Annotated in this window: 397 protein-coding genes, 2 tRNA genes and 9 pseudogenes (2 of these 408 cut by a window edge); 250 read left to right on the plus strand and 158 right to left on the minus strand. The window is 50.2% G+C overall.

What is annotated here, in order from left to right; genetic code table 11:
• The 3 genes from IPF95_14785 to IPF95_14795 all read left to right on the plus strand — a co-directional run.
• Window positions 1–118, plus strand: partial view of an ABC transporter permease gene (locus tag IPF95_14785; GenBank protein MBK6475953.1) — the 3' end only. 725 nt of this gene lie to the left of the window's left edge; the window shows 118 of its 843 coding nt (coding positions 726–843); the start codon falls outside the window, past its left edge; the stop codon is at window positions 116–118.
• Window positions 119–129: 11 nt separating this feature from the next.
• The gene (locus IPF95_14790; GenBank protein ID MBK6475954.1) at window positions 130–1,362 is read left to right on the plus strand and encodes an ABC transporter ATP-binding protein; all 1,233 of its coding nucleotides are present in this window, start codon (window positions 130–132) and stop codon (window positions 1,360–1,362) included.
• 170 nt (window positions 1,363–1,532) lie between these two features.
• The gene (locus IPF95_14795; GenBank protein ID MBK6475955.1) at window positions 1,533–2,420 is read left to right on the plus strand and encodes a transglutaminase family protein; all 888 of its coding nucleotides are present in this window, start codon (window positions 1,533–1,535) and stop codon (window positions 2,418–2,420) included.
• A 129-nt stretch (window positions 2,421–2,549) separates the two neighbouring features.
• On the opposite strand, the gene IPF95_14800 is transcribed toward IPF95_14795, so the two are convergent.
• The 14 genes from IPF95_14800 to IPF95_14865 all read right to left on the minus strand — a co-directional run bounded on the left by IPF95_14800 (window position 2,550) and on the right by IPF95_14865 (window position 17,518).
• Window positions 2,550–3,140: a sugar transferase gene (locus IPF95_14800; GenBank protein MBK6475956.1), complete on the minus strand. Its 591-nt coding sequence runs from the start codon at window positions 3,138–3,140 to the stop codon at window positions 2,550–2,552.
• Between the two features lie 2 nt (window positions 3,141–3,142).
• The gene (locus IPF95_14805) at window positions 3,143–4,420 is read right to left on the minus strand and encodes a DegT/DnrJ/EryC1/StrS family aminotransferase (protein MBK6475957.1); all 1,278 of its coding nucleotides are present in this window, start codon (window positions 4,418–4,420) and stop codon (window positions 3,143–3,145) included.
• Window positions 4,417–5,637, minus strand: a complete 1,221-nt coding sequence (locus IPF95_14810; GenBank protein ID MBK6475958.1) for an O-antigen ligase family protein — start codon at window positions 5,635–5,637, stop codon at window positions 4,417–4,419. The genes IPF95_14805 and IPF95_14810 overlap by 4 nt, the downstream gene beginning before the upstream one ends.
• Window positions 5,638–5,666: 29 nt before the next feature.
• Entirely contained in the window at window positions 5,667–6,623 is a 957-nt protein-coding gene (locus tag IPF95_14815; GenBank protein MBK6475959.1) for a glycosyltransferase family 2 protein, read from the minus strand.
• Window positions 6,620–7,552 carry a glycosyltransferase family 2 protein gene (locus IPF95_14820; GenBank protein MBK6475960.1) on the minus strand — a complete coding sequence of 311 codons (933 nt, stop codon included), beginning with the start codon at window positions 7,550–7,552 and terminating at the stop codon, window positions 6,620–6,622. The genes IPF95_14815 and IPF95_14820 overlap by 4 nt, the downstream gene beginning before the upstream one ends.
• On the minus strand, window positions 7,549–8,280 hold the full coding sequence (locus IPF95_14825) for a glycosyltransferase (protein ID MBK6475961.1): 732 nt from the start codon (window positions 8,278–8,280) through the stop codon (window positions 7,549–7,551). The genes IPF95_14820 and IPF95_14825 overlap by 4 nt, the downstream gene beginning before the upstream one ends.
• Before the next feature lie 6 nt (window positions 8,281–8,286).
• A complete protein-coding gene (locus IPF95_14830; GenBank protein MBK6475962.1) occupies window positions 8,287–9,546 on the minus strand; it encodes a glycosyltransferase in 1,260 nt (419 codons plus the stop codon).
• The gene (locus IPF95_14835; protein ID MBK6475963.1) at window positions 9,543–10,544 is read right to left on the minus strand and encodes a polysaccharide deacetylase family protein; all 1,002 of its coding nucleotides are present in this window, start codon (window positions 10,542–10,544) and stop codon (window positions 9,543–9,545) included. Before IPF95_14835 ends, IPF95_14830 begins: the two co-directional genes overlap by 4 nt.
• Window positions 10,528–11,307 carry an FkbM family methyltransferase gene (locus IPF95_14840; protein ID MBK6475964.1) on the minus strand — a complete coding sequence of 260 codons (780 nt, stop codon included), beginning with the start codon at window positions 11,305–11,307 and terminating at the stop codon, window positions 10,528–10,530. Before IPF95_14840 ends, IPF95_14835 begins: the two co-directional genes overlap by 17 nt.
• Window positions 11,304–12,905, minus strand: coding sequence for a glycosyltransferase (locus IPF95_14845; protein ID MBK6475965.1), 1,602 nt, complete (start codon window positions 12,903–12,905; stop codon window positions 11,304–11,306). The genes IPF95_14840 and IPF95_14845 overlap by 4 nt, the downstream gene beginning before the upstream one ends.
• A gap of 124 nt (window positions 12,906–13,029) precedes the next feature.
• Window positions 13,030–14,262, minus strand: coding sequence for an ABC transporter ATP-binding protein (locus IPF95_14850; GenBank protein ID MBK6475966.1), 1,233 nt, complete (start codon window positions 14,260–14,262; stop codon window positions 13,030–13,032).
• 14 nt (window positions 14,263–14,276) lie between these two features.
• Window positions 14,277–15,119, minus strand: coding sequence for an ABC transporter permease (locus IPF95_14855; GenBank protein MBK6475967.1), 843 nt, complete (start codon window positions 15,117–15,119; stop codon window positions 14,277–14,279).
• Window positions 15,120–15,365: 246 nt separating this feature from the next.
• On the minus strand, window positions 15,366–16,427 hold the full coding sequence (locus tag IPF95_14860) for a glycosyltransferase (protein ID MBK6475968.1): 1,062 nt from the start codon (window positions 16,425–16,427) through the stop codon (window positions 15,366–15,368).
• 59 nt (window positions 16,428–16,486) lie between these two features.
• Complete coding sequence (locus IPF95_14865; protein MBK6475969.1) at window positions 16,487–17,518, minus strand: glycosyltransferase family 2 protein; 1,032 nt, start codon at window positions 17,516–17,518, stop codon at window positions 16,487–16,489.
• A 215-nt stretch (window positions 17,519–17,733) separates the two neighbouring features.
• Here IPF95_14865 and IPF95_14870 point away from each other — a divergent pair, with 215 nt between their 5' ends.
• The 7 genes and pseudogenes from IPF95_14870 to IPF95_14900 all read left to right on the plus strand — a co-directional run bounded on the left by IPF95_14870 (window position 17,734) and on the right by IPF95_14900 (window position 23,959).
• A complete protein-coding gene (locus IPF95_14870; protein MBK6475970.1) occupies window positions 17,734–18,189 on the plus strand; it encodes an NfeD family protein in 456 nt (151 codons plus the stop codon).
• A gap of 3 nt (window positions 18,190–18,192) precedes the next feature.
• Window positions 18,193–19,191 (plus strand): SPFH/Band 7/PHB domain protein, encoded by a 999-nt coding sequence (locus IPF95_14875; protein ID MBK6475971.1) that lies wholly within the window; start codon window positions 18,193–18,195, stop codon window positions 19,189–19,191.
• A 364-nt stretch (window positions 19,192–19,555) separates the two neighbouring features.
• Window positions 19,556–20,023: a hypothetical protein gene (locus IPF95_14880; protein ID MBK6475972.1), complete on the plus strand. Its 468-nt coding sequence runs from the start codon at window positions 19,556–19,558 to the stop codon at window positions 20,021–20,023.
• Window positions 20,024–20,304: 281 nt separating this feature from the next.
• Complete coding sequence (locus IPF95_14885) at window positions 20,305–21,306, plus strand: IS110 family transposase (GenBank protein ID MBK6475973.1); 1,002 nt, start codon at window positions 20,305–20,307, stop codon at window positions 21,304–21,306.
• Window positions 21,307–21,676: 370 nt separating this feature from the next.
• Window positions 21,677–21,886 (plus strand): ORF6N domain-containing protein, encoded by a 210-nt coding sequence (locus tag IPF95_14890; GenBank protein MBK6475974.1) that lies wholly within the window; start codon window positions 21,677–21,679, stop codon window positions 21,884–21,886.
• A gap of 13 nt (window positions 21,887–21,899) precedes the next feature.
• Window positions 21,900–23,429: pseudogene (locus tag IPF95_14895) on the plus strand (IS1182 family transposase).
• A 188-nt stretch (window positions 23,430–23,617) separates the two neighbouring features.
• Window positions 23,618–23,959, plus strand: a complete 342-nt coding sequence (locus IPF95_14900) for a hypothetical protein (GenBank protein ID MBK6475975.1) — start codon at window positions 23,618–23,620, stop codon at window positions 23,957–23,959.
• A gap of 85 nt (window positions 23,960–24,044) precedes the next feature.
• Here IPF95_14900 and IPF95_14905 read toward each other — a convergent pair whose 3' ends face one another.
• The 5 genes from IPF95_14905 to IPF95_14925 form a co-directional block, all read right to left on the minus strand.
• Complete coding sequence (locus tag IPF95_14905; protein ID MBK6475976.1) at window positions 24,045–25,811, minus strand: T9SS type A sorting domain-containing protein; 1,767 nt, start codon at window positions 25,809–25,811, stop codon at window positions 24,045–24,047.
• Between the two features lie 214 nt (window positions 25,812–26,025).
• The gene (locus IPF95_14910) at window positions 26,026–27,009 is read right to left on the minus strand and encodes a succinylglutamate desuccinylase/aspartoacylase family protein (protein ID MBK6475977.1); all 984 of its coding nucleotides are present in this window, start codon (window positions 27,007–27,009) and stop codon (window positions 26,026–26,028) included.
• Window positions 27,010–27,228: 219 nt separating this feature from the next.
• A complete protein-coding gene (locus IPF95_14915; GenBank protein ID MBK6475978.1) occupies window positions 27,229–28,239 on the minus strand; it encodes an endonuclease in 1,011 nt (336 codons plus the stop codon).
• Between the two features lie 29 nt (window positions 28,240–28,268).
• Window positions 28,269–29,813: a DUF853 family protein gene (locus tag IPF95_14920; protein ID MBK6475979.1), complete on the minus strand. Its 1,545-nt coding sequence runs from the start codon at window positions 29,811–29,813 to the stop codon at window positions 28,269–28,271.
• A gap of 62 nt (window positions 29,814–29,875) precedes the next feature.
• Window positions 29,876–30,274, minus strand: a complete 399-nt coding sequence (locus IPF95_14925; protein MBK6475980.1) for a DoxX family protein — start codon at window positions 30,272–30,274, stop codon at window positions 29,876–29,878.
• A gap of 116 nt (window positions 30,275–30,390) precedes the next feature.
• Between IPF95_14925 and IPF95_14930 the strand changes: the two genes are divergently transcribed.
• Window positions 30,391–31,098 (plus strand): hypothetical protein, encoded by a 708-nt coding sequence (locus IPF95_14930; GenBank protein MBK6475981.1) that lies wholly within the window; start codon window positions 30,391–30,393, stop codon window positions 31,096–31,098.
• Window positions 31,099–31,313: 215 nt separating this feature from the next.
• Here IPF95_14930 and IPF95_14935 read toward each other — a convergent pair whose 3' ends face one another.
• A complete protein-coding gene (locus IPF95_14935; protein ID MBK6475982.1) occupies window positions 31,314–31,877 on the minus strand; it encodes a hypothetical protein in 564 nt (187 codons plus the stop codon).
• Window positions 31,878–32,794: 917 nt separating this feature from the next.
• On the opposite strand from IPF95_14935, the gene thrS reads away from it, so the two are divergent.
• The 5 genes from thrS (at window position 32,795) to IPF95_14960 (ending at window position 37,173) form a co-directional block, all read left to right on the plus strand.
• Window positions 32,795–34,741 (plus strand): threonine--tRNA ligase, encoded by a 1,947-nt coding sequence (gene thrS, locus IPF95_14940; GenBank protein MBK6475983.1) that lies wholly within the window; start codon window positions 32,795–32,797, stop codon window positions 34,739–34,741.
• Window positions 34,742–34,765: 24 nt separating this feature from the next.
• Window positions 34,766–35,347 (plus strand): translation initiation factor IF-3, encoded by a 582-nt coding sequence (locus IPF95_14945; protein MBK6475984.1) that lies wholly within the window; start codon window positions 34,766–34,768, stop codon window positions 35,345–35,347.
• Between the two features lie 48 nt (window positions 35,348–35,395).
• Complete coding sequence (rpmI, locus tag IPF95_14950) at window positions 35,396–35,587, plus strand: 50S ribosomal protein L35 (GenBank protein MBK6475985.1); 192 nt, start codon at window positions 35,396–35,398, stop codon at window positions 35,585–35,587.
• Window positions 35,588–35,689: 102 nt separating this feature from the next.
• A complete protein-coding gene (gene rplT / locus IPF95_14955) occupies window positions 35,690–36,034 on the plus strand; it encodes a 50S ribosomal protein L20 (GenBank protein ID MBK6475986.1) in 345 nt (114 codons plus the stop codon).
• A gap of 101 nt (window positions 36,035–36,135) precedes the next feature.
• Window positions 36,136–37,173: an endonuclease gene (locus IPF95_14960; GenBank protein ID MBK6475987.1), complete on the plus strand. Its 1,038-nt coding sequence runs from the start codon at window positions 36,136–36,138 to the stop codon at window positions 37,171–37,173.
• Window positions 37,174–37,286: 113 nt separating this feature from the next.
• Here the strand turns inward: IPF95_14960 and IPF95_14965 are convergent, their stop codons facing one another.
• Window positions 37,287–38,495 (minus strand): NAD(P)/FAD-dependent oxidoreductase, encoded by a 1,209-nt coding sequence (locus IPF95_14965; protein ID MBK6475988.1) that lies wholly within the window; start codon window positions 38,493–38,495, stop codon window positions 37,287–37,289.
• A gap of 36 nt (window positions 38,496–38,531) precedes the next feature.
• Complete coding sequence (locus IPF95_14970; protein ID MBK6475989.1) at window positions 38,532–39,746, minus strand: carboxylesterase family protein; 1,215 nt, start codon at window positions 39,744–39,746, stop codon at window positions 38,532–38,534.
• A gap of 210 nt (window positions 39,747–39,956) precedes the next feature.
• On the opposite strand from IPF95_14970, the gene IPF95_14975 reads away from it, so the two are divergent.
• Complete coding sequence (locus IPF95_14975) at window positions 39,957–42,038, plus strand: T9SS type A sorting domain-containing protein (GenBank protein ID MBK6475990.1); 2,082 nt, start codon at window positions 39,957–39,959, stop codon at window positions 42,036–42,038.
• 5 nt (window positions 42,039–42,043) lie between these two features.
• Window positions 42,044–42,346, plus strand: a pseudogene (locus IPF95_14980) (HigA family addiction module antidote protein).
• Between the two features lie 110 nt (window positions 42,347–42,456).
• Here the strand turns inward: IPF95_14980 and IPF95_14985 are convergent.
• Window positions 42,457–44,856: a VCBS repeat-containing protein gene (locus IPF95_14985; protein ID MBK6475991.1), complete on the minus strand. Its 2,400-nt coding sequence runs from the start codon at window positions 44,854–44,856 to the stop codon at window positions 42,457–42,459.
• A gap of 295 nt (window positions 44,857–45,151) precedes the next feature.
• Between IPF95_14985 and IPF95_14990 the strand changes: the two genes are divergently transcribed.
• Together IPF95_14990 and IPF95_14995 are read left to right on the plus strand one after the other, a co-directional pair.
• Window positions 45,152–46,372 carry a DUF2254 domain-containing protein gene (locus tag IPF95_14990; GenBank protein ID MBK6475992.1) on the plus strand — a complete coding sequence of 407 codons (1,221 nt, stop codon included), beginning with the start codon at window positions 45,152–45,154 and terminating at the stop codon, window positions 46,370–46,372.
• Window positions 46,373–46,523: 151 nt separating this feature from the next.
• The gene (locus tag IPF95_14995) at window positions 46,524–47,132 is read left to right on the plus strand and encodes an outer membrane beta-barrel protein (GenBank protein MBK6475993.1); all 609 of its coding nucleotides are present in this window, start codon (window positions 46,524–46,526) and stop codon (window positions 47,130–47,132) included.
• 130 nt (window positions 47,133–47,262) lie between these two features.
• Here IPF95_14995 and IPF95_15000 read toward each other — a convergent pair whose 3' ends face one another.
• Window positions 47,263–47,655 (minus strand): rhodanese-like domain-containing protein, encoded by a 393-nt coding sequence (locus IPF95_15000; GenBank protein ID MBK6475994.1) that lies wholly within the window; start codon window positions 47,653–47,655, stop codon window positions 47,263–47,265.
• A gap of 164 nt (window positions 47,656–47,819) precedes the next feature.
• Here IPF95_15000 and IPF95_15005 point away from each other — a divergent pair, with 164 nt between their 5' ends.
• Window positions 47,820–48,260 (plus strand): hypothetical protein, encoded by a 441-nt coding sequence (locus tag IPF95_15005; protein ID MBK6475995.1) that lies wholly within the window; start codon window positions 47,820–47,822, stop codon window positions 48,258–48,260.
• Between the two features lie 11 nt (window positions 48,261–48,271).
• On the opposite strand, the gene IPF95_15010 is transcribed toward IPF95_15005, so the two are convergent.
• From IPF95_15010 to bcp, 3 genes are all read right to left on the minus strand, one after another.
• Window positions 48,272–49,306 carry a tetratricopeptide repeat protein gene (locus IPF95_15010; protein MBK6475996.1) on the minus strand — a complete coding sequence of 345 codons (1,035 nt, stop codon included), beginning with the start codon at window positions 49,304–49,306 and terminating at the stop codon, window positions 48,272–48,274.
• Between the two features lie 68 nt (window positions 49,307–49,374).
• The gene (recA, locus tag IPF95_15015) at window positions 49,375–50,394 is read right to left on the minus strand and encodes a recombinase RecA (protein MBK6475997.1); all 1,020 of its coding nucleotides are present in this window, start codon (window positions 50,392–50,394) and stop codon (window positions 49,375–49,377) included.
• A gap of 131 nt (window positions 50,395–50,525) precedes the next feature.
• Window positions 50,526–50,993 (minus strand): thioredoxin-dependent thiol peroxidase, encoded by a 468-nt coding sequence (gene bcp, locus IPF95_15020; GenBank protein ID MBK6475998.1) that lies wholly within the window; start codon window positions 50,991–50,993, stop codon window positions 50,526–50,528.
• Between the two features lie 525 nt (window positions 50,994–51,518).
• On the opposite strand from bcp, the gene IPF95_15025 reads away from it, so the two are divergent.
• The 3 genes from IPF95_15025 (at window position 51,519) to IPF95_15035 (ending at window position 63,274) form a co-directional block, all read left to right on the plus strand.
• On the plus strand, window positions 51,519–56,630 hold the full coding sequence (locus IPF95_15025; protein ID MBK6475999.1) for a hypothetical protein: 5,112 nt from the start codon (window positions 51,519–51,521) through the stop codon (window positions 56,628–56,630).
• A gap of 58 nt (window positions 56,631–56,688) precedes the next feature.
• Window positions 56,689–61,875 (plus strand): hypothetical protein, encoded by a 5,187-nt coding sequence (locus IPF95_15030; protein MBK6476000.1) that lies wholly within the window; start codon window positions 56,689–56,691, stop codon window positions 61,873–61,875.
• 106 nt (window positions 61,876–61,981) lie between these two features.
• Window positions 61,982–63,274, plus strand: a complete 1,293-nt coding sequence (locus IPF95_15035; GenBank protein ID MBK6476001.1) for a replication-associated recombination protein A — start codon at window positions 61,982–61,984, stop codon at window positions 63,272–63,274.
• On the opposite strand, the gene IPF95_15040 is transcribed toward IPF95_15035, so the two are convergent.
• Complete coding sequence (locus IPF95_15040; GenBank protein MBK6476002.1) at window positions 63,271–63,714, minus strand: hypothetical protein; 444 nt, start codon at window positions 63,712–63,714, stop codon at window positions 63,271–63,273. The genes IPF95_15035 and IPF95_15040 overlap by 4 nt on opposite strands.
• Window positions 63,715–63,804: 90 nt before the next feature.
• Here IPF95_15040 and IPF95_15045 point away from each other — a divergent pair, with 90 nt between their 5' ends.
• The 5 genes from IPF95_15045 to IPF95_15065 all read left to right on the plus strand — a co-directional run bounded on the left by IPF95_15045 (window position 63,805) and on the right by IPF95_15065 (window position 68,380).
• On the plus strand, window positions 63,805–65,418 hold the full coding sequence (locus tag IPF95_15045) for a hypothetical protein (GenBank protein ID MBK6476003.1): 1,614 nt from the start codon (window positions 63,805–63,807) through the stop codon (window positions 65,416–65,418).
• A complete protein-coding gene (locus IPF95_15050) occupies window positions 65,405–66,661 on the plus strand; it encodes a hypothetical protein (GenBank protein ID MBK6476004.1) in 1,257 nt (418 codons plus the stop codon). Before IPF95_15045 ends, IPF95_15050 begins: the two co-directional genes overlap by 14 nt.
• A 109-nt stretch (window positions 66,662–66,770) precedes the next feature.
• Window positions 66,771–67,091, plus strand: a complete 321-nt coding sequence (locus IPF95_15055; GenBank protein ID MBK6476005.1) for an energy transducer TonB — start codon at window positions 66,771–66,773, stop codon at window positions 67,089–67,091.
• A 121-nt stretch (window positions 67,092–67,212) separates the two neighbouring features.
• Window positions 67,213–67,539 carry a multidrug efflux SMR transporter gene (locus IPF95_15060; protein MBK6476006.1) on the plus strand — a complete coding sequence of 109 codons (327 nt, stop codon included), beginning with the start codon at window positions 67,213–67,215 and terminating at the stop codon, window positions 67,537–67,539.
• A 43-nt stretch (window positions 67,540–67,582) separates the two neighbouring features.
• Window positions 67,583–68,380, plus strand: a complete 798-nt coding sequence (locus IPF95_15065) for a pyrroline-5-carboxylate reductase (protein ID MBK6476007.1) — start codon at window positions 67,583–67,585, stop codon at window positions 68,378–68,380.
• A gap of 3 nt (window positions 68,381–68,383) precedes the next feature.
• Here the strand turns inward: IPF95_15065 and IPF95_15070 are convergent, their stop codons facing one another.
• The 6 genes from IPF95_15070 to IPF95_15095 all read right to left on the minus strand — a co-directional run bounded on the left by IPF95_15070 (window position 68,384) and on the right by IPF95_15095 (window position 74,850).
• The gene (locus tag IPF95_15070) at window positions 68,384–70,360 is read right to left on the minus strand and encodes an OmpA family protein (GenBank protein ID MBK6476008.1); all 1,977 of its coding nucleotides are present in this window, start codon (window positions 70,358–70,360) and stop codon (window positions 68,384–68,386) included.
• A 57-nt stretch (window positions 70,361–70,417) separates the two neighbouring features.
• A complete protein-coding gene (locus IPF95_15075; protein MBK6476009.1) occupies window positions 70,418–70,999 on the minus strand; it encodes a 7-carboxy-7-deazaguanine synthase QueE in 582 nt (193 codons plus the stop codon).
• Between the two features lie 598 nt (window positions 71,000–71,597).
• Window positions 71,598–72,137: a hypothetical protein gene (locus IPF95_15080; GenBank protein ID MBK6476010.1), complete on the minus strand. Its 540-nt coding sequence runs from the start codon at window positions 72,135–72,137 to the stop codon at window positions 71,598–71,600.
• A 6-nt stretch (window positions 72,138–72,143) separates the two neighbouring features.
• Complete coding sequence (locus IPF95_15085; GenBank protein MBK6476011.1) at window positions 72,144–72,596, minus strand: hypothetical protein; 453 nt, start codon at window positions 72,594–72,596, stop codon at window positions 72,144–72,146.
• 55 nt (window positions 72,597–72,651) lie between these two features.
• Window positions 72,652–74,370 carry a hypothetical protein gene (locus IPF95_15090; GenBank protein MBK6476012.1) on the minus strand — a complete coding sequence of 573 codons (1,719 nt, stop codon included), beginning with the start codon at window positions 74,368–74,370 and terminating at the stop codon, window positions 72,652–72,654.
• A 132-nt stretch (window positions 74,371–74,502) separates the two neighbouring features.
• Window positions 74,503–74,850: a hypothetical protein gene (locus tag IPF95_15095; protein ID MBK6476013.1), complete on the minus strand. Its 348-nt coding sequence runs from the start codon at window positions 74,848–74,850 to the stop codon at window positions 74,503–74,505.
• Between the two features lie 288 nt (window positions 74,851–75,138).
• Here IPF95_15095 and acs point away from each other — a divergent pair, with 288 nt between their 5' ends.
• The gene (gene acs / locus IPF95_15100) at window positions 75,139–77,043 is read left to right on the plus strand and encodes an acetate--CoA ligase (GenBank protein MBK6476014.1); all 1,905 of its coding nucleotides are present in this window, start codon (window positions 75,139–75,141) and stop codon (window positions 77,041–77,043) included.
• Between the two features lie 27 nt (window positions 77,044–77,070).
• On the opposite strand, the gene IPF95_15105 is transcribed toward acs, so the two are convergent.
• From IPF95_15105 to bamD, 5 genes are all read right to left on the minus strand, one after another.
• On the minus strand, window positions 77,071–78,744 hold the full coding sequence (locus tag IPF95_15105) for a DNA repair protein RecN (GenBank protein ID MBK6476015.1): 1,674 nt from the start codon (window positions 78,742–78,744) through the stop codon (window positions 77,071–77,073).
• Between the two features lie 331 nt (window positions 78,745–79,075).
• A complete protein-coding gene (locus IPF95_15110; protein MBK6476016.1) occupies window positions 79,076–79,984 on the minus strand; it encodes a DUF4835 family protein in 909 nt (302 codons plus the stop codon).
• Window positions 79,985–79,987: 3 nt separating this feature from the next.
• Complete coding sequence (gene coaBC / locus IPF95_15115) at window positions 79,988–81,187, minus strand: bifunctional phosphopantothenoylcysteine decarboxylase/phosphopantothenate--cysteine ligase CoaBC (GenBank protein ID MBK6476017.1); 1,200 nt, start codon at window positions 81,185–81,187, stop codon at window positions 79,988–79,990.
• A 97-nt stretch (window positions 81,188–81,284) separates the two neighbouring features.
• The gene (locus tag IPF95_15120; protein MBK6476018.1) at window positions 81,285–81,623 is read right to left on the minus strand and encodes a DNA-directed RNA polymerase subunit omega; all 339 of its coding nucleotides are present in this window, start codon (window positions 81,621–81,623) and stop codon (window positions 81,285–81,287) included.
• 8 nt (window positions 81,624–81,631) lie between these two features.
• Window positions 81,632–82,426, minus strand: coding sequence for an outer membrane protein assembly factor BamD (gene bamD, locus IPF95_15125; GenBank protein ID MBK6476019.1), 795 nt, complete (start codon window positions 82,424–82,426; stop codon window positions 81,632–81,634).
• 280 nt (window positions 82,427–82,706) lie between these two features.
• On the opposite strand from bamD, the gene IPF95_15130 reads away from it, so the two are divergent.
• A complete protein-coding gene (locus tag IPF95_15130; GenBank protein ID MBK6476020.1) occupies window positions 82,707–83,951 on the plus strand; it encodes an aminotransferase class I/II-fold pyridoxal phosphate-dependent enzyme in 1,245 nt (414 codons plus the stop codon).
• A 144-nt stretch (window positions 83,952–84,095) separates the two neighbouring features.
• Window positions 84,096–84,653, plus strand: coding sequence for an NAD(P)H-dependent oxidoreductase (locus IPF95_15135; protein ID MBK6476021.1), 558 nt, complete (start codon window positions 84,096–84,098; stop codon window positions 84,651–84,653).
• Between the two features lie 159 nt (window positions 84,654–84,812).
• On the opposite strand, the gene IPF95_15140 is transcribed toward IPF95_15135, so the two are convergent.
• Together IPF95_15140 and glmM are read right to left on the minus strand one after the other, a co-directional pair.
• Window positions 84,813–85,991, minus strand: a complete 1,179-nt coding sequence (locus IPF95_15140; protein ID MBK6476022.1) for a cysteine desulfurase — start codon at window positions 85,989–85,991, stop codon at window positions 84,813–84,815.
• 43 nt (window positions 85,992–86,034) lie between these two features.
• On the minus strand, window positions 86,035–87,441 hold the full coding sequence (gene glmM, locus IPF95_15145; protein MBK6476023.1) for a phosphoglucosamine mutase: 1,407 nt from the start codon (window positions 87,439–87,441) through the stop codon (window positions 86,035–86,037).
• Window positions 87,442–87,745: 304 nt separating this feature from the next.
• Between glmM and IPF95_15150 the strand changes: the two genes are divergently transcribed.
• The 5 genes from IPF95_15150 (at window position 87,746) to IPF95_15170 (ending at window position 91,867) form a co-directional block, all read left to right on the plus strand.
• The gene (locus tag IPF95_15150) at window positions 87,746–89,158 is read left to right on the plus strand and encodes a tetratricopeptide repeat protein (protein ID MBK6476024.1); all 1,413 of its coding nucleotides are present in this window, start codon (window positions 87,746–87,748) and stop codon (window positions 89,156–89,158) included.
• A complete protein-coding gene (locus IPF95_15155) occupies window positions 89,155–89,958 on the plus strand; it encodes a phosphosulfolactate synthase (protein MBK6476025.1) in 804 nt (267 codons plus the stop codon). Before IPF95_15150 ends, IPF95_15155 begins: the two co-directional genes overlap by 4 nt.
• A gap of 78 nt (window positions 89,959–90,036) precedes the next feature.
• Window positions 90,037–90,354 (plus strand): rhodanese-like domain-containing protein, encoded by a 318-nt coding sequence (locus IPF95_15160; GenBank protein ID MBK6476026.1) that lies wholly within the window; start codon window positions 90,037–90,039, stop codon window positions 90,352–90,354.
• 75 nt (window positions 90,355–90,429) lie between these two features.
• Complete coding sequence (locus tag IPF95_15165) at window positions 90,430–91,092, plus strand: VTT domain-containing protein (GenBank protein ID MBK6476027.1); 663 nt, start codon at window positions 90,430–90,432, stop codon at window positions 91,090–91,092.
• 43 nt (window positions 91,093–91,135) lie between these two features.
• Window positions 91,136–91,867, plus strand: coding sequence for a shikimate dehydrogenase (locus IPF95_15170; GenBank protein ID MBK6476028.1), 732 nt, complete (start codon window positions 91,136–91,138; stop codon window positions 91,865–91,867).
• 6 nt (window positions 91,868–91,873) lie between these two features.
• Here the strand turns inward: IPF95_15170 and IPF95_15175 are convergent, their stop codons facing one another.
• Window positions 91,874–92,035, minus strand: coding sequence for a hypothetical protein (locus IPF95_15175; protein ID MBK6476029.1), 162 nt, complete (start codon window positions 92,033–92,035; stop codon window positions 91,874–91,876).
• Window positions 92,036–92,415: 380 nt separating this feature from the next.
• Here IPF95_15175 and uvrB point away from each other — a divergent pair, with 380 nt between their 5' ends.
• The 11 genes and pseudogenes from uvrB (at window position 92,416) to IPF95_15230 (ending at window position 107,197) form a co-directional block, all read left to right on the plus strand.
• The gene (gene uvrB, locus IPF95_15180) at window positions 92,416–94,461 is read left to right on the plus strand and encodes an excinuclease ABC subunit UvrB (GenBank protein MBK6476030.1); all 2,046 of its coding nucleotides are present in this window, start codon (window positions 92,416–92,418) and stop codon (window positions 94,459–94,461) included.
• Window positions 94,462–94,596: 135 nt separating this feature from the next.
• Window positions 94,597–96,159, plus strand: a complete 1,563-nt coding sequence (locus tag IPF95_15185; protein ID MBK6476031.1) for a T9SS type A sorting domain-containing protein — start codon at window positions 94,597–94,599, stop codon at window positions 96,157–96,159.
• A gap of 159 nt (window positions 96,160–96,318) precedes the next feature.
• A complete protein-coding gene (locus IPF95_15190; GenBank protein MBK6476032.1) occupies window positions 96,319–98,478 on the plus strand; it encodes a T9SS type A sorting domain-containing protein in 2,160 nt (719 codons plus the stop codon).
• 178 nt (window positions 98,479–98,656) lie between these two features.
• Window positions 98,657–99,422: pseudogene (locus IPF95_15195) on the plus strand (IS5 family transposase).
• A gap of 136 nt (window positions 99,423–99,558) precedes the next feature.
• Window positions 99,559–100,230 (plus strand): hypothetical protein, encoded by a 672-nt coding sequence (locus IPF95_15200; GenBank protein MBK6476033.1) that lies wholly within the window; start codon window positions 99,559–99,561, stop codon window positions 100,228–100,230.
• Window positions 100,231–100,397: 167 nt separating this feature from the next.
• A pseudogene (locus tag IPF95_15205) lies at window positions 100,398–100,582 on the plus strand (type II toxin-antitoxin system HicA family toxin).
• Between the two features lie 8 nt (window positions 100,583–100,590).
• On the plus strand, window positions 100,591–100,980 hold the full coding sequence (locus tag IPF95_15210; protein ID MBK6476034.1) for a helix-turn-helix transcriptional regulator: 390 nt from the start codon (window positions 100,591–100,593) through the stop codon (window positions 100,978–100,980).
• Window positions 100,981–101,542: 562 nt separating this feature from the next.
• Complete coding sequence (locus tag IPF95_15215) at window positions 101,543–103,504, plus strand: tetratricopeptide repeat protein (GenBank protein MBK6476035.1); 1,962 nt, start codon at window positions 101,543–101,545, stop codon at window positions 103,502–103,504.
• Window positions 103,505–104,763: 1,259 nt separating this feature from the next.
• A complete protein-coding gene (locus tag IPF95_15220; GenBank protein MBK6476036.1) occupies window positions 104,764–104,979 on the plus strand; it encodes a hypothetical protein in 216 nt (71 codons plus the stop codon).
• A gap of 475 nt (window positions 104,980–105,454) precedes the next feature.
• Window positions 105,455–106,669 (plus strand): FAD-binding oxidoreductase, encoded by a 1,215-nt coding sequence (locus IPF95_15225; GenBank protein ID MBK6476037.1) that lies wholly within the window; start codon window positions 105,455–105,457, stop codon window positions 106,667–106,669.
• Between the two features lie 357 nt (window positions 106,670–107,026).
• Entirely contained in the window at window positions 107,027–107,197 is a 171-nt protein-coding gene (locus tag IPF95_15230) for a DUF1328 domain-containing protein (protein ID MBK6476038.1), read from the plus strand.
• Window positions 107,198–107,588: 391 nt separating this feature from the next.
• On the opposite strand, the gene dps is transcribed toward IPF95_15230, so the two are convergent.
• From dps to IPF95_15250, 4 genes are all read right to left on the minus strand, one after another.
• On the minus strand, window positions 107,589–108,125 hold the full coding sequence (gene dps, locus IPF95_15235; protein ID MBK6476039.1) for a DNA starvation/stationary phase protection protein Dps: 537 nt from the start codon (window positions 108,123–108,125) through the stop codon (window positions 107,589–107,591).
• A gap of 411 nt (window positions 108,126–108,536) precedes the next feature.
• Window positions 108,537–110,315 carry a CHASE3 domain-containing protein gene (locus tag IPF95_15240; protein MBK6476040.1) on the minus strand — a complete coding sequence of 593 codons (1,779 nt, stop codon included), beginning with the start codon at window positions 110,313–110,315 and terminating at the stop codon, window positions 108,537–108,539.
• Between the two features lie 102 nt (window positions 110,316–110,417).
• A complete protein-coding gene (locus IPF95_15245) occupies window positions 110,418–111,815 on the minus strand; it encodes a sigma-54-dependent Fis family transcriptional regulator (protein ID MBK6476041.1) in 1,398 nt (465 codons plus the stop codon).
• 14 nt (window positions 111,816–111,829) lie between these two features.
• Window positions 111,830–112,186 carry a response regulator gene (locus IPF95_15250; GenBank protein ID MBK6476042.1) on the minus strand — a complete coding sequence of 119 codons (357 nt, stop codon included), beginning with the start codon at window positions 112,184–112,186 and terminating at the stop codon, window positions 111,830–111,832.
• A 315-nt stretch (window positions 112,187–112,501) separates the two neighbouring features.
• On the opposite strand from IPF95_15250, the gene IPF95_15255 reads away from it, so the two are divergent.
• From IPF95_15255 to IPF95_15275, 5 genes are all read left to right on the plus strand, one after another.
• A complete protein-coding gene (locus IPF95_15255; GenBank protein MBK6476043.1) occupies window positions 112,502–113,674 on the plus strand; it encodes a DUF748 domain-containing protein in 1,173 nt (390 codons plus the stop codon).
• A 220-nt stretch (window positions 113,675–113,894) separates the two neighbouring features.
• On the plus strand, window positions 113,895–114,083 hold the full coding sequence (locus tag IPF95_15260) for a DUF1328 domain-containing protein (protein ID MBK6476044.1): 189 nt from the start codon (window positions 113,895–113,897) through the stop codon (window positions 114,081–114,083).
• Window positions 114,084–114,106: 23 nt separating this feature from the next.
• Window positions 114,107–114,727 (plus strand): outer membrane beta-barrel protein, encoded by a 621-nt coding sequence (locus IPF95_15265; protein ID MBK6476045.1) that lies wholly within the window; start codon window positions 114,107–114,109, stop codon window positions 114,725–114,727.
• A gap of 64 nt (window positions 114,728–114,791) precedes the next feature.
• The gene (locus tag IPF95_15270) at window positions 114,792–115,043 is read left to right on the plus strand and encodes a hypothetical protein (protein ID MBK6476046.1); all 252 of its coding nucleotides are present in this window, start codon (window positions 114,792–114,794) and stop codon (window positions 115,041–115,043) included.
• Between the two features lie 274 nt (window positions 115,044–115,317).
• Window positions 115,318–115,533, plus strand: a complete 216-nt coding sequence (locus IPF95_15275; GenBank protein MBK6476047.1) for a hypothetical protein — start codon at window positions 115,318–115,320, stop codon at window positions 115,531–115,533.
• 426 nt (window positions 115,534–115,959) lie between these two features.
• Here the strand turns inward: IPF95_15275 and IPF95_15280 are convergent, their stop codons facing one another.
• Both IPF95_15280 and IPF95_15285 read right to left on the minus strand, forming a co-directional pair.
• Window positions 115,960–116,253, minus strand: coding sequence for a YtxH domain-containing protein (locus IPF95_15280; protein MBK6476048.1), 294 nt, complete (start codon window positions 116,251–116,253; stop codon window positions 115,960–115,962).
• 459 nt (window positions 116,254–116,712) lie between these two features.
• A complete protein-coding gene (locus IPF95_15285) occupies window positions 116,713–117,039 on the minus strand; it encodes a hypothetical protein (protein ID MBK6476049.1) in 327 nt (108 codons plus the stop codon).
• A 230-nt stretch (window positions 117,040–117,269) separates the two neighbouring features.
• Here IPF95_15285 and IPF95_15290 point away from each other — a divergent pair, with 230 nt between their 5' ends.
• Window positions 117,270–117,701, plus strand: coding sequence for a hypothetical protein (locus IPF95_15290; protein ID MBK6476050.1), 432 nt, complete (start codon window positions 117,270–117,272; stop codon window positions 117,699–117,701).
• Window positions 117,685–118,026, plus strand: a complete 342-nt coding sequence (locus tag IPF95_15295) for a hypothetical protein (protein ID MBK6476051.1) — start codon at window positions 117,685–117,687, stop codon at window positions 118,024–118,026. The genes IPF95_15290 and IPF95_15295 overlap by 17 nt, the downstream gene beginning before the upstream one ends.
• A 79-nt stretch (window positions 118,027–118,105) precedes the next feature.
• Here the strand turns inward: IPF95_15295 and IPF95_15300 are convergent, their stop codons facing one another.
• Window positions 118,106–119,182, minus strand: a complete 1,077-nt coding sequence (locus tag IPF95_15300; protein MBK6476052.1) for a DUF4421 domain-containing protein — start codon at window positions 119,180–119,182, stop codon at window positions 118,106–118,108.
• 156 nt (window positions 119,183–119,338) lie between these two features.
• Between IPF95_15300 and IPF95_15305 the strand changes: the two genes are divergently transcribed.
• The gene (locus IPF95_15305; GenBank protein MBK6476053.1) at window positions 119,339–120,277 is read left to right on the plus strand and encodes a YihY/virulence factor BrkB family protein; all 939 of its coding nucleotides are present in this window, start codon (window positions 119,339–119,341) and stop codon (window positions 120,275–120,277) included.
• Between the two features lie 64 nt (window positions 120,278–120,341).
• Here IPF95_15305 and IPF95_15310 read toward each other — a convergent pair whose 3' ends face one another.
• The 4 genes from IPF95_15310 to fabG form a co-directional block, all read right to left on the minus strand.
• Window positions 120,342–121,910, minus strand: coding sequence for a hypothetical protein (locus IPF95_15310; protein MBK6476054.1), 1,569 nt, complete (start codon window positions 121,908–121,910; stop codon window positions 120,342–120,344).
• 291 nt (window positions 121,911–122,201) lie between these two features.
• Complete coding sequence (locus IPF95_15315) at window positions 122,202–122,846, minus strand: YdcF family protein (protein MBK6476055.1); 645 nt, start codon at window positions 122,844–122,846, stop codon at window positions 122,202–122,204.
• Window positions 122,847–122,876: 30 nt separating this feature from the next.
• A complete protein-coding gene (locus IPF95_15320) occupies window positions 122,877–124,961 on the minus strand; it encodes a hypothetical protein (protein ID MBK6476056.1) in 2,085 nt (694 codons plus the stop codon).
• 71 nt (window positions 124,962–125,032) lie between these two features.
• Window positions 125,033–125,782: a 3-oxoacyl-[acyl-carrier-protein] reductase gene (gene fabG / locus IPF95_15325; protein ID MBK6476057.1), complete on the minus strand. Its 750-nt coding sequence runs from the start codon at window positions 125,780–125,782 to the stop codon at window positions 125,033–125,035.
• Between the two features lie 457 nt (window positions 125,783–126,239).
• Between fabG and IPF95_15330 the strand changes: the two genes are divergently transcribed.
• The gene (locus IPF95_15330; protein ID MBK6476058.1) at window positions 126,240–126,446 is read left to right on the plus strand and encodes a hypothetical protein; all 207 of its coding nucleotides are present in this window, start codon (window positions 126,240–126,242) and stop codon (window positions 126,444–126,446) included.
• A gap of 6 nt (window positions 126,447–126,452) precedes the next feature.
• Here the strand turns inward: IPF95_15330 and sucD are convergent, their stop codons facing one another.
• The 3 genes from sucD to IPF95_15345 form a co-directional block, all read right to left on the minus strand.
• On the minus strand, window positions 126,453–127,322 hold the full coding sequence (gene sucD / locus IPF95_15335; protein ID MBK6476059.1) for a succinate--CoA ligase subunit alpha: 870 nt from the start codon (window positions 127,320–127,322) through the stop codon (window positions 126,453–126,455).
• Window positions 127,323–127,420: 98 nt separating this feature from the next.
• Window positions 127,421–128,620, minus strand: coding sequence for an MFS transporter (locus IPF95_15340; GenBank protein MBK6476060.1), 1,200 nt, complete (start codon window positions 128,618–128,620; stop codon window positions 127,421–127,423).
• A gap of 38 nt (window positions 128,621–128,658) precedes the next feature.
• The gene (locus tag IPF95_15345; GenBank protein MBK6476061.1) at window positions 128,659–129,972 is read right to left on the minus strand and encodes an NAD(P)/FAD-dependent oxidoreductase; all 1,314 of its coding nucleotides are present in this window, start codon (window positions 129,970–129,972) and stop codon (window positions 128,659–128,661) included.
• 96 nt (window positions 129,973–130,068) lie between these two features.
• Between IPF95_15345 and mnmE the strand changes: the two genes are divergently transcribed.
• The 5 genes from mnmE to IPF95_15370 all read left to right on the plus strand — a co-directional run bounded on the left by mnmE (window position 130,069) and on the right by IPF95_15370 (window position 134,312).
• Window positions 130,069–131,421 carry a tRNA uridine-5-carboxymethylaminomethyl(34) synthesis GTPase MnmE gene (mnmE, locus tag IPF95_15350; protein MBK6476062.1) on the plus strand — a complete coding sequence of 451 codons (1,353 nt, stop codon included), beginning with the start codon at window positions 130,069–130,071 and terminating at the stop codon, window positions 131,419–131,421.
• A gap of 410 nt (window positions 131,422–131,831) precedes the next feature.
• Window positions 131,832–132,239, plus strand: coding sequence for a hypothetical protein (locus IPF95_15355; protein ID MBK6476063.1), 408 nt, complete (start codon window positions 131,832–131,834; stop codon window positions 132,237–132,239).
• A 77-nt stretch (window positions 132,240–132,316) separates the two neighbouring features.
• On the plus strand, window positions 132,317–133,081 hold the full coding sequence (locus IPF95_15360; protein MBK6476064.1) for an IS5 family transposase: 765 nt from the start codon (window positions 132,317–132,319) through the stop codon (window positions 133,079–133,081).
• A gap of 1 nt (window position 133,082) precedes the next feature.
• On the plus strand, window positions 133,083–133,490 hold the full coding sequence (locus IPF95_15365; protein ID MBK6476065.1) for a transposase: 408 nt from the start codon (window positions 133,083–133,085) through the stop codon (window positions 133,488–133,490).
• A 195-nt stretch (window positions 133,491–133,685) separates the two neighbouring features.
• A complete protein-coding gene (locus IPF95_15370; GenBank protein ID MBK6476066.1) occupies window positions 133,686–134,312 on the plus strand; it encodes an outer membrane beta-barrel protein in 627 nt (208 codons plus the stop codon).
• Window positions 134,313–134,436: 124 nt separating this feature from the next.
• Here IPF95_15370 and IPF95_15375 read toward each other — a convergent pair whose 3' ends face one another.
• Window positions 134,437–134,838 carry a hypothetical protein gene (locus IPF95_15375; GenBank protein MBK6476067.1) on the minus strand — a complete coding sequence of 134 codons (402 nt, stop codon included), beginning with the start codon at window positions 134,836–134,838 and terminating at the stop codon, window positions 134,437–134,439.
• Between the two features lie 98 nt (window positions 134,839–134,936).
• Here IPF95_15375 and IPF95_15380 point away from each other — a divergent pair, with 98 nt between their 5' ends.
• From IPF95_15380 to IPF95_15420, 9 genes are all read left to right on the plus strand, one after another.
• Window positions 134,937–135,593, plus strand: a complete 657-nt coding sequence (locus IPF95_15380; protein MBK6476068.1) for a WbqC family protein — start codon at window positions 134,937–134,939, stop codon at window positions 135,591–135,593.
• 144 nt (window positions 135,594–135,737) lie between these two features.
• Window positions 135,738–136,691 carry a tetratricopeptide repeat protein gene (locus tag IPF95_15385; protein ID MBK6476069.1) on the plus strand — a complete coding sequence of 318 codons (954 nt, stop codon included), beginning with the start codon at window positions 135,738–135,740 and terminating at the stop codon, window positions 136,689–136,691.
• A complete protein-coding gene (locus IPF95_15390; GenBank protein MBK6476070.1) occupies window positions 136,688–140,053 on the plus strand; it encodes a hypothetical protein in 3,366 nt (1,121 codons plus the stop codon). The genes IPF95_15385 and IPF95_15390 overlap by 4 nt, the downstream gene beginning before the upstream one ends.
• Before the next feature lie 4 nt (window positions 140,054–140,057).
• Complete coding sequence (locus tag IPF95_15395; protein MBK6476071.1) at window positions 140,058–141,965, plus strand: DUF3857 domain-containing protein; 1,908 nt, start codon at window positions 140,058–140,060, stop codon at window positions 141,963–141,965.
• Complete coding sequence (locus tag IPF95_15400; protein ID MBK6476072.1) at window positions 141,962–143,941, plus strand: DUF3857 domain-containing protein; 1,980 nt, start codon at window positions 141,962–141,964, stop codon at window positions 143,939–143,941. Before IPF95_15395 ends, IPF95_15400 begins: the two co-directional genes overlap by 4 nt.
• Before the next feature lie 197 nt (window positions 143,942–144,138).
• Entirely contained in the window at window positions 144,139–144,969 is an 831-nt protein-coding gene (locus IPF95_15405; protein MBK6476073.1) for a T9SS type A sorting domain-containing protein, read from the plus strand.
• Between the two features lie 71 nt (window positions 144,970–145,040).
• Window positions 145,041–146,618, plus strand: coding sequence for a hypothetical protein (locus IPF95_15410; protein ID MBK6476074.1), 1,578 nt, complete (start codon window positions 145,041–145,043; stop codon window positions 146,616–146,618).
• A gap of 90 nt (window positions 146,619–146,708) precedes the next feature.
• Window positions 146,709–147,245, plus strand: a complete 537-nt coding sequence (locus IPF95_15415) for an NAD(P)H-dependent oxidoreductase (protein MBK6476075.1) — start codon at window positions 146,709–146,711, stop codon at window positions 147,243–147,245.
• Window positions 147,246–147,420: 175 nt separating this feature from the next.
• Window positions 147,421–148,236, plus strand: coding sequence for a T9SS type A sorting domain-containing protein (locus IPF95_15420; protein MBK6476076.1), 816 nt, complete (start codon window positions 147,421–147,423; stop codon window positions 148,234–148,236).
• Window positions 148,237–148,370: 134 nt separating this feature from the next.
• Here the strand turns inward: IPF95_15420 and IPF95_15425 are convergent, their stop codons facing one another.
• Window positions 148,371–149,540, minus strand: coding sequence for a DUF1624 domain-containing protein (locus IPF95_15425; GenBank protein ID MBK6476077.1), 1,170 nt, complete (start codon window positions 149,538–149,540; stop codon window positions 148,371–148,373).
• 160 nt (window positions 149,541–149,700) lie between these two features.
• Between IPF95_15425 and IPF95_15430 the strand changes: the two genes are divergently transcribed.
• Complete coding sequence (locus IPF95_15430) at window positions 149,701–150,120, plus strand: hypothetical protein (protein ID MBK6476078.1); 420 nt, start codon at window positions 149,701–149,703, stop codon at window positions 150,118–150,120.
• Window positions 150,121–150,170: 50 nt separating this feature from the next.
• Here IPF95_15430 and IPF95_15435 read toward each other — a convergent pair whose 3' ends face one another.
• Window positions 150,171–152,717, minus strand: a complete 2,547-nt coding sequence (locus tag IPF95_15435; GenBank protein MBK6476079.1) for a hypothetical protein — start codon at window positions 152,715–152,717, stop codon at window positions 150,171–150,173.
• Between the two features lie 293 nt (window positions 152,718–153,010).
• Between IPF95_15435 and IPF95_15440 the strand changes: the two genes are divergently transcribed.
• The 3 genes from IPF95_15440 to IPF95_15450 are packed head-to-tail and all read left to right on the plus strand — an operon-like array spanning window position 153,011 to window position 155,861.
• A complete protein-coding gene (locus tag IPF95_15440; protein ID MBK6476080.1) occupies window positions 153,011–154,639 on the plus strand; it encodes an acyl-CoA carboxylase subunit beta in 1,629 nt (542 codons plus the stop codon).
• Window positions 154,639–155,205 (plus strand): hypothetical protein, encoded by a 567-nt coding sequence (locus tag IPF95_15445; GenBank protein ID MBK6476081.1) that lies wholly within the window; start codon window positions 154,639–154,641, stop codon window positions 155,203–155,205. Before IPF95_15440 ends, IPF95_15445 begins: the two co-directional genes overlap by 1 nt.
• 2 nt (window positions 155,206–155,207) lie before the next feature.
• Complete coding sequence (locus tag IPF95_15450; protein ID MBK6476082.1) at window positions 155,208–155,861, plus strand: hypothetical protein; 654 nt, start codon at window positions 155,208–155,210, stop codon at window positions 155,859–155,861.
• 286 nt (window positions 155,862–156,147) lie between these two features.
• On the opposite strand, the gene IPF95_15455 is transcribed toward IPF95_15450, so the two are convergent.
• From IPF95_15455 to IPF95_15510, 12 genes and pseudogenes are all read right to left on the minus strand, one after another.
• A complete protein-coding gene (locus IPF95_15455) occupies window positions 156,148–156,414 on the minus strand; it encodes a hypothetical protein (protein MBK6476083.1) in 267 nt (88 codons plus the stop codon).
• An 8-nt stretch (window positions 156,415–156,422) separates the two neighbouring features.
• On the minus strand, window positions 156,423–156,671 hold the full coding sequence (locus IPF95_15460) for a hypothetical protein (protein ID MBK6476084.1): 249 nt from the start codon (window positions 156,669–156,671) through the stop codon (window positions 156,423–156,425).
• 434 nt (window positions 156,672–157,105) lie between these two features.
• A complete protein-coding gene (locus IPF95_15465; GenBank protein ID MBK6476085.1) occupies window positions 157,106–157,726 on the minus strand; it encodes a hypothetical protein in 621 nt (206 codons plus the stop codon).
• 209 nt (window positions 157,727–157,935) lie between these two features.
• Window positions 157,936–158,367 carry an Rrf2 family transcriptional regulator gene (locus tag IPF95_15470; GenBank protein MBK6476086.1) on the minus strand — a complete coding sequence of 144 codons (432 nt, stop codon included), beginning with the start codon at window positions 158,365–158,367 and terminating at the stop codon, window positions 157,936–157,938.
• A gap of 4 nt (window positions 158,368–158,371) precedes the next feature.
• Entirely contained in the window at window positions 158,372–158,698 is a 327-nt protein-coding gene (locus IPF95_15475) for a metal-sulfur cluster assembly factor (GenBank protein ID MBK6476087.1), read from the minus strand.
• Entirely contained in the window at window positions 158,695–159,984 is a 1,290-nt protein-coding gene (locus IPF95_15480) for a cytochrome C oxidase subunit I (protein MBK6476088.1), read from the minus strand. Before IPF95_15480 ends, IPF95_15475 begins: the two co-directional genes overlap by 4 nt.
• 3 nt (window positions 159,985–159,987) lie before the next feature.
• The gene (locus IPF95_15485) at window positions 159,988–160,797 is read right to left on the minus strand and encodes a DUF2249 domain-containing protein (GenBank protein ID MBK6476089.1); all 810 of its coding nucleotides are present in this window, start codon (window positions 160,795–160,797) and stop codon (window positions 159,988–159,990) included.
• Window positions 160,798–160,908: 111 nt separating this feature from the next.
• Window positions 160,909–161,874, minus strand: coding sequence for an iron-sulfur cluster repair di-iron protein (gene ric / locus IPF95_15490; protein MBK6476090.1), 966 nt, complete (start codon window positions 161,872–161,874; stop codon window positions 160,909–160,911).
• Window positions 161,866–162,135, minus strand: a pseudogene (locus tag IPF95_15495) (DUF2249 domain-containing protein). Before IPF95_15495 ends, ric begins: the two are co-directional and overlap by 9 nt.
• Window positions 162,121–162,351, minus strand: a pseudogene (locus IPF95_15500) (DUF2249 domain-containing protein). Before IPF95_15500 ends, IPF95_15495 begins: the two co-directional pseudogenes overlap by 15 nt.
• A gap of 148 nt (window positions 162,352–162,499) precedes the next feature.
• Window positions 162,500–163,252: a DUF2249 domain-containing protein gene (locus IPF95_15505; GenBank protein ID MBK6476091.1), complete on the minus strand. Its 753-nt coding sequence runs from the start codon at window positions 163,250–163,252 to the stop codon at window positions 162,500–162,502.
• Between the two features lie 246 nt (window positions 163,253–163,498).
• A complete protein-coding gene (locus tag IPF95_15510) occupies window positions 163,499–164,563 on the minus strand; it encodes a T9SS type A sorting domain-containing protein (GenBank protein MBK6476092.1) in 1,065 nt (354 codons plus the stop codon).
• A gap of 236 nt (window positions 164,564–164,799) precedes the next feature.
• Here IPF95_15510 and IPF95_15515 point away from each other — a divergent pair, with 236 nt between their 5' ends.
• Window positions 164,800–165,273 (plus strand): heme-binding domain-containing protein, encoded by a 474-nt coding sequence (locus IPF95_15515; protein ID MBK6476093.1) that lies wholly within the window; start codon window positions 164,800–164,802, stop codon window positions 165,271–165,273.
• 179 nt (window positions 165,274–165,452) lie between these two features.
• Here the strand turns inward: IPF95_15515 and IPF95_15520 are convergent, their stop codons facing one another.
• Together IPF95_15520 and IPF95_15525 are read right to left on the minus strand one after the other, a co-directional pair.
• Window positions 165,453–165,878 (minus strand): hypothetical protein, encoded by a 426-nt coding sequence (locus tag IPF95_15520; GenBank protein ID MBK6476094.1) that lies wholly within the window; start codon window positions 165,876–165,878, stop codon window positions 165,453–165,455.
• 37 nt (window positions 165,879–165,915) lie between these two features.
• Complete coding sequence (locus IPF95_15525) at window positions 165,916–166,347, minus strand: hypothetical protein (protein MBK6476095.1); 432 nt, start codon at window positions 166,345–166,347, stop codon at window positions 165,916–165,918.
• Between the two features lie 38 nt (window positions 166,348–166,385).
• Between IPF95_15525 and IPF95_15530 the strand changes: the two genes are divergently transcribed.
• The 10 genes and pseudogenes from IPF95_15530 to IPF95_15575 all read left to right on the plus strand — a co-directional run bounded on the left by IPF95_15530 (window position 166,386) and on the right by IPF95_15575 (window position 177,491).
• A complete protein-coding gene (locus IPF95_15530) occupies window positions 166,386–166,724 on the plus strand; it encodes a hypothetical protein (protein MBK6476096.1) in 339 nt (112 codons plus the stop codon).
• 418 nt (window positions 166,725–167,142) lie between these two features.
• Window positions 167,143–167,622 (plus strand): MgtC/SapB family protein, encoded by a 480-nt coding sequence (locus IPF95_15535; protein MBK6476097.1) that lies wholly within the window; start codon window positions 167,143–167,145, stop codon window positions 167,620–167,622.
• Window positions 167,623–168,335: 713 nt separating this feature from the next.
• Window positions 168,336–169,139 (plus strand): OmpA family protein, encoded by an 804-nt coding sequence (locus IPF95_15540; GenBank protein MBK6476098.1) that lies wholly within the window; start codon window positions 168,336–168,338, stop codon window positions 169,137–169,139.
• Between the two features lie 11 nt (window positions 169,140–169,150).
• A pseudogene (locus IPF95_15545) lies at window positions 169,151–169,831 on the plus strand (OmpA family protein).
• Between the two features lie 377 nt (window positions 169,832–170,208).
• Window positions 170,209–171,108, plus strand: coding sequence for a phospholipase A (locus IPF95_15550; GenBank protein ID MBK6476099.1), 900 nt, complete (start codon window positions 170,209–170,211; stop codon window positions 171,106–171,108).
• A 242-nt stretch (window positions 171,109–171,350) separates the two neighbouring features.
• Entirely contained in the window at window positions 171,351–172,097 is a 747-nt protein-coding gene (locus IPF95_15555; GenBank protein ID MBK6476100.1) for an SDR family oxidoreductase, read from the plus strand.
• 34 nt (window positions 172,098–172,131) lie between these two features.
• Entirely contained in the window at window positions 172,132–172,425 is a 294-nt protein-coding gene (locus IPF95_15560) for a sigma-70 family RNA polymerase sigma factor (protein ID MBK6476101.1), read from the plus strand.
• 194 nt (window positions 172,426–172,619) lie between these two features.
• The gene (locus IPF95_15565) at window positions 172,620–173,345 is read left to right on the plus strand and encodes a hypothetical protein (GenBank protein ID MBK6476102.1); all 726 of its coding nucleotides are present in this window, start codon (window positions 172,620–172,622) and stop codon (window positions 173,343–173,345) included.
• 310 nt (window positions 173,346–173,655) lie between these two features.
• Entirely contained in the window at window positions 173,656–175,593 is a 1,938-nt protein-coding gene (locus IPF95_15570; protein MBK6476103.1) for a tetratricopeptide repeat protein, read from the plus strand.
• Between the two features lie 206 nt (window positions 175,594–175,799).
• Window positions 175,800–177,491, plus strand: a complete 1,692-nt coding sequence (locus IPF95_15575) for an SBBP repeat-containing protein (protein MBK6476104.1) — start codon at window positions 175,800–175,802, stop codon at window positions 177,489–177,491.
• A 254-nt stretch (window positions 177,492–177,745) separates the two neighbouring features.
• Here the strand turns inward: IPF95_15575 and IPF95_15580 are convergent, their stop codons facing one another.
• On the minus strand, window positions 177,746–178,747 hold the full coding sequence (locus IPF95_15580) for an IS110 family transposase (protein MBK6476105.1): 1,002 nt from the start codon (window positions 178,745–178,747) through the stop codon (window positions 177,746–177,748).
• 554 nt (window positions 178,748–179,301) lie between these two features.
• Here IPF95_15580 and IPF95_15585 point away from each other — a divergent pair.
• Window positions 179,302–179,835 carry a lipocalin family protein gene (locus tag IPF95_15585; protein ID MBK6476106.1) on the plus strand — a complete coding sequence of 178 codons (534 nt, stop codon included), beginning with the start codon at window positions 179,302–179,304 and terminating at the stop codon, window positions 179,833–179,835.
• Between the two features lie 90 nt (window positions 179,836–179,925).
• On the opposite strand, the gene IPF95_15590 is transcribed toward IPF95_15585, so the two are convergent.
• The 4 genes from IPF95_15590 to IPF95_15605 all read right to left on the minus strand — a co-directional run bounded on the left by IPF95_15590 (window position 179,926) and on the right by IPF95_15605 (window position 182,014).
• A complete protein-coding gene (locus IPF95_15590; protein ID MBK6476107.1) occupies window positions 179,926–180,348 on the minus strand; it encodes a hypothetical protein in 423 nt (140 codons plus the stop codon).
• Window positions 180,345–181,007, minus strand: a complete 663-nt coding sequence (locus tag IPF95_15595; GenBank protein MBK6476108.1) for a hypothetical protein — start codon at window positions 181,005–181,007, stop codon at window positions 180,345–180,347. Before IPF95_15595 ends, IPF95_15590 begins: the two co-directional genes overlap by 4 nt.
• A gap of 12 nt (window positions 181,008–181,019) precedes the next feature.
• Window positions 181,020–181,628, minus strand: coding sequence for a fibronectin type III domain-containing protein (locus IPF95_15600; protein MBK6476109.1), 609 nt, complete (start codon window positions 181,626–181,628; stop codon window positions 181,020–181,022).
• A 203-nt stretch (window positions 181,629–181,831) separates the two neighbouring features.
• Window positions 181,832–182,014: a hypothetical protein gene (locus IPF95_15605; protein ID MBK6476110.1), complete on the minus strand. Its 183-nt coding sequence runs from the start codon at window positions 182,012–182,014 to the stop codon at window positions 181,832–181,834.
• A 93-nt stretch (window positions 182,015–182,107) separates the two neighbouring features.
• On the opposite strand from IPF95_15605, the gene IPF95_15610 reads away from it, so the two are divergent.
• Both IPF95_15610 and IPF95_15615 read left to right on the plus strand, forming a co-directional pair.
• Window positions 182,108–182,794 (plus strand): hypothetical protein, encoded by a 687-nt coding sequence (locus tag IPF95_15610; GenBank protein ID MBK6476111.1) that lies wholly within the window; start codon window positions 182,108–182,110, stop codon window positions 182,792–182,794.
• A 133-nt stretch (window positions 182,795–182,927) separates the two neighbouring features.
• Window positions 182,928–183,317, plus strand: coding sequence for an STAS/SEC14 domain-containing protein (locus IPF95_15615; GenBank protein ID MBK6476112.1), 390 nt, complete (start codon window positions 182,928–182,930; stop codon window positions 183,315–183,317).
• Between the two features lie 335 nt (window positions 183,318–183,652).
• Here IPF95_15615 and IPF95_15620 read toward each other — a convergent pair whose 3' ends face one another.
• Window positions 183,653–183,826, minus strand: a complete 174-nt coding sequence (locus IPF95_15620; GenBank protein MBK6476113.1) for a hypothetical protein — start codon at window positions 183,824–183,826, stop codon at window positions 183,653–183,655.
• 397 nt (window positions 183,827–184,223) lie between these two features.
• On the opposite strand from IPF95_15620, the pseudogene IPF95_15625 reads away from it, so the two are divergent.
• Window positions 184,224–185,234, plus strand: a pseudogene (locus IPF95_15625) (Fic family protein).
• A gap of 139 nt (window positions 185,235–185,373) precedes the next feature.
• A complete protein-coding gene (locus IPF95_15630) occupies window positions 185,374–186,027 on the plus strand; it encodes a hypothetical protein (GenBank protein ID MBK6476114.1) in 654 nt (217 codons plus the stop codon).
• 14 nt (window positions 186,028–186,041) lie between these two features.
• On the opposite strand, the gene IPF95_15635 is transcribed toward IPF95_15630, so the two are convergent.
• On the minus strand, window positions 186,042–187,649 hold the full coding sequence (locus tag IPF95_15635; GenBank protein ID MBK6476115.1) for a hypothetical protein: 1,608 nt from the start codon (window positions 187,647–187,649) through the stop codon (window positions 186,042–186,044).
• A gap of 235 nt (window positions 187,650–187,884) precedes the next feature.
• Between IPF95_15635 and IPF95_15640 the strand changes: the two genes are divergently transcribed.
• Window positions 187,885–188,304 (plus strand): hypothetical protein, encoded by a 420-nt coding sequence (locus IPF95_15640; protein MBK6476116.1) that lies wholly within the window; start codon window positions 187,885–187,887, stop codon window positions 188,302–188,304.
• Window positions 188,305–188,446: 142 nt separating this feature from the next.
• Here IPF95_15640 and IPF95_15645 read toward each other — a convergent pair whose 3' ends face one another.
• Complete coding sequence (locus tag IPF95_15645; protein ID MBK6476117.1) at window positions 188,447–188,785, minus strand: alkylphosphonate utilization protein; 339 nt, start codon at window positions 188,783–188,785, stop codon at window positions 188,447–188,449.
• Between the two features lie 128 nt (window positions 188,786–188,913).
• Here IPF95_15645 and IPF95_15650 point away from each other — a divergent pair, with 128 nt between their 5' ends.
• The 3 genes from IPF95_15650 (at window position 188,914) to IPF95_15660 (ending at window position 190,568) form a co-directional block, all read left to right on the plus strand.
• The gene (locus tag IPF95_15650) at window positions 188,914–189,423 is read left to right on the plus strand and encodes a DinB family protein (protein MBK6476118.1); all 510 of its coding nucleotides are present in this window, start codon (window positions 188,914–188,916) and stop codon (window positions 189,421–189,423) included.
• Between the two features lie 74 nt (window positions 189,424–189,497).
• On the plus strand, window positions 189,498–189,908 hold the full coding sequence (locus tag IPF95_15655) for a hypothetical protein (GenBank protein ID MBK6476119.1): 411 nt from the start codon (window positions 189,498–189,500) through the stop codon (window positions 189,906–189,908).
• A 78-nt stretch (window positions 189,909–189,986) separates the two neighbouring features.
• Entirely contained in the window at window positions 189,987–190,568 is a 582-nt protein-coding gene (locus IPF95_15660; GenBank protein ID MBK6476120.1) for an antibiotic biosynthesis monooxygenase, read from the plus strand.
• Window positions 190,569–190,578: 10 nt separating this feature from the next.
• On the opposite strand, the gene IPF95_15665 is transcribed toward IPF95_15660, so the two are convergent.
• Entirely contained in the window at window positions 190,579–191,334 is a 756-nt protein-coding gene (locus IPF95_15665; GenBank protein MBK6476121.1) for an outer membrane beta-barrel protein, read from the minus strand.
• A gap of 119 nt (window positions 191,335–191,453) precedes the next feature.
• Between IPF95_15665 and IPF95_15670 the strand changes: the two genes are divergently transcribed.
• The 8 genes from IPF95_15670 (at window position 191,454) to IPF95_15705 (ending at window position 198,245) form a co-directional block, all read left to right on the plus strand.
• A complete protein-coding gene (locus tag IPF95_15670) occupies window positions 191,454–192,239 on the plus strand; it encodes a methyltransferase domain-containing protein (protein MBK6476122.1) in 786 nt (261 codons plus the stop codon).
• Window positions 192,240–192,245: 6 nt separating this feature from the next.
• Window positions 192,246–192,593, plus strand: coding sequence for an MmcQ/YjbR family DNA-binding protein (locus IPF95_15675; GenBank protein MBK6476123.1), 348 nt, complete (start codon window positions 192,246–192,248; stop codon window positions 192,591–192,593).
• A 2-nt stretch (window positions 192,594–192,595) separates the two neighbouring features.
• A complete protein-coding gene (locus IPF95_15680) occupies window positions 192,596–193,393 on the plus strand; it encodes a methyltransferase domain-containing protein (GenBank protein MBK6476124.1) in 798 nt (265 codons plus the stop codon).
• A gap of 38 nt (window positions 193,394–193,431) precedes the next feature.
• On the plus strand, window positions 193,432–193,965 hold the full coding sequence (locus IPF95_15685; protein MBK6476125.1) for a hypothetical protein: 534 nt from the start codon (window positions 193,432–193,434) through the stop codon (window positions 193,963–193,965).
• A 117-nt stretch (window positions 193,966–194,082) separates the two neighbouring features.
• Window positions 194,083–194,787, plus strand: a complete 705-nt coding sequence (locus IPF95_15690; GenBank protein ID MBK6476126.1) for a hypothetical protein — start codon at window positions 194,083–194,085, stop codon at window positions 194,785–194,787.
• A 37-nt stretch (window positions 194,788–194,824) separates the two neighbouring features.
• Complete coding sequence (locus IPF95_15695) at window positions 194,825–196,327, plus strand: RimK family protein (GenBank protein MBK6476127.1); 1,503 nt, start codon at window positions 194,825–194,827, stop codon at window positions 196,325–196,327.
• Window positions 196,324–197,562: a glutamate--cysteine ligase gene (locus tag IPF95_15700; GenBank protein ID MBK6476128.1), complete on the plus strand. Its 1,239-nt coding sequence runs from the start codon at window positions 196,324–196,326 to the stop codon at window positions 197,560–197,562. The genes IPF95_15695 and IPF95_15700 overlap by 4 nt, the downstream gene beginning before the upstream one ends.
• A complete protein-coding gene (locus tag IPF95_15705; protein MBK6476129.1) occupies window positions 197,559–198,245 on the plus strand; it encodes an N-formylglutamate amidohydrolase in 687 nt (228 codons plus the stop codon). Before IPF95_15700 ends, IPF95_15705 begins: the two co-directional genes overlap by 4 nt.
• A 95-nt stretch (window positions 198,246–198,340) precedes the next feature.
• Here IPF95_15705 and IPF95_15710 read toward each other — a convergent pair whose 3' ends face one another.
• Window positions 198,341–201,301, minus strand: a complete 2,961-nt coding sequence (locus tag IPF95_15710) for a T9SS type A sorting domain-containing protein (GenBank protein MBK6476130.1) — start codon at window positions 201,299–201,301, stop codon at window positions 198,341–198,343.
• Between the two features lie 84 nt (window positions 201,302–201,385).
• Window positions 201,386–202,174 carry an MBL fold metallo-hydrolase gene (locus IPF95_15715; GenBank protein MBK6476131.1) on the minus strand — a complete coding sequence of 263 codons (789 nt, stop codon included), beginning with the start codon at window positions 202,172–202,174 and terminating at the stop codon, window positions 201,386–201,388.
• A gap of 53 nt (window positions 202,175–202,227) precedes the next feature.
• On the opposite strand from IPF95_15715, the gene IPF95_15720 reads away from it, so the two are divergent.
• From IPF95_15720 to IPF95_15735, 4 genes are all read left to right on the plus strand, one after another.
• Window positions 202,228–202,312 (plus strand) — tRNA-Ser (locus IPF95_15720).
• Between the two features lie 400 nt (window positions 202,313–202,712).
• Complete coding sequence (locus IPF95_15725) at window positions 202,713–202,988, plus strand: hypothetical protein (GenBank protein MBK6476132.1); 276 nt, start codon at window positions 202,713–202,715, stop codon at window positions 202,986–202,988.
• Window positions 202,989–203,055: 67 nt separating this feature from the next.
• Window positions 203,056–204,174, plus strand: a complete 1,119-nt coding sequence (locus IPF95_15730; protein ID MBK6476133.1) for a GWxTD domain-containing protein — start codon at window positions 203,056–203,058, stop codon at window positions 204,172–204,174.
• A 184-nt stretch (window positions 204,175–204,358) separates the two neighbouring features.
• The gene (locus tag IPF95_15735; protein ID MBK6476134.1) at window positions 204,359–205,393 is read left to right on the plus strand and encodes a glycosyltransferase family 2 protein; all 1,035 of its coding nucleotides are present in this window, start codon (window positions 204,359–204,361) and stop codon (window positions 205,391–205,393) included.
• 9 nt (window positions 205,394–205,402) lie between these two features.
• Here IPF95_15735 and aroQ read toward each other — a convergent pair whose 3' ends face one another.
• On the minus strand, window positions 205,403–205,822 hold the full coding sequence (aroQ, locus tag IPF95_15740; protein ID MBK6476135.1) for a type II 3-dehydroquinate dehydratase: 420 nt from the start codon (window positions 205,820–205,822) through the stop codon (window positions 205,403–205,405).
• A gap of 136 nt (window positions 205,823–205,958) precedes the next feature.
• Here aroQ and xerD point away from each other — a divergent pair, with 136 nt between their 5' ends.
• Window positions 205,959–206,876 (plus strand): site-specific tyrosine recombinase XerD, encoded by a 918-nt coding sequence (xerD, locus tag IPF95_15745; protein ID MBK6476136.1) that lies wholly within the window; start codon window positions 205,959–205,961, stop codon window positions 206,874–206,876.
• 5 nt (window positions 206,877–206,881) lie between these two features.
• Here xerD and IPF95_15750 read toward each other — a convergent pair whose 3' ends face one another.
• From IPF95_15750 to IPF95_15765, 4 genes are all read right to left on the minus strand, one after another.
• Window positions 206,882–208,486: a PQQ-dependent sugar dehydrogenase gene (locus IPF95_15750; protein ID MBK6476137.1), complete on the minus strand. Its 1,605-nt coding sequence runs from the start codon at window positions 208,484–208,486 to the stop codon at window positions 206,882–206,884.
• Between the two features lie 100 nt (window positions 208,487–208,586).
• Window positions 208,587–209,324, minus strand: coding sequence for a hypothetical protein (locus IPF95_15755; GenBank protein MBK6476138.1), 738 nt, complete (start codon window positions 209,322–209,324; stop codon window positions 208,587–208,589).
• 148 nt (window positions 209,325–209,472) lie between these two features.
• On the minus strand, window positions 209,473–210,522 hold the full coding sequence (locus IPF95_15760; protein ID MBK6476139.1) for a hypothetical protein: 1,050 nt from the start codon (window positions 210,520–210,522) through the stop codon (window positions 209,473–209,475).
• A 3-nt stretch (window positions 210,523–210,525) separates the two neighbouring features.
• Entirely contained in the window at window positions 210,526–212,982 is a 2,457-nt protein-coding gene (locus IPF95_15765) for a hypothetical protein (GenBank protein MBK6476140.1), read from the minus strand.
• Window positions 212,983–213,206: 224 nt separating this feature from the next.
• On the opposite strand from IPF95_15765, the gene IPF95_15770 reads away from it, so the two are divergent.
• From IPF95_15770 to IPF95_15830, 13 genes are all read left to right on the plus strand, one after another.
• Entirely contained in the window at window positions 213,207–214,634 is a 1,428-nt protein-coding gene (locus tag IPF95_15770; protein ID MBK6476141.1) for a spore maturation protein, read from the plus strand.
• A gap of 76 nt (window positions 214,635–214,710) precedes the next feature.
• Entirely contained in the window at window positions 214,711–215,307 is a 597-nt protein-coding gene (locus IPF95_15775; protein ID MBK6476142.1) for an SET domain-containing protein-lysine N-methyltransferase, read from the plus strand.
• A gap of 129 nt (window positions 215,308–215,436) precedes the next feature.
• Window positions 215,437–216,084 (plus strand): outer membrane lipoprotein carrier protein LolA, encoded by a 648-nt coding sequence (locus tag IPF95_15780; GenBank protein MBK6476143.1) that lies wholly within the window; start codon window positions 215,437–215,439, stop codon window positions 216,082–216,084.
• 214 nt (window positions 216,085–216,298) lie between these two features.
• The gene (locus IPF95_15785; protein ID MBK6476144.1) at window positions 216,299–218,629 is read left to right on the plus strand and encodes a histidine kinase; all 2,331 of its coding nucleotides are present in this window, start codon (window positions 216,299–216,301) and stop codon (window positions 218,627–218,629) included.
• A gap of 73 nt (window positions 218,630–218,702) precedes the next feature.
• Window positions 218,703–219,446 (plus strand): response regulator transcription factor, encoded by a 744-nt coding sequence (locus IPF95_15790; GenBank protein ID MBK6476145.1) that lies wholly within the window; start codon window positions 218,703–218,705, stop codon window positions 219,444–219,446.
• 131 nt (window positions 219,447–219,577) lie between these two features.
• Window positions 219,578–220,600: a hypothetical protein gene (locus tag IPF95_15795; protein ID MBK6476146.1), complete on the plus strand. Its 1,023-nt coding sequence runs from the start codon at window positions 219,578–219,580 to the stop codon at window positions 220,598–220,600.
• Window positions 220,601–220,604: 4 nt separating this feature from the next.
• Window positions 220,605–221,606 carry a T9SS type A sorting domain-containing protein gene (locus IPF95_15800; GenBank protein MBK6476147.1) on the plus strand — a complete coding sequence of 334 codons (1,002 nt, stop codon included), beginning with the start codon at window positions 220,605–220,607 and terminating at the stop codon, window positions 221,604–221,606.
• A gap of 23 nt (window positions 221,607–221,629) precedes the next feature.
• Window positions 221,630–222,223: a hypothetical protein gene (locus IPF95_15805; protein MBK6476148.1), complete on the plus strand. Its 594-nt coding sequence runs from the start codon at window positions 221,630–221,632 to the stop codon at window positions 222,221–222,223.
• Between the two features lie 267 nt (window positions 222,224–222,490).
• Window positions 222,491–223,276, plus strand: coding sequence for a hypothetical protein (locus IPF95_15810; protein ID MBK6476149.1), 786 nt, complete (start codon window positions 222,491–222,493; stop codon window positions 223,274–223,276).
• Between the two features lie 156 nt (window positions 223,277–223,432).
• Window positions 223,433–224,302 (plus strand): hypothetical protein, encoded by an 870-nt coding sequence (locus tag IPF95_15815; GenBank protein ID MBK6476150.1) that lies wholly within the window; start codon window positions 223,433–223,435, stop codon window positions 224,300–224,302.
• A gap of 72 nt (window positions 224,303–224,374) precedes the next feature.
• Complete coding sequence (locus IPF95_15820) at window positions 224,375–224,686, plus strand: hypothetical protein (GenBank protein ID MBK6476151.1); 312 nt, start codon at window positions 224,375–224,377, stop codon at window positions 224,684–224,686.
• Between the two features lie 177 nt (window positions 224,687–224,863).
• Complete coding sequence (locus IPF95_15825) at window positions 224,864–225,739, plus strand: LemA family protein (GenBank protein MBK6476152.1); 876 nt, start codon at window positions 224,864–224,866, stop codon at window positions 225,737–225,739.
• 111 nt (window positions 225,740–225,850) lie between these two features.
• Window positions 225,851–226,615, plus strand: coding sequence for a hypothetical protein (locus IPF95_15830; GenBank protein MBK6476153.1), 765 nt, complete (start codon window positions 225,851–225,853; stop codon window positions 226,613–226,615).
• Here IPF95_15830 and IPF95_15835 read toward each other — a convergent pair.
• On the minus strand, window positions 226,602–227,336 hold the full coding sequence (locus tag IPF95_15835) for an RDD family protein (GenBank protein MBK6476154.1): 735 nt from the start codon (window positions 227,334–227,336) through the stop codon (window positions 226,602–226,604). The genes IPF95_15830 and IPF95_15835 overlap by 14 nt on opposite strands.
• Window positions 227,337–227,397: 61 nt before the next feature.
• Between IPF95_15835 and IPF95_15840 the strand changes: the two genes are divergently transcribed.
• From IPF95_15840 to IPF95_15895, 12 genes are all read left to right on the plus strand, one after another.
• Complete coding sequence (locus tag IPF95_15840; GenBank protein ID MBK6476155.1) at window positions 227,398–228,375, plus strand: stage II sporulation protein M; 978 nt, start codon at window positions 227,398–227,400, stop codon at window positions 228,373–228,375.
• Window positions 228,335–229,225: a hypothetical protein gene (locus IPF95_15845; protein MBK6476156.1), complete on the plus strand. Its 891-nt coding sequence runs from the start codon at window positions 228,335–228,337 to the stop codon at window positions 229,223–229,225. Before IPF95_15840 ends, IPF95_15845 begins: the two co-directional genes overlap by 41 nt.
• Window positions 229,226–229,229: 4 nt before the next feature.
• On the plus strand, window positions 229,230–229,928 hold the full coding sequence (locus IPF95_15850) for a hypothetical protein (GenBank protein MBK6476157.1): 699 nt from the start codon (window positions 229,230–229,232) through the stop codon (window positions 229,926–229,928).
• Window positions 229,925–231,121, plus strand: coding sequence for a hypothetical protein (locus IPF95_15855; protein MBK6476158.1), 1,197 nt, complete (start codon window positions 229,925–229,927; stop codon window positions 231,119–231,121). Before IPF95_15850 ends, IPF95_15855 begins: the two co-directional genes overlap by 4 nt.
• A complete protein-coding gene (locus IPF95_15860) occupies window positions 231,121–232,152 on the plus strand; it encodes a MoxR family ATPase (protein MBK6476159.1) in 1,032 nt (343 codons plus the stop codon). The genes IPF95_15855 and IPF95_15860 overlap by 1 nt, the downstream gene beginning before the upstream one ends.
• A 7-nt stretch (window positions 232,153–232,159) precedes the next feature.
• Complete coding sequence (locus IPF95_15865; GenBank protein MBK6476160.1) at window positions 232,160–233,491, plus strand: DUF58 domain-containing protein; 1,332 nt, start codon at window positions 232,160–232,162, stop codon at window positions 233,489–233,491.
• A gap of 117 nt (window positions 233,492–233,608) precedes the next feature.
• Window positions 233,609–235,054: a TonB-dependent receptor gene (locus tag IPF95_15870; protein MBK6476161.1), complete on the plus strand. Its 1,446-nt coding sequence runs from the start codon at window positions 233,609–233,611 to the stop codon at window positions 235,052–235,054.
• 55 nt (window positions 235,055–235,109) lie between these two features.
• Window positions 235,110–235,967: a DUF4846 domain-containing protein gene (locus IPF95_15875; GenBank protein ID MBK6476162.1), complete on the plus strand. Its 858-nt coding sequence runs from the start codon at window positions 235,110–235,112 to the stop codon at window positions 235,965–235,967.
• Between the two features lie 850 nt (window positions 235,968–236,817).
• Complete coding sequence (locus tag IPF95_15880; protein MBK6476163.1) at window positions 236,818–237,099, plus strand: hypothetical protein; 282 nt, start codon at window positions 236,818–236,820, stop codon at window positions 237,097–237,099.
• A gap of 86 nt (window positions 237,100–237,185) precedes the next feature.
• Window positions 237,186–237,743, plus strand: coding sequence for a LemA family protein (locus tag IPF95_15885; GenBank protein MBK6476164.1), 558 nt, complete (start codon window positions 237,186–237,188; stop codon window positions 237,741–237,743).
• On the plus strand, window positions 237,743–239,455 hold the full coding sequence (locus tag IPF95_15890) for a DUF2207 domain-containing protein (protein ID MBK6476165.1): 1,713 nt from the start codon (window positions 237,743–237,745) through the stop codon (window positions 239,453–239,455). The genes IPF95_15885 and IPF95_15890 overlap by 1 nt, the downstream gene beginning before the upstream one ends.
• A gap of 304 nt (window positions 239,456–239,759) precedes the next feature.
• A complete protein-coding gene (locus IPF95_15895) occupies window positions 239,760–239,945 on the plus strand; it encodes a hypothetical protein (GenBank protein MBK6476166.1) in 186 nt (61 codons plus the stop codon).
• Window positions 239,946–239,955: 10 nt separating this feature from the next.
• Here IPF95_15895 and IPF95_15900 read toward each other — a convergent pair whose 3' ends face one another.
• Window positions 239,956–240,249: a type II toxin-antitoxin system RelE/ParE family toxin gene (locus tag IPF95_15900; GenBank protein MBK6476167.1), complete on the minus strand. Its 294-nt coding sequence runs from the start codon at window positions 240,247–240,249 to the stop codon at window positions 239,956–239,958.
• Window positions 240,246–240,476, minus strand: a complete 231-nt coding sequence (locus IPF95_15905; GenBank protein MBK6476168.1) for a hypothetical protein — start codon at window positions 240,474–240,476, stop codon at window positions 240,246–240,248. Before IPF95_15905 ends, IPF95_15900 begins: the two co-directional genes overlap by 4 nt.
• Before the next feature lie 238 nt (window positions 240,477–240,714).
• On the opposite strand from IPF95_15905, the gene IPF95_15910 reads away from it, so the two are divergent.
• The gene (locus IPF95_15910; GenBank protein ID MBK6476169.1) at window positions 240,715–241,608 is read left to right on the plus strand and encodes a WD40 repeat domain-containing protein; all 894 of its coding nucleotides are present in this window, start codon (window positions 240,715–240,717) and stop codon (window positions 241,606–241,608) included.
• Window positions 241,605–242,906, plus strand: a complete 1,302-nt coding sequence (locus IPF95_15915; protein MBK6476170.1) for a hypothetical protein — start codon at window positions 241,605–241,607, stop codon at window positions 242,904–242,906. Before IPF95_15910 ends, IPF95_15915 begins: the two co-directional genes overlap by 4 nt.
• Before the next feature lie 28 nt (window positions 242,907–242,934).
• On the opposite strand, the gene IPF95_15920 is transcribed toward IPF95_15915, so the two are convergent.
• The 4 genes from IPF95_15920 to IPF95_15935 all read right to left on the minus strand — a co-directional run bounded on the left by IPF95_15920 (window position 242,935) and on the right by IPF95_15935 (window position 246,168).
• On the minus strand, window positions 242,935–243,921 hold the full coding sequence (locus IPF95_15920; GenBank protein ID MBK6476171.1) for an SDR family oxidoreductase: 987 nt from the start codon (window positions 243,919–243,921) through the stop codon (window positions 242,935–242,937).
• A 51-nt stretch (window positions 243,922–243,972) separates the two neighbouring features.
• Window positions 243,973–245,514: a ribonuclease Y gene (gene rny / locus IPF95_15925; protein ID MBK6476172.1), complete on the minus strand. Its 1,542-nt coding sequence runs from the start codon at window positions 245,512–245,514 to the stop codon at window positions 243,973–243,975.
• Between the two features lie 70 nt (window positions 245,515–245,584).
• Window positions 245,585–245,866 carry a cell division protein ZapA gene (locus IPF95_15930; protein MBK6476173.1) on the minus strand — a complete coding sequence of 94 codons (282 nt, stop codon included), beginning with the start codon at window positions 245,864–245,866 and terminating at the stop codon, window positions 245,585–245,587.
• A 2-nt stretch (window positions 245,867–245,868) separates the two neighbouring features.
• Window positions 245,869–246,168, minus strand: coding sequence for a hypothetical protein (locus IPF95_15935; protein ID MBK6476174.1), 300 nt, complete (start codon window positions 246,166–246,168; stop codon window positions 245,869–245,871).
• A gap of 296 nt (window positions 246,169–246,464) precedes the next feature.
• Here IPF95_15935 and IPF95_15940 point away from each other — a divergent pair, with 296 nt between their 5' ends.
• The 3 genes from IPF95_15940 to IPF95_15950 all read left to right on the plus strand — a co-directional run bounded on the left by IPF95_15940 (window position 246,465) and on the right by IPF95_15950 (window position 249,680).
• Window positions 246,465–248,090, plus strand: coding sequence for a M23 family metallopeptidase (locus tag IPF95_15940; GenBank protein MBK6476175.1), 1,626 nt, complete (start codon window positions 246,465–246,467; stop codon window positions 248,088–248,090).
• Between the two features lie 129 nt (window positions 248,091–248,219).
• Window positions 248,220–248,876, plus strand: a complete 657-nt coding sequence (locus IPF95_15945) for a peptidoglycan peptidase (protein ID MBK6476176.1) — start codon at window positions 248,220–248,222, stop codon at window positions 248,874–248,876.
• A 3-nt stretch (window positions 248,877–248,879) separates the two neighbouring features.
• On the plus strand, window positions 248,880–249,680 hold the full coding sequence (locus IPF95_15950; protein MBK6476177.1) for a hypothetical protein: 801 nt from the start codon (window positions 248,880–248,882) through the stop codon (window positions 249,678–249,680).
• A gap of 180 nt (window positions 249,681–249,860) precedes the next feature.
• On the opposite strand, the gene IPF95_15955 is transcribed toward IPF95_15950, so the two are convergent.
• Window positions 249,861–251,651, minus strand: a complete 1,791-nt coding sequence (locus IPF95_15955; protein MBK6476178.1) for a LysM peptidoglycan-binding domain-containing protein — start codon at window positions 251,649–251,651, stop codon at window positions 249,861–249,863.
• The gene (guaA, locus tag IPF95_15960; GenBank protein ID MBK6476179.1) at window positions 251,642–253,174 is read right to left on the minus strand and encodes a glutamine-hydrolyzing GMP synthase; all 1,533 of its coding nucleotides are present in this window, start codon (window positions 253,172–253,174) and stop codon (window positions 251,642–251,644) included. The genes IPF95_15955 and guaA overlap by 10 nt, the downstream gene beginning before the upstream one ends.
• Window positions 253,175–253,968: 794 nt before the next feature.
• Here guaA and IPF95_15965 point away from each other — a divergent pair.
• A complete protein-coding gene (locus IPF95_15965) occupies window positions 253,969–257,487 on the plus strand; it encodes a T9SS type A sorting domain-containing protein (GenBank protein MBK6476180.1) in 3,519 nt (1,172 codons plus the stop codon).
• Window positions 257,488–257,502: 15 nt separating this feature from the next.
• Here the strand turns inward: IPF95_15965 and bshC are convergent, their stop codons facing one another.
• Entirely contained in the window at window positions 257,503–259,086 is a 1,584-nt protein-coding gene (gene bshC / locus IPF95_15970) for a bacillithiol biosynthesis cysteine-adding enzyme BshC (protein ID MBK6476181.1), read from the minus strand.
• A 126-nt stretch (window positions 259,087–259,212) separates the two neighbouring features.
• Between bshC and IPF95_15975 the strand changes: the two genes are divergently transcribed.
• Both IPF95_15975 and IPF95_15980 read left to right on the plus strand, forming a co-directional pair.
• Entirely contained in the window at window positions 259,213–262,656 is a 3,444-nt protein-coding gene (locus IPF95_15975; GenBank protein ID MBK6476182.1) for a T9SS type A sorting domain-containing protein, read from the plus strand.
• Window positions 262,657–262,772: 116 nt separating this feature from the next.
• Window positions 262,773–264,341, plus strand: coding sequence for a peptidase C1 (locus tag IPF95_15980; protein ID MBK6476183.1), 1,569 nt, complete (start codon window positions 262,773–262,775; stop codon window positions 264,339–264,341).
• A gap of 53 nt (window positions 264,342–264,394) precedes the next feature.
• On the opposite strand, the gene IPF95_15985 is transcribed toward IPF95_15980, so the two are convergent.
• Window positions 264,395–265,297, minus strand: coding sequence for a TraB/GumN family protein (locus tag IPF95_15985; protein MBK6476184.1), 903 nt, complete (start codon window positions 265,295–265,297; stop codon window positions 264,395–264,397).
• On the opposite strand from IPF95_15985, the gene IPF95_15990 reads away from it, so the two are divergent.
• From IPF95_15990 to IPF95_16030, 9 genes are all read left to right on the plus strand, one after another.
• On the plus strand, window positions 265,296–265,466 hold the full coding sequence (locus tag IPF95_15990) for a hypothetical protein (GenBank protein MBK6476185.1): 171 nt from the start codon (window positions 265,296–265,298) through the stop codon (window positions 265,464–265,466). The two genes, IPF95_15985 and IPF95_15990, sit on opposite strands and share 2 nt — an antisense overlap.
• Window positions 265,467–265,725: 259 nt before the next feature.
• Window positions 265,726–267,165: an MBOAT family protein gene (locus IPF95_15995; GenBank protein MBK6476186.1), complete on the plus strand. Its 1,440-nt coding sequence runs from the start codon at window positions 265,726–265,728 to the stop codon at window positions 267,163–267,165.
• On the plus strand, window positions 267,165–268,130 hold the full coding sequence (locus tag IPF95_16000) for a hypothetical protein (protein MBK6476187.1): 966 nt from the start codon (window positions 267,165–267,167) through the stop codon (window positions 268,128–268,130). The genes IPF95_15995 and IPF95_16000 overlap by 1 nt, the downstream gene beginning before the upstream one ends.
• Window positions 268,131–268,274: 144 nt before the next feature.
• Window positions 268,275–269,762 carry an AMP-binding protein gene (locus IPF95_16005; GenBank protein ID MBK6476188.1) on the plus strand — a complete coding sequence of 496 codons (1,488 nt, stop codon included), beginning with the start codon at window positions 268,275–268,277 and terminating at the stop codon, window positions 269,760–269,762.
• Window positions 269,759–270,418: a GNAT family N-acetyltransferase gene (locus IPF95_16010; GenBank protein ID MBK6476189.1), complete on the plus strand. Its 660-nt coding sequence runs from the start codon at window positions 269,759–269,761 to the stop codon at window positions 270,416–270,418. Before IPF95_16005 ends, IPF95_16010 begins: the two co-directional genes overlap by 4 nt.
• A gap of 10 nt (window positions 270,419–270,428) precedes the next feature.
• The gene (locus IPF95_16015) at window positions 270,429–270,671 is read left to right on the plus strand and encodes an acyl carrier protein (protein MBK6476190.1); all 243 of its coding nucleotides are present in this window, start codon (window positions 270,429–270,431) and stop codon (window positions 270,669–270,671) included.
• Between the two features lie 10 nt (window positions 270,672–270,681).
• Complete coding sequence (locus IPF95_16020; GenBank protein ID MBK6476191.1) at window positions 270,682–272,121, plus strand: MBOAT family protein; 1,440 nt, start codon at window positions 270,682–270,684, stop codon at window positions 272,119–272,121.
• A gap of 83 nt (window positions 272,122–272,204) precedes the next feature.
• Window positions 272,205–273,158 (plus strand): hypothetical protein, encoded by a 954-nt coding sequence (locus IPF95_16025; protein ID MBK6476192.1) that lies wholly within the window; start codon window positions 272,205–272,207, stop codon window positions 273,156–273,158.
• 388 nt (window positions 273,159–273,546) lie between these two features.
• Window positions 273,547–277,608: an SBBP repeat-containing protein gene (locus IPF95_16030; GenBank protein MBK6476193.1), complete on the plus strand. Its 4,062-nt coding sequence runs from the start codon at window positions 273,547–273,549 to the stop codon at window positions 277,606–277,608.
• A gap of 682 nt (window positions 277,609–278,290) precedes the next feature.
• Here the strand turns inward: IPF95_16030 and IPF95_16035 are convergent.
• Genes IPF95_16035 through IPF95_16050 form a run of 4 tightly spaced genes read right to left on the minus strand, consistent with a single transcriptional unit; the run spans window position 278,291 to window position 288,107 of the window.
• Window positions 278,291–280,432 (minus strand): SprB repeat-containing protein, encoded by a 2,142-nt coding sequence (locus IPF95_16035; protein MBK6476194.1) that lies wholly within the window; start codon window positions 280,430–280,432, stop codon window positions 278,291–278,293.
• Window positions 280,433–280,437: 5 nt separating this feature from the next.
• A complete protein-coding gene (locus tag IPF95_16040; GenBank protein ID MBK6476195.1) occupies window positions 280,438–282,639 on the minus strand; it encodes a DUF11 domain-containing protein in 2,202 nt (733 codons plus the stop codon).
• A 4-nt stretch (window positions 282,640–282,643) separates the two neighbouring features.
• Window positions 282,644–284,893, minus strand: coding sequence for a T9SS type A sorting domain-containing protein (locus IPF95_16045; protein ID MBK6476196.1), 2,250 nt, complete (start codon window positions 284,891–284,893; stop codon window positions 282,644–282,646).
• Between the two features lie 7 nt (window positions 284,894–284,900).
• A complete protein-coding gene (locus IPF95_16050) occupies window positions 284,901–288,107 on the minus strand; it encodes a DUF11 domain-containing protein (protein MBK6476197.1) in 3,207 nt (1,068 codons plus the stop codon).
• A 321-nt stretch (window positions 288,108–288,428) separates the two neighbouring features.
• Between IPF95_16050 and mtaB the strand changes: the two genes are divergently transcribed.
• The 9 genes from mtaB (at window position 288,429) to IPF95_16095 (ending at window position 295,922) form a co-directional block, all read left to right on the plus strand.
• Window positions 288,429–289,823 (plus strand): tRNA (N(6)-L-threonylcarbamoyladenosine(37)-C(2))-methylthiotransferase MtaB, encoded by a 1,395-nt coding sequence (gene mtaB, locus IPF95_16055; GenBank protein ID MBK6476198.1) that lies wholly within the window; start codon window positions 288,429–288,431, stop codon window positions 289,821–289,823.
• A gap of 109 nt (window positions 289,824–289,932) precedes the next feature.
• Entirely contained in the window at window positions 289,933–291,114 is a 1,182-nt protein-coding gene (locus IPF95_16060) for a prolipoprotein diacylglyceryl transferase (protein ID MBK6476199.1), read from the plus strand.
• Window positions 291,083–291,880 carry an inositol monophosphatase gene (locus IPF95_16065; GenBank protein ID MBK6476200.1) on the plus strand — a complete coding sequence of 266 codons (798 nt, stop codon included), beginning with the start codon at window positions 291,083–291,085 and terminating at the stop codon, window positions 291,878–291,880. Before IPF95_16060 ends, IPF95_16065 begins: the two co-directional genes overlap by 32 nt.
• 119 nt (window positions 291,881–291,999) lie before the next feature.
• A complete protein-coding gene (locus tag IPF95_16070) occupies window positions 292,000–292,248 on the plus strand; it encodes a hypothetical protein (protein MBK6476201.1) in 249 nt (82 codons plus the stop codon).
• Complete coding sequence (locus IPF95_16075; GenBank protein ID MBK6476202.1) at window positions 292,245–292,667, plus strand: PIN domain-containing protein; 423 nt, start codon at window positions 292,245–292,247, stop codon at window positions 292,665–292,667. The genes IPF95_16070 and IPF95_16075 overlap by 4 nt, the downstream gene beginning before the upstream one ends.
• Before the next feature lie 117 nt (window positions 292,668–292,784).
• On the plus strand, window positions 292,785–292,979 hold the full coding sequence (locus IPF95_16080) for a hypothetical protein (GenBank protein MBK6476203.1): 195 nt from the start codon (window positions 292,785–292,787) through the stop codon (window positions 292,977–292,979).
• On the plus strand, window positions 292,976–293,233 hold the full coding sequence (locus tag IPF95_16085; GenBank protein ID MBK6476204.1) for a type II toxin-antitoxin system RelE/ParE family toxin: 258 nt from the start codon (window positions 292,976–292,978) through the stop codon (window positions 293,231–293,233). The genes IPF95_16080 and IPF95_16085 overlap by 4 nt, the downstream gene beginning before the upstream one ends.
• A 221-nt stretch (window positions 293,234–293,454) precedes the next feature.
• Complete coding sequence (locus IPF95_16090) at window positions 293,455–295,299, plus strand: PLP-dependent transferase (GenBank protein ID MBK6476205.1); 1,845 nt, start codon at window positions 293,455–293,457, stop codon at window positions 295,297–295,299.
• Between the two features lie 59 nt (window positions 295,300–295,358).
• A complete protein-coding gene (locus tag IPF95_16095) occupies window positions 295,359–295,922 on the plus strand; it encodes a DUF4256 domain-containing protein (protein MBK6476206.1) in 564 nt (187 codons plus the stop codon).
• Window positions 295,923–296,027: 105 nt separating this feature from the next.
• Here IPF95_16095 and IPF95_16100 read toward each other — a convergent pair whose 3' ends face one another.
• The 3 genes from IPF95_16100 to IPF95_16110 form a co-directional block, all read right to left on the minus strand.
• Entirely contained in the window at window positions 296,028–296,984 is a 957-nt protein-coding gene (locus IPF95_16100; GenBank protein MBK6476207.1) for a hypothetical protein, read from the minus strand.
• A gap of 194 nt (window positions 296,985–297,178) precedes the next feature.
• The gene (locus IPF95_16105) at window positions 297,179–298,912 is read right to left on the minus strand and encodes a hypothetical protein (protein MBK6476208.1); all 1,734 of its coding nucleotides are present in this window, start codon (window positions 298,910–298,912) and stop codon (window positions 297,179–297,181) included.
• 102 nt (window positions 298,913–299,014) lie between these two features.
• On the minus strand, window positions 299,015–300,460 hold the full coding sequence (locus tag IPF95_16110; GenBank protein MBK6476209.1) for a sodium:solute symporter: 1,446 nt from the start codon (window positions 300,458–300,460) through the stop codon (window positions 299,015–299,017).
• A gap of 157 nt (window positions 300,461–300,617) precedes the next feature.
• Between IPF95_16110 and IPF95_16115 the strand changes: the two genes are divergently transcribed.
• The 13 genes from IPF95_16115 to IPF95_16175 all read left to right on the plus strand — a co-directional run bounded on the left by IPF95_16115 (window position 300,618) and on the right by IPF95_16175 (window position 317,219).
• The gene (locus tag IPF95_16115; GenBank protein MBK6476210.1) at window positions 300,618–301,892 is read left to right on the plus strand and encodes a DUF2029 domain-containing protein; all 1,275 of its coding nucleotides are present in this window, start codon (window positions 300,618–300,620) and stop codon (window positions 301,890–301,892) included.
• Between the two features lie 80 nt (window positions 301,893–301,972).
• A complete protein-coding gene (locus IPF95_16120) occupies window positions 301,973–302,839 on the plus strand; it encodes an OmpA family protein (GenBank protein ID MBK6476211.1) in 867 nt (288 codons plus the stop codon).
• Window positions 302,840–302,926: 87 nt separating this feature from the next.
• On the plus strand, window positions 302,927–303,547 hold the full coding sequence (gene recR / locus IPF95_16125) for a recombination protein RecR (protein MBK6476212.1): 621 nt from the start codon (window positions 302,927–302,929) through the stop codon (window positions 303,545–303,547).
• Between the two features lie 46 nt (window positions 303,548–303,593).
• On the plus strand, window positions 303,594–305,510 hold the full coding sequence (locus IPF95_16130) for a glycosyltransferase (protein MBK6476213.1): 1,917 nt from the start codon (window positions 303,594–303,596) through the stop codon (window positions 305,508–305,510).
• 64 nt (window positions 305,511–305,574) lie between these two features.
• Complete coding sequence (locus IPF95_16135; protein ID MBK6476214.1) at window positions 305,575–306,912, plus strand: 2-oxo acid dehydrogenase subunit E2; 1,338 nt, start codon at window positions 305,575–305,577, stop codon at window positions 306,910–306,912.
• A 72-nt stretch (window positions 306,913–306,984) separates the two neighbouring features.
• Entirely contained in the window at window positions 306,985–309,231 is a 2,247-nt protein-coding gene (locus IPF95_16140) for a PD40 domain-containing protein (GenBank protein ID MBK6476215.1), read from the plus strand.
• A 79-nt stretch (window positions 309,232–309,310) separates the two neighbouring features.
• Window positions 309,311–310,117: a 3'-5' exonuclease gene (locus IPF95_16145; GenBank protein ID MBK6476216.1), complete on the plus strand. Its 807-nt coding sequence runs from the start codon at window positions 309,311–309,313 to the stop codon at window positions 310,115–310,117.
• An 84-nt stretch (window positions 310,118–310,201) separates the two neighbouring features.
• A complete protein-coding gene (locus IPF95_16150; protein MBK6476217.1) occupies window positions 310,202–312,322 on the plus strand; it encodes a hypothetical protein in 2,121 nt (706 codons plus the stop codon).
• A gap of 134 nt (window positions 312,323–312,456) precedes the next feature.
• Window positions 312,457–313,632, plus strand: coding sequence for a T9SS type A sorting domain-containing protein (locus IPF95_16155; protein ID MBK6476218.1), 1,176 nt, complete (start codon window positions 312,457–312,459; stop codon window positions 313,630–313,632).
• Window positions 313,633–313,778: 146 nt separating this feature from the next.
• Window positions 313,779–314,399 (plus strand): fumarylacetoacetate hydrolase family protein, encoded by a 621-nt coding sequence (locus tag IPF95_16160; GenBank protein ID MBK6476219.1) that lies wholly within the window; start codon window positions 313,779–313,781, stop codon window positions 314,397–314,399.
• A 54-nt stretch (window positions 314,400–314,453) separates the two neighbouring features.
• Complete coding sequence (kdsA, locus tag IPF95_16165) at window positions 314,454–315,299, plus strand: 3-deoxy-8-phosphooctulonate synthase (protein MBK6476220.1); 846 nt, start codon at window positions 314,454–314,456, stop codon at window positions 315,297–315,299.
• A gap of 100 nt (window positions 315,300–315,399) precedes the next feature.
• A complete protein-coding gene (locus tag IPF95_16170; protein ID MBK6476221.1) occupies window positions 315,400–316,422 on the plus strand; it encodes a CBS domain-containing protein in 1,023 nt (340 codons plus the stop codon).
• 146 nt (window positions 316,423–316,568) lie between these two features.
• The gene (locus IPF95_16175) at window positions 316,569–317,219 is read left to right on the plus strand and encodes a phosphatase (protein ID MBK6476222.1); all 651 of its coding nucleotides are present in this window, start codon (window positions 316,569–316,571) and stop codon (window positions 317,217–317,219) included.
• Between the two features lie 23 nt (window positions 317,220–317,242).
• On the opposite strand, the gene IPF95_16180 is transcribed toward IPF95_16175, so the two are convergent.
• From IPF95_16180 to IPF95_16205, 6 genes are read right to left on the minus strand one after another with little or no spacing between them, the layout of a single operon-like run.
• Window positions 317,243–317,665 carry a DUF2141 domain-containing protein gene (locus IPF95_16180; GenBank protein ID MBK6476223.1) on the minus strand — a complete coding sequence of 141 codons (423 nt, stop codon included), beginning with the start codon at window positions 317,663–317,665 and terminating at the stop codon, window positions 317,243–317,245.
• 56 nt (window positions 317,666–317,721) lie between these two features.
• The gene (locus IPF95_16185) at window positions 317,722–318,294 is read right to left on the minus strand and encodes a leucyl/phenylalanyl-tRNA--protein transferase (protein MBK6476224.1); all 573 of its coding nucleotides are present in this window, start codon (window positions 318,292–318,294) and stop codon (window positions 317,722–317,724) included.
• A complete protein-coding gene (locus tag IPF95_16190) occupies window positions 318,294–319,976 on the minus strand; it encodes a S8 family peptidase (GenBank protein MBK6476225.1) in 1,683 nt (560 codons plus the stop codon). The genes IPF95_16185 and IPF95_16190 overlap by 1 nt, the downstream gene beginning before the upstream one ends.
• Window positions 319,963–320,670: a hypothetical protein gene (locus IPF95_16195; protein MBK6476226.1), complete on the minus strand. Its 708-nt coding sequence runs from the start codon at window positions 320,668–320,670 to the stop codon at window positions 319,963–319,965. Before IPF95_16195 ends, IPF95_16190 begins: the two co-directional genes overlap by 14 nt.
• A 6-nt stretch (window positions 320,671–320,676) precedes the next feature.
• Window positions 320,677–321,777 carry a tRNA 2-thiouridine(34) synthase MnmA gene (mnmA, locus tag IPF95_16200; protein MBK6476227.1) on the minus strand — a complete coding sequence of 367 codons (1,101 nt, stop codon included), beginning with the start codon at window positions 321,775–321,777 and terminating at the stop codon, window positions 320,677–320,679.
• A 30-nt stretch (window positions 321,778–321,807) separates the two neighbouring features.
• The gene (locus tag IPF95_16205) at window positions 321,808–322,797 is read right to left on the minus strand and encodes a toxin-antitoxin system YwqK family antitoxin (GenBank protein ID MBK6476228.1); all 990 of its coding nucleotides are present in this window, start codon (window positions 322,795–322,797) and stop codon (window positions 321,808–321,810) included.
• 144 nt (window positions 322,798–322,941) lie between these two features.
• Here IPF95_16205 and fsa point away from each other — a divergent pair, with 144 nt between their 5' ends.
• Both fsa and IPF95_16215 read left to right on the plus strand, forming a co-directional pair.
• Entirely contained in the window at window positions 322,942–323,598 is a 657-nt protein-coding gene (gene fsa / locus IPF95_16210) for a fructose-6-phosphate aldolase (protein MBK6476229.1), read from the plus strand.
• Window positions 323,599–323,666: 68 nt separating this feature from the next.
• A complete protein-coding gene (locus IPF95_16215; GenBank protein ID MBK6476230.1) occupies window positions 323,667–324,290 on the plus strand; it encodes a threonylcarbamoyl-AMP synthase in 624 nt (207 codons plus the stop codon).
• A gap of 3 nt (window positions 324,291–324,293) precedes the next feature.
• Here IPF95_16215 and IPF95_16220 read toward each other — a convergent pair whose 3' ends face one another.
• The 3 genes from IPF95_16220 to IPF95_16230 form a co-directional block, all read right to left on the minus strand.
• Entirely contained in the window at window positions 324,294–325,832 is a 1,539-nt protein-coding gene (locus tag IPF95_16220) for an NAD(P)H-hydrate dehydratase (GenBank protein ID MBK6476231.1), read from the minus strand.
• 85 nt (window positions 325,833–325,917) lie between these two features.
• A complete protein-coding gene (locus tag IPF95_16225) occupies window positions 325,918–326,769 on the minus strand; it encodes a hypothetical protein (GenBank protein ID MBK6476232.1) in 852 nt (283 codons plus the stop codon).
• Window positions 326,770–327,197: 428 nt separating this feature from the next.
• Window positions 327,198–327,845, minus strand: coding sequence for a protein-L-isoaspartate(D-aspartate) O-methyltransferase (locus IPF95_16230; protein ID MBK6476233.1), 648 nt, complete (start codon window positions 327,843–327,845; stop codon window positions 327,198–327,200).
• Window positions 327,846–327,941: 96 nt separating this feature from the next.
• Between IPF95_16230 and IPF95_16235 the strand changes: the two genes are divergently transcribed.
• Genes IPF95_16235 through IPF95_16265 form a run of 7 tightly spaced genes read left to right on the plus strand, consistent with a single transcriptional unit; the run spans window position 327,942 to window position 334,073 of the window.
• Window positions 327,942–328,946 (plus strand): Gfo/Idh/MocA family oxidoreductase, encoded by a 1,005-nt coding sequence (locus IPF95_16235; GenBank protein ID MBK6476234.1) that lies wholly within the window; start codon window positions 327,942–327,944, stop codon window positions 328,944–328,946.
• Between the two features lie 48 nt (window positions 328,947–328,994).
• Window positions 328,995–329,846, plus strand: coding sequence for a hypothetical protein (locus IPF95_16240; protein ID MBK6476235.1), 852 nt, complete (start codon window positions 328,995–328,997; stop codon window positions 329,844–329,846).
• A gap of 9 nt (window positions 329,847–329,855) precedes the next feature.
• Window positions 329,856–331,268, plus strand: coding sequence for a sugar transferase (locus IPF95_16245; GenBank protein ID MBK6476236.1), 1,413 nt, complete (start codon window positions 329,856–329,858; stop codon window positions 331,266–331,268).
• A 60-nt stretch (window positions 331,269–331,328) separates the two neighbouring features.
• On the plus strand, window positions 331,329–332,213 hold the full coding sequence (locus tag IPF95_16250; GenBank protein ID MBK6476237.1) for a 3-hydroxybutyryl-CoA dehydrogenase: 885 nt from the start codon (window positions 331,329–331,331) through the stop codon (window positions 332,211–332,213).
• A gap of 12 nt (window positions 332,214–332,225) precedes the next feature.
• On the plus strand, window positions 332,226–332,747 hold the full coding sequence (locus IPF95_16255; GenBank protein ID MBK6476238.1) for a GNAT family N-acetyltransferase: 522 nt from the start codon (window positions 332,226–332,228) through the stop codon (window positions 332,745–332,747).
• A 10-nt stretch (window positions 332,748–332,757) separates the two neighbouring features.
• Window positions 332,758–333,351: a DUF4126 domain-containing protein gene (locus IPF95_16260; protein MBK6476239.1), complete on the plus strand. Its 594-nt coding sequence runs from the start codon at window positions 332,758–332,760 to the stop codon at window positions 333,349–333,351.
• Window positions 333,348–334,073, plus strand: a complete 726-nt coding sequence (locus IPF95_16265) for an FkbM family methyltransferase (protein ID MBK6476240.1) — start codon at window positions 333,348–333,350, stop codon at window positions 334,071–334,073. Before IPF95_16260 ends, IPF95_16265 begins: the two co-directional genes overlap by 4 nt.
• On the opposite strand, the gene IPF95_16270 is transcribed toward IPF95_16265, so the two are convergent.
• The 3 genes from IPF95_16270 to sucC all read right to left on the minus strand — a co-directional run bounded on the left by IPF95_16270 (window position 334,070) and on the right by sucC (window position 337,581).
• Window positions 334,070–334,759 (minus strand): DUF4294 domain-containing protein, encoded by a 690-nt coding sequence (locus tag IPF95_16270; GenBank protein ID MBK6476241.1) that lies wholly within the window; start codon window positions 334,757–334,759, stop codon window positions 334,070–334,072. The genes IPF95_16265 and IPF95_16270 overlap by 4 nt on opposite strands.
• Window positions 334,760–334,831: 72 nt before the next feature.
• Window positions 334,832–336,331 carry an acetyl-CoA carboxylase biotin carboxylase subunit gene (gene accC, locus IPF95_16275; protein ID MBK6476242.1) on the minus strand — a complete coding sequence of 500 codons (1,500 nt, stop codon included), beginning with the start codon at window positions 336,329–336,331 and terminating at the stop codon, window positions 334,832–334,834.
• A gap of 59 nt (window positions 336,332–336,390) precedes the next feature.
• Window positions 336,391–337,581: an ADP-forming succinate--CoA ligase subunit beta gene (gene sucC, locus IPF95_16280; protein MBK6476243.1), complete on the minus strand. Its 1,191-nt coding sequence runs from the start codon at window positions 337,579–337,581 to the stop codon at window positions 336,391–336,393.
• Between the two features lie 210 nt (window positions 337,582–337,791).
• Between sucC and IPF95_16285 the strand changes: the two genes are divergently transcribed.
• The 6 genes from IPF95_16285 (at window position 337,792) to IPF95_16310 (ending at window position 344,079) form a co-directional block, all read left to right on the plus strand.
• Window positions 337,792–339,069, plus strand: coding sequence for a mechanosensitive ion channel (locus IPF95_16285; protein ID MBK6476244.1), 1,278 nt, complete (start codon window positions 337,792–337,794; stop codon window positions 339,067–339,069).
• A gap of 255 nt (window positions 339,070–339,324) precedes the next feature.
• Window positions 339,325–339,972 carry an ABC transporter ATP-binding protein gene (locus IPF95_16290; GenBank protein MBK6476245.1) on the plus strand — a complete coding sequence of 216 codons (648 nt, stop codon included), beginning with the start codon at window positions 339,325–339,327 and terminating at the stop codon, window positions 339,970–339,972.
• 76 nt (window positions 339,973–340,048) lie between these two features.
• Complete coding sequence (locus IPF95_16295) at window positions 340,049–341,680, plus strand: delta-60 repeat domain-containing protein (GenBank protein ID MBK6476246.1); 1,632 nt, start codon at window positions 340,049–340,051, stop codon at window positions 341,678–341,680.
• Between the two features lie 38 nt (window positions 341,681–341,718).
• The gene (locus tag IPF95_16300) at window positions 341,719–343,056 is read left to right on the plus strand and encodes a delta-60 repeat domain-containing protein (GenBank protein ID MBK6476247.1); all 1,338 of its coding nucleotides are present in this window, start codon (window positions 341,719–341,721) and stop codon (window positions 343,054–343,056) included.
• An 81-nt stretch (window positions 343,057–343,137) separates the two neighbouring features.
• Window positions 343,138–343,830 carry a hypothetical protein gene (locus IPF95_16305; protein ID MBK6476248.1) on the plus strand — a complete coding sequence of 231 codons (693 nt, stop codon included), beginning with the start codon at window positions 343,138–343,140 and terminating at the stop codon, window positions 343,828–343,830.
• A 12-nt stretch (window positions 343,831–343,842) separates the two neighbouring features.
• Complete coding sequence (locus IPF95_16310) at window positions 343,843–344,079, plus strand: hypothetical protein (protein ID MBK6476249.1); 237 nt, start codon at window positions 343,843–343,845, stop codon at window positions 344,077–344,079.
• A 711-nt stretch (window positions 344,080–344,790) separates the two neighbouring features.
• Here IPF95_16310 and IPF95_16315 read toward each other — a convergent pair.
• From IPF95_16315 to IPF95_16330, 4 genes and pseudogenes are all read right to left on the minus strand, one after another.
• Window positions 344,791–344,940, minus strand: a complete 150-nt coding sequence (locus IPF95_16315) for a hypothetical protein (protein MBK6476250.1) — start codon at window positions 344,938–344,940, stop codon at window positions 344,791–344,793.
• 232 nt (window positions 344,941–345,172) lie between these two features.
• The gene (locus tag IPF95_16320; protein ID MBK6476251.1) at window positions 345,173–346,183 is read right to left on the minus strand and encodes a DUF288 domain-containing protein; all 1,011 of its coding nucleotides are present in this window, start codon (window positions 346,181–346,183) and stop codon (window positions 345,173–345,175) included.
• The gene (locus IPF95_16325; GenBank protein ID MBK6476252.1) at window positions 346,162–347,100 is read right to left on the minus strand and encodes a hypothetical protein; all 939 of its coding nucleotides are present in this window, start codon (window positions 347,098–347,100) and stop codon (window positions 346,162–346,164) included. The genes IPF95_16320 and IPF95_16325 overlap by 22 nt, the downstream gene beginning before the upstream one ends.
• Before the next feature lie 41 nt (window positions 347,101–347,141).
• Window positions 347,142–347,907 (minus strand): annotated as a pseudogene (locus IPF95_16330) (IS5 family transposase).
• A 436-nt stretch (window positions 347,908–348,343) separates the two neighbouring features.
• Here IPF95_16330 and IPF95_16335 point away from each other — a divergent pair.
• The 4 genes from IPF95_16335 to IPF95_16350 all read left to right on the plus strand — a co-directional run bounded on the left by IPF95_16335 (window position 348,344) and on the right by IPF95_16350 (window position 353,374).
• A complete protein-coding gene (locus IPF95_16335) occupies window positions 348,344–349,123 on the plus strand; it encodes a DUF4412 domain-containing protein (protein MBK6476253.1) in 780 nt (259 codons plus the stop codon).
• A 5-nt stretch (window positions 349,124–349,128) separates the two neighbouring features.
• On the plus strand, window positions 349,129–349,908 hold the full coding sequence (locus IPF95_16340) for a TIGR02757 family protein (protein MBK6476254.1): 780 nt from the start codon (window positions 349,129–349,131) through the stop codon (window positions 349,906–349,908).
• Window positions 349,909–350,050: 142 nt separating this feature from the next.
• Window positions 350,051–352,090 (plus strand): BatA domain-containing protein, encoded by a 2,040-nt coding sequence (locus tag IPF95_16345; protein MBK6476255.1) that lies wholly within the window; start codon window positions 350,051–350,053, stop codon window positions 352,088–352,090.
• A 3-nt stretch (window positions 352,091–352,093) separates the two neighbouring features.
• Entirely contained in the window at window positions 352,094–353,374 is a 1,281-nt protein-coding gene (locus IPF95_16350; GenBank protein MBK6476256.1) for a dihydroorotase, read from the plus strand.
• Between the two features lie 27 nt (window positions 353,375–353,401).
• Here the strand turns inward: IPF95_16350 and IPF95_16355 are convergent, their stop codons facing one another.
• The 4 genes from IPF95_16355 to ruvX all read right to left on the minus strand — a co-directional run bounded on the left by IPF95_16355 (window position 353,402) and on the right by ruvX (window position 355,728).
• Window positions 353,402–354,010, minus strand: coding sequence for a thioredoxin family protein (locus IPF95_16355; GenBank protein ID MBK6476257.1), 609 nt, complete (start codon window positions 354,008–354,010; stop codon window positions 353,402–353,404).
• Between the two features lie 6 nt (window positions 354,011–354,016).
• Window positions 354,017–354,580 carry a tetratricopeptide repeat protein gene (locus IPF95_16360; protein ID MBK6476258.1) on the minus strand — a complete coding sequence of 188 codons (564 nt, stop codon included), beginning with the start codon at window positions 354,578–354,580 and terminating at the stop codon, window positions 354,017–354,019.
• The gene (locus tag IPF95_16365; protein ID MBK6476259.1) at window positions 354,577–355,158 is read right to left on the minus strand and encodes a peptide deformylase; all 582 of its coding nucleotides are present in this window, start codon (window positions 355,156–355,158) and stop codon (window positions 354,577–354,579) included. Before IPF95_16365 ends, IPF95_16360 begins: the two co-directional genes overlap by 4 nt.
• Before the next feature lie 147 nt (window positions 355,159–355,305).
• Window positions 355,306–355,728 carry a Holliday junction resolvase RuvX gene (gene ruvX / locus IPF95_16370; protein ID MBK6476260.1) on the minus strand — a complete coding sequence of 141 codons (423 nt, stop codon included), beginning with the start codon at window positions 355,726–355,728 and terminating at the stop codon, window positions 355,306–355,308.
• A gap of 97 nt (window positions 355,729–355,825) precedes the next feature.
• Between ruvX and IPF95_16375 the strand changes: the two genes are divergently transcribed.
• The 4 genes from IPF95_16375 to IPF95_16390 all read left to right on the plus strand — a co-directional run bounded on the left by IPF95_16375 (window position 355,826) and on the right by IPF95_16390 (window position 359,486).
• Window positions 355,826–356,644, plus strand: coding sequence for a 2,3,4,5-tetrahydropyridine-2,6-dicarboxylate N-succinyltransferase (locus IPF95_16375; protein MBK6476261.1), 819 nt, complete (start codon window positions 355,826–355,828; stop codon window positions 356,642–356,644).
• A 119-nt stretch (window positions 356,645–356,763) separates the two neighbouring features.
• Window positions 356,764–358,053, plus strand: a complete 1,290-nt coding sequence (locus IPF95_16380; protein ID MBK6476262.1) for an HlyC/CorC family transporter — start codon at window positions 356,764–356,766, stop codon at window positions 358,051–358,053.
• Window positions 358,054–358,099: 46 nt separating this feature from the next.
• Window positions 358,100–359,080 carry a glycosyltransferase family 9 protein gene (locus IPF95_16385; GenBank protein ID MBK6476263.1) on the plus strand — a complete coding sequence of 327 codons (981 nt, stop codon included), beginning with the start codon at window positions 358,100–358,102 and terminating at the stop codon, window positions 359,078–359,080.
• A gap of 109 nt (window positions 359,081–359,189) precedes the next feature.
• The gene (locus IPF95_16390; protein MBK6476264.1) at window positions 359,190–359,486 is read left to right on the plus strand and encodes a hypothetical protein; all 297 of its coding nucleotides are present in this window, start codon (window positions 359,190–359,192) and stop codon (window positions 359,484–359,486) included.
• Window positions 359,487–359,542: 56 nt separating this feature from the next.
• Here IPF95_16390 and IPF95_16395 read toward each other — a convergent pair whose 3' ends face one another.
• The 4 genes from IPF95_16395 to IPF95_16410 all read right to left on the minus strand — a co-directional run bounded on the left by IPF95_16395 (window position 359,543) and on the right by IPF95_16410 (window position 363,536).
• Entirely contained in the window at window positions 359,543–359,893 is a 351-nt protein-coding gene (locus IPF95_16395) for a hypothetical protein (protein MBK6476265.1), read from the minus strand.
• A gap of 112 nt (window positions 359,894–360,005) precedes the next feature.
• Window positions 360,006–360,152, minus strand: a complete 147-nt coding sequence (locus tag IPF95_16400; GenBank protein ID MBK6476266.1) for a hypothetical protein — start codon at window positions 360,150–360,152, stop codon at window positions 360,006–360,008.
• 6 nt (window positions 360,153–360,158) lie between these two features.
• Window positions 360,159–360,785, minus strand: a complete 627-nt coding sequence (locus tag IPF95_16405; GenBank protein MBK6476267.1) for a hypothetical protein — start codon at window positions 360,783–360,785, stop codon at window positions 360,159–360,161.
• Between the two features lie 3 nt (window positions 360,786–360,788).
• Window positions 360,789–363,536, minus strand: coding sequence for a class I SAM-dependent DNA methyltransferase (locus IPF95_16410; protein ID MBK6476268.1), 2,748 nt, complete (start codon window positions 363,534–363,536; stop codon window positions 360,789–360,791).
• 144 nt (window positions 363,537–363,680) lie between these two features.
• Between IPF95_16410 and IPF95_16415 the strand changes: the two genes are divergently transcribed.
• The 5 genes from IPF95_16415 to miaA all read left to right on the plus strand — a co-directional run bounded on the left by IPF95_16415 (window position 363,681) and on the right by miaA (window position 367,816).
• The gene (locus IPF95_16415) at window positions 363,681–363,923 is read left to right on the plus strand and encodes a DUF433 domain-containing protein (protein ID MBK6476269.1); all 243 of its coding nucleotides are present in this window, start codon (window positions 363,681–363,683) and stop codon (window positions 363,921–363,923) included.
• Complete coding sequence (locus IPF95_16420) at window positions 363,920–364,291, plus strand: DUF5615 family PIN-like protein (GenBank protein MBK6476270.1); 372 nt, start codon at window positions 363,920–363,922, stop codon at window positions 364,289–364,291. Before IPF95_16415 ends, IPF95_16420 begins: the two co-directional genes overlap by 4 nt.
• A gap of 321 nt (window positions 364,292–364,612) precedes the next feature.
• Complete coding sequence (locus IPF95_16425; protein MBK6476271.1) at window positions 364,613–366,073, plus strand: HD domain-containing protein; 1,461 nt, start codon at window positions 364,613–364,615, stop codon at window positions 366,071–366,073.
• Window positions 366,074–366,338: 265 nt separating this feature from the next.
• Complete coding sequence (locus IPF95_16430) at window positions 366,339–366,908, plus strand: hypothetical protein (GenBank protein ID MBK6476272.1); 570 nt, start codon at window positions 366,339–366,341, stop codon at window positions 366,906–366,908.
• Complete coding sequence (miaA, locus tag IPF95_16435; GenBank protein ID MBK6476273.1) at window positions 366,905–367,816, plus strand: tRNA (adenosine(37)-N6)-dimethylallyltransferase MiaA; 912 nt, start codon at window positions 366,905–366,907, stop codon at window positions 367,814–367,816. Before IPF95_16430 ends, miaA begins: the two co-directional genes overlap by 4 nt.
• Before the next feature lie 55 nt (window positions 367,817–367,871).
• Here the strand turns inward: miaA and IPF95_16440 are convergent, their stop codons facing one another.
• Window positions 367,872–369,146, minus strand: a complete 1,275-nt coding sequence (locus IPF95_16440; GenBank protein MBK6476274.1) for a SpoIIE family protein phosphatase — start codon at window positions 369,144–369,146, stop codon at window positions 367,872–367,874.
• Window positions 369,137–370,144, minus strand: coding sequence for a redoxin domain-containing protein (locus IPF95_16445; GenBank protein MBK6476275.1), 1,008 nt, complete (start codon window positions 370,142–370,144; stop codon window positions 369,137–369,139). The genes IPF95_16440 and IPF95_16445 overlap by 10 nt, the downstream gene beginning before the upstream one ends.
• Between IPF95_16445 and IPF95_16450 the strand changes: the two genes are divergently transcribed.
• From IPF95_16450 to IPF95_16495, 10 genes are all read left to right on the plus strand, one after another.
• Complete coding sequence (locus tag IPF95_16450) at window positions 370,143–370,403, plus strand: hypothetical protein (protein ID MBK6476276.1); 261 nt, start codon at window positions 370,143–370,145, stop codon at window positions 370,401–370,403. The genes IPF95_16445 and IPF95_16450 overlap by 2 nt on opposite strands.
• Before the next feature lie 119 nt (window positions 370,404–370,522).
• Window positions 370,523–370,750: a (4Fe-4S)-binding protein gene (locus tag IPF95_16455; GenBank protein ID MBK6476277.1), complete on the plus strand. Its 228-nt coding sequence runs from the start codon at window positions 370,523–370,525 to the stop codon at window positions 370,748–370,750.
• 211 nt (window positions 370,751–370,961) lie between these two features.
• Window positions 370,962–373,133: a S9 family peptidase gene (locus IPF95_16460; protein MBK6476278.1), complete on the plus strand. Its 2,172-nt coding sequence runs from the start codon at window positions 370,962–370,964 to the stop codon at window positions 373,131–373,133.
• Window positions 373,134–373,160: 27 nt separating this feature from the next.
• On the plus strand, window positions 373,161–374,315 hold the full coding sequence (locus IPF95_16465) for a DEAD/DEAH box helicase (GenBank protein MBK6476279.1): 1,155 nt from the start codon (window positions 373,161–373,163) through the stop codon (window positions 374,313–374,315).
• A gap of 248 nt (window positions 374,316–374,563) precedes the next feature.
• Window positions 374,564–374,728: a hypothetical protein gene (locus tag IPF95_16470; protein MBK6476280.1), complete on the plus strand. Its 165-nt coding sequence runs from the start codon at window positions 374,564–374,566 to the stop codon at window positions 374,726–374,728.
• Window positions 374,729–374,731: 3 nt separating this feature from the next.
• Window positions 374,732–375,052: a tetratricopeptide repeat protein gene (locus IPF95_16475; protein MBK6476281.1), complete on the plus strand. Its 321-nt coding sequence runs from the start codon at window positions 374,732–374,734 to the stop codon at window positions 375,050–375,052.
• Window positions 375,049–375,999 carry a hypothetical protein gene (locus tag IPF95_16480; GenBank protein ID MBK6476282.1) on the plus strand — a complete coding sequence of 317 codons (951 nt, stop codon included), beginning with the start codon at window positions 375,049–375,051 and terminating at the stop codon, window positions 375,997–375,999. Before IPF95_16475 ends, IPF95_16480 begins: the two co-directional genes overlap by 4 nt.
• 57 nt (window positions 376,000–376,056) lie before the next feature.
• Window positions 376,057–376,575 carry a DinB family protein gene (locus tag IPF95_16485; GenBank protein ID MBK6476283.1) on the plus strand — a complete coding sequence of 173 codons (519 nt, stop codon included), beginning with the start codon at window positions 376,057–376,059 and terminating at the stop codon, window positions 376,573–376,575.
• Window positions 376,576–376,805: 230 nt separating this feature from the next.
• A complete protein-coding gene (locus IPF95_16490) occupies window positions 376,806–377,279 on the plus strand; it encodes a DUF962 domain-containing protein (protein ID MBK6476284.1) in 474 nt (157 codons plus the stop codon).
• A gap of 53 nt (window positions 377,280–377,332) precedes the next feature.
• Window positions 377,333–377,797, plus strand: coding sequence for a hypothetical protein (locus tag IPF95_16495; GenBank protein MBK6476285.1), 465 nt, complete (start codon window positions 377,333–377,335; stop codon window positions 377,795–377,797).
• On the opposite strand, the gene IPF95_16500 is transcribed toward IPF95_16495, so the two are convergent.
• A protein-coding gene (locus IPF95_16500) for an IS3 family transposase (protein ID MBK6476286.1) occupies window positions 377,794–378,862 on the minus strand; the annotation gives its coding sequence in 2 pieces (ribosomal slippage) (window positions 377,794–378,598 and window positions 378,597–378,862; 1,071 coding nt in all). The genes IPF95_16495 and IPF95_16500 overlap by 4 nt on opposite strands.
• Before the next feature lie 197 nt (window positions 378,863–379,059).
• Between IPF95_16500 and IPF95_16505 the strand changes: the two genes are divergently transcribed.
• A complete protein-coding gene (locus tag IPF95_16505; protein MBK6476287.1) occupies window positions 379,060–380,091 on the plus strand; it encodes a hypothetical protein in 1,032 nt (343 codons plus the stop codon).
• Window positions 380,092–380,180: 89 nt separating this feature from the next.
• On the opposite strand, the gene IPF95_16510 is transcribed toward IPF95_16505, so the two are convergent.
• The 4 genes from IPF95_16510 to IPF95_16525 all read right to left on the minus strand — a co-directional run bounded on the left by IPF95_16510 (window position 380,181) and on the right by IPF95_16525 (window position 384,958).
• Window positions 380,181–381,320, minus strand: coding sequence for an ABC transporter substrate-binding protein (locus tag IPF95_16510; GenBank protein MBK6476288.1), 1,140 nt, complete (start codon window positions 381,318–381,320; stop codon window positions 380,181–380,183).
• Window positions 381,317–382,774 (minus strand): hypothetical protein, encoded by a 1,458-nt coding sequence (locus IPF95_16515; protein ID MBK6476289.1) that lies wholly within the window; start codon window positions 382,772–382,774, stop codon window positions 381,317–381,319. The genes IPF95_16510 and IPF95_16515 overlap by 4 nt, the downstream gene beginning before the upstream one ends.
• A 105-nt stretch (window positions 382,775–382,879) precedes the next feature.
• Entirely contained in the window at window positions 382,880–384,493 is a 1,614-nt protein-coding gene (gene pckA, locus IPF95_16520; protein ID MBK6476290.1) for a phosphoenolpyruvate carboxykinase (ATP), read from the minus strand.
• A 66-nt stretch (window positions 384,494–384,559) separates the two neighbouring features.
• A complete protein-coding gene (locus IPF95_16525) occupies window positions 384,560–384,958 on the minus strand; it encodes a DUF423 domain-containing protein (GenBank protein ID MBK6476291.1) in 399 nt (132 codons plus the stop codon).
• Window positions 384,959–385,640: 682 nt separating this feature from the next.
• Between IPF95_16525 and IPF95_16530 the strand changes: the two genes are divergently transcribed.
• Entirely contained in the window at window positions 385,641–386,606 is a 966-nt protein-coding gene (locus IPF95_16530) for a T9SS type A sorting domain-containing protein (GenBank protein ID MBK6476292.1), read from the plus strand.
• A gap of 87 nt (window positions 386,607–386,693) precedes the next feature.
• Here IPF95_16530 and IPF95_16535 read toward each other — a convergent pair whose 3' ends face one another.
• From IPF95_16535 to IPF95_16550, 4 genes are all read right to left on the minus strand, one after another.
• Window positions 386,694–387,290, minus strand: coding sequence for an LPP20 family lipoprotein (locus tag IPF95_16535; GenBank protein MBK6476293.1), 597 nt, complete (start codon window positions 387,288–387,290; stop codon window positions 386,694–386,696).
• Between the two features lie 97 nt (window positions 387,291–387,387).
• On the minus strand, window positions 387,388–388,686 hold the full coding sequence (locus tag IPF95_16540; GenBank protein ID MBK6476294.1) for an LPP20 family lipoprotein: 1,299 nt from the start codon (window positions 388,684–388,686) through the stop codon (window positions 387,388–387,390).
• Between the two features lie 71 nt (window positions 388,687–388,757).
• Window positions 388,758–390,164: a hypothetical protein gene (locus IPF95_16545; GenBank protein ID MBK6476295.1), complete on the minus strand. Its 1,407-nt coding sequence runs from the start codon at window positions 390,162–390,164 to the stop codon at window positions 388,758–388,760.
• A complete protein-coding gene (locus IPF95_16550) occupies window positions 390,142–391,140 on the minus strand; it encodes a DUF4476 domain-containing protein (GenBank protein MBK6476296.1) in 999 nt (332 codons plus the stop codon). The genes IPF95_16545 and IPF95_16550 overlap by 23 nt, the downstream gene beginning before the upstream one ends.
• A 208-nt stretch (window positions 391,141–391,348) precedes the next feature.
• On the opposite strand from IPF95_16550, the gene IPF95_16555 reads away from it, so the two are divergent.
• Window positions 391,349–392,686: a saccharopine dehydrogenase NADP-binding domain-containing protein gene (locus IPF95_16555; protein MBK6476297.1), complete on the plus strand. Its 1,338-nt coding sequence runs from the start codon at window positions 391,349–391,351 to the stop codon at window positions 392,684–392,686.
• A 29-nt stretch (window positions 392,687–392,715) separates the two neighbouring features.
• Here the strand turns inward: IPF95_16555 and IPF95_16560 are convergent, their stop codons facing one another.
• From IPF95_16560 to IPF95_16570, 3 genes are all read right to left on the minus strand, one after another.
• Window positions 392,716–393,429: a methyltransferase gene (locus IPF95_16560; GenBank protein ID MBK6476298.1), complete on the minus strand. Its 714-nt coding sequence runs from the start codon at window positions 393,427–393,429 to the stop codon at window positions 392,716–392,718.
• A gap of 17 nt (window positions 393,430–393,446) precedes the next feature.
• Window positions 393,447–393,971, minus strand: coding sequence for a 16S rRNA processing protein RimM (rimM, locus tag IPF95_16565; protein ID MBK6476299.1), 525 nt, complete (start codon window positions 393,969–393,971; stop codon window positions 393,447–393,449).
• 124 nt (window positions 393,972–394,095) lie between these two features.
• Complete coding sequence (locus tag IPF95_16570; GenBank protein ID MBK6476300.1) at window positions 394,096–394,680, minus strand: 30S ribosomal protein S16; 585 nt, start codon at window positions 394,678–394,680, stop codon at window positions 394,096–394,098.
• A 123-nt stretch (window positions 394,681–394,803) separates the two neighbouring features.
• Here IPF95_16570 and IPF95_16575 point away from each other — a divergent pair, with 123 nt between their 5' ends.
• Window positions 394,804–397,107 carry a family 20 glycosylhydrolase gene (locus tag IPF95_16575; GenBank protein ID MBK6476301.1) on the plus strand — a complete coding sequence of 768 codons (2,304 nt, stop codon included), beginning with the start codon at window positions 394,804–394,806 and terminating at the stop codon, window positions 397,105–397,107.
• Between the two features lie 104 nt (window positions 397,108–397,211).
• Window positions 397,212–399,593, plus strand: a complete 2,382-nt coding sequence (locus IPF95_16580; GenBank protein ID MBK6476302.1) for a T9SS type A sorting domain-containing protein — start codon at window positions 397,212–397,214, stop codon at window positions 399,591–399,593.
• 201 nt (window positions 399,594–399,794) lie between these two features.
• Here the strand turns inward: IPF95_16580 and IPF95_16585 are convergent, their stop codons facing one another.
• Together IPF95_16585 and IPF95_16590 are read right to left on the minus strand one after the other, a co-directional pair.
• The gene (locus IPF95_16585) at window positions 399,795–400,865 is read right to left on the minus strand and encodes an acyltransferase (GenBank protein MBK6476303.1); all 1,071 of its coding nucleotides are present in this window, start codon (window positions 400,863–400,865) and stop codon (window positions 399,795–399,797) included.
• A 49-nt stretch (window positions 400,866–400,914) separates the two neighbouring features.
• Window positions 400,915–401,379: a nuclear transport factor 2 family protein gene (locus IPF95_16590; GenBank protein MBK6476304.1), complete on the minus strand. Its 465-nt coding sequence runs from the start codon at window positions 401,377–401,379 to the stop codon at window positions 400,915–400,917.
• A gap of 159 nt (window positions 401,380–401,538) precedes the next feature.
• Between IPF95_16590 and IPF95_16595 the strand changes: the two genes are divergently transcribed.
• The 3 genes from IPF95_16595 (at window position 401,539) to dnaE (ending at window position 408,255) form a co-directional block, all read left to right on the plus strand.
• A complete protein-coding gene (locus IPF95_16595) occupies window positions 401,539–403,860 on the plus strand; it encodes a discoidin domain-containing protein (protein MBK6476305.1) in 2,322 nt (773 codons plus the stop codon).
• A gap of 77 nt (window positions 403,861–403,937) precedes the next feature.
• On the plus strand, window positions 403,938–404,405 hold the full coding sequence (locus IPF95_16600) for an OsmC family protein (GenBank protein MBK6476306.1): 468 nt from the start codon (window positions 403,938–403,940) through the stop codon (window positions 404,403–404,405).
• Window positions 404,406–404,628: 223 nt separating this feature from the next.
• Window positions 404,629–408,255 (plus strand): DNA polymerase III subunit alpha, encoded by a 3,627-nt coding sequence (gene dnaE / locus IPF95_16605; GenBank protein MBK6476307.1) that lies wholly within the window; start codon window positions 404,629–404,631, stop codon window positions 408,253–408,255.
• A gap of 84 nt (window positions 408,256–408,339) precedes the next feature.
• Here the strand turns inward: dnaE and IPF95_16610 are convergent, their stop codons facing one another.
• Together IPF95_16610 and IPF95_16615 are read right to left on the minus strand one after the other, a co-directional pair.
• Window positions 408,340–408,648: a type II toxin-antitoxin system RelE/ParE family toxin gene (locus IPF95_16610; protein MBK6476308.1), complete on the minus strand. Its 309-nt coding sequence runs from the start codon at window positions 408,646–408,648 to the stop codon at window positions 408,340–408,342.
• Window positions 408,645–408,884, minus strand: a complete 240-nt coding sequence (locus IPF95_16615) for a type II toxin-antitoxin system ParD family antitoxin (GenBank protein MBK6476309.1) — start codon at window positions 408,882–408,884, stop codon at window positions 408,645–408,647. The genes IPF95_16610 and IPF95_16615 overlap by 4 nt, the downstream gene beginning before the upstream one ends.
• A gap of 70 nt (window positions 408,885–408,954) precedes the next feature.
• Here IPF95_16615 and IPF95_16620 point away from each other — a divergent pair, with 70 nt between their 5' ends.
• From IPF95_16620 to IPF95_16635, 4 genes are all read left to right on the plus strand, one after another.
• Window positions 408,955–409,152, plus strand: a complete 198-nt coding sequence (locus IPF95_16620; GenBank protein ID MBK6476310.1) for a hypothetical protein — start codon at window positions 408,955–408,957, stop codon at window positions 409,150–409,152.
• A 173-nt stretch (window positions 409,153–409,325) separates the two neighbouring features.
• On the plus strand, window positions 409,326–409,646 hold the full coding sequence (gene trxA / locus IPF95_16625; GenBank protein MBK6476311.1) for a thioredoxin: 321 nt from the start codon (window positions 409,326–409,328) through the stop codon (window positions 409,644–409,646).
• A 248-nt stretch (window positions 409,647–409,894) separates the two neighbouring features.
• The gene (locus IPF95_16630; protein ID MBK6476312.1) at window positions 409,895–411,043 is read left to right on the plus strand and encodes a T9SS type A sorting domain-containing protein; all 1,149 of its coding nucleotides are present in this window, start codon (window positions 409,895–409,897) and stop codon (window positions 411,041–411,043) included.
• Between the two features lie 22 nt (window positions 411,044–411,065).
• Window positions 411,066–412,640, plus strand: a complete 1,575-nt coding sequence (locus tag IPF95_16635) for a GMC family oxidoreductase (protein MBK6476313.1) — start codon at window positions 411,066–411,068, stop codon at window positions 412,638–412,640.
• Window positions 412,641–412,825: 185 nt separating this feature from the next.
• Here IPF95_16635 and IPF95_16640 read toward each other — a convergent pair whose 3' ends face one another.
• Window positions 412,826–417,214 (minus strand): M36 family metallopeptidase, encoded by a 4,389-nt coding sequence (locus IPF95_16640; GenBank protein ID MBK6476314.1) that lies wholly within the window; start codon window positions 417,212–417,214, stop codon window positions 412,826–412,828.
• A gap of 373 nt (window positions 417,215–417,587) precedes the next feature.
• Between IPF95_16640 and IPF95_16645 the strand changes: the two genes are divergently transcribed.
• The gene (locus tag IPF95_16645; GenBank protein ID MBK6476315.1) at window positions 417,588–418,532 is read left to right on the plus strand and encodes a DUF58 domain-containing protein; all 945 of its coding nucleotides are present in this window, start codon (window positions 417,588–417,590) and stop codon (window positions 418,530–418,532) included.
• Between the two features lie 7 nt (window positions 418,533–418,539).
• Here the strand turns inward: IPF95_16645 and IPF95_16650 are convergent, their stop codons facing one another.
• Window positions 418,540–418,905 (minus strand): TfoX/Sxy family protein, encoded by a 366-nt coding sequence (locus IPF95_16650; GenBank protein MBK6476316.1) that lies wholly within the window; start codon window positions 418,903–418,905, stop codon window positions 418,540–418,542.
• A 314-nt stretch (window positions 418,906–419,219) separates the two neighbouring features.
• Here IPF95_16650 and IPF95_16655 point away from each other — a divergent pair.
• A tRNA-Asp gene (locus IPF95_16655) sits at window positions 419,220–419,293 on the plus strand.
• Between the two features lie 363 nt (window positions 419,294–419,656).
• On the opposite strand, the gene IPF95_16660 is transcribed toward IPF95_16655, so the two are convergent.
• From IPF95_16660 to IPF95_16670, 3 genes are all read right to left on the minus strand, one after another.
• Complete coding sequence (locus IPF95_16660; protein ID MBK6476317.1) at window positions 419,657–422,944, minus strand: N-6 DNA methylase; 3,288 nt, start codon at window positions 422,942–422,944, stop codon at window positions 419,657–419,659.
• A gap of 240 nt (window positions 422,945–423,184) precedes the next feature.
• On the minus strand, window positions 423,185–429,298 hold the full coding sequence (locus IPF95_16665; GenBank protein MBK6476318.1) for a T9SS type A sorting domain-containing protein: 6,114 nt from the start codon (window positions 429,296–429,298) through the stop codon (window positions 423,185–423,187).
• A 546-nt stretch (window positions 429,299–429,844) separates the two neighbouring features.
• Window positions 429,845–429,985, minus strand: coding sequence for a hypothetical protein (locus IPF95_16670; protein MBK6476319.1), 141 nt, complete (start codon window positions 429,983–429,985; stop codon window positions 429,845–429,847).
• A 176-nt stretch (window positions 429,986–430,161) separates the two neighbouring features.
• Between IPF95_16670 and IPF95_16675 the strand changes: the two genes are divergently transcribed.
• From IPF95_16675 to IPF95_16710, 8 genes are all read left to right on the plus strand, one after another.
• A complete protein-coding gene (locus IPF95_16675; protein MBK6476320.1) occupies window positions 430,162–432,186 on the plus strand; it encodes a tetratricopeptide repeat protein in 2,025 nt (674 codons plus the stop codon).
• Complete coding sequence (locus IPF95_16680; GenBank protein MBK6476321.1) at window positions 432,183–432,923, plus strand: response regulator transcription factor; 741 nt, start codon at window positions 432,183–432,185, stop codon at window positions 432,921–432,923. The genes IPF95_16675 and IPF95_16680 overlap by 4 nt, the downstream gene beginning before the upstream one ends.
• Before the next feature lie 94 nt (window positions 432,924–433,017).
• Window positions 433,018–434,028, plus strand: a complete 1,011-nt coding sequence (locus tag IPF95_16685; GenBank protein ID MBK6476322.1) for a hypothetical protein — start codon at window positions 433,018–433,020, stop codon at window positions 434,026–434,028.
• A gap of 5 nt (window positions 434,029–434,033) precedes the next feature.
• The gene (locus IPF95_16690) at window positions 434,034–435,635 is read left to right on the plus strand and encodes a T9SS type A sorting domain-containing protein (GenBank protein MBK6476323.1); all 1,602 of its coding nucleotides are present in this window, start codon (window positions 434,034–434,036) and stop codon (window positions 435,633–435,635) included.
• A gap of 7 nt (window positions 435,636–435,642) precedes the next feature.
• Complete coding sequence (locus IPF95_16695) at window positions 435,643–435,870, plus strand: hypothetical protein (GenBank protein ID MBK6476324.1); 228 nt, start codon at window positions 435,643–435,645, stop codon at window positions 435,868–435,870.
• Window positions 435,867–436,262, plus strand: coding sequence for a hypothetical protein (locus tag IPF95_16700; protein ID MBK6476325.1), 396 nt, complete (start codon window positions 435,867–435,869; stop codon window positions 436,260–436,262). Before IPF95_16695 ends, IPF95_16700 begins: the two co-directional genes overlap by 4 nt.
• Window positions 436,249–436,896 carry a hypothetical protein gene (locus IPF95_16705; GenBank protein MBK6476326.1) on the plus strand — a complete coding sequence of 216 codons (648 nt, stop codon included), beginning with the start codon at window positions 436,249–436,251 and terminating at the stop codon, window positions 436,894–436,896. The genes IPF95_16700 and IPF95_16705 overlap by 14 nt, the downstream gene beginning before the upstream one ends.
• A gap of 606 nt (window positions 436,897–437,502) precedes the next feature.
• Window positions 437,503–437,910, plus strand: a complete 408-nt coding sequence (locus IPF95_16710) for a hypothetical protein (GenBank protein MBK6476327.1) — start codon at window positions 437,503–437,505, stop codon at window positions 437,908–437,910.
• Window positions 437,911–437,958: 48 nt separating this feature from the next.
• Here IPF95_16710 and IPF95_16715 read toward each other — a convergent pair whose 3' ends face one another.
• The 3 genes from IPF95_16715 to IPF95_16725 all read right to left on the minus strand — a co-directional run bounded on the left by IPF95_16715 (window position 437,959) and on the right by IPF95_16725 (window position 441,133).
• Complete coding sequence (locus tag IPF95_16715) at window positions 437,959–438,780, minus strand: universal stress protein (protein ID MBK6476328.1); 822 nt, start codon at window positions 438,778–438,780, stop codon at window positions 437,959–437,961.
• 107 nt (window positions 438,781–438,887) lie between these two features.
• On the minus strand, window positions 438,888–439,697 hold the full coding sequence (locus IPF95_16720; protein ID MBK6476329.1) for a universal stress protein: 810 nt from the start codon (window positions 439,695–439,697) through the stop codon (window positions 438,888–438,890).
• A 143-nt stretch (window positions 439,698–439,840) separates the two neighbouring features.
• Window positions 439,841–441,133, minus strand: coding sequence for an acetyl-CoA hydrolase/transferase family protein (locus IPF95_16725; GenBank protein ID MBK6476330.1), 1,293 nt, complete (start codon window positions 441,131–441,133; stop codon window positions 439,841–439,843).
• A 200-nt stretch (window positions 441,134–441,333) separates the two neighbouring features.
• Between IPF95_16725 and IPF95_16730 the strand changes: the two genes are divergently transcribed.
• From IPF95_16730 to IPF95_16740, 3 genes are all read left to right on the plus strand, one after another.
• Window positions 441,334–441,735, plus strand: coding sequence for a hypothetical protein (locus tag IPF95_16730; protein ID MBK6476331.1), 402 nt, complete (start codon window positions 441,334–441,336; stop codon window positions 441,733–441,735).
• Between the two features lie 85 nt (window positions 441,736–441,820).
• The gene (locus IPF95_16735; GenBank protein MBK6476332.1) at window positions 441,821–442,042 is read left to right on the plus strand and encodes a hypothetical protein; all 222 of its coding nucleotides are present in this window, start codon (window positions 441,821–441,823) and stop codon (window positions 442,040–442,042) included.
• Window positions 442,029–442,502 carry a hypothetical protein gene (locus IPF95_16740; GenBank protein MBK6476333.1) on the plus strand — a complete coding sequence of 158 codons (474 nt, stop codon included), beginning with the start codon at window positions 442,029–442,031 and terminating at the stop codon, window positions 442,500–442,502. Before IPF95_16735 ends, IPF95_16740 begins: the two co-directional genes overlap by 14 nt.
• Before the next feature lie 44 nt (window positions 442,503–442,546).
• Here the strand turns inward: IPF95_16740 and recQ are convergent, their stop codons facing one another.
• Entirely contained in the window at window positions 442,547–444,382 is a 1,836-nt protein-coding gene (recQ, locus tag IPF95_16745; protein MBK6476334.1) for a DNA helicase RecQ, read from the minus strand.
• A 214-nt stretch (window positions 444,383–444,596) separates the two neighbouring features.
• On the opposite strand from recQ, the gene IPF95_16750 reads away from it, so the two are divergent.
• From IPF95_16750 to IPF95_16820, 15 genes are all read left to right on the plus strand, one after another.
• Complete coding sequence (locus IPF95_16750; GenBank protein ID MBK6476335.1) at window positions 444,597–445,388, plus strand: universal stress protein; 792 nt, start codon at window positions 444,597–444,599, stop codon at window positions 445,386–445,388.
• A gap of 113 nt (window positions 445,389–445,501) precedes the next feature.
• Window positions 445,502–446,002 (plus strand): transcriptional regulator, encoded by a 501-nt coding sequence (locus tag IPF95_16755; protein MBK6476336.1) that lies wholly within the window; start codon window positions 445,502–445,504, stop codon window positions 446,000–446,002.
• A 60-nt stretch (window positions 446,003–446,062) separates the two neighbouring features.
• Window positions 446,063–446,476: a hypothetical protein gene (locus IPF95_16760; protein MBK6476337.1), complete on the plus strand. Its 414-nt coding sequence runs from the start codon at window positions 446,063–446,065 to the stop codon at window positions 446,474–446,476.
• Window positions 446,477–446,484: 8 nt separating this feature from the next.
• On the plus strand, window positions 446,485–446,895 hold the full coding sequence (locus IPF95_16765) for a hypothetical protein (GenBank protein MBK6476338.1): 411 nt from the start codon (window positions 446,485–446,487) through the stop codon (window positions 446,893–446,895).
• A 3-nt stretch (window positions 446,896–446,898) separates the two neighbouring features.
• Entirely contained in the window at window positions 446,899–447,837 is a 939-nt protein-coding gene (locus IPF95_16770; GenBank protein ID MBK6476339.1) for a TIGR01777 family protein, read from the plus strand.
• On the plus strand, window positions 447,834–448,229 hold the full coding sequence (locus IPF95_16775) for a hypothetical protein (protein MBK6476340.1): 396 nt from the start codon (window positions 447,834–447,836) through the stop codon (window positions 448,227–448,229). Before IPF95_16770 ends, IPF95_16775 begins: the two co-directional genes overlap by 4 nt.
• A gap of 104 nt (window positions 448,230–448,333) precedes the next feature.
• Complete coding sequence (locus IPF95_16780) at window positions 448,334–448,930, plus strand: hypothetical protein (GenBank protein MBK6476341.1); 597 nt, start codon at window positions 448,334–448,336, stop codon at window positions 448,928–448,930.
• Window positions 448,931–449,065: 135 nt separating this feature from the next.
• Window positions 449,066–449,749, plus strand: coding sequence for an ABC transporter ATP-binding protein (locus tag IPF95_16785; protein ID MBK6476342.1), 684 nt, complete (start codon window positions 449,066–449,068; stop codon window positions 449,747–449,749).
• A gap of 3 nt (window positions 449,750–449,752) precedes the next feature.
• On the plus strand, window positions 449,753–451,000 hold the full coding sequence (locus IPF95_16790) for an ABC transporter permease (protein ID MBK6476343.1): 1,248 nt from the start codon (window positions 449,753–449,755) through the stop codon (window positions 450,998–451,000).
• A complete protein-coding gene (locus tag IPF95_16795) occupies window positions 451,000–452,250 on the plus strand; it encodes an ABC transporter permease (protein ID MBK6476344.1) in 1,251 nt (416 codons plus the stop codon). The genes IPF95_16790 and IPF95_16795 overlap by 1 nt, the downstream gene beginning before the upstream one ends.
• An 11-nt stretch (window positions 452,251–452,261) precedes the next feature.
• On the plus strand, window positions 452,262–453,374 hold the full coding sequence (locus IPF95_16800) for an efflux RND transporter periplasmic adaptor subunit (GenBank protein MBK6476345.1): 1,113 nt from the start codon (window positions 452,262–452,264) through the stop codon (window positions 453,372–453,374).
• Between the two features lie 250 nt (window positions 453,375–453,624).
• A complete protein-coding gene (locus tag IPF95_16805) occupies window positions 453,625–456,159 on the plus strand; it encodes a T9SS type A sorting domain-containing protein (protein ID MBK6476346.1) in 2,535 nt (844 codons plus the stop codon).
• A gap of 115 nt (window positions 456,160–456,274) precedes the next feature.
• Window positions 456,275–458,335, plus strand: a complete 2,061-nt coding sequence (locus IPF95_16810; GenBank protein ID MBK6476347.1) for a tetratricopeptide repeat protein — start codon at window positions 456,275–456,277, stop codon at window positions 458,333–458,335.
• A gap of 123 nt (window positions 458,336–458,458) precedes the next feature.
• On the plus strand, window positions 458,459–459,967 hold the full coding sequence (locus IPF95_16815; protein ID MBK6476348.1) for a serine hydrolase: 1,509 nt from the start codon (window positions 458,459–458,461) through the stop codon (window positions 459,965–459,967).
• Between the two features lie 73 nt (window positions 459,968–460,040).
• A protein-coding gene (locus tag IPF95_16820) for a hypothetical protein (GenBank protein ID MBK6476349.1) crosses the window boundary here: on the plus strand, window positions 460,041–461,373 show its 5' portion. Its footprint extends 20 nt past the window's final position; 1,333 of the gene's 1,353 nt are visible here — the first part of the coding sequence; it begins with the start codon at window positions 460,041–460,043; its stop codon lies off the right edge, out of view.

The following is a 461,373-nucleotide window of genomic DNA, read 5'->3' on the forward strand; positions in this document are numbered from 1 at the left end:
TGAAACGGCTTTGTACATTCCTGGTTTCCTACTCTCCATCGGTGTCAGTTTTTTCTTTCTCTTTATTGGGATCCGTTACTTCCGTAGAACAGAACGAGGCTTTGCCGATGTGATCTGATGAGCGAACCGATCATATCCGTAGAACACCTCACCAAGCGGTACGTGATACAGCACCAAACGCGTGGGTCGTACACTGCGCTGCGTGACGTGATAACGGAGAAGGCCAAAGCGCTGTTCAAGAAGAGTGATCCCGCTATTTCCTCTGAAGAATTCCTTGCGTTGAACGATGTCAATTTCACAGTTGAAGCAGGCGACCGTGTAGGCATGATCGGCAGGAACGGAGCGGGTAAAAGCACCCTACTTAAGATCCTGAGCCGCATTGTCGAACCCACCAAAGGCCGCGTGGTCATTGATGGTCGTGTGGCCAGCTTGTTGGAAGTTGGCACAGGCTTCCATCCGGAGCTAACGGGTCGGGAGAATATCTATTTGAATGGCGCCATTTTGGGCATGTCACGCGCGGAGATCGCCTCCAAGTTCGATGAGATCGTGGCGTTCAGTGAGGTCGAGAACTTCTTGGATACCCCCGTAAAGCGTTACAGCAGCGGCATGTACACCCGACTCGCCTTCGCGGTAGCAGCACATCTGGAATCCGAGATCCTTATTGTGGATGAGGTACTTGCCGTAGGCGATGCAGCCTTCCAGCGTAAGTGTTTGGGAAAGATGGAGAGCGTTGCAAGCGAAGGCCGCACTGTTCTATTCGTCAGTCACCAAATGGATGCGGTGCAACGCCTCTGCAACAAGGGTATACTATTGGATAAAGGAACTGTAGTAGCGACCGGTGCAATGCGCGATGTGGTTGAAACATATTTACAGCTGAACACACAGAGTGCATCCACTTTCCAGATCGAATTGCCTAAAGGCTTCCGATCAGAAGGCGCAGTTGCAGAATGGCTAAGTATAGAAGATGAACAAGGACGACCCACCAACGAGCTACCTTTTGGCAGTCCATGGCAGATCAGGGTCCGTTTCCAAATAGACCGCCCTTTAGAGAATTTCATCATCGCGATCGGTCTGGTCACCCTACTCGATTTCCCGATCCGCACGACGTGGAGTTCACTGCAAACCATAGCGCCCGGCACGTACGATGCCGTATTCATCAGTGATGGGATCGTACTCACCTCCGGCCAGTTCAAGATCACTTTGGGCTTATCGGTTGACCTACGCAACATTCATTACATCCGCGATGCAGGTGTGCTCACAGTAAGCGATGTAGCAACTAGCAACAAGGACCCGCGTATCATAAGCACCGGAGCTGGTGTGATCATGAACCAGATGGAGGTGCGGGTTGAGTTGATCCGGTAGTTGCAATAGTGTAACTTTCTGGGGCATTCAACACATTCGCCCAGCATGTTCCTTTGAGCAGGAGTTTGTTGAATGGCGAGATCCCACTTTCCATCAACAGCGTACCTGTGAAAACATGGAGTGCGGCTGTGCCGTAACAAAGCCACATCCCGAATAGATTCGCCACCACCATGAGCGATAACGAGCTACGCGCCCTGATCACGTTGATCGACGACCCTGATGAAGCTGTCTACGACCAGATACGTAGCAAGATCGTTGGGTTGGGCGAGGAAGTTGTGCCGCAATTGGAACGCGCTTGGGAGTATGACGACCTAGGCGATATGTTCCGCAACCGGATCGAGGACATCTTGCATACGATCCATCTGGCCGGTGTTACGGATCGTCTAAAAGCATGGCATGCTAGTGGCGGTGAAGACCTGTTGGAAGGCGCATTGATCATCAGTAGGTACCGGTATCCGGATATGGATGAGCAAAAGGTGAAAGCCCGCTTGGCGTCCATTCGTCAGGACATTTGGTTGGAATTGACCGATCATTTGACCGCGTTCGAAAAGGTGCGCGTGTTCAACCACATCTTCTTTCAGATCCACGGTTTCAAAGGCAATAAGCGCAATTATCACGCACCGCAGAACTCCTACATTAACGAGGTGCTGGACAGCAAAAAAGGCAATCCGCTTTCGTTGGCCATCATTTACCAAGTACTCGCTGAGGATCTAGGCCTCCCTATGCGGGGCGTGAACCTACCGAACCATTTCGTTCTCGCCTATTTGGATGAAGAAAGCATGGGCGGTGCCGATCATGGCCAGGATGGTGAAGAGAACGTATTGTTCTACGTAAATGCATTCAGCCAAGGCGATATTCTTGGTCGCAACGAGATCAACGAATTCCTGGAAAAACTAAAGATCGAACGACGGACCTCGTTCTATCAGCCGTGTACGAATTTGGATATTATTCGCCGCCAGATGAACAATTTGGCCAATAGCTACAAGAAGATGGGCGATACTGAACGTAGCGCGGAACTGGAAACGTTGCGGGATCTGTTGGGACCAGCGGAGGTTTAGTTAATTAGCGTATTTGCTGATCAGCTGATGGAGCCCCTGCGTGGTCGAAGAGTTGGAACGCAGACAACGCTGATGGATATGATCTACGATGATCAGATAATTGTGGGCATGGTCCAAGTAGATCCATGATCAGCGGTTCAACAACTTCAAGAAGGTTCTTGCGATTATCCACAGATCAAGTCTCAAATTACGCTCAAGCACATACTGTAGATCCAACTTCAACTTGGCAGGCATCACCTCCTCGATGTAGGTGCGCTCCGGATCTGAACTACGTCCAAGGATCTCGTTCTCATTGATGTAGGCAATACTCGCTAAGCTGCTCAAGCCTGGCCGGACCGTAAGTACTTTGCGTTGTTCCGGGGCATACATGGCCACATAGTTCGGTACCTCCGGCCGTGGCCCAACAACGCTCATATCACCTTTGAGGATGTTGATCAGTTGCGGCAATTCATCGAGCTTAGTCTTGCGCAGGAAATAACCGACCTGCGTTATCCGAGGATCTCTTCCACCGACGGTGATCTGGCCTTGGGCCTCACTACCCACGCGCATCGTCCTGAATTTCAATAGATCGAATTCCTTTCCATCGCGCCCTACTCGCGTTTGACGGAAGAACGCTCCACCCGAAGAAGTAAGAGCCACCAACAAGCCACACACGAAAAGTAGAGGTGCTAACAGCAACAGTGCGCACGCGGATGCGATCATATCAAAACCGCGTTTCAGCATCACCGTTCCAGTACTTCGGTAACAGCGGCTTTTACAGCGGTCACCACTTGGTCGACTTGAGAAGTGGTAAGATCATAATACACTGGCAAACTGATCTCACAGCTATAGTGTTTGTAGGCGTTCGGACAATCTTCGATGCGGTATCCTTTGCTCTTGTAGAAGCTCAAAAGCGGTAACGGTTGAAAGTGGACGTTCACGCTCACATCACGTTTGGAAATGGCCTCGATAACGGCATCACGCTGTGCCTCTGTTACACTTGCCAATCGTAACATGTACAAGTGATAACTGCTTTCGTTCGTAATAATATGATCCGACCCAATGGCGGTTGATGCTTTGATCGGGGTCCTTTCAACAGTGAACGCAGGAATGATGAAACGGTCATCCGAAGAGAACGCCTTATCGTATTGAGCGCATATTTTCTTCCTGCGCGGCATGGTCTCGCTATCGTATCGGGCCAATTCCACAAGCCCAATGGCAGCTTGTATATCCGTCATATTGCACTTATAGCCGGGCTGTGTAACATCATACCGCCAAGCACCGGGCTTGGTCTTGGCAAGTGCATCCTTGCTTTGACCATGCAGGCTCATTACATTGATGTATGCGTACAATTCCTCCACATCGAAAGGCTCCGGCAGATTGAAAGCCAGTGCCCCACCCTCTGACGTTGTAAGGTTCTTCACGGCATGAAAACTGAACCCGGTAATATCTGCTTGGGTACCAACCGGCTTCCCATCTACTCGCGCACCGAATGAATGGGCTGCATCACACAACACCAACGCTCTACCAAGTCTCATCTGCGGATTGCTACCTGCCACGCGGAGATTCACCGCTGGCGTGAAATAGGCGCACATTTCTTCCGCTATGCGCTTGATCTCCTCAACCCTCGCAGGTAATCCACCGATATCAACTGGAATAATACACTTTGTCCGCTGCGTTATGGCCTTGCGCACGGCTTCTGGGTCCATGGTGAAGTCATCAAGAACATCAACCATTACAGGTTTCGCACCAACATGCATCACAATGTTCGCCGTTGCGCAATAGGTGTAAGCGGGAACGATCACTTCATCACCAGGGCCTATCCCATACCAACGCAGCACCAATTCACAGGCATTGGTCCAGCTGTTCAATGCGATCACTTTCTCAGCGCCAAGGTATTTGGTAAGTTGTATTTCGAATTCCTTGGTCCTAGGCCCTGTAGTGATCCATCCGCTGCGGAGTGCATCTTCCACGGCCTTGATGGTAATATCATCTATTCTGGGGGGAGAAAACGGGATCATGCGGAGACTGGTTGTCGATCGATAAGGTCGGACCGTAAAGGTCGCACTCTTTGTAACAACCCGAGCAATGCACCAAAGAACACTACGCCCGCTTGCACTTCAAGGACCGATTCCACCGCAGCGTTCACGACGAACAACATGGCAAAAACCACCAATAACAGGTCCTTTCGCCGCCATGCTAGGTAACATGGCCATATGAAAATGAGCAATGCAACAATAAGGCCCGGCCAGCCCAAGGCTACCCCACCTTGCAGGAATTGTCCGTGACTGTTCAAATTCCGCTTTTCGGCTTCCACGGCGCCTCTGGAGCGATAACAATCCATTAATGCATGCTTGATATCCCCTGTGCCGGCTCCGAAGGGTTCCTGTTGCAGACGTTCTATACTGCACAGCCAAACCACGGTGCGCATATCGCTACCATCCGTGCTGGTGTACATCGCAGGATCACCGGCGAACGCATTCTTGATAGCATTCACACCGCTGGCCATCCGGGCTTTCACCAAAGGTCCTTGTAACCAGACCGCTCCACCGACGAGCGCTAATGCCGTACCTAATAGGATCGATCGCGTTCTCCCTTTGATGCGCATTACTACCACGTAACAGAGGAAAACAAGCACCAAGCCAAGACCAATGATCCCGCTCTTGCTGGCAAGCATCGTTATCCATAGGAACGTTACTACGCTGAAAGCGACAGTCAGCCATCGCGGAAAGCCTGTGACCTCACCGTGCAACAACCGGTAGCCCCAATAGGCTATTATCCAACAGCCGTACCAAGACGTGTAGCTGGGATGCAGATCGAACGAGAACGTGCTTTGACTGAAACAATTGAACAATCCGGAATCGGTGTAACAGTTCCAGGCTTTCGAAAAACCCAGGATCATGGCCACCACCATACCAAGTGAAAACGCCACCATGCTCTTATGCAACAGATCAGGAACTCGTTGCACCAAAGGCCATACCGCGAAAGGCAAAAGCACCAGTCCCAATTTGATCTGTAGGTCGAACAGCCCAAAATCGATATCCGTGGTCCATGCCATACCTACTAGATGCAGCGCATAAAACGCGAACAATGGCCAGATCAATTGCAGATCCGGAAGGGAGCGTGAGCGGATTGCCAGAACAATACCCAGGAGTAGCGCGATCGCGAGTGGTACCGGTAGCCACGCCCCGCTGATCGGCAGCAGTGTGCATACCAGCAACCAGGCCCAAAAGGCCATGGAAAAGAGTGAATCCTGTGTGAGCGTTTTCAGATCGATGTGTCGCTTTGGAACAGGTAACGATTCAGTTTACCGAAAGTATAACGGTATGCTTTTGCGCGCGGTTCGTTTCGAAAAAGACTTATGAACCCGAACCCTAAGATCCGCGTGATCACCTGTATGTACACCGATCTTGCAACTACGAATGATGCGATCCCATTACGGTGCTTTCGAGTGAATTTGATCCGGCTTATCAATTGATTGCTGATCATGCGGGAAGGCTCTTTCGCTGAGCTTTGTCCACCGATATGGATGATAGGCGGCGTTCGGAATTGCCAGCAGGTTCCACCACCTCGCGTAATGCGCACGCACAGGTCCACATCTTCCATCCAGAACAGGATCGGATCCAGCCCACCTAATTCCAGAAATACCGAACGATGAAAAAGCATTGCGGCGCCTGAAATGAAACCGACCTCACGCCCTTCCTTAGGTATTTCCATGGGATAACCGCGGCGACCGAACAACCGATGAAGGAAAACCGCTTCGAGCGCGGAATCCAGTGGTCGTGGTACTTTCCATGCACTGGTTTGTTGGCTTCCGTTCAAGTACACAAGCGTTGGGCCAGAGATCGTGGCATTGGCTAGTTCATGCGCATCAAGCCACGTTCCGATACTGTTCGGAGTAATTACCGTATCGGAATTCAGGAGGATCAAGTACTTCCCTTTCGCACGCTCCATGCCGAGGTTGTTCGCTGCGGAGAAACCGAGGTTCACATCACTTCGGATAAGAACAACATTGGAATGATCTGATCCAACCAGTTCTGGTGAACCATCCGAAGAGGCATTGTCGATCACGATCACTTCATACGATCTAGTAACATGCGCTTGGATAGATGCCAGGCAATTTCCGAGAATATCCCGTGTATTGTAGCTCACCACGATGAACGATAGAACCGGAGCTATTTCGTCCTGTCCTTCGATCTCTTTGTTGGCTTGCGCTTTGTTCATTTCCTCCACGTCCGAACGAAGATGGTCAACAACAGCCAGAACGGCAAGATCAATAGGGAGGTGATCGCCACATAAAACAAGAATGGGTATTTCCCAGTGTCATTGATGCGTATCGGTTCACGGTGTACGAAGAGCATTTGGAGTAGGAAATCACAATACCGGACCAACAACATGATCTTGTTCTTGAATGAAAGTGGTACGGATACCCAAAGATCCTGGCGCACGGGTAATTGGTGGCTGCGCATGGCGGGTAGGTCCTTGCTTAAACTACCTTGGGTCCTACGCACACCACTGATCGCTTCGGACTTGTCCAAAAACCGGAAACGTGTTCCATGGGCTGCCATACGGAACCAGAAGTCCCAGTCCTCAATGTACCGGAATTCTTTGCGAAAACCATGGATCCGGTCCAATGCGCTACGTCGGAAAAGGGCTGTATTCAGTCGGAAAACATTGCCATGGATCAATCGCGCGACAACGCGATCTCGCGCGCCATTCAGCTTTTCATCGGCCCGGTACTCACCTACCCGCCCACTTATGGTCGGGTCAGTGAAATGATAGAAATCCGAATAGACCACACCCAATTCCGGCTCGCTGCGCATAGCGTCCACATGCACTTGCAACTTAAGAGGCGCAAGGAGATCATCGGCATCCAACAATTGGATGAACTCGCCCTTGGCGCGTTGCAATCCGTGATTCCTTGCCGCAGAAACGCCGCCGTTCGCGGGCAATTGGACGTATGTGAAGCGTGGATCTCTTTCGATCAATGAAGAAACAACACTTGCCGTATTATCGGTGCTGGCATCATCAATAATGATACACTCCCAGTCCTGCATGGTTTGCGCTTGCACCGACCTCAACGCATCAGTAATGTACCGGCCGTAATTATACGTGGCAATGATCACGGAAACGATCGGTGCAGGGCTGTTCATCTTCCGATCATGCGGTTCAATGCGGCATAGGCATGATACACCTTGAACCAGACCTTGGGTGCGAACCGGCGTTGGATCGCTTTGCGTTCTGCGGCGACCTGAAGCTTACGGGTAGGATCAGAACTGGCACCGGTCGTATCGAATCGGCTCACGACCAGACCTGCATGTAACAGCGTAGGATCATGCTTCCAGAATAGTTCGGCGAAGAATGCATAGTCCGCCGCAATGGGATAACGCAGATCATAACCACCCAATGCTTCCAAACGCGCTCTGCGAATGAACTGTGATTGATGCGCCACCGTTTCTTTCATCAAATAGGCCGAGGTCATTTCGGTCGGATGATGTTTGGTCGCGTATGTTCCTGCGGCATCACTCAATTCCGCATCGCCGTAAACAATGTCAACCTGATCCGTAAGCAACGGTAGACATTGCTCCAGAACGGTATGCGAAGCGAACGTATCTCCTGCATTCATGAACAACACGAACGGGGTGTGAGCCATTCGCCACCCTTTATTCTGCGCATCGTAGATCCCCGCATCGGGTTCGCTTATCCATTTGGTTATGCGTTCTGCACTTTTGGTGATCAGGTCCACACTGCCATCCGAACTGGCGCCATCGATCACTACGAATTCGAATGCCCGTGAGTTTTGCCCGAATACACTGGCGAACGTGCGTTCCAGACCAGCGCGGTCATTGCGGCAAATGGTTATGATCGTGAGTTGCTCCACGTTGGATCAGAACTTGTACAGCTCAGAATAGGTTCGTGCAATTTCGCGGCGATCATAGCGCGCTACAGCCGCAGCTGAAATAGCGCTTGAATTCCAAGAACGTTGAAGCGCCTCGCGAATGGCTGCACTCAATATAGCAGGCTCGCGTTCCGTAACAAGCATGCCATTTTCCGGGTTGATCTGTTCAGGGATACCACCAACGTTGAACGCGACCACCGGGCAGCCGCATAACAGTGCCTCACTGATCGTATTCGGTAGATTTTCCGCGGAAGAAGGAAGTACGAACACATCCGTAGCTGCGTAGTACTGGGCCAGCACCATTGGGTCTTCGATGTATCCCGTGTCGATCGTATGGTTCGATCGCGTGGATCCACCATTCTTTCCTCCAATGCGAACAAGAACCGCATCATTATGGCCGAGTTGATCGAGTGCCGCGTTGAGCAATCCTGCCCCTTTCCGCTCATTATCCACATCAAGTGAATTGAATAGGATGATCTTTTTATCCGCATGTAAGTCCAAGGCTTTGCGAGCTTCTAGCTTATCCTGGACACGAAAAACCGTGGTATCGAATCCATTCGGGATCACTTCGATCTGCCGGCTCCCAAGCATCACACTCAACTTGGCTTTATCCGCAAGCCACTTGGAAGGCGCTACCAGCCTCATATTCTGCTTCTCGACCTGATACATACCACGCTTCTTATAGGTCCAATAATGTTGCGCAAGCGCATGGTCCTTAAGCTGCGGACACACGGGGCAATCGGACTGATAACCGAAGCATTCATCCGAATGATGGCAGCCACCCGTGAATGGGTTCATGTCGTGCATGGTCCATATGATCGGTTTATCACAATTGCGAAAGAACTCACGATGATCGATCATTCCGTAGCTCACCCAGTGCAGGTGGACCACATCAGCTGCTTTTACCAATGGATGTTTCCATATTGGAAAGAACGAGTAGGGCAACGTAAAGATCTCCCGTTCTTCCGGCCTACCGAACAGGTTCTTATTGTCCGGAGCGTTGTGCTGGTCCCGTACAAGACCGACCACTTCGATCAACCGTCGAGCTTTGTAAGTGACACGTGCCGCAAGTGGAATAGCAAATAGCGAGAAAGGCGCAACACGGTGATGTCGTTGGATATCGTTCCGGGTCTTGTTCAACGTGAGCAGATCACTCTCAACACCTTGATCCAATAGCGCTTGATGCAATTGGATAGCGGCCATAGCGGCTCCGCCGAAATCACTGGTATTAAGGTGAACCACCTTCATTGCTTGCGAAATTCGGACATATTCCGAGCAAATTCCCTCGTATCCCAATTCCGGACAAGGAAACGTGGAAATGAAAACCTCGGTGAACGTGCATGCACTCCACCCGGGAAGTTCGCTGCCACGTGATCGAAACCCGCGTCCTTGGCGAGTCGTGTTGTCACCGGATTGAAATCCGCACCCGTTCCGAAGGGATATGAGAAATACGGAACCACATTACCCAAGAGTTTCTCCAATTGTTGTTTCGACTGCGTGATCTCCATGCGTTGCTCATCTTCTGCTAGCCGTGCCAATGAAGGGTGTCCAACGGTATGCGCACCGATCACTACGCTGGGTGATGTTGCGAATGCACGCAATTCATCTTCCGTCATAGGCAAATGACTTTCACGTTGTCCGCTATCGTGTAAGGCGACCCGCAATTTTCCGAGCAATGCATCGCGCTGTATGCTGGGCAAACCGCGCAGTTCTTCCAAGGATCGTTCGTAGATCACACGCAGTTCCGTTGGGCTAGGTAACGTATCCCAAAATGGTCCGATCCGTTCAATGCTCGAGGTTAGTGTTCCCGGCATTTCAGGGTTCAACAGCAGGAGCCGTTCCAATTCGTCCCACCAGAATTCACGCTGGCTGCCGATGTAACCACTGGCGATGTAGAACAATGCTTGAAGACCATGTTCTTCCAACAATGGTAGGGCGTAATGGTGGTTATCCGCATAGCCATCATCGAAGGTGAGCAGAACAGCATTTTCCGGGAACTTGGTCTGATCGATCAAGTGGCGATCGAATTGCTGGACAGAAAGAACGTTGTAATTCTTTTTGAGAAATACCAAGTGATCATTGAACTTGTCGGGATCAACGGAGAGCTGTTGTGGATCGCTCTCCAGTTTGATAACGCGATGGTAGAGCAACACGGAACAATTGCCATATAAGGTTGTATTCGCGCCAGTCCTTACGCGACGCACCACCGGTCTCAACCGATCCTTCAGTTTATTGGCGAATGGCATGGATATCCAGTTGCATATCCATTTCTGCGGGCTTCATGCCTGCGAACGGATGTTGATGCTTGGGCCCCACCCGCTCCACATAATAGCGGAAACCATTCTTCGCCAGAACGGCAAGCAGCGTGTGTAATTCCTGATCCTGATCGCTGAACGAGTGGTATTCAACGTAGAGATATCGAATGCGCTGCAAGGCATCATCGCAATCGAGTAGCACCTTGGTCTCGGCACCCTCTATATCCACTTTCAATAGATCGATGCGCTCGTGTTGGAGCAGTAGATCCCGCAAACGTATAGTAGGGACCTTAGCACGTCCCTTCGCGTTGTGGATCGAACCGCCATCCGCACCATCGCTACCGAACGAAACACCATCGGCATTCACCCAGACTGCTTTTTGGTGAAGGTCGATCCTTTGTAGATCATTCTGCTGCACGTTCTGTTCAAGGCACTTGAAAACTGCTGGATCAGGCTCGAAAGCGATAACGCGTGCTTGCGGATACAGCGCTTTGTAATAGATCAATGAAACGCCCACATTCGCACCACAATCCACGATCAAGGGTTGGTCATTGGTGGCGAAGAACTTCATTCGTTCATCGGCGAAGAATTCATGGATCTGCCAAGCTACCGACAGCATATCCGTAACCTGTAGCGTGTAGTGCCGAAAATTCACCGTTGTGGGCGTGTACCGCGGAAAAGCGTTCGCCTGATTGATCAACGCAGCCTCTTCCGTAGGCTTACCTTTGATTATGCGACTGATCAGGCTCCTCATTTCGGTTTATGCGCTACAATTCCGATCACTACCGGATGATCCGCATCCTCTTTGTTCAGAAGATCAACATCATACTCTTCAACAGCAAATCCTTTGGCCAAGCATGCTGCGGCATACGAATTTCCGTAACTAACTACTTCCACATTCCCCTTTCCGAACACATCCTCGAACATGCGCAAAACACTTTGTGCGGTATAACGCCAAATATCACTCGAACGATCAACATCATTGCGACTTATTGGAACTAAGCCAGCCACTGTAATGAGCGCAACACCACCCTTTTCCAGCGCATGATATATGCCTTGAACCGCTGCGTGATGCTCGTAGCTGAAGTTCAGCGTTCGTGTGCAGATGAATACGTCCACTTCACCTTCGGGAAGCGTTTCCGGTTTTGTGAGATCACCGATCCAAATACCATCAACAGCTTGTCCTGTACTCTTCAGAACGGTTGATCGTGATACGCTCTTACCGAGTTTCTTCGTGTACAACGGCTCTTCGACCTCCATCACACGGCCTGAGATCCGTGCATGTTGGGATCGAAGGAACGCTTCGATATAATAGCGATCCACCAGAAGGCCGAGATCAAAAACGAACTCACGACCTACTGGTTCAAACTCCAGTTGCTTCGGGCTCGGCGTTACCTGCGCTTTTCGACGAGCGTTCCATTCCTTTAAGCTCGTCGGCATTGCCCGCCAGATGCGCGTTTTCAAAGAGGTATCACTTCCTCCTTCAAAGTGTTGGCCAACAAAATAGACCCAATCATTGAAGGCTTGTTCCGATCCAATTACCTCTTGCGAAAAAATGGCCACCGGCTTTGTTGCAAGGGCCAGTCCATCATAATACGTAACATCACCTTTTTCATGGGTAGCGGAATCACCGAAACCCCTGTTCAGAGCCATGGACATGCGCGGGAACACATTCAGTTTTCCATGTAGCACACAGCTCGCTGTCCAGCGGATGGCCCAACTATCAATTGCTCCTTTCACTTGAGCCTTCAGCATTTCACTGAAATACTTCACGTTACCATCGCCGTCCAGGGTCTTTAGCAGATCCTTTTCCTTCAACTTGGTCAAGAGCGCGGCACCATCCTGTTCGAACAGATCCCAGCTGCGTTTCCATGTGGCCCACGCCAAGCTATCCGGATACCGGCTGAAATAGGTCTCATCCACACCTTCGGGATCTGCGTAATAATTCCATGAACCAACTGAAAAGACGTTCTCGTTGGTAGCATAGGCATTCAAAGCGCCGTTCATGAAATGCAGAAAATGCGGCGAAAGCACAGCATCATCTTCTACTACGATCACACGTCCGTATGTATTGGTAGCGTGCGTAACCCCATCGATCACGGAACGGGCCAGGCCTTTATTCTCCGGCGCTTCGATCACTTCCAACTTTCTGAAGCCCATAACGTTGTTCGCAATTGCGTGCACCTTTTCTATCCCTACGCGATCCATGTACGAAGCATTCGCTTTGGGGCCATCGCAGAACAGGATCAAGTGACTTTCTGCGGCTTCAGCATTGGTGGCAAGCGACCGTAGCATCCGCTGAAGCTCAGCCGGACGCTTGTATGCGAAAACAACGATCGGCGCCAATTCCATCTATCGTTTCCTATAGGTACATGTTTCTGAAAGATCACGGCCGTGAAACACTAGGGTCATGCAGGAAAGAACAGGCATCAATTGGTCCATATGATCTGGTGCGGTTCATGGCGAAGCATAACGGTCAAACAACCTCAAAGGTATGTTCAACGAAGAAGGCACCTTGGTCGTCATCCGAAGCCCTACCGGTCCCGAAGAAATCACCGCCTTCCACATGGAAGGTACCAGCGTTGAGGAGGTAATCCGCGATCTCACCATTTGCTCTACTGAACAATGTGAACGCGTAATTCCCCTTGCGCAACGGGCATTTGGGAATGCGAATGGACACATACCCGTTCCGATTCGTTGTGCTTAGTTCCATGCCCGCAACGTCATTGCTCATGTGTGTGATCCGTTGACCATACTGATCGTCGATACCCACGGCTACATGCAGGTCTCGGATCGGAACAGGAGCTTCGTAACTGAACTGAAGCACGACCGAAGAGCCGGATTGCGCGGCAGCGATCGGTTCATTGCGGTCATTGGTCAACATGAATTCCTTGAAGCGGATCGCACCGTTGCCTTGCCGGTCTTTTCTTGCACCAAGATCCACTCGAGCGGTTGCGGCTGCATCGCTCAAATACCGAGAGATCACTTGGTCAGTCGGCCCCTGTTGAACCAGTTGACCTTGCTTGAGGTAGATCGCCGTGGTACACAAATTCTGGATCGCAGCCATGTTATGGGACACGAAGAGAATGGTGCGGCCACCTTCAGAAACCTCTTTCATCTTGCCCAAGCATTTGCGTTGGAATTCGGCATCGCCAACGGCCAGTACTTCATCCACCACCAGGATCTCCGGTTCCAGGTGCGCTGCCACGGCAAAAGCCAGTCGCACATACATACCGCTGCTGTATCGTTTGACAGGCGTATCCAGGAATTTCTCCACTTCAGCGAATGCCACGATCTCATCGAACTTGGCATTGATCTCTGCGCGGGACATGCCGAGAATGGCACCGTTGAGGTAGATGTTCTCCCGACCGCTCAATTCCGGATGAAAACCGGTTCCCACTTCCAACAAGGAAGATAACCGACCACCGATCTTGATGTTCCCGGTAGTTGGGGAAACAATACGGCTGAGGATCTTGAGCAGGGTGCTTTTACCAGCACCGTTCCGACCAATAATACCTAATCTATCACCTTCGTTCACATTGAACGAAAGGTCCTTCAGCGCCCAGAATTCGCTTTTGGTAGCTGGGCTTGATCCACTCTTGAACAGGCCGCGCGCTTTATTGGAAAGCACATCGCGCAGTGCGGTATAGCGTTCTTGTTGCTTGTGGTGCAAGGTGAATTTCTTGCCCAGGTCCGTGACCTCTATGATGGTTCCTGCCATGTTCAGATCACGTCCGCAAACCCTTTTTCCGTGCGGCGGAAATACCATACACCCAATACCACCATGATCAAGCTGACCGCAGTGCTGATAATAAAGCCTGGCCAATTGATGACCATGCTGCCACCGAATAGTGAATACCGGAACCCATCGATCACCGCGACCATTGGGTTGCAAGCGTAAAGGGTTTTAATGGCCGCTGGAATGTTCGGATTGCCATAGATATCGGAACTGGAGAAAGCCACTGGCGTTATGTATAAGCCGAATTGGATGATCACAGGAACCACGTAGCGGAAGTCGCGGTATTTAACATTGAGCGCTGCAATGAATAGTCCAGCGCCAAGTGCACCGACCAACGCGAGCAGCAGGAAAACGGGTAGGAATACGATCTCCCAACCGGGCATGTAGGCATACAACGCCATGAGCACAAGCAGGATCACGAATGCAACGAACAGGTCGATGAGGCTCACCAATATGGTACTAAGCGGTAAGATAAGCCGCGGGAAATACACTTTAGTAAGCAGGTTGGAATTGGCGATCAACGAGTTCGCTGATTCACCAAAGGCCGAAGCAAAGAACTGCCAAGGCAACGTAGCAGCAGCGACCATAAGGATACGGGGTACGCCTTCCGGCACATTACTGCCGAACAACCAACCAATGGCATACATAGCCCCCAACGTGATCAGCGGCCGAAGCAACACCCAGAGAATGCCGATGGTCGTCTGTTTGTAACGCACCATCACGTCCCGCCATGCAAGGAAGAGAAGCAATCCTCGGTATTGCCAGATATCACGCCAATAATACTGGCTATCCGAACCGGGTTCGATCTGTACGTAAACGCGCTCCATGGTCACTGCGTTCGTTCAACCTTACCGGTGCCAACAGCATGAATACGGCCATATAATGACCTGTGCATATACGTGTAGGTGGTTAGTGGAATAAGCGCTTTCATTCGGGTTCCGGCCAAATGTAGGCAGGCTGGACGGATGAACGTTTTCTACGTCGACCGCGCGTTAGCTGGTGTGCCGACATCTTTCTTACTATTCCACCATACGTGGATGAGCAAAAGGAATTGCACTCCTCACTGTCCTTGTTCAGGTTTTACGGCGAACTGCTGCGTGCAGCACACCGAGCATTCGATCCACGGATGCGTTCCAACCATAATCCTGCTCTACAAATAAACGACCGGCCTTCCCCATGCGGCCACGAAGATCCTCTGAAGCCAACAGTTCGGCAATTCGTAGAGCGGCACTGGCGGGGTCATTTGCAGGGACCAGATATCCGGTGGAAGCATCAACTACAACTTCGGGTAGCCCGCCAACGTTACTTACAACCACAGGAAGTTCACTAGCCGAAGCCTCAATAACGGCTACACCGAAACTCTCCTGTCGACTCAACGCCACGTACACATCCAACTTTGCTAGTTCATCCGGGACTTTGTCATGTGCTACACGCGGAACGAAGGTGACCCGATCCGTTAAACCCTTTTTTTGCACCAGCGCGCGAAGCTCCTCTTCCTGCGGTCCAGAACCCACCAACCGTAGAATGGGCAATGGTTCCATGTCCTTGCTGAGCAATGAAAATGCTTCTATCAAAAGATCTATTCCGTATGTATCGGCAAGCGACTTCACCGTTCCAACGACCAGTGCTTTTCGCTCTGTGGCCTGCTCCGGTTTCGGTCTGAAAACAGCTGTATCCACGCCGAATGGAACAACGTCGATCTCTGCAATGGCAGGACAAACTTCTCTAACCCTTGCTGCCATTGCCTTACTGGTTGAAACCACCCTATCGGCCCGTTTCAAATTATCGCGCAGCAAGCGCAGTTGCACCGGTCCTTCCTCCGGAAATTGATACACATCGCTCCCCCAGACATTCAGGACCAACGGTGTTTTACCTACCCAACGGGCCAACGTGCCGTATCCGGAAGCGTAATGTGCATTGACCACATCCGGCTGCAATTCGAGCACTAATCGTTTTAGCCGTGGACCGTTCAGGATATAACCAAGGCCTTTAACGTGCGGGAACCGATGCACTGTGACCTCCGGCAAAAGCGGATCCACGGGATCATGCTGCGTAACCAGATGCACCACAACGCCTTTGGCTGCCATAGCATTTGCCCACCGGATGGTATGCACTGAACTGGCCCCGGAAAGCATGAGCACTGTAAGTCTGGAGTTGTCCCGGGTCGACATGTGTCAGCGAAGTTCGCGTGCGTTCAACGGTTCGTGCGTATGGTTGATGGATCCAATTTCCTACGGAACAGCAAGAACTTAAAAATGCCTTGCCAATAGCCAACTCCATAGGCAACGTGCACGGTAAAAAACGCGATCACCATCCACACATATGCTCCAAGTCGATCTCCCCTCCATGCGATCCGAATGGAAGTCAACTTCAACACACTGAAATAAACAACAATAAGACCTACCCAGAACCAAATGAGCTGGACATTCACGAATGCCAAGAACGGCAGTAGGACCAGCGCTGCAACAAATAATGGTGGCACGAATTGTCGGAATGTTGCAGGGGCCCCGAGCTTCAGGTTCACCAAAGGTTTGAACAAGCCATATTCGCGGTACATGCGCCACAATTTCGCGATCGTATCCCTCGTGTAGTACTTGATATGTATTTGCGGAAGAAGAAAGATGGTACCGCCATGCTTGATGATCCGGCCATTGTGTTCATCATCTTGATTCCGGAACAACTCCTCATCGAAAAAGCCGATCCGATCGAACAATTCACGCCTGAAACATCCGTAAGGCACGGTATCCACCTCGCGCTCTGCATCTGTTCCCGTCCGGAAATGAGCATTCCCCACGCCTAGACTGCTGCTTAGCACTTGTGCGATGGCCCACGCCTTATTCGAATCGTTTGCGGGCAACGTGTCCCAGACACCACCAACGTTTTCGGCATTCAACCGTTCCAGAGCATCGATCAGTGTTGTGACATAATTATTCGGATACCGCGAATGTGCATCCAACCGAACGATATACTTCCCCTTGGATCCTCGAATAGCAGCATTCAGGCCATGGGGCACCACTCCTGCTGGGTTCTCGATCAGATGAACTTCGGCATGTGACTTACTTAAGGCGAGCACTTTTGCATGCGTATCGTCGGTACTTGGTCCTACGGCTACAAGCACTTCGAGCTCGAACTCACCACGCTCTTGCGCCAATGCATCATGAATTGCAAGTTCAATGAACGGCCCTTCGTTCCGGCATGGCATAATGATGCTTACCACCGGTTTCATCGCAATTCAGAAAAAAGAGCTATTCCTATCATTTACCTAGCAAGCGACGAAAGTACCCTATTGCAGCAATACCCAAAATCCCGTGCGACATTGGTCCACACTCGGTAACGACCTATGCGCAGGCTACGGGGGCATCCGCCCTTCAAGCGGGGAAACCGTTCGTACGAGCTACCGTGATACGATAATTCATTAGCCCGTACCTTCACCAACGAACAATGGAACACATGGATTTTTTTCAATGGCACTGGTGGGCAGGAATAGCCATCTTAATGGTTATCGCGGAGATCTTCGTTCCCGGCTTCTTTTTGGTATGCTTGGGCATTGGTTGTGTTGGCGCTAGTGCCGTAGCGGCCTTGGGCTTTGGACCGGCCACACAATTGATCACCTTCTCTGCTCTATCATTGGTGGCCTTTTTCACTATTCGCCCGATCCTAATGAAGCGCATGTGGAAAGATAATGGCGTGCGCACGAACGTGGATGCGCTGATCGGCCAGCGCGGTCGCGTAACGGAAGATTTCCAACCGGGACTTCGTCTTGGTCGCGTGAATGTTGGTGGCGATGATTGGCGCGCAGAGTGTACAACTGACAAAGCATTGCACTTGGGTGATCTTGTATCCGTTGTGCGTGTAGAAAGCAACACCCTAATTGTAGAACCCCTTACCTCAAATTGAACCATGGACGCTTCCCTCGTTATTCCTATTCTCATAGCCCTCTTGGTGGTCTTTGTAATTGCCAAAGGCGTACGGATCGTACAACAAAGCGAGACCATGGTGATCGAACGCCTTGGTCGTTACCACAAGACGCTAAGCGCCGGGTTCAACATTCTGATACCGATCCTGGACAAGCCACGGCCCATTACCTACCGCTTAAGCCGCGACCTTCCTGATGGTAACCGATATGTGCAACTGATCAAGAAAGAGCGCATCGACATGCGTGAAACGGTTTATGATTTCGCGAAGCAGAATGTGATCACGAAAGACAACGTTGGTACAGAGATCAATGCCCTGCTCTACTTCCAAGTAATGGATCCGATCAAAGCGATGTACGAGATCGAGAATCTGCCGTTGGCCATTGAAAAGCTCACCCAAACAACGCTCCGTAACGTTATTGGTGAATTGGATCTGGACGAGTGCTTAACAAGTCGTGATACGATCAATGCTAAGCTGCGCAACATTCTGGATGATGCCAGTAACAAATGGGGTGTAAAGGTGAATCGTGTGGAATTGCAGGACATCAACCCACCGCGCGACATCCGCGAAGCGATGGAAAAACAGATGCGTGCTGAGCGTGACAAGCGTGCGCAGATCATTGATGCCGAAGGAACCAAGCGCGCCGTGATCCTACAGGCAGAAGGTGTACAGCAGAAGCAGATCAATGAGGCCGAAGGACAGAAACAAGCACAGATCCTGGAAGCAGAAGGTGATGCACAAGCCCGGATCCGCCGTGCCCAAGGTGAAGCTGAAGCCATTAAGCTGGTAACGCAGGCCATTGGCGGTACCAAAGCCGACCCCGCGAACTACCTCATAGCCATGCGCTACTTGGAAACCTTAGCTGAAATGACCAGTGGCCAGAACAATAAGGTGGTCTACATCCCATACGAGGCCACCGGCGTATTAAGCAGCGTAGGCGGCATTAAGGATATGCTGGATGCTGGGAAGGTGTTGAAGGGGTAAACGCTACGCCACGTTGCCATTTAAGTTAATTGTTCTAGGTCTTTGGCCAAAATGGAATTCGCTCCAACGAGCCGCAATTCCCACGGCGAATGGCGTGCATTGCAGGTGGACATAATGCCGCGGTTGCATTCGCGTTAATCTCGGACAGAGTACATATGATAGTATCTTGCCGTGCAATGGAATTGGATCGTGTTGAAAGGCTTCACCTTTACGCTAGTGAACTGCAGGGTCGTCCGCCAAAGCCCGGACAGACCCTACAGAGGTTTAAGGCGATAGAAGGCATGACTGCACCCGGTGATGTGAGCATTCGACAATACAACGAGAATGCAATCGCTATCGAGCGAACCATAAATACTGCCCAACAATGAAGGCAATATTGATACAGGGCGCAGACAATGTGCATAAACTCGTGGAGCGTCTTTCTCGAATTGTTCAACCACAACCGCCCGTTGTATTTTTTAGCGGATTTCTGGGTAAAGGCGGTATTGCTGGCAATGTTGATGTAATGAATCAGCGGTTCTCCATAGTGAATCTGGATCCTCCGCTTCCGGAGTACGTGATTTTCTCTGGAGAGGTCGCTTCGAACAAAGAATCACTGACCATTGTCGTTAAGGTGAACCCCATGTATTCAGTTGTTGTTCGAATTTTATGCCTTCTGGGCATCGTTCTTTCCATATCTGCATTAGTCTTTCGTCATTCGTATAAACTCGACTTTCCTTGGATAGTTGACGGAAGCGGATTCCTCTTCGCGCTTGTTGTATTTTCGGTCAATTGGATGAACGCGAGAGTATCGTATCGCTTGTTTCGAACGAAAGTCCTGCGTATTATCTAGGAGCCAAACCCTAAACCCACGCAGGCTCTAGTATTGCATCGTCACTAAGGAACTATTTTCTTAGATGTCGATAGATCACTGAAGAGAACTGAGCCAAGCCAGGGGTGAACCAACTCCGCAGCTAGGGTTAAAGCCCTAAGAGACTTATGGGTACCTCTGGCTTTCTCAGGTCTAAGGCTCGGATAGAATGCTAGGCGTAAGGGCCTATTAGAGTCATGGAGCATCGGACCTGTCGCTCAGCCTCAACAGCGATCATTTGTTGAACCTCAAAGTAAACGAAAATGAAGCATTGGATCGGTATCGATGTGAGCAGTGCAACCTTGGATTTCGCATTGCTCGATGAACACGGTGTTCACTTGGAGAGCTTGCAAGTAAGCAATGGTCGTACAGCCGTAATGACGCTAATGAACAGCTGGAAGAAACGATACGGAGTTGACACCGGGGAATGCCTAGTGTGTTTGGAACCTACCGGGCACTATACGTTGATGTTGCTTAATCTGATCGTGGAGCAGCACTGGCATGCTTGGTTGGCGCACCCGCTCGATATACAAAAGAGCATGGGCATCAAGCGTGTGAAGAACGACAAAGTGGACGCTTTGCGGATCGCGCAATACGCACGCACATTTCGAGAGAAAACACGTTTGTTCACAGCACAGAACCTCAAGCTCGATAAACTCAAGCACCTGCTCACACGTAGGCAACACTTGGTTCGCGTCAGAGCCATGTACAAGAAGCATCTCTCGGACCTGAACCGCTACATGGACAAGGACATTAAAAAGGCGTTCGACCAACTTGACAAGCGTTTGATCGTTGCTTCGGATCGTGCCGTGATACGCGTAGAGCAACTGATCATGGCACAGATCAAAGCCGATGATATAACCAGTGAACAATACAACCTGTTGCTCACGATCCCCGGCGTAGGCCCACAATTAGCGAGCTATTTGATCGCGCTCACCGATGGCTTCCATCGATTTACGAACCCACGCGAACTGGCATGTCATGCTGGTGTAGCTCCATTTGAGCGTAGTTCTGGTAGCAGTATTCGCGGACGAACGCAAGTATCACATCAAGCCAACAAGATCCTTAAGACCATGCTCCACATGGCTGCACTTGCCAACGTGCAACGCGAAGGAGAATTAAAGGTCTACTTCCAACGCAAAGTATCTGAAGGCAAGAAGCCGATATTGGTTGTCAATGCGGTCCGTAATAAGATCATCCATTGTGTTTGCGCCGTGATCCGCAACAACCGGCCCTATGAGCAGCGGCAATTAGTGCAGAATTGATCGGATTGCCGTACTTCGTATGTCGTGTCCAAACGGAAGCAGGCTCTGCTGAAGAGCAACCTAACAGGGATAGGCATGATGGCAACGGCCAACAACATGGATCAAGGGTGGGCCTCATCCTTGGTTCATGGCTGGAGTCCTAATGCCTGAAAAAAACTTTACGTTATGCTTGTTTTTAACATAGAATAAGTAAACCGTAACCCACGCGCCAAGCCACCGCCGGGTCTGTCCGGGTTTTGGCGGACGACCTTGCGTCGTTAAACGTTAAACCATCGCAGGGTGAATCGCGACCAAGCCTCCGCCGGGTCTGCCAACGGCGACCCTGCGGGACTGAAAGGAAAGAACAGTGATCAGGACAACTGTTGAACTGATGTTGGACCGCAATCTTGCAGAACTTTACGATGTACCGACCAAGGCGCTCAAGCAGGCCGTTCGGCGTAACCTTGACCGCTTTCCGGACGACTTCATGTTCGAGATGAACAAAGAAGAGTTCGAACATGGGGCTGTCTCAAAAGAGGCAGCCCTTTTCATTTTGTTGAAAAGCCGTTGGAAGTTGATCTTGACAACTCGTTTTGGGTGATCGACCTTCGGGCATGGCTTCACAAAGAAAAGTCGTGTTCAAGGACTACGACCCGAGTCAAGCGATGCTCTTGCCACCATCGTTGGAAGAACTCATCTCAAAGACACATGCCGTACGTGTAGTTGGTTCGGTTATCGACCAGATCGACATCGGTTCGCTGGCCGACACGTACAAGGGTGGCGGCACCTCTAGTTACCACCCGCGTATGTTGCTCAAGGTATTGGTCTATGCTTACCTGAACAACATCTACTCCTCGCGTAAGATCGAGGCAGCGATCCAGGAGAACATCCATTTCATGTGGCTTGCCGGGATGAAGCGTCCGGATCACCACACGGTCAATCGGTTCCGTGCCCAGCGGCTCAAGAACCACATCAAAGAAGTGTTCAGCCAAGTGGTTCTGTTGTTGATGGAAGCGGGTCATGTGGATCTCAAAGCAGTGTACACCGATGGCACCAAGATCGAGGCCAATGCCAATAAGTACACCTTCGTTTGGGCCAAGAGCATTGCCACCAACAAGAAGAAAATGAAAGCCCAGTTGGAGGAGCTCTGGAACTACACCCAAGGAGTAGCCGCTGAAGAACTACAGGGCGATGACCCCGGTGAGATGGAAGAACTCGACCCGAAGAAAGTGGCCCAGACCATTGATGCGATCAACGCCGCGCTCAAGGACAAGAAGATCGATCCGAAGACCAAGCAAAAGCTCTCTTACGCCAAGAGGAACTGGCCGGACAACGTGCGCAAGTACAAGATGCAAGAGTCCATCTTGGGCGAGCGCGGTAGCTACTCGAAGACCGATCGCGGAGCCACCTTCATGCGCATGAAGGACGACCACATGGGCAACGGACAACTCAAGGCCGGCTACAACGTGCAATGGAGCACCCAGAACCAGTTCATCATACACTACAGCCTACATCAGGACACCACCGACACCAAGACACTGATCCCCCACTACAAGGAACTACAAGCCCAGTTGGGCAAACTGCCCCAAGCGGCTGTGGTCCGCCGCATGGCGGAGCTATGGCTCGGAGCAGAATTACGAATACTTGGAAGGCGAGGGCGTGGAGGCTTTTGTGAAGTACAACTACTTCCACCGTGAACAACAAAAGAGCTACTGGGAAAAACACCCTTTGTACAAAACAGACTCCACTACAACGCTGCAAGGAACGAGTATACCTGCCCCATAGGCCAGCCCATGCGGCATATCGGTGACCAGCGCTCAACAACAAAGGCCGGGTATGTGCAAACCGTATCGCGCTACCAAGCAAGCAACTGCGCCACATGCCCCATGAATGGTGTTTGCCACAAGGCCAAGGGTAACCGGATCATCGAAGTGAACCATCGGCTTAACGAACTTAAAGCCCAAGCCCGAGAAAAGCTCACCAGCGAAGAAGGTCTAATGCACCGAAGCGCTAGACCGGTGGAAGTGGAATCGGCCTTCGGTAACCTCAAGCAGAACAAAGGCTTCACCCGGTTCATGCTAAGGGGACTCGACAAAGTCGCCTTGGAAACCGGACTACTTGCAACTGCGATCAACCTGAAGAAGTTGGTCAGGATCCTTCAAAAAAGGGCTGAGGAACGTCTAAAAAGTGCCTTGGGTTCGGTCCTGTCCTTTACACGGGCAAGGCCGCAAATAATCCCGATCTGGTAGGTCTCTGAATCAGCACCACATCCAATCCCCATCAAAACAAGAAGGGGCCATCCCTTTCGAGACAGCCCCATTCCAAGGACACTATGGGTCTGCGCTATGCTCCGTTCTGCTTCAATGAGCACGGTGTGTTGATGCTATCCAGCGTATTGAAAAGTCCAGCTGCGATTGCAGTTAACATCCAAGTGATACGGGTATTTACAAAGATGCGTGAGCTACTTGCGAATAACAAGGATCTGTTACTGATCTTGGAAAAAATACGCGGAAAAGTCTCCCATAACAGTCGGGACATCAAAGCGATCTTTGGTCAACTCCGTCGGATGCGTGAAGAAGAAGAGAACCGTCGGTTGCTGGCGGAGATCACTGAGGAAAAGAAAGGGAAACACAAACCTATCGTAGGGTTCAAGAGCACTAATTCAAACAAATAGCTCATTTTTCCGGTGTATGGACGCCACCCACAAAAAAAGGCCCGGTCGAAATCCGACCAGGCCTTTTAACGTAAGAAGTAGTTCCTTAGTGAGCCACCGTGATCTTGGTGTTCACCACTTGATCATTGAAGGTGATGCGTACCATGTAGGCACCATTACTCAATGAAGAAAGGTCCAAAGTCTTGATGTGTGCACCAGAAGCTAGTGATCCGAAGTTCTGTGTGTAAACTGCTTGGCCAGTAAGCGCCAACACTTCAACAAAAGCTTTCGCATTCTCATTCAGATCGAAGGAAATGGTAGCCATATCTGCAACAGGGTTCGGGAACAAAGTGAGTGAGTTCGCAACAGCGATCTCATCGATACCCACATATTGAACTCCGTTGTAAACGTCAATAACTTCCGTGTAGGATCCAGACCCGCCGATGATCTGCGTATTGGCGTTGTCGTAAACCCTGAAGTATCCTCCGGTCAAGAGCCCATCGCCGTAAAAGTCGGTGATATGGTAAGTGTAGCAATCCGAAGCATCAATTGGTACAACGATCTCGTACAATGTGTTGTTACCGTATGCATTCGGGTGAGCTGCAGGAGCCCCTGTACCTATACCGATATTGGTGGTTCCAACATTCGGGTTACCACCGGACATGACCACCGTTCCACCGCTGTTGCGGACCTCCCAATACACTTCATTTCCCCAGCCATCCGTACGTACTTTCACGGTCACCCAGTTATCAGAGGTAGGTGCCAGATCGATCGGATCGGCATCATAGCTATCATCCGAAGTGTCGTCGTCGGCAGCACCGTTCGGGTTCGAGGTGGTTGCATTCACAATATTGGAAGTTACTGCTTCGAAATTCATACTTGGTAGCGTAACATATTCCCGCTCCAACGGTGACAATGAGCCCGTCCAATTGTAGACCGCAGGGGTTCCGCCATTCACACTGTAGTTGATCGCAACCGAGGTCAAACTATCATTACCGGTATTCTTCAACTTAACGATAGGTGCAATGTCATTGGGTCCTGCACATACCCTTGCAGGAAGACTGTACATCCAATTGATGGAAGCTGTATTCGTGTTCGGCAGGGTGATATGCAAGTGATCCACAACAGCAGCTTGAAGAATGAATTTATCGTCATCGTCCTGCACCAACGCAACTACTTCCAGGTCCGGGTAGTGGTAGATATTCAATGTGCTCAGGTCGAATGTTTCATTGATCGTGTAGCTATCGCCTGGGTTCCAGCTATTGCTCAATGAGATCCCAGCAGGACCATTCACGAACTTCTTGAACACGTGAGCGAATTCGGTTTCTGTATTGGAGCCTGGGAAAGCCAGTTCGAATTCCAGCACTTCCTTTTCTGTAATGATCAAACGCAATTTCAGGTCGCCGGTTACAGCTTGCGTAGCGTAAAGTGAACCAGTGATGGTGAGCATAGTGCCCGTGATGGAAGCATTCAATGTAATGTCAATTTCCGATGACTCTGCATACCTGGTGTTGATGCGTGCTTGCGTAACATAGGAGGTGGACTGCGCACCGGATGAACCATTCACTATAACTCCTGGCGCACTGTTCACATCGGGGTAGTAGGTATTGATGCGTGATTGCACTTCGGGAATGTTGTCATTATACATCGCATCTACTCCAGGCCACCAGACCTGATAGGCCACGAGTAGGCTTTTAGTGGAGTTTGCATTCAGAAGTGAATGCAATGCAGGATTAAGTGCTGCACAAGGTGGGCAGGAAGCCTGGGTCGCTTCTTCCACCACGAATATGCGCGGCGATTGAGATTGGGCAAACACCGATACGGACAAGCCGATCAGCGCTGCAGAAAAACCGAACTTCGTAATGTTATTCATGATCAGGGATCTGGTTTTTGGGAATTACTGGGAATGATCTTGTTACGCCTCATTTCTGGCAGAGGCGCAAGGTAGATCACTCCTTAACTCCAATGACCTGGAACACATTCTACAATGAAGTTCATATTGGAATCTTATTTTACTCGTAGGATCGCTATACCCAAACAGATCAACCTAAACTGGTCGATCGTAATATGTAGGAACCTGATCGATCCTAGATGCTGCGCCCCAAATGAAAAAGCGCATCACCTTGGTTCACCACGGGAGAAGTGTTCACGCATATGATCTGACCGTTGAAGGGTGCCCGTATTTTATTCAATGATTTACCATAGGGATCGTTGATATAGGCCAATACGTCCCCTTTCTTCACTTCCGCACCATTGGTTACGATGATATCCAGAAGCCCGGAGTCGTTGGCCCGGATCCATTTTGAGCTGGTCAACTCCTGCGCACCACGTGCGGTCCTGGGTATTTGGTCCCACATGTTCAAACCCATCAGCACTCTGCTGATGCCACGAACCCCTTCCTCTCTGGTCAGGTCATCGAATTGTTTGGATGCCCCGCCTTCGAACAGCAAATAGGGTTTGTCCTTGTTCGCCAAATGGCTCCGCAACGTACCCGCGATCTGCTTTGCTCGCAGGATCACAGGTGGATCGAACAAGCGTGCAAGGTCCAACGCATGTTTGTCGCCTTGTGTATAGCGCACTTGGGGGTAGTTCATTCGGTGGGCACCACCGGCATGCAGGTCGATCACAACATCTGCTGCGGGCATCACGTCTTTTACGAGCGTATGCGCCAACCTTGCGGCCAACGAGCCCTGTGCACTACCTGGAAAGCAGCGGTTCAGATCACGGCCATCAGGCATTTCGCGTTGCATGGCCAAGAAGCCGAATACATTCAATACCGGGATCGCGATCAACGTACCACGGTCCAATGGCCTCCGTTGCAAAGCCACGAGCATGCGCCGAGCGATCTCTATGCCGGTTACTTCATCCCCATGCAATGCCGCCATGATCAGGATCGTAGGCCCCTCTTCCTTTGCACGGTGAACTACAACGGGGATATCGACCTGCGTGCGGGTATACAACTTGGCCACTTGCATGTCCAACGTAACATGTTCGCCTGGCTTGATACTCTCACCGAGTACTTGTACAAGTTTACAGGCTGTTGGGCCGGAGGTCTTTTTTGAGCGTGGCATAAGGGCAGCCAAACTATCCCTTGATCGGGTCAATGATCAACCGCATGAATGATCTTTATCCACTGCACTGTACTGATCTCCGGGCAATTCAAACGCATCCAACTATGATCATACTGTTGTGAAAGTGTCTTCACGCTGCAATTCAGTAACAAAGACACAATTGGACAACGGACAGGAACATATAAGTGCTGAAGGCCAAATGACGCCGACCCCCATGAATTAATTCAGCTCCAGTACCACTGGCAGGTGATCGCTGTACCCGCCTTTGTATCTATCGCCAGCGTAAGTTCTATCCGGGCTTTTCCCGTTACGCGGATGTTCGAATAAGAGGCGATCATCCCACAAGGCCTTGGCGCCTTTCACTTTGGGTAGAAAAGCCCGGCTTACGATCATCTGATCCAAATAGGACCATTTGCCTTGGTAATTGTAGGACCCATGACCCTTAGGCGTATCAATGCACATCAAGTCGAATAGATCAGCCGTGGCGCTAAGATCGCAAACTGCACCGAGGCCTTCTTTCACGCTCCGGTCAGAAGGGCTATCATTGAGGTCGCCCATGATCATGATCTGTGCATTCGCATCCTTGGTAAGAATATCATCTACTTTTTGCCGAACCGCGTTCGCAGCTGCCATGCGTTTCGGTTCGCTGTTCTCCTGCCCTCCATGCCGACTTGGCCAGTGGCTCACCAACACATGGAGTATCTCCCCTTTCGCTAAGCCCAATTCAACGTACAGAACGTCGCGGGTCCTATCGCCATGGATCGTAACACTCAACGCCTCCTCGCTCAGCACTTGCGTATATCCATCCCTTACAAGCAGGGCCACATCGATCCCGCGTTCATCCGGCGAATCGTGATGGACGATCGAATATCCCTTTAGCGGCAGTGTCCGCGCAAGGTCCTCGACCACTTGCCTGTTCTCTACCTCCTCCAAGCTGATCAGTATGGGCAATTCGCTTCCGGTCCAGGAGATCGCCTCTGCTAGATGCTCCAGCTTGGTCTTGTACCGCTCGTTGGTCCAATTCAATTTACCCTCTGGCGTAAAGTCCTGATCGTTGATCGATCGATCAGCCTTGGTATCGAAGAGATTTTCCACGTTATAGCTAAAGATCCGCTGGCCTGCGATCGATACTAGTTCAACCTCATTCCCTCCATCAGGAACAGGTGACACTTCGGAAACCTTGCTGCCATTGGCCGGAACCCCGCAGCCGATCATTATGAGCAGGGCCATTGAACAAATTTGGATCGTATTATTCATGATCACCGACGTTTTGGTTTAACACCGAGCCACCCAAGCAACCCACGCATCAACACTGAGGACGCAGTTCTACCGATCTGGCGCACCATTGTGTTCTTGCTGAGCTTCTCCAGTGTGCTGGGCTCTTCTTTTTCTTCCTTCCTTTTTCGTTCATCGAGCGGAGTCGAGATGTTCTCCTCTGCCTCAACTTCCACATGGTCCTTTAACCGTTTCTCCAGGATCTCGAACGCGCTTTCACGATCGATCTCTTCGTTGTATTTCTTCACAAGCGTACTACTTGCAACCAACCTATTGATCTCCAATTCGCTTAAGACATCCATTCGCGACAATGGCGCACGTAGCAAAGTATGCGCGAGTGGCGTAGGGTTTCCCTTTTCGCTCAATGCCGTCACCAAGGCTTCTCCGATACCAAGTGATGTAATGAGTTCTTCGGTATCATAGAATTCAGTGATCGGATAATTCTGCGCAGTTTTCTTGATCGTGGTGCGGTCCTTGGCCGTAAAGGCGCGTAGCGAGTGTTGCACCTTCAATCCCAATTGACCTAGGACGCTTTCCGGAACATCGCTCGGATCCTGTGTGCAGAAATAGATGCCCACACCTTTTGATCGGATCAGTTTTATGATGGTCTCGATCTGCTCCAATAGCGCTTTGGTCGCTGTGTCGAAGATCAAATGCGCTTCATCGATGAAGATCACCAGTTTCGGCTTTTCTGGATCGCCGACCTCCGGGAATTTTGCGTAGATCTCTGCTAGCAGAGAAAGCATGAACGTACTGAAAAGGCGCGGTTTTCCTTGAATATCAACTAATCGCACGATGTGTACTATACCTTTACCATTCTTTGTCATTAGCAGGTCTTCCGCATCGAAACTACGCTCGCCGAAAAACACCTCGGCGCCTTGTTGTTCGATCTCGATCAGCTTACGCATGATCACATTCACCGATGCAGAAGAAACCTGTCCGTATTCTTTTTCGATCTGGTCCTTGCCTTCGCCGGTAACGAATTGGAGCATTCGGCGCAGATCCTTGATATCGAGCAAGGGCAAGGCATTATCATCGCAATACTTGAAGATCAGTGAAAGGATACTGCCTTGCGTATCGTTCAATTCCAGAATGCGCCCAAGCAGGACAGGGCCAAATTCGCTCACCGTAGCACGCAATCGCGCACCTGGTTCGTTACTAAGTGTCAGTAATTCCACTGGCATGGCCTGCGGTTCATAGGCAAATCCCAATTTGGCATGGCGTTCATCGATCTTTGGGTGAGGATTCCCAGGGGCTGCTATCCCGCTCAGATCGCCTTTAACATCCATAAGCAATACAGGAACACCTTTCAGCGAAAGTTGCTCACTGATCACTTGCAATGTTTTGGTCTTTCCGCTGCCTGTAGAACCGCAGATCAGTCCATGCCGGTTCATCGTGCGAAGCGGCACGCGTACGTATGCGTTCGACGGTACTTCGCCGTTCAAAAGCGCCCCTCCCAATAAAATGCTATCGCCCTTGAACGTATTCCCTTCATTGATCGTCTGAGCGAATTTGGCTGTGTCTCTCATGGTTGCGTTGCCCCAAAGGAACAACAGCGGACGGAAAGAGGAACCGTAAGAACGATCACGGATCAACCGAATCTGATCCGATCCACGGAATACCGACCGCTACCTGCAAAGAGCAATGCCACGAATGATGCGAGGTAAACGAACGCTAATTCGGATTCTTTGAATGGAGCATCGGCTTTCACCATGAAAACGATCACGGCCATCGCAATGATCAATGGAATAGTGGCAATGCGCGTCCATAATCCGAGAACGACCAATGCACCGCAAAGCACTTCCGCCAAAAGGATCAGGATCAATGACACGGTGGAACCCAGACCAAAAGGATCCGCAAAATTTTCGGCCACTTGGGAGAATGCCATCAGCTTGGGCCAACCGTGGAGCCAGAAAATAGTACCTCCTGTGGATAAACGCAGAAAAAGCATTCCCAGGTCTTCGTTGATGGATTCACTATTGAGCAACATGTGCGGGTGTTAAGGTTGCGAAACTAAGCGTCCTGCAACAGCAAGGATCTTCGACGAACAGGACTTTTGAACCGACCAGTGCGAACATTTCTTGCATCGTTGCGTAAGAATGGACCATGAAAACAATTCTACTCGTGCTCGCATTGGCTATTCCGGTATTTGGAAGTGCCCAAGGATCCGCCCAGCAAGAGTTGGCCGGTATCTCAACCTTACGTTCACAAGAACGCCCGGAAGCAGAACCTGCTTCTGTGACCATTGAAGCTCCGCTCGATCGCGGTGCTGCATACAACCGTGCTATAAGTAGGATCACTATGGGTGATGCCGAAGGTGCATTGACGGACCTGGATCGCATACTGGAATTGGACCCAACCAACAGCCGTGGTCTTTTAAGTCGTGCGAAGGCTTATGCAATGCTGGGTGAATCCGATGCCGCCAAAGCTGATCTTGAGATCATTCGCATGCTGAATACGATCGGGCCCGAAGCAGAAAGTGCATTGCATCAACTTGGAGAACTCGCCATACAGGATGGCGACATGTACGAGGCTGAGCGCAACTACGATCGACTGGTACAGATCGCTCCAAAAGATGCGTTGGCGTTCTGCAATTTAGGCATCACAAAAGCATCTCACACAAATGGATATGACGCGTTGTCTGACCTGGACACATCAATCGCATTGGACCCGACGATCGCAAAAGCGCATTTACATCGCGCAATTATTTTACTAAGACACGGCCGCAACGATGAAGCATGCGCAGCCATGCTGCAAGCACGCGAAATGGGTGACCCGACCGTGGATCAACTCCTATTCCTGCATTGTCAATAGGATCAAGAAAATACCCCTCTCCCGCACGAGGCTATCTTACAATGAGGTAGCCTCTTTTGTTCGGGTACTCCGCCTACTCCTGAATGTGGATCAATTTGAAAGCTTCCCAAAATTTGCCATGATCCGTTCCCAAGGGCAGGGTCAGTTTACTGAACTAAGTTTCCGATCGATACAAAATCTTGAATTGCGCTAAAGCAAGTAATGACAACTAGTCTTTAACCCAATTCATCGGTTGTTGGTGATAGATCGATCTTCTTGAAATGGCGCGGATCTATTGTTCCAAGATTCTCAACATCAAATTTCTCCTTGGTCACTATGTCGTACAGATTCCGGAAAATTATCTTCAGCCTTTTAGGCATTAATTTTCGATAGTAATTCATTATTACACCATTGCCTTCGTTCAGATCGCCTGTCCTAATTGAACTATCAACGACCCACTCAGAGACATAATCGCTTTGTTGAGGTATCTGAAATTCAGCTATGTTCTTAACTTTTTTGGCAATAACGACCAATGCTGCCGGCCTCGAATTCGTTAGTTCAACTCTGGATCCTACATCCAAAGGATCGGCCACTTCGTAAATGCTACCATTCGTATTCAAGAACACTTTTTGGACCTCAAACCCATTTTCAGGTGAGAATACCCTGAAATACAGTTCTGGGCTGAACTGATAGAATCCATGCCCCATTTGGTTGTTTGCCGGTGTAATTCCAATGTAGGCACCTCCGATCTCCAAAACAGTCCATGCAGTTCCTGATCGCCACAGGAAAGTTAAAAACATGCTCGATCGTTCCACCATCCACTACGGCAGAAAAGGAATTATGATGCTGCTTCGGTATCGGGTCATTCAGATCATGAATGACCGTAGCTCCTTCGTAATCGGAAAAGTCCAAACTTTCAACATGATCAGCTCCTAACAATTCAAACAAGGGTTCAGCGTATTTGGCACTATTCATCACTTTGGAAAAGTGACCTTGATCCGATGGAGCATAAATGGCTGCTAACTTCTCAATATTCTCTTTCGTTATGAACAACTGCAATCTACCCAGAGTGAGCGTTCTAGTAAATGACACCCCAAGTGTGCTTTTCGTAAAAAACAATACTTCAACATCATTTTTCGTAATTCCCATTTTAGACAACTCACTTTTTAGGATCCGGTAATAATCGGAGATCTGAGATTCCAAATTCTAGAATTGCAAATGCACGAATGTCCGATATCCATGTGCATTGTGTACCCGGTCATTCCTATTGTTGCGCAAACACGCGTTGGACTTCAACCATATTTCGTTCAATTGCTGATCGCCTGGATGCTAGGTGTTCTTCTGATAACTGCATTGATCATTCAACGTTTCTTTCCGGATCGGCTCACTTGATCTTAAGAAGGCCAATGTAACGCCATTATCATTTCATCTTACACCGAATAATACACGCATTCTTAATTGATCTGTGCATTGAGTATTGGGCCTTACACTAATGGCTTTGCAATTCCCTGCCCATTTATTTGAATGCCGCACAGTTCCACTGGATATGGATGACCCAACCTTGAGCAAGCTGTGCGCACTGGTCCATGAAATTTGTCTGGTCCCGTTGTTCTGACCGTAGTTAATAAACTTCGGATCCGTCCGTTATGATCTTTGACAAGCAACTACCTTTGCGCCCCGTTTTTCATTGCCGTTGTAGGGCAGAAAGCGCTATGAAATGAAGATCAATGTTACCCTACCGGACGGCACCGTCCGAGAATACGAACAAGGCGTTACGGCCTTGGACGTGGCCAAGAGCATCAGCGAAGGTCTTGCAAGAAATGTACTGAGCGCCAAAGTGAATGGCGAAGTGCGTGATGCCGATCGCCCGCTACCCGGCGATTGCAGTCTTGCACTATTAACGTGGAATGATGATGATGGTAAGGCCACCATGTGGCACTCATCCGCTCACCTTATGGCCGAAGCCTTGGAAGCACTCTATCCGGGTACCAAATTCGGTATTGGGCCGCCCATTGAGAACGGGTTCTATTACGATATTGACTTAGGTGAGCGTACTATAGGGGAAGGCGAATTCGCGGCCATCGAAGCCAAGATGAAAGAGCTGGCCTCCAAGAAACTCACCTTTAAGCGCAAGGAGATCTCCAAAGCCGATGCCATTACCTATTTCAAAGAGAAGGGTGATGAATACAAGTTGGAGTTGATCGACGGGTTGACCGACGGAGAGATCACACTGTACACCCAAGGTAATTTCACAGACCTCTGCCGCGGCCCTCATATTCCGAACACCGGTTTCATTAAAGCAGCCAAGGTCATGTCAGTTGCTGGTGCATACTGGCGCGGCGACGAGACCCGCAAACAATTAACACGTCTTTATGGCATCACCTTCCCGAAACAGAAGGAGCTGGACGAGTATCTGGTTCTGCTTGAAGAAGCCAAAAAACGCGATCATCGGAAATTGGGTAAGGAGCTGGACCTGTTCACATTCAGCGATAAAGTGGGTCCAGGATTACCCTTGTGGATGCCCAAAGGCACTGCATTGCGGGAACGATTGATCAACTTCATGAAAGTCGCTCAAGAAGAAAGCGGCTACGAATTAGTGAGCACTCCTCACATTGCGCATAAAGACCTCTACGTGACCAGTGGGCACTACGAAAAATACGGGAAGGACAGTTTCCAGGCGATCAAGACCCCGCATGAAGGCGAGGAATTCTTCCTGAAGCCGATGAACTGCCCGCACCATTGTGAGATCTATAAGAGCCGTCCGCATAGTTATAAGGAACTACCTATCCGTTATGCTGAGTTTGGCACTGTATATCGGTATGAGCAAAGTGGCGAATTACACGGTCTTACCCGTGTAAGGGGATTCACACAGGACGATGCCCATTTGTTCTGTCGCCCGGATCAAGTAAAGGATGAGTTCATCAAGGTCATTGATCTGGTACTGAAGGTATTCAAGGCTCTGAACCTGCCGAACTATGAAGCCCAGATCAGCTTACGGGATAAGGTGGACCGTGCGAAATACATTGGCAGCGATGCAAATTGGGAAAAGGCTGAAGCCGCGATCATTGAGGCCAGCGCTGAAAAAGGACTGAAAACCGTGATCGAATACGGCGAAGCGGCATTCTACGGACCCAAATTGGATTTTATGGTCAAGGACGCCATTGGTAGACGTTGGCAATTAGGAACCATCCAAGTGGATTATAACCTGCCCGAGCGTTTCGAGTTGGAATACGTTGGTAGTGACAACCTGAAACACCGTCCGGTCATGATCCACCGTGCGCCTTTTGGCAGCTTGGAACGGTTCGTTGCGGTGTTGATCGAGCACTTCGCAGGAAGGTTCCCGTTGTGGCTTGCACCAGAGCAGGCTATACTGCTTCCGATCAGCGATAAATTCAACGGAGCGTGCATTGATGTGGCCCGTATGCTTAAAAGTTCCGATATTCGCGCCTCCGTAGACGAGCGGAACGAGAAAATTGGGCGTAAGATCCGCGATGCGGAACTCGCCAAAAGCCCGTTCATGCTCATTATTGGAGAGAAAGAAGCTACTGACGGCACGATATCCGTTCGGGAACATGGCCAAGGCGATCTTGGCGTAATGACCCCAGCAGCGTTCACTGAATTGGTGAATGCACGGATAAAATTGCAACAAGGAATTTCAGATTAACGAACAAGAACCAAAACAAACTAAGTGGCAGGACCATTCAAACGCCCCAGTGGTGGCAAAAGCAGGCGACCATTCCGTGGTCGTGTAGTCAAGGAAGACCCACACCGGATCAACAGCAAGATCACAGGTGTGAACGAGGTCCGTGTGGTAGGAGAAGGCGTGGAACAAGGTGTATTTCCAATTGCCCATGCGCTGCGCATGGCAGAGGAGATGGGCCTTGATCTTGTGGAGATAAGTGGATCAGCGGATCCACCGGTATGTCGGATAATCGAGTACAAGAAGTTCTTGTACGACCTGAAGAAGAAACAGAAGGAGATCAAAGCCAAACAGGCTACCATTGAAATGAAGGAAATTCGTTTCGGCCCGAATACGGACGAACACGACATCAACTTCAAACTGAAACACACACGCAAGTTCTTGGAAGAGGGACATAAGGTCAAGGCCTTCGTTTTCTTCCGCGGAAGGAGCATCGTATTCAAGGAAAGAGGTGAGATACTGTTATTGAAGTTCGCACAGGATCTAGAAGATATCGGCATTGTGGAAGCAATGCCGAAGTTGGAAGGAAAGCGGATGATCATGTACTTGATCCCGAAGAAAAAGAAGTAAACTGCACTCCCGGCGTGTTTGCGCCAACCACGATAGAAACCCACGATAATGCCAAAGATGAAGACGAAGTCCGGTGCGAAAAAACGGTTCAAGTTGACCGGCACCGGCAAGATCAAGCGTAAGCACGCTTTCAAGAACCACATCCTTACCAAGAAAGACAAGAAGCGGAAACGCAGCTTGACCAAGAAAGGATTGGTACACAAGAGCGATCATGCCGCAATTCTTGATCTTATTCGATAGAACAACCCATTGCATACCGGGTAATAGGTAGCGTAAACCAGGGCGTTCAGCACCAAAGTCCCTCCGCAAGGCGGGCGCTTTCGTCCAAAAACCAAAAGGTACATGCCACGTAGTCAGAATAAAGTAGCCAGTAAAGCAAAGAGGAAGAAGGTCCTCGCTATGGCCAAAGGCAACTTTGGTCGTCGTAAGAATGTATATACCGTAGCGAAGAACACGGTAGAAAAAGGCCTTCAGCACGCCTACATCGGTCGCAAATTGAAGAAGCGCGAATTCCGCGCATTGTGGATCCAGCGTATCAACGCTGCAACACGCATGAACGGCATTAGCTATAGCGTATTCATGAACGGTTTGAAAAAAGCCAACATCGACCTCGATAGGAAGGCATTGGCCGAGATCGCATTCCATGATCCGACCGCATTTGCTACGATCGTGAATAAAGTAAAATAAGAACCACGTTGTTCGAATGGAAAAGGGGGCTTCGGTCCCCTTTTCTTGTTAACGCTATTCCGGATGGAACCAGCGGTACCACTACGTCGTACCTTTGAACGATGCGTAAATTGTTAGTAACCCTATTGGTGGCAGCCCCCACATTTCTTCTGGCACAACCACCCGCTGGATATTACGACAGCGCACAGGGACTATCCGGGAATTCACTTCGAGTGGCGCTGCACGATATCATCGATAACCATACTGTACTTAATTACGGCGTTCTCTGGAACTACTTTGCACAAACGGATAAACGGACCGGAACCACAAACCAGGTCTGGGATATGTATAGCGACGACCCTAGTGGCACTCCACCCTACATATACACCTTCGGAAGCGACCAATGTGGCGAATACAATAGCGAAGGTGATTGCTTCAACCGGGAACATAGTTTCCCAAAAAGCTGGTTCGGCGACCTAGCGCCAATGAATTCGGACTTGCACCATATGTACCCAACGGATGGTTATGTTAATAACAGGCGTGACAACCTGCCTTTGGGTGAAGTAGGCAGCGCGGATTGGACCTCCCAGAACGGATCGAAGACCGGCATGAACGTGACCCAAGGATATAATGGCACTGTATTCGAACTAAGGGATGAATTCAAGGGTGACTTTGCTCGTACTTATTTCTACATGCTGACACGCTACTGGGGGCAGACCGGTTCGTGGTCTTCGCCTATGCTTGTTGGTGGAGACTTTAGCCAATGGGCGGAGGCAATGTTGTTGGAATGGAATGCGAATGACCCGGTAAGTATCAAAGAAACCGACCGCAACAACGCAGTGTATACCTTCCAGGACAATCGCAATCCATACATCGATAACCCACAATGGGCCAGTGCCATTTGGGGACCGGTTGCCACAATTACAGAAGAGCAATTGGATCAAGCTCGTGTATGGTTGAATAATGAGATCTTGTACGTCGACCTGAATTCCGAAGCAGCCCAAGGCACAGTTGACATTTTAGATGCTACAGGACGCACGATCGCCACGCAGCGGCTAAATGGGGCACGAACAACGCTTGAGTTGAAAGCCAACTCAGGCCTGTATTTCGCGGTTATCCGCATAGGTGATGAAAAGACCGTAAAGCGGTTCGTATTCTAGATCAGTTTACAGTTGGCAGTTGGCAATGGGCAAAGGCCGGCGCCAATTGCGGCGGTTTGCAAACTGCCCACTGCTGCTTTTCTTCTGCCAACTGCCCACTGTTCCAAATTGTTCTAAAGAAGGCGTCCTGCAATAAAACCCGTTGTCCACGCTGCTTGGAAATTAAAGCCTCCTGTAATTCCATCAATATCCAACACTTCCCCTGCAAAGTAGATCCCTGGAGCCTTTGAACTGGCCATGGTCAATGGATCCACTTCGGCAAGATCCACGCCGCCAGCCGTAACGAATTCTTCCTTGAAGGTGGTCTTTCCTTTTACGTGATAGCGATCATTGGTCAACAGGTCGATCAATCGGTTACGTTCTTTCTTGGCTACTTCTTCCCAGGTCTTTTCGCGATCGATACCCGCTTTTTCCAGCAAGAAGATCCATAACCGCTTGGGTAGGCCGAATGGATCGGCATTCTCGGTTTTCTTGCGGTGTGGTGTAACCTCACGATCCAAAAGCACCTTACGCACGGTATCCTCATTCGTACCACCAAGCCAATTCACTTGAACGATGTGATCATAACCAAGATCATGCAACGTACGGGCACCTATGGCACTCAACTTCAACACTGCCGGTCCGCTGAAACCCCAATGCGTGATCAACAATGGGCCACTGTTCTCCAGTTCCGTTCCGATCAAGCGCACACGTGCTGGATCTGCTACAACACCCATGAGTTCGCGGATGGGTTCATCAGGTAGATTGAAGGTGAATAGGCTTGGAACAGGCGGTACGATCGTATGTCCCAATTCTTGGAGCCATGCATACCCTTGCAGTTTGGGGCTGCCACCAGTGGTAACGATCACCTTATCGGCTACAACGATCTGCTGGTCCTGCATATGCAGATTCCACTGTTGACCCGAAGCGTTCATACGCACTACTCCACTTTTCAACCTGACCTGCACGCCAAGCTCCGTGGCAGTTTGCTTTAAGCAGGACACAATCGTCTCGGAGTTGTCCGTTACCGGGAACATCCTGCCATCAGGCTCGGTCTTTAATTCCACACCACGTGCAGCGAACCATGCGATCGTATCGCGCACATTGAACAAGTTGAATGACTTCCGCAGGAACTGTGTGCCACGCGGGTAGTAACTGGCCAGTTTTTTCGGTTCGAGGCAGTTGTGGGTCACATTGCAACGCCCTCCGCCACTGATCCTCACTTTGCTCAAAAGCTTATCGCTCTTCTCAAGTAGAATTACGGATGCACGGGGATCATGCTGTCTCGCACTAATGGCCGCGAAATAACCTGCTGCTCCGCCACCGATCACTACGACCTGCATGGTATTGAAAAGATCCTATGCTTCAAAAAAAGCTACCTACCTATCCAGCTTTATCACTTGTATTGCTGGCGCCGTACCTGCAACACGGATCGTATAAACGCCATCTGGATGTCCGCTAAGATCGAAGCGAGTGGTGGTCGCCGTTGCGCGTTGCGTAAAGAGTTCCCTTCCTTGCGCGTCATGAATGGTAGCTATGGAACCTACTGGTACATCAACCGAAACAACATCCCTCGTTGGGTTCGGATAGGCCTTAGTAGGTTCGTTGGCATCCAGTGTATTCACAGCGGTTGCCAGTGGACCGCAAGTGGGTTCCGTACCACACACGAGATCCGAAAGGAACTGGGCGATAAAACCAGTAGAACCGGCAAAGTCAGATGTTAGGTAGCCAACATGTCCAGTACCCGGATAACTCAGAAAGCAGTTCGTGTTCTGCAAATTGTCCATTCGTACGTGAATATCGTGGGATCCAGATGCTATCAATCCCGTAGGAATGCCCACTACAGAAACCTCTTGCGTGTAGCAGGGCACTACGCCGTCACCCACCTCGTGCACACTGGCCAATGGAGTATCTCCCGGTACGATGTACAGCGTATCGGCAATAGCACCACTAAAGCTGTAGCATGCGAACACGTCGCTGGAATAACCAGGACTACCGCTGTTTCCTTCGATCCCTCCTAACGCAGCAGCTTCACCTGCCAGGATCACTGGCATTTCACTGTCCTCATCCAAATAGACAGCATGGATGGCACTGATAGCGCCTGCTGAAACCCCACCGGTTATGATGCGATCCGGATCGATATTGAACGGGTTGCTATCCTCAGCAACGGACTTTCTTAAATAGCGGACAACTGCCTTCATATCATGTGTACCACGCATGACCGCACGTGTGGTGGTAGCACCGTTCGGCAAAAAGAAACCTACGCGATAATCCGGTGCAACGGCCACATATCCCAGCTTAGCGAAGAAGATACAAAGATCAGCCACATCTGCTCGCGCTCCACCGATGAACGAACCCCCGAATGCAACGATAACCACAGGTCGATCGGTCAAAACATCACCTACCGGTTGGTACACATCCATGCGGAGAACCTGGTTCCCCCCACTTACCCCGGTATTGGCACCATAATCCACAGTGGTCATGGTGGTTTCAACGAAGAAATTAAGATCCGTGTACCGACCTGTCCCGCACTCTTGAGCAACGAGAAGGGATGGAACAGCGGCAAGAACAAGAGCGTAACAGAATGTTTTCATGGTCGGTGGGTTATCGAAAAATGCGTGTGAAGGTAGTTGATCAACAGGAATGTGACCGGTCCAATGCCATTCTTGCAATATGCACGACCTTAGAACTTCGCAGCGATCAAAGTAGAATAGGCAAACATTGTGCAGCCTGTCTTATATTCGATCCAATGCTATGGGATATCTGCTTACAAAAGCAGAGGCTCTAATGTAAACTGTATCACTATGCTATCATCATTGGTCAAGGGCGTTTCTTTATGTGCCATTGTTTTCTTCATTTTACCGAAAGCGAATGGGCAACAGTTCAGCATTTCGACACCTGTGATAAACACGTGTTCTGGAGTTCTGGAGGACACCGGAGGCCCTGGAGGTGAATACGGGAACAACGAGAGTTTTACAACGACGATCTGCCCAGATACGGTTGGCGGCGAACTCACACTTACATGGTCCGTGTTCAACCTTAGTATCGTGGGTTCTCAAAATTCCTGGGACCGCATAGAGATGTGGGATGGGAACAGCACCTCAGCGAATTATTTGGGCAGTTACACGGGGAGTTCGCTATCCGGTCTGACTGCATCAGCAACGATATACAATACTTCTGGTTGCCTCACTATCCGATTTACATCCAACGGTGTTGGTACAGGTAATTTTGCTGCTTCTATCTCCTGTATTGGAGGGAGCAATACTTGCAACCAGCCAACCGCTATCAGTAGCACAGCGATCAGTGACACAACAGTCTTGTGCCTTGGCGATACGCTATTCTTGGATGGCAGCAATTCAATACCTTATGGAGGAACCACGATCACGGAATGGCAATGGAATACGGGAGTTATGGCGCCGTTCGTGACCAGTTCGCCAATTGACACATTGGTATTGACAGAAGCTGGTGTCATCGCGCTACAACTTCTTGTTACAAGTGATGAAAACTGTACGTCCACAATAAGCGAGCCTCAGAACATTTTGGTTAGCGGTCCTGTCAGCTTTTTAGGGACTATTACACCCGAAACGGTTTGCATACCGGCTACGGTGGATCTTTTCGGGAACGCGACACTAGACCCTTTCGTACAAGTTTCTTATACCGGGGCACAATATGGCCCTGGAATATTCTTGCCGGATGACGTAGGTGTAATTTTAACGTCAACCGCTGTGTACACGAATGCGTCTGTAGGTTCTACGGTAACCGATCCTGCGGAGCTAGGTGATATTTGTTTGAATATGGAACACTCCTACATGGGTGACCTCTTTGTGCAACTAGAATGCCCCAATGGACAGTTCGTGAATTTGCATGAACAAGGCGGCGGCGGAACGTTCTTGGGCGCTGCCAATGATAGTGACACTAGCGCTGAACCAGTTCCTGGAATTTGTTGGGAGTATTGTTTTAATACCAACCCGGACCATGGCAGTTGGGCGGATTGCGCACAGTTCGGTCCAACGCCGAACGTTACTACATCCAGCACAGGCTCTGCTTTAGTCGCGGGAAGTTACACGCCAGTAACCGCCTTAACTAGTTTGATCGGTTGCCCAGTCAATGGCGAATGGAAAATGAAGTTCACGGATCTGTGGGGCGGTGACAACGGATTCTTGTGTTCTTGGAGCATCTCAGGTTTCCCGCAGGAAATTGACAGTAGCTATGTTTCGCTTTCTGCGACGCTCGATCTACAAAACCCGGCACTAACTAACTGGACCGGACCAGCAACAACTCCATCTGCAACACTACCCATAATAGCGACCACGCAGATCACGAACCTTGGTCCGAACACGTACACCTTTACAGTAAAAGATTCGTATGGCTGCAGATTCGACACCACAGTAACTATTGTTGGTTCAGACACAATCGAATTCACCTTGGTCCAAATTGATGGTGTGATCTACGCGCCAGATGGCTTAGGCACCTATGAATGGTCATTCAATGGCGCAGTCTTATCCAATGAAGTAAGCTCCAGCATAGCTGTTGTTGGATCTGGACTTTACGCCGTAAATATTTTAACCAGCAATGGCTGCGCAGGTACCGATTCAATAATGGGTTATCAACCAATGGGCATTTCTGAATTCTTCGACCCAACTCCCCTGCGCATCATCCCAAACCCGACCAACGGCACATTCCGTTTACAGCTTGATAGGATAGAAGGCAATTCCTGCACCTTGGAACTGTGCGACGTTACAGGCCGTCTTGTGCTTGCCGAACAATACAGCCGCTGGAGCGCTACGGAAACCATACAAGCCGGACATTTGAACCAAGGCACGTACTTCATCCAGGTGGTTTCAGTTGATGAACGGTTTGTAGGGAAGGTAATTCTGGAGCGGTAATAAAAATGAATCAGATATGAAACATAAACTCAGGAGAGGTGCTCGTCCAATAATTCGTGCAGCCTCTTAAGATCATATCTTATCGACTTTCGAAGGACTTATTGATACCGCAAACGCGCGTTGCAGCGATCCTAAAAGGAAACCGACGCATTACGGCGGATACCGCGTTGCGCTTGAGCAAGTGCTTCGGGGTCTCTCCTAAATTCTGGCTCGGTTTGCAGGACGACCATGACATTGAAGAGGAAAGCAATAAGAAGGAGCAGGAATTGGACCAGATCAAGAAGTATGTGCGGAAAGATGCGGCGTAAGATCCCGCATACGATTTGCTCAAGTGTTCGAGATAACTTCACCAGCGGAGACACCGTACACGCATTTCCTGGCTGGCACTATTGGGCGTTCTGAAAACCTTCCAATTAGATCACTCCACCACGAAGCCAGCAACTCCTAAGAGCCGCCCACCCTTCGTGAGCTTGATCGAATATCTTCCGGAAGATAATCCCTTGCGCTCCAATAAGATCTCCGGTGATCCGCGCCCAGAGGCTATATGAACTATGCGCCCTTGGCTATCTACAACCTCTATCTGGTCATCAGCTGTGAGGGGGCGATCGGCGATAATACGTGCCGTGCTGGTCATAGGGTTCGGACTTATCGTGAGTCCCACATAAAACAAGGTCGATCCACTGGACACTGAAACATGTCCGGAATGACCCTTGTTCGGGTACCATGCGACCTTATTATCAGTACCAGAAGCAGAGATCAGATCCGGCTTACCGTCATTGTTCAGATCTGCGCTTGAAACATAGCGCGGAAGATCAACAGAATCCGTGACTAATTCAGCAGCAGCGAATTGTGCTCCGCCTAGGTTCTTATAGTACCAGATCTGATCGCCATAGGCTGAAGAAACAACGATATCCTGATCACCATCATTATCAAAGTCATCAACGTGCGGACAATTTGGTGCATAGATGGAGCCGTCTACAACTAATGTTGTGAAAAGAAGGGCATTGTTGATCTGGATGATCAGCGAATTGCTAATTGCGAGTACTACATCCAGATCGCCATCTCCATCCATATCAGCAACCCGCATCTGGTCTGCAACACCTTGTGCGTACAGCACTTGCGCAATTCCGAAGACCCCGTTACCGTCATTCGCTCTCCATTTAACGGAGCTGCCCGTATCATAGATCAGATCCGTATCGCCATCATTATCCATATCACCCAGAATAACCTCACCATAACCAATTAGAGCACCCAACGTCTGTTTGGCAAATTGATCATTCCCCATGTTAGTGTAATTATAGACCGCACTTGCCCAACCAGTGGCCACAATATCCATATCGCCATCCCCGTCCAGATCGGCCACCTCTATAGCCGAAGGTCCGTAAAGCACATGATCGATCACGATCGGAGCATCGAACACACCGGTCCCATTATTCTTGTAAAGACTGATCGCACTATCTCCATGGGTACCGATCAGAATATCCAGATCCACATCACCATCAAAGTCGCCGAGCCACATCGTCTGTGGATGATCTGCGGTAATGGTAATTCGTTGAATTGCACCAAAGACGCCATTGCCATCATTCGGATACCACGCCAACTTACGGTCAGAGAATGAAATTGCGACAACATCATTGTCACCGTCTCCATCAACATCACCACCTAGTGCCATTATAGCACTAGCCGCAGACTCGGTGATCATGAGCTGTGGCCCAAAACTACCTTCATCGTTCCGGTACCAAGCGACCTTATCATCTTCTCGTGATGCTGTCAAAAGATCCAGATCACCATCCGCTTCCAGATCAGCAGCCACAATGCAAGACCCCCAATATGCTGTATGCGTGATCTCTTGTGCAGTGCCAAAAACCCCAGAGCCATCGTTGGCGTACCAGTGCATGGTACCTTGGGTATTAAGCACGGAGACCAGATCGAGGTCCCCGTCATTATCTAGATCTGAGCTAATTGAAAATGTGCCACCCGGACCATACAAGGTCTGAACTGGAAGAAACGTACCATCACCAACACCCGCGAACACTAAGGTATGTTGGCTATAATTATATGAAGCAGCGATCAGGTCAATTATACCGTCACCATTAACATCGGAAAGCTCACCGTTCCTGGAATATGGGGATGATCCTGGGAATAGCTGTGCTGTAGCGAAAGTTCCATCTCCATTATTAAGCATGCACGCTGGATTGCCTTGGCCACCATAGACAATATCAATATGACCATCGTTATTCACATCCTTGCATGCCGCCCAAAGCGGGTTGTTATTGATCCACGGTAAGTTCTGTGCCATGCCGAAGATCCCCATACCGTTATTCTGGAACCAGCTAAGGGGGCTGGACTGTGAGCAGCCAAGAATATCAAGGTCACCATCGCCATCCAGATCAGCGGCAACTATGTGATCCATACCGTAAGCCATCGTCTCTATCATAACTGGCGCAGAAAAGATCCCGGCACCATCATTGGCAAACCAAAAAAGGGCATGGTTGCCCCAGCTAAAAGCGAGCAGATCAATATCGCCATCGCCATCCATATCCGCTGCATCTACCCAAGTAAGCTCAAGCACTGCCGATGTTACCAAATGCATTGGCCCGAAATTCCCAACACCATCATTTGCATACCAGCTAATACGGTTATCATTTTCAGAACCAGCGATCACATCCAGATCGCCGTCACCATCAACATCTGCTGCAATTACCACAACTGGAGAATTGGTCTCGGCATCTTCTATGATCCGTTGCTCATCGAAAAAGTTTTGTGCGGGCGCGCTAGCATTTGCCAGAATAATTGCTACTAAAAGAATGGTGCGCATGAATACAAATATACCTTATAGCTCAACTTGCGATGCATGCATTCCTTCTTGCACACACCCACTAAGAGCGATCCGAAGCGTCAATAAAAAGCGCGGATAGATCATGGTCATGTGGTCGTAGCTTGGTATCGGGATAGAAGAGGCTATTGATTGGGCATTAGCCCATTTGAACTGAGGATGGTAATGATCCAACGCAAATATCACCCTCGTCTCATGGTCCAAATTTCTCGATCGAAAACCTTTATACTCTCACGCCGCTGAACGGTTGATCGAAACAACCGACCTTTAGCGCTGCATGGTATTGAACAACCTTCGTCTTCGGCTACGGTCGGGCTACAGAACGGTAACGGGAAGCATAGCCTTCTACCCTGTTGTTCTGGCGCTATTGTTCGCGGTGCTCTCCGTTGGATTGATCTGGTTCGACCTGTCCGGGCCGGGGGTACAGCTGAAGGGCAAGATGGGTTGGATGAGCCTGAAGGATGCCGAGGCCGCACGCTCGATCATCTCCACTATTGCGAGTGGCATCATCACACTCACGGTATTCAGTTTCTCCATGGTCATGATCGTGCTGAACCAGGCCGCATCCCAATTGAGCAATCGTGTGTTGGACCAACTGATCGGCAATCGCTTTCAGCAAGTGATCCTCGGCATTTATATCGGAACCATCCTCTTCGCCTTAATACTGCTCACCACTATTCGACAAGGCGATACCGGCAATTCCGTACCCGCTCTCAGCACCTATACATTGATCCTGATCGCCGTTCTGGACATCTTCCTCTTCATCTATTTTCTCCATTACATCACGCGTTCCGTGAAGTACGAAGTGATCATCCAACGGATCCATGCCGAAACGCGTAATGCCATGGCAATACAACTCACTGGTGATGTGCCTCGGACACCTGTTGCACACGCGCAGTTGCAATTTGCGATCAATGCCACTGGGTCAGGTACATTCACACACGTGGATGCGCAATCGTTGCTGGAGATCTGCGTAGAGCATTCCATAGCTGTGGAGATCATAGAGCTGCCGGGTTCCTTCATTGTAGCAGGTGCACAGCTCTTGTTAGTGGATCAGCCCGTGCCCGAAAGAGTGAAGCAAGAACTGCTGAACGCCATTACACTTTCCAGCATAGAGAATGTTGATGACAATTACGCGTTCGGTTTTAGGCAACTGACGGAAGTCGCTATGAAGGCATTAAGCCCTGGTATCAATGACCCCGGTACGGCATTGCTCGCATTACGCTCGTTATTCGATCTATTCGCTTATCGGTTGTTGCACTACTCCAAATCGAGTTGGTATGATGACGATGGTACCTTCCGGGTCACGCTACGCGAATGGTCATTCGACCTACTTTTCAATGCCACTGTGCTTGCCATCTGGGATTATGGACGAACGGACCGTTCCATTCAATATGAACTTGCCGGACTCCTACCTCAACTGAACACGTCTTCGGAAGAAGTAAAGACAATGCGGGATCGTGTACGCGCTGAGATACATAAGCGCGATTCAGCTTAAGATACTCTTTCATAGCTTGTATTTCCGGCAGTAGCGCCTCAAAATTCCGCTGCGTAATGGAGTATGCATATTGACTTAGTGCTACGGCTCATTTCAACCATGGCACGCAGTTTGAAAACATCATGTTCCAGGAACAACAAAAATCCGAACCATGAAAAAGCTCATCCTCACTCTTACCTGCGTGGCAGCCATTGGTGCAGCGAACGCCCAAGTCCAAGTGAATCCTCAATTAGGTATCACCTATCAGCACCTGACGAACCCTGCCCCAAATGTTGAATACAACGCTGCATTGGGCTGGCAGTTAGGAGCAGATCTGCGCATTGGTGATCGGTTATATGTTCAGCCGGGCGTATTCTTTGGTCGCAATGCCACACTTCAGAGAACTAGTTACAGCGATACATTGACCGTTGAGGGAAACCTGGTGCGCACCAACTTAAAGTTGAAGGCCATGGTCGGGTACCGGATCGTGGATACCTATCAGTTCGATCTCCGTTTTGCCATGGGACCAACGTATGACGTGCTACTTAGCGCAGATGACAAGAACGATCGGATCGGTTACAACCAAGGTGATTTCAGCAAAGGTTCGCTCAACATCGATGCTGCCCTTGGTTTTGACATGGGAGTATTCACCTTGGAGCCTAGCGTCAGCTTTGGACTAAGCCGTGTATTCAACGACAACCTCTTGGTACGGGACATCGACTCAAGATACCTCACCTATGGACTGACCTTGGGAGTGAACTTCGGAAACGACGATAAGTAGAGCGATTAGCTGATGTGATGATACGCCGATCAGCTGATGTCAAAAAAATACATCAGCTGATCGGCGTATCGACTAATCCCTCCGTACTTGGTATTGCTAGGCGGGAGCTAATCCGCTGATCAGCTGATCTTCACTTGACCGTAGCTTCTCCAGCTTTGGACCAGCTACCATATCCTCCCTCCAAGTGTTTTACATCGTACCCTTTGCTTTCCAGGAACTCCTTTGCTTGTCCACTACGCCCACCTGCTTGGCAGTATAGTAGCACAGGCTTAGCAGGGTCAAGGGCAAGAAAATGGGTTTCATAGTCCTTTGCAGACCAGTCAATATTCGTACTGCCTTCAAGGTGTCCGCTGGCATATTCTCCCGGTGTGCGAACATCTATAAGAACCGCATCTCCTTTAGCAAGTTCGGTCTTGAATTGTTCAATGTTCAGATCCCGATCAATCGTTTTTGTACTAGAAGATTGGGAACAGCCACTAACGCTGAACGTTAGGACGGATAACAAAATGATCAGTGTGCGCATGGTCAATTGGAATTCGACCACAAAGATGCAGATCCAGAACTCAGGAAAGAAACTTCGTTTGGTGACATTTCATACGATCCGGGACAATGCACGAACGGCCTCTTCTAAGGGTCGATCAGTTCTCCATAGCAGAACCTTCGAGAGATTGCTCCGTATACATGTTCATGAATGCGCTCCACACTACCCTGCTCATCCTTGCATCGGCCTGTTTTTCGCTGGCCCAAGCACAAGTAGATGGATTGGTAGCCTATGTCCCAAGAACGCCTATCGCCCGCACGGCGGATGACACACGAGTTTCCTTTGTTGAAAGCGCCGTTCCAGGACAGATGGAAGCAGTGTTACCACTGGATGCAAATCGCGTGGATATTCTCAATTCCCGTGGAAACATCCACCGCACATACGGTTCAACAGAAATTGAACACTTGGAATTGAACAAGCTGCGTGCAGGAACATGGACATTGCGCGTCCATACCAGCGAGGGCCTATTGGTAAGGCGCTTCGCGATCCTGAACAGAGGCACTGTGGTCTGGAACCTCCCTGAGCGCAAACACAAGCGTGGTCGCAAACAGACCCACCAGCGCCAGCTAGGAGCTGAAGATCAGTGATCGATCACGGGTCAAGGAGCCACTCGGATCCCCTTCTTCTGAAGACGTTCCAGGCTTTCCGCTGCGGAATCAAAGGCAGGTTGGATCGCTAACGCTTTCTTGTAATCGACGTAAGCGCTATCCAGCAACTCGTCCATTTCGAACGCTAGACCGCGGTTGTAATAAGCTTGTGCATAGTTCGGCATCAACTTTATCGCCATGGTGAATTGTTCGCGCGCATCAGCAGTAGCCGTATCGTGAACTAGTCTGATATAACCGGTGTTGTAATAGGCCAAGGCATTATTTGGTTCAAGCACTTTGATCCTATCGTAACACGTAAAAGCAATGCTATCCATACCCTGCTCTTGAGCGAACATCCCCTTTCCATACAGTGCCGTAGTATTGTCCGGTTCTATGGACAAAGCCGAATTATAGTAATCCATGGCCAGTTCATCGCCTTTTTCAGCATGAAGTACAGCCAGCTTAAGTAATGGATCGAAATAATCAGGATCCTGTTCAATGGCAGTACGGTAACTACTGATGGCTTTCGCCGTATCGCCGGTCTCTTGATAGATGAACCCTTTGATATGATACCCCTTGGCTCGCCCTTGCTCTAAGCGTAACGCGTCGTTCACAAGGTCCATCGACTCTTGGTATTTACGCTGGAACAATTTCATTTCCGCGAGCTTCAGTTTGGGTTCCGGGTCATTCGGACCTAGCCTTATCGCGTTCAACAAGTATTGTTCTGCTTCCGGAAGTCGGATCTTCATGTAGAACAGGTCCGCCAATCCAATATGGTAAGCTGGATCCAAACTATCCAAGGCAATAGCTCGCTTGTAATCGTTCACGGCAAGTCCAAGGCTATCCCGTTTGAGTTGTAGAACCGCGCGTTTCGCGAATAACGAAGCATCCGTGGGTGACTTCAGGATCAGTTGGTCCAACTCTGCGAATTGCCCAGCGAGCGTATCCAACGAAGCATCCATCGCGACCTGATCCTTGGTGCCACTGGTCCCACACGCGACCAGTAACATGAACATCAGAAATAGGAAGATCGAGGATCGGTTCATCATCATACAAAAAGAAGACCCCGACGCACTCCATCGCCAGGGTCTTCAAAAGTAGGCGGTATTCTTCTTTAGGCAGTTACCGGTTCTCCGGCCTTACCTACCGCTTCCTTGATCTTTGCTTCAACTTCCTCACACAGCTCCGGATTATCCTCCAAGATCTGCTTCACCATATCGCGACCTTGGCCAAGTTTATTGTCCATGTAGCTGAACCATGATCCGCTTTTCTTGATAATGTTCAACTCCACGCCCATATCAATGATCTCACCAGCTTTGCTGATGCCTTTGCCATACATGATATCGAATTCCGTCTTCTTGAATGGTGGAGCCACTTTGTTCTTCACCACCTTCACGCGGGTACGGTTACCGATCACGTTCTCTCCATCCTTGATCTGTGTCGCACGGCGAATATCCAAGCGAATAGTTGCATAGAATTTCAGCGCATTACCGCCAGTTGTGGTTTCCGGATTACCGAACATGACCCCGATCTTCTCACGCAACTGGTTGATGAAAATGCAGCAACATCCGGTCTTGCTGATTGTTCCGGTAAGCTTACGTAGAGCCTTGGACATCAATCGTGCTTGCATACCAACTACACTATCGCCCATTTCACCTTCGATCTCTGCGCGAGGTGTCAAAGCAGCCACGGAATCGATCACCAGAATATCGATCGCGCCAGAACGGATCAAGTTATCGGCGATCTCAAGTGCCTGCTCACCGTTATCCGGTTGGCTGATCAATAGATTCTCGATATCCACACCCAATGCTTCAGCATAGAATCGATCGAATGCATGTTCCGCATCAATGATCGCCGCAATACCACCGGCCTTTTGTGCTTCTGCAATGGCATGGATCGCGAGCGTGGTCTTACCCGAAGATTCCGGTCCGTAGATCTCGATCACACGTCCTTTCGGATATCCACCAACACCAAGGGCCAGATCAAGGCCAATGGACCCTGAGGAAATAACTTCCATTGGTTCAACGGCCTCATCGCCCAATTTCATGACAGCGCCTTTTCCGAAGACCTTGTCCATCTTATCCATTGTCAGCTGTAGTGCCTTCAGCTTGTCTTTATTGATCTCACTGGCCATCTTGTTTCTTGTTTTGTCGGTTGTTGGAGTGTTCACTTCGTCGGACATTCGTCCGTTGTGTTCAGTTTGAATTGCTTTTTTCTTTGCCATTACTCGTTGTAACAAGTCCGTTCGAACAAGCTTGTTCGAATTTATCCGTCCTTCAGTATTTGTTGCGCGTGGATCTTGCTTCGAACACCTGTTATCAATCGCTCAATGATTCCTTTCTCATTGATCAGGAACGTGGTTCGATGCAGTCCATCGTATTCACGCCCATACAATTTCTTCGGCCCCCAAACACCGTACGCATTCACGATCTTCTTTTCCTCATCCGCTAGCAGCGAGAAAGGTAGTTTGAATTTGTTGGCGAATTTCTTGTGGCTTGTAATATCATCCGGGCTGACCCCTATGACATTGTATCCAGCCTTTTTCAATCTTGCATGGTTGTCTCTCAGATCACAGACCTCAACTGTGTACGTAGGCGTATCATCTTTAGGATAGAATAAAAGCGCCACCTTTTTTCCTTTAAGACCAGCCAAAGACACCTTTTCTCCGTCCTGGTCCAAGGCGGAAAATGCGGGAGCTTTTGACCCTACTTCGGGCATAGAATCGAGTAACATATTCTATTGACGGGATTTCTGTCGGCTTGTTGACGTGCAATTAAGCACGGTTATTTTGATCTGCCAAATTTTCCGGTAACAAAAGTTTTGAACAGTCACCGAATTGGGTTCAATGGAAATACCAGAAACCGAAGAGCAAGTAGCCTTTTGTTACGATGAGATCCTTTTTCTGATCGACAAAAACTTGACAAGCGCTATTCGATCCCCCTACGTTTGCCTCACTCGTTTTGGCAGATAGCACATCAGGCTGACCTCTGAATTTGTTTGGGACTCTAATAAAGAACCAGCAAATGCGATCCAACAGAAAACCAAAAAGATCCGCAGACGCGGTAACCCTGAAACAACCGGCCTCGGTGATCGATCAGGAATTCATCGGACTGTGTCTGGTGCTCATCCTGGTCATCCTTGGTCACCTAGTAACGAACCAATCATAAAAAATACAGGACCGACCAAGCTGATCAGTCTATCGCGAACAAACCCCGCTGTGCAACCACTTCCAACAACCTCTTCCAACACTGTGAAAAAATGAAAAGATCCTTCTACCCAATGCAGCAGCGAATTGCCCTGATACTAGTTCTGGCAATTACGCTTAGTGCGCAACTCTCAGCCCAAGTTGCTCAGCACCGTGACCCGGTCCGCCCGGAACAAGCACATTCGCATGATGATATCGATGCTCTACTGAACAGGCACGATCAAGAGATCCATTTCACACAGAACCAAGGGCAATTCTCCAGCACCGTCCTCTACCGGGCCGACCTACCAATGGGACAGGCCGTGGCTACGGAAGAAGGAATGCTGATGACCGCTTTTGATCCAGATGCTGTGCTTGCTAGACAGGATCAAGGGATCATCATTGAGGAAGAGATCAACCGCGGCTTACCTATCCGTGAACTGAAATGGCAGCAAAAAGGGCACGGTTGGTTGATGCATTTCCAAGGTGCATCACCTGACATGTACGTTGAGAGCCAATTGGCCCATGAAGGAACTACCAACTATTTCTTAGGTGATCGAAATGCTCAGGATGTTCGGACCTTCCAGGAGATCTGGTACAAGGATGTTTACCACAATACCGATGTTCGTTACTACCCTGCTGCTGATGGCTCGTTGGAGTACGACATCATTTGCAAGCCTGGAAGTAACCCGAGCAGCATCGCCATCGAATTGAAGGGTATTGATAGGGTCAGCGTTTCAGACAAAGGCGAATTGGTCATGAGCACCAGCCTTGGCGATATGAGTTATCCTGCTCCGATCGTGTATCAACGGATCAACGGACGCGAGATCCCGGTGAAAGCGAAATACCTGATCTCCGGAAAGAATGTGATCAAGTTCGATCTAGGTGATTATGACAAGAGCGAACCGTTGGTTATTGACCCGATCGCCATGCGTTGGGCCACCTGGGTGAACACGAACAGCAGTGGCGATAATCACGGGCACTGCATTTGGGTAGATCCCAGTGACGGTGCGATCTACGTAGTGGCGCGGGTGATCGGAACCACAGACCAGATCACAGTTGGGGCATTCGATACCAGTGCGAACGGCAACTTGGAGATCATTATCGGTAAGTACCTGGAGCCTGCAACAATTGGAGGCAGCGGTTCACGTGTATGGCAAACCTATGTTGGTGGTAACGGCGATGAAAACCCATACGCCATGGAGCAAGGTGGGGATGGGAACTTGTACATCTCAGGTTATACCAGCAGTACGAACTTCCCACTGATCGGTGGGCCTGCATTCAGTGGATCAAGCATAGACCAGCAATCTCAAGGCGGCGCTGATGTATTCGTGTTGAAGATCAATACGGCAGGTAATTCTATAAAAGCAGCAGTGATCGGCGGAAATAGTGCTGATGATTCTTACGACCTTCGGGTAGCGACAAATGGCGATGTGATCGTCTGTGGAACCACCACCAGCACGAACCTGCTCACCCTCAATGGAGGAAGTGGGGCAAGTAACACCAATAATGGCAGTGATGATGCCTTGCTTTTCCGCGTGAATGGCGACCTGAGTTCACTGATCTGGATGCGTAATTATGGTGGTTCAGGTACGGATCTTCCAAGTATCATGGCACAAGATCCAGTAACTGGTGATATTTTCGTTGGGGGTCATACCACAAGCACGAATTTCCCAACCACAGCAGCACGTCAAAGCACACGAGGAGGAACACAAGCTGGATTCCTTCAACGCTTAACATCTGCAGGTAGTACCGTATGGTCGTCATATTTCTCTTCGAACAGTGGGAATGCAGCCAATATTCTTTGCATGTCGTTCAATAATGCGGGGAACGAATTATACTTCGGAGGTGTAACCACAGGTTTGCCGAGCAGTAATATTTCGACCAGTGGAGTCTATGATGGTTCGCACAATGGCAGCAATGACCTTTATGTATGTCGCATGGGACTGGACCAGACCTTCATCAGCAGCACCTACGTTGGCGGAAGTGGCAACGAGGTGAACATGATGGGTCTGAATACCGACCAGAACGACGATGTTTATGTGTTCGGCTATACAAATAGCACGAATTTCCCTGTTAGCAGCGGACCCAATGTGCCCTTACAGACCACGAACAATGGGAGCAATGACAAAGTGTTCTTCAAATTAGAAAGTGACCTTAGCGTGCTTGAGTTCAGTACTTACTATGGTGGAACCGGCGATGATTACGATCCAGTTGGCGAACGCGGTATAAAGTTCAGTAATTGTCGGATATATACCATTGTCACCTCGCGATCGAACAATATCCCATTGACACAAGGTGCCTTGAACACAACGCGCAATAGTCCGACCTCGCGCTACGAACCCGGTCTGGTCGTTTGGGCAAATCCACCTGATCTATTGGGTAACACGATCACCAGTCCTGCGTACGCGATCTGTGCAGGAACCACGCCGAATGACATCATGGGTTCCGTACCTAGTTACGTTCTTCCTACCATTGTCCGGAACAATAGCGCATCGGCCTACCCTGCTTTGGGTTCCGCGACCACGTATCAATGGCAAACCAGTCCGGATAGTCTGAACTGGATGAATATCCCCGGAGCGACCGGACAGAACCTGCTGGGTACGCAACTAGGCCCTATTGCTGCCGATACGTACGTACGCCGCGTAATTGGTGGCGATGCATGCATTCTTGCCGGCGCCGCGGACCAAGTTGTTTCCGTACGTCTGATGAAGATACACGCAACGATCACGAACGTCACCTGTAATGGAGCTGAAAACGGATCCATTTCGGTGACCTCGAACGGACTTGCTCCTTTCACTTACGCTTGGAGCAACGGAGGCACAACTGATATGATCACGGGACTTGCACCTGGCTCCTACACTGTTATGATCACGGACGCTGCGGGCTGTTCTGAAACAAGTACGATCCAAATATCAGAACCCCCAGTACTTACAGGCCAAACATCAACCTCAAGTGCGACCTGCAATACGGCTAACGGAACAGCTTCCGTTGTACCTACAGGAGGTACCGCACCCTATTCATACCTCTGGAGCAACAGTGCTACCAGCAGTATGATCAGCGGTGTGTCCAGCGGACCATATACAGTTACCGTAACCGATGCAAAAGAATGTACGGTCGACTTGGATGCATTCGTTGGCGAAACAGGATCACCAACAGTTGATGCAGGTTCGGATCTCGTGATCACCTGTGCTAGTGGACCACAGATCAGCTTGAATGGTTCCGGTAGTGCTGGCGTAAGTTTCGCCTGGACTGCTAGCAATGGCGGAAACATTGTAAGCGGAGCAAATACAGCTACTACGCTTGTTGATGCTTCGGGAACATATTCACTAACGGTTACGGATCCACAAACGACTTGCACAGCGACGGAGGAGGTAATTGTTACCTCGAATACAGCAGTACCGAATATAATTGCAACCGGAGGTGGGGAACTGACCTGTTCTACTACTTCCTTCATTCTGAACGGTGGATCTACAACTGGAGGTACATCCTTCAGTTGGAGCGGACCAGGAGGACCAATAGCGACAACCGAGGATATTATTGTCAATGCACCAGGAACGTATACACTTATCGTTACGGACCCTGCTAACGGATGCACGAATTCGGCAAGCATCCTGATCACACAGAACGCAACTCCTCCAGGTGCTTCGGCGACTGGCGGAACACTCACCTGCTCTAACACCAGCGTAATGCTGATGGGAACCGGTAACGGAACCTTCAGTTGGACTGGTCCGAACAATTTCACTTCTGCATTGCAGAACCCTGTGGTTGGTCTATCTGGAACCTACGTGCTTACCGTAACAGGTAGCAACGGTTGCACAAGCAGTGCTTCTACAGAAGTAGATCTTGATGACGAAACACCAGGTGCAACTGCAACAGGTGGAACGCTAACTTGTTCTAACACCAGCGTAATGCTAATTGGATCCGGCAACGGAACCTTCAGCTGGACCGGTCCGAACAACTTCACTTCTGCATTGCAGAACCCAGTAGTTGGTGCAGCAGGAACCTACGTGCTTACCGTAACAGGTAGCAACGGTTGCACGAGCAGTGCTTCTACAGAAGTAGATCTTGATGACGATACACCAGGTGCAACTGCAACTGGCGGAACACTCACCTGTTCTACCACAAGCGTAATGCTGATGGGAACCGGTAACGGAACCTTCAGCTGGACCGGTCCGAACAATTTCACTTCTGCATTGCAGAACCCTGTGGTTGGTCTATCTGGAACCTACGTGCTTACCGTAACAGGTAGCAACGGTTGCACGAGCACGGCAGAAGCAATGGTCGATCAGGATGATGATATCCCTGGAGCAAACGCAACAGGCGGAACGCTAACTTGTTCTAACACCAGCGTAATGCTGATGGGAACCGGTAACGGAACCTTCAGTTGGACTGGTCCGAACAACTTCACTTCTGCGTTGCAGAACCCAAGCGTTAGTGCAGCAGGAACCTACATGCTCACCGTGACTGGAACCAATGGTTGCACAAGCAGTGCTTCTACAGAAGTAGATCTTGATGACGAAACACCAGGTGCAACTGCAACAGGTGGAACGCTAACTTGTTCTAACACCAGCGTAATGCTAATTGGATCCGGCAACGGAACCTTCAGCTGGACCGGTCCGAACAACTTCACTTCTGCATTGCAGAACCCAGTAGTTGGTGCAGCAGGAACCTACGTGCTTACCGTAACAGGTAGCAACGGTTGCACGAGCAGTGCTTCTACAGAAGTAGATCTTGATGACGATACACCAGGTGCAACTGCAACTGGCGGAACACTCACCTGTTCTACCACAAGCGTAATGCTGATGGGAACCGGTAACGGAACCTTCAGCTGGACCGGTCCGAACAATTTCACTTCTGCATTGCAGAACCCAGTAGTTGGTGCAGCAGGAACCTACGTGCTTACCGTAACAGGTAGCAACGGTTGCACAAGCAGTGCTTCTACAGAAGTAGATCTTGATGACGAAACACCAGGTGCAACTGCAACAGGTGGAACGCTAACTTGTTCTAACACCAGCGTAATGCTAATGGGATCCGGCAACGGAACCTTCAGCTGGACCGGTCCGAACAACTTCACTTCTGCATTGCAGAACCCAGTAGTTGGTGCAGCAGGAACCTACGTGCTCACCGTGACAGGTAGCAACGGTTGCACGAGCACGGCAGAAGCAATGGTCGATCAGGGATGATGATATCCCTGGAGCAAACGCAACAGGCGGAACGCTAACTTGTTCTAACACCAGCGTAATGCTAATTGGATCCGGCAACGGAACCTTCAGCTGGACCGGTCCGAACAACTTCACTTCTGCATTGCAGAACCCAGTAGTTGGTGCAGCAGGAACCTACGTGCTCACCGTGACAGGTAGCAACGGTTGCACGAGCACGGCAGAAGCAATGGTCGATCAGGATGATGATATCCCTGGAGCAAACGCAACAGGCGGAACGCTAACTTGTTCTAACACCAGCGTAATGCTAATTGGATCCGGCAACGGAACCTTCAGCTGGACCGGTCCGAACAACTTCACTTCTGCATTGCAGAACCCAGTAGTTGGTGCAGCAGGAACCTACGTGCTTACCGTAACAGGTAGCAACGGTTGCACGAGCAGTGCTTCTACAGAAGTAGATCTTGATGACGATACACCAGGTGCAACTGCAACTGGCGGAACACTCACCTGTTCTACCACAAGCGTAATGCTGATGGGAACCGGTAACGGAACCTTCAGCTGGACCGGTCCGAACAATTTCACTTCTGCATTGCAGAACCCTGTGGTTGGTCTATCTGGAACCTACGTGCTTACCGTAACAGGTAGCAACGGTTGCACAAGCAGTGCTTCTACAGAAGTAGATCTTGATGACGAAACACCAGGTGCAACTGCAACAGATGGAACGCTAACTTGTTCTAACACCAGCGTAATGCTAATTGGATCCGGCAACGGAACCTTCAGCTGGACCGGTCCGAACAACTTCACTTCTGCATTGCAGAACCCAGTAGTTGGTGCAGCAGGAACCTACGTGCTTACCGTAACAGGTAGCAACGGTTGCACGAGCACGGCAGAAGCAATGGTCGATCAGGATGATGATATCCCTGGAGCAAACGCAACAGGTGGAACGCTAACTTGTTCTAACACCAGCGTAATGCTAATGGGAACCGGCAACGGAACCTTCAGCTGGACCGGTCCGAACAACTTCACTTCTGCATTGCAGAACCCAGTAGTTGGTGCAGCAGGAACCTACGTGCTCACCGTGACAGGTAGCAACGGTTGCACGAGCACGGCAGAAGCAATGGTCGATCAGGATGATGATATCCCTGGAGCAAACGCAACAGGCGGAACGCTAACTTGTTCTAACACCAGTGTAATGCTAATGGGATCCGGCAACGGAACCTTCAGCTGGACCGGTCCGAACAACTTCACTTCTGCATTGCAGAACCCAGTAGTTGGTGCAGCAGGAACCTACGTGCTCACCGTGACAGGTAGCAACGGTTGCACGAGCACGGCAGAAGCAATGGTCGATCAGGATGATGATATCCCTGGAGCAACTGCAACAGGTGGAACGCTAACTTGTTCTAACACCAGCGTAATGCTAATTGGATCCGGCAACGGAACCTTCAGCTGGACCGGTCCGAACAACTTCACTTCTGCATTGCAGAACCCAGTAGTTGGTGCAGCAGGAACCTACGTGCTCACCGTAACAGGTAGCAACGGTTGCACGAGCAGTGCTTCTACAGAAGTAGATCTTGATGACGATACACCAGGTGCAACTGCAACTGGCGGAACACTCACCTGTTCTACCACAAGCGTAATGCTGATGGGAACCGGTAACGGAACCTTCAGCTGGACCGGTCCGAACAATTTCACTTCTGCATTGCAGAACCCAGTAGTTGGTGCAGCAGGAACCTACGTGCTTACCGTAACAGGTAGCAACGGTTGCACGAGCACGGCAGAAGCAATGGTCGATCAGGATGATGATATCCCTGGAGCAAACGCAACAGGTGGAACGCTAACTTGTTCTAACACCAGTGTAATGCTAATTGGATCCGGCAACGGAACCTTCAGCTGGACCGGTCCGAACAACTTCACTTCTGCATTGCAGAACCCAGTAGTTGGTGCAGCAGGAACCTACGTGCTCACCGTGACAGGTAGCAACGGTTGCACGAGCACGGCAGAAGCAATGGTCGATCAGGATGATGATATCCCTGGAGCAAACGCAACAGGCGGAACGCTAACTTGTTCTAACACCAGCGTAATGCTAATGGGAACCGGCAACGGAACCTTCAGCTGGACCGGTCCGAACAACTTCACTTCTGCATTGCAGAACCCAGTAGTTGGTGCAGCAGGAACCTACGTGCTTACCGTAACAGGTAGCAACGGTTGCACGAGCACGGCAGAAGCAATGGTCGATCAGGATGATGATATCCCTGGAGCAAACGCAACAGGTGGAACGCTAACTTGTTCTAACACCAGCGTAATGCTAATGGGAACCGGCAACGGAACCTTCAGCTGGACCGGTCCGAACAACTTCACTTCTGCATTGCAGAACCCAGTAGTTGGTGCAGCAGGAACCTACGTGCTTACCGTAACAGGTAGCAACGGTTGCACGAGCACGGCAGAAGCAATGGTCGATCAGGATGATGATATCCCTGGAGCAAACGCAACAGGTGGAACGCTAACTTGTTCTAACACCAGTGTAATGCTAATTGGATCCGGCAACGGAACCTTCAGCTGGACCGGTCCGAACAACTTCACTTCTGCATTGCAGAACCCAGTAGTTGGTGCAGCAGGAACCTACGTGCTCACCGTAACAGGTAGCAACGGTTGCACGAGCACGGCAGAAGCAATGGTCGATCAGGATGATGATATCCCTGGAGCAAACGCAACAGGCGGAACGCTAACTTGTTCTAACACCAGCGTAATGCTAATGGGAACCGGCAACGGAACCTTCAGCTGGACCGGTCCGAACAACTTCACTTCTGCATTGCAGAACCCAGTAGTTGGTGCAGCAGGAACCTACGTGCTCACCGTGACAGGTAGCAACGGTTGCACGAGCACGGCAGAAGCAATGGTCGATCAGGATGATGATATCCCTGGAGCAAACGCAACAGGTGGAACGCTAACTTGTTCTAACACCAGTGTAATGCTAATTGGATCCGGCAACGGAACCTTCAGCTGGACCGGTCCGAACAACTTCACTTCTGCATTGCAGAACCCAGTAGTTGGTGCAGCAGGAACCTACGTGCTCACCGTAACAGGTAGCAACGGTTGCACGAGCACGGCAGAAGCAATGGTCGATCAGGATGATGATATCCCTGGAGCAAACGCAACAGGCGGAACGCTAACTTGTTCTAACACCAGCGTAATGCTAATGGGAACCGGCAACGGAACCTTCAGCTGGACCGGTCCGAACAACTTCACTTCTGCATTGCAGAACCCAGTAGTTGGTGCAGCAGGAACCTACGTGCTCACCGTGACAGGTAGCAACGGTTGCACGAGCACGGCAGAAGCAATGGTCGATCAGGATGATGATATCCCTGGAGCAACTGCAACAGGTGGAACGCTAACTTGTTCTAACACCAGCGTAATGCTAATTGGATCCGGCAACGGAACCTTCAGCTGGACCGGTCCGAACAACTTCACTTCTGCATTGCAGAACCCAGTAGTTGGTGCAGCAGGAACCTACGTGCTTACCGTAACAGGTAGCAACGGTTGCACGAGCAGTGCTTCTACAGAAGTAGATCTTGATGACGATACACCAGGTGCAACTGCAACTGGCGGAACACTCACCTGTTCTACCACAAGCGTAATGCTGATGGGAACCGGTAACGGAACCTTCAGCTGGACCGGTCCGAACAACTTCACTTCTGCATTGCAGAACCCAGTAGTTGGTGCAGCAGGAACCTACGTGCTTACCGTAACAGGTAGCAACGGTTGCACGAGCACGGCATCGACAATGGTGTCATCGAACACGGATCTCCCTCCTGTCACAGCAACTGGCGGTGCTATCGATTGTGAAACCGGAACTCTACAGCTAACAGGCTCTTCACCTATTGGAGAGTTGTTATATACATGGAATGGGTCCAACGAATTCTACTCTACTGAGCAAAACCCAGTAGTTGATATGGAAGGTGTTTTTACCCTAACTGTCACCGCTGGAAATGGTTGTTCCAATTCAGTAACCGTGTTCGTATCTGACAATTGCGGTGATTGTAGGCCCTTGATCGAAATATGTGGCCCGGACCTGACCATAGAGTGCGGTACATCAGATGATCCGAACGACATTGAACACCCGATATTCAGGAAAGACCCGCTTTGCCCAGAGGTAACGGTCTATTGGACGGATGAGTGGTTCGGCGGATGCCCGTACACATTGATCCGCACATGGTACGCATCAGACGAAACCGGTGCAGAAGAAGTCTGTATACAAACCATAACTGTTGTGGATACTCAGGCTCCGATCATCATGAATGTTCCTGGCGATGTGACCGTGAATTGCGCAAGTGTTCCAGAAGCGAGCGGAACCGTATGGGTAACGGACGCCTGTAAAGACTTCTATACCGTGAGCGTTGCCGACACTATCATACCTGGTAATTGTCCTGGGAACTACACCATTGAGCGAACCTATTGGTCTGAGGATGACTGTGGCAACCGAGCAGAGGTGATCCAGATCATCACTGTGATCGACAATGTGGCACCAGAGCTGATCGGCGTACCACAGAACATTCAAGTCGAATGCTCTGAAGTACCAGCGCCAGCCAACGTTACGGCTTATGATGATTGCGACCCTAACGTAGCTGCTGAATACTCAGAGGTAATGTTCCCAGGCGCATGTGATGGCGAATATCAACTAATTCGCACATGGCTCGCAAAGGACAACTGTGGCAACTTGAACACCATGTCACAAACCATAACCGTTGTTGATACACAAGGACCTATATTCCTATGCGATCCAGAGGATATCACGGTAAAGTGTGATAACCTCCCGGCTACGATGGAATGTAACGCATACGATACATGTAGCGACAACGTATCAGTGTTCACGAGCGAGATCAAGACAGGAGATGGTTGCAAAGAGGAATACACGATCACGCGCTATTGGACGGCAACGGATGGTTGTGGAAATAACACCGTCATTGACCAGATCATTACGGTTGTAACCAACTTACCTCCGACCGGTGAAGCAATGGTGGTAAGTTCCACTCCGAATCCCTTCAGGTTCCAAACGAAGATCGCGTTCGTTGCACCGGAGGCTGGTCACGGGTTAGTTGAAGTGTATGACCTACAAGGCCGTCGTGTTGCAGAGCTCTTCAACAGCACCGTTACGAAAGCACAAACAGTGTCAATTGAATTCCAACCGGAATTCAACGGAAGCGGAACATTCATTTACCGCGTAGTGGTGAATGGAATAGAACAACGAGGTCGTATGGTGTATCAACCATAGATCGATCAGTTCTTGAACTGGACAACAGAAAGCCTCCGCATAACAGCGGGGGCTTTCTTAATTCCGATGATGCGGACCGAGAACGGTAAATTCGCACACTCACTGAATGGAACAGCACGCCCCGCTTGCCGAAAGAATGCGTCCAAAGACCTTGGATGATGTGGTTGGCCAAGAACACTTAGTTGGCAAGAACGGTATCATTCGCAAAGCCCTTGCAGGCGGCTTGCTACCGAGCATGATCCTTTGGGGTCCACCAGGCGTTGGAAAAACCACACTAGCCAGACTGATCGCTACACAATTGGACCGACCGTTCCACACGTTGAGTGCCATCAGCAGTGGCGTAAAGGACGTTCGTGAAGTGATCGAAAAAGCCAGTGGTAGCGGGCTGTTCTCGCGCGCGGCAGTGTTGTTCATTGATGAGATCCATCGGTTCAGCAAATCGCAACAGGACTCATTATTGGGTGCCGTTGAGAAAGGGACCATCACCCTAATTGGTGCAACCACGGAGAACCCGAGCTTCGAAGTGATCAGTGCGTTGCTTTCGCGTTGCCAAGTGTACGTTCTGGAGCCTTTGGACCAGTCGCATTTACGATCGCTTTTGGATCGCGCAATGGCCGAGGATCCGGAAATGAAGCAGATGGACATCACCCTGAAAGAAACCAGTGCATTGATGCGCGCGAGTGGTGGTGATGCACGACGGTTACTGAATACGTTCGATCTCTGCGTTAAGTCCGCAGCATCAGGGACGAAAAAAGCTGTTGTCGATGACAAGTTGGTCATCGATGTGGTCCAGAACAACACCGCACGCTATGATAAGCAAGGTGAACAGCATTATGATATCATTAGCGCATTCATCAAAAGCATGCGTGGTAGCGATCCCAACGCAGCGGTCTATTGGCTGGCACGGATGGTAGAAGGTGGTGAGGATCCACTGTTCATTGCCCGTAGGATGGTGATCCTGTCAAGTGAGGATATTGGCAACGCCGACCCCAATGCATTGCTCATGGCAACAACAAGTATGCAAGCTGCCCAACTTATCGGCTGGCCGGAAAGCCGGATCATTCTCAGTCAATGCGCGATCTATTTGGCCTGTGCGCCCAAGAGCAATGCGAGTTATTTAGCGATCGGTGCTGCGCAATCAACAGTAAAGGCAACTGGAGATCTATCCGTTCCCATTGGTCTTAGGAATGCGCCTACCAAGTTGATGAAGGAGATCGGCTACGGTGCAACCTATCAATACAGCCATGACGGGGAAGGCAATTTCATTCCTCAGGAATTTCTTCCGGAAGCAATAAGTGGAACAGCGTTCTATGAACCAGGCGAGAATCCGCGAGAAAAAAAACTGGCCGACCTGCTGGAGAAGCTATGGAGCGGGAAATACGGTAAGAAAACCTCCTAATGAGCTTTTTCTTGCTCAAGGAAGGTCTCCCGCATGTCATAGATCATGCCCAAGCTCACAACAAGGCCACCTATACATTGCTCGAACATTTGCCATAAGACATCAGCAGCCACATGCATCAATTCATGTTTCGCGAAAGACATGCCCAGAACGAATACACCGAGATAGACAATGAATCCGGCAACTGCACCGACCAGCATTGCAGCCAATGGGAATGCGCGTTTCAGACTAATGAACTCATACTCGATCGACTTATGCACCGCAGTTGTGAGCCCTAGACCGATCAATAAATAGACGATACCTGAAAGCGCCAGATACAAAGCCAAGGGCCACTTCAATTCCTGAAGGTCCCGCAAAGCAACCCCATGCCATAAATAGGAGAGACCGTACATTACCAGAGCACTGGCCAACCACGGCACCAATATGCCTCTACGCCACATCTTACATCAGCAAAAATAACCTAAAGGAATGATATGTTCGAACCAAGTTGAACATGCACTACAACCGGGACAAGACGTAATTTGGCCCACATGCATTACGAAGGCCCTCCCTATACGGTTGCCTCATTGTTGATCATTTTTTCATTCGGCCTTGCTGGTTGTGCTAAAAATGCGGGTCCGGCACAATGGGATGTGGATCTATTAGCCCCCATTGTGACCACTACATTCACCATTGGTGATCTTATTCCGGACTCACTCCTCGTAACCGGGTCCACTGGAGCCATTTCACTCTTATATCAAAGCGAACTCTTTGCAGTTGACCTGGATACGGTGCTCACAGCGCCTGATACAACCTTATTTTACGGTGGTGGACTTCCGGCTGGTCAAGGAACCATCAATTTATTTGCCGGTTTCCCATTCGTAAGTGAGAATGAAGTGACACGGTTCGATCTGGAGGACCTGGAATTACGGACATTGATACTTCGTGAAGGATCCTTGAGCATGGAGTTGCGCAATGAGATCCAAAGTGCCATTTTCGGGTCGTTCAGCCTACCTGGGGCCATATTCTCGAACGGCACGAATGTCATGGAGGCATCAGTTGGACCTGGAACGATGGCTAACCCGACCTTCAATACAGTGACACGGGATCTGGCAGGCACGGTGTTGGACCTGCGCGGGCCGGGATTCAATGATGTGAATACGTTGGCTACATCAATTAGCATGCTCTTGGATCCCAATGGTAACGGTGCGGATGTTACCGAAGGAGACAGCGTAGTTGCGAAAGTGACCTACAGTGGGCTAAGACCGGAATATGCGAAAGGCTATTTTGGGGACCGCACGATCCATATCGGTCCGGAAAGCACGGATCTGGACCTCTTCCAGAACATCATCTCAGGCACTTTGGATGTGGATGACGTAACACTAAGGCTCCGTGTGGAGAATGGTGTTGGAGTTGATGTTCAAGTGGCATTGGATTATTTACAGGCCACGAACAGCAATAGCGGCGGAACAGTCGACCTTGCAAGCACGATCGTACAAGGCCCCATCAATCTGAATCGGGCAATAGACCTGGGAAATACGTTTCAGCCCAGTGTTTATCAGAATACGATCAACCCAGCAAATAGCAATGTGGACCACTTTTTTGAAGTGCTACCCGATCGCATTGGATATGAGCTTGATCTGCACCTGAATCCATTAGGTGACATTAGCAATGGCAATGACTTCCTCTATTGGAACAGCAGTTTACGGGCATCCTTGGAGCTGGAGCTACCGCTCCGCTTGATCGCCAATGATCTCACACTGGAGCAGATCATGACAGTGGATCTACCTGGGACAGCGGAAGCTCACGGTTTACAAAGTGCTGAACTGAAGTTATTCGCTACCAATGGATTCCCGTTCAGTGCTGCCCTGCAATTGGACATCTTGGACTCGTTGGGAAATTGGTTGAGCTCCGTGCCAACACAAGGCGTAATTGCCACGGGTCTATTGGGCGGAAATGGTATCGTTTCTTCGCCCGTGGGATCTGAATTAACAGCGCAATTGGACGTTGCGCGAACGAATATGCTGTACAACGGAGGACAACTTCGCATCCGTGTGGCATTCAACACAGCGAGTCAGTCGCAACATGTCCAGATCTACGACACCTATCGCATGGACCTACAGATCACTGCTGGTGCACATTATCTTGTGAATGGTGACGAATAGAATAGCTCTTTTCTTGTTGTTCCTCCTCACCTCGCTGTTCTCATCGGCACAGTTCCCGGTGCTTCCAAGTGATACTATCGTTGACCTTACGGAACGCTACAAGAACCGGATACAGCTTACAGGAGACTTCGACTACAATGCAAATTCGCTGCTCAACGAATTGCCTTTAGCGCTGCTCCAAGGTGGTTACATCGATCGCGTATTGCGCCAGCGAAGCCTTGATGCGGTGAGAAAGAAAGACAACAACCGAGCAGGATACGTTCTATCGACAAGGCTTTCATGGAAAGGTCAGAACTGGTTTCTCGGTCATCGCAATTGGCGACCACTCATTAGCTTTTCACATCAGGACCAGATGGGTCTGAAATTCGCTGACGATCTTTTCGATGTCACGTTCTTCGGTAACGCTTCTTTCGAGGGCCAACGCGCAGATCTAGGGCCAACTGCATACAAGCAAACACGCTTCCAAACGGCAGGGTTCGGTATTCAATTCCGGGAAACTGCCAGTTATGTTCGCTTGGATATCGTGAACGGACAATCGTTAACGGATATTAATGCCAAATGGGCGGGATTGTTCACTGGAGAGGACGGTCGCATTTTGCGCGCAACGATCAACGGTAAATTTTTACAAAGCGACACGGCAGGAAGTGAACTGGGGCGGAAAAATGGCCTAGGAGCAGCTGTTTCCGGTGGTTGGTCCACCGAATTGCAGCGAACTGAACTGCGCACATTTCTAGCGTTTGAAGTGATCAACCTCGGTTTCGTTCATTGGAACGGGAATGCTGTGAATTTGGAAAAAGACACGGTCATACTTTATGACGGCATCCGGGTAACGAACATACTCGACCTGGACAATGCACTTACGGGAACTGCGCAGCTGCAGGACACGTTCGGTTTGAGCTATCGAACAGAAGGAACCACTACCCTATTACCCTTCCAAATACGAGGAGCGATAACAACACAATTGAATGCACGCTGGACCGGAACATTCACACTGGACCAGCGCTATTTACCGGGATACGTTCCACAGATCTCTGCCAGTTCTACGCGGCGTCTGGGCGCTCATGCATTACTCGGCATGAGTATAAGTTATGGTGGTTTCGGTGGGTTGCGCGTAGGCTTAGCATCAAAGATCCGCATAGGACAACATGTACTAGTAACCGTTGGCACGCCGCATCTACCTGGGTTCTTAATGGGTAGCATGCGTGGTGCTGGGGCACAGTTCGGGCTGGTCGTCGGGTTCTGAAGAATCGGGTATTTAGTTAGCTTTAGCACAGCAAAATATGGAACGAGTCTTCTTCATTGTTACAAATTCAAATCAAATTTACAAGACTTGCTTAGGTCTTCTTTTAACCTTGAGTTTGAATATAGTTGTAGCTCAGAATGAACAGATCAATCCGGCAGATCCGATCGTTCTTAACAACCTGAACATTCGGATCTCCGGATATCCTAAAGAAGCGTTGGAAAACAAGGTTGAAGGAACAGTTCTACTTGCTTTCGATCTAGACTCAACATGTAAGATCGTGAACCCGCGTGTACTAAGAGGGATCGGATACGGTTGCGATGAAATGGCACTTCAAGAATTGATCAGACTCAGCTATAATGAGACGGTATTTGATCTTAAGAATTGTCCGCATTCGAGCCTAGAAATACCAATTCAATTCAGGCTACAATAATTGCATCTGATGCTTGTTGCAAAGAGCAGTTTCGGATATGATCAGCGCGCAGAATATTAAACCTTCTGAACTGATAAAATCAACGGAGGCTAACATTTAGATATCGAACTATTTTCCACCAATGAATTGGATCCTACTGGTAATCGCCGGCTTATTTGAAGTCGGTTTTGCGACATGCTTAGGAAAAGCGAAAGAAACCGATGGGGTTAGTTCATTGTGGTGGCTCGCTGGATTCATGTTCTGTCTCACGGTCAGCATGATCCTGTTGTACAAGGCCACTCTAACCTTACCGATCGGTACGGCCTACGCGGTATGGACCGGCATTGGAGCAGTCGGCACGGTGATCGTGGGCATATGGCTATTTAAGGAACCCATGGACTTTTGGCGTGTATTCTTCTTATTCACGTTGATAGCTTCCATCGTTGGGTTAAAATTCGTGACACAATGAACGTGGAAACATTCCCGTCCCCTAGTACCTCTTTGTTCACCCCATGAAGATCTCCATTATCGGCTGCGGCAATATGGGCTACGCCTATGCACGGAGCTTCCGCAAATACGGATTGGTAAAAGTCGAGGACCTGGTGTTGGTAGTGCGCAATGCTGCCAACAGTGCAAAACTTGCATCCCTAGGTACCGTAGCAAAGGAATTGACTTCCTCCATTGGCGAAAGCGACCTTGTGATCATAGCTGTAAAGCCACAGGATTTCGGCAATGTCGCCCCTGCTCTCGCCAAGATCATACGGAAGGAACAGGTGGTTCTATCCATCATGGCCGGTATAACCATGGAGCGCTTGCAGACCAGTTTGGACCATACCATTGTAGTGCGTGCAATGCCCAATTCGCCAGCGCAGATCGGCATGGGTATCACGGCTTATGCAACGGCCACCGAGTTGAATATGCGCCAAACATTGATGGTGGAACAGTTGCTGAACAGCACCGGAAGAGCACTGCACCTTGCTGATGAAGGGATGCTTGATGCTGTTACAGCACTAAGCGGAAGTGGTCCCGCCTATTTCTTCCACATTGTAAGCGGCATGATCGAAACAGGGATCAAGTTGGGATTGGAACCACATGTTGCAAGTGCTTTGGTTAAACAGACCATGCTCGGCAGCTATCACTTATTGGACCATTCTGAAAGCACTCCGGAAGAGCTGATCAAAGCCGTAACCAGCAAGGGAGGCACAACTGAAGCGGCCTTTCAAGTTCTGAAGAAAGAAGACTTGGCAGGCACGTTGGATCGTGCGATCGGGGCAGCCACTTTACGAGCAAAAGAATTGTCAAGTTCGTGAACGTTACAGCACTGTCACCTCTGTCCGTCTATTCAGCGCCCTACCCTCATCCGTATCATTGGTAGAAACCGGTTTGGTCTCTCCATAACCTTTGGCTGTTATCCGTGTGGCATCTATTCCGGCAGCGATCAGGTTATCGCGAACTGCTTGTGCTCGTTGGTCGCTAAGTTTAAGGTTAGCTGCATCAGCACCAACATCATCGGTATGCCCACCCAGCTCTATCCGAAGCGTTGGATTGGCTTCCATGAGCTTCGCGAGCTTGCTCAATTCCGTATTACTGGCTGGTAACAGATCGTAGCTGGCCGTATTGAAGAACACGTTCCGCAATTCGATCACGCTACCCGCTGTTATTGGGCTTAGCGGAACATTTAACGTATAGGGTTCACTAGCTGGTCCTTTGACAACATTGTAATTTTGGCTAAAGAACAAATACCCTTCACTGCTTGCATTCAGAGCGTATTCACGACCAGTTGGAATGCATACAAGGAACTCGCCGGTCTGCGGGTCGCTGTAGGCTCCGGTCGCAAGTTTTCCCGTATTGACATCGTATAATTCAACATCGGCTTCCACTGGCTTTCCCGTGAGCTTGTCCGTGACCTTACCGCGTATGAAGCTTACCGCCAATGGGCGTGCTTCAGGATATAGTTCGAATCCGTATAGGTCCAGATCACCAAGTCCACCCGGACGATCACTCGCGAAATAGGCCACTTCACCGCTAGCGCTAACAAGCAGACTGTTCTCGTCATCACCGGTATTTATCGGGTAACCCAAATTCAAGGCCTGCCCCCAAGAACCGTCTTCCTGCCTACGGCTAACGTAGATATCCAATCCGCCAAAACCAGGGTGCCCATTGCTGCTGAAATACAATGTATTCCCATCGGGATGGATCTGCACACTTTCTTCTTGATACGGCGTATTCACAGTTGGACCCAACGGTTCAGGGTTGCTCCAAGTACCATTATCCTGTAGCACGGTCGTGTAGATGTCCATGGTCTTGATGCCATCGCGCGCTTGGGTTCCACGAATAAAATAGAGCGTTCTACCATCGCTTCCCATGCTCGGTTGCGTTTCCCAATTGCGCGAATTCACAGGCGGGCCAAGGTTTTCCGGGGGTGTCCAACGATCACCGATACGACGGCTGATGAACAGATCACAGGAACCTAGGCCACGAAGATCTCCACCGTACGAGCCATCCTCCGTAGCACACTTAGTGAATACGATGAAGCGTCCATCAGGAGTTAGCGTACCTGCACCTTCGTTATATTGGCGGGTATTTACGGTTGGTATCGGGTTGCTTGGTTGCCAAGACGCATCCTGCCCGCGGTGGCTCACCATAAAATCCTCCTGCATTCCCCATGGAATGATTGCAGGATCCTTCACGCTACGTGTATAGATGAACGTATTATCATCCGCAGTGATACACGGGTAATACTCTGGATCCGCGCTATTAATGGAGGGGCCAAGGTTCTTTGGTTCGAAGTGCACGGGATTAGTTATTGCGACTGAGGCGAAGGCACAGTTATCGATCCCCATTCTGGCGCGGGCCTTGCGTTGTGGATCATCCTCTGCCGCTAAGTATGCTCGGTAATTTTTCTCCGCTGCCTCGTATTGTCCACCACGGAATTCGAGATCTGCGAGGTGCAACTGAGCTACCGGAAAAACACCTTTGGAGATCCCCATGACCTCGCGGTAACGATTAATGGCTTCGGCATCATTACCTTTTTGTTCGGCGATCTCGGCCAACATCAACCGGGGTTCCACGAAAGCTGCATCGGCCTCCGCAGCTTTGGTGAACTCACTTTCTGCACACTCCCAACGCTGTGAGCGCATGCAGTCGAGTCCGCTTTCATAGCGCTTAATGGCACCCTTATCCGTGGTGCTGTAACCACCGGGTTGGGCCATAACAGCCGTACTGGGAAAGCCTGCTACGAGTAAAGCGTAAAACGTGAGTTGAAGGAAGTTGACAGTGTATTTCAACATGGATCGGTTACGGATTCGTGATGCGGAACGGACCATATCTGAACGGATCACCGCTGCTTATGGAATGCCCAGCACCTTGTGGGTCTGCAATGATACGCGCCATCGTGGATGTGCCATAACGTGCTGTGTGATCAGCGGCATCATGGCTTCGCGCTTGCCCCATTCCGGTTGCAGGAACAGTTCGCAATTGGGAAGTGTGCTGGCGGATTGTTCTTCGGCCCATTTCAGGTCATGCGTATTGAACACGATCACCTTCAATTCGTGTGCCGCTTCGAAAGACTCAGGTAAAGCAGCCTTGAATTTCTTCGGACTCAGGCAGATCCAATCCCAATGGCCACTCAATGGCGAAGAGCCACTTGTTTCAATGTGTGTGCGGAATCCTGCTTCGCGAAAAGCTTGTGTTAACGGACCTAGATCGTGCATCAACGGCTCGCCACCGGTGATCACCACCAACCGGCCCGGATGCATAGTTGCCTCTTTCAACAGATCCTTTATAGTTCTGTGCGGGTGCTTGGTCGCATCCCAACTTTCTTTCACATCACACCAAGTACACCCAACATCACAGCCACCGAGACGAATAAAATACGCTGCCTGACCAGTGAACGCCCCCTCACCTTGCAGGGTGTAGAATGCCTCCATGACGGGATATTGGGTATCTACCAAAGGGGTCATTGTACTAGCGCATAGAATTGGGCATGAATGTTCGCTTGTGGCGATATTCAATGCTCGCTATCGGCAAAAGTACGGTGGATGGAATAGGTATGAAAAGCCATTGGCATATCTGGCCAATTACTCGATAACAACGAATCACTGAAGCACCGGTCCATTTCTCAAAAAACCGTGTTGATCATTTCTTTCAGCGTCATTAGTGTTCTATTCTTATACCACACCACCAAATTTTGGGCACAAAAAAGCCCACATAAGCCGGAGTTCATTGAAACCCATGAAATCACATGAGCGGGAAGGACAGAAAGAGATCAGTAATCCGCGATGTTCCCGAAGGATATTCCGTTGCAAGCATTGGAACGCGGCCCGCCTTTACTCCTTTGATCTTCCTTCCCTGAGGAAAAAATGTTGGTCACAAGAACCTATGGCCTATGTGGGCTGTATTTTGGACAGCCGAAAGCTGTGAAAGAACGTTACTGTTGCACCAAGGTAATTCGTTCGAACCCGCTTTGCAAGTTCTGTGGATAAAAACTTATCCGATCATTACAGTTCAAAAGCTGAAACACCCTGTTTACTCGCTCTTCTGTCCTATGAAATTATCTTCCTTATCCTCGAACAGAATATTGAATGTCGTAAGTGAACCGTAGCAACGCGTAATGTATTGTTGCAACTCAACCTTTTCTTGGTCGGAGAGTTTATCGTGTGCGTTGATCTTTTGCTCAAGTACTCGGAAACGGTCGCGGATCATCACGATCTTATGGAAGAAGTCTTCAATGGGAAGCTCCTTGCTTTTGAGTGAAGTATCCTTTGGTTTCAGTTCCATCATCCCTCCTTCATACCGAGGATGCATACTAACAGGACGTTGTGGGCTTTGCATTTCTTCAAGCACATCTCGTAGCGCATCCTGAACGCTATCGATATCCAATGGTTCTTGACCCAATTCCACACCGGGTGCGGTCACTTTCAACCCTTCGAAACTGCGACTGATCGGTTGCTCGCCGTGATCCTTGAAAAAGCAATGGATGGTACGGCTGTCCGTGTCATAGACCACACCCTGCCCCATTGTAGGATGGTACACCTTTGCGCCAACGGTCGCTTCATGAAATTCCATGTTCCGTTATGCGATCTCTTTAATGGTGTAGGTCTTACCTTGATATACAACGGTCGCTCCTTTTTTAGCGCCGGACATCGCTTTGATCAACGGCGCTTGGGTGCTTACCCCAAGGTACTTCGTGCCATTCACGTCAAATTCCTCTATGCTGGTCGCTACAAGAAAATGGTGGTTCTCGGTATGCACCACAGCACCGTATTGGACCACCTCCAACCGTATGGATGGGTCCATCGCTTCGATCTGCTTGAGTTCTGAGTTCACATGATCGCGCTGCTCTGTCAAGGAGTTCATCAGTTCCACATCTCCCCCACGTGTGCTTTCGGTCTGGCTGGCGCTTTCTGCATTGTCATCGCCTGTGGTAACGCTGCGCAGATCATTGATTCGTTCGTCAAACTCCTTTGCACTTTCGGTCATTTGGCGCTTTGCAGCCTCCAGTACTTGCTTCTTCAACTCTGTCATTTCCTATAATTCTTGGTCTGTGTTCAACAAGGCGACAAGGTACTTCCGTTCCTGCTTAGTTCAAGCAACGAACCACGGGATAGCGCATATAACTTGACTCAAAATACGGCGAGCGTTGATACACGAAGTACAATTGACCCCACGCATCGTTGGCGAGCTTAGGGTCCGCTGCACACGCCGCCACCAATTCAGCTTTCAGAAAGGGATCCTTTGCCAGCAGATCCGTAGCAATATCCTCGAACACATAATCACTGAACCATTCCTTCTGCTGTAGGATGGCATCGAGAAAATTCCAAGCGAAAAAGCCATCACTGGCGCGTGGCTCCAGCAGTTCCATAACCAAACGATCGGTATAGTTGCCCATGGGTACGTAAACATCTCCGGTCCGTGCTGTCACTTCCTCTTTTTGCACGCGAGTTGAAATATCGTAATGCAAATAGTGCCCTTCGTAAGGTGTTTTGACGGTCTTATAATTCAAAATGTAGTGTACCTCTCCGTTCATTTTGCGCTGATCACCCACTACTTCCATCACCACATTCTCAAGAGCGAGCCGATCGATCACATCCGTCCATGCTTGCGGGATCAGATACCCAACCGGTTTTTCCAAGGTGATCGTTGGCTTCGCATGTGCCGTCCACGGTACATCCACCGAAGTTGGACGATCATGATCGTACGTGATCCTCGGCAAACCGCTAACATCACTTTTGCTTTCAATAGCTTCATAGCCCAGCCAAGGCAACACCGTTAAATGTGTGGTATCTAGTTCCCAATTGAATTCGAACTGCTTGGTGGTGATCGTATTGTTGAATGCTTGGATCCTCGCCAAGGCCAATGCCTCCGGGTTCTCATTCATCACAGCCAACGTGCCTAGCATCAGTTGGAACGTGGCATTCACGCGATCACTATATGGTTTCAACATGTGGCTTTCACTGAGTATGCCGATACGGTTGCGCAACGCTGCATGACCTGTACTATAGCGCGGGCCATCGACAAAGCTTTTAAGACCATCCTCCGGTGTTCGACCTTCGGTTTCGAAAAAAGGGCACATTAACACACCCCGTTGTTCCATCCACGCATTTTGCCGAGGGATCATCGTGCGCTGCAGAAAGTTGCTCAGTGCAGGATCCAATTTGTCCGGATGCGTCGTGAACAGTTCCATCACGTATTGGTGATCGGCCCCGTTGCTCACATGCGTTTCGAAATAGACATCTGGATCCCACGCACTCATAGCAGAGATGAGTGATCGCGCATTGCGTGAATCCGTTTTCATGAAATCACGGTTCAGGTCCAAGTTGCGTGCGTTACCGCGGAAACCATATTCCTCCGGGCCATTCTGATTTGCTCGGCTGGTACTGCTGCGGTTCTTGGCACCGCTCACGTTGAAGACCGGCACAATGCAAACGGCCGTGTTGGAAAGTAGTCCCATGTACTGGTCACTATCCAATAACGCCTGGACCAGTAGTAAACTCGCATCGATGCCATCCGGTTCTCCGGGATGAATGCCATTGGTGATCCACAGGATGTTCTTTCCGGCTGCGCGAATACTATCCGGAGTAAACCCACTTCCATCGGCAAGTATGAAGAGATGTATAGGTGAGCCATCATCGTCATGGCCGATCTCAACGAGCTTGGCTCCTGTGTGCTGGGCATCCAGTTCCGTATAGCGCTCAATTACTTCTTGCCACGTGGGTGTTGAGTTTCCGGTGAAGGTCCACTGTGCAAAACAGGCTGTCGAGAATAGAAGGAAAAATAACTGAGCAGTGATCCGCATCATACTGCAAAAATGCAGGTTCGAAGATCGTAATCAAAGAAATCAAACTTTCAGGCTTTGGATCCTGAGATCCGCACTGGTATTTTCCAGAAGCGCGATCTAGTAAAGGGCAAAATGTTCTACCCCGGACTTCGCTTAGCAGTCACCGAACAGCGCAAGCGCACCGGCTGCAGTGTCATCGGCGGCAGGCGCTGCCACCTCTATGGCCGGAACGATCGGATCCACAATTTGGTTCTGAGCAAATAGTTGCTCTTCGTCAGTTAAGCAAAGGAGAAGAGTAAGGGTTTGAACTGGCCACATGCGTTTGGGGGATTTTTCTGTGTTTAGGTTGGCAGTGTCAATTCCGTTGAGTGCCGCAAGATTTGGCATAAACGAGTCGTTTGTCAAGACGAACGAGCTATTTTCTTCGACGAATGAGCGTATTTTGAGGTTAAACCATGCTTGGAAATAGTTACAAAAAATATTCTCCCGAAACGTTTTCATGGCGGATCAGCGGGTGGAAATTCTGATCTCCGAAGAAAAATCGGATCTTTGGCTGAGCTCAGATCATAATGCTCAAAGATGGCTTTCTGATCGCGCAAGGGATCGTAGTGGAAAGCCTACCTTTCCGGCAGGCAGGCCCGTAAGCGCTGAGGTACGAAGCGTGCGGACTTGTAGCGTCCCGCCGCCATCCCGATCGTACGGCGGGAAGCCCGACCCCATTGATGTGGAGCTTGCGGAACAGCAATGAGGTTGCGCCCAACTCCCGAAATAGATGAATATCTTGGCAGCATGACCAAGCATTTGACCCGTATCAGGACCCAAGCGGATTACACGTCCAGTCATGCCGCAAGTGTTGCCGACCCTGCCTCCTTTTGGGCCGCACAGGCCGAAACGTTCACCTGGCGTAAGAAATGGGACGAGACCTTGATCTGGGATTTCGAGAAGCCCGAGGTGAAGTGGTTCGCTGGGGGAAAGTTGAACATTACTGAGAACTGTTTGGATCGGCACTTGGAGGCCCGGAGCAACAAATTGGCGATCATTTGGGAACCGAACGACCCCAAGGAAAGGCCGGAACGCCTGACCTACCGGGAGATGCATGACCGTGTGTGCAAGTACGCCAATGTTTTGAAGCGGAACGGCGTTAAGAAAGGCGATCGCGTGGCTGTCTATATGCCCATGATACCGGACCTAGTGGTTTGCGTGCTGGCCTGCGCCCGTATTGGCGCGATCCACAGTGTTGTCTTCTGCGGTTTCAGTGCGCAGAGCTTGGCCGATCGGATCAATGATGCGCAAGCCGTTGCGGTGTTATGTAGTGATGGCATGTACCGCGGCGCGAAGGAGATGCCGGTTAAAACAGTGGTGGACGAAGCGCTGGACCAATGCACTTCCGTTAAGAGCGTGATCGTGACCGAACGCGTGAAATGGAGCGTAAAAATGGTTGCGGGCCGGGACGTGTGGCTGCACGATGAATGGAAAGAAGTAAATGCTTATTGCCCCGCAGAAGCCATGGATGCGGAGGATCCGCTCTTTATTCTATACACCAGCGGCAGTACAGGAAAGCCCAAGGGAGTTGTGCATACATGCGGTGGTTACATGGTCTATGTGGACTACAGTTTCCGCAATGTTTTTCAGGTGGAGGAAAGCGATGTCTTCTTCTGCACTGCGGATGTAGGTTGGATAACGGGTCACAGCTACATTGCTTACGGACCTACGCTGGCAGGTGCTACGCAGGTCATGTTCGAAGGTGTACCCACCTACCCGGATGCTGGCAGATTCTGGCAGATCGTGGACAAGCATGCGATAAGCATATTCTACACTGCCCCAACAGCCATACGTAGTTTGATGGCGCACAGTATTGACCACGTTCTACCCTACTCCTTGCAGAGTTTGCGCGTATTGGGCAGTGTCGGCGAACCGATCAACGAAGAGGCGTGGCATTGGTACAGAACACACATCGGAAAAGGCAAATGTCCCATTGTTGACACGTGGTGGCAAACCGAAACAGGCGGGATCATGATCAGCTCCATTGCTGGCGCTACGGACGAGAAACCGAGCCATGCGGCCTATCCTTTACCGGGTATACAACCGGTTCTGCTCACACCTGAGGGAAAGGAGATCACCGAGAATGAAGTGGAAGGTCTGCTTTGTATGAAATTCCCATGGCCGGGTATGCTGCGCACCATCTGGGGCGATCACGAACGCTGCGGGCAGACCTATTTCAGCAGCTATAAGGGCATGTATTTTACAGGCGATGGAGCTAAGCGCGATGCGGATGGACGGTACCGGATCATCGGTCGTGTGGATGATGTGATCAATGTGAGCGGGCACCGGTTCGGCACTGCGGAGATCGAGAGTGCGATAAACACTGCAAAAGGAGTTGTGGAAAGCGCCGTAGTGGGATTCCCGCACGACATTAAAGGCCAAGGGATCTATGCGTATGTGGTCACAGAAAAACCGGTTGAAGACCCGGAGGATATGCGCGGATCCATCATTGAAGCAGTTGTTGCGAGCATCGGTCGTATTGCCAAACCGGACAAGATCCAATTCGTAAGTGGATTGCCCAAGACCCGTAGTGGAAAGATCATGCGCAGGATCCTTCGAAAGGTTGCTGAGAACGAGATCGATAAACTCGGCGATACATCGACCCTTCTGGATCCTGATGTTGTTGACGAGATCGTTGGGGGAAAGGTGTGACCATCCCAAGAAGTAAATTGATCCGAATCAGCCCTTCAACAACACCCGCGCGTTCTCCAAAGCGGCCTTGGTAAGCTTGCGGCCACTGAGCATTTGAGCAATAGCCTCTACGCGCTGCTCCATGGTAAGCGGCGAAATGCTTGTCAACACCGTATTTTCAGAAGTTGCCTTGGTCACCAGCAAATGATTCTGGGCCTTACTCGCTATCTGTGGCAAGTGTGTAATAGCGAGGACCTGACGCTGTTTGCCCATGCAAGACATCAGTGTTCCTACACGATCGGCTACTTCACCACTAACTCCGGCATCTATTTCGTCGAAGATCACGGTGGGGAGATCCTGAGAATCTGCGGCCAAGCTGATCAACGCGAGCATGACGCGGCTCAACTCGCCACCGGAGGCCACTTTATCCAATGGTGCAGGGGCGCGATCGGCATTGGCACTGAATAACGCACGTATCTGATCCACACCTTGTGGACCGGGCTGTTCCGTAATCGCGTGTCCGAAAATGAATTTGGCGTGCGGCATACCGAGGTCACGTAATTGTGTGGCAACGCGTTTGGCGAATGGGGCCATGGCCGCTACTCTAACTGCGGAGAGTGCCATTGCATCTACTTGGATAGCCTGTTGTTTCTCGCGTTCCGTTTGCGTCAGACCAGAGATCCGATCAGCGAGTGAGCCGATCGCAGCGGTGCGTGTTCGCAGGTCTTCGCGAAGTGCGATGAGTTCCTCTGTACTCTTTACACGATGTTTTTGAAGCAAGCTCTGGATCCTATCGATCCGTTCTCTGAGCAGTGCAGCTTGCTCTGGATCCATGGATACTTTCGTCGCAAGATCATCTGCTGTAGCAGCAATATCCTGTAGCTCGATGGCCACGCTACTGATGCGGTCCAACAAACCATTGACCTGTGGATCGAACTTGGATGGTTTTGTTAGCGTTTGCCGGAGTTTTGTCAAGATGCTAAGCGCGCCGCGCTCGGCATTTACACCTTCTTCAACAACACCGAGAGCTTTGATCAACTCACTGGCATTTTCGGCACGCGCCATTGCGTGATCGATGCGTTCCAACTCCCCTTCTTCCAATGAAGCTTCATCCAGTTCATTCAATTGGAAGTTGAAAAGATCCAACTCATTCCTTGCTTTGAGTTCCCGTTCCTTCAGTTCATCCAATTCTTTCACCAATGCCCGCCAGAGGGAGTAATTAGCCGTGAATGCGACAACTTCTCCAGCTTGCTCTGCAACATTATCGATCAATCCCAATTGAAACCGAGGGTCGTTCAACAACAACGTGTGGTGCTGGCTATGAATGTGCACCAAACGCTCACCCAGATCCCGGAGTTGATCCAGCCTCACGGGTGTATCGTTTATAAAAGCACGTGATCTTCCTGAACCGCCGTCCCGCTCTCTTACCGGCTCCAATTGCCTACGGATAATGGTATTCTTGTCATAGGGCAATTCATTCTTTTCGAACCACCCCTTCAGATCCAGACCGCCTATCTCAACCTCCAGTTCAATGATGCAGCGTTTGCTCGGATCGCGATGAGCACCCGTCTCTGCGCGTTCTCCCATGGCCAAGCCCAGCGCACCGATAAGGATGCTCTTGCCACTACCCGTTTCACCGGTAATGATCGTAAGCTCCTTACCCAAGGAAAGGTCAAGTTCCTCGATCAGCAAGTAGTTGCGGATATGCAAGCGGCGAAGCATTGGGGGCTATTCGTGAATGCTGATGGGTAAGAATGGAACGCTGATAACACGGAAAGAAATGATGAACGCTGATAGAAAAAGGAATCAGAGTCGGTTTCTTGAATATTGCCTAATGAGGTCTGGATGTGAGGTAAGTGAGATTTGACCCTAAGCACGGTTTGCTATCGGGTAAGCACATGGATAGACTCTAGCAAATTGGAATACATACGAAGTTGTTATTTAGCATGCAGAGAAAAGTAAGATCGCTTATACATCTTTAGGCATGATCCTTTTCAGTAGGTCATCGTCCATCTGGACAGTATGGACCAACTACCGAGAACCTTTCACTGAACTAAGATCCCCGCATCATATTCTGATACTGACTAATGTGGCCTGGATCGATGATCTGCAGGGTGTTGAACAACTTCGATTTCTCACCGGGTTCAGCAGGTTTGAAGACCTCTACGATCTCTTGATATTTCGCATTGAAGAAAACTTGGAGGTTGTAGCTCGCTGGTTTAGCTTGATGTACGGTCTTCAGCTTTTCGATCTCGGTTGCGATGGTCTTACGGGTTGCCGCAGCATCCTCGGTCATAGCATCCATGCCAAGTCTATGGTAGTTGTAAAGTAATTCGCGCAAGGGCCTGAATACGCTTTGCTGTTGATTGTCCAGCAACCAATACCGGTTGCGTTGATCCTCGAATGCTTTCCAACCGGACTCGCTTGCGTTCTGTGCATTGTTGACGATCTGTTGCGCCTGATTGTAAAAATCGGTACCTCCCAATGGGGCAAATGTGTCTCCATCCACTCCGAGAATGAAATAAGCGTAATACCCCAATAGCGACGACAAATTGCTTATGAACCGCTGAGGCGTGAATTCGATCTGGGTATTCTCCAAGAAATTGAATTGCACGTTATTGTCCACAAGGTCGATCACCGGACTGTTGTAATCACTACCGAAAACCGGGCGAGCATAGATGATCTGCAAGGACCCTTCGAACCTATCGGTTGCGGGTTGGCTGCTGATCGTAAGAAGAATATTGATATCGATCCTCTCGCTCGGTGCGTAATTCAGGTTGGTGAACCGCCGGTTCTGATAGAATTCCTTGATCGCTAATTCCAAGGATTGGAAAACACGCGGCTGCGCTGTTGCGACCTGAGGTGCGATCACACTCGCTTGGCAATTGAACTCCTGTGCTTTCACAAGGGTCGGTGTGAAAAGAGCAACGAATAAGGCTAATAAGGCTGAATATTTCCGCATGGTCTAGAAAAGCGTTTCCAAGTGGTCTAAGATAGCACGCGCAGTAGCGGACTTTGACAATAACGGAAGAACTTCAGGATCCGTGCCCTTTTGGATCATTGTTACTTTATTGGTATCGTGACCAAATCCGGCACCTTCATCCTTCAACGAATTAAGCACGATCAGGTCCAGGTTCTTGCGCTCCAGTTTTTCTTGAGCATTGGCTAATGCATTATTCGTTTCCAATGCGAACCCGATCAGTTTCTGGTGCTTTGGTTTGTTGCTGCCCATCCACGCGAGAATATCCTCGGTACTCTCCAAGGAGATCTCCAGGATGGCATTTTTCTTCTTGATCTTTTCACCCGACGCGTTGGACGGCCGAAAATCCGCCACAGCTGCAGCCATTATCACCGCCTCACATTCTGGAGAGATCCTTCGGCACGCTTCAGCCATTTCAGCTGCAGTGACCACATCGGTCCGTGTAATGCCCGTAACCGTTGTTGTAAGAGCAACAGGCCCTGTGACCAACTCGACGTATGCTCCTCGTTGCGCTGCCTCCTCAGCTAGTGCGAAACCCATTTTACCACTTGATCGGTTGCCGATGTAGCGCACTGGGTCGATCGGTTCCTGTGTTGGTCCAGCCGAGATCAGGATTCGCTTCCCATTGAGCTTGCTATTTCCAACAAGGTCAGCATGTAATCGGGCAACGATCTCTTCCGGTTCAGTCATGCGTCCTTCACCGCTCAATCCGCTGGCCAGGTCTCCGCTATCGGGGCCAATGGTAATAACTCCATGTTCCCGGATCCTTTCCAAATTCGCCTGCGTAGTTGCATCCCGGAACATCTCCAGGTCCATAGCCGGGGCTATATAAACCGGGCATGAGGCACTAAGGAAACAAGCCATCAGCAAATTATCGCATTCTCCGTGGGCCATTTTGGAGATTGTATTCGCGGATGCTGGAGCTATGAGCAGCACATCGGCCCAACGCGCCAAATGCACGTGATCATTCCATGTACTTTCTCCGGTAACCAGTTCGGTGAGCGCTTGTCTACCACTAACCGTGGCAAGTGTCAGCGGCGTAACAAAGTCATGCGCAGCGCGGGTCATGACCACTTGTACTTGTGCACCGGCCTTTACCAGTTCGCGCACTAAATGCCCAGACTTATAGGCCGCAATGCTCCCTGTTACACATAGTAGCACATTACGATGGAACAATGGGCGCATGTATTCGAAATTGAAATGTTCAACCCTCGCGGCCGATCACTACATTCCATTGTAAAAATTGATCTTGTAGCGAGCGCAACGCGCTACGTACAAAGGACTATGCCTCTTTCTTAACCTCCACTACAGGCTCTGGACGACGGAAGTAGGTCTTGCCTTCAAGCATTTCCTGAATTGCCAATGCAGCAGGTTTGGGCATACGCTCGTAATGGCGGCTGACCTCGATCTGTTCGCGGTTCTCATATACCTCCTCAATGTTCTCGCCGACGATCGCGAACTCCTCCAGTTTGGCGTTCAATTCCTCTTTGATCTGCACGCTGATCTGATTTGCGCGTTTGCCAAGAATGGCAACAGATTCGTACACATTTCCGGTCTCTGTATCGAGCAAGGAAACATCACGGGTGATCGTACTCTTGGCTGCAGTCTGTTTGGTGTTCATTTTCAGGGTCAGTTCTTGTTCTTCGCTATAGCGTTTGTAAGGTCCCGGTGCAATTTATCGGCATCCGGAAGCACTACACTTTGCGGATAGGCATCCGCGAAATTATGATAACTCTTGATAGCAGCGTTCAAACGCTCCAATTTCTTTTCTTCCACACTGTTCTGTGCCAACTCAAAATCACTCTTCAGTATGAGCAGCATTGCATCTTCCTTAAAGCGGGAATTGGGCCATTCGCGGATGAAATTGAGGAACGCCACACTAGCTGCTTGGTAATTACGCATGTGGTAATATTGATCCGCACCGTGATAGGCTTTCACCTCCAATTTAGTGCGCATCTCATCCATCAGTTTATTGGAGCTATCCTTCAATGCAGTATTCGGGTATCTTACAAGAAACAGTTGCAACTGGTCCATTGCAGTGCGTGTTTCGCCTTGGTCCAACTCATAATTCGGAGAGTTCTTGTAAAAACAGATGGCACTTAAAAAAGCACATTCCTCTGAATACTGGCTCTTCGGAAAGGTGCGCGTAAAATTGCTTAGGTAATAACCCGCCAAGGTGTAATCCTTCATCCCGTAGAAGGACTTTGCGTGGAGATAGTTCACGCGTTCGCTTTTCACAGTTGAACGGTAAGCCACCACTAATTCCTCCAATAGCGGCACGGCCCTATCATAGCTCTCCTTATCATAATACTTCTCCGCAACGGCCAATTTGAACTCCAAACTATCGCTTTTAAGAGCACGCGTGAATTCACTGCATGACGTAAGCGTGGTGCTGCCCCCGATAACGAAGAACGACCAAGCCACCGCTATGACGATCGTAATTGCCCAGGATCTGCTTTTCGTGAGATTATTGACCAAAAGTATGGATGGTATTAATCGGGTATATTCAGCCTAAATTCCTCATTTCAAGGAGATTTTCAACTGAAAGGCCGCAAAGGTAAGTTGTTCGTTCCGAACTGGCGCAATTCCCATTCCAACGTTCAGTGGATAATAAACGGACAGAAGATGTTGACGGTATGTTGACTCGGTTACCTTTGCGCGAACCCCGAAATGGGCTTTACACCTAAAAACGAACGTTCCTACTATGAACGATATTTTTGATAAGATCCGCGAGGACATGGGCCCAATTGGCCGCCACCACAAGCAAAGTCATGGTTACTTCAGCTTTCCGAAATTGGAAGGAGAACTTGGAGCGCACATGAAATTCCGAGGCAAGGATGTTCTTGTTTGGAGCCTGAATAACTACTTAGGATTGGCCAACCACCCGGAGATACGTGAAGTGGATGCCCAAGCCGCAAAAGATTGGGGCATGGCCTACCCAATGGGTGCCCGCATGATGAGCGGACAGACCAAATATCATGAACAGCTCGAAGATGAATTGAGCAAATTCATGGGCAAGGAGGATTCATTCCTGCTCAACTTCGGTTACCAGGGCTGCATGAGCTGCATCGAGGCGCTTCTTTCCCGGCATGATGTTCTGGTCTATGACAGCGAGTCACATGCTTGCATGATCGACGGTGCACGTTTGCATCACGGTAAGCGCTTCGTCTTCCAACACAATGACATGGCGAGCTTCGAAAAGCAATTGGAGCACGCTCGTAAGATCACTGAAAAGACCGGTGGTGGTATTTTGGTAATGACCGAAGGTGTATTCGGCATGGCCGGCGACCAAGGCAAACTAAAAGAGATCGTTGCATACAAGAAGAAATACAACTTCCGTCTATTCATTGATGATGCGCATGGGTTCGGTATGATGGGCCGCGATGGCCGTGGAACTGCCGATGCACAAGGCGTTATGGACGATATCGATGTGTACTTCGGGACGTTCGCAAAATCCATGGCCAGCATTGGCGCGTTCATCAGCGGTCCAGAGGACATCATGATGTACATGCGCTACAACATGCGCAGCCAAGTGTATGCGAAAAGCTTACCCATGCCGATCGTTATCGGGGCCTTGAAGCGCTTGGATATGATCCGCTCACGTCCTGAGTTATCGGAGAAATTGTGGACTATTACCAACGCATTGCAAACGGGCTTAAAAGAAGCTGGCCTTGATATTGGCATGACCAATAGTTGTGTAACCCCGGTGTACATGAATGGCGGCGTCCCTGAGGCGACCAACGCCATTGTGGACCTGAGGGAGAACAACGGCATATTCTGCAGCATCGTAGTGTACCCGGTGATCCCGAAAGACACTATCCTGCTCCGCTTGATCCCAACTGCAGCCCATTCCATGGAGGACGTGAACTATACCGTGGGCCACTTCAAAAAGGTCCAAGAGAAGTTATTGGCAGGTGAATACAAGGGTGAGACGGTTGCTTCATTCTAGTGCTGTTCAGGTATTCCTGTTGAGTTGATACACTAGTATCGACCTTTCAAATTACTGCCATTTTCCGATCAACGACCAGTGGTTAATTGCTTTAAGAACGTTCAGGTACGTCTCTACCCATAACGCACGATAATTAACTTATCCATGCAGATCGCTATCATTTCGTCAAGTGTTCGAACGGGTCGTAAAAGTCACAATGCAGCTTTGCATTTGAAACGCACGTTGGAGGAAACACCAAACACAGTTGACCTATTGGACCTCAGTACATTCAACTTCCCGATCTTCGAGGAACGATTGAAGTTCATGAAACAACCATCAATGGCCGTTCTGGACTTCGCCGAGCGATTCCGAAAAGCTGATGGCGTGATCATCGTTACCCCAGAATACAACGGTAGTTTTCCGGCCAGTTTGAAGAATGTGATCGATCTCCTCACAGAGGATTGGAAGGGCAAACCGGTTTCCATTTGCACTGCTTCCAGTGGCATGTTCGCCGGTACACAGGTGATGGTACAGTTAGTGTTCCCACTATGGAAGATCAAGGCTTGGGTGGTACCCTCCTCGATGCAAGTACCCAAAGTTCAGGAAGCCTTTGGCGATGATGGCTCGGTATTGCAAGATGCCGAAGGCTGGGAGCGCCGTACCAAGCTGTTCCTTGATGATCTGGGATGGGCGATGGAGGCGAGACGAAGGATGGATTCCTGATTCCTTATTCCCGGTGTTTTGGGTAACCCTGTTGATCGGTCGTTGGGAATCAGGAATTAGAACCCGATCCAACCAAAGCCGGGAAGATCACCACCCGAAGTCAGATCAATACCCTAATGCAGATGGCAGGAATAAGGAATTAGGAATGGAGCGAAGCGACTAATCAGGAATGGACCGAAGGGAGGAATTCGGAATCGCAACAGGCACAAGGATCCGCTTCAGCACTTCCAGCGTTCGGTCCACATCTTCTATGGTCGTGAACCGACTGAATGAAAATCGGATATTTCCACCCGGCCGCTCCGGGTAAAGCGCCTTTAGTACATGCGAACCAGCGTTTGAGCCACTGCTGCATGCGCTGCCACCGCTGCAGGCCACACCTTCGATATCGAGATTGTACAGTAGCATTTCACTCCGACCATCTTCAGGAAAGCAGACGCTCAGTACTGTGTACAGTGCATCTTCGGATCGATCCCCATTGAACTCAACCCCTGGAAACTCTTTCATGAGCTTGTTCATCATCCGGGTCTTCAAACGTTGGACATGTCTGTGATGTTCGTCCAGATCACGATATGCGATCTCCATCGCTTTGGCTAGCCCAATAATACCGTGCAGATTCTCCGTACCGGCCCGCATGTTCCGTTCCTGACCGCCACCCAGGATCATTGGTTTCAGCACGGAGGTGTTCCGCATAAAGAGAAACCCAACGCCTTTCGGACCGTGGAACTTATGCGCAGCGCAGGTAATGAAATCAACCGGAAGTGCGCTTAGATCGAACCGGTAATGACACATGGTCTGCACTGTATCGCTATGAAAAAGGGCCCCATACTTACGACAAAGTGATCCAACTTCATAAAGGTCAATGCGCGTACCGATCTCGTTGTTGGCATGCATCAGAGATACCAGGACGCCCTGACCTTCGGTGGCTTTCAGCAATTCTTCAAGATCCCTGATATCAGGTCTGCCGTTCTGCTGTAATTTCACCCAGTGGGCTTTTACTGCGCTATCATCCTTGCACAATTCTTCAGTGGTCAATTCTACAGCATGATGCTCAATGGCGCTGGTAATGATATGCTTAACTCCCAGATCCCTGACCGCACAGTGTAGCACCATGTTGTCGGCTTCGGTACCACCGCTTGTAAAAATGATCTCACCCGGCGTACAGTTCAACAAATGAGCAACCTGTCTGCGTGCTTTCTCAAGTCCGGCACGGGTTTGCCGACCGAACGAATGAATAGCGGAAGGGTTACCATAAAATTCCCGCATGTAAGGGATCATCGCATCGACCACCTCAGGATCAATAGGTGTGGTTGCGGCGTTATCAAGATAGATACGGGACATGGTATATAGAAGGTCGATATGAATTACGGATCAATTGGCGAATTTACCGGACAGTTTCGGGAATGCCGGCTACCTGTGCTACTTCATGCAGGATCCGCTGGGCCAATTGATCAGCTTGTTCCATGGATGGTGCTTCCGCATACACACGGATTATTGGTTCCGTATTGCTTTTGCGAAGATGTACCCAAGTATTATCGAATTCGATCCGAAGGCCATCCACCATGCTATGGGGCTGAGCGCTGTGCCTTACTTGCATCGCATCTACGATCGCTTGGACATCCATGTTCGGCTCCAGTTGGATCTTGTTCTTGCTGATGAAATAATTCGGGTAACTCTTACGCAGATCCGAACAGCTTTTGCCGCTTTTGGCAAGTAACGTCAAAAATATCGCAATGCCGACCAACGCATCGCGGCCATAGTGCAGTTCACTCAGGATCACGCCACCGTTGCCTTCACCACCTATGGGCGCATCTATTTTCTTCATCAACTCAACAACATTCACCTCTCCTACTGCGCTAGCGTGGCGTTTACGTTGGTGCTTCTCTGCAATATCGTTGAGCGCACGTGTGCTACTGAGGTTGCTGACCGTGTCTCCCTTCCGATGCGCGAGCACATGATCCGCGCAGGCCACAAGTGTATACTCCTCACCGAACAACGTACCATCCTCGCATACCATTGCTAAGCGATCCACATCGGGATCCACAGCAAAACCAACATGTGCCTTGTGTTTTACCACCGTTGTACATAGATCCACTAAATTCTCCGGCAATGGTTCTGGGTTATGCGGAAAAATGCCGTTCGGCGTACAGTAGATCTGGATGACCTCAAGAACTCCTAAAGCGCCTAACAACGCAGGAACCGCACTACCACCAACGGAATTTACGGCGTCCAACGCCACGCGAAGTTTAGCTTTCTTTATCGCATCGACATCCACAAGGTCCAACGCCAGGATCATGTCGATATGTTTACGTGTCCATCCTGTTCTGGGGATCACGCTTCCCAACTTTTCCACAGGAACGAATTCGTAATCATTCTCGGCTGCGATCCGCAACACCTCTTCACCGTCCTCAGCGGAAATGAACTCGCCTTTCCCGTTCAACAATTTCAACGCGTTCCATTGTGCGGGATTATGACTTGCTGTAAGGATGATCCCGCCATCGGCCTGCTCTCCTGTAACGGCGATCTCCACTGTTGGGGTCGTGGCCATATCCAGATCCACAACCTCGAAACCGAGTCCAACAAGGGTTCCAGAGACCAGATCACGCATCATCGGTCCGCTGATCCGTGCATCACGTCCAAGCACCATACGCGGGCGCTCTTTACCGCTTTGTTTACGAATAAAGGTTCCGAAAGCAGCGGTATACCGAACTGTATCAAGAGGGGTCAAGCCAGTGCCAGGTGTACCACCGATGGTACCGCGAATGCCTGAGATGGAGCGAATAAGTGTCATTTGGTGATCTTTCAGAGCAATTGAACGGCAAAGGTACTTATACCCTATTGCAAGGACCAACCCTTCGCGTTCTCCACGATCCAGGAAACCATCATTATTGGAAGACCAAGCGCATTGTTACCAGTGGTTGTTGTCACTTCAGCAATTCCAGAATGAGGACCGATCGCACCTCAGATTGTTGATAACACGGATCGTTCCTCAGCATCTCTACTTCGATCCACCTAATTTTGTAGGAACCCGAACACGTACTAAAATACATGGATCGTGATCCATGTAGACAAGTACCACCATCTTTGCACCCTGTATGAACGAAGGCTCCCTACCCCAACCGGACCGAAATAGCGACCAGCTTAGTTGCGTTGAGCGTTACGAAGCAATGTTAAGTCGCAACGATCATTATTTCTTTGATGTGGAAGAGTTCGAGCTGATCATAGAACATTACTTGGAGCTCAGCGACCTTGAAAAGGCAAAGGCCGTGCTTGAGGATGCCCAACGCCAGCATCCCGGTGCTGTGGACCTTATGTTCTGTGAAGCCCATTTATTGATGAGCTTGGGAAAGCTGAATCGTGCATTGGGGGTGTTGGACGTAATTGCCAAAGTGGAGCCTTTCAACGAGGATGTTTATTTGCACAAGGCTGGTATTCATAGCCAACTTCGGAATTACCAGAAAGCGATCGATCACTTTAAGCGGGCGTTGGACCTAGCTGAAGAAGGGCTGGACGATATACACCTTGACCTGGCCTTCGAATACGAGAACATGGAAGCGTTCCCATTGGCTATCGAAAGCTTGAAAAGTGCGTTGGAGATCAATCCAGAGAATGAAGCGGTCCTGTACGAACTGGCTTACTGTTTCGATCTTATCGGAAATCACCAAATGGCTGTTTCGTTCTTTCGTGAGTTCACGAATGAGCATCCTTATTCCTTCGTGGCGTGGTTCAACATGGGCAATTCACTGTCCCAGTTAGGCCGACCTGAGGAAAGCGTTGAAGCATTGGATTATTGCATAGCCATCGAAGATCGATTCACTTCAGCATACTTCAGTAAAGCGCGTAATTTATTGGAACTGGGAAAGCTACAGGCCGCAGTGGAGTGTTACAGCGAAACGATCCAGTTCGATGGTCCGCAGGCCATAACGTATAGCTACATCGCCGAGTGTTATGAAAAGATGGAGAGCTACGAACAAGCGTTGATCCATTATGACCAATCCGTTGCGTTGGACCCGAACTGGGTGGATGGATGGATAGGCCGTGGCGTTGTTAAAGGCGTGCAGGACCGTTATGGTGAAGCGCTGAAGGACCTGGAGATCGCATTGCGGTTGTCCTCCGAACATGGTGATGCAATGTTCTACACCGCCCATACCTTGGCGAGCTTGAAGCGTTATGAAGAGGCCTTGTCGATGTATGCAAAGCTGAATCGCAAGGAACCGGATAGCCTTGAGGGGTGGCTGGAGCACGCTGAACTCCTGTTGGAGTTGAAAGGGCCGGACGCGGCGGCCAAGAAACTTAATGAAGGATCACATGTGCATCGGTTGAATGCGCGTTTCCGCTATCGCATGGTGAGTTACCTGTTGCGCAGTGGCAGGGAACAACAAGGCATGTTGGAAATGGAAGAGGCATTGATGGCCGACCATGGTGCCCACGTGCAACTTTTTGAACATTATCCTGAGGCTGCATTGATGCCACAGATCATCCACTTGTTGGAACTATATCGCAGATGAATTTCTCATTATCACATATTCCTGCGCGATCGACAAAATCGCGTGAGGACGGTCTTACCATGGTCATGGACAAAGGCATATCCTTACGCCAATCCGAGGACATGATCTCTGTTTGCGGTGACCTTGTTGATGTCGTAAAACTGGGTTTCGGAACAGCGTATGTCACACCGAACCTCAAAGAGAAGATCGCATTCTACCGCAAGAACGACATCAAGGTCTATTTCGGTGGAACATTATTCGAAGCATTCATAGCAAGGGGCCGTTTCAAGGACTATTGCAAATTATTGGACAAGTTCGATGTTGATATGGCTGAGGTCTCCGATGGCAGCATCAACATGACAACCAAGGAGAAGTGCAAATACATCGGCGAATTGGCCAAGGACCGTACGGTTTTCAGCGAGGTGGGATCGAAGGAATCAGGGATCTTGATCAGCCCTGCGAAATGGGTGAACATGATGCGCGCTGAATTGGATGCCGGTAGTTGGAAAGTGATCGCAGAAGCAAGGGAAAGTGGAACCGTAGGCATTTATCGTCCGAGCGGGCATGCGCATACTTCATTGGTGAACAAGATCATGGCAAAGATCCCGAGCAAGGATATTCTGTGGGAAGCGCCATTGAAATCGCAACAGGTGTGGTTCATAAAACAAATAGGCGCCAACGTGAATTTGGGCAATATTGCACCGGAGGAGGTGATCCCGCTGGAAACACTTCGTCTCGGCCTACGCGGTGATACCTTCTTCCAATATGTTCCGGAAGAGGTGGTCAAGAAATTGCAACAAGTGGTTCCCGTAAAGAATTAAGGGTCATCGCTCCCTTTTTGCAAAGAGAGCACTGCTCACAATTCCATTGATTTCCATTAGGAACACGATCTTCGCGCCATGAAAGAGATCACCCCCCAAGAGCTCAAAGCAATGAAGGAAGGAAATGAAACCTTCCAGCTGATCGATGTTCGTGAAGCATATGAGGCTGAAATTTGCAGCATTGGCGGCACGTTGATCCCCATGGGAGAGGTCATCTCACGGTTGGCCGAAGTACGGAAGGACGTTCCGGTTGTCATTCATTGTCGAAGTGGCTCTCGTTCCAGCGCGGTCATTCAAGCGTTGACGGATCGTTACGGCTATACGAACCTGATGAATCTGAAAGGTGGGATCCTTGGGTACGGAAGTCAAGTGGATCAGACGTTGCGGTGCGAGTGACCATGCCTATTCGATGACTTCCACCAGATCTACGGTTACTGAATACCTGCACCATCATTAGCGGAAAGAAAGTTCATGCTCGACATTATACAAGAATTCTGGTACTTCATTACCCATCTGAATGAATCATTACCTGCATTCGTAGCGGATTACGGCTTGTGGATCTACGGGTTGTTGTTCCTGATCATTTTCGTGGAGACCGGGCTTGTGGTAATGCCTTTCCTCCCAGGTGATTCACTCTTGTTCGTAGCAGGATCCTTGGCAGCTGGCGCTAACCCCTCCATGAACTTCGGTTACCTGTTCGTGTTGCTGTTCCTTGCAGCCGTATTGGGTGATAACCTCAATTATTGGATCGGACGGTACTTCGGCAGCAAAGTGGTAAAATGGCGTTTGTTCGGACGTGATCTCGTTCAAGAGAAACACTTGGAAAAGACCCACTCCTATTTCGAGAAATACGGCGTAAAGACCATCATCATTGCTCGTTTCGTACCGATCGTACGTACGGTAACGCCATTCGTTGCTGGAGTTGGCGCCATGGACTACCGCAAGAAATTCCTGCCCTTTGATGTCATTGGTGGTCTACTTTGGATCGGCAGCATGCTAACCGCCGGATATTTGGTCGGGAACAGCGAGATCGTACAACGCAACTTCCATTATGTGGTGTTCGGTATCATCGGGATCAGTGTATTGCCCATGGTGATCGAATTCATTCGACATCGGATAGCAGCATCCGAATAAACGCAATGCGCAATACTTCCGACACTTTTCCGTTGATCGTCACGTGATAAGATACGGACTCATCGGCAGGTCGCTCAAGCATAGCTGGAGCCAGGAATTCTTCACCAAGAAGTTCCATAAGGAAGGACTTTCGGACCACCATTATGATCCGTTCGAACTTGAGGATATTGAAGACCTTGAGTTGCTTCTCAGCGAGACCAAAGACCTGAAAGGGTTGAACGTAACCCTACCTTATAAGCAGACCGTTATGCCTTTGCTGGATGCCATTGATCCCATGGCCGCAGCGGTCGGAGCGGTGAATACCATCACGATCCGAAATGGCAGGACCACTGGCTACAATACCGATGTGGAAGGGTTCCGAAGCACACTGCTGCCTTTGTTGGATGGCGAGAAACCGCGCGCATTAGTGCTTGGCACAGGTGGTGCAAGCAGAGCGGTGGCGTTCGTTCTGCGTGAATGTGGGGTCAAATTCCGATCGGTCAGTCGCAATAGAGAACGTGGGGATCTTACATGGGACCTGCTGGAACCAGCGATCATTAAAGCCTGCACCCTTATCGTGAACACAACGCCACTCGGGATGTATCCGAATGTTTCTGAAATGCCCGTGCTACCCTATTCCGCCGTTGGTCCAAGGCACCTATTGATCGACCTGGTTTACAACCCACCATACACGCAATTCCTTCAAAAAGGACAAGCGAACGGGGCAAGGATAAGCAACGGATCGACGATGCTACGCGCCCAAGCGGAAGCCAGTTGGCGGATCTGGAACAATTGAAGCGGATCAACGGTTCAACGCCCGCACCACCATCACGATCAGGCAGAACAGGAAAACGAAGATCGTGATCCGATTGATGCCGTGCATGAAGCGTACGCTGCCGTTCGGATCGGACTTGCCGAACAAAGTGCGTGGATCCAGATAATGCAGGACGCGTTTGATGAACATTATGACCCAAAGGTATGTCCAGAGCAAGTACTTTTCATTGGACCGACAAGGCAATCGCGTCTTGAAACGAATTTATTCTTCGCGAATTCCGTTTCTGTGACCCATACCGGGTCAACTAGGGACATGGGGCGATTCTTTATTTCTAATTTCTGTGACCCTTCTCAGGGTCGCGAAAAGCTCATGACGGACCCTGGAAGGGTCACAGAAATTAGACAAAGCCCCTGACAAGTGTGGATTTCGACCCAGAATGGGTCGCAGTGCTTTAGTGGTGAATGATTTAAGAGGCGATAGCCCTGATCGCATCGATGAATGAACCAAGCCTTACCCGTACCTTCGCAGATCGCTCCTGCCAGCGCTGGTGGTGTTGAAAATAGAAAAGAATGCCCTTCGAACTCATCTCAGAATTTCAGCCAACAGGCGATCAACCGGAGGCCATAAAGCAATTGGTCGCAGGGCTGAATGAAGGCGTAACGGCACAAACACTCTTAGGCGTAACCGGTTCCGGGAAGACCTTCACCGTTGCGAACGTGATCGCCGAAGTGGATCGCCCAACGTTGATCCTGAGCCATAACAAGACCTTGGCAGCTCAGCTCTATGGGGAATTCAAGCATTTCTTTCCGAATGACAGCGTGGAGTATTTCGTAAGCTATTACGACTATTACCAACCAGAGGCATTCCTACCGACCACTGGCACCTACATTGAAAAGGACCTTAGCATCAATGACGAGATCGAAAAGTTGCGGTTGGCCACCACCAGTAGCCTACTCAGCGGGAAGCGGAACATCATCGTAGTTGCAAGTGTCAGCTGCATCTATGGCATCGGAAATCCTGCTGAATTCCATAAGACGATCATTCATTTGAAAACGGGGCAGAAGGTTACCCGGAACGCCTTGCTCCACCTGTTCGTTTCTGCATTGTACAGTCGCAAGGACGTTGATCCTACCCGAGGCAACTTCCGTGTGCGTGGTGATGTTGTGGAGGTTTTCCTGGCGTATGCCGATGAAGGATTGCGCATCCATTTCTGGGGCGATGAGATCGAACGCATGGAACGCTTCGATACACTGACGAACCGTACGATCGAAACACAGCAGGAAGTAACCGTTTACCCTGCCAACATCTTTGTAACGAGCAAGGAAACCATGACGAATGCGATCCATGCGATCCAAGCGGATATGGTGAAGCAGGTCGATTTCTTCAAAGAGATCGGCAAGCATTTGGAAGCAAAACGCCTCGAAGAACGCACGCTCTATGATCTTGAGATGATGCGCGAACTGGGGTATTGTTCCGGGATCGAGAACTACAGCCGCTATTTCGATCAACGTGAAGTTGGCCAACGACCGTTCTGCTTATTGGACTACTTCCCGGACGATTTCCTCATGGTGATCGACGAGAGCCACGTGACCGTGAGCCAGGTCACTGCAATGTACGGTGGTGATCGATCGCGCAAACTGAATTTGGTGGAATACGGATTCCGGTTACCGAGTGCGATGGACAATCGCCCTCTGAAATTCGAGGAATTCGAAGGGATGATGGGACAGACCCTGTTCGTAAGTGCCACGCCTGCGGATTATGAGTTGGAGCGGAGTGAAGGCGTTATCGTGGAACAGGTGGTACGACCTACGGGGCTATTGGACCCACCGATCGAAGTTCGCCCAAGCAAGGACCAGATCGATGATCTATTGTATGAGATCCGGCAGCGTGCAGAAAAAGAAGAACGCGTGCTGGTGACGACATTGACCAAACGCATGGCCGAAGAATTGAATGAATTCCTTGGCAAGAACGGCGTGCGATCCAAGTATATCCATAGCGATGTTGAGACCTTGGAACGGATCGAGATCTTACGCCAGCTCCGGTTGGGCATGTTCGATGTACTTGTTGGGGTGAACCTATTACGTGAGGGGTTGGACCTTCCGGAAGTAAGTCTGGTAGCTGTTCTGGACGCGGACAAGGAAGGGTTTCTGCGCAGCAATAGATCGCTCACACAAACAGCAGGACGTGCAGCGCGAAATGTGAACGGACGTGTGATCTTTTATGCGGACAAGATCACGAAGAGCATGCAACGCACCATGGACGATACCGACCGTAGGCGTGAAAAACAAATGGCTTACAACGAAGAGAACGGAATAACGCCAACACAGATCAAACGTGACCGTGGCGATGTGATGAGACAGACTGCCGTAATCGACATCCATGATGCAGCGGGTCGCAGAGCGTACGTAGAGCCGGAAGAGTACAGTTTGGCTGCTGACCCTGTGGTTCAGTTCATGACGCAAGAGCAGATCACAAGGAACGTGGATCTATTGGAATTGCAAATGCGGAAAGCCTCCAAGGAACTTGACTTCATAGCAGCAGCACAATTACGGGATGACCTTTTCGCGATGCGGAAACTATTGAGCGAAAAGGAGAAGGCGTCCAAGGAAGATTGAAGGATCGCAGATCGAAAGCGGGTCACATTTGTTACATTTGGATCTTCCGCACACTTCGGATCCATGTCACGTTTGGATCTGCAGCGCTGCTTTGCTCAGTTAATCATCTACCCTCCTAATAACCGACCATAACATATGAAACTAGTTTACGCCCTCGCGATCTCGGCAGGAACCTTGAGCGCATTACCTGGAAATTCGCAGATCTCTTATGGAGGTCATCCATACGGGATCACGCATACGGTGGATCTTGCTGAAGCGCCTCTGAGCGTGATGGCTGATGTGGATGCCGAAGCACTTATGGCGGTGGATGCCGATCGTGCAGCACAAGGCATCAAAGGCCCTTATCGTTTCGGGTTCAACCACGCTACCGACCTTTCGTTGGAGAACAGCGGTGTTTGGCAAACGCTTTCCAATGGTGATCGCGTTTGGCGTTTGGCCATCCAATGCCCTGGTGCATTCAGCATCAACTTCGAATTCCACGATTACGTTATCCCTGAAGGCGCGCAAGTGTTCGTTTACAATGAACTTGGCGATGTACTAGGTGCTTTCGAGGAAGGTAGCAATGCGGGCAATACGATACTAGGAGTAACCCAATTGGCCGGTGAAAAGATCACGATCGAATATGTTGAACCTTTGGCAGTGCGCGGTCTTGGTCGTTTGATGGTGGGACAGGTAACTCATGGCTATCGTGATATCATGCACATGCAAAAAGGCCTTGGCGACAGTGGTTCTTGCAACAACAATGTGATCTGCCCTGTTGGTGATGACTGGCGCGACCAGATCAACAGTGTGGCCATGATAACTGTTGGTGGAAGCGGAATTTGTTCTGGTACGTTGATCAACAACTGCGCTGTTGACGGAACACCTTACTTTCTTACTGCGAACCATTGCTTGGGCGGAGAGACCTCGTGGGTCTTCCGTTTCAACTGGCAGAGCCCTAATTGCGTCGCCAACCAGAATGGCCCAACGAACCAGACCATCTCCGGTTCAACATTAAAGGCTAGCAGCGCCGGAAGTGACGTGGCATTGCTACAGATGAATGGTACGCCACCTGGAGCCTATGGTGTCTACTATTCAGGCTGGAATAATGGCACGACCGCTGCTTCCAACGTTACGTGCATCCACCATCCTAGTGGTGATGTGAAGAAGATATCTTTCGAGAACCAAGCCGTGACCAGCGCAAGTTTTGGAGGTGCTCAATGCTGGCGCGTTGCAGCATGGGATGATGGAACCACCGAACCGGGTTCATCCGGCAGTGGACTATGGGATCAGAATAAGCGGCTCGTAGGCCAATTGTATGGTGGTCAAGCCGATTGCAGTAACAATGTCAATGACTATTTCGGTAGATTGAGTGTTAGTTTCCCGTTGATCAATACATGGTTGGGTAACTGCGGCACTACCTTGGATGGTTATGATCCATCGACCGTTGGCATCAATGACGTTGCTACCGATCTGGAATTGGAGGTATTACCGAACCCTACGACCGGTGTGCTTTCCGTTATGCTGCCAACCACATTCCGGACCGGTGCAACGTTGAAGGTGTTCGATATGGTAGGTAAAGTGGTTCTTACTCGCATTGTTACCAACAACAAAGAGCGCATCAATTTGGACCTAACGGACCGTAACGAAGGCGTTTATATCCTCCAGGTCGAGAACGGAACGACACGTGCAACTGAGCGGATCCTATTGACACACTAAGGCATTTCAAATTCGCTGAACCCGGCCCGAGTCCATTTTCATTGGTTCGGGCCGGTTTTATTTTGACCCGCCCTATCTTCACGATCCGAATCAACTACACGCACTACCATGCTGAGACACACTACCCTCTTATTAAGTTCCATCCTTGCTTCCGGCCTCATGGCACAGATCTCCTATGGTGGCCGCGCACTTGGTCTGCAAGGTGATGTTCTTCCCGAGGCACCACTTGTGCGCATGCATACGGTTGATGTTGACGCATTGCTCGCCGAGGATGCTGCGCGCGAAGCAGCTGGGATCAAAGGGCCTTACCGATATGGGTTCAATCATGCGGTTGACCTGAACACGGAGAACAGCGGTATTTGGCATACCCTGCGTGATGGTGATCGCGTATGGCGTATAAGCATTGAATGCCCCGGTGCGATTACGACCAATTTTCAATTCCACGATTACGTGGTGCCGGAAGGAGCACGCGTTTTCGTCTACAACACAGCAGGCTTGCAGTTGGGAGCTTATACTGCGGACAGCAATCCGGGACACACGTCCATGGGAGTGCAGCAGATCCCTGGTGATCGGATCACGATCGAATACCATGAACCAGTTGCTGTCGCAGGGCAAGGGCGATTGATGATCGGACAAGTGACGCACGGCTATCGCGACCCGTTCAATTTTGCACGTGATCTTGGTGATAGTGGCAGTTGCAACATCAATGTGATCTGCCCGGAAGGACTGGGTTGGGAAGATGAAGTACGCTCCGTTGCATTGATCGATGCAGGTGGTGGATATTGCACAGGTACCATGATCAACAATTGCGCGCAGGATAGCACACCCTACTTCCTTACCGCGAACCATTGCTTGGGCGGCGGCGTGGACAATTGGGTATTCCGATGGAACTGGAACAGCCCGACCTGTGACCCTACCGAAGACGCACCACAGGACCAGACCATTGCAGGCAGTACACTGTTGGTGAACAGCGCTGGAACGGACGTTGCTTTATTGGAATTGAACAGCATTCCACCGGAAGAGTATGCCGTACACTACGCCGGATGGGACCATGGTCAGGACCCTGCAGAGACCATGACGGGGATCCATCATCCACGTGGCGATATCAAGAAGATCTCCCATTCGGATGGTCCTGCGATCACCGGCACTATGAGCGGTGCGGATTGCTGGCAAGTACAACTTTGGGCCGCCGGAACCACCGAGCCAGGCTCCAGTGGCAGTGGCCTTTGGAATCAGGACCATCGCTTGGTCGGGCAGCTTTTTGGTGGCGAAGCAGCGTGTGGGAATAGTGTGAATGACTTCTATGGAAAGCTCGTTACCAGCTGGCCCCTGCTTGAAGAATACTTGGGAGATTGTTCCGATACGCTGGATGGTTGGGACCTTGGCGAAACGGTTTTTATACCCGACACGAATGATGCTGCCGTAACATCCATCGCCAACATCCCAACGCTCTTGTGCGGAACGGATTCCATCATTCCGCAGATCTCTTTAAAGAACAACAGCAACGTGGTGATGACCATGATGGACGTGATCTACGGTCTCGTCGGTGGAATTGAGGACACCTTGAATTGGACCGGTACACTTCAACCGGACCAAACGGTGATCCTCTTCCTACCAACGATCTACGTACCGAATGGCGAACAGATACTGAACGTCTCTGCCAGTATGCCGAACGGAATTCCGGATGCGAACTTGGATAACGACACATGGAGCTTTGCATTCACTGTTGTCTATCCGAGCGAGACCGTTATTCTGGCCCTGACCCCGGACAATTACGGTGCGGACATTACGTGGGAGATCACCAGCTCCATTGGTACGGTGTTGTATGAAGGTGGCCCATACACCAACAACAACTCGGGCGTTACGGACTCACTGATGTTCTGCTTAACGGACACTTGTTACACGTTCACGATCTACGATGAATTCGGTGACGGCATTTGTTGCGACGCGGGCGAAGGACATTATGAGATCTTCGGACTGTACGGCAACGAATACGCAAGCAGCGATGGCCAATACACGTTTCAGAACAGCAACTCCTTTTGTGTGAGTTTGGTAGGCATCAACGAACCAACGGACGCCGGTACACTGAACCTCTACCCGAACCCGACGACCGGAAACCTCACCGTACAACTGGCCGGCATGGAAGGAAGAACGGAACTAACGCTCTTGGACAACACGGGCCGCATTGTGGAGCAACGGATTGTTAACGGAACCAAGCAACTCACTCTTGACCTCAGCACATTGGCAGAAGGCCTGTACGCATTGCAAGCGCAACATGCCGGTGGCCGTGTGGTGCAGCAGGTGATGGTGGTTCGTTAGGGATCGCCGGGACTTGTTTGTGAAAACAAGTGAGGGCTTGTAGGCAGGCTTATGTGATTAGAAGGAATCTCAAAAATAAGCATTGCCTAAGTTATCTATGAACACTGGGCTTTGATCAACTTTTTAATGTTCCAGTTGATCTTCTTCTTTGGCGCAATGTACTTCGCTAAGAAAAGCGATGGACATCAGCGACAAGCAATGGGAAGTGTTGGAAAAACCGCTTACAAGTATTTTTCATAAGAGCGAAACACGTGGCAGGCCCAGACAAGATCCACGTGCGGTGCTTAACGGGATCTTGTGGATATGCCGGACCGGTGCACCATGGGCAGATCTACCTGGCAGATACCCGCCATACCAGACTTGCCATCGGTACCACAAACACTGGTGCAAGAGCGGTTCTTGGGATAAACTGCTGCATGCTCTTGCATCGGATCTACGCGATCGAGGAAGATCGACATTACCGAATGCTTTATCGATGGCACCTTCGCAAGTGCCAAAAAAAGGGGGCTTGTGTTGGACCTACTAAGAAAGGGAAAGGCACCAAGATCATGGCAGTCACAGACGCTGTTGGTATTCCTCTCACCGTACGGGCCTTTAGCGCCAGCACCCATGAAGTAAAGCTAGCCGATAGGACGATCCGTTCGTGTGCCATAAAGCCCAAACGTGTGATCGCCGACAGGGCGTACGACAGTGACAAACTAAGACGCACATTGAAGAAACGCGGAATCCAACTGGTATGTCCGCACAGGAGTAACAGAAAACGACAAGTGCATCAAGATGGACGGGAATTACGGCGCTACAAACGCCGCTGGAAGGTCGAAAGGTTGTTCGCGTGGTTGTTTAACTCGCGCCGTACATTCGTTCGGTATGAATACCATGCAGACCTCTTCTTAGGCATGGTGCAGTTGGCTTGCGTAATGATAATTCTCAAAAGTTATTTTTGAGATGGCTTCTAGATACTTCATGTAAGTGCATAACATATTCGCCTATAACAAACCCACTAGCAACCAGTTACAACAAACTGTCGACTTAGCAGAATAACACGCATTATGTGTTACATGATTGTTGCCGCACATAGGAATGACGAACATCGAGCTTAGAAATATTGACCCTGAGGACATCGAAGACCTGCTCTTAGAAGTGGAGGCTTCGTTCGATATCAAATTCACGGATAACGAGCTTGCTCACGTACGGACTTTCGGAGATATAATTGACCACATCAAGAGCAAGATTAAGCTCGTTAATACGGACGATTGCACAACTCAGCAAGCCTTTTACAAATTGCGGCGGGCAATATTTACAACGCTGCAAATTGACAAGGATAGGCTAACTCCTGATACTTTGCTCCAAGAGCTATTACCAAGGAAGACTAGAAAAACCGGAATAGAAAGTATTGAACAAGCCTTAGGGTTCAAGTTATCAATCGTACGACCGCCTCATATCGTGACTGGCTTTCTGATAATACTTCTTTTAGGTTCTTTCATTGGACTGTTTTACAACTGGCTGTTTGGACTTGCTGGTCTTGGACTTGCAATTTGTGGATTATGGCTTGCATTAAAACCAGGAAACGAGCTTGACATTAAAACTGTAGGACAACTTGCAGTGAAAATGACTAGAGAAAATTACTTAAAGTCCAGACGCAATCCCAAGACTTACAATAACACCGAAATAGAGAAAGTCCTGACCGATTGGTTCAGCTATGACTTCGGTATTGACAAGAGTAAGCTGACCAGAGAAGCTCGATTGACTTGAAAAAGAAATAAAACGATGCGGCAACAAAGGCTAAACCACACGCCCAACCCTCCAACCGTTGCGCGATGCTTTAGCCAAACCGATATGTCATCGACCGGACCATAATTTAGTTCTTGATACGACGCTGACCCACTTGCTGAAAAGTTAATTATTATTTACCTTTGTCAATGAAGTGTTCCGAAGCTTTACGAATACTGAAGAGGAATGGGTGGTATCCTGTTTCCAACAGGGTTCACATGTAAAACTGAAACATAATGAGATAGCTGGCACGATCATTTTTCCGGATCATGGCAGCCAGGAACTAGGACACGGACTACAGAAGAAGCTTTTCAAACAAGCGGGGATCAAATGATCAAAGAGATGAAGAAATTGAAAAAGAAGATAGACATCGTTGTAGAGAAAACAGCTACCGGATATTCGGCATACGCTGAAGACCAAGGAGCATTCACCACTTCTAAGAACATCCCTTCGCTCTACGAGAATCTATTGGAAGCACTTAATCTTCACTACGAAGAACATGGCTATTTGGTCACAGCTGATAATCTGCGATTGAGGATGGACCTTCAACAGTTCTTCCAGTACTACAAGGTACTCAATGCAAACTTCCTAGCGAAACGGATCGGAATGAATCCAAGCCTGTTATCCCAGTATGTGCGAGGGAAGAAACAACCATCGAATAAACAGACCGAAAAGATCATGCACGGCATTCAGAATATCGGTATGGAATTGTCCTCGATCAACTTTGTATGAACGGATAAGAAAAGACCAACACGCAATAAGCTGTAATCGGCTTAGGCCGCATAGATCCCGCAACCGAGCCGAAACCTTATCCAAAAAGCCGATACATTCATGCGTTAGCTACCTACCACTCAATACTTCCACAAGTAGTACATCAGCTTCACGTACTCGTTGGTCACCATCAATAGTCTGTCAACGCTTTGCCACCAGCGGTTACTGTCGTAACGGTCGGAGTGAGCGGGGTTTCTTAAACGAAAGGTCTACTGAGATCCTGAAACGCGGTATTTCATTCATCAACGTATAGTCAACAGTAATGCCTGCCGAGCCTCAGGCATACGCCAGGGAAGAGCACCACATAAAAGCGGACCCGATCCAAGGCACATACAATATCTCGTTGGATAACCGCGCAGATCTTCGCATGCAATAGCATCAGGCGTGTTAATAGGACCATCAATCGGCTGGATACTATATTAGCTGGTAACCAACACACTACCGAACTGTAACAAAAAACAATGACCTAGTTTTATGACACATATTGTTTGTTATTCGATCGAAACCAAATGAACAGATCCAAATGAAAAAGCTACTTCTGCTGATCATTATTTCCTTCTTAGGTCCATGCGTGAAAGCCCAAACGGATCTGGACTCTCTGTTGAACGTCTGGCAAGACGAAGCACAACACGACTCTGATCGAGTAAGTGCTTACAAGAGTTACATAAACGATGGTTTTCTGTTCTCGCACCCTGATACTGCATTCATTTTAGCACAGAACCTATTGCACTATGGTGAGGCCCATCAATATGAAAAAGCGAGGGCGGTGGCATACAACGTTATGGGTGTTTCCGATCTTAATAGATCTGACTACCGTAGAGCCCTGAAATACTTTGAGCTTAGTTTGAAGATCAGTGATAGCATCGGAGACAAAAAAGGCATTGGTGCGAGTATCGGGAACATCGGGAATATCTACAAAGAACAAGGGGCCTACCCGAAAGCACTTGACCACTACCAGCGTAGTTTGAAGATCAGTAAGGAAATCGGGAATATACAAGGCAGTGCAGCAGCGATCAGCAACATTGGAAATATCTACTACTACCAAGGTGACTTACCGAAAGCGCTGGACTATTACCAGCGCAGCCTGAAGATCTATGAAGAAACCGGGAATAAACAAGGCAGTGCGTACACCATACATAATATTGGGATCATCTACTCTGAACAAGGGGACTCCCTCAAAGCACTGGACTATTATCAGCGCAGTTTGACGATCTGTGAAAATATAGGAAATGATAAAGCAACTGCAACCTCCTTAAGCAGTATTGCCAGTGTTTACGCAGCTCAAGGTGACTACCCCAAAGCGCTGGATCATTACCAACGTGGTTTGAACATTTGTGAAAAGATCGGAGACAAATGGGGCCTTACGATAATCACAAGGGGCATTGGATATGTCCACAACGCAAAAAGGGACTACGCCAAAGCATTGGAATTCTGCAATAGATCTCTGGTTTCCAGCAAAGAAATTGGTGCACTTAAAGAAGAAAAACAGGCTTACGATTGCTTATACGCGACGTACAAAGCCATGGGCAAGAGCAACGAGGCCTTGGTGTATTTAGAGAAATTACAGGCAATCGTTGACAGCTTGAATGCGGCAGAAACGACCAAAATACTCCAGCAGATGGAGTTTACCAAGCAGGTGTTAGCGGATAGCATCGCCACAGCAGAAAAAGAGCGCCTCGTGGAAGATGCCCACAGAGAAGAGGTGAGAAAGCAGAACAGAACCCGCAATATGATGGCCGGAGGCGGGGTCATGCTAATGGTCTTGGCTGGTGGCCTCTACGGTAGAGTGCGCTACATCAGAAGATCGAAAGCCGTTCTACAAGTTGAGAAGGATCGTTCAGAGAATCTCTTGCTCAACATTCTGCCTGCCGATATAGCAGCAGAACTCAAAGAAAAAGGCCGAGTGGATGCTCAGGACTTTGACCTGGTCAGCATTCTATTTACCGACTTCAAAGGCTTTACGGCCGCCAGCGAGAAGCTTAGCGCACAGGAATTAGTAGCCGAGATCAATTCCTGTTTTGAAGCCTTTGACGGCATTATGGGCAAGTACACTATTGAGAAGATCAAGACCATTGGCGATGCATACATGGCCGCTGGCGGTTTGCCTGTTACTTCAGATGCATCCGTAAAGAACACCGTTCTAGCTGCGTTGGAAATGCAATTATTCATTGCTAAGCGCAAGGCGGATCGAGATGCCAAAGGACTACCCGCTTTCGAAATGCGCGTAGGGATCCACACAGGTCCCATTGTGGCAGGGATAGTTGGCGTCAGAAAATTCCAATACGACATATGGGGAGACACTGTGAACACAGCAAGTCGCATGGAAAGCAACGGCGAAATCGGCAAAGTGAACATCAGTCAGACCACCTATGAATTGCTTAAAGCAGATCCTGAATTTGCGTTTGAATCCAGAGGCAAGATCGAGGCGAAAGGGAAAGGTGAATTGGACATGTGGTTCGTGAGCTTGAAAGCAGAAAGAGCATAACGTGGCATCCATATAGCCAATATTCAATAGCTGCTGGACGATGTTTATCATAACAAGTTATACCTTGTCAATACAGCGCAAAGAGCCAAAATGGATTCAAGGAATTCGACTACCACCCTTTCAGATCTGAAACAATTCAAAGATTGGGTCGTCGCAGGGATCAGTGAGGATATGATGAACCCTAAGAAAACGCTGGCCCTAAAAGACTTCTCGATCAATGTAAGACTAAAGCTTGCGGCATAGTGGACTGCTACTAGGTTCTTCTATTTGTATGGAGATCATCCCGGATCATGCATTAGAAAACTTATTGCGACCTCAAACCCTTAGCCCACGGACTCCACCGTACGGCGGATACTTTTCGCTCAATCTCCATAGCTATGCTATGATCCAATCGCGAAAAGTCCCATGGCCGTTGGGTTGGAACCCTCATCACGCTTCTCTAATGCATGATCTGGGATTATTTTGAGTTGTACACCTCTGACAAGTTGAACTGTCTAATCACTGGGGAGAATGTCCTGAACATCCGTACAGCGCTGTTCATTGCCTCTTTCATCATGGTCCTACCACCATTAGTGATCGCACTCTCCCTACTGGTAAAGCTGTGATGAGCCTGAGGTCATACATTGTTATCGGATCACTATTCACCCTAATGATGTTGCTGATAGCCGTTGGAAGCCTTACGCTTTGGTATGGCTCATATACCATTTGGAAGTAGATCGGTAAAAAAAGGAGCTGAACGTGTTAGCAAACCGACCTGCATTTGTGCGTTAATGCTATTCGCAAATGGTCGTTAGCTTCAACAACCACCTAGCAGCATCCAAACGAGGAGAAAAACGATCACAGTCCCGAAACATCCGCCGCCCCATTTGTAAGCAGCGCCGCCCGCAAGTAATCCTCTGAATATGTTATTCATGTGTAATTAGGTTTAGAATACTTCCTTGTCCAAAAAAAAGGCCAGAATTCAGGCGTCCAGTAGCGATATTAAGTGGACACAATATCTACCCTATTCCATTCGCTCGGCGTTAAGGCGTAGTCTTCAATAGTACTGATCAAACTGTATGCAACCTGAGGAATTCAGTGCACATTTTGGGGTATGGTCCCGCTCAACGGGTGATGCCGCTTTTGAACGAGGACCACCTGCGATCATCAGATCACCAAATTACTGAACGATAACGACACGCAGAACAACATCGCGTGCTGGATAATGAGATCGGCGAATGATCTGCAATAGAACAAGGAGAATTTCAGATCAATAGAACATGAACAATTCAGATCCAAAGAAGAAAAAACCTGAACCGATCCCGGGGCAGAAAAGAAATGCGGAAGAACAGCCTTCAGTACCTGCAGTACCTCCATCGGACACAGAAGCCGAGGCGGATCAGCAAGCTGACAAAGGCGCATTACCTAAGAGCGTTCAAGGAGACCACGGCGCACCCAAGCCTATTGTTAATCCTGGTCCAGAAGGAGACCAATAGACATCAAGCCATAGGTTGAGGTGGGTTCGGGTCATTCGGGTGGATCGGTGTTGGTGGATCCGGTTGACCGGTACTCGGCGGCACTTCTTGCGGTGGGCGCGTAGGAGTTCACGGAACTGGCTCACGGACAGGTTTTACAGGATCATAAGGCTCTATGATAGGTGAAGGTTGCTTACCTGATCCAACGTCTTTGTGGGTTAAGGTATTCTCCTCAATTCGGTTTTGCTTACTCTTCTTTAATACGAACACAAATACAAGAGTTGTCCCATTTGCTTTACCCTTCGTTCCAAATTGATGCTATGCCAATCCTTTCATTTCCAATTATCCGACGGATGAGGGAGCAGCAGCATGGTAATTACACGGACCGACGCGTCCACTATAATAATTCGCATCCGATCAGACATTACCTCCTGTGCTTCGAAAAGGGCATGATCCTGGAATGCCGACATTTACTTGAACTCGAACGATCGTATCCATGAAACTTACTTCTGCCAACGCTTTCTGGGCGCTTTCAAATGGATTGAAGACCACCTATCCATCCGTTAATGAGGATATTGAAACCGATGTTGTTATCATAGGAGCTGGGATAACCGGCGGTTTGATCGCCCATCAATGCGTATCGGATGGTCATCGTGTGGTTATTCTGGACAAACGTGAAGTCTGTCATGGAAGCACTTCAGCTACAACATCATTGCTGCAATATGAGATCGATGTGCCCTTATTCAAGTTGATCGAAAAAGTAGGTGAAGAACATGCTATAGCAAGTTACAAGGCTTGTCATCGATCTATCGACATAGTGGAGAAACTAGCCTTGGATCTGAGCAGGGACAGCGGATTCAAACGAAAATCATCGATCTACTTCTGTACCAAAAAAGGTCAGTTGAAGGCACTTCGAAAAGAATTCGAAGTGAGAAAGCACTACGGCTTTGAAGTAGAGTGGATAATGGGGAATGAGTTGCAGAATGAATATGGACTGAAAGGTGCTCTAGGCGCGATCAGGTCGGCACAAGGAGCAAGCGTGGATGCCTATACACTAGCCTACGACCTACTGGCTGCTTCAGTAGAAAAAGGACTGATCGTGCGCGACAACACCGAAGTGACCAAAGTGGAACACGACCAGGATGCTGTAAAAGTCATAACCTGCGATGGCCATCGGTTGAAAGCCAAGAAGTTGATCTATTGCAATGGCTTCGAAAGCACGGAGATCCTGGGGCGCTCGTTCGTAAAGCTCTTATCTACTTACGCAACAGTTGGGGAGCAATTACCAGGACCAGAAACAGTTCTGGATGATGTTCTCTTCTGGAATATGGCTGATCCATACATCTACGCGAGGGCAACGGACGATGGGCGGATGCTGATCGGTGGTGAGGATGAAGAATTCGTGGATCCTCAAAAACGTGATCGACGTATTCAAAAGAAAGCTGAGAAGCTTGAAAAGACCATGCATGAATTGTTTCCGAAAATGCCATACAAGGTCGACTTCGCATGGGCAGGCACATTCGGTGAAACCGAGGATGGCTGTCCGTTCATCGGTGAACACAAGGATCATCCTAACACGTATTGGGTGCTAGGCTTTGGAGGAAATGGTATCACGTTCTCCACCATTGGTCGTGAAATGGTCTCGGCCTATTTGTCCGGCCAAGATCATCCAATGGATGAACCATGGGGATTCCCTGGTCGGTTCAAATGAGCGGTAAAAATGCAACCCGTAGGAACCGCGTTGCCGAAGCTTTGTAAGCGTGCCTGCGATCCTTGCGCTGACGGGCATAAGTCAACCATCACCTGCACATTTGACTGACCATCTGAGCCATTCGAGCGATGCTGTCAACGTCCAGCGCAACCAACCATTTTCACTGAAGCATTCTACGCGTTGAGTGATATTCTCCATCTGGGAACTGGAACAGAAATTCGAGTTCATTAGCACGGAGAATTCCCCAGAACCAAACTTAAAATGGGAAAAACTTCCCCAGAACGGTTCCTATCACATGCTCATCGATAACGGTACATTAAATGCAACGTACAATTCGAACCAAAAAACCAAAACAAAATGATCCGCTGGGTAATCACCTTTCTCGTTATCGCACTTATTGCAGCCTTTTTTGGCTTTGGAGGAATAGCCGCAGGAGCGGCTGAGATCGCGAAAGTGATCTTCTATCTATTCTTGGTCCTTTTTGTGATCTCGTTGATATTCGGAGGTCGTATCTGGCCGAAGAAGTAGTAGATGTTCCTAAAAAGAAGAATACCTGGATCGAACTGGTGCTGCTGGTTCAATTCAGGTATTTTTTTGACCCGATAAAACAAATTACCGGCGCGCTACCGTTGATCAGGTCCTCGTCGAATCATATACCACAGATCTTATTGGAATTGTGTTATCAACATCATGTTCCCTTGATCTGGCATGATCTGAAATCACCGAACGAACCTAATTGCCGTTCAAAGCCCCACTAGACCTCAACAGTCCGGTTACGCAGTATTTCCTTGGAACCCATTACCATATTCACGGAACAACTCGTTGCAGATGGAGTAGTACATTTCCAATTCAGCTTACCCGTTCAAGGTTGCATCCACGTGAGACCGCATCAGAATACCTGCTCAGATCACTGGGAATTTCATGATCTTGCCTGACCATGAGCCTCAACGAACCAGAGCCACTTATCGACACCACGGGATACTTCGGTGAATAGGTCAGCGGTATCGGCATCATCCATATCCTCCGCCTTATCGATCGCGTTCCGCACCTGTGTGCCGTATGCGGCCAATGCCTTCGTTACTGCCTCCACATGAGCTTCGCCAGTACTAATATCCCTTGGATACTCGGGTAGATCCGAACCTGCCACAGCTGCCCTTGCAGTTCCGTATACGGTGCCACCAAGCATCACCGCACGCTCTGCGATCTTATCAACGTATGCTTCTGTAGCTTCATAGATCTCATCGAACAGTTTATGAAGCCCAATGAAATTAGGTCCCTTCACATTCCAATGAGCTTGCTTCATTTGTAAATTGAGGTCCACTGAATCCGCTAATCTATCGTTCAATAATTCAACGATCCCAACTCGCGTTTTCTTTGGTAGACCATTGGATGTATCATGCATCTGCGTTTGTGCGGCTTTCACACGCTTTGTTCCTGTATTCTTCTTAGTTGCCATTTGTTCTTTGGTTTCATTTGGTTGTGGAATATCACGGTCCATCCCCGTGCCATATAGTTCACTGCTCGGCATATGCCGGATCCCAGTGGCTCCCTGTGATCCGGGTATGATCAATTGTGTAGATCACTACACGCTTCGTAATGCAACTGTGGTACAAAATCCACGTTACTGTTCAATTAGTCTTGGTTCCACAAAGGAGCTTTGTCTGGGATCAATGAACTCCGATGGATCAGGACCATTGTCACATTCCTCTGTGATCAAGAAATAAATGGTAGGCGATGACCAAATACCATCAACGATGCTGTGATCATGATCATTGGGCCGCAAAGCACCATTGCCAGCAGTTAAATGTTCAACGTTTCGTAGACCTGGACATCAGGCTCAATTGTTGTTCATCCGCAAATCTCCTGATCACGTTCCTTTAACGAAGATCTTCTCCGGAAAGCGCAACGTGAACTTAGAACCATCGCCAACTTTACTCTGCGCGGACATTGAAACTTCGTGGCTTTTAAGAATGCTGCGAGCAGTCGTTAACCCAAGGCCCAGCCCACCGGAGCGACCTGTATAGAATGGTTCAAAGAGCCGTTCCAGATTCTCTGGCGGAATACCTTTCCCATTGTCCGTAATGGCCAAATAAACAGCTTCGGGGTCGCGTGTAACAGTAAAGGAAAGCTCCCCTCTTTCCGGATCCATGGCCTCCACTGCGTTCGTACAAATATTGGTGATGGCCAAGTTGATCAACTCGCAATCGGCCATCACTTCCGGTAGATCCGGATCGATATGGATCCTGCTTTTCATCAACTTCAGATCCAGCCGGTCCTTGATCGCCTTAAGTGCGTTGTTCACTATGTCGTCCATCTTGCACGGGATCAAGTTCAATTCCCGCTTCCTTGACGATTCCAACATTTCCTTGATCAATGTTCCAATGCGCTCCAAGTTGCGCTCAATGATCTGGAAGAAGTGCTTCACATCCTCATGATCCGCCTCCACTTCATCCTGCAATTGCTCGATCGCCAAATAAATGTTGGTCAAGGGATTTCTAACCTCATGTGCAACCGTGCGTGTTATCTGCGCTGTAAGCTCCAGACGGTCTGTCTCTACACTTGACTCTTGTAATCTTCTTTGTTCAGTGATATCCGTGAATGTCACCACAAAGCCATCCTCCATTTTCACGGCATGGATCCGGTACCAATTGTTCAAGCCCGAACCGTGGTAATGGATCTCACTCACGAACACATCATTTTCTTCAACCACTTTCACGTACGCATCGAACAATCCATTATCGTCGTGCTCGATCATTTCTTCCAAGAGGTGTTTGCCTACCAGGTCTGTTCGACCCAACATTTCATTGGCCACTCTATTCGAGGATAAGTACTCGAAATCAATGATGATATGCTCCTCATTTCGTAATGCTTTGAACGACATGATCCCATTCGGTGAAGTGTCCAACAATTTCTGGAGCATCCCTTGCAACTGGGTGCGGGTCAGGACCTCATCTGCCAGATCCCTGACATTCGCTCTAAGTTCTTTTCCCGCCACTGCCGTATCACGCAAAGAGCGTGTAAGTCGCCAGAACAGAATGCTAGTGGCCACGATCGCAAGCAAGGAGAATACGATCAGCATGGCTGGCGCGGCAAATCCTACGGACTCCTCTATTTCCAATGCTGCATTGCGTTGCACAACCAATCGCTGGGATATACGCTCGTAAATGCTGCGCGTTCTATCCATTTCAACTTTATCCACTAGCAGTGGTAAAGTCTCAATGAGCGTATCGCGCTCGACTTGTAGATCCACCGAACGTATTCGTTGCGCCCAGAGTGCGGTCAATCGCAGTGCGGAGGCTCTTAGACTATCCAGATCTTTGCGGTCCTCAACATTCTTGAACAATTCATAGGAATCGTGCAAACAACGAATGTGATCCACCTTCGCCGCGCGGTAAGGTTCAAGAAATGAGGTGTTCGATGTGATCACGTAACCACGAACACCGGTTTCTTGGTCCCTCAATGCGGACATCACACCATCAAGCGCAACCTTCTTCGCGGTTTGACCTCTGATAACATGCACCGAATCCTGAAATCCGGAAATACTCTTGTATGTTGCATAGAGCAGCACGAGCATGAGAACGACCATCCCGAAGAACAAGAGCTTTGAGATACGCTGCTCTTCAGTAATTCGTCGCAGGTCATTCATTGGAGCGCGGTTCCGGATACAACGGTGAGAACAACAATATTGCACGTGATACCCTGCTGAGATCCGAACAGCGGTTCATGTGCCACCAACCATCCACTTGGCTCACACATCCAGACCGAAGGCCTTCATCTTGTTATACAGGGTCTTCCTGTCTATGTTCAGCAATTCCGCAGTACGGGATTTATTGAAGCCATTCCGTTCCAAGGCTTGAAGTATCGCCTCCTTCTCTGCTTGGTGCGCCACACGCCTTAAACCATCATCCTCCGTGCTGGAACCGTTCGACGCATTTCCATTCGTAGCACTACCAGGACCAGCTAGAACCATTGCAGGCAAACAATCGCCGGAGATACGATCGTCCGTGCTCAACAACACTGCCCGCCTCACTACATTGCCTAATTCCCTAAGGTTTCCGGTCCATGAATGGGCCATAATGCGTTCCATTGCGTCCTCTTCGAACCCTATCACTGATCTACCAAGTCGGTCATTTGCAAGTTCCACGAAATGTTGAGCGAACATTGCGATATCCTCCTTTCGCTCACGAAGCGGTAGGAGGTGGATCGTGAATTCCTGGATTCGATGGAGCAGGTCCTCACGGAATCGTCCTTCAGCAACTGCTTTATTCAGATCCTCATTCGTTGCTGCCAGAATGCGCACATCCACATCGACATCCTTAGCGCCACCGATCCGCTTGATCTTGCGCTCCTGTAGAACACGTAATAGTTTGATCTGATTCTCATAGGTGAGGTTCCCTACCTCGTCCAGGAAAAGGGTTCCCCCACTCGCTTGTTCAAAGTTTCCGGCACGATCAGCAACCGCTCCGGTGAATGCACCCTTCGTATGGCCGAAAAGCTCGCTTCCCGCCAATTCCTTCGGCAATGCGCCGCAATCCACGGAAACGAACGGGCCCTTTGAACGCCGACTTTCTTCATGAATGCGTTTTGCCACGAACTCTTTACCGGTACCGGTTTCGCCGGTGATCAGAACGGACATGTCGGTCGGTGAAACGAGAGCTATGTGCTTATCGATCAGTTTGGCTGAAGCACCCGTACCGTTCACATACGTCCGATCACTTTTCTTCCTTGGAGCAACAGCTTTGTGTTGCCCGTCCACGGTGCTACTTGATCCTGACCTGGTCACTACCGCCAACGCATCTTGAACGCGCATCAACAATTCATCCGGATACAAGGGCTTGGCGATGTAGTCAAATGCACCTCTACGCATCAGATCAACTGCCAATCGAACATCTGAATAACCGGTGATTATGATCACTTGGATATCGGCGGAGATGCCACGGATATATTGGAGCATATCAACAGCATCCGTATCGGGCAAGCGATGATCACACAAGACCAGATCGAACTTCGTATCCGATAATACTGACTTTGCTGTTGCTCCACGATGAGCTGTGGAAACCTGGAAGCCGGCTTTTGTAAGCAGGCGGCTGAGCAGTAAACACAGATCTTGATCATCATCCACTACCAATACATTTTTCTTTTCCATAGTAGTAAGATCCATCATGCTTGAAACCCGAGGTCCTTGATCTTTGTAAATATATCCTGTCTATTGAATGGTTTAGCGAGGAACGTATCTGCTCCTGCTTTCAGGGCATTGCTACGTTCTGAATCCATTGCGCTGATCGCGATGCAAGACGCATTCGGCATTTTTGACCTGATCTCCGGAATGAGTTGATAGCCCAGCCCATCCGGTAAGTTAACATCGAGGAAAACCGCGTCGAAATCGTGTTCCTTGATCGCTTTACGACCTTCTTCAAGCGAATAAGCAGTCGTACATTCCACACCTGTTCGTTTTAGCATTGCACACAGTAGTTCACAGATCTCGATCTCGTCGTCCACCAGCAGGACTGTGTTCATGGCTCTTGTTCGTATCTCAGATCGCATATAAAATCATGTTGAGCATTCCCAATGACCATTATTGGTACTAAGCGAGAACTGAGGTGGTCAACACACACATACGTTGACCGTGAATACCATGCCATCCTTTAAATGCGCGATGCTGCCCTACCTGTGGTACGACCAAGATCCGGATCGTAAATCTATGGGTAAGAAATTCCCCGGTCGGGGAATTTCTTACATGCGGATGTATCCGCAAGAACCAGATCATGATGCGCCGGATCGAGCAGAACAACACGGCCTGATATTTTCCTGACCTGGACAAATTAGCCCTGAATGCCGGAAGTAGAAAAAAGTACGGATGAACCTTCTGAGAATAAAAAACACCGCCGCTTTCGCATCATCGCGATCATCGTTGGAATTCTACTTCTGCTTCGCATTGCACTGCCCTATGTGCTTCTCCGGGTTGCAAATGACCGTTTGAGCAAGATCCCGGGATATTACGGGCACATCGACGACCTGGATCTGGCGATCATACGCGGAGCGTATCAACTGGAGCGGTTCGATCTGCAACGTGTGGATACGGTTTCTTTAGAACGCACTCCGTTCATTGCTTCGAAGCTGATCGATATTTCCATTGAGTGGCGTGCGTTATTCAAGGGTTCTTTGGTCGGTGTGATCGAAGCGGATGAGCCGCGCCTGCGGTTCACCATTGGAGCTGCGGAACCGGAGGATGTGCAGGGAGACACCGCTACCTTGACAGATGTATTCGATGACTTCATGCCACTGAAGCTCAATCGCGTCGGCTTACGGAATGGGCGTTTGGAATATGCCGACCCGGGAGCTACACCTCCGCTGGACATGGCACTAACAGAGTTGAATGGTGAAGCATTGAACTTATCCTCGGTGATCGACAAAGCCAAGGTATTACCATCAACCATAACCGCAACGGCCACTATTTATGGAGGTGCAATGGCGTTGAACATGGGACTTGATGCCTTGAGAGATCAGCTTGCATTCGACATGGATCTAACTGTTGAGGACATTGAATTGACCCAAGTGAACGACTTTTTCCAAGCCTATGCGGATTTTGATGTGAACACCGGAAGCATGTCCGTGTATACTGAACTGGCTACGCAGGACGGAGCTTTTACCGGCTACGTTAAGCCGGTCATCAAGGACCTCGACGTTCTGGGGAAAGAAGATCGGAAGGACAATTTCTTCCGTAAACTTTGGGAAGGGGTCGTTGGCACAGCCGCTGTGATCCTAAAGAACCAAAAGGAGAAGCAGGTTGCAACGAAGGTCCCACTTGAAGGGCGCTTGGACGACCCTCAAGTGGGAAGCTGGATCGCCATAGGCCGAACGCTAAGGAACGCGTTCATAATAGCCCTGCAACCGATTCTGGACAAGGAGATAACGATCGGAGATCTGAACAAGGAAGTATTAGAAAAAGATGGCGGGTTCCTGAAGAATGTTTTCGGAAAGGAAGAGAACAAGGACAAGAACTGACGTTCCCGCCGAAAGGGGCCCCACTGAACCGATGATCAAGTTCAGATGGTCCATAGAGCAGATGCATTCTGACCGCTGGGAACCCTATACCCCACATCCGGGGAGAATCTTGACCATTCAAGAATTTCAGTCGATGTCCCAATCAATTAAGAACCAACGCTTTTGCATGTTGGCAAGCGATCAGCATTACGCAATATGATAAGTGCGAACCCTGCACGCGATGAACAATAAGCTCTATTCTACAATGTTACGTTCCGCACCTGTTCTGCTAACAATCGCGATCATCGCAGCTATAGTCGGGTATAGCGATCTTGGCGATGGTTCGGCGAATGTGGCGCTGATCATCTTCTTCATTGCATTGATCCTTGTGATGCTTGTATTGGTGATCGATGATAGGTCAACGAAATAAAATTGAAACAGAAGAAAACGAACATGAGACACCAAAAGATCCTACTAAGCCTCACCGTTCTTACTGTACTTAGCTTAAGTTCATCAGCACAAGAAGTTTACCTCGGTGGAGGCTATAATTCGAGCAATTTACTGAAGCAAGGCGAAGAGCGCTGGACGGGCCGATCAGGTTATCAATTGGGTGCCGATATTCGATCGGTTAATGTATGGTTTGCACAGTTCGGCGCACATCTATTGGTGCGCAACCTGAACTATTCACTGACCGGGCTCGACAGTGCTGGTGTCGTAGCATTAGGCAATACCGAATTCCGCTATACGGATAGGTCACTGCGCGTACCGTTAATGGTAGGAAGACATCTACTTAACCCTAAAGATGGATCGGCAGTGAACGCATATTTGATGGCCGGTCCTACCGTGATCTTCCCATTAAGCACTGAGTTGAATAATAGTGCTCTGAACGTGACCACGAACGGCTCTCAATGGTATTTAGGTGCGACGGGTGGACTAACGATAAAATTCCTGTTCGTGGAAACCGGATATTCTTTTGCCATGTCCAATGTATTCAAGGGCGATACCTTCCAAACGGATCCACGGATCAACCTATTCCATATTACCGGAGGTGTTAGACTCCGACTAGCACAATGAGCAGCTTAACTCACGTCGCAATGTGCGGAACTTGTTCTTCATTTCACCTAACCAAAAAAGAGTAATGGCACAGCGCAAGGATAAAGACAGCGGACTTCCGCAAACGGCAAGGTCCTCCGGACCAACTACAAACCGCAAGACCGAGCGTGGAGAGAACCAGAAAGATCCGCACGAATACGACCCAGGAGGAATGGCCGGGAAAAAAGCTGGGATCATCGAGGATCTTCAAGAAGAAGCCTGTGAACCAGAACACAATGAATCCAAGGCGGATACTTCCACACCTAATGATCCCTCGAAAGATCCCACTCACCGTTAGACCATGATCCTGCTTCGTTGGTGCCATTATTAAAACGCCATATGGTGTGCTACCGTTATCCTTGATCCGTGGATCGGGCACATCAATGATCGGATCCAGACCATCCTAGTACCATGCTGGTCTGCTTAATTTACGCGAACGAATAGCGATGGCAACTGCTGAATGATCGTGCGTTCCATCACGGACATCTTTCTCAAGTGTGGTGAGCGGTGCCGCATTCTTTCAAGCATTACCTAGAAAGTCATTGAGCTAGAATGGGCGTATACGAAAACAATTGGATCCATCGTCCTTCACGATCGATCCTTTCCACCGCTTCGAGGGACCCAGCGACCCTGCGGATATGAGCATCGTGTATGCGATCAGCTCAGATCAATTGGGAATGAAAGGGCTTATAGTTGGTGCATACGGTCCTGAGGCAGAAGCGCATATTCAGAAGATGGTACGTCCGCTTAAAGCCCATCACAACGTAGGTAGCACACAACCTGTATAACCAGCTGAACCGGGCAACAGTGTGATAGCCTAGGTCACCGGTCCGTTGGGAAGTGGACCTGGGGCTCCGACCTCGTCAAAATTCCGATGATGCACTTTAGCGCATAGATCAAAACGAGTTGATCCTGATCGGAATTATATCCATTAGCTACGCTTAATGCGGGTCGCATACACGTTGCTGCTAAGCGGTGGACATTGTTCGAATCGATCAAAAAGACCGCTATCTGATTACAAGGATATTATGCGTCGAGTCCAGTAAAACAAGAAAAGGTACCCAATCATGGGTACCCTTCTATTTGTCTATGGAATGATCCAAAGCTGGCCTTGCTCTAAAGCCTTTCAATTGATCATTCACACAGAGACGGTCATGACGATACGATAGGTTCTGGTAAGAGCGCACGTGTGAGGCGCACTATCACCAGGCCGTTCAGTTCCTATTGGCGGCGGAGCGGATGTTGCTCGCAGTCTCCTGAGCTTGCCCCTTCATCTCCTGTGCCGTCCCTTTTGCTTTGGATGCAAGGTCCTTGGCTTCGTCCTGAAGATCATCCAGCAACTCTTTGCCTTCATCCATCATTTCGGTTAGCCGATCTTTAAGATCCGCTCCTTTCTTTATCAATTTCTTACGAGTATTCGCACCTTTATCCGGTGCCAGTAATACTCCTAGCGCTGCTCCAGCTGCTAATGCTGCGAGCGCGATCGCTAATGTGCTTTTGTTAGACATTGTTTTGTTCTGTGTTGGTTCGCAATTACTATCTCAACCAGCGTGCCGAAAACAATTCGCCCAGCAAAGTTCTATTGTTGCTGGTTTTCATCGAACGGATGGGCATCCACGTGTATACTGAATTCCCCGATCGTTCTTGGAATGAGAAAGGATCGACACAAACAATGAAGCACTGGCCCATCGCAGAACCATCACAATAGTTCTGTTAAGCACCCCAATACTCTTGGACCGAACTGTACAACGTGTTAACCATTTCTCGGAACGAAAGCAGGCCGTGTACTCCTACACGGCCTGCTCTTCATAATAATTTACGGTGGTTGATGACAACTTCAATCAGTGGCCGTCCTTGTCGTGATCCACCTCTGTCTTTTGGTCGATCTTCTCAGCTTGGCGCTGGAACCAATTTCCCACGTCCTGTGACGTTTCCTGCGCTCCTTGCTTCACATCATTCCATGTTTCCTAGGTTGCAGCTTCCACATCGATCAGGTTCTTATCCAAGCGGGAGATCAGCTTATCCATTTCCGACCGCTCAGCTTCCCATTTGGTACGATCTGCTTCCGTAATGGTTGGATCCTTCAACTTCTCTTCGATCCGCGTCAGTTCCACGGCCACATCCTCACGCAATTTGCGCAGATCTTTTGTGGCTTCCTCTTTTCCGATGCGCAGGTCCACCAGAGCGTTATCCACTTTGGTTCCCACCTTCGTTTCATTTTGCTCAGCCGTGCTGCAGCTTGTAACGGTAATTAGCGCACCGATCAATCCGACTATCAACAGGTGCTTTTTCATGGCTCGTGATCTTTCCAAGGCATGTTCAGATCAGATGCCGGAGCGCGTATCGCTGTTCCTACAGGCATGTAGAAGGTTGCATAGATCATATGTGGGAATCTTTACGGGGATTACTCTCCCTCAAACAAGGCATTCTCTCCCCGATCAGATGCATTGTCCTTGATGCTGACTCTCGGAACTACTCTAGACTCCATGCCTGCCGAAGTCTGGCCAAGTGTTTGGAAAGGAGAATGCAAACAACTCCAATGGCGATCGATCAACATACGATAGAACAAGATACCAACGGTTCATTGACCTCAGAAGGAGGCCCGCTGGACTTCACCAATTTTATGGAAGCATCAGGACAGGACATCAAGAACTACGTTGCTGCAAATAAGGAATTATTGATCCTTACCCTAGCAGAAAAAGCCTTCAAGATGGTAGTCAAGGTGATCCATTCCGCCATTTCGCTGATCGCACTGCTTACTATTATTCTTTTCCTCAATACGGCGTTGGCCCTATTCGTAGGTGATCTACTGAATTCGACAGCCCTCGGTTTCGTAATAGTCGCTGGTTTTTATTTGTTGTTGTACGGCGTTTACGCGTTATGGTGGAAAAACTCCGGGCACGACAAGCTGTTCCTGAATGTAATTAACGATCTAACAGATGGAAAAGATGTATGAAAGGGTCGAGGATCTCAGTATTCACAAAGAAGCGCTGCAACATAAAGTGGATCGTGCAGAGGTCGCATTATCGGACCGTTGGGTGATGATCAAATCATCCGATATACGCGGCACTCTAGTTCGGGATGCGGTGAATGATGTGCTCGTTAAGTGGAAACCTTATCGCGTGGCACACGATCTATTGAATGGAAAAGTGAATGGAGGTGCAGTTGAAATGGTTACTTCCTTGTACGCCTACACACGGCCGACTTTTTTCAAACGCTTAATGGCACAAGGTGCAGGCGCGCTTTTAGCGAGACTTTTCGGTCATTCCCGTAAGCCATAGAATACTTGTGAAGAAGACCACACATTCAAGAACCGTGCAATTGGAATTCCATAAGCACATCAGCAACTTCAAATATCCTTTAAGGGTCTGCCAAAGGGATTACCTTGTCTGTCTTTTTCTTTAGCCAATTCAGGCCTTTATCAACTCGTTTTGATCGTTCCTTGAAGCGCTGCGCAAAAACCAATCGCACATTTCCTACATCCCAGGAAAAGGTTCGTTGACTTGACATGAAGTACCCAATATGTTCTTGATTCAGCAGTATCCCAACAAAACGCATCCGGCTATTATAGCCCAGACCCATGCGGACCTGGCCGTGCCAACCAACACCCAAGGTTCGTTGTTTGCTGACCACGACTTCTTCCTGTATTTGTAGGAATTGTGCACTTGGACCTATACCGATGGCTCCACTTACGGTCACGAAAAAGTGTTCTTTGAATGCCTTGGTGTATGCACCGCCTCCCATTGGGCCAATATCATAGAAAGTTCCCCGTGTGATCTGTGAACTGGCATCCAATTGGTTCTGCAAAGCAGTGGGTATGATGGATGAATCCGCTCGGACGATGTAACATGTTGCATAGCCACCGACCAGCCATGTTCCTTGCGATCGCAATTGCACGGCATCCTGATTGAAAGCTGCTCTGTAGCTGAACTTTTCAGCATTAAGGATCCGCAGCGTACTGAGCCCGATATTCACTTGACGCATATCCTCTCGGTATGGGTACGCCGTGCTTTGCTCCCAACCTACATCGAACGGCGAACGATTGGAGATATGATAGCCACGATACGTCTGTAAGAACAAATTCGTTGACTGCTTATTGCCATGGATGTTCGCTTGGGCATCGAAATACGTCGTTGCTCCTTTTCGTTCATCATCCTTATTCAAAAAAGGAGCCTTCACACCGATATTCAGCGTTAATTTTCTATAGCTGGCCCCCACTCCGATATTGATCTGGCTGTTGGGCTTGAATCGTACGGATTCAGAAACAGCGTTACCACGCAGTGAAAAACTATTGTACTTATTGCTCAGGTATACTCTGATCGTCGTTCTATTCGAGAGATCCTGAACATAGTTGGCATCAATGTCCGGTTTCTTTCCTTGCGCCCTTACGGGACCCGAAACAAGCATGATCCATAATAGAAGTACGCCTTTCCACATCTATTTCCTTTGCGTTCCGAATGACATACGGCATGCCGCTTTTTTTGGGGATCTGGACCTTAATGCTCAGGTGGTTCAGATATTGCATCAAAGGACGGGCAGCTGAGTCGCACTTGAACAAAATAGTTTGGAAGCAGTTCTATTGGTATAAGAAATATGAGGTCAACATCCCTAACATCCACCAAGACATCCAGCACTGACCGGCTAAAGCGTTTTTGGCTTACGCTGAAAGATGCTTCGAAAGAATTCATCGCGTCCGATCCTTTTTCACAGGCAGCGACCATCGCCTACTACACTATTTTCTCCTTACCTGCTGTAATGATACTTACGATCATGGCAGCAGCATCGTTCTATGACGAAGAGTCGGTGCGCACCGCATTGTTGCATCAAGCTGGGGTCATGATCGGCCCAAGCACTGCTGAACAACTGGGCTCCATGCTACAGAATGCAGAAGTTACAGAGACCAAATGGATGGCGAAGATCATAGGGCTGGTCGCATTGGTCGTGAGTGCAGGTTCCGTATTCGCAAGCTTACAGAGTGCATTGAACAAAGTTTGGAGCGTAGAATCCAAACCGGGGAAGGCGATCCTGAAGTACATGGGCACCAGACTTCTATCCTTGGCTTTAGTGGCCTGTTTCGGATTTCTAATGCTTGTATCACTGGTTCTGGACGCGGCATTGGTAGCATTCTCGGATCAGATCGCGCAACGGCTATCCGGCGTTACCACCATCGTCCTTTCAGTGTTGGATGTAGTGATCTCCTTCAGTATCATCACCTTGATCTTCACGCTATTATTCAAAGTATTGCCGGATGTTAAGGTCCGCATAAAGGACGTTGTGACCGGTGCTATGCTGACCGCACTTCTCTTTACGGCGGGAAAGTATTTGATCAGTGCCTACATCAGCTACACGAATGTTGGCGACACATATGGTGCAGCCGGAGCCATTGTAATTATTCTGGTGTGGGTCTATTACTCTACGATCATTATGCTTTTCGGCGCACATTACACGCATGTGCATACCCGGGATCATGGTTCCGGTGTGATCGCGTCCAAGCACGCAAAACCTTTAGCAGAAACTGAAGTTGCTGCATAGGATCTGCATTCAAGGTTCGTTTGCATCTACTCTATTGACATGCTTGCGATACGCTCTCCGATGATCACATCGTAGCGAACCCAGGCAGCATACTTGCCTTGGCACCTTCGCGCAAGCCGGACCAGAGGTAATTGAAAACACTTCGGTCCCTATGTCGCTCGAATTCATAATCCACCCAGCCATCACCTTCCTTAGCCCCTGTTCGGTCTCCTTTTACCAACAGGTTCAGAAGTGCAGATAAGGCTACGTTCTGCTTTTCTTTATTCTTCTTGGATTGCACATCGAGCTTCAGATCACTGTAGCGCATCCAAATTCTCGCAGCGGCCTGGCGTTCTGAGCCATTCATGTATAGGGTGATCGAGTTGATGTGGCCTTGAGGTGTGCGAACCCCGGACATTGCAGCCGTTGTTGCCATTAGATCGGAGAACGGCAAACGACCCAGTTCAGCTTTCAGCTTGATGGCATTCGTACTGTCGGACACATTCGTGCTGAGTGAAAGCTCCACAGGTGTGTCCTGGAACACTAGGGATGTTGCGTTGATCTCCATGTCCTCCTTCATTGCTGGCTCATTCCTAACGTTAACGACCGTTCCATTAAGTTCATGGAACGGAAATTTCGCGAATGGCCTGCTTGCATCATTTCGTTCGTGATACGTGATATTAAAGTTTGCGACCGAGATGGTATCGATGCCGCAATTCATGGGAAGTTTCCTGATCAGCACAGCAGGTAAGGGTTTCACCTTGTAAGCTTCATCGGGTCGCAACTTATCACGCACTACTTCGATCGTTGCGCCTGCCAAGCGCAGCTTTTGATGCCTCCAAGGCTTTTTAAAGTCCATGAACATCTGGTCGTCCAAGCCTGCGATACTGATCGAATCAATTTGCATGGAGATAATGTCCCTTTCGATCGGAACCTTTTTCGCCAATTCCTCCAGATCATCCATCGGCCCGGCCCTAAGACCAGTGATAGAGGCCGTATGCAATTTCCCATCAATGGCAATCCGGTCCACATCGAGGTCACCATCCATAAAGGGAGATACATGACCTTCCTTTAGATCAGCAGATATACTTGACCAAGAAAAACGCACTGGAGCATCCTGGCTCCACTTGGATACCGCAAAGTCCTCACAATCTATTGCTGCATCGGCAAGCCGGATCACCATTCCATCGGCCAGCGTAACCTGGACCTTTGATGCATGAATTGAAACAACGTCCACGATCAATACCCCGTATGGTTTCTCTTTCGTTGTGGTATCCGTTCCACCATAATCTCTTTGGTGGATCGCGGCTTCTGAGAATGTCACGACCGCTTCTTTGAAGTGAAGCTTTTTCTTTGAGAACCAATCGATATAGGACATTCCGCTCAATTGCAGTGTATCCAGATCTCCGACAATGCTTGAACCCGACGCACTATCGGTGCGTTGGATCGCACTGATCCGTGTTAAGCGAACATCGCCACTCGCAATCTCAAGATCTACTTTGAGCTCGTTACAATTGTGATAGTATTGCTCATCCTGAATAAGCTTGCAGATCTCCGTGCGGATCAAGTTCTCCAGATACAGGTCGACTCCAACATAGGCCAATACGAGGAGCGCTACAAAACCTAATAAATAGTAGATCGAATGCCTTTTCATACTTTAAGATGGGTGGGTCTAATTATACGGTTACCGAGAATTATGCTACAACAGGTGGTCTAAATAAAAGACCGGACATAGTGTATTTGGATCATCATTTTCATTAAAACTCTGAGCAATCTACGCATCGAACCCAACACTAACAGTAAGTGCGATAACGATGATCTGTAAATAGTTCACGGGTCCTTCGTTCAGATAGCACTTTGAAGCGTGTAAAGTGAATGGAATTCACATGTCCAAGACCCATCTCGATGCCACTACTTGAGCGGGATCTTTGCGTAAGATCTCACCTCAATACTTCCACAGATAGTACATGAGCTTCACGTACTCGTTGTTCACCATCAGTAGCCCGTCCTCGCTTTGCCACCAGCGGTTGCTGTCGTAACGGTCGGAGTAGGCGCCACGCACCAATACGGTAATGCCTTTGCCTTTGCCCTGTTTACGCAATACGCGTTTCACGCGGCGCAAGTGGAATTCGGTGGAGACCACAGTGATCGTATCGTAGTTGTTCTCAATGGCGTGTGCTAGGATCACGCCTGCCTCTTCCCATGTGCTGGTGCCCGTTTGTAGCAAACCAACCTTTGAACTGTCCGCTCCCGTGCGCAACATCGCGTGTTGGGAGAGTTGGGCTTCAGTTAGATCAATGCCTTCTGCGGCAAGCAATGGATAAAAGTTCTCTCCTGTACAGTAAGCAATGTCTGCTTTGTTGGCACCCAACAAACGAGCCGCTTCCCTACCCCGTTCAATGGGTGAGCCGCCGAGCACATAGATCGCATCGGCGTGCAATTCCTTGTCCTGATCGATGAGCATATCGCCCGTTGCGCGTAATAAGGTGTATCGGAATGCCCACAGCAGCCCAAGAACGATGGCAATGCCCAAGAACGAAAGCATGAACCGGTTCAGTAAGAACTCTGCTGTTCGTCTAAGAAACGTCATATTCGAAGGAGAATGATTTCACACAGGTATTCAATAGGCACCATTGCGTCGCCGCAGCACCCATTCAAGGGTAAGCAACGCTAAGATCACGAAGAAGATCCATTTCAAGCCGATCAGATCGCTGAAGCTGGCATGCGCGTATGATCTGGCCTTCAGTTGGTTCTTTCCTTGGATCAGTTCAGCCAAGGTACCAAGATCCTTCGGGTAGACCATTTGACCACCTGTGTTGGTCGCAATATCGTTCCAGACTCCGTGATCCGCCACTGTGCTGAATTGTTCGGCAACCAGCTCGCTCACATTCAATTCACCGGATGCCGTATAGCGTTGTCCCTCCAACTGCGTGCGGGCACTCCAGGTATAGCGTCCGGCCGGTAAGCGACCAGCATCCAACCGATATGCCGTGCCATTCGGGCTGAAGGTGTATGGGTACTCGCGGCCATCTTCATCTTTCAGCAGGATCGTTGCTTCCACGTTGTTCACCGGTTCGAAACTGGCGTTGTACAATTCAGCATTGATCAGCACAGGGTCGTTCTCAGTGTACTCCGGTGCATGCTCAACGCGGAATCGGTTCTTGTCCACCTTGAGCACAAGGAATTGCACCATTTTATGCACCAAGCGATCAAAGCGTTCATGCGATCCGTTCAATTGTTGATCGGCCACACGCCAGCGCCAAAGCCCTTCACCGGTAACGGTTGCCATGCGTCGCTCGCCTTGTTGGCTGAAGGCGATCAAAGGATAAGCAGTGCGCACGACTCCGATACGTTGCATCAACAACGCACTTGCGGACCGACCAAGATCGTATTGCCCGAACGGAACTTGTAATGGCGGGAATCGTTCGATCGCGTGCTGTTGGTCCTGATCGACCGTGAAATACGTGAAGTCCTTGTTGAACGCCGCTTGCGCATCGGTAATGGCCGTACGTGCTCCGGTCACTTGCACACCACTATTCTGTTGGTTGAAGGAAATGAAGTCCATCCCCTGACCAAGCATGAAACATAGCGGGATCTTGCGCGCCTCAGCACGTTGCAGTAGCGCTTGTAAGTTCTGCCGTGTCGATGGAAGTTGATGAAGAATGATCAGATCGAATTCATCGATGTTCCCGCTGAAGTCCGAAGCATAGGCCAATTCCGACTCGTATCCATCGAGACCAGCGAGGGCCAAGCGCAGTGCACCAAGGTCCGGATGTGGTGCCGCACCGAGCAATAGGATCTTCTGCCGATCGTCCAGCACATCAACAAGGAACCCACGGGAGTTATTCACCTCGGTGATCTCTTCATTCAACGTTCTTACAACAGCAGTGAACCGTTGCAATCCGGGTTTATCGGCTTTTAACGTGAACGGTACCTCGACCGTGAAAGGATCCGCAGTGATCGCGACATCTTTTCCCGCTACCTCCTTGCCATTCTGTAGGATCGCAACACGCGTTTGTTTTCCTTTCAGATGCCTTCCCTCAATGCGGACCAAGACGGGAAATTCGTTACCCAAATAACTGATCCGGTTGTTATCCACACCGCGTAGGACCAGATCCGGACGCACTGTAGTATCACCCAAAGCAACCGTGTAGACCGGCACGCCTAAACGGGTGGCATCGATCCTTGGGTCACGACCGCGATTGAATATACCATCGCCATCAATGATCACCGCGCCGAGATCAGGTCCGCTAAGGCGATCATACACTTCGCGCAGCGCTTGACCAATATCCGTAAGTCCTTCTAGTTGCGAAAGGCTGATCCCTTCGGACACCTCCTGACCGTAGGTGAATTCCCGCACTTCGTAATGCTCACTGAGTGCCTTTCCCAATTGCTCCAATTGCACACCGTAATTCTGTTGAAAGGAAGCGCTATCGGTTTTGGACAGGATGGATGAAGAACCATCATGCAATACCACCACCACGGGCTTCCTCACCTCGCGTATGAGTATGCGGACCATGGGTTCCAGTAGAAAAAAGGCGATCACCGCGATGGCCAACGCCCTGAGGCCAGCCAACAAGAGTGCGAGATTCCTTCCGAACCCTTCTACACCTGCGGACTTACGGTACAGCACCCATGCCAAGGCAATGCCCAGCGCTAAACAAAGCGGAGCAAGCCAAAGGCTATGTGCGGTGGTCAGGTTCATTGCGTGCAAAGGTCGGGGTTGATCATTTCAAACGCCCGATGAAGAGCAGCTATTGCCGATCCTTACGCTGATCACGTTACAAGACCGCCGCACACATTCAGTGTTTGGCCACTAACATAAGTGCTCATATCACTGGCGAAGAACACGCAGGCATTTGCCACATCCGCTGAGGAACCACCACGTTTCATGGGTATGCTAGCGCGCCAATCATCAACGACCTTTTGATCCAAAGTCGCTGTCATTTCTGTTTCGATGAAACCAGGTGCAATGGCATTGCTTCGGATGTTGCGGCTACCCAGTTCCAAAGCCACACTTTTGGTAAAACCGATGATCCCGGCCTTGCTCGCTGCATAATTACTCTGGCCTGCATTGCCTTGCACACCAACGATACTGCTCATGTTGATGATGGATCCACTGCGTTGTTTCAGCATGGTCTTGATCACCGCTTTGGTCATGTTGAAGACGCTTTTCAGGTTGGTGGAAATGACCACATCGAAATCGGTTTCGCTCATGCGCATGAGCAACTGGTCCTTGGTGATACCGGCGTTATTCACCAGCACATCCAACTTACCGAATTCAGCTACCACTTGATCCACGCAGGTCTGTGCGCTATCAAAATTACTGGCATCGCTTTGGATGGCGATCACTTTTCGGCCATACTTGGCTCCAAGTTCTTCAGCTACAGCATTGGCTTTCTCAGGGCTGCTCACGTAAGTAAATGCCACATCTGCGCCTTCTTCAAGGAAGCGTTCCACGATACCGCGACCAATGCCACGGGAGCCACCGGTTACTAAGGCGGACTTATCTTTTAATAAAGCCATATGTTGAACGCCTGTTCCTAATACAAAAGGCGATGCGCGAATGTAACAACAGTTGATCGCTCCGGGCCTTCAGCCCTCGAACACACATGTAATGGACCCAGCACATGGCATTGCCATGTGCTAGGATGAGGCGGGGCCTACAGCCCACGGACCCATGTTCATTGGACATAACCCATCGCAATGCCATGTAATAACATGAGGCCGGGCCTTCAGCCCTCAGACCCATGTGTGATGCGTCCCAGCCTATGGCGTTGCCATGAGCTGGGATGATGCCGCGCATTCAGCGCACTGAAGCCTCAACAACACGATTCCCAGCAAAATGTCATCCGCGATATAAGAAACAGGGAAGGTCTTGACCCATGATCAGGTTTAGATCCATCTCGCACAAGAAGAATGTAGGAGTGTTGCTACTCGATCCGAATAGGGATCACTGACACGATCAAACTAGATTTGTACAATGAGCAACGCAACCGACTTTTGGCAGTTCCCACCCGACCTACCGAAGGATCCCAAGAAATTGTGCCTTGTTAAGGTGAAGAATTACAGGACCGAGAAGTTGAGCTTTTATGTTCTGCGCTACCTGCGCGGCAAGTGGCAGTTCCAGGATAGGTTGCTCCTGAGCGGCGACGAGGACATCGTCAGTTGGGCCGTGATCAACGAATAGGGCCGATCAACCCAGCACTTCCTTAACCTTCGCACCGATCGTTGCGGGGCTATCCACTACATGGATGCCGCATTCGCGCATCACTTTCTTCTTGGCCGCAGCACTCTCGTCCGCACCGGACACAATTGCACCTGCATGGCCCATGGTACGGCCAACAGGAGCGGTTTCTCCGGCAATGAATCCGATAACTGGTTTCTTGCAATTGGCCTTGATCCATTTTGCCGCCTGTATCTCAAGATCACCACCGATCTCGCCGATCATTACAATGGCCTCGGTCTCTGGATCATTGGAAAAGAGTTGAACTGCTTCCAACGTTGTAGTGCCAATGATGGGGTCACCTCCAATACCGATGGCAGTGGTTATTCCCAGACCGGCTTTCACCACTTGGTCCGCCGCTTCGTAGGTAAGTGTACCGGACTTGCTTATGATACCCACCGTGCCCTTCTTGAAAACGAAACCGGGCATGATACCTACTTTGCATTCATCTGCGGTGATCACCCCAGGACAGTTCGGGCCTATCAATACACAGTTCTTTCCGCGGAGGTATTCACGGGCGGTCACCATGTCCTTCACCGGAATTCCTTCGGTGATGCACACGATCACTTTGATCCCGGCCTCCGCAGCTTCCATGATCGCATCCGCAGCGAATGCGGGTGGCACGAAGATGATGCTCACATCGGCACTCGTCTCTCGTACGGCATCACTCACTGTTTCGAACACCGGACGGTCCAAGTGCTTCTGACCACCCTTGCCCGGTGTAACACCACCGACCACATTGGTGCCGTATTCGATCATTTGTTCAGCGTGGAACGTGCCTTCGCTACCTGTAAAACCTTGCACTAGAACTTTGCTTTTCTTGCTGACGAGTACGCTCATGATCGATCGGGATGCTGATTAAGTGGCGGCGAAATTAGCCCAATGGTTGGAACGACGGCCCGGAACATGTTCACAATGGATCGTTCCCTTGCTGAACACTACGCCCCCGTAGCATTTGCAGCAATTGCACGCGATCTGGCCGAGCGTTGAAAAGCGAGCACGAACAGCAACGCACCGACCATCATGATCGCCCCACCGATATAAGGCGATGTGTAATGCCAGCCATAAAGGAACCCACCAAGAGTAGGGCCAATTACACGCGCCAACGATCCAAAGCTCTGGTTCATGCCCAGTACTTGACCTTGTTCCTTCTTTTCAGCACTGCGGCTTAGTAGTGATGAAATGCTCGGCATCATGCACCCATTTGCCAATGACAGGAAAAGAAGCGGAATAAAAGCGAACGGCACGAAATAGGCGGGCGGTACGAAGGGGATCATGAGTAGACCGAGAGCCAATAGGATACAACCGATGATCATCAATTTCTCTTCACCGAACGTGCGTGTAAGCCAACCGATCAAACCGCCCTGAACAATAGCAGATGCAAGCCCAATGAAGGCGAACATGTACCCGATGTGCTCCTCCGTAAGTCCATAATGCTGTTCCCAGAGGAGCGCGACCGTGATCTGCATCATGCTGAATGCCGTGATGTAGATGAAGTTGGTCACGAAGAGATCCCGGAATTTCTCGTTCCGAAGGGCTAGTATCGAACTGGTGATCGGCTTTACCTCGATCTTATTGCCGAGATTTTTTTCATGCAATGATTCCGGGAGGAAGATCAGGATCAGTACGAAGTTGATCAAGCTGAGGCACATGGCCGCGTAACCTACCGCGTCCATTCCGAAGTGTGCTTTGATGTATCCACCCACCGGCGGTCCGAAAATGAATCCAAGACCGAATGCGGCACCGATCATGCCCAATGCCTTTGCCCTGTTCTGGGGTTCTGTGACATCAGTGATGTACGCCTGTGAAGTTGCAATGTTCGCGGAGCCGATACCGGCCAACATACGCGCCAGCACCAAGACCAGAAGCGTATGGGCATTGGCAAGCAATAGAAAGCCCATCGCAGTGATGAATACTGTACCGGCGATCACGGGTCGCCTTCCATGCCTATCGCTTAACGAACCCCAGAAGGGTGAGAATACGAAATTCATCAAGGCATAAACCGCCATGATCATTCCCACCTCAAAGGGCGATGCTCCCAGTTCCATAGAATAAATAGGGAGAATAGGAATAACCAATCCGAACCCCAAAAGGTCAATGAAGACGGTGAGAAAAAGTATGGCGACCTTACGATCCATTCTGAACGGGGCGCAAAAGTATTATGAAGCAGGGTCCGTTAAATAGCTTCCTGCTCCGTAACCGTTGCTTTACGCACATACGGCCGAACGATCAAGCGGATCGTATTTTTCCAGCTTAGGAATTTCCATGCCCAGTTGAACAGCACCAACATGCGGTTACGGAAGCTCACCAAGCTCATGACATGGATGAAGATCCAACTGAACCATGCGATAGGCCCGGACAGATGCAGCTTCCCCCGATCCATGACCGCCTTGAATCGGCCAATGGTCGCCATTGAGCCTTTGTCATTGTATTTGAATGGGGTCCATTGCGAAGGATCCTTCAATAGATTCTTAGCGAGGTTCTTGGCTTGTTGGATCGCCGCGGGAGCTACTTGTGGATGGCCTCGCAGCCAAGCACTTTCCGTCATGTTCAAGGCTACATCACCCACGGCATAGATATTTCCAAAGCCGTTCAAGCGACTGAACTCATCCACATTGAACCGATCCGCTTTTGCATTGAATGCGGACTCCAGCCCAGGAATACAGACCCCTTTCACGCCGGCGGCCCAGATCAATGTATTGGTGGCCATGGTAGAACCATCAGCGAACTTTATCGTGTTCTCATCACACCCGATAACGCGCATCCCGAACCTTACGGAAACACCCATCTCCGTGAGATATTCGAACGCCTTTTCCTGTGCTTTTTTCGAGAAATTATTCAGCAATGAGGTGTTGCTATCGACCAAATGGATCTGCATATGCTCGCTTTCCATTTCACGGTATTCCTTTTTCAGGATCGTCATACGGATCTCGGCCAAAGCACCAGCAAGTTCCACGCCTGTCGGTCCTCCACCTACGATCACGAAATTGAGTTGGCGCCGTCGGTCATGCTCATCATCCAAATAGAGCGCGGCCTCGAAATCCTGCAGGAAATCACTCCGGATATCCAATGCCTGTGCAACGGTCTTGAGTTGCATCGCCTCTCTTGCGATCTCCTTATTCCCAAAGAAGTTGGTGGTACTTCCCGTAGCGATAACCAACTGATCATAATGAAATTCCCCACGGTCGGTGACCAAGATGTTCAGTTCAGGTTTAACCGCGATCACATTTGCCATGCGGAAAGCGACATTCGGCATGGGTCCCACCGTTCTTCTGAAGGGATGCGCAATGCTATCCGCACCCAAACTGGCCGTGGCCACCTGGTAGAGCAACGGTTGGAAACAATGGTGATTGTTCCGATCGATCAACAGTACCTTGTAGGGCTTACCGTCCAACCGTTTCACCAGTTCAAGCCCTGCGAAACCACCACCCACCACGATCAGTGTTGGAAAGGGCAATTGATCATATACGTCGCGGACTTTATTCGGCATTTTCAAATTAGTTCTTTGATCCAGGGCTAAAGATCCGGATCTTTGCCCGACAAGCACATTCAAAGATCATATTGAATGCGCAATATAAGTTCAAGTATGTACGAACAGGACACGATCGCTGCACTATCTACACCGGCGGGTGCTGGTGCAATAGCCATGCTCCGGGTATCCGGAGCAAAAGCGACGGCCGTGATCGATCGTATAGCACCTACCCTGCCCTTGGAACCGCTGCCGCGCTCGGCTTATTATGTGCCGGTGATCGATATGGACGGGCAGATCGATGAGGCGGTGATCACCTATTTCAAAGGCCCGCATTCCTACACGGGCGAAGATGTTGTGGAAGTTTGTGTACACGGATCAACCTATATCCAACAGCGCTTATTGCAGGCCATGCTCGATGCTGGCGCGCGGTTGGCACAACCCGGCGAATTCACTCAACGTGCTTTCCTGAACAAGAAATTGGATCTGAGCCAAGCAGAAGCCGTAGCTGATCTCATCGCTAGCCAAAGTGCCGCGCAGCATGAACTTGCGTTACACCAGTTGCGTGGTGGGTTCGGTAACCGCATAGAAGAACTACGGCAGCAGTTGATCGACTTCTGTGCGTTGATAGAACTGGAACTGGACTTCGGTGAAGAGGATGTGGAATTCGCGCAACGTATTGAATTGGTGGCACTAGTGGATCGGCTGATCGACCTGTGCACGGAGCTGGTGGACAGCTTCAGGTATGGTAACGCGATAAAGCAAGGCATACCGGTTGCGATCCTTGGTGCACCGAACAGCGGTAAAAGCACGTTGTTGAATGCCTTGTTGCAGGAGGATCGCGCCATTGTGAGCGAGATCGCTGGCACTACGCGGGATACAGTGGAGGAACTGCTGAGCATCGAAGGTATTCTGTTCCGGATCATAGACACGGCAGGGTTGCGCAGAACCACTGATGTTGTTGAGAAATTGGGCATCGACCGCAGCTACAAGAAAGCCGCCGAGAGCAGTATCGTGATCCTTTTGGGCGATGGCTCGAAACTATCAGAAGGTGCGTTGCGAACGGAAGCCAAGATGTTGCAGGAACGCCTCAGTAGCGGTGTGAAGGTTGTGCCCATGATGAATAAGAGCGATATCAATGCATCGACCAGGAGCAGCACTATCCTTTCCATCAGTGCACGAACTGGTGAAGGCTTGGATGCGTTGAAACAGATCCTGCTCCAGCATGTAAAGTCCTTACAAAGTGGCTCGGGCGATATCGTTGTGACCAACGCTCGGCATGTGGATGCGTTGACCAAGGCCCGCTCGGCATTGGAAGATGCGAAGAAGGCCATCGATAATGGCATCAGCGGTGAACTCCTTGCGATCGATCTGCGCAGGGCTCAACATCACTTGGGCGAGATCACAGGGCGCATTACCACGGATGATCTTTTAGGTAGCATTTTCGGGAAGTTCTGTATCGGGAAATAGGGCAAGTACTTGGCTCTATCTTCGTTCCTTATCATTCAAACTCCATGGAACGGCTCCTGCTTGCGTTGTGCATTACACTGCCCATGGGTGCAATGGGTCAAGTTCCAGAACAATCGCTCTCATCATCAACATCCGAGCCTCAGCATATTCGTCATTTTTGGGTTAATGGACAAAACGAATGGTAAAACCTTCTGAAAGTCCTACCTGGCTTAGGTTAGAGGCCTTTCAAAGGTCATGAACCAAAAAAGTGCTCTTTGTGTGGTGGTCCAGTTATTAACAAATACGGCCAGGTTCGGGGTAAGCAACGGTACCGTTGCCGCACTTGTGGTAAGCAATTTTTAGGCGGCCAAACAAAGCAGCCCGAAGAACTATGGTTTGAGTATCAAGCTGGCAAACAGACTTACAGGCAGTTGGCTCTCAAGTATGGTTGTTCTATTCGGACCATACAGCGGACGTTGGACAAATACACAGGCACTGAAGCCAAGGCTGTTCTGCCATCTTCAGCCGTGGTTTTAATGGATACGACCTACTTCGGGAGAACCTTCGGTGTAATGGTGTTCAGGGATGCAACTACAGGCACAGTCCTGTATAGGAAATACGTAAAACATGAGACCAACCAGCTTTATGCGGATGGTCTGAAATTCCTTCGTGGACAAGGCGTGGAGATAAGCGCCGTTGTTTGTGATGGCCGACGAGGCCTGTTGCAACTCTGCAGAGGAATCCCGGTGCAAATGTGCCAATTTCATCAAGTAGCGATCATTACCCGCTATCTCACTAGAAGGAATCTCAAAAATAAGCATTGCCTAAGTTATCTATGAACACTGGGCTTTGATCAACTTTTTAATGTTCCAGTTGATCTTCTTCTTTGGCGCAATGTACTTCGCTAAGAAAAGCGATGGACATCAGCGACAAGCAATGGGAAGTGTTGGAAAAACCGCTTACAAGTATTTTTCATAAGAGCGAAACACGTGGCAGGCCCAGACAAGATCCACGTGCGGTGCTTAACGGGATCTTGTGGATATGCCGGACCGGTGCACCATGGGCAGATCTACCTGGCAGATACCCGCCATACCAGACTTGCCATCGGTACCACAAACACTGGTGCAAGAGCGGTTCTTGGGATAAACTGCTGCATGCTCTTGCATCGGATCCACGCGATCGAGGGAAGATCGACATTACCGAATGCTTTATCGATGGCACCTTCGCAAGTGCCAAAAAGGGGGCTTGTGTTGGACCTACTAAGAAAGGGAAAGGCACCAAGATCATGGCAGTCACAGACGCTGTTGGTATTCCTCTCACCGTACGGGCCTTTAGCGCCAGCACCCATGAAGTAAAGCTAGCCGATAGGACGATCCGTTCGTGTGCCATAAAGCCCAAACGTGCGATCGCCGACAGGGCGTACGACAGTGACAAACTAAGACGCACATTGAAGAAACGCGGAATCCAACTGGTATGTCCGCACAGGAGTAACAGAAAACGACAAGTGCATCAAGATGGACGGGAATTACGGCGCTACAAACGCCGCTGGAAGGTCGAAAGGTTGTTCGCGTGGTTGTTTAACTCGCGCCGTACATTCGTTCGGTATGAATACCATGCAGACCTCTTCTTAGGCATGGTGCAGTTGGCTTGCGTAATGATAATTCTCAAAAGTTATTTTTGAGATGGCTTCTAGAAAGCCCAAGTTGCCAGCAGCCATTGAGCTGCGCCAATTGACACAGATGCTGAAGAAGACCGATAAGGAAAGCTTCACTGGGGGTCTACAACTATGGCATACCAAATGGAAGGCCTTCCTCGCTGAACGAACTGTGGAATCAACCACCGGCAAGTCACGTTATACGCACGGTCGCCTGCGGAGCGCACACCGGAGCCTATCGTGCAATCTGCCTTGGTTGTTCACTTGGTACGACTATCCTGAACTGGATATTCCCAACACCACCAATGCAATAGATGGCTACTTCGCAGACCTGAAGAACAAGCTTCGCAATCACAATGGCCTCTCCTTGACTCGGAAACAAAAATTTATCGATGAGTTTTTGAAGGCATGCGGACCTCGCGATGGGAACGGTTGATCCGAAGGTTCCGTTCCCATCCGATCATCGCTCAGTCATCAGGTTTATCCCTGGCAGGTTGCTCTCCAGCAGAGCCTACTTCCGTTTCGCCAGACACCCAAAGATCAGAATCGCAATTAGGTTCTCCAACAACGGTTGATAACTCGCCATTCGTTTTGTCCATTAGAGACAAACGTCTCCCAAAAGCCATTCGTTTTGTCTATTACACCTCATTTTTCGTTGGGGGCTTCGTTCGCTTCGGAATTAGCGTATCGCACGCTCCTGCTCAATGAACAGAGTGATCTCTATAGGTGGATCATTGATGGGAGGAACGATCACGAGATCCCTCGATTCGGGTATTCGGCTACGCTGAGCATGACCTACGAATTCAATAGGCATTGGTCAGTTGGAATCGGTGTTGGGTATTCGAAGAAGGGATACCGAACAAACATCGTGGATATCGAGCCATTGACCTTTGGCGATGTCATCGACCCAATAACGGGTAATGTCCATTATTCCTCCAACGACCCGGCGATTCCTCAAAAATTACGCAATGTGTATGGCTTTGCGTACATCACAATTCCGGTCCAATTGAGTTACGTGGCAGGCAAGGGTAAGATACGATCCATCAGTTCCATCGGCATGAGCGTTGATATGCTCAATCACGCGACGAGCGTCTTCGTTGGCAAATATTCGGACAGGGGTTGGGAACGGAAGACCACTGACCAGACCGAACAATTCTCCCAATGGAACCTAACACCGATGGTATCAACGGGAATTGCGATGCAAGTGGGCACTAGACTGAGGTTTACACTTGCACCTGTTGCACGCTACGGTCTATAACGGATCATCGACACACCGATAACTGGCAGACTCTGGAGCGTTGGGTTGGAAGCCGGCTGCTATTGGGCGCTTTGAAGTCCTGTGAGGATACAGGCAGATCACAGTTGCCGTTAGCAAAAGTCCATCAAGGGCACACCGCTTCTTCCAGAACCTTGTCAACGGCCAGGTATTCCTCTGCATCGTCTCCTTCTGCGGTTTCGCCCATTACGGTATGCGCTTCAAGCTTTACTACCACGGAGCCGCCATGCTTTACTGCAAGAGCGATCAACCGATCCTGCGCACTACCAGGAATTACCGGCTTGTTGAAAGCTGACCCACACGGAACAAAACTGTGCGCACCATCGCTATAGGAGTAGGTGCCAATTACCGTACTGTCGTCCACTGCATTCGTGGGAGTTGTTTCATCAGGAATTTGCTCCGTGGAAGAAGTAGGTTGCTCCTTGAACTCCGGCACAGATCCCGCATCAGGGTTGGTACAACCGGAATACATAATTCCAAGAACCACGATCGCCAATACATTTTTCATGATGGTGCAAAGGAATAGCCCAGCACGTGGAAAGGACTAATAATTATTCAACCTGATCAAGAACCACCGAAAAAGTTCGATCACCTTTGTCGCTTCGAATGATCCCTGTTCTATCCGCATTCTATTTCGGCACGATCGATCACTATCGTGTGTTGGCAAAGCATCCGAAGGTGATCATTGACCTCGGCGAGCATTACGAACGGCAGAGTTATCGCAATCGCACAACGGTCATCGGCCCCAATGGAACGAATGACCTTGTAGTCCCCATTGCGCGCAGAAGCGGAGAGAAAATGCCTATGCGCGAAGTAGGCCTCAGTTATGCTGAAACGTGGCCCCGGCAACACCTGCATGCGATCCGCAGTGCTTATGGAAAAACGCCATGGTTCATCCATTTCGAAGATGATCTCAATGATCTATTGAGCAAGCGCTATGACCGACTTGTGGAGTTGGATCTAGCAACGATGCGCCTTGCGATGAAGTGGTTGGGGTTGGGAACGGAATTGGTTCTGAGTGAAACCTACGTAGAGGTGAATGGTGAATGGGTAGGAAGCGATCTTGCGCGAAAGACGACCAACAACCAATTCGTGGATCTCCGCACTGCTCTGCATCCCAAACAACCACTGCCCGATCCGCTTTTGACTCCGCCAACCTACACTCAGGTATTTGCGGATAGGCATGGGTTCATTCCGGGGTTGAGCATTATCGATCTCGTGTGCAATTGCGGGCGTGATGCACGACGAGTCGTATTGGGTTGATCTGTGGGGTGTTAGACAATACTTTCATGTAGGCCGAAGAAAACTTCCAGCAAGATCATATCAAAGAATAATAATCATTATTGATGGCCCCTTGGGCATAGTTACCAAGCAACACTGTATTTTTCTGCCCAATTATTACAAGGAATGCGCATCATTTCATTGTTGGCCCTGATCATAGCGAACCTACTATCTGTGCAAGCACAAACACAGAGATCCACGGCTGATGCTGTAAAATGGGCACGTGCATTAGAATTGGACAGCCTAGGTAAGACCGCCCAAGCAGTGAAGCTCTATACCGATCTTACCAACGAACCTGCATGGGCGTACAAAGCTTATATGGCTCGGAGTGGGGCCTATTTCGTAGTTCTGCATGATTATCAGGAAGCATTCATGGATCTTGCAAAAGCCATGGAGTTGGAACCGGATAGCATTGCTCCATATTTGAACCGTAGTGCATGCTACATCACAGCCAAAATGCCGGATCGTGCACTCTCCGATCTCGACGAAGCGCTGGTCCGTGCCAGAGACCGCGAAGACAGCATTTCCGTTTTCGTGAACCAGGCCAGTGCACTATTCACCGTCCGGAAGTTCGATGTGGCATTGACCGCCTTGGACAAAGCACTCTTGCTGGACAGCACATCGATGGCAGTGCTATTGAACAAAGCAACAGCATTGGATGAATTGGGAAAACAAGAGGAGGCATATACCATTACACTAAAGCTCCACGAATTATTCCCCGTTGATGTCGCCATCATGAATAACTTAGGCTATCAGTCCAGTAACATGAAGAATTTTGACGAAGCAAGGTCCTGGTATGAAAAAGCACTGAAGGTTGACCCCAAGGACGCCTATATTCTCAGCAACCTGAGCTATATTCAATTGCAACAAGGCGCATTGAACGATGCACTGGACAGTGTTGAACGCTCAATACGATCCAACCCGAACAACAGTTATGCGTATCGCAATGCCGGTTTGATATGGCAAGCCAAGGACAACAAGGCCAAAGCATGTGATGCCTTCGAAAAGGCATTATCGCTTGGTTTCACCACGGAGTATGGTCCTGAAGTGGCCGACCTGAGAAAGAACTATTGCAAATGAACTCGATCCACATGATCTACCCGTTACAGGAACAAAAGCGACCAACTCGTTCATCACTTCGATCCACCCTCATCCGTCACCTAGGTCTTTTCGCGCTTATTGCAATGGGTTCCACCATCACGCAGGCTCAAATGAAGATGGACATGGGTCATGGTAGTGCCATGCTGGATCAAGCGCGCGAACTAGTGCGGAGCGATAATAAAGCTGAAGCGTTGAAGTTATTGGGTACAGTGCATCCGAACGATTCACTGTATGACAGAGCATTGCAAACACGTTTCTATCTTCTCGTTGACGATAAGAAATTCGAAGAGGCGAATACGCTGAGCATATTGGGCATGCGGGCCAAGGGTAAACTCAGGAATGAGTTCATGGTGATGCACACCGCTATTCTTGTGGATCTGGAAAAATGGGAGGACGCATTGGCTGCAGCTGACTCGGCAATTGTAGCGTTACCCGGACTGTATCGTCCACGACACTTGAGATCTCTTTCGCTGGCGGAACTCGGTAGAAAGAAAGAAGCACTGGAACAATCCATGGACAATGCGAAGCGATTCCCGTACAGGCGCGAAGCACACGTTCGGTTGGGAACGTTGGCCTTTAACGAAGGACTTGTCTCACAAGCCGCGATGGCATACGCTATGGCCCAAGTAGTTCGGTATGACGATGACTTCGCAAACACCTTACTCGGCCAGAACGACGGTGCACTAGGGGCTACCATTGAAGCAAAGTCGGAAGGATACGACCTCAGCGTTACGGGCGATGACCTTTCTGAAGAAGACTTGTTGATCCGTAGCAAGGTGGCCATGGACAAAGACTACAAGTGCAAGCCGGATCTTACGTACCCCATATGTCGGCAGTCTCATTTACTTTTCACCTCCATCCATGAAAAGAAAGGTGAATTGAAGGGGTTCTACAGCGAGTTCTACGGCCCGTTGATCAATGAGATCATGGACCAGGGCTTATTCGAAGGGTTCATCTATCACTGCTTACTCTCAAGCACCGATAAAGGGGTCAAGTCCCTTGCATCGAAGAACAAGAGCAAAGTAGAAGCCTTCCGTGCAAAAATGGGAGATGTGATGCAAAAGCATTACATCATGTTCCCAGAGGAAGAAGGCGGAGCGAACGTGATGCACATCTATAACAATGATGGCGATATGGTGGGTTATGGTCCGGGGGATCCAATTAACTCGGCCAGCTCGGGCCAGTGGAATTATTATTACAGCAATGGGCCAAAGCGATCATGGGGTAATTTGGATAACGATGGTAAACGCACTGGAACTTGGTCCGACCGCTATGAATCCGGCATTATGTCCAGCAGGGCAGAATACAAAGCCGGCGAGATCGAAGGACTTGCTCTGTTCTATCATGAGACAGGTGCACTCTCGGATAGCATTCATGTTGTGGATGGCAAACGCAATGGCCAAGTGTGTATGTATTACGAAATGGGAGGCCTTCGCAACTGCAAAACAACAGTAGCTGGCGCATGGACCGGCCCTGTTACCGAGTACTACCGGAATGGCGCACCGGAGTGGACATATGCCCTGAAGGAAGGGATCACGGAAGGCACCGTGAAGCAACAGTACAATACGGGCGGAACGGCGTTCATAGGTGAATATATCAACGACCTGCGCAGCGGTACTCACAACGAAATGTACCCTGATGGTGCCAAGAAAAGTTCATACAGCTATACGGAAGGAAAAGGCAACGGTGCATACACCAAATGGTCTGCGGACGGTATGCTCTCCGAAGAAGGTACGCTCAAGAACAACGTGATCATTGGCGAACGGAAGACCTACGACCAATGGGGAACGTTGGACGTACTCATGCGTTTCGATGAACAAGGACGCGCCCAGGGAACACGCGTAGAGAACAATGACGAAGGCAACCCCTTCGTTGAAATGGAATACAACAAGGATCTGCTTATCCGGTATTCCTATCGCGATCGAACGGGTAAGGTCATCGGAGAAGGAACACGTTCCAAAGGCAGGTTCGATCTGAAAGGATATAACATGGACAGCGGGCTTCGCGTGGAAGGAGTGTATTTGGATGAAGGCCAGAAAGATGGCAAATGGAAGTACTACCAAGCCGATGGCACGTTGGAGAATGAAGAGAATTTCAAGAACGGAGAACCGGATGGAAAGCAACTCTTCTATTCAGAAGATGGATCGAATTTCGGCTTCGACGAGAACTACTCGCGGAATGATATTACGTACACCGCATTCGAGCGCTACTACCGCGATGGCAAAATGCTCTACGAAGGACAGATCAAAGGCGACAACAATGACGGCGCCTATCGTCGATACTATCCGGATGGCACATTGGACCAGGACCTCTATTACGTAGCTGGCCGGTTCCACGGCTGGCAGGTGTATTATGATGTGGACGGCAAGAAGATCTACGCAACGCGTTATGAGAACGGGACCATGATGGAACAGATCAATTATGACCGGGATGGCAACGCTTACGAAACCGTGGTCGTAACGCCCGGTGCATTCGAGTTCGTCCAGCATCATTACAACGGTGCAGTTCGTTCCCGTTGGGCTGTGATGAACGCTATGTTGAACGGTAAGGCAACATGGTATTATCCGGATGGCTCCGTGGAAGTGGAAGGCGAGTTCCTGAATGGGGACCGTCATGGCAAATGGACCGGGTACCACACGAATGGCAAAAAGAGCTATGAACGAGAGTACGTAATGGGCAATAGCATTGGTCAGTATACCCAATGGTTCGCCAACGGTACGATGCAAAGCGAAACACCTTACGTGGCCGGATATGTTAGTGGGTTGGCCAAAGAATACCATGATAACGGCAAGATCTCGTTCCAGCGCAATTACGGCTATGGCAATTATCACGGCGATCATTCAAGTTACACCCTTAATGGCGAGCCACAAATGGTGCGCTTCTATCACAAAGGGCGTTTGTACGCCTATGGTTCCCCCACCGCTGATGGTACCGTAAAGGACACCATACATGTAAGCAGCGGTATTGCGAACTGTACCTCCACGTTCCCGGATGGCACGAAGGCGCGTCAGATCAATTTCCGGAACGGAGAGATCGATGGAAAGTTCATTGAGTATCACGCCAACGGAAAGGTCATGGAATCGGCGGAATACCAAGTTGGTCAAATTGTTGGCGAGCATGAAGAATTCTACGCCGATGGCACTCCAAAACAGACCACACCCTACGTTGCTGGTTTGAAACACGGGGAGCAGATCGCTTACTGGAACACTGGAAAGGTGAAAGAAAAACGTAACTTCAAGTTCGGAGAAGAACAGGGTCTTCGAACATTCCATGACCAAACAGGAAAACTACTTGCAACTTTCGACGTTCGGGACAATGACGTTGTCGAGATCATCAAATAACCGAATGCGGGCCGCGTTGTATTTGATCGCATTGTTGTTCTGTGGGCAAGCATTCGGACAGAACATGTCCGAGCAGCTTGTGCTGCTCCGGCGTACGTACCAGGATCAATCGTCCGTTTACCTTCGGAACAACACTACGTACCACATTGTGCGAACTGAGAAAGGCATTGTTTCCACGCGTGAGATCGAAAATGACCGTATGTTATTGAAAGATATCGTGGGGGACGTACAGGAAGAGCGCGTGTATTACAGTGACCTAATGCCACTGAAGGAGATCGAAGCCTATACCCTCATACCGAAGGGCAATGGCTCCAAACGGATAAAGATCGGTGCTGTGGAACACCGTGATCAGCGCAGCAACAGCATCTTCCACGACGATTCGCGCATAGCCTATTTTACAATGCCATCCTTGGCTTCCGGAGCAGTGGCGCATTTACGTTACGTGGTTGCGTTCCCGGATGCCCGCTTCTCCACCGGCCACTATTTCGCCAGTGAGTTTCCTGTGGAAGAAAGCATTCTTACCGTGATCAGTGACGCGGACATAGACGTTGACGTGCGCACCTTCCATATGCCGGATGGCAGCTATACACGGTCAGTATCCACCGAGAAAGGCAAAACCGTACAACGGTACACCATGCGCAATGTTCCGCCCATGAAGTTCGCTAGTGATGCACCTTCATTCAGCTATTACACGCCCCATGCTCAATTGATCGTGAACACTGAGAAAGTTGAAAGCACGGACCGAGTGGACCAGCTCTATGGATGGCTGTACAGTTATGTAGGGCAATGTTCAGATCCGGCCGATGCTTCCATAACCGCACTTACGGATTCGTTAACGGCGAACATACTGGTCCCCCAGGAAAAAGCATCGGTGATCTACCGTTGGGTGCAGGACCACATCCGCTACATTGCATTCGAGGATGGCCTCAATGGTCTCATTCCAGCACCTGCCGAAGAGGTTTCACGTGTTCGATATGGTGATTGCAAAGGTATGAGCAACGTGCTGCAGACAATGCTTCGTGCTGCTGGACTTGATGCCCATCTGGCATGGATCGGCACGCGGGACAGACCTTATACGTTCAATGAACTACCCGCTGCCGGAAGTAGCGACCATATGATCGTGGCCTTGTACTTGGCGGACACCACCCTCTTTCTGGATGGCACTGCGAATGTGAACGCGTTCGGTTTTCCCAGTGGATTCACTCAAGGTAAAGAAGCGCTGATCGCCATGGACAGCGCGACGTACAACATCAGCACCGTACCGGTTATGCCCGCTGCGGCCAGCGTGCTGCGCGATGACGTTCGGCTGAAATTCGTAGGGAACGAGTTGGTCGGCACCGGCAGGATCACATTGACCGGATATGATCGGCACAACCTAACGCATTATTTACGCGCCGTGCAACCCAACAAAGTGAACGACGTACTGCGCAGCGTGTTGATGAAAGGCTCCAATAAATTCCAACTGGACAGCACGCACGTGGAAGGTCTGAATGATCGAGAAGCACCGCTCAGCATTACCTACACCTTCAGATTACCGGACCACATGCACCGCAATGGCGACCGTGTGTATTTGCCCTTAACGCTAAGCGACCCTTGGAAAGACCTTCGGTTTGCGGAAGAACGCGTCCTACCCTTGGAATTCCCCTACGAGTATGAACGCCATTACACCGTGACATTGGATCTTCCGGAAGGAGCACAATGGGATGGCGCCTCTTCAGAACTGAAAATGGACATCAATGCCGCCAGCTACAGCATTATGACCAATGGCGATCAACGCACGATAACCACCAACGCTGACTTCGTTGTTAACCGTTTGATCATGGATGAAGAACTCAATGATTGGCGGGACATGAACAAATCGCTCCTGAAGGACTTGGGCCGTACCGTAGTAATAGACCTACCCAGCGAATGAATCTTTCCAAACTCTTGATCGGTGCCGTTATCGGTGCCAACACAATGCTTCCTTCACCGGCCAATGCCCAGCATGACCATCTGAAGAACTACGATTGGGACCCCGCGCCAACCCTGCCGGACACCACCGGCTTCGGGTCCTCCAACGAAGTGATCCTGTTGCGCAACAACATCCAACAGTTCGAGGATCAAGGAGAACTGATCTACTTCTATGATGTGTTCCATTACCAGAAATACTTGGGTGATGATGCGGCTGTGGACCAGAATAAGACCTTGGACATCAATACAGGATCCATCTTCGACATGTACACCTTGAAAGCAAGGTCCATAGCACCGGACGGTACGGTTACCGAACTCCCCAAAAGCGCCTTTTTAGAGCGTGCGGATGACAACGAAAAAGGCAAAGGCACCTATTTCGCGTTCGAAGGGTTGCGACCGGGCAGCGTGGTTGAATACCTGATGTTCTCCAAACAGACCTGCGAATACAGGGGTGCTGTTACGCGACTCCAGTTCAGTTTGCCCATCAAAAAGGAAACCTATGAAATGCTGGTGCCCGATTCCTGGCGTTACCAATTCAAAGGATATAACGGCCTTCCCGAACCTACCGCGGACTCAACCCTTGCCGGCCATCTGCTGCATAAATTGGAGTTAACGGATGTCGCGGCATTGGAAAGTGAAAGTAACGCGGACACCGAAAAATACCGGATGTATCTAGTGCATAAGCTGGATGCTATCCCCAGTCTGAACGCACTGCACATCAGCGACTACAATGGCGCAACCAAGATCTACCACGATGCGCTTTACCCGGATCTCGGTGCCAAGACCAAGAAGGAACTCGCTGGTCTGGTCAAAAAGATAGGAATAGGGTTCGCGCGTGATGAAGCGGATCGTTTGCGAACCATTGACCGGTATATACACGGCAACTTCCAGTATGCAGAGAGCGGCGCTGCGGAGCTTTCGGACCTGGACGCGATCATGAAGACCAGAACGTGTAATGAATTCGGGATGCAGCGACTCTACGCCAACGTTTTTCGTGAGGCCGGGATCGAACATCAAGTGGTGCTTACGAACGATCGTACCCTAACACCCTTCGATCCGGAATTCGAATCCCGGAATTACCTGCAGAACGTGGTCTTCTACTTTCCAGGACCGGATAAATACCTCGACCCAACGGAATTCGGTCTGGGCCTTGGCTACCTGGCGCCAGAATACATGGGCAACCACGGTCTGTTCATCAAGAACAAAGAATTGGGTGGCGCCTTTGTTGGCATCGGCAAAGTGAGCTTCATCCCCGACCTTCCAGCGGAAGACACGCGGCACGACCTGTTGATCACTATCAATCCTAGTGTTGATGCCACCGAAGCTGATGTTGTCGTGAAGAACGAGTTAACAGGTTACTACGCGCGCTACATCCAGGAATTCTATTCACTCATGAATGAAGAGCAGCAAAAGGACATTCTTCAAGGGCACATGGGGCATCTGACCGAGGGGGCCATCAAACAAGACCTTCAAGTTGAAAACGCCAAAGCGGATCAGTTCGGTATGAAGCCCTTCACCATCAACGCCAAAGTGACCACCAATAAATTCACCAACCAAGCCGGGAATGAAGTGCTGCTGCGTGTAGGTGAACTCATTGGCCCGCAGATGGAACTCTACGCTGAAAAAGAACGCAAGCTACCGAGCGACTCCCCCTTCAACCGGTATTATGACCGTAAGATCATTGTAGAATTACCCGATGGCTGGACCTGTGCGGACCTATCACCGATGGAGGTCCATAAGGTGATGGAGATCGACGGCAAGCTCGAAGCCGAGTTCCGATCCAGTGCAACCCAGAATGATGGCATCATTACGATCGAGATCGTGGAGTACTACCGCACCACGCACGTACCGGTGGAATATTACGAGGCCTATCGCGGGGTGATCAATGGTGCCGCTGATTTCAATAAGCGCAACTTGCTGCTGAAGCCTGCAGGTTAGTTCGTAACCTCACTTGTTCCTGGATCGCCAGTGCCTCCATTATCTGTTGGCCTCGTGAACAAAGCCAACGAGTCACTAGTATAGTGAACGGTTGAAATACCTCGTGATCTGAACACACGATCTCCTGTTCGATCATTGTGGTAGTCGCGATCTTGTTGACCCAGTTTCTGTCGACATTCGATGGGAAATCTATCAGCATGTTCAACTTCAAATTCTTTCCTGCACTTTTATTGATCGGTTCTTCTGTTCAAATGAACGCGCAAGTTGCGGATGCCGGACCTGACCAAGAACTCTGTCTAGATCATACCACCTTACAGGCAAATGCGCTGATGCCGGATGTTACCGGCTATTGGACCTTGTTGAGCGGTAATGTAACGATCGCGGATGATTCAGATCCGACGAGTCAGCTAACCAACATCTATGTAGGGGCAAACACGCTTTCATGGACGATCATCAATGGTACAGATACTACAACCGATGAAGTAAGCATAATTCGATATGAATTTGATCCGGCTATCGCAGATGCAGGGTCGGACCAGACCATTTTTACCCCCCTATCAACAGCTGTAATGCAAGCCGCAACTCCATGGTTCCCACAAGTCTGTTCATGGACCGTTGTTTCCGGAACCGGGATCATAACCAATGTGAATGACCCGCAGACCAGTGTGAGTTCACTGGGCGTTGGAGAAAATATTTTCCAATGGACTTGTGATGATGGTGAGTGCAGTGTACCGGGCAATTTAGACCAAGTTACGATCTGGGTAGAAACGGCCATGTCGGTAAGTACTATTGAGTTTTCACAACCCACATCAATTTGGTATGATCAAACTACAGGTCTGTTGCAAGTTAACAGTGACGTTGGTATTGATGACCTAACGCTTTTCGATGGATCGGGAAGACGCATTCAACTGCCAGACCAAACGAACGGAAGGCCAATGAACATTGGGAGTCTTCCTTCTGGCACCTATGTGGTGATCGCGAATATCGATGGCGCTTTACAAACCCAGCGTTTCATAGTAAGCCGCTGAGAAATTCTCGCAAATATCTTATCCACTTCCGCGCACGGACGTTGTAAGGAGCGTGATCAACAAGTGCCAGCATGATCGCCGCAAAACATTTGCACTTCCGCCGGATCCAACACTTCTTATTGAGCATTGGGCCGTGGCCCTTTTTGCTGATCGGGGTGGTCGATCGTGCTTTCTTGATCGGCCTTTTCGGTGGTCAATACGTGAGTACCGATGATGCCATAATGTGGGCCGGTGCGGTGGACTATGCATACGGTATCTTTCATTGGCCATATTACTATGGTCAGGATTACGGCCCTATGTTGGAAGCCTTGGTGGCTGCACCGTTCGTGAGACTTGGCGTTCCGCTGCGTTGGGCAATGCCGGCGGTGTCTTCTTGCTTGGCCTTGCTTCCCTATTGGTCGTTTGCTCTTTGGAACCATAAGCATGGGAGGGTATGGGCAGCGTTGGCATTCGCGCTAACTCCGCTGCTCCTTCCGGTGGAATTCGGAATGATCACCACCATACCACGCGGTTTCGTAACAGGACTTGCACCCTTGGCTTTTCTTCCGTGGATATACGGTCTGACCCACACGTGGATAAGGTCACTGCTCACTGGTTCCATCATTGCTGTGGCTTGGGCGATCAATCCTAATTCGCTGATCTTCTCTTGTGCGTACGGTATTTGGTTCGTGCTTAGTAGACCTGAAGTGATCAAATCGGTTGCTGCAATCTGTCTCGGTGCGTTGCCGCCATTCTATTTGCATGTGCTCGCAAAAAGTTGGTGCAATGATCACAGTGACGCGATCATTCACCGGCTTTCGGTCGATATCTGGCACTTCGATCCGCAGGCCACGTGGAATAGCCTTTGCCACTTGGGAGACCACTTTCAATGGCTTTGTCCTGTAGCATGGAGCAATCCTGAAATGATCGGCATCGGACTGATCGCGCTCTGCATGATAGCTTATTTGAAAAATCAATGGCCATTGGCGATAGCCCTTACACTTACAGTGCTGGCGATCATTGCATCCTTCTCCATGCCAAAAGTGCAAGATGGTTGGGATTCAGTATTCTACCCGTTGTCTCGTATGTTCTTAGCGTTGCCTTTGCTATTGGCGTGGGCAGCAAGCATGTTATTCAGAAAAGTTCGTATTTCCGGTAATATCATATTCGTATCATTCCTCATAGCCTCATCCGTGGTCTGTTACAAGATCTCCAACATACGCGCAACTGCGGAAGGACAATTTGCCGCTCCGACCAAATGGTTTTCCGTTCAACCTTACGATGTCCTGATCAAAGATGCCATCGCATTGAACACACTCTGCATCGAACGGAACGTTGATCTGATCGTAGTACCAAAAGAACTGGGAACCGGGATCTGGGCGCAATTCCGTGCATACATGTACCCTACGATGATCGATGAACTGCCACCAACGTATCTGTTCGGATACGAGCGGCGTTATTGGCAACGCGAGCTCTACGGGAACGCTGTGGTTCCGAACATACTTGTGATCGGTGGTCCTTTGGAGAAGTGGGGTTCACTTGGTGAAAAGCAAGGTCAACTGGAAGCTGTTCGCAAAATGAATGGTGATGCGGCTTACCTGATCGTTGGAAATACACAGCCAACGGATGCGCTACTTAATGACGTCATCATTCAGTTGAATTCACCTTGAACGATAACTGTACACGACATTTCGAATGCAGATATTTCCCTAGGCAAAATCGGCTTTCGCTCTCCAGAACTAGACTCCAGAATTTACACCATGCCCAACATCCTTGTCATAAACGGTAGCACGCGCGAAGCATCTACTAATGGACTCTTCATCAAGGCCATCATCAAGCTCGCGGCCGATCTTGCGCACTTCACCGTATTCCCTTCCATTGCTGACCTTCCACAGTTCAACCCTGACCTTGATGTGGATCCAGCACCAATTCCTGTATCTCATTTCAGAACCTTACTTGCGACTGCGGATGGCATACTTATCTGCACGCCGGAATATGCCATGGGCGTGCCGGGTTCTTTGAAGAATGCCTTGGACTGGACCGTTTCAACTGCTGATTTCCGCGCGAAGCCGGTGATGCTTGTCACTGCCTCGCTCTCCGGTGAAAAGGCGCAAGCTTCTTTGATCGATACCCTAAAGGTGATCGAGGCTTTGCTCGATGCGGAAACCACAGCGTTGGTAAAATTTGCGCGAACAAAAGTCAACTCAGAAGGTGTGATCACCGATGCGGAAGCATTGGCGGATGTTCAAAGAGCATTGGAAGCTTTCATGAATTCCGTTGCCAGAATATTGAAGTAGTGGCGTCTTACTTTCAGCCATTCCAAGAGAACCTATCATCACACCTCACCATGGATAATTGCGTCGAATAACCATCATTCAAAGTGTCAACGGGAAGGCAATTGGTTGTTCTTCAAATTGATAATCGCTTCTAACGTTTCTTCGAGCTTCTTAAGTTTGTACAAATCACTTGCCCATGACCAACCGTACTCTTTTTTCTATCCTAGTCCTACTCACCTCTTGGAACTTGTACGGGCAAGTTGCAGACGCAGGCCCGAGTCCGTACCTCTGCGGTACTAATTTCGACATGTTCGCCAATGTTCCAGAACCACCAGCTACAGGTCTTTGGAGCCTGATCTCCGGCTGTGGTAACGTTGCGGACCAGAACGATCCATTCACACCTGTTGTCGGCTTGTGCGTGGGTGAGAACGTATGGCAATGGACCATCTTCGGACCCAACGGTGCAACTTCCGACATAATGACGATCACTGTGTTCGATGACCAATTACCCGCTGCAGATGCTGGCCAGGACATCACCGTAGTGCTTCCAAGCACCAGTGCTCAATTGCAAGGTTCTCCTGATCCAAACCCACCTGTGTTCTGTACCTGGACCCTAGTTGCCGGAACGGCCACGATCGTGAGTCCGAACGATCCGAACACAATGATCAGCAGCTTGACCGTAGGTTCCAATGTATTCCAGTGGAGTTGCGACAACGGCCCGTGCGGGATCACGTCAGATCAAGTAACGGTGACCGTTTCGCCTTCCACCGGGATAGCCCAGAATGAAGCCGACATGAACTGGCTCCGATACGACCCAACGACACAACAACTTTCACTCAACACTAGTGGAAGTGTGGATCGTTTCACTGTACAGGACATCAGTGGTCGCATGGTGAGCGATCTCGGCAATGGCGCACGGACGTGGAGCGTAGCTGGAAAGCCAGCTGGCGTGTACATCGCAAAGGCGATGGTGAATGGCTACGCGCACGTGTTGCGGTTCGTGGTGCAGTGAATACCTGACGACTTCCTTCTTCAACTTCCAGCTAAGCCTGATCGGCGGAGACATACCACGCACGCATGGAACGGATACTCACTTGGTAGTTTCCATTGATCGTTGGACACACAACTGGTTGGTGATTTTCACTGCTACAAGTAACTCAACCACCACCACTGTCGGTTATTGCTCTTCAGCTTGTTGAACCAAACGCACAGCGGGTAAAGTGCGACCACTACACCTATCCAGACCAAGTAGACCACGGGTAAGGAAAAGCCATAACCCACTAATTCCTCGGACCACCAAACGGGCGTATCCAACACCATGCTCTGCCAACCGAAACCGGTGAGCTGCGCTGCGATCAGCGCCAACGCATGGATCAAGTAAATATGCAGGATGTAATAGAAGAACGGCACGCGTCCGAAGACGATCAATGCCGAAGCGAACCAGCCCTTCACCTTTTCCGTTGCAGCTAGAAAGAGGATCGCAGGTCCCATGGTCATCAGCAGATACAATAGACTCGGTGGATACTTCGTAAGGTTCAGGAAGGACAACACGGTAAATGATCTGGACGCCTGGGTTTCCCATGGATGTGGATCACCGTAATCGTTCAAAGCACGCAAGGCGATGAATAAGAACGTGGTGGCCAAACCCAAACGCATCAGCATCCGTGTACGGACCTCCGAAGTATAGCCTTTACCGTAGAGCACGCCGAAGCAGTAACCCAAAGCCATGGTGCCGATCCATGGAATTACGGGATAGGCAAAGATCGCAGTGCGACCGAACATCTCAATGCTACCCCGTTCATGCAGGAAATACCACCATACGTTCTCAACATGAATGCTGTCCAATGCGTTGTGTCCAAAAACAAGAACAGCACCGATCAGTCCTACCCAGCGTAGTTGCAAATGCACCAAGGCAGCCATGGCTACCATGCTTACCCCAATGGCCCAGATCACCTGTAGCCCGAAGAACGGAAAGGTCGGGTTGAACATCCAACCGAAACCAACCAGAAAGCATTCCACCACGATCAGCCAAAGCCCGCGTTTCAGCAAGAAGAGCGATGTGTCTCGTGTGGTCTTCCGCTGGTGGACGAACCACGCGGAGGTGCCGGCCAGGAACACGAAAATGGGCGCGCAATAATGTGTGATCCAGCGCGTGAAGAACACAGGAATGTTGGTCGCCTCCAGATCAGTAGGACTATACAGGAACGCATCCGCATGGAAGTAATCGCGCACATGGTCCAAGGCCATGATCACCATCACGATGCCGCGCAGCAGATCGATGGATGTGGAACGGGAAGCGGTGAGGGTCTTAGCCATTCGGAGGACTAACTTACGCAGGAAAGATCGGGCCTCGATCCATGCTTATGATCAACGCAAGTGCCAACGCTGATGCTGTGGTAAACCTCTTTACTTTCGCACTACTTGGATCACATAAGCTAATCAGATAATTAGCTGATCAGCTAATCGCCCAACTACTATGTCAAAAAAGGTAGATATCGTGTATCCCAAGAACGAGATCATTTGCAAGTCACTGTTGGGGTTTAGCCATATGATGATCATCTTGCTTTTCTTGATCCCTCTGTATGCTTTGGCGCAAACCGATACGCTTGAAGTCGCTTGTGACACGACTGCTTTTGGAACACAGTACGAATTGAAGCAGATCACTTCGAATGGAACAATCGTCGCATTGGGCCATAGAGATGTCAAAGGAAGGAAAACAGGACGCTGGTGTCATCTCCGTCATGAGGATGCCCTTCGGATGGAAGGTGAATATCGGAAGGATATCCGGGTCGGGGTTTGGTGGATGAACAACCGTGAGTTCTTCGAGTATGACCGCAAGGGCAAGATCGTCGCCAAAGGCAGTGGCATGCGAGGGAACAACTCCATTCCTTTCTGATGGTGAATGCTGCATTCCGCGTTAGGGATAGAAGTGGAAAGCCTGCCAGACTACTCCAACACGAACCGCTCGCTCCAGGATCTGCTGTCCTTCTGCAAGCGGAGCACGTAGAGGCCGGGCGGCAAAGAACGCAGATCGAAGTCCGTGGTCGACCTTTCGATACGACCTTCCATGACCACCGAACCACGGGGATCCACCACACTGGTCATCGCGTTCGTCCATGCCCCATCATGCTGGACGCTTACGATGCCATTGCTCGGAATGGGGAACACACGTACACTGCGCTGCTCCAACTCCTCGATCGCATCCGGAATCTCAACACTTAAGATGCACGGCTCCGTGATCACCGGTTCGTTCAGGTCGAAGTAGATGTTGGCTATGTTCGGGATGCTTTCACCTACGGAGAGACCGGGTCGTGTGTCGATCTTGAACAGGACATGTCCGTGGCTGTTCGCTTCGTCAAACGTGCTATCAGGCAAGAAGATGGGGTCGAACAGGAAGTGTAGGGCGCCATCACGGAAGAACCATGAGCAGGGATGGCTCGATCCGAGCAAATGGAAAGTGCTTGGGTCGAGGTCTTCGCTCAACGTGTCGGTGATCAACACCCGCAGCGCGGGCGCCGTTCCGGTATTCTGGAAGCGGATCCGGTATTCGGCAGAACGCCCATCCACCCCTTCTTGCGGTGTCAAGGACGTTGGGTACACATGCTTGTCGTTCGGATCGAAAGAAGCGCCCACGAACGTCGAATAGCTGTTCACGTTGTTGGTGAGGTCGATATCATCCTCCGTAGGAAGTACGGTCGCAACCAGATCCAACGCAGTCCCATTGGCCATGCCGAAGGGAATGTTGAACACTGCAAGCAACGTACGCTCTTCGCCGAAAGCGAGGCTATCCAAATTCCACACATAGGTCGAGCCTTGGACCGTGGCCGTTGGGCTGGAGGTGACCAAGTTCAACCAACCCGGTGTTTGCAGGAGCACCTCGACATTGTGTTGCACATCGCCCAGGTTGCCGACGTACACGAAGTGCGCCATGGATATGCCAGGCCAAACCCCACCTGTCCAATCGTTCTGCACGTAGAGGTCGTGTTCCGTGATGTTCACCTGAACGCCGAAATCCGTGTTCGGTACTACCTGCTCGTAGGTATCCACTGTGATCGGATATGAGTTGGGTTGAATACTCAGGACCTCCGGCACGTTCGGTTGTACAGTGATCGAATAGGTCCCGAAGGGAAGACCAAGCGCGTAATGGCCCAGACTGTCGGTGCCCGTGAAGCGCTGTTCGGTGAAATCGCCTACCGTCGCGTTCGGGATCGGTGGTTCACCGCCATCCTGGATACCATTCCCGTTGTCATCGCGGAAAACCGTGCCTGTTACCAAGGGCAACGGGTCGGGACATGTGCTATTGGTGATCGAACAAAGCGGCAAGGTCATTTGGACGTTGAACAGCTCGTTCGGTAGGCAGCTGACCGGCACGTTGGTGAGGTAGAACACATTGATATTGGGAGGTATCGACGGCAGGCAGCTCAACGGCAGGTTCGTGATCTCCAACCACTCCAAGGTTTCGGGCAGCTCCGGCAGCTCCGTCACCGGCAAGTCGTACAGGAACATCGAATACAATGTGGAAGGGAATGGTGGCAGGGTGTCGATCTGCTCGCATCCGTTCAGGTTCAGTGTGTATAGCGACGGTGGTAATTCGGTTGGAATGTCCATTGAACTGGACTGCATGAGCAATAGTAAAAGGCCAGAAGGCAACGCGGGTAGCTCGGGCCAGAACATGTCCGAGACCTCGAAGAACTCCAAGCTGGCGGGCAGCACCGGAGGTGGCATGAGTGGACATCCTTGGATCGAGAGCCCCTCCAATCCGGTTGGTATTGCGCCCAGGTCGCTCAAGGCATCGAGATACGAGATCACGATAGACTTACAATCCGCACCAACGACGAATTCACTGAGAAGAGGTGAGTAATAAATGGATACCGAGTTCACCCCCGTGCCCAGGTCGACGCTCTCCAATTGCTCGTTCAGGTCGGAGACCACCTGTGCATCGCTCAGTTCCGGAATCGCCAAGGAGACAAGCCCGGTGCTGTTCATAACGAGCGAATCCACTGTATTCGGGATGGCAGGCAGTGCAGCGAACGACGGTGCAAATTCCACCATCAAATTACGCAGGCCGATAGGCAACGCAGGCAATGTGGTCAATTGTGGAGCATCACTGACCCAAAGCCGTTGCAGCGTACTGCTTGATACCAATGGAAGTTCAACAGAGGGATAGCTATATAAGACCAGTTGCTCCAATGGGGCACCCACACTGGTCCATGTCAGCTCCATGCTTGGATCGAAGAAAGTGATGCGCAGTATATCCAACCCCGCCAAGGACTCCAATCCGGTAAGATCACAGGGCGACCAACCCACTCCGAGATCCCACTCGTTGGGTGTCAGCGTGGCGTTGTCGGTGGGCATGTTGCCATCGATATCCACCAGCCCCGGCGCCCAATCGTTCAGTGCTGTACGGAAGTCCACATCAGGGATGAAGACCGTTTGGGCACGAAGGCCAAGAACTGCGAAGAGCATGAAAAGAAGGACGGAGCTGCGCATCATGTGGTTGGATCTTGTAACGAATATAGCGCAGGGAATGATCCCTTATCCATTGTCACTTCAACCACCGATCTTCGCACCCTAGCCGCTCAGTGATCATCTGATTTTCTGACCATCTAATTATCTGATCCTCTACCATGGCCCAAAAGATCGACATCGAAGCCTCAAAGAACGAAGACCGGAGGAAGGATCATGTCACAAGGAACAAGTGTCAATTGATCAAGGTTTCATTATAAAACACACTCAGCGCCTCCGCTTGAGGCCTGCATTCTACTTTCGCACCTATGGCAGAGAAGATCGATATCGAAGCGAGTAAGAACGAAGACCACAACAAGCTTGCGGTAAGCGACCTCAACAAGCGATTGCATAAGATCCACCAAGGAGGTGGTGAAAAGCGCATAGCCAAGCAGCATGAGCAAGGCAAAATGACCGCCCGCGAGCGCATCGATACCCTGCTGGATAAAGGCAGTCCGCGCATTGAAGTGGGTGCCTTCGCGGCCGATGGCATGTACAAAGAGTACGGCGGCGCACCCAGTGCAGGTGTGGTGGTGGTGATGGGTTACGTTAGCAAACGCCAATGCATTGTGGTGGCCAATGACGCCACGGTGAAGGCCGGGGCCTGGTTCCCGATGGCCGGCAAGAAGAACCTGCGCGCACAGGAGATCGCGATGGAGAATCGCTTGCCGATCATCTACTTGGTGGACAGCGCGGGCGTTTTCCTGCCGATGCAGGATGAGATCTTCCCGGACAAGGAGCATTTCGGACGCATCTTCCGCAACAACGCGGTGATGAGCAGCATGGGCATTACGCAGATCAGCGCCGTGATGGGCAGCTGTGTGGCGGGTGGCGCCTATTTGCCGATCATGAGCGACGAGGCCCTGATCGTTGAAGGCACCGGCAGCATTTTCCTTGCGGGCAGCTACTTGGTGAAGGCCGCCATTGGTGAGGACATCGACAACGAGACCCTCGGCGGTGCCACTACGCACAGCCAGATCAGTGGCGTTACTGACTACCAGTGCAAGGACGATGCGGAGTGTTTGAAGACCATTCGCAGCCTTATGGACAAGCTGGGCAAGCCGAAGGACGCGGGTTTCAGTAGAGAGAAGGCCGTTGCTCCAAAAGCCGACCCGAAGGAGATCTACAGCCTACTCCCCATGGAGCGCACCAAGCCTTACGACATGCGCGAGATGATCGCACGCTTGGTGGACGATAGCGAATTCACCGAATACAAAGAGGGCTACGGCCAAAGCATCCTCACCGTCTATGCCCGCATCGATGGCTGGGCAGTGGGCATCGTGGCCAACCAGCGCAAAGTGGTGAAGAGCAAGAAGGGCGAGATGCAATTCGGTGGCGTGATCTACAGCGACAGCGCCGACAAGGCCACGCGCTTTATTGCCAACTGCAACCAGAAGAACATTCCGCTGGTCTTTTTGCAGGACGTCACCGGCTTTATGGTGGGCAGCCGCAGCGAACATGGCGGCATCATCAAGGACGGTGCGAAAATGGTGAATGCCGTGGCCAACAGCGTCGTACCAAAATTCACCATCATCATCGGCAACAGTTACGGCGCCGGCAACTACGCCATGTGCGGCAAAGCCTACGACCCGCGCTTGATAGTAGGTTGGCCCAGCGCCCAAGTAGCGGTTATGGGTGGCGACCAAGCCGCGAAAGTCTTGTTGCAGATCGAAGTCGCATCGCTCAAGAAAAAGGGCGAAGTCATTACCGCGGAACGCGAAGAAGAGATCCTTGGCAACATCCGCCAGAATTACTTGGACAGCACTACACCCTACTACGCCGCAGCACGGTTGTGGTTGGATGCGATCATTGATCCGCTGGATACGCGGACTTGGATTTCGATGGGTATTGAGGCTGCGGCGCAATCTCCGGCGACGAGGGAGTTTAATATGGGGGTTTTGCAGACGTGATGAAGAAATCAACTCTTGCAGTCATTGTTCTTCTTGCTGGAATTCTAGCGCTCATCGCCCTGGGGTTCTGGGGAGCATCCTATATGGCAAGTGCATCTCCTACCCTGCTCACACTTTTGGCCGGCGGGATTGGGTACATGGTGAGCCGACTGATTGAGTCATGGAAAGAAAGCAGAACACGGCTGCATGAAAAGAAGCGCGAGGTGTACAAGAACCTCATGGCGATGTGGCAGAATGTTCTCGTCAAATCCATTTCAAACAAAGCCAACAAGCAAGAACATCAACTCAGTCCGAAGGAAATCGAACAAGGTGTCCATGCCGCCTTTGAATCGGTGCTCTATGCCTCGGACGGTGTTGTGAAGAGCTACGGAACCTTACGCAATCTGGACTTCGCGAATAGTCCACCCGAGCAAACACTTTTCAAAGTTGCCGGGGTCTACATGGAGATGCGCAAAGACCTTGGGCATTCGTTCTCCACCGTCGATGAGGTCGATATCCTCAAGATGTTCATCAACCTCAGTTCTGCTGAGCAGGAACGTTATCGCTCAATGCTCAAGACCAAGTGACTTTGGGCGTGCTACCGCGCAAAGCCTCGGGTCGCGCTTTTCGTTCCAAGTCCTCGCCGGAATACCGGCTCCGGGCTTTCCACTGCAATCGCTCACGCGGAATTCGTCACTATTTTGCGATCATGAAGTACCAAAGCCTCGTTCTCCTCCTACTGTTCGTGACTTGCACTCTGACGACATCGGCCCAGAAGCTAGACGAAGACAAAGTGGATGAATTCACCAAGGTCGCCATCAAGCGAACCACTTGGGAGAAGTTTGTTGGTGGTGGAGGCATGGCTACGCTTTCAACGCACATTCGATTGTCAAAGCTCAACGAACGCGTTGTCATTGAACTCAAGATGATCCGCAGCAACACGGTCTATTCGATTGACGAAAGCGCCAACCTCATGTTCTTGTTTGCCAATGGCGATGTGGTCACCCTGCACAATAACGAGTTCGCGTTGACGTGTTCGGGTTGCGGAGCCACAGGCTTCGTTGGAAGCACCGGAATGGGAACGCACACACGATATCCAATCGGCGAGGAAGACATCGCGAAGATGTCCAAGGACACAATCGCAAAGGTGCGCATCTACACGAACGACGGTTACATCGAACGCGATGTCAGCAATAAGGAGAGTGCGATGGTTCAGAAGATGCTTGCCTTAGTCACACAGTAACGCGCCCCTGTCATGCCCAAATACAACAACTACCTTGCTGGTCGCGAACTCGAAGACCATCAAATCAAGAGCAAGACTGACAATTCCGTTTTAGGCTGGATTTGTGTAAAGCAATCAGGCATCGTGTCGTACCCGAAGAACATGACCTACGGTTACGCTTTCACCTTGGACGAACTGAACGAATAGATTCCCGATCGAAAGACGAAAGCCAAATGTCCAAAATACTGACGGTCACCGGTTGAACATGTCCCCTTTCCAATTGGCGGGGTTGTCCTGATTTGGGAGGTCAGGTCTTCCTCCAGCGCTTGTATGGTTCTTGTCCATTGAACCAGATGTCCTTACTATCGAAAACGAAGTAGTACATTCCTGCCGTTGTGAAGAACCATAGGACGTAGCTCTCCCAGTCAGTACCATGGTGCCATAAAATCTCTCTGACAATCCAGAACCAAGCGTAGACGTTGAACGCAACGACGTACAGTCTCTTGAACCAACTGTTGACGCTAGGAGCGGTTCGATCGAACGCCTTAGCATATCGTTCTCTGTATGATGACATAGTGCTAGTTAAACGGTGACAGCGACATGATCTATTACTGCCGCAGACTCTTCCACGACCATGGATCTCTTCTTACCCTTCCTTGAAGACACCTCCAACGGTATGCCTCTTTCCCGTAGCACTTTGTGCGCTGTCCCGTCATCCAGAATCTTAAAGATCTTCGACTTAGCATCCTCCAAGGACTGATGCGATTTCGCCCGGTGTCCTTGCACATAGACACGGAATACACCGTGTTCCTTTGCAATGCGGAAGCGCATCTGTGATCGCTTGATATGCCAACCATCGGATTGTAGCCTCCACTGTGGAGAGGCGACGAAGCGATTGCACCTTCCGATTTGCCGCATCATTCTGCTCGCCTCATTCGTACCAGTAAGGTCATCACAACAGAAGGTACCAACCGTCATACTTTCCCAATTCGGATGATCGACATTAAACCTTGGCAGGGTCTCCCGTTTATAGGGGACCCTGACATGGCAAAGTACTACAATAAACTACTCGTCGTTCCTCCTCGCTTGTGGGCTTTCCGCTACGATCGCTCACGCGGAATACGGCGATATCCGATGATCCGGCATATCCCAAAACATTCGTTCGCACGATATGGTCCGGTTCCATGCGGAACGTGTTCGCACAACGGTACGCATTGCGGCATCCCGTTCATGGCATGCCATGTCGGGTCGACCATGGTCGACCCTTACCGGTGGAACCGATCCTTCCCCCAATTCGCCGGGTTGCCCCGGATGTATTTCGCGATGCGCATCCATTCCGCCTGATCGCGGATGATGCGGTCCCAATAATTGTGTTGCCATACAGGTGTACCACGGGGTAACGATGCATCGCGGTACGCGATGCGTGTAACCGACGATTTGAATGCCCGCACGATCCGTCCCAACGAACCGTGGGCCACGATGGGCATGACACGCGTTGTCGGTGCCGGTGGGTCCGTGGGCAGGCGTAGGGACCGATCATGATCGGTCCGGGTTTGTGCGTAGGGCGCGTTCCCGGTGTCATCATTCGTTGATGTTCCATGGTCACCGTGATCCGCGTTTTCGGGTGGTGGTACATCGGGCGTTGCATCGGGCGTTGCCGTATCGTGCGTCACGACGTCGGACGTTATGGTGTCGGACGTTATGGTATCGGCCCGATCATGATCGGGCCCTACGCGTTCCGGTTGTTGCAACCGTTCCCGTATCACCACGATCCCGTGCACATGGTTGGGCATCACCACGAACGCATCGATGTCCATATGCGGCATGTGTTCCGGTATGGCATCCCAACACCGTTGCGCCAATTCGCCGATGGGCGATCGATGCATTACACCATCCGCAATGTGTCCAAACAAATGGCGTCGGTCATCGGTACAGATGGTCAGGTAACCTACCTGTCGGCAGGCAGGTACGCGCCTTGTTGGGCGTAATCGTATCCCCGCATGCGGATGGTGCGGCGTTGCGGCAATTCGTTGGACATGAACGAATATCGGGATCAACCCTCACGCCTACAATTCACAACCAAGATCGCGCCCCCTCACCCCACCAAATACGTCAGCCCGTCGTTCACGCCTTCGTAGAGGTCGCGCACCCGGTATTCCTCGCACAGATTGCGGAACTGCTCGCGGATGGGCTTGAAGCCATCGTGGAACGGACACGGATGGCTGTCGCTGCATTTGCTAAGGCCCAGGCCGCATTGCTTGAAAACGTCATCGCCGTCCATGGTGTGTACGATCCGGATCACTGGCAGGTCCGCCTGTTCGGGTGAGATGTAGAATCCGCCACGCGGTCCTTTTAGGCTGCAGATCAGGTCCGCCTTCACCAGCCGTTGCAGCAGCTTGCCCACGGTGTGTTCGTTCTCACCGATGAAGACGGACACATCCTTCAGGCTCACCCGTTCACCGGAAGAGAGCTTGGAGCCGAGGAAGACCACGGCCTTGATGGCGGCTTTGCAGCTGAGGCTCAACATTGAACTAGTTGCCCAGGAACAGGTGACCCAGCTCCGAGATCATTTCTTGGGTCCAGGGTGGATCGAAGGTGATGTTCACGGTCACCTCGTAGCCCGGGAACGCCATCTTCAGCGCTTCCATGGTGTTGGCTTGAATGGATTCGCCCATGGGGCAGAATTCCGTGGTGAAGGTCATGGTGCAGGTCACTTTGCGCGCGTCGTTCTCACCGAATTCCAGTTCGTACACTAGACCGAGGTCCACGATGTTCAACCCGATCTCCGGGTCGTCCACGAACCGCAAGGCCTCGAGGCCGGTTTCGCACTTTTCGTTGTTGTTGGTCTTGATGTTCATTTCCGGAAGGGCTTGTGGATCACCAATTGCATGACGTTCCAGTTGTAAAGTACGGCGGTGGCCAGCAGTGCGATACTGCCAGCAGAGAGCAGGATCTTGGAGGAGAAGAGGATACCGCAACCGAAGAGGACGAAGCCCAACAGATAGGCCAGCGCCATGGCTTGGTATACGGGTTCGCTGAACAAGTCCTTCGGGCTGGGCATCTTGCCCATGGAAGCGCGGTGGCGATACACCTTGTTCCACACGATAAAGGGCAGCGTCTTGAAGGTCATACCCAAGATGATCGCGGTAAGCCAGCCGAAGAAGATGGTGAAACCATAGAGCAGCACCACGTTGGTCTGTGCTCCAGAGGTGGTCAGCAGCACGCCGATCAACGCCAGCAACACCAGCGTTGGTAGCAGCAACAGCGCAACCGCCAGTAGCGATGTTTTCATCTGGTCGTCCACCTTCTTCCGGATGCGTTCGTTGTAGGTCTGCTTGCAGTAGTAGGCGAAGAGCAGCAACGCCAGCAGCACCATGCCTGCGGGGATGAAGCTGAGGCTTGGGCTCCACCGGAAGAGGAACAGCAAACCGTAGAGCACCAGTCCCGCGTTCACTAACAAGTACACGACCCACAGCAGTTTCGGAGAGCTGTACTTGGAGATCAGGAACATGGGGATCAGCCGCGAGCCGACGCCCAGCACCAGCAGCAGGAACCAGCCCACCAGACCAAGGTGCGCGTGCAGGGAGAGGAAGTACAGCGAGTTTTGGGGCAGCACGAACATCGTAAAGTTGAACAGCATCGCGAGCCCGAGCGACACCGTGAGCAGCAACCAAATGGTGGCCGTAAAGACGAACACCGCGTGGACGTTCATCCGCTTACTCTCCGAAATACTGAAGGCGATATTGATGCTGTAAGCAAGCACGGCACCCGTAACCAGCGAGCCGCCCAATTGCGCTATCCAGCCCAAGTTGAAGGTGTAGAAACCATACACCAGCAGCGGGATTCCCACGGCGGCCAAGGCAAAGGACGCATGCCCCAACTTGGTGCTGTAGAGGTCGTTCTCGATCAGCACCGGCACCAGCTGATGGCTGGCGCCCAGTATGATCATGGTGGCCCAACCCAGCGCCATCACATGGGTAATGGCCAAGATGTGCGGCTGGAAATAATGCCCGGTGAACGCATCGCCGGAAGTAAGCAGCAGTAAGGTGGCCACAAGGAACGAGACCGCCCCGTAGACATAGAACGGGATCACCACCTTGTGCGAGGTGGTGCGGGCCACATTGCTGCTCAGGGCCGGACCCATCATTCAGGGCTTGAAGATGAAGAGCTTCACGTTGCCCTCGCTGATCTCCTTGGCGCGGTACTCGAATTTGCGTTCTTCCAATTCGGGCAGCAGGAACACGGGGATCCGCTTGTGGTCCACGAAAAGCGCTTGGCCCTCGGGAAGCTTATCCAACTCGTCCAAGATGGTGAGCATGGGCAAAGGCATCTCCAAATGACGCACGTCGATGGTGGTGGTGTGGCCCTCGAATTTCTTCACCCAAGTTTCGAAGTCATCGTCATTGCCCTTCACGGTGGCGTCGGGGATGGTGCTGGCTTCCGACTTGAAAAACCACGTGTGGTACGTACCGTCGTCCACCACTTCCGAGTAGGTTTTGAAGCCTTGTTTTTCCAACAGCAGGATCAGCGGGATCGGTTCAAAGTCGTTGATGATCTTCAGCGTTTGCAGGGGCTCCAAGGCCTTCACCTTTCCAAGGATCAGATTGAAGGGATCCTTGCCTTCGTTGAGGATGGGCCGCACGTCCAGTTCCAGCACGTTCTCCGGCGTGACCTGCTTCATGAAATCCGGCATGGGCGCAAGTGTCTTGACCTCCTCCCCGTTCACGGATCGGTCTATGCCGAAACCCAGCGGTTCCATTTTGGCGAAGAAGTCCTCCGGCGTTACGCCGCCGATCTTGCTGGCCATGCGAATGGTGGCGCGCGAGGCGATCAGTTTGCGCAGCAGCGGATTGCGCAGCTTGGTGTACTTGGGCGAAAGGCTGATGATCGCCTCCAAGGCCGCTGGGTGCTCCTTCAGCAGCGTTGCGATCTTGGTATTGGCGTTGATCGTGATCATAAGAGAAGATCGAACCGCAGATGAACGCTGATACACATGGATGTCGGACAGTAGCGTCCGCTCAATAACTGGTCCATTTCAGGCTGATCGGTGTTGATCCTTTTCATGTGTTCAGTGCATCGAACGTTCCAATTCCGCGGCCTTGGGGAAGAGGATATTGTTCTCCAAGTGGATGTGCACGTGGGTATCATCCTCCAACTCGTGCAGCGTGCGGTAGAGCAAGGTGTAGCTCGCGCAGGCGTCGCTCGGCAAGGTGTAGCCTTGGGTCACCTCGTTGATCTCGTCGAGCTTTCCGCCGACCGAAGCATGCTCTTTCATCAAGGTTTCCATGTTGTCCTTGAAGCGGCCCATGGTGCTCGCGGGCAAAGGCTGTCCGCTGTTCTTGGCAGCCACCAATTGCTTGATGTAGGGGAACATGTTGCGCTCCTCTTCGGGCAGATGTGCGTTGAATTCCGCAGCCACCTCGTCCACCAACTTGCGCACTTGGTGCAGTTCAGGATGGTTGTGCGCGTGTACTTGCTCCACCTTGGCCGCATACTGCTGCAGGTCGGGGATGGTCTTGCGCAGGTAGGCGTGGTGCGTGTTCACAATGAAGTCCGCCAGGAAATCGATGTTCCAATCGTTGTAAGGCAGCGCAGCTGAAGTGTTCGCGTGGTTCCCTTCGCGCAGCTCCTGCTCTATCCGGACGACATCCAGACCCTTGGCAGCGCATGCTTCCCGCACGGTGAGGTGGCCGTTGCAGCAGAAATCAAGGCCGTACTTCTTGAAGACCTCCGCCTTCCCCATGTCCTTGGTCACGATCTCCGCAAGAGTTTCAGATCCTACGCCGGTAGGCCGCTTGGTGATCTTCACCCTCCACCACGCAGGGCCTTGTTCCAGATATTCCCAGGTGAAGACATCGCCCATCTCGCCTTGCATCTGGTAGTACAAGGGCTTAGGGTCGTGGTCGTTGTGGATGGTGAGGCTCTCCCCTTCTTTCAGGGCATGGTAGCGTGCGAAAATGGTGGCGTGCTTTTCCCGTGGCGCCAGCTTCGTAACGTCCAAGTTGTTCCCTTCGGAAGTGTTCCCACCAGCGATGCGTTTGGTGATCTTCACCTTCCACCATTCAGGTCCTTCCTCCAAATACTCCCAGCCGATGGCATCGCCGTGTTCGGCCTCCAAGTGGTAACGCAGCGGCTTGGGGTCGTGGTCATTATGAATGGTAAGGCTCTCCCCTTCCTGCAACTGGTCAATGCGCCCGAAAATGGTGGAGTGTTTGATCGCCGGTGGCAGCTGGGTCACGTCCAAGATGTTCCGGCCGGCCTCGTTGTTGCGGGGTGCTTGCTTGGTGAGTTTCACCCTCCACGACACAGGTCCTTTTTCCAAGTACTCCCAGCCGATGGTGTCTTGGTGCGTGTGACCCAACTGGTGGCGCAGCGGTGCTGGATCGTGATCGTTGTGGAGGATCAGGCTTTCACCTTCCTTGAGTTCGGCAATGCGTGCGAAGATGGTGGAGTGCTTCACCTGCGGCGCCAGCTGGGTAGCGTCCAGGATGTTTTCGGTTGTTGTTTCCATGGTTTGCTTGATGATCGGTAGCGGATGCAAAGGTAGGAAGTAAAAGTCATTAAAAGTATTTTAATGCTTTTATCCGGCACGAGGCAGAAGGACCGATCGACGACCTTCGATCAATACGCATTGAGGAGTCAAAAAAAGTGTGCTTCGGTCAGGCCTTCGATACCTTCACCTGCCACACCTCCGGCCCGGCTTGCAAGTACTCCCAAGTGAAGGGCAACTTGTTCTCCGCCTCGATCTGGTAATAGAGCGGCTTGGGGTCGTGGTCGTTGGTGAAGATAAAGGCCTCACCGGGCTTCAATTCAGCGAACGAATCGAAGACCATGTCATGGCGCTTCGCCGGGTGGAACGGGCGCACATCGAAGGTGTTCACCACCATGCTCGTTGCCTCCTCCGGGGGCTTCTTCCCTATCTCCTTGCGGATATGCACCACGTACTCGCCGGGTTCCTTTTTGAGGTAGGTCCAGCTGAACTGTCCTTCGAAACTGTCGCAGAAAATGTTGTGGATCTCGGTGGGATCGGTGGCCGCGATAAGCTCCATGATGTGCCCCTCCTCCATCATGCCGTAACGGTGGAAGACCACGTGCCGCAGGTCCGACGGATCCATTTTGCGCAGGTCCATCAGTGTGGAGATGTCCGTGAACTCACGTCCCACGGAGTCCTCTTGGCGCGTCACCATCACCTTCCAATCGCGACCGCCACGCTGTAGGTATTCCCAACCCACCACATCGCCGTGGATGGAACGGAACTCATAGTACAGTGGCAAAGGGTCGTGGTCGTTGATGAAGATGAAGCGCTCACCAACGGGCAGTTCCTTGAACAATTTCAACAGGGTACGGTGGCGGTCCATAGGCACCATTACGCGCACATCGAGTTCTTGGGGAAGATGGGCTGAGTCGGTCATGTTCGCTTGCGGCAGTAGCTCGTTGCCGCCGGGCAAAGTACAAGTCGACGATGATCTATGGGCTGACGTTCATCAGCAGGCGGAGCGTGAACTAGAGCATATGGTCCGCCGCCATCAGTTGGCGTATGGCCTCGGATCTTCGGATCAGAATGATTCCGGTCTGGTGATAATTGCTGGCAACAAAGCGTTGTGTTTTGTCCGCATGCGTGATGGAGCAGAGGCGGAACAGATCTGCTTTCAGAAAGCCTACTGCTTGATGAACCAACACGCCTTCGGTTGCGGACCCATGGTGCGCGCGCAGTACGATCCTGCGGGTAGCGATGCGATGTTGAGGTCAACGGTGCTACCGATCCGTTCTTGGGCAATGGCCATTGACTGGCCGAGCGCATTGAAGATCTGGGCAGAAGGGTCCGACTCATCCAGCCGGATCGTTAACTGATCAGAGGCTGGGTTAGGCCATACCAAAAGTGTGTTCCGGTCTGGTGTATAGGTTACGGAACGCACCTCGGAAATGGCCTCCGTACCGTCATGATCGATCTGCTTCAAGCGGTAATAGGAAACGCCTTCCAAAGGTGATGGGTCCCGTGTGCCATAGGTATTCATCAGTTGGCCATCGCCTACTCCATCCACTTCAGAAACGGACTCCCACACTACGAGATCAGCACTTCGCTGCACTTCGAAACCGGCATTATTATGCTCACTTGCTGTTGCCCATTCGATAGCAACCCCGTTGGTCGCCGGCTTGGCATCAAAACGCACCAGTTCTATGGGGAGCGGACTGGACACGTAGACACTGAAGTTGTCGAACAACATGCCATACGATGTGGTGAAGTCGGGCTTGATGCGTAGCGCATGGCTCGTGGATGTTGCGGTGAAGAACAACCGTTCGCGTAGCATGTTCCACCCACCTGTACGGGTAACGACAGCACTGAGCGCACCTGCAACAGATACCGTTACGGAAACTGTAGTGGGCGTGCTGGGACTGGCCCGGCGCGTTGCGTCAAATTCGAGGGCATAGACGGCACCCACTATGAAACCGGTAATGGTCTGGCACAACAAGCGATCGTCTGCTGTAGAGCTTGCATTGGTATGCCCGTCCACCTCGGCTACTTTGTCCGATCCGGTGCCGCCATAAACACTGGCTGCGTTGACCTCCATATCGCAGGTCCATCCCGTAGTACCGCTTTCAAAGCCGGGGTTGGTAACGGTTTGTGCAAATACAACTCCATGGCTGAACATAACAAAGCCTAGCAAAAGCCACGCAATGAAGGTGTCATGTAGGTACTTGAAGAGGATGGTCCGGAATTTCACGTTGCCTTCTACGGCAGGGCCAGATGAAGGTTCGGAGGAATCGAGGATTCCTTGATGGCCGCTCCTTAGTACTCCGATGACACGGAAGAGCCTATTTGATCGTTGACCGATCGATTTTCAAGCCGGATCCTGGGAGGGCATCACATTAAGGTGCATCTACTATTAACTGACCATGACATTGGTCATTATCAGAAGCAACAACGCGCCATAACTTTAGTGGAATACAACCCGAAACCATGATCAAGCGCGTCCTTTTAATTGCACTCGGTATTTTCTTGGTGGCCCAATTGGCCCAACCGGATCGGAGCGTTCCCGCTATCGATCCAGCACAGGACATGTTGACGGTTACCGGGGCTCCTGCGGAGATACAGCAGCTCGTGATCGGTGCGTGCTATGATTGCCATAGCTATAAGGTGAACTATCCGATGTGGGCCTACATCACACCCGTGAATTTCTGGGTACAGGACCATATCAACGAAGGGCGCGAAAAGGTGAACTACTCGCGCTGGGACCAATTCGCAGGAAACCACGAGGCAGCGGAGAGTGGAGAAACCGTCGCAGAAGGTGAGATGCCGCCGAACAACTACGAAGTCATGCACGGCCATGCACAGTTGACGGCTGCGCAGAAGGAGACACTCGTTGCTTGGTTCGATGCCAACATACGGGGCGGCAAAAAATCCAGTTCACACAAGGAGAAAGAGAAGGACTGATAGTGTCAATTTAGAAATGGTCATGGGTTTCTCTGGATGCAATAGCAATCATCCAGCTAGCATAAAAAACGCTTACCATCCTTACTTCCCGAACGCAAAGAACCCCGGACAGCGCCGGGGTTCGTTCTTCGTAAATTGTTGTTGATCAACGGCTAGAACCAGTTGATCGAAAGGAAACTTTAACGCGATACCAAGTGCAGTTCGAGACCTCCTCCGTTGTCCTGCAGCCAAAGCTCGTCCTCTTTCAAGCGTAGTATCTCATACGTCCTATCGGCGGCGTCGTTCTCGAAATCCAAGCGCAGGTCTTCCTTGCTATCTTCAAAGGACCATGTTCCGGTGGTCTCAAATTCGAAACTTAGCGATCCCAAGCTGTAAAGTGCCGCCAAGGTGGCGTCACCATTACTCAGGAGCTGAAGTTCATATTGATCGAATGAGGAGGTAACATCATTGCCACCATTGGTCGCCTTATCAACGCGCCAAGTATTGGATATGCGTTCGGTCTTGGATCGCAGGCTGAACATTGGGCCGTCATCGTATTTCTTGCAACTCGTGGCGAGCAAGGTCACCGTAAAGGCAAGAAGAAGTGTTGTGCGTGTATTGATCATAATGCAAGTTCTTATCTGTTAGTTTGAATAGATCGGGTCACTGTGATTTCAAGTGAAGTTCAAGGTCATCACCCACCTTATGCAACCAAAGTTGGCTTTCAGTAAGTCGACGGATCTGATAGGTACCATCCGCAGCATTGTCCTCGAAGTCAAGCACCAGCTCTTCATCGTCGTTCTGGAAAGCCCACGTACCATTGGTATCATACGTAAAATCTGTACCGAATACGGTGTATGTTGCCAAGAGCGTAGCATCTCCACCGGTGGTAAGGGTGAGTACGTAATTGTCGAAATCCGCTGTCACATCATCACCATCAGCAGTAGCTTCCTCTATGACCCATGTATTGGCGACACGTTCGTTGCGTGGTGTAAGATTGATCAGTGGACCTTCATCGTACTTCTTACAACCTGTAACGAAGATGGTGAGCAGAGCGGCTCCACATAGGAACCCGAGTGGTCTAAGTTGTTTCATGATGCTGCTAGCATAGCAATCTTCACGCCACGGTCCAAATGGCCTTTAAACTTCCTAGTTCCCCCGTGATCATTGCGCATGGAACACTATCCATGAAGACCTTGCCCGTTGTTCGTTGGGGTATGAAAGGAACAACTGGTGGCGATCATTCCACAATTCAGCAAGCACCCACTAGTGCCTTCACAGGGTCGGAGACCGATGCTACACCAACAGATCGTTCTAGTGCATCGAAAATGGACGTCCAATTCAATTCCACTTCTACATACGCCATCTTTGTAAGATCGTTGTGCAGTGTGTGGGGTAAGTTGGTAGCGCGCGCAACTTCTAGCAGCTCTATCAGCACCAATTTCGCTCCGGTTAAGTATCTGATCCTGTAAAATGCACATACTCCAAAAGCTCCGGTTCGCGGACCTTCAGCACACGACCATATTCCTCGTAGGAATTGTTCTTCCACTTCCCGATCCTAACACTGCAACCCCTTCCCTTCCGATCTGTTTACGTGCGCGTTCTCATCATGAAGCGTGCTAGCTCATCGGGTTCGATAAGGCATTCCATGCACGACCGATATCGAAACGGAAGATCGCGGTAACCTCTGCTCTATGAGTACTACCATCGGTATTGTTTCAGATACTATAAGACAACGATGGGTGCACAGTACCGCGACCCATTTTCCGCTCACGATACAACCTGCCTGAACTATCCATACGATCTTGAACCACGCAGCTGATGTATATCCTCATGGACTAATTCCGAGCTGCATTATTATTGCGGTCGGCTTTTTGTTGGTCTGTGACCATGGACTATGCATACGAAAGAGAGCTCTGGATATTGCTTGATGTAGGCATTGCAGCACTGCTCGCGGGCGCAGTTGGCTTGGAACGCGAACTCGATAAGAAACCAGCTGGCCTACGCACCAATATGGTGATCGGTGCGGTTGCTGCACTATTCATACTACTGGGCAAGATCGTCATTACCATCTACGACACCAGCCTATCTGAAAATGTGGAGATCACCACTGATCCTGTACGTGTGTTCGAGGCTATTGTGGTCGGGGTCAGTTTCATCGGGGCCGGCACCATAATGCGATCCTCGAATGGAAATGGAGTGCAGAATTTGACCACAGCGGCTTCACTTCTCCTAAGCGCAGGTATCGGCATCTCAGTAGCGCTTCATTTATATGTTCTTGCTGTTGGCGTGGCACTACTTGCATGGGTGATCAATCACTTCATGGGCATATTCGAGCGAAGAATGATCCATGATGAGATCGATAAATGAACCCGAGCACATCTTTTGATCGTTCGTGAAATGCTAGCAACAAGATAATCCTCGACGAATTGGCTATTGGATGGACACCTTTAACCTGATCCCAGTTCCAGTGATGCAGCCATTAGCAGCTCAGTTGAATTGAAGACGACTTCCGACAGAAGAACCTAGATGGTCATTCGAATGATATAGCGATGCTATCCACCGTATCCTGTCGTGATCAGTACATCCTTTTTATGAGACGGGCCCGTCAAGCTTGAAGAAGTAATAGATGGCGACTATCGCAACTGCGAACACTCCTATGCAAAGTAGCCAGAACGTTCTCGCACTCAGTTCTTTCCCCCGCCATCTGGGTCTTCCCCAGAGCCTATCGGTATTTTTGGCTGCACGCTTGTTACTTTCCATGGTGATGGTTGCGTGCAACAAGGATGCCGCGCTGAAGACCAATGAAAAGGGTCGTGTAACACTACATTAAATAGGACCGTCCAGATACGCAGTATGTTATGACGGCATTCCACGCTGCTGCCCGTTGCTAAGCTTAATTCTTTATCCATGCCGTTTTCACAACAAAAGGGGAATGGATTGCCCCATCCGTGTCATCGCCACCTCACTCTTTGAATAAGGTGGACTAGTCGTAATAATGCATGCAAGCGAAGCTCAGCCTAAAAAATAAGGTAAGCTTCAGCGTGAGAAGCCCCCAGGCACACCATTCGCTAATGGAGGGCATGCGCCTTCTAGCCCCTACCCTTGTACTTGTCGCATTAATGGCGACCAGTTGCGTCAGCAAACGAAAGTATGTTTCGGCTACTGATACGGTAGATCGTTTGCGAGCCGATAGTACCGCTATGGCCGCTGAGGATCATGCTTTGCGCACTCAGCTTTATGGTCTGCAGGACTATGCCAAGCTTACGGCTGATGAATTGGAGCAACGCAAAAGCGAATTGAGCGCAACGCAAGCAGAGCTTAAGACAAAAGCGCAACGCATGGATGAATTGGACCGTCGCCTGAATGCACAGAATGAAGCCATGGATCGTCTACGCAAAAAAGTGAGTGATGCATTGATCAACTTCAAAGCTGAGGACCTAAGCGTAACCCTGAAAGATGGTAAAGTATACGTGACCTTGAGCGAGCAATTGTTGTTCGCCAGCGGTAGTGCCAAGGTAGATCCCAAGGGCAAAGAAGCGTTGAGCAAACTCGCTGATGTTCTGCGAGCCAACTCGGATATCAGTGTAATGGTGGAAGGCCATACCGACACTATTCCCATACGAACGAGCAACTTCAAGGATAATTGGGACCTGAGCACGGCCCGTGCAACAAGCATAGTACGGATGTTGACTGACACATATACTGTTCCAGCACAACGCGTGCAGGCTTCAGGACGAGGTGAGTACATGCCTATCGCCAGCAATGCAACAACTGAAGGCCGCGCAAAGAACCGCCGCACAGAGATCATACTCGTTCCGAAGCTTGACGAACTCTTTGAGATCGTGGGTTCCGGACCCGCATCCACCAAACCAAAAACACCTTGAACCAAACGAACATGAACATCCGCATAACAACTGGCGCATTAGCGCTTTGCATCGGTCTATTGACCATTATTCCAGCGTGTAATACATCCAAAGGTGTGAAAGGCGGGGCCATTGGTGCCGGTGCAGGTGCCGGGATCGGTGCGGTCATCGGGAATCAATTCCCTGGCCAGAATGGAACTGCTATCGGAGCCATCATCGGTGCCGCAGTTGGTGGCACCACAGGAGCGCTTATCGGTCGACATATGGATAAGCAGGCGGAGGAATTACAACGCGATCTTGAAGGCGCTACGGTAACGCGTGTCGGCGAAGGGATCAAGATCACCTTTGATAGCGGCTTATTGTTCGCTGTGGATCAAAGCGATCTTAGCAGTACTGCGAAATCAAACTTGGATGAGCTGGCAACCACGTTGAATAAATACGACGATACGGATATCCTTGTTGAAGGCCATACGGATGCGGATGGGAGTGATGATCACAACCAGGCACTATCCATTTGAAGGGCGCAGAGCGTAGGAAACTACCTGATGGGAAAAACAGTTAGTGTAGGCCGTTTGAGCACTAGCGGCTACGGTGAAACCCAACCCGTAGCAGAGAACACTACGGATGCAGGAAAAGCGGCGAACCGCCGTGTGGATATCGCCATCTTCGCGAACAAGCGAATGAAGAAGGCTGCTGAGAAAGGCGAGCTTTAGTTCCGTGACCTTTTCTCCGAACTTCGATCTTCTTCGTATGCAATGCAACAGCCCCATGGAATTCTGGGGCTGTTGCATTCTGTGGTCCATCCAGCATCAACAAGTGGATCACGCATCTGTGAACTTCGCATTGAATGAACAAAAATAGGAATGGCACCGCCTTCTTCAGTGCCATGTTCAGCACCGAAGTTCCTTTACGGATGAAGCAAGAGGTCTACTGTTGATACGCCATCCGTGTTCTATCTTTCAACCGCGATCCGTAGAACAACGCTGGATCTTCTCTTACCAAGGACATGATCCGATCCACCTGACCAATAACTCCATTGCTTTTTATCATCTCGCTTCGATCACTGCTGCGCGTTCGCGAACAGGGGATAATGACATACCGCAGTGTTATTTTCTGTGTTGCCTTTGGTTCGTGCACCTATGCAGTCGCGCAAGCACGTAATGAATTCCTCAAGGACACGCACACCTTGGCTTCGCGCTGGGAACTTGTGGACAGTGTGCGCAATGGCACCTTCGTTCTTACCTCCTACAAACCCGTGTTCGTGCTTCCTTTTAATTGGAGCAGTGCACCGAATGGGAGACCTTATCGCTCGGACCAGACCATACCTACGGATCCGGAGCCCATTGCGTTGAATGCGGTGGAGTGCAAGTTCCAATTCAGTTTCAAGACCAAGGTGGTGCAAGGCTTGTTCAAGAACAAGGGTGATATTTGGGTTTCGTACACGCAAAGCTCGCGCTGGCAAGTGTATAACAAGGACCTTAGCCGTCCGTTCCGCGATACGAATTTCGAGCCTGAAGTGATGGTGGTATTTCCGCTGAATATCCGACTCCTTGGTCTACGCGTGCGCATGCTTAGCGGCGGGCTGGATCACCAAAGCAATGGAAGCCCGGATCCGAACAGCCGTAGTTGGAATCGCGTCATTGGGCAAGTGGGACTGGAGCGCGGACGTTTTACCGTATTGCTGCGGCCTTGGTGGCGCTTTCCTGAAGGAAAGAATGATGATAATCCCGGAATAACCGGGCTGATAGGCAATGGCGAAATGATCTTCATATACCAGCATCGCAGCCACGTTATTTCCGCGCAGGTCCGCAGCGCGTTCATAGATGCACCGTTCAAGGGAGGTTCATTGCAGGGCGACTGGTCCTTCACCATCAGCGGCCACCTGAAGGCGCACCTCCAAGTGTTCCACGGGAAGGGCGAGAACCTGTTGGACTATGACCACCGGCAGACCACCATTGGCTTGGGCGTTTCGCTCTTGGATTGGTTGTAAAGTCTAGGTCCAAAGATCTCCCACCTGCATAGCTGCAAATCGCAACTAGCATCCTGTTCTATCCGTTGCATACACTGCAAAAGGATCGGGCAGTTGGCAAAATCGGCAACGATCACCCCGTTGGTTCATAGGACTTCTTCGTGGTTCTGGGCGTTCGAAGATCGGCACGGTTTTGCCGGCTAAAATGAAAAAGCTGGGTCGTTATTGATCCGTGTGCTATCTATCATTAAACCACCAAACAGATGTTACAGAAGAAGACCGCATTGATCACCGGCGCAGGTTCCGGGATCGGAGAAGCAACAACATTACTCTTCGCACGCAGTGGAGCCAGTGTTATGCTGGCCGATATGGATATGGCGGGGGCGGAACGGGTACTCGCGGAAGTGAAGAAGAACGGAGGCAAGGGTGCTGTGGTGAAGGCGGATGTATCCAACCCAAAGGACTGTGAACACATGGTGGCAGAGACCGTAAAGCAATTCGGTCGGTTGGATATCGCGGTGAACAACGCGGGCATCGGAGGACCACAGGCCATGATCGGAGACTACCCGATAGATGGTTGGGACAAGGTCATCAGCATCAACCTGAGTGGTGTTTTCTATGGCATGCGCTACCAGATCCCTGCAATGCTGAAGAACAAAAGCGGCTCTATCATCAATATGGCATCCATCCTTGCCAAAGTGGGTTTCCCATCATCCGGCGCGTACGTTGCGGCAAAGCATGGTGTCATTGGCCTTACGGAGAATGCAGCGCTGGAATATGCCACACAAGGTATTCGCGTGAATGCTGTAGGACCGGGTTTCATTAAAACACCGTTGCTGGATCAGAACCTGAAAAAGGAGGAAATGGAGGGCATTGCTGCACTACACCCCATGAAACGCATGGGCACACCCGAAGAAGTGGCCGAACTGGTGTTGTGGCTCGCTTCGGAAAAGTCTTCGTTCGTTACAGGATCCTACTACAATGTGGATGGTGGATACCTCGCCCAATAAAGGGACCCTACCACACTAACTCTCTCACCTGAACATGCCCACCTTTGATGAGCTTTATGATAAGCATGCTCCCATGCTTTATGGAATTGCCTTGCGGTTCACCGGTGTGCCGTGTGCAAAACGGGCTTTAAGCAGTACGTGTCTAGAGTTGTGGGGAACGGCTGCGAAACGCGATCTACCCATAACCGTGCTGCCCATGGTCCGCGTGATGGTGTCTCATTTGCGGAAGCAGTGCATTAACGATGGTAAGCGTAAACAGTTCGAAAGACAGCTTTCCATCGTAATGGCGGAGTTGAAGGAGCGTGGCGTTAGATCGTCACAAGGATGATCATCCGGTTGGAATTCCTATTGATCTGAGCGATGGATATTTTAGTAGTTGAAGTGGTTCCTCTGTTCGGAAGTGCCTGTTCCTGAACAATGGGTGGTGTGAAGGTTTCTAAGGAACACGTAAGCGACTATCTCTTTATTGGGACCCTACTAGTCCATTAAGCTGAACTAGTTTCGCCGATAAACTCCCTCTCCATGTCCTGGAAGATCGCCATCGTTGTCGCTTTGCTCACCGCGTTCATAACTGCGATCACCTCCATTATTGTAACCAATTATGTGGCGGATAAATGCGGAGTCAGCGATCAGGACGGTGGGCGAAGTATGGGCATCTTCTTCTTCTTAGGACCGGGCGCCTTCGTTATGGGTCTTTTGTTCGGTCTGTTGGTCAGTTACCTGATGCACGCTGTGGAATGGGCACATTTCTGGAAAGCAGTGGGCGCATCCGTGGGCATAGCGTTGGGCGCCATTGTGATCATCGCCGGCTATTTCTTGCTTGATGCGCCGATCAGGCATGTTGAAGGTGGTTCGCCGTTGGTTCTGGAAGTCGAGATCCACATACCCCTAGAGCGGATCCCCGAACATCGGGAGGAGTTGGATCCGATGCGCATCAGTCTCTACGCGGGGCCAAGGGATAATTCATTCGGAGACATTGACACCGCTCTCAACCGGACCGAGAACGGCAAACTGATCGTAACGGGAAAACTTGGTCTTAACAGTACCTCTCACACACGAACGGTATCCTTCCATGTCGACCAGAATACGTGGTTGGCACTGGATCACTTGCCCATTACGGCCAAGCCGAGTGAAAAGGACTCCGCATGGAGCACCCTGCTGCCGATGCGCGATGCCACCATCGCTGAAGCACATTATTCCGATGTGCAGGCACGCGTTCGGGTGGTGAAGCGGGTCCGGGTATTGTGAAGGGCACCACGCTTCTATTCCTCCAGCATTGATTGAAAGCGCACGATCCAAGCTTGTACACCTTGTTAATCCTGTTGTTCAATTCGGCATGTACTACACTCTTCGCAATCATTGGCTTTGCCCAACTAAGTTTTTTGCCAGAGAGAACGCACTACGACGTATTTCTGGAACGGATCGCACAAGATCCCTTGATATCCCACGTTGCCGAAACCCTTCTCTTACTGCCTCAATTCAACCCATCTCTAATTTGAAAAGGACAGGTGCATTGAAAATGTGAGTGCGCGATCTACTTTGTATCCACTTTAGAGCAATGCGCACTTTTCTGCCTCTCCTGCTGAATGCCTTTGGTATGGTTTGCTTGGCGCAAAACCAGAGCACCGTGCAACGCGATAGTTTGCAGGTGATCTGGTCGGATGAAAGGATACCGGATACTGCGCGCTTTGATGCAGGGATCGAATTGGTACGTGATATCATTTACAGCGCTCCGCCCGACAGTGGTCTACAACTGGCACGTGAATTACTGTATTTCGCTCAAGAACACCACTTGGATCCACAACGCGCCGAGGCCCATATACTTTGCGGCACATTCAACAACCGGTTGAGCCGGTGGGACAGTGCAGAGTCACACCTGCTTCGGGCGTTCGACCTGTATGAACGCCTCGGCCAGAACCGCGGTAAGGCGAAGGTGATGAACAGTTTGGGAAATGCCCTTGCCTACAAAGGCGACCACGTGAAGTCCATTGACTATTACACGCAAGGACTTCGCATCGCCGAAGCTGAAAATGACAGTAATTTGATCGCAAGACTGCTGGGTAACATCGGCGTCTCGCACTACGAACAAGGAGATCTCGAACGAGGACTTGAATACTTCAATCGAAGGATCGCTGTGGCCGATCGTATCGGTGACCGTCAATGCGCCCTAGAAGCTTACATCTGCATTGGTATAACACGCCAGAAACAGGGGCGGCTGATCGATGCACGCGCCGAGTTCATCAAGAGTTTGGGCATTGCGCGTGAGATCAACGATGTCCTGAGCATACAGGTCGTGCAAGGAAACTTGGGTACCGTGTACATCGACCAAGGCGACTACCCAAAAGCGTTGGCCTATCTGGACAGCAGTTTGGTATTGGCCGAGCGGCAGGAAGACCCTATGCAGATCGCCAATATCTACAGCGAAATGGCGCGCGCACATCATCTGCAAGGCAATGAAAGCGCTGCACTCGACGCCGCGCGTAAGGCATTGTCTTCAGCAGAAATAGCTGGGGTATTGGAGAATTGGCGCGATGCCGCGAAGATCAATTACACGGTGCTGAAGGCAATGGGAAGGAAAAGCGAAGCATTGGATATGCACGAACTCTACATCACCATGCGCGATAGCATGACGAACGATGATAACAAGAAGCGCATGATGAGCCAGAGCTTCGAGTATGAGTTCGACAAGAAAGAAGCGCTACTTACTGCTGAGCAAGAAAAGAAAGATGCGGTAGCGACAGAGGAACTCCGACGCAAGAACCTGCAACGCAATGCATTTATCGGGGGATTCGGGCTGATGATGTTATTGGCCGGGACCTTTTTCTTCCAACGAAACCGCATCAGCAAAGCCCGAAAGCGCAGCGATGAACTCTTGCTCAATATCCTACCAGAAGAAATAGCAGAAGAATTGAAAGAAAAAGGTTCGGCAGAGGCTGTGCAGATCGATCAGGTCACCGTGCTCTTCACGGATTTCAAAGGCTTCACGGCTATGAGCGAAGTGCTTACCCCAAAACAACTTGTAAAAGACCTGCACGAATGCTTCAGTGCATTCGATCACATTTGCGAGAAGCATGGGCTTGAAAAAATAAAGACCATCGGCGATGCCTACATGGCCGCCGGTGGATTACCTACGCCCAATAGCACGCACGCCACTGATGTGATCAAAGCGGCCTTCGAAATGCGCGACTTCATCGCCGCGGGAAAAGCCCACAAGATCACCGCCGGCCTCCCCTACTTCGAGATCCGAATCGGTATCCATACCGGTCCGGTGGTGGCCGGTATCGTGGGCGTCAAGAAGTTCCAGTACGACATCTGGGGCGATACGGTAAATACTGCCAGCCGCATGGAGAGCAGCGGTGAAGTTGGACAGGTTAACATCAGCGAGGCGACTTATGCACTCGTGAAGGATGAACCGGGGCTTTCATTCACCTCACGCGGCAAAGTGCAGGCGAAGGGAAAGGGGGAATTGGAGATGTACTTTGTTCAGCTGGCTTAGATCTTAACCGCTCGCTCGCAACGAAAACGCCGAACGTTCGGGAGCAGTGCACCACCCTACTAATCGTCCAGCACAAATTGGATGCGCACGATGGATCTAATGTTCCGGAAAACGGCCAACGGATCTAAGGAACCACCTGTGAACCATTCCTTCAATAGTGTGTGCAGAGACTTCGTATCGCCAACGAGCCAGGATACCTTTGCGACATGCGAATTCAAACTGCTCTACTCTTCTGGCTTTTCTTTACAGCCGCTAACGCGCAGCCGTTCACATGGAACTGGAGCGTAAGCGACACCAGTACCTTGAGTACACCCGATGTGCAAGGCATGGCCACCGATGCGTTGGGCAACAGCTACATCACCGGCCAATTCTACGGAACAGCCAGCTTTGGTAACCTGCCGCCGATCACCAGTGTGGGCCAGAGCGATGTGTTCATAGTGAAGTATGACAATAGCGGAACGGCTTTGTGGGCAATGCACGGTGGTGGTACGGATTTCGACGATCCGAGCGACTTGGCATTGGATGCCGAAGGCAACGTGCTGATCACGGGAACCTTTTACAGTCCTACGGCCACCTTTGGTGCGGATACGCATACGCGCGTGGGTGCAATGGACATCTTTGTTGCGAAAGTGAACGGAGCCGATGGCAGCTTCCTGTGGAGCCACCGTTTTGGCAGCAACGATTTCCAGTCCGGCCATGCCGAGCACGGCAATGCTGTTGCATGTGACAGTGATGGCAACATATACCTGAGCGGCGCCTTCAAGTACACATTGGAAGTTGTTGGCCTGCCCACGTTGGATGGCTGCAGCCAATACTACACGAGCTTCCTGATGAAGCTGGACCCCGATGGCAATGGCATCTGGAGCCGCCGTACGGACTGCACACGGCATTGGAGCTATGGTGCTGTGGAGGGGCAACAGCTTACGGTTAGCTCGGCGGGTGATCTCTATTTGGGTCTGCGCGCCCGTGGCGATACGATCTTCTACGAGACCGATACCATCATTAACCAACAGCTCAGCGGACAGGCGCACGATGTGATCCTTGCGAAGTACGACCTCGATGGTAACTACCAATGGGCACGGCAGATCGGCGGTTACGGTTATGATGATGCACAGGCCCTTGCTGCGGATGCGGAAGGGAATATCTACATCGCCGTGCACCGCGAGGGTTCTTACGGGTACTTGGGCATACCGGGCATTGACTTCTCTGGCAGCCTTGGAACATATAGGAATGTGGTATTGAAGTACACGGCAGAAGGAAACCTCTTGTGGGGTGTGCGCTTAGGCAATTCGACATACGACCATGACATTGAAGCAATGCTCTTGGAAGGTCCGGAGCAGATCGTAGTGGCCGGTTGGCACCAAGGCAATTTCCAGTTCGATGATGTGGTACCCAACCCCGGCATCGGCGGCACTTACGGCCTCTTTGTTGCACGGTACGACAGCAGTGGCGTTCTCGGCGACTACCACGCAGCGCGTTACCAATATCCGCGAGGTATCCGGGGCATGGGTCGCGATGGTGGTGGCAACCTCTACCTCGCAGGCTATTTCCAGGATTCGCTCAGCTTCCCCGGTCTACCCGTGATGGACCTTGCGACCTCCAGTAGCAGCGCACTCTTTGTGGCACGGAGCGGTAACTTCCCGACAAGCTTGACCGAACGCAACGCAGCAACGAGTATGTGCTACCCTAACCCATCGAACGGGACATTCACCATGCAAAGTGAACAGCCGTTCACCGAACTGCGCATTGTGAACACGTTGGGCGCGGTAGTGTACCATGAACGTTTTGCACCCACCACAAGCCATGCGCTGGAACTCGTTCCACAAGGCGTATTCGCTTACTCGCTTTTGCACAAGGGCTCGGTCGTTGCTCACGGGCGGATGGTAGTGCAGCGTTGAACGAGACTTTTTAACGGTCTTCATCCTAAAGTATTTCAGGGTAGTCCGCCGAACGGCTGACAGACTTATTCTATGTTAAAAACAAGCATAACGTAAAGTTTTTTTCAGGCATTAGGACTCCAGCCATGAACCAAGGATGAGGCCCACCCTTGATCCATGTTGTTGGCCGTTGCCATCATGCCTATCCCTGTTAGGTTGCTCTTCAGCAGAGCCTGCTTCCGTTTGGACACGACATACGAAGTACGGCAATCCGATCAATTCTGCACTAATTGCCGCTGCTCATAGGGCCGGTTGTTGCGGATCACGGCGCAAACACAATGGATGATCTTATTACGGACCGCATTGACAACCAATATCGGCTTCTTGCCTTCAGATACTTTGCGTTGGAAGTAGACCTTTAATTCTCCTTCGCGTTGCACGTTGGCAAGTGCAGCCATGTGGAGCATGGTCTTAAGGATCTTGTTGGCTTGATGTGATACTTGCGTTCGTCCGCGAATACTGCTACCAGAACTACGCTCAAATGGAGCTACACCAGCATGACATGCCAGTTCGCGTGGGTTCGTAAATCGATGGAAGCCATCGGTGAGCGCGATCAAATAGCTCGCTAATTGTGGGCCTACGCCAGGGATCGTGAGCAACAGGTTGTATTGTTCACTGGTTATATCATCGGCTTTGATCTGTGCCATGATCAGTTGCTCTACGCGTATCACGGCACGATCCGAAGCAACGATCAAACGCTTGTCAAGTTGGTCGAACGCCTTTTTAATGTCCTTGTCCATGTAGCGGTTCAGGTCCGAGAGATGCTTCTTGTACATGGCTCTGACGCGAACCAAGTGTTGCCTACGTGTGAGCAGGTGCTTGAGTTTATCGAGCTTGAGGTTCTGTGCTGTGAACAAACGTGTTTTCTCTCGAAATGTGCGTGCGTATTGCGCGATCCGCAAAGCGTCCACTTTGTCGTTCTTCACACGCTTGATGCCCATGCTCTTTTGTATATCGAGCGGGTGCGCCAACCAAGCATGCCAGTGCTGCTCCACGATCAGATTAAGCAACATCAACGTATAGTGCCCGGTAGGTTCCAAACACACTAGGCATTCCCCGGTGTCAACTCCGTATCGTTTCTTCCAGCTGTTCATTAGCGTCATTACGGCTGTACGACCATTGCTTACTTGCAAGCTCTCCAAGTGAACACCGTGTTCATCGAGCAATGCGAAATCCAAGGTTGCACTGCTCACATCGATACCGATCCAATGCTTCATTTTCGTTTACTTTGAGGTTCAACAAATGATCGCTGTTGAGGCTGAGCGACAGGTCCGATGCTCCATGACTCTAATAGGCCCTTACGCCTAGCATTCTATCCGAGCCTTAGACCTGAGAAAGCCAGAGGTACCCATAAGTCTCTTAGGGCTTTAACCCTAGCTGCGGAGTTGGTTCACCCCTGGCTTGGCTCAGTTCTCTTCAGTGATCTATCGACATCTAAGAAAATAGTTCCTTAGTGACGATGCAATACTAGAGTCTGCGGAAGAAATAATTGACGATCTTGGCGTGAATGAAAAATGTCATTAACACAATATATGGCATATGCCTCACGCAAAACTAAACGTTGTCAGTGTCTCCCGTGTTTAGTGGACCCTGCCATTCCACGTTCTGTTCGCACCATCAAGTGTCAATGGCCTGGACGCTACAGACCGGACACAGGTTTGATCCTATCGCAAGAATTGGATAAACTAGAACCGAGTGCGCAGCGCGATTGCTAAATTTTTAAGATCCGGAACGTTATGTGCAATCGAAAGCACCCTTAACCAGTTGACCAATGAAAACCAAAATAGCCACACTACTCATCCTATTCTCCTTGCTCGGGCTTCAATCGTGTTCTACACTACCGGAAGGAGCGGTGGCCGTTACCAACTTTGACAAAGCAAAGTACCTTGGTAAATGGTATGAGATCGCTCGGTTGGATTTCAAATTCGAGCGTGATCTGAGTAATACCACCGCAGAGTATTCATTGAATGAGAATGGCACCATTAAAGTTGACAATAATGGATACAACACAAAAAAAGAGAAATGGGAGCAAGCGATCGGCAAGGCAAAGTTTGCTGGTAGTGAAAATACGGCAATGCTCAAAGTGTCCTTCTTCGGACCGTTCTATGCAGGCTACAATGTAATTGCGCTTGACCCAGAATACCGCTATGCCTTAGTTGCCGGAGCAAGCTTGGACTACCTCTGGATCCTATCCCGAGAAACAACCATTCCGCAAGATGTGAGAGATAACTATTTGAAGATCGCAGAAGAGATCGGTTATCACACTGCAGACCTGATCTGGGTTGCACATGATCGGCAGCACTAATTCTTGTGCTTAACCATACGTCGTGTTGCGGCAAGCCAAACGCAAAAGCCCCGGATCGCTCCAGGGCTTTTGATGTTTGAACTGATCACTTTACGCTGCTTTCCGTGGTTTGTATCCGGATCGTTTTAGGCGTTTTAGTCGTTTCGTCTGTTGTTCCGGTGTAAGACTGTTCCATTCACCTTCAGTACCGGCATGGATGTCTTCGATCTCATCCATAAGTGATCGGTTGATCTGGTAAGATCGGGCTATGCTGTTATCCGCTTTCGCTTTCGCCTTGTGCAGCTCGTTCAGCTCGTTGCGCATGTGGAGGAATTCTTCTTGCACGATGGTGAGCGGTTCTCCTGCATTTACTTGGCTCAGGAGCATGGCATTCTGCTCGCGGAGTTGCACTATTTCGGCCTTCAACTCACGGGCCAGAAGCGCAAGCCAGCAACTACGCTCGTACCACGTTTCCTCGGGGTCAAGGACATGCAGTTCCAGTTGCTTCTTCTTGAATAGGTTTCTGATCTTCATGCTGCTTGCTTTTCTGCTTCTTCCACGCGTTCAGCGCGGGCGAGGCGTTCTGTTTGTTGTCCTGTAGTGAGGCTGTCCCACGCGCGTTGTGTATCGAGGCGTTCCATCAGTTCCTGCTGTTCCGGGAAAAGTTGCCCGTAGCTAACGAAGGTGCGCACGTGTACGATGTCCGTGTTCTGATCCCAATCGCCAAGGCCAAGGCCATGGTTCATACCCACGCGCACTTCCCAGATACCGGGGCTGCTTTCGTGAAGCGTCTCTATGGCATGGTAGTAATTCTCATAGAAGAAGCTCTGCAACCGTTCCAAGGGGTTGCTTGTGGGATCGAAGCGTTCGCCATAGCGCTGGATCATGTGATTATCCAAGTAGGTTGTCCTTCCGGTCTTTGTGACGATGAGTGCGATGATGCGGCCTTTGGCATCATAACTCCACACCAGTGAATGCAGGGTAAGGCCGGACTTGCTGATGCTGAAATGGAGCAGCCAATTGTTCTTGCGCGGCGACTTCCACGGTTCCAAATGATCCAGCGTGTGGGCACGATCATTCAGATGCATGCGGCGCAATTTGGGCAATAGGCCGTCGATCTTATTCCACAAGGAGCGAAAGTCCTGGCGGGCGTCGGTCACCATTTCAGGAATTGACATGCTGGATACGATCATGATACGGGAGGGTTAAGCGACCAAGAGAAAGCTGGAACCTGAATAAGGGCTTTGTGCCTTTCGACCTACCGCGCATACACGGAATTGTACATTGGGCTGCGCAAGATCCGCAGCGACCAAGAGCTCGGGACGGCTAGTGAGTTCCACGCGCTTCCAGTCGAGAAGTCCAGGTAACAGCGCTTCTACCTCATAGATGATAGCACCCTGCACGCGCTGCCACTGTACTAACATTCTATCGGGGAAGTTGGTGCGGCGCACGCGTAGACGTTTCGGCGCTTCCAAATTGGTAATGGGTACTGGCTTGTGGGCCAATGCAAAACCAGAACTTGAGAGTGCTACCGCATCTCCTAAGCACACACTATTCACGTATGCAGCTAATCGCGTGAGTAAACGATCCATACGCTCAACTGTGCTATTCCTATGGATGATGGCTATGCGACCACGGTCCGTTGCCTGGATGTTAGCCGCTTGCAGTACCTCGTAGGCAGCGTGCAATTCAGACATGGTGGGTTCTGACTCCGTGAACAGTGGATTACCATTCATACTCGTGTATATATGGTAGGCCAAGTTCTCCTTCTGAAGGCCATTCAGTCCGCGTAATCCTGCTTTTACCTTGTTCATTTTGCTGTCAATTACGCTTGTTACGAGACCGGGTCGCGCAAGGTTGCGTTTGCACGAACTCCTTCTGCGGGTGCACTACTTCGATGGGCGATCGCATGCGCTGGTGGTGCGGCTGCCAACCGCATTAGTGTAAGTGCATGGTTCTTTCCTGCACGTGCATGCCTACCAGTTGCGTGCGCTTATTCCGGCCGTGCATATGCAGCCTATGGGTATGTACCTACATAGCGGATCGTTGCACATGCATTATGTATGAATGCAGCTGCAAAAGATGGTAATGCACGTGCAGCGTTCAGCAGCGCACATGCAACACGTGCGCATGCATGTGCTGCACAGTTCACTGCGCGCGCAGGATGGCGTGTTGCGTACACAACAGATCTTGCATTCATCACGTTTTACCACGTGCACTACTTTAAGTCGTAGCGTTACTTTGTTCGGTATTGTGCATTGAGCAAGCATCAACCCCATAAAGGAAAACGTTCATGCAAACCTTAACACCAGCCACACAACGATCAGCGTTCTTCTCACTGATCTTCCTCCTAGGCCTCTCGCTTTTTGCTTTTGCCATAGGCATGAAATGGATGAAATGGACGGGTGGCAGTGCCATGATGATCATAAGCGCGGTGTTGGCTATGGTGGGTGCTTTCGTTCAAGTTAGCAAGGCTGCGGACCGCGCCTTGGTGATGATCATGCGCAGTGCGATGGCAGCCACGGTGCTTTATGCAGTCTGGCGACTTCTGTATTGGCCGGGGGCGCTGGTGGTAGCGCTGTGCGCGCTGGTGCTGGGCATCACGGCCGTGGTGCTCTGGTGGCGGGGTGATCGGGTGCGCAAGGGTGCGCTTGCAGCGATGCTTGTAGTTCTTGCCGGTGGTGCTGCATTCATGTCCACACCTGTGCATGCGGTCTACGGGTATATGATGCTGGAGACACCGGGTGCCAAGCGATTCATCCACAGTGGCGTGGGTCAATGGTACAAATACAGTTGGCTGTTGTATCAAGATGGCCAATACGAAAAAAGCACGGTGATGATCGACAGTGCCATGGCGATCGTAAGCGACCACCATGCACGCACGGGATCGAGCGGAGAATGGCTCTTGGTAAAATTGGATTCCACGCGAGATCGGATCGCGGCGCGTAACTGGAATGAATTCCATGAGTTGGCGAAGTGAACGAAGAGCGTGGTAGTGAAGTAATAACACACTGGGGCAAAGGCGAAACCTGTTCATTGAATTCTGTTCCTGACCGCCGAACGATGATTTCCGTTGGGCGTGTTGTACCTTTCGTGGACCAAAGCAATCTGTGATGATCGAACAACTGGAAACCTTTCCCGATAATGTCCTAGCGATCGAAGTGATCGATAAATTCAACGAAACGGATGAAAAGCTATGTCAGAAATGGTTCGAGGCCAAGCGTGCATCCAACTCACAAGTGAACGTGCTGGTGAAGTTGGATGAAATGAAACTTTCCGCATCGAGTATAAAGGCCTTTTTCGAGGACATGCTCTGGGTATTGCGGAACTACACGCACCTAGGGCACCTCGCCATCGTAGCGCATTCCAATGTACTGAAAGCTTTGGTACCATTGGATAACCTATTCTTCCAACGCGCGAGCAAAGGACGCATGGAGCGCTACTTCGACGTATCGCAGATGGAGGATGCCATAGCCTTTGTGAAAGCTGGTCCGGCCGAGTAGTTCGGTTGGATACTTCACGTTCCGAGGACAGGTCGGCTCATGATTGCTCATGCCGCCGCGACTATTCCATGCTAGTTGCGGTCGCGGGGATAGGGAACTGTTGCAATACTTCGATGATCATTGCACACCGGTCTTAACTGAGTGTATGGGCAGCCTGCACTTTCTGAGCATGCGATCTTTTTGGATCTTCCCAAAAGCAACACGGAAATATGTTCTGCGGTGCAGAGCCTCACCGGATGCACTCGTTCTTCTGGAACACGAACGGGCCGTGGTCGTTGGAATTTTGTGATCTGTTCTTTCGGCAGACACTTTTCCGGATGCTCCACTGTCGTTTTCTATTGGATTAGCTTTACCTGCATGAACTCCCCCGCCGCACGTCGCAAGCTTATCATCGTATTGATCGCCGTGATCATGATCTGTTGCACGGCCTCGGCCGTATTTGGATTTCGATCTGGGCATACTGCGCGGGCGGTATCTACCTTTTTCGCCGGGCTTGCCTTCTCGTTCATGATCTGGTCGCAGATGGCGCGTAAACAGGGGTAACGGAAGGCCTTGGGTACTTTGAACCCAGAATATGCATTAGAGATTCTGCTATGGCCCAAATTCACTGTGGTATCAACCGTTTCACTGGCTTTCCTCTCGTCAGAATAGCTTAGGCTATTCTTCCCTGCCTACCGCAGGCAGGCTCGACGAAACCCTTGCTACCGTTGTGAATTTGACCCTCGCGACGAACTCTAATGCATAATCCGGGTTGAACGGTTCGTGATCAAGAGGCTGTTTCCAAACCATTGACCTGTGTCATGCGGAGAATAACGCCCTTATTCTCCGCAACATTTGTGGGATGCTAATGAGCTGGATGGCGCACTGGTAAAAGCGCGCCATGCCCAAGCGCATTTATTGGGCCAAATGGCGGTTATAGGTTTCGATCTGCGCAGTGAAGCCAATTTGGAAACGATGACCGTTGATGTGTTGCGCACGAGCGCCATCGAAGGCGAGGTGCTTGATCAGGAACAAGTGCGCTCCTCGTTGGCAAGACGGCTGGGCTTGGATGTTTCCGGCGCACCGAATACCGACCGGCATGTCGAAGGGATCGTTGAAATGATGCTCGACGCAACGCAGAATTGCAACGGCAAGCTCACGGCCGATCGCTTGTTCGGTTGGCACGCAGCGTTGTTCCCAACAGGCCGAAGCGGAATGCTGAAGATATTGGTCGGCAAGTGGCGCGATGACAGCACTGGTCCGATGCAAGTCGTATCCGGTCCGATGCGTCGCGAAAAGGTGCATTACCAAGCACCGGCTGTAGCGCGGCTGAAGAAAGAAATGTCGGCGTTCATCAACTAGGTGAATACCGAAAAGGCGGTGGACCCACTAGTAAAAGCGGCGCTAGCGCATTTCTGTTTCGTTACGTTGCACCCGTTCGAAGACGGCAATGGGCGTATCGCACGCGCCGTGGCAGACATGCTACTTTTTCGAGCTCAGCGGTCTCCGAACGGAGTCGAGGAGCCGCAGCGGTTCTACAGCATGAGCGCGCAGATCCGCACGGAGCGTAAGCAATACTACACTGTGCTGAAAAATTCCCAACACGATTCGCTTGATGTTACCGAATGGCTCATGTGGTTCTTTGGGTGTTTGCATCGTGCCATGGTCGCGTCAGAGAAAACGCTCGCTACCGTATTGAACAAACACCGGTTCTGGCACACACATGCCAAGACCATCCTGAATCCACGCCAAGTAAAAGTGCTCAACAGACTATTGGATGGCGTCGAAGGCAATCTCACATCAAGCAAGTGGGCCAAGCTCACGAAGTCCAGCCAAGACAGAGCATCCAGAGACATTCAGGACCTGACGAAAAAGAAGGTTTTGAAGAAGGCCAAGGCTGGTGGGCGTAGCACGCATTATGTGCTCATCGCAATGTAAATATGCATGAAGAATTATGTTGACCGTATCGACCAGGGCACAGGTCAGTCAAAACTTACCCATACGCTAACATCGGTCAGTTTTTAGTACAGTTCTTCCAACTACTTTGCGTTCGCTATTTTCAAATTCTTGACCTGCCATGGAACCTCTGGTATACCCGCGTTTCCTTTTCGTGAAGGATGATTTCTACGACGATCCCGATAAGGTTTACCGTGCAGCGCAACAAGCAACCTATCACGAACCGGAGCATTACACCGGCTTTCGCAGCACTACGGTCTACCACGAACCCAAGGTCCGCGCCAAGTTGGAACGCTTGCTCGGTGTGAAGATCACCCGTTGGGATACCGACCCGGCCGATGAGAACGGTGTGTTCTATCAAGCCTTCGCGAACGGCAAATACAAAGAGATGCCGGGAGTCCATTCGGACCTGCCGTACAACGACATTACAGCCATAGTGTACCTCACCCCTGGCTTACCATTTGACCGTGGCACTTCACTCTGGATGCACAAGCGGACCGGACTGTGTGATCCGCCTACACCCGCTGCCGCACGCAAAGCAAAAATGAAACTGAGCGAAATGCGCGAGCTCTTCGAGAAGGACAGCCGGGATCGAAGCAAATGGGAGGAAGTGGATCGGGCCGGATACCGTGCAAACCGCTTGGTGGCTTATCCCTCAGGCGTGCTTCACTCAGCAACGAACCACCATGGTGGTACCATCAACACCGTGCGGTTGTACCAGACCTTTCGGATCGGAGTTGATTGGAAAAGTTCCAAGCTGGTGAACGACCGGTAAGCTTTTCACCGTTCCTAGTTGAAGTAGCGAAGCAGCAACTCCTGATAGCTGTATGGGTCGCTCGGCTTAGCGGTGATCATGCGGTGCAGCAGATCCAGTTTACCCTGATCGGTTACGCGCAAGGCTTCAGCCCACAATGCTACCTCCTTCAATACACGCACCCCATCTGGTTCGTTCACATTCTTGCCGCCCGTGCGCTTCAGGAATTTCTTGACACTCTCGTTCTCTGCTCGGTCCCTATCTCCGGAATACGTGGTGCGGATCAACCGCTTCACTTTATCCGTGATATCATGGACGCCCATCTTTTGCACGTCGCCTAACGTCAACGCCAAATAGCTCTCGGTGAACCGGATCAATACGCGGGTACTTGTGCGATGCCCCTTGTGCACTTTGCGGCGTTCCACCTCGGTCTCTGCGAGCTTCGCCAGCGCGGTATCCATTGACCGGAAACCATGTTTGTAGTAGAACCAGTAGGCGCCTGAAGCAATGCCATCCGCGTTATCCAACCCGAATTGATACGGCTCTATCTCGAAGCGCTCAACTTGGAACACTTGTCTGAAAACACGAAGGAGCTGGCACATCATGTATCCGGATCCACCACCCCTGAACGCTTCGAAGATATTGATCCCGAATTCCGCTCGCTGCCCGAAGATCCAGGCCCCACCATACGCAGCAGGATAGCCGTTCTTGAACAAGGTGTATCCAACGTATGACTCCAGTACGAGCTGTCGTGCGGGAACCATTCCGTAGATCGCGATGGTGATCCCTTGTTCCAATTCGTAGAGGCGCACTGTCCGCTCGTCCATGTAGGTGACCGGGTCCGTTTCCCGGTCTTTCAGTACCATGGCGTACTTGAGCGTGCGGAGCAACAACGCCTTTGTGCTATCGGTCAACACAGTCGCTTCCGGAAGCACGCGATCGAGCAATTCACGCTGATCGAATTGCTTCGGGATATCGGTTTGGAAGAACGGCTTCCGCAGATCCAGAACATTGTATGCACGTGAAAGCGTCCTGTTCTTCGGTCGTATCTTCAGGTAAAAACCCAAACTGTCGAACAGCAGGTCCATCACACGCGGCCTGTCCTTCAACTTTTGCAATTCCGATAGCAGAAAACCGATCTCACGGCGCTTCGGTATGCCTAGCGCCTGCAGCAATTCCACATTACCATAGCCTGCGGTGGTCACACTCCGTTCCATGGATGGCAGCGTGGTGGCCAAGAGTTGGTTCAGGTCCAATGTAGCATCTTTGAAGTGATCGATCTCGATCGTACAGTTCGGGTCCGAGTTCAGCCAAGCGGTCTGGTCGATGGAGAATTTGGAGACCTGGTCCACAAAAGGAAGTCCCGAGTTCATCAGTGCATGATCCGGATCCTTTTTGGAAAGTGCAAGTGCGCGTGTTACACGATCCATTTCCTTTCGTGCCGCAACAATTACCGCCTTGTTGGGCGGCATGGCTTGAATGAATTGCAGCAGCTCGCAATACCCGATAAGTCCTTTTGTAGTTGGTAGTTCACAGCGTGCTAATTCACGAAGTGCGTCCAACTTGATCGCATTGCTTGGTGCATCAAAGGAAGCAACCACCTTGCTCAACTTCCTTACGTGATTACCGAATGATGTATTCATGATCCAGTTGTAAATGTGCTGAACGATCGACCTTCGAAGGTCCCACCGTCATTTACCGTCCGATCTTACGGTGAAAAACGTGAACTAAAGCTGCGCTATATCAGCTTTGGCAAAATAGCTTATCCTATCCATCACAGAAGTCGGCCATCTCTTGAACCATACCCCTATCCTGTTCTTCGGATCAGCGATGCTCCGCGAAGAATGCTAATTTTATCCAACATCAAATTCCACCAAGATGCGTGAAACAATGTTGATCCTACATTTCATTGGTCTGGCCATGGGCCTTGGGACAAGCTTTGCAATGATGTTCCTAGGCATTGCCAGTAGCAAGATGGAACCGGCCAAGGGTCGGGAATTCATGTTGAATGCTACGACACTTGCCCGCATGGGGCAGATCGGTCTGGTATTGCTGCTGATCTCTGGTGCTTATCTAATTACACCGTATTGGTCTGTACTGATGGATGAGCCCTTGCTGATCGCCAAGCTCATCCTGTTTCTCGTACTTGGCGCATTGGTCGGTGTGATCTCCGGCAAGGCGAGAAAGGCCCGTAACGGAGATGCTGAAGTGCATTTGCGAGCCATGACCACTGTTGGCCGGTTAGCCATGCTTACCGCGTTGGGTGCAGTGGTGCTGGCCGTTCTGATGTTCCAGTAGGGCTTGCGCGGTGCTGCCCTAACACGCATTGAGATAAGGCTGGTCCCATGCAACCAACGCTGTGTTTACACATAGCAAATGTCCCATCAATGTGCCAGTTACACACTTCAATCACTGGTATGAACCCCTGTGCTGAGGTCGATCACGCCTTCTTCACGAACTCGCTTTTCAAGGCCATTGCGCCGAATCCATCTATCCTGCAATCGATATTGTGGTCGCCCTCCACGAGGCGGATGCCTCGCACTTTTGTTCCCGCCTTCAGTGCTTTCGGTGCACCTTTCACTTGCAGGTCTTTCACCATTACTACGTCGTCGCCGTTCTGCAACACATTACCGTTCGCGTCCTTCACGACCATCGGAGCATTCTCAGCTGCAATTTCATCCGGGTTCCACTCGTGGCCACATTCGGGACACATCAAGGACTGGCCTGTTGGATAGGCGAATGCTGACTTGCATTGTGGGCATGGAGGTGTATCGGTCATGCTGCAAAACTATCAAGATCCCATTCAAACCCATCGCGTGATCGAACTTCCTTCACTACCAATGAATAGATCGATCGTCAACATGCTTCTCCATTTCGCAGAATTCTTGCAATTCCGACCTTTGAACAATGGACCGCTCCCATCTAATTGACCAGCTCGCTCGGCACGGCGCCGTATACCGCGCGTTCTTCACTGAACTAACACAGGCGGAGATAACCTGGAAACCCGCACCCGATAAATGGTGTTCACAGGAGATCCTCTGTCATCTCTACGACGAAGAGCGGGAAGACTTTCACCGCAGGCTCGAACATGTATTGACAACACCCGAAGCACCGTTGCCACCAAGCAACCCGGTGGAATGGATGGCAACGAGCAATTACATGGCGAAAGACTTCACCACCGAATTACACCGCTTTTTAGAGGAGCGAAAGAATACTGTTGCATGGTTGCGCACGTTGGAGAACGCAGCATGGAATAATATACATGAACACCCAAAGGTCGGTGCGATAATACCCGAATTATTCCTGACCAACTGGGTAGCACACGACCTGCATCATTTGCGTCAACTGATCAACTTACGGTATGCTTACTTGAAGTCCATCAGCACGGTACCGTTGGATTACGCCGGAAAGTGGTAGATCCACTACCCTTTTCAGGATCAACATAATGTGGGAGAGAACAGTATATTCACTGCCCATTAAATCGCTTGATCATGAACCCGATCCTAAGAAATATCCTTGCTGTTATTGTCGGTATCATCGGCGGTGCGCTCGTGAACATGGCGATCATAATGATCAGCGGAGCGGTGATACCACCACCGGATGGTGTTGACACCAATGATCTGGAAAGCATCAAAGCGAACATCCATCTGTATCAACCGATCCATTTCATCTTCCCTTTTCTAGCGCATGCTTTGGGCTCCTTGATCGGTTCTTTGATTGCAGCGTCGCTCGTAACTACTCGAAGAATGACGTTTGCTGTCGCTATGGGTTTTTGGTTCTTGATCGGCGGACTTGCAGCGGCATATTTGATACCGGCCCCGAACTGGTTCATTGCGTTGGATCTGTTGGTCGCTTACGTGCCTATGGGTTGGCTGGGAGGTAAATTGGCTACTCGGAGTTGAACCGAAGTTCCAGATCTTTGTCTCCAATTAACGGATCCAATACTGGTCTCTCTTGTGACGGGCCGAAATCGGGCACCAATGACAGAGACACAAAACAACGAAGCAACCTTAGCAACAGATGATGGTGCAACCGTTGTTATAACCCATCGCATTCGCGCAGAGCAGAACGCAGCGTACGAAGCATGGCTCGATGAGATCGGTCGCGTCTGTCGCAGTTTTCCGGGGCACTTGAATTGGCAGAGCATCAGGCCAATTGCAGGTATGACAGGCACGTATACGATGGTGATCCGGTTCAATAATCGCGCGAATTTGGAAAGGTGGATGTACTCCGATGAACGCAAAGCATTCGTAGCGCGGGTTCGTCCACTGCTGGCTTCGGATGACGACTACCACATTAGCACCGGTCTTGATTTTTGGTTCACGTCTGCCAGCGGAACCATGCATAGTCCACCACGCTGGAAGCAAGCCGTAGTTACGTTCATAGCACTGGTTCCGTTGGTGATCATGATACCCGCACTTTTGGCTCCTCTCTTCAAGCTGATTGGGCTTGAACAGATGATGATCATAAGCGCGATCGGCACCGCTGTGATCGTAATTCTAATGGCCTACGTGGTGATGCCGAACTTTACGCAGCTGATCAGGAAGTGGCTATACGCATGATGGGCGGAATTCACTTACCCAAGCGTACTGTTATACCCAACCCTACTTGCACCCCACTAGCGGAGAATTTGGATGCGTAGTCCAGACTATCAAAGATCGTATTTTCTGGATCACGATCACGCCATTTCACACCAAGCATGCCGTAACGCACCTGCGCTTGCAATCCGAAATGCTTCCCGAAATAGTAGCTTACGCCGGTCGCTAATCGAAAGTGAAGACCAGCATGAACATCTGCGAATTTCTTATTGTCGAAACCCACTGCTACATCGGTAAATTTCAGGACCGTAATGCCAAACTCCGGACCTACCATCCAGTTGAACCGGTATTTGTTCATGATGTAGAAGCGCGGCGATAGCCCTAAGGCATATAGTTTGTTCGAATTGGAAGCGAGCGTATCGATGAACCTACCGGACACTTGGTTTGAATTGGAGATCAGCGTGTCGCTAGCAAAGTCGATATAACTACCATAGTTGAGATCATTGAAACCACCATATTCAAAGTATAGTCCAACACTTAGCAGGTTCGTGATCCCGAACTGAAAATCCAGCGGAATGGTCCGGGCCACAGTGCCATCCGTAGTTGATCGTTTTTTGATAAGCACTCCGCTGTTGATGAATTCTTGGTCAAACTTGGTAGAAAAAAAACCTGCAGAACCACTCAGAGAGATATGAACGGTACCTCTCTTATTCGATTGCGCGAACGACACCGGGCCGGCCAATAAGGCGAACACAAGTAGAGTTACGGAAGGCAAAAGAAGATGGCGCATAATGGAGGCAAAGATGAAGTTGATGAAAACTGATGCAATATAGGGTAATGGGTTACACGGATCCGAAAATCAGGCGCTATTTGGTGGGATCATCGCAACCCAAACCCTACCTTCATCCCATGGCCTATACGAGCTATAACACCATAGGCACAGAGTATGACACTACGCGCAAAGCGGACCCGTACCTAAGCGAGCGTTTGTTCACACTGCTGGGCTTACCTAGGTCAGGGCATGTGTTGGATGTTGGATGTGGAACGGGGAATTACACCCTTGAATTGGCGCGAACGGGATTGCAACTGACCGGCATGGATCCATCACGGACCATGTTGGATCAGGCGATGAAAAAATCAGCTAAGGTCACTTGGTGTATCGGAACAGCGGAGAACATTCCTTTTGCGGATGGCACCTTCAAAGGTGCGATCGGCACATTGACCACTCATCACTGGAGCGAGCTGGAAAAAGGGTTTCGCGAGATCCATCGTGTGTTGAGATCAGGAAGTAAACTGGTGCTGTTCACTTCGACTCCCGAGCAGATGCGTGGCTATTGGCTCTGTCATTATTTTCCGAGGACCATGGAACGTTCGTGTGCATTTATGCCCACGTTGGAAGCTACGTTGGAGGGGCTCCAAAATGCAGGGTTCAGACATATTGTACAAGAATCCTATGTCATACGGGCCGATCATCAAGATCACTTTTTATATTCAGCAAAGGACGAACCGGAGCGCTATTTGGATGCGGAATTCCGCAAGGGCATTTCAACCTTTAGTGCATTATCCGATCCCGAGGAATTAGCGAATGGCCTAGCCCGATTGGAACACGATATCGCAAGTGGAGAATGGATGAACGTGCGTGCGAACTACACACATGATCGCGGCGACTACCTCTTTATTGCAGCTCAACAATAAGAACGAATGGACGCACAGACCGCACGAGAAATGGCATTGGACATGCCCGGCACCGCAGAGAAAGAACACTTCGGAAGGCCCAGCTATAGTGTCAAGAAGAAGATATACATGACCCTATGGATCGATGATGGTCGGGCCGTAATGAAGTTGACGGTGGATCAACAAACGAGTTTGCATGAAGAATACCCCGATGCCTTTGCACCTGTACCCAATAAATGGGGTGGCCACGGTTGGACGAATGTTTTTTACGACCACATCAACGAGCGTTTGTTCCGTTACGCCATGGACCTTGCTTGGCGCAATGTGGCACCGAAGTGGATCATTCCTACGCGGCAAGCACCGCCTAAAGGTTAATAATGGACGATATCAAAGCCGCTTTCGAAGCAAACCGCAAACTTTGGAACGAGCGCACTACCCACCACATAGGGTCAAAGTTCTATGATGTTGACGGATTCGTTGCCGGCAAGAGTTCCTTGACGGACATTGAGCTTGAGCTATTGGGAGATGTGGAGGGCAAACGGATCCTTCATCTGCAATGCCATTTCGGGCAGGACACGCTTTCGCTGGCACGCATGGGAGCGCTCGTCACCGGTCTGGATATATCTGAAAAGGCCTTGGAAGAAGCGCAACTGCTGACCGAACGGTGTGGCTTAGAAGCGGAATGGGTTTTGAGCAATGTGATCGATCATCGGCCGGAATTGGATGGGAAATTCGATGTGGTCTACACGAGCTATGGAACCATTGGCTGGATCCCGGATCTGAAGCCGTGGGCAGCGAACATCAAGCGGTACTTGAAACCTGGCGGTCGGCTGGTGTTCGTGGAGTTCCATCCGGTGGTCTGGATGTTCGACGATGACTTTACGGCGATCACGTATTCCTACTTCAATCGCGAATTGATCGTGGAGGAGGAAGAGCGATCCTATACCGAACGCGAATTGCCGATCAAACTACCCTCCTATTCCTGGAACCATGATCTGGGAGAACTCATGACTGCATTACTGGACCAAGGGTTCATCATTGATCGATTCAACGAGTTGGATGGATCACCGTTCGATTGTTTCTCCAATTCGATCAAAGGCGATGACGGTAAGTACCGCATTAAAGGCATGGAGGGCAAATTGCCCATGGTCTACGGTCTCGCCGCGCATATCTGAACATATTCTGTTATCCACATTAGTTTCGCGCAGTGAACATGTCAACCGGTTCTAAGGCCTTCGTGATCGTTTTCGCTGCGATCATCTTTCTGTTCATCATCGGTGATCGTTTCAAAATGAAGGCCGATGTAAAAGAGGTTCCTGACTATGCGATGGAATTGGATACTACTGCCGTTATTGAGATCCGTTCCACATCGCAGAAAGATCCACAGGCCGACTTCATTTACCTTCGCAATGGCACGGATTGGGTTGAACTGACCAGTGACAGCATCATTGGTCGCACTATTGAAGCACGTGGATTACTCTCCGTATTCCAACAGCTCAAGATAAAACGCACTATGGGCAGCCTTTTGGAGTTCGGAGATCGGTTTCAATTGCGAGCCAATACCATGCTGACGGTCGTTTTCATTGATGTGGATGGGAACGAGAAAGCACTGAATATTGGCAGCGACACGTTCGGCGCCAGTAGCGATAAGACGTGGACCTATGTGCATATACCGGGTGGGACCGAAGTATATGCTATTGAAGTAGCTTTGTGGGATGTGTTGAAAGGCAAGAACCGGAGTCAATAGCTGTTAACATGCGCGTGTTCGGCGAGAGGGCCGATACCCTGAGCAGAGTACAACCCGGTCGTTGCACATTTGTATCGATATCCGCTAGTTCAATTCGTGGATCGATCAGCCAACTCCATGCGCCCAATCAAGATCCTGGCCCAGCCGGATGATAGTACCTGCGGCCCAACGGCATTACATGCCGTTTACGATAGTTTTGGGTTGGAGCTGCCTTTGGAGCAGGTAATTGATGAAGTGCATAGTTTGGAAGATGGCGGCACATTGGCGGTATTCCTTGGCCAACATGCCATAGAGAACGGGTTCTATGCGCGCATCCACAGTTACAATTTGAAGGTATTCGACCCGAGTTGGGAAGGGCTATCCATGCCGAATCTTAGACGGAAGTTGCTGGCACAGACCAAGTATAAGAGCGGCAAGAAATTCCACGGAGCCTGCCTCTCTTATGCACGCTTTCTTCAGCTTGGTGGTGAGATCCGTTTCGAGGATCCATCCTCCGCCTTGCTGAAGAGTTATTTCAAACGCGGCCTTCCCATTCTCACCGGCCTCAGTGCAACCTACCTGTACAAGAGCAAACGCGAGCGTTCAGGCCCTGCGGGCGAAAGCATTTACGATGACATGCGTGGCCATCCCATGGGCCACTTCGTTGTGCTATGCGGAATGGATAAGAAGAAAGTACTGGTCGCGGATCCCTATCAGGACAACCCCTATAGCAAGGACCATTATTACCATGTACCGGTGAGCCGGTTGATCAATTCGATCATGCTGGGCATTGTTACCTACGACGCGAACATGCTGATCATTTCACCAGAGCCGTTGGAATGAAACGGCACATCAGATTGGAGACAGTTATTACTAGCTCATGAAAAAAATAATCGTGGTCAATAACCCGAAGGAGTGGAATTTGGGTGTTTCCGATCTGGAAGTGATGAGCTCCCGGGACTACCTCACCCATTCCAAATTCGCTACGATGCGGAACGTGCGTGTATTCAACCTAGCGCGCAGCTACAGCTACCAGAGCCGGGGATATTACGTGAGTCTGCTTGCAGAGGCCCGTGGACATAAAGTGATCCCGAACGTTAAGACCATTTTGGACCTTCGATCGTTGAGCATTGTAAAAGTGTTATCACGTGATCTGGATGAGGTTATCCAGACGAGCCTTGGTAATAAGCTTAAGGATGAGTTCATACTCAGCATCTATTTCGGAAGGAATGTGAATTACAAGTATGACAAGCTTGCTCACGAACTCTACAACGTATTTCAATCACCCTTGCTCCGCATACGTTTCGTGAAGACCGATAAATGGGAAGTGCGTTCTGTGAAAGCCATTCCGTACAACGATATCCCGGAGGAGCACCTCAGCTATGTAAAAGAATTTGCCGCCAATTATTTTGGTAAGAAGCGGTATGACAAAGCGCGAGAGGACAAGAGCCAATATGACCTTGCCATCCTTGTAAATCTGAAGGACACTGCGTCACCATCCAACAAACGAGCGATCGTGAAATTCAGGCAAGCAGCCGAGGACATGGGCTTCCGGGTGGACATATTGGGCCCGGATGATATTGATCGCGTAGCCGAATACGATGCGCTTTTCATACGCGAGAATACGCACGTGAACCACCACACCTACCGCTTTGCGCGCAAGGCCCAGAGCGAAGGGCTTGCAGTAATGGATGCTCCTGATGCGATCCTTAAATGCAACAACAAGGTGTACTTAGCTGAACGAATGTTAGCTGCAGAGATCCCATCTCCGAAGACGATGATCGTACACAATGAGAACCGGGATCAGATCATCAAGGAATTCGGTCTGCCCGTCGTGTTGAAATCGCCGGATAGTACATTCAGCCGTGGCGTAGTAAAAGCCAAAACCGCCGAAGAACTGGAGAAAGAACTCGATACCATACTTGCGGAGAGCGACCTTGCAATTGCACAGGCCTATATGCCCAGCGATTACGATTGGCGTATCGGTGTGCTGGATGGCATTCCGCTGTACGCCTGCAAATACTACATGGCGAAGGGGCATTGGCAGATCTATAATTGGAACAGCAAGAGCGAAGATGATATTACCGGGAACTTTGATTGCATGCCCATAGCAGAAGCTCCGAAAGAGATCGTGGATGCGGCGGTAAGCGCTGTTCTCGCCGTGGTCGGAAGAACTGCCAATGCGCATTCACCAGAACAGGTTCCCGGTCTGTACGGTGTGGATGTGAAGGAAGTGAATGGCAAACCTTTTGTGATCGAAGTGAACGAATGCCCCAACATAGATCATGGTATCGAGGATCAGGCCATGGGTGACGAATTGTACAGGGCCATTATCGGCTCTTTGAAAATGCGCATTGAACAAAAGATCGGAATACGATCATGAACAAGAAAGAGAAGAAATTCAAGTTGTTCGAGGTAACCGGCATCGAGCTGGAATACATGGTCGTGGACCGCACCACCTTGAAAGTGCTACCTATCGTCGACAAGCTTTTTGAGGATGTCACGGGCAAGATCACCGGCGATGTTGAAAGAGGCGACGTGGAATGGAGCAACGAGCTCGTAAGCCATGTTGTGGAGTTGAAGACGGCTAAACCAACGAAGAAGATCCCGCCATTCCGTAGGAAATTCGCGAAGGAAGTAAAAGCGATCAATAATATCCTAGCGAAACGCAATGCCATGTTGTTGCCGACCGCTGCGCATCCGTTCATGGATCCTTTCACGGAAACCGTCATTTGGCCGCACGAATACAATGAAGTGTACGCTCTGTACAATCGCATATTCGATTGTCGCGGTCACGGCTGGAGCAATCTGCAAAGCACACACCTGAACCTACCCTTCGCGAATGATGATGAGTTCTCGAAACTGCACGCTGCCATTCGCCTGCTGTTGCCCATCATTCCTGCATTGAGTGCCAGTTCCCCGATCCTGGATGGAAAGGTCACCGGGTTCTTGGACAGCCGGATGGAAGCCTACCTGCACCATCAGGAGCGCTTACCAGAGTTGATGGGGTCACTTATTCCGGAAGCCGTTTTCTCACAAGAGGATTACTATCGCGCCATTTTCAGTCCGATCGCTCAGGCCATGGCGCCTTTCGATACGGAGAAAGTAATGGATCACCATTTCGCGAACTCGCGTGGTGCTATAGCGCGTTTTGATCGTGGCGCCATAGAGATCCGCGTGATCGACATCCAGGAGTGCCCGAGCGGTGATCTGGCAATTGCCGAATTGATCGTTGCGGTGCTCAAAGCCATGTGCAACGGCCGATGGGTAAGTAGCTATCTACAACGCGCTTGGAATGAGAACGATCTGTTGGCGTTGTTCCTACAAGTGATCAAGGATGCGGGGAATGCAACCCTTTCGAATCGGGACTATTTGATCATGTTCGGCCTGATGGGTCAAGAGCATTTGACCGCCCAGAAGATCTGGCAGCATTTGTTCGTAGAGGTTTACGATGGGCTAAGTGATGGGTGTCGACAGCATATCGCTCACATCCTTGAACATGGTTCATTGGCCCAACGGATCCTTGCGCACACCGGGAAGAATCCTTCACACGAAAAATTGGTTGAGGTATATACGCGGCTTGCCGAATGCTTGGATAGCGACACCGCATTCATATGACCAGCGTTCTGCTCACGTGTGAACATGGCGGCAACGAGATCCCAGTAGCGTATCGTAGCCATTTCACCAAAGCGAAAGCAACCTTGTCAACGCATCGTGGGTTGGATATCGGAGCACTTGATCTGTTCCATAAAATGGAAGCGATCGCTGAAACGAGCTACCATTCCACCACGTCGCGGTTACTAGTGGAACTGAACAGGTCGTTGTATCACCCGAACCTATTCTCCAAATGGACCAAGGGATTGAACCAAGAGGAGAAGAACCAGATCATTGCTGACCACTATCTCCCCTACCGTTATGCTGTTGAGAGTTACATCCGTGATTCATTGAAAAAGAAAGATCAACTGATGCACATATCCGTGCATTCATTCACGCCGGAATTGGATGGCATTGTGCGCAATGCTGACATTGGATTGTTGTATGACCCACAACGAGCTTCCGAAAAACGTTTTGCAACGGCTTGGGCGAAAGCCATCCGTGATCATGCACCTGATCTCCGGGTGCGGATGAACTATCCTTATCGCGGAACTGCCGATGGATTCACGACCTATTTGCGTCGTAAGTTCAAAAAGAACTATAGTGGAATTGAATTGGAAGTGAACCAGAAATGGGCTGCCGGTTCCGCTATGGACAAGCGCATTACGGAGGTGTTGATCGAGTCGGTTCGTACGGTTCTGGAGTAAGGCTTTTGGGGTTGGAACTATTCGGCCGTGATCGCAAATAAAAAGCCCTCGTTCCAAATATGGAACAAGGGCTTTTCAATTTGTGCTGAATATCACTAACGCACCACACTGAAACGACGTACGGCATTGCCGCCTTGCCAACTCATACGAAGCATGTATTGTCCTTCGTTCAATGCATCAACTTCGATCCGTTGCAGATCTGAAGCAATGGTCGGTGGCACAAATACTGTTCGGCCGGCCATATCCAGCACTTCCATCCGTAGATCCTTCCGGTCACCGCGAACGAAGGAAATGGTGAGTTGATCATTTGCTGGATCCGGGTAAACTGCAAGTTCCAGATCATTCACAAGCTCTTCCATACCAATGGTCAAATCCAGATCCCAAACTTGGAAATCATCCAACCCGGCCTCGACCAACGAGCCACCGTCCAAATTCTGACCGGGACGCAGGCTATCGCTCGCATGGAACTTCAAACGGATATTCGCTGTTGGCGACACGTAATCCTGTACACGGAAAGCCATGCGGCGCCAGCTACGGTCGCCTGACTTCGTATCTTCCACAGGCACCCACGATGTACCGCCGTTATTGCTGATATACACCTGCCACCAATCTGCATTCGGGTTGGCTCCCGATGGTGGGTTGTTGGTATACCAACGCCAGTAGCTGATCACTGGTTCAGCGTAAGGCGTAAGGTCAATGTCCGGGGTCATCAAAGTGGTTGTACCACCATCAACATCATTCTCTCCCAAGGCCGCAGACGTAGAGGACGAATTTCCTGTAACCCAACAGAATTCACCATTCGGGGTGTGTTGGGAATTTGGAGCTACTACACTGCTCGGATCGCCAACCGTTCCATAGGAGCCGATCGGCAACGCAAATTCCCAAAGGCCGGTGGTCGCATCATCACTTGGCAATCCTTCAACGAAATTTCCGATCTCGGTATTTTGATCCGCATCCTCCGTTAGTTCCAACTGCATCCCCACCAGAATGTAGTACGGCAGATTCGGATCCACTGTAGCTGCACCGATCGGCTCAACGGAACTGAGCACTTGGTTGATATCCTCCAATGCCAAATAGTACGCAATGACCGTACCTGCTGGCTGTCCGGGGATCTGTGCATCGTAAGTTGAGCCAACGGTATTCGTCATCAACACACTACTCCAGATGTTCGAATTGTTCAGTCTGTAATACGCACGTACACCGCTCAGGAACTGATCATCCGGAAAAAAGATCTCCACATCCGCAGTGATATCGATCGGCACATCGGCCGGTGCTGCAACCAACTCGTTGTGTGCGAAGGTGATATTGCTCAATAAGCTGATGCCGTGGATCCCGAACGCTTCAACAATTGCGTTACCATTGGGCGTGCCGTTCGTAATATTTCCATCATCGTCATCTGCTTGAAGCACATCGATCAGCACGTCGTGGAAAGCAGGCCCTTCATTTCCATTGAACGTTGCCGCTTGCAGACCCGGGAACGCCTCAGCGAATAATTGGATCGTTAAAGGCATATCGTTGCCGAGTAGAACGTACGTATCCCACCAAGCGCCTGCTATGATCTCGCCATCGGCATGCACCTCTCCAGTAATATCAATTGGATAGACCTTCGGATCGATATCATATCGGCGTATGTTGGAATTAGGATCGGCCAACATATATCCTTCGGCCAGGATCGGATTAATACTGAGCGTGAATGCCCATACATCCGCATAACCCTCATTCATTCCACCGTTACTGAAATTACTACCCTGGCTTTGATAAAATTTATCGTTGATTCCATGGCCATATTCGTGGTAGATCACATCCGGCACGGTGGCGAGTGACCTACACCCATTGGCTTCAGAATAAAAATTGATGGAATTACCATCGTAGAACGCGTTGCAATCGCCATTCGGATCATCCACGTTGGTAGAAAGTGGGTTATCCATACCGGTGAATGTGGGCAACACATTATTCGCATGTTGGTGGATCTGGTTCACACCCCAGTAGGCAGTGCGTTGCTGAATGGTCGCGTGACCATCGAAACTCACCGTATTAGCACCTTCGTTAAGTGTACCGGAAAATGCTGGAGCCGCGCTGGCCGTGAACACACTGGACCATCGACCGTATAGCTCATAACTCGCATCAACAGGTCCGGAAACGCCGGTAGGCAGAAATCCTGATACATCGGTATACATCGAAACACCGTTCACGGAAATTCTAAGATCCGGAAGACCAACCACCTCTTGCGGTTGCATAGGACCGTTCACGTATACCGTGGCATTCACTTGCACATCTGCACCTGCATCTTCGCCCTCTCCATGGTCATGACTAACAACTTGATCCTTTCTGTAAAGCAATTCACCGGAGTGCGCATCTACCCAACAGAGATAACGCGCAGGACGGGACGTGGTATTTGCATACACCAACACTTCATGCACCAAACGGGCATCCACTTCATGACCTTTCGGCATTGGTAGGATCTTCAACCCTATTACTTCACTACTCGTTACGTTCGGGATCCCAGACTCAGCAACATCCGTTGCGCCAGCTCCGGAGATGGTAGGAACAAGGTCCACTTGGTCAACAGCGAATGTTTCTGTTGAAAACGAGATCACGCGCTTCTGAGCATCAAGTTTTACCAGCACATGGCCGGTGATCACGGGAATTCCTTCCCATACCTGATCGAAATGCACATAGGTGCTCTTGCCTCCGGTCTGGATCGGCAATGGGACCAATGAACTTGGATCAACACCAAAGCGGATCAGCTCTGTACCCATGAAGTTCGAAACGCGCTCCTGCAAAGACCCACCAGTTGTTGGAATACCCGGACCATATGCACGGTGAGGCATTCCGCTGGCTTCATTGAATGTTACGCTCCACCTTGGCTGTGCCGAAACAAATGTTCGCCATGCATTCCGTTCTCGCAATTCCGCCTGAAACTCGGGTGAGCTCGGAGGTAGCGCCTTCTTGATGAAGTTAACCTCTAACGAAGTTGAGTTCTGTTGCGCCGAAGTGAATGGCAACATCACTACAAATGCCAAGGCAACTAAGGGTATTCTGTTAGAAATATTCATGAATGCAAGTTATGAGGGAACCACGAAGATGCGAGATCCATTCTTATTAAATCGGCAAAGTAGGACAGCCATCCAAGGATCCCATTAATTCTGGACCGGGATCTTAACCTCAACGCGGAGTCCATCATGGGCGAACGAAATGCCTTCCGGAAGCTCCGCAGAGACCTCTTCATGCCTCCCCATTAAATGACTAACGTGGGTAAAATACGTCTGGCGCGCACCTATTTCTTTTGCAAGCCCAATAGCTTCCTGAAGGTTCAAGTGTGAGCTATGTTCCTTTATCCGCAGCGCATTCAGAACAAGTACATCTATACCTTCAAGTTGCTTCATTGCCTTGGCCGGTATTGTCTTGGCATCTGTAATATAGGCCAGGTCTCCGATGCGGAAACCAAGCACGGGCATGGCATAATGCATCACTTCAATTGGTATGACCTCAATTCCGCCAGCGACAAAAGGCTCATCACTAATATCATGCAGCGTTAGTTCAGGCACACCGGGATAGCGTTTATCAGCGAACGCATAATGGAACATACGCCGCACCGCGGCATTGGTGGCTTCATTGGAATACATGTCCATGGCCTTACCCTGCTTGAAGTTGAATGCGCGCAGTTCATCGATCCCTGCCAGATGGTCCATATGCTCATGCGTAAGCAGGACGGCATCGATATTCTTTGTGCCATTCCTGAGGAGCTGCTGCCGCAGATCAGGACCAGCATCGATCAAAATGGTCCTGGTATCCGAGTGGACCAGAACAGATGATCGAAGACGCTTATCCTTCGCGTCCGGACTCGTGCAAACGCGGCAATCACACGCGATCACAGGTACACCCTGACTGGTGCCGGTACCTAGAAATTCGAGACTTAACGCGTTCATTGGAACACAAATATCGGTTGAAACGTTCGGAGGCGCTACATTCGCGCCCTGAAGGAGAGGTGGCAGAGTGGTCGAATGCGGCGGTCTTGAAAACCGCTTTACCTACGGGTAACGGGGGTTCGAATCCCTCCCTCTCCGCTGATCAAAAGCCGTTAGCCGTAAGGCTACGGCTTTTTCTGTTCTAGACCAAGCCAAGTGTAGCTTGAGGGAAGGTTTTAGAACGGAAAAAGCTGTAGAGCGAAGCGAGTTAGGCTTTTACTTGAAGCCTCCCACTCAGGGAAAGCCATTCCGATAGCGATCCCGACCGAACCAAGCAAAGCTTGAGCGAGAGCATGGATGGAAAAAGCCAGCAAGCAGAGCGAGTAAGACTTTTACTTGAAGCCCACCCGCCGTTGGCGCAAGGGATAGCCATTCAGATGGCAATCCAAGCCGAACCAAGCATGGTTGTGTAAGAACGTGAACGATAAAAGTTCAGCCTCGGCGACTTTGAGCCAAGGAACGGTATACCCTAGCACCTCAAACGGATTAACTTTGTAGAATGCGTTTGCACAAGCAGTTCTTCTTTGCGCTGATCCTCAGTTCGGCATGTATCTCAGTGCAAGCCGCTGTGGACGTGGTGGTAGAGACCAAGGTTTTCCATAGACCTGGAAATAATTCGTTGGTAGAGGTGAACATGGCATTCCTGGCCGGTTCTATGGTTAATTCAACGGATGCCAACGGTTTGTCCATTACCCAAGTAGAAGCACTTACGTTGATCGAGCAGGATGGGAAGATCGCGGCGTATGCGAAAACCGTTATCAGTGGCAGCCCCTAGATCGGACTCCCTACAAATTGACATGCTCCACCAGGAGATCTTTGATCTAGCTCCCGGGAATTACATTATGACCCTTGAAGTTAAGGATCTGCACAGTACGGATACCACATTGACCCGATACAATGCACCACTGATCGTTTCGGCGCTTGGTTCGGAAATTTCCATTTCGGACATACTCATTGCCGAGCGTTTTGAAAAAGCAACGGAAGGCACCCCATCAAAATTCGGGTACACGGTCGTACCGCTATTGACGGATTATTTCCCCGAAGAAATATCCAACCTGAGTTTTTACGCCGAAGTATATGGAACTGATGTGATGTTGGGAAAGGATAGCCTGTATTTGCTCACCTATCAAGTGGAAACCTTCGAAACAAGAAAGGCCTATGGCCAATTGAAGATCACGAATAGAGTGCAAGCCAAGTCGGTGGAACCTGTTTTTGCGGAGTTCGATATATCCACACTACCCTCGGGCAATTACCTCGCTGCTGTTGAAGTATTCAACCGTGCCGGTGTTCTACTTGCACGAAGGGAGCAGTTCTTTCAACGTAACAATAAGATCACACTGCAATACGACCTACAGGCTTTGGATGAACTGAACATCGGCAATACGTTCGTTGGTTCATACACGGATACGGATTCGCTCGCAGAACATATCGCAAGTTTCCGGCCTATTGCAGATGCATTGGAAAGAAAGATCATCGATGATCGATGGAAAGACCGCGACCTGGACCTGATGCAACGCTTTTTCTATACGTTCTGGACCAATCGCAGCAATGATCCGGAAGGTGCTTGGCGAGCATACCGAGCGGAAGTGATCAAAGTGAACAAGATCTACGGTTGCCGGAATATGCGCGGTTATCAGACCGATCGAGGTTATGTATACTTGAAGTATGGCCCACCGAATACCCAGATGGATCGTATGCAGGAACTGGATGCCTATCCATACACCATTTGGCATTACTACCGAGCCGGACGCTATAGTAACAAGCGGTTCATCTTTTACCAGCCGGACCTGGTGACGAATTGCATGGTGCTATTGCACAGTGAGGTCCCGGGCGAATTAAAGAATCCACGCTGGAACCAGATCCTTCATGAACGCAATGTTGCGCATCCCAATGTGGACCCTGCCCAAGTTGGCACACAAAGTGGCGGGCGAGCGGATGAATTCTTCGATATGCCGAGGTAAAGCGCACACCTCTTGATCATCGCGTTAAGCCGAACCGCGAGTTGTGCGAACGATCGCATTGTGCCATTCGAGGTGACGATCTCTCAGTTTTAGCAAAAGACAACGAAACGTAATAACATAGTGCGGATGGAATGCACCATTTTTGTCCGGCAATGAGGTGTCGTTGGTGGCACATTCTTTGATCATGGGCACAGCGATCGTCATATTGAACTGGAACGGCAAGCATTGGCTGGAAAAATTCCTGCCCGGTGTTATCGCCAATAGTCCAACTGCGGAGATCATCGTGGCGGACAATGCTTCTACGGATGGATCCTTGAAGATCCTGGCCAGCGAGTTCCCTTCTGTTCGAACGATCGCATTGGAAAAGAACTACGGATTTGCAGGTGGTTACAATGAGGCGCTACGCCAGGTAGAAGCTGACCTGTACGTACTCCTGAACTCCGATGTTGAGGTTGAGCCCGGCTGGCTGGGTGCCATGGAAACGTATTTGGAGGGGCATCCAGGAATGGCAGCGTGCCAGCCAAAAGTATTGAGCTACGCAAAGCGGGACCGCTTCGAACACGCAGGTGCGGCAGGTGGTTATATCGATCGCAATGGATATCCCTTTTGTCGTGGCAGGATCTTCGAGGTGACCGAAGAGGATAAGGGGCAATACGATGATGACCGCGAAGTTTTTTGGGCGACCGGCGCTTGTCTGATGATCCGTTCCAAGGCATTTCATGCGGCTGGTGGCTTCGACGCTGACCTTTTTGCCCATATGGAAGAGATCGACCTCTGCTGGCGACTACGACGCACTGGGTGGTCGATCGGCTATACAAGTAGTACGACTGTTTATCATGTGGGTGGTGGTACACTAGGCTATGGAAGTCCGCGTAAGACCTATCTCAATTTCAGGAACAGCTTGATCGTACTCACCAAGAACCTTCACAATGGTTGGTCCTTCGGTTGGTTGATGCGGCGTTTGATCCTTGATGGTTTCGCGGCATGCAAATTCTTATTGGAAGGGCACGGTACCCACACTTGGGAGGTGGCAAAAGCACATTGGCATTTTTTCATGCGCTTACCCCGTATATTGAAGATGCGGAAGGAACTCTTGGCACAGGAAACATCGCCTGACCTTACGGGCATGTATCAGCGCAGCATTGCTTATGACAGGTTCATTATCGGATGGAAGCAGTTCTCACAGCTCGATAAAAGTGCATTCCGGGATAAACGGTGACGCTAGTTGTTATCTGCTGATCAGGTATTCAACGGCCATGTGATACCCCTCCAGGCCAAAACCGGTAATGACCCCAGCACATGTTGCGCCGGTTATCGTATTGTGCCGGAATTCCTCGCGTGCATGGATATTGCTGATATGCACTTCCACAACAGGGATCTTCAGCACAGCGATCGTATCACGCAGTGCAACACTCGTGTGCGAATATCCTGCTGGATTGAAAACAACGCCATCCACTTGATCCACCGCATTTCTTAAGCGTTCGACGAGTTCGCCTTCAATGTTGCTCTGGAAATAAGAGAATTCCGCATTCTGAAAATCATTACGCAACTCTTCAATGTATTCCTCGAAACGTCGGCTACCATAGATCTCAGGCTCGCGTTCACCAAGAAGATCGAGATTAGGGCCGTTCAGCAACAGAATACGCATGGCGCGAAGTTCGCAACTCAGATCATACCCTCATCATCCTGATGCACAAAATAGATATGAACTATGCACAGTGTTGCGTTGGAACAAACCTCCTGAGCGAACGAATGGAACCGGCCACATCACGCAACTTCGTAAAATGGATTGGGATAGTGCGTTGGTGGATCTTCGCATGCACCTTAAGTTGGAACGTTCGTTGAGCGACCGCACGGTTGAGGCATACTTGCGCGATGTTGGCAAGCTCCGGAAATATGCAGATGATCAATCACCACCCTTGAAGCCTGGATCCATTAAGCTGGATGATATGCAGGCATTCATAACATCCGTAGCGAAGTCAGGACTGGGTGCACGCAGCCAAGCGCGTTTGTTAAGTGCCATTCGCGGATTTTACCGCAGCCTTAGACGGGAGAAAGTGGTTGATGAAGACCCGACCGAACTTATTGAAAGTCCTCGTTTGGGCCGCAAATTGCCCGTTTTTCTAAGCATCCAGGAGATCGATGCGATGGTTGCCGCGATCGATATGAGCAAAAGGATGGCACATCGCGATAAGGCCATGCTTGAAGCGTTGTACAGTTGCGGACTTCGGGTAAGTGAATTATGTGGCTTACAGCTTTCGCGCCTCCACTTTACCGAAGGGTTCATACGTGTAGTGGGCAAGGGCGATAAGGAACGGCTGGTACCCATTGGCCCTGGAGCCATGAAGCATATCCAATTGTACATCGAACACGAGCGCGTTCATCTACCCATAACCAAAAAAGCAGAAGATCTTGTGTTCTTGAACAACCGCGGATCAGGATTGTCAAGGGTTTCCGTATTCAACCTTGTAAAGGATCTGGCAGCCAAGGCTGGAGTCCGAAAAGTGATCAGCCCGCATACATTCCGACATTCATTCGCTACTCATTTGGTTGAAGGCGGTGCGGATCTACGCGCTGTGCAGGAAATGCTCGGCCACGCCAGTATTACGACAACGGAGATCTATACCCATTTGGATAGGGAGTACCTGCGGAGCAACATCATGCAGTTCCACCCGAGAGCTCGAAATAAGCAAGGGAAATAATTATGTCAACGGAGGACGCTAACAGATCGGCGATCCACAACGTCACCCTCCGGCCCTCGTAATTCGAGGATATACGTACCTGAAGCGAATCGCTCAACATCGATCACATGTTGAACATTCCCAGCTCTCCATATCTCATTCTTCACCATTCGGCCAACTTGGTCATACATCCTCAACATGAGATCCCTCCCATAAGGCACAACAGCTCTAACAGTAATTTGGGCATATGCCGGTTGTGGGAATATCTCCAAACCTTGTGAACCGGTCACGCCAACTCCTGTTACAAGAAAAAGAACACTGTCAGATAAAAAATCACATGCTCCATTGAAATTCGTGAGCACGGAATAATACCCTTGTATGATCGGTGTGTGATCCTGTGAAGTTGCTCCTGGTAAGGTATCACCGGAAAGTAGCCATTGGAACGTATCTCCTGCAGATGCGTGCAGCACACCACCACTTAAGGATACTTCCGGAGGATCCATGGGACATAGGTCCGCCACTTTGAATAGTTTGGCATCCAGCAGGTTTGTTACGAAAAGCTCACCAGTTGCACTTTCTCCGAAAGAGGATATACCCTGTACGCCGGTTGATGCACCAAGCGCGTCAACGAATCCTTGATCTCCGTCCGGAGTGAGCATTCGCAACTCACCTGAGCAGAAATCCGAATAGAAATATCTTCCGATGAGTTTAGGATATTGCTCACCACGATAGACCTTACCACCGATCACGGCGCAAGCTGTCCCGCCCAGAATACTGTGTGGCATGGTCAGAACCGGAGGAACCTTGTATTCCGTAGAGTCACAAGTCGTAGTGTTGAATGGCATATTTCCTTCATAGCAACGCCATCCGAAATTGGGAGCACCAGTGGAATCAGCAGGCCAAAGGTCTATTTCTTCATAACTCTCTTGACCGACATCTCCGATCCATATGTCGCCATTCGCACGATCGATCCCGATCCGATAAGGGTTTCGAAGACCGTATGCAAAGATCTCTTGCAGCGTATCCGGGCCGGCACCATAGAATGGGTTATCCGTCGGTATGGAATATGTACTATCGGGTTCCGGCTTTATCCGCAAAAGCTTTCCAAAGGGCACACTCAGATCCTGGCCTCTGTTCGCAGGGTCTGCAGCCCACCCTCCATCACCAACTGCCACATAAAGCATACTATCCAGGCCGAAGGAAATATCACCTGCTTGGTGGATCGCCGAATGATGCGGTCTACTGAACAGAACAACTTCGCTGGTATCGATCGCAACATTGGGGTCTGCGCTAACAGAAAATCGGGAAAGCGTATTTATCCCATATTGCCCACCGGTGTGCATATAGTTCACATAGAAATAGCCATTGTTCGCATAATCAGGATCGAATGCAAGGCCTAGCATTCCTCGTTCACCACCGTTGATCACTTGCGAAGAAATGTTCAAGAAGGATTGCGACAGGACGGTCATACTATCCGTAACAACGAAGATCGCCCCCCATTGACTAACGGCGAACAATCGATCATCACCACAATTGGTAACGCCCACGATCTGTCCGATCCCATTTGCCCAAGGCACAAGATCCAACTTAACGGGTCCCTGAGCACTAGCGCTCAAAAGGGAGAACGACAAGACCAATACCGCAAGATTTCTCAAAACAGCGCGAATTTACCACAATCACGCAAGGAAGCAGCTAAAGGTTTCGATCAATTTGTTAACGATCTCTGGTCCTTCAGGGCAACTGCACCACCCTTCGTGGGCCACTGTACACGCCTGGAGCAGCATTTTCTCCTACTGGTCTTCCAAGAACGTCGTAATAGACCCCAGAGGTGTTCAGTACTCTTTGGTGCTCTTCAATACCCGTAATACTACCGTTGCATGGCGAAGCCACGATCCGGACCTCATCCACTTGCCATGGCTCAAGGCCACCTTGGTATGGCTGTACCATGAGTTGAAAAGCACCGTACATCGCATTTGGCTCAACAGCGACACATCCTAGGTTAAGTATGACCGTTCGGGACCAATTCGAGGTTATCTCCACATCAGCAGCTTCCTCCAACGGAGCGGCAGGGTTCCGGCTATATTTCACTTTAAGTCGCTGTGGACCGTCCGGAGACTTACGGTGTACAATGATCACACTGTCAATGTTCATGTCGCCTGAAGACAATGTACTGACCTGGCCATAATGATCGGCCAAGGCAAACACTGGCCAGCCGCCAATATATATTGCGTTATCTCCGGAGATCACCGGATGCGGACAAGGCGCATCCGTACCGATCCAGATCATATTCGTACCAAAGAATGAAGGGCTATCGTTCTGCGGCATATCACATGCACTACATCCTGTACTACAATTCAGGTTATTCGCACAGGGATTATTCAACCATAAATAATCCAAAGTGAATGATTGTGCGTTGGTGCTCGCCATTGCGACGATGAGTACGGTGATTGCGAGTAATATGCGCTTCATGAAAATGGTTCGTACGGCCATTTTGGGACCGCATGGACCTTCTTACGCATCCATTCATCTGAAGTTACACTAGTTACGGATCATCTTAATTGACATTTGTCGAATAAGACTTGACATTCGTGGAGCGACACCGGTCAGGACGTTGGATTCAACGGTCCAATTGCAGCAGCACGCGTATGTGCCAAGCCAACACCTCACCCATGGTCCTCGTGGCTTTAGGTGGCGCAGAACCATGATACTCGGATAACTCCTGTGATAACATAGCTATGTGCTGTGGGGTTGACAAGGGCATTTCATCCATTGTGGAGAGCAAATGGTCCATTTGAGCTTGGTCCTGTCGATAGCGTTTTCTCAAAAGGGCGCGTTCCTCATTCCGGTATTGTTCAGCGGTTTCCTTGCCCAGGATCCTTTGTGCTAGCTCCACATACGGCAAATTCTCCTTGTAGAACTGTGGCAGGTAGATCCTTGCTCGACCTTCATAATTCTGTTGGTCGAAATCAATACATCGGATCCGGTACTGTACACGATCAATGTCATGGATCACATCCACAACGAAATTATAGGCACGCATATCGCCAAGGAGCCTTACGAAACAGCGTTCGTTGAACTTCACGAATTCCTTACAGATACGTACCTCGTTGAACATACCACCATAGCTGGCAGGGTTCTTAATGAAGGTATCACCTGGAACTCCGATAATGTGTTCTTCGACAATGGTATTTCCCGTACACATATAATTGATGTGATTGGGTGATAACAGATGCTCCAGCTCCAACCCGTAAATACGACTGGCGTCCGCACGTTTTATGTAGTAGTAGTCATGGTTCTCGTTCAACGCATTCACGATCTTTATCCGGAATGGTTGAGAATTCCCATAAGCGCAAAAGGAAATGCTCTCTACGATCAGGTGATCGATGCGGCGCCCATCCGAAGTCAGAGCCTGATAGGTCTCTACAAGACGTTCGTGAATGTCCTGTACTTCGCCTTGACGCAATAGAACGGTATTCCAGAGAGTTTCATTTCCATTATCATCCAACACGGGTAGCAACCCATCGTATCGCAACAGATCCTCATACGCAATCGGCAGCTCCAACTCACGATCATGTTGCCGCATGTAGGCACGCAACTTATCGCCGATCGGATAGATCGGCTTGCGTTGATGCATATGGATAAGATCCTCGGCGTGTGGAGTCTCCATGTACTACCGGGAAATAATAAATGGAAGCGTACCCAGTTCCACACCCAAGGATGTTAGCACCTTCAAACTGTACGTACCTTCCGTGATCCCGGATATATCGATCAGCTGCTGAATGGCGTTGCGCATTGGTGCTGTTGTGCGTTGAACGCGTCTACCTGAAGCATCGTAAATATCCAGGATCAATAGGTGATCACCATCCAATGTTGCCTTCAACGTAACTGAATTATCCGCCGGAACAGGGAATAATTCGAATTGTTCCTCGTCACGTGCAGCTTCATTCACACTTACGAAACCATTGATCTTACCGAACGTGTATTGCCCTTTCCGCAGGTTGTTCACATTCATGTAACCATTACCATTGGTAAGCGAACCGGCCATTACCTCCTGCTCAGGATATACCATCCATTCCGCATTCGGATCGGGACGGTACAACACCGCCATACCTGATTCATCGCCATCAACGAGATCGACATCAAATCCGTTCGCAACTCCACCTTGGTAGAACAATCGGCTACTCAACACGGTGCCTTCAGGCCAAAGTCCATCCACATTCCAATAATGTGTATTGCTGATCTCGATCACATCGGATGACAACGGCGTTTGATCCGGCCCGGCCCAAATATGTTCGACCCGCACCAGTGTAGAATCCACCACCGTATCGTTGTACAATCTGAAATCAACATAGGGCAATGTGGATGCAACGAATTGCCCAGGTCCGAATCGCTCTTCATGATCCAATCGATTCTGGTTAAGTCGTTGGTGACGGTTCAGTACCACCATGGCCGGCTCGAACGGTGCAACCAAAGAAACGCTCGTAATTGCATCCCCTACCGTTACTTGATCCTCGAACACCTCACCTGTAGCAGATATGCACGTAATTTCAAGGGGTACTTGCTGATGGTACGTACTTGTGGCCAAGAGCTTCTGACCAATGGTCACATCCACGTCCCAAGCGCCACTAGCAGGTTGTGAAGTGAACTCACGCACTTCGAAGGTAGCATAACCCGGCGCAAAGACCCATGCATCAAAAAATGGATCAAGGTCTTGGCCAGTAACAGTTTCCAAAGCGACCTTGAATCCATCCGATGTGATCGTGGTGCTGGCGTAATCGGCCTGAATATCACGCATCGCTTGTCTGAAAACGTCATCGCCCAAATAACCACGTAAGTTGTGCATTACGGCTGCTCCTTTGTAATAGGTATGCGTGCCATAGATGTATGGATCGGGCATTGGCGATAGCGCTTGGTAACCGCCATCGTTAACATGCGCTTGCCGCAGTATGAAGGAAAGATTGTCCTTAACAGCCTTTACCAGCGCAGCCTCCCCTCCTACCCATTCCGCAACCAAGTGCCCTGTATATTCAGCAGGGCCTTCTTTTAACCACATTTCATTGTGGATGTACGGGGTGATCACATCGCCCCACCAATGATGTCCCAGTTCATGGCTGTATAGGTCGCGGTTCGCTGAAGCGGTCTGTGTACCCATAAAGTCCGGATAGGCGATGTTGGTCGGTATCTCCAGTGCACCATCCGTGGTATGCACGTATCCCACACGATCATATGCATAAGGACCATACCAATATTCACAGGCATCAATTGCCGCAGGCAGATCCCCGAATTTGCTCACCATGGCAGATAGGTTACTTGGCTTTGCTTTCAATGTAACGGGTATATCACCGTTCGCACCCATGTGGGTGTATGCCTCAACAGCATAATCGCCAACTGCGATCGCGCTGATATGCGTCGTAATATCCTGAGGTAGGTCGTACGTGCGTATGACAGTATCCCCTCCTAATTGTACCTCATCAACGAAGGTACCCTGACCGTGTAGACGATTCGTGCCCGCGCTTTTTACGTGGTATGTGTATGTTGCGCGCTCAACGAACGAATCGAAACAGGGATACCACACCTTTCCGAAATTGGGCGGGATCGTCGATAATCCGATACCCAGATTGTAGATGTACCCGCTTGCGAAATAGAATCCACCCCAATCAGGATCACGGTGTGGCACTCCATGGTAATACACGGTAAGTGACCGCTCTTCATCCACAGCAGGTGGTGTATCAAATTGCACATCCAAGAACTGATCGTCATAGGTAAAGGAATGCAGCTCTCCATTCTCCACTACTGAATCAACAACAAGTTCAAAGAGATCGAAACGGATGGAATTCACATTGGGCAATAGTGCTTTGAACGTGATCTCCGTCGCAGCAGTGATGGTCAATGCCCAGACCTGCGTAACGTCCAATGTTATATCGTAATGCAGAATATCGAATGTATCGCTGCGTGCAATGGTCTCATCGATCTGTGTGCGTTGCGCATCGGTCGGTGTTGGATGCGGCGCATTACCGTGCCGGAAGTAGTGACATCCGTAAGGGTTGGGCTGGGCAAATGCAAAAGTGCAATGCGATACAAAAGCAACGGCTAATAGTGATCTGATCAAATTCAAGGGACCCTTCATGATGTGCCGAAGCTACAGCGATCGAATGAATGATACTGCACTACAACCCAGCCTAGGGTTGACATCCAACGTGCCATGGATCGTTACCAAAATGAATGAAAGTCACTGAACGCCCATTTTCATTACTCATCGGGTAAGTTCACGATCCACTGTTCACCATACGTGTTCTTCATCGATGAACCCATTCATGGAGCCGCCTACCTTGCCCGGCATTCGCACCGCGCATGGCACTCAGTCGATTCTGGACATTCATACTACTTCTTAGCATTGGTTACGTGCTGATCATGCTTGGCACCGGGCGGCAGTATAGCTTAGGCAGTTTGATCAATGGCGTGCAAGGCGAAGCATTAGTGGTCGCGGAACAGGACTCTGCAACGATCCATGGCACCGCTTTATTGCAAGCGATACGTTCCGCCGGGGATGACGGACTTGTTCGAGGAGACACGCTCTACCATATCAACAAGAGTGGTGTCGTGCAAGCCAGTGTGGGTAAACAACAGGCCGATGGCTTGTTCGCAACGTGCCGGAACACCATCATGGACCTTTGGTTGCCGTTGATCGGCTACCTGACTTTTTTCTGCGGTCTGTTGAACTTATTGATCGACAGCAATGCCATGGAAAAAGTGGCTCGTTTCCTCTCCCCTGTTTTTCACCGTGTGTTCCCAGAGCTTCGTAAAGACCACCCTGCTTACGGTTTCATGACGTTGAATTTTGCTGCGAACTTCTTGGGCTTGGATAGTGCTGCAACACCCTTCGGCCTAAAAGCGATGGAGAGCATGCAGGAAGACAATAAGGACAAGGACACGGCGACCAATAGCCAGATCATGTTCTTGTGCTTGCATGCGGCAGGGCTCACCTTATTACCGACCAGCATCATCGGATATCGTGCCGCGCAAGGTGCAGCTAACCCTGCGGACATCATGATCCCCATGATCATTACCTCCTTCGCGGGAACATTGGCGGCGATGTTCCTCGTGGCCGGGAAGCAACGGATCAATTTGTGGAACGTTCCTGTTATGGCCACCGTGTTGGGGATCAGCGCGATCGTTGGTGGAGCCATGGCCTACATCGGTTCGTTAGCGGGCGTCGCGAAATTCCATTTCACCGATAACCTTTCCAATGGCATGTTGCTGGTGATCATTGGCCTGATCGTGGCCTATGCATTCTACAAGGAAAAATTCTTCACGGCGAAAGGCACGAACATGTTCGACAGCTTCGTGGAAGGAGCTAAGGAAGGATGGACAACTGGGCTCCGCGTGCTTCCATACATGCTAGCAATGCTCGCGGCGCTGAGCATCTTCCGCAACAGTGGTTTGATGGGGATCGTTATGGATGGCCTAACCTACCTAATGGCGAAGGTGGGCGTCGAGAAGGGCGTGATCGATGCAATACCGGTTGCACTCATGCGCCCGTTCAGTGCTGGTGGCTCACGCGGGTTCATGCTCGACGCCATGAAAACGTACGGCCCTGACAGCATAACCGGGTACCTGAGTTCACTCTTCCAAGGAGCTGCCGAAACCACGTTCTACGTTGTGGCATTATACTATGGCAGCGTGAATGTGAAGAATACGCGATACACCATTGGTATAATGTTGTTGGCCGATCTGGTCTGCGTTATTGCCGGGATCGTGGTCGTACACTTCTATTTTTAAGTGAGACGCATAAGCTTGAAAATTCCAGTCGGGATCTTAAGCTGTACTGCGAAAAAACAGCGAACTTCGCGGCCCAATGACAAAAGAACTGAAGATCGCTAAACGCCGATCAGGCATACACGGGAATGGAGTTGTGGCCATTGCACCGATCAAGAAAGGTGAACCGATCGTAGAGTACAAAGGCAAGATCATTACGCACGCTGAGGCTGATGAACAGTATTACAGCGATGTTGGCTCTGGCCATACATTCCTGTTTACGCTGAATGAGGATTGGATCGTGGATGCGAATGTGAATGGCAACATTGCGCGGTGGATCAACACGGGCTGTGAACCGAACGCGATCGCCTTCATCCATAGCGAGGACAAAAAGAAACCTGATCCAAAGAAGGACCGCGTGATAATAGAAGCACTCCGTAAGATAGAGACGGGAGAGGAGATCATTTATGACTATGGGTTCGATTTCGATGTTCCGTTCACACCGGAACTATTGAAAGCGTGGGAATGCCGCTGTGGGTCGCCGAAATGCACAGGTAGTATGTTGAAGAACCCAGGGAAAGAAGCGAAGAAAGACATCTCGACTACGCTCGATGGCCGAAAGAAAAAGAAGAAGAAGAACAAGAAGAAGGACAAGAAGAAGGGCAAGAAGAGTTCGAAGAAAGAGAAGAAAAAGTAGGGCTCAAGTCACAAGTCACAAGAACAGAAAGTTTGAAGTTGGCTTTATTGAATGTGAGACATTGGACGGGACCTCCTATTGAATGGCACACCCTTTGCAACACGTGAACAAAATCTGCAAGAACGTATAATGATCAAGCAAGCAATCCTATTCGCATCACTACTCTTCATCGGTATTGGGGCTTCTGCACAGGACGACCCGAAGAGCAAGGCCATATTGGACAACCTTATGACCAAGGCCAAGGCATGGACCAGTTATGAGGCCGAGTTCACCAGCCAGCTCCAGAATACCAAGGACAAGTTGGATGTGAAGCAAGTGGGGTCCATGAAAGTGAAGGGCAAGAAATTCCGCTTGGTGATGGACAAGAACACCATCATTAACGACGGCACCACCATGTACACCTACAACAAGGATGCGAACGAGGTGAACCTTACCGATCCTGCGGATATGGATCAGGAACTGGACCCTACGAAATTATTCACGCAATATGAGACCGGTTTCAAGAGCCAGTTCGTTGAGGAAAAAGCAGTTGGCGGAGTTACCGTGCAGGTGGTGAAACTGTTCCCATTGGATGCTGGGAAAAAACCCTTTCACACCGTGGTCATCACCATAGATAAGACCAAGGCAGAACCGAAAAGCGTTCAGATCTTGTACAAGGATGGTAACGCCGTCACCTACACACTGAACAAATTCACGGCAAACAGTGTTACGGATGATGCACTTTTCACCTTTGACAAGACGAAGTTTCCCGGAGTGGAAGTGAACGACATGCGCTAAAATGATATGAATTGAATCCAAAAGGCTTCTGGCGTTGGTCAGGAGCTTTTTGTTTTGTAATGGTTCCATTTTCGGGGTAACGGAACGACAAGGCCAACCGAAGTGCTTACCAGTAAGGGCTGTAGCGTGCCGACCCACGTTCTTCCTCCCGGCACCGATCTCACTTGATTCCACACTATCTTTCCCGCACTTACAATATCGACCCGTAGTGGCAATGGCTTGTTCTTCCTCCCAGAGAGCTTCTTTTCAGTATTTCATCGCACTCTTACCAATATGCCTGATCTTGCTGGCCGGTGGCTGTATTCCCTCCGAAAAGGGTCATAGTGAAACGCCAAATGTGGGATCCGACCAGCAGCTTTCCAATGCCCTTCAACATGCCAAGGAACGGTTACTTGGTGATCAGGACAGTGCATTGATAAGGATCGATCAATTGGAAGCTTTCGCGAAGAAGTCCAACGATGCACGTATGGTGTTACGTGCTCGTGGACTAAAGGCCGAGGTGCTCCTACATAACAAAAAGGCAGGGTTTGCAGACTACATGAAGGAAATGGAGGGCTATGACCTTCCTGGTGCCCCGCAAGCATATGCTCCGTGGGTCAACTACTATCGTGCACGCTGGCAGCTCGGAGACCGCAAATGGGACCTAGCGGACAGCTTGTTGCAGAATCTGTTCAAGGGAGCTATCGGCCCGAGCGACCCTGAATTGAATCTCCGCAGTCGTATTGCGCAATTGGAGCTATATGGCCATAGAAAAGAACAGACCAAGGCCGATTCACTCGCTGAGATCCTTCGACCCGCGCTTGAAATGCGTGGCGACCCGGAACTTCTTTGGCAGTATAAGATGGCCCATGCATTGGCCCACCTCAATGCTGCAGATCCACAAGGAGCTGAACTTTTATACGGAGAATCCTTAACTGCAGCGGATGAAACAAGATTAGACTATGCTAAAGGCTTGAGTCTAAAAGGGATCGCCTATGCACAGACCGATCAAGGGTTGTTCGACAAAGCCGCAGTTTCCGCGAACAAGGCGGATGAAGCGTTGGTCCGGGCCGACGACCAGCGGGACCGAGTTGAAGTTTTGAAGATCATAGGCTATTGTTATTGGGATAAACTGGGCCCGGAGGAGGTGGTGAAACGATGGGACCTTGCCCATGCAATTGCGGATAGCTTGGGCATGAAGCAGGAGATCGGAATGAGCCTGCTCTACTTCGCCAAATTCAGGGTGGGCTTGGACAGTGCTGCAAGCCAAAAAGTCGGCTATGATCATGCTGCACGTTTCGATACCGCGATGAAAATGATAGACCGTGCAGAACACATTGCCTTGGGTTTGAACGACGGTGAGTTCATCGCCAATGTCGTAAACACGCGATCAGCGATCCTCAATTGGCAAGGTCGGTTCGAGGATGCTCTGGCCGCGAATCGACAGGCGCATGAATATTTCTTAAAAAAGGGGAATGGGCAAATGGCCACCTCCTCGTTGATCAATATGGCCAGTAACGAGATTGCTCGTGAACGCTGGTCGGCAGCGCAAGAAATGCTTGAAAAAGCATTACCAATGGCTGAAAGTGGCCATTATAATCACTTGCGTCTTTTAGCCTTAAATAGGCTGTCATTCACCTATCGGAAATTGGGCTTATTCGAGAAAGCCTTGGCGTACAAAGATCGTTGGACCGACCTGAAAGATTCCTTGGACGGATTGGATGTGACAGCCAAGATCGCACAGACCGAACTGAGGTCCAGCTTTGCGAAGCGCCAATTTGCGGACAGCTTGGCACAAGCACAGGCAATGAATTTGGAACGAGAAATAACCATGGAACGAGTAAACCATCTACGCAGGCGCAGTTTTGGCCTTGCCGGTGGCGGTCTAATTGTGATAGTTGGTGGCTCAGCAGCTTTTGTGCTGGATCGGAAACGCCGCCGCGAACGCTATGCAAAACAGGCAGCCCAATTGGAGATCAAAGCCTTACGCGCGCAAATGAATCCCCATTTCATTTTCAACGCGCTCAACAGCATCAGCGCATTCATACGCGAGCAGGATCCGGAGAAAGCCCATGGGTTCATTGCCCGCTTTGGTAGGCTCATGCGAATGGTGTTGGAGAACAGCAGAAAGAGCGAAGTGTCCTTAGCGAGTGACCTTGAAGCGCTTGGTATTTATTTGGAACTGGAACTGGCTCGATCAGGTCACACATTCGATTTCAATATCACCGTGGACCCTGCGATCGATCAAGAAGAAACCATGGTGCCGCCGTTGGTCCTTCAGCCATTCGTAGAGAACGCGGTATGGCATGGAATGGCCGGACAAAAGGATCGCGGGAAGGTGGAGGTCAACGTCCGCATGGATAGCAATGATGTGGTTGTTACGATCTGCGATAATGGCAACGGCATGCCGAAAAGCAAGCCGGTAGACACCGGAAGACGTTCCTTGGGAACAGTGATCACCAAGGAAAGACTGGATCAATTGGCCGAGCAAAAAGGTCGACCTTCAGGATTCCAATACATGGAATGCGCAAAAGGTACCTGTGTTGAAGTGGTGATACCGGTATAAAAAGGATATTCCTTCCGGACCCGTTGTGGATATTGCTGGAACATTTATCTTCATCGCGCAAAATCGCTCTCCCATGGCCACTACCGCGTTGATCGTTGATGACGAAGCCCAATGTCGCGACACACTTTCGTCCTTATTGGCGGAACGACATCCCAACATCCACGTGATCGGAATTGCCAATGATGTGCCCAGCGGTACAGCTTTGGCGCTGGCCCACATGCCTGATCTGCTTTTCCTCGATGTTGAGATGGGCCGGATGACCGGTTTCGATCTATTAAAAGCCATCGCACCACACCGCCCGCACGTCATCTTCACCACGGCTCACGAGGGCTATGCTGTTCGCGCCATCCGTTTCAATGCTGTGGATTATTTACTGAAGCCTGTAGTGCCGGAAGAGTTGGACGATGCAATTCATAGAGCGTTGATAGCTCTTGGTGGAACCAAATCCCCAGCTGATGTTACTTCACTTCTTCATCAAGTAGCGAACGACCGCCAGATCGCCCTTCCTACCAGTGAAGGCCTAACCATGGTGCAGATCGAAGAGATCCTTTATTGCAGTAGCGATAACAACTACACCGAGGTTTATTTACGCGACGAAAAGAAACCGCAAGTGGTGAGCCGACCTCTGAGTGAGTTCGATGCGTTCTTGGTGCAACAAGGTTTTGTCCGCATCCACCAAAGCCACTTGGTGAACCGCAAGCACATCAAGCGCTACGTAAAAGGCGAAGGCGGTGAAGTGATCATGCGTGACGGCAAGAACCTCCCCGTAAGTCGCCGGCAAAAGGCGGAGTTGATGGAGGTGCTGGAGCGGCTTTAGGGCGCGGGATACCGGATCCTCGATCGAGGTTACCGAATTCTCATTTGTGGATTTTGGAAAGTGTATATGTGATGAGGTTTGTGGAAACAAATCGAAATTCTGTTAACCCAACCCACATCAAACGAGAAACCATGAAAACCTTGACAACCTTCTTGACCGGAGCACTAATGTTGGCCAACATAACTACCCATGCACGTATCATCCGCGTGAATAGCGTAGCAGCCTTCGCAACAACCTGCACCGATTGCTACCAGACTCTTGCTACGGCTTACGGTGCAGCACAGGATGATGACACGATACATCTAGAACCAGCTGATGCGAACTACGGTGACCTCACGATCCAAAAACGCTTAGTGATCATTGGCGCGGGATATAAGCTCGGAGCTGCACCTAACAATATCGGCCTGCAAGCCAACTCGCAGACATCTAAAGTAAACTTGCTCACGCTCAACAACATCAACTCTCAAGGCACCGTAATCATGGGACTACATTTTGTCGATCAATTCGGAGGGGTGACCATTGCCAACACCTCGGACATTACTGTTAGCCGATGCTACTTCAATAGCAGCCTTGACATTGCTTTCCCAAATGGAGGAACAGGTGTATCGAACATTCTCGTCGCAGAGAATTTCATTTCGGGCAGTATCACTCACAATCAGTTTGCACAGACTATAACGAACCTTACGATCAGGAACAACATCATCAATGGGAACTTGAGCTTTGCGGAAGCCGCCGATGTAATTGAGAATTTGCTTGTACTGAACAACACACTGTTGTCGACCGGGAATCATGCCTTGAAGAATGCAGAGGTGGCCTACAATGTATTCTACGGCAATATTGCTGGTTCCAACAATACGGTACATGACAATATCAGTGCGACCTCTTTGGTCGGTGGGGATGCAAGTAACCAAGTCGTGAATATGGGCAACGTGTACAACCTGTTAGTGGGTACCGATGATAGCAAGTATGATATTCTCGCCGCATCACCATACAACGAAGGCGGCGCACAAGGGCGAGGAGCATTTAGCGGAATCTCGCCGTATCGGTTGAGCGGCATTCCGAACATACCAACGATCTACTCACTGCAATCCACGTTGAATACAACGCCGGGCGGAACTGTGAACGTGACCTTGAGCACCAAGTCCAACAACTGAACCCATGATACGCGAGATCATTTCATACGCTTGCCTCGTGGCCATCGGCCAAGTTCAGGCACAGACCGCCAACATGCACCGCGGTGAATATTGGATAGACCAAGACCTTGGAATTGGCATGAATTACAATTTCAACGTGGCCAATACTCCGAACGCACCCAACTTACAACTACCGATAAATCTTTCGGGATATAGTCCTGGCATCCACACTATTGGCATTCGCACTTTGGATGCGGATGGACATTGGGGTCTTACGAATTTCTCCAAGGCGGTGGTCATCGAACTGCCACCCAATCCTCCTGCCGACCAGGTCGAGGTTGAGTATTTCTTGAACGAGGATCCCGGGTTTGGAAATGGCTTGACCGCATGGAGCGGAACCTCTACGAATGCGACCGGAATAACATTCGATCCGGACATGTCGACCGCACACGTTGGTGTCAACACACTTTTCGTGCGAAGTCTGACAAGTGAAAACGTATGGAGCCTGACGAACCATGCCGCGTTATTAGTAATCGAAACAGACGAACCCTCCCCAATTGTTCGCATCGAAACTTTTGCGCTTCCCGCTTCTGATCCCGGATTCGGAATGGCAGATCAGCACATTGTGTCCGCACCAGCTGCGGATATCCTCAATTACATCTTCACTGCACCTGCACCGTTCGTTGAACTGGGAGATACCCTGATGATCCGATCACATGACGCTAATGGGCGCTGGAGTTTGACCAACTACATTGTCGTGAGCGGATACACTACAACTGAGCATCTTGCCAATGAAACGGGCATCTCCACCTACCCCAACCCCTTCACCGAAGGCATAACCGTACGCACCGAAGACGGCAAACCGCTACGTGTAGTTCTCTATGACCCACAAGGCAGGTTGGTCCATGACCAGGTGCTGAATGGCGAGACGTACATCGACCTGCAAGGCTTAGCTAAAGGAACCTACACCGCTTTCTTCTGGAAGGATCTGGAGCGGATCCATCGTGTTACACTCATCAAGCAATAATCAAGTTCATGGAGAAGAGAAAAATGAAATCGCGACAAACCCGCGTATCGGTATTCTATGTCGCTTTGTTCGCGGCCATTGTGTGTAGTACGTCGTGCAAGAAGGATAGCAATACACCCGCTGCATCAACAGGAGGGAATCCCAGTCCGAACAGCACAGAATATATCAAATTCAAGCTGGACGGAACATTGTTGGATATGACGGTCCCGCAGGCACCCATCTTCATTCTATATACCAATTTCTCCGACTATACCATGATGCAGTTCGGAGGTGGCGCGCTACTCGGCAACACCCATTATTCGACGTTGAACTTGGTCTTCGATTCATTGGATGTCCCCCCTATTCAACTTCAACAACCCGAAGTAGATGATCGGACCTTCGTTGTTACGGTGGGTCATTTTGTTACACCGGGATCGTCCGAAAGCAATCAGTACTATTTCCCGCACGATGGCTCGACGGGCACCATGATGGTTGATCAGTTGGAACGGCAGGTGGGCGGTTTCGTGTCCGGCACATTCAGCTACACGAATCTCATGGAGGTCAACATGCAAGGTGATACACTTTCCTATGACCACACCATTACAGAAGGTGAATTCAGACTGCGGGTTACTGAATGAAAAATGAAAACGACCAACACCAGAGTTGATGGAAGCACAGGCATTAGCTTATACGGTAATGCTCGGCACCACAGATTCCATGTCGTAGTGAGCACGTCCCCCCATTTCCATCTCCGAATTCTCAGCGAACACCGCCGGATCCTCAGGGAGAGCAAACAGCGGATGATCTAAGGTTCACCTTTGGACCGTTGCTGAACCAACAGATACAAGACGAACTTACCAAAGCCAATTCCTACATCAACCAAACCAAAAAAACACCTCAACAAGATGCGTAACATTCCAAAGATCCTCCTCGTCCTTTTCATGTGCCTGCAGATACCTACGCTTCCAGCAACGGCCATGGCACAAACCGATGCGTTCGATGCGCAAATAGCACGGTTGAACACTCAGATCGCGCAGGCTGCTGCCGAGAATAATAGTGCCGCTGTGACCGGTCTTACACGGGACCGGAATAATTGGATCGCGTTCAAACGGGCCGTAGAGAATGAAGATGCTGGCCAGATGATGGCGCTCCAAAATGAATTACAAAATCCGTATAATTACGAACCTGGAAATGCAGCTGCCGTACAAGCGGTACCACAAGATGAGTCCGGCCCTGAATTCTACGATCAAGTGTATATGCCGGATGGCAAGGGCGGCTACGATCAATTGGAGAAAAATGACGTTAGAACCTCATCTAGCGGAGGAGGATATGGTGGGTTCGGCGGAAGCACAAGCTCCGTGAAGATCCCTGGAAGTAAGTCAAACATCCGGGTCGCAAAAGGCCAATACAATTTCGTCGTGAAGGTCTACCAAGGGCAAGACCCCTCGGACATCATCAAACTTGCACGGTTCGAGATCCGTGGAAGAGCGAAGGATAGATATATCGACGTATCCAAGAGCAGTCATGCGATGTATACCAACAACAGTCATGAAGTGACCGATAACCGGATACGGATCTCATTCAAGAACATTGGCAACCAGGTCTATGAGATCCACATCGATGACGAGATCGAAGCTGGTGAGTATGCATTCATGAACGGAGACAAGGTCTTTGCCTTCGGTGTGGACTAGTGAGCAATACCAACGGTTCAGTAGTAACCGGGCCTTGAGTGATGAATGATCTTGATCAGTGGAGTTGAGAAACGCTACTCCACTGATCAGATCTCAGATCCAACGAAAGCAAAACTGCACAGGACCGCCAACATACTCAAGTGTAAACGACCATCCATGAAACGATCCAGATCCTTCAGAAACTGGCTATCACTATCAACAGCATTTGTAGTGCTGCTTAGTTCCTGTGGAGGTGTAACGGAACATAACGAGACCACAACTGATACGACCATCCAGCCGGACAAAGCGGTGGAACTACCTACACTGCAACTGAAGGATCCGGATCCTGCGAACGTGCTACCTGCGCTGTTTCCAAAAGGGACCTACGATGCAACCGACCAGACCATTATTTGGATGCCTGAAGGTGAAGCGGCGAAGAACATGTTCCCCAAGGATGGACAAGGCAATTCCACGATGGTGCTCCAAACCTTGAGCGTTACCGGAAACACTCCCAAAAAAGTGATGGTGCTGAATACTTACACCTTGGATAAGAACGGCGATCGGCTCACCTGTCATGCATGTGCGCCAATGATGGGACTGGCGGTATTCAGCAGAGAAGCCGACGGATCCTGGATACTAACCGCCTGGAACCCGGCGATGGGCGAATACGGTGCAAACGGGAAGCCTTATGACAGAACATTGATCCAGATCGGTAATGAGAAATACGCATTGCAGGTCTCTGGAGGATTCTCTGCTCAAGGACAATCCCTTGCAAACGCGTGGTTCTATGGTCTGGACAACGCACAACTGATCTGGGAAGTGCAAACACTTCAGTCCAATGAATTCATCATCGATGGCAGGATCTTGCTTGAAAAGCTGAATACCACGATCTCATTCTTGCCAAGTGATGCAGCATATTTCGATGCGAAGACCACTACCAAAGGCCATCGGATCGACCAGGTGGGCAAGACCCGGATCCCCGTGAACGAAACCATGCTCTATCGGTATGACGCTTCTAAAGGGACCTATCTAGAGATGAACAATTAGGAAGCACGAAGGGCTCTGAACCTGTTGAAAGGAATTCTGAATTACCAACAACATCGACAATCCATACCCGCGATGAAACACATACTTCTACCACTCTTGTTCGTAATCCTAACGAGTTGTGATAAAACCACTGACCGATCCGAGATCTATGCGACAATTGCGGGAATGGACCTGGACGGAATGCGCGCCGCCACCTTGGAGTTACGTCCGGATGGTCAGTACTATTTTACAATGGAACTTATTGGCCAGACCATCACCGGAACATACGAGCAGAAGGATGGCAAGCTGCTACTGAAACCTACCAACGGTGTACTGAGCATGGGGACTTGGAGCGGTGATACACTTCAGGTGAACGGGCTAACAATGCTTCTGAGCAAAAGGTAGGGTCAACGGCAAAAGCTTATCCATGAAAAGATCGAAGACATTCCCGTTTACCTGACTACATTCTTCTCTCGAGACCCACTTGATGCCACCAAATTCTCACCAAATGCCGCCGGATCCTAATTGGAACCATGTCCTTCATTTGAACAACGCTTGTTTTACATTCAAACATAACACACCATGCTAACCTTCATTTTTATCGTCCTGATCGTTCTGGTCCTATGGGCCGCACGTATTTACAACTCTTTACAGAAATTAGCACAGAACGTTCGCGAATCATCATCCAACGTGCAGGTAGCGATCAGCAAGAAACTCTCTCTGATAAACCAGCTCATCGAAGTTGTGAAGAACTATCAGACGGGCGAACAACTTGTTCAACTCAAGGTATCGCAGGACAACAGTACTGCGGCTATGTCGAGTTCCTATCAACAAAGTGGCACCGTAATGAATGCGATCCAAGGTCTGGCGCAGCGTTTTCCGGATCTTAAGGCCAACGAACAATACCATCGGCTGGTCAACAACATCGAATCTTGTGAAGCGGAGATCGGCAAGACCAGGAACCACTATAACGGAATGGTGAAGGGCTATAATTCTGAACGGCTTTCGATCCCTACTGTTTTTATCGCTCGCGCCTTGGGTTTCGGAGAAGCACCTTACTTACAGTTCGACCAAAGTGGAGCTACAGACCCTAACAGTCTCAAGGAATTCAAGACTGATGATGGGGAACGTCTTCAGCAGTTGCTCTCCGGTGCCGGGAACACCATTGCCAAGACCACACGGAATCTTACCCAACAGGCAGGCAACGCAGGAAAACTCTTGGCCGATAAAATGAAGGAAGCACCGAGCAGCGCATACTTCTACATGGTTTCTGGCGGCACACCAAAAGGCCCAGTGCCTTTGACCGACATCCATGCAATGGTAGCAAGCGGCTCACTTCCAGCGACAGTGCAGATCTCCAGACCTGGATCGGACGAATGGCAATTTATCTCCGCGGATCCGCGAGCAGAAGTCTCTCCTGAAACTACGAACGGATCTTCAGCTGATGTCTCGGCATAGGAACTAGAACCATACGCCTGGCCGTTCGAATGACCGACTTCAACAGATAGCAAATACGGGGCACACCCTATTTTGCGTTACATATGGGCTTGAACGGCATTTCATTCTCCAATGATCCAGATCCGCATTTTACTTCTGCTCGTAGTCCTGTGTTCGTCCTCGAAGTTCCATGCCCAGCGCGTGATCCACATCGTGGTTGCCCTTTGCGATAACCAATACCAAGGGATCGTGAAAGTGCCCGCGGGCATTGGCAATGGTCAGGATGCTAGGACCAACCTTTATTGGGGTGCTGGCTATGGCGTAAAGACGCACTTCAACCGTTCAGCGGAGTGGACCGCACAACCATCCAGCCCGGCAACAAACTCACATATCCTGGAGCGAGCTGTCTGGAAGCATAGGGATAGTGCGGTGTACATCATCGCGGATGCCTATGACGGACGGTACATAAAGGAAGCCACTCAAGCACTATTCAGCTATGCAAGCGGTGCAGAAAAAAGTGAATTCGTTGTGAATGGCGTAAAGCTGAACATAGGCGGTGGCGCAGACCTGATCGCTTATGTAGGTCATGATGGGTTGATGGAATTCTCGTTGGACCGGACCTTCACAGCCAAGGATACCAAGCAGCGCGAGACGATCATACTGGCGTGCATCAGCAAGCGCTATTTCGCTCCGTACTTGGAACCGACCGGGGCAAAACCTTTGGTATGGACCACGGGATTGATGGCGCCCGAAGCATACACACTAAAGGCTGCATTGATTGGTTGGGTGGCACATGAGTCGGATGCGGACATCCGCGAACGTGCTGCAAAAGCCTACGACCAGTACCAGAAATGCGGGATCAACGGAGCGCGGCGTTTATTGGTCACGGGTTGGTAGTTTGCTGGCCTGTGAGAAATACATAATCCCGAAGAACCGTCTCCAAGAATACCTTAGAACCAATGCCAACACCTTCATTCCCGATGACCTTGCGGACCTTATCGGCCATTTCTTCAACAACGCGCACCTTTGAGTTCGCCATTTTTGCGTTAAGCACTTCACGGATCATACGTGCCTGAGCATCATTCAATCTCACCGCTTCCGGGATCCGAACCACGTGTCCCTCCTCTACTCTGGTGATCAACGTATCCTGAAGGCTCAATCGACGCTTCAGCGTTACCACTGTGGTTCCAGCTGCAATATCGCCCAATCGTTGGCCTTTACCATTGATAAGGATCACCACGAAGCCGATCCAATAAAAGCCATCTATAGCTCGCAGGATCCACCGGATCAAATATTGGCCTAGCGTCGGTTGTCCGCCATCCACTCGTGCTACACGGATCTTCCTTGCACGCTTACCAATACTTTGGCCATCCATGGTCAACTCGCAGACCAAATGGTAGAATAGAAAAGGTAGGAGCACAAAAACAATTGCCAGAATACCAGTTGCGGATCCTCCAACCTTCCATAGTTCGATAAAACTACCCACGAATAAGCACAACAAGACCCACGCTACGAGCACCAATGAATCCAACAAATATGCTACGGCCCGGTCTCCAACACTGGCAACTTCATGCTGCACAACAACGTTCTGCGCTGTTTCTATGTCAATGGTCTGCATTGGGGCGGCAAAATAAGGAGAGAACCACCGTTATGCTTTCCCTGCATTATGTTTGACATCCATGCGCGAAGCAGCCTTTATTCAACGGAACAAACCAAAGTGGGAACGCTTGGAGAAAGCTGTTAGTGGGCTGGATATGCTCAGTGGCGACGAAGCATCAGAGCTCTATATCGCGTTGAACGATGACCTGTCCTATGCGCGGACCTTCTACCCTTCGAGCAATATCGCAACGTATTTGAACGGGTTGGCATCGCGTTTACACCATCATATCTACAAGAACAAACGCACGAATAGAGGGCGGTTCAAGACCTTCTGGACAGAAGAAGTGCCACTCGCTTTGGCCGCCACACGACAACAACTCTTGTTGTCATTCACCGTCTTTATGCTCGCAATGGGCATCGGAGCACTATCAGCAAAATACGACGCTACGTTCGTGCGACTTATTCTTGGTGATGGTTATGTGGACATGACCTTGGAGAACATCCATAAGGGTGAACCCATGGCGGTGTATGGCGGATCAGAGGAAGGTGAAATGTTCTTGGGCATCACCATCAACAATGTGCGCGTTGCACTCTTGTGTTTTGCCGCCGGTATATTCGCGAGCTATGGGACAGGTCTGTTACTTCTGTACAACGGCATCATGGTAGGCGCGTTCCAATACTTCTTTCATGAACAAGGCGTGCTGCGTGAGAGTTTGCTCACCATCTGGGTACACGGCACATTAGAAATATCGGCCATCATCATCGCCGGAGCTGCTGGCTTTGCATTGGGCAACGGCATGTTGTTTCCGGGAACCTATAAGCGCATCGAGAGTTTCCGGCATGGTGCCCGACTTGGCATGAAGGTCGTGATCGGCTTGGTGCCAGTATTCATTGTAGCGGGTTTCCTGGAATCCTTTGTAACACGCCATGCATTGACATTGCCACCGATCATAACACTGAGCATCATTGGACTATCGCTCACCTTCGTCATCTTTTATTTCATCATCCAACCTTACCATGCAGAACATCGAGCCGGTGCAATTGCGCCAAGTACGTGACCTCGGTCAGATCGTAACATCCACATTCCAATTCCTGAAACAGAATTGGAAACCCCTGTTCCGTGCCATTGGCACCATTGTAATTCCGATCGCATTGATCGCGGGCTTTTTCATGGGCAAGACGGTCGGTGACCTACAAGGAATGATCTTCTCGGGTTCCCTGTCCGGAGAACCTTCCGCAATGCTCGGAGCACTTGCCGGGAATATGTTGCCGATGATCGGAGGCTACATACTCGTTTTCGCCGCGGTAATGCTATTGATCGCGATCGTTCATGAATACATCAGATTGTATGATATGGGACAACATCACGGCGTAACAACCGCTCAATTATGGAGTCTGTCAACAGGTCAGCTAGGATCGTATATAGGGATGAGCATTTTGTCCGGGCTCTTGGTCATGCTGGGTGCCTTGTTGTGCATCTTTCCACTTTTTTATCCACTTACGGTACTCTCACTCATACTGATCGTACACGCCATTGAGCGCAAAGGAGCAACCGGTTCCATGTCCCGTTCCAATGAACTTGTACAGGGTCGATTCTGGGATACCTTGGGCCTCGTGATCGTAATTGGTCTGGTGAATGCAGTGGTCAGTTATGCGATCATGCTACCCATTACCATTGTCGGGGCGGTGCTTGGGTTCAATGGCATCATGGCCATGGCCGAAGGAGAACCAGGAGCGATGGATGGCTATGGTATGTTCATGTCCATTCAAATGGCAATTCAAATGGCCGTCACTGTTCTCACCTACCCTATCGTCTACGTCGGTCTTAGCTTGAAATACTTCAGCCTTGTTGAGGAAAAAGAAGGATCCGGTCTTCGTCAAAAAGTAGAAGGCTTCGAGGACATTTGATCGCATGCGGGTGCTGTTGGTCTTCTTGTGTTTTTTGGCGTTCGCGCCATTCGGCCATGCCGTGCAGGACTCATTAGCACCGACCCAACCGATCGAATTGCGCGGTTTTGATACGGATCGGATAGCTGCGTATCAGGCTGATCCGGACTACTTCTACGAACGCGAGATCATGCGCGAGCCCACGCCATGGGAACGGATCAAGGAATGGATCTATGAATGGTTGAGGAAACTGTTCGGCAACGAAGCAGGTCGTTTCGTCACGGATAATATCTACTACTTGATCATCCTGCTCGGCATCGGAATCGCGATCTATTTCCTGAGCAAGGGCGGCTTACGCAAAGTGTTCTACGGTGAACCACGCTCACTAGCGGAAGTTGCAGTGGTTGATGAGGACATCCGTGGAATGGATCTACCGACCATGATAGCTGAGGCCGAACAACAAGGTGACCTGCGGCGCGCGATACGCCTGCATTACTTGCTCGTTCTGCGAAAATTAGTGGATAACGGCATTCTCCATTGGGGACCGGAATTCACCGATCGCAATTACATCGAACAGATCGAGAATAGCGGAATGCGCGAACGCTTTACCCATACGGCACGTGTGTTCCAGTGGGTGTGGTACGGCCATGCCGAAGTGGATCAAGTGCGTTATGATGAGCTGCGTAAATGGTTCGTTGAATTTGAATTGGCACCGGCAGCATGACACGGTTCGAGAAGCGCATAGTACTGGGATTGGCCCTGTTGATCATTGTGCTTTCCGTAATGGAAGCCATGGTCCCACAACCAACGGACTGGTCGCCCTCCTACTCGCGCCATCACAAGAAACCATTGGGAACTTCGCTTGTTTTTGAACGATTGATCGATCTCTTCCCTGAGATCAGCGAAGTACACCAGGCCGCGGAAAGCACACAACAAAGCAGCTACAACGAGGAGTACCAAGCCATGGAAATGCATACTCCGGTCAATCGGATCTTCATCAATAACTATATCCATTTCGACCCGATGATCGCGGAGGACCTCATGACCAACGCGTATATGGGTGATCATATTTTCATTGCTGCCGAGGACATCGGTGGTATTCTCGGTGATAGTTTGAATGTGCGGATCAACGGTGGTTACGGGGCATCCAGTGATACAGGAGATGTTCGCTGTGTTGGAGATCAGCGCATTGCAACGGGAACGTTCCATTACGTTCGTGGTACATCCGGAGGTCACTTCACCAGTTATGATACAACACATACACGTGTGCTGGCAGTGAATGGCCACGCGGATCCCGTGCTCGTGGAAACAGCCTTTGGTAGCGGCCGGTTCGTGTTGTGCAGCATGCCGGACGCGTTCACCAATTTCAATCTTCTGAAGAACGACAACGCCGAATTCATCTCCGGTGCATTCAGTATTCTACCGCAGTGGCCTGTGATCTGGGACGAATTCTACAAAGCTGGCCGTGGAGAATCTCAAACTCCGCTGCGCTATCTGCTTTCACAAGAGGCTTTGCGCTGGGCTTGGTACATCGCATTGGGATTGATCATGCTCTATATCGCTGTTTATGCAAGACGCCAACAACGCGCTATTCCCATCGTGGCAGCTCCGCGTAACGCAACGCGGGAGTTGGTCCACACCATTGGTAGGTTGTATTGGCAAAAAGGTGATCACGGCGATCTAGCGCACAAAATGATCGCGCACTTCAAGGACGATATCCGCCAACGGACCTACCTGCGCACGTTCGCATACGATGACGCTACAACACAGCACCTAAGTGCAAAGACCGGCAAGACCTCGGAGGAGATCGCTGAACTATTGCGTTCCATCGAACGTTATGAAAAAGCCACGCACCTTAGTGAAACCGAACTACAGCAATTGAATAACGAACTCTACGAATTCCGTCAACTGATATGATGACCATGGAACCGAACGACAACAACCCGGAACAACTACAAGACTCCAATGCTGCTGACCAGGACGGCTTTAGACCAACCGTACCACTTACGGAACTGCAACAGGCCGTTGCCAAACTGCGTGGCGAAGTACAGAAGGTGATCGTAGGCCAGGACCAAGTTGTGGATCTGCTCTTGATCGCGTTGCTCTGCGATGGCCACGTATTGATAGAGGGCGCACCGGGATTGGCCAAAACGCTAACGGCCAAGTTGCTGGCACGGTGCATAAAGACCAATTTTTCAAGGATCCAGTTCACACCGGACCTAATGCCGAGTGATGTGATCGGCACAAGCGTTTTCGACCCACGCACCACTGCATTCGAGTTCCGTCCCGGGCCGATATTCAGCAATATCATTCTGGTCGATGAGATCAACCGTGCCCCTGCCAAAACACAGAGTGCGCTCTTCGAGGCCATGGAAGAACGCCAAGTGACATCCGATGGTAAGACGCATCTCCTGGGCAAACCGTTCATGATCGTTGCAACGCAGAACCCCATTGAGCAGGAAGGCACCTATCGGTTGCCCGAAGCACAATTGGATCGCTTCTTCTTCAAAGTGAACGTGGATTATCCTACGGTCGAAGAGGAATTCCAGATCATGATCCGTGCTGGGCAAGGCCGCAAAATGTTAAGCGTTGATGCCGTTCAACCGGTGATAGGACCAGAAGAACTGGAGCGTGCGCGCTCGTTGGTCCAACAGATCAGGTGCGATGAAAAACTGATGCGGTACATCGCATCCATCGTGGATCGCACGCGCCATGATGGTTCACTTATGTTGGGCGCATCACCGCGCGCATCGCTGGCCATACTTGAGGGGTCACGCGCACAAGCAGCAATGGATGGTCGCGATTTCGTGACACCGGAAGACATACAGCGTGTAACGCCACATGTTCTGCGCCACCGGATCCAGTTGACACCGGAGCGGGAAATGGAGGGATTGACACCCGATCAGGTCATTACGCTACTTGTGAAACAGATCGAAGTACCGCGGTAGTCGAAGTATGAAGTCGATCAGGTCCATATTTCTTACTCGCCGTGCATTCATTGCAGGATGGGTCATTGTTGGCCTGTTCCTGTTCGGTTGGATCTGGTCCCCGTTGCTCGTATTCGCTAAGCTATCCTTCGTGATCATCCTGATCTCATTATTCGCTGAGCTGTTCATTCTTTTCGGAAAGCGATCCGGAATGGAAGCACAACGGCACACCTATGAGCGGTGGAGCAATGGTGATCAGAATCCGGTTTCGATCGCATTGAAAAGCGGATATGGAATGGCCATGCACGTTCGGATACTCGATGAACTACCCGTGCAATTCCAGAAACGCGACCTTGTATTCAACGGCGCGATCGCAGCTTGGGGTTCACGTACGTTCGAGTACACCGTGCGCCCCGTGCAACGTGGCATTTACCACTATGGGGCCGTGCAAGCTTACGTCTCAGGACCATTGCGGTTAGCGGAACGGCGCTTCAGTTTGGACAATGCCAAGGAAGTAGCGGTGTACCCCAGCTATTTACAGCTACGGAAATATGAATTGTTGGCCATCAGTGACAAGCTCACGCTTGCTGGTATAAAACGCTTGCGAAGAGTTGCCAACCAAGCGGAATTCGAACGGATCAAGGAATACGTTACGGGCGATGATCGTCGCACAGTGAATTGGAAGGCCACCGCACGCCGAGGCAGATTAATGGTGAACCAATACCAGGATGAAAAAGCCCAACAGGTCTTCTCATTGATCGATACAGGTCGCGTAATGAAAATGCCGTTCGAAGGGTTGAGCTTATTGGACTATGCGATAAACGCCGCGCTGGTGATAAGCAGCATCGCCATGCATAAAGAAGACAAGGCAGGCCTTATCACGTTCAGCAATAAAGTACGTGATACGGTACCCGCCAGCCGCCAACGCGGACACATGCAGACCATCTTGCAAACACTTTATGGGCAAGCCACCGACTACAAAGAGACGGATATGGAAAGCCTTTACGCAGCGGTAAAACGAAAGGTGCACCAGCGTAGTCTACTTCTGCTTTTCACCAATTATGAGAGCATGCACGCCTTGGAACGCCAACTCCCCTATTTGCGCCGCTTGGCCAAGCAACACATGGTGGTCCCGATCTTTTTTCTCAACACGGAACTGGAAAAGGATATCCTGGATCGCCCGCTCGATACCGAAGCCATCTATATCCGGACCATTGCTGAACGCACCATGCACGAAAAACGCCTTATCTCAAAAGAGCTGGAGAGGCACGGCATGCCCGCGATCCTCTGCCGTCCACAGGACCTTACCGTGAGTGTGATCAACAGGTACCTGGAGATGAAGGCGCGTGGCACTTGGTAACTGGAACTACGATTGAAGTTTCTTTGGTTCAAATGGAACAATAGCGTGCAAGATCAAGCTTCCAACTAACCCATAAACCGTACCTTTGCGACCCAACAAAATGTCCTTGCTTCGCAAATGATCCAACAGGACCCCACACGCGCCGTTCTAAGTCCGGCCCAGAAAGCGCGTAGGATCAACTATGACCCCGATCTGTATGGCACGTTCGCAGAGATCGGTGTTGGTCAGGAAACGGTTCGCCATTTCTTCAGAGCTGGCGGGGCTTCGCAGACCATCGCGAAGGCCATGTCCGCTTATGACAAGGACTTCAGTAACGCTATTTACGGGCCGGAACCGGGTAACCGTTTCGTGTGTGAAAGCAGATTGAAGAACATGATCCGCCATGAATATGGCTTGATCGTTGATCGTCTTTCGCGCAAGGACCATCCAACGAAGACCTTTTTCAGTTTTGCGAACACCATTGCCGGTTCAACTTTTGAGCGACCTCACAGTGGACATGGCTGGATCGGTGTACGATTCCAGACAGGACCGGAAGATCCAACAAGTGATATCATCCTCCACATCCGACTGCATGATCCGGATATCACCTTGCAACAAGAAAGCATTGGTGCATTGGGAGTGAATTTATTATATGGCGCATTGTTCAATCACAATGACACGAACGAGCTGATGCACAGCTTGTATGACAACGTAAGCAGACATGTGATAGAGATCGACATGATCCAGATGAACGGCCCTGCCTTTGCACAGGTGGACAATCGTTTGTTGAGCTTGCAGTTGGTAAAGCGCGGGTACACGGATGCCGTACTCTTCGGTCCCGATGGACAGAACCTACAGGCAAGCGAAGCATTGTACAAGAAGAACATCCTTGCGATCCGTGGAAGTTTCCGTCCTGTCACGAAAGTGAACATCGACATGATCATGAACGGCTACAACATGTACATCAAGGAACAGCGTGTAGACCGTCAGAATCTGCAGGTATTGTTCGAGATCACGTTGAGCAACTTGCGCGAGGATACCGGTGATGTGGACGAAAAGGACTTCATTGATCGTGCTGATATCCTCTGTTCATTAGGACAGACCGTGATGATCAGCAACTACCAGGAATACTACAAACTGGTGGATTACTTCAGCCGCTATACCAAGGCACGCATGGGCTTGATCATGGGCGTGAACAACCTCATTGACGTATTCGACGAGAAATACTACCGGAACTTGAACGGCGGTATGTTGGAGGCTTTCGGAATCCTCTTCACACGAGATCTGAAGATCTATGTCTATCCGAGCCGTCAGTCTGAACAAGATGATATTATGCGATTGGAGAGCATGCCTGTCCATCCACGCTTACAGCCGCTGTACGACTACTTGCTGTTCAACAAACGCTTGGTGAACATCGAGAGCTTCGACCCCAAGGTCCTACACATCTTCAGCAAACAAGTGCTGGAAATGATCCGCACCAATGCGAGTGGTTGGGAAGATATGGTCCCACCCTACGTGGATAACATGATCAAGGACAATAAGTTGTTCGGTTATGTTCCCAAGAAGGACGGTGTTGACGCGTAGATCAAGAGCTTTTCGCATACCCGTTACATTCAGTCGATCCTAGCATTACAGGGTTATGCCGATCACTTCTTTCTTGCCCTTGGTCCTTGCCTTTTTCTGTGCTTGCGGAACCAGCGCTAAGCCCAGTGTTCTTGATGAACACCCTTCAGCGACGCTCACGCCAGCAATTGGCGAAAGCTCCGGAACAACAGTAGCAACGCGGTTTTCTCCACCAGAGAACTGTAATCGGATCGAAGTAGCACCCAATTCATTTGGAGCTTACCTCCGAGCAATTCCACTAAAACCCGCTGGCACCAACGTCATTCTTTACAATGGAACGCAGAAATCAAGGCAAGATGTTCATGCTGCCGTGATCGACATTTCCGTAGGTGAAAAGGACCTGCAACAATGCGCGGATGCCATCATCCGACTTCGTGCGGAATACCTGTATTCAAGCGGGAAACAGGGGGAGATCACCTTCAACTTCACCAATGGTTTTGCAGCGAGTTGGAAGCGATGGTCTCAAGGTGAACGCATCAATGTAACTGGCAATAGATGCGCATGGATGAACACGGCAAAACCTGATGACTCGCACGAACAACTCCTGAATTATTTGGAACGCGTTTTCACTTACGCAGGCACCTTATCATTGAGCAAAGAGCTAAAGCCGTGTTCTGATAAGCCAATGCAGATCGGTGATGTGTTCATACACGGCGGTTCGCCAGGACATGCAGTTGTTGTGTTTGACATTGCAAAAGACGAGAAAGGCAGGACCTACTTCATGCTGGCCCAGAGTTACATGCCTGCACAGAATATTCATGTGTTGCAGAACCTTGGAAGCCCAGAATTGGGAGCTTGGTTCTTGGTAGGTGAAGGTGACCAATTACGGACACCTGAATGGACGTTTGATTGGAGTGATCGGAAGTGTTGGTGAAGAAACTCTTCGCGGGGCGAAGTGTCATACGCCAGAACCTATACAGATCTGGCACCGGTTCATGTTCGTGAGATGCGGCTATGGTTCACACTACGATAGTGTATAGTAACTATCTGAAGATATTCAATGATCTGAATTTCATAACTCGTTGTATGTACCTAAACCAGCCATACAATACCGCAATCAGGATTAACGGGGTAATAAATGCGTCAATACCTCTGCGATGTCCAGCAGGAAAGGCATATGTGACACCGGGCTTATACAGGATCTGAAGGTTTTCGTTTAACTTAAGTTCGGGGCAGTTGCTGTATGAATCCTTGATCCGATAACTCAACCCTTTAACCGCAACTCCCAATTCGATCATTTTATTTCTTGTTCGTACGTGTCTTCTTTCACAATCGCTCCGATCAACAATAGTTCCATTACCGAGCCGACCGTTCTCCAACACATCATTCTCTTGATAATGATAGTTCCATTTCAATACTAATGAATAAGACAGCATAGCAAGAACCAGCGGTATGAGAATACTATAGATCCATCTCATGCTATTTACATTTCAACATAAGTTTAGGCCCACGATTGGTGAAAACCAGCTGCTCTCGAAAACAAATATGAGCAGGTAAAACTCGCAGAACAGAACAGACCAAACCGACCTTGTTCATTAGCTTACGTAAAGCCATACGCCGAATATATCTCTAATTCCGGCCCTGCTTGCCGCAGGCAGGTTCCAGGACGTAGGTTCGTCTTCATGGGCTGCGCCTATGATTCATCCTGAGATGGTTCAAGCCGACCTTACACAATTCAGAAAGGATCACGGATCAGCACCAGCGCGTATATAACTTCACCGGCCATGGAAACATTCATCGCCACACGACTTACGGAAGGGAACCGGGTCTTCCCTTCACAGATCATCATTGACCAACAAGGGGTCACCCTGAAAGTGCCCAGTCTCTTCAGCGGTAATGAGAAGACCATACCCTTCAGCCGGATCTCATCCGTTGACATTGACTGTCCGTTCGTTGGCTATTCCACCATTATCATCAATACCACCGGTGAAGGGAACATCCGCGCGCACGGTTTCACGAAAGCAGAAGTGATGCGGATGAAGACCATGATCCTGGAGAAGATCTGAGCCGGACCGGGATCGAAGATGTGTTTCGTCAACCTGAATGCGTCCATTGCTATATTCGACCTCCCTTCCTCCCAAAACCCCACCACATGATCATATTACTTGTTATCCTCGGACTCATCGTGCTCGTGGCCTTCTACGCCATTGGGATCTACAACCAGCTGGTAAAGTTGAAGAACTTGGTGGCTGAGGCATGGAGCGGCATCGATGTGCAGTTGAAGAAACGCTACGACCTGATCCCCAACTTGGTAGAAACGGTGAAAGGCTATGCCACCCATGAGAAGGAAACGTTCGAGAACGTGACCCGCGCCCGCGCAGCAGCACAGCAAGCCACCACGGTGGAAGGCCAGCAAGCGGCGGAGAACGCATTGAAAGGCTCGCTCGTGAACCTGATGGCCGTGGCCGAACGCTATCCCGAACTGAAGGCGAACACGAACTTCTTGGACCTGCAGAACAAATTGTCCGAAGTGGAAGGCGACATCGAAAAAGCGCGGCGCTACTACAACGGCAATGTGCGCGAGCAGAATACATTGATCGAATCCTTCCCGAGCAACGTGGTCGCCAATTCGTTCGGCTTTGCGAAGTCCGTGTTCTTCGAGTTGGAGAACCAAGCGGAGAAGCAGGCACCTTCCGTAAAGTTCTCGTGATGCGGCGCTGGCTGCTGCTGGCTTCGGTGATCGGTGTGCTTTCAGCGCATGGCCAATCCGAACGGATCAATTCCTTTCACACAGACCTCACCGTTGCACCCGATGGGCAGTTGACGGTGACCGAGGAGATCACCATCCATGCGGAAGGCGACCAGTTCAAGCGTGGCATCGTGCGGAAGCTTCCACTTCGCTTTCAGGACCACAACGGTCGGCAACATCGGGTGACGTACGAACTCAGCGCGGTGGAAATTTTCGGTGCAACATCGCCGTACCACACCGCTACCGAGGGCGACGATTTCTTGCTCTACGTAGGGTCGGAGGGCAACTTCTTGGAACCCGGCGATTACCCTTACCGCATCACTTACACCACCAAAGGTCAGGTCGGTTTCTTTACCGAGTACGACGAGATCTATTGGAACGTGAGCGGCAATGGTTGGGACTTCCCGATCGACAGCATTTCGGCGACCATTCATTTACCCGCTTCGGCCCAAGTGAAGCAGACAGCATGTTACACGGGTTCTTTCGGCTCCACGGAAAGGAACTGCACCGATTCGATCAACGATGCACATACAGTCACTTTCCAAGGTCGCGCCCTGCAGAACTACGAAGGCCTGACGGTGGCCGTGGGTTTCCAGAAAGGCGTAGTGGCCGAACCGCCGCCACCGACCTTCTTCGAGCTGCATGCTGTGGCGCTGGTGGGCGGTGGCATCACGTTGCTGCTCTTGCTCTACTACTTTGTCACGTGGAAGCGCTTCGGTCGTGATCCGGACATTCCCACCGTGATCCCGTTGTTCGAGCCGCCGGATGGACTATCACCGGCATCGGTCGGTATGGTGATGGAAGGTGGTTTTGAGAACAGACTGATCACACCTGCCATGATCGATCTGGCCGTGAAGGGACTGATCCGCATCGACGAGAAAAAGGAGGATCATTTGCTCGGTCTCATAACGAAGGAGACGTATACCATCGTGCGGCTGAAGGGAGCCACGGGCCTGCCCAAGGAGGAGGACGAACTCTATACGCGGTTGTTCAACTCAGTGCCGGAAGGCTTTGTTTTCGACGGCACCTATGACCCGCGCGTTCAAAGCATGGCTGCCGCGTTCAAGAGCACATTGACCACCCAGTGGAACACCTTCCTCAACAAAGGCAACAACGTGAAGTTCTGGCTGATCCCGATCCTCTTGGTTGTCGTTTGTGTCATCGCTCTTGTGGTACTGGCCAACATGTTCTGGGGCGATCGTGATGCCGTGTACATCGTAGTCTTCGTGGTGGCGAACCTCATCCTTCTCATTTTTTACATCTACCTCATCAAAAAGCCCAGCCTTGAAAAGCAGGCGCTGCGTTCGCGGCTATTGGGTTTCAAAATGTACCTGAGCGCGGCGGAAGAAAAACAGCTCCAGCATTTCAATCCGCCTACGATGACGCCCGAGATCTTTGAGAAGTATTTGCCCTACGCCATCGCGTTCAAAGTGGAGAAGATCTGGGGCGATCGCTTTCAGGACCTGATCGCCAACGCCCTCATCGACAAGAGCTACCACCCTGGCTGGTACAGCGGTTCCATCATGAACTACGGCGCGTTCTCCCAGCACATGAACTCCTCGCTTAGCAGCAGTGTCAGCTCTTCGAGCACGCCGCCTTCCAGCAGTGGTGGGTCTGGTGGTGGTGGATCTAGCGGCGGCGGAGGCGGTGGCGGTGGCGGTGGTGGGTGGTAGTGGGCAACTACGTACCGTTTAGGCCGACGTAAGGTGAACTACGGCTGCTCCACGAAGACACACTTACGCCCGTTGTATCTGGTCGAGGTCTTGAGCTAGGGTAATGGAAGACCCTTCGGACTCGATGCGGAGTTTTCCAATACTCAAGTGTCTAGGAACTATGTCCCGAAGGAGGTTCTATCAAGCTTGGCAAGGAAATCCGACCTGACTCTCATATCTTTACACAACGGTTCTAAGAACCACGGATAACGCAGCGATCAAATTAGAATTATTGGAAAGACTGGCCGACATTCGGGATGAGAACATGATCAAGCAGATCGTGGACTTATTGAAAAAGACGTTCCCGCAAGCCATGGAGCAAGATGAGGACTTCACTGATAAGGAGATCGCTGAGCTAGAGGCGCAGCGCACAGACCACTTGAGCGGAAAGACCAAGTCCTACACCGCTGAAGAATCCATCCGTATGATACGAGAAGGGTTCAAGGGATGATCGGTGTAACTCAAATTCTAAATTTCTTGTGCGGATGCTGCCCCGTGTGAAAAACGCGCATAACGACAACCGTTTCGTTCACAACGCGAAATATGACGACATAAGGAAATACATTCACTTGGGCCTGTCTGAATTCCCCATGGATATTTCGGAATCCGCTGGGGTTCGAGCCTATCTGTTCAAAACAGCGCTGTAATTCTAATAGGAAACGATCACCGAGTCCGATACTTTTCCGCTGATACCACGTATCCCCATGGACAATATCGAGTCTGGCCTTCGACCGAAGGACGAGCTCATAATTCATTTGGCCCGGTGACTTCGAACATGCGCCTTTACTTCATTCCAAGTGTGGTTCTTTCCCTTGGCCGCTTTGTAGTCTGCAAAATCACTGTCCAGTTCTGCTTTCTGTGCTGCGGTCAACTTGAATTTCGCAGGTGGATTCAATACCTGATCAACAGAGCGTAATTGCTCTTCGTTGTCAGATTCCAGTATTTGCTTTGCAAGCGTGACTTTCAATTCGTTGAGTTTCATTTACAAAATACTTTACCCAAAGATACTTACTGCTTAGGTCTAACTTAGGTCCTACGATCCCAGAACAAGAACTTACTGTGGTTTACAACCTGACTGCCGACTTGGCTCAGTGATACTTAGAAAGAGAGAGCAATCACTAGCGCACACTTGACCGCTCAGTTAACAGCAGGCTCCCAAACCCCTGCTCTGGTCATGTTCCACTCCGCCAGAAGTTCGCACCTTCGCAACAACGGAACTCATGGAATTAACGAACACCTATACCGGTCATAAAGGCCCGATCTATTCGCTAACACCCGGTCGAGATGGCAAATTCCTCAGTGGTAGCGGGGATGGCAGCGTGGTGGAATGGAACAGTTCCGGTCCAGATGAAGGCGAATTGATCGTAACGGTGAGTAAAGCGGTTTTCAGTCTGCGCTTATTGGCGGACAAAAGGACGTTGTTGATCGGCAACGAGATCGGTGGTCTGCATGTGATCGATCTGGAGAGGAAGCAGGAAGTACAGTTGTTCGAGGTCCATCAGAAAGGCATCTTCGACATTGCTGAGTTAGGAGATGGAAAAATTGCATGCACCGGTGGCGATGGCTCGTTAAGCATATGGAACCTCACGGCCGATCGTGAAGCACCGTTGACCTTATACCGACAGATCCCGATAGCGGATGAAAAGCTGCGTCAAATGGCGGTAAGCCCCGACTTTAAGTTGCTGGCGATAACCTGCGGGGATGGGACGGTACGCATTGTGGATACGGAGATATACAACGAACTGTATACGCTGGAGATCCATCCGAAGGGTGCTACCTGTGTGGCGTACCACCCTACCAAACCTGTGTTGATCAGCGGTGGAAAAGATGGTCATTTACGTTTCTGGCATTGTGGTGAGAACTACCGTGCACTTTATGTGGTACCAGCACATGGCGGCACGATCTACTCCATCGCATTCAATGCCAAAGGGAACCAATGTGCCACAGCAAGTCGGGACAAGACCATTAAGCTTTGGGAACCAAATTCATTCGATCCAATTGGACGATTGGAAAGATCTAACCATGGTCATACCCATTCGGTGAACGCGTTGCTATGGCTTGGCGATCGGTTGATCACCGGTAGCGATGACAGGTCCATTCGGGTGTGGGCATGAAGTCCCGCCTCCATCAGTTCGTCATACTGGGCGTTGGCGCATTGCTGATCATAAGTAGTTCGAACATCAATTGGGGAAAAGAGCACTGGCGCAATGTGCTTCAAGCAGACGCCAAAGGGTACTATGCGTATTTACCTTCACTGGTCATTGATCACGACCCGAATTTCGGATCCTTTGATCGCGTGGAAAATGGAGAACATTACGATCCAGATCTCTTCTACGACTATCGCACAACATTTAACGCGCATAGGATCAACAAGTATTTCTGCGGTACGGCACTCTTACAACTCCCATTCTTCCTCGGCGCACATGCTTATTGCGGCATCACGGATAACGTTGACGATGGGTACACGAAGCCCTATGTGATCGCCATCAACCTCGCAGCCATCTTTTGGGTGCTTGTCGGGCTGTGGGCGACGGGTGCATTGCTTCGGACCTATTCCATCTCGGAGAACCTGATCGCGTTCACGTTGGTCGCATTCGCGTTCGGAACCAATCTCTTCTACTACGCTGTAGTGGCGCCGGGAATGTCACACGCTTATAGCTTCGGGCTCTGTAGTTTGTTCTTGCTTGTCGCACGACACATGGCATTGAATTTCCGGCCCGTTCATCTGATACAGGCCGGTGCGTTGCTTGGGACGATCATTCTTGTTCGTCCGGTGAATGGCATGATCCTGTTGGCGATCCCGATCGTTTTCAACACTGGAATTGAATTCAAGGAATGGATACGGAACGTGCTTCGTACACCTAGGCAATTGCTACTATCCATTGCGATCGGCCTATCCATCATGTCACTGCAATTCATCTATTACCGCATTGCAACGGGTTCATGGTTGGTCTACAGTTACGGTGAAGAAGGATTCAACTGGATGGATCCACACATGATCGACATCCTATTCAGCTACAAAAAAGGACTCTTCGTTTACCTACCTCTGCTTGGCTTGTCCTTGGTCGGGCTGAAGTTCTTGTGGGACCGATCGAAATGGTCCGCACTTGCATGGCTCGCATTCTTCGTAGTACTCACCTACGTGCTTTCTGCGTGGTGGAACTGGTGGTACGGCGGTAGTTTCGGCGCAAGGCCCTATGTGGAATACTTCGGGTTATTCGCGCTATTATTTGGTTTCGCCGTGCAAAACCTCAATGGCAAGATCCGTGTGATCTTCATTACCACCACCGTTGCATTGATCGTCCTCTGCCAAGTGCAGACCTACCAAGCGCGTTACTTCCAGATCCACTGGGAGGATATGACGAAGGATAAGTACTGGGATGTATTCCTGCGCGTCGATAAGATCACCTGAAGAAAAAGGACGTTCGGAACAGGGAATTCTAGCCTCCCCAATTCTTCACATACCACGGCACCGCCCGTTCCAATCCTTTTTGAAGATCGAATTCAGGGGCGAACCCAAGGATATCACGGGCCTTTGAAATATCGGCCAACGAATCGCGGATATCACCGGGACGTTCTTCGATGTGCTTAATACCCACCTTGGAAATTGCAGGGTCGATCTTGGCAAGTTCATTCCGCAGTGATCCAATCAACTCCAATAGATCAACGCGCGAGCCATAGGCCACATTGAATACTTCGCCTTCGCAACGCTTATCCGTTGACTCCATTGCTCTTAAAACGGCTTGCACCGCATTGCCAACGTAGGTGAAGTCGCGTGATTGATGCCCATCGCCGTGCACTGTCGGTTCCTGATGGCGCAAGAAGCTGCTGATGAATTTCGGAATGGCTGCCGCATAGGGGCCTTCCGGATCTTGACGCTCGCCGAAGACATTGAAGAACCGCAGTCCTACGGTCGGGAAGCCATAGAGTTGGTAGTAGAGGTCAGCGTAATGCTCGTTGCCTGCTTTGGTTACGGCATACGGCGAAAGCGGCTTACCGATGTTCGGTTCTTTCTTCGGCAACTCTTTCGAATCACCATAGACACTGGAGCTACTCGCATACACGAACCGTTTGACCGACTTTGCGGTACGCGCACTTTCCAACACGTTCAGGAAACCAGTGAGGTTGGTATCATGGCTTGGGATCGGTGCAGCAATGGACCGTGGTACGGATCCCAATGCCGCCAAATGGATCACACGGTCAATGCCACTCACGCCCTTCTCGCAATCGGCCAAGGAGCGAATATCGCCCTCGAACAATTCGAATCGATCATGAGAAAAAAGGTGTTCGACATTCTCAGGATCGCTGGTGGCGAAATTGTCCATGCAGCGCACCGTATAGCCTACTGCGATCAAGGCATCGCACACATGACTCCCGATGAATCCAGAGCCGCCGGTCACAAGAATATGTTCGGACCTCTCAGCCATTCACCTATTCAGCTTGTAAACTTACTAAGGTCATAGGATAACCGAGCTGCATCACTTCGCCACGGAAACAGATCGGCGTTCGCGGATCACGGTGATCTTCACTTGTCCGGGATAGGTCATCTCGTTCATGATCCGATCAGCGATCTGCATGCTTAGTTCATCCGTTTGTGCATCGTTCATACGCTCGCTTTCCACCATTACGCGTAACTCACGTCCAGCTTGGATAGCGAATGCTTTCGTAACGCCGTTATAGCTCAACGCAATGCTCTCCAGATCTTTCAGACGCTGGATATACGCTTCGGTTGCCTCACGTCGCGCTCCAGGCCGTGCTCCGCTGATCGCATCACACGCTTGTACTATGGGTGACAACAATGTGGTCATCTCGATCTCATCATGGTGCGCACCAATGGCATTGCACACATCGGGTTTCTCACCATACTTCTCGGCAAGCTTCATACCCAGGATAGCATGCGGTAATTCTGGATCCTCGTCGGGTACTTTTCCAATATCATGGAGCAAACCTGCGCGTTTTGCGGCTTTAGGATTCAGTCCCAATTCACTCGCCATGATAGCGCTCAAATTGGCAACTTCACGGCTGTGCTGCAAGAGATTCTGTCCGTAGGAGCTGCGGTACTTCATGCGGCCGACCATGCGGATCAGTTCGTTGTGGAGTCCGTGAATGCCTAAGTCGATACACGTGCGTTTGCCAACCTCCATGATCTCTTCCTCCAAATGCTTTTTGGTCTTGGAAACGATCTCTTCGATACGCGCCGGATGGATACGCCCATCCTTCACCAACTGATGCAAGGACAAACGTGCGATCTCACGACGTACGGAATCGAAACAGCTTAAGATGATCGCGCCGGGCGTATCATCCACAATGATCTCCACGCCTGTTGCTTCCTCCAACGCTCTGATATTCCGTCCCTCTCGCCCAATGATCCGGCCTTTGTGCTCGTCATTCTCAATGTGGAAGACACTCACTGAATTCTCAACAGCATGCTCAGTCGCAACGCGCTGTATCGTTTGGATCACGATCTTCTTCGCCTCCTTATTGGCGGTCAATTTGGCTTCTTCGGTAATGTCCTTGATGGTTGACATAGCGGCTGTTCGCGCTTCATCACGCAAGCTTTCAACCAGTTGTTTCTTGGCATCATCTGCATTCAATCCGCTGATATTCTCCAGCTGATCCACCTGTTTCTGGTGCATTTTATCCATCTCCTCTCGGCGCTTGTCCAGACCGATCACCTTCTGCTCCAACTCTTCTTTCAAGCGCTCCAGCTGCTTGTCCTTATTCACCACTTCCTGGTGTTGGCGGCTTAGTTGTTGCTCACGCTGCTTGGCCTTGTCCTGACTTTGGATCAACTGCCGCTCACGCTCGCGAACTTCTTTCTCGTGCTCTTCCTTCAGTTCCAGGAACTTCTCCTTGGCCTGTACGATCTTTTCTTTCTTGAGCGCTTCACCTTCAGCCTCGGCTTCCTTCAGAATGCCGGTAGCTTGCTTTTTGTTCGCGTTGTTCAGGGCTACGAATGCTATGCCTCCGCCAGCCAATATGCCTCCCAAGAGACCTACTAAAATGCTTATGATGTCCATTTGTCCACGTTGTTTTTAAGTGGACCAAACGCCTTTTACAAAGCACACAGAAAGGGAACCAGAACAGGTGTTACTCGCTAAGACCGGAGAGCATTTTTTCAATGGCCACCAATGCGTTCTCTGCATCGGTATCCGTTCGGGCTGCTGTGTTGTTAAGGGCCCGTACGGTAACTTCCAAGGAAGCCATTGCTAATAGGTCCTGCTTGTCGGTCATAGGATAACCTGCCTTCAAGCGGGCAATGCTTTCATTGATCTCATCTACGGCCTTGCGCACATTCTCTTCCTCCGACCTATCAATGGTCAATGGATATGCGCGGCCTGCTAGCTCCACTCTAATGGATCGTTCTTCCATGGTCATTTACCTCCCGTTTCAGTGCCTAAAAGCGCTAAGCAGCGGTCAATTTCAAGTACCAGTTCATCGATCCGTTCATTCGTTCCCGTCCCGCTCTCCCCAACCTGGGGTTTAGCTTTTCGGAGGCCTTCATTCTCCCGTTCCAGTTCAGCAACACGCGCTTTAAGCACTTCGGTCATCCGTTGATGATCATGTGCTTCTTTCTCCAGATCCGATGCTCGCTCCTTCAAGGCATGTTGATCCCGGATCAGCCGGGTAACGTGGTCTTTGATGGAGTTGATGCGATCAGCGAACGTGTTCATATACTGGACCGGGGGTCCGAAATTGGTCCAGCGCCAAATATAGACCTGCTTTTGCGTTACAGCACGTGTTTTGTTTGAACGCGACCATGTTGACGGGCGTGGGTCATTGTAGCTGGATACGAACGATACCAGCAATAGCTTCGCGGAAATTCAATTCCCCAGTGATCCCACAGATCTACTAATTGACCTATAAAATGATTTCAATTAAGAGCAATAATATACTGATCATCATTTACTTATTACCTTTTGCTTCAAGTGCCCAAGGTCCAGTTCCGTCTCCCAAATATATCAACCCGATGGATATTCCTGTAGCACTTTCCGGCAACTTCATGGAGCCCCGCAACAACCATTTTCACAGTGGTCTGGATATGCGTACAGGCGGGGTTGAGGGTGTTCCGGTCCGAGCGGTTGCAGATGGTTGGGTTTCACGAATTAAAATAAGCCCGTGGGGCTATGGCAAGGCGGTCTACATTGAGCACAACGACGGACTTACGACAGTTTACGGCCATTTATCGGTGTTGACAGGTACCGTTGGAGCCGCTTGTGCGGATGCGCAATACCGAACCAAGGACTTCAGCATTGACCAGTATCTGGAAAAGAATGTATTACCCTTGAAACAAGGTGAGGTCTTTGCACTTAGCGGAAATTCAGGAGGCAGTGGCGGACCACATTTACATTTCGAGATACGGAATGGAGCGCAACATGCCCTGGACCCTCAAGCATTAGGCATCAAGGTCAAGGACACCACCCAGCCGGAGATCATCGGCGTACGCCTCTATCCCCTTGCAGATAGCAGCAGAGTTGGCCCCTACCCGGCCCGTTCATTGGGTTTTCCGGTACAGGGCAATTCGGGGAAATACGGATTGAAACCAGGTGATGCTCCCATTGCATACGGTACCGTGGGATTGGCGATACATACGTTGGACCGCTATGATGACAGCGGCGCCAAATTCGGAGTACGCAAGATCGAACTATACGTGGACAGCGTAAAGGCGTTCTCAGCCAATTTTGATCATATCGACTTCAACACCACGCGGTATTGCAATGCACAACTGGACGGTGAGCTATACAAGGCCAATAAGATGGAATACCACCGGTGCTACAAACTACCCAACAATAAACTCGACATTTATGGTAAAGAGCAGCTACAAGGCCGGATCACCACACAGCCCGGCAAGGAACATCATATCCGATCCGTTGTGATCGATGCGAACGGTAACCGATCTGAATTGACATTCATGCTGAAGGGTGCTACGGCATCCGAAAGTATCACCTGGCCAACCACCACGCCCATTGGAAGTCTATTACGCTATGACAGTGAGAATGTAATGGCCGAAGCAGGCGTGCGCTTGACACTTCCTGCACTTGCTCTATACGAGGATGCCTATGTCCATTACGAGCGCAAGGACGCACCATCAAATGCGATAACACCATTACATGTGCTGCACGATGCGCATACACCGATCCAAAGCTATTGCACGTTGGAACTCGACCTACCTGCCGAACTTCCACAGGAGCTACGGGCCAAGGCGCTGATCGTATCCATCGGGTCTGGCGGCAAGCCTAGTGCGGAAGGTGGCACGGTAGCAGGCGGAACCATCACGACCAAGGTCCGCAGTTTTGGTACATACACCGTTATGATCGATACGGTTCCACCGACCATAAGGAACGTGGACCTTCGTGCGAATATGAGCGGACGCTCTGGCTTTACATTGAAGATCGCGGATGATCTTTCGGGTATTGACACATTCAAAGCCTCTATCAATGGCAATTGGATCCTAATGGACTATGATCCGAAGACCAATCGGCTTGTTCACAATTTCGATACCCATACCAAGGCTTCCGGCAAGAAGAACTTAGTAGTCGAAGTATCCGATGATCGCGGGAACACGTCCAAGTTCGAGATGGAATTTGACCGATAACGAGTTGGCCTATTAGCGCTCCAACTCTTAAAATTTCAAAAGATCTTTACTCTAGATCTGACTTAGCGTGAATTCATGTGTCGAAGATCCACCGTTCCGGAATTCACCGAACGGACCAAGCTCGACCTTATGAAACGCGCCCTCATCATTAGTGGCTTTGCTCTTACCCTTATCGGTTATGCAGCCAAACCAACTGAGCATTTACCTAGAAAGTTCAAAGCATCATCCACGCAGGATGCAGCTGACCTCCGCAGCGGAGACATTCTATTCCAGACTATGCCAGGTGGCCAAAGCGAGGCGATCGCATTAGCAACAGGAAGTAAGTGGACACACGTGGGCATCGTGTTCAAGGAGAACGAAGAATGGATCGTGTACGAAGCAGTAGGTCCTGTAAAAGCCACTCCTCTGGATGAATGGGTGAAGCAAGGTGACCATGGCCATTTCGCGGCGAAGCGCTTGAAACTGGCGGATGAGAAATTGGGCCCGGAAGCAATCGTAGCGCTGCGTGCTGGCGCCGACCGCTTCATGGGAATAGCCTACGACCGGCAATTCGGCTGGAGCGATGAGACCATCTATTGTTCGGAGCTTGTTTGGAAAATGTATGCCGACGCATTGAACATTGAATTGTGTTCGCCTAAGCCAATGCGCGACCATGTTCTCGGAAGCGAGGTTGTTCAACGAACAATGAAGGAACGATACGGGAGCGCACCGCCATTGGATGAACTGATGATCGGCCCAGGCGCTCTATTCGATTGTCCCCTTCTTGTTACCGTACTTGAAAAGTAGCAGGTGCGCTGTAGTTTCGGCCTCGTAATGCGCGTGTTGAACCTGGTACTTGTCCTAGCTCTCCTAACCGGATGCGGTATGCCGAAAAGTGAGGGAACCCTCCGGATCGGGCATGGTGGCTCAGGTACGAATAGCCCTTATCCAATGAACTCGGAAGCGGCCTTACTCAATGGGCTTGCCAATGGAATGGATGGCATTGAGCTGGATGTACAGCTGACCGCGGACAGTGTGCTGGTGGCCTATCACCCGGAACTTCTCCAAGACCTAACGGCTTGCACCGGGAAAGTGAACTCAATGTCTTGGACAGAATTGCAGCGCTGCCCGAATGTGAATGAAGCCGATAGTCCATTTCCGATCGTTCGGCTGGACCAGCTACTTCCCGCACTGGCGCTGAAATACCCGAATGCAGACTTCACGCTGGATTGCAAGTTATTCGCACACGGTGAGTGGTGGCATTATCTACGCACGTATACACGCGCATTGAGCCGTCTGAACGGTAAGCTCAGCAACAAACTCGTCGTTGAATGCCAGGTTGAGGACTTCCTCCGCCTTGTTCAACTTGAAGCACCCGATATACCGCTCTATGTCTATGGCTCAGATGTGGAAGCATCCATCCGCCGGGCGGCCACGTCACATTTTACCGGGGTCACTATGAGCGTGAACCACCTTGGACGTGACGATGTTACGATGGCACACGAATTAGGCCTCAAGGTATCGGCCTTCAATGTAAGCGGCTATTGGAGCCGACGGAAAGCGTTGCTAGCTGGAGTGGACCGGATCCAGTTCGACGATATCAGCTATTGAATTGGTGCGCAAGCGTGTGAAGTGGTTACCACGGATCCACACGGATGAACACAGATAAGTCCGCCTAACGGCGGCCCCATCCTCCCAGCATCCGTGTGGATCCGTGTCCATCCGTGGTAAAAAAAGTGCGACAACAAAGCGTCCAACGGACGCTGAAAGATGACCGCGATGCCCTTCGGATCAAGGAGCCTTGATCAATTCCAGCCCTTTCTGCTGCAACATAATGGCGTATTCATTGCGAAAACCATTCTCCGGCCCAGTGCTTGTCATACGGAAACCAGCGTACAATGGCACTGTTCGAATGCGATTGAAATGTGCAGCGAATGATCTCCCTTGCGTCATCAATGCCATTCCATAGTACATGGTCGCATCGAAACCCATCAACGCATATTCATCCACATCGGTATGAAAGGTCTCACGGAATTTGCTCGTGAATGCGATCAGCCTTGGATCATGAGGGTCCGCGAAACTGCCACTTGCGAATAAAAAACCAAGTTCATCCAGATCTATGGCGGCAATACTGGCATTCTGCAACCAGCTCTCCATCCCTACGACAATGATCCGGTATTTTGTTGCCTGTTGCTTCAGGAATCCCACCAGCGCTGTTGAAAATTCAACATCGTTGAAAGGAGCAACGATCACATTCAGTTTCGCTTCATCAAATTTCGTGAGAAGCTTCTTGAGATCACGCTTCACGCTATTCACCACAAGTACACTATCCCGCAGTTTAGTTGGTTGGGAAGCCAATGCACTTTGCAATGAACTTTGCATTTGATCCTGTAAGGAATTGTCCGCCTTCACATCGGCACGTACCAGGATCACATTATCCCGTGAATGGCGTTGAGCCACGTAGCGGGCGGAATGTCGCACCATATCGGTGCTCGTTGGCGTGATCTTACTGACAATTGAATTTCCGAGGATCATGCGCACGCTCTGCGGCACTGGACAGACAATATGTGAACGCGTTGCGACCCGCGCCAATTGTTCTATTGCAGTGCGATGAAATGGTCCGATGAATAGATCGGTCCGTGCAATGTCCGGATCACGAAGCACGGCTGTCCACCGATCCTGCCCATCGCCCATATCCTTCACGACAACTTCCGCATTAAGTCCCATATTCTGCAAGGAATCCAAGGCCAACTTGGCTCCCGCATAGAACTGCGCAGCAATTCTGGTGGGTTCGTAATACCGGCCTTCGGAATGCACTGAAGCCAGTGTACTATCATTCTTTCCGATCGAGAATGGCAATAAAAAAGTGATCTTGTAGTGTTCTAGATCAGGCGCGTTCGCCAATGGATCAGGATCAACTTTGTTCAGGAATGGTTTTCCGGTTCCGGGTTCAACAGGAATGTAGACCGTATCACCTGCTTTCAATCCGGCTGGCAATCCGCCGTTCACCTCCTTGATCGCATCAACGGTAACATTGAAGCGCTTTCCAAGAGCAAAGACCGTTTCGCCCGGCTGTACCAAATGCGTTAGTGTATTGGGCGGAGATGCTGGTCGCGATGCTGCTTCTGTACTTCCTTGATATTTCACAACGGGGATAACGATGTCCATGCCTGGACGGATCCCGGAATTCACCTGCGGATTGCGCGACATCAGTTCATTGATATCCACGCCGTACTTCTTTGCTATTCCAAAAAGCGTTTCCTTCTTGGCAATGGTGTGCAACATCTCCCCATTGGCCTTCAGGTCCGGTGCATTCTTCGCCTCTTTGCGAATGATGGCATCTTTTGGCAGCAGTAGTTCACTGTCTATGGATAAACCATTTTCCGAGCCAGGATTTGAAGCAATGATCGCATCAATGGGAATGGCATAGCTCGTACTGATCGCGAACAAGGTCTGACCTGCGGTTACTTTATGGACCAAATAGGAACGGCCGTTCACCGTGCGTGTCTCTTGCGCATGCAACGTGGCCATACTTAGCAGTACGGCGAACACGATCGCTATGACCCTAATGATCACTCCCATTCAATGGTTGCCGGAGGTTTACTACTGATGTCATACACCACGCGATTCACGCCGTGTACGCGATTGATGATGGCATTCGATATTCGTGCCAAGAACTCGTACGGTAGGTGACACCAATCGGCGGTCATACCATCCGTACTTGAAACAGCGCGCAAAGCAACAGCATTTTCATAGGTGCGTTCATCACCCATTACGCCAACGCTCTTTACCGGTAGCAGGATCGCACCCGCTTGCCAGACCGTATCATACAGGCCTTCATCCTTCAACCCTTGAATGAAAATGTGATCCACCTCTTGCAGCAATGCTACTTTTTCTGGTGTGATGTCACCCAGGATCCTGATCGCCAATCCGGGACCAGGGAACGGATGCCTGCCGAGGATGTTCGGATCCAGACCCAACTCTTTACCTACCCTACGTACTTCGTCCTTGAACAAAAGTCGCAAGGGTTCGATCACCTTCAAGTTCATCCGAGCCGGTAGGCCACCAACGTTGTGATGACTTTTGATCGTCACACTAGGTCCGTTCACGCTCACACTCTCAATAACATCAGGGTAAATGGTGCCTTGTCCCAACCACTTGACATCAGTGATCCGTTTTGCTTCGGTATCGAATACATCGATGAACGTCTTACCAATGGCCTTCCGTTTTTCCTCGGGATCATCGAGTCCAGCCAATGCTGAATAGAACAGGTCCTTGGCATCGACCCCTTTGATATTCAACCCAAGGTGCTTATAGCTCTCCAGTACCGTATCGTATTCATTCTTACGCAACAGACCGTTATCCACGAAAATGCAATGCAACTGTTCACCAATTGCGCGATCCAACAACAAGGCAGCGACCGAACTATCAACGCCGCCACTTAAGGCAAGCACCACTTTGTCCGTTCCGATCTCCTGCTGAAGGCGTTGCACGGTCTGTTCAACAAAACTGTGCGGGGTCCAGTTCCCGGCACATTCACAGATACCGATCACAAAATTATGCAGCAGCTGCAAGCCATCCGTAGTGTGATAAACCTCCGGATGGAATTGTACGGCATAGGTAAGGTGATCTCCCAACGAGAACGCAGCGACGGGTACTTCCGGTGTGCTGGCAAGCACTTCCATGGCTTCGCTCGGAGCGGTTATAGTATCTCCATGGCTCATCCAGACCTGTGTGCCTGCATCAATGCCATCGAATAAATGGCTGTCCCCGATGGTCGTTAGGTGTGCCCGTCCGTATTCACGTACACTGGACCGCTCCACAGTGGCTCCGGTACGTTTGGCCAACAACTGCGCACCATAACAAACGCCAAGCACGGGCAACTTACCGAGGATCCCGGTGAGGTCTGGATCAGGAGCACCAGGTTCATGAACGCTACTGGGGCTACCGCTGAGGATGACGCCTTTGATCGCTGGGTCACCAACGAATTGTTGCGCTTTACTGAAGGGATGGATCTCGCAATACACGTTCAGTTCCCTGACCCGACGTGCTATGAGCTGGGTATACTGGGAACCGTGATCGAGGATCAGAATGGATTCTGGCAAAAGAGGGTTTCTTGCGCTTAGTGCTGCAAAGGGTGCCAAAAGTAACATTGATGGGATGTTACCAAAGCCGCCGCTCGGCGAACAGGATTCCCCTGATCCGTATTAACTCTATCCACATGCAACCGAAGCGTTGAAAGCGTTGGTGAACGTTGGTTTGTCCACGCACCCAAAGCAATGAATAGTATCACGCTCGACCCATAGGCCCCCCTTATTTTCGGCGCAGTTCGTGCGAAGTCGAGAACGAGGGCCCGGGAGCTCGCCTGCCAAACGGCTGGGTGAGGTTCAGATCGTTCATAAGTTTTGCGTCCTTAGGCGGCCAATTGGTTAAGGATCACGTCTTATCATAGGAATGTGGATAAACGAGGACCGATCCATAGATCTCGTATCTTGCACTGTTATTACGCGTGCTCTCCGGCGTAAGAAACTTCGATCAATGATAACGATCCGGTGATGTGGATGAACGTAGAACGACGGAACTTTGTGGCGTAACGTATAGAATGAACGGAAGAACCAGAACCCTTAGTGCAGGTCTTACAGGACCAAAGCGGCTAGTGTTTATGCTAGCGGCGCTCATGTTCTGTGGGATAGGGTTTGGGCAGGGCACGGAGAATTTTGAGAATATTCCTACTGGGAGTTCCAATAGCTACCAAAACAGAACATGGACGGGTACGGATGGTGTGATTTGGACAGCACAAGGTGCGCGTACGGATCAAACTATTAACACTAAGGCAATTTGTTTTGGGCAGAATTCACATGGAACACGCAACGTAATCTCACCGGTTTATGCTAGTGGCATGGGAACCCTTTCTTTCAACTATGTTCGTGGATTTACTGGCGCTGGTGCCAGAACGCTGCAGATCTTTGTCAATGGATTACAATATGGAGTGGACATCAATGTTAGTCAGGTTTCGGATGTAGTCGTGTTACATACTGAGACCATTAACTTAGGGGGATCCGTACAATTGGAGATCCGAAGTATTACAAATGGTCAGGTGAGAGTCGATGATATCAATTGGACACCCTACACTGCTGGACCAACAATATCGCATACCGCCGCAACGGATTTTGCAAGTGAGGCTGCCGGCACGGTTACGGTTACATTGCCAATTAGCCCCGCTGCTACTGGGGCAGGGACTGCGACTATTACTGTTCTCAATGGTCCAGGATGCACTTACACCACGGACTATACCACAAACCCAGCTGTAGCTGCCGGAACGATAACTGTCCCCATTGCGATCAATGATGTAAGTGTGACATTCGATCTGACCATTGTAGATGACATCATTACTGAATCGAACGAGACCATCAGATTCACTATATCCGGTACTACCGGTGGAACCGCGATCGGCACACCTACTTTTCAGATCTTCACGATCCTGGATAATGATGTTACCCCAACAGTGAATTTTGGCACGTTGAGCATTTCAGTCATGGAGAACATTGGTGCAGCGCAGGCTTTCACGCTCAACATCAATCCACCGGCACTTACGGCAGGGAATATTACGATCACGATCACGAACGGGCCAGGAGCAACGTGTGGTGGGGGAAATGATTACAATATCGCGTTGCCGCCATTCGTTCCGCAACCATGCGGTGTGTTCAACATTCCGTATGCCGCAGGAGCTACATCAGCTACCTTCAATGCGTATGCGAATAATGATGTGCTGGTTGAATTAACTGAAACGGTAACCTTTACAGTTACCGGAGTTCCGGGTGATATGGCCATTGGTGGCAGTAATTCAAGTACGCTTACGATCGGTGATAATGATTCACCCGCAACGATACTTGAACCAGGTGATCTAATTATTGTGGGTGTTAACGCGAACGATTTTGCTTGCTCTGGAGCACCGGGTTATGACCTAGTCAGTTTCTTCTGTTTCAAACCGATCGTACCTGGAACAACGATCATAATCACTGACAACGGGTATGAGCGTTGCAATGCCGGCCAGTGGGGCAACTCCGAAGGCACAGTGCGTATGACCCGAACAGGAATTGCGATACCGGCCGGACAAGTAATTACGTTCCGGATAGAGAACACCTCGGGTCCAACGAACATTACATCTTTTGCACCGGATGGCGCATGGACCTGTGCAACCCTTAATGCTCCCCCTGGCGCATCATTCCCAACAGCTGTAGCATTGAATAATGGTGGGGATCAGCTCTTCTTCATGCAGGGTAATTCTTGGAACAGCGGCACCGCTCCTGGAAATGTTCACCAACATAATGCCACCTATACCGGAACGATATTATATGCCTTCAGCTCGAACCCTGCTCCGAATTGGACCGCAGCATGTAATGGAAGTGGATCACAGCTAAGCAACTTGCCTCCTGGAGTTGAATGCTTCAGCATGGCACCTACCTCAGCCAGCGATTTTGGCAAGTATGATGGCTTTCTATCTGCGGCCTCACAACGGGACTGGATCATACGCGTAGATGATGAAACGAATTGGACTGCCTATTCCACCTGTGGTTTTTACAATACCATGGGCAATAGTTGGGTCTCATCACCAATTCTCCCCATCATCGTTGCACCCTTCATACCGGGCAAATGGCGCGGGACCAAGAGTACGGATTGGTTCGATTGCAAGAATTGGGACGATGTGCAGATACCTGTTGCAACCACGGATGTTACTATAGATCCGGCATTAGGATTCTCATTTCGATCCTGCACGGTTGGTCAAGCAAGCGGGTTGCAGCCAGGGGGAACTGGGGTTTGTGCATCTGTTACAATGACCAGCAATACCGCTAGTACGCGAATCCTTGTTGTTGATGTGAACAGCACGTTGAATATTGGTGGTGAACTACGTCAAACAACAACAGCATCCGGATTGTTGATGAATACCTTGTTGAACACGAATGCAACGTTGACCGCAACCAATCTCTATCTGGAAGCTGTGGGAAGTACGAATAATGCGGGCTTCTTATCGACACAGCCTTCAGCCCTTGCTACATTCAGTGGTGATGTGACCATTGCAGATGGTGGGTGGATCAACTTAACAGGAGGGCGTATGCGCGTGCAAGGAAACTGGGACAACCAGCGCGACGCAAGTTGGTTCGCTGAGACCAATAGTACGGTTGAGTTCACAGGCACTGGGGCACAAAGCATTAGTATGGCTACCGGCGCTGAGGTCTTCGCTACGCTACTCGTGAATAAGCCTTCTGGATCCCTTACGCTGAACAGCCCCATTCAGGTACGCACGTTATTGGACCTGACCAGTGGGCTTGTTAATACCAGCGACCCAGGTGGTCTATTGACTTTATTGAATGGTAGCGCGTGGGCGAATGCATCAGACTTAGGCCCCGTGAGCTTTGTGAATGGACCCATGGAGAAGATCGGGAATACACCCTTTACGTTCCCCGTAGGTAAAGGATCCAGCTTAAGACCATGTGGCATTACGCCGAGTGGAGCAACCATTAGCAATTCGTTCATTGCCGAGTACTTCCCTATTACGTCATATTCATGGGGGATCATCATGGAACCAACGCTTCATCATCTCAGCCAGTGCGAACATTGGTTGATCGATCGTAGGGCGGGTTTAGCTTCCGCCACGGTTCAATTGACCTGGGATACACCCGAAAGTTGTGGTGTGACCGACTTGCCTGATCTTCGGGTTGCGCGTTGGGATATTGCGAATTCCATCTGGCGCGACCGTGGAAATGGTGGAGCTGCCGGAACTTTATTGACCGGCACGATACCTACCGCGGCGATCCAGACCAATGCAGATTTCAATACACTTCCTGGCCCGACGGCATGGACCTTGGGTTCCATAACCGCAGAGAATCCCCTACCGATTGAATTGATATCCTTTACTGCCAAGGTTGAGGAGCCATGGGTGCGGTTGGATTGGACCACGGCCAGCGAACGGAACAACGACTTCTTTACCGTAGAACGCAGTGCGGATGGAGAACATTTCACGAACATCCATGAAGAACTTGGAGCTGGTAATAGCCAACAAGTACTCAATTACCTCACCTTCGATCGCGAGCCATTGACAGGTCTTAGTTACTACCGCTTACGCCAAACGGATTTTGACGGTACCAGTGAACTTTCCGGGGTCGTAACCGTGTACAGAGGTATTGGAACTGATCGCCCGTTGGTAGTCTTCGGTGATGCGGACCAACTGACGGCGATGCATGGCTTCCCGGTCGGTAGTTACTATGAACTCTTGGACATGACCGGACGTTTGATCACCTCCGGAACCGTGTTGCAGGAAGACAGACTGCAACTTCCTGCGAACGGATTGCAACGTGGTGCGTATCTGTTCCGATTAAGTGACGGGCAACGGACGGAGAGTGTACGCTTCGTTTATTGAGCGTTCCTCACTCCCCTACTCTTCGATCACCGCGAACTGGTGCACAAGCGGATCCAATTGCATGAGCAACACATCGATGTAGCCCATGCCGTACATCGCCAATAGCGGCAGGATATTATCCCGGCGTTCTTGCAACCCCCCTCCCGGAAATACAGCTTCTTGAATTCGTGCCAAGCGATCTAACGGAATGGCTTGGTTCTGTTTCGCAGCACGCACCAATCCTTTTCCGATCCTGTCCAGACCGAATAACGCGGAAGCACGGCGTGCTTCCACTGCGCCCTTCAACGTGCTATCCGCGGCTTCTGCTCGCTTTAGAAGGTCATTGTAAAAAGCATTCAACAGTTCGCGTTCCGGATCCAGATCGGTATCAAGGTCACCAAGGCTTTTTGCGACTACTTCACGCAGTTCTTCTTGGGGCTTAAAAAGGTCAGCTACATCCAAGCCAAGCTCCTTCCATTGCCGCACATGTTTCTCTGAAATGAAAGCTGCACTCGTCCGCAGGAACAGTGCTGGCATCGGGACTTGGAGTGCTTGGAACACCCACTTCAATTGGAACCAGTAAGCGAGTTCACCTCCACCGCCTACGTACGCGACGTTCGGTAAGATGGTTTCCTGATAGATCGGTCTTAAGACAACGTTGGGCGAGAACCGTTCCGGGTGTTGTTCCAGCTCGTTGAGCAACTCATCCAAAGAGAACGATGGTCCATTGTTCAATACCTGATAGCGATCACCTTGCCGCTCTATTCTGGAACGATCACCGGTTCTCAGGTAGAACAAATTGATCTCACGTGCATGTGCTTGAGCTCCGTAATTCTTGGCCAATTTCTCATTGGCATAACTAACAGCACGTTGCGCTACTTGGTTGAGCAGCTCCTCTTGCATTGCAGGTATGAACAGGCGTTTCAGGTCGCGATCATCCGCATCCAAACAAACCACACCGAGATGCCCGAACAGACCATTCACGAACAAACGTGTTGCCTGAGCTAGTGTATACTCGGGACGATAAGATGACCTTAAGAGAGCTGCTATTTCAGCCGCATGTGGCCCTTGTCCGATCAACTGAATGCATTCATCAACGACCGCATCAATGCCTGTCAATGGCAACGGACCTACTGCTCCACTGATCTCCCCTGGCCATTGAACTTTAACTCCGTTGATCCATGCATGATCGATCTCAGGCCGATCATGATCTTCAGTCGCCATCCAGAACACAGGTATGACGGGTTTTCCGCGTTCATCTGAAAGTTTCTTGGCAAGCCTCACACTATTCAGGATCTTGAAGGGCACATACAACGGACCGGTGAACAAACAAAGCTGGTGACCAGTGGTCAGTGTTAAGCAATCATCCTGTGCAAGTGCAATTAGGCTCTCGCTCACTTTTTCATGTATCGGAATGCCAGCATATTGCTTCCGAAGGACTTCACATAGAACCTCCCTATTGATAGCCGGGAATTTTCTATCTCGAGCAGCGGTCAATAAACCCGCCAACGTTGGCGGGAAATTGTACAGCTCATCCAACGCCTTCTCTTTTGACAGGTAATCCAATACCAACGGCGAGAACCGTTGGGTATCAGCATAGCGAATATGGTTCACAGGCATTGGCGCAAATGTACCTCCCTGCCGGCGTTCAGTTCGGAATCCGTGTTAGGGCTCTAAGGGTGATCTTGGATTACTCCGGACAAAGCACATACCGAACTTATATTGACCTCCCAACGACGCCCCCATATGAGAAAGACCCTTACCCTACTGATCGTGATCTTGTTGAATGCCCCATTGCTGTTGGCTCAGGACGATACCATTCGCGTTCAAACGCTTACATACGACTCAATAACCACGCGCCGTGGTTGGTGGGTTTTCCCCGATGAGAGCCATACGTTCAGAAAGGTATTGATGCACCATACGTTGAAATGTGACCCACAGACCACGCAAGATGGATTCCCGTGTGGGGAATGGGATTATTTGACACACAGTGAGGTCTATGAACATACGGGAGTACTGGACTCAACAGCGCTGCAACACCCATATTTCCTGGTAGGCACGCAAGCGCCTGATAGCGTAGATCAAATTCCTTCATTGGGGCATGATCAGTATCAGCAATGGCAGCAGACACCGACACTGTTATCAGGGTCCACGGAAACCTTGGCTACCATAGGCGATGGTGTAATTGCCGATGACGCGATCTTTCACGCAACACTTGGCGTAACGCGATCCCAAAGCATTTATCCGGTTAATAAATTGGAGCTTGCCGGTCTTAGTGCAGGCCAGCCCATTCACCAATTGCGTTTACCACTAACGGATGCAAGCGGAAGGTTCCGTATAAAGGTGAGGATGAAGAACAATGGCACTGCAGGCCTCACGGATACGTTCGTGGATACCGCTTTCACCACTGTATATGAAGCAAACACCGAACTGGTGAACGACCTAAGGCTGACACTACACTCCCCGTTCGTTTGGGATGGTGTGCAGGATATTTTGGTCGATATGATCGTTGAGCAACTGGATGAAGGCTCGTACGCCGCCATAAGCTCAACATGGGAGGAGGAAACCACCAAACAGCTACAACATTGGGGCAAAGACGGCTATGTGGAATTGAAGAACGATCATCTAGCCATGGATCCCGCACCAATGGCGCAACTGGGCGATGCGATCACCATTACATTCAAGGCATTCGGGGCACCTGAGCTACCGATGAATACGACCATGCTTGAGGCATTGGATGCGACCGGAACGCGGATATTGAACATCCATTTACCGTGGAGCGATGGACACATGTACTGGGATGCCGGCAATGATGGAAGCGGAACGGACCGGATCGAGAAACTGGCACCAGCGGCAAACATTGGTGGCCAATGGAATACGTGGGCTTTTGTAAAAAATGCAGCCACCGGTTCCATGAAGATCTACCTCAATGGTCAATTGTGGCATACCGGAACCGGTAAAACGAAGCCGCTTACGGGCATTACCCAAGTGCGTATCGGCGCTGGCGTGAATGGCGATTACCCTTACACTGGTGCTTTGGACGACCTGAATATTTTCAAAACCGAAGTAAGTGCAGCGACCATTGCCACATGGCATGATAGCATGATGAGCTTCTCTCATCCGAACTACGCGGACCTTGTATATTCCTATAACTTTTCTGAAGTACCGAGTGCCACTACTGCCTTAGGTATTCCCGGTTTACCAGATGCGCAACTCATGGGTACCGTTCGCCGGAACAGACGAATGATAGATGAAATGGTCTTCAGTGCCCAAACGACCTCGATCCGCCCGAACATCACCTTCGTTCAAGGCGATCAGACAGTGGTACAGGACAGCACCTTGGCCAGCATTCCGCGCCCGGGTTCGCTCCTTTCCATAGTGGAGCATGCGGTACAGGGCAATGCCGTAGTGCCAACGGATACCATTTACGGTTTTCTGGGCGAATGGAACTACACCTATGCTCCGGACCACTCGATCGTGGACAGCGTTTACACCACGGGAGCGATCCATTACAACGACACTTTGAACTACTTCGGTGAGCCGTTCGAAGTGCTGAACAGATTTGAGATCGGTCGTTTCATTACGCCATACGGGATCAATTTGAGCTTAGGGCCGCAAGGGTTCCGATGGACCTATGATGTAACGGATTACCAATGGCTCTTGCACGATAGTGTGGAGTTGAGCTCCGGTAATCAGCAGGAATTGATCGATCTTGAATTCGAAATGATCGAAGGAATAGCGCCACGTTCCGTTGTGAACCACCAACGACCATGGGGCCAAATGGGCAGCTATACCTATGCGGATCTGGACAACGATGTGAAGCTTCCGCCGGTAACCGTACAGTTGGATCCGGCAGCAAGTCAATGGAGCTTGCGCACGCGCTTGACAGGTCACGGCCATAACAGCAATACTGGGGACTATCCGCATTGTTGCGAGTGGAAGGACAATACGCACTATGTAAAAGTGAACGGAGCACAAGTTGATCAATGGCACATTTGGCAGACCAATGATTGTGCGTTGAACCCAGTGTATCCGCAGGGAGGAACGTGGCTTGGAAGTAGAGAAGGATGGTGCCCAGGGGATGTGGTGAAGGACCACACGGTGGAACTGACCTCGGTATTATCCGGCGGAAGTGTTGACTTGGACTATGACATAACACCCGTACCGGGAAGTAATGTCGGCATGGGTGGGGGGAATTATGTGATCAACATGGATCTGCTCGAATTCAGTGCACCATCATTTGCATTGGATGCGGAGATACTTGATGTGCAACGTCCAAGTGATGCGGACTATCGCCGAAGGGATAACCCGATCTGTTACGATCCGTTGGTGGAACTCAGGAACGCGGGAGGAACTGACCTCACTGAAGTAACATTCACATACAGCGTTAGCGGAGGCACACCACTCACGTACACCTGGAACGGTAATTTGAAGCACATGCAGACCGCATTGGTTTCACTACCTGTTGTGAATGCCTCGTTCTGGAATGGTGATAACGAGCATGTATTCACGGCTACCGTGAGTACACCGAATGGAGGAAGCGATATGTATTCGGCCAATGACAGCTACAATACCACATTCGCTCTTCCTTCTGTTTACACCACCGATGTGCTCTTGCATTACAAGACCAACAACCGACCTTCGGAGAATACCGTAACGGTAAGGGATATCACAGGTACTGTAGTATTCAACCGTAGCGCACACGTGGCGAACACGGTCTACATCGACACATTGAATTTGGCTGATGGTTGCTATACCGTAGAAGTATTGGATACCGGTAACGATGGTCTGTCATACTGGGCTGATACCGATGCTGGAACGGGATACTTCCGTTTGAAAAAGCCTAACGGGGCAACGTTACAGACCTTTCAGTCCGAGTTCGGCAGGAAGCTCCATTGGCCATTCACTGTCGCAACAGGTGTTGGGATAGATGAAGATACCAAGGCAATACAACTAAGCGCCTTTCCGAACCCAAGCCATGGCCATTTTTCGATCGACCTCGGCGATGAGCAGGGATCGGCACAATACGTTGTTCTGAATGCGTTGGGCAAGGAGGTGGAGAACGGTTCACTTACGCTTAATGGCAACGGTCTACACGATATCGACCTAAGTCACCTCGCCGATGGCATTTATCAGTTCCGTGTTTCGACCGAATCCGGAACAGGTACGCTTAGGCTAATGAAGCAGTAATATCAAGCTAGTTAACAACACGCTTACATTCGCGATCCAATCATGCGATAAGGTCACTGAACAGCTTGCATCGATCTATTCTGACTTTCTTTTGATCCCAACAACACACTACTACCATGCCGATAAGAATGGTGCCCGACGAAGGGCAGAATGGATCCAATAGATCGTCCACGCCACGTAGATCCACGAATGCCGGAGGCGGCGGAATAGGTGGAGGACTCGGAAGTTTATTACCTATGATCCTAGGATTTCTGATCAAGAAACCGAAGCTATTGCTTGTCGTCATTGCGCTGGCGTTGTTGTATTGGTTCACCATTGGCAAGAACAGTGGCGGAAACGATATGATCAGCCAATTGGCTGGCTTCACGACCGGAGCCAAATTCGACCCCAAACTGTATGACAAAGCCGAGGTTTACGAGCCGTTGGCGGATAACGTAAAGAACCCACTTCCGGAACGTGCCTCACTGGAAGCCTTCTGCCCACCGCGCATGAACCAAGGGCAACAAGGCAGTTGTGTGGCTTGGGCCAGTGCTTACGCCGCTCGAACGATCGTACAGGCCAAAGCGACGAATGCCGATCCAAAGTCTTCGGCCTTCAGCCCCAGCTATTTGTACAATCAGATCAAGATCGACAATAGCGATTGCCAAGGCTCGTACATCTTCCGTGCGATGGATACCATGCTGAAAGGCGGGGCACTTCCATTCAGCAAGTTCGGCTACACGGACCAGAATTGCAGCAAGCAACCTACGGCCGAAGAAAAGCAGCAGGCACTTCCCTATCGGATCAAAGGATTCCAGCGGTTAACGCTTGGTGCGGACGAGCAGCGCACGGACATGTTGGCCATGAAACAGCAACTTTCACAAGGCTCTCCGATCGTGATCGGCATGATGGTCGGTGGCACGTTCATGCGCGGTATGGAAGGACAGGATGTTTGGATCCCGACCGATGCGGACTACGAGCAGCGCGGCTTCGGTGGACATGCCATGTGTGTTGTAGGGTATGATGATTACAAATTCGGGGATACCGGCGGGTTCCAGATCATGAACAGCTGGGGCCCCGAATGGGGCAACAACGGTCTGGCATGGCTACCCTACCCGGTTTTCGACTATTTCGCCAAAGAAGCATACGCGGTTTATCCACAAGGTGAGGGAGTCGATGAAAAGCCAACTGTGATGGACATCCAGTTCGGATTCATTGACAATGCCACCAAGAAGAACATACCCTTGCGGAATATCGGAGGCAATGTATTCCGGAGCACAACGCCCATTGCAAAAGGGGCTGAGTTCAAGATCGAGGTGACCAACAATGCGGAGTGTTACACGTACGTCTTCGGCCAAGAGGTCGATGGCCGCACCTATGTACTTTTCCCTTACACACCAAAGCATTCTCCGTATTGCGGGATCACCGGCACGCGCTTATTCCCAAATGACTACAGTCTGAAGGCCGATGATGAAGGCACGGTGGATGTGATGGCGATATTGATCACCAACCAACCCTTCGATTATCCGAAATTGAACGAAGCCATGCTTGCGAGCACAGCACAAGGCCTGGATGCTAAATTGAATGAGGTCCTCGGCTCGGAATTGGCAATGGATGTGCGCTATACCGATGGGCAGACCATTGGTGCAAGCAGCAGCGCTGGAAAGAATGCCTTAGCCATCGTTCTGGAATTGGAAAAAAAGTAGGCCAGCACTTCGTTGGATGTGCCCCTTCGATGCGACAGCTCCGGTGAACCGGATCACTTTTCCTGTAGTTCAATTTCGCGTTGCTTCGTAGCAACTGCGATCACCGGATCCACGGTGTACCCACGTTCGCGCATGCCTTGTATCAATCCGGTAGTGCCCGGCAAATGAGCTGCACCAATGAGGAAAAAGCACGTTGTATCAAGTTGGACCAAGCTATCCATGCGATGCACCATGCGCAGATTCCTATCGGTTATCAGCTCTTTCTCGAAGTTAGCGGAGATCCCCTTTGGACCTTCTGCAAGCTTCATTAATGCATTCAGATCCTGATCAGCATAGGCTTGCAGCATTTCTTCCTGCTCATTTTCTACATCCTTTTTCTTACAATGATCCAAGAGCATTTGAGCCTGTTCCGTCAGCGGGATCGCATCCAGCGCCCTCAATTGTTCATCCATGGTCTCAAGTCCTCCGATGCGCTGCCCATTAGCCGTAGCAATGGATAGTAGATGCTGATCCAATAGCTCAGATTGCTCTCCCTCCATGGCACCCTCATTCAGCAGCATCAGCACGAAAATGGGTTTCATCCGTTGGCCCATGGCAGCAAGGAGTCCCATATGCTGATCCATTTCCACCTTCACCAGCTCCCATTCCTTCTTTTTGAAAAGGTCCTCCAAGCGCTTATCGTCCGGCAACCGCATTGCGGCCGCTAAGCCCAAGGCATTGCGCTGTTCAGCCTTCAGGTCCAACTCGCCAAAGACCGTATTACAGCTTGCCATAGCAGGCAATACGCTATCCGTGAACTGGAATGCGCGATCGTTCTTGGTATGGAACGTACCGTAGAGGTAACTGGCGCTGCCACCATTGGCCGGAACGATCCGCCATAAAAGTGTATTGGCGAGTTCCTGTGCCTGAGCGCAAAAGGCCACAAGCACTACGAGCACTAAAAAAGAGATCCGCATGCACCGAAAGTATACCAGAACCGGACTAATTGGGTGGTCTTACCACGGCACACGGGCCAAAGCGAAGGATACGATGGCCAACAGCGCAAAAGCAACCATGCTTGCGCGGATGATAAGTGATCGGTCTTTGGGTTGTGTACGTTCCATTATCGGAGATCGTGTAGAGTAACCTATTGACGGAGAAGAGTAAAAAGGTTGCCTTGGAAGACACATTATTTTGTGATCGGTCCGGTCAATTTCGCTCAAGATCCGCGGTGGATCCGCCGAAAGTTGAAATGCCTTCGACAGATGGATAAAAGCAAATTGGCACTTTCCCTACCCTTGCACCGTTGGTGAGCCTCTAAATTCAACTCAATATGGATGCTCAATTCGGGCCTATGTCCGTATTAAGCACATCTTTGCCGAACTCAGCCATTGTCTGCGGCTAAATGCTGTTCAATTCCATAGACTTTGCGGTATTTCTGCCGCTCATCTTTCTCCTCTATTGGTGGGTGGGTGGAAAAAGCCTGCAACGCCGGAATGTGATCCTGTTGGTCGCGAGCTACGTGTTCTACGGGTGGTGGGATCCACGGTTTCTGGTACTCATCGCCTTCAGTACGTTGGTGGATTATTTCGTGGGCATTGGCTTGGATCAGACCATGGATCCACGTCGCCGCAAGTACCTGCTCTGGACCAGCCTTGCCATTAATCTTGGTCTGCTCGGTTACTTCAAGTACACCAATTTCTTTCTGGAAAGTTTTGTTGATGCGTTCAGTCTGTTCGGTGCCGATTTCCACATCTCACGGCTCAATATCATCTTGCCCGTTGGCATTAGCTTCTACACTTTCCAAACACTTAGCTACAGCATCGATGTATACAAGCGGAAGTTGCAACCCACACGGGATATCATCGCTTTCAGCACCTACGTAAGCTTCTTTCCGCAGCTTGTTGCGGGTCCCATAGAGCGCGCTACCAATCTGTTACCGCAGTTCAAGGAACTGCGCACATTCAATTTCGCGCGGGCCATTGATGGCTCCCGTCAAATGCTTTGGGGTTTCTTCAAGAAAATGGTGATCGCGGACAATTGTGCGGTAGAGGTCGATCACATTTTTTCGAATTACACCGACTGTAGTGGTGCAACCTTATTGCTCGGGATCTTTTGGTTCGCCATGCAGCTATACGGTGATTTCAGTGGGTATAGCGATATCGCCATCGGCTGTGCCCGGTTATTCGGTTTCGACCTCATGAAGAACTTTGCGTTCCCTTACTTTTCAAGGGACATTGCTGAATTCTGGCAGCGTTGGCACATCTCGCTCACCACCTGGTTCAGGGACTACATTTTCTTCGCCATGGGCAGCAGTCGCGGGCGAAAGGGAAAGTCTATTCTGGGGATCTTCATCATCTTTCTCGTAAGCGGTCTCTGGCATGGCCCTGCTTGGCATTTCGTGCTGTACGGAGGCATCCATGCTGTATTTCTTTCCTTGCTCTTCCTGCGTCCAAAACGTCCGCGACGCAGTTCCGTTGTTGCAAAAGGAAAGCTCTTCCCTACTCCCAAAGAAGTGTGGTTAATGGGCAGCACGTTCTTCTTGAATTGCATGACGGGGATATTGTTCCGATCACGGGATATGGATCAAGCCATGGGCTATTGGTCGGGCATGGTCGATATGAGCCTATTCGAGATGCCGTTCTACAAATTCGCAGCGCTGCCTTGGCTCGTAGTGTTCTTTATGGCGATGGAATGGTTCGCAAGAGAACACGAACATGCTCTTGAACGCTTCGCGAGCACTTGGCCTCGCCTATTACGTTGGGGCGGCTATGCCACCATCATCGCCATGATCGGCATGTTCATGAATACCGAGGAAACGCCGTTCATCTATTTTCAATTCTGATGAGTACGCAACTAAAATACCTCGGCCAGTTGCTTCTTTTCGGAGGATTTCTACTGTTGACGTACCCGGTCCTGATCTCAGTGGGAAAGACAGCATTGCCCAACACGTACATGCGCAATGTCCCCTATCCTGTTGGGGGCTATGGTCACATGCACACGCGTGTTCGCGAAGCAGCAAATGCAGGTAAGGTGGATATTCTTTTCCTTGGTTCATCCCACGCCTACCGTGGTTTTGATACACGCCTTTGGGCAAAGCAAGGGTTCTCGAGTTTCAACCTCGGCAGCAGTGCTCAGTCACCGATACAGAGCGAGCTTTTGTTGAAAAGCACCATGAAGAACCTCGATCCTGATGTGATCATTATGGAGGTGAATCCTATACTCTTTTCAAGTGACGGTGTTGAATCCGCATTGGACCTTATCGCGAACCGGCCTATCGATCTGGCAACGGTGGGAATGGTAGTTCGTGAAAATCACATCAAGACCACCAATGCGCTGTTCTATGGAACACTTAGACAAACATTGGATTTTGATGATGACCTCATTGAGGCCGCTCAAGAGGATGACGGGCAGTACATCCCTGGAGGTTTCGTAGAACGGATCATAGGACAATACCAACCAGAAGCGGAAGCCGAACAAAAGGAAAATGAGGAATATGTTAGCGAGCAGATCGAAGCGTTCGATCGGATAGTACAATTAGCGCAACGTACGGGCAAAAAGCTCATACTGGTTGAAGCGCCCGTTCCCCACTTCACCTACGCGCACATGCTCGGACCTCAAAGGGAATTTGAACAGTTCATGGCGTCTCGCAGAGCGGTCTTCCTTAACATGAACGACAAGGTGGCCCTAACGGATACGTTGCACTTCACCGATGGCCATCACTTGAACCAAGCCGGAGTGGAGTTATTCAACGCAGCTTTGATCGATACGTTGATCGAGCGTGGATGGCTGGAACAGCGAGATCGGTAAGATCGGATAAATGCATTTCAACAACTCACGGCCAGAGTGTCCATCAGCACTGTTCCAAAGATCAACTAGAACGGAACAGCCTTGTATATTTACGCGGAACCGAACACAGGCATTCTACCGCTAAGCCAAGAGTACATCCGAATAATGTCAACGCCCCGAACCACTCTGTTCCAAAATTTTACGCGTTTCGCTGACAGACCTGCGTTTTACATCGCGGATCGCTCATACAGCTACTTGGAGTTGGAGCAATGCGTTAATGCAGTGCGATCCGCAGTGAAGGGGTCAGTGCCAGAAACTGAGTTGAATGTCGGTATCTATGCTTCGGATCATATTATGACCTATGCGTCCATACTTGCGCTTTGGGCAGAGGGGCGTTCGTATGTGCCATTGGACCCAGGATCCCCTAAGGCTAGGAACATGGCGATCATAGAAAAGGCTGGAATAAGCATAGTTCTATCAGCTGGAGAGCCAAAACCTTTGGATAAGGTCAAAGTAGTACGTACTGATGAATTGACCCTAAATACTGTAGCACGACCACTCGTGTCCATAACACCGGATACGATCGCTTATATCCTATTCACTTCGGGAACCACTGGACAACCGAAAGGTGTACCCATTGATCATAGGGCACTTTCTGCATTCACTGATGCGTTCGATCATTTAGGATATGATTTCGGTCCTGAGGATCGTTGTTTGCAGATGTTCGATCTGACATTTGATCTTTCGGTGATGTCATACATGCTCCCTTTGCTCAAGGGGGCCTGTGTGTACACCATTCCCAAGGATGAACTCAAATACACTTACATCCATAGTTTGTTGGAAGACCATGCGCTTACCGTAGCATTAATGGTGCCTTCCATACTCGGCTATTTAAGACCGTATTTTGATGAGATCGATTGCCCGCAGCCAAAATTGAACTTGTTCTGTGGAGAGGCATTGACCTTGGAAGTGGTGGACGAATGGAGTCGCTGCGTACCTAATGCCACGATCATGAATGTATACGGCCCTACGGAGCATACCATTTTTTGCACGGAATACAGATATGACCGCACGACACCTAACAAGGAGCGCAATGGTGTGCTTTCCATCGGTATACCAATGCACGGAACCTGCGTTGTGTTGCGGGATATGAATGGAACGATAGTCGGTCCGGACGAGCAAGGAGAACTTTGTTTATCCGGAGCGCAGGCTACTAAAGGATATTGGAATGACCCGGATCGCACGAACGAAGCTTTTTTTGATCATGAAGGCATCCGTTATTATCGAACAGGCGACCTATGTGAAGTGGATGCGGACAAGGATATCCTGTACATCGGCCGTACGGACCAACAAGTAAAAATACAAGGCTTTCGGGTTGAATTGGCGGACTTGGAACACCACGCGAGAAAGCAGCTGGAGCGTCAAAATGCAGTTGCCGTTGCTCTAGTGAACCAGTATGGCATCACCGAGCTTGGTCTAGTGGTAGAAGGCCCTGAGGTAGACGCAATTCGATTGGTAATTGCCTTGCGGAACAATTTACCGGAGTACATGCTCCCACGGCATATCATGAATATGGAGGTGTTTCCGTTGAACCAGAATGGGAAGATAGACAGACGCGCGATCCGTGAATTCGTCGTGGCACGAACCACATGAATACCATAGCCATACGAAGTGCGACGCTGTCGGATATCGGGTTCCTAACGGAAGCCATTATCGCCGCAGAGCGAAGCGGTACGGACCGCCCAGGTATCGCTTCACTGCACGGTTTGGAAGAAGAGGATCTGCCAGAACTGATACGTGCCATGTTCGAAGAAGAAGTAGATGGATGTGAACTTTCAGTTAGCAGTTTCCTTATTGCCGAAAGTGATCAAGGTCCGGTGGCGGCTGTTGCTGGCTGGATCGAAGGTGAAATTGACGGGCTATCTTCAGGACTTCTGAGATCCAACTTGATCGGGTATACATTTCCGGCCACTGCAATGGAATCACTTAGGCGCAACGGCCCGGCCGCAGCAGCGTTGAAATTGGATCGCGAACCAGGTACATTACAGATCGAATATGTCTATGTTTCTCCTATGGAAAGAGGAAAACGATTAGCGGCTCAACTGATAGCCGCGCATATTGAAATTGTAAAGACCGGGGAAAGCACGGTACACAAGGTCCAGATCCAAGTGTTCAACAATAACGACCGTGCGCTTTCAGCATACTTGAAAATGGGGTTCAATACGGTACGAGAAGTTCGTTCACAGGACACAAGGACCATGGAACTCTTGCCATTCAACGAGAAATCACTTTTAGAAATGACACTTTGACCCATTGGAAATGGACAGGAATATACTGGTAGATACAATTCGCAAGACCTTGATCGACGTATTGGGACATGATCGTTTCGAAATGCGCGACGACCTCACGGCTCCGGATGTTGAGGGTTGGGACTCACTCACGCACATGTCGATCATAACCGCACTGGAAAAGAGTTTTGGGATCCGGTTCAAATTACGGGAGATCAATCAACTCAGGAACATGGGATCGCTGATCGAGCTGATCTCCAACAAGGTGACCTGATCATTCCTACATGGTATTCTTTTCGTTCGGGTTTCTTGGGTTCTTCGCTGTGGTCCTATTGCTGTACTGGACCATAGCCAAACGATCCGCACTTTATCAGAATGCTGTTCTCCTTGCAGCAAGCATACTTTTTTACGCTTGGCTGGATCTTCGATTCCTCGGACTTTTGGCTATTAGTGCCGCAGCCAATTTCGGCATAGCATTGGCCATTGATAGGGCCGATCGTGATCCGGTCCGTCTTTTTTGGTTCTGGACCGGTATTGCGATCAATATTGGAGCTTTAGGCTTTTTCAAGTACTTCGGCTTTTTCTATGACAGTATGGTCGATCTGCTCGGCCACATGGGCATAACAGCGCATTATTTGGTGTTACGCATTGCGCTACCGCTCGGTATCAGTTTTTACACGTTCCAAATGCTCGGGTACCTGCTGGATGTCAACAACGGTTTGCAAAAAGCCACGAAGGAACCGTTGTCGTTCTTCACGTACGTATTCCACTTTCCCAAAATTTTGGCTGGTCCAGTAGAGCGAGCTCGGATATTCTTGCCGCGTTTGGAAGTGGTAAGGAAGATCAGCACAACCGAGATCTCAGATGCCCTACGACAAATACTTTGGGGACTGTTCGCCAAAATTGTGATCGCCGATAATTGTAGCGTACTTGTAGATCCGATCTATAACAATATTGAGAGCGCCAATGGTAGCACGTTATTACTTGGTGCGTTCCTCTATTTGATCCAATTGTATGCTGACTTCTCAGGATATTCAAACATTGCGATCGGTCTTTCAAAATTATTGGGACTACCACTTCAGATAAATTTCCGAGCACCCATTTTTGCGACCAATGTGGGTGACTTCTGGCGCCGGTGGCACGTTTCATTGACTTCATGGATGATGGACCATGTATTCACTCCACTCAACTTCATACTACGCGCTCAAGGTCGAACGGGGTTGGCCATTTCCATATTTATCACCTTTTTAGCGGTGGGTATCTGGCATGGTGCCAATTGGACCTTCATACTCTTTGGCACGTTACAAGGGCTGTTCTTCATCCCATTGGTGATCCGTGGTAATGTTACCAGCCAACCATCGAATGCGAAGGGGTCGGTATTTCAGCTTTCGCGCCTTTTTTCCATATCCGCTACATTCTTACTTATGTCAATGTCCTTCATCCTAATGCGCGCACCGGATCTTGGCAGCGCGGTGGATTATTGGCTAGGCATATTGGACCCAAGTATTTTGGCCCGGCCAACCCTGATCATGAATGCAACACCTTTCCTGGTTTCCTTTTTTCTGGTCATTGAATGGTGGGGGCGAGAAGATGGATATGCATTGGCGAGATCCACCTCCATCGGTCCGATGTTCCTGCGATGGTCATTATTTGCATTCCTGGTATTCTTGATCGGTATGTACATGACCAACAATGCCGATGCGTTCATTTATCTTCAATTCTAGTTATACGCCAGCCGTACCTATCCCTACGATCCATTCAAATTCATTCCATTGGTTGAATTTGCTGCTCAGCTGACCTCCACAAAATGCCTAAGCAAAATTACACGGTCCGTCTATTGATCTTCATGATCTTTTGTGCATTTATGTATGGTGTACTTCTCGTGGTTTGGGCTGCAATTTTACCGGCCAAATTCGCAGGGAACGTAAAACACCCTTTGGGTGGTGGTGGTCATTTACATACGCGACTTGCTGAAGTTCAGGATCACGCGCCTGTGGACATACTGTTCTTAGGGTCATCACTGGCCTACCGTGGTTTCGATACCAGGATCTGGAAGGAACGAGGCTACACCGCTTTCAACTTGGGGTCTAGTGCCCAAAGCCCTGTCCAGACCGAGCAATTGGTGAAGGAATTCGTTGATCAATTACAACCTCAAGTCGTAATTATGGAAGTCTATTCCATTCTAAGTACTTCGGATGGAGTTGAATCTTCGCTCTCGATGATCGCCAATCACAAGTTGGATGCAGGTCTTCTTGAAATGGCCGGTCGTGTTGGAAATATTTTGACGTTCAACACCTTGATCTACGCATCTTGCAGAAAACTCTTGGGGGTCGATAAGAATTTCAAGGAACCTTTATATGAAGCCCCTGATCGTTACATACCGGGTGGTTTTGTTGAGCATGATAGCGCTGAGTTCAGGGACAAGGGCAACTCCAATTCGGTCCGCAAAGAGCCGATCGCTTTTCAATGGGATGCGTTCCTACGAACCTGTGCTCTGTTAAAGGCTAAGAATTGTCGCATCATATTCATTGTAACACCCACCACATCAGCCAACCAGAATATGATGCTCGCGAACCCTACCGAAACGGATAATTGGTTCAGGTCCCAACCGAACTATTTGGATATGAACGGCAAAGTTCTGTTGAACGACAGTACGGATTTTTTCGACTCCAAGCATCTACAACAGGGTGCGGTGTTCAAGTTCAATAACGCCTTGATAGATACACTGATCGATCGGAATTGGCTTCCTGTTCGGGACTAGGCACCTTGTTACTGTATCTGCTGTAACACAACACGCGTTATTCTCTTTCACCAAATTCTGGAGCAGGATGAGTTGGAACCTAAAGGTCCCACGATGAACTGTAGAGCCTTGCTGGATAGCAACCCTCGTAATATCCTTCAGTCACTCGTGAGACTCGCTCCAAAAGCCATGACACATTGTTTTTCGGGCTGGATGTGGTTTTACGGAACTAACGTATCAGCGTTAGTAGGCTTCTATCACTGAACCCCAATAAGTTCGATCAACTTACCACCGACCCAGTCCAATTGAATTAGCACTATTCACAATGCTGCGTTAGTAAAAAAATTCAAATGCTATTATTTCATTTCCCTTTCCTACATTGTTCCGCACATTTAAACCTCTCCATGTCATGAATACCTCCCGTTTGGCACTTGCAACCCTTGCATATTCGTTGACCATTTATTCCCAAGCACAGACCTTCGAATGGGGAAAGCAGATCGGCGGATCGAACTATGACTATGCCACAGCCATTGCGGTTGATGGATCGGACAATGTTTATTCCACCGGTCAATTCCAATCCACTGCAGATTTCGATCCAGGACCTGGGGTTTACGATCTTACCACCACGACAGCTTATCAAGTATTCGTCAGTAAACTGGATGCTCAGGGCGATTTCGTTTGGGCTGTAGAGCTTGGAGGCCCCCAAAGTGACTATCCAAATGATATTGCCACAGATCCTTCTGAAAATGTGGTGGTATGTGGCACGTTCAATGTCACGGCTGACATGGATCCAGGGCCAAGTACGTACAACTTGACATCCGTTGGCAGTTCTGATGTGTTCGTATGCAAACTGGATCCCGATGGAAATTTTATTTGGGCAGTTAGTGTGGGTAGCATCAGTTACGACTATCCAGCATCTCTGGATGTTGACGTGTATGGCAACATCTACTTGACCGGAGTGTTTAGAGACACCGTTGATTTCGACCCGGGGCCAGGTGTGCAACAGCGTATTGCTAATGGCTATGATGGTTTCTTGCTCCAACTACTCCCGGACGGGTCATTTGCGGATGTATGGATATTTGGTGGTTCAGGGGATGTGTCACCAAATTGTGTTGAGGTGGATGACGCAGGCAACAAATACGTGACAGGTTCTTATAATGGTGTTGTTGATCTTGACCCAGGACCGGCCGTACTGAACGGGACACAAAATGTAGAAATAGGCGCTCTGTTTATAAGCAAGCTGGATCCAAATGGAGACCTGCTTTGGGCCAATGCCGGGGACGATCAAATTCAAGCATATGGACACTCCATCGCTGTGGATGACTTCGGGAATGTTTACGTTGCAGGTCAATTCTATGGCACGGTCGACTTCGATGCGGGTCCTGCAAGTTTCGTATTGATCGCAGAATACGGGTATAATATGTTCCTCACCAAACTAGGACCAACGGGTGTGCATCAATGGACTCGCGACCGTGGTGAACTAGATGCCGATCATTCGGGCAATAGTATAGACGTGGATCTACAAAACAACGCTTACATCTATGATGTGATCACCAGATACAATGGTGGTGCATTCCAATCAATTGCTCAACAAGAGAGACAAGGGCAACAACCCAACTATTTATCTATCCAGAAATGGAACCCATCCGGTACGCTTGAATTCGACTATGAGCTTGGGCCCAGTGCTCAAGGGTCCCGAGATTCGCCTCATGCCCTATTCGTCACTTCCGATGGTAATATTCATGCGGCGGCCAATTTTACATATGAGACACTGGATGTCGATCCCGGTCCTGGAGTAAGCGAACTTACCCCATTCGGCAATCTGGACGTGTTGATCCACAAAATGTCCCAATGCCCGACGACTTTTAATTCAATAACCGCCAGCGCCTGCGAGGCCTACACCGTACCAAGCGGAGATGAAACGTACACTATCAGTGGGACCATTCAAGATACACTGGTGAATGCCTGCGGTGGTGACAGTATCCTTACCATTGACCTTACCATAAACTACAACACCGTTGGTAGTGAGACCATGACCGCATGCGATAGCATGACCTGGGCCGCGAATGGTGTAACGTACACGACCAGCGGTACGTATTTTTCAATGTTGATCAACGCTGCAGGATGTGATTCGCTGGCCACACTCGACCTCACAGTCAATTACAGTTCCACCAGCACGGATACTCAAATAGCCTGCGATAGCTTCCTTTGGGATGTTGATGGTAACACCTATGATACCAGTGGTAGTTACACCGCTCTTCTTACCAATGCTGCAGGATGTGATTCCACCATCACACTAGACCTTACCGTAAACTACAGTACCACAAGCACGGATGTTCAGGAAGCATGCGATAGTTTCTTCTGGGATGAAGACGGTAACACCTATGATACCAGTGGTAATTACACCGCTCTTCTTACCAATGCTGCAGGATGTGATTCTACCATTACACTAGACCTGACCATCAATAACAGCAACACCAGTGCTGATGTTCAAGTAGCATGTGATAGTTTCCTATGGGATGTGGATGGTAACACCTACGATACCAGCGGTAGTTACACAGCTATTCTCACTAATACCGCAGGATGCGATTCTACCATCACGCTCGACCTGACCGTCAATTACAGTACCGCAAGCACGGATGTAGAAGTGGCATGCGAAAGCTTCTTCTGGGATGAAGATGGGAACACCTATGATACCAGTGGAAGTTACACCGCTATGCTGACCAATGCCGCAGGGTGCGATTCTACCGTCACACTTGACCTGACCATCAATAACAGCAACACCAGTGCTGATGTTCAAGTAGCATGCGATAGTTTCTTCTGGGATGCAGATGGTAACACCTATGATACCAGTGGTAGCTATACCACTATTTTGACCAACGCCGCAGGGTGTGATTCTACCATTACACTAGACCTGACCATCAATAACAGCAACGCCAGTGCTGATGTTCAAGAAGCATGCGATAGTTTCTTCTGGGATGCGGATGGTAACACCTATGATACCAGTGGTAGTTACACCGCTATACTGACCAATGCCGCAGGGTGTGATTCTACCATTACACTAGACCTGACCATCAATAACAGCAACGCCAGTGCTGATATTCAAGAAGCATGCGATAGTTTCTTCTGGGATGCGGATGGTAACAACTATGATACCAGTGGTAGCTATACCACTATTTTGACCAACGCCGCAGGATGCGATTCTACCATCACGCTTGACCTGACCATCAATAACAGCAACACCAGTGCTGATGTTCAAGTAGCATGTGATAGTTTCTTCTGGGATGCGGATGGTAACACCTATGATAGCAGCGGTAGTTACACCGCTCTTCTTACCAATGCCGCAGGGTGCGATTCTATCATCACACTCGACCTTACCGTCAATTACAGTACCGCAAGCACCGTTGTAGAAGTGGCATGCGATAGCTTCCTTTGGGATGTGGATGGCAACACCTATGATACCACTGGTAGTTATACGGCTGTCCTGACCAATGCCGTAGGGTGCGATTCCACCATCACGCTGGACCTTACCGTCAATAGCAATATCACCAGTGTAGATGTTCAAGTAGCATGCGATAGCTTCTTCTGGGATGCGGATGGGAACACCTATGATACCGATGGAAGTTATACGGCTATTTTGACCAACGCAGCTGGGTGTGATTCTACTGTTACGCTTGACCTTACTGTTAATAGCAGCTCCACGGGTGCACAGGTGGAAGTGGCATGCGATAGCTTCCTTTGGGATGCGGATGGTAACACCTATGATAACAGCGGTAGTTACACTGCTATTCTTACCAATGCTGCAGGGTGCGATTCTACTATCACCCTGGACCTCTCCATTCTGAACAGTTCTGCAAGCTCAACTTCGGTTAATACCTGCACTGATTACTTCTGGGATGCAGATGGTAATACCTATGATAGCAGCGGAACCTATAGCGCAGTGTTCATCAACGCAGTGGGTTGTGACTCTACTGCCACACTTCTCCTCACGGTGGATACAGTGGATGTAACAGTGATCACTATTGCGGATACTGCGTTCACCGCTAGTGCTACCAATGCCGTGTTCCAATGGCTCGATTGTGATAATAATAATGAGCCGATCCCCGGAGCCACTTCAGCGGACTTCGCTCCTACGAACGCTGGCAGTTATGCCGTTGAAGTCACCCAGAATGGTTGTACGGACACCTCCGCTTGTTCCATCTCAACGGTAGGGATCGATTATCTGAACAACGCAGCAAATGTTGTGGTATTTCCCAATCCGACAGATGGCCAATTGAACATTGTGTTCGGGAAAGTGCAGGCAAATGTGTTCATCACTGTACATGCTATGGATGGTAGACAAGTAGCAGCGTTCAAGGAAAAGCAGACTGACCGTATCGTTACAGAACTTGATGTAGCGCAGGGAAATTACCTTATCCATGTATTCACGGAGGGCGCACCACCGGCGGTCTTCAAGGTCTTGGTGCAATGATCTGATGCTTTCATTTTGTTGACCCGTTGAATAACTTGGTGGACGCACAAATGACACAATAGCTAGGCACTAATTTCAGTGGTTGAGGAAATTGTGTGTCTTGCGGTTCAGGAAGAACTGTACTTGCTACGCCTATGTAAACGTGAGCACTTGCACGCCATGAGCAATAAGTATGTGTATGAAAACCTGAAACTTAAAGGTTGAGTTATCCATTATTTCCATCACTCGTATGCACGTCACTGTTTCTTAGCACGGCTTTTAGCTCTGCTCTGGTTGCAGTGTTCAGCATTACCGGAATTAGGCTCTTCATTGACAAAGGAATTGACCTGCCCTACCCTTTTCAATAAGTCAGGATATTACGAACATGAACGGACAAGTATCATTGAATGACACACTGCACTTCACCGACGGTCATCTTTTGAATCAGGCCGGCGTGGAACTATTCAACGCAGCGTTGATCGATTCCTGAATACAAGTGGACGATTACCTATTCGGGACTAGGCAAGTTGCTATGGTAACTGCTCCATCACCACCGTCGTCGGCACAATGCCGCCGATATTCATCAAAATTTGGTCACGATCATTGTTCGTGCCGGTGTATCGCACAGTGCCGTCCATGTTTACGTCCTCGCGCAAGTAACCAGTCGTGGAAGGTGAGCAAGGGAGCAAGTCGTTTCATGTTGTCATTGTTTGATGAAGCGTCCGCGACATGTAGCCCCGTCGCTCATTGATGCGAGTAGCACGTATGCTCCCGACTTTAATCCAGAGACGTCAATACTACCGAAGGATGCCCGCACGGACCGGCGCATCACTTCCCTGCCGTCATGCGCAAGCACGACGATGATCTCGATCTGTCCATCGCTGCGGAAGTTCAAGTGGTCCGTAGTTGGAATAGGTGCTATCGTCAGCGCTGTCGTAACTCCCACTTCCACCCCCGTACTGACCTCCGCCACCAACACGCTCGGCTCAGTGATCACCGGATCGTTGAAGTCGAAGTAGATGTTGGCGATGTTCTCGATGATGGTGCCTGGAAGTAGTGGCAGGCGCGGGCGGATGCGGAAGGCTACAGCCCCATGGCTCAACGCTTCGTTAGCATTGCTATCCGGCAGGTTGATGTTCCCAAAGGTCCACTGCACAACCCGCCCGGGTTTGAAGGCAACATCAAATGCGTGCGAGGCTGCTCCCTGCTCGAAACTGGACATGTCGAATTCCGCCGGAAGCGTGTCGGTGACGACCACATCGATCGCTTCCGCAGTTCCCGTGTTCTGGAAGCGGATAGTGTAATCGATCCATTCATCCTCATCGATGAAGTAGAGGGTACTGCTTGAACCGCTGCTCGTTGATGCCACTTTGTCGTTGGGGTCATAGCTGCCGACGACCGTGGTCTGCAGGTTGGTCGCATTGTTCAGCGTACTGCTTTCATTGAGTGTGTTGCTGGCATTCACGCTGCTGATGAGCACGGTGCCTAGTGGTGTGGACGCCGGAACGGTAAATGCGGCGTGGAAGGAGGTCTGCGCGAACGATGTGAGCGCACCCAGATTCCATGTGATAGTGTTGCCTGCAACATCGGTCGGTGTTGGAGACGCATCGAGGAACACCAAGGCGGGATCGAAGTCCGCTGTTACGGTTACTGGTCCGCTCACTTGGGGGGTGGTATTGCGCACGGTTCCGTTGAAGCCGTACGTGAAACCCGGCCGTGCTGGGCCTTGCGCGGTAAAGAGCGCGAGGTCCAAAGGAACGTCGCTGCCATTGGCGAAATCGATGGAAGGATCTGAAGCATTCACCGTGAAGGGTACGGGCTGAACCACCGGGCAGTAGCGGATGAGCGTAGGATCCAATTGCTCTAGTGTATAGGCTCCATCCACGATGTTGAAGCTGAAGTTGCCTGCCCCGTTCGTAAGCGCATACTGCACGCCTGGTTCGATCTGAAGCACGCTGTACGGAACGCCAACTTCCCCACCGTCGCGCTCGCAATCGGCGTCCAGATCATACCAGCTGGTTCCATGCACATTGCCGCAAAGCGGCCCCAGATCCGGGATGGTGAACGCACCAGTCAAACCTTCAGTGCAAGAGGTGGTGATCTGCCAGGTCCACGCCTGGTCGAAAGTGTAATCGCCGGATGCAAGGCCAGTAACAAGTTCCGAGGATACTTGATCGTACTGGTAGACCACCTGGCCTTGATCGTTGCGGATGCTCACGTTCGCAGGCCAATCACTGTTGTTGAGCACCACACTCCCATTGGGTCCATTGCATGCCGCTACGATATTCGATACGGTTATAGGTTCACCTGAAGGCCCCTGCATCATATCCTCGTGCATTCCCGAGCAACCGCCAGCATCGCTCGCACTCACATAGAATTGATCGCCTGACGCAAGACCGTAGTAGATCGGATCGCCATCACCGGTGGTTCCTCCGGGCGAGGCGGGCGCACCGTTCACATAGACCGAGACGTTGTAAGGCGGTGTGCCGTTGAACATGCTCTGGACCACCACGAAACTGCCATTGCTTTCCCCCGGACAAGCGAAGCCTCCAGCGAAAGTGGTCTGCACGAACAGGTTTCCGTTGGCCACCGTGCCGCTCCAAGAACCGGTAGCACCAAGGTCGTCGGTGACCAACACGGAATAGTTCCCCGCGGCGAGCCCGGTGCGATCCTCCGTGGTGGGACCATCAGCCCATAGGTATGTATAAGGCGGCGTACCGGTCAAGGGCGTGATGTCTATGGAACCGGTGTTGTTCGCGCAGGTGGTCGGTATTGTACCACCGGACACCGCGAAAGCCAAAGCGTTCAGCGGAGTCAGTATCAAGGCAAGTAGCGCGTAGCGCATAGTGGTCAGAGTTTGGTCAATCGCGTGTGTAGCTGTTCTCCTGTTCCTGTGGTGATCACCACAACATAAGTGCCTGTAGCAATTGTGGCGAGATCGATCTCGGCCATAGCGCTTCCGCCCAGCCGTTCAGTGAGCACTGTCCTTCCATCCGTTGCGAGAAGTGCAAATGATCGTATGCTTCCTTTTCCATATTTCACCGTCACTGACCCATTCGTCGGGTTCGGAAAGACATTGAGTTCATCCATGATGAATGCCGTGTTCACCGCTGTGCTGAACTCCGCCACCAGCACACTCGGCTCGGTGATCACCGGTGGGTTGAAGTCGAAATAGATATTCGCTGTATTACTCATGATCGTTCCCGGCAGCACGGGTTGCGCAGGACGTATCCGGAAGCTCACCAGCCCATGACTTTCCGCCTCGTTGGTGACGCTGTCCGGCAACAGGATAGTATCAAACCGCCATTCCACCAACCGGCCAGGCTTGAACATGACGGAGAATAGATGCGAGGCCGTCCCTTGCTGGAACGAAGCCATGTCGAGTTCGGCCGTGAGTGTATCAGTTACCACAACCGTGAAGGCGGTATCCGTTCCCGTATTCTGGAATTGGATTGTGTAGTCCAGCCAATCATCCTGGTCGATGAAGTACTGCGTTCCGCTCTGGCGCGAACTGGTAAGCACGCTCTTCTCATTGGGATCGAAACTACCGGTGATAGTACGAATGGTGGTGAAGGTGTTGTTCGCGGAGCTGGTCTCTACAAATGGTTGTGCCACCGACCAAGTGTTGTATACCACCGTGCCGATCAACACGGGGTCCGGCGGAACTTGGAGCACCAGGTTGATATGCTGCACGCCGAATGCGCCCAAGGCCGGCATGTTGCTCCAAAGGACCGTATTGCCCACAACCGAAGTCGGAACGGGAACGGCGGACACAAAGCTGAGGACAGGATCGATAGTCAGGCTCACTTCCACCGCGCCGGTAAGTTGTCCACTGCTGTTGCTCGCGGTGAACTGGTTGTTCACCAAAAAGCCGGGCCGGGGCGTTGCCATTGCGGCGTACGTGATAACATCCAACGGGATCGCACTGCTATCGGCGAAATCCTGTGTGACCAATGCACCGTTCGTGATGTTAAGGGGCACCGGATCCACAGCCGGGCAGATCGGCACGATATCCTGTGGCGTTTGGGAAAGCGTGTAGTTGCCGCTGGCCAGCCCAATGGCATACGTACCGTCGCCGGATGTCAATGCGTACACCGGCCCAGGCAGCACTTCCAACACATGGTAGGGAATGGCCTCGTCGTTGGCGTCCTGTGTGCAATCCTGATCGTGGTCCAGATAGATCCTGCCTTGGACTGAGCCGCAATCGGGCCCCAGGTCGGGAACAGTGAAGGGATGCTCTTCGAAACAGGGCAATTCTTCGTTGCCATCAAACCAATACACGCGGGCCGTGTGGTTGCCTGTAGCGAGGCCCGAAAAAGTCAACGGGCTCCCCGACGAAGGACCGGCTACCACATTTTCCTGATCATCGAACACAGTGACGGACGTGCCGAAGATCCCCAAACCCAGATCGAAGACGTTGTTGAACGTAACGCTACCGTTGGCCTCGCCCCCGCACGCAGCGTTGATGGTTCCCAATTGGACTTGGCCGCCAACCGCCCCGAAAATATCGAAGCCGTTACCGGTTCCTGCACAGCCGTACTGATCGACGACCGTGTAGTTGCCGCTGTTGGTTCCACTGCAGAAACCGCCGAACACCGGATCCCCGTACAGCGGTTCCGTATCCACTTGCTGATTGAATTGATCGAACGTGATGGTGTACGGCCCCAGCCCATTGAAGGACTGCGTGTAGATGATGGCACGCCCATCGCACAGGCCCGGGCAAGCGGGAGCCCCCGACCCATTGAAGCTCCACACCGCAGGGATCATCAGGTATGGAAGGTCCATCACATCTATGGCTTGGCTGACTTCTTCCAATAGTGCATCGGTCACCGTCACGCTGTAGTTGCCAGCGAGAAGACCAGTGATAGTATCGTTCGTTGAACCCGTGGACCAGAGGTAGGTATAGGGCGGGGCACCACCGCTCACATCCACGGTGAGCCAACCGACAGGGTTGCCGCAGCTGGCTTCGTTCCCGTGGAGGAACAAGGTCATGGCGCAAACCTGACCGGTAAACAAGTAGCACACTAAAGGAAGAAGGATCTTGGATCTCATGCTCTTAGAATTTGGTCACACGCGTGTGCAGCTGTTCGCCTCTCCCTGAAATGATCACCAGCACATACGTGCCGGTAGCAATGGTCGCGAGATCGATCTCGGCCATTGCGTTTCCGCCCAATTGTTCGCTGAGCACAGTCCTTCCGTCCATCGCGAGAAGTGCTAAGGATCGCATACCCCCATTGTCATAGTTCACCCTCACCGATCCATTCGTCGGGTTCGGGAATACATTGAGATCTTCTGAGTTGAACTCAGCGTTCAACCCTGTACTGAACTCCGCCACCAGCACGCTTGGTTCGGTGATCACCGGATCGTTGAAATCGAAGAAGATGTTGGCGGTGTTGCTGATCACGGTGCCGGGTGCGAGCGGTTCATGCGGGCGGATACGGAAGGAGACGAAGCCGTGAGAGGCTGCCTCGTTCACGTTGCTGTCCGGGAGCAGGATGTTCGGGAAGGTCCATCGAAGTATACCCTGCCCGGAGAGGGACCAGATGAAGTTGTGCGAACCAGCACCCATGCGGATCGTGGCCGGGTCCAGCTGCGCTGGCAGCGTATCTGTGATCACCACCAGGAATGCCGTATCGGAGCCGGTGTTCTGGAAACGGACCACATAATCCACCCACTCATCTTCATCGATCAGATAGATGGTGCTGCTATTTCCATGACTTGTGTTGGCGGTCTTGTCGTTCGGGTCGAAGCTGCCGATGATCGTCACCAGCCAAGTGGCGGTATTGTTCACGGGTACGGCATCCAGGTTCACGGGTGTCACCGTGGCGGTGGCGCTCAACTGTGTGCCGATCAAGCCTACGTTCGATGGGATCTGGAAACGCACGAGCAGATCACGCGTCGCGAAGTTGTTCATGTTCCCCACATTGTTCCAGGTAAGGGTGTTGGCCGTGCTGGAACTCGGGTTCAAGGAAGCACTGATGAACACAAGTGTCGGATCGAAGGTCATCACCACCTGGTTGTTCCCAGTGGCATCCGGTGTCAGATTCGCCATGTCGATCGCGTAGGCCAATTCGAAGCCTGGTCTGGCCGGACCGCTGGCCATGGTCAACTCCACATCGAGGGCCACAAGCGCCGTATCAGCGAAGTCGAGCACGGCAAGGCCATTGGCGTTCACCGTAACCGGCTCCGGATGGCAATGCTGTTCTGCGTCGCTTGTGATCTCCGTCACCGTGTAGGTCCCGTTCGGTACGTTCAGCGAATAGGCTCCGCCCGCATTGGTGGTTGCGAAGTACGGACCCGGATCGAACTGAAGCAGCGAATTGGGACGAAAGCGTTCGGTGCCGTTCTTGACACAATTCAGATCGTAGTCCATGAACACTTTCCCGGAAATGTTGGAACAACCGGATCCAAGGTCCGGAATGGTCACCATCACAGAATCGCCACAACCACCGCCGGGCTGCCATTCTGTGAACGGCGCGAAGTTGACCGACTGTGTCAACCAATACTCACCTGGTGCAAGGCCCGTCCAAGTATTGAGAATGTCGGACGACTCGACTGGTGTGTGACCATAGGCGCCTGAACCCGTTCCTACGATGGAGCCGTCCGGCCCGAATACGGAGCCGGCACCATCGGTCAATTGATGCCACGTACGTGCATAAGTGGGACTGTGGAGCAAAAGGGCCTCGATGGATCCATTGGCAGCACCGGCACACGTGCCCTGCAGATCAAGGATCACCGGTGTGGTCCAGGTCGGCTGCCCCAATCTGTAACCGCTATGCAGTTCTCCAGCACAACCATTCGCGTCCGTGAACTGCAACTGAGTGCTGGTTGTAGTACTGTATGGACCCGTGTAGTAGGCCGAGTAGACATTTTCACCCATGTAGAGGCCCGTGAAGAAAGGTGAGCTGAAGGTTATCGGGCCATTGGGTAGCTCGGTCATGAACAGGTAGCCTCCATAGGCATCACCCGGGCAGAGGCTGCCCCCGGTTACGGCAGCGATGCTGTACCCGACCGACAGAACGGTTTGGTTCCCGAGCGCCTCATCGCTCTGGCTGTCCGTTACCGTAACGGAGATCGGACCAGCGCTCAGGCCCGATACCGATGCCGTGGTAGCACCAGTGCTCCACAGATAAGTGTACGGCGGCACCCCACCGCTCACATTGGCTTGTGCCGTACCATCGGCATAGGTACAGATCTCGTGCGCCGTGATCTGTATGTTCACGGTGATCGCTTGTAGCGCAAGCGCACCACAAAGAAGGGTAGCCGTGGTCAACACGCGAGTTGTAGGGTACAGGGTGGTTCTCATCGTAGTGTCAGTGTTTAATGAAGGTCAGGGTATATGTTCGTTCGGCATTCACAACAGCCTGTACGATGTAAAGGCCATCGGCAAACTCCGCGATATCCATCCGGGGCAAAGTGCCTTTGGTGTTCACGATCCGAAGGATGCGACCATCCAAGGCAAGCAACCTTAGTTCAGCGATCTGTTCGCCCATGCGCATGCCACCAACACTGACCGAATGCAGTGCTGGGTTGGGGTACAGGTACAAGTTGGTTTCGGGCTCCAGAACTTCCAGCCCCGTACTGAACTCCGCCACTAACACGCTCGGCTCGGTGATCACCGGCTCATTGAAATCGAAGTAGATGTTGGCGATGTTCTCAATGGTTGTTCCAGGAAGTAGAGGTGTGCGTGGCTTGATGCGGAAGGAGACGAAGCCATGACTGGCGGCTTCGTTCACGTTGCTATCTGGCAGTAGAATATTTGCGAAGGTGAATTCCAGCGTACCATGCCCACTCAACTTCCATGTGAATGGATGCGAGGCTGCACCCATGACGATGGAACCGGGCTCTAAGTTCTGCGGCAACGTGTCCGTTACCACTACCGTAAAGGCCGTATCGTTGCCCGTGTTCTGGAAGCGGATCGTGTAGTCGATGAATTCATCCTCACCGAGAAGCCAGACATCGCTGCTGCCCGAGCTGGTATGCGCCACCTTGTCGTTGGGGTCCCACGGGCCGGTAACCGTTCTGAAATTCGTTGTGGTGTTGTTGGCGGTTACCGTCTCGGCTTCGGTGCAGGTGATACTCGCCATGTTCACCAATTGCGTTCCGATGATCCCAACTGTGTTCGGTACCTGCGTGCTCACTTGAATATTCACCGGATTGGTAAACGTCGCTTGGGGTAGATCCCATACGATGGTATTGCCATTGATGCTGGTGGGCGGAGGTACAGAAGCGGTGAAGGTGAGGTTCGGGTCCAATATCAATTGCACGTTGACCGCTCCACTTACAAGGGGCGTATTGTTCTCTATGGTGAGTGCAAGCACGAACTCTGATCCGCGGCGTGCCACTCCAGAAGAGAGTGCTACACCCACATCCAAGCCGAAGGTGATCGTATCGGGAAAATCCACGACCAAGGCTGGGCCACCTTCAAGTACCTCGAAAGATCGTGGGCTCGGATCGCAGTGATCGCCCCATGCGGGATCCATCTGTTCCAAGGTGTACTGTCCCACGGGCATGGCCAGAAAATAGTTTCCTGCTTGATCTGTGCTGGTGTAGAAACCACCGGGCTGCACTTTTAGGATCTTGTATGGTGCGGCCACATCGCCTGCGTTGATGGTGCAGTCTTCGTCCGCATCATAATAGACCGTGCCGCTCACTCCGGGCGCAACAACATAGTCCCATGGAATATACTCCCAGAGGTCGTTGGTCTGTGCAGCGGATGATATGAAGCCATCGTTCTGGTTCAGATTGCCGCAGGACAGGAAGCCTCTACCGGCAGCTGAAGCCGCAGTGCCATCCACTCGAAAGCCACCTCCGGTCGTTGCCTCTATCGTCCATGCATCGGTCACGGGGTCATAGCTGTGGAAGGCATCCATTATAGTACCTGAAAGTGTACCTCCTGCACGGAAACCTTGATCACCGATCCCGAATGCCATGTGTGACTGCATGTTGTTCGGCGCAAGAAAGGATGCGATGCCGGCCCAGCTATCTGTCGCGGGATCGTAACAGCGAGCGTAGTCGGTGGCCGTGCTGGAACCCGCGATATTCCCGGCAGAGATACAGCCCTTGCCTCCCATCACGAACGAAGCCGAGGAATGCACGGCCATGCCGGGGCTAACGCGCTGCTCCCATGCATTGGTCTGAGGGTCGTACGCCCACAGGTCATTCTGGCGCACTCCGCCGATCAGTCCGGTGCTGATGAAGACCCGATCATCCACTCCAAAGGCGACCGTATTGGTGCGCGCACCACCGAGTAGATCGGTAGCTTGTGCCCACGTGTCCGCCACAGGATCATACGCCCAGAAATTGTCCGTTGCCGAAGCGGTCAGGATATATCCCTTTCCGTTCGCTGGAGCAGCTGCTTCTACACCGACCGAGGCTTCGGTGGGCATTGCGGCGCGGGCCGTCCATGTGCGTGTGATCGGAGCATAGGACCACAGATCCGTGAGCCTGTTGCCGACACCTGCGATCCCTCCACCCAAGTAGAGAATATCGTCGATCGTGAAAGACACGGGATGTCTGCGAACTGAACCTGGCAGGTACGGACGCTGGGCCCAGGTGCCGGGCACTAAAGGGGCGGATGGCCCTAGTTCCCAGATCTCAGCTTGGACTCCTTGCGCGGGAACATAGCCGCCAATGAGGTAGGCCTTGGTGCCATGCGATACCGCCACGGCATGATCCCGCCCCGCTGCAGCCCACAATGCCGGAGCAGGGGTCCAAGAATCCGATGCAGGTTCGTATGCGAAAAAGTCCTGCGTATTGCTACCTGTACCTACGTAACCCCTATCGCCTATGGTGAAGGCCGCGGCACCATCACGCACACCACCCGGATAGGGTGCTTTCACGCTCCAAGCGTCGGCGACCGGGTCATAGCTCCAGAGCGCAGTGCCGGTTTTGCTGATCACATAGCCCTTTCCGTCCAATGCGAAGGCGACGCCACCGTCAATGTTAGCGGGCATATTCGCGCGCTGCGCCCAACCTGTTGTTGGTGAGTACTCCCAGAGGTCGTTGAAGTTCTGCCAGCCTCCATTGTTCGCTCCACCTCCGATATAGGCCTTGTCACCGATAACGAAAACGATGGCCCCGATGCGCTGGCCGCCCGGGAACACGAGCGGTTGCATATTCCAGAAATTATTCTCCGCGAGCGTGTACTGGAAGATCGTGTCGTTGGCGTCGTAATTATAGGTCCCGCCTAAGCCAACATAGCCAATGTCGCCAATGGAAAAGCCGACCCCGCCTTCACCCGCCTTGCTTTCGGCGAGGCTGTGTGTTTCGCCCTCCACAGCGAAAGCGGAGAAGGTGTTGGTAGTCGGATCGTACTTCTTGAAGGAACCGCTCGGGTATCCAGTGCGGTCGTATCCCATACCGAAGATGATGTAGTCTCCTAAACTGAAGGCCACACCACCCCGCTGTGCCCAGCCCATCTCCTGCGTGCGCAGCGGCTTCTTTTTCAGGAACCATTCCTGCTGGGCCTGCAAGCCGGAAGACAGAAAAAGAACAAGGATAGTAAGTAGATGCTTCATTTTCTCTTTGTTATTTATGGATCAGCTAAAGGGGCAAGACGCATGGTTATTTACGGAGAACGGAGAACCCTGATCAAAATAGAGACCAGAACGACCATCGTTCGCACTTAACGGAGGCAAAGCACTCAAATTCAGTGCGAATAGCAGAAGTAGTGATTTGATCATGGCCTGGTGAATGGCACGAATATTACCTTGACGAGAAAGGTAACATAAGGATGCCTACGGACCATGGAATTTCCATGAATTGGCCATTCATTGTGGCATCGGTAGATTTGCAACCCTTAAAGTCCCACATGATCGGTTCGTCCGGTCATCCATTCCATGAGCACCTCCGGCACGGTTGCCTTTCATACGCTTGGTTGCAAGCTCAATTTCGCCGAGACCAGCACCCTTGCGCGGTCATTGGAAGAAGCGGGCTATGCACGTGTTAGACCTGAAGAACGACCGGATGTATTCGTGTTGAACACCTGCAGCGTTACAGAGAATGCCGACAAGGAATGCAGGCGGCATGTACGTCGGTTCAGGAACATCAATTCCGAAGCATTCATTGCCGTTGTGGGTTGTTACGCACAGCTCAAACCAGAAGAAATTCTGACTATTCCGGGAGTGGATCTCGTATTGGGAGCCAATGAAAAGTTCGATCTGGCCAGTTACATCGAACGCTCCACTTTGGGTCATTCCGGGCTTGACCCGGAATCTCAAAGCGGCAGGCCCGCCCCCTCCAAAGGCGAGGCCCACTACTCCCCCATCAAGGACACGAAAACCTTCGTCCCTAGTTACAACGCGAACGACCGGACACGGACATTCTTGAAGGTGCAGGACGGGTGTGATTATTTCTGCTCGTTCTGCACGATCCCATTAGCACGTGGTAGAAGTCGAAGTGCGACCATCGAAGAAACCGTGGCATTGGCAAGAGAGATCGCTGCCTCGGGGGTGAAGGAGATCGTACTCACTGGCGTGAATACCGGTGATTTCGGAAAAAGCAACGGGGCTTCAAGCGGAGTCGAGAAGGAGAATTTCCTTCAACTGATCGAGGCACTTGATGAAGTTGAAGGCATCGATCGTTTCCGTATCAGCAGCATTGAACCGAATCTCTGCCATGACGGAGTGATCGACTTTGTCGCCAAGAGCAAACGCTTCGCGCCACATTTCCACATGCCGCTTCAAAGTGGCAGCGATGCGATCTTGGAACGCATGCGCAGGCGCTACGACACCGCGTTGTATGCGGATCGCGTTGCACACATCAAACGTGTAATGCCCCATGCATGCATTGGTGTAGATGTGATAACCGGCACGCCCGGAGAAACGGATGAAGAGTTCCTGAAGACCCATGAATTCATACGGAGCATTGCGGTGGACTATCTGCATGTATTTACTTACAGCGAACGCGCCAACACCACTGCCGTGCGTATGGAAGATGCCATCCCAATGGAAACACGCAGGGAACGCACCAAACAACTGCGTATCCTGAGCAGCAAATTGCAACGGGCGTTCTATGAAGAACATAGTGGTACCACACGCGATGTTCTTTTCGAGACCGAGAATGTGGAGGGCCACATGCTAGGGTATACGGACAACTACATTCGCTTAACTATGCCTTACGACCCATCATTGACCAACAAGATCACCACAGCGTCTTTGGAGACCATTAATGGCGACGGTCAAGTAATTGGCACTATTCCAACCAACGAATTATCCAATTGTCTGATCGTTTGATACTCTACGACTCATGATACGCCTAGCTAAGACTGCAGGAGCACTATCGTTCAGCTCAAGAAAGCGCACCATCAGCTAATCAAACAATCGGCTAATCAGCTAATCCTTAATGTACCCTACCCTCTACCACGCCTTGCTGGACCTTACCGGGATCGACCTGCCGTTCTTGAAATTCATGAACAGCTTCGGGTTCTTCGTGGCCGTGGCGTTCGTATTTGCGAGTTGGACCTTGGGACTGGAGCTACGTCGAAAAGAGCGTGAAGGATTGCTGCAACCCGTTATGCGCAAGGTGAAAGTGGGCTACCCAGCTACGCCAATGGAGTTGATCAGCAATGCGTTGCTCGGTTTCGTGTTGGGATGGAAAGGGCTGTACTTGATCTTGGATTTTTCCAGCGCCACGGCAGACCCACAAGGCACATTGCTTAGCGCCAAAGGCAACTTGCTAGGTGGAATAGCCTTGGGTTGTTTCATGGTCTGGTGGAAATGGCGCGAAAAAGAAAAGCAGAAACTCGCTGAGCCTAAAATTGAAGAATACCGGATGCAGGCCCACGAGCACAGTGGCAACATCACGCTTACTGCGGCGCTCTATGGGGTCATCGGTGCGAAGCTGTTCCATTGGCTGGAGAATCCAGATGAATTCATTCGGTTCATCAAACAGCCGGCCGGTGCAGAATTGTTCAGCGGTCTTACCATGTACGGCGGCTTGATCTTTGCCGGCTTCATGGTGATCCGCTATTTCAGAAGGAATGGTATCCCCCCTTGGGCTGGAATGGATGCAGCCGCACCGGGAGTAATGCTTGCGTACGGTGTTGGACGGTTGGGCTGCCAGACCAGTGGCGATGGTGATTGGGGCATCGTGAATAACAGACCTGCACCAAGCTGGATCCCGGACTGGCTATGGAGTTACGACTTCCCGAACAACGTTAATGGAGTTGGAATTCCGATGACCGACGGCACTGCTTTTCCAGGCTATGGCATGGTACTACCGGAACCTGTCTGGCCCACTTCCATATACGAATTCATCATGGGCGTTGGCCTGTTCTTCGTACTGTGGGCATGGAGGAAAAAGCTAAGCGTTCCAGGTATGATCTTCTTCCTATTCCTGGCACTGAACGGCGTGGAGCGGTTCTTCATTGAAAAGATCCGCGTGAACGTGCCATTTGCTGGAACATGGACACAAGCAGAAGTAATATCGCTTATATTGATCATCGTTGGAATTGCAGGAATGATCATGCGCCAGCGCACTAAGACACTACCCAATGGACCTCAAGAAGCTCACGGAACAAGTTGAAGCACTCTGCATCGAAGTTGCAGCATTCATACGCGATGAAGCGGGCAAGCTCACCGAAGCTGGCGTAAGCACTAAGAGCGCGAACAACCTAGTTACGCACGTGGATCACACCGCTGAGGACCGTCTTGTGGAAGCCTTGGAAAAGATCCTACCCAATGCAGGATTCATTGCCGAAGAAGGCAGTGGCGAACGCGGCGAAGGCCTGAACTGGATCATCGATCCGCTCGATGGCACCACCAACTTCGTTCATGGTGTACCCTGCTATTGCATCAGCATTGCGTTGGTCGATGGAACCGAACCACTGTTGGGTGTGGTGCACGAAGTAACACGCAACGAACGCTTCACCGCTTGGAAAGGTGGTGGCGCCTACATGAATGGCGAACCGATCAAGGTATCCCCTAGGAAGAAATTAGTGGATAGCCTTTTGGCCACCGGTTTCCCCTATGATGATTTCGGCTACGAGACCGAGTACATGGATCTCTTACGCGAGCTCATGCACCGTACGCGCGGCATCCGCCGTTTGGGCAGTGCCGCCGCGGATCTTGCTTACGTAGCCTGCGGAAGGTTCGAAGCCTTTTACGAGTACGGCTTGAACAGCTGGGACGTAGCCGCCGGTGTACTCTTGGTACGCGAAGCCGGTGGAAAGGTCAGTGGTTTCCAACCGAGCAAGGACCCTGTTTTTGATGAGGAGATCGTTGCTACGAATAGCGCGGTGCATGATGAATTGTTGGAGGCAATTGAGCGGAATTGGCAACGGCAGGATTGAGGGAAACTCGCTGATTCCTGCAGTTTCATCCATTTGTCCTTCTTCTTATCTGCAATCTATTCCTCGATAAGACTGAGTACGCATCATTTCCTTAAATTTGTACGTACAAGCAGGTTCTAATGGACACCAAACTCACCTTAAAGCTCAACCAAGAAGTTATCGAGCGGGCTAAAGCGTATGCTGCTGATAAGAAAATGAGCTTGTCGCGCATCATCGAAGCCTACCTCCAATCCCTCACTATAGAGAAAAAGGAAACCGAATTCGAGATCTCTCCCTTTGTCAAAAGCATTGCTACGGGTAAAAAGATCCCGGTTAACCTGGACTACAAGAAAGAGTACTCAAACTTCTTAACCAAGAAGTACAAATGAGTAAACGGGCCTTCCTCGACACCAATATCATGTTAGATCTGTTAGGCGAACGTGCTCCCTTCTATATACCGATCGCCCAGATCGCCACCTTGGCCGAAAGACAACAGTTGACACTTGTTGCTTCCCCAATTTCGTTCGCAACCGTCAACTATTTTCTCTCGAAGAACGAAGGCTCAACAGTGGCAAGAGAAAAATTGAGAAAATTCAAGATCTTATGCGAGATCTGTCCCATCAATGAACAGACCATTGAAAAGGGGTTGAACTCAGCGATAAAAGATTTCGAAGATGCCTTGCAGTATTTCAGTGCAACCGATTCGGAATGTGACGTGATCATAACACGAAACGGAAAAGACTTCAAGGCCTCGATGATACCCGTTATGACGGCGAAGGAATTTTTAGCGAGACTTAGCAATAGTTGAGTTAGTGCCGGATTCTTCACGGTTGCTATCATTCTTAATTTTAATATTTGCTTTTGGATCGACCACTATCGAGGCTTATGAATTGGTAAACCATTACACGTATATTTGTAGGTATCAATGAAAGGAGTCGAAATTCTATACGACGACAAGGGGAATAAACGATACGTGCAATTGGACGTTAACACCATTGTCAATGAACCTGAGGCGGTCGAAGAGCTCTTGGATGTGATCATCTGCGAAGCCCGTAAGAACGAACCTTCGATCTCACTAGAGGAACTGAAAGTGCGTTCCAAAAAGGTCAAGAAGAAGTGAGCTACGAAGTTCGGATCCTCCGTAGTGCCGAACGCGAGATCCTTCGCCTTCCCGTTTCAGTACAGAACCGGATATTCATCGCACTGGATGGTTTTGAAAAAGAACCACGACCACAGGGATGCAAGAAATTGAAGAACAGTAACAACCTTTGGCGTATTCGGATCGGAGCATACCGCGTGATCTATTCAATTCAGGAAACCATACAACTTGTTCGTGTTGAGCGTGCCGCGCACCGCAGCGAAGTCTATCGGTAAATTCTGGACGGTCCAACGATCATCTCCAAGGCACCCGTTAAACTACTTGGTCACAAACGACGTCATCAGCAATTCGATGCCTTCGCTGGGACTTAACTGTGTCGCTTTGAATAACGACATTCGGCGTAACGCGGAATACGATCAGTTAGGTGAAGAGAAGACATAGTGAACAGAGGAACTAATTCTCATGTAATTTTCCGACCGGATCCAAATGCAGAATTATGGAAGACGATAAAGTGTTGAATTATATCAAGGATATATTGGAAAATATGCCACCGGGTTGGTTAGGCTTAACAACCCATCGACTCGATATCTATGATGAAAAATTGGCCAAAACCCAATTCTTGGATCAGTTCGAGAGCCTGTTCAAGAATACTAATTCCGAAGCAGCTGCACTAGGCGAACTACCCACTGCGTATGACTATATCCGCTTAGGCCACCCCTTGTCTTGCGTATTGGAATGGGTAATAGCTAACTTAAACACACTCGATCCAAAAAATGTGATCAGTTTTTCATCAAAGACAGTTCCGATCATGGCGATCCTTCGGGAAAATTCATTGAAGAACAAAAGCACTCGGATCCTGTTTACGGAAGAGCTGCCAGCGTGTTTCAACGTTGACGTGGTCAAGCGTATTTATGGTTACACGTTCGAGTTAAAGAAGGTCGAGAATGCAGAAGAGGTTACCGCGTTCAACGGCAGTACGATCTTCATTTCAGAACGCGATGACATGTGTCGTGTTGACCTCAACCCGAACATCGACTTTTTCATTAATGTGCATCCTCACTTCGGAAGCGTTCTGTTGGTAAATGGCGTGCACAATGATCAGTACATATCAGAAATTCAGCATGTGCGAAGGAGAGAGACCATTGCCATGACGCCTATCAATTGTGTTGCTGCGCTAGAGGGGCTGATCAACAAGACTTATAATGCGACTGTGGATAGTAATGCCAAGGCAAACAAAGCGATGGTCCTATCCTCGATCGCGGCCATTACTGGTTCTACTACAAAGGCTCTGATCGGTTCTAGTGGCTTGTCCATTCAGTACGCGATCATGATGGGGCTCATTCATGATGCACTCGAAAAACATCCGGGAAAAGCGATCAAGATCATTGTTCCCCCGAATTGCTACGGTGGAACGAACGACCAAGCCAGACGTGTTGCGGCGTGCATGGAAAACGTTGAAGTTGTGGACCTACCAGTTGACGGAGGCAAGGAAATGGATCAAAGCATTGATCTTGTTCTGGACCAAATTGCAAGAGAAGATGCCGTACCTTACATAATTGCAGAAATTCCAACGAATCCGAGAGTTGAAGTTCCTGATCTCTTGAAGATAAAAGAGGTGCTAAGCAAAGTGCGCAAGACAGCAACAGGTGCAACTGCGATCGACCCTGTGTTCATTCTGGATCAAACATTCTGCCCGAATGTTCACTTTCTGGGTGAAGGTGAAATACTCTCAACGGTCCGGACCATTGCCTATGTCAGTGGATCCAAGTTTCCAAGTGGCGGGCTCTGCACTGCGGGCTACTGTGTCGGGAATAAGAAAACCGAAATGTTGATGGATAAAATTGAGCTGCATTTACGTCTTTGCGATAATGAAGCGACTGATCTTCAACTGGAACTATTGGCGAAACAAATGCCTTCGATGAACCAACGGATCGCTGATGCGTACATCAATACGCGTGAATTCGTAACATTCATCAACGCCACTTTGCCAGCGGCGAAGATCAATTTCGTTTCAGAGGAGTTGGCAGAACAAGGGTTTACCCCGTCCGTCTTTTCATTGGACCTTCCAACTAAAGGCACTACGGATGTAGAAAAGGAATCTCATAAAAGAGCATTGAATCTGAAATTGATCGATCTCATGATCACTAAGATCCCCACTGAAAGTAAGTTCTGTGTGAGCTACGGACAGCTGAACGGATGTTATTGGACGATACCAGCAACATCCACGCAGGGGACGACGAAAGAAGGCGACAAGGATTACATTGTCCGTGTTGCACTATCCGCGAATATGGATCTTGAACTTCATAAAAAGGTCTTTGCGGATTTTGTTGAAGGAATGTGATCGAACGGAAAAGCTTGGTCCCTACCCTCTGATCCATATATTGCTCTGAACATCCCACAATGCCACCAAAAAGATCGCTACCCGCCGCAGAGACCAACGAACTGCTAAAGACACTCAAAACCCGTTTCGATAAGCACATGAACCGCCACAAAGGAGTGGATTGGACCACCGTGCAAATCAAGCTGGAAATGAATCCGGAAAAATTATGGTCGCTTAGTGAAATGGAAGCAACCGGTGGTGAGCCGGATGTGGTCGGGCAGGATAAAAAGACCAACGCATTCATCTTCATGGATTGCGCACCTGAAAGTCCAAAGGAACGCCGAAGCATTTGCTACGACCGTGCCGCATGGGAATCGCGGAAGGAACACAAGCCGAAGAATACTGCAGTGGACATGGCCTCCGAGATCGGTGTTGAGCTGTTGACCGAAGAAGAATACCGCGATCTACAGAAGCTTGGACCATTCGATCAAAAAACATCGAGCTGGCTGAGGACGCCAGAGAAGATCAGAACTTTAGGTGGCGCCATCTTCGGTGACTATCGTTTCGGAACTGTCTTCGTTTACCACAACGGAGCTGAGTCGTACTATGGTGCACGTGGATTCCGCGGTGTCTTGCGGGTCTGAGAATCGAATCAAGAAACAGCTAATTCCAAAGAAAAAGGTGGACCGTCCGAGTCCACCTTTTCTTATTCAACCAGAACCAACCCTAGCACAGTTCATAGGCTACGATCAGTGCTGATCACAAAGCCCCGCATCAATTCCGAATTGAGCCAACGTTGTTGGTTGTAGTGAGATCGGCACATTCAGATCCTGTGTAACAACGGTCGTTGTGAACGAGGATGCATATTCGCCATTGATCTTCGATAATGCTACCACGGTTATGTTCATCCCTAGTGGCACATCATAGACCGGACCGATCGAGAAGACATTGTCCGCTCCACCATGTACACCGGTCATCGAGTTCTGATCAGTAAAGACCAACCAAACAAACGTGTTCTCATGGTCATTTCCGAAAGGGCAAGTAACCTGCACATCGGTCGATGGTGCTATAGGTGAGAAGTAATCACAATTGATCCAGCCCAGCGAATCGTTCGGGAAATTATAACCCGAGGTGTCCTCGCCTGCTGCATTCAAGATCGGGTTCGTATTCCATGGATCCCAAATGATCTCACCATCTTCATCCACTTCCCCGCTGAATACCGCCATGTTCGGATCAGCAAAAGATGGTGTAGGCACGTTAACGTAGCTGGCACCTGGCGCGAGCTTCAGGGGTTGACCACCCTGCTCTGCACTAATGAAGAACTGTCCACCACTCACCAACGGACGCAGTTGGCCGTTGTCGTTACCTAGCGTTTGTTTGTTCAACCAGAGCATGTCGCCAACGGTCAACGCTTCAACGAGTTCAAGATCCACGCTGCCCGCAACCAAGCTACCACTTTGAGTGCGAAAAGCATTCGGACCGAAGTACATGTACACGCCATCCTGTCCTTGAATACTTCCGCCGGTAGTAGCATTCACCGTGAACTGCTGCATGGCGTTAACAAGGTTCTGCGCAAATACTTGCTTCAGTGGATTCTCGACTGGTGCTGTTGGTGTCGGACCTGATCCATAATGCTCATCTTTCTTACAGCTGCTGATCACTGTAATTGCCGCTAACACGAAAAATACTTCTTTGGGGATCTTCATGATGTTCTTTGATCAAGGTGAATTTAAAAGACGTTCAACCCTATACACGGAACAGCGGGACCTTAGGTTGGGTAGAGACCAAAAAAAGAATAGTGGATCACTCCCTTCCTACTCAACAACGCCAAACCAACCATCGTGATCGCGCCGTACACCAGCAGCAATTCGAATCCGAATTCAACACACCGAAACGTATATCAATGCACCACAGTCATTGCACGTTTCGCATCGCCATTCAATGATAGCTCAACGATCACAGCTCCTTCTACATGAGTATTAACCAGGATCTGGTTCGTACCACTTGCGATGTAAGCATTTTGAACATGCAATGTCCTTCCAGCGGTATCCAATACTCGTATCATGCCTAGCCCTGAAGAGGTATTACTTGTTGCCAACCACAATTGGTCATTGTTCTGGAACGGCCGAATGGATAACGATGAATTGTCAATGCTGACCGAGCTTGTGGCTGTCGGGATATCCGGTCCGTTCTCAATGGGAATACGCTGTGCGTAAACCCCTGAATTTATTCGATCATCTTGCCATGCCACGACCATGTTCCCATCGTGTACTGCACTGGTGGATCCGTTGCTTTTAAGACCTGAACGTGAGCAGACCGTTCCAATGTTCGGCTCCCAGAGGAATTCGCCATCAAATCCAATGTGAGTTGCTTTGATCAGACTGTCTTGGATGTATGTGAAAACTGAGCCATCATCGGTTGCAGTCAGGCCGATAAAATCACAATTTGCGTTATCTGCTATTAAGGTTCCATTTTCAGCCCACTGCAATACGCCAGCTGTATCAACACGCTGTACGACTACCTGTAAATGACTTGGTGGCATCAAGTTCTCTTCTCCGCCCTGGATAAAGACAATATCCACGTTGGCACCCACAATAACACCATTACCATTTGGAAGTAATGAGATCTCACAATCACTCCCAACTCCAATTAATGGTGCCACAATTATTCCATTTGCACCCCATGTGGTACCGTCTGACCGATAGTGTTGTAATCGTAATTTACCATCAAATAAAGGATCATGCCAGTAGCCACGATGAGCTATGTAGAATCCACCCAAGCCATCTGCCACCGCTGGCTTCATGTACGCATGTTCAACATTATTGGCAACAAACTGATCCAGTCCTAAGAATGTTCCGTTCTGATTGATACGAGCAACCTTAAGTCTGTAGTTACTGACATATGCAGAACCTTCATTTCCGGATTCATGCTCTAAGAGTTGCACTAAGAAACCACCATCTTGTTGAACAATGGGTTTGGGCAACAATGGCCTCTTACCTATACTGACAAAAGGCTGCGAAATAACTACGACCGGGATCTCGAGTGGCACTTGCCAAAATGTCTCCCCATCACTATGGAATTTGTTGTAATAAACGCTTCCATATTCACTATTCCATGTTGCAACGACGGAGTTATCATCATACACATCCATACTTACCGTCTGTTGAGCAACCCCTAAACTATCACCAGCCACTATACCGTTTTCATCCCAAACAGACACTCCGGCGCTATCGAGCTTATAGAAGCTAGCAGTAATAACACCAGTGCGCTTATCAGAAAAGCCAAGGATCGCATTTCCGTCATGATCGATGATCAACCCCATCGGAAACATCTTCGGATTCCAACCTGAAAGAATTGCGAAAGCTGCATTCGGGCTAACGATCACTCCTTCCACATCCCACATTGCAAAGCCCGCAGCATCAATGCGCTGCATGCGCACTTCATAAAGTGTATCCACCTGTTCATACCAAGCAATGTAGGTGCTACCCGCCGGTCCATTGCACATAACGGGGCGCAGCGCGGTTACGCCAATTCCATCCCGCACGGTTGTGTTTTCGTACGCATCATTGGTCCATTGTGCGTGGCTCGACACAACAGATAGGCACGATCCAAAAAGCACGGCGCGGTAATTCATCTGCATGTCAATTTGAAACTAAAGTAAAGCAAAGGACTGTTCGGCATATCCAACAACGATCAATTTATTAACCGGTCAATGCAAAGTGAACGCAATCAGCATTCACCCCCTCCTACTCAACAACGCCAACCCAACCATCGTGATCGCTCCATTCACCAGCAGCAATTCGAACCCGAATTTGTAGCCACCGAATAGTTGTATGCTATACGTATCCAACACAAAGGTGATTATAGGAGATAACACAGCGATAAGCGGAACCCACCGATCATGAACGGCGGTTTTCGTAAGCATTCCGAAAGCGAAAAGACCGAGCAACGGCCCATAAGTGTAACCCGCAACGCGGAAGACCGTTTTGATCACACTATCATCGTTCCACACTTTGAAGAGCAGGATCAGGATCACCATAACAATGCTCATGATCACGTGGACACGAATGCGTAATGGCACGCGTTCCGCTTCGGGGCGCTTTTCAATTTCAAGGACATCTACACAAACGCTGGTGGTCAGTGCGGTCAAGGCGCTATCTGCACTGGAATAGGCTGCGGCGATCAACCCGAGAATGAACAAGAGCCCAACGACCACAGGTAGGCTGCCGTCGGTGGCTAGCATCGGATACAACTGGTCTGGCTTCAATGGCATTTCAACGCCGAAGCGTTCAACATACAAGAAAAGCAAAGCGCCAAGCGAAAGAAAAACCAAGTTAACGAAGACCAGGACAAGGCTGAAGCTCACCATGTTCTTCTGCGCTTCACCGATGTTGCGACAGCTCAGGTTCTTTTGCATCATGTCCTGATCGAGCCCTGTCATAGCAATGGCGATGAACATGCCGCCTAGGAACTGTTTCCAGAAGTAAGTACCCGGTTTGGGGTCATCGAAAAAGAATACACGTGATAATGGGCTTTCATGCACTTGCGTGATCAACTCACCAATGCTCCAACCCAATTTTTGACCGAGCAACACAACGGTCAGTCCCACTGCAACCAGCATGAACAAGGTCTGAAACGTATCGGTCCAAATGATCGTGCGAATACCGCCTTTGCGTGTATACACCCAGATCAAGGCGATGGTAACCACCACCGTTACCACAAAAGGAACGCCCATTTGCTTAAAGACCAAGAATTGCAACACCTCGGCCACCAAATACAAGCGTGCTGCACTGCCCAACGAACGGCTCAAGAGAAAGAACCAGGCACCAGTGAGGTAACTATTCCGACCGAATCGATCACCTAGATACCCATAGATCGACGTCAGCTGCAACCGATAGTACAACGGCAGCAACACGAAAGCGATCACGGCGTAGCCCGGTAAATAACCCAGGACCATTTGTAGGTAACTGAACTTATCGGCCCCCACCATGCCAGGCACGCTGATGAACGTAACCCCGCTCAACGAAGCACCGATCATCCCGAATGCGACGATGTACCACGGACTTTTTCGTTCGCCAACAAAGAATGCTTCGTTGCCGGCGCCGCGCGATGTAACGACCGAAATGCCGTAGAGCATTGCGAAGTAGGCAGTGATCGTGATCAGGATCAGGGTTGGGTTCATGCAACAAATGAACGGGTTGCGCGGTTCCGATCATCGCTTGTCGCGCATGAGTTGTCAATTATGCATTGTGAGCGGTTCGATCCGGTTCCGATTGTGCGTGATCGACCAACTTCTAGTATCTATGTTGGGCAGAACGAGCTGATCAAGCACGTGAGTGATGGACTTTCTCCGTACACATAAATATACGCTGGGCATTGGCTTGGTCCTACTGGCCTTGGTGCTGATCGAGGCCCATACCATAGGCGACTTCGAGATATTCCTACAAGCATCGCAAGACCTGTTGAAAGGCGAGAACATTTACCAGATCAAGTACCACGAGTGGTACCACTATTACTACGACGCGTTCTTCGCTTTGCTCATTTATCCGCTCACCTACTTGCCGGTGTATTGGGCAACGGTGATCTGGCTAGGATTGAATGTGCTGCTAACGCTTCGGATCTGGCAGTCGATCAAATTTCAACTTCCGCTGGAAACATTCAGCCCGAAAGCACTGAAGGTATTTACCATCCTTACCTGCGCGATCGCATTCAGCTTGTGGCACCGGAATATCCACCTGGGCCAAATGACCATCTTCCTACTCTACTTGTGTTTGGAAGGCATGCATCGCATTGACCAAGAAGAACCACTGAAAGGAGGCTTTCTGCTGGCCATGGGTATCAGCGTGAAGATCATGCCGCTTGTATTGGTGCCGTATTTGGTCTATCGTCATTATTTCAAAGGAGCTTTAAGTGCGTTGGTCTTTACTGGCTTGATACTAATTGTTCCAGCTGCTGTGATCGGTCTTGAACAGAACACGATTCTTCTGGAAGAACGGTGGGCCTTGGTGAACCCCATGAACAGCGAACACGTAATGGATGTGGACGAGACAACATTCCATTCCATTACCACCTTCCTTTCCGTGCTACTGGTGAAGGATGCAGGAGCTGCTTACCGAACGGACCTACCCCGGAACATTGCGAATGTGAGCAAGCATACACTGAGCTTGGTGATCAACATAGTTCGGCTGCTCCTCGTACTTGGCACATTGTATATCATTCGTTCGCTTCCCTTTCAGCGACCCACCGATCGGTTGCAGAAGTTCTATGAAATGAGCTACATCTACCTGATCATCCCATTGATATTCCCACACCAACAGCATTATGGGTTTTTCTTCGCGTTACCAGCAATTGCCTATTTGGTATACCACTACACAAATGCATATACAGTGAGGGCATTTGAAAATTGGCGATCGCATCGGTTCAGGATCATCTTCTTGGCGGTACTTGTCTTCTTTCTGCTGAACAGCCATTTCTTGCTCGGTGAATTCCGGAATTTCTATGACCATTACAAAACATTGACCTATGGTATGCTGTTCTTGGTAGTTCTGCTTGCAACACATCGCCCGCAGGTAACAGGTTCAATTACAACATCCGCGATAACCGACAAAGGCTGAACTGACCAACATCATGATCGAATAATAACGACCCTATGTGGTCACGGTATATCTTCGCGAACTCAATAGACCAAATTTCCATGAAACGCCCTACCCTTCTTGCATTAAGCGCCGTTCTTATCCTCTCTTCCTGTGTGTCCAAAAAGAAGTTCGTTATGCTTCAAGGCTCCGCCGACAAGATGACAGCGGATATGGCCGTTCTCGAAGCGGATCTGAACCGTTGCAATAGTGCAAAGGCAAGCTTGGAAGCAACTAATGAGCAACTAAAAAGCCAAGTAGCCGAGTTGAGTACTACGAATGCGGCCTTGTTGAACAACGTAGGCAACATGGTTACGCTGAGCGCGAAGGAATCCGAGAATTTGGAACGTTCCTTGGAAAGCATTCGCGAAAAAGACCTGCAGATCAAGACCCTGCACGATGCGCTTACACGGAAGGATAGCGTAACCATTGCGCTTGTAACTAGCCTCAAGGGTGTACTTGGTAATATGGATGATACGGACGTGGAGATCAACGTAGAGAAAGGCGTTGTGTTCATCAGCCTTAGCGATAAGCTCTTGTTCAAGAGCGGCAGTTATGTGGTTTCCGATCAAGCCGTTGCCGTGTTGGGCAAGGTTGCCAAAGTGGTGAACAACAAACCGGACATGGATGTGTTGGTCGAAGGCCATACCGATAATGTACCGGTGAGCAAACCGTGCATCGGCGATAACTGGGACCTGAGCGTATTGCGTGCTACGGCGATCGTACGTGTATTGCAGAATGATTTCCAAGTAGCTCCAGGCCGTATGACCGCAGGTGGTCGTAGCGAATTCGTACCGTTGGTTGCGAACGACACGCCAGAGAACAAGTCGACGAATCGGCGTACGCGCATTGTTATCCTTCCTAAGCTCGATCAGTTCTACGACATGATCGAAGAAGGTATGAAGGAGGCGGAGGATGCCGGAAAATAGACCTATTCGCACGGTTTGACCGTAATATCAGTGAGTTTGAAATGTGACCCACCTGATCACTAGTGCAAGCCGTTTACTTTTGCGCCGATGTCCCTATCATCAAGACTTCTGGAAAATGCTGTGGATCAGTTGGCCACATTGCCCGGTATTGGAAGGCGCACGGCAATGCGACTAGCCCTTGACCTGTTGCGGCGGGAACCACAGGAAGTAGCGCGTTTCAGCGATGCGATCAAGGAGATGCGGGAACAGGTCCGCTATTGCGAGGTCTGCTGCAATATCAGTGATTCCACCAAGTGTGCGATCTGCAAGGACCCTTCACGCGATGGGGCATTGATCTGCGTGGTTGAGGATATCCGCGATGTGATCGCTATTGAGAACACACGTCAATTCAAAGGGCTTTACCATGTACTCGGAGGTGTTATAAGTCCAATGGACGGCGTTGGTCCGGACGACCTCAACACCGCCCAGCTTTTGGACCGCGTATCCGGCAAGGAAGTGAACGAGGTCATCCTGGCATTAGGAGCAACGCTTGAAGGAGACACCACGGCCTTCTATCTGAACCGTAGGCTTTCCGAAACGAACATTCAAGTAAGTACCATTGCACGAGGTATAAGTGTAGGAGGCGACCTGGACCAAGCGGATGAGTTAACGCTGGGCCGTAGTATTGCCGATCGTAAACCATATGAGCAAAGTGTTCGATCGAAATAAGTTGACCAACAATTTTCCGAGGTCGTTCCAGTGAACCTGACCCCGCATGAAACTATCCGTCATCATCGTCAACTACAATGTGCGTGCTTACTTGGAGCAATGCCTGCGCACTGTGGAACAGGCTCTTCAAGGAGTCGATGGCGAAGTGTATGTAGTGGACAACCAGAGTACGGATGGTAGCGTGGAAATGGTACGTTCGAAGTTCCCGGATGTGAAATTGATCGCAAATACGGAGAATGTCGGTTTCAGCAGAGCGAATAACCAAGCTATCCGGGCCAGCAATGCAGACTATGCCGTGCTATTGAACCCTGATACGGTTGTTGGGGAAGATGTGTTCCGCAAGGTCATCGACTTCATGGATGCACATCCGAAGGCCGGTGGTCTTGGCGTTAAAATGATCGATGGCCGGGGAAACTTCCTACCGGAAAGCAAACGTGGGTTGCCCACCCCGGCGGTGGCTTTCTTCAAGATCATCGGAATAACCCGGTTGTTCCCGCGTTCACGCATATTCGGCAGATATCACTTGGGCCATTTGGCGGAGAACGAGACCGCTCCCATTGAGATCCTTTCCGGTGCATGCATGTTCCTCCGTAAGAAAACATTGGATGAGGTTGGCTTGTTGGATGAAAGCTTCTTCATGTACGGCGAGGATATCGACCTCAGCTATCGCATTACATTGAGTGGTTATGAGAACTGGTACTTTCCGGAAGCGCGCATAATCCACTACAAAGGCGAGAGCACGAAAAAGAGCAGTGTGAACTATGTATTCGTGTTCTACAATGCCATGGCCATTTTCGCACAGAAGCACTTTACGCGTAGGCGAACGAATTTACTCAGTCTATTGATCAACGGCAGCATTTACCTCAGTGCCGCAGGAGCGATCGTTGCGCGGTTCCTTCGGAGAATGCTGCTGCCGATGGTCGATGCGCTGATCATCTTCATTCTGCTGCTCACACCGTATGTCATCGACAAAGGGTCGGCACCAACGTTGGAAATACTTCTAACATCCGCTACATACACTGCGATCGGGTTGATCTGTGCAGCACTCTTTGGAGGGTACGATCATCCCGTGCGCTTGGGGAACGTGTTCAAAGCGTTCGGTGCGTGCAGCATCATTGCATTGGCAATATGGGGCATAACAGGCACAGCTTACTACAAGAACATGCATTTTGCCTATGTACTTGGTATCCTGTTGGCCGGTCTGTTGATCTCACGCGTGGCATTGCATGCTCTGGGCATAAAGCCATATAGTTTGCGCACCTTGGACCGTAAACGCGTTCTCGCGATCGGCACACGCGATGAATCCAAACAGGCCTTGGCCCTTTTGTGGCAAACGCATTTCGGGTTGGGCAAACAGAAGATCATGAACGTAGAAGCCGCGCTGCGGAAAGATGCGGCAACCTCTATCCGCAGGAAGATCCGCAAACACGGGATCGATGAAGTGGTATTCTGCGCAAAAGATCTGCCATGGGGGCGCATCATTGAATTGATGGAGGAGTTAAGGCGCTCGCGTGTCATGTTCAAGATCGCACAACCAGCACGCGAGTTCATTATTGGCCCTAACAGCATAGAAAGCTTAAGCGATCTATTCATCTTACCGCAATACGCGATAAACAATGCCGAAGGCAAACGCATGAAACGGATCACCGATGTCTGTATCGCCCTGGTTACCGTGACCCTGCTCCCGATCACGCTGCTTCTGGTAAAAGACCGCGTAGGCTTTCTACGGAATTGGTGGGAGATCATGCGCAATCGAAAAAGTTGGGTGGGGTATGCACCGAACGGCATGAGCTCCCTGCGGCTCCCCAAGCTGTTGCCGGGTGTACTGGATCCTTTGGTAGCAAGCGCAAACCGAACAGAACTGGTCGCTATCCGGAGCAACATCACCTATGCGAAGGACCACACCGTTCTACGCGACCTCCGCACTGTGATCGAGGGGTTTGAACAATTAGGTGCATCCTAGACGTACCCACTTGAGCGCCTATAGTTACCTTTGACCAACTTCCTGCAATAGAGAATAAGACCGCATGTCCCAGATCGATATACTCCTACCCAAAATGGGCGAAAGCGTAGCTGAAGCCACCATCATCAAATGGCTGAAGAAAGAAGGTGAACATGTGGAAGCTGATGAGCCTATTGTAGAGATCGCAACAGATAAAGTGGACAGTGAAGTACCAGCGCCCGAAGCCGGGATTCTTACAAAACAATTGGTCAAGGAAGGCGACGTTGTCAAAGTAGGTCAGCTGATCGCGCAGATCGGTGGCGCCGCTGGAGCCAGCGCACCAGTTGCTGCGGCTGCCGCACCCAAAGCGGTTCTTGCTCCACAAAGCAATGGAACCTCACATAATGAGCCTGCGCCAGTGGAAGCCGGTATGGATACCGTACAACGTACTGGACCAAGCGGTAAATTCTACTCGCCGTTGGTCCGCAACATTGCAAAAAGCGAAGGCATTGGGATAACCGAACTGGAAAGCATTGCCGGGACCGGTGAAGGTGGCCGTGTAACAAAGAAGGACATATTGAACTACCTACCCGGCCGTGGTGCATCAGGATCCCCAGCGACACAAATTGCTCCGGAACCTGTTAGTACGCCCAACCCAAGCTCACGATCGCAGTCCACCGCTGCACCAAGCCCACCAACACTACAACTCGGCGATGGCGATGAAGTGATCGAGATGGACCGCATGCGAAAAATGATCGCCGATCATATGGTCAAGAGCAAGCAGACCAGCCCGCATGTCACCAGTTTTGTTGAGGCTGACGTAACGGAATTGGTGCTTTGGCGCGATCGCATCAAGAAGGCATTCGAGCAGCGTGAGGGAGAAAAGATCACGTTCACGCCCATCTTCATCATGGCATTGGCGCAAGCCATCAAGGAAATGCCAATGATCAATATCCAAGTCAGTGGAGCCACGATCATTAGGAAACGGGATATCAACATCGGCATGGCCGCTGCTTTACCCAGTGGCAACCTTATCGTACCGGTCATCAAGAATGCTGATCAGTATAATTTGACCGGACTTGCTAAAAAAGTGAACGATCTAGCGGCTCGGGCACGCGCTGGAAAGTTGACACCGGACGAGATCAGCGGAGGCACCTACACCGTAACGAACGTCGGCACATTTGGCAACGTTCTGGGAACTCCGATCATCAATCAGCCCCAAGTAGCGATCATGGCAATGGGTGCAATTCGTAAGAAACCTGCTGTAATAGAAACCCCACAGGGCGATATGATCGCTATTCGACATCAAATGTTCCTCTCGCACAGTTATGATCACAGGGTCGTGGATGGTGCGCTGGGCGGGCGTTTCGTGCGTCGCGTTGCCGATATTCTCGAAGCTTGGAGCATGGATCGTGACTTTTAGTGACCATTAGATCCCGGAAAATTCTACTTTTATCCGCTTTCCCATAACACCGGAACACCTGAACGCATTGCAATGAAGAACGGCTACGCGGCCCTTAGTTTGATCGGCCTATGTACACTCACCTTGGGGTTAAAAGCCCAACCTGCGAATAATTCCTTTAATTGGAAATTCGAGGAGGGTAACAAATTGATGGAAGAGAAATTCTTCAATCAGTCTGCTGAGATATGGTACCAACTTTTGGACGGGGACAAAGAGAACAGTAACCTTAACTACAAGTTGGGCTACTCGTATTTCATGTCCTACAACCAACAGGACAAGGCCCTCCCCTATTTGGAGAAGGCGTCGCAGCTGCGCGATGCTAGCGGAGGCCATGGCAGTTTCAATACCGCTGGATATGACCCGTTCGATGCCAAGGAACGCAATTGCCCTGCTGAAGTGGATTATTATCTCGGTCGTGCATATCACTTGAATACGGAATATGATAAAGCCGACCAGTTCTATCAGAAGTTCCTGGATGAAACAGGTGGTAAGCATACCTTAACGACCATTGCTAGACGTGGATTGGAGCAAACTGCGAATGCGCGGGTCCTTACCAAAACACCGAAACCATACTTGATCAGTAACGTTGGTCCTGTTGTGAACACGGATCATCCGGATTTCAGCCCTGTGCTTTCCGTTGATGGGAACGCTTTGTTCTACACATCGCGTCGAATTCGCCCCGATAGCTCCAATAGCAGCATCATTGATCCGATCGCTGGTCTGCCTTACGAGAATATCTATGTGAGCTACAAGGATCGTGAAGGCGAGTGGCAAGCACCTGAATTGCTCAATATCAATCCAACAGGAGCTGGTCACTTGGCATCGGTGAACGTTGCGGCTGATGGACAGACCTTGTTCCTTTACCGCGATGACACCGGTGATGGTAATATCTACGAAAGTAAACTTGTCGGTGAGGTTTGGAGCGACCCGGTACTAATGGGCTCAGACATCAATACAAAGTCATGGGAAACACACGGCACACTGACTTCGGATGGTAATATCTTCTATTTCATCAGCGATCGTTCCGGTGGAGAAGGTGGCCGTGACATCTACAGAGCAGTGCGTTTGCCGGATGGTCTGTGGAGTAAGTCCCAGAACCTTGGTAATGTTGTGAATACCCCATACGATGAGGACGGTGTGTTCATTCACCCGAACGGACGTACCATGTACTTCAGCAGCGTGGGCCACAATTCCATGGGCGGTTTTGATGTATTCACCACCGAGCAACAAGAAGATGGAACGTGGACACCACCCGTAAACTTGGGCTATCCATTGAACACCGTGGATGATGAGGTCTTCTTCATTACCACTGCCGATGGATTGCGCGGTTACTTCAGCTCAAACCAGGAAGGTGGTTATGGTGAGAAGGACATTTATTTCGTGGATCTTCCAACAGAACTCGAGGCCGAAGGACTAACAGTTCTGAAAGGGTTCGTGATACCCGCAACCGGTGAGGCTTTGCCACCGAGTACCATACTCTATGTAACGGACAAGGCGACCGGAGATGTACGCACCTACAAACCTCGCCAGCGTGATGGTGTGTATGTAGCCATCCTCCCTCCTTGCAAAGAATACAACTTGGATTACCGTGTGAACGATGTTACTGTTCACACCGAGGACATCTTCGTTGAGTGCGAAAGTTCCTATCAAGAGATCAACAAAGAGATCTACCTGAACCCGGTATCATTAGGCGGTCCAGCAAGTATTGTGGACCTTCCTAAAGGTTCGCCTCCAGGTGGTAAGGAGAAAGGTGAGCCGATCGCACCAGTAAAACCAGGCGATCCGACCAATCCTACTGACCCAACAAAGCCAACTGACCCAAGCAAGCCAACTGATCCTACCAAGCCTGCATTGACGGACAAGGAGCTTAAAGAAACCGATCCGAAACACGTAACCCCTGATGGTGGTTATGCCGACGAATACGCACGCTACTACGAGTACAATGCCAAAGACATTGATAACAACGAAAAGCGGTGGAAGGAATTCGTTGATGTTGTGGTAGGGTTGATCGATAAGAACGGAGAAGCGAAGATCGTGATCGAGGCCAGCGCATCCAAAGTGCCTACCAAGACATACGGCACCAACGACAACCTGAGCCGCCAGCGTATGGAAGATGCACGTAAGCGATTGGTGGAAGCAGTTACCGCACGTGGAAAGGATGCCAACCTACTTAAGCTGGAAGCAGTGAACAGTATTGTTGCCGGTCCGAAATACGCAGGTGACTACAAGAACACTGAGAAGTACGAGAAATACCAGTACGCAAAATTGAAAGCGCGCTAGAGGAATTGCACGATCGTTGAGAACTTAAAGAAGCCCCGGCCATTGGTCGGGGTTTCTTCGTTGTTAGTTTTATGGCTCCATGACAACAGACCTATTCGGGACACCCCCACCCACGAAATTGACACTTGAACGCCCTTTAGCCGTATTCGACCTGGAGACCACTGGCGTGCGCATTGGCACGGACCGCATTATCCAGATCGGGATAATGCGGCTCTTACCTGATGGGTCACGAGAAAAATACCAGACCTTGGTGAATCCGGAAATGCCGATACCGACTGAAGCAACCGAAGTGCACGGCATTACCGATGCCGACGTAGCCGACTCCTCCACCCTTAAAGATCTTGCTCCCATCATCATCGAGGAACTGGCGGGCTGCGACCTTTCCGGCTTTAACCTATTGCGGTTCGATGTGCCGTTCCTTGCTGAGGAGCTGCACCGTGTAGGCTTTGAGTGGGACCACGCCAGTTCTCGCATTGTGGATGTGCAACGCATCTATCACAAAATGGAACCCCGCAACCTTAGCGCTGCACTGAAATTCTACACCGGCCGTGACCATGAAGGCGCCCACGATGCACTGGCCGATGTGGAAGCCACAGCCGATGTGCTACTGGCCCAACTGGAACGCTATCCGGATAAGCTGGAAGGAACGATCGACTTCCTAGGCAAACTTAGCGGTGACCGCGAACGCAGCCCGGACGCTGCGGGCAAGCTCACCTTCAACGACAAAGGCGCCATCTGCCTAAGTTTCGGCAAATACAAAGGCTGGACCTTGGAGAACATCGGCAAGAACGACCCCGGTTACATGCAATGGCTCATGACCAAAGCGGACCTTCCTGCCAGTACGTTGACGATCATGAAGAATACGTTGGAGGCTATTGGTTCTTAAAGAGACACGGTCTAAATGTTAACACCGAACCATATTATTTTGAGATCTCTAGTTGTTCTATGTATATGCATCTGCAAAATTACTTTGTATGCGCAAATCCCGATCGACAGCCTTATAGGATACTATGATTTCAATGGATCCCTAATTGATGCTTCTGGAAATTCAAATAATATAACTGCAGCAAGCGGCACATACACTATCGATCGTTTTGGTTTAGCTAATAATGCATTTCTGCTTGATGGCATTACTGATTCATTAGCCATTCCCGTATCAGAGTTTGCTCCTATTCTAGGAGATTTTACTATTTCATTCTGGTATAAAACCAATTCATCCGACATCATGAATTTATTTTCATCTAAACAATCTCCGAATGATACCACCGATAATTTTGAAATTCAGCTGAACAGCCATAATGCCTATTACCTCGAATACCTGACGCAGACCTGGTATCAGACTTTTGTTTATTGGAACGGATCAGGTAACGATCCAAATGCAGTCGGTGAAGGAGTGCCCGGCAATTTTACGAAAGGTGAATGGTGTCATTTTGTTATTACTAGAAATGCAGACACACTTAAAATATTCAGAGATCATGAAGAGTATATTTTCAGTATAGACAATTTGTACGGCGGATCGCTAGGTGAACTTACAGAATTGATCTTCAGTTCCTCTCCCCATCGTTTCAAAGGTGCGATAGATGACTTACGTTTTTATGATCGTGGAATGGATCAGGCAGAAATTGATCTGCTATGGTTTGAAAATAGCCCCTTCCACTTTATCTCTCCTAGGTCAACTGATGCATATGTACAAGGCTCTGCTCCACTTGTGTATTGGCAATATGATACAACACAGGTCAGTGATTCAATAAATGTTGATTACCAAATTAATAACGGTGCATGGCAATCCTATTTACCACATTCTCACATGGCTTACGAAAATGCGTTCTATATGAGTTTACCATATTCAGTTGGTACAAGTGTGGAAGTGCGTGTTAGAGATGTGGCTGATACAAGTAAACAATTAACTACAGGATCATTCATTATCAGTGAATATGATTGGGTAGAAGTAGCCAATTCACTGCCGTTCAATTCAAAAGATGGTGCAGGTTTGTTGAATTTCAAGAACAAGATGTGGCTATTGGGTGGTTGGGATCCACCATACCATCCGCCCAATTATACCCATAGTGAGGTATGGAGTTCAGCCGATGGTGCCAACTGGAATTTTGAAACCCTTGCACCTTGGCCTGCAAGGCATGCTGGCGGTTGGCTTAATAACGATAGTTCAATGTGGGTTGTAGGAGGTGATCCTCAATCAGGGTGCCTTACTGATGTTTGGCAAAGTGCTGATGGTATTAATTGGATACAACTTGAAGATACCATTCCAGGCTATGTAAAGCGGAATAATCCGAACTATGCATATGCGAACAACTCGCTATATTTATTTGGCGGGGAAGAGTGCAGCGGCCTTCCTTTGAATGATGTTTGGCAAAGCAACGATGGGATCGATTGGGTTCAGTTGCCAAATGCTCCTTGGAATGGGCGTGGTATGCAGCTTAATTCATGCGTTGATAGCTCAGGACAGATCTGGATGCTTGGCGGAAGCAATGATGGAACTCGGAGATCATTCAATGAAGTTTGGAAAACAGGCGATGGAACTAACTGGACACTTGTAAATGGATCGGCACCATGGGCAGGCAGGTACTGGCATACTGTTGCCTGGTTCGATAATAAAATATGGTTGATGGCAGGAATGGCAACGGGAACTGAAATGAATGATGTATGGTATTCATCCGATGGAATTAGTTGGCATGAATTAAAAAGTACAACTGGTAATTGGCCAGAAGGCAATAGGCATGCACAATCTACTACCGTTTTTAATAATGCACTCTGGTACATGTGTGGTATCAGCACAAATTCATCTTGGAAGATAGTGAACACAGAAAGCACAATAGGAATAGATGAAATTGACAGGAATAAAGAGCTTATCTCATTATATCCAAACCCTGCTACATCTGCCATTGAACTGCGTTCTCACCACTCTACGATAATTGGAAATTATCAAATTATTGATCTATTGGGAAATGTTGCTGATAGTGGCACCATCCAAGATCATTTTGGTAGTATTGGCGTTTCAGAATTACAATGTGGTTACTATTTCATTCAATTTGAAAATTGGTCATTGGCGCCAGAAAAATTTGTAAAGTACTAATGTGTCGATCCATCAGGACAATTTTCGAAATAAAGGTGTTCAGTCCATAAAAATAAGATCAAACTGATTTTGAATAGATCAAGGACGTATTTATAAATAGGCGCTTGACAAGAGGTCATTTGATCCAAACAAAAATGCAGATCGATCCACAAGTAAAAAACTCAGTTGCTCTCGCAGGACTGATCCTTATTTCAGCAACGGTTGTTGCGCAACCTTTCAGCGTAGGCCACAAGAGCGTTGAGTTCTATGATAGTGATCGAGATCGCAACGTTGCGACCGAGATCTATTACCCAGCCGATGTTGCTGGCAACGATGTGCCTGTTTCCGTTGGGAATTTTCCCGTGCTGGTCTATGGCCATGGATTTGTAATGGGCTGGGATTCTTACGCTAACGTTTGGAACGATCTGGTGCCGAAAGGCTATGTGATCTGCTTTCCGAATACGGAAACGAGTTTTTCACCGGATCACGGGCAGTTCGGTCTGGACATTCGATTCATAGCTGCTCAGATGCAGCTCGAAGCCCAGGACAACAATTCGATCTTCTTCAATTCTTTAGCTCCCGAAACAGCCCTAATGGGTCATTCAATGGGTGGTGGAGCTTCGTTCTTAGCGGCGGAGAATAATCCGAACATTACTGCTTTGGTGAATTTTGCGGCTGCGGAAACCAATCCATCTGCAATTATGGCCGCAAGGAACATTACAGTTCCTTCACTCATATTCTCAGCTACATCTGATTGTGTTGCTCCAGCTAACGTCCATCAGGACATTATGTATGACAGCCTAAGTTCTAGTTGCAAGACGCAGGTCAATTTGATCAATGGTGGTCACTGCAACTTTGCGAACAGCAATACATTTTGCGGGTTAGGTGAAACATTCTGTGGCGGAAGTGGCAGCCTTACCAGAACTCAACAACAAGCGGTTACGAGTGATCTTTTGGGCCTTTGGTTGGATTATACGTTGAGGGGAAACCTGAATTCCTTTGCAGTTTTCAACGACTCTTTAGTGAGTTCTACCAGAGTGAGTTATTCGCAACAGTGCCTTACTGTTGGCTTAACGGACTTAAGTGCTACCAACGAGTTAGGCGTCTATCCGAATCCGGTAATTGATAAGTTCGATCTGCGTATACCCAATCAGTACACGGATGGCATACTCACCATGTTCAACCTGGTCGGTCAGCAAGTTGATCAACGCAAGATCACCAGTACCATTGATGAAGTTGATATGACCAGCTATCCCACCGGAACTTACTTCCTTCGGTATGAAAAGAACGCGAAGATCCTGTACAACAAGATCATCAAGATCGTTCGCTAGTTGGGTAGAAATATCACCTCGCATTCATGTTAGAATTGAACTACGCTAACGCTTAGTGGCTGCAGCTTAGGATCACTGTTAGTAGATCACCGTTTGGTCGATCGCGTTGCATGCATATCTTTCGGAACACAACCCGATCGAGCACCATGAAACTGATCCACATTGGCCGGAACTACGGCGAACACATCAAGGAACTTGGCAATGACCTACCGGCTGAACCCGTAGTATTCCTCAAGCCGGAAAGTGCGTTGATCCCACCCTACGGACCGATAACATTGCCAACTTTCAGTGATGATATCCATCATGAGATCGAGCTTGTCTATTCGATCATCCGCAAGAATGGCAAAGCCGTTGCCGATAAGGTCACCATTGGGTTGGATCTTACCGCGCGCACCTTGCAAAGGCAATTGAAGGAAGCTGGTCTGCCTTGGGAAAAGGCAAAGAGCTTCGATGGCTCAGCTTACGTAGCCAGTGAATTCACTGCGTTGGATTCGTATCCGAAAGGCCACCACATCGACTTCATGTTGAAGCGAAACGGTAAAGTGGTGCAAAGCGGCCACAACGGGGAAATGATCTTCCCGATCGACGCTCTGATCTCCAATGTGGAGAAATACATGCTCTTGGAAACCGGAGACCTGATCTTCACCGGAACCCCTTCCGGTGTTGGTGTTATTGAGGACGGAGATCAATTGGAGGGCTATTTACTGGGCGAATTGCTCTTCGACCTGAAGGTGGAAAAGGTGAAAGTGAAAGCATTGGCAATGTAGGGTACCTTTGCAGCCCTAAATCCCGGAGCATACTCCGGGGAATGAACCAACTCAATGACCAAGATCGTTAACGTAGGCAACATCAAATGTGGTAGCGACCAGCTCTTTTTGGTCAGTGGTCCATGTGTGATAGAGACCGAGGATGTGATGCTCCGCACCGCTGAAAAGCTGAAAGAAGTAAGCGAACGGATAAAGGTGCCGGTGATCTACAAAAGCAGCTTTACAAAAGACAACCGCAGCAGCGTGGATTTCTACCAAGGTCCTGGATTGGATGAGGGATTGAAGCTTTTGCAGCGGATCAAGAATGATTTCGGGTTTCCCATTCTTACGGACATCCACTACCCTTCTCAGGCCAAGCCAGCAGCGGAAGTTTGCGATGTGCTGCAGATACCGGCCTATCTCTGCATGCAGACCACCTTGGTGACCGAAGCTGCCAAGACCGGTGCTGTGATCAATCTGAAACATGGACAGTTCCTTGCGCCGGAGAACATGATCAAGCCAGCGCAAAAATGCGAGAGTGTGGGCAATAGCGAGATCATCCTAACGGAACGGGGGTACACCTTCGGCTACAATGATCTGGTGGTGGATCCACGGGCATTCTACCATTTGCGCCAGACCGGCTACCCGATCATTTTCGACATCACCCATAGCATCCGCAAGTACGGTATTCCAAGTGCGGATCCACGCGGCGGTAACCGCGAAGTAATGCCCACCATTGCACGTGCAGGAGTTGCTGCTGGCATCGATGGTGTGTTCATCGAAACGCACCCAGATCCAAGCAAAGCCTTATGCGACGCAGCAAGTCAGCTCTGCGTGTACGATCTGGAAGAATTCATGAAACCTTTGATCGACCTACACGCCGTTGAGGTGAAATACCGTCAACAACCTGTAACCATTTAACCGAAACTACGGCGGAATCCTAGTACCGTCGACCCATTGGGTCGACTCTACAGGATGACTGACCAACGAAACACGTCCCTTTCACTACCTCACACCAACCATGGAACTTTACTTAGACAGTGCAGACATAAAAGAGATCGACGACGCCTTCAAACTCGGCTTTGTGACGGGTCTTACCACCACACCAACATTCATGCACCGTGGCGGTGTAACGGACATCGATAAGATGATCCTGGACCTTGCCAAAAAAGTGCCTATTCTTCAGGTAGAGGCCCTTGGCGAAACCGCTGAAGAAGTTGTAAAGGAAGCGAAGCGTCAGTTGAAGATGGGCTTGAAAAAGAGCACCACGGTCTTCAAGATCCCGGTTAGCTTGGAAGGATTGCGTGCTTGCAAAATGCTCCGCGACGAAGGCATTATGGTGAATGTGCATTTGGTGTACACGTTGCAACAGGCCTACATGGCCATGCAAGCTGGTGCTACCTATGTGTGCCCGTTGGTCGGTCGTTTACAGGATCAGGGCCATGATGCGCTGGCACTCGTTGAGCAATGTGTTCGGGCAGTGAACTATTACGGTTATGACACTAAGATCATGTTCAGCAGCGTGCGTACCGTAGAGCATGTTCGCAACGCCGTGGAACTGGGTGTACATACCATCACCGTGCCTTGGAAGTTGATGAAACAATTGACCGACAACCACTTCACCACGATCGGCACACAACAATTCTACGAGCACACCCGCCTGATCACCATGAAGGTGAAGGACATTCTGCCACGCAACAATCCGATCGTAAAGGACGGAGTTACCGTAAGTGATGCGTTGGTCACGATGACCAAGCATGGTTACGGTGCCGTTATGGTGGTAGATGGCAAGGGCAAGAACATCGGTGTATTCACGGATGGCGGTCTTCGTCGTGGGCTTGAGAAGGATGGCAATAAATTCCTCGCTAAAAAGCTGAACACCCTGAAATTCAATGCGCCATACACCATAAGCCCGGAGTCGCTTTTGGATGAAGCACAGAAAGCATTCAAGGATCACAAAGTGGATACATTAAGCGTAAGCGAGAACGGCAAGCAGTTGGGTATGCTCGATATTCAGGATCTGTTGAAGGCGATCGCAGGATAGTTCTGGAGAGAAAGCAAGAGAGAGTACCGAACCATGATAGATGCACATTTAGGGGCGAAAGATCTTTCGCCCAATACAGTGCATTTGACCGAAGACCCTACGACCGTGATTTTCGGCGAATAAAGAAGTTACCGCAATAAACGGCCATGCCCGAAACACGCTATAAGACGCCCAAGAAAGAGCTTGAGACGCGGATGAACGGCATTAAGGCCGTGATCTTCGATTGGGACGGGGTTTTCAATGATGGGTTCAAGGACGAGGCTGGAGGCAGCCCGTTCAGCGAAGTGGGCAGCATGGGCGTGAATTTGTTACGCTTTGCGTTATGGCTGAAGTATGGTGAACTGCCCAAAGCAGCGGTGATCACCGGCAAGCAGAACCACTATGCAGAAAGCTTCGCGCAGCGCGAACGCATGCATGGCGTATACATGGGCTTCAGCCATAAACCGGATGCGTTCAATGTCTTCCTTGCCGAACACGCGCTGAAGGCTGATGAGGTCGCTTTTGTTTTTGACGATGTGCTGGACCTTTCCTTGGCCGCGATCTGCGGGGTTCGGATCATGATCGGCAGCTCGCCTACCGCTTGGCTCGTGGATCAGGTGATCGCACGAGGCGAAGTGGACGTCGTTACCGGAAATAGTGGCGGCGAGAATGGATTACGCGAAGCAACTGACATACTGATCGATCTGTTGGGAAATGGCAAGGCGGTATTGGATAACCGTGTCGGATTTACTTCCGAATACCAGCAGTACTTATCGGAACGTCAAGCGCTAGTGCCGAAGGTGGTGCGGAATGCATAGTGTTGGCTGAAGAATAGTGTACGTCAACCTTTCAATTTCACCTTTATGGTAATTGGCTCGCTCCCGACTTTAAAAGCGGCCTGCTCGAAACTTGGTGGACCGAAATGTCCCATTGCGTTATTACTGAATCCGAAAGGCTCGTTAGGGATGCCTAAGGCGTTTGTTCCAAGCTTCTCATCACTATCAACGTCTTGAAATAATTTCAGGGCATACGTACCATTCGCAAGACCTGAGTAGGTCAGTGAAATTGACTTACCATCGACTTTCACAGCTTTGAACGCACAGCCTTTTTCGGTAGTGAAAGCAGCCTCATTTGCACACAATGCGGCGCGTATCACACCTCCTGCAACTATATCTTTGACCTGCACTTCGATCGTCAACGTGGTCTGTGCGAATAGAAAACTCGAGCAGAATAGAATGGCACTGAGCGCTGTGATCCGTTTCATGACGTCATCCCTTGCATAAGACATGCCGAAGATGCAGCTTTGGTTCCAATACTCGGCTAAGCAGGCAATGCCTCACTCAGCAATACCCGAAAGTCAGCACGCGGTATCTCAATGGCACCGAGCATTCTCGTATGGTCATTCATGTATTGCGTATCGAATAGCGTGTAGTTCTCGGAACGCAAGAACTCAGCGAGTCGATAGAATGCCGCTTTGCTAGCGTTGGGTTTACGGCTGAACATACTTTCCCCAAAAAAGGCATTACCGATATTAACACCGTAGATACCTCCTATCAATTCGCCCATTTCCCAGGTCTCCACACTGAGTGCAAAGCCTTTCTTGTGCAGGTCGATGTACGCCGCGATCATCTCCTCCGTGAGCCAACATTCTTCGCGGTTCGCACACGCGCGGATCACCTGCTCGAAACGCGTGTTGACCGTGGTACCGTACCCTTTATTGCGAAAGAACCGTTGTGTGCGCGAGTTGGGGATCAATTCATTCAACACAAAAATGGCTCGCGGGTCAGGGTCATGCCAATACAATTCACCATCGTGGTGCGCCATCGGAAAAATACCACGGATGTAGGCGGACAAAAGGGTATCGGAAGTAAGCGGCCCGTGCTCACTAGGCATTATCGCGCAACAACGACCACCCGCGACACTACCTGATCGTTGGAAATGATCCGCAGAACGTATGCACCTTCTCCAAGCGAAGTCGTCCCGCCAAAATTCAGTAACGCCTTACCGCCAGCAAACGGCACGATCGCGCTCCAGGCCATTCGGCCGGTAGCATCGAACAGATGAACTTGAACAGGACCTTGTGGTGCATCGGTCAGTTGGATGGTCAGTCGATCATTGAAAGGCATGGGAAATGCTCCAAATGAAGAGGAACCATTCTCGATGATCTGCGTTGTCATGGACAAATGATCGTGGGCTGAACCAAAGTTCGGAATGCCGTACCCTAATGAATCGTTGGGATCCATGAACAGAGAAGCACTCCTTCTGACGGCATCCATAATATCATGGCCGGTGCGCTCTGGGTGCAATTGCCACAGACAAGCGACCAGCCCAGCAAGTATCGGAGAAGAGAATGAAGTACCGTTGATCGGTGCAATGCTATCGCCTTCGTACCGCAAGCCGATCGCACCCCAGCCCATTGCGCAGACATCAGGCTTTACGCGACCATCTGCGCTAGGGCCTCGCGAACTGAAGGGGGCGCTGTTACCTACATCGCCAACCGCACCAACTGTTAGGATATCGATCGCATCTGCTGGCGCACTGATGTAGTACCAGTCACTTTGACCAGAATTACCGGCGCTTTGTACTGGGATCATTCCGAGTTGTGAAGCGATGCCTGCAGCGATGCTGATGCGGATTGTCATCCCATCCAATTCAGCATAGGTGTGGTTGGTCAAACTATCATCGAAGGTGGTATAGCCCAAGGACGTATTGATCACATCACACCCCATGCTATCGGCAAGTTCCACGCCGGCGATCCAATTATCCTCTTCCACGCGTGCCTCACTGTCCACATCCTCCGTTCGTATCAGGACGTAATCCGCTTCAGGCGCGGTCCCTTTCAGCTGCTCCGGTAGGTGACCGACCATGCAGCTCAACACCGACCGTCCATGCCAGTGATCATTGTAGACATCGCCATCGTGATCCACCATATCGCGGGTCATGATCACTCCGTTCCGTGCAAAAAGATCCTGGAACGCCGGGAGGCTATCCGCTTGATCGAATCCTGAATCCAACACACCGATCAACATACCTTGACCCTTGGCTTCAATAAGATGCAAGGCCTGTCCGTTCATCATGCTGATCTGCGTCCACGATGGACCATAATCCGCTTGATCACCTCCTCTTTCTATGCTTAGAACCGTAGTTGGCACCCTGAATTTATCATCAACAGGAGATCCGATCAGCGCTTTAGTGGCTTCATAGGCTTGTACGAAAGGAAGCGCTAGAACTGCATTGAGCGCATTCTGATCGGTGGTTCGAATAGTTATGGCATTGAACCATTTACTGCGGTTGAGCAATTCAATATCGCCTTGTGCAAGTACCGTAGCGATGTACACCGGATCTACCGGCAGATCCTGTTCAGTAATAACAACGCCTTGGTTCACGCGGCGTTGAATGGCACGGGCCGATAGAAATACTTCGGGTTGTGTTATGGAATATGGCGTTGCATCCTTATCCGTGAACTGGATCCAGAACACGGTAGGTTCCGTTTGTGCCGATCCACTCACTAGGATCAAAAAAAGCGCAATAGCGGAAACGACCCTTCCAATAGTGGTATGATCAATCTTGTCCATAGGCTACCATTTCCATATCCAACCGAAAGCCTTCTACGCGAACCTGTGGTGGCAGCCCAATTGGATATGTTGTTTGTGTATTGGATTCTTCCCAGTACTTCTGGACCATACCGATGTTCTTCACGTAGCGTTCATCGAAATTACGTTTGTTTACCGCATTGGGACCGACCTTGTTCCTTACTACGAGCGTACTATCGAAGGCCATTCCGTTCAATGCGTAGGGCGTATCCACTTCCTTGTAATTCACTTCAAGCTCTTCGTCGGTGTTGTACACATTCATGTCCCACGAGCGGTTATTGCGCGTTGGGAATGACAGCTTCAAGCGGCGTTCATTCTCTTCTGTACGTTCAGCTGCAGACGAATTATGGGTTCCTGTCCATACATCACGGATCACCCATTCATCCTGGTCGTTCTTTATGAATCGATGGATCCGGTGTGCCGGACGTCCTTCGTCATCGGTGTATTCCTCTATGACCCGCTCCAGCATGCGATAACTCAAACTGTCCCATAGCGGCTCCGGTACAGCATTATCATTCCTCCACATGCTATCAACCTGATACTCGATCCAAGATCCCACTTTTACAGGGAAATAGCCGTAGCCGAGATCCACGATCGGCGGATCCTCCTTTTTACACGCACTGAAAGCGATCACCAATGCGAACGTTACAAGTGCAAAATAGCCGGTCTTCTTCATGCTCGCTTAATTTTCACGGTCAATGAATCCACCTCCTATCACATCGTCCCCATCATAGAAGACGGCACTCTGCCCCGGTGCGATGCCTCTCACGGGAGCATGGAACTCAATTTTAACACGTTCACCGTCCATTTTAAGGGTACTTGGTGTGCCTTTGTCCTTGTATCGGACTTTGGTCACTGCTTCAATATCCCCGTTCAACGCATCAATTTTCTGGAAGTTCGGGCGGCGCACCCACATGCTCTGTCTGTCCAGATCCTCCTTCCGGCCAAGCACAACGGTATTCGTTTCCGGCTTTATCTCCGTAACGTAGAGTGGTTCACCCGTTGCAATTCCCAATCCTTTGCGCTGTCCTATCGTAAAAAACGGGTAACCATCGTGTTCGCCTAGTTCCGTACCACCTACGCTAACCAACTTTCCATGTGCCAACTTGGCTGTAGTCTCAGGTTCTTTCCGTTTCAGGAATCCTCTGTAATCATTATCAGGAATGAAGCAGATCTCGTAGCTATCCCCTTTTGAGGCCAGTTCGGGAAATCCGCTATCCAAGGCCATTTTACGAATATCGCTTTTGTGGAATTTACCGATCGGGAAGCGCGTGCGGGCCAGGTTCTCTTGCTCCAGCCCCCATAGCACGTAACTCTGGTCCTTGCCGGGGTCCAATCCAAGGGAAACAACCCATCTCCCTCCATCCTCCAGTTGCCGCACGTTCGCGTAATGTCCGGTGGCGATCAGCTCACAATCCATCATATCGGCCCGTTTCAATAACGCATCCCACTTGATGAAGGTATTGCACAAAACGCAGGGATTCGGCGTTCGTCCGGCCAAGTACTCACTGGTGAAGTTTCCAATGATGGCATCACCGAATTCCTCCCGGATATCGATGATCATATGATGAAAGCCGCGACTAACCGCCATGTTCCGGGCATCGTTGATACTATCCAGGTCGCAGCATCCGGTGATCCGTTTACCTCCGGAAGTATCGGCATAGTCCCAGGTCTTCATGGTAACACCAATGACCTCGTACCCTTGATCATGCAACATGAGCGCTGTAACGGAGCTATCCACCCCGCCGCTCATGGCCACTAATATACGTCCGTTCTTACTCATATCCCGAAAGGGAATACCGAAATAATGATCCTACTTAACCTCTTCACCACCAATATACTGCGTAGTCTTCACCAACTTCCCTTTCTCATCGTACTCCTTCACCTCGCCTTCCAATAGATCGTTCAAGTAAGCTCCTGTTCGCTTTTTGGATTGGCCAACTAAGGTACGTTCCATCTCAGAGGGGGTACCACGGACCTCATCTGCTGGCATCGTTTTCATTTCCCACCTACCATTATCGTAATATTCGGTAAACGGCCCTTCGCGTAATCCTTTCTTGTAGATCACTTCACTCTTCAGCTGCTCGTCGTCGTAATAGTCGCGGAATGTGCCATTCTCTTTACGTTCTTTCACGAGGTTTCCCTTCGCGTAGAGCACCACCAACTGAATTGAACCATCCTCGTTGAAATAGATCCACTGTCCATCACGGCTACCATTGACCATTTGGCCTTCGATCTCTTTCGGGCCTTTTGCAAAGTAGAAGACCATTTTCCCTTCCGGTTCACCATTCATATAGATCGCTTCTGACTTCAGTTTGCCGTTCTCGAACCAACTCTTGGTCTCACCATGTTGAACACCTTTCACGAAGAGTTGCTTCTCCGCGACGGATCCTTCCGGATAATAGGTGACCTGTTCCCCTTCCAGCACGCCATTCCTATACCTTTCAATTCGATTCAGACCACCTTCAAAACCGTAATAATTCCAAGTACTGTCTTTCTTCTGGTCCACGTACTTTCCTTTGGCCATTAAGGTGCCTTCCATTCTGAAATGCTCGGCTCGGCTCACATGGCCATCTCCAGCATGGATCTGCACGGTGGTCAACACCGCGTCCTCATCGAAGTGTTTGAATTCTCCTACCGGCATATCGTCCTTGAACTGACCGGTATAACGCACTGCTCCGCTATCCCATTTCTTGCTCCATGGACCCTGTTTGCGGCCTTTTGCATCAGTGACGTTCTGGGCCACAACTGTAGTAGCACAAAAAGCCAGAACGGAAACGAGAAGAATGAATGGTCTTATCATCGGGATCGCAAAAGTACGGGCTGTCGCATGGATAATTCGGGATGAGTACACAAAGCATGTACCATGCACGTTAATACAAATGGTGTCCGAATAATCTTGGACCACCTTAACTACCTTCGCACCCCTTAAAACGTACCCTACCCTATGAAATTCTTCATCGACACAGCCAGTTTGGCGCAGATCAAAGAGGCACAGGACCTTGGTGTTTTGGATGGTGTGACCACGAACCCTTCGCTTATGGCCAAAGAAGGCATCAGTGGAACGGATGCTGTGATGAAACATTATGTGAACATCTGCAATATCGTGGAAGGCGATGTGAGTGCGGAAGTGATCGCAACGGACTATGATGGCATGGTGCGCGAAGGCGAGAATCTAGCAGCATTGCACCCCCAGATCGTTGTAAAACTTCCAATGACCCGGGATGGTGTAAAAGCGATCAAATTCTTCACAGGAAAAGGGATCAAGACCAACTGCACGCTGGTATTCAGTGCTGGGCAGGCATTATTGGCCGCAAAGGCCGGAGCCACGTACGTATCGCCGTTCATTGGTCGGTTGGATGATGTTAGTACGGATGGGGTTGGTCTGATCGAACAGATCCGCGTGATCTATGATAATTACGGTTATGCCACCGAGATCCTGGCCGCTAGCATCCGCCACCCTATGCATATTATCCAATGTGCAGAAGTTGGTGCCGATGTAGCCACGTGCCCGCTAAGTGCTATAACGGCACTATTCGATCATCCATTGACCACGATCGGTCTGGAGAAGTTCTTGGCTGATCATAAGAAGGCACAAGGGTGATCGTGGAACTGCTTTCGAGCCTAAGCTTGAAATAATAGGACAGTTCGCTAATTCGAAATTGCTGGAAAGTGTTGATCCGTATTCATCCCGAAAACCCTGAGCCTCGGAAGATCGCGCAGGTCATTGATCTGTTGAATGATGGCGCAGTGGTTGTTTGTCCTACGGATACCGTGTATGCGTTCGTTTGTAGTGCACACCAACCCAGAGCTATTGAGCGTGTGGCTTGGCTCAAGGGCGTAAAACCCCAGAAAGCGGACCTTTCACTGATCTGCAAGGACCTGAGCCAGTTAAGCGCTTACACGCGACAGGTGGGTACTCCGGCATTCCGAACCATGAAAAGCGTTCTGCCCGGACCGTATACGTTCATTCTACCGGCAAACACGGACATCCCTAAATTATTCAAGAACAACAAACGCACGATCGGTATCCGTGTCCCGAACCACCCGATCCCGATCGCGCTTGTTGAAGCCTTGGGACATGCGTTAGTGGTAGCTTCCGTGCATGGGCAAGATGAGATCCTTGAATACACCACGGATCCTGAGTTGATCGATGAACAAGTGGGGCACCAAGTTCAAGCCGTGATCGACGGTGGTCTCTGCGGATTGGAAGGTTCAACGGTGATCGACCTGAGCGACGACCGGAATCCGGTAGTGCTTCGTGAAGGGAAGGGGCCTATTGACGGACTGTTCTGAACATTACACCTCGCCGCGCAGTGATCTCCAAGCAGCAGGGATCGCATTCACTGTATCCATTGCCGTCATGCCATCCATTCCGATCGTGCTTGCAGCTAGGTCACCCGCCATTCCGTGGAGATACACTCCGAGCATTGCAGCTCTATCCGACGAATACCCTTGCGCTAATAGACCCGTGATCAGCCCGGTAAGTGCATCACCGCTCCCCCCTTTGGCCATGCCTGGGTTCCCTGTTGGATTGAAGCGCACGTGGCACTGAGGTGAACATATCGCAGTCCAAGCACCTTTGAGCACCAGAACACACCGGTTCTTAACGGCAAATTCCCGTGCCAGCTCAAGTCGTTCCAAGCTTGATGAAGGTTGTGTATGCACGAGGCGATCAAACTCCTTTGGATGTGGAGTGAGGATGCTGTCCGGAGGTAAGAATGCGATCCAAGTCGGCTCTTCAGCTAAGATATTCAACGCATCCGCATCAAAGACCATAGGGCAGTTGGCGTCCTGGATCAATCGTTTGAGCATCAGTTTAGTATCGGGTTCTGATCCAAGTCCTGGTCCTACACCGATGCTCGTAAAAACAGAAAGCTCGGGTAATCGAGTGACACTGCTACTAGATGGCTCTATAGAGCACATTGCTTCAGGCGCCAGTGTTTGCAGGATCGATATGCCATCTGCAGGTACATGGGCAGTTACCAGCCCAGCGCCACTTCTCAATGCCGCGTTGGTGGCTAACACGGCTGCACCCATCTTGCCGGTAGAGCCGGCGATCACCAGAGCATGCCCAAAGGTGCCCTTATGTCCGAAAAGAGGTTTGGGTCTCAAGCTGTCAGCCACATCATGTTGCTCAACAACATAGGCGAACGTATCCTCTTTATTGATCCCATCAAGATCCAATTCAATAGGGACCAATTGCCAATGACCAACGAACGGCGCCCTATCAGCCAGGAACAAAGCCATTTTAGGAACGCCAATGGTCAGGGTCCATCGAGCACGGATAATATGTTCCGGGTCCTGCAACGTGGAACCTGTTGCATCCAGCCCCGTTGGCACATCGATCGCAATTACCGGATTGCCTGCATTATTGATGACCTTAACACAATCCTTGATCAGTTCATTTAGTGGCCCGGATGCACCGATACCCAATAGTGCATCAATAACAACCTCGTTCTCAGCGATCTCGAATAGCACTGATCCAAGTTCAACTTCGACTACAGGAATGTCGGTGAGTTTCAGGACCTCAAGATTCGCCAAGTGATCAGCAGATGCCTTCGTGGTATGAAGCACACGTAACACACGGACTTCCATTTCCGCCTTTTGAAGTAATCTGGCAATAGCAAGTCCATCACCGCCGTTATTGCCCATTCCAACAAAAACAACGAAACTGACCTCATTAAGTCCAAATGCATCCGCCCTCACAAGTTCTAGGATGCGTTCGGTACATCGCTTAGCGGCGCGTTCCATCAGCTGAAGGGAAGAAATACCTTCTGCCTTCAATGTACGCTGGTCGGCTTCTTTAACGTCTTTTGGAATTAACACGGGGATCATGACCGAATGTACTATTGAAGGAAGAGATACCCAAAAAAGAAAGGCCCCCGTTTCCGGAGGCCTTTCAAGATCACTTAACTATTCCTTATTGGAAGTAGAAATTCACACCGATAGTAGCGCCAGTAACGCTATTGTCCAAGCTGAATGCACTCTGCTTACCAGATGGGCCTTCAACTGTGGTTGAAACAACTGCACCAGCACCATTTGATGCTGCAGCGTCCCATGAATCAGTTGTGGTCTCTCCGAATCCGGTGGTTGCAAGCATAAAGCCCCAACCGTATTCACCGCTCAATGAGATCTTAGGAGCGCAGAACCACTCGATACCAGCGAATGCACTAAGACCTAGACCAAATGTTGATCCGTTCTTTGCTTCAGTTACACCTTCACCTTGACCGAATGAGTTAGTTGGGGTCTGGTTCGTAACGGTCAATGCATTACCATACTCGTATTTACTCTTGCTGCTTGTAAGTCCAATGTTGAACATAGCACCGTAAACACCTACAACGCGGGTGCTGCCGACACGCTTCTCAAGACCTGCGCCCAAATTAAGAGCGAAGTATCCGTTCTTCTGTGTGTCTTCCACCTTAGCTACTGGATTTGAAGTGCTGGTTGCATCGTCAACAAGAACTGTGTTCTTGGTGCTTCCGAATCCAATACGGATCTTACCGCGGTAAGCCGTGTTGGCATCTACCAATTTCTTACCTTGAATAGCGAAGTTGGAATTAGCCCATGTAAGACCACCACCGATGTTATTTTCTGAGTGACCATTGAATAGGTTACCAGCGTAGTTGAGAAGAGGATTTGCATCAAAGGTCAATCCCCAATCGCCATCCTGAGATAGCCAGTTTTCACCGCGATTGCTGGTGATCTCACCCGTTTGGGCGAATGTAGCCGAGCATGCTACTAGCGCTGCGGCGAAGAGTACGATCTTTTTCATGTCGAACGTTTTTTGGTTTACGTGCTTTTTGTGTGGTTAGTGGAGTGATCCAGCGGCCAAACGTACCGCAGAAGCGGGCCAAAAGTAATGAACAATAGTTAATGATCCTAACAGCTTTTTGTTAAGAACCTTGATATCATTCATTTCGATCGGAAGTTTGTTCACGATTGCGTTTTTTACTGGATCCGGGGCGAATGTAGAAAAGTTCGCTGATCAACTATGCTGATAGTTATCAGTATTAGTGAACGTCGTGCTTTCCATGTGCGATGGGCTTGAACGTATGCATCATATGAAAGGTTACACTGTAGGCTGATCTACGCTATATGCGCACGGCATATACTGGGATCGACAATTGTTGATGAATAATGCGGGGATCATAGAAACCCCATGGAATATCCCTTGCTCACACGCATGAGCATCGCTTGGACCTACCCCGTCTTTTGCTCGAGCATTGGAACGAATCGGAAATCGCCATGAGATGTAGAGGTAACCGTTCCGTCCAATTGTTTCTCGACAACGGTCATTACCTGGAGATCTCCTTCTCCCACGGGTATAACAGCTCTCCCACCCGGTTTCAGTTGTTCCAATAGAACGGGCGGCACATAAGGGGCACCACACGTAACGATCACCCTATCGAATGGAGCCTCTTTAGGCAGACCAACGTATCCGTCACCGTAATAGGTAGCAGCACGTATCCGCATGTCTGCAAGCTTGGTCTTGGTTCGCAGGTAAAGAGGGCGCTGGCGTTCGATCGTGAAAACACGTGTGCCCAATTTCACTAGCACCGCACACTGATAACCACTTCCTGTACCTACTTCAAGCACCTTCATTCCAGGTCTCAATTGAAGTAGTTCGGTCTGGAATGCCACGGTATAAGGTTGTGAAATGGTCTGTCCACAGCCAATGGGAAAGGCAATATCAGCATAGGCTTGCTGCAAAAAAGCGGTATCATCTATGAACTGGTGCCGCGGGATGGCCCCTATGGCTTCCAAAACCTTCGGATCCGTTATTCCTTTCTTCCTCAGCTCTTCCACCAACTGATTCCGCAAGCCTTTGTGCCTGTATCCATCTTCCATAAGCGCCATCTCGGTCCAAAAGTAATCGGCAGAATAGCGTTGCCGAAATGGACCGTTACTTTTGCCGCCCATTTTGTTGACCTGTACAGTGTACACATGGAGGAGAACGAGAAGCAGAAAAGATCATTGAAGATCGGTGTATTGGGTGCCGGGCATCTTGGTCGTATCCATATTCAGCAAATTCAGGAGATCCCTGAATGGGACCTGATCGGGTTTTATGACCCGCATCCTGAAAAATGTGCAGCGATCCATGCAGAATTCGGGGTGCCGGTCTATGATTCCATCGATGAGCTTTATGCTGCAGTAGAGGTGGTCGACGTGGTTACACCCACACTTTCCCATTTTGATCTGGCGATGAAAGCAATGGCCAAAGGAAAGCATGTGTTCATCGAAAAGCCGGTTGCGAATTCGGTTGTTGAGGCCCGAACCATCGTAGAGCGATCAATGAAAACGGGACTTCATGTTCAAGTTGGTCACGTGGAGCGTTTCAATCCGGCATTCTTGGCAGCCCTACCCTTCTTTTCCAGCCCAATGTTCATCGAGACCCATCGATTGGCACAGTTCAATCCACGAGGAACCGATGTAAGTGTGGTATTGGACCTGATGATCCACGATATTGACATCATTCTACATGTGGTAAAAAGTGATGTTGAACAGGTACATGCCAGCGGAGTAGCTGTTGTGAGCGATACACCCGATATCGCAAATGCCCGGATCGAATTCAAGAATGGTTGCGTTGCCAATCTAACGGCGAGCCGGATAAGCATGAAGAACATGCGGAAAAGCCGTTTTTTCCAACGGGATGCATACATAAGTGTGGATATGCTTACCAAAGAAACTGAGATCGTGCGGATGAATGTTGTGAAAGGCGAGCCTGATCCCTTTGCGATCACCGTAGCCTTAGGTGAAGGGAAAGGAGTTCGGGAGATCAGTTTCGAAAAACCAGAGATAGCGGTAACAAATGCGATCAGAGAGGAGTTGAGGTCCTTCGCTCAGAGCATCTCAAGCAACACCACGCCCCGTGTACCAGCTGCAGACGGTGCCGCTGCGTTGGAGATCGCTCACCGTGTTCTGGAGGGCATGACCGTACAAAAAGCTTGATCTCGCATACTGATCCATATTATTCCACCGTTACTACCACGCCCGCGCATGATCCGAACTCTAGGCACTCTCCTCATTGCCGTTATTTTTCTTGGTTCTTGCACCAAGGGCGATAAGGTGCCCAGCTATTTGATCGTTCCCAGCGTGGACCTGAGCACCTCAGGATTACAGGGCAGTAATACCAAGAACATTACGGATACTTGGGTTTATGTGAATGATGAGTTCATGGGTTCATGGGAATTACCCGCGAGGATCCCGGTGCTGAAAGAAGGAAGCGTTAACGTGCGGGTTGATGCTGGGGTGAAACGCAATGGGTTCTATGACGAGCGGATACGTTATCCATTCTACACGCCATGGACAGGAACGGCAGAACTTGTCAGAACGAATACTGCAACGATCGCCCCAGTGGTGAATTATACGGAACAAGCCACGTTCTGGATCGAAGGATTCGAGGATGCTGGGTTCTCATTCCTTGTAGCCGATAGTTTGGATCACCTATTGCGCTATTCGGCTTCGGAATACCCGGATCTCACTGTGGATGGCACCTCGTTCGGAGGCTTTGAACTGGATCAGTCGAATCCAACGATCACGATATACTCGGACCAGGATTTCAGCGCGTCCGGTGGTGCAACATTCCTTGAAATGAACTACCGGAGCAATGTCAATCTGGAGGTGGGTATGTTCTACGTTCTGGACGGTATTGCACAATCCAGTTTTATTCTGGGCGTAACCCGTTCGGATAGAGAAGGCACCGGCATGATCTGGAAAAAGATCTACATCGACCTCTCAGCAGCCTTTAATACTTCAATTTCCCAGCGCGACATTCATATCAAGGCAACAATTCCCTCGGACCAAACGTCCGGCACGGTGTATCTGGATAATATCAAATTGGTTCGCTAGCGAAGGATCATGAACAGAAGGCTCCAAGTTGCGAAGTACGTATTGACCGATCTCATCGGTTCGGGCTTGGCATGGACGCTCTTCTTCGTGTATCGAAAAATGTATCTGGAGCCGGTCCAGATCGCATACTCAGAGATCACTTTTGACGAGAACTATTTCAAGGGACTTATACTGATCCCCTTATTCTGGTTCGGGTTGTATACGGTGGTGGGAGGCTACAGGGAGATCTTCCGGAGATTCAGGACCAAAGAACTTGGTCAGACCCTATTGATCAGTTTCATCGGCGTTACCGTGATCTTCTTCGTTCTGTTGTTGGATGATGATGTTGCCGGTTACAAACTCTATTACAGATCGTTCCTTGCCTTGTTCCTGCTCCACTTCACGTTTACCTTCATTCCGCGTTTCCTACTCACCAGTTCAACGGTAAGTAAAGTACACCGAAGAGAGATCGCCTTCAATACCATACTGATCGGTGGCAATGAAAGGGCCATGGCGATCTATGATGAGATCGAGGGCCTGCCGAAGTCACCGGGCAACAAATTCGTTGGATTCGTGAACGTGAATGGAGGAGACCAATTATTAGCCGAAGTAGGTCTACCACGCTTAGGCAAATGGAACGAGTTGCGCACAGTGATCGATCAGCACGCGGTTGAGGAGGCCATTATTGCAGTGGACAGCGGGGAACACGCGCACATCAGCAAGATCATGAATGAGCTGGATGGGACCCATATACGGATCAAGGTTATTCCGGATATGTATGACATTCTCTCCGGATCGGTCAAGATGACAAGCATATTCGGGGCACCGCTCATTGAGGTGAATCCTGAGATCATGCCGGCATGGCAATTCTCGCTGAAACGGAGTATTGATATCGCCGCCAGCGCCATAGCAATGGTAGTTCTATCACCGGTCTATCTGATCATCGGAATTACCGTATGGAGCACTTCACGTGGCCCCATGTTCTTCAGTCAGGAGCGGATCGGAAAATATGGTCGCCCATTCAAGATCATCAAGTTCCGGAGCATGATCAGCAATGCCGAGGAGAACGGCCCACAGCTCAGCAGTGTCACTGATCCACGCATTACTCCCTTCGGCCGATGGATGCGGAAGACCCGAATGGATGAACTGCCACAATTCTGGAACGTTCTGAAAGGAGACATGAGCCTTGTAGGCCCGCGCCCTGAGCGGCAACATTTCATCGATGCGATCACGGAACAAGCGCCGCATTACAAGCATTTGCACAAAGTGCGTCCGGGAATAACCAGCTGGGGACAGGTCAAGTTCGGTTACGCCGAGAATGTGGACCAAATGGTCCGCCGCTTGAAGTATGATATTCTCTATATCGAGAACATGAGCTTGGCGGTTGATCTTAAGATCATTGCCTATACGGTGCTCATTGTGTTGAAAGGTGACGGCAAGTAGTTGTTGGTCGATCGAATGACCCAACGATCCCTACTTTAGCGGCACAACCAACTTCCATCTATGAACATTTCAGTTATCGGTGCCGGCCAAATGGGCAATGGCATAGCACATGTTTTCGCACAGAACGGCCATTCAGTAGTACTTATTGATGTTGCACAAGCGGCATTGGACAAGGCCTTGGTCACCGTACGCAAGAATCTGGATCGCCAATTAGCCAAAGGCAGTTTAACGGAAGATGCGAAGGCTGCCACCCTGAAGAACATCACGACATCAATTGACCTTGCCAAAGGCGTGTCAAAAGCGGAACTTGTCGTCGAAGCCGCAACCGAGAATGTGGAATTGAAGCTGAGGATCTTCAAGGACATGGACGCCCATGCTCCAGAGGGTTGTATACTCGCCACCAATACCAGCTCCATCAGTATTACACGCATCGCTGCAGTAACCAAAAGGCCACAGCATGTGATCGGTATGCACTTCATGAATCCAGTACCGGTAATGAAATTGGTCGAAGTAATAAAAGGCTACGATACCACCGCAGCAGTAACCACCACGGTCCTGGAGCTGAGCAAAGCGATCGGCAAAGTTCCGGTAGCGGTAAATGACCAACCTGGTTTCGTCGCGAACCGCATCCTAATGCCGATGATCAATGAGGCGATAGAAACATTGTTCCAAGGTATTGGTGGTGTCGCGGAGATCGATACGGTCATGAAACTGGGTATGGCCCACCCCATGGGTCCGTTACAACTTGCTGATTTCATTGGTCTTGATACATGCTTGGCCATTTTACGCGTACTGCACGATGGCTTCGGGAACCCGAAATATGCGCCGTGCCCGTTACTCGTTCAGATGGTGACCGCAGGAAAATTGGGAGTCAAGAGCGGTGAAGGCTTCTACGCATACACCCCAGGAAGCAAGGAAAGTGTAGTTGCTCCGGCATTCAGCTGATCGTTGGACGCGATGTCCGCCGATGATCCATTACGACGAATTCGCATATGTACCCAACGTGATATTAGCGTCATTCGGCACATTGCGGTGGTCACATGGCCAGTTGCCTACGCGAAGATCCTATCGAAGGGTCAGTTGCACTATATGTTGGATCTGATGTACAGTGAGCGCGTGTTGCAACTTCAATTCGAGCAAGGTCAACAATTCTTACTATCCGAAGAAGGCGCACGACCTCTCGGATTCGCTAGTGTTGAACATAATTACAAGGGCACCAGAAAAACCAGGTTGCACAAACTTTACGTGCTACCCGAAACCCAAGGCACTGGCGTGGGAAAGCAGTTATTGGATGCAGTGATCCGATCAGCCGAGATCGCCAGTGATGAACGAATTGAACTGAATGTGAACAAATTCAATACGGCCAAGGAATTTTACCTTCGTTCAGGCTTTACCATAGTGCGTGACGAGGTGTTGGATATAGGAGAAGGCTTCGTGATGGATGATCATGTAATGGAACTCCAATTGAACACGGTATAACGAGCAACCAATGGATCTATATGGAACCGAAGTATTCTCAATAATGCTCGGCATTGGTTTGGCCGCAGCTTGTGGACTGCGCGTTTTCCTACCCTTGTTAGTTGCGAGCTTGTTCTCTCATTTCAACATTGCAGGAATTGGACTGAATGAAAGTTTCGCATGGATGGGTAGTTGGCCAGCGATGATCGCATTCGGCATTGCAACCTGCGTTGAGCTTCTCTCCTATTACATTCCCTTTGTTGATCACGCATTGGACGTGATCGCCGTTCCCTTGAGCAGCATAGCAGGAACTCTGGTAGCCATGAGCGCGTTCATGGATATGCCATCGCTTTTTTCCTGTGGCTTAGCGCTCATTGCAGGCGGGGGAATAGCCGGATTGATAAGCACCGGCACTGCAGCCACACGGGTAGCAAGCACGACCACCACGGCAGGTCTAGGAAATCATATGGTCAGTACGGCAGAGACCGTTGGTGCAATAACTCTCAGTTTGGTGGCATGGTTCATCCCTGTATTGGCGATCTTGGTCGTACTCGGTTTGATCTTTCTTTCCGTTCGCATACTATCCAAGGCTCGGAGAACAATACGTCGATCGCAAGCCCCATGAACATTAAGGACTACCTAGCCATTCCCATTCGCCGTATCAAGCGGAATGTGAAGCGGAAGAAAGCGCAACGTTCGAAGGAGCTTATAGGGTTGGATGTATTCATGCGCCATACCGATGGTGTGTTGCACGTAGGAGCCAATGAAGGGCAAGAGCGACAGATCTATCACGAACAAGGGATGAAGGTTCTATGGATCGAACCGCTACCGGATGTCTTTGAGAAACTACTTCACAACCTTAAACAATACCCCGACCAGACCGGACTCAAATACCTGTTCACCGATGTGGATTACAAGAATTATACGTTCCATATCGCTAACAATGGCGGAGCATCGTCCTCCATCTTCGACTTCAAGGAACATGGCGATATATGGCCGGATGTAAAAATGGAACGTACCATTGAACTAAAGAGCCGTACGCTTTCCAGTATTGTGGCCGAGCATGCAATTGATCTTGCGCAGTACCGGACGTTGGTCATGGATACACAAGGCAGCGAGTTGCTCGTATTGAAAGGAGCTGGATCAGCGTTGGATCAGTTCCGGTACATAAAGACCGAAGTGGCGGATTTTGAGGTCTACGCGGGTTGTTGCACGTTGAATGATCTAGCCGAATACCTAGGCCAACATGGCTTTAAGGAAGTGGCCCGGAATTGTTTTGCGGAGCGTCCTGAAGGTGGGAAATGCTACGACGTGCTGTACGAGCGGCAGCACTCTGGGGCCAGCTAGTTCATCGATTGATCTTCCGGTTGTAACCCATGCTTACGATAAAGCCGTGCTTTGCGCCGCACCAATCGTGCCTGCGCTTTTGCAGTTCGAGGTCCACGATCGGTCACCGCCAATTCACCTCGCTCAATACGCTGAACAATGTGTTCAACGAAGCGATCCTCCCCTTCCATATCGTAGGTGCTTTTCAGATCCTGACCGAACAGTTTCGCTAATCCTTGCCAAATGAATGCGTGGAAGTCACCACGCAGCTCTTTCACAAGATCATAGGATGTTTCACCTGTTTCACGATCGATCAACTTCAGCAATACACGCCCTTGTGACATGGTCAGGTCCTTCAGTTCCTCCTCGAATTCCGCACGGAGTTCGATCTCGGCTAATTTGATATAAAGCTTCTGATCTCCTTCCGAGGTGATCTGTGCCATATCAAAGGCATATTCATTCATAAGCTTACCTGTAACCTCAGCATACGGATAGACCTTGAGGACATTCCGCATGAGCTTATCGTACTTTTCTTCTTCGCGCTTATTCTTGGGGATCCACACATCATCAACCAGAACCGGTGGTAATATGGCCTGCATCATGGTATCACCGTTCTCAACAATGCCACGGTAAACAACCCCATCAAGCTCCTGTGCCCTGCCGAAAAGACAAACCAGCAAGGCCGAAAGCACTAATAGTGAACGCATTGGGTACATCGTAACAGATCCGAAGTATGAAGGTAAACGCAACTTCCGGACCATTATTCCAATTGTACGCAACTAGCGCCGCTTAAGTTTCCACGGGTTTTGGCCGTGGGAATGCTGGCCTATTGGCAATGGCCGTTGTGTACGTTCCTGATAAATGGACGCTGCTACTAGGGCAGCCGCTGCCTGTTCTCCGGGATCCTTTCCCTCAAGGTCAGTAGGTTTGAAATGATCGCGGACGAAATGGGTATCATAATTGCCACTGCGGAAAGACTCATGCCCCATGACATAGCGGCAGAACGGCAATGTGGTCTCGATCCCGGAAATGGCATAATCATCGATCGCACGTTCCATGCGCTGGATAGCCTCCTCACGCGTAGCTCCATGGGTGATCAACTTAGCGATCATGGGGTCGTAATGGATCGGGATCTCCATACCCTCTTCAAAGCCATCATCCACGCGCACACCTGGGCCTTGCGGAGGACGATAGGTGTTCAACCTACCAATATCAGGAAGGAAGTTGTTGGCAGGATCCTCAGCATACACGCGTACTTCGATCGCATGCCCTTGGATCTTCAGATCTTCCTGGTTGAAGGAAAGCGCTTCCCCCTGAGCGACTTTGATCTGCTCTTTTACCAGATCCAGTCCACTGATCATCTCCGTAACGGGGTGCTCCACTTGCAGACGTGTATTCATTTCCATGAAGTAGAACTCCATACGCTCATCCAGCAGGAACTCCACTGTACCTGCACCGGTGTAATCCACGCTTTTCGCCACATTAACTGCGGCCTCACCCATTCTTTTACGCAAAGCGGGAGTAAGTACAGCACTTGGTGCCTCCTCGATCACTTTCTGGTGTCTTCGTTGAATGCTGCATTCCCGCTCGAATACATACACCGTATTTCCGTGCATATCCGCTAGCACCTGCACTTCAATGTGTCGCGGACCAGCAACGTACTTCTCAATGAACACGCTACCATCGCCGAAGGCATTCACAGCTTCACTGATCGCGCGTTCTAGACCTTCCTTCAGTTCACTTTCCTTTTCCACGATGCGCATGCCCTTTCCCCCACCACCGGCAGCGGCTTTGATCAAGATGGGGAAAGTGATGGTCTTGGCCACTTTCATGGCTTCTTCCAAACTACCAACAGCGCCATCCGTACCGGGTACCAGCGGCACACCATGGCCTTTAACTGCTTCTTTAGCCGCGAGCTTATCACCCATCACCTTCATGGCATAAGGCGTTGGGCCAACGAATATCACACCGGCTTCTTCAAGTGCTGTTGCAAAAGCTCCATTCTCGCTCAGGAACCCATAACCCGGATGCACGGCATCCACCTTCAGATCCTTACAGACCTTGATGATCTTCTCGAAGACCAGGTAACTCTCCTTACTTGGTGCTGGACCAATGCACACCGCTTCATCGGCGAACCGAACAAAAGGCGCATTGCGATCCGCCTCGGAATAGACCGCAACAGTGCTGATGCCCATTTCGCGAGCACTGCGCATCACGCGAAGAGCGATCTCACCGCGGTTGGCGATCAAGAGTTTCTTAATGGATCGTTTCTTGGCCATAGTGATCAGAATATTAGCGGATCAGATGATCTTCTAATTGTTCGCTCGTCAGATCCCTATTACGCAAGCACCTCCTTCACGCGATCCGCAGCCTCTTGCAAGGCTACCGCGCTAAGCACTTTCAGGCCGCTTTTGTCGATCAGTTCCTTTGCTTCAACAGCATTGGTTCCTTGCAAGCGTACGATGATCGGCACGTTGATATCGCCGATGTTCTTGTAAGCATCCACAACGCCTTGCGCAACACGGTCGCAACGAACGATGCCACCGAAGATGTTCACAAGAATTGCCTTTACTGTCGGATCCTTCAGGATGATCCGGAATGCTTTTTCAACACGTGCTGCGTCTGCTGTGCCACCTACATCAAGGAAATTGGCAGGTTCACCACCGCTTAGCTTGATAATATCCATGGTGGCCATAGCAAGACCTGCACCATTCACCATGCAACCCACATTACCGTCCAGCTTCACATAATTCAATCCTGCTTCACCTGCTTCAACTTCGATCGGATCTTCTTCCGTCTTATCGCGCATTTCAACGTAATCCGGATGGCGGTAAAGTGCATTACCATCCAATCGCACTTTTGCATCAACGGCAGCGATCTTATCATCACTGGTCTTCAGTACCGGATTGATCTCGAACATGGCCGCATCGCTACCCTCGTAAGCATTGTACAAAGCCGTTACGAATTTGGCCATCTCCTTTTTAGCCGTTCCCGTCAGGCCCAAGTTCGTAGCGATCTTGTTACATTGGAAAGGACGCAGGCCAACGCGCGGATCGATGAATTCTTTCTGGATCTTCTCCGGTGTATGTTCCGCAACCTCCTCGATATCCATGCCACCTTCCGTGCTGTACACGATCACATTGCGTGAACTGCTTCGATCCAACAACACCGACATATAGAATTCCTTGGGCTCGCTGGCACCGGGATAATACATATCCTCCGTGATCAACACTTTGTTCACCTTTTTTCCTTGTGGCGGGGTTTGCGGCGTTTTCAACATCATACCGATGATGTCATTTGCCTTTTCGCGCACTTCGTCGATGCTCTTTGCAAGTTTTACCCCACCACCTTTTCCGCGTCCACCGGCGTGGATCTGCGCTTTCACTACCCACCATTTTGTGCCCGTCTCTTGGCTCAATCGCTTGGCTTGATCAACTGCTTCATCAGCATTATAGGCCACCAGACCGCGCTGTACGCGAACGCCATATTGTGAAAGGATCTGCTTGCCTTGATACTCGTGAAGATTCATGCGGTTCTTGCTTCTATGGTGATATGAGCGCTTCCGAATGCGGGAAGCGGTGCGAATGTACATCCTCACCAATTTTATTTCGCGGATAGCTTTTCAACAGGCCAACAGTGAAGTAAAGCTCGCACAGGAACTATCAGGACCAACCGAGCCATATCCATCGCCCTATGGAACCGACCAACCATTGCCTAGCTGTTAGCTTTGCGACCTTCGATGAATGTAACTATCCTCGGTTATGGTACGGTGTTCGGTAAACTGAACATGTGGTTGATCAGCAATGGCTTTTCGCCGGAGAATACGATCTGGATCGTACCCCTGCTAGGCTCCATTATCGTTTTCATTGTAATGGCTTTGCTCTCAAAGCTGCTCAATTGGGCACTGACCTCGACATTCAAGCGTTTCAGCAAAAAGACGGTTACACATTTCGATGATCGTTTAGTAGATAACCGTGTTCCACGCTACGTTGCCCGTGTGATCCCGTTGATCCTAGCCTACAAGCTAATAGCATTGATATTCAGCGACTTTCCTGAATTCATCCCGTTCGTTAAGCGCATAATCGCGTTTTCGTTCATCGTCCTTTTCGTACGCATTATCAGAGCCGTTCTCCATGCCGGACGCGATACACTGAGTGATAGCCCAAGTTACCGCGATAAGCCGCTGGATAGCTATGTGCAGGTGGCCATGCTGGTGCTCTATTTCGTTGCAGGGATCTTAATTTTCTCACTGCTGACAGGCCGATCGGTATTGACCTTTCTGACCGCCATGGGTGCCGCTTCCGCGGTATTGTTGTTGATCTTCAGGGATACCATCCTCGGGTTCGTGGCCAGTATTCAGATCAGTACCAACGATATGCTGCGTGTAGGGGATTGGATCACGATGCCCAAGTTCGGTGCGGATGGCGATGTGATCGAGATCAATCTAACGACCGTGAAGGTGGCCAATTGGGACATGACGATAACGACCATTCCCACCTACGCATTGATCTCGGATAGTTTCCAGAATTGGCGTGGCATGCAAGAGAGCGGTGGTCGACGGATCAAGCGTAGCATCCTGATCAAGATCAACAGCATCCGCTATTTGGATGAGGCCGAGATCAAGGAACTGGAACGCATACAACTGCTAAAACCGTACATCGAAAAAATGCGCGAGGAATTGCGCGTGTACAATGCAGCTAATAATGTGGACAACAGTGTGATGGTGAACGGGCGGAACCTCACCAACGTTGGTCTTTTCAGGAAATATGTGGACCTCTACCTGGAACATCACGATCAGATCCATAGGAACATGACGCGTATGGTAAGGCAACAACCGCCCAACGAACTTGGTTTACCCATAGAACTTTATTGTTTCACCAAGACCACGAAATGGGAGGCCTATGAGATCATCATGGCCGACATTTTCGATCATTTGTTGGCGAGCACCAAGTACTTCCATGTGGTTGTGTTCGAGAAACCCGCTGCGGATGATATGCGGAATATGGGGAAACCGTAGGTTTAATTAGCTAATACGATCGATCTACTAATTAGTTGATGACGCGTCTTCATGGTCTTAAGAGTTGGAACGCTCATGACGCTGATGTTCATGATACAAGATGATCCTGGATTGAGGACCCGGCGATCAGCTGAACTCACAAAGCCGGGGCGAGTTGTGCTGACACCTCTACGTCCGGGCGAGTGTTGCTATTGTCTAATTTCTGATCATCTGATTTTCTGATCCTCTGATCCGTATTCCCTTTCCTTTGCAACCATGATCCGCGCTACATCCATCCGCAAGAAATACGGCGACCTCGAAGTACTTAAAGGTGTTGACCTGCACGTTTCAGCTGGCGAAGTGGTAAGCATCGTTGGTGCCAGTGGCGCAGGCAAGACAACGCTCTTGCAGATCCTCGGAACGCTGGAACGTGCGGATAGCGGCACGCTGGAGATCAACGGCGAGAACGTGAGCAAGCTAGGGACCAAGGCACTCAGCGCGTTCCGGAACAAGCACATTGGTTTCGTGTTCCAGTTCCATCATTTACTTCCGGAATTCACGGCGTTGGAGAATGTGATGATGCCGGGCCTGATCGCTGGACGGAGTATCAGTGTTTGCACCCCAAGAGCAATGGAATTACTGGAACGATTGAATGTTTCTGCCCGTGTTCAACACAAACCAGGACAGCTTAGCGGCGGCGAGCAGCAGCGCGTTGCCGTAGCGCGTGCGCTATTCAATAGCCCCAGCGTGGTATTAGCCGATGAGCCATCCGGAAACTTGGACTCTGCACATGCCAAAGAATTGCACCAATTATTCTTCGATCTGCGCACGGAACTGGGCCAGACTTTCGTGATCGTTACGCACAACGAGGAATTGGCGGGCATGGCCGATCGACGACTGGTGATGAAGGACGGGGTGATGTGAGGCGAATAATACCATGGCTTGCGGCAACCCTGAATAGGTAGCATCGTCTATCTTGCAGCAACGATCCATAACTAACATGATCCGTGCAAAACTGTTGTTCACGAAGATATGCCTTGCGGCATTCAGCATTTCAGGCGCGGCTCAGGATGGGGCGTTGGATCCTACATTCAACGTTGGTGATGCTGGTTTCAGCAGGGGTGACGGCACGGGAGGTGTTAACGTGGTAGTTCCTTTGTCTGATGGAAAGGTGCTGATCGGAGGTTCAGGCACATTTTACAATGGAGAACCTTTTGGCCGTATTGGGCGTGTGAATGTGGATGGGCTTTTGGACGCCGGGTTCATTACTGGCACTGGTGCCGACAATATTATTCGGACCATGGCTTTAAGGCCTGACGGAAAAATACTAATTGCAGGGGATTTTACCAGTTACAACGGCGTTGCCCGAAACCGCATAGCACGATTGAACGCCGACGGGAGCTTGGACTTAGCATTCAATCCTGGATCTGGAGCAGATGCCCCGATACTCAAATTGGTTTTGCAACCCGATGGGGGCGTGGTCATTGCAGGGGAATTCACAAACTTCAATGCGACACCACGAGGCCGCATCGCCCGACTTCTCGTGAATGGGGCGTTGGATACAAGCTTCGATCCCGGATCCGGGGCCAATAACATCATTCGCTCGATCGCATTGCAAGCAGATGGAAAGGTGGTGATGGGCGGGGAGTTTGCGACGTACAACGGGACAGGACGAAGTCGCATTGCTCGTTGTAACACGGATGGCAGTCTGGACTCGAGCTTCGATCCAGGTACGGGGCTCGCCTATGCTGGAATTTACACACCGAACGTACAGTCGATCAGTATTCAAACAGATGGCAAGATCCTGTTCGCAGGTCAGTTCACCGGATACAACGGCACTACGCGAATGCGAATAGCCCGCGTAGATGCGAATGGGGGGCTTGACGCGAGCTTTGATCCAGGCTTGGGAACGAATAGAACACTTTACTCAACTGCGGTCCAAGCTGATGGCAAGATCCTTATTGGCGGCGACTTTATTACCTATAACGGCACACCCCGTAAAATGGTAACCCGCTTGAATGCGAATGGAACTCTGGACGCAGGCTTCGGGAATGCAACTGGCGCCGATGATTATGTACTATCGATCGCCGTTCGAACCAATGGAGAGATCTTTATTGGTGGCTATTTCCGATCTTACAATTCAACTGGTCCTAGCGGTATCGCCAAATTAAACGCAGATGGCAGCCTTAATGGAACTTTTAATCCTGGGAATGCTGCAAATGGCCTGATCTATACTTCAGCAATACAACCTAATGGCAAGATCCTAATTGGAGGTCTTTTTACAAGTTATCAAGGTTATAGTCGGAATAGGATCTCACGCTTGAACGCAAATGGCACGTTGGATACAAGCTTCGACCCAGGTACCGGCATCCCAACCAATTGGGTAAACGATATAGTTGTTCAGCCCGATGGAAAGATCATACTTGCCGGGAATTTTGACATGTATAATGGCATAGCCTGCAATAACATAATTAGAATTAATACGGACGGAAGTTTAGATCCAGGATTCACACCAGGCACGGGACCTGGATCTTCTGCATTATGCGCTGCACTGCAAACGGACGGTAGATCCTGCTCGGTGGTTTATTTGGAACATACAATGGCGGCACGCGACGTGGCTTGGTACGATTGAACCCGAACGGTACACTTGACAGCACCTTTGACCAGGGAGTGGGAATCAATTCTGCCGGGTGGGTGAGAACGCTAAGTATACAGACCGATGGGCGGATCTTGGTCGGAGGGTTGTTCAGTAGTTACAACGGAACAAGCCGGATCAACTTGGCCCGGTTGAACATGAACGGTTCTTTGGATAGCAGTTTCGATCCAGGCACATCAACTAGTAGTGTTGTAATGTCGACCGTTTTACTAGCTGATGGCAGATTCTTAATTGGAGGTGGAATTACCAGTTATAATGGAACACCAACTGGAAACCTTGTGCGTGTGAACAGCAACGGAAGTTTGGATCTAAGTTTTGCGATCGGTACAGGTGCCAACGCAGTAGTAAATTCCATTGGTCTTCAACCAGATGGAAGAATTGTTATTGGTGGAAATTTCACAAGTATTAATGGTTTGTCGCGTAGCCGAATTGCTCGGTTGTTCGCTGACGGTTCCGTGGACCCTAATTTCAATTCAAGTCCGGGGAGTAATGCCGCAATTCGAAAAGTAAACTTACAACCCGATGGAAAGATCCTGATCAGCGGTGATCTCACCTCCTTCAACGGCACCGGCCGCAACCGTATAGCTCGTCTGCACGGTACTTCCACAATGCCATCCATAGCAACATCTGTCTTCCTGGATGGCCCATACACCAGTAGTTCGATGAACGATGCCCTACGCACCCTACCCTCCTTCCCGCTCACGGAACCATTCACCACAATGGGTTACAGCAGACCAGTGTTCAACCCAGGAGCAACTATCGGTTCCAACGTTCTATCTGCCACCGGCAACAACGCCATCGTCGATTGGGTAATCGTGGAAATGCGCCCAGCCACTTCGCCGAGTACGGTAGCCGCAAGCCGCGCGGTACTCCTTCAACGCGATGGTGATGTCGTGGACCTCGATGGAGTTAGTACTGTGGGCTTCTCAGGACTTGCCGCAGGTAATTATTGCGTTGCTGTGCTTTCGCGGAACCACCTGCCCGTTATGCTCTCCCCCAGCACGCCAGTAGCATTCGGTGGTGCGGTGGCTAACGTGGACTTCACACATCCGACCACCCAAGTCTATGACAATGATTCACGGACAAATGTGGGTGGCACCATGACCGTTGTCACAGGCGATGTCAACTTCAACGGAACTGTTCAATACACGGGCACCAACAACGACCGCGACCTTATCCTGCAACGCATAGGCGGTGTGGTGCCTACAAACTCGGTAACCGGGTATTGGGCAGAAGATGTGAACATGGATGGCGTTGTGCGCTATACTGGCACAGGCAACGACCGCGATCGGATCTTGCAAAGTATCGGTGGTACGACACCTACGGCTACCGTTGCTGCACCGCTTCCCTAAAATTATTGTCAGTAGCTGGGAACTTCCCTTTTACCCTTGATCAAAAGGTTGATCTTGTCATTCCCCCTACCTTTCCGGCCAATGTCCGCATGGAAAGCGCCATCCCGTTCGATCTTTCGTTTGCTGATCGTCATCTTACTGTGCAGCATTGGGTTCAATGTGTGGTTCGTTGTGCGGGATCAGAACCGAAAAGTGGAATTCAATGATCATGTTGATCCGCAGATCGAAGGGCGGGCTGCGCTGAATGCGACCATGAAGATAGAACCTCATACGATCCTGTTCCTTGGCGACAGCCACGTTGAGATGTTCCCGTTGAACGATCTTTTTCCGAATAAGAAGATCTTGAATTTAGGGGTCTCTGGCAGCAAGCTGGATCAGGTTATCGATGGTCAGGCAAGGATCGATCTTGGTAACACACCGGAGAAGATCTTTATCATGGCCGGAGTGAATGATATTTTCCACGGCTCTAATCCTGAAGATGTTGGGAAACGCATGGAACAATTGCTGAACATCCTTCAAGAACGCTACCTCGCTGTTCCACTTTTCGTACACGCCATTCTACCAACACGCGAGCCCTCTTTCGCGTATGCGATCATCGCAAGCAATGCACTATTGAAGCCGATCTGCGATGAACACGGTGTTACATTCATCGACATGTATGCGACCGTTGAACAGAATGGTCTGATCCGCAGCGAATTGGTCTATGACCAGATCCATTTGAACGCGGAGGGTTATGCCCTGTGGGCGAAGGTGCTCGAACCCTTTTTGAATTGATCGCATAGGACCATGCTCTTCTCGGCGATCGAATTCTGGTTCTTCTACCCTGTTGTCTTTCTGCTGTATTGGTTCGTCACGAAGGGCAATTTGCGGTTGCAGAACGGGATGCTTTTGCTTGCGAGCTACTTTTTCTATTCCTGTTGGGATTGGCGTTTTTTATTCTTGCTGATATTCAGCACGCTCTTGGATTTTTCCAGCGGACTTTTGATCCGCAGCAGTAGCACGAAATGCCAGACCGTGCAATGAGCCACACAACAGAAAGATGATAATAATGACTAGATTTAGAATTAGCATTTTCCCATGGCTGCTTCCAATGGGGAAGAAAACAAATTCCCGGAACCATGTCGTGAGCGAGAAGCACCAATACTGACAAAACGGGGGACTTTATAGTGAAAAACACGGAAACGAGAAATCCTTCATCAGGTTCAAACCGAATAGCAGAATGCAGCCGATGGCGATATCGCTATACCCGAAATAATTACCGAATACTGCATTACGCGATAGAAAATCCCAAGAACTAATGTTGCTCCGCTGCACTCCACATTATTCGAGAAAACGTGATCCACATCTATCTCGCAATTGTCCGTTAATACCATTTTCATAAATAGACCCACAGCATTTGCAGCGACCCCCATTGACAGCAAATGCTTAGTTGAACAGGCACAACTCCCTGAGCTGAGATAACAGATTACTGGGACGTTGGATGGGCCCAGCGACTAGCTATGGAAACAAACTCACATACGCCTCAAAGGCAATCATATCGTACGTTGGTTGCAATTTGCTCTTATACGCCTCGAAGCTATAACACACAGTTTGGAACTGTGTAAAAGCTAAAATCTACCGGAAGGATGATATTCAACCTTCCAACATGAAAACTCCCGACTAGCAGATTGAAAGCCTCAACAAAATTTTCTTGGAAAAATTGGTATACTTAAAAAAGGCTAGAGAGACCCAAGTTTAGGGCAAGAGTGGTCCAAAGTACGTACTTGCCTTCACCTTGATCGGTCTTAGTTCTGGTCCAGGACCAAAATAATACACCAATTTGCTGAATGCAATAAGAATAAGTACACCTGGATCCGACCAGCCATAGAGCAAATAACTCGCCAACAATAAAATAGCACTGGGGCGTATTACACTTTTACCCTACACCCACCCATGAAAGATGAAGACCAACGGAAGGAAAACCACAATATCCATAGAGTCGAATAGCATTTGGTGCATCGCGGTAACAAGATTCGCAAAGATGTGGTAGCAATAGAACAGAGCAAGTTATTAAAGGTCAAACAGCTTATCACTTTCACCTTATGACACAAATGAACATATGGGTTCCTCCCTTAGATCAGTAATCAATTGTTTTCTGCTCTATGTCTTTCAACCATGCATCCAGAGTAACCATTTCTTTATCGCAAATGATCTTTTCCTTCAAAAGTGCCGAATATGCTCTGTAAAGGTTATTCTTTATGTCCTCTGTTCTAATAATGGAATTTGCGACCAAGTCAACTACGCTTTCCGAATGTTGATACATTGGAATCTCCGAAATGAAATCATTCATATGATCATGAGCGTTTCTTTTTTGAACAACAGATGCATTCGTGAAGCCAAGCTGATATCCATATAACCACATGATCGGTTGAGCTACCAATCCTCGTAGGATGTCAGTGAACCTGAAAGTTACATAGCTAGGCAGATAAAGTAGTGGAAATAATTCCTTCCTGAAAATTGTGTTTTGCGAATTAAAAGGGCTAATGGTCCCAATTCCCAACACGACTGGTTCTCGATCTTCAAAATAACATGGCGCACCATTCGTCAATCGATATATTGCATCTACATCAGGATCTTGATCTGCAAGTCCCTGCCAAACACCAACCTTGCAAATATTGGACACCAAATCTTTCTCCAGTTCGAAATTCTTCAAGATCAGGCTCAATGGTAATCCTCTTGCCCATATTTTCTCCTTGGAGAATAGCTGATATATGTTTACAAATCCTCTGTTTCCCTCAACACAATCATATTTATTTTCAAAATCGGGGAAGCCCCAATTAACTTTTGGATAATTATCGTCATCAGTGTCGATGATAAGGTCCGTCCCAAATTCAATTGCTTTCAAATAACCTATCATTTTTCTGGAATAGTGATCAAAAGGAAGGATTTTGGCTAATTCGTAGCCACTACTTTCTTGCACTTCCAGAGGTAAATAGGTGACGTTCTTACAAAACCAGTTCTTAGGTGTTTTCCTATCACCAACGACAATTAGGTGACGACCCTTCTGTTTAGAAAACGCAACAACTGATTCCGTTGGATCAAAAATCGAAGTTATCACTATGTAACTCATCTTAGGCTTGTGTTCCATTTTGATAACTTAACCGGATGCAAATAAAGTTGATCACTTGGAAAATGATCAAGTAATTGTTGCAATTCATTATCAAACTTATCGAGCTCCATATATTCTTCTTTAGTCCAAAGCGCCTTGCCTTTAAGCTTTAGCTCATTTTCAGTAACTATTTCTTTGGCTACCAAAACCATAGCAGTGGGTATCGCCACTTCTACGAATAACTGAGTTGCGGCAAATACGCCACAATAGTGACAAAATTGCTTTATCGAATTTGAATCGATAATAAAAATATCTGAATAACTACCAACAATTGGATAAGAAAGATTAAATTTCGCATCAGAACTTCTTAAATAATTCAGAATAAAATTACAGTGCTTCAAACTTCCACGACCAAAAAATGGTTTGATCCAGTCCTTTAATTTATTCGGAGTTTTCCAGATCTGCCTAAATCGAAGTGGTTCTATTGACAACTCGAATTGCTGAAATTTGGTTAACGCATGCTCATAGTCAGGAAGTTCACCATCAGCTTCCACACCATTCGCTTTTAATTTCCAATGATATGCGTCACCAACTCTCGACCACCAGAACCCCGGATCATGCAAGGTAATAAAACCTGGAATGAAACATGTTTTAGCGGTTAACCTGATGCATTCAGCATAATTATACTCATTGATCACAGGGTTTAAAAGCAAATCGTCTGCAATAAAAAAATAATGAATATATTCTTCTCTAAAATAACTTTTCATCCCTTGTGTGACATACCCTTGAAAATATAACGAACATTCGTAAACAGAAATTACATTTTCCCTATTACCAGTATAGAAAGGCACTAAGTGATAAATGTTTCTAAACCTATCCTTGTAAAGCTTCTCTATTACTTCAATATTTTGATTAAATTGGTGGTTATATATTATTATCAATGCTACTTTGCTCATTTTAATGTCGTTTAAGAATTTCCTTTGCCTTAGAAGCCATCTCAAAAATAACTTTTGAGAATTATCATTACGCAAGCCAACTGCACCATGCCTAAGAAGAGGTCTGCATGGTATTCATACCGAACGAATGTACGGCGCGAGTTAAACAACCACGCGAACAACCTTTCGACCTTCCAGCGGCGTTTGTAGCGCCGTAATTCCCGTCCATCTTGATGCACTTGTCGTTTTCTGTTACTCCTGTGCGGACATACCAGTTGGATTCCGCGTTTCTTCAATGTGCGTCTTAGTTTGTCACTGTCGTACGCCCTGTCGGCGATCACACGTTTGGGCTTTATGGCACACGAACGGATCGTCCTATCGGCTAGCTTTACTTCATGGGTGCTGGCGCTAAAGGCCCGTACGGTGAGAGGAATACCAACAGCGTCTGTGACTGCCATGATCTTGGTGCCTTTCCCTTTCTTAGTAGGTCCAACACAAGCCCCCTTTTTTGGCACTTGCGAAGGTGCCATCGATAAAGCATTCGGTAATGTCGATCTTCCCTCGATCGCGTAGATCCGATGCAAGAGCATGCAGCAGTTTATCCCAAGAACCGCTCTTGCACCAGTGTTTGTGGTACCGATGGCAAGTCTGGTATGGCGGGTATCTGCCAGGTAGATCTGCCCATGGTGCACCGGTCCGGCATATCCACAAGATCCCGTTAAGCACCGCACGTGGATCTTGTCTGGGCCTGCCACGTGTTTCGCTCTTATGAAAAATACTTGTAAGCGGTTTTTCCAACACTTCCCATTGCTTGTCGCTGATGTCCATCGCTTTTCTTAGCGAAGTACATTGCGCCAAAGAAGAAGATCAACTGGAACATTAAAAAGTTGATCAAAGCCCAGTGTTCATAGATAACTTAGGCAATGCTTATTTTTGAGATTCCTTCTAGTCACTATTATTGGAACAACGATAAGTGGTAAATGTAAATATTGTGGATTGAAAGTTTGGTTTCGCATACACGAAGACCATTGGTAGTGTTACGTAATCACCAATCCAAAAAAGCCGTAATCATACCAAGCACGAGCTAATACTCGTGATGTCAGTAATGCTCCAGATCGGTTACGGCGAACCTTTACGCTACTCAGCATAGTAGCTATCCATGTAATCCATTAGGAGTTGTGTCCTTTGAGAACCCATCACATCCATCAATTCGTCTAAATCCGACAGAACGTATTAACTTTACCAATTCAATAAATCTTTCGAAATGCGTACACTCATCCTCTCTACACTCCTGATTTCAACGATCACCGTCGCTCAAACTGACGCGGAAAAAGCGCTCATTGAACAGTATACCGGCGCTGGCATGCCGGTGGTCGAAAAGGATGATTCACCCTTTGTACCCAACACATTCATTGGCGATTTCATTATGGACATCACCACCATGGATAAGAAGACCGAAAAGCCACAGACCATGTCCATTCACTATGCCAGCAACGCGGAAATGACCTCCATACGCATGGATGCGGCGGAAATGAAGGGTCAAGAAATGACCATGATGACCGACCTGAAGAACAAGTGGCAGTATATGATGATGACGGACAACAACGGGAAAAAGACCGCAATGAAGACCCCGAAAATGAAGATCAACATAAAGGAAACACCTGATGCTGAAAAAGATGGATCGGAGACGGATGTCACTGTGACCAATGAAACTAAGACGATCAATGGTCATGTTTGTTCAAAGGTCATTGCCAAAAGCAAGGAAGGCACATGGACGGGCTGGATGGCCAAGGGAGTTGCGGTACCGTTCACGGATCTAACGAACAACATCGCTTCCGGGAATGTCTCTGCGTTGAAGTATGACGACAGGCAGATCACAGGATTCCCAATGGAATTCGAGATGGTGGATGCCGAGACGAACGAAAAAACACAAGGCGTTACCCGAGAGTTCAACTTAGGTGAACCACCAGCGAGTACATTCAGCTTGGACGGTTATCAAGTTGTGGAACTGCCGATGGCATTGCCGGGCATGATGGGCCGCTGAGCCCCATGTCGATCGCGAATACCAAGGATCTTCTCGAGGAAGCCTACGAACGGTATGCCCGTCCGGAATTCATTGAGAATGACCCCATCCAAGTGCCACGCACATTCAGTGACCGCAAAAATGCTGAAGTGATCGGGTTCCTCACCGCTACAATTGCCTGGGGGCAACGCAAGACCATCATCAATAACGCTTGGAAGCTCGTCGAGTTGATGGACCGTACCCCGCATGCTTTCGTCATGAATGCAACGGAACAGGACCTGAGCACACTCGATCGGTTCGTACACCGCACGTTCAACGGCGTTGATCTTCGGCATTTCATCTTGGGGCTACGCCACGTGTACACACGCTACGGCGGATTAGAGGATGCGTTCTTTCCTACGCCTACCAAAGAAAAACCAATGCCTTGGTCAGCACCAGAAGGCATCGCACTGTTCAAGCAACGGTTTTTTGAACCGGCACATGAACGGCGCACACAAAAACACGTAGCCGACCCAGCCAAAGGCAGCAATGCCAAACGCATCAACATGTACCTCCGGTGGATGGTACGCCCCAATGATCGCGGTATTGATATGGGACATTGGAAACGCATACCTACCTCAGCTTTGCTTGTTCCGTTGGATGTTCATACCGGTCGTGTTGGTCGCGATCTTGGATTGCTGCACCGTAAGCAGGATGATCTGAAAGCGGTGTTGGAACTCACTGAACGTTTGAGGGAGTTCGACCCGGTGGATCCCGTGCGTTATGACATTGCGCTGTTCGGGATGGGGGTTGATAAGGGGAATTGAATATTACCGCAATCAACAAAGGAGCACACAGGGAGTATGTATCAAAGATTTTTAACTAGCCCAACCAGCCGTCATCTGATCATCTGATCTTCTGATTTTCTGATCACCTGATCGACCACATCTCCCTATTATCTTCGCGCCCATGTCCTTTCTGCACCCGGCCTTTTTGTGGGCGCTTGCTGCTCTTTCGATCCCGGTGCTTATCCATCTTTTCCAGCTACGGCGGTTCAAGCGGATCGATTTCCCGAATGTTCGGTTCTTGGCGGAGATCACGCAACAAACGCGCGCCCGGAAAAAGGTGCAGCATTGGTTGGTACTGCTGGCAAGACTGTTAGCGTTAGCAAGTTTGGTCCTTGCCTTTGCGCAACCCTATATCCCTAGCGCGAATACGAACGTTGTCGCCGGGCAACGCGCCGTATCGCTGTATGTGGATGATAGCTACAGCATGGACGGCCAGAACGCCCAAGGACGGTTACTGGACCAAGCCCGCAAAGGCGCACAGGATGCTGTAATGGCGTATAGCGCTACAGATCGTTTTCAGCTACTGACGGGGCGTTTCGAAGGAAAACAACAAGTGCTGTTGGGTCGGGATGAAGCCTTGGAAGCGGCCTCACAAGTGGATGTCAGTCCATATGCACGGCCGTTGAGCAAAGTGATGGCTCGCCAACGTGAAGCCCTTGGCCAGAGCGACGCTCCGGTTACTCGCGCATTCCTGTTCACAGACCTACAACGCAGTGTTACGGATATCGAGAATTGGACGAACGACACGCTTATACATACTGTGATCGCGCCATTGGCAAGTGCCTCACCGGATAACCTCAGCATCGATTCAGTGTGGTTCGATAGCCCTGTGCGGCGCGTGGGACAAAGCGAGATCCTTCATGTTCGCTTGCAGAATTATGGCGAGCAGGAATTGGTCAACGTTCCGTTGCGGTTGGATATCAACGATCGCCAGCGCGCCTTGGCCAGTTTCAGTATACTTGGTGGCGCCACTGTGGATACGACATTGCGCTTTTCGAGTGAAGCAGGTGGTAACCACTGGGGCTTCGTCTCGATCGATGATCGTCCGGTCACGTTCGATGACCGCATGTACATCAGTTACCGTGTGATCGACAAGTTGCGCGTGCTCCTGGTAAGCGGCGGCAATGCCGAAAGTGATAAGTCGGTGGCCGATGTTTTCAGCGGTGACAGCCTGCACATTTTCACACAACAGGCCATGCGCTCGTTGGATCTTTCATCCTTGGCGCGGCAGGACCTTGTGATCTTGAATGCGCTGCCGGAAGTGGCCAGTGGCCTTGTGCAAGCGTTGGGCACCTTCGTGGAGAACGGCGGCAGTGTTGCTGTATTTCCACCGTCTAATGGTGACCCGAGCAGTTATGCCGGACTCTTCGGCCAATTCGGCGCCTCCCCTCCTTCCCGAATGGATACCGCTACCGTAAAGGTGGATCGCATCGATCTGGACAAACCCTTCTACCGGGACATCTTCGAGACCATGCAACGCAACGTTGACCTACCAATAGTGCGCGAGCGTTGGAGCATTCGTCCGGCGCCGGGAAGCGATGTGCTCTTGCGTTTACAGGACGGCACCGCTTACCTATCGCGTACACAACAAGGACGTGGATCCATATACCTCTGCGCAACACCCTTGGCAGAAAGCTCGGGCAACTTCACGCACCATGCATTCTTCCTTACCTCGCTGTTGCGTATGGCGGAATTGAGCCGTCCGATGGGTGCATTGTATCACACGCTTGGCGAAGAAGTGCTGATCCCGTTGGAAGGCATCGAATTCAAAGGCGACGCAGTGCCTCATTTGAAAGGACCGAACAACATCGACCTTGTCCCGGAAGTGCGCAGAACACCTGGAAACACAGCAATTGCCTTGCACGATCAGGATCTACCTCCCGGACCGTATGCGGTTGTTAGTGGTAACGACACGCTGATGACCTTGGCACTGGACCTTCCGCGCCGAGAAAGCGACCTGAGCGCCTACAGCGTGGATGAATTAAAAGCGCTGTTGACCGAAAAGGGACTCACCAGCTACACCGTATTGGATACGGGCACATCGGATCTGAGCTTGAAATTGAACGAGTTGGACCAAGGCCGGAAACTGTGGAAATGGTTCATCTTTATCGCATTGCTTTTCTTAGCTGCTGAAGTATTCCTGATCCGATACCTGAAATAAGCGATGAAACCTGTCACTCTGCGCCAAGTAAAGGTGATCGACCCTGGTGGTCCGCATCACGAAAAGGAGATCGACATTCGCATTGAAAAAGGCACGATCACCAAGATCGCTGCGCGAATTCCAAAAGGAATGGGTGAAGAGATCCACGTGAAGGGCATGCATGCCAGTCCGGGCTGGGTGGATCTACGGGCACATTTCCGCGATCCCGGTGAAGAATGGAAACAAGGTGTACGCAACGGCTTGGATGCCGCCGCTGCTGGTGGGTTCACGCGCGTGGCGGTATTGCCGAGCACTGATCCGGTAATGGATAAAAGCAGCGGCGTAGCGAATTTGCTGAGTCGCGCAAATGGCCATGTTGTGCAGGTACTTCCAGTGGGTGCGTTAACGCAAGGGTTGAAGGGCGAACAGTTGGCGGAATTGCACGATCTACGCACAGCGGGTGCAGTCGCGTATTGTGATGATCAACATACCGTTCGCAACAGCAGGTTGATGCTCTTGGCCTTGCAATATGCCAACGGTCTGCCGGGGATCAAACCACCGATCATGGTGTTCCCAAATGATCCAGATCTGAGCCTGAACGGGATGATGCACGAAGGCACAATGTCCACACGACTTGGGCTGAAGGGTATACCGCCGATGGCCGAAACGATCCAACTAGCACGTGATCTGGAGCTTTTGGAATACGCAGGTGGACATTTGCACGTGGCCACGATCTCCACCACAGGCAGTGTGGGGATGATCCGCCAGGCTAAAGCACGGCAACTGCATGTTACGGCATCGGTCGCAGCACATAACCTATTCCTGGATGATGCATGCTTGCGTAGTTTCGAGACGCGTTACAAGGTGATGCCACCCTTGCGCGACATCACGCACATCGAAGCGCTTCGGGATGGTGTGAAGGATGGCACGATCGATTGTATTGTTAGCGATCATCGCCCGGAGGATCGCGAACACAAGATCATTGAATTCGGACCGGCATCCTTTGGTATCATTGGCTTAGAGACCTGTTTTGCGGTTGCGAATACCGCGCTGAAAGGGCGCACCTCGTTGCGTCGGATCATTGAACGGTTCACAGTTGGTCCGCGCGCCGTTCTTGGTTCACCTGCGATCCATATCGCCGAAGGCACGCAAGCCGAGATCACCCTATTCGACCCCGAGTTGGAGTGGACGTGTGCGGAAACGGATCTCGTAAGCAAGAGCCACAACACGCCGTTCATCGGTCAACGCTTCACCGGGCGAGCGTTGGGGATCATTGCGCAAGGGCAAGTGATCATGCGAAGCTGAAGCGGTTCGTAGTTCGAATTCTACAGATCACCCGCTGATCAATGCCGCGATCTCGGTCACAACATCCTGGCCTTTATTGGTATTGTACCAGCCATGTAGTGCTTCTGCCAATTCTTCTTTGCTCAGAGTTGCTTTTTTAGCGTCCACAAGTGCTTGGGCAGCGTTGGGTCGAGGTCCCCAGGTGAACAATTCTTCACCTGTTCCAGCGTCGATGGCAATCAATTTCGGTATGCTCCTCCCGCCATTGGTAAGGTACTGATCCATCAACTCCAAATGTTCATCGCGTGGAAAAATGCGGAGGTCGATCGCTGGTGATAGCTCGGCCAGCTGGTTGATAACGGGTAGGCATTGCGCACTATCACCGCACCAAACCTCCGTAAGCACGATCCATGTTTGAGGTGTTGCATTCGCCATGATGGCTCTTGCTTCGTCATCGATCTTCAATGTCTTTTCCAAGCGACGTGTACGTGCAAGATTCAACTTGGTATAATCGGCTCCATAGCCACCACCAGGCGGCCCCAGTACACGACCTTCGGCTACGGCTTTATCGAATTCAGCGCGGTAGGTATCGTGTGATAGGCCCTTCTTAGCGTAAGCTTTCAGGTCGATCGAGTGCTCTTTGCTTCGTGCTTCCATCAATTTCTATTCTCCTGCATTCGCGGCTTGTTCCATCGCTTCGAACTTCTTGATCAACTCCTCATCGGTCAACACCAAATACTCCATCATTTGCCGCGCATCCTTTGCGAATGGATGATCCGGATACAAATTGATCACTTGTTGATAGGCCTTCTGTGCTTCCCCTTTCTGCTTCAGCTCCGTATCGATCGTGAAGGCTTTCAAGTAGTACGTATCGGGCAAACGTTTCCAGCTGGGGTAATCGACAATGATGCGGTCATATAGTTTGATACCCTGCTCCGGATCGCCCATGGCCTTTGAGCATAACCCTGCTGCCCGGAACAAATATTCCGGCGCATTTTCATCCTTCGGATATGCCTTTGCGAAAGCCTTGTACACATCAAGCAACTCCTGCCCACTGCGTGCATTGAAGGCCACGCTCTTGAACAACGTATCTTCCATTGTGGAAATACGCCCTACCATTTCGGCGGCTTTGGGATCCACTCCATCCTTCGCGGTCTCTTCCCCGCCACCACATGCTATAAGCAATGAAAAGGCCAGAGGAGCAATAACGAATTTCAAGTTCTTCATTTCGTGACGGGAAAACGCATTTTGTACTTCACTTCGGTATCGCCGCGAGAAATGTCGCGGAGCTTACCGTTGAGCAATCTACGGCGCAGGGGTTTCAAGCGATCGGTAAAGAGAATGCCATCCAAGTGGTCATGCTCATGTTGGATCACACGCGCCGCCATGCCATCGAACTCGACTTCGTATTCCTTGAAATTCTCGTCTTGGTATTGCAGAACGATGCGTGGTTCACGGAACACCTCTTCGCGAATGTTCGGGATGCTCAGACAGCCTTCCTCGAACGGCCATTCCTCGCCTTCTTCTTCAACGATATAGGGGTTGATGAACACTTTCTTGAAGTCTTTCAATTTTGCCTCATCTGTCGGGTTACCATCTTCATCCTCCGCGAACGGAGAAGCATCAACGATGAACATGCGGATGCCAAGACCCACTTGCGGAGCCGCAAGACCAACACCATTTGCGGCGTACATGGTCTCAAACATATCTGCAATAAGTTGTTTCAATCCCGGATGATCCGGTTCAATGTCCTGTGTCATTTTCTTCAGCACAGGGTCGCCATAGGCGCGTATTGGTAGTATCATGGTCGTGTTGCAAAGTTAATTCCTTGTTCACAAAGGCAGCTACCGATTGTCGTTTTTAGGTTTATAGGGTATTGAGTAACTGGTATTGAGTAAAGAGTTGGCCAACTCAATACCCTGTACTCAAGACCAGTGATCACTTAGCCTTTGCTACACCCTTTTCCCACCACCTTGCATCCAGCTTTGCAGAATGATCGTCGCGCTGATGCGGTCCAGTTGGCCTTTATCTCTGCGGGCCATTTTCTTAACACCGCTTTGGAGTAGGGTCTCGTGCGCTATTCTACTGGTGAATCGTTCATCCATCGTCTCGACCCACTGGTTCGGAAACGCTTTTTTCAATTGCTGAATGAACTTTTCCGCTCCGGCAGTAGCATCCGTAGGCAGCCCATTCAAGCCCATTGGCAGGCCGATAACGAAGCCCTCCACGAATTCTTTGGCGAGATAGGCCTTCAAATACGCCAGAACCTCTGACGTAGCAACCGTTTCCAGAGCTGTTGCAATTATGCGTAGCGGGTCCGTAACTGCGATTCCAGTGCGTTTAAGGCCATGATCCAGAGCAACAATGCGCGACATACCGGCGAAAGTAGCTAGCTCACGGCAGGCTCCCCGTTGAAAATTCTACATTTTTCATTCATCATTCAAAATTCCCGAAGGGCAATATCTTCGCCCAATGCAACAGGAGATCGAAAAAGCGTGGAAGGACCGGTCGCTTTTAAAGGAGCGAGGTACGATACAGGCCATAGAACATGTGATCGAATTGCTGGACAAAGGCGAGCTGCGCGTGGCAGAACCTAGCACTTCGCGCGAAGCCGAGAAGTGGAAAGTGAATGATTGGGTAAAAAAGGCCGTGATCCTGTATTTCCCAACACGTGCAATGCGAACCATCGAGGCTGGACCGCTTGAATTCCATGATAAAATGGAACTGAAACGTGGCTATGAAAAGCTTGGCGTTCGCGTGGTTCCCCATGCCGTTGCACGGTACGGCGCCTATCTCGCACCCGGCGTGATCATGATGCCCAGTTACGTGAACATCGGTGCGTACGTGGACCAAGGAACCATGGTGGATACTTGGGCTACTGTGGGCAGTTGTGCACAGATCGGCAAGAACGTGCATTTGAGTGGTGGCGTGGGCATTGGTGGCGTGTTGGAACCTGTGCAAGCTGCTCCGGTGATCATTGAGGATGGTGCATTCATAGGATCCCGCGCGATCGTGGTAGAAGGCGTTCGCGTAGGCACGGAAGCAGTGTTGGGAGCCAATGTGGTGCTTACGGCAAGTACACGGATCATTGACGTTACCGGTAGTGAACCAAAAGAATCCAAAGGCTATATCCCGCCACGTTCAGTTGTTATTCCAGGAACGGTTCCAAAGCAATTTCCGGCAGGTGAATTCGGTGTGCCCTGCGCATTGATCATTGGCCTGCGCAAAGCGAGCACCGACAAGAAAACATCACTCAACGATGCCTTGCGGGAACACGGGGTGTCTGTTTAGATCTTTGGTAAAGAGTACTGGGTACCGAGTACAGCGTACTTTATAGCATACTCGGTACCAGTTACTCTGTACCATGTACTCAATACTTTGTTCAAAATACACCCATCTTTGCCCTTGGTATGGAGATCCTCATTATTGGCCTGCTTACATTATTGAACGGCTTCTTTTCATTGAGTGAGATCGCGTTGGTAAGCGTCAAGGCCAGTCGCATCCAATCGTTGGCGGATCAGGGTTCCGGTCGTGCAAAGACCATTCTGAAGTTACTTGCTGATCCGGAAGGGTTTCTCAGCAGCGTTCAAGTAGGCATTACGCTGATCGGTATTGTTGCAGGTGCTTATGGCGGTGCAGCACTCACGGACAATTTAGAGACGGTCTTCAACAACTGGCCGTTGATCGCACCGTACGCGCACAAAGCTGCACTGGTATTGGTCATTGGCGGGATCACCTATTTCACCATTGTTGTTGGTGAGCTGGTTCCGAAAAGCATTGCATTGAACGACCCGGAAAAGATCGCGCTGTTCGTTGCTCCGATCATCAACGTGTTCACGAAAGCGACCTTTCCGATCGTAAAGTTATTCTCTGGATCCACCGCGTTACTGCTGAAATTGTTGCCCATCAGCGAAGGCAATGGAGATCGCGTGAGTGAAGAAGAACTGCGATCCATGATCCGCACGGCGAATCTGCAAGGCGTGTTGGATAAGGAAGAATCGGAGGCATTGCACAATCTCTTCCGCTTCAATGACCAAGTAGCAAAGACATTAATGACCCATCGCAACGACCTGGAATGGGTTGATAGCAATGATCCTTTAACTGATATCATCGCTCAGGTGAAAGACACCCACCACAGCAAGTTCCCTGTTTGTAATGGCGAGATCGATGAGGTCATCGGCACACTGTCCATCCGTGATCTGCTCGATCGATTCAACCAACCGGGATTCAAACTAACGGACATCATTAAGCCACCCATTTTCGTTCCGCAGAGCACTCCGGCGTTCACGATCCTCAACAAATTCAAGAAAAGCAAGCAATACGCGGCGTTGGTGATCGATGAACACGGTCAGCTTAAGGGCATGGTGACATTGCATGACCTAACGGAAGCCATCATGGGCGATCTACCGGATGAAGATGACGACGACACACCGGAGATCGTAAAACGCGCCGATGGATCGCTGTTGGTCGGCGGCCAAGTGTTGATCGGTGATCTGAACCACTACTTAGGGAAGGATCTGCTTGAGGAGAACAACAATGCCTACACAACGGTGGCTGGCTTCTTCCTGAATCATTTGGAACGGCTTCCGATCGTTGGTGACCAGGTCACGGAACCCAACTTCATCGGCGAAGTAATGGATATGGATGGCAACCGGATCGATAAAGTAATGATCACGTTGATCGAAGGAGAAGTAGAATGAATGCACCTCGGCACCTCGACTCCGCTCGGCGACCGAGAATGACAGTATGAATATCCTGATCATACAGACCGCCTTTTTGGGCGATGCCGTTCTGGTCACGAGCATCCTGGAAAAGCTGCACGCGACCTATCCTGAAGCACGTTTGGATCTTGTGGTGCGCAAAGGAAACGATGGGCTGTTCAACGAACATCCGTTCTTGAACGAACTGCATGTTTGGGATAAGAGCAAAGGCAAAACGCGTGCATTGTTCAAGTTGATCGGATCATTGCGGCGCACGCGATACGATCACATCATCAATGCGCAACGCTTCTTCAGCACCGGATTAATGACCTTACTGGCACACGGTAAAGCGAGCATCGGTTACGACAAGAATCCGCTAAGTTTTTTTTACTACAAGAAAATAAAGCACGTCATCGGCGATGGTCGGCATGAAGTGGATCGATTGAACGAATTGATCGCACACCTGACCGATGATACACGGCCCCTACCCTGTTTATATCCAACTGAGAAAGACCGGAACACCGTAATCGAACTGACCAGCGGCGTATCCTCCTACGTCTGCATTGCACCTGCCTCCGTGTGGTTCACCAAGCAATGGCCAGCGGAAAAATGGATCGAACTCATCGAACAACTTCCAGCTGAACAGACTGTGTACCTGATCGGCGCACCAAGTGACGTTGCACTTTGTGAACGCATATCCAAGGAAGCCCAACATGGTATTGTTGTAGCCGGAAAAATCTCGCTTTTAAGCACCGCCGCGCTCATGGAAAAAGCGCAGATGAACTACGTGAATGACAGTGCGCCATTACACATTGCAAGCGCCATGAATGCTCCGGTCACTGTGGTATTCTGCAGTACGGTACCCGCATTTGGTTTTGGCCCGCTGCGCGATAATGGCAGGATCGTAGAAACCAAGTTGGAATTGAATTGCCGACCATGTGGACTGCACGGCTACAAGCAATGTCCGGAAGAACATTTTAAGTGTGCGTTGAAGATCGATGTGAGTGCGGTGCGATCAGACGCTTAGATGATCAGAAAATTGCACCAGATCGGTAAAGCGCACCCGTACCGTCGACCCATTGGGTCGACCTTTACGGTGCAATAGAAATAAAAATGAAGCACCAAAGTACAATCACATGTGCCTAACCTTCGAATTCTTCGAGGCCCGTGAAAACAAGGCCATAGCCTTAGCGGCAAAGGGCTGTGTAGCTCTCGAAGAATTCATGGAACAAAACCGCATTTCATGGCGAAAACTTGAAGCTGCCGGACTAGTTGCTGAACGCATGATCCGAAGCACTGCAGAGATCCTGAAGCATGACCCAACTACGATAGGTCGCACCTATTTAACCCTGCACAAGAAAGAAGATCTGATCGTGATCAAAAAAGGGATGGGTGATGCGTTGTTGACGTTGGTTCGCGGAAGAAAAAACTAATCAATTCTGCTCGAGAAACCTGATCCACATCGAACTCATGAAACACAGGCAGTTGATCAGCTTTTGATCATAACGATCACCTCTCTTTCAACTTTTAGTTGGTCCAAGAATACCTCCAGATCTTCATAGGTTACCATGGCATCAAAACCCATATTACCCCAGGATCGTGGACCAGGCCATTTGGACTTCATTCCTAACCCTGCGTTACCTATCCGGAAATTAAGTCGAATTCTTTCGCCTCTTCGTTTTAGATCAAATCGCTTTGGTTCGTTTTCATCTTCGTGAAGCCGATCGTACAAACGATCAGCTGCAGCATTGCCTAGATCCCTCCATTCGCATTCGGGCACATTTACAAAGTCAGGATCACGCACTTCCAAAGCATCCACAAAACTGCTAGGAAATGCCACTATCTGTATATAACCTCCTCCCGTGTCATCTAGCCAATCGATCGGCCATTCAGTTTCAATTATTGGCCTAAAATGCTCATCGAAAGATTCATAAGTTGGGAAGTAGATCCCTTTACCCCTTTTGTTCGGGTGTAATATTCCATATATCGAAGACATCAACACCGGAAGAGGTTATACTCAACACGTAAAAAAACAGTTCTTCTGTAACATACTTTATATCCAATTTCACCTCGAAATGGTTGAGTATCAACGTTGCCATCCCATGTTATTTTTCAAGGCTACGTAACATCTCCAATAAAGATTCGGAGCCACCTTTCTCAGCGGCACCGCCTTGCCATTGAGGATATGGAAACCGACGTGCTTTCGTAAAGAAGGTCAGAACCGTTCGTATTCCATCTATACCTATTTCGACTTGTTCCTGGTCTAGCTTATCAGTTTGCCTTAATTCAATTGCTTTTGTCAAGTAATGTGAAATGTGGTTATGCCTCATTTGCTCAATCAGATTGATCTTTGATTTGAATTCGTCCAGAACCGTTACACTTCTAGCCTTAAACTCTATGGGCAGCGATCTACGTAATGCTGGTAATCCTGCATAACTTGTTTTCTTTTGAATATTACCATCCCTGAACGCCACAATACCGGTTATCATATCGCGCCACATTGCATCCGTAGCTTTTCGGCAAATGCTTGGCAGGTATTTATTTAGTCTTGCTCGATCCGCCTCAGAGCAATTTAATAAGACTTGTAATTCGCCCCATTGAGACTGTAATTCCATAAGTCTTAACCATAGAAAATAGAAACGGCCGCCCTCTTCTTCCCCAAGGTTTGCCAAACACCGTGCCTTAACTTCAATTAATGGGTCATAAATCGGTTCGATTTGTTCAGTGCTCATACTTTATTTTCGTTTCTTTCCTTTCCCACTTTCCACCAACAACCCACCCACATACTTCTCATACAGCTCAAACAAGAACTCCACGCGTTTGGCATCTGTTGTAAAGGGTTGTGGGCGGTAGCATTTATCTACGGCTTTGTCTAGCGCGTGGTGGGCTTTTAGGAGTGCTGGCGGCATGGTAAGCGGATCGTACAAATCTGCCAACGATGCTTTGGGGAACTGTGCCCGTGCATCCAACACACCTTGCGCGGCTTTTTCTACAGTGGCTTTTTGCGCGGCAGTGGGTTGCTCTGGCCACGGGTAATTGTTGTAGACGATGTCTTTGGAGTAACGGTAATCGCTCTTCATACGCCCACAAACATTTCGCATCCATGCATTGTGCATAGTGCAGCTTAGCATACCGAAGTGGTACAATGAAGCATCTGGAAGGATTTTCACCAAATTACTTGCAAGTGTGTTTGGTGTTTCAAAACCAATCGGTATGAACGTTCGCCGCTCGGACGAAACTTCCGGAATGATCAAGTACTCCTTCCTTGGCATATTCTCCACATGAAACCGCGTTGGAGTATCCGCAATTTTACGTGTAGGAGCGCTTACGCTAGCTAGTCGAACACGACGCACGGCATCTATCCGTTTCAGTACTTCGGGAAATTGCCGCAACTCACCGGGAGCGGCATCGCCCAACCACAGGCACCACCTTTGCCAACCATTTATGAATTCATCGCTCCCCAACCAACGTTTGAAATACTTTTCAGAACCCGGTTCTAGTTTAATGAACTCGGCTTTTTCTTCGTCCGTAAAGAGGTAATTCCCACCATCAATGGGTTTGTTACCAATCCCGATCTCTGGCACAACACACAAAGGTTTACTGCGGCTACGTATTACAACATCCGGTCCGTCCACCAAATACGGGTTGAGGTTGTTAACAATCACCTCTTCCGGTTCACTACGCTCATCCGCATAATTGAACAAACGCTTTTTGGATACATCGAAATCGGCAAAGCCAACAATAACGCAATGCACAGCAGCAACGCCACGTGCTTCATTGTTCCAGCGGAATGTCCTGTGCGCAAAATGGATCTTAATGCCTTTGGCAAGAAGTGGTCCCCACAACGCGCCAACTTGTTCGCCTTGGGTAATGCTGTTGGTGCTTACGAAAGCGGCGCGTGTGGTTTTGTTGCCGTATGCTTGCACGTAGTGTGCGGCAAGTCCGTACCAGCCGCTTACATAATCCAATGTACCGGCTCCTTTTACACCGGGAAAAATGGCAAGAAGATCTGTGCGCATTTCGGGTGTCATCAGCTTGCTGCCAATGAACGGCGGGTTCCCCAGAATGTAATCGTAGCGCTCCCCTTCTGGCAACAAACTTTGCCAATCCAATTGCAGCGCATTAGCACAGGCAATGGTGGCACTGGCGCGTAAGGGTATGCGCACCATGTATTCACCAAAGGCCGCACTTACGCGTTGGTTCATTTGGTGATCGATCAGCCACATGGCCACTTGCGCGATCTGTGCCGGGAATTCTTCGATCTCGATGCCGTAGAATTTATCCACGTTCAGCAGTACGAGGCTATCCACATCCACCACTTGCTGGCCTTTCAGTTGCGCAGTAATAACGGCGATCTCCAACTCGCGGAGTTCGCGGTACGTGATCACTAAGAAATTACCACAACCACAGGCTGGATCCAGAAACCGAAGCTTGCTGAGCTTCTCATGGAAATTCTCCAATTTTGGTCCGCTTCGTTTCGCCTTCTCGAATTCGTCCCACAATTCATCCAAGAAAAGGGGTTTGATCAGTTTCAGGATATTCGCTTCGCTCGTATAGTGCGCGCCCAGGTTCCGGCGTGCCTTGGCATCCATGGCACTTTGGAACAGCGCACCAAAGATCGCAGGACTGATCCGCGACCAATTCAACCCGGCGCACTCCAGTAACGTTACGCGCATTGTACCGTTCCAATCGGCTATGGGCAAGTGTTCCGCAAAGAGTTTACCGTTGATGTACTTGAAATCGGCGAGCCGTTCGTCCAAGTTCTTCTGGCGCTTTTCTTCGGGTGTGTTCAGCAGTTGGAACAAGCGTGCAAGTTGTCCGCCGATGTCGGTGCCATCCTCACGGGTCTGGTCCACAATGAAATTGTAGAACGCATCCTGCTCAAAAATGCCGGTATCATCCGCAAAAAGAATGAAGAGCAAACGCACTAGATACACTTCCAGCTCCTTGCCGGAATATCCTGAAGCCTTCAGTTCATCGTGCAGCTGGCCCATCAATTCAGCCGCCTTGATGTTCACAGGATCCTGCTCGCGCACAGGCCGAGCTTCGTAACCGGCAATGAAATCGAACAGTTCGGTGCGTTGCGGAAAGTCTTGGAGCAGCAATTCCGTTTCAACACCATTTTCCAGATCGTACAACACGAATCGGGCGAAATCGCTCACGAGAATGAAGCGTGGTTTTTCATGCTCCTTTACGCCATGCAAGTAATCAGCAGCTTGCACAGCAGCTTTCTTCAGGTCCTTACCCAGGCTTTTGTGTTCGATAAGCACCATGCCCGGCCAGAAGTAATCGATCTTACCCAAGGCATTATCCAGCTTACGCACATGCACTTCATAACTCCCAACAGTGCGGTTGCGAATGCCAAAAACATGGAAGAATTCGTACCAGAAGGGTTTAGCATCAGCCTCCTCCTCGCTGGCCCCGGCCCACTGCTTGGTGAACTTAACAGCACGGGTGCGGATCTCGCGACGACTTAGGGGCATGATGGGAGTGTGATCTCAATGGTTACGGACAGTGGCCCGTAAGGACAAGGCGAAGATGGGAGATAAATCGGGAATGGTCAGGTGCGCTAAGGTTTACTAAGTCATTTTGCGCCGATCCTTCCAATTTCGACTATCTTCGCAGTGATGGATTGGCAGCAATACATAACCAGCGAAAAGGACATTCGGAGCGGTAAACCGATCATTCGAGGAACGCGACTGACCGTCGAGTTGATCATTGGCCGTCTGGCAGATGGTTGGACCTATGATCAGCTGTTGGAGAACTATCCTACGCTTAAGGCAGAGCACATTCAAGCCGCGCTTGCATTCGTGAATGAATGCATGATCGATGGCATGCTGCTGTATTCTTTTCCCCGCAAGGCGGGATGAAATACTTGGCCGACGAGGATTTCCCGCACGCTAGTTATAAAGTTCTGGTAGCTGCGGGATTTGATATTCAACACGTGGGAATGCTTTATGCTGGTCAAAAGGATATTGATATAGTTAGGATCGCACAGGAAAATGACCGGACCCTTCTAACATTCGACAGCGATTACGGTACGCTTGCCTTTAAGGATGGGGTCTGGCCCAAATGTGGGATCATCTATTTTCGGATGCACAACTATACACCAGAAGAACCGGCAACGCGCTTTTTGAGTATCCTTCAAGCAGACCCAAATTTGGAGTGGGCTGATCGGGTCACGGTGATCTCTCGGGAATCGTTACGCGTGCGGCGCCTTGCTAATAATGATGAATGATGCTCGGGCGAATTGAACAATAACCTGTTATGGATCATAGCCAGTTTGTCATTGAATTTCAGTAGCACAGCTGGTCAATAACCACCCCGGCCCAAACCCATAAATTCGCGCCCCGAACAAGAGCTTCAACAGTTTCACATCAACCCACTAAAGAGGCCCGTTGTCTGATCATAAAAATCATGTCTTTCTGCGTTATCTGCGTCCTGCCTGCCGCAGGCATGGTTCCATTCTTTGCCCATGCAGGCGCTAAATTGTCTGATCATCTAATCGGTCACCCCGGAGAGCGCGTAGCGATCATCCGGGGCTAATTTTCTGATCCCCTTGCGCACCACCAGCTATACCGTAAATGCCACACACCTCGATGGTGTTACGGAGCAACCCTTGTTCAAGGCCATAGCTACTGAGGCCGACATTCAAGGCATTGCGGCATTTGCCATTGGGGGTTATGTGCGTGACCTATTGATCAACAGACCGTGTAAGGATCTGGATTTTGTTGTGGAGGGTGATGGGATCGCATTTGCAGAAGCTGTTGCAAAGCGTTTGGGGACCGGACCTGTGCATGTGTTCAAGAATTTCGGCACGGCGATGTTCATGTTTGGTGAGGAACAAGTCGAATTCGTTGGTGCGCGCAAAGAGAGTTACAGTCGCAACAGCCGCAAGCCAGAAGTGGAATCGGGCAGCATCAAGGACGATCAGGAGCGGCGCGATTTCACGATCAACGCATTGGCGATCAGCTTGAACAAAGGCAGCCTGGGTGCTTTGGTCGATCCTTTCGGCGGCATCTTAGATCTCGATCGTGGGTTGATCCGTACGCCGCTCGATCCGGACATCACGTTCAGCGACGACCCGTTGCGGATGTTACGGGCTGTTCGATTCGCCTCACAATTAGGGTTCACGATCGATCCTCCCACCTTCGAAGCGATCAAGCGGAATGCGAAGCGATTGGAGATCATCAGCGCGGAACGGATCCACACCGAGCTCAACAAGATCATTGCGGTCCCCAAGCCTAGTGTAGGATTCAACCTGCTTTTGGAAAGTGGCTTGTTGCAGGAATTCTTTCCGGAGTTCGTTGCGCTACAAGGAGCCGAAGAGAAACACGGCATCGGTCACAAGGACAATTTCCATCACACCCTCCAAGTATTGGACAACGTGTGTGCGCATAGCGATGACCTCTGGCTGCGCTGGGGTGCCATATTGCACGACATAGCAAAGCCGCTGACCAAACGCTTCGAGGAAGGTCATGGTTGGACGTTCCACGGCCATGAGGACAAGGGCGCGCGCATGGTGCCCAAGCTTTTCCGGCGATTGAAATTGCCGCTTGACGATAAAATGCGTTTCGTTCAGAAGCTGGTTGCGTTGCATTTGAGACCGATATCGCTCACCAAGGATCAGGTCACGGACAGTGCGATCCGTCGTTTGCTCTTCGATGCTGGGGATGACATTGATGCCCTCATGATCTTGTGTCGTGCGGACATTACAAGCAAGAACGAGAAGAAGAAGGAACGCTACTTGAAGAACTACGACGTGGTGATCCAGAAGCTGAAGGATGTGGAACAGAAAGATCACGTCCGCAATTTCCAACCGCCGGTCACCGGAGAGGACATCATGGCTGCGTTCAATATTCCACCATGCAAGATCATCGGTGATTTAAAGACCGTGATCAAGGATGCCATCTTGGACGGCAAGATCCACAATGATCGTGGACAAGCCTGGGAATTAATGATTGCTGAAGCCGCTAAGCTGGATCTGGCGCCGGTTCCGGGTATGGAGCATGCACCTTAGAAAGTGAATGGAGAATGGAACGCTGATGACGCGGAAAAAAAGGATCAACGCGGATTCTAGAGTAAATGATAGAATAGGCTGCATTGAAACGTCATTAAGTCAAAGGGGAATTTCTAATGGCTGCTCAGTTCTTCATTCTAAATTCTTCATTCTTCATTCTTCATTCTTCATTTCTTTAGTCCATTCACCCATATACCATTCACCAAAATATCTCCCAAGAAGCATTTCCAATAATTAGCACGAACGGCCTAATTTTGCACGCCTTATGCGCATCTATCGTTTTCGGGTATTGATCGATCACCCTACTGAGGCGTTCAGAGATATTGAGATCGGCTCCGAGCAGAACTTTCTAGATCTGCACACCGCCATCAAAGAAGCGTTTGGTTTCATCGGTCAGGAAATGGCGTGCTTCTATGTAAGCGATGAGGATTGGGGCAAAGGCCCGGAGATCCCGTTGGCCGACCTTGGTTTTGCTGAGGAAGGAACCGTTCCAGCTTTGATGAAGGAAGTGTACATCAGCGATCACATGCGCAGCACATCGCAACGCTTCATTTACGCTTACGACTTCCTACACATGTGGATGTTCATGGTGGAACTCATCGGTGCTAGTGACCCTGATGCGACATTGACCTATCCGCGTGTTGTGCTCAGCATGAAAGAGGCTCCTGACGAACACAGCAAGGAAGATGATCTTTCCGCTGGCATTCTTGCAGAAGACCCCTACGACCTAGGCGATGAGGAGCACGGCATGGACGATGATGATCAATACGGTGATGACGATCATGACGAGTTCGGTCACGGTAACATCGATGATCTCGGTGAGGAGTACCGATGACTTCAGATAAAGGCACCTTAGTGATCATCGGCGGGCCTACCGCAAGCGGAAAGACCAAGGCGGCAGTCCAATTAGCGCAGCGTCTGGGCACCGAAGTGATCAGTGCCGACTCGCGGCAATTCTATGAGTCCATGCAGATCGGGACCGCTCGCCCGACTGAATCCGAATTGAATGGTGTCAAGCACCATTTCCTTGGTCACTTGGAGATCGCCGAAACATGGAGCGCTGGATCTTTTGCGCGCGCCGCAGAACCCGTTCTTCAAGAGCTGATCGCTACGAACGGCGTAGCAATTATCGTAGGTGGATCAGGTCTCTACATCGATGCGTTGATCAAAGGTCTGGACCCTTTGCCGCTCGGCGATCACAAGATCCGAGAACAACTACAGGAACGCTACCGGACAGACGGATCAGAACCGCTGTTGAACGAGCTGAAAGAACGTGATCCAGCGACTTGGGAACGCATCGACAAGGCAAATCCGCACCGCGTAATACGGGCATTGGAAGTTTGCATTGCGAGCGGGAGGCCATTCAGTGAACAACGCACCACTCCTCAGGACAGAACGGATATTCGTATCGTGCGCATAGCCATGCATATGCCACGTGAGCAATTATACGAGCGGATCGATCAGCGCGTAGATGCGATGATCGCGAGCGGTCTGTTGGGAGAAGCAAGGGCTCTAATTCCATACAAGGCACACAATGCTCTGCGCACTGTAGGTTATCGCGAACTCTTCGATCATTTCGCGGGCAATACCACTTTGGATGAAGCCATCGCGTTGATCAAACAACACACGCGCAACTACGCCAAACGCCAAATGACCTGGTTGCACAGGGATACGAGTTGGAGGTTTGTATCACCAAGCGATCCAAGCGAACTCATTCAACTCGTTGATGGTTTGATACGATAACGACCTGGAAGAATATAGCAAGTCGAATTACCACGTACAGAACTTTTGTGTTGATCTACGTCACTTCGAATCCGACCAACAGTACATCGTCGATCTGTTCACCCTTTCCTAACCACATTCTGAAATTGTCAGAGATGGCCTGATACTGGTCATCTAGTGTGAGGGTTGATGTTAGCACAAGCCATTCCTTCAGGCCGCTGGATTTCAATTTCTTCCCTTGCGGACCACCGAATTGGTCCTGTAGACCATCAGAACAAATGAAAAGACGATCGCCAAGTTGCAATTGGATTGTTCCGCTACTGAACGACCCCAGATCACCTGAGTGTGGCCCGACGGGCATCCGGTCTCCTTTATGTTCTGTCAATTCGCCGTTACGCACAACATAGAGCGGTGCATATCCTCCCGAGTAGTACATGTATTTTGTTTTCGGATCATAACGCAGTACTGCTGCATTCATACCGTCGTGACCCGCTTCGCCACCGTCCTTGCTCAGGGCTTGGATCATCCCCGAACGCACCGCATCAAGGATCGCTCCGGTGTCCTTTACCTTTTTCTTAAGTACGACATCATTGAACAGCGTAGCTCCGATCAACGTCAGCAACGCTCCGGGCACCCCGTGGCCAGTACAATCCGCAGCCACTAGCACCACTGCCCCATCCTGCTCCGCAAACCAATAAAGATCACCACTAACGATATCCTTTGGCCGGAACAGAATGAACGATTCCGGAAGCAGCGTTTGCAATCGCTCTGCCTCGGGTAGCACTGCTCGCTGGATCCTTTGGGCATAACGAATACTGGAGAGCAACTGAATGTTCTGTTCGCGAACAATTGTTTGCTGTTCCTCAACCGCATTCTGCAATTTGAGTCGTTCGCGTATGTCCCGTGCGTAAAGGATCACAGCAGGTTCACCTTGATAAGAGGAAACGCGTGTGCTACTTTCCACCGGGATCACTTCCGCTTTGGAAGACAACAATGGAATGTCTGAATAGATATTGCCCTTCTTTTCCCAAGCATCCGCAATACGATCCGCGCTGCGATGAAGGAATTCCTTAGGATGCAGATCGAATATGGTAAGCGTCGTCAGTTCGTTCGTGGGAATTCCGATCAACTCCGATGCTTTCGCGTTCGCCAGATGGATCTTTCCACTCACGAAGTTGATCACGAATAAGGCATCGTTGCTTGCTTCCAGAATGCTTAGAAAACTATCACGATCATGAACCGCAGTGCTATGAACTCCTTGCAAGCGGTTGTAGGCCACGGATATACCAATTGCCACCATTAGAAGCAGTACCGCAACGGCCATTACAGCGAGTCCAATATTCAAGTCCATGCAAGATGGGGATCGGGTTGTATGCCCTCCAACACACCAAAGATCAGCTCGGGGTCAAGGAATTCACCAACCCGGTCAGGCCGTGATGCGTATCGTACGATGCCGTTCGCATCCACTAAGAACGATGCTGGCAGCGGCATACCTTTCGCATAGTCCACCATGGGTTCGATCAATGGGTTACTGTAGACCACACCATATTGACCGGAAACTTCTTGCTTGTCATCAGAAAGCATGCGGTATCCGACACCGATCCGCTGGACCATATCCAGATTCACGGAAATATCATCCGGTCCGATACCGAGGACAAGAACACCTTTTTCCTTGAAGCGCTTATGGTTTCGTTCGTACGTGCGCAGCATCATGTGGCATCCGGGGCACCAATCGCCACGAACAAAGATCAATAATACTGGGTGTTTACCGTGGAAGTCCGACAATCGGAACAGATCCCCATTCTGATCGGGAAGTTCGAAATCCGGTGCAGGTTTACCCACTTGCATCCTGTAGCCACCACGTGTTAATTCTTTCATGTGCTTGGCATCCTGCACATAACTGATGGTCAGGCCAACAGCGGCGATCAAGGGAATTACGGGTAGTAACCATAGGTCCCAAATGAACGGTTTGTTCCAAATAGCCAGAACAAAAAGAAAAACGGCTACCGCTGACTTTCCGGTATCTACCCATAGCAGGTCAACGTACGTAAAAAACCGCATGAAACGCTGGCGAACAATTGTTGCCGAAGCTGCAAACAGCATAGAGAACGTAAGCAATGGCCAAGACTGGAAATGAAGGTCCAGCACAATGCCCAGCGCTGCACCACTGATCAACAACAATGCGAACTGATAATTGCTAGTGTACTTCTGGAACTCTAGCAACGCGAAGCCATACGCCAAAAAGAACATTAACTCGGCCAAGCTTGCATAGCCTAAAGCCAACGGTATGGCCGAGGCAATAAGCAGGATGTATCCCAGGACCGTTAGAGGATGGAGCCTTCTGAACATGGAATGCAGGTATACGGGAAATGGCCTCGATTGTTCCACACTGAAAGGACAATACCACGATCATGCGATCACGGCACACACACTCCCTTATTACCTCCGCCGCCCCGACTTTAGACAACAGGCCGGGCCGTTCAATTTCAGCACGCTCAGTACTAAGGCATATGAATATGCGAACATCTTAATGCTTCGCGAAGCCTCTTTCCCAGCTTTGTTGATCGTTATCTGTGGCTTGTTGCCAGTGTATATATTTTGGACCTAATTATGGATCGCCCGAATAAGATCAGACCTAAAGAGGCTCAGTGATCGGCTAAGTAGATCTGGCGCCATTATTTTGATACCGAGAGATCATCCTTACCTTGGAATTAAATTCTCTCCAAAATGGCTGACTTCAAAACCGAATACCCCAATGGTGACCTGCGCGTCGTATGGCAACCCGGGAAATGTGCTCATTCCGGTGTTTGCGTAAAGATGTTGCCCAACGTCTATGACCCAAAGGCAAGACCTTGGATCAAAGCCGAGAACGCAACGATCGAAGAATTGAAGGACCAGGTCGATAAATGTCCGTCCGGTGCTTTGAGCTACTACACGACCGACGGCAAAAGTTGAGCCCTTGAATTGCACATGAGCCATGGGTCCGGCAAGACCTGCTGGACGAAGTTCCCTGACCCTATCGCTCCACTGAACGTGGCTCCTATCTGACCGATCTTGCATCTGACACCGAGCAACAGGGAGAACATACCCCTGAACATCACCAAGTATTACGGCCAAGATCAATACGGATGAGCGATATTCGCGAACCGAAAACGAGATCCATACCATGCTTCGACCAACCATCCTTCTAGTTTGTACACTAGCGTTGCTCAGTTCCTGCAGCACTAGCGAATCAAATACGGCTACGACCGATACCGCACAAGCCGGTCCGGTCGCCAAGAAGATTGCACACGAAATGCAGGAGCACGGTAAGGTTCGTACCGATGATTATTTCTGGATGCGCTTAACGGATGAACAGAAAGAAGCCACCACACCGGACGCACAAACACAGGATGTACTGGACTATTTGAATGCCGAGAACGCATATCAAAAAGAAGTACTAGCGCATACCGATACGCTACAGAAAGAACTGTTCGATGAGATCGTTTCGCGGATCAAACAAGATGACAGCTCAGTGCCCTACAAGTTGAATGGTTACCTCTATTACGATCGCTTCGAAACCGGGCAGGATTACCCGCTTTATTGTCGCAAACAAGGCAGCGAAAAAGGGAAAGAGGAGATCATGCTCAACGTGCCAGAGCTCGCGAGAGGCCATGCCTATTACCAAGTAGGTGGTCAAGACGTAAGCACCAATACGCAATTACTGGGCTATGCGGTGGATACTGTTTCGCGGCGCCAATACACGGTCTTTTTCAAGGATCTGAAATCGGGTGCAGAACTACCGGACCAACTCACTGGAGTAGATGGAGGCGTGACCTGGGCGAATGATAACACAACAGTTTTCTACACCGTTCAGGACACTGTAACGCTGCGTTCATACCGGATCTACAAACACACGTTGGGTACACCACAATCCGCGGATGGTCTGGTCTACGAAGAGGCCGATGAAACCTTCGGCACATACGTTTATAAGACGAAGTCGGAGAAATACATCGTTATCGCATCGAGAGAAACCCTTACCAGTGAATACAGAGTTCTTGAAGCAAATAACCCGAACGGAGAGTTCCGGATCATTCAGCCTCGCGTGGTTGGACTGGAATATAACATTGATCATTTCGGTGATCATTTCTTCATCCGCACGAACATGGATGCGACCAACTTCAAACTCATGCGCACTCCGGTAAATGCTACGACCAAGGAGAATTGGACCGATGTGATCCCACACAGAAGTGATGTTCTTCTATCGGACGTAGAGCTTTTCAAGGACTATCTGGTACTGAGCGAACGTAAGAACGGCTTGCTCCAGATCCGCATGAAACGGTGGGATAATACCTCCGATACCTACATGGAATTCAATGACCCCACGTATGCAGCATACGTATCATTCAATCCAGAGATCAACACGAACGAATTGCGCTATTACTACACGAGCATGACCACACCGGGCACCACGTATGCCTACGATATGAAGACCGCAAAGCGCACGCTGTTGAAGCAACAGGAAGTGCTGGGCGGCAAATTCGATCCAGCCAATTACGCAAGTGAGCGATTGTTCGCGACCGCAACGGATGGCACCAAAGTGCCTATCAGCATCGTTTACCGCAAAGGCATGGAACGGAATGGAAAGAATCCACTCCTTCTCTACGGCTATGGTTCGTATGGCGCCAGTATGGATGCAAGTTTCAGTTCAACAAGGCTCAGCCTTTTGGACCGTGGATTCGTGTATGCGATCGCACACATTCGCGGAGGTCAAGAGATGGGCAGACATTGGTATGAGGACGGAAAATTGCTCACTAAGAAGAACACGTTCACGGACTTCATCGATTGCGGCAAGTTCTTGGTGAAAGAAGGCATTACATCACCTGAACACCTCTATTGCCATGGCGGCAGCGCAGGTGGGTTGCTCGTAGGCGCGGTGGTGAATATGGCCCCGGATCTCTTTCATGGCGGTGTAGCCGAAGTACCTTTCGTGGATGTAGTAAGCACCATGTGGGATGAAAGCATTCCGCTAACGACTGGTGAATTCAACGAATGGGGCAATCCGCAGGACGCGAAGTATTACGATTACATCCGATCCTATTCACCGTATGACAATGTGGTTGCGCAGAACTATCCGAACATGCTTGTTACGACCGGATACTGGGACAGCCAAGTGCAATACTGGGAACCTGCCAAGTGGGTCGCGAAACTGCGTGCGACCAAGACCGGCGATCAAAAACTGATCATGTACTGCAACATGGATGTTGGTCATGGCGGAGCATCCGGACGGTTCGAATCGTACAAGAAAGTCGCGCTGGTCTATGCGTTCCTGCTCGATCTGGAAGGCATCACTAAATGAGCTGCGCGATCTGACCGCGCACTTGAAATGGCAATGACCACATTCGATACACTCGGCTTATCCGCCCCCATTCTCGATGCTGTAAAAGCGGGCGGGTATGAGCAGCCAACACCCATTCAAGAGCGCGCGATACCTGCGATCCTCTTCGGCAAGGATCTATTGGGAATAGCTCCAACGGGATCGGGTAAAACATTGGCCTATGCATTGCCTGCTCTCCAACTATTGCTGGAAGGGAAATGGGAATTATCGAACCGGCATGTTCCGATATTGTTCGTTGTTCCAACGCGCGAGTTGGCAGGACAAGTTGAAGAAGTGCTCCAAACGCTGGTGGCAACTCTAACGAACAAGATCAAAGTTGCGGCGGTATTCGGTGGTGTTTCCATCAATCCGCAAATGATCGGGATGCAAGGTGTGGATATTCTCATTGCAACGCCCGGCAGGCTATTGGACCTTATGGATCACAAAGCCGTTCATCTGGGATCCGTGAAATACTTGGTGCTGGACGAAGCCGATAAAATGCTCGATCTGGGCTTCCGCGAGGAAATGGATCGTGTGCTTGCGGCCTTACCAAAGAAGCGGCAGAACCTCTTGTTCTCGGCTACATTGAATGCTGCTGTGGATGCCATCACACAACTGGTATTGCACAAGCCAGAGGTGATCCAACTTACCGAAGAACCGCAGGAGGTCACCTTGATCCAGCAACGCGCATTCCGAGTGGACCAAGAAAAGAAAGGACCTTTCCTGCGCTACCTTATCCGGAGCATGGATATGCAGCAAGTGCTGATCTTCACAGCTTCGGGACACAGTGCGGACCATGTTGCGGACAAATTGAAAAAGCATGGCATTGATGCGGAATCCACGCATGGCAAAAAAAGCCAAGGTGCAAGGCAGAACGCATTAGCGGCATTCAAGAAAGGAACGCTGCGGGTGCTGGTAGCAACCGACCTTCTTTCCCGCGGAATAGACATCGACTCCCTACCCTACGTGATCAACTATGAGCTGCCACGTTCACCAAAGGATTACATACACCGCATCGGTAGAACTGGTCGAGCAGCGCAGGCAGGTGAAGCCATTTCGATCATCACGCCAGAGGACCAGCACCACTTCAAAGTGATCCAGAAGAAAATGAAGCAATGGGTAACCTTGGAGGGTACTGAGGACATTGATCTTTCAGGAGTTTGAGGTGAACACGTTTAGTTGAGCTATTTCATATCGATCAACGGGTCCACAACAAGAAAAAAAGGACCGCAACGGCGCTACGACACAACGCAGCTCAATACGCACACCGTATTTACGCACGCCGCGACTACAGAGTCTCAAGCCAGTCCACGTCGCGTCGCTGCGCCGTTGCGGTTCAATTCCATCTTTCGCAGCATTTGAACATGCTCGAGGTTCTCCACCTACCACAAGTCCCGTAAATTCGCGGCCCAATGCCGATCGCAGATCTTTTGCATATCGAAAACCTCACCTTCTCGCATGTCGAGCTAGCGGTCGTAAGTGATGTGTGGTTCAAATTGACCGTGGGCCATGGAAAGATAACGCGATTGGAATGTGCTGCTGTACTTCGTGAGGAATTGGGAATCAAAACCAGTTGAACTGTGAGCGACCGATTGGCACAATTACAAGGCATGTTGGCTGAAGAGCCAGGCGACCTTTTCCTTCGGTATGCCATAGCCTTGGAATGGAAACGCTCCGGCAACATGGAACAAGCCATTACCGATCTTGAGTCGATCCTCACCGACGATCCGAAATACATACCTGGTTACTACCAATTGGCACTTCTCCAAGCAGACCTAGGCCGGATCGAGGATGCGAAACGCGCCTGTGAGGCAGGTATGATGCAGGGTTTGGTCACAGGTGATCGGAAGGCACGCGCAGAACTTCAAGAGCTTCTCAATTCCTTGGAAGACGCTGAATGAATTGGAAGAAGATCGCATTCCGTACACTTCTTGTCGGCTCTGTAACCCTGCTGTTCCTTGTACTGTTCGCCTATCCTTATTTCGCTATGCAGCGACCTGTAGGCAGTAAGAACTTGGTAGTGGAAGGATGGATGCACCATGAAGGATTGATGGAAGCACGGGCCCTTTTTCTCACCGGTGGCTATGATCATATCTATGTTACCGGGACAATGCGGCCATTCGCGTATTACTTGGAAGAAGGAAAGGAGATCCGGATCCTATTGAATGAACCGATCGAACATACGATCCTTGTCGGAGCCGCCGGATTACCCACAACGAAATGGTATGTGATCAGTGGTACGGATACGCTGCTCACCCAGCGTTCCACGAAAAACACCACCGATCATGAGATCGATGCTACGGGAAAGCGCTTGCGCGAGTTGCGATTCGTGACCACCTCAGCACAAACTGCAGCGCCCGGTGTTCCAATAGTCTTCATCGCAATGCTTGATGTTGATGGAACACCTGCTCACTCCATTGCACAAATTCAGTTGGTAGATAAAAATGGCATTACGACTTCCGGCTGGCCAACACATGCCGATGCAGGTCGAGCGGCATTGATCGAAGCAGGGATCTCTGCGGATAAGATCACCGCTGTACCTACGATGCAGCATACGGGTGGCCGAACATTCGGATCTGGCAGGACGTTCATTGAATATGCCAAGAAGAACGGGATCGATGCATTTGATATAGCAACGCTAGGTGTACATGCACGCCGCACATGGAAAGGATACGTCACCGCCAAAGAAACGGCTGAAGGAGTAGGAATTATTCCGCTCTACGACCCCTGGTGTAAACGCTGGACCTGGTGGACGAACCCTTACGGATGGTTCCAGATCGGTAAAGAAGTGGCAGCACTTCCGCACGTTCTTATTCAAGGCCAAGGCGGTGCTGCCGATCAGGAGTAGGCCGGAAAAGGAGCATACCTCATTCACGTTTCATCTATTCAACCATTACCTTTCGGCATGCAACACGTACAATCGCCAAGCGAAACGGAATACGCGCCATTCTTTGGTCGGTACATCGATCGCGTAACGGATCAAGACATCGTTTCCGCCCTTCGTTCAAGTCATGAAGTACTACTTGCACTTTTGCGAACCTTTCCTGAAGCCAAGGGAGGCCACCGCTATGCTGAAGGAAAGTGGAGCGTAAAAGAGGTGATCCAACACATTACGGATACCGAACGGATCATGAGCTACCGCGCACTTCGGTTCGCACGTAAGGACGCAACAGCGTTACCAGGTTTCGAAGAAGATGACTACGCCGCAAGTTCGAACGCAGACCGCCGCAGCTTAGCCGACCTGATTACAGAATTCGAAGTGGTAAGGACGAGTACCATATTGTTATTCGAAAGCTTCAACGACGAAATGCTAAAGGCCCAAGGCACCGCGAACGGCAAAGCAATGAGCGTAAGAGCGATCGGTTACATGATCGCTGGGCATGGACTACATCACGGGCAGGTGTTGGAGGAACGTTATGGATGAATGCTTGTACATTGTACCGGGTCTAAGCAGACTGCATCAACTAACTAACAATGAAAAAGTTTGCAGTTGGCAGTTAACAGTCCCGATAATTTTCGCTTTGCCTGAAAATGTACTTCGTGAAGCATACTCAGTACCAGTTACCCAATACCAACTACAACAACCAATACCCCTCTCACTATCCGCGTTGATCTTTACTTTCAGCGTCATCAGCGTTCCATTCACCTCACAAAATGCCCAAACGCACCATCCAACAGTGGTTCGACGCTTACGGCGTTAGTCACCAGAACAGCACGAACAAAGCCATCCATTGGATCTGTGTTCCGGTGATCTATTTCTGCGTGGTCGGTTTTCTTTGGAGCATTCCGGTGCCTGATCTACCTCCCCTGTTCACGCCGCATTTATGGGCAAAAATTGCCGTTGGGCTGGTCTGTTTATTCTACTTACGACTGTCCTTTCCGATCATGCTCGGAATGGCACTATGGAGTATTGCGTGTCTTGCGGGTTGCGCTTGGCTCGATGCACATGCACCCTGGCCGCTATGGACGATCAGCTTAGTGCTCTTCATTGCTGCATGGATCGGTCAGTTCTACGGTCATAAGATCGAAGGAGCAAAACCCAGCTTTTTGGAAGACCTGCAATTCTTGATGATCGGTCCAGCTTGGTTGATGGGATCTATTTTTCGGAGATTCGGCTTAGGGTATTAGGAGCACTACGTGGATCACCAATACACGAGCACCATAGCTTCACATTTTATGCAATGACAGTAAAACCTAAACCGATCGACCTGGTTAATGTGACCATGTATGTCTATTGCGTGCTCCTGTTCAGCTACGTCGCATACAGAGCCTTCAGCCTCTCCTTCACATTCGATGAAATAACCACTTCCCAAATTGTGAATGGTGACGAATGGTCTGATTTTGGTCTTGCTGCGAACAATCATTTTCTGAATGTGCTTCTAATAAAAGCAAGTCTGTTTTTTTTCAGACCCTCCGAACTGGTCTATCGTTTGCCGAATGTTCTTGGCTTCATTCTGTACCTAGTGTATGCCGTTAAACTCGGGAGACTTCTAAAACCTTCGGCTCCGTATATCCCGCTGTTATTGTTGACAGCAATGCCATTCATATTGGACCTTTTTTGGGCTTGCGAGAGGCTATGGACTTTTGTAGGCTTCCCTTGTTTTCGGTCCGATCATAACTGGAGATTCCAAGGGCATTTGGTTTAGGGTTTTAATTGCGTTGGAGACCGGTATCCAAGCGCTTTGTGTGGTCTATGATTGTTGTAGTCGTTCATCCAGGTTTCGGTCCGCTGACGTACCTCTTGCAATGTTCGGAAGACGTATGCGCTGAGTAGTTCTCGTCTTATGCTTCCATTGAAGCGTTCCACGTATGCGTTCTGTGTTGGCTTACCTGGCTGTATGAATGCCAAGGTAATACCGATGTCCTTGCACCATGCGTCGAGTTTGTGGGAGATGAACTCTGGTCCGTTGTCCACGCGGATCATCTTGGGCAATGGGCGCACTGACTTTATTCTTTCCAGTACGCGGATAACGCGAAGTGCAGGTAATGAAGTGTCCACCTCTATAGCAAGTACCTCGCGGTTGTAATCGTCGATCACGTTCAATAGCCGATAGGTGCGTCCATCCCAAAGTGTGTCGTGCATGAAATCTATACTGTATACCTGATCGGGCGCAGCGGGTTGGAATAAGGCTTGTTTTACTCGCGTTGGCAGCCGTTTCTTAGCTCTACGCCTAATGTTCAAGTGCATGGCAGTGTACACGCGATACAAGCGTTTGTGGTTGATCTTTTGTCCTTTCATGCGCAAGCGATAATAGCATTGCCAAAAGCCAATGGCCGGGTGCATCTCTACAAGTGATCCCAAGGCGGTTATTACAGCATCATCCTGCGGTATACGTTTGGTATACCGGGCAGTGCTACGGGGTAATTGCACAATCTGGCTGGCTCTTCGCTGGCTCATGTTCATGTTGCTCAACGCCTGAACGATCTCCCGTTTATCGTCAGGCGCCCCACTTCTTTTGGATCACCGTTCTTATGGCGTCGTTCTCCATGCTCAGCTCGGTGTACATGCGTTTAAGCCGACTAAGCTCTTCTTCAAGCTCTTTGACGCGTTTGAGCTGGCTGGGTTCCATGCCGCCGTACTTGGCCTTCCAGTTGTGGAAGGTGGCCGCGCTTATGGTATGCTCACGGCATATATCGGCCACTTTGTGTCCGGCTTCATGCTGCTTGAGTATCCCAATGATCTGGTGTTCTGAAAATTTGCTCTTTCTCATGGCTACAGGGTGTTGAATGTAGCCCTTGGCCGGCCAACGCACTTCTTGGCCCCGCGGGGCCAAGAAGTGCGTTACCTCCAGTTATCAATGGACGAACTTTGGGGAAGCCTACACTTTCACTTTCGTTCATTCTTCCAAGTATTTATTTTCTTCTGAAATACTGCGAGGAAAATACAATTCAATTTGGCCTACTATCCATGGGTTTCGGAATGCTTGCCGTATTGTCGAATTTTACGGCATTGAACTATTTCCTTCCATCCTTGCTTATTCTATTCGCTTACACTTTGTTCTCTGAAAAAAGAATAACCAGCCTGCGGATATTGATCTATTCTGTGATCACCGGTATGTTCTTCTATTTTATCATTCCAGTAATACTGGAGCTGAAAAACCAAGGAGAGCTCTACTTTGGCGGAAGAACAAGCTTCTATAACGATACGCTTTTGTCGTTGAGCAGGACTTTCGCGTATCACTTTCTGAGTATCCCACTAGCCAATAGTGTCTTTTCACTACTCTTTTTCGTTGCGCTCCTTTTCTCGATCATAACTATTTTCAGAGCGATACAACAGAAGAGTTTCAGTATAAAGATCATCCTTCCGATCTTATTCTTACTCAGCATTCTATCACCTGTTGCGCAGCATTTATTCTTAGAAACCTCATTCCCGACTGAGCGAACTGCATTGCTCTATTATCCTATTCTGATCCTGGTAGTTCTGAATGGTGCCGATGGCGCTTCTGAATGGATCGAAAAAAGGCTACTCGAACTACTAGCATGTTCGTTCTTGATCCATCTATTCCTCACCGCCAATACCACCCATTGCAATTCATGGCGATTCGATTCCGGTTCAAAAGAAGTGATCGGTTTCCTCAAGGAGGAATACGATCAAAAAGGGAGTTACGAGCCGGTAAGTTTAGGCATAGACTATCTGAACATCCAGTCCATATCGTACTATAAGAGTGCGGCGTCATTCATCGATCTCTCGCATCATGAAGTCGTAAAGTGTTGGGAGTATGATATGCATTTAGAGGAATTGGATCCAATGTATTACGGCACCACGATCGTACGTAAGGACAAACTATCGCCGGAGGATGCTGAAAAAATAGTTTCAGCTCACCTCGACCATTACTATTTGAATGACTTCGTGGTGAACGAATTAATTCGTCTCGGTCATTCCCTTAAGGTTGAAAAGCATTTTGTTCTGGCCGGCTCAAGTTTGATCAAGTTCAATTGATCTTACAATTACTGAATAAATGGTAATAACAAGCCTTAGGATGATCGCTTCGCGATCTTTGAGCAACCATATCCAGCCATACCGTATCGCTATTCCACCGACCCAAAGTAAACCGCCTTGTGTTCCATTGCCATGGTCGGATGGAACACTTTTACCAGATCCAATAGAACCACATCCGGTTCCAGAAGCGCTTTTCCGAAGATGTCAACGTGTGCGCTATTCGCGGCATATAGCCCCTGTTCCTTGAAGGGACCGATCTGTTGAAGTCTGCGTTCACCGGCGCTGAGTACATCGGTAGTTACCGGGCCGTTCTCGGCCACCACCATGCCCCAGTATCTGAGGAGATCACCTTTGTGGATGAGGGTTTCCAGATCTACGGCACTGTTCTCCACAGCTTCTTCATTGCTGAATTGCAACACCCCGCCGGCATCGGTGATCATCCTGCTCATATAGCTCTTGCCTCCCGGAACCCACCATGTACCTTGCCAATTGGACCCGAAGAACACGGTTACAGGAGCAACGGTGGCATCAACACGATCACGGACTGTAGTATAGCGGGTCTCAATGGCTGCGAACAGGCTGTCCGCTTTAGTGGTTACACCGAACAGAACACCGAAGAACCGCACCCACTCAGCTCTACCCAGTGGATGTGGCTCCAAGTATTCAGAGATCATGATGGATGGGATGCCCGGTAAGGGCTCTGCTGCATCCGTCTTTCCGAAAGGCTGGTCCAGCAAGGCATCCGGAGCGAGGTGGATCAAGGCTTCCCTATTCAACCCATCAGCAGTTCCGATCTCTACGGTCCCTTGCGCAGAAAGCACGTTCATTAAGGAGGGATCCATCACATGTCCCAGACCAGCTGCACCAATTACCCGTTCTGATGATCCCAATGCATGGATGAATGCAAGGTGCGTAGTGCTAACGACCGCAACCTGTTTCAAAGGAAGTAATGCGGAATTGCTTTTGACACCATTTTCATCGACGTGATATACCGCCAAAGTATCCGACCGACCGCGCGGCCCGAATACGATCAACTGTTGAATACTGCCGCAAGTACGGATCTGGAACGACTGTGCGTAGTGGTTAGGAACATCGGTCCATTGCGTACACGGTATATCCTCTCTGGACGCAGGACTGCACCCTACAACGAAGAACACAGCGAAAATGAACCATCCAATTGGCGGCATGAACAGAGATGGTTCTGAATGCCGGTCAATATCCGGATTCATTGCGTTTCGCGGATGTACATGATCAAATTCTCTTTCACACTATCCGCCCCCCTTGCAATACTTCTGGCATCCGGACGTAGCTCCGTATTCGGCAATTCGCCATGATCCAATGGACCGGAAGGTTTTCCGCTTGCCGTATACCGCATCAATGGAACGATGAACCGGACCTTACTGTTCGGTGCCTCAGCAATGAGGTCTCTTCCACCCGTGTATGTATACGCATTCGTACCCACCTCTTCTCCAACGATCCTGGCCCTACGCGTTCGTTTCGCTAGCATAACGAATGCAGCGGCAGCATCACGCGTATATCCGTCGCACAATACGTACACCTTGCCTTTGAATGCCTTGCCTTCTGGCTGTAGATCCGTAAGACGATCATCTTCCGGATGCACGCCATACCTATCGGGTAGCATTCTAGGATACCGGGCGTTCACATCCAAGTAGAATTCCGGATGATCCGCTATCCATTTGGAACAACTCGGTAATGTGCGGGATCGAATTGAAATATTCTCCACTAAGCGATAAGGTTCCATGGCAATGGCGCCGAACACCATCTCTGCCATTCCAAGTTCCCTTCCCCCCGCACCGCGTAGGTCCACTACCAGCATAGCGCCTTTGTTCTTTTTCAATTCACGCAGTATCGAAGTCAGGAATTTTTCGGGTTCTTGACCAGCTGTCCGCATAGAATCAAGATCCATTGTTCGAAGACCTAACCACATGGTAGAGATCTCCGGTATCCAACGTGAGCCCCAAGGCAACGTAGTGGTGCCGGAAGGCTTTCGCGAATTCCCAATGTCAACTGCCGTCATGGCAAAAATGGTGGCTACTCCGATCTCGCCATCAGGAGCCTCGAACTGAATATCGAACGAAGATGGCCGTTCGATCTGTAAGTAATAGAGCGACCTGAATTCGCGTTCGATCCGCCTATCGGCCATCGTTAAGTTCGCACCATCGCATACAATGGCATTCCGTAAACGCTCAAGGATCGATCCAGCCAAAATACCGTTGATGCGAATAAGACGTGCACCCTGCGGAAAGCTCCGGAATCCTTTAAGCTCATCATTCACATAAAGAGCCCCATCAATTACTTTGACGGTTATCGGGATCATGGCCGTCCGATCTCTCATTTGGACCAACGTTTCTTCGGATAACTCAACCCTACAATGTGAATCACCGATCGCCTTAAGTACCGGTAACATGGAGCGTACGAAACCATCCGTGGTAAGGGGCACGTTAATGGTGGTCTTTACGCTATCGAATGTGAGATCCAATTGCTCTTTGGTCCTATAGCGATACGGATCGGGATGTGCAGCATGGACGAGTTCACGGAACTCTTCCAGATCCTGATGCAACTTTTCAGGATAATAGGTCCGCCCCATACTGAGTTCCTGAGCCGATACTCCTTGCCATAGGCAAAAGAGCATAACTAAGAACAACAATGAGGATCGGAACATCTAGCTGGTTGAGCACGTGGTGGGCGAACCACGTGCCAAAGTGTTTGAATGGTAAAAGAAGAGCCCTACCACGTTGGTGGAGGGCTCTTCTTCATAGAGGCATGATCAAGCTTTTACCGCAGTTCTTGGAGCGGCGTCAAGGATCTCTTTCGAGGCACCCTCTTTGAAGTTCGCGAAGTTGGCAACGAATCCGTTCGCCAATTTCTCTGCTTGCGTGTCATAGGCGTCCTTATCCGCCCATGTACCACGTGGATCAAGAATTTCTGAAGGTACGTTGGGGCATGTTGTAGGGAAGTTCACTCCGAATACTTTGTGCTCTTTGTAATCCACACCATCGAGTTCACCGCGTAGTGCCGCTGTGATCATGGCACGTGTGAATTTCAATTTCACCCGTTCGCCGGTGCCATAAGCTCCACCGCTCCAACCGGTGTTCACCAACCAGACGCGCACGTTGTGCTTCTTCATCAACTCACCCAACATACCTGCGTATTTCGTAGGGTGCAACGGCAAGAATGCTTTCCCGAAACATGCGGAGAAGGTGCTTTGTGGCTCAGAAACGCCAGCTTCCGTACCAGCCACCTTCGCGGTATAGCCACTAATGAAGTGGTACATCGCTTGGCCTGGTGTCAGCTTGCTGATCGGCGGCAGAACACCGTAGGCATCGGCTGTTAGGAAGAAGATGTTCTTCGGGTGATCGCCCATGCTTGGCACGGCGATGTTATCGATGAAATCGATCGGATAGCTTACACGCGTATTCTCCGTTTTGGTGCTATCGGCGTAATCAACTTCGGTGGATCCTTCTTTGAATACGATGTTCTCCAGGATGGAACCGAACTTGATCGCGCTCCAGATCTGTGGTTCTTTTTCTGCGGATAGATCGATGCACTTCGCATAACAACCACCTTCGAAATTAAACACGCCCTTATCGCTCCAACCGTGCTCATCGTCGCCGATCAGTCGACGATCCGGATCGGCACTCAGGGTGGTCTTTCCGGTACCACTTAGGCCGAAGAAGACCGCGGTGTCATTGTCCTTACCGATGTTGGCACTGCAATGCATGCTAAGTACGTCGCGCTCCTGTGGCAAAACATAATTCAACACCGTAAAAATGCCTTTCTTGATCTCACCTGTGTATCCACTTCCACCAATAAGAATGATCTTTTTCGTGAAATTGATTATCGTGAAATTGTGCTGGCGCGTTCCATCCTTTGCTGGATCAGCCTTGAATTCAGGCACACAGATGATGTGCCATTCAGGCTCGAATGCCTCGGTCTCTTCCTTGGTGAGATTCAAGAACATATTGCTGCTGAAGTGAGCGCTATACGGTTGCTCAGCAACAACGCGGAGGTTCAGCCGATGTTCCGGTGAAGCACAAGCGTAAGCATCCTGCACATAAACGTCACGACCTTGCAGATAGGCCGCCATCTTATCATGCAGCAGGTCGAATTTCTCAGGAGTGAATGGGAAATTCACATCGCCCCACCAAACGGTATTCTCTGTTTTGGCATCCTTCACGCAGAACTTATCCTTCGGCGATCTGCCGGTGAATTCGCCGGTATCAACCGCAATAGCGCCGCTATCTGCAAAAACGCCTTCACCGTTCATGATCACATGCTCTATCAATTCAGCTGGTTCGAGGTTCCAAAATGTGTCCCCTACGCGGCTTAAGCCGATCTTAGCGAGATCAGCATTTTTCGGTTTATGGCCGAATTCGTTCATGTTCTGAGTATTGGAATTTGGTCAGCAAAAGTAAGGGTTTTACGCAGCACCCCTTTATGACATTCGTTATCCTTTGTTTCCGCGGATGGCCGAAACAAGTAGCGAACCCCAACCTGCAATGAAAAGCAGACCGCCCATCGGCGTAATTGGGCCAAGGAATGGTGTTAGTGCTTCGGTTCCGAGAATAGCCCGTGTACTCAATAGGTACAATGAACCACAGAACAGCATGATACCCAGCAGGAACAGCAACCTTACGCTGCGTAGTTCCTTGGCCGTAAGCCAAGTACCTGCAAGCGCTAGGAACAACAGTCCAAGACCATGATAGAACTGGTATTGAACCCCTGTCTGCCATTGACCAAGCTCCTTATCGCTCAGCACTGCTTTTAGCCCGTGTGCGCCGAATGCACCGAAAGCCACAGCGATCATTAGCACAAAGGCAGCCCAAGCAAGTGTAGTCCTGTTCATAAGGCAAAGGTCGGTGTTCGGGTGCAGAGTGATACTGGGCATTGAGGAACGTTGATATAGGCCTGCACTATCTATATAGTATCCATGATTATTAACAACACAGCTCATTATGCCGATGATCATGGTACTTTAGTACTACGACCTAGCTTCTCGATCACATGAAGTCTCGAAGACACATCGACTTAGACTATTCTACGAAGATCAGTGTTCCATGAGGGTACTGACCTTGGCTTTATTCCTGTTTATCGGGCTCAATATTCATGCACAGCATTAAAAGAGGCTCAACGATGGACCTATTGGTTCGATGACAGCACTTTCAGTAGATCCAATCGCTGATAGACTATACGGTAGCGGTACCTTTCTAAGAATTGCGAACGATACGGATACCATACTATCATTTGGTATGGCACAATGGAATGGTGCGCGCTGGGACAGCATTGGGCATCGCATGCATGAGATTTCTGGTAACGCAGCCAGTCAGGTATATTGGTTCGTTCGATATAACAACGCATTATATACCTGTGGTGCGTTCACATTTGCCGTTGTACCAGACACTGCGAACGGATATTTTGCTCGCTTAAATGAAACCACTCAACGCTGGGAAGCTTTAGAATGTATAAATCCAGTCACAAGTGGACTAGGTGGAATCGTGCCTCGTCATGATCAACAGGATAATTTGTACATGACAGGTTTTTCGTCAAGTATTTGTGGCTACCCTGAAGCCGCAGTATTCCGATATGATGGAGATGGGTTTCACGAGTGGCCTCCGTTCCAAGAGATCCCCTATTACGCCAACAACTACATCGGTACCGTCTTCGAATTTCAAGGGTACACGTACATGTCAGGAAGCTATCGGGATCCACTCTCCAGCGGTTTCTGTAACCTTATGAGGCACAACGGTTCCACATGGGAATACGTACCCGGTTGGGGCAGCGGTAGCGGAGCAATTAAAGATGTGGTCATCCACAATGATGTGCTGTACATCGTGGGTGCTTTCCGGGAACCCGGTACACCGGGCAATGGGTTGGCGGCCTTCGATGGGCAGAATTGGTTGGATTTTGGAACAGGACTGGAATTGGCCATAGCACCGGGGTATACTTCGGTACTTACCCTACAATGGTTCCACGATGACCTTTTTGTAGGCGGCCAATTCACCACCGCAGGCGGTATACCTGCAAACGGCTTGGCCAAGTGGAATGGTACGCAATGGTGTTCATTACCCGGCTTCGATCAAGAACCCGGTCCAAATCCACAGTCTGTTCCCGGTATGGCCGTTTGGCGAGATAGCTTGTATATCGTTGGGGCATTCACAGAACTCGAAGGGCAGCCCTTTAACCGCGTGGCGCAATGGATCGGTGGCGATGCAGTAAGCGGTTGTAGCACGCCTATTTCTGTGCCGGAGTTCAATGGCCAGCAAGAACCCTTGAGCGTTTGGAATTCGACAGAAAGCACGTGGACAATACAGCTGCCTTATGAAGACCTTTGGTCCGTTAGTGTGTTCGATGCAACGGGTAACGAGATCCGATCGGAACAGGTCACTGGGAAGCAAGGAAACGTAGACCTACCCGACCTTGCCCATGGCATTTATATCGTGCGTGCAACAGATCATCAAGGCGTACCATTCACGGCAAAGATCGCCGTTCAGTGAAAGCATATATCAAAGGGCTTTCAAAATTGAAAACGAAAAACCCCCTCCCGCACACTGCGGAAGGGGGTTTCAAGCTGATGGTCTGGATCACTTACCGATCTTATCCATTTCGGCGTCAAAGGTCTCTTTGAACTTTTCGTAATCGTAATCGATCCGTGTGCGTTCATCGTTGCTTAGGCGCTCGTTGTAAGCAGCTAAGAGGTCCTGTGCGCTGAGTTCGATAGCGATGTAGGTCTTGTAGTTACCCGTAGCATTAACGGTAACCTGCTTTTCGCAGATCGTACGGACACCGGACAAGCGTTGATCCACGACTTCGCGGGTAAGTCCTTCAAATCGCTCGGACACTTCTTCTTTGTTGTTGAATTCGCGGCTGTTCACGTAGTTGTCGATCACACCCTTGATCTGGGTATTGATGTCACTGGCCATTTGAGCGCGTGCATTGGCCAATGCTTTTTTCTTGGCTGTTGCTTGGTCCATGCTTTCGCCAATTGCATTGGCGCGGAAGACTTCGTTGTTCGTAAAGTACTCTGGGCCGGAGCACATTACTTTGACCTCTGTCTCGCCTCCCGGAGGCGCCGCAGCCTCGGCGGCTTTCTTCTTGCTCTTACAAGCTGCGAGTCCGCCGGACAGCAAAAGCGCCGTCATCACTGCGGTAATTGTTCGGTTGGTGGAAAGGGTTTTCATGATGGTTTGTTTTAGGCGCTTATCCCGACAAAGGTCGGGATCCGTTGTTACTGTTGTTATGACTTAGACCAATTGCGTGCCAAACTACCGAAAGCCTTTAGTTAAAGGCGTTCATAATGCCCGGCACGAGTTCTTTCTTAATATCGGCTATCGCTTTCTTGTACGCTTCTAGCCCAGCTTTTTCGAAATTGAGCTGAACGCCTTTCACGCCTTGTTGCCCACCCTCGTGGATCACATCCTTGGTGCGTCGATCGCGAATGCTGTACGTAAGGTCCAAGTACGCGATAAAGAATCCGTTGCTTTCTCCACCCTGACGCGTCGCTGACGTAAGATCAAGAAGCATATCACAATCGGCCTCGCGGTCCACAAAACGGAATCCATTGCTGGTGAGTTCCTGCCTTATTGCGCTAGCCGCCCCTGCATCACCAACTGGTTCACCCAGATTGGTTTCTTGGGCACGCATGTACACCTTGGGCATTACCCGATCGATCGCAGCACGCTGTTCTGGTTGTGTTAGGCTCGCACCCAACGCTTTTGCCAACGCTTGGTCGGTTTCGGTGTGAATGAGCTCATCCATGTTCAACCTGACCACGATCTCTGGAGCTTTGTTCTGGTCATTCGCTACGTGCTGGACCGTTGTGCGCAGGTTTCCATCCGTATCGGTATTCTTTAGTTCGGTGACCTTTCCGTTACTGCCGGGATAGGCAATGACAACAGGTAATTGGACCAAGGCTGATCCGCCGGTGTAACGCGCTTTTATCACCACTTCCCGTTTGAATCCATTCGAATAATCCAGCACACAGCGCTCCGGCAAAATGCTGAAGGTTACTCCACTGCTCAATAGTTGAAGATCGCCGTACAATGCATTCACCAATGGAACCTGTTCTCCATTCAATTCCACGATATCATTCTCTCCCCAATAGGCTTTCATGGCGATCAACGCGCGTAGGTCCTGATCGAACGCACCTTTCAGATCACCTGCCGCCAAGCTGGCCTTTGCTCTGGAACGCAGATCGATGGCGATGCCAATTGCGTTTGCCTTACGCTCAGCCTTTATTCGTGCGTGTTCCGACTTGGAAAGGCGGTAATAGGTCCAGTACTCCGCTTCGTTCTCATAGGTATCAACCAGTTCAAATCCTTCCAACAACTCAACGGAACTGGTCTTTATGGTACTTGTGAAGGATTCATCGAAGGTGGTCCTGCGATCCAAGGTATAAAGCAAACTATTGCCCTCAACTGTTACGCTGATCTCGCTTGCCAGGTCGTTCAGTGCGTTCTTCTTGGCTGCTTCCTGGGCATCGGGTCTGTTCTTGTTCGCCAAACCAATACCGACGTAGTAACCGCCGGTCACAGGTCGCGCACTGACCCAAGTTGGTCTTGGCGCCTCAGCAGGCATAGTGGTTTCTGCAATGGGCTGTTTTCCTTTGCACGCCCAAGCCAATACGAACACTATGGGGAACAGCTTTTTCAGGGCAACTTGTTGTTCAGGTCCTGAATGACCGTAATGGCCATGGCATTGGTCGCTTCGCGGATGGCATTCGTGCTTAGGGTAGAGACAGGAATGATATCCCGCTTTGCAGAAAGCAGTGAGCGCAGCTGATTCCGTGCGCCATTACCAAGATCCACATTACCATTCGCCTTAGGAAAAAGGGTATTCTTATCGCCATCGTACGTGGCGTAATAGAGATCATCATTGACAGTACGGTCAACGATCTTGCTCACGAGGACCTCACCGGTCTCCAACGAGACCAGTCGGTACGAAAATGATAGGACCACTTTGTTGGTTTGCTGATACTCCGTGTAATTCACGGGCTTGTACTTCGTCTCCAAGTACTTCTGCCCTTCGGCATTAACCCGCGTTACTTGATACGATGCGAAGCCATCCTTTGTGCTGGAACGCGTTTTGCCGGTCTCCTCGCGGTAATCCACAATTTCACCCATCAACACTGCTTTGGCACCCATAAGGTTACCTACGCGTACAGCGGTCTGTTCATCCACAACACCGCTAAGGCCAAGCCTTTGTTCTTCGAGGATCCGTTCCATGTTCTCCCGGTCAACGATCTTCAGGAACGGGTCTTTAGTCTCTGTCAATGCGGTCATGGCGTAAGCTTGCACTTTAACCGTAGCAGCGCTATTAACTCGGCTTGTCTTGAACGGAAGTACAGCGATGGAATACTGGCCTTTGGTCAGGCATTCCTGCCGAAGCATGGAGGCATCTTTGAAATTGGGATCCTTGGCGACCACTTTGTTCAGTGCATCATACGCTTTACGGTAATGCTCAGCAGCTAGGTCAACTTTTGCGGCGCGATAGAGTGGTTCCAGATAGGCGACCGCTTGCAAGCTACTTGCGTCTTTATATCCCGGTTCCAACTTCGCGATCTCGCTGAATTTGCGCTCCGCTGAAGGAAAATCCTGGATCTCCAAGAGCGCTTGCCCATCGTTGTAAAGATCTACCAGGTGCTCGCCTTTAACTTTCTCAAAATCATATTTATAATGGTCCGGAATCTCAAGTATCACTCCAAGGTGTTCAACGCGCTCTTGATACGACTTCGCTTCCAAATATGCACTTACGGATTGCCCCTTCGCATCACTCACAGCCATGGACTTGAAGAAGGTGCTCAGTTTGTCTTCCAATAGCTTTTGTCCGGTCTGTTTCAATCCGATCTTGGCATCAACGTTCTTACCGTTCCGCTGCACCGCTTGGAGGTACATATCCGCGGCTTCGGCATACATACCGGCCTCATCCAATTTGCCCGCCTTCTTTGCGAACGACTTGGAGCCACTGCATCCTGCCAAGAGCATTCCAATGAGCAAGAGAACCGATATGTACTTCAAGGGTAACATGATCCGATCAGCGTCCTTGGGTGTATTCATTCAGCTCCTCAATGGAACTCTCGAATGAAAAGGCATCATTGAGCTTGTAGTAATTGCCGATGTCGTAGGTGCGCTCGTAGGCATACTTGGCAAATTCCAGCTTAGTATCCTCAAAACTGAAGGTATTCATGATCCCTTTCACCTGTTCTGCGGTAAAACAGCGATCTCTTCCTACTTGCTTCGCCGTGGTCATCTTGGTCTCTTCAAAACTCTTGCTCTCAATGCTGGTCTTCGCATCTGCATATTCAGTAGGCGACATTGGCCAACCGCAGCCGATAGGACCGGTGTATCCCGGCATGTGATAGATAGGCGGCTCTGGTACAGGGGAAACAGGTTCAACGGGGTATGATGGAGTAGCTGTATTACTGTTCGTAACCGTAGTGGTTGTGGTTGTCATCGTGGTGGTTTGCGTGGTAGTGGAAGACCCGCTGCCTTCGGTAACACCCACATTCATGTTGAAGTCAACACCATTCACACCCATATCGATCCGTACATTTTCTCCGGTACCATCACTACTAGACCCTTCGATCACCGTTGTGGTGATCTGCTGCGAACCGTTCTCAATCGTACGCCCTTCATTGACCACACCGTTCGGCCCATCCTCAACAAAATTCGATGGATCAGGAGAAGGAAGTTTTGCAGCCGTTCCTAACCCCGCCTCACCTGTCATACGCAACACACGTTCGCCTTTCTTGTTGTTCGTTATCATCAAGGTATACTCCTTACCAAGAGTGAAGTAGCCTGATTTCTTGAACGCGGGTTGGGCCGCATCCTCGAAATTGATCATTATCACAGGTGTTTCCGTGCGAATTCCTGTTGCAACTACGCGGGAGGCCGCCTGGGCATTCTTCACATCACCATCAACGGTCAAAGTGAACTTGGAGCCATCATCGGTAAAGAATACAAGATCGGTTGTTTGGGCTAGACAACTGGCGGTTAGCAGCGTCGTGAGGAAGAGGGTGGCAGATCTGATCATGATGATTTTTTATTGGGTTGCGAAGTTAGCTTTCGACAGTACTTAGGCAAGGGGTGTGCCAAACCAATAGTCGACGGACTCCATGAGTTCGGTATGATCCAATTTCTGCCTCAGAGCAACGAGATCGTGCATTGAAAATTGAAAATTCTTCATTCTTCATTCCTCATTCAGAAGACCCGTCCCATCTTCGCAGCCGCAATTGAACATTATGAAGAGCATACTTATCCTAGGCGCCGGTAGATCGGCATCATCGTTGATCCAGTACCTGATCCGTGAGGCGAACGCACAGCAATGGCGCATTACCATTGGCGATAAAGACGCTGCGCATGCCGCAGCGATGGTAAAAGAAGGCGCATCGGTAGCGAAGGGAGTGACATTGGATGCGACCGATGCAAAAGCACGCGGCGCGTTGATCGCGAAGCACGATCTGGTGATCAGCATGCTGCCAGCTTTCCTGCACATGGATGTGGTGAAGGACTGCATTAAACTTGGGAAGCACGTGATCACACCAAGTTATGTTCCTGATGCGATGTGGGCGTTGGATGCGGAGATCAAGAAAGCGAATATTGTCGTGATGAACGAGTTGGGTCTGGACCCAGGGATCGACCACATGAGCGCCTTGCGTATTTTGGATCGGATCCGCAAAGAGGGCGGCCGAATAGAAGCTTTCGAGAGTCACACAGGCGGGTTGGTCGCACCGGAAAGCGATACCAATCCATGGAATTACAAATTCAGTTGGAATCCGCGCAACGTTGTATTGGCGGGACAAGGCGGTGCCGCCATGTATATCCGGAACGGGTGTACCAAGTACGTACCTTACCACAAACTCTTTCAGCGTACACAAAAAGTGGAAGTTCCAGGTTACGGTTCCTTCGATGCATATGCCAACCGTGACTCACTGAAGTACCGATCACTCTACCGGTTGGAGAACATACCCACCCTGTTACGCGGCACATTGCGTAAAGCCGGGTATTGCGCTGCGTGGGATGTGTTCGTGCAATTGGGATGTACGGACGACAGTTTCAAGATGGAACTTGGCACTAATGCTACTTGGAGCGATTACATGGATTCTTTCCTACCGGCCAACAAGGAATTGGATACACGTGCAAATCTGGCCACCCAGCTAGGCTTGGACCCGAATGGTGAAATAATGGCCAAGCTGGACTGGCTCGGCCTCTTCGGTGAAACGGCTATCGGTGTGACCGGTCTCTCACCTGCCGCTACGCTGCAAACCTTGTTGGAGCGGAAATGGGAATTGCTTCCTACAGACAAAGATCTTGTGGTCATGTGGCACCGTTTCGTATATGAATTGAACGGAAAACAGCATGAGATCCAGGCCAACCTTACAGTAGAAGGTATAGATGACCGCTATACGGCCATGGCCAAGACCGTTGGACTGCCCGTGGCCATAGCAGCTAAAATGATCTTGAACGGAACAATAAAGGAACGCGGAGTATTGCTGCCCTTGACCCCTTCCATCTACGACCCTATACTTACCGAATTGGAAACACTTGGTGTCGTGTTCAATGAAGTAGAGATCAGTTGAATAAACATGCAAGGCTGTTCGTTGATCACTTAGAACCCGATCATCAGATCACTGATCATTGCGCGGTATTCGGGTGAGTAATCGAACGGTCCAGCATTTTGAATAATCAAAGATGACTCTTCCACAGTTTCCAATTTGATTCTTTTAAGCATCATTAGCACTCTTTTTGGCGACTTATGTGGTGAATAAGACACAATGAAACGTTGCGCCGGATGCAGATTATGCTTTGCGGCAATGGGCACAAGATCATTTTCACGTTCCACCGGAATGATCACGGCGAAGCGGCCATCTGGTGTGAGAGAACGACCTACAACGCACACTAGGTCTTGAAAGGTGAGATCCTCACTATGCTTGGCAACGTTGGTGCGTTGATCCGGAGAAGTCAGGGAATTGGCGTAGTAAGGTGGATTGCAAATTACCAAGTCAAATAGGCTCTCCGGCTGATACGATCGAGCATCACAGCAGAGCACTTTGATCCTTGCGGGCCAACGACTATTGGCAGCATTCTCACGGGCTTGCTCAGCGGCAGCAGGATCGATCTCCAATGCGGTAATTTCCGCAGTCAAATTTCGTTGCGCAGCGATCAATGACAATACGCCTGTGCCAGCACCAACGTCCAAGATCCGTTCGGCACCGCAATAGTTCAACCAAGCTCCGAACAAGATGCCATCAGTACTCACTTTTTGAGCGCAGCGATCTTGTTGAATCGTGAATTGTTTGGCTCGGAACGTTGGCTTCGCCATGCACTTAGGCTGTGGTATCAGGATCGGTACAGATCGATCAACCCTTCCGGGGTTCGCACAAGAAGCGTATTGGTCTCCGGGTCGATACCCAGGATCAATTCATCTACCAATGGCACCATTACTTCTTGCTCACCGCGTAGTATTGAAAGGACCGGGTTCTTCGCCGTGCCTTCTATACCGATCACTTCGCCTAAGTCACCGTGTTCCTCATCCTGCACGATCATGCCGATGAACTCTTCTGGATCCCAGGATTCATCGCTTCCGTCAGCCAATAGACCAGGTGGTGCGTAGAGGTCTCTGCCTACAAGAATACCAGCGCTTTGTGGATCATCGAAATCCTCGAATTTCACAAGCGTGTCGCGTCCTTTATCGTGAAGCTTCGAAAAGAAAAAAGGGACCTTTTGCCCTTCGATACCAACGAAGAGGACGCCTTCGTGTACCAGATCATCCAGATCGCAATCCTCGAGGTGTACGGTCAGTTCACCTTTGTATCCCCAAGGCTTACCAAGCTTACCAATGCGATGAAGACTTTCCAGGTCCATGGCGTGAAAGTAACTACAACGGCCGTTTTCCGGTGGTGCTCACCTCCAAGATCTTAGGCTTTTATGAACAAAAAACCCACGCTCCAGTGAAGGAACGCGGGTTCTGAATATTCGTCGTATCAAATTACTCAGCCGCAGGCGCTTCACTCTCAGTTGGGGTTTCAGCAGCCGGAGCCTCAGGTGCGCTTTCAGCAGCAGCCTCTTCTTCACCAGCAGGCTCCATCGGCATGATCTCTGGTGGTGCGCTCAACGCAGCAAGTTTAGCACTATGGCTAGCAGCCATATCCGATGCTTTCTTACGCTCTGCGGTAAGACGGTCTTTCGTAGCATACTCAGCACTTTGCACGAGCTTGCTCTTCTTTCCCTCGATCTTGGAATTCTTTTCGTTCAACCAGATCTCAAAACGGCGATCAGCCTCAGCTTGGTCGAATGCACCTTTCTTGATGCCATTAACGAGGTGATTCTTGTAAACAACACCGCTGTAGCTAAGGATAGCGCGGCAGGTATCGCTAGGCTGGGCACCTTTCTGGAGCCAGGCCATCGCTTTATCCACGTTCACTTCCACGAAAGCGGGGTTCATGTTCGGATCGTAGGCACCGATCCTTTCAATGTATTTCCCGTCGCGTGGTGCACGAGAATCGGCAATTACCATGTGGTAATATGGCCGGCCTTTTTTGCCCTTTCTCTGAAGGCGGATGCGAGTTGGCATGTCGCTAATTGTTTTAGTTTTCCCGGAATTGGGGGTGCAAAAGTGAGGTTTTTTAGGAAGACCACCAAATGTGGTAGGGATCCTTCTTCAAATTCATACTCAGACCCACACCAACATACTCAGATGAGGCTCAGGAATTCGACTGAATTCCCCTCTCCGGGAACACTGCATCTTTGCAAAATGCGCCCCATCCTACTTTTCTTTCTCCTGCCGTTGCTGACGCACGCTCAACTCGCCGTCCCAGGGATCATACCTGCACCAGCAGAGCTAACGCTGACCAAAGGCGATTGCCGCTTGGACCGGCCTTGGAAACTTATTGGAACGTCCATTGAAGCTAAGGCGTTGACCGAATTCTTGAGCACTGAGATCTCCAATATCCGCAGCGCTTCCGATGTTGTTTCCGGAACACCGTTACCCATCATCTTGGAACAGGTCGTATTCGACACATTGGTGCCAGATGGCTACTATAGCTTGGGTGTTGACCTGGATCGGATCACGATCACCAGCAACAGTGAACAAGGACTGTTCTATGGCACACGCACGTTAATTCAGTTGTTGGAATACGCCAAAGAACACCACAGCATACCTTGTTTGGTCATTGTGGACCACCCTCGCTTCAGCTGGCGTGGAATGCATTTGGATGTCGTGCGCCATTTCTTCCCGGTGGGTTTCGTGAAGAAGTATATCAACCTGTTGGCACGGTACAAAATGAACAGTTTTCACTGGCACTTGACGGATGACCAAGGCTGGCGGATCGAGATCAAGCAACATCCGAAGTTGACGGCGGTAGGTGGTCAACGGAAAGGCAGTCAAGTGGGGCCATACGGCAGGCTGGAATACGACAGCATACCATACGGTGGTTTCTACACGCAGGAGCAGATCCGCGAAGTGGTTGCGTACGCTGCGGCGCGGCACATCAACGTGGTACCGGAGATCGAAATGCCGGGGCATGCCATGGCGGCGTTGGCGGCATACCCTGAGTTGGGTTGCACCGGTGGGCCATACGAAGTACAACGCGGTTGGGGCGTGTTCGAGGATGTTTTCTGCGCGGGCAATGACACGGTATTCACTATGCTTGAAGACATTCTGAGCGAAGTGATGGACCTCTTCCCTGGTCCATACATCCACATTGGCGGTGATGAAAGCCCGAAGGATCGGTGGAAGGTTTGCCCGAAATGCCAAGCCCGCATGAATACGAACGGCCTGAAGGATGAGCACGAACTGCAGAGCTACTTCATCCAACGGATCGAGAACTACGTGAATTCTAAAGGGCGTAATATCATTGGCTGGGATGAGATCCTGGAAGGAGGTTTGGCACCCAATGCTGCGGTGATGAGCTGGCGCGGAACAGAAGGCGGTGTCGCAGCGGCGAAGTCGGGCCACGATGCGGTGATGAGTCCTGGAAGTCATTGTTATTTCGATCATTACCAAGGTGATCCTGCGAATGAACCGCTAGCCTTTGGTGGGTACACCACAGTTCAAAAGGTCTACAGCTATGAGCCGGTGCCCGAAGAGTTGAACGCAGAACAAGCGAACCACATTCTCGGCGCGCAGGGCAATATTTGGACGGAATACATTCTTACGCCGGAGCATGTGGAGTACATGCTGGCACCACGAATGTTGGCCTTGGCCGAAGTGTTGTGGACGCCGAAGGAGAAGCGCGATGAGGCGGGTTTCATTGAACGGCTGGAGGCGGAGTTTCCAAGGCTGGATGCGATGAACGTGAACTACTCCAAGAGCTTGTACCAAGTGAGTTTCAAACTGAGCCAAGGCACCGCACCGGGGTCAATACTGGTGCGGACCCCTTATTATGGCGGCAGTGGAGTTAAGGTATGGCAAGAGCCTGAGGTGATACTTGAACTGGATGGGAGTGGACTTACCGTACGGTCGGATGCTGTGCTAAAAGCACACGGCTACATCAATGGAGGCGCGACCCCTGCTGACACATCGTCCATAACACTCAGATTCAACAAAGCCACCGCCCAAAAGATCACATTGAGCGCCCAACCGAACGAGCGCTATGGTGAAGGTGGCGCATTCACACTTGTTGATGGCATAACGGCACAAGAAAAGCGCGTGAACACGGAATGGTTGGGGTGGAAGGAAAATGTAACGATCACTGTCGACCTTGGCAATGAACAGGACATCAATTCCATCGGCATTGGCGCATTGAATGAAACACATAGCTGGATCCACCTACCGGAGCAGGTTGATATAGCAACGAGTCTGGATGGCAAGGACTATTCACCCTATGGAACCGTGAAAGCAGAAACTTCAAATTCCGGGCGAATGGAACTGGGAAAAGAACTCACAGCCAAAGCCCGCTATGTTCGTTTATCCGTGAAGCACAAGGCAACTATCCCTGATGGTTTTCAGGGTGCCGGGAATCCGTCGTGGTTGTTCTTGGATGAGGTCACCGTGCGTTGATCGATGGATCTAGGATCAAAAGGCTGGGCACCGGATCGCGTTCATTGTTCGTCAGAAAAGCGTCATCTTCGCGTTGGCGACCCTAAAAACCTATCGAACGAAACATGCTAAGATCCACGTTACTCTTTACTTCTATGGCACTGGTGATCAGTGTACCTGTGCTTGCACAACCTTGCTCAACTGGTGAGAGTGAGATGGTGGTGAACATTGTATCTGACGCTTGGCCTGGTGAGATCAGTTGGAATCTTCAATTGAACGGATCCACGGTTCAAAGCGGCACTGCTGCTGGTGCTTCGTTCTGTGTTGAGGACGATCAATGTTTGATCTTCAACATGCTGGATAGTTATGGCGATGGTCTAACAGGTGTTGGCGGATATACCGTAACACTTGGCGGGGTAGTTGTTGCAAGCGGTGGTGCCGCTAATGGCAATAATTACACCTATAGTCAGACCACGGAATTGAATTGCCCTCCAGGCTTCAGTTGCAGCAATCCTTTAACAGTTGTTGAAGGCGCCTATTCAGCACCACACGCCAATACATGGTACAGTTTCACCGCAACGGTCAACGGGTCTTATGTGATAACCACCTGTGGTCTATCGAGCTGCGATACGCGTATATGGGTATATGACCATTGTACGGGGTTGGTTCCGGATAATTCACCAGCGGGTACCATGTACTTTGCCGATGGCGGATGTAACACAGGACCTCAAGCCGAACTCTTTGCGAATTTGGCCACTGGCGATCAAGTTTGGATCCGTATCGGTGATAACGATGGTGCTTGCAATGGCGCTGCGATCGATTGGTCGATAAACTACTTCGGGCCTATCACTGGATGTACGCAATTCAACTCGTGCAATTACGACCCATTGGCCACAGTGGATGATGGCAGTTGCATTATGTGGGGTGATCCACTTTGTCCTGATGGTCCGGACCTGACCGTGGATCAGAACCGTTTGTTGACCTCGTTGAACCTAAGCACCACAACCGTGGAAGAAGGTAATTGTTACATCGCTGAAGGCTGTTTGACCGGTTACGGAGAGCGTGAGATCTTGCGCTTCAGCACGCGCATCGCCAACATTGGCCAATTGGACTATTACATCGGCACTCCTGCTGCGAACCCTGATCAATTCGAACTCGTGAATTGTCACGGACACGTGCATTATAAAGGCTATGCGGAATACTTGCTGTACGATATGGATGGTCAGGAGCTTTCCAATGGTTTCAAGAATGGGTTCTGTGTAATGGACATTGATTGCAACGGTGGTGGCACAGGTCAGTATGGCTGCGGCAATATGGGGATCAGTGCTGGTTGTGCAGATGTTTACGGCAGCGGTACCAGCTGCAACTGGTTGGATATCACTGGCATTCCTGAGGGTAATTACACAATGGTGGTTCGGACCAATTGGGACAATGACCCGGATGCGCTAGGCCGAATTGAAACCGATATCTACAATAACTGGGCACAGCTCTGTTTGTTCATTGATCGCACCCCAACACTGGTAGTTACGGTGGACACGGTCTGCGATCCTTATGTCGATTGCCTTGGCGAGATCTACGGATCTGCTCAATACGACTGTATGGGCGATTGTGCCGGAACAGCGTTGATCGGAGATCTGAATACGGACGGATACCAGAACAATGTGGATGTGAACGAATACCTCAACGGTATCATGGGCAACGACCTTACGCCATTGCCATGCACGGATATTGATCAGGATGGTAACATTACCGTAACGGACGCCGCGTTGATGGCGTTCTGTAACTACTGGAACACATACAACCACCCACCGGACAGTGCTGCAGTACATGACCATTGCAATTTCCCGTTCAATGAGATCATCAACCCGAATGACAGTGTGACATTCACCATTGGAGCAATGAACACGAGCGAAGGCTGGATGGATATCCACGTAAAGAACACGCACCGCAAAATGCTAGGGTATGAATTGATGCTGAGCGGCATTGCGATAACCAGCGTAGAGAGTTTGTACGATCCGGTTGCGTATCCCGCAACACCTTCATGGTCATTCGGCACCGGTCATTTGATGTGCTTGAGCCAGGTCGATTCGTTGATCCAGCGTGGACCTGACTTCAAACCATTGTGCAGGGTCCATTTCATCAATCCTGGTTCAATGATCTGCATTGACCAAGTGATCGATGTGGTGAATGAGAACTACCATAACTCGATCAATATTTTGGAGAACGCCTGTGCTACTGTTACAGGTGTTGGTGATCTCGGTGTTGAACAAGGCATACGTGTATTCCCGAACCCATTCACCGATCAGACCACAATGCTTTATCCACCTGCAGGACAGTCCGTGACCTTGCGTGTAATGGATCTACAAGGACGTTTGGTGCAGCAACAAGTTGATGCCAGCGGAACCGGAAGGTTCACCATTGAGCGACGTGGCATGGCCGCAGGTGCGTACCACTACCAACTGAGTGGAGCAGTGAACGGTGCAGGTAAAATGCACGTGGAACAGTAAGTCACTAACAACATTTACAGTACGCCCGAAGAGCAATTTGCTTTTTGGGCGTTCGTGTTTCCAGACCACGGAATATGCATTCGTTCGAACATACACTATCTGCTGATGAATTCGGGCCTTCAGCCCCCAGAATGAACATTGCGCCTACCAGCCCATGACGTTGTCATGAACAGGTAGCTGTTCGACATCCAACCCGATCCATCAATCCGGGCTGCTTCCGTTGAACCACATGAGGAACTTTCGTTTCATGGGCAGCTCAAAGGCCAGATACACCGCAATAGCGATGAGTATGAGCAACGTTGAGTAGATCGCGATCTCATGCAAAGCCAACGAGGCAGAACGCAATCCATGAGAGTACAACATGAAGACGGGAAATTGAAGAAGATAGATCGCGTAGCTGGCATCTCCCAACAATACGAATGGCCGCTTGCTCAATATGTTGGTGAGCTTGTTCTTGCCAAGCGCTAATCCGGTTATCAAAAGGAAAAATGCTGGAACCGCTCCACCATTATGCGCAGTTTCCCGCAATGGACCATCTCCTGTGTAGATCACAGCTATAGTGAGCACACTGCCCAACAGTAAAGGAGTTGACCATCTTGAAGCCTCAGGCCTATCAGCCATGTAGCGAATGAGCATTGCACAGACACAGCCAGCAGCGAACGTGCCGATGTGGAGCAGTGGGAAATAGAGAATAAATGGTCCAGAAACATCCAAGGAGGTCGTAGCAGAACGAAGAAAGACCTCGATCAGGACATTACCGATCCAGATCACTACTAAGAAGATCGAGACCCTCACAGATCCGAAGGCCAGAACAATAGTCGCGATCAACGGAAATATCAGGTAGAACAACAACTCCACGGATATGGACCAGCCCGGATAATTGATGGCCAAGCACATCTCCGGGAACCAAGCATGCAGAGCGAAAAGTTGAGCAATGATCGCGTTACCCCGAGGCAGATCACCGAAATAATAGGCCTGAAGGCAAAAGGTCAGAATGAATGCCAACAAATAAAGCGGAGCAATGCGTGCGAGTCGCCTCAACCAGAATTTTCTCACATCGAGCGGTTTTCCCAAATAATTAATACCCAATACGACGCCGGAGAGGAAGAAAAAGAAACTCACGGCCACAGAACCTTCCGCAATGATGCTGTGGAGAAAAGGATAGCCGGCCTCGAAGGTCTGTTTCCCATAATGGTAGAACACCACCAACATCGCAGCCACGAAACGCAAGAAGGTCAGTTGAGGGAGATACATGGCGGATCTTAAGCTCATTGTTCACCAACGTACCTGTGGGAAACCGAATAATACACGACGACAACGATCATTCAACGACCTCGGTCTTTGTTATTCTGGCTAATCCTTTTGCAGCGGTCGCTCTCACTTTATTCTTGATCAAAGGAGACCAACCCAATAGTAACCCGGGTGTTCCCAATGCTTGCCGCGACCATTTCCAAAAATCGAACTCATCCAACTGACGAAGGATCAAACCATTTTTCATCTCGAAGGATGAAACCACTTCGTTGTGTACACTTCGCCCTGTGCGGCTGAACGTGTAATGCGCTTCCCATTCCGCTTTACCGTTCGTTCCAGACTCTTCCAGCACGGAAAATCCGATCCGCAGGTCTGTGCCGTTGGTCAGCAACATCTTCCACATGGCTCTAACACCGGCGGCGTCCAGATCAGGAAAAACGGGATCACTGAAATGAGCATCCGGATGGTAACATGCACCCATGGTAGCCCAATCGCGATCCTGGAATGCGGAATAGAATCGATCCAATACAGCCATGGTGCAAGATAGGCAGGGCATCTTTCATGCGCCGTATCATTTGGGTTCGTACATGGCCAGTGGAGCCAGATCTTGCGTCCGCCGAATATCCACTTGGGAATCCGCGAAACGGGCGAAATGCTTCCAGCACATATTGCTTCAGCACCTTAGCTTTCGGCAATGAAGTCGACTATTGCACTCTTGCTCTTGCTCTCCGCTCCATTATTCTCCATAGGCCAATGTGATACGGTTGCCATCGCCAATACCGACTGGAGCGTTACCTACGTGGACAGCGAAGAACTTACAGGCGAAGGAGCGAACAACGGCCATGCAGTAAACTGCTTCGACAATGATTCCCTCACCTTCTGGCATACACAATGGCAAAATGCAAACCCACCGTTTCCGCATGAGATCCATCTCGATCTGGGCACAGTGCATGCGGTGAACGGGATCTCGCTTCTCTCACGCGACGCTAGCGCTGCCGGAAAAGCCAAGAACTTTGAGTTGTACCTGAGCATGGACGGAGCCGACTGGGGAAACCTGCAATCCGCTGGTGACTTCACGTATGCTGACCTCAATGCCGGTGCCCAACGTGGCTCTGCTTATTTCGGAGCGGTGGATGCGCGTTATGTGCGGCTGGTGGTAAACTCCAGCTACTCTACCGGTCCTTATCTGATGGTGGCCGAGCTGAACCTCTTTGAATATACCGGTACTGGATGTGCCCCCACGGGTCAGTCGAACCAGATCACCTCCATCGATCCGATCGCGGACCAAAGCACTACTGCGCCCGATCTAACACTGAACGGATCCGCTAGCTCTGGACTTCCAGTTACCTATTCAGTCGTTTCCGGACCAGCTACCGTCGCAGGTTCTACACTCACTTTGGACGGTACCGCCGGAACAGTTACCGTGCGTGCCGAACAAGCCGGCGATGCAACGTGGTATCCGGCATCCGCTACCACAATTTTCAATGTGCTTGACCTTTCAACCTATGACCCGGTGATGAGCGTTAAACTCACGGAAGACTACCCGATAGAAATGCCCCAACTTCACGCTTACGCATTGTATGCCACCGCCAGCATCGATGAACCCGGCTTCAACAGCATTAGCAGTGTAGTGTTCAATGTCGATGGCACAGACCTGACTGCCGCAATAGAAAATGGCGCTTATACCGCGTGGTGGACTCCGAACGCTTATGGTGTGCATGCAATTACGGTCACGGCTACTGCCAGTAATGGGAACAGTACCTCCGAGACCCTCAACATCGATGTGGTGAACGTTGCTGCTGATCAAACGGTTGCCACCTTCGATGCAGGCGTGATCAACTTCGATGGATCGGGTAGTTCGCAGTGGTATACTGGGAGCTACACCCTCCCGCAATCGGTGGGTGCGTACGACCACATCATTGCGAACCTAAGTGTCACCTGCCCAAGCGTAGCGGGCGGCTGCGATGATTGGGACCGCGTGGCCTGGGTGGAAGCGAAAGCACCGAACGGGAAGTGGATAGAGGTCATCCGGTATGTTACTCCGTATGGTGTGGCTTGCGACCATAGCATCGACGTCACGGATCTCGCGTCCATCCTGCAAGGGAAAACCGATATCCGTATGTTCATCGAGACTTGGGGCACCGGAGGTTGGAAACTTGACCTGGACTTCACGTACGAGGCCGGAGTTCCAGCATACCTCTACTCCACCGTACAGGAAGTGTGGCACGGCAACTACAATTTCGGTGACCCAACGAACCTGCAACCCATGGACACTGTGGGGTTGGCACCGGGCACGGGAACAGAAAGTGCCAGTATCCGGTTAGTTACCACCGGCCATGGATGGGGGCCAACCAATACCGGTAACGCCGCCGAATTTTACCACGCCAACCATAACATTATCGTGAACGGTATCCACAGCTTTCCGCAGGATCTGTGGACAGATTGCAACCCCAACCCGGACGGTTGCTCACCTCAGAGCGGCACTTGGCAGTACGATCGTGCCGGCTGGTGTCCGGGAAGCATTGCACCGCCGTTCGAGTTTGATGTAACGCCCTATCTCAGCGAGGGATCATTCGCACTATCGTACATCTTTCAAGAGAGCTACATGGATCTCTGCAACCCCGGTAACCCGAATTGCATAAGTGGTACCACCTGCTCTGATTGCAACGATGGATATAACCCCTACTACCGCGTTGGCGGATACCTCATCAGCCGGGGCAACATGCCCAATGTTGTGGGGATAACAGCACCGGCAGCACTAGAGCAGGAGAACAGCATGACCATCAGCCCTAATCCAAGTGACGGGCATTTCACGATCCAACTGCAAAGTGAATTAGGCAGATCCGTGGTGACCGTGCATGACATCTCCGGCAAAGCGTTAAAAACCTATTTCTTCAACTCCAACGCCCAATTGGCGAGCTATGGTTTTGACCTTTCCAACTTGGCACAAGGCACATACTTCGTGAAGGTGCAGAACGAGAACACCACGTTGGCAGGGAAAGTAGTTGTGCGGTGAAGAGTTGGGCAGATCGTGTTCGTGCGACCGGACATGTGCACAAACAGTTTTAAGGCTATCGAATTAGATCTTGTGCAATGCAGAACTACCACACCTATTCCGTAAAGGTTGAATGGACCGGTAATAAAGGCACAGGGACTGATCATTATCGCAGCTACAACCGTGATCATGTGATCCGCATTGAAGGCAAACCGGATATACTGGGCTCGGCCGATCCTACTTTCCGTGGAAACCCCGAACGCCACAATCCCGAAGAAATGCTCGTTGCGGCGTTGAGCACTTGCCACATGATGAGTTACCTGCACGTATGTGCGATCGATGGCGTAGTCGTTACAGCATACTCTGATCAAGCCACGGGTAGTGTGGAGACTTTTCCTGATGGCAGCGGACGCATGACGGAGGTGATACTGTATCCACGGGTGACCATTGCGGATGCATCCATGCGCGAACGTGCCAGAGAACTACATCACAAAGCGCACGAATTGTGTTTCATTGCGAACTCGGTGAATTTTGAAGTGCGTTACGAAGACGATGTGATCGTTTGAAACAGCGACCCGGTTGGTTACGGTAACACGAAACACTACAAGAATTTCTTCGAGTAGAACCTGAACGTGATGTCCATCATACGTAGCTGGAAGACCATTGGTGATCTGCAACTGATCAGTGAGGTGTGATCCACGTACGATCCTTGATCGTGGAAAACTCAACCCCATCTACCCCACTCTTGTCGGGTAACTTCGTAGCCCTTCCAAGGCCCCCTTCCCGTTCATGAAATTCTCGCACCTCCACGTCCATACGCAGTTCTCACTTTTAGATGGTGCGGCCAGCATACCGGCGTTGTATCAAAAGGCGGCAGACGATGGGCAACCCGCGTTGGCGATCACGGACCACGGCAACATGTTCGGGGCGTTCAAGTTCGTGGCAGAAGCCGGGAAGCACAAGAATCCCGATGGTACGCCCAAGGTAAAACCGATCGTCGGTTGTGAGTTCTACGTGGTGAACGATCGCCATAAAAAAGCCTTTACGCGTGATGATAAGGACAAGCGGTTCCATCAATTATTATTAGCTAAAAATGCCGAGGGCTATAAGAACCTAAGCAAGTTGTGTTCGCTCGGTTACATGGAAGGCTTTTACAGCAAGTACCCACGGATCGACAAAGAATTGGTGGAGAAATATCACGAAGGATTGATCGCTACTACTTGCTGTTTGGGTGCGAGCGTGCCGCAAGCGATCATGCGCGGTGGCACCGACCTTACGAAGGCCGAAGAAGAATTCAAATGGTGGTTGGACCTGTTCGGCGATGACTATTATGTGGAGATCCAGCGGCACGGAATTCCAGAGCAGGAACAGGTGAACGCAGTTCTGGTGCAGTGGGCGCGCAAGTACAATGTGCCCATCATCGCCAGTAACGATAGTCACTACGTGGATCAGCAGGATGCAAATGCGCACGATATCCTGTTGTGCATTAACACCGGTGAAAAGCAAAGCACTCCGAAGGCGAATGATGGCGATGATGAAGTGAGCCAAAAAGGCAAACGCTTTGCATTTTACAACGACGAGTTCTTCTTCAAGACACAAGCGCAAATGGGAAGCGCGTTCAGTGATCTGCCAGAGGCCTTGGACAACACGAACTTGATCGTGGACAAGGTGGAATTACTGAAGTTGAAAAAAGATATCCTGCTACCGAACTACGAGATCCCAGCGGGTTTCACGGATCAGGATGAATACCTGAAGCACCTCACCTACGAAGGCGCCATTAAACGTTACCTCGGCGATGGTGTATCGGGCATCGACTCTCTTGACCCGAAGATCAAAGAACGGATCGACTTCGAATTGTTCACCATCCGTACGATGGGATTCAGTGGATACTTCCTGATCACTCAGGATTTCATCAACGCCGGCAAAGCCATGGGTGTGTTGATCGGTCCAGGTCGTGGTAGTGCAGCTGGCAGTGTAGTGGCCTATTGCACGGGTATCACCAACATCGACCCGATCAAGTACGATCTGCTCTTCGAGCGATTCCTCAATCCGGATCGTAAGAGCATGCCCGATATCGATACGGACTTCGACGATGAAGGCCGGCAGAAAGTGATCGATTACGTCGTCAACAAATACGGTAAGAACCAAGTTGCGCAGATCATCACGTATGGCAGCATGGCGGCCAAGAGCAGCATCCGCGATGTGGCCCGTGTTATGGACCTGCCGTTAGGAGAAGCCGATCGCTTGGCGAAGTTGGTACCGGAGCGACCAGGAATTGAATTGGGTCGACTGCTCCGTGCTCCCATGGAAGGCGCTGGATCATTGAAACAGCGCGAGAATTTGAACAGCGATGAGCTCGCGAACGTGAAACAATTACGTGAGATCCTCGAAAGTGGCGAACCAACTGCGGACGTGCTACGCGATGCCGAAAAGCTGGAAGGCTCCGTCCGTGGCACGGGTGTACATGCTGCGGGTATCATCATTGCGCCGAGCGATCTAACTGAGATCCTTCCTGTGTGTACATCGAAGGAATCAGATCTCTTGCTCACCCAATTCGACGGGCGCGTGGTGGAAGATGCAGGGGTCATCAAGATGGACTTCCTTGGTCTGAAAACGCTCACGATCATCCGTGATGCGTTACGGATGATCGAAGCCAACCACGGCATCACGATCGACCTCGATAATATTCCATTGGACGATCCGAAAACATTCGGCATCTATCAACGCGCGGAGACCAACGGCACATTCCAGTTCGAGAGTGCCGGCATGCAGAAGCACCTGCGCGAGCTGAAGGCCGACCATTTCGGGGACCTCATCGCCATGAACGCGCTGTACCGGCCGGGTCCAATGGAATACATACCAACCTTCATCAAGCGGAAACAGGGGTTGGAGGACATTGTGTACGATCTGCCGGAGATGGAGGAGTTGCTCAAGGAGACCTACGGTGTAACGGTTTACCAGGAGCAGGTGATGTTGCTCAGTCAGAAGTTGGCGGGCTTCACCAAAGGCGATGCGGACGTGCTGCGCAAAGCCATGGGTAAAAAGGACCGTGCCACGTTGGATAAGATGAAGGGCAAATTCCTGGAAGGCACAACCGAGCGGGGATTTGATTCTAAAGTTTGCAACAAGATCTGGACGGACTGGGAGGCATTTGCACAATATGCCTTCAACAAATCGCACTCCACCTGCTATGCTTTTGTGGCTTACCAAACGGCATGGCTCAAAGCGAACTACGCACCTGAATTTATGGCGAGCGTGCTTACACATTCACAGAGCAATATCGAAAAGGTCACGTTCTTCATGGAAGAATGCCGCAGCATGGGCATCAAGGTGCTTGGGCCCGATGTGAATGAAAGCGGCTACCAATTCGCAGTGAACAAAGCAGGTCAGATCCGGTTCGGGCTAGGCGCGGTTAAAGGCGTTGGCGAAGCGGCAGTGGATGCCCTCGTTGCCGAACGAAGTGGTGAAAAAGGTCCATATACGAACGTCTTTGATCTGATGCGCCGCGTGAATCTGCGCAGTGCCAACAAGAAAGCGATCGAGAGTCTTGCTTATGCGGGTGCGTTCGATGAATTGGGCATTCAGCGTGCACATTTCTTTTACACAGCCGGTGAAGGCAAACCGACCTACATGGAAAGTTTGATCCGTTACGGTCAACAACATCAGGATGGAGTGGAAAGTGCACAGGTAAGCATGTTCGATGCCGTTGGCGATGGATCAGCTTCCATACCGGAACCTACCCTACCCGCCATTGAGCCGTGGAGTGCATTGGAGCAATTGCACTACGAAAAGGAAGTGATCGGGTTCTACCTCAGCGGCCATCCGTTGGATGATCATCGGCTGGAGATCAAGTACCTGTGTACCGCAAACCTGCTCGATCTAAAAGAACTGGAAAAACTAGCCGGTCGTGATATCACCTTCAGCGGCATCGTCACGAAAGCAGAACACCGCACGGCCAAGAGCGGCAAGCAATTCGGCATACTCGCCGTGGAGGATCATTTCGGTACGCACGAGTTCATGCTTTTCAGCGAGGACTACCTCAAATTCAAACTTTACTTGGTACCGGGCACGTTGCTGTTAATGAAAGGCAGAGCAAGCGCACGTACGTGGGGTCGGGATGAAGGCCAAATGGAATTCAAGCTGACCAGTATCGACCTGTTAAGTGATGCACGCGACAAATACATTACCAGGGTCAATTTGAAGATCGAGGCTGAGCGGATGACCGATGCAATAGCTCAAGAACTTGGAACCCTATTGAAGGGATCTCCGGGTAAATGCAAAGTGAATCTGCACGTAATGAGCAAGTACGAAAATATCGCCATTGATGCGCCCAGCAAGAGTTTGACCGTTACCGTAACGGAGGAATTGGTGCGAGGGTTGGATGGGATCACAGAGGTTGAGTGGGGATTGAATTGAGGGTCCGCAATTCCTATATTTGGTGAAAGCCAAAGACGGTTCAGAAGCGTTCGGGAACATCAATTCCTAGCAGCAACTATTTTGCTACATACCGAAATAGCTTTCCAGATCCATCACGCTGTGAGGAACACCGATAATATCGATGGTCTGTTCCGTGATCATGTAGAAGATCACATGCTTGCCTTGGTTGAACGAATAATACCCTTCTTTTATCTCTGGTCTATGACGGCCGTCGTAGCAATTCTTGGCTAGTGCCTGGATCCGTTCGTATAGTTCGCCTAGGTATTTGTCTCGTTGGTTGATACCCAAAAGTTCCTCGGTATACCTCGCGATAGCAAGTAGGTCGGAATCTGCGTTCTCGGTGATCCGATATGAACGCTCCCGCGTTTTCATTTCGAACGGCCCAACAAACCCTTTAACGAACTATCCTTCACGAATTTTCCGTTCTTGGCATCACTCTCTCCTTGCGCCAAATGACCGCGCAGGGCATTCAACTTTTTGTCGTGATCCTCCATAGCACGCAACGCCTCACGCACAACCTCGCTTACTGAGCCGTACCTCCCGGATCTGATCTTCGTTTGGATATATTTCTCCCAATGACTGCCTAAACTCAAGCTTGTTGATGCCATGGTATTCTAATTCTGGTTTGCTCAAAACTACGCAAAATGAATATACACCTAAGCAGTCGAGGCTAAGCGGATGACTGATGCAATAGCTCAAGAACTTGGAACCCTATTGAAGGGTTCACCAGAAAAATGCAAAGTGAATCTACAGTTGGTGAGCAAGCACGAAAATATCGCCATTGATGCGCCCAGCAAGAGTTTGACCGTTACCGTAACGGAGGAATTGGTGCGGGGGTTGGATGGTATAACGGAGGTTGAGTGGGGATTGAACTGACAGTATGGCAAGGTACTTTCCATGGCAAGGATCTTGTCAGGGGGGTGTACCTTTGCCGACACCAAGGCGATGAAAACTAATTGAGGTTGTAGGCTCTATTGAAGCAGAGTGCATCACCTTTACACGATTGAATCAAAACCAACCAGGAGTAAATACCGCTCTAAACACAGAACATGGCACTCGAATTCACAGATAGCAACTTTGAAGAACTCGCATTGAAAAGCGACAAGCCCGTACTCGTAGACTTTTGGGCTGAATGGTGTGGCCCTTGCCGCATGGTAGGTCCAGTAGTAGAGGAACTTGCAAAGGAGTACGAAGGCAAAGCCGTAGTTGGCAAAGTAAACGTTGACAATAACCCACAGACCGCGATGAAGTATGGCATCCGTAGCATCCCTACCATCCTGTTCCTGAAGAACGGAGAAGTTGTAGACCGCAGCGTGGGTGCTGTGCCCAAAGCGCAACTGGCTGGTAAGCTGGACGGGCAATTGGCGTAAGACTTCCTTGAAATTCTAAACAGAGCGGACCCTGTCTTTTGGCAGGGTCCGTTTTTTTTGGCGGAGAATTAGTTCAAGGGAACTGCACCGCTCTTGTATTGGTAGGGTTCACTCCACCACTGTTCAGAAGAAAGGGATCACGGTCATTGCCTTATCTTGTGTATATGATCTTGCTATTCATATCTACGCGTAGATCCTTTCCGTCTACATTCAATACCTTTCGGCTTATCAATAAAACAGCACTGAACATGACAGAGAAGAATCAATCTGTAAACGGAATGCACCTCTTGCTTTGTCTTTCCGTGCTTTCTAGCTCTGTCTTGGCGCAGGACTGCGACCCATTGTTAACGCTGGGTTCCATCGCTGATCCTGGTGCATACACTGTTGCGACGCTTACTGAGTCTGATGGCATAAGAAATGGCCCGGACTATTCAGGGGCTACCATCTACTACCCTACTAACGCAACACCTCCTTTCGCTAGTATTGCCATTGTTCCTGGATACGTGTCGCCGCAATCGTCGATCCAAGCTTGGGGGCCTTTCTTGGCTTCGCATGGCATTGTGGTCATGACCATTGGTACCAATAGCCTCTTTGATGATCCGTATGCCAGAAAAGATGCGCTCTTGGATGCCATCGTTACGATTGCTGGAGAGCACACCCGACCGGCTTCTCCGCTTCTGGGCAATATGGACCTCGATAGAATTGCCGTTAGTGGTTGGTCCATGGGTGGTGGTGGTGCGCAACTTGCCGCTGCCGCAAACCCAACTTTAAAGGCCGTTGTTGCACTGTGCCCGTGGTTAGATGGCCAGACCACCGCTGCTGATCTTAATCACCCGGTTCCGGTTTTGATCTTCAGTGCGGAGCTGGATGCCATTGCTCCTCCAGCATCCAATGCCGATATTCATTACGGTTACACACCCGAAACAACGGACAAATTATTATTCGAAATAGACAATGCAGGACATACCGTAGCCAACAGTCCGACAGGAGGAGAAGGTCAAGTAGGCCAGATCGCGCTGTCCTGGTTAAAGCAATACTTGATCGGTGACGATTGCTATTGTCCATTACGGATCGATACGCCTTCGACAGCATCTTCCTACATGACCAATGTTACATGCCCAGCGATCTCTACAGCTACGGATGACCCTACAGCTACAAGTGCCATTTCATACCGGGTGTACCCTACTCCTTGCCACGAAAGTCTCTACCTCGAAGTTGCGCATTTCAGTGACCGAATGACGTACGAAGCGTTTTCGGTTACCGGTGCAAAAGTCTCACGTGGGCGTGTTACGGGGCAAACAACAACCATTGATGTTCAAGCCCTACCCTCCGGAGCGTACCTGATGAATGTGATCACGCCACAGACTTCAGAACAGATCAAGTTCATTGTGCAATAAACTACCTACCGATTTGTCGTGAATGAAAGTGGATTACGACTATGTCATCATCGGAAGTGGATTTGGAGGTTCGGTAAGTGCCTTGCGGCTGTCACAAAAAGGCTATAAGGTCCTGGTGGTTGAAAAAGGAAAATGGTACACCGCAAAAGACTTTCCAAAGACCAATTGGAATTTCAGAAAATGGCTCTGGCTGCCGAGAATACGCTTCTTCGGTATCATGAAGCTAACCATCTTCAGGCATATTGCCGTACTCTCTGGCACGGGCGTAGGTGGAGGATCGTTGGTCTATGCCAACACGTTACCCATTCCAAAAACCACCTTCTTCAAAACAGGAAGTTGGAGCACCCTGCACGACTGGGAAAAAGAACTGGCACCCTATTACAAGTTGGCATTGAAAATGCTTGGCGCGGCCAAAACACCCAAGTTGTTCGATGGAGATATTGCGCTCAAAAATGTAGCCAAAAAATTGGGTCTGGATGATAAGTTCGACGCAACCAACGTAGCCGTTTATTTCGGAGAAGAGAACGTCACCGTGGCGGATCCCTATTTTGATGGCCAAGGCCCGGAAAGAACCGGTTGCAACTACTGCGGAGCATGCATGACCGGGTGCAGAAACAATTCCAAGAATACGTTGGATAAGAACTACTTGCACTTGGCTCAACAACACGGAGTAGAAATACTGGCCGAAAACGAAGTATACGATGTGCGCCCGATCAAGGATGCAGCTGGAACCAATGGTTATGGGATCGCGCTAAAGACCAGCACGAAATTGATCACCAAGCGCAAGAAGATCACCAGTAAAGGCGTGATCTTTTCAGGAGGCGTTTTGGGAACGGTTAAACTTCTGCTCAAGTTGAAGAAGACATCGTTGCCGAACATCTCTGATAGACTGGGCCAAGACATACGGACCAATAATGAAACCCTGGTGAGTGTTTCGAGCCTTGAAAAAGACACCAACTACTCGAAAGGTGTGGCGATCGGAAGCATTTTGGATACCGATGAAAATAGCCACCTGGAAGTAGTTCGATACGCTGAAGGTTCCAACGCCTGGAAACTCGTGCATATACCCTACGCTACGGGCAATAATGGATTCACGCGGCTGTTCAAGGTACTCGTGGCTTTAGTGCGATCACCGATCAGGTATTTAAAGATCTATTTCGTGAACAGATGGGCGAAGAAAACCGTGGTTCTCCTGTTCATGCAAACTTTGGATAGCACGCTTCGGTTCAAGCGGAACATATTCGGGTTGATGAGTTCAACGGTCAGTACCGGCAAAAAACCCACACCATTTATAGCTGAGTCCGTGAAGTTGATCAAGGAATACAGCAAAGCAGTGAATGGCGTGAGCACCTCATTTGCGTTGGAAACAATTGCAGGGATACCCTCAACAGCACATATCCTAGGCGGTGCAGTAATGGGTGAAGACGCAACAAAAGGAGTGATCGACAAAGACAATAAGATCTTTGGCTATGCCGATCTCTATGTAATCGATGGTTCCATGATCTCCGCTAACCCAGGAGTGAACCCAGCCCTTTCGATAACGGCCATTGCAGAGCGGGCAATGGATCAAATACGGGCTAAGAAGGAGTTGGTTTAGTTTGGTGCAGTGGCTTGAAAACTAGTGCGGTTTTCACCTCCGTTAGCTACCATGCTCTTGCTTAGATCAAGAACTCGTAAGTTGCTATATTTGAGGACAGCCTACTGGATACCAGACACTTGATCAAGGACCAGATATAGTACTATATGATCTTGGTGATCATATCCAATCGTTAGAACCACCACTCACGGAAACTGCGCCGCTCTTATAGTGGTAGGGTTCACACCACCAATATTCAGAAGAATGGGATCACGGTCATTGCCTAGGCCTGTGTACTTGATCTGGCCGTTCATATTCACATCGCTTGTTGAGTAACCGACCACGGTATTGGTTGGTACGACACCTCCAATTTCCACAAGGATCAGGTCGCGATCATTGCCTAGGCCCGTGTATTGGATCAAGCCATCGTGGCTTACATCACCCGCCCAAAGCGTGTAGGTGCTTCCTTCCAATTTCATTGGATCGATACCATAGGCCTGCACACTTCCATTGGAAAGATCGATGCTCGTAGTCTGCGTTGCGCTTATGTTGTGCGAGGAATTGGTTACCACACCCAAGTGATTGCGATGCTTAATGATCACACGATACTGTCCAATGGGTACTATGAATCTGACCGGCGAAACACCATCCATATCAACAACGTCTCCATCACGTTGCAACAAGGCGTTCCGGGTTGCCACAATATCCGCTTCGGAGCCTGAAGGACTAAGCGCAACATAGACCCAATCCACTATGGCATTTGCTCCGGGCGTATTCAGAACCGATTGTACCGTTGCTTCACCACCGCCACCAACTTGCACAAAGCCAAGCGCGCTGTAAGGTTCGGTCAATGGTAAGAGGCTCATCGTACGCAATGCATCGCTCATCAGGGCACTGCCCACTTCAAAGGGTCCATCAAGAAAGACCCGCGCATTCAGTTTGGCAGGAGGCACGTAACACACCTTCAATTCCGGCCAAAGTTGCGAGTCTGGATGATCACTGGAGGAGAAGATCATTCTTCGGTAGTGGTCCGGAGAACTAATGGAGAACTGAAACCCGTGACTTATACTTGGATCCAGCACCATGTCGTGTACCAACGTGGTCACATCGATCCCGAGGTAATCCTCGAACGGCGCGGAGGACTCGGCTAAAGACACTTCGCCCGCAGTGGTAACAGTTGGTTTGTTATTCCACGTTACGGTTTGTTCATTCCATGAACTGGTGATCCTTTGCAGCTTGGAGGCGTTGGATCCGGAGAGCGTTGAATGACCACCATCCACGGAGGTAGGATTACCATACAAGGAAAGGTCAGCAGATTGTACGCTAGATCCGATTGGTATACTGCTCATGTCGAATTCCATTAGGGCATTCGTCGTACCAGAGGATCCGAGCCAGGTCCATTCCATTGCATAATTGCTCGGCCCGTTTCCATAGTTTGTAGTATTGGTAGGGCCGAAAGGACCATTTTGATCGTTGAGGAACCAGACAATGGCATCCTTGCCTTCGGTCGGTCCGGGCTTCAGTATCAGCTGTGCCGAACCATTGTTCGGTAATAGATCGAATGCAACGGAGAGTGTATCATCCAACGGGTATCCTTCACCAACGGCCGCACACCATACCTCCAACACGTGTGGCCCGACCGATGCATTTGGTAGAGCTATGAAGGTATAGGTAGTATCATCTCCGGGTAACATGGTGCCGATGATCATCTCACCCACTGCGGGTCCGCCGTCCAAGCTGAAGTTCACAGGCAGATCCTGTATGGGGAGGGATCCGTTATTCTTGAAGTTCACGGTTACCTCATTCGGTGGTGTTCCACAGGATCCCAGAGTTCCGGGCATCGGGTTCACCACATGTTGGCACGTAGCATTGGTACCCGCTGGAGGCACGTAACAGATCTTCAATTCGGGCCATTTCATCGGATCCGGGTGATCACTGGATGCAAAAACAAGCGCACGGTAAAACTGCGGCGTTATGGTGGAAAGTTGGAACCCGTGGCTATTTGCAGGGTCCTGTACCATATCGTTCACCAGATCTGTCACATCGATATTCAAATAATCCTGATCGTTCGAAATGGACGGTGCCAAAGCCACTTCATTCGCAGCGGTGAACGTGGGTCTGTTATTCCAAGTAACGGTCTGTTCATTCCAAGCGCTTGTGATCCGCTGCAGCTTGGCAGCATTAGATCCTGAAAGCGTGGAATGTCCGCCGGTTGTAACGGCAGTATTGCCGTATAGTGATAACGAACTTGAGAGAATGGTGGATCCGGCGGGGATACTGCTCAGATCAAATTCCATAAGGCTATGAATTCGACCCACGGAACTGTTCCAAGTCCATTCCAACGCATAGTAATTTTGGTTTACGCCATAATTGGTGGTGTTCGTGGGTCCGAAGGGGCCGTTCTGGGTCGTCAATAACCAGATAGTAGCATCCTTGCCGTCAAGAGGACCAGGCTTCAGTGTAAGGTTCAGTCCTCCAGTGTTCTGAACTGTATTGAACGATACGAGCAGGGTGTCATCCAACAGGTAACCTTCACCAACAGCAGCGGTCCAGACCTTAACGGCATGTGGTCCAAGGCTGGTTGCATTCAACGGTGCCAAGAAGGTATACGTGGTGTCAGTTCCAGGCTGTAGCGCGCCTTGGATGGTTTCATTCACTACGGTTCCAGCATCTAGTCGGTATCTCACCGGTAGATCAACAATTGGTTGGATCCCATTATTCCTGAAATTCACTTTTACCATATCGGGTGGCGGTTCACATGCACCCACCTGACCGGTAACTGGGCTTAGGATCTGGTTACAAACGGCATTAATGTCTATAGGCAGATCGAACGCTTCCGTCTGGTCGCTTCTACTATAAACCGATCCCTGATCTGCGCTGTAACCAAGACCGCGACGCGCGAATGCGGTATACAGCAACAAGTAATTAGCACCACCGTTATTGATCTGATCAGCAAGCAGGATCGCATCCCGAGCATCCACAAAACCTGGGTTGCACGGCGTAAGTTTCATGCCATCGATCACCAACTGTATGGCCATGTTGTTCCCTCCGGTTCCGTTGTAGATATCCGGATCATAGCCGTACTGATCGATCAGATCCCACGTAACTTCCCAAAGGATGGTACACCACACAAAGCCGATCCCGTGCGGCACACTTACGCCACTGTTCGTATTGCCATACGTGTAATTGTTCACTGAAAAGGAGGTGCTGTAAGGCGACGGTCTTATCCCCGGTCCTGATATCGGCTCACCAACCACGAACGTTCCCATTCCTCGGGCATCCGGACCCATATCGCCGGGTTCCATGGTCATCATCATCGCCAAAAAATCGCTCCAACCCTCCCCCATTTGTTCGTTGTTCGACAAACAACTGGTATTGCTGGCACCACCAACCAAACGGTTGCTGACCCCGTGACCATATTCGTGTGTAATAACACCATTGTCAAGATCGCCATCGATCTGTGGTGAACCATCCCAAAGGAACATCTGCATCCGCGGCAGCGCGCCATCCGGGGGTGTACCGAAGTTCGCATTGTTAGTACCACTTCCGTCCTGGGCATCGGCTTGCACATAGTCGTTCCCTAGCCCACCGTTGCCGTAGTTATTGCTTTGGAAATTTCCACTCTGCTCATCGAAGCCATATTGGTACAGCACATCATGAATGATATTGTTCCAATAGAACAGATTGGTAACGGCGGCGTCGGTGTATGTACTCGGCTGTTGTGTAAGGTTGATCGGGAAGTTGAAATCCAGTGTTGCTGATCCATTGGGACTATACCCTGTTCCATTGTTACCGTTCTGATCTTCTTGTGCATGAACGTTATTCCCGCGTGTGATCGTGTACTCCGCTCCAGGCGCACCATTGGTATCGTGCCAACCATAGGGCGAAGCGTTCAGCGCTGCATTCCATGGTGAATTCTGAAGCGAGCGCGGCCCATGCGACGGGCTTTCCGTTGGCCATGAATACACGTTGTAATCGTTAGGTTCGGGTGGTGCAAATGGCGACTCTGGTAAACACGGTTGATCATTATGCGAAGGATGATCAAAACTGCATTGGGCAACCATATCGTTCCGATCCAGTTCCGTACCTGTAGATGCATCGATCCGCACCTTCCACCAGTGACTTCCATCCGGCAATTGGAACTCAACGTCCCATACCAGGAACACCTCTTGATCCTTTGCCAAATACATGAGCTGCACATTGATAGGTCCATCCGTTGAAGCAACGTCAATATAACTCCAACGTTTGCGATCAGGATCATGCTTATCCAGTTGGGTCGTGCTAAAAGTGAGTCCTTCCCTTTGGAGCACTTGCGACATAGCCTGCTCAGCAGAGAATGAAGGCGTAACCGAATTTACTTTCTCAGCCAACCCTTTCACCGCACCATTATTCAACGCGATCAGTTCGCCGTTCTGCTTCGTGTGTACTGCAATATCACCATTGAACACTTCGATACCACCGTGCCGTTGGCGCAAGAATGTGTGTATTACAGCGCCGTTGTGGGAACTGTATTTGTCACGTACCACAAGATCAGAAAGGTCTTGGGGCGTAAACCCTTTGGGCACCAATTCAGCCTCAATAAGTTTAGTGATCATTGGGTCAACCTGCTGAGCGACCAACAACGAAGAACAGCCTATCGCAATGCAGAGCAGAAGGCATCGAGAGTTTGGGATCAATAACATTTGGTGGTTCTGGAACATCGTTGAGAAGACGTGATCTCTGGTCAGGGTTGCCTTTCACGCGACCAATGCCCATGGATACGAGGCAATTTAGCGCATTTTGAAACATACATCTCCGGTGCCATTAAAGTCGTGTCACATCATGAACGGAACGGACCTTGTCTTTTCGCAGCGATCCATTCTATGTTTGGAAACTGAGTCATTTTATTAGAAAATGACCACTGTGAGCATATTCGATCGATGACGATTCCAAATTCTACAGGTCATTCCCGCAGGGTACCTTTGCGCCATGCCGATTGAGCAGAAACACATACAGGCGTTAAGCGCACTCGAGTTCAAAGCGCGGCAAGTGGTCGAGGGCTTTTTGGCGGGGTTGCATAAGAGTCCGTTCCATGGCTTCAGTGTGGAGTTCGCGGAGCACAGGGCGTATAACCAAGGTGAAAGCACGCGGCATATCGACTGGAAGCTTTACGCGCGAACGGATAAGCTCTACACTAAGCGGTACGAGGAAGAGACCAACTTGCGGTGCCAACTGGTGGTGGATACCAGCAGCAGCATGTACTACCCCGACAATTCGGTCGCCGAGCGGAGTCGAGGTGCCCGAATTGAGTTCAACAAAGTGGAATTTGCGGTACACGCGGCGGCTGCGTTCATTCAATTGCTCCGCAAACAGCGGGATGCTGTTGGTCTCACCACATTCAGTGATTCGGTCCACATTGCCGAGCAAGCGCGCAGCAACGCGGTACACTTGCGGCATTTGATGCAGCATTTGGAAGATATACTATCCGTGGATGCGCCATCACGCGGCCAAACCACATCCGTAGTAGAAGCTTTGAACGACATTGCTCGTAGAGCGCACCGTCGCAGTTTGGTGGTGATCCTTAGCGACATGTTGGACGGGCAGGATCGCGAAGAAGAGGTCTTCGATGCGTTGCAACACTTGCGCTTCAACAAGCACGATATCATTCTCTTTCACGTGGTGGATCGCAAACACGAGTTGGAATTGGACCTACAGGACCGCCCCTACACCTTCGTTGATGTGGAGACGAAGGAGGAAGTGAAGGCGCACCCCAGCGAGGTTCGTGATGCGTACAAGGCCGCGATGAAGGAGCGATGGCACCAACTGAAGTTGAAGTGTGGCCAATACCGGATCGACCTGGTGGAAGCGGATATCAACAAAGGCTTCGAGCCGTTGTTGTTGGAATTCCTAACGAAACGAGCGCGGCTTTACTAGCCTGTTTTCAGGTCACCGTTTTTTTACTCGCTTTCGCTAGTGGATTGAATTTCAGCGTTTGCTGCAACCAATACTTCAGTGCCTTGTCATTTTGAAACCCATCCGGCGTAACGAAAATATAGCCTTTCATGGGTCGCCCGGTGAAATCCATTGGTAAGCATTCCGGCTTCTCGATCTCCTTTTCGTAGGCTTCCTCCCCTATTCGTGCCATCAACAAGCTATCGCCGTACTTTTTATCGATGTGGATCCCGCAAAGCATTTTGTTATCCACTTGAAAGAGGTGACCGCCCATCATATCCTTACTTGTGAAATCAACGCTGAGGATGCTCAGCACGTTCTTGATCCGTTGGGCAAGCAGTTCATCGTAGGCCATGTGTTTGTATTTGAAAGCTAGTTCTGAGATCCGACATCCGTAGTGATCGCATCTCGTTTTGGGGAAATACCATGCAAGATCGCCTTCGCTGCTTCAAGTTGATCATTCAGAAGGTTCACTACCCCCATGTTCAATTGACCTTAAGGAGTTGCCTGTATTGCTCCAATTCGCTGATGGTGAACAATGTACAAACACATTATTAAGTTGACCAGAAAGACATTCTCTCGAAAATGAACCGAACGGCACCGAGAAATTTGCAGGATCGACCCAACCGCTTACATTTGCACCCGCTTCGCTGAAAAGCTTAGTTAGTCGGTTCGGTAGTTCAGCTGGTTAGAATGCCGCCCTGTCACGGCGGAGGTCGCGGGTTCGAGTCCCGTCCGGACCGCAAAGACCCTCACGAAAGTGGGGGTTTTTTCGTTTCCGGATGGGACGAGAAGTTTATCCCACAGGAGGCCTTGGCCGACTTGAGGGAAGGCACGTCCGGACCGCAAAGACCCTCACGAAAGTGGGGTTTTTTTCGTTTCCGGATGGGACGAGAAGTTTATCCCACAGGAGGCCTTGGCCGACTTGAGGGAAGGCACGTCCGGACCGCAAAAGACCCTCACGAAAGTGGGGGTTTTTTCGTTTCTGGATGGGGCGAGAAGTTTATCCCACAGGAGGCCTTGGCCGACTTGAGGGAAGGCCCATCCGGACCGCAAAAAAGCCCCTTTTTTAGGGGCTTTTTTCGTTAACGTTGGTCATCTTCTACTCACTCAATAACCCCAACTTTATCCACCTCCTCCATCACTTTGCCCGTTTCTGTTAGCGCTACGATCATGCGCTGGTAGTGGCGGATGTCGTCGAAAGTGAGTTGGCGTTCACGACGATCCTTCAACCATTTCTGTGCAGGTTGGTAACCTCCGATATAAAAATTCCAAGCGACTTGCGGCACATCGGCAAAGTATTGCTGGTCGTTGATCCATACTTTGCCATGGTCTTTGCTGGTAGCCTCGTACCCAATGCTATTCTTGCTCATCTTTCGTGTGACGGTATTATCGCCAGCAGCGGGAAACTTAGTAATGAACTGCTCCACCATCGGGTCTTCCAACAAGTGCAGCTTACGCAGCTTGGCACCGAGTTGCACCAAAGCGCGAAATTTTTTCGCATCCTTCGGAAAGGGAATACGTGGAAAGTCACTTTTCAAGAACTCCTTGTACTTGGCACGGTAAGCCGGGCTGTGTAGCACGGTGTAGCAATAGTCCAGCACATCCAACGGCAGAAGTGCTTTGCCCGTACCGTGGGCGAAGAGTTCTTCAGGATTGAAAGTGTAGTTAAGGCCCATACCATTTGCCATTTGCTCAACCAACTTGATACCCAAGTTGGGCTGCACGCTATGGCTCAGTGCGCTCGTCTGTTGGTTTGTTTCAGGATAGATGTACAAGGGCGCAGCATAGGTAATGCCAGCGCCAGCCGATTTATTACCCGCATAACACTGATCTGTAATGTGTTTTGTCGTGAACAATGAGAATTCATAAGCACTGCTCTGTGGTCTAATCCAAGCAATACTTATGTTGGTGCCTCTGAAGAAGTGTGGCATAACCTTTTCTCGACTCCAATCAACCATTCCTGGATGGTAATACATCACTCGTTCGTCAAACGGACGATAACTCATCGGCCTTACGTAGGTCCCATGGTCAAGACCACGAATAGCCTTTCTTGCCTTAGGTAGTTTCCAGCCTCGCGAATCCCCGGCGAGATACTTCCCTGCTGAAGTAGAACCAAAGAACTTCAAACGAACTTCATCATCAGTCTGTGATTCATCAACAAACGAAGCGATTCGATCTACCAGATTACTTGCATCAAAGTCAGTTACAAATCCATCCCTAGCGGAAACGATGCCGGTTACATTGTTCGGGAATAGATCACCAAGGGCGATACCTTGGTCATACAAACGCTTTGCCGCGTAGTCCATTGGTACGAATAGGTATTGTGGACTAGAAGGAGTAATACATTCGAACTGGTTCGAATGTATGCTTTGCGTTCCGAGGAGGTTGTTCTTGTGTTCGCGGGTACCCCACAGACTTAGGTGCATCACTTTTGCTAATATCCCTTTCTTCCATGCCTTAGATCGAATGAAAAGATTGATGCTTACACCCTGTTGGATATCAAACACGTTCTCATCCCTACTGCCATCTGGAGACACTTCCTTCTTTTTGCTGTTACCGTGTAAGTCGATCACATAGATCTTGTCGAAAGTTTTCAGCAAGTGCCAACGCATCCCACGGAACGTGGGATTGTCCAAATAGCCGTGGTTGTTGACGTAGGCCAGCACACCCTCGCCGGTCTTCTCAATGAAGTGTTCACCGAATCGGATGAACTTTACATAGTCATCCTGTAGCCAGTGCTTACGTTCACCGAAATGCTCCCCGTCGACGTACTTATAGTCCTCGATCAGTCCGCTGATCCAATCACCCTTGTTGGTGCTTATGCCGCTGTACGGTGGATTCCCCAGTACTACCATCACGGGCGTATCGCGCTTCACAGAATTGGCCTCCTTAGCCTCTTGGCTTAGCCAGTTAGTCCAGAGAGTGACGGTATCCCTGTGTGCTTCCTCAAGGCTGTTGGTCAGAAAGACTCGCAGACGTTGTTGATCATTGTTTGAAGGCTTCTGGTTAGGCGTACCGTGCGGCGTACCCATATCATAGCCAGTATCGCGCAGCACTAGGTCCAGCTTCAGGTGCGCCATGGCATAGCTCGCCATCAGCAACTCAAAGCCGTTGAGGCGCGGGATCAAGTGCTGTTCCACATATTGCGGCCACATGCCTTCCTGCCCTTCGAATTTTGCATGTACCTGACGGACCACTTCGGCGAGGAACGTTCCGGTGCCCGTGGCGGGGTCCAGAACCTGAACACGATGAACCACCTCTTCAACCTCGACCTCCTTCACTTTTGAGCGCATATCGGCTGTAGCCTTGGTAAACACCTTCCGCTTCAAGCGGACCGTACTGGCATCCGCCAACCCCGCTGCCAGCCCAAATTCCTCTTTAAGGATATCATCCACTGCACGCACGATGAAGCGCACCACGGCATCCGGTGTGTACCAGACGCCGCGGCTCTTCCGCAGTTTTGGGTCGTACTGTGCTAGGAAGTCTTCATAGAAATGCATGAAAGCATCTTCGCGGCCACTACCCTTGCCAAAGCTGGTGAGCAACTTGGCGATATCGGTGGCACGGAAGATGTCCGCCAATGCATCTACGATCCACACGATCCGGTCATCGAGATCCGGGCCACTAATGCTATTGAAAAGTTTACGCAGAAAGGGGTTGCTCCGCGGGATCAGTTTTGCAGCTTCTTCGCGGCTGAAGCTGTCCGGTGTTGCGTCATGCAAGCGTGCAGCGAACATTCCGTAGGCGATGGTCTGCGCATATAGGTCGGCGAAACTGCGCGGCGTGATATCATGGATGAGGATGACCTTGAAGGCTTCGAGTTGCTCCCGGAGATCTGTGTTCGCCTGACTTTGTTCATCACTTTCAACAGCGGAGGCGATCACATCGGCCAGCAAGCGTGCTTTGCCCGCCATCATGCTCGCCAGTTTCTTCGGACTGGTTATGGTCTGGCCCTGCCATGCCGCGAAGTCGGCAATGAGGGCGTTGAACTTGTCGAACTCTTCAGGAAGCGGTTTTACTTTACCGCTGGCCACATCACCGATGCGAATGCTCGCAGTGGGTTCGCCATTGCGATAGAAACGGAACTCGAGGTAGTTTGTGATCACCAGATTGTCCAGCGAGCCGTTGTATCGTTTGAATTGCTCCTTGTAGTTCTTACTGTCCAGATCCGCTCCGATATCCTTGGCCTCGATGTAGCCCACGGGGATCTGTTTGCGGGTCAGGATGTAGTCAGGTGCTCCACATGCTACCCTGGCGGGTTCGTTCGTTACCAAAATTCCTGGGCACAAGGCTGTCAGCAGCTGTTGTAAGTCTCCTCTGTAGGCGTGCTCCCGAGCGATTCCGGTGCGGTACTGTGTATTGAGCGCGGAGATGTATTCTGCGGTCGTCATGAACCTATAAATGTTGGATCGTTGTTGAGCGTGCCAATAAGCAAAGCGCAGAGGTGAAACTATTACATGCTGAACTGACTAAAAAGAAACTCACGAGCAAGCGTGCGATTCTTCATCGAGAAGCCTGATGAATGCAATACTAGGAAAATATAGAAGCGCTCAAGAAAGACAACATTCTTCGTTAGAACAAAGTTCACACTGCGCAGATGCGGAAGTCCCCCAAGAACTACTAGGAAGCGATCACTCCTTCAGCACTTTAACCTCCACAGGATCCTGCCCTACTTCTTGCACACGAACAACGTAGATGCCGGATGGAAGACCATCTAACGATACGGGTACCGTAAATCCGGTTGACGTTGCTGTGCGTGAGTAATTCAGCACCTGCTGGCCTTGAGCATTGATCACGCTGAGTTCGATGGTTCCTTCTGAGGTTCCTTGTATGGATACGATCGTTTCGCCCTGCGTAGGATTCGGGAATACGGTGATGGATGCATCGGATCCGTTCGGGTTATGGACGGGTACGATATCACTGTAGGTGAACGTGCCATCGAAGTCTACTTGTTTCAACCGGTAATAGCTCGTGCCGGAATACGGGTGCATGTCGAAAAATTCATAGTTCAACGCTACCTGGCTATTCCCTGCACCGAAGACGGATCCAGCTAGTTCGAAGGTGAACGCATCCGCACTGCGCTCCACGTCGAAGCGATCGTTGTTCATTTCAGATGCCGTGGTCCATTCCGTACGCACCGCATCCTCGACGTATTGAGCATGAAAGCTTACCAGTTCAACCGGCAGCGGATTCCCGAAGCCTGTTGATGCCAACGTGAAAAGTGAAGGTGTAGCAAATAGACTCACTGCACCAGCCGAAGAGATCGTACCGGCAGTTGTGTTGCCCGTGGTGCTTCCATTTCCATGGTTCTTCCACAAAGCCCCGTTCCAACGCGCTACAGCGAGTTCAGAAAGGTCCGTTACCCCACAACTACGTGGTGTATCCCAAGAGAGCGTGACAACCGGATTGGATGCACCGGCTGTGCGGTCGAGTATCCAATACTCACACAAACTCAAGTGGTTCAACGATGGATCCCTTAGCAAGTGGCTGTATGTGGGATGTGACGACTGCGGCTCATACTTCGCGGTAAAATGATGGCTAGTTCCCGCCAGAGCAGAAATTGAGATCGGCGCATAGCGCGTTCCATCACCCACCGGGAAGGAAAATGCATCGTCACCGACCTTACGTAGGTAGCCGATCACATGGCTGTTGTTATCCGGCGGGTTGCTCATGGTGACGTTGTCTGCAATTACCAATAATCCCGGCCCGGCCGAGGTTGCTGCCGCCGTTCGCAGCGCGCCACTGACAAAGGCCAGATCCAACGCCACATTGACATTACCACCCACTAACACGACCTCTGCACCCGAAGTTGTAGCAACATCCAACAAATTCACCGTAGGAGGATACGCGATCTCGTTCCGGAAGTATTGTGGTACGCTGCCTAGAAAGCGCGTTCGTCCTGCTCCAGCGCTGAAAAGGATCGTAGATGTGGAACCCAGTGTGGATACATCCTTGTAGAAATTGTTACCGGAGATATTTCCAAGATTGAAACCAGCAGTTCCATTGTGCTGGAAGTGTGCATCGCCATTGTATGTATCGGCAACGTAGTTGCTCAACAGAACAGTTCCACCTTGACCAACGAATTCCATGTTGGCATTGTAGGTATTGCCACCATAGCTGGGGTTATAAACAGGCCCGTTCTTTACGAACCGGACATAGCTATTGAATACGGAACCGTCCAGGTAAACATCCGGTGAAGTTGCATCAAGTGGTCCATTGAACGTAGTACCCGTTTGGAATCGTAGTACAGCACTTCCCGTCAATACCAGTGTATGTGAATTAGGGCCTACCTGTGTGAAATTCCTCAAGGCAAGAGACCCGTTGGTGAACCCGGTCGGATCGATGGAAAGTGTACGTCCGGTTGCCAGTGTAGCAGTTCCATTTGCTTGTCCGAAAATGATACCGCCAGTGCTTGTGCTACCCAACGCCAGATCGCCGTTGAATAATTCCGTGCCGGAATATCCCAGGTAAAAAATTCCGGTACCTGCATTCGTAAGCCGCGTTGCGCCGTTGAACATGTTGGTTCCCACACCACTATCATTCGATGGACCGATCTTTCTGCAGTAGGCGTCACCATTGAACCGAGCTCCGGTAAAGCGCAGACCCGGCGAAACGGATGTCATATTTCCGTTGAAGATGGCTCCTCCGCCAAAAACAAGAATAGCTCCTCCGGTCAAGGTCAAGCTCTGGGGTGTAGCTCCTAACTGGGTGAATTTTTCAATTGAAAGCAATCCATTTACGAACCCCAGTGGCCCTACTGAAATAGTACGTCCAGCGGCCAGTACCGCACTACCTGTATTCAGGCCCATGCGTAATTGTCCGGTGGACGAATTACTTACGAGCAGATCGGCATTGTAGGTATCGTTCACTTGATAGTACAGGTTCAAATACCCACCACCGGTCATACGGATATCCGTTAGCCCATTGAATGTATTGCCGCCTCTACTGGAATCGTTCGAAGGACCGGTCTTGGTGGCTTGTACTGTGCCATTGAACGTTGTGCCATTGAACAGTAGCCCACCGGAACTGGAGACCACGTTGCCATTGAATACCGAAGCGATCCCATAGGTCAACGTTGCATTTGCGCCCAGGTTTATCGCTTGCGGTGTCGGCCCCAACTGAATGAATCGATCCAATGAAAGCGCACCCGCGCTGAACCCGGTGACACCAACGGCGACGGTCCGTCCATCTGCCAGGAACCCGAACCCTGTATTCAATCCGAAACGGAACTGGCCCGTAGACGTATTGTTCAGTCGAATATCCGCGTTGAACTGATCATCCGCGGTGTAATGCATGTTGATGAAACCCGCTCCGGTCTGTGTGATCACTGTTAGACCATTGAACGTATTTCCACCCGGACTGGAGTCATTGGAGATGCCGGTTTTGGTGGCTGTTAACCTGCCATTAAAGGTGGTACCGGCAAAGAATAGTGAGCCGGAAGTTGAAGTCACATCTCCATTAAAGGTTGTTCCTGCACCATATGTCAGCGTTGCCACATTTCCCAAAGAAAGTGTTTGGGGTGTGGGACCGATCTGTGTCAGTTCCTCAATGGAAAGTAGACCCTGCGTGAATCCCGAAGGACCAACAGCGATCGTGTAGCCTGCGGCCAATATTGCAGTTCCCGTAGAGAGACCCAACCGGAACTGACCAACCGATGTATTGCTTAAACGCAGATCAGCATTGTAGATATCATTCGCAGTAGAATAGAGGTTCATGGATCCAGTTGCGGTCATGGTTATGTCCGTGTGTCCATTGAAAATATTACCACCTCGGCTGGTGTCATTCCCTGGACCGTTCTTGGTGGATCTCACGGTACCGTTGAACGTTGTACCATGATAGAACAATGACCCGGAAGAGGAGATCACATTACCGTTGAACACACTTCCGGTCCCGAACGCCAACGCGGCACCATTGCCCAACACCAGGTTCTGCGGTGTAGGTCCGATCTGAGTAAATCGACCAATGTTCAGCATTCCATTAGTGAACCCACCGGCTCCAACTTCGATCACTCTACCAGCCGCTAGCACCGCATTACCGGTGAACTGTCCCATTAGGATCTGACCGGTGGACGTGTTATTGAAAAGCAGGTCGTCGTTGAACGCATCATCCGAATAGTGATACAAGTACATGATCCCCGCTGACGCAAGCGTGATCTCGGTGGGTCCATTGTATGTATTTCCACCGTTACTTGCATCGCTACCGAACCCGGTTTTTACGGCAGTAAATGAATCATTGAACGTGGTGCCGTTCAGGTAGAGCCTTCCGGAAGTACTGGACACCGTTCCATTGAATGTATTTCCCACACCGAAGGTCAGCGATGCACTGCTACCAAGCACGAAATTCTGCGCTGTTGATCCTATTTGAGTTAATCGCCCGATGCTCAAGGCCCCACTCGCGAACCCTGAAGCACCAACTGAAATTATCCGGGTCGCTGCCAAGGTGGCGGTGCCCGTTAATTGGCCGGTCAGGATCTGCCCACTGGACGTATTGCTCAACAGGACATCATTGTTGAACAAGTCGTCAAAGTTTTGATACAGTATTATGGCTCCGTTGGACGCATTCGTGATATCAACGATGTTGTTGAAGACATTCCCTCCGTTGCTCTCATCACTGCCCGGGCCGGTCTTGATCGCAGTGAGCTTACCGTTGAATGTAGCGCCATTGAAGTAAAGCCTACCGGTGGTTGCTGTTACATTTCCGTTAAGAACAGTACCCGCGTTAAAGGTCAGAGTTGCATTGGTGCCAAGCATAAGATCCTGAGCTGTACCGCCTACTTGAGTCAATTTTCCAATGGTGAGAAACCCTGCCACGAAACCAGACGCTCCTGCTGCAATGGTATAACCTGCGGCCAGCGTTGCGGTTCCGCTGAACTGCCCGAGGAGGATCTGTCCCGTGGATGTACTTCCGAAACGGATGTTACCGTTGAAGCTATCGTTAGCGTAATGGTATAAATAGATCGTACCAGTTGATGTATTGGTGAGATCGAGCGTACCGTTGAACGTATTTCCTCCAGTGCAAACATCGTTCAACGAACCTGTCTTGGTGAGGCTGACATCCGCATTGAACGTTGACCCATTGAGACCGATCGACGGTGAAACGACCGTAAGCGGTCCGTTGAACGTTGTGCCAGAACCAAAATAAATACCGGCCGATCCGGTGAACGCTATATTCTGTGGAGTTGCTCCCACCTGCGTTAGTCCGTTGATGTATAATTGTCCGGATGTGAATCCTGATGCACCTACATTGATGGTATTGCCTGTGGCCAATGTGCTGGTTCCACCGCTCAACCCGAAACGAATACTACCTGTACCGGTATTGTTCACGAGTAAGGGTCCGTTGAAAACATCGATACCGGTGTAATGCGGACAGAAGAGAGCACTGCTCGAATTGAGAAATTCCATTGAACCGTTGAACACATTTCCCCCAGTGCTGTAATCGTTGCTGCTACCGGTCTTGGTGAATTTTGCACTACCGGAAAAAGTTGCTCCGTTGAGAAAGACCGTTGGTGCGGTGACGTCCACATTGCCTAGGAACAGTGTACCTGGGTTGTAGAAGAAGCTGGACGTACCCGTCATTACGAGTGTGATGTTCGATGGCCCTAACTGCGTGAAACGTCCTAGACCAAGAGCGCCTGCACTAAAGCCACCAGCACCGATCATTATCGTGTAACCCGATGCTTGATCCCATGATCCTCCGCTATAGCCGAAACGGAATCCACCGGATCCCGAACTATTGAATTTCACATCACCGTTGAACGTATCGACACCGGTATTATTAAGAGCGAGGAATCCAATGCCGGAATTCGAGAACTCCGTGGTTCCATTGAACACGCAACCACCGGAGCTGTATTCATTCGTATTTCCGGTCTTAATGAACGTTGCATTCGCATTGAACGTGGTGTTCTGAATATAGAGACCTGGCGCACTTCCGGTAAGTGCTCCATTGAATACGGATCCATCCCTTACGTGCAGCGTTGATGTCCCAGTTGTAATAATGCTCTGTGGTGTGGCACCAAGCTGGATCAATCTACCGATCACCAACGAACCAATACTAAAACCGCCGCCACCGATACTTAATGTCATTCCGGAAGCCAAAGTCCCGGATCCCGTGTTCTGTCCGAGCCAGATACCACCGCTTGTTCCCGAGCTATTGAGCACCACATTGCCGTTGTATACGTCATTCAACGTATAGTACATGTATTGCCGGCCTGCCGTATTGGTCAAGGTCAACGAGTCATTGAACGTATTGCCACCAATGCTGTAGTTGTTCCCGGTATTGGTCTTCGTAAGGGTAACAGGACCATTGAAGACGGAACCGTTGAAATAGACAATATCCGTTGTACCATTGATCGCACATGAAAACGTTGTTCCCGCGAATGTGATCGCGCCCGCAGCTACGTTAGGAGCAAGAGTTCCATTGTTCACGGCTCCTCCGATGAAGTTGCTCGTACCCGTAACGTTAAGGGTGAATGCATTCAAATTGAGCGTTCCCGAAGTGATAGTAAGGCTGTTCACGGACCGGTTCGCATCCAATAAAGGCTGATTCAGCGCGGTCAGCAGTACTACGGCAGTATCAGCTCCATTGGGGAATCCCGTAGCGGGGAGCCAGTTAAAATTATTGTTCCATGCTGTGCTGATCGCTCCCGTCCATGTATACGTGGTCTGAGCTGTAGTGCTAAGTGTGATGAATACGAGTACTGAACCCAGCGTGCGCAAGGTCAATGGAAGCTTCCTCAACTGTCCCACGGATCGATTCACAGTTATAGCGGTCACAGCGCGGCAATGGAAGAACCTTTCAACTAAAGTCAAATGACTGGAACGCATGGTATCGGTGGCTTACTTTCCGTCGACCAACGACTCATTGTCGTCGACGGATACACATTTATACCACATAGAGCCTCACAGAGTTACATGAACTCAATGGTGGCCGGCTCCACCGGGAGGACGTTCCGTAAGGACTTCAATGTGCGAGCGATCCGCAGTATGCAATAAAACCAGCATGAGGGTGTTATTGTTGAGATTGATCGCGATCAATTAAAAGCAGCCCGATCCGCCGGTGATCATATCGTATTATGGGGTAGTACAATTCAACTGGATCCATGTGGTTTGTGTGCCACCGGTCGGGAGCGTACCACGAATGCCTACGATCATGGGCAATTGAATAGCGTTCAGATGCTGGATTGTTCCACTGGGAACTGTTGTCCAACTGTTCTGGGCATTGCATGCGCAACCAGCAGAAGACCAGAAATGGTAAGAATGTGCTTTTCCATGAAGCGTTTGTTCTTCATATGGTTAACTGAAGTTGGAACCGTTCGACGTTGAGTGCTGGAACATAGAGGCCAGATCATATTGACAGGAACTTAGAAAGAGAACCATAAGGCTGATCGCAGCCACCAAGAGGATCAGTTCCGCAATGCGGGAAAGCTTGTTCATGGTGTTCTGTTGCGACATTTCCCAGGTATTTCAGGTCCAAAATTCATTTTTCAGCTCGGCGGGTACAAGGAATACCGATCCAGCGGTCGAACGTGCTATCGAGTGGTTTCCATGCAACATTCCAAACGAACAACACGATCACCCTAACTTTCACCGATCGAAAGCAGGGCTGAATCATGCATTGCAGAACAACAAGGAGATGGCTGCGCGTACTTGTGCTTGTTCTGCAATTCCCTTCCATAACGCTACAAGCACAGGATGCTGGATTGATCCCCGAAGTACGGTCCGATCTTGCCAATGCCACGGACGACACACTTCGTGCCGATGCATTGGCGCGACTTTGTTTCAATCTGATCCAGACTTTCCCGGACAGTGCGCGTTATTACGGTGAAGCAGCTCTTGCGTTGGCTGAACGCATCGGGCAACCACGTGCTCTTGCCGATGCGCACAACAACTTGGGCTGGCTGGAAACTTCGCAAGGAAACTTCAAGGAAGCAGAAGAACATTTCAAGATCGCACTCGATCTCTTCATCGTCATAGGAAATCCTGCCTACATCGCGGTAACACTCTCAAACATGGGTTGGTGTGCCGATAAACAGGGCAACCGCGTTGGGGCATTGACACAATTCCAGAACGCTTTAAAGCAAAGTGAGAATGCTCAGGACACGGCGATCATGGCCGTCAGCCTATATTCCATCGGCACAACGTACAGTAAAATGAAGGAGTACGATCGAGCCCGTGATCACATAGAACGGTCCATGCAAATGGAACGCATGCTTGGTCGAAAAAGCAAAGAAGCCAATTGTTTGTTGGCCATTGGCAACATATGGCGCTCTGAGAGCAACACTTCTAAAGCCCTTGAATTGTACGAGCAAGCGTCTTTGATGTATGCAGCTAACAACGATCAATACGGTGTTGGTATGGTGGAGGAGAATTCCGGCGATCTGTTCATCGATGATCGACCAGGCGCTGCTTTGACCCACTATACGAAGTCACTTCAAGTTTATGAAGCACTGCACAGTCCAGCGGACAAGGCCTACATCCTTCAACGGATCGGACTTGCTCAACAGGGAATGAAGCGCTACACTGATGCAGAACAGAGCTATGGAGAAGGCATGACGCTGGCAAAGTCCACAGGTAGCACAGAATTGGTAATGGAATTCGAACTAAGTCTTGCAGAGCTGGCTGTAGATCAAGGCAGGAGTGAAATTGCATTGGAACACTACCAGCGCCACATGGCCTTGAAGGACAGTTTGCAGAGCGATGCATCTCAACGCGAACTATTGCGCTTGCGCACCGTTTTCGAAACAGAAAAAGCCGAACAGGACAACGAACTACTGAAGACCGAGAACGAATTACGCCGCACCAATGAACGTCGGTTAAAGGCGCGGGCATTGGGTATTGCAGCGTTCGCCGTATTGCTAACGCTAGTGTTGGGCATGCTTTGGCGCACCTATCGTTTGCGCGAGAAACATACCAAAGAAGTTGAAGCGTTCAATACCGAACTCGCGAAACAGCGCGATGAAGTTGAACGGATAAATTCGCTCTTGGAGTTGAAAGTACTGCGCTCACAACTGAACCCGCACTTCATTTACAATTGCCAGAGCAGCGCCATTGCCATGATGAAGGCTGGGCAGACCGTAGAAGCCTTGGCATATCTGCAAGGTTTCGCACGCTTGTTACGTATGATGTTGGAGCACAGTGTTAGCGACTGTATCACCGTGGAAGAGGAAGCTGATTTCTTGCGGCAATACATCAAGTTGGAAGCACTACGCGTAACGGATCTGCACTATGAAGTGAATGTGGATCCAGTATTGATCAAGAACGAAGCCGACATCCCCGCGTTGCTCGTGCAACCCTTCGTAGAGAATGCGCTATGGCACGGTCTGGCTCAAAAGTCCGGCGTACGAGAACTTGTTATCGACTTCAAGCAAAGTGGAACGCAACTGCACTGCACGATAACGGACAACGGTATTGGAAGGAACGGGACCAAAGCGACTGGCGACGACCATCATTCGTTGGGCACCGAACTGATCAACGAACGCTTGCAATTGCTCACGCACCGGTTGGACCAACGCGGGTCGTATGTGATCGAGGACTTAACGAATGTTACGGGTGAGCCTTGTGGGACGCAGGTGACCCTTCAGTTGGAAATTGGTCCCGCGGAAAAGACCACTTCAACATTCACCACACACATATGATCAAGGCGCTTTTGGTCGATGATGAACCGCAATTGCGCACCTACCTGCGTTCGTTGTTGGAAGAAGCGTGTGCGGATATACAAGTGATCGGCGAAGCATCGAACATTGAAGAAGCCAAAAAGTTGATCGCACAACACGATCCGCAACTGGTCTTTCTGGATATTGAAATGGCAGGTGGAAGCGGATTCGATCTGTTGCGGGATCTGAAGCATTGGAACTTTGAAGTGATCTTCGCCACAGGCCATCAGGAGTTCGCAATTCAGGCCATTCGCTTCAGTGCGTTGGACTATTTGCCCAAGCCAGTGCAGCCGGAGGAACTCGCAGCAGCCCTGGAGCGCTATCACGCGCGCCATCGCGATGCTACAGTGCGTACACAAGTCCAAGAGCAGTTCATTGTCAACATTGCTCAACCGGACGTTAAGCAATTCAAACTAACGCTAAGCCAAGGTGATCGCACCTTCTTTGCTGAACCAGCGGAAGTACTGCGCTGCATAGCAGATCGCAACTACACGAACGTGATCCTGAAGAATGAAAAGCGCTTCCTGCAAGCTCGCACGTTGAGCGATTTTGAAGCGATGCTTGTTCCACACGGGTTCCTTCGACTTAACCGTTCGGACCTAGTGAACCGATCGGTGATCGATCATGTGGATGGGCACGATGCAGTGTTGAAGAATGGGGAACGTGTTGAAGTTTCTCGGCGTCGTTTGGCTGAAGTGAAGCAGGTTTTGGCTGGCTGATCGGACCGCTAGATAAGCGGTTCGACCGCTGGATCAGATCCACTTTGAACGGAAGGTTCGTCAGTGCATCTTCGGACCGATAATCCAATTTCCTATGCGAAACACATACACGATCACCACTACTCTTCTCGCCCTCATCTGTATACTATCACTTCTTGGTGGCTGCAAGAAGGACGACAACACACCAACTCCGATCAGCAATGGGAACGGGAATGGCACTCCAATTTCCGCCAATGGGTTGGTGACGAGTTGGAACCCGGTGAAACCCTATCCCGACCAAGTGATCACGCTACACGGCGGTCCGTTCAATACGGACCCGGCTCAAAATATCGTTGACGCATGGGGTGGGATCTTCACTATCATAAGCGTGAATGACTCCGTGCTCGTTGTACAGCCACCGTCCAATATGGAAGAGGACTACATTACGCCGGGTGGCTTCACGAGCCTGATCATCCAAAGTGGGAATTCCATTGATACCATCCCCTACATCCATTGGAAGCGCATGGTACATGTCTACCACATGGTGGACAACATCAGCGAAAATGTGTTCGGGCAACCATGCCGCGTTGGAGATTCCATACTGTTCGCGGGATCTGGCTTTACCACCAACGGCTTGGGGGTCGTGGTAGCCGGCAGCACCGTTCAAACACCATCCGCTGTTGACAGTGGCTATCATTGCGAGGCATCCTTACGCCTACCTCCGGATGTATTCGGGTATAACGAAGATGAATCCATCATAGAGAACCACGACATCACGATCGTGAACAGTGACGGCCGCACGGGCACCTTGACCTTACCGATCGGCATTTCGCCAAGGGCCCGCGTAACAAGTTTCGACACACCGGTTTGTTGTTATAGTATCGCTGATATGGAACAAAACGGAACAGTGATCAACATCGAACTGCGTGGTCACAATTTGAAACAATGCAACTCCGCACAGGTGTTGGGTCCCGTTACTGTACCGTTGCCACTACCAGCAACCTACAGCGACCATGTGAGCTGGGTACTAACTCCGCTCAACATTACACCGGGCAATTACACCATGACGATCAAAACCTGCACCGGCGGGCCACTTTCCACGGAGTATTTCACCGTTAACCCTTGATCGAAATGAGATGCTTGCTTCCATTAGCATTATTGGCCACGTTGCACACAACGGCACAATGGAGTACCGATCCTGCCAACCCCATGGTGGTAAGCACCATGGCCAATGCACCGCAACACTTAACCGCCATCGCCGATGCGGACAGTGGCTACTTCGCGTTCTGGAGTGACCTGCGCAACGATCCGTCAAAGGGCGATCTCTATGGTCAGCATTTCGATAGTGACGGCAATGCGTTGTGGACCGCAGATGGCGAAATGTTGTTGACCAACCCGATCAAAAGCATCAATCAGTTAGCGCCATTGTTGATGCCCGACGGATCAGTGATCGTATCGTACCTGACCGGTAGCGGCACAGTGGGTGCCGACTCCGTGCGCGCCATGCGTTTCGATGCGAATGCGAATGCACTTTGGGCCGAGCCTTCAGTACTGCTCACCGGTCTCGACTACCGGAGTTTAAAGGTGGTAGAGAGTGAAAGTTGTGCCTATTTGGTGGCGTATTGTGAGGCCTGCGGCGGAGGCGGATATGGTTGCAAGATGCAGCGCGTGCGCATGGATGGCAGTGTGCAATTCCCTTTGATCGGGCAGACAACTGCTTCCAATTATTTCGGCCCGTTCACTATCCACCCCGATGGCGTTGGTGGCCTGCTCTTCAACATACGCTGCGCGAACGGGGCGGGAACCTGCTTGAAAACCCAGCGCTTCGATAGTCTCGGCTCAGCAGTGTGGCCGGCGTACATCGATCTGGCTGATGGTGATGGCCTGAGCTACGCATTTTCCACCGGGATGGACGATACCGGCGCACAAACAGCGGTGTGGGAAGTGAACGGCGACCTGCGCATGCACCGCATGGATACACTGGGTAATTCGTTGTGGTCGCCTGCTGTGCAAGTGGCTTGTGATCTGGCTGTGCATGTTCAACAGAAACCTGTAACCATTACAACCGACAATGAACTCTTCGTAGCCTGGGCTGACAACCGCCCACCGGCGGCAAGTCAAGATCTCTATATCCAGAGATTCGACCTGATGACCGGTTCGGAGCTGTGGGCTGCAGATGGCGTACCCGCGATCCAGATCAACTCTTATACGCCCGATCCAGGGTTGGTGCTTTCAGATAGTGGTTCGGTGATCGCCACTTTAGATGGTAACCTGGACGGCTACTCGGCAATGCGCGTCATGAACGATGGAACCCTTGCTTGGCCCGCGTCGGTGGTGTTCTGCCTTCCGTCTTTCAATCCAAACTTCGGCAACCGAATACACCTACCTGATAAGAATGGCGGCATGGTGGTGTTCTGGCAAGCATCCTCGGGCGGACTTTACGGCGCACGCGTTTATCGGAACGGAATTCTGTACAATGATGTGGGTATCGCGGAAGCAACTCCTTTAACCCGGATCACTGGATTTCCGAACCCGGCAGGTGATCGTATCTCCTTCAACCTACCAACTAATTCATATGTAATTAATATCGACCTGATGAATAATTTGGGAACTATCGTGCAACGCATATCATCCGTCAACGAGATCGATCTCCGTGGACTTGCCACGGGTACCTACGCGGCCCGCATCCGCACATCGAATGGCGTGTACACTTCACGCTTCATCAAATACTGATCGTTCCATGCACAGCTTGCTCTTCTCCGCATCGGTCCTCGCACTCATGCCCACCGGTTGCAAGAAGGACGATGATCCCGCACCCGAAGCAACAGGCCACGCAGCCCAGATATTCAGTGTGCCCTTACCGGGCATATTCACGTGGGTGGAAGATGCCACCACCATCAGCTATTTGCAGACGGACGACCTCGGTGGGCCCGTGTTCAAGGAACTAGGCTCAACATCATTTCGATGAGTGACCAATCGCAGCAGGAGAATTGCCGCATGGAGATCATTGGTCGGGACATTGGTAATGGTCCGGTCGTTCATGATGTGAACTTGCAGGGCACTGAGGAGTGGTGGGTACACATTCAACAAGGCGGCCATCTGGTCCTGAAGCAAGTGGGCCTTGGTCTCAGCAGTACCGAAATGCCCGACTTCGGCGGATACTGGTGTTGGATCCGCAACAATAAAGGCACGCTGAACGGCAACCCTGTGTACGCGATGGAGAGCTTCACCTACCCCCGCATGTTCTGGTCCCTGGAAAGGCACACTATTGGGCACCAACCTCGTCTAACTCACTACACACGCGGACCCCGCGAGTGCGCAGGGCATCATTTTCAGGTAAGCGACCATGCGACTAGTTAGCCTCCTCTGCGTTATGCTGCTCGGTGTTTCATGTTCCGCGCAAACCCTGGATCTGCGCAATGCACTTCCACAATGGGGCACATACACCACTGATCACCACTACCTGCCCGACTGGCAAGGCGAACACCTCCCCACATCCGGTGATCATTGGATCTGGAAGTTGGATTCACTGAATTGGACTTTCGAAAGCGAACACTCGGACACGGTTTGGCAGCATAGCAAAACCATAGCTCCAAAAGATGGAGGTCCGTTCAGCATCTATCGGCAACGCGATCAACGCTACAGCTTCTACCACTTGAACGGTGATACACTACTCCAAGACAGTGCGTGGGCGCTCATCGAAGGAACCACGGAGATCTACGATCCACCCTCGCCGCTTTGCTGGCATGGGCAAGCGCTCGGGGATAGTCTACAGTGGTTGGACCTTACTGCGATCACGGCACGTACAACCAAATTCAAAGCAACGCTTACTCTGATCACGCCGTGGGGCGAACTGAACGATCTCATCGTTTTCGAGGATCGTTTCCTGGATTACATCACCTACCGTATCCACCGGCGAGATGATCCGGTGCGGGAAATTGGACGGTATGAGGTGCAGGATGGACTTTACCTCAATTGGCTTTCGGACTGGTAAGACATGTGTGGCTAACGGGTCGTGATGGGACAATGGTGATGTGCAATTATTCGAGCCGATAGTGTGCGAGACATTGCGATGAATTCTGCTCAGCGATTAGAAATGCTCAGATTCGAATGAGGGTATCTGTCCCAACGAAGACCACGTCATCCGGATAAGAGATCTTACCGCACATATAGAGATCAAGGTTCGAGTAACGCAACCACCAATTCTGCAACGAAGAGCTGAGAAATGGTTTTGCCAGTTGGCGTCGATACAGGTGAACCAATTGTACAGATGCCGAAGTTGATGGATCTCACCTTACTCCCACCTTCAGCACTTGTTACCCATGCCATGTATAAAGGAATGAGAGGTAGGTCCCTAGCGCTAGGCCATAGGTAGTCCGATCGACCCTCTGCTGGCCTTTGGATCTCATTCATTCGCTAATGAGCTCAAGATCCTAGCCATCCACAGCATGCAACAAAACCAGCATGAAGGTGTTAGTGTTGAGATCGATCGCAATCAATGAAGTACCGGAAACCACAGTCCGTAATTCAATGGTTCGACAAATCGATCAGATCCGTATTCATGTAAATTTGGGCCTATAACAGCCAAGTCGATCCGACCATGAAGCACAAGATCGGAACCAAGGAAAAACCCATGCCTTTGAAGACTCCTCCGGGGTCTTCGGCCTATACCATGCATGTCGAAGAAAAAGAGGGGACTGAGATCCTTGTCTGCACGGTAGGCAAAACCGTACTGCATTATGATATCCGTTGCATCGACGACCTGCATGCCATGTTGAAGAAACACGGGGATTGGATGGACCTTGGTGGTGCGGATGAACAAAAACCTACGAAGGAGAACACCGTAGAGGATTGGGGGCGTTCGCCGAAGAATCCGATAAAAGGATGGTACGGCCTTAAGAAGGGCTACCGTGGTCGGTTCGGTGTCTACTTACCACCTTTGATGGAAGTGCTCGGGATAGCAGAACTCACGCACGACGCACGCAACAATAGGATGAAGGCGAAGTAGGTGTTGGTCGATATAAAGCGTACTGGATACTGCGGAATTGACCTGCTCTTAAGTTCCGCTCTGCAACACAAGCATCGGAGTTCGCGAATGCATGACCAATTTGGATGCAATACTCCTGCGGAACAAACGATCAAAGACCCCGCGTTCTCGATGCACCAACGCCAATAGGTCGGCATTGCTCCGAACGACCTCTTCATTGAGTTCATTCATGACATCAACACCACTGAGATGGACCGTGGTGTGTGGTACATCGTGCAATGCATCAATAATTCCATTGGCCTTAGCAGGATCATCAACCTTGGTTTTCTCGTTCACCACACGGGTTACGATCAACTCAGCGTTGGTATGCATAACGATCTGGATCAGAATATCCAACACCTTGGGGTCCACTTCGCCACCATCATCAGCGAGAACGATCCGCTTAAGACCCGTATAACGTGCTTCCTCTGGTATTGCTAGAACAGGCAACCCTGAATGTTTGATAACATCGGCGGTATTCGTACCCATCAGAACGGCTTTCATTCCAGTGGCGCCTTGGGTACCCATAACAACGAGTTCCGGAATATTCGCCCTACGACCATAATTCTGGACGACACGATCCAAACGTCCATGTTCACTTTCGTAATCGACCCTGAGGTCCTTGTTCGGAAGCACATTCAATAGTTTCAGTTGAAATGCGTCCAGTCCCTCTCTGGAGGCACGCGCTAAATGCTCAGTGATATCGACCATGGAACTATCGCCATATGCTGGCAGATCGTAACAATTCACCACAGTGTACAGGTGAACATTCTGAACAAAGAGGTCCATTGCGTAAAGCGCTGCGTTCAAGGAGTTATCGCTAAAGTCAGTAGGTATCAGTATGTGTTGCATTGATCGTATTTGTCTTATTCGTTCCAACTTGGACAGTGGAGGTTTGTTTTAGTGTAAAGGCATTTCCGGACCCATTTTCACGGTATGATCCCAGTGCTTCGGCACAGTTATCGAGGACGCTCTGGTAGAACCAGCATGGGCAACGAAGTGTGCAATGTCATTCGCTTCGCAGTGCTACCATGGAACAGCCTCTTCCAGAACCCCATCTGGCGGTGTACCACAGCAACCATTTGAATACGACCTTGCGTGGCGAGTTCATCTATGGTCTTTATCACATCATTCCCTTGCACGGTGAGAAACGAATGCTTCACACCGGTGAAAACATCTTCCAATTTTTTTCGGTCTGGCAGCAATTCCAGACCTGGCACGGTATAACGAACATGGGTGATGGCAATTTCTGCGTTACGGCGATCGACCAGTTCCAATAGAGGGTTCAGCGTAAAGCGATCAAGCTCCTTACCGTCATAGGCCAACATGATGCGTTCAACAGGTTCCGCCTTCCATTGTGCCGGCACGGTGATCACCGGAGCTGTGCAATCTGATACGACCGACCGCGCATTCTTACCCACCATTCCGTAATTACCTTCTCCTTGCGTGCCCATCACGACCATATCCACCCCTTTGCTTTCGTCCAGTTCATTGAGCAATCTCACCAACGAAACTCTCGAAACCTTACGGCCCAATTTCACATTCTTCGCGAATTTGCGGAGTATTCGTTCTACTCTGCGCGTTCGATTGATCGCTTCACGCTCGGGAATATCCCCTATGCTGGGTAGCAGCACATTATCATAAGAAGGCATGAGGTAGGTATGCACCAATATGAATTTATTGCCCTCGGTTCCGAAGAGGTCAAGAGCAAATTTTGCTGCGTTCAAAGCCGCATCGCTGAAGTCAGTAGGAAGAAGGATCGTTGCCATGTTCAATTGTCTTTAATGCCTATTGTCGGAGGCAGTAAAAAGGTAGCTACTTTAACACATTCGAGAACTGACGGAAGTCATTCGATCAGCCATTGCATGGCAAGATCAATTCAAGTGGCGGTCGGATCTCACATCCTTTACCATCAGCGGAACCTTGTCCCGAACCGCTCCACGACAGACCGTTCCAATGCCTCCCGATGGTCCGGGTGCGCAACAGCGATCAACGCTTCCGCACGCTGGCGCAAATTCTTCCCGTACAGATAAGCCACGCCGAATTCAGTGACCACGTAATGCATGTGGGCACGCGTGGTCACAACACCAGCACCCTCCTTCAAGAACGGCACTATCTTGCTAATACCTTTTTTTGTCACCGATCCCATTGCAATGATGGGTTTTCCTTCTTTCGAAAGTGCAGCACCACGCATGAAATCAAGCTGGCCACCAACACCAGAATACTGGTATGTACCAATGCTATCCGCACATACCTGACCGGTCATATCCATTTCGATCGCGCTGTTGATCGCAACCACTTTGGGGTTCTCACGGATCACTTTACCGTCATTCACATACTGTGCATCCAGAAATGCGAACTGCGGATTATCGTGAAGCAGATCGTATAAGCGTCTTGTACCGATCGCAAAGCTTGTGACCACCCTACCGGGATGTTTTTTCTTGAACCGGTTGTTGATCACGCCGCTTTCTACAAGTTCGATGATCCCGTTGGAGCACATCTCAGTATGTACGCCAAGATCCTTGTGCCCTTTCAGAGCGTTGAGAATTGCATCAGGAATAGCGCCGATCCCCATTTGCAAGGTCGATCCATTATCGATCAATTCCGCGCAATTCCTGGCGATCTCTTTTTCACAGTCGCCAATGCTACCGCTATAATCCACTTCCGGCAATGGGTCGTTCACTTCGACCAAGGCTGCAAAACGATCAACATGAATGTTCCCCTCACCGTGAGTCCTGGGCATGTTCGGATTCACCTGTGCGATCAACATTTTTGCATTGCGAGAGGCCGAACGCGCCACATCAACCGATACGCCCAACGAACAAAATCCATGACGATCCGGTGGGGAGACATTGAGAATGGCAACATCCAACGGAAGTACGCCCTGTTCAAAAAGGCGCGGGATCTCACTGAGAAAGACAGGTACGTAATCGCCATACGCACTGTTCACGATCGATCGGATATTATCTGAAACGAATAACGAATTGAAAAAGAAGCTCTCACCAACAACCGGAACATCCGCTCCAATATCACCCAGAGTACTGATACTCACCAATTCCACATTCTTCAATTCACCTGCGCGTTGGAACAATGCTCTAAGGAGGGTAACCGGTGTCGCAGCGCTACCGTGAATGAATACACGCTGACCCGAACGCACTAACCCAACCGCCTCACTGGCCGACATCCAAACACCACTTCGCTTCATGAAAAGTATCCAGCTGGATCAGTCTATCGTAATACCACCAAAGGTATTGGGTGAGCAACTCGGAAATCCTGTCGATCGTCAGGTTGAAAACGAACGGAACCAAGTAGACTTGCTGAACACCATCAATGTGCGTTCACGTTAAAGAACACTTGGGAAAAGGAACGCTCTTCGAAATCACAACGAAACAAACAACACAGACAATGACAAGCACTGCAACCTATCAGGATATATACACAAGCCTTGGATACCTATTTTATAGCGTTGCCATCAGTGACGGCGCGGTGCGCAAAGTGGAAGTGGATCGATTGAAGGAACTGATCGCTGAAAAGTGGCTCCCACTGGAAGGTAGTCGTGACATTTTCGGGACGGATGCCGGGCACTACATCAGTATCAGCTTCGACTTCGCGAATGACAGTGAATTAAGTCCCGACCAAGCATGGGAGCGTTTCGTGGACGACTATAAAGAGCACGGTACACGCTATGATGATACCATGAAGCGCTTGACCTTCGAAACTGCCGCGGCCATTGCAAGCGTCTTTTCCGGGAATAACAAGTCCGAATTAAGTCGGCTTTTTCAATTGGAGCGTTTGTTGAAGAAGTGAGCCATACGTTCTCACCGCTCCAACCTTGCTTGGATCATAGTGATCGAACACAAGATCTTCGATCGCTTCGTTCTACCTTTACCCAATGGCCTCGGAAAGTTCAGACCCAAGGATCCGTTTCGAAACAAAGGAGCAGAGCAATGAGCGCCGCCAGCGTGAATTCATGGCATTGACCCCGAATGAGCGCTTCATTTGGTTCTTGAACAGCTTTTACTCCAAGCTCCCGGACCCGAGCGGTCCAGATGCTGAACAAGTTGAGAAAGATGAGCGCAATTTTGTTATCCATAGGCGCAATGCGGCCATTTGACCAAGAGATACTTTTATTCCTACAAGCGACCTTCGCGCATCATGTACGCATGTTGATGGTCGACGGCGGCGCCGTGAATTTCCACGGGTATCAGCGTCATTCAGCAGACTTGGATTTTTGGATAGAGCCAACACCGGCGAATTTTGAACAGCTTTTCAAGGCTTTAGAGTCAATAGGTTTCGAAGTTGGTAAGATCCCGAACGATGTGTTGGCGCAGGAACGTAATATGTCGATCAAGATCTCGCCTATGATGGAGGTTGAATTGATCACTCGATCCAACCCGAGCTGCACATTCGAGGAAGCTTGGTCGCGCAGAATAGAGGCAACGATCCTAGGTCATCCGATCACGAAGTATTTGGTCATCGGAAGATCTGACTTGATCGAAAGCAAATTAAAAGCGGGCCGCGCGAAGGACTTGCATGATGTGCATGAGTTGAAGTTGCGCGCTGGGGAATTGTGAACCAGTAGGTCGTTCGAGGACAAACTGGGTCGGGAGATCACCTTTTACCCCACCCTCTCTTTCACCACATTCAGGAATGCTTCACCGAACTGGCTGGCCTTGTGATCGCCAACACCGTTGACCAATCGGAATTCGTACAGGTTGGTCGGTCTTTTCTCAGCCATATCGATCAATGAAGCATCGCTGAATACCACGTAAGCAGGTTTACCTATTGCCTTGGCCAGCGTACGTCGAAGATCTTTCAATGCGCTTAGTAGATCAGCGCTTGCGGGGCTTGGTTCTGCAACCACTTGCCGTGTACGCTTAGTGCGTTCCTGACGCTCTTTCACCGTATCCGGACTCACCAAACGCACTGGTCGCTCGCCTTTTAAGACTGCTTCACCTGGAGTTGTAATGATCAAGTGATGATGATCACGATAATCAACTTCGATAAGACCTAGGTGCATGAATTGCTGAATGAACTGTACCCAAGCAAAAGCGGTTATATCACTCCCTGCTCCGAACGTTTTGATCCTGTCCCATCCTTTCTCGGTTACTTCATGGCTGTGGGATCCTTTCAACACATCAACCAACACGGACATCGGTAATTTCTGTCCACTGCGCACCACCGCACTCAACGCCTTCTGCGCTAGTATGGTCCCATCAAAGTACTTCGGTGGATCCTGGCAGACGTCACAATTTCCACAAGCCTCTGCGCTGTCTTCACTGAAGTAACTGAGCAGGATCGTCCGTCGGCATACTTGGGCCTCGGCGAACTCCTTCATACGTTCCAGTTTAGCAACTACGACATCTTTGTAGCGCTGTTCCTCGATCTCGTTGGCAAAGTGCATCTGTGTCTGCACATCGGCATAACTGTAGAACAGGATCGTTTCAGCTGGCTTACCATCACGCCCGGCTCTCCCGATCTCCTGGTAATATCCCTCAACGGTACCGGGTAGGTTATAATGGATCACGAACCGTACATCACTCTTGTCGATTCCCATACCGAAAGCGATCGTTGCACAGATCACATGCGTTTTGCCTTGAATGAAATCATCTTGAACACGGCTCCGATCTTCTGCATCCATTTTCGCATGATAGAACTCGGCCTTCACCCCGATCTTCTGCAACTTCGCTGCGATCTTTTCAGTACTTGCTCTACTGTTACAATAGATGATCCCGCAATGCCCGACATGCCTTGCCATGATCCGCTCTATCGCCTTCCACCTATCCAGGCCTGGCAACACGGCGAGTGAAAGGTTGGGGCGATCAAAGCTGCTAACGAAGGTCTTCGGAGCTTTAAGGCCGAGGCAATGCCCAATGTCACCACGTACAGTTCTATCTGCAGTTGCTGTTAGCGCGATCACAGGAACTTCAGGGAACCGTTGTTTCAGTGCATGCAACTGCTTGTACTCTGGTCTAAAATGATGGCCCCATGTACTAATGCAATGGGCCTCATCGACCGCGAAAAGCTTAACATTCAATTCTTCCAGCCGTTCCAAGAAGCCTTGTTGGAAAAGACGTTCTGGTGAAACGTAGAGCAACTTCATTGCCCCGCTGCGCAATTCGCGGTTTATTTCCTGCTCCTCATTGTATGATAATGAGCTGTTCAAATATGCTGCCGCAATTCCATTTCCTTGAAGTGCCTGTACCTGATCCTTCATCAATGCGATCAAGGGTGATATCACCACGGTCAGCCCATCGAACGCCAAAGCTGGAAGTTGAAAACAAATGCTCTTTCCGCCTCCTGTCGGCATTAGAACAATGGCATCGTTCCCCTTGAGAACATGATCGATGACTTCCTTCTGCTGAGGCCGAAAGCTGCGATATCCGAAGTGACGTTCAAGAAGTTCACCAACGTTCAAGGTCGTAGTAGCTGGTTCTGATAGAAAGTTCGGCATACGATCAAAGCAAGCCGACAATGTAGGAACGATGCAATGGGGCAGCAAGAAAACAGCTCAGGAGTTTTGAACCACGTCCTACATTACGCAACAATCTCTTGATCCAAGGATACCCATTTCCGGGTAATTTGGCCCTGAATATCCACTAAAGATCAAAGTTCCATTCCTCGCTCCGTACATTCGCTTGGACGATCTCATCCACACCCCCATTTCAATGAAAGACATCCTCTGTCCCACCGATCTATCCGAAACATCGTTGAAAGGAATTCAATATGCGGACATGCTAGCCGCCGGACTCAATTCCTCTGTCTCGCTTTTGCATGTAATGAACAAGGCAGAATCGCAGGGAGAGGCCCGTATCGCGGCAAAAGTCAAAATGGACGATCAGGTCTCACATGTAAAACAAGCACCGATCACATGTCATTTCCGCGACGGTGAATTCATGGAAGAGATAACACGCGAAAGCAGAACAGGACATGCCATGATGGTATGTGCTACACACGGATCCCGAGGACTTCGGCAATCACTGTTCGGAACGGACATACTGAAATTGGTCCGGCGCGTGGAGGTTCCTTCATTGGTGGTGCAGGCGCATAGCGGTACACCTACTTCGCTAGGGACCATAGTAATGCCGGTCGCTAGCCATAAAGAGATCGATCATTTATTGAATGCCGTATCGATGCTCGCTTCAGCCTTTGGCAGTGAGGTGCATATTTACCAATTGAACCGCCCCGGTGAGCAACCGAGTGAGGATCTGCTGGCAAACAAGAAGCATATGAGTGAATACCTGACGAAGGTCGGGATCCGGCATATGAACGTAGAAGATGATGAAACATCGTTCTCGATCGGTTTTGCTGTTCAAACGATCGCTTATGCGGATCGTATCGGGGCAGGTTGCATTGCGATCATGTCGATGGCATCTGATGAATACCGCTACATCGCGGATGCGGAAAAGGAGCGCATGTTGACCAACGAACCTGGAATTCCAGTTTTGTGCGCTAGGTGATCCTGAACACTTGAACTTCTTTGAACTTTAGGTATTCTTGAAAAAATTCGTCACTAATTTTCAATACTATTTGAAAATTCAGTTCTTTCATCCTAGATTTGTACCATTGAACGATGGAACTACACGAAGCAAAAGACAGATTCACCCAAGCGTGGGGCACTTTTGCAACGCATTGGGGCATCAATAGGAGCATGGCGCAAGTACATGCATTGTTGTTGATCAGCGCCGAGCCGTTGAGCACCGAGGATGTCATGGAACAGCTCAACATCAGCCGCGGCAACGCCAACATGAACCTACGCGCTTTGATCGACTGGCAATTGGTGGATAAAGTGTTGAAGAGCGGGGAACGCAGGGAATTTTTTCAAGCTGAAAAAGACGTGTGGAAGATTGCTACGCACATTACCCGTGAGCGCAAGAAAAGGGAGTTGGAACCCATGGTAAAACTGCTCAGCGAGCTGAAGAAGACAGAGGGAACTACCAAGGATGCCAAAGCCTTTCGTGAAATGACCACCGACCTACATGACCTAACAGGAACGATTGATGCGGTGTTGGAGAAAAGTACACGTAGGGATGTACAGTGGTTCTTGAAAGCGGCATCCACCCTCCTCCGGTGATGTTGCTATTTTTGATCATATGTTTCATAATTTATTGAAATTTCATTAACAAAATGACCAATGAACTTCAACCTGGTCAGCTACGCGATCTTCTTCCCCGCGATGGTGGCGATAACAGTTGTAGTTGCACAGGTTTGCCACAAACATGGTCGCGTATGGATGTTGCGGATCTTCGACAATGAAACTGAATTCGTAGATGCGGTGAACAACGTGCTATTGGTAGGCTGTTACATCGTGAACTTCGGATATGTAGCGCTCGTGTTAAGCGCTTGGGAGACCATCAACAGTGCGCAAGAAATGATAAGTACGCTGGGCCAACACGTTGCCTTGATCCTCTATGGTCTAGCCGGCCTCCACTACACCAACATTACGACCCTCTTCATTTGGGCACATTCTAAGAAAAGCAAACATGCCGATCATGAGCGGCGAAGCTTACATAACGCAGCGATCATGAGCGCTGCTGACACGAAATAACCAAGACAATGGAAAATAAGTTCATCCTCGCGTACATGGTCTACCTGACCATAACAATGGGCCTAACGCTTTATGTGGCGCGCACCCTGTTCCGCAATGCACGAGTATTCATGCTCGATATTTTCAATGGCAAAGAAGACATTGCGCACAGCACCAATAAACTGTTCGAGGTCGGGTTCTATCTGCTTAACATCGGCTTCGCGATGAAGATCTTGAAGATCGACCATTACTACCGCGATGTGGCTTTTGGTTATCAGGCAATGGTCGAGGTACTCGCCAGCAAGATCGGCGGGTTCAGCATCTATCTTGGGATCATGCTGTTCTTCAACCTATTCCTGTTCTTTCGGGGCCGGAGAAAAAGCAGAGAACATCGTCCGTTGCCACCTGCAATTCCCCATGTTGAAACTCCAAAACGCTAACCCATGAAAAGCAAGAGGAAGATCATCCTTGCAGGTGGTACAGGCACCATGGGCAAGATCCTGCAACAGCATTTTGCTGAACTAGGCTACGACGTGGTCGTGCTGTCGCGAAGCCCGAAGACGAAAAGTGCAACGGGGATACGCCACATGCATTGGGATGCAAGCTCAATTGGCCCCTGGGCAAAGGAACTGGAATCCGCCAAAGCCGTTATCAATTTGGCCGGCCGCAGTGTGGACTGCAGGTATACAGCAAAGAACAAAGCCTTGATCCTGAACAGTCGTGTTAATGCCACCCGCGTATTAGGCGATGCCATAGCCGCATGTACGACCCCGCCCGAAACGTGGATCAACTTGAGCAGCGCCACCGTGTACCGACATGCTGAAGACCGACCACAAGATGAATTCACCGGCGAATTGGGTACGGATTTCAGTCCGGGAATTGTAAAGGCCTGGGAGAAGGAATTCTTCTGTCATACACTAAAAGGCGTGCGCCAAGTCGCGGTGCGCAGTGCGATCGTATTGAGCAACCAAGGCGGAGCGTGGCCCATGTACGTAGGCATAACAAAAGCGGGGTTGGGCGGGGCGCATGGTAGCGGGAACCAATTCGTGAGCTGGATACATGAAGAAGATGTGAAGCATTTTTTCAACTGGATCATAGACACGCCTACTGTGGAAGGCATCATCGATCTTGCATCACCGAACCCTTTGCCACAACGTGCATTCATGGAGCAGATCCGCCAGCATACAAAGCCCATCTTCCATATCAATGCACCGGTTTGGATGTTAACTATCGGTGCCTTCTTTATGGGCACGGAAACCGAGTTGATCCTGAAAAGTCGACAAGTAATTCCGACCAAAGCACTACAACTTGGTTACATCTTCAAGCACGCGCATATCGGTGGCGCAATGACCCAATTGTTCACTGAACAGCTATCAAAATGACCACCATCTTACACCTCCTACACTGCGATGGATGCACGGACAAACTGCATTACCAGCGCAATATTTCCGCGCTTGCACTAGCAAAAGCCTTTGCAGACCTGTTCATTATCTCATTGGTCCCGGATCTTGGCATACAGCATGTGATCAAGAGCTGGGTCAACCCCTTTGCATTGATCGGACCATGGCTTGCCAATGCACTACCCCTCGCCCTCTGCCTAAGCACATTCGCCTTCTTCGCCGGTTTTGTTTGGAACAGTGCACACCGTGCTCGGGATATTGGCTGGGTACACTGGAGCGGGTTGATCGCTGTTATCCCATTCATGAATGTGTTGTTTACCGTTGTACTTTTTGTACGGCCAAGCAAAAAGCACTCGGTTTGGGATCTGGTATGAAACGAGGGGAACGCCTGATTCCTTGAAGCTTGGCTGCCATTTCCTAGGAACGATCAATACAGCCTAAATTGCGGGCCAGACCAGTACAAGGACCAGTAAAACCGATGCCTAAGAATTCCTTCCGTTCATGGTCGTTCCTGATCTCACTGTTATACGCAACATGCGGAACCAACGCCCAGAACGCCAGCTACAACATCCTAAAAGGCGGCGATGTGATCGGGAATATTCAAGCAACGCGTAAGGTGTCAGGAGATCGCACTTATTACAGCATGATCTCCAATTCCGAGTTCAGCATTCTCTGGAAGAATACCGTGCAAAGCACCACTATCACGGAGTATCATAGGAAGACGATCACCAGTTGCGGAGCACATATGCGGATCAATGGAGAAATGCGCGACAGCAGCCGTATGACGCTAGTAGGAGCCGAGGCACATTGCTATGTACACCCCAGGAACCATTTCATACACAACGGCACTGTTGAATGGACCACCGCCCGGATGTATTACGAGGAACCCATTGGACAGCCCATGATCTTTGTTGAAAGTGTGATGGGATACTGTCCTATGGAGACCACTGGAAAGGGAACCTATAAACTCACATTACCGGAAGGCAAAGTGAACCATTACACCTATGTTGGTGGCATTCTTCAGGAGGTGTTGGTGATCAGATCCCTATTCGATCTGGTTTTTCGTAGGGTATGATAACTCCACTACACGGCAGTTCATGTCTGAGCGATCATTCTCAGCACACCGCTCCTAACGCTCCCCCGCCGTTCGTGTAACCACGGGAAACGCTACGGGCACATCCGGTAATTTCGTACCCGTTCCACTAGCACTATGATCAAGCTCACCGGCATTCGGAAGTCCTACCAGATGGGTAGCAATACCTTGGAGGTTCTCAAAGGCATTGACCTGACAATAAAAAAGGGGGAATTGGTAAGTATCATGGGCAGTTCAGGTTCCGGCAAAAGCACCTTGCTGAACATCATCGGGATCCTGGACAACTTGGACAGTGGCACCTATTTGCTGGACGGAATGCCCATTGTGGATCTTACAGAGACCAGAGCCGCACAGATCCGAAGTCAATATATCGGCTTCGTATTCCAGAGCTTCAATCTTATTGCATTCAAGAACGCTTGGGAGAATGTTGCCTTGCCCCTCTATTACCAGAAAGTGAGCAGAAAGATCAGGCAGGAAAAAGCATATGATATGCTCGAAAAGGTGGGGCTGCGTGATTGGGCTGGGCACATGCCGAATGAGCTTAGTGGTGGTCAAAAACAGCGTGTTGCAATTGCACGTGCGTTGATCAGCGATCCAAAGCTCATCTTAGCGGATGAGCCCACTGGAGCGTTGGATAGCACCACTAGTTCGGATGTTATGGCCCAACTGATCCGCGTGAATAAGGAACTGGGCATTACCGTTGTGATCGTTACCCACGAGCGAGAGATCGCTAATATGACGGATCGCTTGATCTATTTAAAGGACGGTTTGATCGAAAGCCACAACGCGTTGATCCAATAAGACATGTTCGACCGGGATAAATGGCAAGAGATCTTCGACACGATGAGCAAGAACAAATTGCGCACCGTGTTGACCGGTTTCAGTGTATTCTGGGGTATAGCGGTATTGGTCCTGCTCCTTGGACTGGCTGCCGGACTCGGCAATGGCTTTTCTTACAACTTCCGGAATACGGCGATGAACTCCATCAGTATATGGGGCGGTGAAACGAGCAAGATCTACAAAGGTCTACCACCGAACCGGGAAATACAGTTGGACATGGGCGATATCCGTGCGCTGAAGAACATAGTGCCCGGAGTGATCGATGTAAGCGGTGAATTCCGACTATGGCGTGGACGAAGCCAACTGAATTATGGTAAGAACTATGGCAACTTTACCATTAAGGGAATACAACCCAATTACCAAGCGTTGGAACGTCAGGTGGTTACCAGCGGGCGTTTCATCAATGAAGTGGACCAGAACGAAACACGCAAAGTGATCGTCATGGCACAAGATGCCGTTGAAGCGTTATTCAAGAAAGAAGATCCGATCCACAAATGGGTACAAGTAAATGGCATACCCTTCGAAGTGGTGGGGATCTACAAGTTTGAAAGTGAAGGTCGAGGAGGCAACAACCAAAGCAGTTCAGTTTTCATTCCACTTAGTGCAGCCCAAAAAGTGTTCCATGCGGATGACAAGGTGGATCGTATCGTTTTCAGTTTTGCGGATGCTTCGGAATTGGGATCCAAACAAGCAGAAAGCCGTGCGATCGCGGTTCTCTCTGGTCGGCACCAATTCGACCCGAAGGACGATCGCGCTCTATATATAGACAACAACGTGGAGAACCTGTCCATGTTCAACGAGATCTTCGGCGGTATAAACTGGTTCACGATCTTCATTGGTCTGGGCACCATCATCGCCGGTATCGTTGGTGTAAGCAACATCATGCTGATCGTTGTAAAAGACCGTACACGTGAGATCGGTATCCGAAAAGCATTGGGTGCTACGCCCATGAACGTGATCTCCCAAGTGATCATGGAAGCCATATTCGTAACGGGTGTATTCGGGTTCTTCGGTCTGTTCTTCGGCTTTATGCTGATCGAAGGCCTAGCGACAGCTATTCCCGGAAGTGAGATGTTCCGGGATCCCGAGGTAAAGCTCAGTGTAGCTGTTGGAGCATTACTACTGTTAGTACTTGCTGGGGCCATAGCAGGTTGGATCCCTGCACGCATTGCAGCAAACGTTCGGCCTATTGAGGCCTTAAGAGACGAGTGATGTTCGATAGCGACCGTTGGAATGAAATATGGAACACCATCAGCCGGAATAAGCTGAGGAGTGCGCTTACCATGTTCGGCGTGTCCTGGGGGATCTTCATGCTCATGGTGATGTTGGGCATGGGCAAAGCGTTGGAGAGGGGTGTACAAAAAGGATTCGATGGGTGGGCCACCAACAGCATGTTCCTATGGACGCAATCCACTAGTATGCCCTATGCAGGATTCAAGCGCGGTCGCCGATTCAACTTCAACAACAGCGATATAGAAGCGATCAAAGCCAATATCCCAAAAGCCGATATAGTTGCACCCCGCCTGCAGCTTGGTGGCTGGCAGGGTGCCAATAACGTAACCTACGAAGGCCGCACAGGAGCGTTCAACATATACGGTGATGTTCCGGAGATCATACAGATCCAAGCGGTTGAAATGCCCCGTGGCAGATTCATCAATAGCAAGGACAATCACGAGAACAGGAAGGTGTGCGTAGTTGGTCCGGAAGTGGTCAAGGTATTGTTCGAAGGTGATGATCCTGTTGGGCATTTCATTAAGATACAAGGCGTGTATTTTCAAGTGATCGGCGAATACAAACCCAAAGCGAGCGGCGACATGGGTGAGAACAAGGATGCCAATATCCATATCCCCTTCCTCACTTTCCAGAAAGCCTTCAACAGCATGGATGAAGTGCATTGGTTCAGCATAACCGGTAAGCCGGGTGTGGAGGTCTCTGAGATCGATAAAGAAGCAAAAGCACTGATGGCAAAACGCCACAAAGTGGACCCGAACGACGTGCTGGCCTTCGGAAGTTGGAACATGCAGGAGACCTTTGGCATGATGAACATGTTATTCGTTGCCATAGCATTCATAAGTTGGCTGGTCGGTACACTAACATTGGTAGCCGGTGTGATCGGTATAAGCAACATCATGCTCGTGAATGTGAAGGAGCGCACCAAGGAGATAGGTATCCGCAGAAGTATTGGGGCCAGCCCTGCGAATATTCGCACGCAGATCATTCTGGAAGCAGTATCACTCACCTTTTTCGCTGGCGTGCTTGGTATGATGGCCGGCACGTTGGTTTTGGAGGGCGTTGTTCTTCTGGATATCCAAAGCGATTTTTTCTCACCACCTGGTGCTAACATTACCGTTGCAGCAGTGGCTTTATTGATCTTGATCGTATGCGGACTTTTCGCTGGGCTTGTGCCTGCGCAACGCGCACTACAGATCAAAGCCGTGGATGCCCTAAGAACAGATAAGTAAGAAGTTGACACATGAAACGAAAGATCTTTTTGATATTCCTCGCACTATCGTTCATCGGCATGATGGGCTGGTTGATCAGTAAGGAAATGACACCACCGGAAGTGTATGAGATCGTGAAGCCGGAGAAACGCACGATCCAGAAAAAAACCGTAGCCAATGGCAGTGTTGTTCCACGGTTCGAGATCATGATAAAACCCACCGTAAGCGGTATCATTACGGAATTAATGGTAGAAGCTGGGGATGTTGTGAAGAAAGGCGATGTGCTGGCCAAGATCCAGATCGTACCGGACATGATCTCGCTCAGCTCATCCGAAAGTCGCGTGCGGCAAGCCCGGATCAGCGTTGAGAATGCGCAGCTAAATTTCGATCGCAACAAACCGTTGTTCGACAAAGGCGTTATCGCACAAGCAGAAATGGACCAGTTCCGTCTGGCACTGAACAATGCGCAGGAAGATCAACGTGGCGCGGAAGACAATCTGAGCGTGGTGCGTGAAGGCATTAGCAAAAGCAGTGGCAGCAGCAGCAACACATTGGTGCGAAGTACCATTGATGGAATGGTATTGGATGTGCCCGTGGAAAAAGGCAACAGTGTGATCGAACGGAACAACTTCAACGAAGGCACCACGATCGCATCGGTAGCTGATATGAAGGACTTGATATTCGAGGGCAATCTGGATGAAAGTGAAGTAGGCAAGGTGCGTTTGGGTATGCCGATCGTGTTGACCATTGGTGCGATCGATGATGCGAAGTGGGATGCCGAGGTGGAATACATCGCCCCGAAAGGAGTGGAAGAAGAAGGCGCGATCCAATTCAAGATCAAAGCCGCTGTGAAACTGCATGAAGGCCAAACGCTGCGAGCAGGATATAGTGCCAATGCCGATATCGTGCTTCAAGAGCGCGACAGCGTGCTGAGCATTCCAGAGTCGGTGATCGACTTCAACGAGGAAGGCGACAGTGCATTCGTAGAAGTTAAAGCAGGCGAAGGCTGGAGCCGTACCTATGTAAAGACAGGCTTAAGTGACGGCATCCACATTGAAGTACTTGATGGTGTAACGGACAGCACCGAATTGAAAGGGGCGGTGATCATGAAAGAGGAAGAGAAGGAGAAGAAAGATGGGCATTGATCTTTATCTTTTTGTATTCCGGCATCTTGGCTCAGCCCGAAGACCTACATTGCAATAGGACTTCGAGCGGAGTCGAGAAGCCCTAGTGCCCGAAGACCTACATTGCAATAGGTCGCCGAGCGGAGTCGAAAAGCCCTAGTGCCCGAAGACCTACATTGCAATAGGTCGCCGAGCGGAGTCGAGGTGCCCTATTGCGCCCTTGGCAACCTATTCGACATGGATCACGTCTCTTTCCCGACCCCTGAACATAATGTCCATACTCAAAGCCACTTTTGCCTCCTGCATCCTTTCAATTCTTTCATTACACCAAGCGGTTGCACAATTCGTTGTGCCTGATGCAGCTTTGGTAACGAAACTCCAATTCTTCGTGCCTGCCGCCATGAACGGCAACGTGTTGGATACCACCCATGCGGATGTACTGAACCTAGCTGTTCTACCGATCTGCTGCGCGGGCATTACGGACCTTAGCGGTGTGGAATACTTCACGGGCCTTGTTGAGCTAAGGGCCAACAACAACGCCATAACGACGTTGAACGAGTTACCACCGAATTTGGAGATATTGAACTTACGCATCAATAACCTCACCAGCCTACCCACCTTGCCGAACACTTTGGAAGACCTGGACTGCTCGGTGAACGTAATTACCGGCCTCCCCGATCTACCCCAAAGCTTGATCGAACTTGATTGTACTTCCAACCAGATCAACAGTCTACCTGCATTGCCTTCTACGCTTGACGCTTTGTATTGTGGTATCAATCCATTGTTCCAACTGCCTACACTTCCCCCCGCACTTCGCCGCTTAGGATGTGTTGCTACATCACTCACCGCATTGCCTACACTTCCTCCGATGATTTGGACAATAGATTGCTCAGGTAATCAGTTATCCGTATTTCCTGCGATCCCAGCTTCATTGCAATACCTCAGCTGCTCGCAGAACAACCTTTCGGTACTTCCCACGTTGCCCACTGGCATGGAATCTTTGGATTGTAGATCGAACCCTTCGTTGGTACTCCCATCACTCCCACCGGCACTTAATGTTTTCTGGTGTGATGCGATCAACATCAACACGCTGCCTCCGCTTCCCAACACGATCATAAGTCTATCCTGTGGCGACCTCAACCTCACTGCGTTGCCAACATTACCTGATTCATTGCAATATTTCAACTGCGCGAATAACCAACTCACCACACTCCCAACTCTACCAAATAGCCTGGATCGTTTCCATTGTGATAATAATGCACTTGGTTCTTTACCAGCACTGCCAAGTAGTTTAACATGGTTTACCTGTTCCAACAATACATTGGCCTGCTTACCCACGTTGCCCAACGGATTGGCTAACCTAAATACCACAGGCAACAACTTGAACTGCCTACCGAACATTCCACTAGCGTATGATCCTGTGTTGAGTGAGCTTGGTTTTCCGCTCGTGGTCTGTGATGTGGTTACCGGTCCGTGCGCTATTCTGCAGGAAGCAATAACAGGCACGGTCTTTAATGATGAGAATGGTAACGGCTCATTGGATGCTGGCGAAGCACCTTTTTTGAACGCCACAGTAGAAGCCACTCCGGGAAACTACCTGACCGCACCGGACGCGAATGGCAACTACGTATTGCCTATGGATGTGGGCACCTTCACGCTGGATGGCCAGGATGTTCTTTATCACACACGCACAACTGCCGCTACCACCATAACCCTTGCAGCCTTGCAGATCGACTCGTTGAACGATATCGGCTACCAAGCCATACCGGGCGTACATGATCTGGTCGTTCAATTTCACACCGCACAGGCGCGACCTGGTTTTAGCAACAACCTTTACTTGAACGTTAAGAACATCGGAACCGAGTCCACCACGGCAGACGTTACCCTAACATTCGATGCCGACCAGAATTGGGGTACAAGCACCGTAGCCCCAGCTACACTCAACGCTACGGATGCAAGTTGGTCCTTAATGATGATGCCCGGCGATGAGTGGGATGCCATTGTAACGCTCAACACTCCTGTAGGAACAGCATTGGGAACTCCTTTGGATCACCTGTTCAGCGCGCTGCCTGCTGCTGCGGATACAACACCAGCGGACAATTCCGTTGCTTTTGCCGGAATGGTCGTAGGTTCATTTGACCCGAATGATAAGACCGCATCACCTGCTACGTTAACGCCGGAACAAGTTCAGAACGGCGCATACATCGAGTACACCATACGCTTCCAGAATACCGGTAACTACCCCGCCGAGCGTGTAGTGATCACCGATACGTTGAGCAGTGACCTCCAATGGCACACCATGGAATACGTGAGCGGATCGCACACCAATACATGGTACATGAATGAAGGGCTATTGGTCTTTGTTTTTGATCCGATCTTCCTACCGGATAGCGTGTCCGATGAACCTAATAGCCATGGCTTCGTAACGTTCAAAGTAAAACCGGAAAGCAACTTACAGGATGGAGCTCAGATCGAGAACATCGCAAACATCTACTTCGATTTCAACGAGCCAGTGATCACAGAACCTTGCGTTTTCTCTGTGGATGTAAATACGGGAATAGCAACTACGGAAACGGATGGCTTCAGCATCTACCCGAATCCGGCAAGCCAAGAAGTGAATGTGTTCCTTGATGAACCGAACGCAATGTTCACGCTACATGCGTTGGATGGAAGGTTGCTACAAAGCGAAGGTATTTCCAGCGACCGCACCACGTTGGATATCAGTGGACTTGTAGCGGGCATGTATCTGATCAACATTACGAAGATGAATGGCGAACGGGTAGCACATCGTTTCGTGAAGAATTAGTGGGCTGGTTCAGTAGTGGGAACGCTCGACTCCGATCGAAAACCTCTGTAGTTGTAGATGATCGAATAGCGGGATCGTATTAGATTGCGATCTAAGTCAAAATCACCATTCTCCCATGGAAACGTTGAAACAGTTAGCGACAGTGCTACTTGTCTCCCTCGCATTCGGCAGTTATGCGCAGATCGATTCTCTGACCACCGAATTGCGACGGGCGAAGCAGGACACGAACAAGGTCAAAATCCTGAACCTGCTAAGCGAGAAAGCGGGCTGGCGAGTAGGAAAGCACGACACCGCTATCATACTTGCAAATGAAGCCAGCACATTGGCCAAAAGGTTGGGATTTGAGCAAGGAATTGCGCAAGCGCATAGCCATATAGGCTTGGCCTACATGCAGCTTGGATCGCTGGATAGCGCCATGGCTGAACACGAGGCTGCGTTGCGTATTCGGCAACGATTGGACGATAAAGCTGGCATTGCTAATTCCTATGGGAACATAGGTCACGTTCACAAGAATCGAGGTGAACTTGAAGAGTCGATCCGGTATTATCTGCTTGCAGTGGCAATGGATAAGGCGGCAGGAAAGATGAGTTCGATGGCCAACTGGTACAATCATATGGGTGCAGTTCAGTTAACCCTAGGAGATTTCCCGAAGGCCATGGAAACTAACTTGATGGCACTGCGGATCCAGGAAACTGAAGGTGATAGCTCCGGTATGACCTATTCGTACAACAACATCGCGATCATCCATCTTAAGCAGAAAGCCTACGCGGAAGCGTTGGTCAACTGTAATAAGGCGTTGGGCATACTCGTGCAGACCGGCAACAAGCGGGGAATGGCGAATACCCGGATCAAGCTCGGGAATATCCACAAAGCAATGGGTGAAATAGATGCGGCTTTTGAAAACTATACAGCGGCTTTACTGCTCTACGAGGAAGCTGGCGACCAGAAGCAGATCGCCGCATGTCATGGGAATATCGGGACCTTATACAAAGAAAAAGGCGACCTCGAACAGTCGCTGAAAAGCCAGCTATTCGCATTGGAGATCTTCAAAAACATCGGAGATCAGAATGGTGAGATGATCAGCTATGCCAATATCGGAGGTGTCTACATGGACATGGGCGATGCGGCAGCGGCCGTGAAATGGTATCATATTGGCCTGAACATGGCCGAACAATTAGGCAGCGATCATTCGGCAATGGAATTGTGCAAAGGATTGATGGATGGTTATGTGGCCATGGGTGATCATCGCTCAGCCCTGGCGAGCTACCAGCAACACATCGCTTATCGTGATAGCTTGTACAATGAAGAGAACACAAAGAAGCTCACGAAGCTGGAAATGCAATATTCATTTGACAAGAAGGAAGCAGCAACGTTGGCCGAGCAGGAGAAGAAGGATGAGTTGGCGTTGCAGGAGCTCAAACGCCAGAAACTATTGCGCAATGGATCCCTCGGCGGCTTTGCTTTAGTAGGTCTGTTCGCCGGCATATTCTTCAAACAGCGCAACCGTATCGGAAGGGAAAAGAAACGTAGTGAGGAGCTACTGCTCAACATCCTTCCGGAAGAGGTGGCTGAAGAATTGAAAGTAAAAGGGGAAGCGGAAGCGCGGCAGATCGAGCAGGTGACGGTACTTTTCACGGACTTCAAAGGCTTCACGGCGATTAGCGAGGCAATGAGCCCGAAGGACTTAGTGCGTGATCTCCACGAATGCTTCAGCGAATTCGATCGGATATGTGAGCGGCACGGGCTGGAGAAGATCAAGACCATCGGCGACGCTTACATGGCTGCAGGTGGTCTGCCAACTCCGAACGCCACCCATGCAAAAGATGTGATCGGAGCAACCTTGGAGATGCGCGACTTCATCGCAGATGGTAAGGCGCGGAAGGTAGCGCTCGGCACTGCATTCTTTGAGATCAGGATAGGTGTCCATACTGGGCCGGTAGTGGCGGGCATCGTAGGGGTGAAAAAATTCCAATACGACATTTGGGGTGACACCGTGAACACGGCTTCGCGCATGGAGAGCAGCGGAGAAGTGGGACACGTAAATATCAGTGAGGCGACGTATACGTTGTTGAAAAGCGAGCCGGATCTTACTTTCACGGAACGTGGAAAAGTGCAAGCAAAGGGCAAGGGTGACATGATGATGTACTTCGTTGAACGGCGTGTTCCAGAAGCATGATCTTCAGAGCCATTCAACAAGATACACTGTCGTTGAATAATAGAATTGTGCTTATGTAGTTCTTAAAGAACGCTGTTCGAGCTTCAAACCGCACGATCAACAATAGTTCCGGATATTAGCGGCATGAAACTTCGAGTTATTTCTCTATGCGCTATTTTATTGGGCGCTGGAACCTATGCCCAGAACAACACCCCCGATCTCAGCACCTTGGATGCATACATTGCCGATGCTATACAGAAATTCGATCAACCTGGCCTAGCCGTTGGAATTGTGAAGGATGGTGCGCTCCTCTATAGCAATGGCTTTGGAAAATTGGATCTCGCAAAACCAGAACCGGTTGATGCAAATAGCATCTTCTTCATTGCAAGCATGAGCAAAGCATTCACGGCATGCGCTGTGGGGTTGCTTGTTGACGATGGCAAAGTAGATTGGAACGATCCCGTAGTGAAACACCTTCCATGGTTCAGTACGCCGGATGCATATGTTACCGAACACATGATGGTGAAGGACCTGCTTTGCCACCGGAGCGGTTGGGGCACCTTCGATGGTGACCTGTTGTGGTACGGCACTGATCTGAGCCAGCGTGAGATCTTGGATAGGCACAGCAAGGAACCGTTCTCGTTCGCGTTCCGCGATGAGTTCGGCTACAGCAACCTCATGTTCATCGCTGCAGCGCAACTGATCGAATCCGTATGTGGAAAGACCTGGGACCAGTTCGTTACGGAGCGCATCCTGCAACCGTTGGACATGAAACGCACCACCGTGGAAACCTCCGACCTCAGCAAATTCGACAACGTAGCCCTACCTCACGTCCGCAAAGGACAGGACTCTACCGCTCCACAAAAAAGCATGCCCTACCAGGCGCTGCAAGGTGCTGATGGTGCGTGTGGCATCAACAGCTGCATAACGGATCTTGCACGCTGGGATGCCATGTGGGCCAACGAAGGAAAGCATAACGGCGCGCCATTCTTGAGCGAAGAAACCTTCAACATGATCACGTCAACGCAATTAGCCATGGGTGGCCGCCGCGATGGTGCTGCCTTGGGTTGGTTCGTGGAATATCAGGACAATGAAAAAGTGATCACCCACAGTGGCGGTATGCCCGGTTTCATACTGAACCATGCTGTAGTTCCGGATAAGGATCTCGCGGTGATCTGTTTAGGCAATGGCGAGAGCTACTCCGTATTTGCAATAACCGCGAAGATCTTGAACATGTATTTAGGTGATGGAACTGCCGATCCGGTGGCGGCTATGATCCCACGCTTGGCAATCCGCAACGAACGTGAAGTAAAACGCGTTGCCGACCGCCTCACCGCCCGCGTAAAAGGCACGAAACCCACTGTAAGCAACAACAAATTGGCGGGGACTTATACCGATAAGGTCTACGGTAGCGTAGCCATCACGGAGGTCGCAGGAAATGCTGTACTCACCTTCCCGCACGCCAAAGAACTTTTCACTGGCACCTTGGAACACTGGCACTATGACACCTACCGTTGGAACCACGCAGACCCGTTCCTAGAGCCAGGTTACATCATCTTTAACTTCGACGCCGATCACAACGTGAAAGGCTTCAAGATCGATCTGAACAGCCCGGATTTCCACTTCTATAAGTTGGATCTGTTAAGGGAGTGAGTAAGGTTAGTTCGAGCATAGATCTTCGGCAATTCGCACTTACGTTGATCATCGGACGACCAACAAACCGAAAATGCCCACCCGCACGCAGCTTATCCTTTTCTTCCTGATCAACACCTTCCTATGCGCATGGCATTTGGATCATGCTCGCAATGACAACAGTGTTTCACGTGCAGCGACCGTTGCGGCATTGGTCGGTGAAGGAACAGTGTACATTGATGCATATGCAGAAGGGCTTGGCGATAAGGCAGTGATCAATGGCCATGCGTATTCGGATAAAGCTCCCCTACCCGCTTTTCTTGTTGCGCCGGTTTATGCGGTTCTTGTGCAAACCGGGTTACTGCACGTAAGGGAAGGAAACTTATTGAATGGCGGTCTTTTACGTCTTGGCGGATTGCTTTGTGCCAGCATCCCATTAGCACTTATCATGACGTTACTGTGGTTGCGCGTGGTACGCAGCAAAGAGCGAAAATTGCCTGCTTTCCTACTTGCCGCATTGCCGATCTACGGGTCGTTCCTATTCGTTTACAGTGGTACGTTCTACAGCCATGTTCTGGGCGCAATGTTCGTCCTGCTCGGCTACCATTCACTAAAAGCACAACGTGGGTTTGAAGCTGGTCTTTTCTGTGGAGCAGCAGTGCTAACGGAATACACTCTGGCAATATTCCCGGTATTCTGGGTGGTGCAAAGTTTATTGTTGAAGCAAGAAAGGACCGCACTCGGAATGATCAAAGGCGGCCTATTGCCAGCAGCACTTCTGCTCGGATACAATACGCTCACCACGGGATCACCGATCGACTTTGCCTACCGCCATGTGCCGGAATACGCGTTCATGCAAGAGGGCATGGGCTTGGGCCTACCATCCATCAAGGCACTGTGGGGGCTTACGTTCAGCCCTTATCGCGGTCTGTTCATTTATGCTCCTGCGGTGTTGATCGTAGTCGTCCACTGGCTAAGGACCGAAAACGCTAGAATATTCTTAAAAGACCCGGTCCTGCCTGTGGTGTTGATCCATTTTTTAGTGATCGCGGGGTACACCATGTGGTGGGGCGGCTGGGCGTATGGCCCGCGACATTTAGCTGCCAGCGCCGTTTTGTTGTGCTATGTCGGCGTCCCCAAGATCGCACTTAGTACTAAGTGGTCGTATATGTTGGTCATAGCGAGTACCATTGGGTTCATTCTTGCGTTAGCCGCCAAAAGCACATTGTGGTACGATCTGCCAACGGACATAACTTCACCCCTTACAAGTCTTATAATGCCAAATTTGATGAACGGTGACTTCAGTGATCGCTATTGGATCATTGACACACTAACGATCTCCAAGAAAACGGCAACAGTGTTATATATCCCATTGTTCATCTTGGGCTGTTATGGCATGTATGCAATGGAACGGAATAATACACAAC

Source organism: Flavobacteriales bacterium (assembly GCA_016704485.1).
Lineage (GTDB): Bacteria > Bacteroidota > Bacteroidia > Flavobacteriales_F > PHOS-HE28 > PHOS-HE28.

Bases quoted from the DNA above. Each gene is read 5' to 3' on its own strand.
- IPF95_16600 (MBK6476306.1), top strand. From the start codon at position 403,938: ATGCAGAACTACCACACCTATTCCGTAAAGGTTGAATGGACCGGTAAT.
- IPF95_15855 (MBK6476158.1), top strand. From the start codon at position 229,925: ATGACACGGTTCGAGAAGCGCATAGTACTGGGATTGGCCCTGTTGATC.
- IPF95_15080 (MBK6476010.1), bottom strand. From the start codon at position 72,137: ATGGAATTTCATGAAGCGACCGTTGGCGCAAAGGTGTACCATCCTACA.
- IPF95_15060 (MBK6476006.1), top strand. From the start codon at position 67,213: ATGAATTGGATCCTACTGGTAATCGCCGGCTTATTTGAAGTCGGTTTT.
- IPF95_15685 (MBK6476125.1), top strand. From the start codon at position 193,432: ATGTCAACCGGTTCTAAGGCCTTCGTGATCGTTTTCGCTGCGATCATC.
- IPF95_15105 (MBK6476015.1), bottom strand. From the start codon at position 78,744: ATGCTTCGCCGCTTGCATATCCGCAACTACTTGCTGATCGAGGAACTT.
- IPF95_15940 (MBK6476175.1), top strand. From the start codon at position 246,465: ATGGATATTCCTGTAGCACTTTCCGGCAACTTCATGGAGCCCCGCAAC.
- IPF95_16385 (MBK6476263.1), top strand. From the start codon at position 358,100: ATGAATATCCTGATCATACAGACCGCCTTTTTGGGCGATGCCGTTCTG.
- IPF95_15040 (MBK6476002.1), bottom strand. From the start codon at position 63,714: ATGTGGCGTAGAGGCATATTGGTGCCGTGGTTGGCCAGTGCTCTGGTA.
- IPF95_15630 (MBK6476114.1), top strand. From the start codon at position 185,374: ATGGAACCTCTGGTATACCCGCGTTTCCTTTTCGTGAAGGATGATTTC.
- IPF95_15670 (MBK6476122.1), top strand. From the start codon at position 191,454: ATGGCCTATACGAGCTATAACACCATAGGCACAGAGTATGACACTACG.
- IPF95_15300 (MBK6476052.1), bottom strand. From the start codon at position 119,182: ATGTGGAAAGGCGTACTTCTATTATGGATCATGCTTGTTTCGGGTCCC.
- IPF95_16375 (MBK6476261.1), top strand. From the start codon at position 355,826: ATGCAACAGGAGATCGAAAAAGCGTGGAAGGACCGGTCGCTTTTAAAG.
- IPF95_16810 (MBK6476347.1), top strand. From the start codon at position 456,275: ATGGAAACGTTGAAACAGTTAGCGACAGTGCTACTTGTCTCCCTCGCA.
- dnaE (MBK6476307.1), top strand. From the start codon at position 404,629: ATGAAATTCTCGCACCTCCACGTCCATACGCAGTTCTCACTTTTAGAT.
- IPF95_15230 (MBK6476038.1), top strand. From the start codon at position 107,027: ATGATCCGCTGGGTAATCACCTTTCTCGTTATCGCACTTATTGCAGCC.
- IPF95_15990 (MBK6476185.1), top strand. From the start codon at position 265,296: ATGCACCGAAAGTATACCAGAACCGGACTAATTGGGTGGTCTTACCAC.
- IPF95_15540 (MBK6476098.1), top strand. From the start codon at position 168,336: ATGCGCCTTCTAGCCCCTACCCTTGTACTTGTCGCATTAATGGCGACC.
- IPF95_15850 (MBK6476157.1), top strand. From the start codon at position 229,230: ATGCGGGTGCTGTTGGTCTTCTTGTGTTTTTTGGCGTTCGCGCCATTC.
- IPF95_16115 (MBK6476210.1), top strand. From the start codon at position 300,618: ATGGACTTTCTCCGTACACATAAATATACGCTGGGCATTGGCTTGGTC.
- IPF95_15875 (MBK6476162.1), top strand. From the start codon at position 235,110: ATGCCGATCACTTCTTTCTTGCCCTTGGTCCTTGCCTTTTTCTGTGCT.
- IPF95_15595 (MBK6476108.1), bottom strand. From the start codon at position 181,007: ATGATCGTATCCAGCATGTCAATTCCTGAAATGGTGACCGACGCCCGC.
- IPF95_15225 (MBK6476037.1), top strand. From the start codon at position 105,455: ATGAAACTTACTTCTGCCAACGCTTTCTGGGCGCTTTCAAATGGATTG.
- IPF95_15210 (MBK6476034.1), top strand. From the start codon at position 100,591: ATGAAGAAATTGAAAAAGAAGATAGACATCGTTGTAGAGAAAACAGCT.
- IPF95_15120 (MBK6476018.1), bottom strand. From the start codon at position 81,623: ATGAACACCAAACAGACTGCAGCCAAGAGTACGATCACCCGTGATGTT.
- IPF95_15095 (MBK6476013.1), bottom strand. From the start codon at position 74,850: ATGAAAACGTTTCGGGAGAATATTTTTTGTAACTATTTCCAAGCATGG.
- IPF95_16325 (MBK6476252.1), bottom strand. From the start codon at position 347,100: ATGAGCAAAGTAGCATTGATAATAATATATAACCACCAATTTAATCAA.
- IPF95_14805 (MBK6475957.1), bottom strand. From the start codon at position 4,420: ATGATCCCGTTTTCTCCCCCCAGAATAGATGATATTACCATCAAGGCC.
- IPF95_15650 (MBK6476118.1), top strand. From the start codon at position 188,914: ATGGACCGCTCCCATCTAATTGACCAGCTCGCTCGGCACGGCGCCGTA.
- mnmA (MBK6476227.1), bottom strand. From the start codon at position 321,777: ATGAGTAAGAACGGACGTATATTAGTGGCCATGAGCGGCGGGGTGGAT.
- IPF95_15110 (MBK6476016.1), bottom strand. From the start codon at position 79,984: ATGCGGAAATATTCAGCCTTATTAGCCTTATTCGTTGCTCTTTTCACA.
- IPF95_16450 (MBK6476276.1), top strand. From the start codon at position 370,143: ATGGAATGCAGGTATACGGGAAATGGCCTCGATTGTTCCACACTGAAA.
- IPF95_16255 (MBK6476238.1), top strand. From the start codon at position 332,226: ATGTCCGCCGATGATCCATTACGACGAATTCGCATATGTACCCAACGT.
- IPF95_16010 (MBK6476189.1), top strand. From the start codon at position 269,759: ATGAATACCATAGCCATACGAAGTGCGACGCTGTCGGATATCGGGTTC.
- IPF95_15655 (MBK6476119.1), top strand. From the start codon at position 189,498: ATGAACCCGATCCTAAGAAATATCCTTGCTGTTATTGTCGGTATCATC.
- IPF95_15575 (MBK6476104.1), top strand. From the start codon at position 175,800: ATGCGAATTCAAACTGCTCTACTCTTCTGGCTTTTCTTTACAGCCGCT.
- IPF95_15160 (MBK6476026.1), top strand. From the start codon at position 90,037: ATGAAAGAGATCACCCCCCAAGAGCTCAAAGCAATGAAGGAAGGAAAT.
- pckA (MBK6476290.1), bottom strand. From the start codon at position 384,493: ATGAACGAATTCGGCCATAAACCGAAAAATGCTGATCTCGCTAAGATC.
- IPF95_15175 (MBK6476029.1), bottom strand. From the start codon at position 92,035: ATGTTCATCAAACGCGTCCTGCATTATCTGGATCCACGCACTTTGTTC.
- IPF95_15530 (MBK6476096.1), top strand. From the start codon at position 166,386: ATGGCCTTTAAACTTCCTAGTTCCCCCGTGATCATTGCGCATGGAACA.
- IPF95_16700 (MBK6476325.1), top strand. From the start codon at position 435,867: ATGAGTGACCAATCGCAGCAGGAGAATTGCCGCATGGAGATCATTGGT.
- IPF95_15470 (MBK6476086.1), bottom strand. From the start codon at position 158,367: ATGTTGAGCCTCAGCTGCAAAGCCGCCATCAAGGCCGTGGTCTTCCTC.
- IPF95_16740 (MBK6476333.1), top strand. From the start codon at position 442,029: ATGCGGCCATTTGACCAAGAGATACTTTTATTCCTACAAGCGACCTTC.
- IPF95_16570 (MBK6476300.1), bottom strand. From the start codon at position 394,680: ATGCCAACTCGCATCCGCCTTCAGAGAAAGGGCAAAAAAGGCCGGCCA.
- IPF95_15475 (MBK6476087.1), bottom strand. From the start codon at position 158,698: ATGAACATCAAGACCAACAACAACGAAAAGTGCGAAACCGGCCTCGAG.
- IPF95_16590 (MBK6476304.1), bottom strand. From the start codon at position 401,379: ATGGCTGTATTGGATCGATTCTATTCCGCATTCCAGGATCGCGATTGG.
- IPF95_15410 (MBK6476074.1), top strand. From the start codon at position 145,041: ATGATCGCCGCAAAACATTTGCACTTCCGCCGGATCCAACACTTCTTA.
- IPF95_15565 (MBK6476102.1), top strand. From the start codon at position 172,620: ATGTCCTGGAAGATCGCCATCGTTGTCGCTTTGCTCACCGCGTTCATA.
- IPF95_16530 (MBK6476292.1), top strand. From the start codon at position 385,641: ATGACAGGTTTTTCGTCAAGTATTTGTGGCTACCCTGAAGCCGCAGTA.
- IPF95_16455 (MBK6476277.1), top strand. From the start codon at position 370,523: ATGGCTGACTTCAAAACCGAATACCCCAATGGTGACCTGCGCGTCGTA.
- dps (MBK6476039.1), bottom strand. From the start codon at position 108,125: ATGGCAACTAAGAAGAATACAGGAACAAAGCGTGTGAAAGCCGCACAA.
- IPF95_15660 (MBK6476120.1), top strand. From the start codon at position 189,987: ATGACAGAGACACAAAACAACGAAGCAACCTTAGCAACAGATGATGGT.
- IPF95_14890 (MBK6475974.1), top strand. From the start codon at position 21,677: ATGTTGGACCGCAATCTTGCAGAACTTTACGATGTACCGACCAAGGCG.
- IPF95_15340 (MBK6476060.1), bottom strand. From the start codon at position 128,620: ATGGATCGTAAGGTCGCCATACTTTTTCTCACCGTCTTCATTGACCTT.
- thrS (MBK6475983.1), top strand. From the start codon at position 32,795: ATGAAGATCAATGTTACCCTACCGGACGGCACCGTCCGAGAATACGAA.
- IPF95_15815 (MBK6476150.1), top strand. From the start codon at position 223,433: ATGAAACGATCCAGATCCTTCAGAAACTGGCTATCACTATCAACAGCA.
- IPF95_15345 (MBK6476061.1), bottom strand. From the start codon at position 129,972: ATGCCGAATAAAGTCCGCGACGTATATGATCAATTGCCCTTTCCAACA.
- IPF95_16510 (MBK6476288.1), bottom strand. From the start codon at position 381,320: ATGAATCCGGATATTGACCGGCATTCAGAACCATCTCTGTTCATGCCG.
- recR (MBK6476212.1), top strand. From the start codon at position 302,927: ATGTCCCTATCATCAAGACTTCTGGAAAATGCTGTGGATCAGTTGGCC.
- IPF95_14920 (MBK6475979.1), bottom strand. From the start codon at position 29,813: ATGAGAGACACAGCCAAATTCGCTCAGACGATCAATGAAGGGAATACG.
- IPF95_15130 (MBK6476020.1), top strand. From the start codon at position 82,707: ATGAACGATATTTTTGATAAGATCCGCGAGGACATGGGCCCAATTGGC.
- IPF95_16585 (MBK6476303.1), bottom strand. From the start codon at position 400,865: ATGAGCTTAAGATCCGCCATGTATCTCCCTCAACTGACCTTCTTGCGT.
- IPF95_15665 (MBK6476121.1), bottom strand. From the start codon at position 191,334: ATGCGCCATCTTCTTTTGCCTTCCGTAACTCTACTTGTGTTCGCCTTA.
- IPF95_16535 (MBK6476293.1), bottom strand. From the start codon at position 387,290: ATGAAAACCCTTTCCACCAACCGAACAATTACCGCAGTGATGACGGCG.
- IPF95_15415 (MBK6476075.1), top strand. From the start codon at position 146,709: ATGCCCAACATCCTTGTCATAAACGGTAGCACGCGCGAAGCATCTACT.
- IPF95_15730 (MBK6476133.1), top strand. From the start codon at position 203,056: ATGACCCTTGAAGTTAAGGATCTGCACAGTACGGATACCACATTGACC.
- IPF95_15580 (MBK6476105.1), bottom strand. From the start codon at position 178,747: ATGAAGCATTGGATCGGTATCGATGTGAGCAGTGCAACCTTGGATTTC.
- IPF95_14835 (MBK6475963.1), bottom strand. From the start codon at position 10,544: ATGCCATTCGCCAATAAACTGAAGGATCGGTTGAGACCGGTGGTGCGT.
- IPF95_16710 (MBK6476327.1), top strand. From the start codon at position 437,503: ATGAAGCACAAGATCGGAACCAAGGAAAAACCCATGCCTTTGAAGACT.
- IPF95_16000 (MBK6476187.1), top strand. From the start codon at position 267,165: ATGAGTACGCAACTAAAATACCTCGGCCAGTTGCTTCTTTTCGGAGGA.
- IPF95_15535 (MBK6476097.1), top strand. From the start codon at position 167,143: ATGGACTATGCATACGAAAGAGAGCTCTGGATATTGCTTGATGTAGGC.
- IPF95_15255 (MBK6476043.1), top strand. From the start codon at position 112,502: ATGCCGGAAGTAGAAAAAAGTACGGATGAACCTTCTGAGAATAAAAAA.
- IPF95_15185 (MBK6476031.1), top strand. From the start codon at position 94,597: ATGAAACTAGTTTACGCCCTCGCGATCTCGGCAGGAACCTTGAGCGCA.
- IPF95_16695 (MBK6476324.1), top strand. From the start codon at position 435,643: ATGCACAGCTTGCTCTTCTCCGCATCGGTCCTCGCACTCATGCCCACC.
- IPF95_16630 (MBK6476312.1), top strand. From the start codon at position 409,895: ATGACAGAGAAGAATCAATCTGTAAACGGAATGCACCTCTTGCTTTGT.
- IPF95_14970 (MBK6475989.1), bottom strand. From the start codon at position 39,746: ATGAAAACATTCTGTTACGCTCTTGTTCTTGCCGCTGTTCCATCCCTT.
- IPF95_16495 (MBK6476285.1), top strand. From the start codon at position 377,333: ATGACAGTAAAACCTAAACCGATCGACCTGGTTAATGTGACCATGTAT.
- IPF95_15290 (MBK6476050.1), top strand. From the start codon at position 117,270: ATGCAAACAACTCCAATGGCGATCGATCAACATACGATAGAACAAGAT.
- IPF95_15765 (MBK6476140.1), bottom strand. From the start codon at position 212,982: ATGAAGGGTCCCTTGAATTTGATCAGATCACTATTAGCCGTTGCTTTT.
- IPF95_16130 (MBK6476213.1), top strand. From the start codon at position 303,594: ATGAAACTATCCGTCATCATCGTCAACTACAATGTGCGTGCTTACTTG.
- IPF95_16355 (MBK6476257.1), bottom strand. From the start codon at position 354,010: ATGGAAGCACGAAGCAAAGAGCACTCGATCGACCTGAAAGCTTACGCT.
- IPF95_16080 (MBK6476203.1), top strand. From the start codon at position 292,785: ATGAAAGGAGTCGAAATTCTATACGACGACAAGGGGAATAAACGATAC.
- IPF95_15715 (MBK6476131.1), bottom strand. From the start codon at position 202,174: ATGAACGCGTTAAGTCTCGAATTTCTAGGTACCGGCACCAGTCAGGGT.
- IPF95_15945 (MBK6476176.1), top strand. From the start codon at position 248,220: ATGAAACGCGCCCTCATCATTAGTGGCTTTGCTCTTACCCTTATCGGT.
- IPF95_16680 (MBK6476321.1), top strand. From the start codon at position 432,183: ATGATCAAGGCGCTTTTGGTCGATGATGAACCGCAATTGCGCACCTAC.
- IPF95_14860 (MBK6475968.1), bottom strand. From the start codon at position 16,427: ATGCTTTCCGGGGCCAGTTCAGTGCATACCATCCGGTGGGCAAATGCT.
- IPF95_16620 (MBK6476310.1), top strand. From the start codon at position 408,955: ATGACTGATGCAATAGCTCAAGAACTTGGAACCCTATTGAAGGGTTCA.
- IPF95_16790 (MBK6476343.1), top strand. From the start codon at position 449,753: ATGTTCGACCGGGATAAATGGCAAGAGATCTTCGACACGATGAGCAAG.
- IPF95_15505 (MBK6476091.1), bottom strand. From the start codon at position 163,252: ATGACCGACTCAGCCCATCTTCCCCAAGAACTCGATGTGCGCGTAATG.
- IPF95_15585 (MBK6476106.1), top strand. From the start codon at position 179,302: ATGAAAACCAAAATAGCCACACTACTCATCCTATTCTCCTTGCTCGGG.
- sucC (MBK6476243.1), bottom strand. From the start codon at position 337,581: ATGAATCTTCACGAGTATCAAGGCAAGCAGATCCTTTCACAATATGGC.
- IPF95_16045 (MBK6476196.1), bottom strand. From the start codon at position 284,893: ATGAGAACCACCCTGTACCCTACAACTCGCGTGTTGACCACGGCTACC.
- IPF95_16290 (MBK6476245.1), top strand. From the start codon at position 339,325: ATGATCCGCGCTACATCCATCCGCAAGAAATACGGCGACCTCGAAGTA.
- IPF95_16235 (MBK6476234.1), top strand. From the start codon at position 327,942: ATGGAGGAGAACGAGAAGCAGAAAAGATCATTGAAGATCGGTGTATTG.
- IPF95_15285 (MBK6476049.1), bottom strand. From the start codon at position 117,039: ATGAAAAAGCACCTGTTGATAGTCGGATTGATCGGTGCGCTAATTACC.
- IPF95_15675 (MBK6476123.1), top strand. From the start codon at position 192,246: ATGGACGCACAGACCGCACGAGAAATGGCATTGGACATGCCCGGCACC.
- IPF95_16725 (MBK6476330.1), bottom strand. From the start codon at position 441,133: ATGAAGCGAAGTGGTGTTTGGATGTCGGCCAGTGAGGCGGTTGGGTTA.
- IPF95_15315 (MBK6476055.1), bottom strand. From the start codon at position 122,846: ATGACGTTTCTTAGACGAACAGCAGAGTTCTTACTGAACCGGTTCATG.
- IPF95_14925 (MBK6475980.1), bottom strand. From the start codon at position 30,274: ATGTTGCTCAATAGTGAATCCATCAACGAAGACCTGGGAATGCTTTTT.
- IPF95_15295 (MBK6476051.1), top strand. From the start codon at position 117,685: ATGGAAAAGATGTATGAAAGGGTCGAGGATCTCAGTATTCACAAAGAA.
- IPF95_16795 (MBK6476344.1), top strand. From the start codon at position 451,000: ATGTTCGATAGCGACCGTTGGAATGAAATATGGAACACCATCAGCCGG.
- IPF95_16340 (MBK6476254.1), top strand. From the start codon at position 349,129: ATGTCGATCGCGAATACCAAGGATCTTCTCGAGGAAGCCTACGAACGG.
- IPF95_15045 (MBK6476003.1), top strand. From the start codon at position 63,805: ATGCATTACGAAGGCCCTCCCTATACGGTTGCCTCATTGTTGATCATT.
- IPF95_15090 (MBK6476012.1), bottom strand. From the start codon at position 74,370: ATGATGCGGATCACTGCTCAGTTATTTTTCCTTCTATTCTCGACAGCC.
- IPF95_16715 (MBK6476328.1), bottom strand. From the start codon at position 438,780: ATGCAACACATACTGATACCTACTGACTTTAGCGATAACTCCTTGAAC.
- glmM (MBK6476023.1), bottom strand. From the start codon at position 87,441: ATGACACTTATTCGCTCCATCTCAGGCATTCGCGGTACCATCGGTGGT.
- IPF95_15465 (MBK6476085.1), bottom strand. From the start codon at position 157,726: ATGCATCGATCGCCCATCGGCGAATTGGCGCAACGGTGTTGGGATGCC.
- IPF95_16285 (MBK6476244.1), top strand. From the start codon at position 337,792: ATGAATGTAACTATCCTCGGTTATGGTACGGTGTTCGGTAAACTGAAC.
- IPF95_15820 (MBK6476151.1), top strand. From the start codon at position 224,375: ATGAAACACATACTTCTACCACTCTTGTTCGTAATCCTAACGAGTTGT.
- IPF95_15025 (MBK6475999.1), top strand. From the start codon at position 51,519: ATGAAAAGATCCTTCTACCCAATGCAGCAGCGAATTGCCCTGATACTA.
- IPF95_16755 (MBK6476336.1), top strand. From the start codon at position 445,502: ATGGAACTACACGAAGCAAAAGACAGATTCACCCAAGCGTGGGGCACT.
- IPF95_16505 (MBK6476287.1), top strand. From the start codon at position 379,060: ATGGGTTTCGGAATGCTTGCCGTATTGTCGAATTTTACGGCATTGAAC.
- IPF95_14840 (MBK6475964.1), bottom strand. From the start codon at position 11,307: ATGAGGAGCCTGATCAGTCGCATAATCAAAGGTAAGCCTACGGAAGAG.
- IPF95_15890 (MBK6476165.1), top strand. From the start codon at position 237,743: ATGCGGCGCTGGCTGCTGCTGGCTTCGGTGATCGGTGTGCTTTCAGCG.
- acs (MBK6476014.1), top strand. From the start codon at position 75,139: ATGACCAAGCATTTGACCCGTATCAGGACCCAAGCGGATTACACGTCC.
- IPF95_15425 (MBK6476077.1), bottom strand. From the start codon at position 149,540: ATGGCTAAGACCCTCACCGCTTCCCGTTCCACATCCATCGATCTGCTG.
- IPF95_16065 (MBK6476200.1), top strand. From the start codon at position 291,083: ATGGACCTCAAGAAGCTCACGGAACAAGTTGAAGCACTCTGCATCGAA.
- IPF95_16250 (MBK6476237.1), top strand. From the start codon at position 331,329: ATGAACATTTCAGTTATCGGTGCCGGCCAAATGGGCAATGGCATAGCA.
- mtaB (MBK6476198.1), top strand. From the start codon at position 288,429: ATGAGCACCTCCGGCACGGTTGCCTTTCATACGCTTGGTTGCAAGCTC.
- IPF95_16120 (MBK6476211.1), top strand. From the start codon at position 301,973: ATGAAACGCCCTACCCTTCTTGCATTAAGCGCCGTTCTTATCCTCTCT.
- IPF95_15200 (MBK6476033.1), top strand. From the start codon at position 99,559: ATGACGAACATCGAGCTTAGAAATATTGACCCTGAGGACATCGAAGAC.
- IPF95_16615 (MBK6476309.1), bottom strand. From the start codon at position 408,884: ATGGCATCAACAAGCTTGAGTTTAGGCAGTCATTGGGAGAAATATATC.
- IPF95_15140 (MBK6476022.1), bottom strand. From the start codon at position 85,991: ATGTCCCGTATCTATCTTGATAACGCCGCAACCACACCTATTGATCCT.
- IPF95_15965 (MBK6476180.1), top strand. From the start codon at position 253,969: ATGGGAACCCTTTCTTTCAACTATGTTCGTGGATTTACTGGCGCTGGT.
- IPF95_15690 (MBK6476126.1), top strand. From the start codon at position 194,083: ATGCGCCCAATCAAGATCCTGGCCCAGCCGGATGATAGTACCTGCGGC.
- IPF95_15840 (MBK6476155.1), top strand. From the start codon at position 227,398: ATGCGCGAAGCAGCCTTTATTCAACGGAACAAACCAAAGTGGGAACGC.
- IPF95_15910 (MBK6476169.1), top strand. From the start codon at position 240,715: ATGGAATTAACGAACACCTATACCGGTCATAAAGGCCCGATCTATTCG.
- IPF95_16220 (MBK6476231.1), bottom strand. From the start codon at position 325,832: ATGATCCCCGTGTTAATTCCAAAAGACGTTAAAGAAGCCGACCAGCGT.
- IPF95_15780 (MBK6476143.1), top strand. From the start codon at position 215,437: ATGATCAAGCAAGCAATCCTATTCGCATCACTACTCTTCATCGGTATT.
- IPF95_16770 (MBK6476339.1), top strand. From the start codon at position 446,899: ATGAAAAGCAAGAGGAAGATCATCCTTGCAGGTGGTACAGGCACCATG.
- IPF95_15485 (MBK6476089.1), bottom strand. From the start codon at position 160,797: ATGATCACGATCAACGCCAATACCAAGATCGCAACGCTGCTGAAGGAG.
- IPF95_16405 (MBK6476267.1), bottom strand. From the start codon at position 360,785: ATGAGCACTGAACAAATCGAACCGATTTATGACCCATTAATTGAAGTT.
- IPF95_16525 (MBK6476291.1), bottom strand. From the start codon at position 384,958: ATGAACAGGACTACACTTGCTTGGGCTGCCTTTGTGCTAATGATCGCT.
- IPF95_16350 (MBK6476256.1), top strand. From the start codon at position 352,094: ATGAAACCTGTCACTCTGCGCCAAGTAAAGGTGATCGACCCTGGTGGT.
- IPF95_14910 (MBK6475977.1), bottom strand. From the start codon at position 27,009: ATGCCACGCTCAAAAAAGACCTCCGGCCCAACAGCCTGTAAACTTGTA.
- IPF95_15895 (MBK6476166.1), top strand. From the start codon at position 239,760: ATGATCAAGCAGATCGTGGACTTATTGAAAAAGACGTTCCCGCAAGCC.
- IPF95_16635 (MBK6476313.1), top strand. From the start codon at position 411,066: ATGAAAGTGGATTACGACTATGTCATCATCGGAAGTGGATTTGGAGGT.
- IPF95_15770 (MBK6476141.1), top strand. From the start codon at position 213,207: ATGGCACTCAGTCGATTCTGGACATTCATACTACTTCTTAGCATTGGT.
- IPF95_15365 (MBK6476065.1), top strand. From the start codon at position 133,083: ATGGCTTCTAGAAAGCCCAAGTTGCCAGCAGCCATTGAGCTGCGCCAA.
- IPF95_15995 (MBK6476186.1), top strand. From the start codon at position 265,726: ATGCTGTTCAATTCCATAGACTTTGCGGTATTTCTGCCGCTCATCTTT.
- IPF95_15825 (MBK6476152.1), top strand. From the start codon at position 224,864: ATGCTAACCTTCATTTTTATCGTCCTGATCGTTCTGGTCCTATGGGCC.
- IPF95_15590 (MBK6476107.1), bottom strand. From the start codon at position 180,348: ATGAAGATCAGAAACCTATTCAAGAAGAAGCAACTGGAACTGCATGTC.
- miaA (MBK6476273.1), top strand. From the start codon at position 366,905: ATGACTTCAGATAAAGGCACCTTAGTGATCATCGGCGGGCCTACCGCA.
- IPF95_14965 (MBK6475988.1), bottom strand. From the start codon at position 38,495: ATGCAGGTCGTAGTGATCGGTGGCGGAGCAGCAGGTTATTTCGCGGCC.
- IPF95_16160 (MBK6476219.1), top strand. From the start codon at position 313,779: ATGAAACTGATCCACATTGGCCGGAACTACGGCGAACACATCAAGGAA.
- IPF95_14960 (MBK6475987.1), top strand. From the start codon at position 36,136: ATGCGTAAATTGTTAGTAACCCTATTGGTGGCAGCCCCCACATTTCTT.
- IPF95_15735 (MBK6476134.1), top strand. From the start codon at position 204,359: ATGGGCACAGCGATCGTCATATTGAACTGGAACGGCAAGCATTGGCTG.
- IPF95_15515 (MBK6476093.1), top strand. From the start codon at position 164,800: ATGATCAAGCGCGTCCTTTTAATTGCACTCGGTATTTTCTTGGTGGCC.
- IPF95_15700 (MBK6476128.1), top strand. From the start codon at position 196,324: ATGAACAAGAAAGAGAAGAAATTCAAGTTGTTCGAGGTAACCGGCATC.
- IPF95_16575 (MBK6476301.1), top strand. From the start codon at position 394,804: ATGAGGCTCAGGAATTCGACTGAATTCCCCTCTCCGGGAACACTGCAT.
- IPF95_16185 (MBK6476224.1), bottom strand. From the start codon at position 318,294: ATGCCTAGTGAGCACGGGCCGCTTACTTCCGATACCCTTTTGTCCGCC.
- IPF95_16545 (MBK6476295.1), bottom strand. From the start codon at position 390,164: ATGAATACACCCAAGGACGCTGATCGGATCATGTTACCCTTGAAGTAC.
- IPF95_16390 (MBK6476264.1), top strand. From the start codon at position 359,190: ATGTGCCTAACCTTCGAATTCTTCGAGGCCCGTGAAAACAAGGCCATA.
- IPF95_16515 (MBK6476289.1), bottom strand. From the start codon at position 382,774: ATGTTCCGATCCTCATTGTTGTTCTTAGTTATGCTCTTTTGCCTATGG.
- IPF95_15395 (MBK6476071.1), top strand. From the start codon at position 140,058: ATGCGGGCCGCGTTGTATTTGATCGCATTGTTGTTCTGTGGGCAAGCA.
- IPF95_15445 (MBK6476081.1), top strand. From the start codon at position 154,639: ATGAAGAAATCAACTCTTGCAGTCATTGTTCTTCTTGCTGGAATTCTA.
- IPF95_15550 (MBK6476099.1), top strand. From the start codon at position 170,209: ATGACATACCGCAGTGTTATTTTCTGTGTTGCCTTTGGTTCGTGCACC.
- IPF95_16750 (MBK6476335.1), top strand. From the start codon at position 444,597: ATGAAAGACATCCTCTGTCCCACCGATCTATCCGAAACATCGTTGAAA.
- IPF95_15155 (MBK6476025.1), top strand. From the start codon at position 89,155: ATGAATTTCTCATTATCACATATTCCTGCGCGATCGACAAAATCGCGT.
- IPF95_14990 (MBK6475992.1), top strand. From the start codon at position 45,152: ATGGTATTGAACAACCTTCGTCTTCGGCTACGGTCGGGCTACAGAACG.
- IPF95_15050 (MBK6476004.1), top strand. From the start codon at position 65,405: ATGGTGACGAATAGAATAGCTCTTTTCTTGTTGTTCCTCCTCACCTCG.
- IPF95_15190 (MBK6476032.1), top strand. From the start codon at position 96,319: ATGGCACAGATCTCCTATGGTGGCCGCGCACTTGGTCTGCAAGGTGAT.
- IPF95_15375 (MBK6476067.1), bottom strand. From the start codon at position 134,838: ATGAAAAATGTATTGGCGATCGTGGTTCTTGGAATTATGTATTCCGGT.
- IPF95_16675 (MBK6476320.1), top strand. From the start codon at position 430,162: ATGCATTGCAGAACAACAAGGAGATGGCTGCGCGTACTTGTGCTTGTT.
- IPF95_16595 (MBK6476305.1), top strand. From the start codon at position 401,539: ATGAAGTCGACTATTGCACTCTTGCTCTTGCTCTCCGCTCCATTATTC.
- IPF95_15555 (MBK6476100.1), top strand. From the start codon at position 171,351: ATGTTACAGAAGAAGACCGCATTGATCACCGGCGCAGGTTCCGGGATC.
- IPF95_15600 (MBK6476109.1), bottom strand. From the start codon at position 181,628: ATGAACAAGGTAAAAGCAGGATTACGCGGACTGAATGGCCTTCAGAAG.
- IPF95_16105 (MBK6476208.1), bottom strand. From the start codon at position 298,912: ATGAATTACCGCGCCGTGCTTTTTGGATCGTGCCTATCTGTTGTGTCG.
- IPF95_15635 (MBK6476115.1), bottom strand. From the start codon at position 187,649: ATGAATACATCATTCGGTAATCACGTAAGGAAGTTGAGCAAGGTGGTT.
- IPF95_15830 (MBK6476153.1), top strand. From the start codon at position 225,851: ATGATCCAGATCCGCATTTTACTTCTGCTCGTAGTCCTGTGTTCGTCC.
- IPF95_16060 (MBK6476199.1), top strand. From the start codon at position 289,933: ATGTACCCTACCCTCTACCACGCCTTGCTGGACCTTACCGGGATCGAC.
- IPF95_15305 (MBK6476053.1), top strand. From the start codon at position 119,339: ATGAGGTCAACATCCCTAACATCCACCAAGACATCCAGCACTGACCGG.
- IPF95_16020 (MBK6476191.1), top strand. From the start codon at position 270,682: ATGGTATTCTTTTCGTTCGGGTTTCTTGGGTTCTTCGCTGTGGTCCTA.
- IPF95_14930 (MBK6475981.1), top strand. From the start codon at position 30,391: ATGAAAACAATTCTACTCGTGCTCGCATTGGCTATTCCGGTATTTGGA.
- sucD (MBK6476059.1), bottom strand. From the start codon at position 127,322: ATGAGCGTACTCGTCAGCAAGAAAAGCAAAGTTCTAGTGCAAGGTTTT.
- IPF95_15165 (MBK6476027.1), top strand. From the start codon at position 90,430: ATGCTCGACATTATACAAGAATTCTGGTACTTCATTACCCATCTGAAT.
- IPF95_15640 (MBK6476116.1), top strand. From the start codon at position 187,885: ATGCGTGAAACAATGTTGATCCTACATTTCATTGGTCTGGCCATGGGC.
- IPF95_16685 (MBK6476322.1), top strand. From the start codon at position 433,018: ATGCGAAACACATACACGATCACCACTACTCTTCTCGCCCTCATCTGT.
- recQ (MBK6476334.1), bottom strand. From the start codon at position 444,382: ATGCCGAACTTTCTATCAGAACCAGCTACTACGACCTTGAACGTTGGT.
- IPF95_14985 (MBK6475991.1), bottom strand. From the start codon at position 44,856: ATGCGCACCATTCTTTTAGTAGCAATTATTCTGGCAAATGCTAGCGCG.
- IPF95_16660 (MBK6476317.1), bottom strand. From the start codon at position 422,944: ATGACGACCGCAGAATACATCTCCGCGCTCAATACACAGTACCGCACC.
- IPF95_15835 (MBK6476154.1), bottom strand. From the start codon at position 227,336: ATGCAGACCATTGACATAGAAACAGCGCAGAACGTTGTTGTGCAGCAT.
- IPF95_14810 (MBK6475958.1), bottom strand. From the start codon at position 5,637: ATGGCCTTTTGGGCCTGGTTGCTGGTATGCACACTGCTGCCGATCAGC.
- IPF95_15610 (MBK6476111.1), top strand. From the start codon at position 182,108: ATGCAAACCTTAACACCAGCCACACAACGATCAGCGTTCTTCTCACTG.
- IPF95_15380 (MBK6476068.1), top strand. From the start codon at position 134,937: ATGATCCCTGTTCTATCCGCATTCTATTTCGGCACGATCGATCACTAT.
- recA (MBK6475997.1), bottom strand. From the start codon at position 50,394: ATGGCCAGTGAGATCAATAAAGACAAGCTGAAGGCACTACAGCTGACA.
- IPF95_16030 (MBK6476193.1), top strand. From the start codon at position 273,547: ATGAATACCTCCCGTTTGGCACTTGCAACCCTTGCATATTCGTTGACC.
- IPF95_15005 (MBK6475995.1), top strand. From the start codon at position 47,820: ATGAATGCGCTCCACACTACCCTGCTCATCCTTGCATCGGCCTGTTTT.
- IPF95_15795 (MBK6476146.1), top strand. From the start codon at position 219,578: ATGAAAACCTTGACAACCTTCTTGACCGGAGCACTAATGTTGGCCAAC.
- IPF95_15805 (MBK6476148.1), top strand. From the start codon at position 221,630: ATGAAATCGCGACAAACCCGCGTATCGGTATTCTATGTCGCTTTGTTC.
- IPF95_16310 (MBK6476249.1), top strand. From the start codon at position 343,843: ATGCTCTTCTCGGCGATCGAATTCTGGTTCTTCTACCCTGTTGTCTTT.
- IPF95_16225 (MBK6476232.1), bottom strand. From the start codon at position 326,769: ATGAAAAAGATCGTACTCTTCGCCGCAGCGCTAGTAGCATGCTCGGCT.
- IPF95_14820 (MBK6475960.1), bottom strand. From the start codon at position 7,552: ATGAACAGCCCTGCACCGATCGTTTCCGTGATCATTGCCACGTATAAT.
- IPF95_16005 (MBK6476188.1), top strand. From the start codon at position 268,275: ATGTCAACGCCCCGAACCACTCTGTTCCAAAATTTTACGCGTTTCGCT.
- IPF95_15885 (MBK6476164.1), top strand. From the start codon at position 237,186: ATGATCATATTACTTGTTATCCTCGGACTCATCGTGCTCGTGGCCTTC.
- IPF95_15075 (MBK6476009.1), bottom strand. From the start codon at position 70,999: ATGGAGGCATTCTACACCCTGCAAGGTGAGGGGGCGTTCACTGGTCAG.
- IPF95_15240 (MBK6476040.1), bottom strand. From the start codon at position 110,315: ATGAATGACCTGCGACGAATTACTGAAGAGCAGCGTATCTCAAAGCTC.
- IPF95_15070 (MBK6476008.1), bottom strand. From the start codon at position 70,360: ATGTTGAAATACACTGTCAACTTCCTTCAACTCACGTTTTACGCTTTA.
- IPF95_15250 (MBK6476042.1), bottom strand. From the start codon at position 112,186: ATGAACACAGTCCTGCTGGTGGACGACGAGATCGAGATCTGTGAACTA.
- IPF95_15385 (MBK6476069.1), top strand. From the start codon at position 135,738: ATGCGCATCATTTCATTGTTGGCCCTGATCATAGCGAACCTACTATCT.
- aroQ (MBK6476135.1), bottom strand. From the start codon at position 205,822: ATGCGTATTCTGTTGCTGAACGGCCCTAATCTCGATCTTCTTGGTGAA.
- IPF95_16320 (MBK6476251.1), bottom strand. From the start codon at position 346,183: ATGGAACACAAGCCTAAGATGAGTTACATAGTGATAACTTCGATTTTT.
- IPF95_15775 (MBK6476142.1), top strand. From the start codon at position 214,711: ATGACAAAAGAACTGAAGATCGCTAAACGCCGATCAGGCATACACGGG.
- IPF95_16360 (MBK6476258.1), bottom strand. From the start codon at position 354,580: ATGAAGAACTTGAAATTCGTTATTGCTCCTCTGGCCTTTTCATTGCTT.
- IPF95_16730 (MBK6476331.1), top strand. From the start codon at position 441,334: ATGACAAGCACTGCAACCTATCAGGATATATACACAAGCCTTGGATAC.
- IPF95_15420 (MBK6476076.1), top strand. From the start codon at position 147,421: ATGACCAACCGTACTCTTTTTTCTATCCTAGTCCTACTCACCTCTTGG.
- IPF95_15520 (MBK6476094.1), bottom strand. From the start codon at position 165,878: ATGATCAATACACGCACAACACTTCTTCTTGCCTTTACGGTGACCTTG.
- IPF95_16180 (MBK6476223.1), bottom strand. From the start codon at position 317,665: ATGAAACGGATCACAGCGCTCAGTGCCATTCTATTCTGCTCGAGTTTT.
- IPF95_15980 (MBK6476183.1), top strand. From the start codon at position 262,773: ATGCCGATAAGAATGGTGCCCGACGAAGGGCAGAATGGATCCAATAGA.
- IPF95_15810 (MBK6476149.1), top strand. From the start codon at position 222,491: ATGCGTAACATTCCAAAGATCCTCCTCGTCCTTTTCATGTGCCTGCAG.
- IPF95_16380 (MBK6476262.1), top strand. From the start codon at position 356,764: ATGGAGATCCTCATTATTGGCCTGCTTACATTATTGAACGGCTTCTTT.
- IPF95_16195 (MBK6476226.1), bottom strand. From the start codon at position 320,670: ATGAAGAAGACCGGCTATTTTGCACTTGTAACGTTCGCATTGGTGATC.
- kdsA (MBK6476220.1), top strand. From the start codon at position 314,454: ATGACCAAGATCGTTAACGTAGGCAACATCAAATGTGGTAGCGACCAG.
- IPF95_15905 (MBK6476168.1), bottom strand. From the start codon at position 240,476: ATGAAACTCAACGAATTGAAAGTCACGCTTGCAAAGCAAATACTGGAA.
- IPF95_15920 (MBK6476171.1), bottom strand. From the start codon at position 243,921: ATGGCTGAGAGGTCCGAACATATTCTTGTGACCGGCGGCTCTGGATTC.
- rimM (MBK6476299.1), bottom strand. From the start codon at position 393,971: ATGGACCTGGAAAGTCTTCATCGCATTGGTAAGCTTGGTAAGCCTTGG.
- IPF95_15400 (MBK6476072.1), top strand. From the start codon at position 141,962: ATGAATCTTTCCAAACTCTTGATCGGTGCCGTTATCGGTGCCAACACA.
- IPF95_16335 (MBK6476253.1), top strand. From the start codon at position 348,344: ATGCGTACACTCATCCTCTCTACACTCCTGATTTCAACGATCACCGTC.
- IPF95_14845 (MBK6475965.1), bottom strand. From the start codon at position 12,905: ATGGAATTGGCGCCGATCGTTGTTTTCGCATACAAGCGTCCGGCTGAG.
- IPF95_15760 (MBK6476139.1), bottom strand. From the start codon at position 210,522: ATGGAGACTCCACACGCCGAGGATCTTATCCATATGCATCAACGCAAG.
- coaBC (MBK6476017.1), bottom strand. From the start codon at position 81,187: ATGCGCCCATTGTTCCATCGTAATGTGCTACTATGTGTAACAGGGAGC.
- fabG (MBK6476057.1), bottom strand. From the start codon at position 125,782: ATGGCTTTATTAAAAGATAAGTCCGCCTTAGTAACCGGTGGCTCCCGT.
- ruvX (MBK6476260.1), bottom strand. From the start codon at position 355,728: ATGTCGCGCATTGTTGCTCTGGATCATGGCCTTAAACGCACTGGAATC.
- IPF95_16295 (MBK6476246.1), top strand. From the start codon at position 340,049: ATGATCCGTGCAAAACTGTTGTTCACGAAGATATGCCTTGCGGCATTC.
- IPF95_16480 (MBK6476282.1), top strand. From the start codon at position 375,049: ATGAATTGGAAGAAGATCGCATTCCGTACACTTCTTGTCGGCTCTGTA.
- IPF95_15265 (MBK6476045.1), top strand. From the start codon at position 114,107: ATGAGACACCAAAAGATCCTACTAAGCCTCACCGTTCTTACTGTACTT.
- IPF95_16365 (MBK6476259.1), bottom strand. From the start codon at position 355,158: ATGATACTACCAATACGCGCCTATGGCGACCCTGTGCTGAAGAAAATG.
- IPF95_16805 (MBK6476346.1), top strand. From the start codon at position 453,625: ATGTCCATACTCAAAGCCACTTTTGCCTCCTGCATCCTTTCAATTCTT.
- fsa (MBK6476229.1), top strand. From the start codon at position 322,942: ATGAAATTCTTCATCGACACAGCCAGTTTGGCGCAGATCAAAGAGGCA.
- IPF95_14935 (MBK6475982.1), bottom strand. From the start codon at position 31,877: ATGTTTTTAACTTTCCTGTGGCGATCAGGAACTGCATGGACTGTTTTG.
- IPF95_15570 (MBK6476103.1), top strand. From the start codon at position 173,656: ATGCGCACTTTTCTGCCTCTCCTGCTGAATGCCTTTGGTATGGTTTGC.
- IPF95_16270 (MBK6476241.1), bottom strand. From the start codon at position 334,759: ATGCGTTCACTATTAGTGCTTTCGGCCTTGCTGGTTTGTCTTTTCGGC.
- IPF95_15975 (MBK6476182.1), top strand. From the start codon at position 259,213: ATGAGAAAGACCCTTACCCTACTGATCGTGATCTTGTTGAATGCCCCA.
- IPF95_16095 (MBK6476206.1), top strand. From the start codon at position 295,359: ATGCCACCAAAAAGATCGCTACCCGCCGCAGAGACCAACGAACTGCTA.
- IPF95_16670 (MBK6476319.1), bottom strand. From the start codon at position 429,985: ATGAACAAGCTTTCCCGCATTGCGGAACTGATCCTCTTGGTGGCTGCG.
- IPF95_14830 (MBK6475962.1), bottom strand. From the start codon at position 9,546: ATGAAGGTGGTTCACCTTAATACCAGTGATTTCGGCGGAGCCGCTATG.
- IPF95_15785 (MBK6476144.1), top strand. From the start codon at position 216,299: ATGGCTTGTTCTTCCTCCCAGAGAGCTTCTTTTCAGTATTTCATCGCA.
- IPF95_15455 (MBK6476083.1), bottom strand. From the start codon at position 156,414: ATGTCATCATACAGAGAACGATATGCTAAGGCGTTCGATCGAACCGCT.
- IPF95_15725 (MBK6476132.1), top strand. From the start codon at position 202,713: ATGCGTTTGCACAAGCAGTTCTTCTTTGCGCTGATCCTCAGTTCGGCA.
- IPF95_15800 (MBK6476147.1), top strand. From the start codon at position 220,605: ATGATACGCGAGATCATTTCATACGCTTGCCTCGTGGCCATCGGCCAA.
- IPF95_16445 (MBK6476275.1), bottom strand. From the start codon at position 370,144: ATGTTCAGAAGGCTCCATCCTCTAACGGTCCTGGGATACATCCTGCTT.
- IPF95_15615 (MBK6476112.1), top strand. From the start codon at position 182,928: ATGATCGAACAACTGGAAACCTTTCCCGATAATGTCCTAGCGATCGAA.
- IPF95_16580 (MBK6476302.1), top strand. From the start codon at position 397,212: ATGCTAAGATCCACGTTACTCTTTACTTCTATGGCACTGGTGATCAGT.
- IPF95_16690 (MBK6476323.1), top strand. From the start codon at position 434,034: ATGAGATGCTTGCTTCCATTAGCATTATTGGCCACGTTGCACACAACG.
- IPF95_15435 (MBK6476079.1), bottom strand. From the start codon at position 152,717: ATGATGCGCAGCTCCGTCCTTCTTTTCATGCTCTTCGCAGTTCTTGGC.
- bcp (MBK6475998.1), bottom strand. From the start codon at position 50,993: ATGTTACTCGATTCTATGCCCGAAGTAGGGTCAAAAGCTCCCGCATTT.
- IPF95_16780 (MBK6476341.1), top strand. From the start codon at position 448,334: ATGCCTAAGAATTCCTTCCGTTCATGGTCGTTCCTGATCTCACTGTTA.
- IPF95_16025 (MBK6476192.1), top strand. From the start codon at position 272,205: ATGCCTAAGCAAAATTACACGGTCCGTCTATTGATCTTCATGATCTTT.
- IPF95_15870 (MBK6476161.1), top strand. From the start codon at position 233,609: ATGATCCAACAGGACCCCACACGCGCCGTTCTAAGTCCGGCCCAGAAA.
- IPF95_15695 (MBK6476127.1), top strand. From the start codon at position 194,825: ATGAAAAAAATAATCGTGGTCAATAACCCGAAGGAGTGGAATTTGGGT.
- IPF95_15460 (MBK6476084.1), bottom strand. From the start codon at position 156,671: ATGCGCTTCCGCATTGCAAAGGAACACGGTGTATTCCGTGTCTATGTG.
- IPF95_16135 (MBK6476214.1), top strand. From the start codon at position 305,575: ATGTCCCAGATCGATATACTCCTACCCAAAATGGGCGAAAGCGTAGCT.
- IPF95_14855 (MBK6475967.1), bottom strand. From the start codon at position 15,119: ATGGAGCGCGTTTACGTACAGATCGAACCCGGTTCGGATAGCCAGTAT.
- IPF95_16800 (MBK6476345.1), top strand. From the start codon at position 452,262: ATGAAACGAAAGATCTTTTTGATATTCCTCGCACTATCGTTCATCGGC.
- IPF95_16485 (MBK6476283.1), top strand. From the start codon at position 376,057: ATGCAACACGTACAATCGCCAAGCGAAACGGAATACGCGCCATTCTTT.
- IPF95_16100 (MBK6476207.1), bottom strand. From the start codon at position 296,984: ATGAAGATCCCCAAAGAAGTATTTTTCGTGTTAGCGGCAATTACAGTG.
- IPF95_15680 (MBK6476124.1), top strand. From the start codon at position 192,596: ATGGACGATATCAAAGCCGCTTTCGAAGCAAACCGCAAACTTTGGAAC.
- IPF95_15955 (MBK6476178.1), bottom strand. From the start codon at position 251,651: ATGGGAGTGATCATTAGGGTCATAGCGATCGTGTTCGCCGTACTGCTA.
- IPF95_16430 (MBK6476272.1), top strand. From the start codon at position 366,339: ATGCGCATCTATCGTTTTCGGGTATTGATCGATCACCCTACTGAGGCG.
- IPF95_14900 (MBK6475975.1), top strand. From the start codon at position 23,618: ATGGGTCTGCGCTATGCTCCGTTCTGCTTCAATGAGCACGGTGTGTTG.
- IPF95_15065 (MBK6476007.1), top strand. From the start codon at position 67,583: ATGAAGATCTCCATTATCGGCTGCGGCAATATGGGCTACGCCTATGCA.
- IPF95_16735 (MBK6476332.1), top strand. From the start codon at position 441,821: ATGGCCTCGGAAAGTTCAGACCCAAGGATCCGTTTCGAAACAAAGGAG.
- IPF95_16345 (MBK6476255.1), top strand. From the start codon at position 350,051: ATGTCCTTTCTGCACCCGGCCTTTTTGTGGGCGCTTGCTGCTCTTTCG.
- IPF95_15330 (MBK6476058.1), top strand. From the start codon at position 126,240: ATGAGCAACGCAACCGACTTTTGGCAGTTCCCACCCGACCTACCGAAG.
- IPF95_14885 (MBK6475973.1), top strand. From the start codon at position 20,305: ATGAAGCATTGGATCGGTATCGATGTGAGCAGTGCAACCTTGGATTTC.
- IPF95_15860 (MBK6476159.1), top strand. From the start codon at position 231,121: ATGACCATGGAACCGAACGACAACAACCCGGAACAACTACAAGACTCC.
- IPF95_15085 (MBK6476011.1), bottom strand. From the start codon at position 72,596: ATGACAGAGTTGAAGAAGCAAGTACTGGAGGCTGCAAAGCGCCAAATG.
- IPF95_16175 (MBK6476222.1), top strand. From the start codon at position 316,569: ATGCCCGAAACACGCTATAAGACGCCCAAGAAAGAGCTTGAGACGCGG.
- IPF95_16555 (MBK6476297.1), top strand. From the start codon at position 391,349: ATGAAGAGCATACTTATCCTAGGCGCCGGTAGATCGGCATCATCGTTG.
- IPF95_16420 (MBK6476270.1), top strand. From the start codon at position 363,920: ATGAAATACTTGGCCGACGAGGATTTCCCGCACGCTAGTTATAAAGTT.
- IPF95_16050 (MBK6476197.1), bottom strand. From the start codon at position 288,107: ATGAAGCATCTACTTACTATCCTTGTTCTTTTTCTGTCTTCCGGCTTG.
- IPF95_15010 (MBK6475996.1), bottom strand. From the start codon at position 49,306: ATGAACCGATCCTCGATCTTCCTATTTCTGATGTTCATGTTACTGGTC.
- IPF95_16410 (MBK6476268.1), bottom strand. From the start codon at position 363,536: ATGCCCCTAAGTCGTCGCGAGATCCGCACCCGTGCTGTTAAGTTCACC.
- IPF95_16090 (MBK6476205.1), top strand. From the start codon at position 293,455: ATGGAAGACGATAAAGTGTTGAATTATATCAAGGATATATTGGAAAAT.
- IPF95_16610 (MBK6476308.1), bottom strand. From the start codon at position 408,648: ATGAAAACGCGGGAGCGTTCATATCGGATCACCGAGAACGCAGATTCC.
- IPF95_16015 (MBK6476190.1), top strand. From the start codon at position 270,429: ATGGACAGGAATATACTGGTAGATACAATTCGCAAGACCTTGATCGAC.
- IPF95_16490 (MBK6476284.1), top strand. From the start codon at position 376,806: ATGCCCAAACGCACCATCCAACAGTGGTTCGACGCTTACGGCGTTAGT.
- IPF95_14975 (MBK6475990.1), top strand. From the start codon at position 39,957: ATGCTATCATCATTGGTCAAGGGCGTTTCTTTATGTGCCATTGTTTTC.
- IPF95_16550 (MBK6476296.1), bottom strand. From the start codon at position 391,140: ATGATCAGATCTGCCACCCTCTTCCTCACGACGCTGCTAACCGCCAGT.
- IPF95_15035 (MBK6476001.1), top strand. From the start codon at position 61,982: ATGGAACAGCACGCCCCGCTTGCCGAAAGAATGCGTCCAAAGACCTTG.
- IPF95_15030 (MBK6476000.1), top strand. From the start codon at position 56,689: ATGCTAATTGGATCCGGCAACGGAACCTTCAGCTGGACCGGTCCGAAC.
- IPF95_16645 (MBK6476315.1), top strand. From the start codon at position 417,588: ATGCCGATTGAGCAGAAACACATACAGGCGTTAAGCGCACTCGAGTTC.
- IPF95_15320 (MBK6476056.1), bottom strand. From the start codon at position 124,961: ATGAACCTGACCACCGCACATAGCCTTTGGCTTGCTCCGCTTTGTTTA.
- bshC (MBK6476181.1), bottom strand. From the start codon at position 259,086: ATGCCTGTGAACCATATTCGCTATGCTGATACCCAACGGTTCTCGCCG.
- IPF95_15220 (MBK6476036.1), top strand. From the start codon at position 104,764: ATGAACAATTCAGATCCAAAGAAGAAAAAACCTGAACCGATCCCGGGG.
- IPF95_16650 (MBK6476316.1), bottom strand. From the start codon at position 418,905: ATGGCCTACGATGAACTGCTTGCCCAACGGATCAAGAACGTGCTGAGC.
- IPF95_15270 (MBK6476046.1), top strand. From the start codon at position 114,792: ATGGCACAGCGCAAGGATAAAGACAGCGGACTTCCGCAAACGGCAAGG.
- IPF95_16245 (MBK6476236.1), top strand. From the start codon at position 329,856: ATGAACAGAAGGCTCCAAGTTGCGAAGTACGTATTGACCGATCTCATC.
- IPF95_15645 (MBK6476117.1), bottom strand. From the start codon at position 188,785: ATGACCGATACACCTCCATGCCCACAATGCAAGTCAGCATTCGCCTAT.
- rpmI (MBK6475985.1), top strand. From the start codon at position 35,396: ATGCCAAAGATGAAGACGAAGTCCGGTGCGAAAAAACGGTTCAAGTTG.
- IPF95_16140 (MBK6476215.1), top strand. From the start codon at position 306,985: ATGAAGAACGGCTACGCGGCCCTTAGTTTGATCGGCCTATGTACACTC.
- IPF95_15560 (MBK6476101.1), top strand. From the start codon at position 172,132: ATGCCCACCTTTGATGAGCTTTATGATAAGCATGCTCCCATGCTTTAT.
- IPF95_15310 (MBK6476054.1), bottom strand. From the start codon at position 121,910: ATGAAAAGGCATTCGATCTACTATTTATTAGGTTTTGTAGCGCTCCTC.
- IPF95_14905 (MBK6475976.1), bottom strand. From the start codon at position 25,811: ATGAATAACATTACGAAGTTCGGTTTTTCTGCAGCGCTGATCGGCTTG.
- IPF95_16775 (MBK6476340.1), top strand. From the start codon at position 447,834: ATGACCACCATCTTACACCTCCTACACTGCGATGGATGCACGGACAAA.
- IPF95_16815 (MBK6476348.1), top strand. From the start codon at position 458,459: ATGAAACTTCGAGTTATTTCTCTATGCGCTATTTTATTGGGCGCTGGA.
- IPF95_15865 (MBK6476160.1), top strand. From the start codon at position 232,160: ATGAAGTCGATCAGGTCCATATTTCTTACTCGCCGTGCATTCATTGCA.
- IPF95_15150 (MBK6476024.1), top strand. From the start codon at position 87,746: ATGAACGAAGGCTCCCTACCCCAACCGGACCGAAATAGCGACCAGCTT.
- IPF95_16240 (MBK6476235.1), top strand. From the start codon at position 328,995: ATGATCCGAACTCTAGGCACTCTCCTCATTGCCGTTATTTTTCTTGGT.
- IPF95_15605 (MBK6476110.1), bottom strand. From the start codon at position 182,014: ATGAATGCAAGATCTGTTGTGTACGCAACACGCCATCCTGCGCGCGCA.
- IPF95_16785 (MBK6476342.1), top strand. From the start codon at position 449,066: ATGATCAAGCTCACCGGCATTCGGAAGTCCTACCAGATGGGTAGCAAT.
- IPF95_15135 (MBK6476021.1), top strand. From the start codon at position 84,096: ATGCAGATCGCTATCATTTCGTCAAGTGTTCGAACGGGTCGTAAAAGT.
- mnmE (MBK6476062.1), top strand. From the start codon at position 130,069: ATGTACGAACAGGACACGATCGCTGCACTATCTACACCGGCGGGTGCT.
- IPF95_14865 (MBK6475969.1), bottom strand. From the start codon at position 17,518: ATGAAACCGGTGGTAAGCATCATTATGCCATGCCGGAACGAAGGGCCG.
- IPF95_16540 (MBK6476294.1), bottom strand. From the start codon at position 388,686: ATGCCTGCTGAGGCGCCAAGACCAACTTGGGTCAGTGCGCGACCTGTG.
- IPF95_15215 (MBK6476035.1), top strand. From the start codon at position 101,543: ATGAAAAAGCTACTTCTGCTGATCATTATTTCCTTCTTAGGTCCATGC.
- IPF95_16465 (MBK6476279.1), top strand. From the start codon at position 373,161: ATGGCAATGACCACATTCGATACACTCGGCTTATCCGCCCCCATTCTC.
- IPF95_16705 (MBK6476326.1), top strand. From the start codon at position 436,249: ATGCGACTAGTTAGCCTCCTCTGCGTTATGCTGCTCGGTGTTTCATGT.
- IPF95_15260 (MBK6476044.1), top strand. From the start codon at position 113,895: ATGAACAATAAGCTCTATTCTACAATGTTACGTTCCGCACCTGTTCTG.
- IPF95_16560 (MBK6476298.1), bottom strand. From the start codon at position 393,429: ATGGCGAAGCCAACGTTCCGAGCCAAACAATTCACGATTCAACAAGAT.
- IPF95_15985 (MBK6476184.1), bottom strand. From the start codon at position 265,297: ATGCGGATCTCTTTTTTAGTGCTCGTAGTGCTTGTGGCCTTTTGCGCT.
- IPF95_15915 (MBK6476170.1), top strand. From the start codon at position 241,605: ATGAAGTCCCGCCTCCATCAGTTCGTCATACTGGGCGTTGGCGCATTG.
- uvrB (MBK6476030.1), top strand. From the start codon at position 92,416: ATGCCCTTCGAACTCATCTCAGAATTTCAGCCAACAGGCGATCAACCG.
- IPF95_14875 (MBK6475971.1), top strand. From the start codon at position 18,193: ATGGACGCTTCCCTCGTTATTCCTATTCTCATAGCCCTCTTGGTGGTC.
- IPF95_14880 (MBK6475972.1), top strand. From the start codon at position 19,556: ATGAAGGCAATATTGATACAGGGCGCAGACAATGTGCATAAACTCGTG.
- IPF95_16035 (MBK6476194.1), bottom strand. From the start codon at position 280,432: ATGCGCTACGCGCTACTTGCCTTGATACTGACTCCGCTGAACGCTTTG.
- IPF95_16040 (MBK6476195.1), bottom strand. From the start codon at position 282,639: ATGAGATCCAAGATCCTTCTTCCTTTAGTGTGCTACTTGTTTACCGGT.
- IPF95_15000 (MBK6475994.1), bottom strand. From the start codon at position 47,655: ATGCGCACACTGATCATTTTGTTATCCGTCCTAACGTTCAGCGTTAGT.
- IPF95_16190 (MBK6476225.1), bottom strand. From the start codon at position 319,976: ATGGACAAGATTGATCATACCACTATTGGAAGGGTCGTTTCCGCTATT.
- IPF95_15845 (MBK6476156.1), top strand. From the start codon at position 228,335: ATGCAGAACATCGAGCCGGTGCAATTGCGCCAAGTACGTGACCTCGGT.
- IPF95_16205 (MBK6476228.1), bottom strand. From the start codon at position 322,797: ATGATAAGACCATTCATTCTTCTCGTTTCCGTTCTGGCTTTTTGTGCT.
- IPF95_16070 (MBK6476201.1), top strand. From the start codon at position 292,000: ATGGACACCAAACTCACCTTAAAGCTCAACCAAGAAGTTATCGAGCGG.
- IPF95_15705 (MBK6476129.1), top strand. From the start codon at position 197,559: ATGACCAGCGTTCTGCTCACGTGTGAACATGGCGGCAACGAGATCCCA.
- IPF95_15245 (MBK6476041.1), bottom strand. From the start codon at position 111,815: ATGGAAAAGAAAAATGTATTGGTAGTGGATGATGATCAAGATCTGTGT.
- IPF95_15525 (MBK6476095.1), bottom strand. From the start codon at position 166,347: ATGAAACAACTTAGACCACTCGGGTTCCTATGTGGAGCCGCTCTGCTC.
- rny (MBK6476172.1), bottom strand. From the start codon at position 245,514: ATGGACATCATAAGCATTTTAGTAGGTCTCTTGGGAGGCATATTGGCT.
- IPF95_14795 (MBK6475955.1), top strand. From the start codon at position 1,533: ATGAGCGATAACGAGCTACGCGCCCTGATCACGTTGATCGACGACCCT.
- IPF95_15390 (MBK6476070.1), top strand. From the start codon at position 136,688: ATGAACTCGATCCACATGATCTACCCGTTACAGGAACAAAAGCGACCA.
- rplT (MBK6475986.1), top strand. From the start codon at position 35,690: ATGCCACGTAGTCAGAATAAAGTAGCCAGTAAAGCAAAGAGGAAGAAG.
- IPF95_15430 (MBK6476078.1), top strand. From the start codon at position 149,701: ATGTCAAAAAAGGTAGATATCGTGTATCCCAAGAACGAGATCATTTGC.
- IPF95_15930 (MBK6476173.1), bottom strand. From the start codon at position 245,866: ATGGAAGAACGATCCATTAGAGTGGAGCTAGCAGGCCGCGCATATCCA.
- IPF95_15405 (MBK6476073.1), top strand. From the start codon at position 144,139: ATGTTCAACTTCAAATTCTTTCCTGCACTTTTATTGATCGGTTCTTCT.
- IPF95_15480 (MBK6476088.1), bottom strand. From the start codon at position 159,984: ATGGGTCCGGCCCTGAGCAGCAATGTGGCCCGCACCACCTCGCACAAG.
- IPF95_16260 (MBK6476239.1), top strand. From the start codon at position 332,758: ATGGATCTATATGGAACCGAAGTATTCTCAATAATGCTCGGCATTGGT.
- IPF95_15620 (MBK6476113.1), bottom strand. From the start codon at position 183,826: ATGAACGAGAAGGCAAGCCCGGCGAAAAAGGTAGATACCGCCCGCGCA.
- IPF95_14870 (MBK6475970.1), top strand. From the start codon at position 17,734: ATGGAACACATGGATTTTTTTCAATGGCACTGGTGGGCAGGAATAGCC.
- IPF95_15710 (MBK6476130.1), bottom strand. From the start codon at position 201,301: ATGAATATTTCTAACAGAATACCCTTAGTTGCCTTGGCATTTGTAGTG.
- IPF95_16415 (MBK6476269.1), top strand. From the start codon at position 363,681: ATGGATTGGCAGCAATACATAACCAGCGAAAAGGACATTCGGAGCGGT.
- IPF95_14815 (MBK6475959.1), bottom strand. From the start codon at position 6,623: ATGAACAAAGCGCAAGCCAACAAAGAGATCGAAGGACAGGACGAAATA.
- IPF95_16075 (MBK6476202.1), top strand. From the start codon at position 292,245: ATGAGTAAACGGGCCTTCCTCGACACCAATATCATGTTAGATCTGTTA.
- IPF95_15900 (MBK6476167.1), bottom strand. From the start codon at position 240,249: ATGAATTATGAGCTCGTCCTTCGGTCGAAGGCCAGACTCGATATTGTC.
- IPF95_16230 (MBK6476233.1), bottom strand. From the start codon at position 327,845: ATGGAAGATGGATACAGGCACAAAGGCTTGCGGAATCAGTTGGTGGAA.
- IPF95_15280 (MBK6476048.1), bottom strand. From the start codon at position 116,253: ATGTCTAACAAAAGCACATTAGCGATCGCGCTCGCAGCATTAGCAGCT.
- IPF95_14915 (MBK6475978.1), bottom strand. From the start codon at position 28,239: ATGGCCCTGCTCATAATGATCGGCTGCGGGGTTCCGGCCAATGGCAGC.
- trxA (MBK6476311.1), top strand. From the start codon at position 409,326: ATGGCACTCGAATTCACAGATAGCAACTTTGAAGAACTCGCATTGAAA.
- IPF95_16170 (MBK6476221.1), top strand. From the start codon at position 315,400: ATGGAACTTTACTTAGACAGTGCAGACATAAAAGAGATCGACGACGCC.
- IPF95_16760 (MBK6476337.1), top strand. From the start codon at position 446,063: ATGAACTTCAACCTGGTCAGCTACGCGATCTTCTTCCCCGCGATGGTG.
- IPF95_15755 (MBK6476138.1), bottom strand. From the start codon at position 209,324: ATGAAGCGCATATTACTCGCAATCACCGTACTCATCGTCGCAATGGCG.
- IPF95_15935 (MBK6476174.1), bottom strand. From the start codon at position 246,168: ATGAACACGTTCGCTGATCGCATCAACTCCATCAAAGACCACGTTACC.
- IPF95_16640 (MBK6476314.1), bottom strand. From the start codon at position 417,214: ATGATCACTAAACTTATTGAGGCTGAATTGGTGCCCAAAGGGTTTACG.
- IPF95_15790 (MBK6476145.1), top strand. From the start codon at position 218,703: ATGGCCACTACCGCGTTGATCGTTGATGACGAAGCCCAATGTCGCGAC.
- IPF95_16720 (MBK6476329.1), bottom strand. From the start codon at position 439,697: ATGGCAACGATCCTTCTTCCTACTGACTTCAGCGATGCGGCTTTGAAC.
- IPF95_16460 (MBK6476278.1), top strand. From the start codon at position 370,962: ATGCTTCGACCAACCATCCTTCTAGTTTGTACACTAGCGTTGCTCAGT.
- IPF95_16440 (MBK6476274.1), bottom strand. From the start codon at position 369,146: ATGGACTTGAATATTGGACTCGCTGTAATGGCCGTTGCGGTACTGCTT.
- IPF95_16110 (MBK6476209.1), bottom strand. From the start codon at position 300,460: ATGAACCCAACCCTGATCCTGATCACGATCACTGCCTACTTCGCAATG.
- IPF95_14995 (MBK6475993.1), top strand. From the start codon at position 46,524: ATGAAAAAGCTCATCCTCACTCTTACCTGCGTGGCAGCCATTGGTGCA.
- IPF95_15880 (MBK6476163.1), top strand. From the start codon at position 236,818: ATGGAAACATTCATCGCCACACGACTTACGGAAGGGAACCGGGTCTTC.
- xerD (MBK6476136.1), top strand. From the start codon at position 205,959: ATGGATTGGGATAGTGCGTTGGTGGATCTTCGCATGCACCTTAAGTTG.
- IPF95_16145 (MBK6476216.1), top strand. From the start codon at position 309,311: ATGACAACAGACCTATTCGGGACACCCCCACCCACGAAATTGACACTT.
- IPF95_16470 (MBK6476280.1), top strand. From the start codon at position 374,564: ATGCCGATCGCAGATCTTTTGCATATCGAAAACCTCACCTTCTCGCAT.
- accC (MBK6476242.1), bottom strand. From the start codon at position 336,331: ATGGCCAAGAAACGATCCATTAAGAAACTCTTGATCGCCAACCGCGGT.
- IPF95_16400 (MBK6476266.1), bottom strand. From the start codon at position 360,152: ATGGCAACGTTGATACTCAACCATTTCGAGGTGAAATTGGATATAAAG.
- IPF95_15360 (MBK6476064.1), top strand. From the start codon at position 132,317: ATGGACATCAGCGACAAGCAATGGGAAGTGTTGGAAAAACCGCTTACA.
- IPF95_16765 (MBK6476338.1), top strand. From the start codon at position 446,485: ATGGAAAATAAGTTCATCCTCGCGTACATGGTCTACCTGACCATAACA.
- IPF95_16155 (MBK6476218.1), top strand. From the start codon at position 312,457: ATGCAGATCGATCCACAAGTAAAAAACTCAGTTGCTCTCGCAGGACTG.
- IPF95_16265 (MBK6476240.1), top strand. From the start codon at position 333,348: ATGAACATTAAGGACTACCTAGCCATTCCCATTCGCCGTATCAAGCGG.
- IPF95_16305 (MBK6476248.1), top strand. From the start codon at position 343,138: ATGTCCGCATGGAAAGCGCCATCCCGTTCGATCTTTCGTTTGCTGATC.